Genomic DNA, 439,761 nt, shown 5'->3' with positions numbered 1-439,761 from the left:
CTGCCGGCCAGCGGCCGGCACCACCATGCCCGTCTGCCGGAGGGGCCGCCGGCCCCTTCAGCAACACAGTTGCTACAAGGACGTACTTGCGGCGTGTCCCGGCGACCCACCCACACCGCCCCTAAACAGCAAGCAAACGGCAACCTGCTGTTGCTGTTGCTGTTGCTGTTGCGGTTGCCGTTGCTTCAAAGAATCTGTGCAGTAACCGCAACGAAGTGACAGACACTTCCGCCGATCACGAACAGGTGCCAGATCGCGTGGGAGTAAGGGATGGATTCGCGGTGGTAGAAATAGGTGCCCAGCGTGTAGGACAGGCCACCGGCAAACAGCCAGCCCAGTGTCCAGCCGTCGATGTGGGACCACATCGGCTTGATCGCCACCAGCACCATCCAGCCCATCGCGATGTAGATGATGGTGGAGAGCAGCTTGAAGCGGCCGGTGAAGAACAGCTTGAAGATCACCCCCGCCAGTGCCAGCGCCCAGATCGCGGTGAACATGCCCCAGCCCCACGGGCCGCGAAGGCCGATCAGGGTGAATGGAGTATAGGTGCCGGCGATCAGCAGGTAGATCGCGCAGTGGTCGAACACCTTCAGCCGGCCCTTGGCGATCGGGTGCTGGATGGCGTGGTAGAGCGTGGAGGCTGTGTAGAGCAGCAGCAGCGCCACGCCGAACACGATGGCGCTGGCCAGCTGCCAGGCGTCGCCGTAGATGGCGGCCAGGGTGATCAATACCGCGCTGCCGGCGAGCGCGGCGACCGCGCCCAGCCCGTGGGTCAGGGCGCTGGCGATTTCTTCACGTACGGAAGCAACAGAGGTCATGGCGATGATCGTCGCGCGGGGAGGGGGAGCCCGCTCCCCCCTATCATCGCCGGTTTCACCAGGTCAGGCGACCGACACGCTGTGCGCGGCTTCGCGGGTTGCCGCGAAGCGCACGTCCGGCGCGCGTTCCTGCGCCAGCTGCAGGTTGACCCGGGTCGGCGCCAGGTAGACCAGCTGGCCCGCCGCGTCGATGCTGAGGTTGCCCGCATTCTTCTCGCGGAACTCTTCCAGCTTCTTTGCATCGTTGCAGGTCACCCAGCGTGCCGTGGTCACGCTCACCGGCTCGAAGGTCGCCTCCACGCCGTACTCGTCCTTCAGCCGGTAGGCGGCCACGTCGAACTGCAGCACACCCACCGCGCCCAGGATCAGGTCGTTGCTCATCAGCGGGCGGAAGAACTGGGTGGCGCCTTCTTCGGACAGCTGCGCAAGGCCCTTCTGCAGCTGCTTGAGTTTGAGAGGATCGCGCAGGCGCGCGCGACGGAACAGTTCCGGCGCGAAGTTCGGGATGCCGGTGAAGCTCACCGCTTCGCCTTCGGTGAACGTGTCGCCGATGGAAATGGTGCCGTGGTTGTGGATGCCGATGACATCGCCCGGCCATGCTTCAGCGGCGATTTCGCGATCGCTGGCCATGAAGGTCAGCGCGTTGGCCAGCTTCATTTCCTTGCCCGTGCGCACGTGGAAGGTCTTCATGCCCGCTACGAAGCGCCCCGAACAGACCCGCATGAACGCCACGCGGTCACGGTGCTGCGGGTCCATGTTGGCCTGGATCTTGAACACGAAGCCGGTCAGCTTGTTTTCCTGCGGCGCGATCACCCGACCGGTGGTGGCGCGTGCCTGCGGCGACGGCGCGTGCTCGACGAAGAAGTCCAGCAGCGGCTGCACGCCGAAGTTGTTCACGCCCGAACCGAAGAACACCGGCGTCTGCCTGCCGGCCAGGTAGGCGTCAAGATCGAACGCGTGGCTGGCGCCCTGCACCAGTTCCAGCTCGTCGCGCAGCTCGGCCAGCATGCCCGCGCCGATCTTTTCGGCCAGGCCCGGTGAATCGATCGACGGGAAAATGGTCGAATCCTGCCGGGTGAAGTTGCGGCCCTGTTCGTACAGGTGCACTTCGCCGCTGATCAGGTGGACCACGCCCTTCAGGCGCTGGCCCATGCCGATCGGCCAGGTCACCGGCGCGCACTGGATGCCCAGCACGCTTTCCACCTCGTCCAGCAGGTCGATCGGCTCCTTGCCCTCGCGGTCGAGCTTGTTGATGAAGGTCATGATCGGGGTGTCGCGCAGGCGGCACACCTCCATCAGCTTGATCGTGCGCTCTTCCACGCCCTTGGCCACGTCGATCACCATCAGCGCCGAGTCCACCGCGGTAAGCACGCGATAGGTATCCTCGCCGAAGTCGGCGTGGCCGGGGGTGTCGAGCAGGTTGACGATCTTGCCTTCGTACGGGAACTGCATCACCGATGAGGTGACCGAGATGCCGCGCTCCTTTTCCAGCGCCATCCAGTCCGAGGTGGCATGGCGCGCGGCCTTGCGGCCCTTGACCGAGCCGGCCATCTGGATCGCACCGCCGAACAGCAGCAGCTTCTCGGTCAGCGTGGTCTTGCCGGCGTCAGGGTGGGAGATGATGGCGAAGGTGCGGCGGCGCGCAGCTTCGGTAGCGACTTCGGACATGGCGTGACGCGCCCGCCCGGGGCGCTTCTCATGGAGATAAGCCCGCCAGTATACCGGGCCGCCCCGCCCGGCGGGTCAGTGGCTGGCCGCGTCGCCGCCGTCAGCCGCTTCACGCGCGAAGTGCAGCTCGCCCTGGGGGGCCACGATGCGTACCGGAATCGAGCGCAGCTGCATGCCGGCATTGGCCTGGACCACGAAATGCAGGTGTGGGGCGGTGCTGTAGCCGGTGTTGCCGGACACACCGATGCGCTGGCCGGCCTCGACCCGCTGGCCGCTGCGCACCAGTACCCCGTTTTCGCGCAGGTGGGCGTACACGGCCATGCTGCCGTCTTCATGCAGGACACGGATGAAGTTGGCGCGGTCGCGGTCGCGCGCGGGATCCTGCCCGTTGCCGCTGAAGTTGCCCTGCACCTGCATCACCTTGCCCGCGCGGGCAGCAAGCACCGGGGTGCCTTCGGGCAGGGCGAAGTCCACCGCGTCGCGGTTTTCAGCATCGTTGTGGCTGAAACGCCCCTGCGGCGCCTGGCTGACCTGGAACCGTCGCGCATCGAAAGGCAGCTGGTAGGCCACGTCCTGCGGCCGCGCAGCCGGGTCGCCGGGAACCGCGTCCAGCAGCAGGTTCAGGCGTTCGGTATCCGGTGGCAGCTGCAGCCGCGCCACCACCACGCTCGCCGAGCCGGGCAGCACGGTTTGAAGGGGCAGCCCGGGCAGCAGCGCGGCACCTGCGTCCTGGCGCAGGGCGATCTGCACCGGACCGGTGAGGTGGTTGTCGACCCGCGCCTGCCAGTACGCGGCACCCCCTTCGAGCTTCACCGAGGCCAGCGTGCCGCTCCGCGCCCCCTGCGGCGCCTGGTCGGCCGGGCGCACCAATCCCCAGCCGCCGCGCCAGTCCGCTCCACCGTTGGATTCAGCGGCCGGTGCCATCAACGGGCACGCCAGCAGTGTGAGCAGCAGGATCCGGCGCATCAGCGAGCTTCCAGTAAGGGTGCGCGGACTCTACGCAACCGCGTTCGTTCAGGAAAGAGGGGCGGCTGCGGGCTGATGAGAAAAAACTATATCGCTTCATCCAGATGGAAGGATTGACATGCCCGGAATGTGCTGGCATCGTGGCTCCACCATCGAGACCGGCAGAGGGACAGGCCCTTTGAAGCCGGGGCAGCCCGCAGGCGCGAAAGCGACCTGCGTAGGTGCCAAATCCTGCGGGGACCGTGGTGTCTTCCGAAAGATGGTTCGAACCGTGCACCGTGCGTGCGCTTCGAACGCGAGCTCCGCGAAAGCTCGATGGCCGTTTTCCTCTTCGGGATATCGCCATGAGTTTCGCCACCGCCGCCATTGCTTCGGACTCCTTCGCCCCCTTGAGCGTTCCGGTTGATGCCGGGCGCAGCGCCGTTCGCGGCGAGATCGCCGCGATCCTGTCGATGCGCCACGGGGGGGCACGTCCGGTGCGGCTGCGCTACGAACTGGTGGGCCGTGAACAGGCGCCCGTGGTGGTGCTGGCCGGTGGCATTTCCGCACACCGGCATGTGGCCGCCAACGCCGAGTTCCCCGAGAAGGGCTGGGCAGAGGGCCTGGTAGCACCCGGTCGTGCGCTGGATCCGGCCTCGCGCCGCATCCTGGCCTTCGATTTCATCGGTGCCGACGGCGCACTGGACCTGCCGATCGACACCGCCGACCAGGCCGATGCCCTCGCCCTGCTGCTCGATCACCTCGGCATTACCCAGCTGCAGTGCTTCGTGGGCTACTCCTACGGTGCGCTGGTGGGCCAGCAGTTCGCAGTGCGCCACCCGCAGCGGTTGGCCAAACTGGTCGCGGTCAGCGGCGCGCATCGCCCGCATCCCTACGCCGCCGCCTGGCGCGCGCTGCAGCGCCGCGCGGTTGCGCTGGGCCAGCTGCAGTGCGGCGAAAGCCACGGCCTGGCGCTGGCCCGGCAGTTCGCCATGCTCAGCTACCGCACCCCGGAAGAATTTGGCGAGCGCTTCGATGCACCGCCGGAAGTGGTCAACGGGCGTGTCCGCGTGGCGGCCGAAGATTACCTGGATGCCGCCGGCGCGCAGTACGTCGCGCGCACCCCGGTGGAGGCCTACCTGCGCCTGTCCGAATCGATCGACCTGCACCGCATCGACCCCGCCGCGATCAGCGTACCCACCGTCGTGGTGGCCGTAGAAGGCGACCGCCTGGTGCCGCTGGCCGACCTGGTCGGCCTGGTCGAAGGGCTGGGCCCGCGCGGCAGCCTGCGCGTGCTGCGCTCGCCCTATGGCCATGACGCCTTCCTCAAAGAAACCGATCGCATCGACGCGATCCTCGCCACCGCATTCCGTACCCCGGGAGAACACGCATGAGCCAGTCCGCCGGTTCCGAGCCGACCTGTAGCCGAGTCACCGCCGCCGTGCGCGCCGGTATCGATCGCGATACCGCGCACGGGGCGGTGACCCCACCGATCGTGCTGTCGTCGAACTTCAGCTTCGATGGCTTCGGCAACAAGCGCCAGTACGACTACACCCGCAGCGGCAACCCCACCCGTGACCTGCTGGGCGAGGCGCTGGCCGAACTCGAAGGCGGTGCTGGCGGGGTGATCACCTCCACCGGCATGGGCGCGATCAACCTGGTGCTCAATGCGCTGCTGGAACCGGGCGATACCCTGGTGGTGCCACACGACGCATACGGCGGCAGCTGGCGCCTGTTCAACGCGCTGGCGAAAAAGGGCCACTTCCAGCTGGTCACCGCCGACCTGACCGACCCGCGTTCGCTGGCCGACGCGCTGGCGCGGTCGCCCACGCTGGTGTTGATCGAGACTCCGTCCAACCCGCTGCTGCGAATCACCGACCTGCGCTTCGTCATCGATGCCGCGCACCGCGCCGGTGCGAAGGTGGTGGTCGACAACACCTTCCTGTCACCGGCGCTGCAGCAGCCGATCGCCTTCGGCGCCGATGTGGTGCTGCATTCGACCACCAAGTACATCAACGGCCACAGCGATGTGGTCGGTGGCGCCGTGGTGGCGCGCGATCCGGCGCTGCACGAGCAGCTGGTGTGGTGGGCCAACGCGCTGGGCCTGACCGGTTCGCCGTTCGATGCCTTCCTGACCCTGCGCGGCCTGCGGACGCTTGGTGCGCGGCTGCGCGTGCACCAGGAAAACACCGCCGACATCGTGAAGCTGCTGGCCGCCAGCGATGCGGTGGCCAACGTCTACTACCCCGGCCTGGAATCTCATCCCGGCCACGCGATTGCCGCGCGCCAGCAGAGCGGGTTCGGCGCGATGCTGTCTTTCGAACTGGCCTCGTGCCCGGGCGATGACCCGCACGCGGCGGTGCGCGCCTTCGTCGATGGCCTGCGCTGCTTCACCCTTGCCGAATCGCTGGGCGGGGTGGAAAGCCTGGTCGCGCACCCGGCCACCATGACCCACGCGGCGATGACCGCCGAGGCCCGCGCCCATGCGGGGATCAGTGAAGGCCTGCTGCGCCTGTCGGTGGGTATCGAAGCGGCTGAAGACCTGGTCGCGGACCTGCAGGCCGGCCTGGAGCGGGCCCAGGCGGTAATCGACCGCCAGGCGCAGCTGGCCCGGCGCAGGCTGGTGGACGCATGAGCGCGGTACTGCCTTTCGCGCGCCCGGCGCCACGTCGGTTGGCGTTGCTGGGTACGGGCACCGTTGGAACCGCGTTCGTGCAGCGCTACCAGGCGCTCGAGGCACGAGGCGTCGAGTTGCCGCAGTTTTCGTGGCTGGCCAACTCGCGCACGGCACGCGCCTGCGAACAGCAGCCGGCGCAGGCCCTGGCGCGCGCCAACGATGCCGCGCGCACGGTGCCAGCGCTGCAACCCTGGGCCGAAGCCGAAGGTCTGCAACGCGGTGACGTGGTGGTGGACGCCACCGCCAGCGACGATGTGGCCAACTGGCATGAGCAGTGGCTGGCGCGCGGCGTGCACGTGGTGACGGCCAACAAGCTGGGGCAGGGCGCACAGCTGGCGCGTGCACAGGCCATCGCCGGCAGCGGGCTGGACGGTGGTGCGCGTTACGGCGACAGCGCCACGGTTGGCGCAGGGTTGCCGCTGTTGAGCAGCCTGCGCGGGCTGGTGGCCGGCGGCGACCGTATCCACCGGGTGGAAGGCGTGCTGTCGGGGTCGTTGGCGTGGCTGTTCCACCACTACGACGGTCAGCGCCCCTTCTCGGCGTGGGTGCGCGAGGCGGCGGGCGCGGGGTACACCGAGCCGGACCCGCGCGTGGACCTGTCCGGTGAGGACGTGCGCCGCAAACTCCTGATCCTTGCCCGCGCCAGCGGCATCGCGCTGCGCGCCGAACAGGTGGCCGTGAACTCGCTGGTGCCCGATGCACTGGCGGTGCTGCCGACCACCCAGGCGATCGAACAGCTGGCCCTGCTGGACGCGCCGCTGCAGCGGCACTGGGAGCAGGCACGCGCGCAGGGCGGTTGCCTGCGCTTCATCGGCGGCTTCGACCATGACGGCGCCACGGTCGGGCTGCGGATCGTGCCGCTGGACCATCCGCTGGCCGGCGGTGCGCAGACCGACAACCGCGTGGCGATCCACAGCGACCGCTACAACGCGCAGCCGTTGTTGATCCAGGGGCCGGGTGCGGGGGCCGGGATCACCGCCGCCGCCTTGTTGGACGACGTGTTGTCGATCACTCGCCCTTCAACGCCTTCAACAACGCCGCGTTGAACCGCGACGGGTCCTGCACCTGCGGCGAATGTCCCAGGTCGTCGAAGCTCACCAGCGTCGCGCCGGGGATCGCGGCGGCGGCAGCCTTGCCCAGGGCAGGGTAGTCGCCCAGCGCAGCTTTCAATGCAGGCGGGGCCAGGTCACGCCCGATCGCGGTGCGGTCCTTCTGGCCGATGAAGAGCGTGGTCGGCACGCGGATGTTGGCCAGCTCATGCACGACCGGCTGGTTGAACACCATGTCCGAGGTCAGCGCCTGGCTCCAGGCCACGGCCTGCTTGCCGGGGCCGGCATACATTCCGGCCTGCATGCGTGCCCAGTGTTCGAACTCCGGCGTCCACTGGCCGCTGTAGTAGACGTCAAGCTGGTACTTCTTGATGCTGTCGAAACTGGTGTTCAGTTCGTTGGCATACCACGCATCCACACTGCGCCAGGGCACGCCCTTGGCCTTCCAGTCTTCCAGCCCGATCGGATTGACCAGTGCCAGCTGGCGCAGCTGCTGCGGATACATCAGCGCGAACCGCGCGGCCAGCATGCCGCCCATCGAATGGCCGACCAGGTCGACTTTGGTGGTGTCCAGTTTGAGATGCGCCAACAGCGCCTGCGTGTTTGCTGCCAGCTGGCCGAAGGAGTACTGGTAGCGCAGTGGCTTGCTCGATTTGCAGAAGCCGATCTGGTCCGGCGTAATTACCCGGTAGCCGGCGCTGCTCAACGCGGTGATGGCATCACGCCAGGTGCCCGCGCAGAAATTCTTGCCGTGCAACAGCACCACCGTGCCGACCTGGCGGCCGGCAGGCGCCACGTCCAGGTAGGCCATTTCCAGCGGCTGGCGCTGCGAATCGAAGCTGAAGGTCTTGATCGGCCAACCGTAGTCGAAGGCCTGCAGGCGCGCGTCGTAGGTGTCGGCGGCGAACGAGGTCAGGGGCAGGCAGGCAAGCAGGGCGGCGGCCAGGATGCGCATGGCGGTCTCCAGTGGGGGAACCCCGAGGATAACCGCCCACGCGTCTCCGATCAGCACTCGATGACGTTGACCGCGAGCCCGCCGCGGCTGGTTTCCTTGTATTTGTCCTGCATGTCGCGGCCGGTATCGCGCATGGTCTTGATCACCTTGTCCAGCGACACCTTGTGCTTGCCGTCGCCGCGCATGGCCATGCGCGAGGCGTTGATCGCCTTCACCGCGCCCATCGCATTGCGCTCGATGCAGGGAATCTGCACCAGCCCGCCGATCGGGTCGCAGGTCAGGCCCAGGTTGTGTTCCATGCCGATTTCGGCGGCGTTCTCGATCTGGCTGGGATTGCCACCCAGCGCGGCGACCAGGCCGCCGGCGGCCATCGAGCAGGCCACGCCCACTTCGCCCTGGCAGCCGACTTCGGCACCGGAAATCGAGGCGTTTTCCTTGTACAGGATGCCGATCGCGGCCGAGGTGAGCAGGAAATCGAACACGCGCTGTTCGTTGGCACCGGGGCAGAAGCGGTCGAAGTAATGCAGCACCGCCGGCAGCACGCCGGCCGCACCATTGGTCGGCGCGGTGACGACGCGGCCACCAGCCGCGTTCTCTTCGTTGACCGCCAGCGCGTACAGGTTGACCCAGTCCAGCGTGGTGAGCGGGTCGCGCATGGCCGCTTCCGGCTTGGATGAAAGCTCGCGGTACAGCGCCGGGGCGCGGCGCGACACATGCAGGCCACCGGGCAGGGTGCCTTCCTGGCGGATGCCCCGGGCGCAGCATTGCTGCATCGCGTCCCAGATCTCGCGCAGCTGGTCGCGGATCTCGTCTTCGCTGCGCCAGCACTTCTCGTTCTCGAACATCAGCTGGGCAATGCTCAGCCCACTACGTGCGGTCTGCGCCAGCAGCTCGTCGCCGCTCTTGAACGGATAGGGCAGCGGGGTTTCATCGGGCACGATGCGGTCATCGGCCGCGTCGTCCTGGTTGACCACGAAGCCACCGCCCACCGAGTAGTAATCGCGCGTGGCGATCACCTGGTCCTGCGCGTCGTACGCGGTGAAGCGCATGCCATTGGTGTGGTAGGGCAGCTTCTGGCGCTTGTTCAGGCCCAGGTCGCGCTTCTCGTCGAAGGCGATCTCATGGGTGCCCATCAACCGGATGCGCTTGCTGCTGCGGATCCGCTCGAGCGTGCCGGGAATGATGTCCGGATCGATCAGGTTCGGTCGCTGGCCTTCCAGGCCCAGCAGCACGGCCTTGTCAGTGCCATGGCCGCGGCCGGTCAACGCCAGCGAGCCATACACGTCGGCGCGGATGCGCACCACGTCCTGCAGGCAGCCCGGGTCCAGCAGCCAGCGGTGCACGAAGCGTTCGGCGGCCTTCATCGGTCCTACGGTGTGCGAGGAGCTCGGGCCAATGCCGATCTTGAAAACGTCGAACGTGCTGACAGCCATGATTGCCAAACTGCGGGTATCGGATGGAGCACTATTCTATGCTGTCCGGGCCCGCCACCCTGGCTGCAACGCAACATATCGACCTTATGTTCATCCTGTACCAGCGCGACGACTGCCACCTCTGCGACCTGGCCCTTGCGGTCCTGGCCCAGGCCCGGGTCCCCGGGCTCGACAGTGTGTTCATCGATGATGACGCGGCCCTGGAGGCCCGCTATGGCAGCCGGGTGCCGGTGCTGTGCGATGGGCAGGGGCGTGAGCTGGACTGGCCCTTTGATGCGTCCACCCTGTCGGCGTGGATGAGCGGGCAGCGGTAGCGCCGGCCGTTGGCCGGCGCCACGGGAGGGGGGTTACTTCGCCTGCAGCTTGACCACGGTGCTGATCGCGGTGTCGTCCGGGATGTTCCTGGTGTCCTTCCAGTCGTCACCGCCGCCCACGCCGAAGTCCAGGCGCTTGACCGTAGCCTTGCCGGTCAGCACCGGGTTGGGACCGGGCTTCCATTCGAAGGTGAAGGTGACCGGCTTGCTCACCCCGCGCAGTTCCAGCGTGCCATTGGCCACGTACTTGTCGCCGCTCTTGGTGAAGCCTTTGGCGGTGTATCGGGCTGTGGCGAACTTGGCCACATTGAAGAATTCCGCACCCTGCAGTGTCGAATCGCGGTCGCTGTTGCCCGACGTTGCGCCGGCCAGTGGAATGGTCACGTCCAGCGTGCCGGCGGCGGGGTCGACCGGATCGAAGCTGACCTTGGTCGAGAAGCCGGGGAAACTTCCGGTGAACACTTCACCGTCATATTTGGTGGCAAAAACCAACGTGGAGCCGTTGTTGGCGGCCTGCACGTAGTCGGCGGCCAGCACCGGGGCGGTGGCCATCAGGCCGGCCAGCGCGGCAGCCACGGCGGCGGGGGAGGTGAGCTTGATGTTCATCGTCAGTCCTTCTGGGGGGAGGCGAGCCAGCCCTGCGGCAGCATGCGCGCAAGCGTGGCATCGCGTTGGAAAAGGTGGTGGTACAAGGCAGCGCCGGCATGGGCGACCACCACGGCGATCAGCACCCAGAAGCCCCACTCATGGATGGCATGGGAGATGTCGCGCGCGCCCGGGTTGGGCGCGACCAGCTTGGGCACGTCGACCAGCCCGAACCAGCGGAACGGCCGCAGGCCACTGGCCGAATCGTAGACCCAGCCCGACAACGGCAGCGCGAACATCAGCACGTACAGCAGCCAGTGGGTGGCCGAGGCGATGCGTTCCTGCCAGGTCGGGGTGCCGGGTACCGGTTCGGGCGCGCCGGCATACAGGCGCCAGCCCAGGCGCAGCGCCACCAGGGCCAGCACGGTGATGCCCAGCGATTTGTGTGCGGTGTAGACCCAGAAGTACTTCGGGGTGCGTGGCAGTTCGCCCATGGTCAGGCCGACGATGCCGAGCACGAGGATGAGCAGGGCGATCAGCCAGTGCAGTCCCTGGCTGACACTGCCCCAGCGGTCATGGGTGTTTCGGGTCGTCATGGCGAGCGCTTCCGGGCTGGCGAAGTAGAGGGAGTGTCGGAGTCGTCGATCGGTTCCGGAGTTCCCGGCGCGTCGACGGACGGTGTGTCCTGCGGATCGGTGGCATTGCGGTCGCGAAGGGCTTCGGCTTCGATGCGCAGCTGGACCTGGTCGCCGATCATCGACGGCCACGCATCCACCCCGAACGCGCTTCGGCTCAGGGTGGCGGTGGCTGAAAACCCAGCGGTACGGCGGAATGGCGGCATCGGGTGGCGCTTGACCGCGTTGAGCGTGACGTCAAGCGCGACCTCGTGGCTGACCCCGCGCAGGGTCAGTTCACCGATCACCCGCGCATGGGTGGCATCGACCGGTTCGACGCGGGTGGAAACGAACCGGGCCTCGGGATGGCGCTCGGCATCGAGCAGGTTGCGCGCCAGCGCGGCCTTGTTCCATTTGTCATCGCCAAGATCCAGGCGTTGCAGCGGCACGCTGACCGTGAGCGTGGCGCTGCTCCAGTTGTCGGGATCGAAGGCAAGCACGCCTTCGCTGCCCGAGACGGTGCCCAGTGCCTGCGAGAAACCGGCGTGCTCCACCGCGAACAGCACCCGTGTATGCACCGGGTCGAGGCGGTAGGTATCGGGCGCGGCGCTCACCGCCCAGGGGGCGGTACACAACAGCAGGGCAAGGGTCAGGCGCTTGGTCACAGCCGGCTCCGTTCAGGGCTGGGCCGATCATACGCGCTGGTCCGTGATGCCTGGCAGCACCATGGCTGCAACAGATCGTGGTGCGCCCAGCGGCGCGCGACCGGGGCGTTGTGCGGCGCACTGTGTGACAATCCCGGGCAACAGGGAGAACTCGATGGCGTTGAGCGCGCGCGGTTGGCGGGCAGGCATCGTGCTGCTGGCACTGGCGTTGTATGCGGTGCCGTCGGCGTTGTGGGCCGCAGGGACATCGGCAGAGACACCGCGCATGCGCCGCCTCGGCGCCGCCGAAGGCATGCCCTCGCGCATGGTGCTTGCCCTGGCGCAGGACCGGCAGGGCTACATCTGGGCCGCCACCGATGATGGCCTGGCCCGCATCGACGGCGTTGGCCTGCGGGTCTGGCGCAATGAACCCGACGATCCCGGCTCGCTGCCGGGCAACGAGATCGAGACGCTGCTGGTCGATCCGCTGGATCGGGTCTGGGTGGGAAGCAACGGCGTTGGCCTGAGCATGCTCGGGCCTGGCCGCGAACGCTTCGAGCGGTTCCCGGACATCGACCAGCATTGCGAGGGGCAGTTCTGGTCGCTGGCGTATGCGGGCAAGGCCTTGTGGATCGGCACCAACCGCCATGGCATCTGCCGGCGGGAAGAGGACGGGACGCTGGTCCGCTACCAGGCCAACGCGGCCGATCCGACAGCGCTTCCCGACGACACCATCTACAGCCTGCTGTCCGATCCTGCAGGCCATGTCTGGGTGGGTACCGGCAGTGGCGTGGCGCGCTGGGACGGCCGCGGCTTCACCCGGATCGCCCCGGCGGTGCTGGGCGGCAAAAGCGTGTTCCGGTTGACCCGCGACCCCGATGGCACGGTGTGGGCCGGTACCGAGGGTGGGCTGTTCCGGATCAGTCCCGATGGCGACGCGCGCCCGGCACCGTGGAAGGTGGGCGCCGATGTGCGTGCCGCCTCGGTGCTGCATGATCGCAATGGCGGCTACTGGCTGGGCACGGCCGACGGCCTGTATCGCGGCGATGATGCCCAGCTGCGCCTGCTGGCCGGCGATGGCGGCAGCGGATTCCTGACCGAACGCAGCGGCGTGCTGGACATGCTGCAGGACCACGAGGGGGGACTGTGGGTGGCCATGTTGACCCAGGGTCTGGCCTACCTCCCTCCGGACTGGAAGCGTTTCTCCACCTGGTACCAGCTCGATGGAAAACCCCTGGACAGTGCGTACCTGCTCGGGGCAGCTGCGGCAGGCAACGACTATTACGTCGCCGGGGCGCATGGGGTGTACCGGCTGGATGCGGGCGGAAGCCTGCACCAGATAGCCACTGAGAAGCAGATCGGCGTGGGAGCGGTCAGGTCGGTGTTGCCGCGCGCCGATGGTGCGCTCTGGCTCGGTCGGGCCGGAAGGCTGGGGCTGTTCCAGCCAAAGACCGGACAGCTGCGCGAGTGGAAGATCGGAGGCGGCGCGGATGTGCGCCAACGCATTGAGCTGATCCGCGAAGCGCCCAACGGTGATCTGTGGATGTCGATCACCAACTACGGCGTGCAGCGCCGCGACGCGCAGGGCAAGCTGCTCGACGACATCCGCATCGGTGACGGCCGCGGCCTGGTCGATGTGCCGGTGGAGCAGATGCTGTTCGATCCGCGCGGCGGGCTGTGGATCATGGGCGACATGGGCGAGATGGGGCTGCTGCGGTGGCAGAAGGACCGCTTTGAACGCGTGCCCGGCATTGCGCCCGGCAACCTCTTCGACATGGCCTGGGTCAGTGCCGATGAGGTCTGGATGGCGCGCAGTGGCGCACTCGAGCGCTACCGGTGGGACGGGCTCAGCATGACGCTCCGCGAGCGGGTTGGTGCCGCGCAGGGAATGCCGCCGGTGTCGATGGGCGGCATCGCGCTTGGCCGTAACGGCCAGGTCTGGGCCACCACCACGCGTGGCCTGGTGTGCTGGCATTCACGCGAACGTCGGCTGCGGCTGTACGGCGAGAAGGACGGGTTGCCGGATCGGGAATTCAGCGGACGCCCACCCGTGGCCGGTGCCGACGGCCGGGTGCTGGCCGTCACCGCGACCGGGTTGGTGGGTTTCGACCCGGATGCAGCAGACACGCCGCTGCCGCCTTCGCAACTGGTCATCGACAACATCCAGGTACGCCGCGACGATGCCGAAGGCCAGCAGTCGCTGCCGGTCAACGCGCCGCTGGTGCTGGGCCCGGGCGATCGCGATCTGATCATCTCGGCGCGCCTGCTGTCCTATGCCAGCCCGATGGGCAACCGCTACCGCTATCGCGTGTCCGGCTATGACCAGAACTGGGTGATGCAGAACGCCGATGGCGAACGCCTGTTGTCGCGGTTGCCGCCAGGCCAGTACGCCATCGACGTGCAGGCCGCCACCCCGCATGGGGAATGGACACCGTCACGCACGATCACCGTGCAGGTACAGCCACCGTGGTGGCGCAGCAGCTGGGCCGTGCTGGGCTACGTGCTGCTGTGGCTGCTGCTGGTGGCCGCCGTGGCGGCGTTTGCCCGCGCCCGTCTGCGCCGCCGCCAGCAATGGCATCTGACCGTGCACAAGCAGCAGATCGCCGAACAGGCGTCGCAGGCAAAGAGCCGGTTCCTTGCCACGCTCGGCCATGAGGTGCGTACCCCCATGACCGGCGTGCTGGGCATGAGCGAACTGCTGCTGGCCACGCCACTGGACGAGCTGCAGCGCGGCTACGCCGCGTCCATCCAGCACGCCGGTACCCATCTGCTGCGGCTGGTCAATGACGCGCTGGATCTGGCCCGGATCGAAGCGGGGCGGCTGGAACTGGACATCCGGCCGTTTGACCTGATGTCGATGCTGGCCCAGGTCGAAACGCTCATGGAACCGATGGCACATCATCGCGGGCTGGCCTTCGAGCGCAGCTTCAACCTGCCCGGCCCGGTGCAGGTCAGTGGCGACGAGATGCGCGTGCGCCAGATCCTGATGAACCTGCTGGGCAATGCGATCAAGTTCACTGAACACGGCCATGTCGGTCTGGGCATCGAGCTGGTGCCGGGCGGGAGCGGTATCGAGCTGGAGGTCACCGACACCGGGCCAGGCATCAACCAGGACCAGCAGCAGCGCCTGTTCCACCGTTTCGAACAGGCGGACGGCCCGCGGACGGCGTCCCGCTATGGCGGCAGTGGCCTGGGCCTGGCGATCTGCCAGGAACTGGCCGTGGCCATGGGCGGACGCATCGCCATCGACTCCGCGCCCGGACAGGGTGCCCGCTTCACCGTGCACCTGCCGCTGCCGTGGACCGTGCGCCAGCGGCCCGCTGCGGATGCGCCGCTGCATGGCGCGCCGATTGCCCTGCCACCGTTGCGGATCCTGCTGGTGGAAGATGATGCCACCGTAGCTGATGTCATTGCCGGCCTGCTGCAGGCCCGCGGACACACGGTGGTGCATGCCCTGCACGGCTTGGCGGCGTTGTCGGAAGTGGCTGCCGGACGTTTCGACATCGGCCTGCTTGACCTGGACCTGCCCGCGCTGGATGGCATCGCCATCGCCGGGCAGCTGCGCGCCATGGGCTACGCGCTGCCGCTGATCGCGGTGACGGCGCGCTCGGATGCTTACGCCGAACAGCAGGTCCTGGCGGCCGGGTTCGATGGCTTCCTGCGCAAGCCGGTGACCGGCGACCTGCTGGTGTCAGCGATCGCTGCGGCGTGTGCCATCCGCCGCAGCCCGCCCGGGATGGTGACCTCTCCATAGGCTGCGTATCAGAAATCGGCAAATTCAATTCAAAAATTGATTCACTGCTTTGTGACGTCTTTACGGGAACGCGGATGCGCGCTGGCCGCGATCGCCCTACCGTGGCCGCAATGAGAACGATGATGGCGCGGTAGACGGTGACGCCTCCGCGAGAGGCCCTGCGCGGGCAACCCGTAGCCTTGCTTCTGGCCCTGCTGCTGATGTGGCCGGCAGCAGGCCATGCGGGTGTCGTACATGTGCCATCGCCGCGCCTGCTCGGCATGGCCGACGGCCTGCACGACCCCAACGTTCGCGAAATCGCTGAAGACGCTTCCGGCTACCTGTGGCTGGCGGGCAGCGACGGCCTGATGCGCTTCGACGGCCAGCGGTACCGGCTGTGGCGCCTCGAGGATGGCTTGCCGGATGTCGACCTGCGCACGCTCCACGTGGATGCCCTCGACCGGCTCTGGGTGGGAACGGCGAGTGCCGGGCTGGTCATGATGGGCGCTGATCGTGGTGGGTTCCAGCGGCTCCCCGCATCGGCCCCGTCGGCGCTGCGCCAGGGGCTGCTGCGCCAGGTGCACAGCAGCGGCGACGGCCGGATCTGGGCCATTGGAAGCGACCATCGGCTCTATCGGCGGGCACCACGCGACCCGCAGTGGGCGTTGCAGCCGCTTCCGCAGGAGGCTGGCCCGGTCATGGCACTCGCGCGCGACAGCGCCGGTGCGTTGTGGGTGGCCCAGGCCGCATCGCTTTGGCGATGGGATGGCACACGGCTGGCCCGGATGGCGTTGCCGGCCGGATCCGCAGCGCCGATCCGTTCGCTCTGGGCCGATCCACGCGGGGGAATTGAAGTCACCTCGGCGCATGGCACCTGGGCGACGGGTAGCGCAGCAGGTGCCCACGTTCGGCCGCTCGGGGCACGCAGCGTGCTGCGCAGTGCGGACGGCGTGCTCTGGCAGCAACAAGGCGCGGCGCTGCTGCGGCAGGAAGCCGGCGCCGCGCTGCCGTGGACGCTGCAACCCGCGCCGGGCACCGCGCCGGGGCCGGTGGTGATCCGCCAGGCGCTGGAAGACCGCAACGGTGACCTGTGGTGGGTGAGTGAGCAGCACGGCGTATGGTGGTTGTCGGCCCGCTGGCGGCAGTTCACGGCCTTGCCGGCCACCGCCGACAGTGGGTCGGGAACCGGCAGTCACTACGTACTGGGCCTGGCCGCATCGGGAATGCACCATGCGTGGGTTGCGGGCAGTCGAGGGGACCTGCAGCGCCTTGACCTGCGTACCGGACGCCGCCGTGACGTGCTCCGGTTTCCACACGCCGGCGTCAGCGCGCTCCCGGTGGGCGTGGCCGAAGATGCCCAGGGACGGGTCTGGGTCGCCAGTGCCGACCGGTTGCTGCGCCATGACCCGCAGCGGCGCAGCCAACGCGAATGGGGGCTGGGACTGGGTACGGACCAAGGGCCCGTCCACCTGCAGATATGCGCGAACGGCGATGTCTGGCTCGCGCACCCCGGGGCGATCCAACGGTGGTCGACAGACGGCAAGCGGCTGCACAGTGCGGCACCGCAGCAGGTGGGGCTGAGGCAGGACGTCCTGCTACGGCAGCTGTTGTGCACCCGGGATGGCGAGGTATGGGCCACCGATCCCCAAGGCGTGATGCGCTGGTCTGTTGCACGCGAGCGCTTCGAGCCGGTCCCGGGCGATGGCGACGGGCCCGTGTCGGCCATCGCCGAAGCCGACGATGGCACGCTGTGGGTCAGCCGCCTGGCATCCCTGGAGCAGTACCGTCTGGCGCAGGGACGGTTGCATCGAGTACGCCGCATTGGCGCCGCCGAGGGCTACCCGCAAGTGCGTGCCAACGCACTGGTGGTGGGCGCCGATGGCGTGGCATGGGCCGGGGCCGCGCGCGGCGTGCTGCGGGTGGATCCGCACGCGGGTGAGGTGGGGGTGCTGGACACCGCACAGGGCCTGCCCGTGCAGGAGGTGCTTCCGCAGCGGCTGCTTCGGTTGGGCTCGGGCGCGTTGGTGGCTGGCGTGCGCGAAGGCGGACTGCTGGCGTTCGACCCGCGCGCGCTTCGCGCCCCGGCAACGGTGCCGGTTCTGGTGCTCGATGCAATGAGCCGTCGTCGGCATGGACGGGTGATCCAGGTGCCGATCGCCGCACCGCCGGTGATCCTGGGCACCGGGGACCGCCATGTGCGGGTCGCGGTGAACCTGCTCGGTCGTGGCGATCCTGATCGCATCCAGTACCACTTCCGCCTGCTGGGACACGACCCGGGATGGGTCGACACCGGCCCCGTGGCGCAGCGCCTTTTCACCCGCCTGCCGGCCGGTGAGCACTCCCTGCTGGTGAAGGCGCGGCACGCCGGGGGGCCGTGGTCGGCGGTGCGTCAGCTGCCGTTGCGCGTGGTGCCCCGGTGGTGGGAAACAACAACCGGTCGTATCGCCCTGGCTGCCGCGATCTGCGCAGCGCTGATGGGGGGAGCGCGGCTGCACTACCGCCGGCAGCGGCGACGCGCGCAGCGGCGCCAAGCGCGTGCGCGCCGCCTGCGGGCGGAGCAGGATTCGATGCAGCGCACCCGCTTCCTGGCCGAACTGGGCCGCCGGGTGCGTGCGCCGTTGACGCCGGTACTCGGCTGGAGCGAGCTGCTGCTGCAGTCGCCGTTGTCGCGCGTGCAGCGCGAGCAGGTCGGCAGCCTGCAGCAGGCGGGGCACCACCTCCTGCAGTTGATGGACGATGCGCTGGACCTGGCCGGTATCGAATCAGGCCGCCTGCGGCTGCACCCAGCGCCCTTCGTGCTGGTGGAGGTCATGCGTGAGCTGCATGCGCTGCTGCTGCCGGTGGCGCGGCGCAAGGCATTGCTGCTGCATTGGACCAGCACGTTGCCGGCGGGCGCCTGCTTCCACGGCGACGTGCAGCGCCTGCGCCAGATTCTGCTGAACCTGCTGGGCAACGCCCTCAAGTTCACCGCGCATGGGCAGGTCAGCCTGAGCGCACGCACCGGGCCGGAGGATCGCGGGCTGGTGCTGTGTGTGTCCGACACTGGTCCGGGGATGAGCCCGGCGCAGGTGCGGGGGCTGTTCCAGCGCTTCAGCCAGGTCGAAACGGCAGACACCGCCGCCCACCTTGGCGGCAGCGGGCTGGGACTGGCCATCAGCCGGGACCTGGCACATGCCATGGGCGGGCGCCTGGACGTCGACAGCCAGCGCGGGCGTGGCACCCAGTTCGAGTTGACACTGCCGTGGCCGGCGCTTGCACCCGCCGCGGCGCCCGCCGCGCCGCGCCGCGCCGCGTGCGCTGCCGTGCCATCGCGCGCCTTGCGTGTGATGGTGCTGCTGCCGGCGACCGAACCGGACGCTGTCGAGGTGGTGTGTGCGCTGCTGCGTTCCCAGGGCCACCGGGTGGTGGCGGTCGAGAATGCAGACGCGTGGGTACGCGACGTCGATCCCGGGCCCTGGGATCTCATCGCGGCTGATCCGGACATGCTGGTGGCGGGCGGGCGGCTGAGTGCACGCCTGCCCTGGTTGTGGCCGGGGGTGCGGCGCGTGGCGCTCACGCCACGCGCCGATGCCTGCGCCGAGCGCGATGCACGCGCGGGCGGGTTCGATGGTTTCCTGCGCCTGCCGGTGACCGGGGCGCGGTTGGCTGCCGCCGTGGCGGGCGCATGATCGGCCCCTTGCGGGGCCTGCTGCTGGCGCTGCTGCTGCTTGCGTCATCGGTACGCGCGGCGCCCCCCATGGCGCTGCGCTTCACCACCGCCGACGGGTTGCCGTCCAACGCGGTGCACCAGGTGGTGGAAGACCGCGACGGCTACCTGTGGTTCGCCACCGATGATGGCCTGGCCCGCTTCGATGGCCAGCGCTTCCGGATCTGGCGGATGGAGCAGGGGCTGGCCGACAACCAGTTGCTGTCGATGGCGGCGGATGCGCAGGACCGGTTGTGGATCGGGACGGGGCAGGGCCACCTCATGCGCATGTCGGCCGACCGCAGCCACATCGAGCGCTTCGACAGCGCGCGTTTTCCGGCCCTGGCGGGCGTGGCAATTGGTGTCGTGCTGCCAACGCCGGAGGGCGTGGTGTGGTTCGGTACGCGCGACGCGGGTCTATTCCGGCTGGACACGGGCCACCGGCTGCGTCAATTCCTGCCCACCGTGAACGCGGACGGCCTGCCGGACCGTCGCGTCGACCACCTGGCGTTGGCGGCGGACGGCACGCTCTGGGTGGGAACACCGCGCGGCCTGGCCCGCTGGAGGAACGGTCGCTTCCTGCCGCCGCCCACGATGCTGGCCACTGCGCCGGTCAGCGCGCTGCTGGTGGATGCCGGGCAGCGGCTGTGGGTAGCCGGCGCGGCAGGCCCGTGGCGCGCCTCGGACGAGGGTCGGCTGGAACCGGTGGATGCACCGGCGGGAACGCGCGCGCTGGGCGCGTCGCGCAGCGGCGGTCCGTGGCTGGGCGAGGACGCCCGGGTGTGGAAGAGCGGAGGCACTCAGCGGCCCGGGGTGGGCATCGCACCGTTGGGCAGCGCCGATGTGCCCCGGTTCCGCACGGCCCTGGAAGATCGCCACGGCAGCCTCTGGTTGCTGGGGCGGCATATGGGGGTGTGGCGGCTGCCCCCGCACTGGCAGCATTTCATGTCGCTCGACGCGGCGCCGCAGGAAATGCCGGCGATGAGCGGGGTGCGCCTCGATCCTGACGCGCCGCCGCTGGCGCTGGCCTGCGCAGATGGCAGCCGCTGGCGTCTGGACGGCAAGGGGATCCAACTGCAGCCGCCTGGCGGCACCGAAACCCGGCAGTGGCGCTGGGGTGAGACCGACCAGGCGCCTCCGCCCGGTCCGCTGGCCCTGCATTGCGATACAGGCAACGGCATCTGGTGGGGAGGCCGGCATGGCTTGACGCGGTGGGCTGACGGCCGCTTCCATCCCGTTGCCGGTGTCGAGGGCGAGGTGAGCGCGCTGCACCTGGCCGAGGACGGCGCATTGTGGGTGGCCAGTGCGGGTACGGTGCGGCGCTATCTCATCCAGGACGGCGTGGCCCGGCCCGGCGTGCAGATTGATGCACGCCAGGGACTGCCGTCGCTGCGGTTGGCGTCGCTGGCCAGCGACGCACAGGGCGCGTTGTGGGCCAGCAGCGCGCGTGGCCTGCTGCGTCTTCGCCCCCGCGAGGGCCAGGTGCGGTTGTACACGCGAAGCGAAGGGGTACCCGATGCCGTGTTCAATGCACAGCTGCAGGTCGACGGATCGACCATGCTGGCCGTGGATGCACACGGCCGCAGGGTGCGGTTCGATCCGGTGGGCCTGGCCGCGTGCAGGGGGGAGCCGGCGCTGGTGGTGGAGCGTGTGCAACTGCACCGCGGTGGCCTGCTGCAGGTGCTGCCTTCCAAGGCGGTGCTCCACCTGCAGCCGGACGATCGGGATATCCAGGTCAGCGTCCGCTTGCTGGGCGCTGCGATGCAGGCGCGCCAGCAGTACCGGTTCCGGCTGTGCGGCCTGGACCGGGAATGGATCCGGGTGGGCCGCAGCGGGACCCGCGGCTTCCCGCGACTGCCACCCGGCGAGCACCGCCTGGAGTTCCAGGCACGTTTGCCCGACGGCAGCTGGTCGTCAACCCGGTCATTGCTGCTGCAGGTGGAGCGCAGCGGCTGGCACCACCCGGCGCTGGTGGGCGCCCGGATATCGGCGGGCGCGCTGCTGCTTGGCGGCGGGGCATGGGCGGCGGTACGCCGTGTCGCGCGCGGGCGGCGGGCGCAGGTCTCCGCACAGGGCCTGTCGCTGGCGCTGCGCTCGGCGCAGGCCAAATCGCACTACCTGGCCAACCTCGGCCATGAGGTGCGCACACCGCTTACGGGGATCCTGGGCATGGCCGAACTGCTGCTGTCATCGCCCCTGCATGCGGCCCAGCGGCAGCCGTTGGAACGGATCCTGCGGAGCGGACACGCGCTGCTGGAGCGGGTCAACCACGCATTGGACGAGGCCCGCCTGGAGGCCGGAAGTACCCCCCTGCAGGCGGCCGACTTCGAGGTGGGCGCCGTCCACCGGCAATGGTTGGCACGCCAGCTGCTGCCATCCTGCCGGCGTGGCACCGCGCTGGCCTTGTGCCTGCAGGTGGCGGGCGACGCACGCGCGCACGGCGATGCGCTGCGACTGGGGCAACTGCTCGATGCGGTCACGCGCGTGCTGGGCCGGCACACCGGCGCGGGGCACGTGGTGCTGGAGGTCGCCTGGCGACCCGGGCGCGAGGGGCTGCTGTGGCGGTTCACCGCCGGCGGGCGCGCTGCGTACCCGCCGGGCCGCGGCGCCGGGAGCGCCGCGCCGACGCCGTCCGTCGCGTCCCTGCGCCTCGCGTTGGCCACTGCCGAACGCCTGGCCGGCGCTCTCGGCGGCACCCTGCACGTGCATGCGACGGCCGGCAGGCAATGGCAGGTGCAGGTGGGGATACCCATGCCGGCGGTGGCGCCGCTGCACCGTGGCCGGGTGCTGCTGGTGGACGAGGACGCCGCCGCTGCCCTTGCAGGCGGTGCACTGCTGACCGCGCAGGGCTGGGAGCCGGTGCATGCGGCGCACGCGCTGGCAGGGTTGACCGAACTGGCGGCGGGCCGGTTCGACCTGGTGCTGGTGGACCTGGACCTGTCCGGCATCGATGGGTTGACCCTGATAGGCCTGCTGCCCGGGCGGAACGTGTCCGCTCCGGTGCTGGCGATGAGCCGGCAACCCTCCGCCGGCTTGGCCGGGCGGGTGCGGGCTGCCGGGGGCGCGGGGCTCCTGGCCAAGCCGGTCACGGCCGCGTCGCTGCGCCGCGCACTGCAGCAGGCGGGCGTGCCCTGATGGTTCGTTCCCATCCGGCGAACCGTTTACCATCCATCCCATGACTTGGGCTTTCTGCGACAAGTCCGGCCCCATCTGCACGTCATCGGTTGATCCCGACCCGCTCCAGGAGATTGCTTGGTGTTGCCTACGCGTTGGCTGCTCCTGTTCGGGATGCTGTACATGTGGCCGTGGCTGGTGGCAGCGCAGCCTGTTCCGCCAACGCCGCGCCAGCTGACCGTGTTCGATGGTCTGCCGTCCAATACCGTCAACCGCATGGCCGAAGACGGGTACGGCTACCTGTGGTTGGCCACCAACGATGGCCTGGCCCGGTTCGACGGCCGCAATTACCGGGTCTGGCGCGCCGAGGATGGTCTTCGCGACAACATGGTGTGGAGCGTGCACGTGGATGCGCGCAACCAGTTGTGGATCGGTACCGAGAATGCCGGGCTGGCGATGATGTCGGCCGACCGCCGCGAACTTCGCTTCTTCGACCGTGCCAGCAACCCGGTGATCGGCAGCAATACGATCTGGAGCCTGGCCTCCACCGGTGACGGGGCGCTGTGGTTCGGCACCTACGAAGGCGGCCTGCACCGGCTCGACCGCAATGGCGTGATCACCCGCTTCATGCCGGAACCCGGCAACCGGCGCAGCCTGCCGGCCGCGTCGGTCACGCATATGGCTACCACCCGTGACGGCAGCCTGTGGGTCGGTACCAAGGCGGGACTGGCGCGCTGGACCGGGCGCGACTTCGAGCGGGTGCCCGCGTCGAAGCTGCCCACGCCCCTGGTCAACGGGCTGACCGCCGAGCTGGATGGCAGCCTGTGGATCAGTACCAATGCCGGTACGGTGGTTCGCCGGGCAGACGGCAGCTTCGCCCCGGCGCCCTGGAAGGTGGATGCCGGCGACCAGGTACTGGGCATGATGCTGCGCGACGAGCAGGGCGGCTATTGGCTCGACACCCGGTCGGGTCTCGGGCGTGCCTACCAGGGCCGCTTCCAGCAGGTGCCCCTGTACAGCGCGGTGGCCCGCGGCCAGGTGCGGCCCAACTGGACCGGCGCGTACGAAGACCGCGAAGGCGGAATCTGGCTGGCCAGTACCAACAGTGGCCTGTGGCATCTGCTGCCGCGCTGGTGGCAGTTCTCGGTGCTGTCGCGGCTGGAGGATGACCCGGCCTCGCTTCGCAACGGCTACGTGCTGGGCATGGCCGCTTCGGCCAATGGCGGTGTGTGGGCCGTGGGCACCCATGGCGCACTGGACCGCTTCGATCCGGTCACTGGCAAGGTGGACCAGCACCGGACCTGGGTGGATGGTCCCCAGTGGCTGTTGTCGGTGCTGGAAGACCCGCGTGGCCATGTCTGGATCGGATCGCACGAAGCGCTCCTGCGCTACGACCCGGGTACCGGCTCCCTGCAACGGTGGGGCAGCGATGCCGGTGCCGATGCCGCGATGGAAGGCGACGTGGATGCGCTGGCGCTCTGCGACGGTGGCGGGGTCTGGAGCGCTGCGTCCGGCGGGCTGCAGCAGCGCGGCCTGGACGGCGGCGTGCGGCAGCGGATCGCGGCGGGCACGGGCGGGTTTGCGCCCGGACAGCTGGTGCTGGATCTCATGTGCGGTCCGCAGGACCATCTCTGGGTGGCCACCAACCAGGGCCTGCTGCAGTGGGTGCCCGCGCGTGCGCGGTTCGAGGCAGTGCCCGGCGCGGCAGCTGTCGCCAGTCATGCACTGGCGCCGGCCAACGACGGCTCCATGTGGGTATCGGAAGAAGGCCGCCTTATCCGCTACCGCTGGAACGGGAAGCGGCTCGAGCGCGAGGCCCAGGTCGGGCCGGAAGAAGGCTTCCCGCAGCTGTCGGCGACGGGATTGGTGGTGGACGCCCAGGACATCGTGTGGGCCGCCAGCTCGCGTGGCCTGATCCGCGTCGATCCCAACCAGGGCAGCGTGCGCCAGTACGGCGTGCGCGACGGGCTGCCCAGCCAGGAGTTCCGCCGCGGCACGCTGGTGCGCACGGCCAGCAACCACATTGCCGGCGGCACGCCGGCCGGGGTGGTGCTCTTCGATCCCGACCAGGTGCGACCGGCAACCCGGCGCGCACCGCTGGTGATTGAACGTGTCGAGGTGCGCCGTGGCGAGCGGGTGCTGGACCTGACCCACCTGGCGCCGCTGGAAATCGCCGACGCCGACCGCGACCTTCGCATCGTGGCGCGGCTGCTGTCCTTCGCCGACTCATCGTCCAACAGCTATCGCTACCGCCTGGCCGGCTACGATCCGGATTGGGTGGAAGTGGGGCCGGGCGGCGAACGCGTGTTCTCGCGACTGCCGCCCGGGCGCTATCGACTGGAGGTGCAGGCGCGCTCGGCCGACCTGGTCTGGTCGCGGGTGCAGGTGCTGGAGTTCCGCGTGATGCCGCCCTGGTGGCGCAGCGTATCGGGGCTGCTGGTGATGGCCTCGATCGCCCTGCTGCTCATGAGCCTGTTCGCCTGGTTGTACCGGCGCCGCGTGCAACGCCGCCACGCTTACCAGCTGGCCCTGCACAAGCAGGAACTGGCCGAACAGGCATCGGCCGCCAAGACGCGCTTCCTGGCCAACCTGGGTCATGAAGTGCGCACGCCGATGACTGGTGTGCTGGGCATGAGCGAGCTGCTGCTGGGCTCGCCGTTGAACCCGCAGCAGCGCAGCTACACCGAATCGATCCGGCATGCCGGCGAGCACCTGCTGCACCTGGTGAACGACGCGCTGGACCTGGCGCGGATCGAATCGGGGCGGCTGCAGTTGCAGGCGCAGCCGTTCGCGCTGCAGGGTGTCATTGACGATGCATGCACCCTGATGGCGGCGCTGGCCGAGCAGAAGGGGCTGCGCTTCGTGGTCGACAACGAACTGGCCGCTGGCCTGTGCAGCGTGGGTGATGCGGTGCGGGTCCGGCAGATCCTGCTCAATCTGCTGGGCAACGCGGTGAAGTTCACCAGCAACGGCGAAGTGCGGTTGAAGGTGCGTGCGCTGGCGCCCGCGCGCGGGCTTTACTTCGAAGTCTCCGACACCGGGCCCGGCATCAGCAGCGACCAGCAGCAGCGTCTGTTCCGGCGCTTCGAGCAGGCCGACGGTGCGCGCACCGCTGCGCAATACGGTGGCAGCGGCCTGGGCCTGGCGATCTGCCGCGAGTTGGCGCTGGCCATGCAGGGCCAGATCGGGGTGGAAAGCCAGCTGGGCGTGGGCACGCGTTTCAGCGTGACCCTGCCGCTGCCGCTGCAGATGGCCGACGCCACGGTCGGCAGTGCCGGCGTTGCCGAGGGGCACCCCCTGCCGCCACTGCGCCTGCTGCTGGTCGAGGACGACGACACCGTGGCCAGCGTGATCATCGGCCTGCTGAGCGCGCGCGGACACGAGGTGGTGCACGCCGCGCACGCGCTGGCGGCGCTGCGTGAAGTGAGCGACGCGCCGTTCGACGTGGTGCTGCTGGATCTTGACCTGCCCGGCCTGGGCGGCATGGAACTGGCCGGGCACCTGCGCAACCAGGGCTATGCGATGCCGTTGCTGGCGGTGACGGCGCGGACCGACCCGGGCATCGAACAGCGGGTGCGCGAGGCGGGCTTCCAGGGCTTCCTGCGCAAGCCGGTGACCGGTGACCTGCTGGAGCAGGCGATCGCGCGGGTGGTGGTGGAGGGGCGTGGGTAACAGCAATGGCCGGTGTTGCCGGCCACAACATGTCATCGGACCAACGGTCCGCTGCTACCGGGGTCGCCTATTCGGCGACCTCTTCCACGTCCCGGGGGGAGGGGCGGGTGTCGGGCAGCTGCCAGAAGATGACGGTGGAGGTGAGCGTGATCGCGCCCACGCACACGAACGTAGCGTGCAGTGCAGCGGTGGCGCCGTGCAGGGTGTCCAGGTGCTCGAACGCGGCCAGCAGGCTGCCCGCGGCCGCGGCGCCGAAGCCGGTGGCCAGCATCATCACCATCGACAGCAGGCTGTTGCCCGAGCTGGCGAAATCACGGTCCAGGTCACGCAGGGTCACGGTGTTCATCACGGTGAACTGCAGCGAATTGACCGCGCCGAACACCGCCAGCTGCACCACGCGCAGCCACATCGGCTGGCCGGGCACCATGAAGATGAAACTGGCCATGGCCAACCCGACCAGCACGGTGTTGACCATCAGCACCCGGCGATAGCCGAAACGTTCCACCAGTTTGACCGCGTAGCGCTTGGACAGCATGCCGGCGGCTGCTACGGGAATCATCAACAGCCCGGCGTTCATCGGGCTCATGCCCATGCCCACCTGCAGCAGCAGGGGGATCAGCAACGGCATGGCGCTGCTGCCGATCCGCGAAAACAGGTTGCCGAGGATACCGATGCGGTAGCTGGGCACGTGGAACAGCGCCAGCGAAAACAGCGGCGCGGTGGAGTTGGCCGCATGCAGCCAGTAGCCGACCAGCGCAGCCAGCCCGGCCACGGTCATCAACATCACCAGCGCGTGCGGGGTGGCCATGCCGGAGATGCCATCCAGCGCCAGCGACAGCACCACCATGCCGAACGCCAGCATCAGGTAGCCGGCGATATCGAAGCGGGTACGGTGTTCGGCGTAGTGGTCGGGCATGATCTTCAGCGCGGCCGCGTAGCCGATCACGCCGATGGGCAGGTTGATCAGGAACACCCAGTGCCAGGACGCCACTTCCACCAGCCAGCCGCCCAGGGTGGGGCCGATCAGGGGCCCCACCAGCGCAGGGATGGCGATGAAACTCATGGCGCGCAGGAACTGTTCGCGGGACACCGAGCGCATCACCGCCAGGCGCCCGACCGGCAGCAGCATGGCGCCGCCCACGCCCTGCAGCACGCGGGCGGCAACCAGCTGGTGCAGAGTCTGCGCCAACGCGCAGGCGAGCGAACCGAGGGTGAACAGGATGATCGCCGCCAGGAACGTGCGGCGGGTACCGAAGCGGTCGGCGATCCAGCCGGAGGCGGGAATGAAGGTCGCCACCGCCAGCGCGTAGCTGAACACCACCGACTGCATCTGCAGCGGGCTTTCACCCAGGCTGCGGGCCATGGCGGGCAGGGCGGTGTTGACGATGGTCGAATCCAGCATCTGCATGAAGATCGCCAGCGACACCAGCCACAACAGGGGCCGGAACGAGGCGTAGCTGGGGGTCGTCATCGTGTGCACCTTCATCAACGAGGTGCACATGATCGCACGGGGGGTGTGTATGCCGGGCCGTCAGCGCGCGCTCAACCGGTGCACCGCCTCGACAAGTACCTGCACGTGTTCGGGATTCATGTCCGGCGACATGCCGTGGCCAAGATTGAACACGTGGCCCTCGCGGGAACCGCCATTGCCGCGCGCATAGCTGTCCAGCACCTGCCCGGCGGCACGTTCGATCGCCTCCGGGTTGCCGTACAACGTGGCCGGATCCAGATTGCCCTGCAGCGCCACGCGGCCGCCGGTGCGCGCTGCCGCGTCGGCCAGGTCCAGCGTCCAGTCCACGCCCAGCGCATCGGCGCCGGTGTCGGCCAGGTCGGCCAGGTGCAGGCCGGTACCCTTGCCGAACAGGATCAGCGGGGTGCGCTGGTCACCGTCGCCGCGCTCCAGTTCACGCGCGATGCGGGTCAGGTAGCGCAGTGAGAACTCGCGGTACATGGACGGGCTGAGCACGCCGCCCCAGGTATCGAACACCTGCAGCACCTGCGCGCCGGCCGCGCGCTGGGCAGCCAGGTAGGCAACCACCGCATCGGTCACCACCGACAGCAGCTGGTGCAGTGCGGCCGGCTCGTTCAGTGCCATCGCCTTGATGCGTGCGAAATCCTTGCTGCCGCCGCCTTCGACCATGTAGCAGGCCAGCGTCCACGGGCTGCCGGAGAAACCGATCAGCGGCACGCGGCCGTCCAGCTCACGGCGGATCACGCGCACCGCATCCATCACGTAGCGCAGATCGGTTTCCATGTCCGGCACCGCCAGCCTGGCGATGGCGGCAGTATCGCGGACCGGGTGGCGGAACTTCGGGCCCTCGCCTTCGACGAAGTACAGCTCCAGGCCCATCGCATCGGGAATGGTCAGGATGTCCGAGAACAGGATCGCCGCGTCCAGGTCGAACCGGCGCAGCGGCTGCAGGGTGACTTCGCAGGCGATTTCCGGGTTCTTGGCCATGGCCAGGAAGCTGCCGGCCTTGGCGCGGGTGGCGCGGTATTCGGGCAGGTAGCGGCCAGCCTGGCGCATCAGCCAGACGGGGGTGCAGTCCACCGGTTCGCGGCGCAGGGCGCGCAGCAGGCGATCGTGGCGGGAGGGGCTGGTCACGGGTTGCTTCCTTGGAATCGGGTGGCGCAGGGCCAGGGGGAGGCGGGCCGCTCAGCGCGGCGGCACACCGCTGGTATAGGTGATCTGGTAACCGCGCTTGAGCTCGGTGTCGCGCGCCTTTTCAAACGCGGCTTCTGCCTCGGCCTGTTCCGCGAAGAACTGGCGGTGCAGCTTGGCGTGCCTGCCGACCTGGCCCGACTCGCGCAGCAGCTCCCAGCCGCCGAACAGGTCCGGTTGCAGGGTGAGCTGGAGGTAGCCGGTCGGATCGGTGCCGTTGACAGGTTGCTGCAGGAAGATGCGCATGGCCGCGATTGTAGCCGCGAACCGGCAACACGGCCGTCACCGGCCCGCGGGGCGGGCGCGACAGACGGTCGCGGCTCAGCCGGTGGCCAGCACGCGCAGCACGTCGGCCTCGTCCACGTCGGCCACTACCTCGGCGCGGCCGATGCCCCGCCACAGCACCAGGCGCAGGCGCCCGGCCACGTTCTTCTTGTCCAGCCGCATGCGCGCCAGCAGTGCCTCCGGCGCCAGGCCGGCCGGAATGGCAACCGGCAGCTCGTAGCGCAGCAGCAGCTCGCGCAGGCGGGTGGTGTCGTCGTCGTGGCTCATGCCCAGCTGGGCCGACAGCCGCGCAGCCAGCACCATGCCCACCGCCACCGCTTCGCCATGGTTGAGGTTGTCGTTGCCTGGCGCGCCGTACCCCTGTTCGGTCTCGATCGCATGGCCAAAGGTGTGGCCCAGGTTCAGCAGCGCACGCTCGCCGCGCTCGAGCGGATCGCGCGCGACGATCTCTGCCTTGTGTTCGCAGCTGCGCGCGATGGCCTGGGCCAGCGCCGCATCGTCGCCGGCCAGCAGCGCGGCATGTTCGGCCTGCAGCCACTGGAAGAACAGCGGGTCGCGGATCGCGCCGTACTTGATCACCTCGGCCAGGCCGGCGCGCAGTTCACGCGCCGGCAGGGTGCGCAGCGCGGCGGTATCGGCGATCACCGCGCGCGGCGGGTGGAAGGCGCCCACCAGGTTCTTGCCTTCGGGAATGTCCACCGCGGTCTTGCCGCCGACCGACGAGTCGACCATCGCCAGCAGCGAGGTCGGCAGCTGCACGCAGTCCACCCCGCGCATCCAGCAGGCTGCGGCAAACCCGGCCAGGTCGCCGGCCACGCCGCCGCCCAGGGCCATCACGCACGCATCGCGGGTGGCGCCCAGCGATGCCAGCGCGGTGATCGCCGCGCCGAAGTTGGCCAGCGTCTTGGAGGCTTCGCCAGCCGGCAGCACCAGTTCGCCGATCAGCAGCTGGGCGCGTGCATCCAGCAGTGCCTGCTTGACCCCGGCCAGATACAGCGGGGCGACGGACGAATCGCTGAGCAGCAGCACGTGGCGGCCGCGCACGTGGCGCGCCAGCAGTTCGCCCTGGCCAAGCAGGCCCGGGCCGATATGGATGGTGTAGGGGGTGCCGCCGCCAACGGCAACGGTGCGGGGGGACGCGGTCATGCGGAAGGTTCCAGTCGCTGCCATTGCGAGGCCAGGCGCAGCACCAGCTGCGCGGTTGCCTCGCTGGGCGTGTACAGATCGGTATCGAGGGTGAGGTCGGCCAGGCCCTGGTACAGCGGGTCGCGCAGGCTCGCCATCTCGTGCAGCACCTGCTCGCGGTCGGGCCGCTGCAGCAGGGGGCGGCCGCGGTCGCGCGCCAGCCGCTCCAGCTGGGCCGGCACGCTCACCCGCAGGTAGACCACGAAGCCGCGCAGTGCGATCGCCTCGCGGTTGCCGGCATCGAGCACGGCGCCACCGCCGGTGGAGATCAGCTGCCCCTTCCCGGCCAGCAGCTGCTGCAGCACCTGGCGTTCGTGCTGGCGGAAGCCGGCCTCGCCCGAGTGCTCGAAGATGGTCGGAATACTGGCCCCGGCCGCGTCGACGATGGCCTGGTCGGCATCGACGAATTCCAGCGTGAAGCGCTCGGCCAAGCGGCGGCCGATGCAGGTCTTGCCGGCGCCCATCGGGCCAATCAGGATCAGGTTCGGAGCGGGATTCATTACCCGGAATGCTAACACCTCCGTGTCGCCGCCTTTACGTCCCGGACCCCATGGTGGGCGGTGCGGAATGTCCCGCGCGCAGCCGGAGTACGCCCATGTCAGTGGCCAAAATCATCGAGATCAATGCCTCCTCGCCCACCAGCGTCGAAGACGCAGTCCGCAGCGGCCTCAAGAAAGTGTCCGAAACGGTCAAGGGCATCCAGGGGGCGTGGATCAACGAGACCAAGGTGGTCACCGACGGCCAGGGCAACATCACCGAGTGGCGGGTCAACCTGCGCGTGACCTTCCTGGTCAGCTGACGATCCGGCGCTGTTCATCCAGCACCACCACGCGGTCGGCCAGCGCCGGCAGCGTGCGCAGCGCCTGCCGGCTGACCCGCTCGTAGTACTGCACGAACCGCTCCAGCTGGGCGCGGCTCATGCTGCTGCGCTCGGGCTGGGCGGCCTGCAGGTTCTGCTCCTGCTGCCAGCGCCAGCGCGGCACCACCGCGAAATCCGGCGGCTGCAGGAACCACAGCCGGTCACAGCGCTGCCACAACGCCGGATACTGTCCGGCAAGGGCCTGGTTGCACCAGCGGCGCCAGCGGCCATCGGCGTCGGCCTCACGTTCGAGCGCATTGAGCGGGGTGTCCAGTTCGCTGTCGGCCTGCGCCGGCGTGCCCAGGAACCAGCCCTCGAACACCAGCAGGTCCAGTGATTCGTGACACTGCGGCCATTGCGCCGCCGGCACGCGTTCGTCGGCAAGTTTGTCAAAGCGCGGCAGCGCCACCGGCTGTCGCGCGGTGATCGCCTCCAGCGTGGCATGGGCAAGCGGCAGGTCATGCGTGCCGGGTGGCCCACGGGTCAGCAGCAGCGGGTGCACCTGGCGCGCCAGGCGTTGGCGTTGGGCACGGGTGAGGTAGAAGTCATCGATGGACAATGCCGCCGCGCGCAGCCCGCGTTGCTGGGCCAGGCCCACCACTTGGGCGGCCAGCGTCGATTTGCCGCTGCCCTGCAGGCCGCTGATGGCCAATACTGGCACCGTGGCCGTCACGGCCAACGCATCATCCAGCGCCTGCGCGACCAGTGCATCGGGGAAACCCTTGTTCCGGGGAATGTACGCAGCAACGGGCATGCGGTGACAATAAACCCAAACCGAGCCGCAAAGAAGCCGACCATGACCGATCTCTACGCTGAAGCCCTGTCCACCTTCGCCGCGTTGTACGACGAAGCCAAAGGCAGCGCTGAAATCGAACCCAACGCAATGACCGTGGCCACCGCCACCGCCACCGGCGTCCCCTCGGCGCGAACGGTACTGCTGAAAGCCTTCGATGACCGCGGTTTCGTGTTCTACACGCATCTGGACAGCCACAAGGGCCGCGAGCTGCAGGCCAACCCGCACGCCGCGCTGCTGTTCCTGTGGCGCAGCCTGCGCGAGGCCGGCATCCAGGTGCGCATCGAAGGCACCGTGGAACAGGTCAGCAACGAAGAAGCCGACGCGTACTTTGCCTCGCGTCCGCGCCTGAGCCAGATCGGCGCGTGGGCGTCGCTGCAGTCACGCACGCTGGCCTCGCGCGAGGAATTCGATACGCGCGTGGCCACTGCCGAAGCCAGCTTCGCCGGCCGCGATGTTCCGCGGCCGGACGGCTGGAGCGGGCTGCGGGTGGTGCCGCGCCGGATCGAGTTCTGGTACGGCGCGCAGTTCCGCCTGCACGAGCGCTGGTGCTACGAGATCGATGCCAACGGGCAGTGGTGCAAGCGCCTGCTGTACCCGTAAGCGCTGCTCAACCGACCACCGGCAGGGTCAATGCCCCGATCAGCGACGACATCGCCTTCTGCCGGGTGGTGATGGCCCCGACCGCTTCAAACAGCGCATACAGCTGGGCGCGCCGGGTTTCGGCATCGGCTGCCTGCGTGAACGCGTCCAGCGTGCTGGTGTCGGCATTTTCGCGGCGCGTGGTGGCACCACCGATAGTGGTGGTGGGCTCGCGCTGCAGCCAGTAGCGCGCTTCCAGCGAAGGTACGGAACCGGGGTCGGTGAGCGCTTCGGCCAGCCGGTCCAGGTCGGCACCATGCGAATCCAGCAGCGCGGCCCACGTCTCAGCACGGGGCTGCGTGGCCGAACACAGGGACAGGTAGCGCATCAGCGGGCTGGTCAGCGTGCCTTCGCCCAGCCGGTCGTACCGGGTGAATTGGGTTGCGCGGTTGTGCTCCACACGAATCGTCGGTGCCAGCCCCGGCAGCACCGGCACGGGTACCGTCACGCCCACCGACTGTGCGGTGCCGGTGGCCAGACGCACCGCATGCAGGTGGTTGCCGCGCGCGGACGGGGGGAAGTCTGGATCGGTCTGGAAGGAAGGCCGGAAGAAGCGCACCAGCAGCTGGCTGGTGCCGCTGACCCCAAGGTCGGCCGACAGCGGGGCGACCAATGCTTCGGCTTCGTGCAGGGGCAGCGCGCCCCACTCCGGCAACTGCCGCTCCACCTCGGACAGGATGGTGCCCAACGCGGGCGCGAGATGGGCAGCAACGGTCAGCTCCAGATAGTCGCCATTGCGCAGCGGATCCGGATCCTGGCGCACGTGGCGTGCGACGCCGATCTCTCCGGTGGCGGTCAGCAACGGCAACGATGCAGAGAGCGACAGGCTGCCGCGGGTGGTGGCGATACGCTGGATCTGCTCGCGGAACGCATGCGTCGCCCGGTACACCCACGCGCGGTCGTGCGGCAGCGTGGTGTCATGGATGCGCCGGGCTTCGGACTGCACGCTGCGCTGCAGGCGGGCCCAACCCGCATGCGCTGCCGCTGCGCGGGTGTCGGGTGCCGGCACCGCCTGCAGCCAGGCGAGCGTGTCGAGCAGGGCGATCATCACCGGTTCGGGCGCTGCAGAGCTGCTGCCCCAGTCGCGTGCCAGCGACGCCAGCGGCGCGCGTGCCTGTGCCGGCGCACGCAACGACAGGTCGGCCAGTGCCTGCAGGTGATCGAACGCGGCGCTGACATGTGCCACGGCCTTCTGTCGTTTTTCAATGGTGTCCGGGTCCCGCGGCGACGCCATGACCTCCTGGACGATCTGGAGCGCCTGCGAACGGGGCTGGTTGCCCACCAGATGCGCCACGCGCGCTTCCAGAACGGCGCGGATGCCGGGATCTTTGCTGGCAGGCAGGCCGTCTTCGCCGAGCTCGGTGAGCCGGGTCGGCAGCGCCGCCCGCAGTACCGTGCGGTTGGCCGCAGCGGTGGCGCCGAGCTGGCCCAGCCCATAGCCGGCACTGGCGGCCAGCGCGCCGCCATGAGTGGTCATGCCGGCGGTGATCAACAGGCCGCGCTTGCCGAATGCCAGAGGCTGCGCCACGGCCTGCTTGCCGAGCAGGAGCGGCAGCGTCGACTGCAAGGCCATCGCGCGGCTGGTGCGCTCGTCGTAGCGGTCGCGACGTGGCTCGGTCACGCGCTTGAACGCGCGCTGCAGGACGTTGCCGCCCAACCGGCGGGCGACCGATGCATGGGCCAGGCGCAGCACGCGGGTGCGCATCGACATGGAGATGTCCGCATCGCCTTCGGTCGAGTAGCCGCTCAGTCTGCCTTCCACGCCTACCCCGGGAGCGACGCTGGCCTGGACGCTGGCTTCAGCACTTACCGTCGCGCTGCGGATGGTGGCGACCGTGAGGTCGTCGAAGGTGGCCACGCTGGATTCCTGGCGTGCACCGGCCGCCGCGCCGGCATGCACGCCGCTGGGCAACCCTAAGCGCACGCCCAGCATGCCGCCGGTGCCGGCGCTGCGCTGCGAACCCGGCAGCGCGTTGATGCGTTCGCGCTCGGTGTGGCGTGCGATCTGCTCGTGCAGCATCGCCTCGGCGCGTGCTGCGCGGGTCAGGTCGTACAGCGCCGCTCGCAGTGCCTTCTGCCGTTCGGGGACATGGCGGCCGTTGGGCAGGCGCTTGATCGCACGCAGCAGCGCGCTGCTCTGCTTGCGGGCCAACGGCTCGCGTGGGTCCAGGTCCAGCACCTCCAGTGCGTTGGCAACATCCGCAGGCGCTTCGGCGCGGCACTGCGCCAGCAGGGCATGGATCTGGCCGCTGAGCACCACCAGTGCATGCTCGGTGGGGCCGGGGGCGCTGGGTGCATCGTCCCGCGCCTGGTCGGTGTTGGACGCTGACGCGGGCATCCGCGATACGCGGACGGGGGCGGGCTGCGGCCGGTTCGCGTGGTTGCTGATACCAGTCAGCGGGATGGCCCGGGTCGGGCCCGCCGCGGCATCGCGCGGCCTGCGCAGGGCCAGCGCGGTGGTGCGGGCGACGAGGGTGGAAAGGGGCCTGGCGTGGGTGGCTGGGAACATGCACTGTCCTCGGTGGTGGGCGGATCCTCGCTCTGGAACCTAGCCGTGCGGCGGGCCGTTGGACATTGCCGTGATCGCAGACAGTTCACCCGGTGTTTCCGTTGATGAACCTCCTGCGCGGGCCATCGAAACTTTCTTCCTCTTGACCTCATCGATGGCGTGTATCGGTCCGCGTGCGGCGGAATCGGGCGGGAAGGCCTGGTATGGCGGGAAATCCGGGCTTCAAACCGCCCGACGCGCCCTGCGCGGTGATGTCGCGGCCGGACGCATGCCATCACCCTCCATGTCCCGCGCTGTCAGTTCCTGCCCGTGCAGCAGACGAAATGATGAACATGTCGCACAACCGGATATCCGCATTTGGCTTTAGGAGTTTCCCTAATGCGTTGTCGGTTAAAGCCTGCTCTGCGTATCAGGGATGTCGTTGCAGGCGCGGGATGCGCAAAGCGCGGTCAGCGGCGTTCGTCAACGGGGTGCCGCAGCCAACGCCACAGCGTCGTGCGCGATACGCCCAGCTGTGCGGCCAGCTGCTCCCGGTTGCCCTGATGTTCGATCAGCCACTGTTGCAGGGTTGCTGGCGAGGGGCGTGCGGGCGCAGGTCCGGCATGCAACGTGGCGCTGTCGGGCACGACAGCGCCGCCCGTGGCCGGCAGCAGTTCGGGCAGCCACGACTGCAGCTGTGCCAGGCCCAATGCCCCCTGGTCGATCCGCCAATGGATGCGCAGGCGGTCAACCAGGTTGCGCAGTTCGCGCACGTTGCCCGGCCAGGCATACCCGCACAGGCGCTCGGTGGCGGCTGCATCCAGCGGCGACGGGCGCTGGCCCAACTGCCGGAAGAAGTGCTCCAGCAGCATCGGCACGTCCTGCGGGCGCTCGCGCAGGGTAGGCAGTGCGATCCGCAGCGCGGCCAGGCGGTAGTAGAGGTCGCGCCGGAAGCGCTGCGCGTCCACCAGCGATTCCAGCGTCTGCAGGGTGGCCGCCACCACGCGCACATCCACCGGGGTGGGTTCGGTCGCACCCACCCGCAGCACTTCGCGCTCTTCCAGGACCCGCAACAGACGCGTCTGCAGCGGCAACGGCAGCTCGCCGATTTCGTCCAGGAACAACGTGCCGCCATCGGCAGCTTCCACCAGGCCGACCCGCCCACCACGCCGTGCGCCGGTGAAGGCGCCTTCGGTGTAGCCGAACAGTTCGGCTTCCAGCAGCGACTCACTGATTGCCCCGCAGTTGAGCGCCACGAAGCGGCCGCCGCGGCCACTGGCGGCGTGCAGCTGCCGGGCGACCAGTTCCTTGCCGGTGCCGGTGGCGCCGGTGACCAGCACGGTGCTGTCGTGCGGGGCATACAAGGCAATGCGCTCGCGCACCTGCTGCATCGAAGGGCTTTCGCCGAGCAGGCGATGCTCGGTGGGGCGTGAGCGGGCAGGGGCACGCTGGCGCGGTGCGGCCACGCCGGAGCGGGCCAGGGTCTGGGTCAGTTCCAGCGCGTGTTCGAAGGCCTGGCGCACCGAATCGGCCGAGTACAACAGCACGCCGGGCAGGCCGACGCGTTCGGCGTGGTCGATGGCCATGCCGGTGCCGACGATCACCTCGATGCCGTTGGCACGCATGTCGGCGATGCAGTCGCGCGCATCTTCGCGGGTGACGAAGCGGCGGTGTTCGATATCCAGCCCGAAGCTGTGCTGGAAGCTGCCGAAACTGGGCACGTCGGTGGCGTGGGTGACCAGCCCGATCCTGGGGGCGATCCGCCGCGCCCGCGCCAGTGCTTCCATCAGGTCGAAGCCGTTGGCCTGGATCGGTACCAGCGGGACCTCCAGGCGGCTGCGCAGGTAGGCCGCGTTGGAGCCGCCCGCAATCACCACATCGCAATGCTCGCGGCGCAGACGCTGGCCGATCACGTCCACCGCCTCTTCAAAGCCGAGATTGATGGGGACGATGCGCGCGCGGCGGTCGAACTCCGGGATGACGTCGCCGAGCAGGCCGGTCAGGCGCGACACGCTCACCGTCCAGATCACCGGCAGGGCACCGGGGTCCAGGTCGGGCAGGCGAGGGCGGGGCAGGCGGATCGACATCGTCGGGCACCGTGTTTCAGTTACATCCATGTTACATCCGTTTCAATGTTTCAAAGTGAAACAAGCCGGGGCGGCAGCCAAGCGAGTGGAATCAATCACTTGCGAGTTGGCACGCACCTTGCGCCTGTTACCCGTCAACCACGATGGAATGTTGCCCATGAGCACCCCAGTTTCCTCCGCCGGCGCCCGTTTCCGCGCCGCGCTGGCCGCCGAATCGCCGCTGCAGGTGATCGGGGCGATCAACGCCAACCACGCCCTGCTGGCGCAGCGCGCCGGTTACCGTGCCATCTACCTGTCCGGCGGCGGCGTCGCGGCCGGCTCGCTGGGCCTGCCCGACCTTGGCATCAACACCTTGGAAGATGTGCTGATCGACGTGCGCCGCATCACCGATGTGTGCGACCTGCCGCTGATGGTCGATATCGACACCGGCTTTGGCCCGAGCGCGTTTAACATCGCGCGCACGGTCAAATCGCTGATCAAGGCCGGCGCAGCCGCCTGCCATATCGAAGACCAGGTCGGCGCCAAGCGCTGCGGGCATCGGCCGGGCAAGGAAATCGTCACCCAGGGCGAGATGGTGGACCGGGTCAAGGCGGCCGCCGATGCGAAGACCGATCCGGACTTCTTCCTGATCGCGCGCACCGACGCCATCCAGGTGGACGGCGTGGATGCGGCGATCGAGCGCGCCATCGCCTGCGTGGAGGCCGGTGCCGACGGCATCTTCGCCGAGGCCGCCTACGACCTGGCCACCTACCGCCGCTTCGTGGACGCAGTGAAGGTGCCGGTACTGGCCAACATCACCGAATTCGGCAAGACCCCGCTGTTCAGCCGCGATGAACTGGCCTCTGCCGGCGTGGCCATCCAGCTGTTCCCGCTGTCGGCGTTCCGTGCGGCCAACAAGGCTGCCGAGAACGTGTATGAGACCATTCGCCGCGACGGCCACCAGAAGAACGTGGTGGACAGCATGCAGACGCGCGAGGAACTGTACGACCGTATCGGCTACCACGCCTTCGAGCAGCAGCTCGATGCGCTGTTCGCCGCCAAGAAGTAACGTCGCACCATTGTTTTCTGGAGGGATCATGAGCGAAGCAACCACCGCCCCCGGCTTCAAGCCGAAGAAGTCCGTCGCCCTGTCGGGCACCGCCGCCGGCAACACTGCCCTGTGCACCGTCGGCCGCAGCGGCAACGACCTGCATTACCGCGGCTATGACATCCTGGACCTGGCCAACACCAGCGAGTTCGAGGAAATCGCCCACCTGTTGGTGCACGGCAAGCTGCCCACCCGCGCCGAGCTGGTCGCCTACAAGGCCAAGCTGAAGTCGCTGCGCGGCATCCCGGCCGCGGTCAAGGCCGCGCTGGAAGAACTGCCGCCGTCGGCGCACCCGATGGACGTGATGCGCACCGGCGTTTCCGTGCTGGGCTGCGTGTCGCCGGAAAAAGACGACCACAACCACCCTGGTGCCCGCGACATCGCCGACAAGCTGATGGCCTGCCTGGGCTCGATGCTGCTGTACTGGTACCACTGGAGCCACAACGGCCGCGCGATCGACGTGGAAACCGACGACGATTCCATCGGTGGCCACTTCCTGCACCTGCTGCACGGCGAGAAGCCGCAGGATTCGTGGGTGAAGGCGATGCACACGTCGCTGATCCTGTACGCCGAGCACGAGTTCAACGCCTCGACGTTCACCTGCCGCGTCATCGCCGGCACCGGCAGCGACATGTACAGCTGCATCACCGGCGGCATCGGCGCGCTGCGCGGGCCGAAGCACGGCGGCGCCAATGAAGTGGCGTTCGAAGTGCAGAAGCGCTACGACTCCCCGGACGAAGCCGAGGCCGACATCAAGGCCCGCGTCGAGCGCAAGGAAGTGGTGATCGGCTTCGGCCATCCGGTCTACACCGTCAGTGATCCGCGCAACAACGTGATCAAGGACGTGGCCCGCGAGCTGTCCAGCGAGCAGCAGAACCTGAAGATGTACGACATCGCCGAGCGCCTGGAATCGGTGATGTGGGACATCAAGAAGATGTTCCCGAACCTGGACTGGTTCAGCGCCGTCAGCTATCACATGATGGGCGTGCCGACCGCGATGTTCACCCCGTTGTTCGTGATCGCCCGTACCTCGGGCTGGAGCGCACACGTGATCGAACAGCGCATCGACGGCAAGATCATCCGCCCCAGCGCCAACTACACCGGCCCGGAAGACCAGGCCTTCGTGCCGATCGACCAGCGCCGCTGAACGAAGGGCCGGCCCACGGGCCGGCCTTTCCGCATTTCCCGCACGGCCCGCCAAACAGAAGCAGCTACCGCCAGCCATGAACACTGATTACCGCAAGACCCTGCCCGGCACCGCGCTGGACTATTTCGATACCCGCGCCGCAGTCGATGCGATTGCCCCGGGTGCCTATGCCACGCTGCCGTACACCTCGCGCGTGCTGGCCGAAAACCTGGTGCGTCGCTGTGACCCGGCCACCCTGGAGGCCTCGCTGCGGCAGCTGATCGAGCGCCGCCAGGACCTGGATTTCCCGTGGTATCCGGCGCGCGTGGTGTGCCATGACATCCTCGGCCAGACCGCGCTGGTCGACCTGGCCGGCCTGCGCGATGCCATTGCCGACGCCGGTGGCGACCCGGCCCAGATCAACCCGGTGGTACCCACCCAGCTGATCGTGGATCACTCGCTGGCGGTGGAATACCCGGGCTTCGACAAGGCCGCGTTCGAGAAGAACCGCGCCGTCGAGGACCGCCGCAACGAAGACCGCTTCCACTTCATCAACTGGACCAAGAAGGCGTTCAAGAACGTCGATGTGATTCCGCCCGGCAACGGGATCATGCACCAGATCAACCTGGAGAAGATGTCGCCGGTGATCCAGGTGCGCGATGGCGTGGCCTTCCCCGATACCTGCGTGGGCACCGACAGCCACACCCCGCACGTGGACGCGCTGGGCGTGATCGCCATCGGCGTCGGCGGCCTGGAAGCGGAGAACGTCATGCTCGGCCGCGCCTCGTGGATGCGTCTGCCGGACATCATTGGTGTCGAGCTGACCGGTCGCCCGCAGCCGGGCATTACCTGTACCGACCTGGTGCTGGCGCTGACCGAGTTCCTGCGCAAGGAGCGCGTGGTGGGGGCGTGGATCGAGTTCTACGGTGAAGGCGCCACCGCGCTGACCATCGGCGACCGCGCCACTATTTCCAACATGACCCCCGAGTTCGGCGCCACGGCGGCGATGTTCTCGATTGACCAGCAGACCTTGGACTACCTGCGCCTGACCGGCCGCGAAGAGACCCAGGTGAAGCTGGTGGAAACTTACGCCAAGGTGACCGGTCTGTGGTCGGACGACCTGGGCCAGGTGCGCTACGAGCGCGTGCTGAAGTTCGACCTGTCCAGCGTGGTGCGCAACATGGCCGGCCCGTCCAACCCGCACAAGCGGGTGGCCACCAGCGAACTGGCCGCGCGCGGCATTGCCGACGAAGCCAAGCTGGCCTCCGGCAAGCTCGAGCAGGAGCAGGGCCTGATGCCTGACGGCGCGGTGATCATCGCCGCCATTACCAGCTGCACCAACACCAGCAACCCGCGCAACGTGATTGCCGCCGCGTTGCTGGCGCGCAACGCCAACCGTGCCGGGCTGAGCCGCAAGCCGTGGGTGAAGAGCTCGCTGGCGCCTGGTTCCAAGGCCGTCCAGCTGTACCTGGAAGAGGCCGGCCTGATCGGCGACCTGGAACAGATGGGCTTCGGCATCGTCGGCTTTGCCTGCACCACCTGCAACGGCATGAGCGGTGCGCTGGATCCGAAGATCCAGCAGGAAGTGATCGACCGCGACCTGTACGCCACCGCCGTGCTGTCGGGCAACCGCAACTTCGACGGGCGCATCCATCCGTATGCCAAGCAGGCCTTCCTGGCCTCGCCGCCGCTGGTGGTGGCCTACGCCATTGCCGGCACGGTGCGCTTCGACATCGAGAAGGACGCGCTGGGCTTCCGCGACGACGGCAGCGCGATCACCCTGAAGGACCTGTGGCCGAGCGATGCCGAGATCGACGCGGTGGTGGCTGCCAGCGTCAAGCCGGAACAGTTCCGCCAGGTCTATGAGCCGATGTTCACCTTCAAGGTCGAACACGGTGCGCCGATCAGCCCGCTGTACGACTGGCGCCCGCAGAGCACCTACATCCGCCGCCCGCCGTACTGGGAGGGCGCGTTGGCCGGCGAGCGCGGGCTGACCGGGATGCGTGCACTGGCGGTGCTCGGCGACAACATCACCACCGACCACCTGTCGCCGTCCAACGCGATCCTGGCCAGCAGCGCCGCCGGTGAGTACCTGGCGAAGATGGGCCTGCCCGAGGAGGACTTCAATTCCTACGCCACCCATCGCGGCGACCATCTCACCGCGCAGCGTGCCACCTTCGCCAACCCGAAGCTGATCAATGAAATGGCCGTGGTCGACGGCCAGGTCAAGCAGGGTTCGCTGGCGCGCATCGAACCGGAAGGCAAGGTCACCCGCATGTGGGAGGCGATCGAAACCTACATGGAGCGCAAGCAGCCGTTGATCATCATCGCCGGCGCCGATTACGGCCAGGGCAGCTCGCGCGACTGGGCCGCCAAGGGCGTGCGCCTGGCCGGCGTGGAAGCCATCGCCGCCGAGGGTTTCGAACGCATCCATCGCACCAACCTGATCGGCATGGGCGTACTCCCGCTGGAGTTCAAGCCGGGCGTGAACCGGCTGTCGCTGGGTATCGACGGTACCGAAACCTTCGACGTGGTCGGTGAGCGCGTGCCGCGCGCCGAACTGACCCTGGTGATCAACCGCCGTGACGGCGAACAGCTGCGGGTGCCGGTCACCTGCCGCCTGGACACCGCGGAAGAAGTCTCGATCTACGAAGCGGGCGGGGTATTGCAGCGTTTTGCGCAGGACTTCCTCGAATCCTCGCAGGTGGCGTGAAATCCTGTCTGTCCTACTGAATATGAAGGATGAATGGGGGTGCGCTTGCAGCCATGGGGCTGTAGGCGCACCATTCATGGCAAGAATTGCCATAGGAGGCCCCCATGGCCACGATGAACATCTCGCTCAGTGACCCGCTCAAGCAGTTTGTCGACGAAGAAGTCAGCGAAGGCGGCTACTCCAGTACCTCCGACTACGTGCGTGACCTGATCCGCCAGCGTCAGCGGAGCAAATCGGAAGACCTGCTCCGCAAGTTGGTTGCAGAGGGCCTTGCCTCAGGAACCGCAGAGCCGCTGGAAGCCGATCATTTCAATCGCATGCGTGAACGGGCCAAGGAGCGCAGCGGGAAATGAAGCCCTCCCGTTGGTATCCACGCGCGCTCCAGGACGCCGACGAGGCGGCCCAGTGGTTCGCCGGCGCAGGCGGAACGGCGCTGGAACTGGCTTTCATCGACGCCCTTCAGGCAGCCGTTGAACTGTTGGAGCGGCACCCGGAAGCAGGCTCAACCCGACACGATGGTGTCCTGGACCTTCCTGAAGGATCGCTGCGCTTCCTTCCCATTCGTCGTTTTGATGACTACCTCATCTACTACATAGCGTTGGCCGACCACATCCGTGTCGTCAGGATCTGGAATGCACGTCGTGGCCTTGATGCCCTATTGGATACCCAATGACCTATCTTCCCCAACTCCGCATTCCCGCCACCTACATGCGCGGTGGCACCAGCAAGGGTGTGTTCTTCCGCCAGCAGGACCTGCCGTTTGCCGCGCAGGTCCCAGGTCCGGCGCGTGATGCGCTGCTGATGCGCGTGATCGGTTCGCCCGATCCCTATGGCAAGCACACCGACGGCATGGGCGGGGCGACGTCCAGCACCAGCAAGTGCGTGATCATCTCGGCGCCATCGGTGCCCGACCATGATGTGGATTACCTCTACGGGCAGGTCTCGATCGACACCGCGTTCGTGGACTGGAGCGGCAACTGCGGCAACCTCAGTACCGCCGTGGGACCGTTCGCGATCAGCAACGGTTTCATCGATCCGACCCGCGTTCCGCGCAATGGCATCTGCACGGTGCGGATCTGGCAGGCCAACATCGGCAAGACCATCCTGGCCCACGTGCCGGTGGTAGACGGGCAGGTGCAGGAGATCGGCGACTTCGAACTGGACGGGGTGACCTTCCCGGCCGCTGAGATCGCGCTGGAGTTCCTCGATCCGTCCGACGATGGCGAAGGCGAGGGCGGTTCTATGTTTCCCACCGGCAACCTGGTCGACACGCTGGACGTGCCCGGCGTGGGCAGCTTCCAGGTGACGATGATCACCGCTGGCATTCCCACCATCTTCCTCAACGCGGCGGACCTGGGCTACACCGGTACGGAGCTGCAGCCGGCGATCAACGAGGACAAGGCCGCGCTGGCCCGGTTCGAGGCGATCCGCGCACACGGCGCAGTGCGCATGGGCCTGATCGACAGCATCGACCAGGCTGCGACCCGCCAGCACACGCCCAAGGTTGCGTTCGTCGCCCCGGCGCAGGACTACGTGTCCTCCAGTGGCAGGCAGATCGCGGCGGGCGACATCGACCTGCACGCCCGCGCGCTGTCGATGGGCAAGCTGCACCACGCCATGATGGGCACCGCGGCGGTAGCCATCGGCACGGCTGCCGCCATTCCGGGCACGCTGGTGAACCTGGCGGCTGGCGGGGGCGAGCGCGGTGCGGTCACCTTCGGACATCCGTCGGGAACCCTGCGTGTGGGCGCGGAGGCGGCGCAGGTCGATGGCCAGTGGACCGTAACCAAGGCGATCATGAGTCGCAGCGCACGGGTGCTGATGGAAGGCGCGGTAAGGGTCCCGGCCGGGACCGTCTGACCGCCCCGTACGCACCACCTGGCACACGCCATGCGTGTCCAGGCAGCCCGTAACGCCCGGGTGCATAATGAAGCCCTTGTTCAAGGAGCGACATATGGCAACGGTCGGGCGGTGGGGCTGGAAGGGAATCCTGGGGATGGCGCTGGTCGCCGGCCTGGCACTGGGGATCGGCGGCTGCAAGCGCAACGACAGCGGCCAGCTGCCGACGCCGTCGGGTGCGCCGATTGCCGCCAAGGCCGAGGCCGTCAGCGAGTTCACCCTGGTACGCGCCTTCCCCGACCAGAAGAGTGATGGTCTGTCGCTGGCCCTCGAGTTCTCGCGGCCGCTGGTCGGCACCCAGGACTTCGACAAGCTGGTCCGCTTCGGCGAAAAGGTCGGCACCGAGGACAGCAGCTGGACCCTGTCCGACGACGGCAAGACCCTGCGCTACCCGTTCGTCGAGGCGGCCAAGGAGTACACCCTGATCGTCTCGCCGGACCTGCTGGCCGCCGACGGCAGCCGGATCGGCAAGGAACTGCGCCAGAAGGTCTTCAGCGGTGAGCTCAAGCCGGTGGCCGGCTTCGCCTCGCAGGGCAGCGTGCTGCCGGCGCGCGAAAGCCGCGGCCTGCCGGTGGTGTCGGTCAACGTGAAGGAAGTGGACGTGGAGTTCCTGCGCGTGCGCGACAAGGAACTGTCCAGCTTCTTCAGCCAGTACCAGCGCGGCGGCCGCCGTGGCAGCTGGGAGCTGGACAGCGAATACGGCGACAAGACCCCGATGTCGCAGCTGGCCGAGCCGGTCTACGTCAACCGCTTCGTGCTGGGCGGCAAGCAGAACGAGCGCGTGCTGACCTACCTCCCCACCCAGGACATCAAGGAACTGCAGGAGCCGGGCCTGTACTTCGCGGTGATGAAGCGCAGCGGCTCGTTCGACAGCGAGTTCGACACCGCCTTCTTCACCGTCAGCGACATCGGCCTGCACACCCGCGCCTACAAGGACACCCTGTTCGTGCACACCGCCTCGCTGCAGAGCGGCGCGGCGCTGAAGAAGATCGACCTGCGCATCATCGACGCGAAGGGCGAGGTGGTGCTCAAGGGCAGTACCGACGGCAACGGCAACGCGCTGCTCAACTACACCCTGGATGCGGGCCATGTGCTGATTGCCAGCAGCGGTGCGGATACCTCGATGCTGCCGTTCAACCAGCCGGCGCTGGACCTGAGCGAGTTTGCCGTGGCCGGCCGCGACAACGCGTGGTTCGACGTGTTCGCCTGGTCCGGTCGCGACCTGTACCGCCCCGGCGAAACCGTGCGCATTTCCGCGCTGCTGCGCGACAACGACGGTAAGCCGGTCAGCGGCCCTGGCAAGGGCGGGCAGCCGGTGTTCCTGCGCCTGAAGCAGCCTGACGGCAAGACCTTCCGCGAAACCCGCCTGCAACCGGGCGAGCAGGGCTACCTGAGCTTCGAACAGACCATCCCGGTGGAAGCGCCGACCGGGCGCTGGCAGGTGGAGTTCCGCACCAACCCGGCCAGCAAGGAGGCGATCCAGGGCATGACCCTGCGCATCGAGGAGTTCCTGCCCGAGCGCATGAAGCTGGACCTGGACAGCCCGCAGAAGACCCTCAAACCGGGCGAGCCGCTCAAGCTGCAGGCCGATGCGGCCTACCTGTACGGTGCGCCGGCCGATGGCAACCGCTTCACCGCGCGCCTGGCGGTGGCGGCCGAGCAGTCGCCGGTGGACTCGCTGCCGGGCTACTTCTTCGGCGACCCGACCCTGGAGCTGCCGCGCGAGGCGCGCGATGTGATCGATACCGAGTTCCCCGCCGACGGCACGCTGCGCCAGGACGTGGAGCTGCCGGCCGAGGTCAAGGCCAGCGCGCCGGTGGCGGTGGTGCTGTCGGGCAGCGTGTATGAAACCGGCGGGCGCACGGTCAGCCGCACCCTGAAGCGGGTGCTGTGGCCGGCCCCGGTGCTGGTCGGCGTGCGCCCGCTGTTCAACCCCGATGACGGCGCCGATGCGAACAGCAACGCGCGCTTTGAAGTCCTGCGCGTGGATGCGGCCGGCAAGCCACAGCCCGGCAAGGGCCTGAAGGTCACCCTGGTGCGCGAGCTGCGTGATTACCACTGGACCTTCAACGACAACCGTTGGGATTACGACTTCAGCCGCCGCTTCGAAAACAAGGAAAGCCGCACCCTGGACGCCGGCAGCGCGGCGGTGGGCGTGGACTTCCCGGTGGAATGGGGCGAGTACCGCCTGGATGTGTTCGACCCGGCCACCGGGCTGACCAGCCGTTACCCGTTCCACGCCGGCTGGAGCTGGAACGACGAAAACCGCGGCCTGGATGCACGCCCGGACAAGATCAAGCTGGGCCTGGACAAGACCGGCTACAAGGCCGGCGACAAGGTCCGCGTCACCGTCACCCCGCCGCACGCCGGCAAGGGCTTGCTGATGGTTGAAAGCGACAAGATGCTGTACGTGCAGGAGATCGACGCCAAGCCGGGCAGCACCTTCGACATTCCGGTCACCGCCGAGTGGGAGCGCCACGATGTCTACATCACCGCGCTGGTGTTCCGCGGTGGCAGTGCGCCGAGCAAGATCACCCCGGCCCGCGCGGTCGGCGTGGTGCACGTGCCGATGGACCGCAAGGCACGCCAGATCGCGGTCGGCCTGTCCGCCCCCAAGCAGATGCGGCCGGAGCAGACCCTGCCGGTGACGGTGAGCGCGCCGCAGCTGGCGGGCAAGCTGGCGCATGTCACGGTCTCGGCGGTGGACGTGGGCATCCTCAACATCACCCGCTTCCCGGTGCCCGATGCGGCCGGCCACTTCTTCGCCCAGCGTCGCCTTGGCGTGGATGCTTACGACATCTACAGCCGGGTGATCGAAAGCTTCGATGGCAGCAGCGGCAAACTGAAGTTCGGTGGTGACATGGCCCTGGCCGCGTTGCCGCAGGCCAAGCGCCCCACCGCGCGCGTGCAGACCGTGGACCTGTTCTCCGGCCCGGTGAAACTGGATGCCAAGGGCATTGCCCGGATCGCCTTGAAGGTGCCGGATTTCAACGGCACCCTGCGCGTCTCCGCGCTGGTCTACGCCGATGACCAGTACGGCAAGCGCGACGTGGAAACCGTGGTGCGTGCGCCGATCCTGGCTGAAGCCAGCATGCCGCGCGTGCTGGCCCCGGGCGACCGCAGCACGGTCACCCTGGATGTGCAGAACTTCACCGGCAAACCGGGCGAGTTCAACGTGCAGGTCGATGGGATCGGCCCGCTGACCCTCGGCGAGCCCAGCCGGGCGCTCAAGCTCAATGCCGATGCCAAGAGCACGCTCAGCTTCCCGCTGGTGGCGCGCGAGGGCTACACGGTGGCCAAGGTGCGGGTGCGGGTGGAAGGCAACGGCTTCAAGGTCGACCGCCGTTATGACCTGCCGGTACGCGCGGCGTGGCCGCAGGTGCTGCGCGCGCAGACCCGCACGCTGGACCCGCTGGCCGACGTGGAGCTGGGCGCCGGCCTGGCCGATGGCCTGATGAGCGATTCGGTCACCGCGCGCATGCTGGTCAGCGCGCTGCCGCCGATTCCCTTCGCCAGTGCGCTCGACGGTGCGCTGAAGTATCCGTATGGCTGCGCCGAGCAGACCACCAGCAAGGGCTACGCCGCACTGATGCTGGATGAAGCCACCTCGGCCATGCTCGGTGCCGATGGGCTGGATGCCAGGACCCGCCGCGAACGCATGGAAGGCGCGTTCGGCCGCCTGGCGTCGATGCAGGTAGCCAACGGCAACTTCTCGATGTGGGGCGACGACGGCTACGTCAATCCGTGGCTGACCCCGTACATCGCCGAGTTCCTGCTCGATGCCAAGGACGCCGGCTTCGCCGTGCCCGACGGCGTGCTGCAGAAGGCGCTCAACCGGCTCAGCGAGGACCTGCTGTCCGGCGGCAACCAGTTCTACGGCGAGGACCGCCGCGAGAACCTGAAATTCGCCAACCAGGCGTATTCGGGCTACGTGCTGGCGCGGGTCAACCGGGCCCCGCTGGGTACCCTGCGCGCGCTGTACGACAACGAACGCAGCAAGTCGCTCACCGGCCTGTCGCTGGTCCACCTGGGCATCGCGCTGTCGCTGCAGGGTGACCACAAGCGGGGCGATGCGGCCATTGCGGCCGGTTTCGCCAAGCCCAGCAGCGAGCGCCCGCAGTACTTCGGCGATTACGGCAGCGCGGTGCGCGACGATGCGTTGATGATCGCGCTGCTGCACGAGCGCAAGCTGTCCAAGCCGGCCTACGACGCACGCGCGGTGGAACTGGGCCGCGCGCTGGATGCCCGCCGCAACAACGGCTGGATGTGGCTGAGCACGCAGGAACAGGTGGCCATCGCGCGCCTGGGCAAGGCGCTGGCGGCCAACCAGACCAGGCAGGTATCCGGTGAGCTGGCCGTCGGGAGCGAAGTGGAAGCGATTGCCGCGCGCCGCATGTTCGGCCGCAGTTTCGACTACGCCGCACTGGCCAAGGGCGTGCGGTTCAGCCCCAAGGGCGAGCCGCCGATGTTCGCCAGCCTGGAAGTGGCCGGCATTCCGCGCACCGCGCCGGAACCGGACAGCCGCACCCTCGGCGTGGAACGCAGCTGGTTCACCACCGACGGCAAGCCGTGGACCCCGCGTGCGCTGAAGGAAGGCGAAGCACTGATCGTGCGGGTCAGCGTGACCCCGAACGTGGACATGCCCGACGCGCTGCTGACCGACCTGCTGCCGGCCGGGCTGGAGATCGAGAACTTCAACCTGGGCGATGCCAAGCAGTGGGCCGACGTGGTGGTCGATGGACTGCGCGTTGAAGACCGTGGCGAGGCGGCGACGCTGCGCCATGAGGAGTTCCGCGACGACCGCTACGTGGCCGCACTCAAGCTCTCGCGCGGCAGCACCGCCAAGGTGTTCTACCTGGTGCGTGCGGTCACCCCCGGCACCTACACGGTGCCACCGCCGCTGGTCGAGGACATGTACCGGCCCGACCTGCGCGGGGTGGGGCGCAGCAACCCGACCACGCTGACGGTGGTCCAGCCGTGACCCAGGGCGGGCCCCGGCCGACGCCGGGGCCCGCGATGCCGGCCGTACTGCAATGACGACCCTTCGCTCCCGACTGCACTGGAACCGCTGGCGTCCCTGGCTGTGGCCGGTGCTGCGCTGGGGCACGGCCGGGCTGCTGGCTCTGCTGCTGGTGCTGGACCTGGCGTTCCCGCCGCCATTGCCCCGGCAGCGCGATACCAGCACGCTGGTGGTGGCCGGCGACGGCACGCCGCTGCGCGCGTTTGCCGACGCCGATGGCGTGTGGCGTTACCCGGCCTCCGCCAGCAGCGTGTCGCCGCTGTACCTGCAGGCCCTGCTGAACTACGAAGACCGCTGGTTCTGGCGGCACCCCGGGGTCAACCCCTGGGCGCTGCTGCGCGCGGGCAAGCAATGGGTGCTGGAACGGCGGATCGTGTCCGGCGGCTCCACCCTGACCATGCAGGTGGCCCGCATCCTCGACCCGCACACCCGCACCCCGTGGGGCAAGGCCAAGCAGCTGCTGCGCGCGGTGCAGCTGGAACTGCACCTGGACAAGGCGCAGATCCTGGCGCTGTACCTGGAGCGCGCACCCTACGGCGGCACCATCGAAGGCGTGGAAGCGGCCAGCTGGGCGTACCTGGGCAAGCCGGCAGCGCAGCTGTCGCATGCCGAGGCCGCGCTGCTGGCGGTGTTGCCGCAGTCACCCAGCCGGCTGCGCCCGGACCGCCACCCGGAGGCGGCACAGGCTGCGCGCGACAAGGTGCTTGAGCGCATGGTGGCGCTCGGGGTATGGACACGCGAGGAAGTGGACGACGCCCGTATCGAAGCGGTGGTGACCCGCGCGCTGCAGCCGCCGCTGCATGCGGCGCTGCTGGCGCAGCGCCTGCATGCCGCGCAGCCGCGCGCCGCGCGCATCCAGAGCACGCTGGACAGCGGGCTGCAGCGCACCCTGGAAGAGCGCGTGGCGTCGTATTTCTCGCAGCTGCCCGAACGCACCTCGGCGGCCCTGTTGGTGGTGGACAACCGCACGCTGGAGGCGCGTGCCTACGTCGGGTCGGTGGCGTTCGGTGACAAGCAGCGGCTGGGTCACGTGGACATGGTCCAGGCCTGGCGTTCGCCGGGCTCCACGCTCAAGCCGTTCCTGTATGGCATGGCCATCGACGACGGCCTGATCCATTCCGAAAGCCTGATGGTCGATGCGCCGCAGAGTTTTGCCGGGTATCGCCCCGGCAACTTCGATGCAGCGTTCAATGGCCCGGTGAGCGCCGCTACCGCGTTGCGGTTGTCGCTCAACGTACCGGCGGTGGACCTGCTGGACCGGGTCGGCTCGGCACGTTTCGCCGCACGCCTGTCGCATGCCGGCATCACCCTGCGCTTCCCGCACGGCAGCGCGCCGAACCTGTCGCTGATCCTGGGCGGCACCGGTGCGCGGCTGGAGGATCTGGTTGGCACGTTCGCCGCGTTCAACCGCAACGGCATCGCCGGCCGCGTGCGCTACACGCCCGATGATGCCGTGATCGAACGGCGGCTGATGTCACCCGGCGCCGCATGGATCACCCGCGAAGTACTTGAATCCAACCCGCGCCCGGGCTATGGCGCCGGTACGTTCGACGTGACCGGGCGCGCGCGCGTGGCCTGGAAAACCGGCACCAGCTACGGCTATCGCGATGCCTGGGCGATCGGCACCACCCGCCACTACACCGTGGGCGTATGGGTGGGGCGACCGGACGGCACGCCGTTGCCGGGCCAGTACGGCGCGGTGACCGCATTGCCGCTGATGTTCGAAGTGGTGGACAGCCTGCCACGCCAGCGCGGTGACGCCGCCGCCGCGCCACTGCCCGCCAACGTCACCCAGGCCGAGGTGTGCTGGCCGACCGGCGAACGCGCCGAGGCCACGCCGCCGGCACTGTGCCAGCGACGCCTGCAGGCCTACCTGCTCGATGATGTGGTGCCGCCCACCTTCGCAGAACGCGATGCGCGGCTGTGGCAGGCGGGGCGGCAGGCATTCAACGTGGATGCCCGCACCGGCCTGCGGCTGTCACCGGAATGCAGCGAACCGCACGAGGCCCAGCGCCGTGAAATAGCGCGGTGGCCGGCGCTGGTGTCGCCGTGGCTGCCACTGGCCCAGCGCCAGGCCGCGCAGCTGCCGGCGCTGTCGCCGGATTGCCGCGATGATGGCCGCAGCAGTGCAGGCAGCCTGCATATCGAGGGTCTCAACGACCGCGCAACGCTCGCACGCGCGCCAAATGCCGAACACGGCGTGCGCCTGCAGCTGCGTGCGCTGGGCAGTGAGCACGCGGTGGACTGGCTGCTGGATGACCGCTGGATCGCGCGCAGCGAAGGCGCGCGCAGCTTCCAGCGGGATTTCGACGAAGCCGGCGAGCACACCCTCACCGCGCTCGCCGCCGATGGTGCCTGGACCCAGGTGCGGTTCCGGATCCTTAGGTAACCGTCATTCCCGGGGGTAGACGGCCAATACCGAACAGCCGGGGCGGGCGAAGCGTGGGGTGTGGGCGCGTTGATCGCCTCCCTCACCATCGTTGACCAGGCCATTGTCGGCCATGACGATGCGGTCGCCCGGGTTGCCGCAGATCAACCCGTTCTGGAAACCGGACTGGAAGTCCACGGCGGTGGCGCCCTCCAGGATGCTGCAGCTGCTGCCCAGCTCCAGGTGGTAGTAGCGATGACCGCCGTTCTTCTTCGGATTGGTTTCCACCACCACGCCCTTGGGATCTTCGCTCCAGCCGCGCACGTTGCGGGTGGCGAAGCAGAACTCGGGAGAACCCTGGAAGGCCTGGGCCCGGTTGCTGCGCGCTGATCTGGCAGTCACATTGACTGTCGGCAGGGTCGCCGCGTACTGACGGCTGCTTTCGCGGGCGGCTTCGGCGAAGCTGCGGTTGTCCATCAGCCCGACCGCCGCCACCGCGCAGGTGCGGCCGTCGACCACCAGGCGCTCACCGGGACTGCCACACGCCCAGCCATCGGGTGCGTCCAGCCGGACTTGTTCGGCCTCGTTGACACCGGGGCAGGCATCGGTGAACTCCAGCCGGTACGCCTGGCCATTGGCGCCCAGCACGGCGATGGCCGCAGGGCTGGCCTGCTCGACCTGGCGCACACCGCGTGCATCCAGGCAGTGCGGTGAAGGTGGCGAGCGCTCGCCCGCCGCGGGGGCAGGCTGAGCGAAGGCCCCGGCAGAAGCCAGCAGGGCAAGCACAAGCGGGGCAGAACGGCGGGCAATGGTCACGATGCATTCCTTGCAAGGAGGACGTCGCCGACCTTACCACCGTGCCATGGCCGACGCATTGCCGATTCATTGCACGGTACCGACCAACGGTCGGCACCTACCGATCATGCATGCGTATCTGGTAGGTACCGACCGTTGGTCGGTACGGCGATCATTCGCCGATCCAACCCTCGAGCAGGTCCGCGAACTCATCGGCGTGCTCTTCTTCCTGGGCCAGGATCTCTTCAAGGATCCGCTTGGTGGTGGTGTCCTTGTCGCCAACGAAGTTGATCATTTCCCGATAGCTGTCGATGGCGATGCGTTCGGCGATCAGGTTCTCGCGGACCATGTCGCGAAGGTCCTTGCCTTCCTTGTACTCGGCATGGGAGCGTCGGGTCAGCGTGTCGGGGTTGAGGTCGGGTTCGCCGCCCAGCTGCACGATGCGCTCGGCCAGCTTGCCGGCATGCGCCTGCTCCTGCTGTGCGTGCTCGAGGAATTCGCCCTTGACCGCATCGGCCAGCATGCCCTTGGCCATGAAGTAGTGGCGGTAGTAGCGCAGCACGCACACGTATTCGGTGGCAAGCGCATCGTTGAGCAGCTTGATCACCGCTTCGCGGTCGGCGGTGTAGCTGTCGGTGATGGCGCCATCTTCGATGTCCTTGCGGGCCTTGGCGCGCAGGGTGGCCGTGTCGCTGATGCCCGGCGGACGGCTGGCGGGCTGCGGCGTGCTTTCGTTGGAGGAGGGGTTCGGGTGCTGCTTGGCTGGCTTTGACATGGCTGGCCGGGTTCCTTTGTTGCGGGAGGGGGATCAGCTGGGGAGGTGCTCCAGCACGTACTGCGCCGAAGAGACCTCGAACCTGCCGGGTTCTTCGATGAAGGTTTCGCGGACCACGCCGTCTTCGACATACAGCGCGAAGCGGCGCGAACGCATGCCCATGCCTGAGCTGCTGGCATCCAGTTCCAGTCCGAGCGCGCGGGTGAAGTCGCCGTTGCCGTCCGACAGCAGCTGCAGCCCATCGGGGACCTGCTGGCTTTCGCCCCAGGCCTTCATCACGAACGGGTCGTTGACCGCCATGCAGAACACGTCGATGCCGCGGTGGCGGAACGCGGCGAAGTGCTCCACGAAGCCGGGCAGGTGCTGGGCCGAGCAGGTCGGGGTGAAGGCGCCGGGCACGCCGAACAGCACCGCCTTGCGGCCGTCGAACAGGGCATGGGTATCCAGTGTCTCCATGCCCTGGCGGATGCGCTTGAGGGTGACTTCGGGAATGCGGTCGCCAACGTGGATGGTCATGGGAGCTCCTGGTTCATGGGCAAGCGTAGTGAGGGGCGTGGGAGGGCGGCGTCAAAACGTTGAAAGCCGCCTGTTCATTCCCATATCGAGCATGAGCGGGACTCGTGCGTACCGCATTGCGCAGGATCATCCGCCCGATCACGGCAGCCGGGCTGCCAGCCGCTAGAATTGCGCTGACGGGGCCCGCCGGCGCGGGCGGCCGAACTTATTCGAGGTGTATGGATGGAATTCAAGGATTACTACGCCACCCTGGGCGTGGAACCCAGCGCGGGCGATGCGGAAATCAAGACCGCCTACCGCCGGCTGGCGCGCAAGTACCACCCGGACGTGAGCAAGGAAACCGGCGCGGAAGAGAAGTTCAAGGCGGTCAACGAGGCCTATGAAGCGCTGCGCGACCCGCAGAAGCGCGCGGCCTACGACCAGCTCAAGGCGCAGGGCTACCGCCCGGGCGAGGAGTTCCATGCACCGCCGAACTATGGCGGAGCGCAGGGCTTCGACTTCGAGGAGGTGTTCGGCGGCGGCGCCGGTGGCGGTGGCTTCAGCGACTTCTTCGAAAGCCTGTTCGCCCGCCAGCGCGGCGGCGGCGGGGCTGGCCGCGCCAGTGGCTTTGGCGGCGCCGGCGCCGGCCCGCAGGCGGTCCGCGACACCCGCGCCAAGCTGTCGGTACCGCTGGAAGCGGCCTACGGCGGTGACAGCCTGCGCATCACCGTCAACGGCAAGCAGCTGGACGTGCGCGTGCCCAAGGGCATCCGTCCGGGCCAGGTGATCCGGCTGACCGGGCAGGGCACCAACGGCGGCAACCTGCTGCTGGAAGTGGAATACGCCGCGCATCCGCAGTTCGAGGTCGACGGCCGCAACATCCTGTACACGCTGGATGTCACCCCGTGGCAGGCCGCGCTGGGCACGTCGATCAGCGTCCCCACGCTGGGCGGTGCCGTGGAGCTGAAGGTGCCGGCCGGCTCGGATGCCGGGCGCAAGCTGCGCCTGCGTGGCCGCGGCCTGCCGGGCAATCCGGACGGCGATCAGATCGTGGAAATCGAGATCATCGCCCCGGCGCCGACCGATGAGGCGCAGATGAAGGCCTACAAGGCGTTGGCCAAGGCGTTCGGCGAAAAGATCTAGCCGGCGTACCGACCGTTGGTCGGTACGCACTCACATCATGCCGAAGGCGGCTGCTGCCCGCTGAAGACCCGTTCCAGCACTTCGGACAGCTCGTCTTCGGAGAACGGCTTGGTGATGTAGGCCTTGGCACCCTGGCGCATGCCCCACATGCGGTCGGTGTCCTGGTCCTTGGTGGTCACCAGGATCACGGGAATGTGCTTGGTGGTGGCATCGCGCGCAAGGGTGCGAGTGGCTTGGAACCCGTTGAGGTTGGGCATCACCACATCCATCAGGACCAGGTCGGGCAGCTCGGCCTTGGCCACTTCCACCCCGTCGGCGCCATCCACGGCGGTCAACGTCTCGTGACCCAGCTTCTCGACGATGCGTTTGATTGCGACCTGCTGCAACTGTGAATCGTCGACGATCAGAATGCGTGCCATGTTGTTCCCCAAGTGATGCCCGCAGTGTAGGGCCGCGCCCGTGTCAGAGAGAAGCGTCCGTCACGCCGTCCGTCGCCCAGCTGCAACGCTCAGTCGATCCGCACCACGGTGCGGCCCAGCGCGCCGCCGGCCAGCATCCCCTCGAACGCGGCCGGCAATGCCTCCAGGCCGATCTCGCCGGTGCAGATCGCGTCCAGGTGGAGCGGCTTCCAGTCGCCGCCCAGTCGCTCCCAGACCTGCTCGCGCAGCGCACGCGGGGCCGAAGACGACGACACGCCCAGCAGCGACACGCCGCGGATGATGAAGGGCATCACCGTCATGTCCAGCGCCGGACTGGCGGCCAGGCCCGCGCTGACCACGCTGCCGTAGGGCACGGTCTGGGCCAGCAGGCCGGCCAGCATCGGCCCGCCGGCATTGTCCAGGCCACCCCCGAAGCGGGCGGACGCCATCGGCTTGTCCGTGGCCAGGCTGTCGCGCGGCAGCACCTCGCGCGCGCCCAGCCCCCGCAGGTAATCGGCCTGGTCGGCCTTGCCGCTGATCGCGTGCACCTCGAACCCGGCCCGGCTGAAGATATCCACCGCCAGCGAACCGACCCCGCCGGTCGCACCGGTCACCGCCAGCGGGCCGTGGGCCGGGGTGAGCCGGTTGTCGAGCATCCGCAGCAGGGCCAGCGCCGCGGTGAAACCGGCGGTGCCGATCACCATCGCTTCGCGCGCGCCCAGGCCGGCGGGGCGTGCGATGACCGCGCTGGACGCCAGCCGGACATACTGGCTGTAACCGCCATCGCGGGTCTCGCTGAGCCCGCAACCGGTGGCCAGCACCGCATCGCCCTCGCGCCAGGCCGGGTCGGCCGAGGCCACCACCGTGCCGGCCACGTCGATCCCGCCCACCAGCGGGAAGCGGCGCAGGATGCGCCCCTTGCCGGCGCCGGCCAGGGCATCCTTGTAGTTCACCGACGACCATTCGGCGCGCACCACCACCTCGCCCGGGTTGAGCTGGGCCAGGCCGATCGGCTCCAGGCCGCTGTGGTGGCCCTGCTCGTCCTGGTGGATGCGGAAGGCGGTGAACCGCTCGGGGATCGCCATGGGGGTGGCCCTGCAGAATGGGGGGCTCCACCTTACCGTGATGAATCGCGCCCTGCGCCGGGTTGCCCCTTCCAATCCTGTCGGTCAGCCCCATCTAGTAGAATCGGACAGGATTGAACGGTTGACGGTGCGGGACTGGCCCGCAGGCAACCTTTACTGATGGAGCGTGCATGGCCTGGAATACACCCGGCGGCAACAAGGGCGGACAGGGTTCCGACGAGAATCGACGAGGGCCGTTTGGCCCGCGCGGTGGCGGCGGTGGTGGTGGTTGGGGCGGGTTGCCCGGACCGCTCAAGGACCTGTTCGATGGCGGCATCCTGCGTTGGGTGGCGGTGGCGGTGGTCCTGCTGCTGTTGTTCTCCAGCTTCCAGCTGATCGGCGAACAGCAACGCGGCGTGGTGCTGCGCTTCGGCCAGTTCTCGCGCATCCTGCAGCCCGGCCCGAACTTCAAGCTGCCCTGGCCGATCGAGTCGGTGACCAAGGTCAACGCGACCCAGATCAAAACCTTCAGCAGCGAAGTGCCGGTGCTGACCCGCGACGAGAACATCGTGCGCGTGTCGCTCAACGTGCAGTACCGCATCGACGATCCGCGCCTGTACCTGTTCGGCTCGGTGTCGGCCGACCAGGTGCTGGAGCAGTCCGCGCAGAGCGCGGTGCGCGAGCAGGTCGGCCGTGCCGACCTCAACGCCGTCCTCAACAACCGTGGCCCGCTGGCCGTGGTCGCGCAGGAACGCCTGCAGGCCGCGCTCAAGGCCTACCGCACCGGCCTGGTCGTGACCGGCCTGACCCTGCCCGATGCCCGTCCGCCGGAAGAGGTCAAGCCGGCCTTCGACGAGGTCAACGGTGCCCAGCAGGTCAAGGAACGCCTGATCAACGAAGCCCAGGCCTACGCGGCCAAGGTCGTGCCCGAAGCCCGTGGCCAGGCCTCGCGCGCCCGCACCACCGCCGAAGGCTTCAAGCAGGCCGTGGTGGCTCGCGCGCAGGGTGACGCCGAGCGCTTCAGCCTGCTGCAGGCCCAGTACAAGGACGCCCCGGAAGTCACCCGCAAGCGCCTGTGGCTGGAAACCGTCGAAAAGGTGTTGGCCGAGAACCGCAAGGTCATCGGCGGCGATGGCCGCCAGCTGATCTACGTGCCCATGCCCGACAACCGTGCCGGCGCTGCCGCCGGCACCAGCGGCACCCCGCTGGTGACCCCGGAAGTGATGATGCCGTCGCTGCCGGCCAGCACTCCGGTTGACGGCGTGCGCAACGCCGAGCGCCCGACCACGCGCCCGACCACCCGACCGACCGGTAGCGAAGGAGCCATCCGATGAAGAGTCCGCTTTGGATTGGCCTGGCCGTTGCTGTCCTGCTGGGCCTGCTGGGTTCGGTGTTCGTGGTCCGTGAGGACCAGACCGCCATGGTGCTGAACCTGGGCAAGGTGGTCCGTGCCGACATCAAGCCGGGCCTGCACTTCAAGCTGCCGCTGGTGGAAACGGTGCGCGTGTTCGACCGCCGCTTCCAGGTGCTGGCCACCGCCCCGGCGCGTTACTTCACCGCAGAGCAGAAGGACGTCAGCGTCGACTTCTTCGCCATTGGCTACATCTCCGACGTGCGCGCCTACTACCGCGCCACCGGCGGCGATGCCAGCGTGGCCGATGCCCGCCTGGCGCCGATCATCACCGACTCGCTGCGCAACCAGATCAACTCGCGTTCGTTGCAGCAGCTGGTGTCCGGCGATCGCAGCGAACTGATTGCCGGCCAGCTGACCGGCATCAACGAGGCGGTCAAGGGCCTGGGCATGCAGATCATCGACCTGCGCATCAAGCAGATCGACCTGCCGACCGACAGCCAGGTGATCAACGACGTGTACGAGCGCATGCGCGCCCAGCGCAAGCAGGAAGCAGCCAAGCTGCGGGCCGAGGGTGAAGAGCAGTCGCTGACCATCCGTGCCCAGGCCGACCGCGAAAGCACCGTGATCGTGGCCGAAGCCGAGCGCGACGCCCAGCGCCTGCGTGGTGCCGGCGACGCCGAAGCGGCCCGGATCTACGGCCAGGCCGGCTCGGCCGATCCGTCGTTCTTCTCGTTCTACCGCAGCCTGGAGGCCTACCGGAACTCCATGACCGACGGCAACGGGGTGATCGTGCTGGACAAGAACGACCCGTTCCTGCAGTACATGAAGAACGACCGCTGACCGTCGGTTGAATCCGCCCCCCTTCGGGGTGGCGGTCGACCCCGGAAACCCGGATAATGCACAAAAGCCGGACGGGCCTCCCCGTTCGGCTTTTTCCGTGTCTGGGCCTGCCTTCGCCGACCGCTCCCCGATTGGAGCCGTCACTTCCGCGCCGGCCGGCCCTGCTACGGTTTACCCGTCCGCGGCCCCGATGGCCGCAACAATTCGAGGAGCCCGTCATGGGTCAGTCTGTCGTAGTGCTTGGTGCCCAGTGGGGCGATGAAGGCAAGGGCAAGATCGTCGATCTGCTCACCGAGGAAATCGGTGCCGTAGTGCGTTTCCAGGGCGGCCACAATGCCGGCCACACCCTTGTCATCAATGGCAAGAAGACCGTGCTGCACCTGATCCCGTCGGGCATCCTGCGTGAAGACGCGCTGTGCCTGATCGGCAACGGCGTGGTGATCTCGCCGGCTGCGCTGCAGAAGGAAATCGCCGAGCTGGAAACCTCCGGCGTGGAAGTGCGTTCGCGCCTGAAGATCTCCCCGGCCGCGCCGCTGATCATGCCGTACCACATCGCCCTGGACCAGGCGCGCGAACGCGCCGCCGGCGGCAAGGCGATCGGCACCACCGGCCGTGGCATCGGCCCGGCCTATGAAGACAAGGTAGCGCGTCGCGGCATCCGCATCGCCGACCTGCATTACCCGGCTCAGCTCGAAGAGCTCCTGCGCACCGCGCTGGATTACCACAACTTCGTGTTGGCCAATTACCTCAAGACCGACGCGGTCGACTTCCAGAAGACCTACGACGAAGCACTGGCCTTCGGCGAATACGTCCAGCCGATGAAGTCCGACGTGGCCGGCATCCTGCACGACCTGCGCAAGCAGGGTAAGCGCGTGCTGTTCGAAGGTGCGCAGGGCGCGCTGCTGGACATCGACCACGGCACCTACCCGTACGTCACCAGCTCCAACACCACCGTGGGCGGTGCGCTGGCCGGTGCCGGCGTCGGCGCCGATGCGATCGACTACGTGCTGGGCATTGCCAAGGCGTATGCCACCCGCGTCGGCGGCGGTCCGTTCCCGACCGAGCTGGACGACGAGATCGGCCAGGGCATCCGTGATCGCGGTGCCGAATACGGCGCCTCGACCGGCCGTCCGCGTCGTTGCGGCTGGATGGACATCGTCGCGCTCAAGCGCGCCGTGGCCATCAACGGCATCAGCGGCCTGTGCATCACCAAGCTGGACGTGCTGGACGGCATGGAAAAGCTGAAGGTCTGCATTGCCTACGAATACCGTGGCAAGCGCACCGAATACGCGCCGCTGGACGCGCAGGGCTGGGAAGAGTGCACCCCGGTGTACCTGGAATTCCCGGGCTGGAACGAGAACACCCACGGCATCACCGAGTGGGACAAGCTGCCGGTGGCCGCCCGTGCGTACCTGCGTGCCCTGGAAGAGCTGGCCGGCTGCCCGATCAGCATCGTCTCCACCGGCCCGGACCGCGACCACACCATGGTCCTGCAGGACCCGTTCGCCTAATTCAGATGCCGGGCCACGCCAGACATCATCCGGCGTAGTGCAAGGCCCTGTCTGGCAACCAGAAGCCCCGCGAAAGCGGGGCTTCTGCGTTTTCCCTGGGTAGGTTGAACATGCCCATATTGCAGATTACGAGGATCACCTCGATGTGACCGAACGTTTGGTGCTCGATTTGATCGAGGCATGTGACGCGGTGCGAACCGCTTTGGAATGAAGAAGGGGCCGGTGCAAGCGCGACCCAATTCCAAGCACGCCCACCGATGCGGTCAGCGCATCTCGAACGAAGACTGCAGCGGAATAGTTACGTTGCGCAGCGTGTCGCGCACGTTGATCGCCACTGTCCAAGTCCCTTTGGGGTCGCCCGCTTCAGCAGTGAACTTCATTCCTACCGAAGACAGATAGACACTGTTGGGATCGGTATCGAGCTGGGTGACGAAGCAGGGCAAGTCGTGCTCGTCGCCGCTCAGGCTGCCGTCGGGACGGGTGATGCGCAGGTCGCAGCGCACCTGCGCCATGCCGGCGGCGTCCAGCTTCGGGTTGGTCAGGAAGGACAGGATGTACAGCGAGCTGCCTTCCTTGACCTCGGTGGCCAGCTCGAAGCGCGGCACCCCGTTAACCGGGTTCTCCCACTTCTGTTGCCACTCCGGGTCTGCGGTAACCACCATCGACGCCGAGAAGCCTTCGCTGGATTTCGCCGAAGACGTATCAGGCAGGGCGTTTCCCTGGCCATCGTGGAGGGCCGTCTGCGCCAGTGCGGACAACGGCATCAGCAGGGCCAACAAGACCAGCGTGCGTGCAGATTTCATGTAAGTGGTTCCCCTGTCCGCATCCTGCGGTGATGAGCGAGTATCGCCCATCCACCGCGCAGGCCGTCAAGGCGGTGCCGCGCCGATCCCTGCATCGGGTCATGGCGGCTGCTTACCCAAGCGCGGTGGTGGCCCGCCGGCGTACGCGTGGCGATGCGGAAACCTGTTTCGATCTCAGGTCCATGCGTCAATGCGTGTGGCACCTGTACGGCGGTTGTTTGGGAACCAACCCTACCGGGGTGCCTTGGAGGCCTTCTTCGCCGGCCGTTTCCTGCCGCCGCCATCCTGCTTGTTCACGGTCGCCCAGGCGATGCGTTCGGCAGCTTCGTCGCTGCGGCCCTCGGCTTTTTCGCTTGCCTCGATGTGCTCGGCCTGGCGCTTCTGCTTGTCGGTGTAACTGGATTTGTCTCCGCGGGGCATGGGAATCGTCCTCTCTTCAGGGAGCAGCGGGCCAACGGTCCGCTCTACACGTTGCCCGGCAGGAGCGGATCCACTGTCCGCTCCTGCCGGGACGGGTCAGGCGAGGGTGCGCACCTTGGGTTCGCGCGCCCACTGGCGGGTGGCGGCGGCGGCGATGAAGCCCTTGGCGTCTTCGGCTTCCACCACGCCATTGTCTTTGCCAACGCGCGCCGTCTTGAGCAGCTGCTGGGCGCCCTCATCGGCGGCGATGGCCTTCAGGTGGGCCCAGGCGTCCGCGGCGAAATCGATCGCGGCCGATTCCTTGCTCAGGCGCTTGGCGGCGTCGGCGCTCAGTACGATCGCCACTGCGTCGAACACCACCGAGGGCGTGCCGGCCAGCTGGCCATCCGCAGGCTGCAGTCTGCCGTCGCTCAGCTTGCCGCCGCCGACCTTGGGCGCGACCAGCTTCACCTTCGCGCCGGCTTTCTCGGCTGCTTTGCGCAGGTTTGCGATCAACCCCGCGTCGGAGCCCTCGTCGAACAGGATGCCGATGCAGCGGCCCTTGAGCAGGTCCTTGGTGCGGCCGATGATGCGCACTTCCGGCGCCTTGGGCAGGTCCTTGGCCGGAGTGGCGGTAGGGGCCGGGGCGGGCAGGGCGGGCATCGCCAGGCCGTCGGCAACGCGTCTGGCCAACGACTCGTCGATATTGCGCAGGTGGCTCACCGTGCGCTCGCGCACGGGCACCGTTTCTACCTTGGACAATTCAAACACCAGCGCCGAGGCCAGGTGCGCCTGCTCCGGCGCCTCCAGGCTGCGGAAGAACATGCGCGCCTGGCTGTAGTGGTCGGCGAAGCTGGCAGCACGAACGCGCCCCTTGCGACCATCATCGGCCGGCGTGGCATGGCTGGGAAAGCCATCAGCGGTCTCGCGCGGGCTGTCGCCCTGCAGCGAGCTGGGGTCATATGCTACCCGGCCCTTGGGGATGTTCATCTGCATATGGCCGTCGCGTTGATGGTTGGCGAACGGGCACTTGGGTGCGTTGACTGGAATCTGGTGGAAGTTCGGCCCGCCCAGGCGGCTGAGCTGGGTGTCCAGGTACGAAAACAGCCGTCCCTGCAGCAGCGGGTCGTTGCTGAAATCGATGCCAGGCGGCACGTTGGCCGGACAGTAGGCCACCTGCTCGGTTTCGGCGAAGAAGTTGTCCGGCCAGCGGTCCAGCACCATCCGGCCGATCACGGTCAGCGGCACCAGCGATTCGGGAATGATCTTGGTCGAATCCAGGTGGTCGAACGGGAACGCCTCGGCTTCTTCTTCGGTGAACAGCTGCACCGCCAGCTCCCATTCGGGGAAGTCACCGGCAGTGATCGCCTCGAACAGGTCGCGGCGGTGGAAATCGTTGTCCGCCCCCTGCAGCTTCACCGCCTCGTCCCACACGGTAGACTGCACCCCAAGCTTGGGCCGCCAGTGGAACTTCACGAAGGTGGATTCGCCGGCATCGTTCAACAGCCGGAAGCTGTGGATGCCGAAGCCTTCGATGGTGCGAAGCGAACGCGGAATGGTGCGGTCGCTCATCGCCCACATGATCATGTGCATCGATTCGGGCATCAGCGAAACGAAGTCCCAGAACGTGTCATGGGCGCTGGCGGCCTGCGGGAACGCGCGGTCCGGTTCCATCTTGACCGCGTGGATCAGGTCGGGGAACTTGATCGCGTCCTGGATGAAGAACACCGGGATGTTGTTGCCCACCAGGTCCCAGTTACCCTCGGGCGTGTAGAACTTCACCGCGAAGCCGCGCACATCGCGCGGGGTGTCCACGGAACCGGCACCACCGGCGACGGTGGAGAAACGGGTGAACACGGGCGTGCGGACGCCTACTTCGGTGAGCACGCGCGCACGGGTGAATTCCTCCAGCGAACGGGTAAGTTCGAAATAGCCGTGCGCAGCGCTGCCGCGCGCGTGCACGATGCGCTCGGGAATGCGCTCATGGTCGAAGTGGGTGATCTTTTCGCGCAGGATGAAGTCTTCCAGCAACGTCGGCCCGCGCGGGGTATCGCGCAGCGAGTTCTGGTTGTCCGCCACCGGGATGCCCTGGTTGGTGGTCAGTGCCGGATGGCCACCGCCGGCCTGCTGGTGAAGTTCGTCGCCTTCGCCACGGCGATCGGCGGGCGGGGCGGATTTGGTGCGGGGCTTGCTGGTGGCCATCAGGCGACTCCGGGCTGGCAGGGGGGATGCAACGCCTCACAGTGGCGGGCGGGGCGTTAATCGCCGGTCGGAGAACCCGGTCGCGCATGCACCTGCGCTTCACGCCGGCAACCAGGCAGGTATCCTTGGTGGCGTGTCCATCCTCCTGCCGCCCCCGCATGCGCGTTGAACCTGCCGACATCGAAGCCCTGTTCGATGCGATTCCCGATGTGCTGTTCTTCATGAAGGACCGCGACGGGCGCTACACGCACATCAACCAGACCATGCTGCGCCGCCTGGGGCTGAAGTCGCGCAAGGAAGTCATCGGGCGCACCGCTGCCGAGATCTACCCCACGGGGCTGGGCGCGGACTACGCCACCCAGGATGCGCAGGTGCTGGCCGGCAAAGTGATCGAGAACCTGATGGAGCTGCACCTGTTCGCCAACCGCGAGCCGGGCTGGTGCCTGACCTGCAAGCGGCCGCTGCTGGTGGACGGGCAGATCCGCGGGCTGATCGGCATCTCCCGCGACCTGGGGCAGAAAGACAGCCTGGGCACGCAGTATGAGCAGCTGCGGCTGGCGCTGGCGCACCTGAACGCGCATTACGCCGAGAACGTGCGCATGCAGACCCTGCTGGATATCACCGGGTTTTCGCTGTCCAAGCTGGAGCGCACCTTCCGCAGGGTGTTCCAGATGACCCCGCAGCAGGTACTGACCCGGCTGCGCATCCAGATGGCCGTGCATCTGCTGCATGGCAGCGACACCATCGCCAGCATCGGCCAGGCCTGCGGGTTTACCGACCAGAGCGCGTTCACCCGCAAGTTCAAGGCCGAGGTCGGGGTGTCGCCGCGGGCCTATCGCGCCCAGATCGCGGAGCGCGCAGAGCCCTGACTTCAGGGGCAGGGGCGCTGCCCCTATCCCGTCCGCCGGCCGGACAAGGTATGGTGTCGCACCTGTTGCCCGCCAATCGATTCCGATGCCCGCATCCCAGACTCCGGCCTCCGCCGCCGCACCCGCCGACACCCGCCTCGGGAGCTCGCTCAAACCCCGCCAGCTGATCATGATGGGCCTGGGCAGCGCCATCGGCGCCGGCCTGTTCCTGGGCTCCGGGGTGGGCGTGCAGGCCGCCGGTCCGGCGGTGCTGCTGTCCTACCTGGTGGCCGGTGCGCTGGTGATCATCGTGATGAACGCACTGGGCGAGATGGCTGCGGCCAAACCGACCAGTGGCGCGTTCTCGGTGTATGCCGCCGACGCCATGGGCGCCACCGCCGGTGCCACGGTGGGGTGGCTGTGGTGGGTGCAGCTGGTGATCGTGATCGCCGCCGAAGCGGTCGGTGCGGCGGGCCTGCTGGCCACGGTGTGGCCGGTGATCCCGGTACCGATGGCGGCGCTGGCATTCATGCTGTTCTTCACCGCGATCAACCTGCTGGGGGTGAAGAACTTCGGTGAATTCGAGTTCTGGTTCGCCATCCTCAAGGTGGCCGCCATCATCGGGTTCATCCTGATCGGCGTGGCGCTGCTGATGGGCTGGCTGCCGGACGTGGTGTCGCCGGGCCTGAGCAACTTCACCCAGCACGGCGGTTTCGCCCCCAACGGGCTGGCCGGGATCGGTGCCGCGCTGCTGGTGGTGGTGTTCGCCTTCGGCGGTACCGAAATCGTGGCAGTGGCCGCGGCCGAAACCGAAGACCCCGAGCGCAGCATTGCCCGTGCCATCCGCACAGTGGCCTGGCGCATCCTGGTGTTCTACATCGGCTCGCTGAGCGTGATCATCGCCGTGGTGCCGTGGACCAGCGAAGCGCTGAAGTCGCCGTTCGCCGCCGTGCTGCAGGTGGCCAACATTCCGGGGGCGGCCACGGCCATCACCCTGATCGCGGTGATCGCACTGTTGTCGGCGCTCAACGCCAACCTGTATGGCGCCTCGCGCATGATGTATTCGCTGGCGCGCCGCCGCGAAGCCCCGGCGGTGCTGGGATGGACCGACCCGCGCCACGTGCCGATCATCGCGGTGCTGGCCAGCGTGCTGTTCGGCTTCGCTGCCACGGTGATGGAGCTGGTGTTCCCGGACAAGGTGCTGCCGGTGCTGCTGAACATCGTGGGCTCTACCTGTCTGCTGGTGTGGACGATTTCCCTGCTGTCGCAGCTGATCCTGCGCCACCGCGCCAACCGCGACGGCACCCGCCTGCCGTTCCGCATGGCCGGCTACCCGTACCTGACCGTGCTGGGCCTGTGCGTGCTGGCACTGATCTTCGGCCTGCTGCTGTCCGAAGCGCACACCCGCGTGCAGTTCCTGTCGATGGCCGCGCTGACCGCGGTGATCGCGATCACCAGCGAAGTCACCCGCCGCGTGCGCCGCAACCGCTCCTCGGAATAATCGTAGAGACACGCCACGCGTGTCCTGCGTGATCGAGGCGACCCGTGACGGCGGTCGCGCGCGACACCGGCCAGGCAGAACCCATAACAATGACGGCCCGCATCTGCGGGCCGTTCACACTATTGCCACGCCGCTCAACGGTCAGCGTCAAGGCGTAGGACTGTCGCCGTCAGTAGCGATTGTCCAGATGCCTGTTGGCAGAGCGAGCATAAAGTGCCGGGTCTACGTCGCGCTCGCACTTCTGCGATCCGTTGGTGGTCTGGTCGCTTCTTGGCAGGGTCGTGTTGGAAATCGTGGCCGGGTTTGGTCTTGCCGACGCCGGCGCCGGTCCGTGCGGTCGTTCAATGCGGAACACCTGCGGCGGAATGATCCTGCCGACGGAGTGGGAAGAAAGTTCTTTCGGAATCATCATTGCTCCAAGCCTCAGTCCAGCTGGGTGGGCAAGGGTGACCGCGATCATGCGATGCAGCTTTCAAAATGCCATCGCAGGACATGAAAGAACGGCCCGCTTGCGCGGGCGGTCGTCATTACCGCCTGGGCCGGCCAATGGCCGGCACTACCGGGTCATGACTTCGCCGGGGGCGCCTCTTCGGTCATTTTCAGCGCTACAGCGTACTCTTTCACGTTCGGATATTTTTGCGCCAGGGTGCACCATGGCATGTCGGCTTCGGATGTATAGGTGCGGTACAGCGGCGCCGCCGCGAATGCCATGGCCGCCGCTACGTTGTTCACGTGGGTGATCGGCGCCTGCTCGCTGGCTTGGCTCGCTTGGCTTCGCATGGGCGCGGAGCTTGGGGTGCTGGTATCGAGTTTTGGGATCATGCGGAACGGGTCCAGTGCGAGAGGACCTGTACGCTACGAACCGTCCAGCGCCCGCGCTTCCATGTTTCATGCATGTGGGTTCGTTCCAGGCAGCGCTGGCCCAACTCGGGCCAAGCAAAAACGGCCCGCTTTCGCGGGCCGTCTTCGTTTCATGCAGGCAGGAGGATCAGACCTCCACGCCCTCGTCTTCCTTGTAGGCGTCGACCGGGATGCAGGCACACATCACGTTCTTGTCGCCGTAGACGTTGTCCACTCGTGCCACCGGCGGCCAGTACTTCTGCTGGCGCAGGCTGGCCAGCGGGAAGGCCGCCAGTTCGCGCGGGTAGGCGTGCGACCACTCGCTGGCCGACACCGCCGTGGCGGTGTGCGGGGCGTGCTTGAGCGGGTTGTCCTCGCGGTCCAGGCGGCCGTCTTCGATCGCGGCGATTTCCTCGCGGATCTGGATCATCGCGTTGATGAAACGGTCCAGCTCGTGCAGCGACTCGCTTTCGGTCGGCTCCACCATCAGCGTGCCGGCGACCGGGAAGCTCAGGGTCGGGGCGTGGAAGCCGAAGTCGATCAGGCGCTTGGCCACGTCTTCAGCCCCCACGCCGGAGGTCTTCTCCAGCGGACGCACGTCCAGGATGCACTCGTGCGCCACCAGCCCATTGCGGCCGGTGTACAGCGTCTTGAAGTGCGGGGCCAGGCGCTTGGCGATGTAGTTGGCGTTGAGCAGCGCCACCTGGGTGGCCTTGCGCAGGCCTTCGGTACCCATCAGCGTGATGTACATCCAGCTGATCGGCAGGATCGAGGCGCTGCCGAAGCTGGCCGCGCTGACCATGCCCACCGGGCCGTTATCGCCGAGCTTGCCCGGCAGGAACGGGGCAAGGTGCGACTTGACCGCGCACGGGCCCACGCCCGGGCCGCCGCCGCCGTGCGGAATGCAGAAGGTCTTGTGCAGGTTCAGGTGGGACACGTCCGAGCCCCACTTGCCCGGCTTGGCCACGCCGACCAGGGCGTTCATGTTGGCGCCATCGGTGTACACCTGGCCGCCATGCTTGTGGATGATCTCGCAGATCTCGACCACTTCTTCCTCGAACACGCCATGCGTGGAGGGGTAGGTCATCATGATCGCGGCCAGGCGGTCGCTGTACTTTTCGGCGTTGATGCGGATGTCTTCCACATCCACGTTGCCATTGCCGTCGGTCTTGGTCACCACCACCTTCATGCCGCACATCTGCGCGGAGGCCGGGTTGGTGCCGTGCGCCGAATCGGGAATCAGGCAGACGTCGCGATGGCCTTCGCCGCGCGAGCGGTGGTAGGCGCGGATTGCCAGCAGGCCGGCATATTCGCCCTGCGCGCCGGAGTTCGGCTGCAGGCTCACCGCGTCATAGCCGGTGCACTCGACCAGCATCGCTTCCAGCCCGTCGATCAGTTCCTTGTAACCAAGGGCCTGGTCGGCCGGGGCCAGCGGGTGGATGTTGGCGAATTCCGGCCAGGTCACCGGGATCATCTCGGCGGTGGCGTTGAGCTTCATGGTGCAGCTGCCCAGCGGGATCATGGTGCGATCCATCGCCAGGTCCTTGTCGGCCAGCGAGCGCAGGTAGCGCAGCAGCTCGTGTTCGCTGTGGTGGGTGTTGAACACCGGGTGGGTCAGGAACGCGCTGGTGCGCACCAGGCCGGCCGGCAGGGCATCGGCGGTGGCCGCGTCCAGTGCTTCCACATCCACGCTGGCACCGAACAGCTGGCCCAGCGCGACGATGTCGGCGCGGGTGGTGGTCTCGTCCAGGCTGATGCCGACCGCTTCGCTGTCGATCGCGCGCAGGTTGATGCGCGCGGCGGCGGCCTTGGCATGGATCGCGGTCGCGTCGATGTCCTTGACGTGCAGGGTGTCGAAGAACTGCTCGCCGACGTTGATGCCGGCCGTGCGCAGCGCGGCAGCCAGGATCGCGGCCAGGCGGTGGGTGCGGCGGGCGATGCGGGTCAGGCCCTCGGGGCCGTGGTACACGGCATACATCGAGGCCATCACCGCCAGCAGCACCTGCGCGGTGCAGATGTTGGAGGTGGCCTTCTCGCGGCGGATGTGCTGCTCGCGGGTCTGCAGGGTCAGGCGGTAGGCGGCGTTGCCCTGCGCATCGACCGACACGCCGATCAGGCGGCCCGGCATCGAACGCTTGTAGGCATCACGGCAGGCCATGAAGGCCGCGTGCGGGCCGCCGAAGCCGAACGGCACGCCGAAGCGCTGCGAGTTGCCCACGACGATGTCCGCGCCCCATTCGCCGGGGGCGGCGATCAGGGTCAGCGCCAGCAGGTCGGTGGCCACGGCCACCAGGCCACCACGGGCATGCACGGCATCGGCCAGCGCCTTGTAGTCGCCGATGTGGCCGAAGGTATCGGGGTACTGCAGCAGCACGCCGTAGGCTTCGGCTTCCATGGCTTCGGCCGGGGTGCCCACGCGCAGCACGATGCCCATCGGCTCGGCGCGGGTGCGCAGCAGTTCCAGCGTCTGCGGGTGCACGGCGTCGTGCACGAAGAAGGTGTCGGACTTGGACTTGGCCGAACGCTTGGCCAGGGTCATCGCTTCGGCTGCGGCGGTGGCTTCATCCAGCAGCGAGGCGTTGGCGATCTCCATGCCGGTCAGGTCGGCGCACAGGGTCTGGAAGTTGATCAGCGCTTCCATGCGGCCCTGCGAGATCTCGGCCTGGTACGGGGTGTAGGCGGTGTACCACGCCGGGTTTTCCAGCACGTTGCGCAGGATGACGTTCGGGGTGAGGGTGCCGTAGTACCCCTGGCCGATGAAGGTGCGGAACACCTGGTTCCTGTCGGCGATGGTGCGGATCTTGGCCAGCGCTTCCACTTCGGTCAGCGAGCTGGGCAGCGCCAGCGCGGCCGGCGACTTGATGCCCGACGGCACGATGGCGTCGGTCAGTGCGTCCAGCGAGGCGTGGCCGACCACGTCGAGCATCTGCGCGATTTCGGCGTCGTTGGGGCCGATGTGGCGTTCAACGAACGCGTGGTGGTGTTCAAGCTCGCGCAGGGTAGGGGTGTTCTGGGACATGGCTGGCATCCAAAAGAGTGGGCACGCACGTTCGGAAGCGCGGACGGGGCGTGTCATGGGCGACAACGATCCACCGGACCCCTGCGGTCTTCCTGGGTGCCCCTCTGTCCTTTTGCCTGAGAGTTTAAAAGCGCGCGGCTGCGTGCTTCGTGCCCCTTCGGCGCCGGCACTGGCCGGTCTCTCCAGAGTTTTGGTGCGGGTGGTATCGGGCCTGAGCGATTACGGGCGTTGCGCCTTCGGCAGCGGGTGCTTCAATACAAAGCGCCGCTTCTCCCACCATGTAGCGTGGGAATTATAGCCCAGCGGCCCGGCCGGCAACGCCCGTCCGGCACATGAACAGGGGGCGCCGACCGCGTCATAACCGGCCGCCGGGCATGGTGCCAGGCAGGCGGACGGCCTATCATGGCTGCATCCTCGTATTCATCAGGCGCCACCGCAGGCTGCGGCCGGCGCCTTCCGTGCGTCCGCACGGCCGCTGACGGAAGACCCGATGACACCCGCTCCGCCCTCCAACCGCCGCCTGGCCCTGCTGCTTGCCGGCCTGGCCATGTTCGGCCCGTTCTCGATCGACACCATCTTCCCGGCGTTCCTGCTGCTGGGCGAGCGGATGCAGGTCGACCAGGTCGCGGTGCAGCAGACGGTGAGCGTATACCTGCTGTTCTACGGCCTGATGAGCCTGGCGCACGGCCCGCTGTCGGACGCGTTCGGCCGCCGCCGGGTGATCCTGGGCGGGCTGGTGCTGTTCATCGCCGCTTCCATCGGCTGCGCGCTCTCGCGCGACCTGACCACGCTGCTGGTGTTCCGCGCGCTGCAGGGCGTCACCGCCGGCGTCGGCGTGATCGTCGGCCGCGCGGTGATCCGCGACCTCTACCATGGCGCCGATGCGCAGCGGCTGATGAGCCAGGTCTCGATGATCTTCGGCATCGCCCCGGCGATCGCGCCGATCATCGGCGGCTGGATCCTGCTCGGCGGCGGCGATTGGCCGCTGATTTTCTGGTTCCTGGTGGTGTTCGCGCTGGTGTTGCTCGCCGCCACCGGCAAATGGCTGCCGGAGACCCACCCGGTGGAAGCCCGCACCCCGCTGTCCACCCGCGCGCTGCTGCGCAGCTACCTGCAGATGGGCACCAACCCGCGCCTGCTGCGCCTGGCGGCAGCCGGCGCGTTCAATTTCTCCGGCATCTTCCTGTACATCGCCTCGGCACCGGTGTTCGTGATGCAGCACCTGCAGCTGGGCGAGGGCGGTTTTGCCTGGCTGTTCATTCCCACCATCGGCGGCATGACCACGGGCTCGTTCCTGTCCGGGCGCATGGCCGGGCGGATGACTGCCGCCCGCCAGGTCGGGATCGGCTTCAGCCTGTGCGCGGTATCGGCGCTGGTCAACCTGGCCTATGTGCTGTCGGTGGGCCAGATCGCGCTGCCCTGGGCGGTGCTGCCGATCTTCATTGGTGGCGTGGGCATGGCGCTGATTTTCCCGATCCTGGCGCTTGCCGTGCTGGATATGTACCCGCACCAGCGCGGTCTTGCCTCGTCGATGCAGATGTTCCTGCAGCTGATGATCAACACCGTGGTGGCCGGGGTGGTGTCGCCGATGCTCAGCCACACCCCGCTGCACCTGGCGCTGGGCTATGCCGGCTTCTTCGCCATCGGCGCCAGCTTCTGGTTCTGGGAGCGTCGCTGCGAACGCCGCCGCGAGGCTGCGGCGGCCCTTGCCTGAGCCCCCGTGCGGTATTCTTTCACCATTGTTGCGGTACGGAAGTCCCCCTGATGTCGACCACCTCCAAACTGCGTCGTGACCTGCGCCGGCGCCGCGAAATCGAAGAAGCCAACCGCGAAAAGGCCCATGCCTCGCCGGTCGAGCCGCACGCCGAGCTCCGCGACCAGCAACGCACGCTGCTGGCCGGGGTGGTGCGTCGCGACGGCGAATGGGTGCTGGGCATGGATGGCCGTATCGCCGGGCAGACCCCCAGCGCCGCCCGCGTGCTGGCGCTGATCATGCAGGCCGCCGAACTGCACGAGCGCCAGGGAACGCCGGTGCGCCTGGTGTATTCGGATGCATTGAAAGACGCCGCGCACGCCGAAGCCAAGGCCGACGGCAAGGATTTCGAGCAGTTCAAGACCGCGTTGGCCGCGTCGTTGAAACCAAGATCCTGACAACCGACCGCGCAAAAAAAAAAACCGGCCATTGGCCGGTTTTTTTCGTTTACGGGGCCTTCGGCGCCGCCGCCGCCGGCGGCTGCCACCCGCACATCTGGCCCTGGTTCTGCTGCTTCAGCCACTCGTTGACCGGGGTGAAGTACTCGATCATCGGGCCGGCATCGAGCTTGTCGCCGCCGGTGATTTCCTTCAGCGTGGCCTGCCACGGCTGGCTGGCACCCTTGCTCAGCATCGCCCAGAACTTCTGGCCGGCTTCCTTGTTGCCGTAGAAGCTGCACTGGTGCAGCGGGCCCTTGTAACCGGCCGCGTCGCACAGGCCCTTGTAGAACTGGAACTGCAGGATGCGCGCCAGGAAGTAACGCGTGTACGGGGTATTGCCCGGCACGTGGTACTTGGCGCCCGGATCGAAGAACTCCTCGCCGCGCGCCGAGGCCGGGGCCACGCCCTGGTACTTGGCCTTCAGGTCCCACCACGCCTTGTTGTACTGGTCCGGGGTGATCGAGCCATCGAACACGCCCCAGCGCCAGCGGTCGATCATCAGGCCGAACGGCAGGAACGACACGCCGCTCAGGGCCATGCGCATCTGCGCGTTGATGGTGGCCTCGCGGCTTTCCTGCGGCTTGTCGACCAGGCCGATCGAGTTCAGGTACTGCGGGGTCATCGCCAGCACGATGGTGTCGCCGATCGCTTCGTGGAAGCCATCGTTGGCACCGCCCTGGAACAGCGGCGGCAGCGGGTTGTAGGCCAGGTCGTAATAGATGTGGCCCAGCTCGTGGTAGATGGTGGTGAAGTTTTCCTCGGTCGGCTTGATGCACATCTTGGTGCGCACGTCGCCTTCCATGTTCATGTCCCACGCGCTGGCGTGGCAGACCACGTCACGGTCCAGCGGCTTGATGAACTGGGTCTTGTCCCAATACGACTTCGGCAGCGCCGGCATGCCCAGCGACACGTAGAAGTCCTGCGCGCGTTCGGTCATCTGCTTGGCGGTACGCAGTTCGGCCTCACGCTGCGCCTTGTAGAGCGCTTCCACGTTCGCGTTGCTGCCGCCGGCCTTGGCCAGCGCACCGCTCAGGTTGGCCTGGTACTGCTTTTCCAGCGCGGCGGTGATGTCCAGGCTGCCTGCGCCCGGGTAGGGCTCAAGCTGGTCCCACAGGTTGGACCAGTCCTGCTGCCACATGTTGCCCAGCAGGTGCGCGGCGATCAGGCCGCCTTCGGTTTCGGCCTTGTCCTTGCCGTAGGTGCCGTCCAGCTTGGTACGGGCGTAGCAGTGCAGCTGCTCGTACATCGGCTTGACCTGTTCCCACAGGCGGTCGGTTTCCGGGCCGATCTGCTCGGGCGGCATGTCGTAGCCGCTGCGCCACATCTGCCCGGCATCGGCGAAGCCCATTTCCTTGGCGCCTTCGTTGACCAGGCCGACGAAGCGCTGGTAATCGGCGCGCATCGGCTTGGTGGTGCCGTGCCAGCCCTGCCAGGCGTCAAGCTGCTTGTCGTAGTCGCGGCTGCTGGCCAGCACTTCTTCCAGGTCGCCCAGCTGGCGGCAGGTGGCCGGGTTGGCCTCGTCGGTGCAGTACTTGCCCGAGCCGTACGCGCCTTCCATGCGGCTGGCGATGCGGGTCAGCTCGCCCAGCTTGGCCGGGTCGCGCGGGGCCGGCATGGCGGTCATCAGCTTGAGCAGGTGGATCTGGCGCTTGGTGTCCTCGCTCATCGGCTGGCCGTCGTACTTGCCGGCCTGGGCGATCCAGCCATTGAGGATGGTCAGCCAACGTTCGTTGGCCTTGGCCGCCACGCGCTCGGAATCGTCATTGATATAGGTCGAGGACAGCCACTGGGCCGAGGTCATTTCCGGGTACAGGGCCTTGTACTCGGCGTTGACGCGGGCGATGAACTGGTCCGCGGTCTCGGTCGGCGCGGCGGTGCCTGCGGCCGGTGCGGTGGTGGGGGACGATTCCTTCTGGCAGGCCGCCAGCGTCAGTGCGGCAGCACCGACAGCCAGGGCCAGCAGGAGCGGGCGGTGGTTCACGGGGACATCCTTGGGTGGTGACAGACCGGCGAAGGCTAGTGGGGCCGCCGCCGCACCGCAAGGGCCACAGGTCCCGTCAGCGCCCGCAGCCGGCGAACAGGTCGCGGTCGCGCTCGTACAGCGCGGTCTTCACCTGCATCAGGCCCAGTACCGACGGGAACACGTTGTCATGGTCCGTGTACTGGCTGGCGCGCCGCCGCACGCAGGCCAGGTCCAGCCCGCGGCTGGCGGCGAAGCCGGGCGAGAACCACATCGTCATCGGCACCCGGGTCTGTTCCTGCGGGGCGATCGCGTACGGCACCCCGTGCAGGTACAGGCCCTTCTCGCCGAGCGATTCGCCATGGTCGGACAGGTAGATCATCGCCGTGTCGTAATCCTGCATGCCCTGCAGCGTGCCGATGGTGTGGGCCAGCAGCTGGTCGGTGTACAGCAGCGCGTTGTCGTAGCTGTTGGTGATTTCCTCGCGGCTGCACTTGCCCAGGTCCGGGGTGTCGCAGGTCGGGGTGAAGTGGCGGAAGCGGGTGGGGTAGCGCTCGAAGTAGCTCGGGCCGTGGTTGCCCAGCTGGTGCAGCACCACCACCCGGTCGCCCGGCGTTGCACGGACCTGCTCGGCGAGGTTGTCGATCAGGATCTCGTCCATGCAACGGCCGTTGGCGCACAGGGTGGGATGCGTTGCATCGTCCAGTGCCTGCATCGGCAGCCCTTCGCACACGCCCTTGCAGCCGGACTGGTTGTCGCGCCACAGTGTGCCGATGCCGGCGTGGTCGAGCACGTGCAGCAGCGACTGGTGCGCGCGGATCTTCTTCTCATCGTAATCGTGGCGGCCATAGGGCGAGAACAGGCAGGGCAGCGACACTTCCGTGCTGGTACCGCACGAATGCATGTCCGGGAAGTTGATCGCGCTGGTCTGCGCCAGCTGCGGCGTGGTCTGCCGGGCGTAACCGTTCAAGCCCCAGTTCTGCGCACGCGCGGTTTCGCCCATGACGATCACCAGCAGCCGCGGCTTGCTGTCGGCCGCGCGCGGGGTGGCCTTGGCATCCAGCCCGATCGGCAGCTTCGGTGCGCGCTGGATCGGGTTGTCGCCGCGCAGCGCCTTGGGCAGGCCCAGCAGGTAGTTGCCCGGCGTGGCCAAGTAGCGCACCTCGCGCTGGTTGCGCATCAGCGCCGACATTTCCTGGAACGACAGCAGCGAACCGCCCAGTGCGGTGGCGGCCGACAGCAGCAGGAAGCCGCCACGCCACAGCAGTGCCTTGCCCCAGCTGCGGCGCAGCAGCTGCACGCGCCACAGTACGACCATCGGCAGCGCCGCGAGCAGCACCAGCGGGGCGATCAGGCTGGGAGTGATCAGTTCGCGGCTTTCCTTGTGGTCGGTCGCCAGCACGTTGCGCAGCATGTCCGCATCCAGGTAGATGTGGTAACTGCCCATGTAATGGGCGGCCATCGCCGTGCCCAGCAGCAGCACGCCGATCATCACCTTTGCGTTCCAGCGCCACACCAGCAGGCCCATCAGCAGGCTGTGCGCGCCGACCAGCAGCAACAGCAGCGAAAGGCCGAAGCGCAGGCTGCCCGGATGGGTGGCCATCGCGCTGTGCCAGAACAGGCCGTTGCAGGCCAGCGCGAAGAACATGCTGGTGAGCGCGATGAGGGTTTCGGTGGACCAGGTCGGGCGCCAGTGGCGCAGGGCTGACAGCGAGGTAAGGCGCGGCATGTGCGATGCGAGGGTGTTCATGCGCGGACTCCGCGGGCGGTGATGCGGCGTACCAGCAGGAACAACAGCAGCGACACCGTCCAGCAGGTCGCCAGCGTCCACAGGTCATGCGAAAGGAAATGCGCGCCGCGCAGCTGCTGCGCGGCGCCGAACACGCCGCCGGCGACCAGCCCCACGGCAAGGCCGCGCCATCGCCATGCCGGGCGCACCAGCAGCGCGAAGAAGTACAGGCTCACCCAGGCAAACCCGGCGCTGGAATGCCCGGCCGGGAAGCACACCCCGCGCGGCATGCCGTGCGGGCGGGTGGCGAACAGGCCCACGTACTCGCGCAGGCCGCCGTAGCGCGCCAGGTCCCACGGGCAATCAATGTTGGTGAGCGACTTCAGCAGCGACACCACGCCGGTGCCCAGCGCGACGGCCATTACCAGGTATAGCAGCGGCCAGCGCCATGCGGCCGCGCGTTCGTGGCGCCAGGCGTGGAAGCACAGCACGATGGCCAGCAGCGTTGCCGCTGCGCTCAGCCACTTGCCACCCTTGTGGATCAGCTGGCTGGTGGCCCATGCGTTCTGCAGGAGCCAGTGATGGCCTTCCATGCGGAACAGCTGGTCCGCAAGCCACTGGTCGCCCCCGCCCACCATCAGCACGGCACTGGTGGCCAGCACGGCCAGCAGCGGCCAAGCGAGATGGCGGCGCAGGAAACCGGACACCTGCGCGGGCGCATCGGAAGCAAGCGGGACAAGGGCAGGGGAAGCGGGAAGCATCAGGCAGGGCCGGCGGGGAAACCGGCGCCATGGTCGTCAGCGGCGTGTCGGAGATCGGTCGGAGCGATGTTCCCCGCGCGTTAATCGGCCGCGCCGTGCATCTGCGATTCAGTCACCATCGTCCACGCCGGCGGCTGCATCCTTGGACAGTTCCGCGTGGCAGGCTGCATTCCATGCCGTGCCGGGTACCAGCCACCAGCGGTTGCGGTTGGCACTGCCGATCATCACCGCCTGCGCGCGATCCACGCACGGACTGATCGCCTGCTCCAGCACCAGCAGCCAGCGGTTGTGCGGCGCCTGCGCCATCCACGGGCCAGCGTCATGCCACTGTTCGTCCCAGGGGCGCTTGAACCCGAAGTCGGTCACCGGCCGGTCGGCCTGCAGCAGGTTCTGCTCGCGCCAGGCCAGCGCGCCCAGCTCGGCCGACGGGCCGATCCGCTCGCCGACCTGCTGCATCAATGCCGACGAAGAACTGTACGGACCCAAGGTGGGTATCAGGCCCCAGCCGTGCAGGTTCCACAGCAGCACCGCAGTCAGCACGGCAAGCATGCCGGCACGCCGCTGGCGCAGCCATGCGGCCAGCAGCAGCACCACGATGCCGAAGCCGAGCAGCCACCCCCCGAGTACCGGCAGCAGGGTTTCCGGCATGCCGCGCCTGGCCAGCTGCGCATGCGCCCAAGCACCGTCGCCCAGCAGCTGCGCGCCGATCCCCAGCGCCGCCGCGCCCAGCACCAGCACGTAGGCCAGCAGCAGCCAGCGTGGACCGGGCCGGCGCAGCAGGCCGGGCAGCAGCGGCGCGGCGGCCACGCACAGCGCCGGCAGCATCGGGAAGATATAGACCTCGCGCTTGCCGGGGCTGGCAGTGAAGAACAGCAGCACCAGCAGCGCCCAACCGAGCAGCAACCAGTAGCGGCTGTCGCCACGGCGCAGGCGCCGCCACCAGCCCGGCAGCAGCGCGGGCAGCAGCAGGCTGCCGGGCAGCCACAGCGTGGCGATCACCTGCAGGTAATACCAGGCCGGCTGCACGTGGTGCCAGGCACTGGCATAGCGGGTGCCAGTCTGCTTGAACAGCAGTTCGCGCGCATAGCCCTGCAGCTCCGGCGAGGGGTCATTGAGCAGCGCGATCCCAAGTGGGCCCAGCCATACGGCGGTGCCGAGCAGGAATGCCGGTATCAGCCACAGCAGTGAACGCGCGCGGGGCAGGGCAGCGCCAGGCCGCGGCTGGCCTTTCCAGCGCCACAGCGCCCACGGCAGCAGCACCAGCAGCGGCAGGAAGCCCACGCCCTTGGTGACCGTGCCGAGACCCGCGGCGAACCCGGCCACCCACAGCAATCGCGTGTTCGGCCGTTCCAGCAGGTGGCGCAGCAGCGCCCACAACGACAGGGTGGTAAGCGCGACCAGCACCATGTCGATCTGCGCACGCTTGGCCATCAGCCCGAACTGCAGGCAGCTGGCCAGCGCCAGCAGCGCCCACCAGGCGATGCGCCGGTTCCACAGGCGCCGCGCCAGATCCCAGCTCAGCCACAACGTGGCCAGCGCGGCCAGCAGCGAGGGCAGCAGGAAGGCCAGGTTCCAGTTCCCGATGACCTGGTAGGTCGCCGCCTGGATCCACATGAACACCGGCGGCTTTTCGGCGTACAGTTCGCTGCCCCGGTGGGGCAGCAGCCACTGGCCGGTCTCGACCATGGCCCGGGCGGCCAGCACGAAACGGGGCTCATCCGGCGGGGTAGGGGCGCGCAGTCCGATTCCCGCCGCAAGGGCCAGCAACAGGGCAAGGCAGGTGAGCAGTTGCCACCGTTGGCGAGTCAGTAGTGTCGGCAAGGGGGCATGGCTTTCCCGGAAGAGCAGGCACTTTCGCCGAAGCAATGTAAGAAAAGCGTCGAATCGGGGTAATTGCGACTGGATTCCGACATTCCCGGGGCTACCATGGCGGCCATCACCCCCGAGTTCTCGACGCATGCGGCTCCTGGTCATCGAAGACAACCGTCAACTGGTCGCCAACCTGTTCGAGTATTTCGAAGCGCGTGGCCATGTCCTCGACGTCGCCCCCGATGGCGTCACCGGCCTGCACCTGGCCGCCACCCAGAACTACGACGCGCTGATCCTGGACTGGATGCTGCCGCGCATGGAGGGCCCTGACGTGCTGCGCCGCCTGCGTGTCGAGCACGGCTCCGAAGTGCCGGTGATCATGCTCACCGCGCGCGACGAACTGCCCGACAAGATCGCCGGCTTCCGCGCCGGCGCCGACGACTACCTGACCAAGCCGTTCGCCCTGCCGGAACTGGAAGTCCGGCTGGAAGCGCTGCGCGTGCGCGCGCAGGGGCGCAACCCGCGCAAGGTGCTGGAAGTAGCCGATCTCACCCTGGACCTGGCCACGCTGGAGGCACAGCGCGACGGCCAGGCCCTGCACCTGTACCCGGCCTGCCGCAAGCTGCTTGAAGTGCTGATGCGCGCCAGCCCGGCGGCGGTCACCCGCCAGCAGCTGGAGTTCGCGCTGTGGGGCGATGAGCTGCCCGATGGCGACCTGCTGCGTTCCCACATCTACGAACTGCGCCGCAGCGTGGACGGCCCGTTCCAGCGCAAGCTCATCCATACCCTGCCGCGCGTGGGGTACCGCCTGGGTGCACCGGCCACCGAAGGCCACGATGAAACTGCGTAAACCCGCGCCGCTGCACCGGCGGCTGGTCTGGTGGCTGCTGGGCTACCTCGCGTTGATCTCGCTGGCGGTATTCAGCGTGGGTAACTACGTGCACGAACACGCCGAGCATTCGGCGTGGCGCGCGCTGCTGAACTCCGAACTGGACAGCATCGTCAGCCACATCGAACACGAACCGCACTACCGCTGGCAGGACTCGGACACGCTGCGGCTGTTCACCGTCGATGACAGTCCCGAGGTTCCGCCGATCCTGCGCACCCTGCATCCGGGCCTGCACGACGGCGTGGAAATCGCCGGCCGCGCCAGCGCGGTGATGGTGCGCGACACCGCCGGGCAGGGGCGGCTTGCACTGGTGCTGGACATCAACGACTTCCACGACCTGGAAGAATTCGCCACCCGCTGGGTGATGCTGGCCAGCGTGGTGATGATCGTAGTGACGGTGGTGATGGCCTCGTTCGGCGTCAGCCGCCTGGTGAGCCCGCTGCGCTCACTGGCCCGGCATATCGACGGTCTCAAGCCCGGCGTGCCCGGCCAGCGCGTCGAAGTCGACCCGCGCGGCAGCTCCGAGCTGTACGTCATCGCCGCCGCGCTCAACGACTACCTGGCCCGCAACGAACAGTTCGTCGAGCGCGAACGGGTGTTCATCAGCACCGCCAGCCACGAACTGCGCACCCCCATCGCCGTGATCACCGGCGCCGCCGAACTGGCGCTGGAGCAGCCCGCGCTGCCCGACCGTGCGCGCCAGCAGATGCAGCGCGTGCACCGCACCGCCCAGGGCGTGGAGCAGCTGATCCAGCTGCTGCTGGTGCTCGCGCGCGAACCGGCGCGCCTGGCCGCGTTGAAGGAACGCATCCCGCTGGACCAGCTGGTGCCGGACATCATCGAAGACCACCGCCACCTGATGGGCGACAAGGACCTGCAGATCGCCGTGCAGGGCCTGGCCAACGTGGACATCATCGCGCCGCTCGGCGTGGTCCAGGCCGCGATCGGCAACCTGCTGCGCAACGCCATCGAAAACAGTGGCCGCGGCACCATCACCATCAACGTATCCGACCGTGCCGTGGTCACCCTGCAGGACCCTGGCGAAGGCATGAGCCCCGAAGAAATCGCCGCGGTTTACGCACGCATGGCCCGCGGTGACCGCAACGGACAGAGCGGCATCGGCCTCGAACTGATCGCCCGCCTGTGCGAACACCTCGGCTGGGCACTCACCATCGAACAGAGCGAACCGCGCGGTACCCGCGTCATCCTCGATCTGAGCGCATCGCTGCCGGCGTAGGCGTGGCAGTACGCGGCAGCGCAACGTGGCATGCGGTGAAGACAGTGTTAAGCTCAAAAGGGCGTCGCATCATGCGGCGCTTTTTTTTTGCCCTTTCGATCGACAGAGGATCGCATGCCGACCGAACCCAGTACTGCTCTCATCACCAACGACATCGTTGGCCTTGGCCTGATCGCCGCCACCCTGGCCCTGATTTTCTGGGCCGCCAGCGGCCCGACCCCCCTGCTGAAGAAAATCTTCGCCTGGGTGCCCGCCCTGCTGCTGTGCTACTTCATCCCGGCCATCTACAACACCGCAGGCCTCATCGACGGCCACGACACCGCCCTCTACAACCCCATCGCCCGCGACGTGCTGCTGCCCGCCGCCCTGGTGCTGGTCACCCTTTCCATCGACCTCAAGGGCATCCTCAAGCTCGGCCCCAAGCTGCTCATCGTGTTCTGCGCCGGCACCTTCGGCATCATGCTCGGCGCCGTGGTGTCGTTCCAGCTGATGTCCTGGATCCACCCCGAGACCGTCGCCGGCGATACCTGGGCCGGCATGGCCGCACTGGCCGGCAGCTGGATCGGTGGCGGCGCCAACATGGTCGCCATGCGCGAAGTATTCGGCACCGACGCCACCACCTTCGGCCAGTTCGCCGTCGTCGACGTCGCCTGCGCCAGCCTGTGGATGGCCGTCCTCCTGTTCCTGGCCAACCGCGCCACCCAGATCGACACCCGCAACGGCGCCGACACCCGCGCCATCGACGAAATGAAAGCGCGCATCAGTGCCTATGAGGCCCAGAACGCCCGCATTCCCAGCCTCACCGACCTCATGCTGATCGTCGGCGTCGCCCTCGGCGGCGTCGGCCTGGCCCACGCCATCGCCGCCCCCCTGAGCGCCTGGTTCAAAGCCCACATCAGCTGGGCCAGCCAGTTCAGCCTCGACAGCGCCTTCGTCTGGGTGGTCCTGCTCTCCACGTTGCTCGGCCTGGGCCTGAGCTTCACCCGCGCACGCCGGCTCGAATCGGCCGGCGCATCCCGTCTGGGCACCGTGTTCCTGTACTTCCTGATCGCCTGCATCGGCATGCAGATGGACCTGCTGTCCCTGCTGGATCGCCCATGGCTGTTCCTGCTCGGCGTGATCTGGATGCTCACCCACATCCTCGTCCTGTGGACCGTCGCCAAGCTGGTCAAAGCGCCCCTGTTCTTCTTCGGCATCGGCTCGATGGGCAACATCGGCGCAGCGGCATCGGCACCGGTGGTGGCAGCGGCATTCCATCCCAGCCTGGCGCCGGTGGGAGTGCTCCTCGGAACAGTCGGATACGCCACGGGAACTGGTCTGGCATACGTAACCGGCTTGATTCTTAAATGGATGGCCGGAGCATAACGACGCCATCAGCATCGGGAAGGCCGGCCAACGGCCGGCGCTACCGCTTTTCCGCTCCGTCATCACGGAACTGTGGATGGCGGGGCGGCGGTGGGGGTGCGGGACTGTAGAAAACATGGATGTTTTCTACAAGCCCCCATGGATGGGTTTACGGCGTGTCCCGCACCCCCACCGCCGTCCCGCCATAGCCGATATCAAATCAGAGCCAAAGAAAAGGCGGCGCAGATGCGCCGCCTTTTCGTTTCTAGAAGCCGTCTCGACCAACGGTCGAGACCTAACGTTCAACAGCGCGATAGCGCCAATGTCAGCAGCATCGCCCCCCATTGCGGCCGCCGTAACGCGCTTCCTGACGCTCGCGGAAGAACGTTTTGTAGTCCATCGGCGTGCGGTCCGGATGCTTCTCCAGCACGTGCCGCACGTAGTTGTCGTAATCGGGAATCCCGCAGCACAGACGTGCCGTCTGCACCAGGCGCCGCCAGATGCGGCGGTGCGCCTGGTACTGCCCGACCGGAACCAGACCCGTGCTCATCACAGGTCCGCCATCTGGTGCGGCTGCAGCGCCACGTATTCCGTCTCACGGTCCGTGCGCTGCGGCGTACGGCGTGCCACCACGATCGTCTTGATCGCATAGGCCAGGATCGAGAACACCACGAACAGGAACAGCACCGTCAGACCCGTGTTCACGTACGCGTTCACCACGATCTGCTGCATCTGCCCCACCGTCTTGGCCGGCGCCGTGATCGTCCCGCTCGCAATCGCATCCTGGAACTTGTGCGCCTGCGCCAGGAAGCCCTGCGCCGGATTGCTGTCGAAGATCTTGATCAGCCCCGCATACGTCGTGCAGATCAGCAGCCATACCGCCGGCACCGCCGTCACCCACGCATAGCGGTCACGCTTCATCTTGAACAGCACCACCGTACCCAGCATCAGCGCGATACCCGCCAGCATCTGGTTCGAGATGCCGAACAGCGGCCACAACGTCTGGATGCCACCGAACGGATCCACCACGCCCGTGTACAGCAGGTAGCCCCACAGCGCCACGCAGCCCGCCGTCGCGATGATGTTCGCCGTCCACGACTCGGTCTTCTTCAGCGCCGGGATGAAGTTGCCCAGCAGGTCCTGCAGCATGAATCGGCCCGCACGCGTACCCGCATCCACCGCCGTCAGGATGAACAGTGCCTCGAACAGGATCGCGAAGTGGTACCAGAACGCCATCATCGCGTTGCTGCCACTCGGGATCGCCTGGTGCAGGATCTGCGCGATACCCACCGCCAGCGTCGGCGCGCCACCCGCACGGTGCAGGATCGTCGGCTCGCCAATCGCCGCCGCCGTCGCCTCCAGCTGCTCCGGCGTGATCGTGAAGCCCCACGTCGTGGTGATGTAGTGTGCCGCCGAGACCGCATCGGCACCGATCACCGCCGCCGGGCTGTTCATCGCGAAGTAGATGCCCGGATCGATGATCGATGCCGCCACCAGCGCCATCACCGCCACGAAAGATTCCATCAGCATGCCGCCGTAACCGATGTAGCGCATGTGGCGCTCATTGGCCAGCAGCTTCGGCGTCGTGCCCGACGCGATCAGCGCATGGAAGCCCGACACCGCACCGCACGCAATGGTGATGAACAGGAACGGGAACATCCCGCCCTTCCACACCGGACCATCGCCGCTGGCCGCGAACTGCGTCAGCGCCGGCATCTTCAGCTCCGGCATCACGATCAGGATGCCGATGGCCAGCGCCACGATCGTGCCGATCTTCAGGAACGTCGACAGGTAATCGCGCGGGGCCAGCAGCAGCCACACCGGCAGCACCGACGCCACGAAGCCGTAACCGATCAGCATCCAGGTGATCTGGATCCCGGTGAAGGTGAAGGCCGGGCCCCAGACCGGGTCCGCCGCCACCTTGCCGCCGTACCAGATCGCCAGCAGCAGCAGGATCAACCCCACCACCGAAATTTCGCCGATCTTGCCCGGCCGGATGTAGCGCATGTAGATGCCCATCAGGATCGCGATGGGCATCGTCGCAATCACCGTGAACATGCCCCAAGGGCTTTCCGCCAGTGCCTTCACCACCACCATCGCCAGCACCGCCAGGATGATGATCATGATCAGGAACGCGCCGAATAGCGCGATCGTCCCGGGCACCTGGCCCATTTCCTCGCGCACCAGGTCACCCAGTGAACGCCCGTTGCGGCGGCTGGAAATGAACAGGATCATGAAGTCCTGCACCGCGCCGGCCAGCACCACGCCCACCACCAGCCACAGCAGGCCGGGCAGGTAGCCCATCTGCGCCGCCAGCACCGGGCCCACCAGCGGCCCCGCACCGGCGATGGCCGCGAAGTGGTGGCCGAACAGCACGTGCTTGTTGGTCGGCACGTAATCCAGGCCATCGTTGTTGATCACCGCGGGCGTGGCCCGGGTGGGATCCAGCTGCATCACCTTGTCGGCGATGAACAGGCTGTAGAAGCGATAGGCAATGAGATAGATGGAGACTGCGGCGACCACGATCCACAGCGCGTTGATGTGTTCGCCCCGCCGCAATGCGACGGTGCCAAGACAGAATGCGCCGAGCAGCGCGAGCGCCGCCCAACCCAGCTTGGAAAAACCTTTCATGAGATTGCGTCTCCCTGAAGAACTCCGTAAGGGTCCGCCCTGGCAGTGACCGGGTCAATGCGCCTGCGGAGGCTTGCCGCTAGTACTTTGGTCGTACACGGGTACAGAACACCACGCTTGGAACAATCGGTTGCGGGCATGACGGTTGGCGCCTCCGGGGGCTGCGCCCATCTTGTATCCATCTTCCTTTCGCCGGAGTCAACATGAGCAGCCCAACCCCGGTGCGCGTGCAGCGCACCATCCGTGGCATGGCCACCTCCGACGGGGCCGGCGTGCGCCTGACCCGGGTCATCGGTGGCCCCTCGCTGCCGGACCTTGACCCGTTCCTGCTGCTGGATGAATTCGGCACCGACCGCGCCGAGGACTACATCGCCGGCTTCCCCAGCCACCCGCATCGCGGCTTCGAGACCGTGACCTACATGCTCGACGGGCGCATGCGGCACAAGGACAACCACGGCAACGAAGGCCTGCTCACCCCGGGCAGCGTGCAGTGGATGACCGCCGGCCGCGGCCTGGTGCATTCCGAAATGCCCGAGCAGGAATCGGGGCAGATGCGCGGCTTCCAGTTGTGGGTGAACCTGCCGGCGCGCGACAAGATGACCGATCCCAAGTACCAGGAGTTCGCGCCGGACCGCATCCCGCTGGCCCAGCCGGCGCCGGGCGTGCAGGTCAAGGTGATCGCGGGGCAGGTGGGCGACACGGTCGGCCCGATCGTGCAGCCGGCCACCGATCCGCTGTACCTGGATGTGCAGCTGGACGCAGGCACGGCCTGGGACTACGTGCTGCCGGAAGGGCATAACGCGTTCGCCTATGTGTTCGGAGGCGGGCTGACGATTGGAGACGGCGATGACGCGCGTCCGGTCGACCGGCAGGAAATGGCGGTGCTCGATGGCGGCCAACTGCTGCAGCTGCGCGCGGGCGCCGGTGGAGCGCGATTGATCCTGGTCGCCGGGCGGCCGTTGCGGGAGCCGGTGATGCGCCATGGCCCGTTCGTGATGAACACCAGGCAGGAACTGATGCAGGCCTTCGTGGATTTCCAGGAAGGCCGCTTCTGAAACAAGGTAGCGCCGGCCGTTGGCCGGCCCAGGCGATCCGGGTGCCGGCCAACGGCCGGCGCTACCGGGTGTCACCGCTCGGCGGCGACTGCCGACGGATTGAGGTTCATGCCCTGCGACAACGTCTGCAGCGTGCGCAGTTCGCTGGCGTCGCTGGGATACAGCGAAATCTGCGCGTAGCGGTTCTTGTCGAACTTGACCACGGTCATGCGGCGGGTGGCATACCCCGGCGGCTGCTGTCCGCCCAGGTCAGGCTGGTACCAGTACAGCGACTCACCGGCGAAGTTGCCCTTTTCCTGGCGCAGCGGGCGGGGCAGCGGAATATCCGGGTCGCGCCCGGTGAGCATCATGGTCATGACCTCGCGCCCGTCTGCCGCAGTGGCCTTGCAGAGCACGTACGTGGCCGCAGACTGTTCCTGCCATTGCAGGCCGCTGGATTCGGGCAGTGCCGGGCATTTGGCGGCCGATTGCGCCGTGGCGATGCCGGCCGTCAGTGAAAGGCCAAGGAATATCAAGGCGTGCAGGATCTTCATGCGTTCCCCCAAGTGTGCAAGTAGCCGTGCCGTCCCCTGCGGGCGCTTCCGGTGGCCAAGCGTTCCCTGGCCGATGTGCTGCGCATGCCCCATGCGCGTACCGGAAGGACCCGTCAGGTGACGGTCTGGTGATTTCGACCTTAACGGAATGTGACCGGTTCTTCAAATAACCGTTTCAAATGATTCTGAACCCGGTTAGCGGGGTGGGGTGTCTGCGCCGATCCATTTGTAGGCGATCCCGCCGATCAGCCCGCCCAGCAGCGGGGCCAGCCAGAACAGCCACAGCTGGCCAAGCGCGCCGCTGCCGGCGAACACCGCCACGGCAGTGGAGCGGGCCGGGTTCACGGAGGTGTTGGTGACCGGGATGCTGATCAGGTGGATCAGGGTCAAGGCCAGGCCGATGGCGATCGGGGCGAAGCCCGCCGGGGCGCGGCCGTGGGTGGCGCCCATGATGACGACCAGGAACAGGGCGGTGAGCACCACTTCGCACAGGAAGGCGGCGGCGACGCTGTAGCCACCGGGCGAGAGTGCGCCGTATCCGTTGCTGGCGAAGGCACCTGCCTGGCTGCCGTCGATCTGGAAGCCGGGTGCGCCGGAGGCGATCTGCAGCAGGATGAAGCCGGCCAGCAGGCCGCCCAGCACCTGGGCGACGATGTAGGGCAGCAGGTCGCGCGCCGGGAAGCGCCCGCCGACCCACAGGCCGACGCTGACAGCGGGGTTGAAGTGGGCGCCGGAGATGTGGCCGAACGCGTAGGCGCCGGTCAGGACGGTGAGGCCGAAGGCCAGTGCGACGCCGAGGAAGCCGATGCCCAGCGGGTTGCCCTCACCGCCGAATTTCGCTGCGAGGACGGCGCTGCCACAGCCGCCGAGAACCAGCCAGAAGGTGCCGAGGAATTCGGCGGCCAGACGCTTGCCCATGCTCATTGAAGATCTCCACGGATGCCCAGGGGGAATCACGTCGGAAATCGGATGATGCAACGCGCGCGCATTACGCCGGCAGTGGAATGAACTCCTTGTCGTCGCCGGGAATGTTGCCGAAAGCCCCCGATTCCCAATCGTGCTTGGCCTGCTCGATGCGTTCCTTGGAACTGGAGACGAAGTTCCACCAGAGGTGGCGCGGTCCGTCCAGCGGTTCACCACCGAGCAGCATGGCCTTCAACGGGGTCTTGGCGCGCAACCGGCCACGGGCGCCGGCTTCGGGAATGATGAGATGCTGGCCGGGCAGATCGACGCCGTCGAGCTGGGCCTCGCCTTCCAGGATGTAGAGCGCGCGTTCGACGTGGCCGGTATCGAGGTCGAGTTCGGCACCGGGGTCGAGGTCGATGGCGACGTTGAGGGTGTCGGCAAAGACTTTCACGGGGGATTCTTCGCCGTAGGCGCGACCGGCGATGACGCGCAGCCAGGCGCCGTTGCGGCGCTGCTCGGGCAGGGTGGCGGCGGCGTGGTGGTAGAAGGCGGGCGCGGTTTCTTCATACGCCTTCGGCAGTGCGACCCAGGTCTGCATGCCGTGGATGGGGTGGTCGTGTTCGCGCTCGACCGGCGGGGTGCGTTCGGAGTGGGCGATGCCGCGGCCGGCGGTCATCCAGTTGACGTCGCCGGGGCGGATCACCTGGTCGGAGCCGAGGGTATCGCGGTGGCCGATGGCGCCGGACCAGAGGAAGGTGACGGTGGCCAGGCCGATGTGCGGGTGCGGGCGGACGTCGATGCCGGCACCGGCGCCCATGACGGCGGGACCCATCTGGTCGACGAACACGAACGGGCCGACGCTGCGCGCCTGGATGCTGGGCACGGCGCGGCGGACTTCAAGGCCGCCGATGTCATGGACGCGCGGGGCGATGATGGTCGTCATGCGGGCTTTCTCGCTGGCGGGGGACAGGTTGGAAGGATGGCACGCGCGCAGGGCGGTTTCATGGCCCGTTCGGGTAACAGGTTGTTCCAGCCAACCGCAGGTCGCCCGCGTTACATGTTGGTGGGTTGACCTGGATCCGAATGGGCCCGTGGTGGGTTAATCCCGATCCCAATGGGCCCGTATGAATTCGTAGCCCCGGCCGTTGGCCGGACACCGCGCGCAGCGAACACCGTGGTTCATCGCCCGCGACCATCCACCCGACGTTTGGACCATACCGAAATCGTGTTTCAGGCGTTCATGACCCCGGACGGACGGCTTCGGAACGTTTAAACGCCGGGTGGATGGTGGCGATCGTTGCGCAACCGCCTTCGGATGCTTGGGCCGCGCTGCGCGCGGTGTCCGGCCAACGGCCGGGGCTACGAATTGTTACGTAACGTCCGCAGATCGGGATCAACCAACCAGAGGCCAGTGACCGTTATCGGCCCATTGGGATCGGGATCAACCAACCAACGGCAAACAAAAACGCCACCGGGCGGTGGCGTTTCTGTTTTGGTCAATCAACCGTCAGATCACCGGCTCACGCAACACCGCCGCGTCCCAACCCGGGCGCGGGGCAAAACGGTCGCCGTGGCGCTGCTGCAGTACCTTCAGGCGCTCTACCAGCGCATCGGCGCCGGTGGCGCGGATGTACTGGATCGGGCCGCCGCGGAACGGGGCGAAGCCGGTGCCGAAGATGACACCGGCATCGAGCAGGTCGGCGTCAGCCACCACGCCGTCGTGCAGGCAGGCGACCGCTTCGTTGAGCAGCGGCAGGATCAGGCGGTCCTCCAGGTCCTCCGGCGCCTGGTAATTGGCCGGAACGTCCGGCTTCTGGGCGCGGCCGTTTTCCCACTTGTAGATGCCCTGGCCGTCCTTCTTGCCGCGCTTGCCCGGTTCGACGGTCTGCAGGGCAGCGGGGATCTGGAGGCCCAGGAACGGGGCCAGTTCCTTGCCGACGCCGGCGGCGACGTCCAGACCGACGGTGTCGAGCAGTTCGATCGGGCCCATGGGCATGCCGAACTTGACGGCGGCCTTGTCGATGACCGGCCCGGGCACGCCTTCGGCGTAGGCGGTGGCCGCTTCGAGCATGTAGGGGAACAGGACGCGGTTGACCAGGAAGCCGGGGGTGCCGGCGACGGGCACGGGGAACTTGCCGAGGGCCTTGCAGAACGAGGCCAGGCGGCGTTCGGTTTCCGGGGCCATGCCGTCGTGGTGGATGATTTCCACCAGCGGCATCTGGGCGACGGGATTGAAGTAGTGCAGGCCGGCGAACTGGGCCGGGCGCTGGATGTGGTCGCGCAGTTCCACCAGCGGGATGGAGGAGGTGTTGGTGGTCAGCAGGGCGTCGGCCTTCATCTTCGGCTCAAGCGTCTGGTACAGGCCACGCTTGGCTTCGGCATCTTCGATGATGGCTTCGATCACCAGGTCGGCCACGGCAACGCCGTCACCGGCGAGGTCGGCCTTGAGGCGGGCGGCGACGGCGGGGCGCTTGCTCTCGTCGCGCACCTTCTTGGCGAACAGGGCCTGGGCGCGTTCGATGGCCGGGTCGATGAAGCGCTGTTCGCGGTCCTGCAGGGTGACCTCGAAGCCCTTGTAGGCAGACCACGCGGCGATGTCGCCGCCCATCACGCCGGCGCCGACCACGTGCACGTGGCGGATGCCGTGGTCCTTTCCGCCCAGTGCCTTGAGGCGCTCGGTCAGGAAGAAGATGCGGATCAGGTTGCGCGCGGTCGGGGTGCCGGCCAGCTTGACCACGGCGCGGCGTTCGGCGTCCAGGCGGGCCTGGATGCCGCCGCCGCCGGTGCGTGCCCAGGTGTTGATCAGCGCATACGGGGCGGGGTAGTGGTCTTTCCTGGCCTTGCGCGCGACCTGCTTGGCCATCTGCGGGGCGAGCAGCCTGCGCGCCAGCCAGGTGTTGGTGGCCCAGGCGGTCAGGCGTTGTTTGAACGGGCGGGTGGTGCCGGACAGACCCAGTGCGACAGCGGTGTCGAGCAGCACCGCCGGGGCGACGACCTTGTCGACCAGGCCGATGTTGCGGGCAGCCGATGCCGACAGGTTGCGGCCGGTCAGCATCATGTCCATGGCGGCGGGGGCGCCGACAAGCTGCGGCAGGCGCGCGCTGCCACCCCAACCGGGGAAGATGCCGAGCTGGGTTTCGGGCAGGCCGATCCGGGTGGAGGGATCGTTGGAGGCCACGCGGTAGCGGCAGGCCAGCGCCAGCTCGGTGCCGCCGCCCAGGCAGTGGCCATGGATGGCGGCCACGGTCGGGCAGGGCAGCTCGGACAGCTTCTGGTAGGTGGTCTGGCCACGGCGGATGGCGTCGTTGACGGTGCCGCGGCGATCGAATTCCTGGAATTCCTTCAGGTCCGCACCGGCGATGAAGCCGGCCGGCTTGATCGACTGCACCACCACCGCCTTGGGCGGGTCCAGCGCCAGGCGTTCGACCAGGTCGCCCAGTTCCAGCAGCACGTCCTGCGACATCGCATTGACGCTGCTGTCGTGGCGGTCGAGGCTGAGCACCACGACACCATCGTCACGGATCTCGGGGTGCCAATGTGAGAAGCGGAGCCCATCGAAGCCTGAGAGCATGGAGGCGTTCCATCCGGTTGTGTATGGAGAAGGGGGCTATGATCCAGAGGTTGTTTCCTCCCCGTCAAATCCCTATAGCTGGGGGGAGGAGCACCCGGTTCATGGCGGTGGTCTGGAACCTTAACGGAACGGTGGTTAAAAGCTGGTACGGCGCGCGGTGATCGGCGCTGAACTTTTCCCGGGATTGGCAGTCTCATTGCCCGACGTCGGTTGGGCTGACAGGAGTGCGGCCCCCCATGGCCGAGGTTGAAACACCACAGGAGCTGGACCTGGAGCTGGTCCGGCGCGTGCAGCGCGGCGAAAGCGCGGCGTTCGATGTGCTGGTGCGCAAGTACCAGCATCGGATCGTCGCGTTGATCGGGCGCTACATCGCCGACTGGAGTGAATGTCAGGACGTTGCCCAGGATACGTTCGTCCGCGCTTACCGCGCGATCGGCAGTTTCCGCGGCGATGCCCAGTTCTATACCTGGTTGCACCGGATCGCCGTGAATACTGCCAAAAACCATCTAGCCGCCCACAACCGCCGCCCGCCCACCGACGACATCGAGATCGGGGACGCCGAACAGTTCGACAGCGGCACCCGCCTGCGCGATACCGACACGCCCGAACGCGAGTTGATGCGCCAGGAGCTGGAGCAGACGGTGATGAAGGCGGTGTCGGCGTTACCGGAAGAGTTGAGATCGGCCATCACCCTGCGCGAGGTTGAGGGCCTGAGTTACGAAGAAATCGCGCAGAAGATGGGGTGCCCGATCGGCACCGTGCGGTCGCGGATCTTCCGTGCCCGCGAGGCGATCGACACTGAACTTCGGCCGCTGCTGGATGTCGGCAGCGCCACCCGCGAGAAGAGCCGCGTATGAGCCACCAGATGCCTGACAAATTCGATGCCCACCACCGCCAGCAGCTTTCTGCACTGGTGGATGGAGAGCTGCCGCTGGAAGAGGCGCGGTTCCTGCTGCGCCGCCTGGAACACGATGAAGACCTGTCCCGCTGCCAGGAACGCTGGCAGCTGCTGGGCGATGTGCTGCGCGGGCAGGCCTGTGCGCCGGCGCCGCTGGGCTTTGCCGACCGGATCCAAGTCGCTGTTGCGGCCGAGCCGGTAACAGTGGTCGCCGCGACGCCGGCCCCGCGCCAGCGCCGCGGCGGTCTGCTGCGCTGGGGTGGCGGTGCCGCGCTGGCCGCCTCGGTGGCCGCCATCGCACTGTTCATGAGCCGCGAGCAGTTGCCCGGGCAGGCCCCGCTGGAGCAGCCGACCACGATCATCGCCAGCCAGGCGCAGCTGCCGCCGGCACCGCCGCGCGCGCCGCTCAATGCCACCGTGGTGGCCGATGCCGCCCTGGCCGTGGCCGCCGTGCCGGCCGCAGCCGTCAATGCCCGGCGTAGCAGTGCCACCCGCACCCAGCAGGCCGCCGCGCGCAGCGTGGCCGGCCGCAGCGCCGAACCGATGCGTGCGGTGGCCAGCCAGCCGGCGCCGGCCCCGTCGGTGCCAGCCACCGATGCCCGGGCCCTGCCGTTCGGTGAGGTCGGCAACCTGCAGGCCCGGCCGTGGCCGCGCTCGACGGTGGGCAGCAGCGGGGCGCTCAATGCCAACTTCTCCACGCAGGAGCCCCAGGCGGCGTTCTATCCGTTCGAGCCGCGCCTGCAGGATGACGCGTCCGGCGCGCCGCCGGTGCGTCGCCAGCGCGACTGACCTTTGCCTCCATTCCCGACATCCAGGCGCTGCACGCGACGTGCAGCGCCACCCCTTCCCCTGAACATCCCTGACCCGGAGGCTCGAGTCTGATGACCGCCCGTATCCGCACGCACGCCATGGCCCTGCTGGCCATCACCCTTCCGCTGGTGGCCTGTGCCCAGTCGCCCAGCCCGACCGCGCCTGCAGCGCAGGTGGCCGCCGCCCCGCGTGCGCCGGCCGCGCCGCTGGTCAGTGGCCTGCCGGACTTCACCAACCTGGTGGAGCAGGTCGGTCCGGGCGTGGTCAACATTGAAACCACCATCGTGCGCAGCAACCGCCAGGCGCGCGGCGCCGGCCCCGGTCCGGGCGATGACGAGATGCCGGAGTTCTTCCGCCGCTTCTTCGGCCCGGACTTCCAGATGCCGGGCCAGCCCGGTGGCGGTGATGAAGGTCCCAGCATCCGCGGCCGCGGCATGGGCTCGGGCTTCATCATCTCGCCCGACGGCTACGTGCTGACCAACCACCATGTGGTGGCCGACGCCGGCGAAGTGAAGGTCAAGCTGGGCGACCGCCGCGAGTTCACCGCCAAGGTGATCGGCAGCGACCAGCAGTACGACGTGGCCCTGCTCAAGATCGATGCGAAGAACCTGCCGACCGTGCGCGTGGGCGATTCCAACACGCTCAAGCCCGGCCAGTGGGTGGTCGCGATCGGCTCGCCGTTCGGCCTGGACCACTCGGTCACCGCCGGCGTGGTCAGTGCGGTCGGGCGCAGCACCGGCGGCCAGGACCAGCGCTACGTGCCGTTCATCCAGACCGACGTGGCGATCAACCAGGGCAACTCGGGCGGCCCGCTGCTCAATACCCGCGGTGAAGTGGTCGGCATCAACTCGCAGATCTTCTCCGCTTCGGGCGGCTACATGGGCATCAGCTTCGCGATCCCGATCGACCTGGCCATGGGTGCGGTCGAGCAGATCAAGAAGAACGGGCGCGTGAGCCGTGGCCAGCTGGGCGCGATCGTGGGCGCCATCACCGGCGACGTGGCGCAGGGCTTCAACCTGCCCGACAGCCGTGGCGCGCTGGTCAACGAACTGGTACCGGGCAGTGCCGCGGCCAAGTCCGGGCTGGAAGTCGGCGATGTGATCCGCTCGGTCAACGGCACCCCGATCAACACCTTCAGCGATCTGCCGCCGCTGATCGGCGCCCAGGCGCCGGGCAGCAAGGTCCGCCTGGGCGTGCTGCGCGAAGGGAAGGAGCGTGAGATCACCGCGACCCTGACCGAGCTGGCCGAGGATGCCGCCCGCGGCACCGCCGGTCCGGCTGCCGCCGACGCGTCGCCGCAGGTGGGTGCCAACGCCCTGCTGGGCCTGGACGTGGCCGACCTGACCGCCCCGCAGCGCCAGCAGCTGGGGCTGGACGCGGGCGAAGGCGTGCGCATCACCAACGTCAAGGGCCAGGCTGCCCGCGATGCCCGGTTGTCGCCGGGCATGGTGATCCTGCAGGTCGGGCGCACCCCGGTCGGCAGCGTGGCGGCGCTGAACAAGGCGCTGGGCGGCTACAAGAAGGGCGAGGTGGTGATGCTGCTGGTGCGCGCGGGCAGCAACAGCGCCTTCGTGGCGGTCAAAACCGGGCAGTAAACCCCGTCCCTGCTGCGTTTCCGGGCCCGCTTCGGCGGGCCCGGTCGTATTTGGCGCCCCGGCACGCGGGGAGGGGTCGGCCATGCGATAATGTGCCGTTATCCTGACGACGCGCCGCGCCGCCGCCACCTATGTCCTCTGATTCGATGCGGAACATCCGCAACTTCTCCATCATTGCCCACGTCGACCACGGCAAGTCCACGCTGGCCGACCGCATCATCCAGCTTTGCGGCGGCCTCCAGGCCCGCGAGATGGAGGCGCAGGTGCTCGACTCCAATCCGATCGAGCGCGAGCGCGGCATCACCATCAAGGCCCAGTCGGTGTCGCTGCCGTACGTGGCCAAAGATGGCCAGACCTACCACCTGAATTTCATCGACACCCCCGGGCACGTCGACTTCTCCTATGAAGTCAGCCGCTCGCTGGCCGCCTGCGAAGGCGCGCTGCTGGTGGTGGATGCGGCGCAGGGCGTGGAAGCGCAGTCGGTCGCCAACTGCTACACCGCCGTGGAGCAGGGCCTGGAAGTGGTGCCGGTGATCAACAAGATCGACCTGCCCACTGCCGACATCGAGCGCGCCAAGGCCGAAATCGAAGCCGTGATCGGCATCGATGCCAGCGACGCGGTGCCGGTCAGTGCCAAGACCGGCCTGAACGTGGTGGACGTGCTCGAAGCCATCGTGCATCGCATCCCGGCCCCGCAGCCGCGCGATACCGACAAGCTGCAGGCGCTGATCATCGACTCCTGGTTCGACAACTACCTGGGCGTGGTCTCGCTGGTGCGCGTGATGCAGGGCCAGATCAAGGCCGGTGACAAGCTGCAGGTGATGTCCACCGGCCGCAACCACCAGGTCGACAACGTCGGCGTGTTCACCCCCAAGCGCAAGGTGCTGCCGGCCCTGCGCGCGGGCGAGGTGGGCTGGGTCACGGCCAGCATCAAGGACGTGCATGGTGCCCCGGTGGGCGACACCCTGACCCTGGCCGCCGACCCGGCGCCGTCGGCATTGCCCGGCTTCCAGGAAATGCAGCCGCGCGTGTTCGCCGGCCTGTTCCCGGTCGATGCCGAAGACTACCCGGACCTGCGCGAAGCGCTGGACAAGCTGCGCCTGAACGATGCGGCGCTGCGCTTCGAGCCGGAAAGCTCCGAAGCGATGGGCTTCGGCTTCCGCTGCGGCTTCCTGGGCATGCTGCACATGGAAATCGTGCAGGAGCGGCTGGAGCGCGAGTACAACCTCGACCTGATCAGCACCGCGCCGACCGTCATCTATGAAGTCCTGAAGACCGACGGCACGATCATCAACATGGACAACCCGGCCAAGCTGCCGCCGGTGAACATGGTGAGCGAGATCCGCGAGCCGATCATCCGTGCCAACGTGCTTACCCCCGAGGAGTACATCGGCAACATCATCAAGCTGTGCGAGGAAAAGCGCGGCAGCCAGATCGGCATCAACTACCTGGGCAGCCAGGTGCAGATCAGCTATGAGCTGCCGATGGCCGAGGTGGTGCTGGACTTCTTCGACAAGCTCAAGTCGGTCAGCCGCGGCTACGCCTCGCTGGATTACCAGTTCGTGCGGTTCGACGCCGGTCCGTTCGTCCGCGTGGACGTGCTGATCAACGGCGACAAGGTCGATGCGCTGTCGCTGATCGTGCACCGCAGCCATGCCGACCGGCGCGGCCGCGAGCTGTGCGAAAAGATGAAGGAGCTGATCCCGCGGCAGATGTTCGACGTGGCGATCCAGGCCGCCGTCGGCTCGCAGATCATCTCCCGCACCACGGTCAAGGCCATGCGCAAGAACGTGCTGGCCAAGTGCTATGGTGGCGACGTTTCGCGCAAGAAGAAGCTGCTGGAGAAGCAGAAGGAAGGCAAGAAGCGCATGAAGCAGGTCGGCCGCGTGGAGATTCCGCAGGAAGCCTTCCTCGCCGTGCTGCAGATGGACAAGTAAGGCTCCCGTTCCCAAGGACACTGCATGAAACTGTTTGAAATCCTGCTGGTCGTACTGACGCTGGCCTCGGGCCTGATCCTGCTGGCCGACAAGCTGTACTTCGCCAAGCGCCGCGCGGCGCGGGCCGGCCTGCTGGACAGCGAGCCGGTACTGGTGGATTACTCCCGGGCGTTCTTCCCGGTGCTGGCCATCGTGCTGGTGGTGCGCAGCTTCATTGCAGAGCCTTACAAAATCCCGTCCAGTTCGATGATGCCGAACCTGCTGATCGGCGATTTCATCCTGGTCAACAAGTTCGCCTATGGCCTGCGCCTGCCGCTGAACAACGCCAAGGTCGTCCCGATCGGCGAGCCGGCGCGCGGTGACGTGGTGGTGTTCCACTTCCCGGGCCATTCGGACAACGACCCGAACAAGGGCGAGAACTTCATCAAGCGCGTGATCGGCGTCCCGGGCGATGAAATCGCCTTCCAGGGCGATGGGGTCATCCTCAACGGCACCCCGCTCAAGTACGACAGCAAGGGGTTGTATGCTGGGCACCGTGGCCAGGGGGAGGGCGCCTCGTTGCTGGTGGAGCACCTGCCGGGCCGCACCCATACCGTGCTGGAGACCGATTATCCGCGTGGCGAAGGCCAGTGGACCGTGCCGCCGGGCAAGTACCTGGTCATGGGCGACAACCGCGACAACAGCGATGACGGCCGTTTCTGGGGTCTGCTGCCGGAGGAGAACCTCCGCGGCAAGGCCTTCCTGATCTGGCTCAACTGCTCGGGCTGGTTCTGCAAGGATGGTTTCGAACCGTCCCGCATCGGCACCGGCATCAACTGATTCCAACCGCGTATCTGGGGAGAACGCAATGAAGACGATGAAGACGCAGCGTGGCATGACCCTGACCTCGTTCCTGGTCGTGCTGTGCATCGTGGGGTTCGGCCTGTACATCGGCATGAAACTGTTCCCGATGTACTCCGAGTTCTACGCGGTGAAGACCGCGCTCAAGGGCGTGGCCAAGGAACCGGGCGTGGCCAACATGGAACCGGGCAAGGTGCAGGAAATGTTCTTCCGCCGGCTGGACATCAGCTATTCGGAGAGCGTCAAGCCGGCCAACGTCAAGTTCGAACGCGTCAGTGGCGGTTGGAACATGAAGGTCAACTACGAAGTGCGTCGCCCGCTGGTGGGCAACCTCGACGTGGTTGGGAAATTTGATGCACACCAGGAATTGACCCTCAGCGGTGCCGACTAAAACCTATCAACGTGGTGACCAGATCGGTCACGCCTTCCAGGATCCGGGCCTGCTCCAGCAGGCCCTGACGCATCGCAGTGCCGGCACGCCGAACAACGAGCGGCTGGAATTCCTCGGCGACAGCATCGTCAACATGATGGTGGCCCAAGCGCTCTACCAGCGCTGGCCGAAGGCGGACGAGGGCGCCTTGACCCGGGCGCGGGCCGAGCTGGTGCGCGAAGGCGCGCTGGCGGTCATTGCCCGCACCCTGCATCTGGGCGAGCGGCTCACGCTCGGGCCGGGCGAGATGAAATCCGGCGGCCACCGGCGGGACTCGATCCTGGCCGACGCGCTGGAGGCCGTGGTGGCCGCCATCTACCTGGACGCAGGCTTTGCCGCTTGCCAGGCAGTGGTCCTGCCCTGGTTTGGCCCCTCCATGGAGGCGCTGCCGGCTACCGGCAAGCCTGAAAAAGACCCCAAGACCCGGCTCCAGGAATGGCTGCAGGGCCGACAGAAGGCATTGCCGCTGTACGAATTGGTGTCAGAATCAGGCGACGATCACGCCAAGACCTTCCGGGTACGCTGCGGCGTAGCCGATCCTGCTGTCAGCACCGAAGGCGAAGGTGCCTCGCGACGGCTGGCCGAACAACAGGCGGCAGCTGCCGCCCTCGAGCAACTGGATTCCAAGTGAGCGAAGCAACCCCCCATCATTGCGGCAGCGTGGCCGTCATCGGCCGCCCCAACGTCGGCAAGTCGACCCTGACCAATGCCCTGGTGGGCGCCAAGGTCAGCATCGTCTCCAACCGTCCGCAGACCACCCGCCACCGGTTGCTGGGCATTGCCAGCTATCCGGAAGGCCAGCTGGTGCTGGTCGACACCCCCGGCCTGCACCGCGTGCAGAAGCGCGCCATGAACCGGGTGATGAACCGCGCCGCGCGCGGCTCGCTCGAGGGCGTGGATGCCGGCATGCTGGTGATCGAGGCTGGCCGCTGGGACGAAGAAGACACCCTGGCGTTCAACGTGCTCAGCGACGCGGGCATTCCGGTGGTGCTGGTGGTGAACAAGGTCGATCGACTGAAGGACAAGGCGGCCCTGCTGCCGTTCCTGCAGCAGGTCACCGAAGGCCGTACGTTCGCGTCCGTGCACCCCATCTCCGCGCAGAAACGCAACGGCCTGGAAGCGCTGGTGCGCGACCTCCTGAAGCTGCTGCCCGAAGCCCCGGCGATGTTCGGCGAAGATGAAATCACCGACCGCAGCCAGCGCTTCCTGGCCGGCGAACTGGTTCGTGAGCAGTTGATGCGCCAGCTCGGTGAAGAGCTGCCGTACGCCACCACGGTGGAAATCGAGCGCTTCGTCGAAGACGGCAACCTGCTGCGCATCGGTGCGGTGATCTGGGTCGAACGCGAAGGCCAGAAGGCCATCGTGATCGGCAAGGGTGGCAGCCGCCTGAAGGACATCGGCGCCAAGTCGCGCATGCAGATGGAGCGCCTGTTCGACGCCAAGGTCTTCCTGGAAACCTGGGTGCGCGTGCGCGAAGGCTGGTCGGACGACGAAGCTGCGCTGAAGGCCTTCGGCTACGAGTAAACCCGGCAGGGTTGCCGCTCACCGCCCCCGGCCATGCGCATCGACGACGAACCGGCCTTCGTGCTGCATGCCCGCCCCTGGCGGGAGACCAGCCTGCTGGTCGAGGTCCTGACCGAGCAGCACGGCCGGATCGGACTGCTGGCGCGCGGCGTGAGCAGCCCGCGCAGCCAGGCGCTGCGCGCCGCCCTCCAGCCTCTGCAATGGATCCGCCTGGCCGCCGTGCAGCGCGGCGAGCTGGCCCAGCTGCGTGGGGCCGAGGCCCTGGATGCCGCGCCGCGGCTGAGCGGCGATGCCATGCTGGCCGGCTTCTATGTCAATGAACTGGTGATGCGGCTGGCGCCCCGCCAGGACCCGCTGCCCGACCTCTACGACCACTACGGGCAGGTGCGCCAGCGGCTCGCAGCCGCCGAGCCATTGGCCTGGACCCTGCGGCGGTTCGAGCGCGACCTGCTGGAGGCACTGGGGTTTGGCTTCGACCTGACCCATGGCAGCGATGGCGAGCCGGTCGACCCGGCCGCGCGTTATGAGCTGGACCCGCTGGAAGGGCCGCGACGGTTGCTCAGCGAGCGCGGGGTGGATCCGCGGCGGGGGACGGCGACCGGGAGTGCGTTGCTGGCGTTGGCTGGCGACGTCCTGCCCGGCGCGGAGGATCTGGCCAGCCTGCGGCGAGGCATGCGTGCGGTGCTGCTGCACCACCTGGGTGGGCGCGGGCTGAAATCGTGGGAAATGCTGGAGGATCTGGCGCGGCGGCGGTGACCTTCAATGCAACAGGGACTCCACGGCCGCCTTGAACTGGGTGTGGGCGCCGTTGGATTCGGGGGCCTGGTGCAGCTGGCGTACCGCGCGTGCGAGGCGCGCGGCGCCGACGAAGCCGCAGCTGGCCTGCAGCCGGTGCAGCTGGCCCTTCAAGGTGCCCACATCATGTTGCTGTACCGCCTGGGCCACCGCGTCGCGGACCCCGGGCAGCTCCGCCAGGAACAGTTCGCGCAGGGCGATCAGGTGATGGCGCTGCCCATTCAGGGCCGCCAGCGCGGTGATTTCGTCCCAGTCCTCGCGTTCCAGCTCACTGCCGCCAACGGCGACGGCCCGGGCGGCGCTGCCGGGGCTGTTGACCAGCGCACGGCGCACGGCCTGCAGCAGCTGCTCACGGCTCAACGGTTTGACCAGGGTTTCGCTGAACCCGTCATCGCGCAGACGGGCATGGATGCTGGTGTCGCCATCGGCCGTGTGGGCCAGGGCGGGCGTGTCCGGACGCGTCAGCCGCAAGGCGCTCAGCAGCTGGCTGCCATTGCCGTCGGGCAGGTTCACATCGATCAGCCACAGATCGTGCTCGCCGTTGCGGCCCCGTTCCAGGGCAGTGACCAGCGAATCGGCGGTTTCCACCTGCGCGGGCAGGGTTTCCAGCGCGGCCCGGAAAAAGCCGCGACTGATGGTGTCGTCCTCGACGAGCAGGAGTCGGGGCATGGGAGCCCTCGGGGTCATCTGCATTGGGGCTGCCTCCATGTCAGCTATGCCCATATTAAACACGATATGGCGTCCTGCAAGCCTCCCGATGGGGTCATCCGGCAGCTCGCGGTGCGTATCTGCGACAATACGCACCCTTTTTGCCCGCAGCCTGTTGCCACGTGGCCCGATCCCGTTCCCGCCTCGACAAGACGCCGTTCCAGACCGACATCCTCGACCTCAGCCATGATGGCCGGGGCGTCGCCCGCCGTGAAGGCGAGGGCGGCAAGGTCACCTTCATCTCCGGCGCCCTGCCGGGCGAAGTGGTGCGCGCCGAGCCCACTGCCCGCAATCGCCATTTCGACGAGGCGCGGACCGTGGAGGTCCTGCAGCCCTCGCCGCAGCGGGTCACCCCGCGCTGCCCGCACTTCGGCGTCTGTGCCGGCTGCGTGCTGCAGCACCTGGAAGAAGGTCAGCAGATCGTGGCCAAGCAGCGCGTTCTGCTCGACAACCTGACCCGGATCGGCCATGTCAGCCCGGGCACCGTGCTGCCGCCGCTGGTCGGCGAAAGCTGGGGCTACCGCCGCAAGGGGCGCTTCTCCGTGCGCCGGGTGGAGAAGAAGGACAAGACCCTGGTCGGCTTCCGTGAACAGGACCCGCGCTTCGTGGCGGACCTGAGCCTGTGCCTGACCGTGATCCCGGAAATCGGCCTGAAGGTGGCGGCACTGTCGGCGTTCATCGAGTCCCTTGATGGCAAGCGCGACATCCCGCAGGTGGAGTTCATTGCCGGCGACGATGCGATCGTGCTGACCATCCGCCACATGCTGCCGCTCAGCGATGCGGACAAGGCGGCCTGGGCCGCGTTCGGGGCTGAGCACGGGTTTGCGATCTTCCTGCAGCCTGGCGGTGTGGAATCGGTGCACCCGCTGCTGCCTGGCGAGGTGCCGCTGTCGTTCCGGCTGGCGCCGTGGAACGTGGAGCTGGCGTTCCGCCCGCTGGATTTCATCCAGGTCAACGCCAAGCTCAATGAAAAGATGATCGCGCTGGCGCTCGAGCTGCTCGACGCCGGCCCGGACGAGCGCGTGCTCGATCTGTTCTGTGGCCTGGGCAACTTCACCCTGCCGCTGGCGCGCACCGTGCGCGAAGTGGTGGGCGTGGAAGGCGAAGCCGGGCTGGTGGCGCGGGCCAGGGAAAACGCCGCGCGCAACGGCCTGGACAACGCGCAGTTCTTCGCCGCCGACCTGACCCAGGACCAGCGCCAGACCCCGTGGATGCGCCAGGGCTTCGACAAGCTGCTGCTGGACCCGCCACGCTCGGGCGCGATCGAAGTCCTGCAGCAGTTGCCGCTCAAGCAGTTCAAGCGCATCGTCTACGTCAGCTGCCACCCCGGCTCGCTGGCGCGCGACGCCGGCTACCTGGTCAACGAGCAGGGCTTCACCCTGGTGTCGGCCGGTGCGATGGACATGTTCCCGCACACCGCGCACGTGGAAAGCATCGCCGTCTTCGAGAAGCGTTGAGATGGGCATCGAGATCGAGCGCAAGTTCCTGGTCACCGGCGATGACTGGCGCGCCGCCGCGCACGCGGTCATTCCGATGGCACAGGGCTACCTCAACGACACCGCCTCGATCGACAGCGGCGCCCAGAAGGCCTCGGTGCGTGTGCGCATCCAGGGCGATGAGGCATTTCTCAACATGAAATCGCGCGAGATCGGGCACACCCGCCAGGAATTCGATTACCCGATCCCGGTGGAGGACGCCCGCGCGCTGCTGGCGCTGTGCGTGGGCGGCCTGATCGACAAGCGCCGGCACCTGGTCCACCACGCCGGGCTGCTGTGGGAAGTGGACGAGTTCCTGGGCGACAACGCCGGGCTGGTGGTGGCCGAGGTCGAACTGGACCAGGCCGACCAGGCCATCGACCTGCCGTCCTGGGTCGGGGAGGAAGTGACCGACCAGGTCCGGTACTACAACCTCGCCCTGGCCGCGAACCCCTACCGCCGCTGGCCCTGAATACGCCCGCCGCGCCCGTGGCCTCGGGGACACGCCTTCTGCGACAATGCGGCAGTGCGCCATCACGGCGCCCCGCTTTGGAGATCGACCCATGCTCGTGATCGGCGTTGCCGGGACCGAACTTACCGCCCAGGAACGCGATTGGCTGCAGCACGACGCCGTGTCCGGCGTCATCCTGTTCAAGCGCAATTTCGCCTCGCGCCAGCAGATCGCCGAGCTGTCGGCCGCGATCCGCGCCGCCGCGCCGCGCCCGCTGCTGATCTGCGTGGACCAGGAAGGCGGTCGCGTGCAGCGCTTCCGCGACGGGTTCAGCGCGCTGCCGCCGCTGCAGGGCTTCGACTCCCTGTACGCACAGGATCCCGAGGCAGCCCTGGCCCTTGCCGAACAGCACGCCTGGCTGATGGCCAGCGAAGTGCGCGCCAGCGGCGTGGACCTCAGTTTCGCCCCGGTGGTCGACCTGGGCCGCGGCAACCGCGCCATCGGCGACCGTGCCTTCAGTGCCGACCCGGAGGTCGTTGCCGCCTTCACCCGCGCCTACGTGCGCGGCATGCACAGCGTCGGCATGGCCGCCACCCTCAAGCATTTCCCCGGCCACGGCAGCGTGCTGGAAGACACCCACGTGGCGGCGGCCAGCGATCCGCGTGATCTCGACGCGCTGCGGGCGCTGGACCTGGTGCCGTTCGTCGCCGGCATCGATGCCGGCGCCGACGCGGTGATGATGGCCCATGTGGTCTACCCGCAGGTCGCACCGGAACCGGCCGGTTACTCGTCGCGTTGGATCCAGCAGATCCTGCGCGGGGAAATGGGCTTCCGCGGCGTGGTGTTCTCCGACGACATCGGCATGGCCGCCTCGTTCTCCGCCGGGGGCGTCCAGGCGCGCGTGCATGCGCACCTGGATGCCGGCTGCGACGTGGTGCTGGTCTGCCACCCGGAACTGGTCGACGAGGCGCTGCGCGCGGTCGACGGCCGCCCCCTCAATACTGCTGCGCTGCTCGGCCTGATCGGCCGGGGCGCGCTTGGCTGGGACGGCCTGCTGGCCGATGCCCGCCATGGCACCTCCCAATCCCGTTTGCTCGACACCCTTGGAAGAAACGTCTGATGCCCAACCTCACCATTTCCCAGGCCCTGGCCCAGGCCGACCTGCTGGTCGACCGCCCCACCATTGATGCGGCCATCGCGGCCATCGCCGATGCCATCGCGGCGGATTACAAGGGCGAGGTCCCGCTGTTCCTGTCGATCATGCACGGCGCGCTGCCGTTCGCCGGCCAGCTGGCGCTGGAGCTGGGCGCGCGCGGCCAGGACCTGCAGTTCGATTACCTGCACGCCACCCGCTACCGCGGTGAAACCACCGGCGGCGAGCTGGTCTGGAAGCACAAGCCGGCCACCTCGCTGTTCGGCCGCCGCGTGCTGCTGGTTGACGATATCCTGGACGAAGGCTTCACCCTGCAGGGCGTGCGCACCTGGTGCCTGGAGCAGGGCGCCACCGATGTGCGCATCGCCGCGATGACGGTGAAGAAGCACGACCGCGCGCTGCCCGACGTCAAGGCCGACTACGCCGGTGTCGAACTGCCGGACCGTTACGTGTTCGGCTTCGGCATGGACGTCAACGAAGCGCTGCGCGGCGTGCCGGCCATCTACGCGATGAAGGAATAAGCAGCGCCCATGGACCCTATTGCCCTGGCCGTCATCGGCGGCACCGGTGTGTACAAGCTGGCCCAGCTCGATGACGTGAACAGCCACGTGGTCGAAACCCGTTACGGCACGCCGTCCGGCCCGATCCGGGTCGGCACGCTGCTCGGCCAGCGCGTGGCGTTCCTGGCCCGGCATGGCGAAGGTCATTCGCTGCCGCCGCACAAGATCAATTACCGCGCGAATCTTGCTGCATTGCAGCAGATCGGTGCCACCCGCGTGCTCGCGCTCAACACCGTCGGCGGCATCACCGAGCAGTTCGGTCCGCGCGTGCTGGCCTGCCCGGACCAGCTGATCGATTACACCTGGGGCCGCATCTCCACGCTCAGCGAAGAGCCGGGCACCGAGGTGCTGCATGTGGACTTTGGCCACCCGTACACGCCGATGCTGCGCAGCAAGGTGCTGGCGGCGGCCAAGGTCACCGGGGTGCGCCTGCAGGACGGCGGCTGCTACGGCGCCACGCAGGGGCCGCGGCTGGAGACCAATGCGGAAATCGCGCGCATGCGCCGTGATGGCTGCGACCTGGTCGGCATGACCGGCATGCCCGAAGCCGGCCTCGCCCGCGAGCTGGGCCTGGACTACGCCTGCCTGGCGATCGTGGCCAACTGGGCGGCCGGCTGTGGCGATGGCGACGAGATCACGATGGCCGAAGTACTGGCCAATGTTGACGCGGCTTCGGCCGGATTGCCGGAACTGATTGGCGAATTGGCACGCGGATGATTGTCATTGCATGACAAGCTTTGCATACTCCGCCAGTGCGCTGGTTGAGCGTACACCACCCATTCATTGAAGAAGGTCTCGCATTACCATGCCGAACGGTACCGTCAAGTGGTTCAACGACGCCAAGGGATTTGGCTTTATCTCGCCGGATGACGGCAGCGCTGATGTCTTCGCGCACTTCTCCGCGATCAACTCCAAGGGCTTCCGCAGCCTGCAGGAAGGCCAGAAGGTCACTTATGAAGTGAGCCAGGGTCCGAAGGGCGCCCAGGCCTCGAACATCGCGCCGGCGGAGTAACTCCACCGCAGCGCAAGGAAAACCCCGCTTCGGCGGGGTTTTTTTTGATGCCGGACAGGACGTCAGATGAAAAAACGTACGATTGCCATCGTTGGCTACGGAACGGCGGGCCAAGCGCTCTCGATTCTCCTTTCACGCGACCATCACGATGTGCACGTGTTCGAGCGCGCGCCCAAGCCCGGTCCGGTAGGCGCGGGGTTCCTGCTGCAGCCGAGCGGTCTGGACGTGCTGTGGCAGATGGACCTGCTGCCAGAGGTGCTGCGGCACGGCGCGCCGGTGCGCCGGCTGTACGGTGAAACGCCGTGCGGGCGCGCGGTGATGGACATGCGCTATGCGGCGCTGCATGCGCACCTGCACGGCATCGGCATGCAGCGCGGCGCGCTGTTCTCGCTGCTGGCCCAGGCCTGGGAGCACCCGGGCAACCTGCAGGCCGACACCGCCATCGTCGATGTGGATACCGAAAATGGCCGCGTGCGCGACGCGCGCGGGCACTGGCACGGCCCGTATGACCTGGTGATCGCCGCCGATGGGTCGGCCTCGTCGCTGCGCACGCTGGTGCAGGGCACGCGGCTTGACCGCGAATACCCGTGGGGTGCGCTGTGGTGCCTGTTGCCGCGCGGCGACTGGCCGCACCACGACGAGCTGCGGCAGCGCTACGTGGCGGCGCGCAAGATGATCGGGCTGTTGCCGGTCGGCACCCGCCCCGATGATGCGCAGCCGCGCCTGAGCTTCTTCTGGAGCCTGCCGCGCGCGCAGTTCGAGCAGTGGGAACGGGATGGCATGCAGCGCTGGCTGGAGGAGATCGCCGCGCTGTGGCCGCAGGCCCACCTGCGGCTGCAGGACGTGCGTGACGGCGCGCAGCTGGCGCGTGCCGGCTACCGCGATGCGGTGATGACGCGCTGGCACCGCGACCGCCTGGTGCTGACCGGGGATTCGGCGCATGCGATGAGCCCGCAGCTGGGGCAGGGCGTGAACATGGCGCTGATGGACGCGCTGGCGCTGCGCGATGCGCTGCGCGCGCACGACGCTGCCGATGCCGCGCTCCAGGCCTACCAGGCGCAGCGCAGTGCACACGTGGGCATCTACCAGTTCTGGAGCCGGTGGCTGACCCCGGTGTTCCAGTCCGAGCGCGACCTGCTCGCGCACGCACGCGATGTGCTGTTCCAGCCGATGGGTCGGCTGCCGGGTGGTCGCGGCCACATGCTGCGCGTGCTCAGCGGCACCCAGCGCGGCTGGTGGGGCACGCTGGGATTGTCGCCGGGTTTCATCGAGGCGATGAGCACATGAATGGCAGCCGTTGACGGCAGGGTCACTTGCCTTGTGGCACAAGAACAATGCTGTGTTGTTGCCCCCAAGGAGAAAGACATGTTGTTTCCGGCCGACGTTCTCGATTCTGAAATCCGCAAACTGCGCGGGTTGCTGCAGATGCTCCACGAGGATCAGCCGGATGTGATGGAAGATGTGTTCGACTTCCATGTCACCAGTCTGATCACCCATGCCGCCCCCGAACACCACGCCCGCATCCGCGCCGCAGCGCGTTCCATGCTGGTCGAGGTGCAGCGCTGTCCCGTGCGGCGCAATCCCGATGCCCCGCAGATCCTGTTGATGGAAGCGCTGCCTTCGGCAGCTTGAGCCGCCGCACCCGCGCCTGCCGGCGTCAACGTGCCGGCAGCGCGATCGCGTCGTCGTCGACGCACGCGACCAGCTGCTCGCCGGCGGCCACGACCGGTGCGATGCCGGCGGTAAAGCGCGAGTAAGCCGGCAGCACGGTCAAGCGCTCGCGCAGCCAGAAGGCCGGCCAGCGGCGTTGCATGCCTGGCAGGCGGGCGAGTGGATGCAGGTGGCCACACAGCACATGCAGGCTGGGATGCGGTTGTGGATCATGGCGCAGCAGGAACGGCCCCTCCTGGACGCGTTCGCCGAGCAGGGTGATGCCCAGGTCGGCCTTGGGCAGCACGCGGTCATGGTTGCCGGCCACTGCGCCGATCTCCAGTCGCGGATGCTGCTCCCGCCATGCCTGCCATTGCCGGTACCACGCGGCCCGATGCGCAGGGCCATGTAGCACGTCGCCCAGGATCCAAACCGTGCGGACGGGGTGGTCGACCACCAGTGCCGACAGCCGCGCCAGATCGTCACCGGTGCCGCCGCTGGGCAACCCGATGCCCGCGCGCCGGAACAGATCGGCCTTGCCAAGGTGGAGGTCGGCAATCAGCAGCGCTTCGCGCGCCGGCCAGTACAGCGCGCGCGCGCCAAGCAGGCGGACCTGCTCGCCCGCGATCTCGGTCACGACGTCAGTCGGCATGGCGTTTCTCCAGTTGGCCCACGGCGCGCAGCACGCGCGTCTTCCAGTCTTCATTGCTGAGCTGCCCGCGCAGGCGCTCGGCCCACAGCGGGAAGGACAAGGGCCCCAGCGTTGCCGGGTGCTGCACGCACAACGTGCGGCCCTGGCAGCGGCGCAGCGTTTCGGCCAGGCAGGTCAGGTCGAGCTGCTCATGCAGTACCTCACGTTCGGCCAGGCCGAGCAGGATGTGCCCCGGATCATGCTGGCGCAGCACGTCATACAGCAGTCCGGCCGACGCCTGCAGCTGGCGCAGGCTGCGTGGCGTGCGGCCCGGCAATGCGGGAATCAACAGCCCGGACACGCGCGCGATATCGCGGAACTGGCGGCGTGCCAGCTCGCCCAGGTTGAGGCTGTCGCGCAGGTCCTCGAACAGACCGTCCGGCTGCAGCAATGCCGACACCTGCGCCGCATCCACCTCCACCGCGCGCGCCGGTGCCAGCACGAAGCCGTAATCGTTGGCGGCGTAGCCGAAGGTATTGGCCTGCAGGCGCGTCCAGCGCATCGCCATCAGCGCCGCCAGCCCCTCGTTGACCTGGCGCCCGGCGAACGGATACACGAACACGAACTGTCCTTCGCGGCGGCGCACGCTTTCCACCAGCAGCAGTGACGGGCCGGGCAGCGCGGATACGCGTGCCTGCAGGCGCAGCAGCGGTGCAAGCCAGTGCATTTCAGGGCTGTCCGGCGCGGACGCGAGCACGCTTTCCATTTCGTGGCCCAGCGCCTCCGACAGCGGCAGGCGGCCCCCCTGCCAGCGCGGCACCACGCCATCGCCGCCACGCGCCATCTTTACGTAAGCAGTGAGGTTCTCCAGCCGTACCAGCTCCAGCAGCCGGCCGGCGAACTGGAAGCGGTCGCCGGGGCGCAGGCGACCGACGAACTGTTCTTCCACGCTGCCGAGTCGGCCGCCGCGCAGGAACTGCACCATGACGCTGCCATCGCTGGTGATGGTGCCGATCGACAGCCGGTGGCGCAGTGCCACGCGGCGGTCGTTCACGCGGTAGATCCCGTCGTCGTCGCGCACCACCTTGTGGAAGTCCGGGTACTGCGCAAGCGCCTGGCCGCCCTGCACGATGAAGTCCAGGACGCCCTGCCACTGCGCCAGCTCCAGCGATGCGAACGCGTGCGTGCGCCGGACCTGGGCCAGCAGCTCGTCGGCGCGGAAGCCGCCGCCCAGCGCGCAGCTCACGCAGTGCTGGGCCAGCACATCCAGCGACAACCGCAGCGGGCGTCGCGCTTCGATCACGCCAGCGGCCAGTGCACGCCGCGCGGCGGCGTATTCCACCAGCTCCAGCGCGTGCGACGGCACGCAGACGATGTGGCCCGATTCCCCCGGGCGATGCCGCGCGCGCCCGGCGCGCTGCACCAGCCGCGCGATGCCTTTCGGGCTGCCGATCTGCAGGACCTGGTCGACGGCCGGGAAATCCACCCCCAGGTCGAGGCTGGAGGTGGCCACCACGCAGCGCAGTGCCCCGTCGCGCAGGCCCTGCTCGACGATGCGGCGCTGCACCGGGTCCAGCGAGCCGTGGTGCAGGCCCAGCGTGGCCGGGTCTTCGGGCCACACCGCCGACAGCGCCTGGTGCCACAGTTCGGCCTGCGCGCGGGTATTGGTGAACAGCAGGCTGGTGCCGACCGCGAACAGCTTCTGCTGCACCCGCTGCAGCTGCGACAGGCCGAGGTGGCCCGCCCATGGAAAGCGCTCGCCATGCGCGGGCAACAGCGTTTCCACCTTCACCGGGCGTGGCCGCGCCCCCGACACCAGCGGCGCGTCGGGAACATCGGGCAGCAATACCTCGCGCGCTTCGTCCAGGTTGCCGAGCGTGGCCGACAGGCCCCACACCTGCAGCGCCGGCAGCGCATCACGCAGGCGACGCAGATTCAACTGCAGCAGCACGCCGCGCTTGTTGCCCAGCAGCTCATGCCACTCATCCACCACCACGCAGCGCAGCCGGCGCATGCGCTCCTGCGTATCGGGGTAGCTCAGCAGCAGCGCCAGCGATTCGGGCGTGGTCACCAGCACATCGACCCGGCCTTCGCGGGCCAGGCGTTTGTCGCGCGCGCTGGCATCGCCGGTGCGCAGCCCGACCTGCCAGTCCAGGCCAAGCGCCGCCAGCGGTTCACGCAGCGCGCGTGCGGTATCGCTGGCCAGCGCGCGCAGCGGGGTGATCCACAGCACCTGCAGCGCCGGCACGGTCTTGCCGGCGCGTGCACCTGGTGCGCGCGGCAGCGGATCGACCAGCGCCTGCAGCAGCGGCCCGCCGAACATCGCCAGCGTCTTGCCGCTGCCGGTAGGCGTGTGCAGCAGCCCGGATTCGCCGGCCAGGTAGTGCCGCCACATCGTTTTCTGGAACGCCAGCGGCGACCAGCCACGGCTGGCGAACCACGCGGCCAGCCGCGCCATCGCGTCGCGTCGGGTCACCGTGCCAGTGCCTGCAGCTGGGCCAGCGTGTCGGCTTCGCCGGCCGGCTTGTCGTGGCGCCAGCGCAGGATGCGCGGGAAGCGCACGGCGATGCCCGACTTGTGCCGGCTGCTGCGGTTGACCGCTTCAAAGCCGAGTTCGAACACCTGCTCGCCACGGACGCTGCGCACCGGCCCGAAGCGTTCGATCGTGTTGGCCCGGATCCAGCGGTCCAGGGCCAGGATTTCCTTGTCGTCCAGCCCCGAATACGCCTTGGCCACCGGCACCAGCCGCTCGCCGTCCCACACCCCGAAGGTGTAGTCGGTGTACAGCGTGCTGCGCCGGCCATGTCCCGCCTGCGCGTAGATCATCACCGCATCGATGGTCAGCGGTTCTATCTTCCACTTCCACCAGTCGCCACGGCGGCGCCCGCCCTGGTAGACCGACGTGCTGCGCTTGAGCATCAGCCCTTCCACGCCGCGTTCGCGCGCCAATGCCCGCTGAGCGGCGGCGTCCTGCCAGTCCGTGGCATCAAGCGTGGGCGACAGCACCATGCGCGTATCGCCGAGCGTGGCAAGCAATCCGGCGAGCAGGGTGCGCCGTTCGGCCAGCGGCTGCTGGCGCAGGTCGTTACCGTCGAGTTCGAGCAGGTCGTAGGCAAGCACGCGCACCGGCGTATCGCGTAACGTCTTCGGGCCGGGTCTGCGCCGTTGGATCCGGGTCTGCAGGGCGGTGAAAGGCAGCGGCTGTGCATCGTCATCGCGCCAGGCGAGAAGCTCGCCATCGATCACGGTGCCATCCGGCAACGCCATCGCGGCCGCTTCGATTTCCGGAAAGCGCCCATCCAGCCGCTCTTCGCCGCGCGACCACAGGGCGACTTCGCCTTTGCGACGCAGCACCTGCAGGCGGATCCCATCCCACTTCCATTCCAGCGTCCACTCGCCGATCGGGCCCAGGCTGTCGGCCTCGGCTTCCAATGGCGAGGCCAGGAAGAACGGATACGGCTGCTGGCGGTCTTCGGGCCGTTCTTCAGCGCTGAGGAGGTTGGCGAGCAGCCCCGGCGAGGGCACCCACTCGCCCAGCATGCGCTGCGCGATGCGGGCGATGTCGATCCCCGACAGTTCCGCCAGCGCCTGCTGGACCAGCCGCTGGGAGACGCCTACGCGCAACGCCCCGGTCAGCAGCTTGTTGAATACCAGCCGTTCGGCGGCAGGCAGCTGCCTCCAGCCTGCCTCCACCGCAACACGACGTACCGGTTCCGGCTGGTTCGCCACCGCCAGCAGGTGGCCTTCGATCCAGTCGGCAAGGGGGCGGTCCTGCGCGCCTTCCGCAGGATCATCCAACAGCAGGGTCAGGGTTTCGGCCAGGTCGCCGACCTGGTCGTAGCTGTCGGCCACCAGCCACGCGGGTAGGCCCGATGCCTCGGCGATCCACGCGCGCAGCTCGCCGCTGGCCGCGATCTTCCGGCGTGCGCCACCGACCTTGCCGCCGCTGAGCAGGTACAGCGCCCACGCTGCGTCATGCGGGCGCGCGTCGCGGAAGTAAGCCACCAGCGCGGCGCGTTTGTCCGACGTGGCGGTGCTGCGGTCCAGGCGCTGATACAGCGCGGCAAATGCCTTCATTCCTCGCTCCCGAAATCGGTGCGGAAGGCTTCGGCGGCAACACCACGTTCGCGCAGGAACGGAATCAGCGCATCGGTGTTGCCGTGGGTGGCGATCACCCGGCGCGCACCGGTCTGTTCAATGGTCTGCAGCAACGCCGGCCAGTCGGCATGGTCGGACACCACGAAGCCACGGTCGTAATTGCGTCGGCGCCGGTTGCCGCGCAGCCGCATCCAACCGGAGGCGAAGCCCAGTTGGTGCTTGCCGAAGCGGCGCAGCCAGGTGGTGCCCGCGGCAGATGGCGGCGCCAGGATCAACTTGCCGGCCGGGTCGGGTTCGCGGCCCTGTTCGGCCACCGTGTGGGTTTCCAACATGGCGATGCCGGCCTCGCGATACACCGCCACCCCATTGGCGATGGCGCCGTGCAGCCAGGCCGGTCGGTCATCCAGCGGCAGCAGTTCGGCCAGCACCCGCTGCGCTTTGCCCAGCGCGTAACACAGCAGGATCGCCGCTTCGCCGCGCTGTTCGCATTCGCGCCGCCACGCCACGATCTCGGCGGCGACCTCGCGCGTGTCCTGCCAGCGGTAGATCGGCAATGCGAACGTCGCCTCGGTGATGAACACATCGCAGGGCACCACCTCGAACGGTGCGCAGGTCGGGTCCGGTTGGCGCTTGTAGTCGCCCGACGCCACCCACACCTGCTGGCCGTCATCGATGCGCACCTGCGCCGACCCCAGTACATGCCCGGCCGAATGCAGCGACACCTGCACGCCGCCCAACGTGAAGCGTTCACCGTAGTCATGTGCTTCCAGGGCCACATCACCCAGCCGCCAGCGCAGGATCGGCACGCTGCCGGTACTGCAGTAGTAGCGGCCCATGCCGCTGCGCGCATGGTCGCCGTGGCCGTGGGTGATGACCGCGCGCGGCACCGGTCGCCACGGGTCGATATGGAAATCGCCTGCTGGGCAGTACAGGCCCTCGGGGCGCAGTACTACCAGGTCGCTGTTTGCCGCGTGCGTCGTCATGCCTGCACTGTGCCGACGGGTTCGTGCACGAGGTGAGAATCCGCCTGAACAGCAGCCCGCATGCGGATGCGGCAGAATCATCGGGTCCGCCAGGAGGCCCGCACGATGACGTCCGTATTGCCTGTATTCGAGACCCATGAAGTGGCCAACCAGCCGCCCCCGTTCGGCGGCCGCAACCTGTGGGCCGACGACGTGGCATTGAGCGAGGCAGTGCGTCGCGAGGGTGGTGCCGCGTTCATCGATACGCTGCAGGCCTACGGCGCCATTGCGGGCGACACCCTCTACCGGCTCGGTTTCGACGCCAACCGCGACCGCCCGCGGCTGCGAACGCACGACCCGCAGGGGCACCGCATCGACACCGTGGAGTTCCATCCGGCCTACCACCAGCTGATGGAGCTGGCCAAGCGCCACGGGGTGGCGGGACTGTCGTGGCACGAGGGCGGCCCCGGCGCGCACGTGGCCCGCGCCGCACTGAGTTTCCTGCACCACCAGGCCGATGCCGGTACCAGTTGCCCGCTGACCATGACCCACGCCGCGGTGGCGGTGCTGCGCCAGGACCCGTTGCTGGCCGAGTGGGCTGAAAAAGCCGCCGCACCGGTCTACGATCCGCGCGACGTGCCGATGGCCGACAAGGCCGGCATCACGCTGGGCATGGGCATGACCGAGAAGCAGGGCGGCTCGGACGTGCGCAGCAACACCACCCGCGCCGAACTTCGCGACGATGGCAGCTACGCGCTGGTGGGGCACAAGTGGTTCTTCTCCGCACCGATGTCCGATGCATTCCTGGTGCTGGCGCAGGCGGCGGGAGGACTGACCTGCTTCCTGATGCCACGCCGGCTGGCCGATGGCAACCGCAACGCGTTCCGCCTGATGCGGCTGAAGGAAAAGCTGGGCGACTGGTCCAATGCCTCCAGCGAGATCGAGCTGTGCGGCGCCTGGGCGCGGCGGGTCGGTGCCGAAGGGCGGGGCGTGGCAACCATCATCGGCATGGTGATGATGACCCGGCTGGACTGCATGCTGGGCGCGGCGGCGGAAATGCGCATGGCCCTGGCGCAGGCGCTGCACCACACCCGTCACCGCAGCAGCTTCGGACGCCGCCTGTGCGACCACCCGCTGATGGCCAACGTGCTGGCCGACCTGGCCATCGAATCCGAAGCGGCCACCACCTTCGCCATGCGCGTGGCACGCGCGGTGGACCAGGCGCCGCAGGATGCGCAGGAGGCCGCGTTCGCACGCGTTGCAACGGCGGTGGGCAAGTACTGGGTGTGCAAGCGCGCGGCGGTGTTCGTCAACGAAGCGCAGGAATGCCTGGGCGGCGCGGGCTACGTGGAGGAATCGATCCTGCCGCGGCTGTACCGGCAGGCACCGCTGAATTCCATCTGGGAAGGCAGCGGCAACATCCAGTGCCTGGACGTGCTGCGTGCGTTGGCGCGCGAGCCGCAGGTGCTGCCGGTGCTGGATGCGGAGCTGGACGCGGTGGCCGGGCGCGATGCGGACTACGACCGCGCGTTGGCGTCGTTGCGGGAGCTGTTGGCCGCTACGCCATCGGAAGCGCAGGCGCGGGTGGTGACCGAACGGCTGGCGCTGCTGCTGCAGGCCGCCGTGCTGCTGCGTGCGGGCAGCCCGATGGCCCCTGCGTTCGTGCGCTCGCGGTTGGGCGGGGCGCATGGAGCGGCATTCGGGACGCTGCCCGATGAGGTGGACGTCGGCGCGGTGATGGCGCGCGCGTTGCCTTGATCGATTGCCAGGCAGGACCTGGCACTACCGCTGGAGGTCACGCCGGCCGGTGGCCGGCGTGACATGTGGCATCAGTGCTTGGCGGCGTCTGCGTTCTGCTTGGCGTCTTCGGCCACGTCACGCGCCTTGTCGGCCACCTTCTCGGCGGCATCGGCGGTCGCCTCGCTGGCATGTGCCGCCGCATCGCGCGCGGCAACCTTGGCATCGGCAGCGGCCGCTGCACTGGCGTCGGCGGCACGGTCCAAGGCCGGCTGTACATCGGCCGCGGCGCGTTCGGAGGCGGCAGCCGCTTCATCGGCGGCATTGCGGGTGGAAGCCGCAGCCTTGTCTACGGCAACACGGGCGGCTTCGCCGGTGCTGTCGGCCGCCTGGGCGGCATCGGCACGCGCCTGTTCGGCTTCCGGGCCCTTGCAGGCCACCAGGGCCAGCAGCAGGGAGGCGGCCATCAGCGGGGTGGTGATCGAACGAATCTTCATGGCGTTCTCCGTCAGGTTTCAGGGACGCTGATCCTATTCACCCTGCCGTGAAGCCAAAGAAAAAGCCGCTGGCGAACCAGCGGCTTCTTCAGACTTGCTTGAAGAAAGAAGTTATTACTTCTTGGCTTCTTCAGCAGCGTCCTTGGCCTGCTCGGCGGTGGCTTCACCGGCCTTGGCAGCGTCGGCAGCAGCGTCGGCAGCAGCGTCGGTGGCAGCAGCGCCAGCCTGGGCAGCGGCATCAGCCGAAGCGTCAGCAGCGGTGGTGGCGGTGTCGGCGGCAGCCTGGGCAGCGTCGGCGGTCTGGGCGCCAGCAGCAGCGGCCTGGTCGGCAGCGACCTGGGCGTCGGCAGCAGCTTCGTTGGCCGAAGCGGCGGCGTCAGCAGCCTGCTCCTGCTTCGAGCAGGCGGTCAGAGCCAGGCCCAGGGCCATTGCGATCAGCAGCTTGTTGATGCTCATTTGTGTGAATCCTCGTCGTTAGATTAGGCAACGCGCTATTGCGCGCCCGGCAACATGATGACAAGCCACGTTGGGCTGTCAAGCGATCCCGCATTCAGTTTTGCGAAACGGGTGTTAAAACCAATCAAATCAATTCGATGGCGATGGCGGTTGCTTCCCCGCCACCAATGCACAGTGTAGCAATTCCGCGCTTTGCATCACGCTTGCGCAAGGCATTGACCAACGTCACCACCAGCCGGGCACCCGAGGCACCAATCGGGTGGCCCAGTGCGCAGGCGCCGCCGTTGACGTTGACCTTCGCCGGGTCGATGCCCAGTTCGCGGATGGGCGCCATGGCCACCACGGCGAACGCCTCGTTGATCTCGAACAGGTCCACCTGGTCCAGGCTCCAGCCGGCCTTTTCAAGCACTTTGTGGATGGCGCCGATCGGCGCGGTGGTGAACCACTCCGGCTCCTGCGAGTGGGTGGCGTGGGCCACGATCCGGGCCAGCGGCTGCACGCCGCGGGCGGCCGCATCGTCTTCGGACAGCAGTACGACGGCGGCAGCGCCGTCGGAAATGCTCGACGAGCTGGCGGCGGTCACCGTGCCGTCTTTCTTGAACGCCGGGCGCAGGGTCGGGATCTTGGCGATATCCGAACGGCCGGGCTGTTCGTCCTGGCTGTACTCCACCTCGCCCTTGCGACCCGCGACCTTCACGGCCACGATTTCATCATCGAACGCACCGGCAGCCTGCGCGGCCTGCGCGCGGCGCACCGATTCGATCGCATACGCGTCCTGTTCCTCGCGGCTGAACTGGAACTTGTCCACCGCGCATTCGGCGAATTCGCCCATGGCCTTGCCGTCGTACGCATTGACCAGGCCGTCGTGGGCCATGTGGTCGACCGCCTGGAAGTTGCCGAAGCGGTTGCCGGTGCGCGAATTGGGCAGCAGGTGCGGCGCGTTGGACATCGATTCCATGCCGCCGGCGACCACGATGCTGGCCGAGCCGGCCTTGATCAGGTCGTGGCCCAGCATGATGGCCTTCATGCCCGACCCGCAGACCTTGTTCAGGGTGGTTGCGCCGGTGGCGTAGGGGATGCCGGCGGCCACGGCGGCCTGGCGGGCCGGGGCCTGGCCCAGGTTGGCCGGCAGCACGCAGCCCATGATCACTTCGGAGACCTCCGCCGCCGGCACGCCGGACTGTTCCAGGGCGGCGGCGATGGCAGTGGCGCCCAGGGTGGGGGTGGGCACGCCGTTGAACTGGCCGAGGAAGGAACCGATGGCGGTCCGCTTGGCAGCGGCGATGACAATGTTGGGCATGGCAATCTCGTTATTGCGTGAGCGATTTACGAAAAGGGAACGCAGGGCATGGTATAGCGGCGCGTTTCCCGGCAGACTGCGTGGGGGTGGCCCAGTATAGAGGGTCAGCATTTACCACCGGTGTCGGCCGGACAGGCGGGACGCCACGCGTGGTTTCAATTACGTTTTGGGGAGCAGGGATGAATCAGGTAGTTTTCAGCAGGAACGTGCTGGCCGGCGCGCTGGCCGTGGCCTTGAGCGCGTGCGGTGGCGGCAGCGGCAACAGCAAGGGGGACCTGCCGGTAGCGCCGGTCGTGCCGCCGGTCACGCCACCGGTCGTGGTGGTGCCGCCGGTGACTCCGCCGCCGGTCAAGCCGACCCAGCCGGCCATCGACGCGCACCTTGCCATCATCAACGGCAAGGACCAGGACTGGAGTGGCGAGGGGATCCGGATCGGCGTGGTCGATTCCGGAGTAAACCGGGCCCATCCGACCCTGGCGGGCCGGGTGGTGGCCAGCCACAGCTATGTCGATCCGACCAAGAACAACCTGGCGGTGGACGATGTGGTCGGCCATGGTACGACCGTGGCATCGCTGGCCGCTGGCGCCGCATTCGGCGACTGGCCTGGCGGGGTGGCCACCAGGGCGCAGATCGTGTCGGCGCGCATCATCGCCGACAAGGCGCCGGTCGACGACGGCACCGGCAACGGCAACCAGGTGGATGGTGCGCTGGGGCTGGCCAGCGTGCACCAGGATCTGATCGCCGACGGCGTGAAGATCATGAACAACTCCTGGGGCGGGCTGTACTGGACCAACCCGGCTGCGACCGCTGCAATTGCGGCCGAGTACCGCCCCTTCATCACCACCAACAACGGCCTGGTGGTGTTTGCCACCGGCAACGAAAGCAAGGCGGACCCGTCCAACATGGCCGCGCTGCCGAGCCAGGCCGGTCCCAACGGTACCCGCCCGGCCGCGGACCTGGAGCGTGGCTGGCTGGCAGTCACCGCGGTCAATTCCAACCAGCCCGACACCCTGGCGTCCTACGCCAACGCCTGTGGCGTGGCGGCCAATTACTGCCTGGCCGCGCCGGGCGAAGCGGTGTTTGTCGACCCCGCAAGCACCACGGGCAGTACCCCCAGCTACCTCTGGGGCGGCGGTACCTCCTACGCGGCACCGCTGGTCTCGGGTACGGCGGCGCTGGTCTGGCAGAGGTACCCGTACTTCAGCAATGACCAGGTGCGGCAGACCCTGCTCGGCACCGCCACCGACCTCGGCGCGGCCGGCGTGGACAGCGTGTTCGGGTACGGCCTGCTCAACGTGGGCAAGGCGGTCAACGGCCCTGGTCGGTTCGACTGGGGCACCATGGTGGTCGACCTGCCGGGTTCGTCCAACTTCAGCACCTGGAGCAACAACATCGGCGGTGCCGGCGGACTGGACAAGTCCGGCGCGGGAACGCTGATCCTCGGTGGCAAGAACACCTACACCGGCGGCACCACCGTCCGTTCGGGCGCGCTCTCGCTGGCCGACGGCGCGTCGCTGGGTTCCGATGTCCAGGTCCTGCAGGCCGGCGGCCTGCAGTTCCGCGCCGGTACCACCGGGGTCACCGGCAACGTGGTCAACCGCGGCACGCTGTACCTGTTCGAGGCCGGCGTTACCGCCGTGATCCAGGGCAACTACACCCACGAGGCCACCGGCGTGTTCTCGACGGCGCTGGGTGCGCAGGCGTTGAAGGTGACCGGCACCGCCCAGCTCAACGGCGGTACCGTGCTGATCGACCGCGCGGTGGAAGGCTATGTCCCGCGGACGGGTGTCCGGCAGGAGCTGATTACCGCCGCCCAGGGCCTGACCGGCACGTTCGATCGCTACACCGCGCTCGGCAACGTCGTGCTGCTGGATGCGACGTTCACCTATGACCACTACTCGGCCGGGTTGAACATCAACCGCGTTAGCGTTTCCGGCGCTGCGGCGTCGGCCGGACTGGGTGCCATTTCGGCCGCCTCGGCCCTGCGCGTGGAACAGGCGTTCGACCTGCTCGATACCGGCACCGGTCCTGGCACGCCGGGCTTTGCCGATGCGGCCGGCGAGCTGCAGCGGGTGCAGGGCGCGGCCGGCCTGGAGGCCAGCCTGGAAAGCCTGTCGGGCAAGTCGCACAGCCTGGCCAACGGCATGACCTTCGACAACCTCGACATGAATCGCCGCGCCTTGTCGACGCGCTTCGATGCGGTGTCCGCCGCACCGCGCCTGCGCGGCGCCTGGCAGAGTGCGTTGGGCGAGGCCGGGCAGGGCAGCTTCGCCGGCAGCGGCTTCCAGACCCAGGGCTGGATGATGGGCCAGGACATGGCGCTGGGCAGCAACGGCGTGATGGGCTTTGCCTTTGGCGAAACGCGCAGCAACAGCAGCCGCGAGTGGGGCGGCGACAGCGGTCGTGACCGCCAGTCGCAGGCCCAGCTGTACGCGGGTTGGAACAGTGGTGCGGCCTACACCCTGGCGCAGCTGGGCGCCGGCCAGTTCACCCGCGAGATCGACCGCCAGCTGTTGCTGGGCGCGGGGCAGTACGGGGTCAATGCCCGTTACGGCGGCAACTTCAGCACCGCCAGCGTGGAATCGGGCTACCGCTTCGGCGGTGCCGGGGCATCGTTGACGCCGTACCTCGGTGCGGACTACGCGCGCCTGGACAGCGACAGCTTCAGCGAAGACGGCGGCTTCGGTTTTGGCCTGCGTGCGGACAGCCGCGCGTCAAGCCGCAGCCAGGCGCTGGCCGGCCTGCGCGCGGAAACGCGTCTGCGTGGCTGGTCGCTGCGCGGTTATGCCGAATGGCAGCAGACGCTGTCCAGCGATGGCCTGGCCTTCGATGCCAGCTTCGTGGGCGTGGATGCCTGGGCGCCGGTGGCCGGGCTGCAGCCGGCCCGCTCCGGCGGCCTGTTCGGCCTGTCGGTGCAGTCCTGGCTGACGCGCAACTCGCAGCTCTCGTTCGGCTACGACCAGCGCTTCGGCCCGCGAGGCGACCTCAGCCAGGTCGCGCTGCGGTACTCCGCCGCGTTCTGATCCAGGCGCGACAGGCAACAAAAAAGGGCGCGAGTTGATCGCGCCCTTTTTTTTCATCTGCCCGTTGGGATCACCCGCCGCGCAGCGTGCCCAGTCGCGGGCGCGCACGACCCAACGGCATCTTCAGCTTGCCGATCGACTGGATGCGGGTTTCGGCGATGCGGTCGGCGGCGCGCTGCGGCGCAATGCCTTCCTGCTGGGACAGCGCGAAGATGCGGCCCAGGTTGTGGTAGATGCTGCGGATCAGGCGCATCGCGCGTTCGCGGTTGTAGCCGTCGATTTCCAGCGACACATTCATCACCCCGCCCGCATTCACCGCATAGTCCGGGGCATACAGGATGCCGCGGGCATGCAGCTCATCGCCGATCTCGGGCGTGGAGAGCTGGTTGTTGGCGGTGCCGCAGACGATCTTGCACTTCAGGCGCGGCAGGGTCTGCGCATTGATCGCCCCTTCCAGCGCGCAGGGCGCGAACACATCGGCGTTGACGTCGTAGATGTCATCGGGCTTGACCGCCTCGGCGCCGTACTCGGTCACCGCGCGCTCCACCAGCACAGGGTCCAGATCGGTGACGAACAGCTTGGCGCCGCGATCCCGCAACAGCTTCACCAGTTCCATGCCGATATGGCCCAGGCCCTGCACCGCGATGCTGACCTTGCCCACTTCCTCGTGGCCGAGCTTGTGCTGCATGGCCGCCATCAGCGCCTGCAGCGCGCCGTAGGCGGTGAACGGGGCCGGGTCGCCCGAGCCGCCGTGGACCTGGTGAACGCCGGTGACGTACTCGCTTTCCAGGTAGATGTTTTCCATGTCATTGACGTCGGTACCGACGTCCTCGGCGGTGATGTAGCGCCCGCCGAGCGAATCCACGTAGCGGCCGAACGCGCGGAACAGCACCTCGGTCTTGTCCTTGCGCGGGTCGCCGATGATCACCGCTTTGCCACCCCCGACATTCAAGCCCGCCAGCGCGTTCTTGTAGGTCATCGTGCGGCTGAGCCGCAGCGCGTCGGCCAGCGCGTCGTCCGTGCTGGCGTAGGGGCGCATGCGCACACCGCCCAGCGCCGGACCCAGCGTGGTGTTGTGGATGGCGATGATGGCCCTCAGACCGGCATCGCGGCTGTGGCAGAACACCACCTGTTCATGGCCGGACGTTTCGAGGGTTTCAAATAACATGGTGACTCCGATGCTGCGAACGACGGCAAACGCCGGCAAACGCACCAGCAAAAGGTGGGTGTAAAACAAAAAAAGCGACGTCGTCGGTTGGTCGGGACGGGTCGCGCGGCGCCATTCTAGTGCATTCCGCCGGACGGTGTTGTCAGGGCCGGGTGACCATTGCCCGCTAAAGTTGCCCCGTTCCGGGCCGATGCCGTGGCAACGGTGCGCAGTACCGGCAAGCCAGGACGGAACACGTGGGTGCAGTGGCGACAATTCGGGTGCGGTGCCGCACCGGCAGGGGCGCGGCCCGATGATGGTGATCCTGGCGGGGGCCGGCGTGCTGGTCGTGGCATTTCTGGGGTGGGGCTGGTATCGCCGCCCGGCGGAGGCGGGACCGGCGCCGGGTAGTACCGGCGGCCGGGCCCGTACGCAGCCGCAGCCGCCGACCCCGACTCAGCCCTGCAGTGGCGATGCGGACCAGGTGCTGCAGGCCGGCCTGCACGCACTGGCGTTGCAGCCGGGCGGCGGCAGCGCGCCGGCCACCGTCGCGCAGGACGCGGCCCTGCTGGCGGCGGTGGCGGCAGCGCTGGAGGCGCAGGACTGGTCGGCCCGGCACCTGCCGCGCCGGCCGCAGCTGCTGCCACAGCTGATCCAGACCGTGAACGACAGCGACGCCTCGGCGCGCAGCATGGCCTCGATCATCAGCCAGGATGCGGTGCTGACCGGCAACCTGCTGCGCATCGCCAACAGCCCGGTCTACCGGCTGCAGGCCAAGCCGGTGGACAGCCTGCAGCGTGCGGTCACGCTGGTCGGTACCGAGGGCATCCGCCAGATCATCAGCGCGGTGCTGGTGCAACCGGTGATGCAACTGCACAGCGACGCCTTTCCGCAGTTCGGAACCGTGGTCTGGGAGCACGCGCTGCTGGCCTCGCGGGCCGCAGCTGATCACGCCCGCCTGGTGACCCATGAAGACGGCTTCGCCGCGCAGTGGATGGGGCTGACCCAGGGCCTTGGCGCGGCCTTGGTGATGCGACACCTGCTGGACGTTGCCCGTGACCAGGCTGTGTTGCCGTCACCGCAGCTGGCCGGCACCCTGCTGGATGCCTGGACCCTGCCGGTAGCCAGCCGCATCGCGGCGGCCTGGGAACTTCCGCCCTCGGTGCACCAGGCGCTGCTGCGCGACGCCGATGCGACAGGCGGTGGGCTGGCGGCCAGCCTGCACTTCGCGCGTGCCGGGGCATCGGCCAGCCTGCTGTGCCGGCATGGCCGGATCAGCCAGGCCCAGGCGCTGGCGCTGCTGGAGCAGCTGCATGACACCCCGGCGCATGCATTGCAGTGGATCTGGCGCCGCCTGCATGGTCGCGCGGTGGAAACGCTGGAGGCGGACGAGTCGGCCGACGCGTAGCGCCACGCCCCGCGTGGCTGCTCCTAAAGTTGGGACTCCAAGGGCAACCAGCTGATGGCGCGGGCGCTGGCGCGCTGCCACAACGAGGTGTCCGGCTCTCGATCCAGCAATTGCGGGGGCTGCTCGGCCCGATCCAGCCAACGCACCTGGTCATCGGCACCCAGCGTCACCCAATAGCTCTGCTTCGGATCGGCCAGGCGCAGGTATTCGGCGCGCAACTGCGCGGCCAGTTCCCGATCATCAAACAGCACCCCCATCTCCGTGTTGAGGTAGGCAGAACGCGGGTCCAGGTTGAACGAGCCGACGAAGCCACGCTGGTCATCGATCATGAAGGCCTTGGTATGCAGGCTGGCGCCGCTGCTGCCGAACAGGCCGCCGCTGCCGCCACCCGCGCCGCGCGATCGCAGTTCGTACAGGTGCACGCCATCGCGCAGCAGCGGTGCACGGTAATGCATGTAGCCGCTGTGCACGGCCGCCACGTCATTGGCGGCCAGTGAGTTGGTGACCACGCCCACGTAGGCGCCGCGCTGCACCATCGCGGCCATCCCGCGCGTGCCTTCCCCGCCCGGCACGAAGTAGGGCGAGATCAACAGCGCCTTGTGGCGGGTGGCCTCAAGTTCGCGCACCAGCCGGGTGACCAGCCAGTTGGCGGGGTCGTCGCGGCGGTGCTTCATCGCCGGATCGGACACGATCTCCACGCCCGGCGACCAGTGCAGGTCTACCGCATCGGTGTAGAACGAACGCGCTGCCGGTGAACGCTCGACGCGCTCAAGATAGGGTCGGGCGGCCGCCAGCTTGGCCTCGTGTGCCGATTCAAGCATCAGCAGGCGCAGCTGGGCCGGGGTGTGGAAGGCGAGGGCGGCCACGGGCACCGCCGCGTCGCTGTTCCAGTACGCATCGAAGATGGTGTTGGCCTGCTGCACCGCCTTGCCGGCCACGATCAGGTCCAGGTCGCGGAAGTTCACATCGCTGCGCGCGCTGAAGTATTCCTCGCCGATGTTGCGCCCGCCGACGATGGCGACCCGGCCATCGGCGATCCACTGTTTGTTGTGCATGCGGTGGTTGACGCTGAAGAAGCGCTGCACCATCTCCACCAGCCGCCACAGTCCATCGCGGTTGCGGAACGGGTTGTAGAGGCGGATCTCGATGTTGGGGTGCTCATCGAGCGCCATCATCAACGCATCCTTGTCCTGCGCGTTCATGTCATCCAGCAGCAGGCGCACGCGCACGCCACGTTCGGCGGCCTGGTACAACTCCTGCGCCATCAGGTGGCCGATCAGGTCGTCCTTCCAGATGTAGTACTGCAGGTCCAGGCTGCGCGCGGCATGGCGGGTGATCACCGCGCGCGCGGCGTACGCGTCCAGCCCTTCGGACAGGAACGCCACGCCGGACTGGTCCGGGTGCTCGGCCTGCAGGCGCACCACCTCGCGATCAATCGCGCTCTGTGCCGGCTGCAGCGGCAGCACGCTGCTGCGCGGTCCCATCGCCTTGGGCGTGAGGTGGTCGCCCAGCAGCAGCCCGCTGAGCACCAGCAGGATCACGATCGCCAGCAGGATGCCCGCGCCGCGCAGCACGCGGCGCCACAGTGGCTTCTGCGGGTTGCGTGCGCGGATCAGAAGCGTTCGTCCGGCGCCAGGTAGCGCCACTGGCCCGGGGCCAGCTTGCCCATCGCCACCCGGCCGATGCGCAGGCGACGCACGCTGATGACCTCCAGCCCGACCTGCCGGCACATGTCGCGCAGCTGGCCGGGGGCCACCGGCTTGATCGCAAAGCGCAGCCGGGTTTCGTTCTGCCAGCTGACCTTGCACGGCGGCAACGGCCAGTTGCGGAAGCTCAGGCCGTGCGCAAGCCGCTTCATGCCGTAGGGCACCAGCTCGCCGCTGACCTCGACCAGGTATTCCTGCTCCAGCGTCGCGCCGCGGTCCTTCAGATGCGACACCACGCGGCCGTCCTGGCTGACCACCACCAGGCCGCTGTCTTCATCGGCCAGCGGCATCACCAGCTGCAGCGCGTGGAAGTGCCGCTGCAGCAGGGCCACGCCGGTGGCGTCCAGTTCGCTGCGGGTCTCCGGCGTGACCAGCGCGCACAATTCATCAGCGCGCATGCCGGCCGGTTTGTGCAGCAGCATGCTGACCGTCTCGGCGCGGGTCGCCTCGGCGTTCTCGCGCAGCACCACCACTTCATCGGTGACCATCGCCTGCGGTTGTTCGACCACCACACCGTTGACCGTCACCCAGCCTCCCTCGATGAAGCGCTGGGCGTCGCCCCGCGAGCAGCCGATCAGGCGGGTCAGGTGTTTGTCGAGTCGGATCGGATCGGTCATCAGGCAGGCAGCACAAAGCGGGACGCGGGCGGGGAGTGTACTGGCTCGGGGCCGGGGCTGCGCGTGACAGGGCTGCGGCCCCGCGCCGCTGCTGGCATGATCCGATGATGAACTGGCGTGCGTCCCCTGCCGTGAAAGTCGGCCTTTCCATTGCCGTGGCTACCGGCCTGTATGGCATTTCCTTTGGTGCGCTGGCGGTGGCGGCCGGGCTGAGCCCGTGGCAGGCGCAGGCGCTGAGCCTGTTGATGTTCACCGGCGGCTCGCAGTTTGCGTTCATCGGCGTGATCGCGGGCGGCGGTGCCGGCTCCGCCGCGTTCACCGCCGCCACGCTGCTCGGCGTGCGCAACGCGGTATACGGCATGCAGATGAACCGGATGCTCGGGCTGCGCGGCTGGCGGCGCGGGGTGGGTGCGCAGATCACCATCGACGAATCGGCCGCCACCGCGTCCAGCCAGACCATGCCGCTGGAGCAGCGGCGCGGGTTCTGGACCGCCGGCGTCGGCGTGTTCCTGCTCTGGAACCTGTTCACCGCCGTCGGCGCCATCGCCGGCGACGCGCTGGGCGATCCGCGCCGGTGGGGCCTGGACGGTGCCGCAGTGGCGGCGTTCCTGGCGTTGCTGTGGCCCCGGCTGCGCCAGCGTGATGCGGTGGCCATCGCCATCGTGGCCGCGCTGGTCACGGTGCTGGCGCTGCCCTGGGTGCCACCGGGCATTCCGATCCTGCTGGCGGCAACAGTGGCGGCAGTGTGGGGCGCGTTCGTGCCCGGTCCACGCGATGAAGGGCTGGAGCCGGACGTTGAGCCGCGTTCGCCGGGGGAGCGCGTATGAGCCTGTGGGCATGGTTGCTGCTGGGCTGCGTGGCGGCCTATGCGATCAAGCTGGCCGGGTGGCTGGTGCCGGCGCGCTGGCTGGAGTCACCGCGCATGACCCGGGTGGCCGGCACGCTCACGATCGGCCTGCTGGCGTCGCTGACCGCCATGAATGCGGTGGCTGCCGGTGCGTCGGTGGCGCTGGATGCCCGCCTGGCCGCGCTGGCCGTGGCGGCCGTGGCGTTGCTGCTGCGCCTGCCATTTCTGGCCGTGGTGGTGCTGGGTGCGGCGGCGGCCGCCGCGCTGCGCTGGGCCGGTATCGGCTGAGCGTCAGCCGCTGGGCCGCTCCAGGTGGGTCAGGTACAGGCGCAGGTCGAACTCCAGCTGGTGGTAGTCCGCTTCCATGTGGGTGCACAGCTGGTAGAACGCCTTGTTGTGGTCCGATTCCTTCAGGTGCGCCAGTTCGTGGACCACGATCATCTTCAGGAACGGGGCAGGTGCCTCGCGGAACACGCTGGCAATGCGGATCTCGCGGCTGGCCTTGAGCCGGCTGCCCTGCACCCGCGACACGGTGGTATGGGTGCCCAGTGCGTGCTTGAGCACCTGCAGGCGGCTGTCGTAGATCACCTTGGACAACGGCACCGACTGGCGAAGGTAGCGCTCCTTCAGTGCCTGGGTGTAGTCATACAGCTGACGGTCGTTGCGCACCGTGTGCAGCTCGGCATAGCGGCGCTCCAGCCAGGGGCCCAGCCGATCGGCCGCGATCAGCTCGCGCACCTGCTGCTGCAGGGCGTCGGGGTAGCCGGCAAGGTACTTCAGGGCGGTCATGCCGCTATGATGACGCCTGGAATCCCGCACCAACAGATGCAAAGGCAATGGCGAAGGCAAATCCCCTGCAGGAACAGCTGCTCAAGGCCGGGCTGGTCAAGAAATCCCAGGTGTCCCAGGCCGCACGCGAGCAGGTGAAGGCCCGCCACGGCAAGGCCCCGTTGGCGCCCACCGACAGCCAGCGCGAAGCCGAGCGCCTGCGGGCGGAAAAAGCCGAGCGCGACCGCGCGCTGGAAGCCGAGCGCAAGGAAAAGAACCGCCTGCAGGAGCTGCAGGCCCAGGTGCGCCAGATCATCGAAAGCAACCGGGTCAAGCGCGAAGGCGAAAGCGAGTACCGCTTCAACGACGGCACCCTGATCCGCACGATGCTGGTCAACGAGATGCTGCGCCGCCAGCTGGCCGTGGGCAGCCTGGTGATCGTGCGGCTGGGCGAGGGCTTCGAGCTGGTGCCGCGTGCGGCCGCCGACAAGATCCGTGAACGCGATCCGGCCGTGATCGTGCTCGACAACGGCAAGGATCGCGCCGCGTCCGCCGAGCCCAGCACCGGCAATGCCGAGGACGATGCCTACTACGCGCAGTTCCAGGTGCCCGACGACCTGATCTGGTGATGCCGGGCTGAACGGTTCACTGGAAGCGGGGGATGTTCAGCCGGCCGTAAACCGACGTCGCCCGGCCGGATCTATGCTGGCGCTCCGGCAACGGTATGGGAGATGCGGCATGGCCACAGGGTGGGCAGGCGACGGCGCCGTCCAGGACCAGATCGACGCGACCGTGGATGACGCGATCCAGCGCGCCCGCGCGCAGCTGCGCCACGGTCCCGGGCTGACCCATTGCGAGGAATGCGAAGCGCCCATCCCCGAAGCGCGGCGCCGTGCCGTGCCCGGCGTGCGCCTGTGCGTGCGCTGCCAGGAGGCCGAGGATGCCGCGCAGCACGATGCAGGCATGTACAACCGCCGGGGCAGCAAGGACAGTCAGCTGCGCTGACGCCGGATCACCCGTCGCCCTGGATGCCGCCCGGCGCCTGCGACGGATCACGCCAGCGGCGCACCGTGCGCTGGAAGAACATGTTGTTGGGAATCTGCAGCACCGTGCCTTCGTGGCCGCCGCTGTTTTCCTGCAGGGTGGTGTAGATCAGGTTGACGTCGATGACGCGGCCCTTCAGTCCGGGCTTCTCGCCGTTCTCCAGCACCTCGATGTAGTCGTGCAGCCGGAACGGGCGGGTGGTGAAGATCAACAGGGTGCAGAAGATGTTGGAGAGCACGCTCCACGCGGCAAAGAATGCCACCGCGCCCACTGCGGCAAAGCCGGTGAACGCGGTCCACAGCACGCTGGCCTGCACGCCGATGATCTGCAGCACCACCAGCAGCACGGTGAAATACACCACGAACGTGAACACCCGGCGCGCGCCCATCACCATCTCCGGTGGCAGCGTGTAGTGCTCGCCCACGCGGCGCAGCAGCCGGCGCGCGATCAGCCGCAGCAGCCACGCCACCAGCAGGGTCAGCAGGATTTTCAGGGCAGGCGCCCCGTACTGCAGCCACTCATGGGTCCAGGCGGGCAGGTGGTCTTTCATGGAAACCGGGGGTCGACGTGGGAGCGTCAGTTTACCCCGCGCGCTAGAGCCGGGCCGTGTCCGGCTGCGCCAGCACACCGACCAGCGTTGAAACGCACAGCGGCGCATGGTCCTGGTACTGCACGCACAGGTCCGGTTGCGGCGGCAGTGCCACCCGCAGCGTCACCGGGCTTCCCGGCAGGGTGCACGCGCTGGCCAGCGACAGCAGAAGGGCAAGGCAACTGGGGGACATGGGCGACTCCTGGGACCACGCCCGGCGTGGTGACAGGAGATTGGATGCCGCGGGTGCCGGAAAGGTTTAAACCTTTTCGATCGACCCCGCATCCAAGGGATATGCTCGATACGACCATGCCCGCCCTCCGCGCTGCCAACGACGCCGATTCCACCGACGAGTGGGCGTGGGTGCGGGCGGCGGTGGCCGGCGACACCGCCGCCTACGAGCGCATCTACCATCGGCACGCGCCGCGCCTGTATGCGGTGTTGTGGCGGCTGTGCGGCGGTCATGCCGCGCGTGCCGAGGATGCCCTCCAGGAAGCGTTCCTGCAGGCCTGGCGCGCACTGCCGGGGTTCCGCTTCGACAGCAGCCTGGGTACCTGGCTGCACCGGCTGGGGGTAAACGCGGCACTGATGGAGATTCGCGCCAATGCCGCCCGCGACGCGGGCGACAGCGGCGAAGAAGGCTGGGACCTGCTGGCGGCAGTGCCGGCAGTGGATCGCTGCGCCGGGACCAGCCTGGACCTGGAGCGCGCGCTGGAGACCCTGCCGCCGCGCGCCCGGGCGGTACTGGTGCTGCACGATATCGAAGGATGGAAACACCAGGAGATTGCCGACCAGCTGCAGATGGCGGTGGGCAGTTCCAAGGCACAGTTGCACCGCGCGCGCGGCCTGTTGCGCGCGCGTCTGGGAGAACCGGCATGAACGACAACCACGACCTCGATTCCGATCTGCGGTCGCGCCTGCGCGCGCTGCCCTCCGAACGATTGCCGCCAGCGGATGCCTGGCAACGCATCGCTGCGCAGCTTCCGCCGCGCGTGGCTGCGCTGCCAGCCGCTGCGCCCGCACCGCGTGCGCGCCGTTGGTCGCTGCGCATCGGCCTGGGCCTGGCCGCCGCGCTGGCGGTGCTGGTGGTGGTACCCACCTCCACACCGCCCACGCCGCGCCCATCGCCCCTGCAACGGCAGGCCGACGTGATCGCCGCCGAGTACCAGCAGGCGATGGCCACGCTGCCGGCGGCCCCGATCGGCGCGGACTGGCAGCCGGCGCTGCACGAACTGGATACCAGTGCCGTGTACATCCGCGCGGCCATCGCCGAAAACCCGCGCTCGGGTTACCTGCTTACCCAGCTGCAGCGCACCTACGCGCTGCGCCTTGAACTTACCCAGCAGGCCGTCAACGCCGCTGGCCTGCCATCCTGAAGGAGAGTCCCATGCGAAACACCCTGCGTTTCACCGCAGCCCTGGTCCTGCTGCTGCCCCTGGCCGCGCAGGCCGCCACCCGCGTCGACGAGCGCCATCCGCTGGCCGCGGGTGGGCGCGTGGAAGTGAGCAACATCGCCGGCAAGGTCACCGTGCGGGGCTGGGACCGCAATGAAGTGGCGTTGACCGGCAGCATGGCCGATGGCCTGCGCCTGCAGCAGGACAAGAGCACCAACCGGGTGCGCTGGGAAGTGATCTACCCGCGCAACGGCAACAATGGTGGCGCCACGCTGGAGCTGCGGGTGCCGCGCTCGGTGGAAGTGCAGCTGGGCACGGTAAGTGCCGACATCGACGTGGCCGAGGTCGACCTGCGCCGCCTGCAGGCCAATGCGGTAAGTGGCGATGTCTCGGCCGCCGGGCGCACGGCCGAAGCCAGCCTGAGTACCGTCAGCGGCGATATCCGCGCGCAGGTACAGAGCCAGCGCATGGCCCTGCGCGCGGTCAGCGGTTCGATCCAGGCCGGCGGCGGCATGGGCGGTGAGGTCTCGGCGGAAACGGTATCGGGCAGCATCCGCCTGGACACGGCGCAGGTGCAGCGCCTGGCCGCCGAAGCGGTCTCCGGCAACCTCACCGTGGCAGCGTCCGGCCTGGCGCCGGGTGGCAAGGTGACGTTGCAGACGGTGAGCGGGTCGATCGCCCTGCGCCTGCCGGCCAAGGTTTCGGCGCAGCTGGCCGTGAAGACCTTCAGTGGCGACATCCAGTCCGATGCCGGCCAGGTGGAACGGCCGCGTTATGGCCCGGGTCGCAGCCTGGACACGCGCCTGGGCGGCGGTGACGGCGATATTTCGATCAATGCCCATTCGGGCAACGTGCGGGTCTCGCTGGGCGGCCGCTGAGTGCGGCCCCCGCACCGGCCGGGGGCCGGTGCGGACGGCAGCGGCGTCAGCCGGCCTTTTTCAGCGCCAGGGTGTTGCCCAGTACTTCGATCTTGCCGCCGCTCTTGCGGAACGCAGCCAGATCGGCAGCGATGCTGGCGCTGCTCAGTGCGGTGTTGGAACCCTGCTTGCGGTCAACGCGAACGGTGTTGCCTGCCTTGGGGGAGGTCTTTGGCGAACGGGCCATGGATGCTCCTGTCATGGGTGTAGCGTGGAAAAAATCGTCGACGCATCGTGCTGTTGTCGACGGTAGTCCTGCCGCACGAGGCGGCAGTCATCGCCGCCCATCGCAAACTGGCGGCAGATCGCGGGACGCTGCGAATAAATGGTGCAGCGCAGGTGATAGGGGTCGATCGCGGCGCACCAACCTTCGTCGTTGCGCGCCATCACGGTGCGGCCCGCTTCGTCGGTATCCAGCAGGTAGCCGGGTACCGCGTCGTCAGGCATGACGGTGACCGACAGCCGGCAACAGACTGCGTCGCAGCGGCGGCAGTCGATGGGGTCGGCCTTGGCGATTTCGCCCAATCGAATCTCTCTTGGCGGCTCAGGGGGTGCTGCATGCTGGGAACGAGCCGGATCACAGCGATAGACGATCCCAGCGCCGCGGACGGATCCGGACGGCGGCGGTATCGGCGAGGATGGTGGCCTCTTCGAGGCTGGGTACGACATGCGCATTGCGCATCGAAGCCGAAAGATGATAGCGCTTTCGGCGTAACGTTTTGTTAATGCGAGGGTTTCACGGCCGGAAACCCTTGTCCCACGGGGCTTCGCGGCCGAAGGTTCAAGCTGCCGCGGCCCACGCCAGGCCGTGCACCACGCCGAACGAGGGGTTGCCGCGCACCAGCGTCGAGCCGGGGAAGGCTGCGGCCACCGCCGCCTGCAGATAGCCCGCGCGTGACATGCCGCCGGTCAGGAAGATCGCCGCCGGGTCGTGCCCGATATCGGCGCGGACCTGTTCCAGCAACCCGGTCAGTTCGCCCAGGTAGCTGCCTGCCGCCGCTTCCAGCCGGGACGGGTCGACATCCACCCCCAGGCCGCGTTCGATGAAGTCCAGCGCACTGGTGTGCTCTGGCGCGCTGCTCAGGGCGATCTTGCAGCGCTCCACCTCGCGGTACAGGCGTGCGGTGTTGCCGGTGTCCTGCAGCGCCTGCAGGCGCGCGCCCCACGGCGCCTCGGCCTCGCGGTAGTTGTGCTGGCGGAAATCGCGCTGGCGGGTCATGTCCTGCACCATCGCGGCCTCCACGTAGTGGTGCGCCGGCACGCGGCTGTGGCCGCGGCCGAACAGCGGCATGTAGGCGCCGAGGCTCAAGGCCAGGTCGATATCGGTACCACCGCGCGCGATACCCCATGCGCGATGGATCTTCGGGGCCTGTACGCCGCCCACCCGCGCATGCGCCACATCGGTGGTGCCGCCGCCGATGTCGACCACCACCGCGTCATGTTCCTGCGCGCTCTCGGCGTGGTAATGCATGGCTGCGGCAGCCGGTTCCTCCAGGAAATCGACGCTGTCGAAACCCGCGGCGATCGCGGCGGTGTGCAGGATGTCCAGCGCCTGGTCGTTGCCGGCCGCGCCGATCGAGCTGCGGAACTGCACCGGGCGGCCCAGCGTGGCGGTGCGCACCGGCGCGTCGAGCTGGCGCGACGCGGTCAGCCGGATGTGCTCGAGGATGTGCGTGGCGATACCGGTGATGGTCTGGCGCGCGCGCGGGTGCAGGTTGTAGCCCAGCATCGATTTCGGGCTCTGCACCAGGTTGCCTTCGTTCTCCTCGAAGTAGGCTTCCAGCGCCTCGTCCCCGTACACCGCGTTCTGCAGCAGCTTGGTCGAGCTCAGCGGCGCGCGCATCTGCTCTTCCATCCACTGCCGGCGCACCACGCGCAGGGCCTCGCGGCGCAGCGCATCCGGCGCGCGTTCCTGGCCGGCGGCGCGGGCGTCGCGCGCGGCCGCGTCGATCAATCGGGCCAGTTCGTGCTCCAGCGCCGGGGTCAGTTCGAAGTCGTTGGGATCGCGCATCACCTCGGGGAAGTACACCGTGGTGCGGAACTGTTCGGCCTCGCCAAACCGGATCGGCACGACCCGGCCGTCCACCACGGCGGCGGCGGCGGAGTTGCTGGTGCCAAAGTCGATGCCGATTTTCATGCGGGGCCGGGCCGGAGGTCAGGGGGCGCGCACTGTGCGGCAAGCGGGCCGCCGGTGCAAGGCCTGCCCGGGCCGGGCGGTTACAATGGGGGTTGTTCCGAACCTGAAGGCTTCATCATGTCCGCCGCACCCGCCTGCCCGCAATGCACCCTGGAAAACACCTATGCCGATGGCGCGCTGTGGATCTGCGCCGACTGCGGCCATGAGTGGGCGGCCGGCGATGAAGGCGGCCAGGGCCTGGTCGTGCGTGACAGCAACGGCAACACGCTGGCCAGCGGCGACACCGTCACCGTGATCAAGGACCTGAAGGTCAAGGGCTCGTCGATCCCGCTCAAGCAGGGCACCGTGATCCGCAACATCCGCCTGGTCGAAGACGATGCCGAGCACATCGAAGGCAACTCGGACAAGATCAAGGGCCTGGTCCTGAAGACCTGTTTTTTGAAGAAAGCGTAGGTAACGACCGTTGGTCGTTACGCATCAGCGGCGGCAAGCCGCCATTCAATTGCTGGCCGTGCGTTCCCGCCATTTCTGCAGGCTGTCCAGCTTGGCCTGGTAGGTCGCCCGCAGCACGTCGGCATCTTCGCCGGCCAGGTCGCGGGCGCGCAGCATTTCAAGCGAGGCGCGGCGGGTGTTGCCGGCCAGGAAATAGGCGCGTGCCAGCCCGAAATGGAACTGGTGCGCACTGCTGTACAGGCGCACCGCCTGCTGGTAGTACGCGATGGCCTGCGCATAGTCGTGGCGCTGTTCGGCTTCGTTGCCGAACCGGAACTGCGCGAAGGGATCGCTTTTCTGCACCTGTTCCAGCCGCTTGGCCAGCACGTCAGCGCGGCGCGCATCGCCCAGCCTGCGATACAAGGCGCTGGCATTGGTCAGCGCCGCCGCGTGTCGAGGTTGCAGCTGCAGGGCCTGCTCATAATCCTTCCGGGCCTGGTCCAGGCGGCCTTCGCGGGTATCAAGCACGCCCAGGTTGTTCCAGCCGGCAGGGAAGGCCGGTGCCATCGCCAGCGCGGCGTCCAGGTACACGCGCGCCTGCGCGGTGTCTCCCTCGGCCATGTGTTCGGCGCCGCGGTTGTTGTAGAAGTGCGCCAGGGCGCGCTGCTCGGTGATCGGGCGCGGCCCGTAGCGGTCATACAGCACGTTGCGGTCCAGGTCGACCACGGCGGTGCGTCCGTTGAGGTTGAGCCCCACGTTGACGTGGCCCACGTTGTAGATCACGCCCTGGTCCTGGTGCCAGGTGACCACCTGTGCCACCTCCTGTACCCGGGCATCGATGCCCGCCGCGCGCGCCAGGGTGACGAACATCAGGGTGAAGGACAGGCAGTTGGCGCGGTGGGTTTTCCAGGTTTCGGCCAGGGTGTGGGTGGCGTACGGGTCGTACTCCAGGTGCATCGCGTCTTCGTCGAAGATCAGGTGCACCAAGCGCACCAGCCGTTGTTCGCGCGAACTGACCGGGGCGATCACCCGTTCCTGCAGCAACGCGCGAAGATCCGGCGGAATGGCCAGGATCTGCTGGGGAGAGGGAATGGGTTCGACCGCCGGGGCCTGCGTGGCAGCGGTATCCACGGGCGCGGCCAGCACCGGCGTCGGTGCGGCGGCCAACAGGGCCAACAGGGCAAGGGATTTCCAGCCGTTCATCGCGGTCACCTCGCGGGCATGACGAAGCCTTCGTTGCTGCAGTCTAGGCCGACGCCCGGCAGCCGGCGCACCGCTTGTCGGCCTGTTGCACCAGCCACCGCCCTTGCCATTCACCGCAGGGCCGGCCAATGATGCCGCCATGACCTTCTCCCCGCTTTCATTGCCGGCGGCCATGCAGGCCGACCTGGAAGCCGCCTACGCCACGCCCCCGCGGGCCTATCACGGCTACCCCCACGTGCGCGCGGTGCTGCTGCACTGCCAGGCGGTGGCGGAGGGCCCGGGCTGGGCGCACCCGCGCGAAGTGCAGCTGGCCGCGCTGTACCACGATGCGATCTACGAAGCCGGGCGCAACGACAACGAAGCCCGCTCAGCCGCGCTGGCACGTGCGCAGGTGGAGCGCTGGCTGCCGGGCGCCGGCGTGGATGTGGCCCGGATCGAACAGCTGATCCTGCTGACCGCGCGCCATGGCACCCTGGGCGCCGCCGACGTTGACCCCGAAGCGGCCTTGTTCCTGGACTGCGACATGGCCATCCTGGGCGCGCCGCCCGACGTGTTCGATGCCTACGACCGTGGCATTGCCGAGGAGTACGCCGGGCATGTGCCGGGCTTCCTGTTCCGGCTCAACCGGCGGCGGTTCCTCAAGCACCTGCTGCGCAGCCCGCGCATCTTCCTGAGCGACTTCTTCCACCAGCGCCTGGATGCGTCGGCGCGGGCCAACCTGCGCCGGCGACTCGGGCATTGACAGCGGTCGATTACACTGCACCGGTTGAAATCCGTCGCTCACGCCATGCCCGTTCCCCTCCCATCCGCCACGCCCGATCCAGATCCGCGCCCGCAAGCGCCGGAAGAACCCGGCCCCAACGAGTGCTGCGGCAGCGGCTGCCCGCTGTGTGTGCTGGACCTGTACAGCGACGAGCTGCAGCGCTATCGCGCCGCCCTCGCGGCCTGGCGGCTGCGCCACCCCGACGCCGCGCCCTGAGCACCGATCGCGATGGATCGACCGGCCCATACCCCTGCACGGTTGCCTGCCCACGCCCACGTGGCTGCACTGACGCTGCTGGCGCTGGCGGGGTTCGTGCTGACCGCGTTGTGGACCCAATGGGTGCGCCAGGACCTTGACTGGGTGCAGGCCACGCTGAGCGTGTACCTGCACGGCCCCTGGGGCCTTGCGCTGCGGACCGCCTACTGCGTACTGGCCGTGGCGGTCATGCTGCTGGCCTGGTCACTGCACGCCGCCAGCCGCTCGCCGCGGCGCAGCGCGGCGGCGCCGCTGCTGTTCTGCGTGGCGGGACTGGGGCTGATGGGCGTGGCCATCGGCGACAGCTGGCTGCCCGGGCAGGCGCCGCTGCTGGCCCCGTTGGTCCATGGCCTGGCGGCCAACACCGCGTTCCTGTGCGTAAGCGTGGCGATGCTGCTGCAGAGCTGGTACCTGCGTGCCGACCCGCAGTGGGCGCGCTGGGCCAGCGCCGCGTGGTGGTGGGCCTGGCTGTGTTTCGCGCTGCTGTGGCTGCACGTGCTGTGGCGGGGCCCGCCGCGTGGGGCCGGGCAGAAGCTGGTGATCGCCGCAGTGGTGCTGTGGTTGTTCGTGGCCGCGCTGCAGCTGTGGCGGCAGGCGCGACGTGAAGAGGCTGCACGAAAATAAAAAGGCGTATCGTGGGGCGACTTTTCCGGGATGCGTGACGATGCGGCGAGCCAGTGTGGGCAGGGGACTGGGAGTGGTGCTGGGCCTGGTGTCGATGATGGGGGCCGCAGCGGCCCCGGCGGCGCCGCAGCAGGTCAGCCACGGGCGCTTCAATGACGTCCCGATCCACGCGCCGGAAGGCCACCCGCAACGCGTGGTGGTCTGGTTCGATGGTGGCAGCGAACCCCAGCGCACGCGCGAGCGCATCGAAGCCCTGCGCGCGCAGGGCGCCCTGGTGGCCCAGGTCGATGTGGCCCGGCTGCGCACCGGTCTGGCCCACGAAGGGGGCGGCAACTGCAGCTTTGGCGCAGGCGACGTGGAGAATTTTTCGCGCTGGTTCCAGGCGTACCTGCACGTGCCCGGTTACCACCTGCCGCTGATCGGCGGCGATGGCAGCGGCGCCGAGCTGGCCTATGCAGTGGCGGCGCAGGCCGATACGCAGGTCTTCGCCGGCTTGATCACCACCGGGTTCTGTCCCGACCAGGCGCGCGAGCGCGCGGTGTGCGGCGCCGGTGTCAGCCATGGCCGCCTGCAGCCGGCGGAGTTGGCGTTTCCGTGGCTGAACGCCGCCGGTGACCGCAAGTGCGCGGCAGGTGACGCCACAGCATTCGTGCACAAGGTGGAGATGGGGCGGCAGTTCCAACGCACCGCGCGGGGCGATGACCTGCCCGGACTGCTGGCAGCAGCCAATGTGATCGGGGCGCAGAAGGGTGTCAGCCTGGCGCCGCCGCCGGATGGCCTCAACGGCTTGCCGGTGGTGGAAGTACCCGCGCAGAAAGGCGGCGACACCCTGGCCATCTTCGTTTCCGGCGACGGCGGCTGGGCGGGGCTGGACAAGGATGTGGCCGCCGCGCTCAGCAAGAACGGCATTTCGGTGGTCGGCCTGGATTCGCTGCGCTATTTCTGGACGGCGCGCACGCCGGAAGGCTTCGCCCGCGACCTGGAACGCATCGCACGCCATTACGGCAGCCAGTGGCAGCGCAAGCGGCTGCTGCTGGTGGGCTTCTCGCAGGGCGCCGATGTCCTGCCAGCGGCCATCAACCAGCTCGATCCGGCCACGCGCGGGTCCATCGCATTGATCGGCCTGATGTCGGTAGGGCGCAAGGCGGATTACGAATTCCATGTCAGCAACTGGCTGGGCGGCGGCGCGGATGGCCTGCCCATTGCCCCGGAGATCGCCCGGTTGCCGGCGGACCGGACCGTGTGTCTGTACGGCGAGGACGATGGCGATGCACTGTGCCCGGGGCTGCCGAAGGGGGTCGCCACGGTGATTGCGTTGCCGGGCGACCACCATTTCAAGGGCGACTATGACCGGTTGGCGAAGACGCTGCTCGATCATCTGCCGACGCGTTGATGGAATCATGGAAGCCGCGTCATCTCCGTTGCGTACACCATCCACGCGGATCTTACTGCGTGGGGTGTTGAGTGTTTCGAGTTTCATCCGTTGCGCCGACGCGCCAGTCTCCGCCTGTCGAGGTGTCCGATGAGCGGCCTTCGGTGGGACGCCTGCAGGCGCCCGCGATGATCTCCAATGCGCCCATCGAGCGGCGCTTGTACGCGCTGATGGCCGATGACCGCTCCGCGGCCCGGGCGGGGGATGGGTCTTCCGCGCAGAAGATGGCCGACGCCCTGTCGCTCTGGCGCTCGGGCGACCGTAATGCCTCCACCCGCGAGCAGTTCTGCGCAGGCTTGAAGGAAACGCTGGAGCGGTTGGTCAGGGACAATGACGTCGACCTGCGCAAGGCAATCCTGCAGCATCGTTTTCCCAAGGTGAAGGACTATCGCCTGCTTGTCGCTTCCCCGAAATGCGAGGCCGCGCTGCAGGCCGCGAAGAAGTTGAGGAACCTCGCGCATCCTGCGCGCATTGAGCGCGAACCGGATCCAGCCAGAAAGACACACCTGGAAGCGCTCGCCGCCGCCGTGGACGATGCCCGGGCAGGCACGGGCGAGTGGGCCAGCGTGACGGCAGGCGCCTGCGCGCTGGGCGAAAAAATCGCGGCCGACTTCGCGCCGCATGCGGACGTGCTGGCCGAAAAGCAGGAACTGGAACGGGAGGCCAGCGTGATCGAGTATCTGGCGCAGCGGGCAACGCATCAGTCCCGGAGCGGAGGCGGCGCGCGCGGGCGGGACGTGGAAGATCGGGTCGGCACCGCACTGACACAGCTCTGCAACGCAATGAACGAGGCGACCGCTTCCAGTGAGGATCCGGGCTATCGCATCGTCCGTGGTGCCAACGTCCCGCCTGCGCTGCGCCCGGCGGAGAGCAGGCACGTCAAGGGAGAGCTCGATTTCCTGCTGATGCACGGCAACGACGTGGTGCTGGTGGGTGAAACCAAGGCCGGTGGCGCGACCGCGATCGGCGCGGATTGCCTGAAGCTGCGCAACGCGGTGGTGGAAATGGCCGCCCGCGCGCAGCAGGACAGGGCCTACGCGTTTACCCTGGGCGGCGACAAGCGTTCGGTGGACGTCGGCGGAAAGGGCAAACTGCAGGTCAGCGGGGAGTCGCTCAAGCGGCTGGCGGCAGCGCCAGGGGATGCGCCGGACGTCCAGCCCACCTGGCCTGCCAGCGCGCGGTACTTCCTGCCCGACGCGGTTGCCGGCATCCCGCTGTCGCAGCGTGCAGTGGCCTACCTCACCTGGCGCCCTGCGAGCCTGGATTACGCGCAGGCCTTGTTCGACGGCGCGCAACCGGCCGTCGAGGGGCTCGACTCCGTGTGGCGCGAGCTGGGCGAAGACCCCAAGCTCGCGTGGATATGGGAGGAGCGTGCCTTGGCCGAGCAGGCGCTGAACGCCGTGCACGGCAGCGAGAGCATTGCCGGCTTCACTGCGGCGTTCGCGCAGATGAAGCCCGGGTCCTGACTGCCGCGTTACGTCTTCCGCGGCGCCAGTGAGATCAACCGTGTCGCATCCAGCAGCGCCGCTGGCAGGTGCATGCCGCCCGGCGCCGCCAGATAACGTGCGCGCCACTGCGGCGCGAACTTGGATTTGAAGCGGCGCAGCCCGCTGAAGCCGTAGAAGCGCTCGCCGTGCCGTGCGACCACGTTGGCAAAGCGGTTCCAGCGGCCGGCCAGGCGGTGCTGGGCCAGGCCCGACAGCGGCGCCATGCCCAGCGAGAAACGGTGGAAGCCCTGCGCGCGCCCCCACAGGAACAGCTCGATGAACAGGAAATCCATCGTGCCTTTCGGTGCATCGTCGACGTGCCGCATCAGGTCCACCGACAGCTCGTGCCCGGCCGGTGCCTGCCACAGGTTGGCGAAGGCGACGATGCGGCCCTCGGCCTCGACCACGGCCACCGGGAAGCGCACCAGGTAGTCCAGATCGAAACTGCCCAGCGAAAACCCTTTCTCGTCGCCGGCCTTGTCGTCCAGCCACTGCTGCGATACCTCGGCCAGTGCGGGAATCAACGCGGCAACCTCGTCGGGCGGTGCAACGCGGAAGCTGAGGCCGCTGCGCTTGCCCCGGTTCCAGGCCTGGCGCAGGTCGGCGCGTTCGCGTCCCTCCAGCCCGAAGTCCTGCAGCGGCACCATCGCTTCCTCGCCCAGTTTCACCAGGGTCAGCCCCAGGTCGAGGTAGGTCTGCCAGTACGCTTCGCCCACCTGGTAGAACACCGGGCGCAGGCCGAGGCGATCCGCCTCCTCGCGGAAGCGCCAGATCAAGGCGCGTGCGACGTCCGGGGGCCCGACCGGATCGCCCATCGCGATCAGCGAACCGCCGTAGCGCTGCATCATCACGAAGCCGCGCCCGGCATCGTCGCGCAGTACGGCCTTGTCGGCGGTGAGCACCAGGCAGGCCTGGGTGTCCTGCGCCGCCTGCAGGATCGGCGCCAGCGCGTCGAGCGTGGCCGGGTCGGCTGCCGGCAGGGGCGTGCGGGTGCTGTGCAGCAGCCGCGCCAGGCCGAAGATGGCCAACGCGATTGCCACCACCAGCAGTGCGCGCAACGCACGCGGTGCGTTGCCCTGCGCGGCGAATTGCCACCACAGCTCGTTCTGGTATTCGACATGGCTGTAGACGAAGAACAGCAGCCAGATCACCGCCACCAGCACCAGACCCAGGTTGCGGATCCACGGCCACGACCACGCTTCGTCGAGCAGCGCGCCCTGCCGGTAGAACTCGCGACGCGACGCCCACAGCGCCATCGCCACCAGCACCGAGGCCAGCGCGATCAGCACCTGCCCGCCGCGCAGCCAGATCGGCAGCGGCGCGATCACGCAGATCGCCAATGCCAGTATCCAGGCCGCATGGCTGCGCCGCTGCAGGCCCTGGCCGATCAGCAGCAGCACCACGCCGGCCAGGCTGCCGAGCAGGTGCGAGGTTTCCAGGATCGGCAGCGAAGCGTGCAGCAGGTGTCGGCGCGGGGTGGGCAGGGTGCCGTCGATCACCAGCGCTGCGCCCACGCTGAACACCGCCAGCGCGATGATCTGCGGCAGCCAGGGCCGAAGCGCGGTCCAGCCCGCGCGGGTGGCGCCGGCACCCACGCGCAGTGGGCGGCGAAGCGCCGGCGCCACGGCCAGCACGGTGGCCAGCAGCAACGGCAGCACGTAGTAGGTGACCCGGTAGATCAGGGCCGCTGCAAGCACCGCCGCAGGCGCCACCTGCGGCAGCAGTTTGAGCAGGCTCCACTCGAACACGCCCAACCCGGCCGGCACGCTGGAAATCAGTCCGGCCAGCACGGCCACCAGATACAGGCCGACAAACCCGGGCAGCCCGGTCGGGGTATCCATCGGCAGCAGCACGTAGAACGCCGCGCTGGCCAGCACCAGTTCCACCACGCTGAGCGCGGTCACGCCCAGCATCGTGCGGCGATCGGGCAGCCACAGCGCGTGGCCGCGGATCTGGAAGCTGCGGCCCTCGCGCCCGACCAGCAGCACCGTGCCCACGTAGGCGAGCAGGCCTGCCGCGCCGAGCACGCGTACGGCCTGCGCCGACACGGGCAGTGCGAGTGCGGCGGCGCCCGGTTCCAGCAGGAAGGCCAGCGCCAACAGCAGCCAGGCGCCGAACACGAAGCCCAGCGTGCTCATCAGTACCACCTGGCCGATCTCGGCCAGGCTCAGCCCGGCGCCGCCATAGCCGCGCAGGCGCACCGCACCGCCGGTGAGCGCCGCAAAACCCAGCGTCTGCCCCAGGGTGTGGGCAAGGAAGGCGGTAATGCCCACCCGCGCTGGATGCAGGCGCTTGCCGCTGCGACGCAGGCCGATCGCATCGAACCCGATCAGGCAGGCGTAGCTGGCCAGGCCCAGGATGACCGTGAGTGCGATCTGGCCCGCGCCCAGCTGGTGGAAGGCCTCACGGATGGCGCGATAGCCGTGGTCGTCGAATTCGTTGGCCAGGCCACGCAGGGCCAGCGCCAGGATGCCCAGGCTGAAGACGACGGTCGCCGCGCGGCGCCAGCCGACGCGGGACGAGGGGGCAGGTGCAGGATCGGTCATCGGTACAGCGTGCTCCGGGGCAGGCGATGAAGAGGTCAAAGCACGCCAGCGTGCCTCGCCGGCGCATCGTGCGCTTCCGCCGGGGACTTGCCAAGCCGGGTGGCTGTGCGCGCTGTGGCCGCTTGGATCGGCCGCAACGACAGCGTGACCCCGCTTCGGCGACAATGCCTGCACCATCACAGAGGAGCCATCGCCATGTTGGAACGTTTCGACGTCGGTCCGCGCATGTCCGAGATGACCGTGCACAACAAGGTTGCCTATCTGTCCGGGCAGATCCCCGAAGACACCAGCCAGGACATCACTGGCCAGACCCGCCAGGTGCTGGCCGAGATCGACAAGCTGCTGGCGCTGGTGGCCAGCGACAAGCAGCACGTGCTGCGCGCGGAGGTCTACCTGGCCGACATCGGCGATTTTGCCGGCATGAACGCGGCGTGGGACGAATGGGTAGTGGCGGGCATGACCCCGGCGCGTGCGACGGTGGAAGCCAAGCTGGCCGACCCGAGCTGGAAAGTGGAGATCGTGATTACGGCCGCGTTGCCGTAAGCACCAGTTCAATGCAGTCCACCGGACACGGTGGAATGCACAATTCGCAACCGGTACACAGATCGGCGATGACGGCGTGCATGTACTTGGCGCCGCCCACGATCGCATCCACCGGGCACGCCTGGATGCACTTGGTGCAGCCGATGCAGTCGGCCTCGATCACCCGCGCGACCTGCGCGGGCTTGTGCTCGCCCCGGCTGCGGTCGAACGGCAGCGCCGGCACTTCCAGCACGTGTGCCAGCGCGCGCGCGCCTTCGTCACCCCCAGGCGGGCAATGGTCCACGCTCGCCTCACCGCGCGCCATCGCTTCGGCGTAGGGGCGGCAGCCGTCGTAGCCGCACTGCCCGCATTGGGTCTGCGGCAACAGGCGGTCAAGGCGTTCGACCAGGGGCAGGGAAGACGATGTCATGCGTGGCGTCGGCTGCGCGGGAGCTTCATTTCAGGGGTTTTCCGCGGTACCAGCGTTCCTGCGCCAATGCGAGCATCGGCCGGTCTTCGCGGCTGTCGCCGTACGCATGGATGCGCGCGTAGCGTGACAGGTCATAGCGCGCACGGATGCGGTCGGCCTTGTGCGGCGCGCAGTCGCCCTCGGCATAACGCCCCGTCAAGCGGCCGTCCTGGCTTTCCAGCCGGTTGCAGATCAGGTCCAGCCCCAGCGCCTCGCACCACGGGCGCAGGTACAGGTCCAGCGAGCCGGACACGATCACCACCGTATGCCGCTGCTGCAGGTGCCAGCGGATCTGCTCCAGCATCTGCGGGCGCACCACCTCGGGCAGCACCTCGCGGGAGAACCCGGCCGCCAGGGTGGCGATATCGTCGGCGTGGCGGTCGCGCAGGGTCAACCGGGTCACGCGCGCACGGATGCGTTCGGCGGAAATCAACTTCAACCGATAGGCCAACAGCCACGGACCCACCTTCCACCACGCCTGGGCCAGCTGCTCGGGCGTGGCCACCCGGCGCAGGAAACGCGCGTACGTATCGCAGTCGGTGACGGTGTGATCGAAGTCGACAAGGGCCAATTCCATCTACGCCCTCCCGGCAGGCATCAGCGAACCGGCATGCCCGGCAGCGCGGTGCTGTCGGCATCGAGCAGCGCCAACGCGCCACCGTCGAAGCCCGCCGACAGGATCATGCCTTCGCTCACGCCGAAGCGCATCTTGCGCGGGGCCAGGTTGGCGATGAACACCACGCTGCGGCCGACCAGCGCTTCGGGTTCGCCATAGCTGGCACGGATACCAGAGAAGATCTGGCGCTTGCCCAGCTCGCCGGCATCCAGTTCGAAGCGCAGCAGCTTGTCCGAGCCTTCGACGAACTCGCAGGCCAGCACCTTGCCAATGCGCAGGTCCAGCTTGGCGAAATCGTCGATACCGATATACGCCGGGCCTTCCGCCGCCGCAGCGGGAGCGGCGGCAGGCGCGGCCGCAGGCGCCGCCGGCTTGGCGGGCTTGGCCGGGGCTGCAGGTGCGGGGGCGGCGAGGGTGTCTTTCGAAGCGTCGGTCATGGCGTCAATCATTTTCGGGTCGATACGGGTGAACAGCGGGCTGTACACGGCGATGGTGTGGGCCAGCAGCGGCGAGGCGATGTCGGTCCAGCGCAGCACCGGGGCGGCCAGGAATGTTTCGGCCTGCGCGGCGGTGGCCGGCAGCACCGGCTTGAGCGCGGTGACCAGCACGCGGAACAGGTTCAGGCCCTGGGTGCACACCGACTGCAGTTGCGCGTCGGCGCCCTCCTGCTTGGCGATCACCCACGGCTTCTGTTCATCGATGTAGCGGTTGGCCTCGTCGGCCAGTGCCATGGTCAGGCGCAGCGCGGCAGCCGGATCATTGCGCTCGTACGCCTCGCGCACCGGCGCCAGCGCGGCCACGAAGCGGTCGTACTGCGCGGCATCGGGCAGCGCGTCGGCCAGGCGGCCGTCGAAGCGCTTGCTGATGAAGCCGGCGCAGCGGCTGGCCAGGTTGACGAACTTGCCGACCAGATCGGCGTTGACCCGCGCGATGAAGTCGCCCAGGTTCAGGTCGAGATCGTCCACGCCACCCGACGACTTGGCCGCGAAGTAATAACGAAGTGCTTCCGGCTCCAGCCCGGCATCCAGGAAGGTGCGGGCCATGACGAACGTACCGCGCGACTTGGACATCTTCGCGCCATCCACGGTGAGGTAGCCGTTGACGTGCAGGCGGGTCGGCGCGCGGTGGCCGGTGCCGTGCAGCACCGCCGGCCAGAACAGGCCGTGGAAATTCACGATGTCCTTGCCGATGAAGTGGTGCAGTTCGGTACTGGTGCCGGCGCGCAGGTGCGCGTCGAAATCCTCGCCGTTCTTCGCGCACAGGGCCTGGAAGCTGGACAGGTAGCCGATCGGCGCATCCAGCCACACGTAGAAGTACTTGCCCGGGTGGCCCGGGATCTGGAAGCCGAAATAGGGCGCATCGCGGGAAATGTCCCAGGCGCGCAGGCCGCCTTCGGCATTGAGCCACTCACCCAGCTTGGCCTTCACACCCGGCAGGGCAACATCGCCTGCCAGCCATTCGCGCAGGAAGCTCTCGAACCGACCGACCTCGAAGAAGAAGTGCTCCGAATCGCGGATTTCCGGCGTGGCGCCGGAAATGACCGAGCGCGGGTCCTTCAGGTCGGTAGGGGCGTAGGTGGCGCCGCATACTTCGCAGTTGTCGCCGTACTGGTCAGGCGTGCCGCAGTTGGGGCAGATGCCCTTGATGTAGCGGTCGGGCAGGAACATGCCCTTGGCCGGGTCGTAGAACTGGGCCACGGAACGGCGCGTGATGTGGCCCTCCGCCTCGAGCTTGAGGTAGAACGCCTCGGTCAGGGCCTTGTTGCCGGCCGAGTTGGTCGAGTCGTAGTGATCGAACGCGACCCCGAAGGCGGCGAAGTCACGCTCGTGGCTGGCCTGGATGTTGGCGATGAACGCTTCCGGGGTCACCCCGGCCTTCTCGGCCGCCAGCATGATCGGGGTGCCGTGGGTGTCGTCGGCGCATACGAACCAGGTCTTGCCGCCGCTCATTCGCCGCGCGCGCACCCAGATATCAGCCTGGATGTAGCCAACCAGATGGCCCAGGTGCAGCGGGCCGTTGGCGTAGGGCAGTGCGGTGGTGACAAGAGCGGTGCGGGTCATGATCTGCGCGGGTGCGGGGGGAACGCGGGATTATCGCATGCTCCCCGGAAAGACGAAGGGCCGGCGCGGTCATCCCGCGCCAGCCCCATGTCGTTGATCTGCCAGCGCTTTACGCGGCGGGATTTATTCGCGTACCCAGGTCTGGGCGCGGCAGATGAACGCCACGCAGCCGGACATGTCCAGCTTCTTGCCACCCGGCTGCAGCTCCAGCTTGGACTTGTAGGTCTTGCCGTTGGCCGGATCCAGAACCGTACCGCCGGACCACTTGTTGGTGGTGCCCTTGTCCTGCGTCAGGTTCCACAGAATGGTCATGCCCTTTACCGGCTTGCCCTTGTTGGCGCCGCTGCAATCGTCACAGACCGGGTTCGGGCCCTTGTCCGAGTGCAGCACTTCCACCACCTTCCCGCTCAACGTGCCATTGGTGGCCTGGGTGATCTCCACGATGGACTTCACCTTGCCGGTCTTGTCATCGATGGTCTTCCAGCGGCCTACCGCGCCGTCGGCCGCCGAGGCCGACATCGCGGCCATCACCAGCGGCAGTGCCAGCAGCAGGGTCTTGAAGGTCTTGCGCATGTTCCCCTCCCAGGGATGTACGTGAATGCCGGCGCGGGGGCCGGGACAGCTGGACTGTATACCCATTCGCTCTGGTACGGAACGCATCCCGGCGGTCAGCCACAACGCATTCAGGTGGTTTCGTACAGCTCCAGCGGCAGCCCGTCGGGGTCAGCGAAGAAGGTGAAGCGCTGGCCGGTGTACTCGTCGACCCGGATCGGCTCGCACGCCACGCCGGCGGCGGCCAGCCGCTCGATCATCGGTTCCAGTGCCGCCACCCGGAAGGCCAGGTGGCGCAGGCCCTGTGCCTCCGGACGACTGGGCCGCGGCGGCGGCGACGGGAAGGAAAACAGCTCGAGCTGGCCACCGTCAGGCAGGGCCAGGTCCAGCTTCCACGAATCGCGCGCGGCGCGGTGGTGCTCGGCCTTCACGGCAAGGCCCAGCACGCGGACGTAGAAGTCGCGCGAGCGGTCGTAATCGGCACAGATCAGAGCGACATGGTGGATGCCGAGCAGCGGTGTCATGGGATCGATTCCTGGTGGCGCATCGGCACAACCGTCTGAGTGGGGTCGCTACAAATACCGCAACTCGCGCCGCCTTTCTAACTTCTTGTAGAGCCTTGCCCCCCGGCCGTCTCCAACATGCAGCCCTCATCGAGAAGGGCCGCAGACCGCGTCCCGCCTCGGCAAATGCCTGAACGGGAGTGGTCGGATGCACGTCATCGTCAATGCAGGGCAGGACCCCATCGACCTCACCGTCGCTGGGCAGGTCATTCAGCTTGCGCCCGGTGACCGCCTGCTGTTGGCCGGCGTGCCGCTGCCGCGCAACAGCGCGCTGAACGCTGTCGCGCTGGCCGGCAGTGGCATGGCACGGGCGCTGGCCCACTTCGACCATGCCAGCAACGTGCTGCGCCCGGCCGGTGAGCCGCAGCCGGTGTGCTGGGTGGCGCAGGCCGCGCTGGAAGACCCCGATGTGGCGGCCGCCTGGCTGATTGACCAGCTCGCCCGCGGGGCCGGCCAGCCGGACGACGGCCAGGCCGCCCAGCTGCTGCGCCACCTGGCGCGCAGCGAAAGCTACGGCCTGATGCGTTTCCTGCTGGACGAAGGCGGCGAAAACTCCGTGGCCGCCCTGGCCCAGCGCTATGGCCTGTCTTCGGCGCAGTTCCACCGGCGCTGCCGGCAGGTACTGGGCCGCCCGCTCAAGCGCGAGCTGCGCATCCAGCGCGCCGCGCGCGCGCTGCTGGCCTATCCCGGCCGCGCGCGCTCGTTCACCTACCTCGCCGCCGATCACGGCTACGCGTCGCTGTCGCACTTCTGCACCGACGTGAAATCGCTGATCGGTTGTTCGCCCCTTTCCGTCTACCGGGCCGTCTCGACGCCCAACGAGTGATCCATGCGTTCCCTGACGTTGTACTTGTTGTTGCTGACCGTTCCTTCCTTCGCCTTCGCACAGACCCCGCTGGAAGGCACCGCGATCCAGGATCGCGCCGACCTGCCGCATGCCTCCGGCTTCGTTTCCCGCGCCGACAGCGCCAGCCACCTGCTCAATGCCATCGGCGCGCGTGCACGCCAGGCCGTGGTGATCAGCCCCAGGGCACTGAAGAAAAAGGTGAGCGGCAGCTTCGATCTGGCCCGCCCGCTTGACGTGCTGGCCAAGGTCTCCGCCGAACTGGGCCTGGTCTGGTACAGCGACGGCCAGTCCATCTACGTGTACGACGCCGACGAGCAGAAAAACGCCGTGGGTCGCCTGCGGCACACCTCCATCGCCACGTTGTCGGACTTTCTGCGCAAGGCGCGGTTGTCCGATACCCGCTACCCGGTGCGCGGCGGCGGCGCCGATGGCACCTTCTACGTGGCCGGCCCGCCGGTGTACGTGGACATCGTGATGAATGCGGCGCGCTATCTGGACGACCTGTATGAAGGCGCCGACGCCAGCCCGCACCACGTGGAAGTGATCAAGCTGGAGCACAGCTTTGTCAATGGTCGCCGCTATGGCCTGCGCAGCGCGGAAATCGCGCTGCCGGGCGTGGCCGAGGTGCTGGCCGGCGTGCTGAAACTGGGCGATTTCGGTGCAGTGGTCAAGCAGCCGGCGGCCCCGCTTGACCCGGCCGCCATCGCCGAAGAGCTCCTGCCCGCCACCGCGCCATTGGCGCAGCCGGGCCAGGTGTCCCCGTCGGTGCCGACCGGCCCCGCGCCGGCCGTGGTGATGGCGTATGCGGAAACCAACAGCCTGATCGTGCGCGGCACGCTGGCCCAGATCGAACAGGTCAAGCGACTGGTCGGCGAACTGGACGTTCCCCGCAAGCAGATCGAACTGTCGTTGTGGATCATCGACATCAAGAAGACCGAGCTCGATCGCCTGGGCGTGAACTGGAGCGGTGGCATCAACATCGGCAACCGCCTGTCCATCGGCATCAACCAGGGCAAGTCGGTCAGCACGCTGGATGGCACGCGGTTCCTGGCCTCGGTACAGGCACTGGCCAGCAAGGGGGATGCACACATCATCTCGCGCCCGGTGCTGCTGACGCAGGAGAACATCCCGGCCTATTTCGACAGCAACCAGACCTTCTATGCACAGCTGGTCGGCGACCGCGCTGTGTCGCTGGAGCAGGTGACCTACGGCACCCTGATCAGCGTGCTGCCGCGCATCTCAAGCAGTCATGACGTGGAAATGCAGCTGAAGATCGAGGATGGCGCCGCCGACGCCACCCGCACGGTGGATGCGTTGCCGCTGGTCAACCGCACGGTCATCGACACCGTTGCACGGGTGCCGCAGCAGCTCAGCCTGCTGGTTGGCGGTTACACCCGTTCCTCGGCCGACGACGGCTACAGCGGCATTCCCGGCCTGCGCCGCATCCCGGGCGTGGGCCGGCTGTTCGGGCAGGACAGCCGCTCGGCCGAAAGCCACGTGCGGGTGTTCCTGATCCAGCCGCGCCTGCTCACCGGCAGTGACCCGGTCGACCCGTACCGCATGCCCGAGGTATATGGCCCCGGCGTGGGCGACTCGGTGCACGATTCGCTGCGTGCGGTGCATCCGCAGTTCAACTCCGCGGAGGCCGCGCATGGCACTGCCGGCCATTAACCGCCCGATGACCACGCCGTTGCCGGTCACCTCGCGCCAGGCGACGGTGCAGGGCGATCGCGATGACGCGGCGAAGGACCTGCTGGCCGGAGCGGGCAAGCCATCCCGCCCCGGGACCCTGGCCACCGCCATGTCGATGCAGGATGACCTGGCTGCGCTGGTCGCCTCGTTGCAGCGCCGTCGGGATGGCCAGCGCAGCGTCGGCTCCGGCGAGTCACAGGCGTGGATCGACCATGTGTTGGACGATGAGGTGCACAGCAAGGTCACGGACCTGCGCGCAGTGCTGGACGGCATGCGCAGCCCCGTGCAGTTGCTGGCCCTGCTCCGGCAGCTGTTCCCCGATCCCAGCGACATGCTGGCGGTGCTGCGCTCGCTGATCGCCGATGACGAACTGGAGGAACTGCGCGAGCTGTTGCAGCAGTCGCTGGAGCAGCTGCTCGCCGACGAGGCCGCGCAGGGCAATGGCGCGGCTACGCGCGGTGGCCTGAACGTGGCGATCAAGGCGCGGCTGGCCGCGCGCGGCAGCCAGTTCTCGGCCCGCGCGCTGCGCCAGAGCTACCGCGACTTCATCGGCAACCACCAGGACTGCGTGGGCGAATACGCCGGCTGGATAGCGCTGTACGGATTCGAGCGGCGCGCGCAGGTGGTCGACTTCATGGAGCAGGCGCTCGGCGCGGACATGTACTCACTCGACCCCAGTGCCTCGCACCTGGAGTTCGGCCGGCTGCTGCGCCAGGTGCGCAACCTGGCCGTGCTGCGCTCGACCGACCACCTGCTGGTCCAGGAAGCCACCCGCGACCGGCTGCTGGCGCGGCTGTCCACCACCGCCGAAGCGGTGGTCGGCGGGTTGCTGGATGTGGTGCGCGGACTGCAGGACTGGGCCGGGTTGTTTACCGGCCCGCTGGCCGACGCACGCGTCGCGCTGTCGGCACGGGAGCGGGCGCGCCTGGTGCAGGCCCTGCGTCGTGCCCTGGGCGGCCTGCCCGATGCGGTGTGGAGCGATGACGTCGCGCGCGAACGCGCGGCGCAGTCCCTGGAGGTCATGGTGGTGGAAAGCATGAAACGCGAACGCTGGCACGCCGGCCACGCCTGCGGGGTGAGCGTATGAGCGCCACCGCCAACACCGCAACGCGCGGGCTGGGTGCCCGCGCGCGCGGCATCCTGCGGCCGGAAATGGCGCTGGTGGTTTTGATGGCCGTGATCGTGGCCATGCTGATCATCCCGCTGCCGACCTTCCTGGTCGACCTGCTGATCGGCCTGAACATGGCAGTGGCCATCGTGATTTTCCTGAGCTCGTTCTACGTCGAGCGCATCCTCAACTTCTCCACCTTCCCCTCGGTACTGCTGTTCACCACGCTGATGCGGCTGGCGCTGTCGGTCAGCACCAGCCGGCTGATCCTGCTCGACGCCGATGCCGGCCACATCATCAGTGCCTTCGGCGACTTCGTGGTGGGCGACAACCTGGTTGTGGGTGCGGTGATCTTCGCCATCATCACCCTGGTCCAGTTCATCGTGATCACCAAGGGTTCCGAGCGTATCGGTGAAGTGGTGGCGCGCTTCTCGCTCGACGGCATGCCCGGCAAGCAGATGAGTATCGACGCGGACCTGCGCGCCGAGGCCATCACCTCGGAAGAAGCACAGCGCCGCCGCCGCGACGTGGAACGCGAAAGCCAGCTCTATGGCTCGTACGACGGTGCCATGAAGTTCGTGAAGGGCGATGCCATCGCCGGCATCGTGATCGTGTTCGTCAACCTGTTCGGCGGTATCGCCGTGGGCATGCTGCAGCATGGCATGGCCTTCTCGCAGGCGCTCAACACCTTCACCCTGCTGACCATCGGCGATGGCCTGGTCGCACAGATTCCCGCACTGCTGATCTGCATCAGCGCCGGTTTCATCGTCACCCGGGTGAGCGGCGAGAGCAACAACCTGGGTGCCAACATCCTGGGCGAACTGTTCAACAGCAACGTGGTACTCGGCACCGGCGCGGTGCTGGTGCTGCTGCTGGGCCTGCTGCCCGGCTTCCCGCTGCCGGTGTTCGCCGGTCTGGCCGTGGGCCTGGCGGCCATGCTGGTGTGGCGCCTGCGCCGCGCCAAGACCGCCGATGCCGGTGGCACCCCGGGGACGGGGCAGGGCGGCGCTGCGCCGCCGGCGGCCAAGGGCGACACCGCCAACGCCCGCCTCACCAGCGAAACCCTGCCGCTGATCCTGCTGATGCCGCCGTCGCTGCATGAGGCGGGCGTTGCCGGCCAATGGGAAGAGCAGCTGCGTCACGACGCCTTCGTCAACACCGGCATGCAGCTCGCACCGCTGGTCCTGCGCAGCCACACCCCGGCCAAGGACCACGAGGTCAAGGTGCTGATCAACGAGATTCCGGCAGCGTCCTCGCACGTGGTCAGCGGGCACGTGCGGGTCTGGGGCCGGCAGGACGAACTGGAAGCACTCGACATGGGCCTGGTGGTACCGCACGACGGCGGCACCGCGCGCTGGGTGCTGGCCGACGCGCACGAAGACGTGCGCGCACTGGGGTGCGATGTCTCCAGCGACTACGAGGAACTGCGCCGGCTGGTGCACGGCGCGGTACAGCGCAACATCGGTGAGCTGTTCGGCATCCAGGAAGCCAAGCATGTCCTGGACGCGTTGGAGAAGCGCTTCCCCGAACTGGTCAAGGAAACCTACCGGCACATGCCGATCCAGCGCGTGGCCGAAGTGTTGCAGCGCCTGCTCCGCGAGGACGTTTCCATCCGCAACATGAAGGTGGTGCTGGAAACCCTGGCCCAGTGGGGCCAGCGCGAAAAGGACGTGATCCTGCTGGTGGAGCACGTGCGTGGCGCACTGGCCCGCTACATCTCCGCGCGCTTCGCCCGCGATGGGCGCATTCCCGCGATCCTGGTGTCCAGCCCGGTTGAAGACCAGATCCGCGCCGGCATCCGCCAGAGCCAGGGTGCGGCCTACCTCAACCTGGAGCCGGCCGAAGCCGGTGAGCTGATGGATCGCTTCGCCCTGCATGTCGGCGAAGTCGCCGCGCACCGCCCCGACGTGGTGCTGATGGTCGCGCCGGACATCCGTCGCTTCGTCAAGCGCTTCATTGAAACCCGCCTCCCCTCGACCGCGGTGCTCTCGTTCGCCGAGATCTCCGACACGGTCACCCTTGATGTGATGAGAAGCTTATGACCTCCCTGCTGGATACCCTCAACTCCGCCCTCAAGGAACTGGGCTGCGACCCATCGCGGTTCCAGTTCGACACCCACTCCTCGGTGGTGATGGGCTTCGCCGACGTGGGCGAGCTTCTGCTCGATCCGGTGGACGACATGGTGTACCTGTGGGGCCGCCTGGATACCTCGCCGGCCGAGCGCTTCAGCAACCGTGCCGATGAGCTGCTCACCGCGCTGTCCGCACCGGCCGCACACTTCGCCAATGGTTGCCTGGCGCTTCGCCAGCTTGAAGACGGTTGCCTGGTCGGCGGCGCGCTGCAGCCGGATTGTCGCCACGAATCGAGCCTGCTTGCCGCTGCCATCGAAGGGTTCCACGCGCGCGTGATCGAACTTCAGGCCCTGCTGCGGTGACAGCGGCCACGCCCTGCTGGCGCCCTTGTGCCACGCCGGTCGCGATGCGGGCCGGCGAGCTGCGGGTGCCCCTGCCGGATGTCGCGGTGGGCGAGCACTGCCACGTGCGCCATTCGGCGGGCGACGACCGTGTGCTCACCCATGGCGTGGTCACCCGGGTCGACCATGGCGTGGCCACGCTGGCGCTGATTGGTGCCCCGGTGCGGCTGGCAGCCGACGTGGTGGTGGCTGCCACCGGTCGCCCGCTGCAGGTGGCACTGGGCACGCATCTGCTCGGGTGCGTGCTGGACGGGTTCGGTGAAGTGGTGGAGCGGCTGCGCGATGGCGAAGACGTGACCGTAGCCGGTGTATCGGCACCAGTGCAGGCTGCGCCGCTGGACTATCGCCAGCGCCGTGCCATCCAGACCCCGTTCGCCACCGGCATCCGTGCCCTGGACGCTTTGCTCACCGTAGGCGAAGGACAGCGCATGGGGGTTTTTGCCGCAGCCGGGTGCGGCAAAACCACCCTGGTTGAGATGCTGCTGGCCAACGCCGACTGCGATGTGCGCGTGGTGGCGCTGGTGGGCGAGCGCGGCCGTGAAGTGGCCTCCTTCGTCGATGCCATCCGCCACGGTCCGGCGGCCACGCGCACCATCATCGTGCAGGCCACCTCCGATACCTCGCCGGCCACCCGCGTCAACGCGGCGATGGTGGCCACCCGGATTGCCGAATACTTCCGCGACCAGGGCAGCCGGGTGCTGCTGGTCATGGACTCGGCCACTCGCTACGCGCGCGCGCTGCGTGACGTCGCATTGTCGGCCGGCGAACCGCCGGCACGGCGTGGCTTCCCCGCGTCGGTGTTCGAAGCACTGCCACGCCTGGTGGAGCGCCCGGGCAACGCACAGTCCGGCAGCATCACCGCGTTCTACACCGTGCTGCTGGAAGACGACGCCGACCCCGACCCGGTCGGCGAGGAAGTCAAATCGTTGCTGGACGGCCACGTGTACCTCAGCCCGCGCCTGGCCCAGCGCGGCCAATTCCCGGCCATCGACGTGCTGCGCAGCGCCAGCCGGCTGTACCCGCAGCTGGCCAGCGAGCGCCAGGCCGCCGCGGCCACCCGCGTGCGCGCGGTGATGGGCCGTCTGGATGACCTGCAGCTGCTGCGCGACATCGGCGAGTACCGCCCCGGTGCGCAGCCCGAGCAGGACGATGCCGTGGCCCGCGAACCGCGCCTGCTGGCATTCCTGCGCCAGCCGCTGCACGAACCGGTCACCTTTGATGCGGCGGTGGAGGCACTTGATGCGCTCGCCCGCTGACCCCGCGCGGCTGGCCACGCTGCTGGAGCATCGCGCCCACCGCCTGCGTCGCGACGCCAGCGCGCAGGCAGAGCAGGCTGCGCAACGGGACCGCGAAGCGCAGACCCTGCGCAGCGCGGCAGACAAGCGCCTGCAGGCCGCGCAGCTTGGCGAGGAACACGGGCTCGACCGCCAGCGCCTGTTCGAGCGCCTGCGCGGCGTCGCCATTGCCCGGGCGCATGTCCTGGAATGCGAACTGCGCGCCGGCCACCTGCAGGAGCAGGCCGGCGACGCCCGCGAGCAGGAACAGCAACTGCGCCATGCCGCCGCCGGCAACCACTCGCGCGCGCGCCGGCTGCAGGCCGTCGGCGCGCATATCGACCAGAAGCACCGGCAGGCGCGCCTGCGCCGCCAGGAGCGCCAGATCCAAGAGGAATACACATGTCGTTGAAGATCCAAGAACCGCAGGCTGCCGTCATGGCGGCCAGCCCCGTCGACGCGGTCTCCCTGAGCGAGCGCGTGCAGGCAAGGCAACCCCAGCCGACCGCGCAGCAGGCGGCCGAGCGGACTCCTGAACCCACTGCCGAACCCACCGCTGAAGAAGCGCGGGAACAGTCGCCTTTCCCCGGCGACGTCGCGATGTGGGCGCCGGACGAGTCGGACAGAGACGTTGAGCAGGAGTGGGCGCGTGATTCCGCACCCTTGCCGCAGCGTGAGGTCCACATCCTGGCGACGGTGCAACGCGAGGGCGGCAGGGACGGGCAGGACATCGCCCACCGCGATCGGCGCGGAATGGCCGCACACGCGCAGGCGGCGGCTGCAGCGCCCGTGCTGCCGGCCATCACCTCACGGCCACTGCCGACGGTGGCCAGTCCTGCGGCACCGCGCGTGCCCGGCAATGAACCCGCGGCGCTGCTGCCAGCAGCGGTGGAGGGCAGCGTCCTGCCCGGCGCCAAGGCGCCGGCCGCCACGGCGCCCAGCAACGCCACCGCCAACCTGCACGCCGCCTCCCTGAACGCTGGCGCGGTGCCCGATACCGCAGAAAAGCCCGGCCCGGCTGCCGCTTTGGCACAGGTTGCCACCGCCACCACGGCATCAGCACTGCCTTCGCGGGTGCAGCCGGGGCAGGGCGAGCGGACCGCGCGTGATGCATCGCGTGGCGCGCCGGTGAGTGCCGGCATGATGCGCACAGCGCCTGCAAGGGATGTCCCGGTCGCTGCGGCAGCTCCCGAACGGTCAGCGCCGGAACTGCTGCCAGCCGCCGGCCGCCCCGCCCCGACGGACCTCGCGCAGGCCGCAGTTGCCGCAGGTGCCACCGTGATGCCGCAACCGCACACCGGCGAAGCCGCGCCCGACGCCCAGGCAATGGCCGACGCGCGTCGTGCCGAAGCCAACCTCACCCGCCAGCATGTCCGCGCGGTGCGCCAGGCCGAAGCCCTGCAGACGGCCATGGCCCAGCGCGCCGACACCGCCAGCCACTTCAACGTGTCCTTCAAGAGCTGGGGCGCGGGTGCGGGTCACTCGGTCAGTGGACGCGTGGACGGTAACCGCCTGGTCCTGCAGCCGTCCTCGGCACGGGTCGGGCAGGCACTGTCTTCCGCGCTGGCGCCGCCGGGCGCTGACCTGCAGATCGCCGTGGAAAGCAGCGACAGCGCCACCGACGAACGGCGCCGCCGCGGCGGCCAGGGCCACGCATGAACGCGCGGCGATGGCCTTTCTCGACGCTGACACCGGCCCAGGCCACCCAGGCGGCCAACCTCGCGGCGTGTGCGCGCATGGGCAGGGCTACGCCGACGCCATTGCCGAGGCGGTGCCATTGCTGGCGGCCGCGCTGGGCGACGTACAGGCCACGCGTCAAGCGGTACTCGGCCAGGTGCGTGAGGTGATCTCCGCAAGTCTTGCCGCCGAAGGCGTGGACGCGGCCTTGGTGGTGCGTCGCTGCGAGCAGTTGCTGGGTACGGCCGAGGCGGGACTGGTGCTGTACGTGCCTGAGCTGATGCCCGCACTGGGCGAAACCGTGCTGGCGCAGCTGGCGACGAAGGCCGACGCTCCGCCTGTGCAGGTAGTAGCGTCCCGGTCGGCGTTGCCGATGCTCAAAGCCGGTCCGTTGTTGTTTGAACTGGACCCGGTAGGCGCCATGGCCGCCGCCGTGGAAGCCAGCGTGGATGCCAATGCACTGGAAGCGGCCGCGCGCCAGCGCGCCGGTGCCTATGTGAGCGGGATCGACGCCCGCCTCAAGCGGTTGCCCTTACCCCTGACCCCGATTGGAGTAGATTGATGATGCTTGAAAAACTGGGGGCGATGGCGCCCCTCAACACCGCTACGGTGGAGGGCCAGAAGCAGACGCTGATGCAGCGCATGCTGGCCGCGGTGGACGACCCGTCCATCAACCCACCGGAGCCCGGCATCAACCCGCCGGAGCCCGGTCACGACATCAAGCCGATCGCGCCGGACATGGCGGAGGTGACCCGGGAAATGGCCGCGAAGTTCTTCCGCGATGAGTTCATGCGGCTGATGATCTTCGGCGATGAGGACATGCTCGGCGCCAAGCCCGACGACGTGTGATCTGCAGTGCGGGCCGCAAGTGCGGCCCGCACTTCGTTTCAACGCGACGGCGGTGCCTCGCTGGTGGCCGGCGCGGCCAGCCAGCGCTCTATCTTCGCTTCCAGGATATCCAGCGGCATCGAGCCATCGCGCAGCACCTCGGCATGGAACCGGCGCGGGTTGAACGCCGCACCCTGCGATGCCTTGGCCTTGTCGCGCAGTTCCATCATCTTCAGCTCGCCCAGGCCATTGGCCAGGGTCTGGCCGGGCAGGGCCATGAAACGCTCCACTTCGGCGGTGGCATCCTCTGCCGGCATGTCCGCCGTCTTGACCAGATAATCCACCGCCTGCTTCTTGCTCCAGCCCTGCGCATGCACGCCGGTGTCGGCGACCATGCGGGCGCTTCGGGTGAGTGCACCCTGCAGGTAGGCAATGCGCGCGTAGGGATCCTGGTAGACGCCCAGTTCCTCACCCAGCGATTCGGCATACATGCCCCAGCCCTCGACGAATGCAACATCGCCGCCGAGGCGACGGAAGCGCGGCAGCTTGTCCAGTTCCTGTTGCAGGCCCAGCTGTACGTGGTGGCCGGGGATACCTTCGTGCAGGTACTGCGCCGGCGCCGACCAGGTGCGGCGGCTGGGCAGGGCATTGGTGTTCACGTAGAGCACGGCCGGACGCATGCCGTCGGGCAGCGACGGCTGGTAACTCACGGCGGCGGCGCTGGCAGCGCGGTCGGCTTCCACCGGGCGGATTTCCAGCGGTGCCTTGGGCAGCGTATCCAGCAACGAAGGCAGGCGCGCGCCTACCTGCTGCTGCAGTTGCTTGTAGCGCATCAACAGCGCATCGGGCGTGGCGTACTGGAAGCTCTTGTCAGTACGCATGCTGCGCAGCAGCTTCTGCTGCGAGCCACGGATGCGGTTTTCCTTCATCACCGCCGCAATCTGTTCCTGCAGGCTGGCCACGCGCTGTTCGCCCAGCGCGTGGATCTGCTGCGGGGTGAGCGTGCTGGCGGTGCTCTGCACGATGTTCTGGGTGTACCACGCCATGCCATTGGGCAGCGCGGACAGCCCATCGGTTTTCCGGGTGGCCGGCAGGTATTCGGTGGCGATGAAGCCACGCAGGGCGCGGTAGGCCGGCATCAGCCGGAACTCGATCATGCGCTTGTAGTCGGCGGTGATGCGCGCCTTGTCTGCTTCAGGGAAATCGTCGGGCATGTTGCGCACCGGCGCCCAGAAGATGCTCTCTTCGGCGGTGGGCTTGATCACCGCATCCAGCTGCGGCAACACCTTTTCCATCAGGTCGCGCGGCTGCACCACGCCGGCACGCATGCCCTCGCGCATGTTGGCGATGGCCTGGTCGAACAGCGGCGGAATGCCCAGCGAGCGCTTGGACCAGGTGTCGTAGTCCTGCACGGTGTTGAACGGCTGCGCGCCCGAGCCGGAACCCAGGATCGCCATGATGCTGCCGAGGTTGTAGTACTGGCTCACCGGCAGCATCCAGCCCGGGTACTTCTCGGCAGCCAGCGACATGCGCGCATCGCGCACGAAGATCTGGTAGCTCAGCAGGTCCTGGCCGGTGAGGCCGTCCGGGCCGATCTTCTCGACCTTGCCCAGCCATTGTTCGGTGAAGTCATGCGACTGCTGGCGGTAGGCGGCCGAGAGGATGTTCGGCAGTTGGTCGTTGTGGCGGGCATCGCCCTGGAAGGTGGCCTGCAGCGGGTTGAGCCGCATCGAGGCGTCCCAGTACTCGTCGTAGATGCGCTCGAGCTGGGCGGCCTTGGTCTGCTGGCGCACCAGCGGTTGCCGCGCGGGCGCGGCGGCGGGGCGGGCGCGGGGTTTGGCCTTGGGCTTGGCCTGGCGCGTCTGTGCGGCGGCGGGCCGGTTGGCCTTCTTCTTGGCGGCTTCGGCCGGGGCAGCGGCAGTGAAGACCAGCAGTGAGGCAATCACGAGCGCCAGGGCACGGGCGGGGTGGGGCATCGAATGCTTCCGTAAATCCTATACAGACCCGGGAGCTTGCCTGATTCAGCCGGACACAACCACCTCAGCGCCCCGCCCATACAGCGTAGAGACACGCCATGCGTGTGCCACGCAGCGCAGGCCGAAGCCCGCAACCCCCTATTCAGCGCTCCCCAGCCCGCGTAAACGGCACGGTTTCAGGTGCCACAGCCCCACCGGAGATGATGAAGCTCATCGCCTGGTCCACCGTCCAGTCGGTCGGGGTCAACAGCTCCACCGGCACGATTTCCAGATACCCGGAAGTCGGGTTGGGGGTGGTCGGCACATACACGGCCGCCAGCTCGCGGCCGGTGCCCTGTTCACGGATCACTCGCGTCACCAGGCCCACCGCCTTCATGTCGCGGTGCGGGAAGTCGATCAGCACCACGCGCTGGGTGGTACCCGGCTCGGTCTGCAGCATGTCCAGCAGTTTCTTGGCGCTTTCATAGATGATGCTGGCCAGTGGAATGCGCTTGATCACCGCACCGAACCAGCGCAGCAGGCGCTGGCCGATCACGCGCCGGCTGAGCACGCCCACGCTCAGGATCACCAGCAGCGTAGCGAGCAGCCCAAACACGTTCTGCATCCACTCGACCTTGACCCAGCCCAGGTAATGCGGGAACGAGGCGGCGATCTGTGCCGACAACGGCACCACTACCGGGCTGCTGATGCCCGAGAGCAGCACGAAAACGAACTTGATGACCACCCAGGTCAACCAGATCGGCAGCAGGGTGAGCAGGCCGGTCAGGAACAGGCGCTGCAGGGAAGGGCGCGGTACGAGATGGGGGGCTTCGGCTGACATCGGCGCATTGTAGCGGGGCCCGGGCCCGGTTTACGCGGCCAGCCACCACAGAACGCGTCCTGCCGGGAAATGCTGTGTTGACCGCAGTGAAACGGGCTGGATCACGATTGCCGCTCCACCGGCTGCACGTCAAACGCGCGCCTGTGGCTTCAACCGGATGTACACCTGCTTGCGCACCCGCGCCACGACTTCACCCTGCGCATCGACGATGTCATTGCTGAACCAGTGCAGATACTTCTCCCCACTGGCGGTAGCTGCCCGCAATTGATCCAGCAGCGCCTCATCCAGCCGGAACTCGGCGGTAACCGTCCCACGGCCAGGCTTGAGGAACTCGATCTCACCCGCCCGATCCCACACGTAATAGTCGCGCCCCAGGTTCTGCATGACGGTCAACATCCAGAACGGATCGGTCATCGCAAACAGGCTGCCACCAAAGTGCGTCCCCACATAGTTCTTGTTCCACGGCCGCATCCGCAGCTCCACCCGAACAAACCGGTAGTCGGGCGTGACCTGCGAAACATGGATGCCGGCAAACAGAAACGGCGGCCACAGATTGAGTCCATGGCGGAACAGGCTGGCTTTCATAGCGCGGGCAAGGGGCAGGGGAGGTACGGAAAGCTTACCATCCGCAACCGTATGGTGCGCAATCCGCTTTCCCGCCCTGCCTCCCGGCCGGCCAATAGGCCACTCCGCCAAACGGCCGAATGGCCGAGTGGCCGAAATGGCGGAATGGCCGAGCCGCCGGTAGCGGTCGCATCCCGATCGACCGCCGACCAAGGTGATTACCCGGATGAGGCATGACCGACGACGAAGCGCGAGCTGCTTCTAGGAGCTGAGACCTTCAGTCAATTGATGTAGCACTGAATGTCATCCGCTGCTCGTTTGCATGTAAACCGAACGGCTTGGTAAATGGGCAACTGGCCATGGACAGGAATTTTCGCCCATGTTGCCCGCTCGATGAACGCTTCGGTCCAGGGGCTGTCCCCAGCTCGGTAGTCAAAGATGGTGTCGCCCTCTGACGGTGCGAAGTCCAGCCTCCTTTCCTGAATCGGATTAAGCGAGTAGCCCTGGGGAAGAGAACTGTGGAGATAGCTCCAACGACGAGCATCATGATCGAAGTAGTAGTACGAGTAGCTGCTTTCGTTACCTCTGAAGTTCATAGAAGCTACGATTGGGCGATCACCGTTCACCGCGTAGTGGAACTTGAGGAGTCTTCCCCCACTCTTGGACGTGTCGAGGAACGAGAGTTCGCTGTGCTCGGAGAGGTAGCGACGGACCGACTCTCTGGCCTGTGTGTGATGAGGGTTGAGGGCTGTGAGGTCTTGGCCCCAAAGGTGACGATACCTCCTCCCATGCTCAGTATTGGGGGCGAAAAGGGCGACGTCACTGATGAAATGCCGCATCTCCCCATCGCGGGGATCGTAAAGAGACATCATTCCCAGGAACTGCGTCTGCAGCCAGCCCTCCGCCACGAAAGACTCCGCCTTGAGCGCGCCGTCCCGTAGATCAACGTCGTACCCCACAATCGTCAGCTTCTGCGCGTCATACACATAGTGCCTACCAACCCCCTGCGCCAGCGCCACATCCTCCATCTCATCCGGCGTGCAGTAGTAGCACTTGTATGCAATCGGATCTTCGTCGTTGGCGACCGCCTGCATCGGCATCGCCGCCAGCAACAACCACAGCACCTTTTTCATGGTCCAGCTCCTTGCCAACCCGCACACGCGGGGTAGGCGAAGTGGAGCAGCTGGCGTGATGGCGCGGTATAGGAATTCAACGAACGCGCGTGTCGTGAAATCACTTCGGCAACGCAGTGCCGGAATGAGTGTGACGAAGTGCATGCTTGAATGGCTGATCGCGTCTGGAACGGTAGAGCCACGCCCTGCGTGGTTGTGCGGTGCCGGAACGTAGAGCAGCCACGCAGGGCGTGGCTCTACGCGCTATTGTCGGTTTCCATGTCGCCGGTGGCGTAGCCGTCGCGACCTGCGGCCTTGGCGCGGTACAGCGCTGCGTCGGCGCCTTCGAAGTAATGACGCGGCTCGCTGCCGGCATCGGGGATGTGGGTGTACAGGCCCACGCTGAGGGTGATCTGCGCGTGCGGCTGCGTGGCGGGCGACAGGTGCATGCCGCGCACGGCGGCGATCAGGTCTTCGACGACCTGGACCGCGCCTTCCGACGTCGTATCGGGCAACACCAGCGCGAACTCGTCGCCACCAAAGCGCGCGGCCATGTCGCGAGGGCGCCGCGCATGCGCACGGATCTCGTTGGCGATCCGGCGCAGCACCGCATCGCCGGCATGATGCCCATGCAGGTCGTTGTGCTGTTTGAAGTGGTCCACGTCGATCAGAACAAGGGTCAGCGGACGACCACTGCGGCGGCCGGCATCATGTTCCTGTTGCAGGGTCTGTTCGAAACGCACGCGGTTGCCCAGCCCGGTCAGGCCATCGCTGTTGGCCTGCCGGCGCCACGCGCCGATCCGCCATAGTACCCACGCGCAGATCACCGCCAGCATGCAGGTCAGCGCTGCAGCGGGCGCGAACCACAGGTCGCCGGCGCGCAGCAGCACGAAGCTGGACAGCAGCGCCAGCGGCAGGGCCAGCAGGGCACTGGCGACGGCACGCGGCAGGGTCAGGCCCAGCGCGCACAGCGCCACCAGCAGCCCGCTCAAGGCTGCCTGCCACGAGGGCGCCAGTACGCCGATCACATTGCCGGAAAGCAGCATCGACGCCACGTTGGCCTGGTATTCGGTGCCGCTCATCCAGCGCTCGCGGGTGGTCGGGGTAAGCAGGCGCGGGGTGATGCCGCTGGCGGTCATGCCCACCAGCACCAGACGGTCGTGCAGTATTTCCGGCGCGACATCGCCGTTCAGCACATCCGCGTACGACACCTGCGGGAAGCGATCGGGCGGGCCGGCGAAGCGCACGCGCACGTAGTGGTTGCGGTGCCATTGGTAGGGCGCGTCATGCGGTGGGCGGGTATCGATCAGCCCGGGCAGCGGTCCGCGCGTGTTGGCCAGCGCCAGGCCCAGCGCAGGCCAGTGCGGTGAGCCGATGCCTGCGGTGAGGTACAGCCCGCGGGTAACGCCGTCGGCCTCAACCTCCACATCGCTGTGGCCCAGCATCGAGGCGTTGGCGGCGATCAACGGGATCGGCAGCAGTTCCTCGGCCATGCGCGGCCCGCTCGACGGCGCGGCCAACACCGGCAGTACCACATGCCCATTGCGGCGGATCGCCGCCGCCAGTTCGGCATCCTGCGCGCTGTCCTGGCGGTCCGGTTCGGACAGCAGCAGGTCCAGCACCACGCGCTGGCTGCCGGCTGCGGTCAGGCGGTCCAGCAGCCGCGCATGGGTCGAACGCGGCCACGGCCACTGGCCGAGCTGCTGCAGGCTGCTGTCGTCGATGGCCACCACCAGCAGGCGCGGATCGGGCGTGTATTCCCAGGACCCGACGTAGGCGTCGTAGATCGCTTCATCCTGCTTCCAGAACCACTGCCCGTGGCTGGCTGCCGCCGCCAACGCGCCCACCAGCACCGCGAGCACGATGCGCCGGGGCCAGGAGAGCGTGAGCGGCCTCACAGCAGCAGGAGCAGCAGCAGCGCGCCGGCACCGGCGCCATAGCAGGTACGGCAGGGCAGCGCGACCTGCTGCGCAGGCGAGAACGGGCCGCCGTAGCCGTCGTCATCAATCGTCTGCACGCGCACGTGCAGGGTGCCGTGCCATGGCCGCTTGAGCGTGACCTCGGGTTGGTCCACCTGCTGGTCGAGCAGCGGCTGGGCGAAGTCGCCACGCTTGTCCAACTGCACGCGGTAGCGCTGGCCGGGTTCGCCTGCCTGCCAGCGCAGGGTGAGCTGGCCCCTGGCTGCCTGCGGCGGCTGCAGGCCGGGGTCCACCGGCGCGTCACTGATGCCCAGCGCCACCGGCTGGCCGAAGCGGCCGCGGTGTCCGTTGCCGTCGCGCGAGGCAACGCGCCAGAAATAGTCGCCGGGGGGCAGGTCTTCGGCAGCACGCACGCGGGTGCCGCGTCCTTCCTGCTCCAATACCGGCTGCAGGAACTGCGGCTCGGTGGCAACCTGCAGCACGGTGCTGGCGGCGCCTTCCACCTGGCTCCACTCGAAGCGCGGGCGCGGGCTGGCCATCGTTTCGCCATTGACCGGGCGCACCGTGAGCGGCGGCGCCGGCTGGTCGCGCACTTCGAAATCGGCCTGCGCATCCAGGCCTTCCACGCCATCGGCACTGACCGCACGCACCAGCAGCCGCAGCAGTCCGGGCGGCAGGTCGGGCACGGTCATGGTGGTGTCGGCGGTGTCCCTGGCGAACACGAGGATCTCCGGCTGATCGGCGCGCACTACTTCTACCCGGTACTGGGTGGCCTGCGCTACTGTTTCCCACGCAATTTGGGCCGGTAGTGGGTCCAGGCGCAGTCCAGTGCGGACCAGGACAGGGGCGGGCAGCAGCGCCTCGGGCATGTCGGGACGGGCGTCCAGCGCCCGGTTGCGGGTGGCCTGGCCGTGGGTAACCCGTCGCTCGCCGCGCCGGTTGCCGACCTGCACGCTGCCTTCCAGTACCTCGGTGGCGGCCATGCGGCCCTGACCGCCGGCACTGACCCGGAACTGCGTGCCACGCACGCTGCTGGTCGCGGTGGGGGCATCGATGATGTAGCGCGAGGCCGGGCCCTTGGCGGGGGTGACCCGGTTGCTGCTGCGGCCCTGGTCCAGGCGCAGGCGGGTGTCCACCATGCCGGTGTGGCCGTAACGGCTGAGCTGGTCCAGGCGCAGGTGCGAGTGCTCGCGCAGCTGCAGGCGCGAGTCGTCGGCGAAGGCGAGGGTCACGCTGGCATCTGCCCCGGTGATCAGGTGCGTGCCGATGCCCAGCCGTTCGCCTTCCACCACAGGGCGCAATGCACCGCTGTCGCCCAGCCGGGCCTGCACCGCGCCGCGCACGGCCAGCACCCGGGCGGGCGCAGGCTGCACGCGCAGCCACGCGATGGGAAACCGGAGCGGGGTGCCGGGGGGCAGCCGGTAAGGGTCAGCGACGCGGTTGTGCGCCTGCAGGCGTGCCCAGGGCACATCCGGCTTGAGGTAACGCCCGCCCAGGTCCCAGAGGGTGTCGCCGGGGCGGACCCGGTAGGTCCAGTCCTGGGCCAGCACGGGGCAGGCGGACAGCAGCAGCGCCAGCAGCGTCAGCAGGCGGATCGAACGGGCGCGCAGGCGCGGGAAGCGGGTCGAACTCACGGTCATCTGTGCCCCTGGAGGCGGGGCCGAGCCGTAGGGCCCCCATGGCCAGACCGCATCCCCCCGAATGGATCGCGGTCGAAAACTAGACCGCGATCACATTATTGACCGCTGCCGGTGCAGGGATTCTGAACGGCGGACGCGCTCAGAACAGCAGCGCGGCCATCGAACGGCGGTAGCGACCGACCAGCGCGGCGTCGTCGATGACCTTGAAGGCATCGATCAGCAGTCTGCGCGGCAGGTTGTCACTGTAGCTGCCGTCTTTCCGCAACATGGCCAGGAACTGCTCCAGCGCGGCTTCGTCTTCACCGCCCAGCAGCTGCTGCACGCCGCGCAGGTGGCGGGCCTGCAGGTCGCCGCCATCGGCCGCGATGCGCGCGTCCAGCTGCTCCGGTGCCGGGGCGTCCTGCAGGGCCTTGGCGAAATCCAGGCGGGCGCGGGCGCGCACGGCGCGGTCGTCGGTGGACAGGTTGGCCGGCAGGGCATCGATCAACGCGCTGGCTTCGGTGGTGCCGCCGGTCTGCAGCAGGGCCAGGGCCAGGTCGAGCTTGAGCTCCTCCTTGTCCGGCTCGGCGGCGATGCCGGCGCGCAGCACGTCCACGCGGGCCTGCGGGTCCAGGGGTGCGGGCTCATCAGCCGCAGCTTCCGGAGCTTCGGCGGGGCTGATGCCGTGCTGGGTGAGGAACTCGCGCAGCTGGCCTTCGGGGATCGCACCGGGGAAGCCATCCACCAGCTGGCCGCCCTTGACCAGGAACACGGTGGGCACCGAGCGGATCTGGAAGGCCGCCGCGATCTGCTGCTCCTTGTCCACGTCGACCTTGGCCAGCTCGAACGCGCCGTTGTACTCGCCGGCCAGCTTTTCCAGCATCGGGCCCAGGGTCTTGCAGGGCTCGCACCAGGTGGCCCAGAAATCGACCAGTACCGGGGTCTGCAGCGACTTCTGCAGCACCTGTGCTTCGAAGGTTTCGGTGGTGGCGTCAAAGACGTGGGGCAGTTCGCTCATGGTCGGAAGATCAACGATAAAGATGTACGCAGTGTATGGTGCCGGCGATATCGAGAAGCAACCCCAATCGGTCGGCGTTGCCCTATAGGCGATGGCGCCACGCTGGCGGAGAATGGCCGCATGAAGACACTGCAACGTTTCGATCCACTGCTGGGCGCCCTGGCTGCGGTGCTGTTCCTGGCCTCGGTGCTGGGCTTTGGCGCGCTACTGCCGGGCTACCTGCCACTGGGGCACCCGGTGGCGCTGCTGGGTGCGACCGGGGTGCCGCACGCGGTGGCCTTCGACCTGCTTGGCTTCGTGTTGCCCGGGCTGCTGGCCGCGGTGGTGGCCGTGCGCCTGCTGGCGCGGGTGCCGGTCACCGCGCCGTGGACGATGCGGGTGGGCGGGCAGATGCTGGTGTTGTCCGGGCTGGCCTTCGCCGCGATGGGCGTGCTGCCGTTGGATCCCACCGACATCCAGAGCCCGGCCAGCCAGTTCCACGCCAGCGCGTGGATGGTCTGGGTGCTTGCGTTCGTGCCGGGCGCACTGATGGCCGGCTTCGGAGCGCGGCGCCTGCCGGGCTGGGGGCGGCTGGCGGCACTGCACGTGTCTGCGGGACTGGCCGTACTGGTGGGTGCCTTCGTGCTGCAGGCGGTCATTCCGGCGCCGGTCGCGCAGCGCGTAGCCTTCGTTGCCTGGGCGGTGTGGCTGGCGGCGGCGCTGCCAGTGGCCAGCAAGGTCCGCCACGACTGAACTGGCGGATTCGGCCGCAATCCACGCGGGTGCGCGCGCGGGATGACCGTTGTAGATAATCCGGAAATGGGTAATTCCTTGATTTATCAACGGGATGCCATTCCAGTCCCGTATCCGTAGCGTCGATGATTGGAGCCCTTTGCCGCACTGCGGTACGCTGTGCCGCTTTGCCGCCGCAACTGTGTTTTCCATGACCAGCGTCGAACCCAACGTATACGATCCGCAGCAGGTTGAATCCGCCGCCCAGAAGTTCTGGGACGCCACGCGCGCCTTCGAGGTGAGCGAGGCCTCGGACAAGCCGAAGTACTACTGCCTTTCGATGCTGCCGTACCCGTCGGGCGCGCTGCACATGGGCCATGTGCGCAACTACACCATTGGCGATGTGATCAGCCGCTACAAGCGGATGACCGGGCACAACGTGCTGCAGCCGATGGGTTGGGATGCCTTCGGCCTGCCGGCCGAGAACGCGGCGATCAAGAACAAGACCGCGCCGGCCAAGTGGACCTACGCCAACATCGAACACATGCGTGGGCAGTTCAAGTCGATGGGCTACGCGATCGACTGGTCGCGCGAGTTCGCCACCTGCACGCCCGAATACTACGTGCACGAACAGCGCATGTTCACCCGGCTGATGCGCAAGGGCTTGGCCTACCGCCGCAACGCGGTGGTGAACTGGGACCCGGTCGACCAGACCGTGCTGGCCAATGAGCAGGTCATCGACGGCCGTGGCTGGCGCTCCGGCGCGCTGGTGGAGAAGCGCGAGATTCCGCAGTGGTTCCTGCGCATCACCGATTACGCCCAGGAACTGCTGGACGGCCTGGATGAACTGCCGGGCTGGCCGGAATCGGTCAAGACCATGCAGCGCAACTGGATCGGCCGCTCCGAAGGGCTGGAGATCCAGTTCGACGTGCGCGATGCCGACGGCAGCGCGCTGGATTCGGTGCGCGTGTTCACCACCCGCCCGGACACGGTGATGGGCGTTACCTTCGTGTCGATCGCAGGCGAGCATCCGCTGGCCCTGCATGCGGCGAAGTCGAACCCGGCGCTGGCCGCGCTGCTGGCCGAGATGAAGCAGGGCGGCGTGTCCGAGGCTGAGCTGGAAACCCAGGAAAAGCGCGGCATGGACACCGGCCTGCGCGCGGTGCACCCGGTCACCGGCGCCCAGGTGCCGGTGTGGGTGGCCAACTTCGTGCTGATGGGCTACGGCACCGGCGCGGTCATGGCCGTTCCCGGGCACGACCAGCGCGACTTCGAATTCGCCAACAAGTACGACCTGCCGATCCGCCAGGTCATCGCGCTGAAGTCGCCGCGCAAGGACGAAACCGCCTACGACCCGCGCAACTGGCAGGACTGGTACGGCGACAAGACCCGCGAGACCGAGCTGGTCAATTCCGACGAATTCGATGGCCTGGATTTCCAGGGCGCCTTCGAGGCGCTGGCTGAACGCTTCGAGCGCAAGGCCCAGGGCCAGCGCCGGGTGAACTACCGCCTGCGCGACTGGGGCGTGAGCCGCCAGCGTTACTGGGGTTGCCCGATTCCGGTGATCTACTGCCCCAAGTGCGGCGCGTTGCCGGTGCCGGAAGAACAGCTGCCGGTGGTACTGCCGGAAGACGTCAACTTCGTCGGCACCGGTTCGCCGATCAAGGCCGATCCGGAATGGCGCAAGACCACCTGCCCCGATTGCGGTGGCGCTGCCGAGCGCGAGACCGATACCTTCGATACCTTCATGGAATCTAGCTGGTATTACGCCCGCTACACCTCCCCGGGTGCCCGTGACGCGGTGGACAAGCGCGGCAACTACTGGCTGCCGGTGGACCAGTACATCGGTGGCATCGAACACGCGATCCTGCACCTGATGTACTTCCGTTTCTTCCACAAGCTGCTGCGCGATGCGCGCATGGTGGACAGCAACGAGCCGGCGCAGAACCTGCTGTGCCAGGGCATGGTCATCGCCGATACCTACTTCCGCCAGAACCCGGACGGGTCCAAGGACTGGATCAACCCGGCCGACGTGGACGTGCGGCGCGACGAGCGTGGCCGCGTCACCGGCGCGGTGCTGATCGCCGATGGCCAGCCGGTGGAGATCGGCGGCACCGAGAAGATGTCCAAGTCCAAGAACAATGGCGTGGACCCGCAGGCCATGGTGAGCCGCTACGGCGCCGACACCGTGCGCCTGTTCTCGATGTTCGCCGCACCGCCGGAACAGTCGCTGGAGTGGAACGAAGCGGGTGTGGACGGCATGGCGCGCTTCCTGCGCCGGCTGTGGACGCAGGTGCAGAAGCATGCGGACGAGGGGATTGCCCCGGCGCTGGACCTGGCGGCGCTGACCGCCGAACAGAAGGCGCTGCGCCGCAAGACCCACGAAACCATCGGCAAGGTCGGCGACGACTACGGCCGCCGCCACAGCTTCAACACCGCCATCGCCGCGGTGATGGAGCTGATGAACGCGCTGGCCAGGTTCGATGACAGCTCCGACCAGGGCCGTGCGGTCCGCCAGGAAGCGCTGCAGGCCACCGTGCTGCTGCTCAACCCGATCACCCCGCATGCCAGCCATGCGTTGTGGCAGCTGCTGGGCCATGGCGAAACGCTGCTGGAAGACCAGCCGTTCCCGCAGGCCGATGCCGGCGCGCTGGTGCGTGATGCGGTGACCCTGGCCGTGCAGGTCAATGGCAAGCTGCGTGGCACCATCGAGGTGGCTGCCGATGCCGCGCGCGACCAGATCGAGGCACTGGGCCTGGCCGAGCCGAATGCGGCGAAGTTCCTGGACGGGCTGACCGTGCGCAAGATCATCATCGTGCCGGGCAAGATCGTGAACATCGTGGCGGGGTAAGCCCCGCTCTACGTGCTTCGTTCACGCAGGGTCGGGCATCGTATCGGCATCCATTTTTCTGTTGCCGGCTTCGCCCGGCTCCTCCAGACTGTGAACATGACCCGATTCCTGCTTGCCCTTGTTCTTACCGCTACCCTCGCCGGCTGTGGCTTCCACCTGCGCAACAAGCTGATGCTGCCGGCCGATACGGCGGCGGTGAAGGTGGTCTCCACGGCGCCCTACAGCGAACTGGCCAAGCTGCTCCGGCGTGGCCTGCAGGCATCGGGCGCGACGCTTGCCGACGCCGACAGCAAGGAACCGGCCGCGCAGCTGCAGGTGTTGTCCGAGCGTTGGGGCGACCTGCCCATCGCGATCGATGCCCAGGGCCGCGCACAGGAGTTCAGCCTCCGCTACGCGGTGATCTTCGTGTTCCGTCGCGAAGACGGCAGCGACCTGGTCCCGCAGCAGGTCATCGAGCTGTCGCGCGACTACGTCTCGCCGCCGACCGATTCCACCGGTACCACCACCGAACGCGAGATCCTGGCCGACGAGCTGCGCCGTGAGATGTCGGCGTCGATCATGCGCCGCATTGACAGTGTTGTGCGTGCCGAGCTGGAGCGCGGGCGGCTCAACCCGCCGGCCAAGCCGACCGCCGATCCGGCAGCGGCGCCTGCCGGCGTGCCGTCGACCACGCCGTCGACCACGCCTCCGGCCGCAGTGCCGGCCGTCAAGCCGCCGCAGGGCGGCTGACCGGCCCGCCTGGCGGACCGGCCGCACGATGGAACTGCGCCCCGAACAGCTTGCCAGCCAGCCGGCCAGCCAGGCCCTGGCGCCGGTGTACCTGATTGCCGGGCCGGAAACGCTGCGCGTGCTGGAAGCGGCCGATGCAGTGCGTGCGCGGGCCCGCGCCGACGGCATCAGCGAACGCGAAGTGTTCGATGCCGACGGCCGCGATTTCGACTGGAACCAGCTCGACGCCACCTTCAATGCCCCCAGCCTGTTCAGTGCGCGCCGGCTGGTGGAGCTGCGCCTGCCGACCGGCAAGCCGGGCAAGGAGGGTGGGGAGGTCATCAGCCAGTTCTGCGCCAACCCGGCGCCGGACGTGATCCTGCTGATCACCTGCAACGAATGGAGCAAGGCGCACCAGGGCAAGTGGGCCGAGGCGGTGAGCCGCGTCGGCGTGCTGTCGGTGGCCTGGGCGATCAAGCCGCACGAGCTGCCGGACTGGATCGAACGCCGCCTGCGCCAGCAGGGCCTGCGCGCGGACCCGGCCGCCGTGCAGCGGCTGGCCGAGCGGGTGGAGGGCAACCTGCTGGCGGCCGCGCAGGAAATCGACAAGCTGGCGCTGCTGGCCAGTGGCCAGACCTTGGATGTGGACACCATGGAATCGCTGGTGGCCGACGCCGCCCGCTACGACGTGTTCCGCCTGCTGGAAGCCACGTTCTCCGGGCAACCGGCGGCGGTGCTGCGCATGCTGGCCGGGCTGCGCGGCGAAGGCGAGGCGGTGGCCGCGCTGATGCCGATGGTGATCCGCGAGATGCTGTCCACCGCCGCGCTGGCCAGGGTGCAGGCGCGCGGTGGCAACCTGGCGGCCGAAATGAAGAGCCGCGGCATCTGGGAATCGCGCCAGGCGCCGTTCAAACGCGCGCTGCAGCGGCACCCGGAAGCCAAACGCTGGGAGCGCTTCGTCGCTGAGGCCGGGCTGGTGGACCGCATGGCCAAGGGGCGCGCCGACGGCGATGCGTGGCTGGGCCTGGAGCGGCTGCTGGTGGCCGTGGCCGAAGCGCGCGCGGTACGCCTGCTCGCGCGCGCCTGAGCCCCGTGGGCCTGCGCATCCATTACGGTGGAACCTTCGACCCCGTGCACCTGGGGCACCTGGCCATCGCGCGGGCGGCGCGCGACCAGTTGCAGGTCGCAGTGCGCCTGCTGCCGGCGGCCGATCCGCCGCACCGGCAGGCCCCCGGTGCGAATGCCGCCCAGCGGGCGGAGATGCTGGCGCTGGCGATCGGCGATGAGCCGGGACTGCTGCTGGACCGGCGCGAGCTGGAACGCGCCCAGCGCCAGCCGGCGACCCCTTCCTACACCGTCGACACGCTGCGCGAGCTGCGTGCCGAGTTGGGCGCGCGCCAGCCCATCGCCTGGCTGGTAGGCGCCGACAGCCTGCTGGGCCTGCCCAGCTGGCACCAGTGGGAGGACCTGTTCGAGCTGGCGCACTTCATCGTGGCCGACCGCCCGGGAAGCTCGCTGGAGCAGGCCCTGCCGGCCCCGCTGCAGCAGGCGCTGGAGGGGCGTTGGGCAGACACCGACAAGGCGCTGTTCAGCGCCCCCGCAGGGCGAGTGTTGCGCCTGCACGCCCCGCTGCGCAACGAATCCGCCACGGCCGTGCGGGAGCGGATCGCCGCCGACGGGGACTGGCGCGGGCTCCTGCCACCGCCGGTCGCCGATTACATCGCCCGCCATGGCCTGTACGGGGTCCCTACGCCGTGAACACGTTCAGCTCCTCCGCCCCGTATAATCGGCCCCACATTTATCGAGTCTCCCTGCTTTGAGCGACCAAGCCCAGCCCCAGACCATCAAGGTCACCATGCCGAACCCGGCACCGTCCACCCAGCAGCTGCTGGAGTGCGTGCGCCAGGCCACCGAAGAACTGAAGGCCAGGGACGTGGTCGAGATCGACGTGATCGGCAAGTCCAGCGTCACCGATTTCATGGTGATCGCCTCGGGCACCTCCAGCCGCCACGTCAAGTCGATTGCCGACGAAGTGGTCAAGTTCGCCAAGAACCTCGGCATGATGCCGCTGGGCGTGGAAGGCGAGCGCGAAGCCGAGTGGGTGCTGGTTGACCTGGGCGACGTGCTGGTGCATGTGATGCTGCCGCGCGTGCGCGAGTTCTACGCGCTGGAGCGCCTGTGGACGGTGGGCGACCAGCCGCCGAGCCTGCTCGACGAGGGCGACGAAGAAGACGACTACGCTGCGCGCTGAGCGTTGCGCACGTGGTGACGACAACGGCGCCGGGTGGCGCCGTTGTCATTTGAAGGAGCATGACGATGAAAGCCAGGCTGATCGCCACCGGTGAACGCGCGCCCAGCTGGGTGGCGCAGGGTTTTGCCGAGTACCAGAAGCGGCTCTCGCACTGGTTGCCGTTCGAGCTGGTGGAAATCGAGCCGGGCCTGCGTGGCAAGGGACGCGATGCGCGTCGCGCCACCGAGGACGAAGGCAAGCGGGTGATCGCCGCGCTGCCCAAGAACGCGTATGTGGTGGCGCTGGATGTACCGGGGAAGCAACTCAGCTCCGAGCAGCTGGCGCAGCGCCTGGAGCACTGGCGCGGGCAGGGCAGGGACCTGGCGTTCCTGATTGGCGGCCCGGAAGGGCATTCGCCGGAGGTATCGGCGCTGGCCGACGAGAAGTGGTCGATCGGCCCGCTCACCCTGCCGCACATGCTGGTGCGGCTGGTGGTGGCCGAACAGCTGTATCGCGCAGCGGCGATGCTGGCCAACCATCCGTATCACCGCGCGTGAAGAAATTCTGCGCAGACGGGTTACAAGCTGCGAAAAACTGGTTACAATTTGCACCCCGCCCGAATAGCTCAGCCGGTTAGAGCACTTGACTGTTAATCAGGGGGTCGTTGGTTCGAGTCCAACTTCGGGCGCCAAGTTTTAACAGCCTCGCAGCGATGCGAGGCTTTTTTTTGCCTGTGACCCATGAACGAAGAAGCCCGGGCAATGCCCGGGCTTTTCGTTTCACACCAGCATGGATCAGTTAAAGGTGTACTTCGCACCCACCGTGAAGTAACGGCCGATCGCGCCACTGAAGTGCAGCGGGTTGTAGTTCACCCCGCCGTAGGTGGTCGGGTCGAGCGGGGCAGTGCGGTCGAACACGTTCTGCACCGAGGCGTTCAGTTCGAACGCGTCGGTGATGTTGTAGCGACCGGACAGGTCGAACGTGGTGAACGAGGAGATCTTCTCCACCGGCGTGCCATCGGCATAGAACGCGAGGTAATCGCCACCGCGGCGGTCCTTGTTCTCCAGGCTGCTGATGTAGTTGACCACGCCGCTCACGCTCCACGCATCCTGCTTCCAGGTGGTGCCGAAGTTGATGCGGTCTTCGGGCGTGCCGATGCAGTTGGTCACGTCGCAGTTGCCGTGCGTGCCCACGTAATCGACCGTGTTGTCACCTTCAGTACGTTCGAACTTCAGCACGTGGCTCCACTGCAGGTCCATCTCCAGCTGGCCCGGGCCGACGTCGAAGGTCTGGCGGATATCGGTATCGATACCGCGCACCCGCGACGAGTTGGCGTTCACGTAGGCGGTATTCACCGCCAGGATGGTGCCGGTGCCGGGAATGCCGTTGATCAGGTCGGTGTCGCGCAGCACGCTGCCCGCTGCGATCGCGTCGGCGGTGCTGCCCTGCGCGATCTCATTGGTGCGCTTGATTTCCCATGCATCCACCGTCAATGACGTGGTCGAGGTCGGCTGCAGCACGATGCCGAACGAGTAGCTCTTGGACTCTTCCGGTTTCAGGTCCGGGTTCGGGCTGGTGATGATGGCCACCGGGCGCGCACCGCAATTGGTGGTCACGCTATCCGGCGGGCTGACAGCGCAGCGCACGGGATCGCGTGCGGTGGAGAACGCCGCCAGGCCGCCGTCGCCGTTTTCGGCAGGATTCGGCGCGCGGAAGCCTTCCGCGTAGGTGGCACGCAGCGCCACCCAGTCCACCGGGGTCCACTTCACGCCAAACTTCGGAGTGGCCTTGCCCTCGCCGCTTTCATATTTGTCGTAACGCACGGCACCCGACAATTCCAACTGCTCCAGCACCGGCGCGGACAATTCCACATAGCCGGCATAGACATTCTGGGTACCGTCATAGGCCGAGTAACCCAGGCCGATGATGTCGCCCTCGTCGGTGTAGGTCTGCGGGGTCAGGCTGTTGCTGGTCTTGCGCCATTCGGTACCGATCGCCAAGCCGAGCGGGCCGCCCTTGAGGTCCATCAGGCTGCGCGAGACGGTGAAATCGAACATGTCCAGGCTGGATTTGGCGTTGGCCTGGATCTGCGGCGAAATGTAGTCGTACAGCGCCTGCGAGTTCTGGCCGGCGTTGTCACCGATGCGCCAGACCCCGCCCGCGCAGGCCGGGTCGCCCAGCGCGCATTGCACGGCGCTGTAGCGCAGGAAGCCGTCACGCTTGTTGACCAGGTTGGTGCTCGAGTGTAGGTAGGCCGTGTCATAGCCCCACTCGCCCCAGTTGCCCTTGGTGCCCACAAGGAAGCGGATGAACTCGTTGGTGTTGGTGGTCACGCGCGGGCCGACGTCCCAGGCCGAATAACGCAGGCGCGATGCCTGCCCGGGGATCGGGTTGTCCGGATGGGTCGGTCCTAGCACGGTGGCGTCCGGGCCACTGTTGGCGTTGACGGGGCCCAGCGGGTAGCCCCAGCTGCCGGACACGCCGGACGGCGTGTTGCTGAAGACCGTTTCCTTCTTCGAGTAGCCGATTTCGGTGTAGATTTCGCCGCCTTCGCCGTAGGCGAAACTGGCGCGGCCGAACACGTTGACGTATTCCTCCTTCGGGCTCAGGTCGCGGTAAAGCTGGGCCGGGTTCCACAGGCAGCCGTCTTCGGCGATGGACGCGGCGGTCTGCCCGGGAATGGTGGTCAGGCCTTCGCAGCCCGGCAAGGGAACCAGAAACGCCGGACTGGTGGCGGTCACGGCACGGTCATCGAACACCGAGCCGTTGGGACCGGCGCCGCCGCTGGTGCCGCCACCGAGGAATGCGCCGCCCAGGAATTGCGAATCCGGCGCGGAGATGCCCCACCGACGCAGGTCACCAGTGCCGATCCACTCCCGGTCCTTGCGGTCGCTGATCTTGATCGCATCGGTCTTGCCGACGTCCAGGCTGAAGAACGCGTTCCAGCCGTCGGTGGCGATATCGCCTGTACCGGCGGTCAAGGTGGCTTTTTTGGCGTCGCCGTCGCTGTCGCCGGACAGGCCGTACGAACCGCGCAGGATCACGCCTTCGAAATCGCTGCGCAGGATGATGTTGACCACGCCGGCGATGGCGTCGGAGCCGTAGATCGCCGACGCGCCATCCTTGAGCACTTCCACACGCTCGACTGCGTCCAGCGGGATGGTGCTCAGGTCGGTGAAGACCTTCTGGCCGTCATCGGCCAGGCCGTAGGTGGCCATGCGGCGGCCGTTCAACAGCACCAGCGTGGAGCCGGCACCCAGGCCGCGCAGCGAGATGCCCGCGCCGCCGCCGGCAAAGCCGTTGCCGAAGGTCTTGGGAATGGAGCCGGCGCCGTCGGAGGTGAGCGTCTGCAGGTACTCGGCCACGGTGGTCTTGCCGCTGCGGTCGATGTCCTGGCGCGTCACTACCTGCACGGGCGAGGGGGTTTCAGTGTTGGTGCGGGGAATATTCGACCCGGTGACCGTGATGCGGTCCAGGTTGGTGGCCTGGTCCTGGGCCAGGGCCGAGGAGGAGGCGAAGGCGCCGGCCAGCAGCAGCACGCCGCCAGCAAGGGCCGAAGAAATGGAGTGGGCAAGCGGGTTGCGACGATTGCCGCTGTAACGTTGTTGGATCGGGTGTTTCACAGCTTCTCTCCTGACTGGACAACCTGGGGTCTGGGCTGGGGCGCCGTCAACGGATTGACGCGTCGGCGCCAATCTAGGTTTCCAACAGGTGACGTAAACGTGAAAAATTGCTTAATTCGCGCAATTGGTGACGGCGGTCAAAGAAGTGCGGGGCCCCGGGTTCGGGACCCCGCATCCCTGACGTTACTGCGGCAGCGAGAAGCTCACCGGGACCAGGCCCACGGCCGGCACGGCCTGCCCGTTGACCTGGGCCGGCACGAAGCGCCAGTTGCGCAGCACCTGCTGCCGCGCAGCATGGTCCAGCGCCCGCGAACCACTGCTGCGTTCGATGGAGACGGAGGTCGGCTTGCCGTCGGCGTCGACCTGCACCCGCAGGGTAACCGTCCCCTGCTCCCCGGCCCGGATGGCGGCGATCGGGTAGCTCGGCGGCGGTGCGGTGCGGTACTGCAGCTGCGCGCCGTCACCGGAAGCCGCCGGCGCCGGCTCGACCGGCGCCAGGGTCGGCGTCTGTACGTCGCTGGCCGGCAGAGGCGGCACGGCCAGTACGTCGTCCGCGCTGGCGGTGGGCAGCGGCAGCGGGGCCACGCGCGGGGTCGTGGTCGGCGCACGCACCGGCACCGGTTCCTGTGGGGGGATCGGCAGCGGCGGCTCCGGTTGCGGCACCGGTGGGGCGATCAGGTTCACCACCGTCCGCTCGCGGGGCAGCGGGGCAGCCACGTAGGCGGCGGGAATCAGCAGCAGCATCAGGGCGAGCAGGTGCAGGGCCAGCGCGGTGCTCCAGCCAAGCACGCGCGGGACGTCGATTTGCAGCGGGACCACCGGGGGATGCGTACGGACCATGCGCCACTCTCCTTGCCAGATGTGCGTGCGGGAACATCAACGTGCAGGGGCCGGGGCCCCGCAATGACAGCAATACCCGAGGCCGGCACGGGCCGGAAGTCAGGGGGCGCCAGGATGTTTGGCTGACAGTCAGGAATGCGCCGGCCAACGGCCGGCGCTACCGCCAGGCGCGGCTTACCGCCCCAGGTCGAACACCACGTCCAGGTTGACCGACACCGTCGATTCGCCCGGCGACACCGGGGTGGAAACATCGGCGGCCATCGGCGCGGCCGCGGCGCGCATCATCACCGGCCGGAAGTTGCCGCCGCCGCTTTCGGAGATGCTGACGATGCGGCGCACGCGCAGGCCCAGCGACTTGGCGTACGTCTCGGCGCGGGCCTGGGCCTTCTTCAGTGCGGCCAGGCGGGCTTCGTCATAGACCGGTTCGGGCTGGTCGATCTCGAACTGCGGGCCGTTGATCTGGTTGGCGCCCTGTGCGGCCAGTGCGTCGAGTACCTTGCCCAGCTTGGCGATGTCGCGCACCTTCAGGCTGACGGTATTGCTGGCCTGGTAGCCGGTGATCTTCGGCGCTTCATTTTCGGCGTAGCGGTACTGCGGGCTGAGGTTGACCCCGCTGGTCTGCACGTCGCGCTCGGCGATGCCGGCGGCCTTGATCGCGGCCAGCACCTTGACCATCTGTTCGGCGTTCTGGCGCATGGCCGTGTTGCCATCGGTGGCCTGGGTGACCACGCCGGCCGACAGCGTGGCCACGTCGGGCACGCGGCGGGCTTCGGCGTTGGCCGAGATGTTGAGCAGGGTGCTGTCGGCGGGGACGGCGATGGCGGGCGGGGTCTGGGCGTGGGCGGTCATCGAGGTTCCCAGGGCAAGGGACAGGGCAAGCAGCAGCGGGGACAGGGTCGGGCGGCGCATATGCATCTCCATGTGAAGGCGTTGAGGTTGGTGTCGGAGCGATGAACGTCTGGTGAGGTTTATCGGGGTTGATGACGATTCGGAGGCGTTGCTCGCGATTCAGACAGGGCCCGCAGGTTATGCTTCCGCGATGCTTTATCTCGCCTCTCGTTCGCCCCGACGAACCCAACTGCTGGCGCGCCTGGACCGACCGTTCCGCGCGCTGGACCTGGATGTGCCCGAAGTACGGGCCGTCGGGGAAACCGCCCAGGACTACGTGCAGCGCGTGGCCATCGACAAGGCCCGTGCCGGCTTGGCGCAGGTGGCCCACGACCCCGACGCGCTGGTGCTCGGCGCGGACACCGAAGTGGTGCTGGACGGCGAGGTGTTCGGCAAGCCGGTCGATGCCGCCGATGCCGCCGCCATGCTGCGCCGCTTGGCCGGCCGCACCCACCAGGTGATGACCGCGGCGGCGCTGGTCGCCGCCGGCGCCGAGCAGGCGGTGATGGTCGTGTCGGAGGTGAGTTTCATCGCGCTGGACGAGGCGGCCATTGCCGCCTACGTGGCCAGCGGCGAGCCGATGGGCAAGGCCGGGGCCTACGCCATCCAGGGCGGGGCCGAGCGTTACATCCGCCACCTGGCGGGAAGCTATTCGGGTGTCATGGGCTTGCCCCTGCAACAGACCGAGCAGTTGCTGCAGGCATTTGAATCGAAGGGAGTCGCCGGTGTCTGAAGAAATCCTGGTCAACGTCACCCCACGCGAGACCCGCGTGGCCGTCATCGAAAACGGCATGCTGCAGGAGCTGCACATCGAACGTGGCTGGCGCCGCGGGGTGGTGGGTAACATCTACAAGGGCAAGGTGCAGCGGGTGATGCCCGGCATGCAGGCGGCCTTCGTCGAGGTCGGGCTGGAGCGCGCCGCGTTCCTGCACGCCAACGACGTGGTACGGCCGGCCCCGGTGGCCAGCCCCGATACCGAGGGCACCACGCTGCCGCCGCCGTCGTCGGTGCCGATCGTGGAGCTGCTGCGCGACGGCCAGGACATCGTGGTGCAGGTGGTCAAGGACCCGATCGGCACCAAGGGCGCGCGCCTGACCACCCAGATCAGCATTCCCTCGCGTTACATGGTGCTGCTGCCGCAGTCCAAAGTGGTCGGGGTATCGGCGCGGATCGAGGACGAGGCCGAGCGTGCCCGGCTCAAGACGCTGGTCACCGAGCTGTCGGCCCAGCACGGCGGTTACGGCTACATCGTGCGCACCAACGCCGAAGGCCAGCCGGCCGAGGCGATTGCCGAAGACATCGCCTACCTGTCACGGGTCTGGAACGTGGTCGAGCGCCGTGGCCGCGAGGCGGCCCCGTGCAGCGTGATCTATGAAGACCTGAGCCTGCCGCTGCGTTCGGTGCGCGACCTGATCCGGAAGGACGTGGACAAGGTGAAGGTGGACTCCAAGGAGACCTTCACCCAGCTGCAGGCCTTCGTGGCCAAGTACATGCCGGTGCTGGCCGAGAAGCTGGAGCTGTACAGCGGCGACCGCCCGATCTTCGACATGTTCGGGGTGGAGGATGAGATCGGCCGCGCGCTGGACAAGCAGGTGCCGCTCAAATCCGGCGGCTACCTGGTGATCGACCAGACCGAGGCGATGACCACCATCGACGTCAACACCGGCTCGTTCCTGGGCCAGCGCAACCTGGAGGAAACGGTGTTCCGCACCAACCTCGAGGCCGCGCAGTCGGTGGCGCGCCAGCTGCGCCTGCGCAACCTCGGCGGGATCATCATCATCGACTTCATCGACATGGATGACGCCGAGCACCGCCGCCAGGTGCTGCGCACGCTGGAGAAGGCGCTGGCGCGCGACCATGCCAAGACCACGGTGTATGAGTTCTCGCCGCTGGGGCTGGTGGAAATGACCCGCAAGCGCACCGTGGAAAGCCTGGAGCGCCAGCTGTCCGAGCCGTGCCCGGAATGCAGCGGGCGCGGGTCGATCAAGACCGCGGAAACGGTCACCTACGAAATCTTCCGTGAGATCACCCGGGCCGTGCGCCAGTTCGATGCCGCACGCCTGCTGGTGATCGCCTCGTCCAAGGTCGTGGCGCGGATCACCGATGAGGAATCCTCGGCGGTGGCCGAACTGGAGGAATTCCTCGGCAAGTCGATCCGCTTCCAGGCCGACGAGCAGTACCTGCAGGAGCAGTTCGATGTCGTGCTGCTGTGACCTGAGCCGGCCCGCGCAGTGGTGCGCCGGCGCCTGCGGGACCCGATGAGCGCGCCGCTGCGCCTGCGACTGCGAAGGATTCGCCGCCATGCTGTCTATGCCATGGCGATCGTACTGGTCTGTGTGGCGGTGCTGGTGGGCAGCCTCAGCCAGGTGCTGCCGCTGGCCGAACGGCACCCGGACAAGGTGGCCGGGTGGTTGAGTGCGCGTGCCGGCCAGCCGGTGCGTTTCGACCAGCTGCAGACGCGCTGGACCCGGCGCGGCCCGGTGCTGGCGTTGAAGGGCCTGCGCATCGGTGAAGGCGAGGGACTGCGCATCGGCGAGGCTGAAGTGCAGGTCTCGATGTATTCGGGGCTGCTGCCCGGCCGTTCGCTGACCGAGCTGCGCCTGCGCGGCCTGGCGCTGGTGCTGCAGCGTGCGCCCGATGGCCGCTGGTCGGTGCAGGGGCTGCCGCAACCCAAGGCCGGCGGCGATCCGCTGGATACCCTGCGCCGGCTGGGCGAACTGCAGGTCATCGGCGGCCGGCTGCGGGTGGATGCGCCGTCGTTGAACGTACAGACCGAACTGCCGCGCATCGACCTGCGGCTGCGGGTGAACGGGCAGCGGCTGGCGGTGGGCGCGCGCGCGTGGGCCGATCTCAAGGGCGCCCCGCTGACGGCCGTGGTGGATTTCGACCGTGCCCACGGCAACGGGCAGGCCTGGCTGGCCGCCGACCCGGCCGACTTCCGTGCGTGGTCGTCGCTGCTGCAGTTCGGCGGCGTGGCCCTGCAGCAGGGTACCGGCACGTTGAATGCCTGGGTGGACCTGCGCGACCGCCGTCCGGTGATGATCACCACCGATGCCGACCTGGCTGGCGTACAGCTGCGCGGTGCGCGCCTGGCCGATGGCGGGCGCCCGCAACTGAAGCTCGATACCTTGCAGCTTCGCGCGCGCTGGCGTTGGGTGCAGGGCGGCTGGCGTGCCGATGCACCGCGCCTGCGGATCGGCCTGGAAGGACGCACCGAAACGCTGGATGGGCTGTTGGTGGCAGGCGGCCAGCACATGGCGCTGGCCGGCGACAACATCGATGCCACCGCGCTGCTGCGCGGGCTGGCGTTGACCGATCGGATCGATGCCGGGCTGCGCCGTTGGCTGCACGACGCCGCGCCGAAGGTGCGCATGAGCCGCGTGCGGTTCGCCGGCGAGCGCGACGGGCCGCTGGGTTTTGAAGGCGAGCTGGAAGAGATCCAGTTCGCCGCCGCCGGCCACGCACCCGGCCTGGGTGGGGTGGGTGGCCATTTCGAAGGTGATGCCAACGGCTTCCGGCTCGACCTTCAGCCGACCCGGGTGATGCATTTCGACTGGCCCACCGGGTTCGGCGTGCGCCATGACGTGCGCCTGGCCGGCAGCATGGTGGGTTGGCGCGATGAAGGCGGCGGCTGGCGCATCGGCACCCCGGCACTGCGCGTGCAGGGCACCGATTACGCCGCCGACGTGCGCGGCACGATGTGGTTCCAGGGCAATGGCACGCGCCCGTGGATGCAGCTGGCGGCCAAGCTCGACGACGTGCCGATGACCGCGGCCAAGCGCTTCTGGATCCATTCCAAGATGAGCAAAGCGGCCACCGATTGGCTGGATGCGGCGCTGGTGGGGGGCCATATCCGCGGGGGTATCGGCCTGGTGACCGGCGACCTGGAAGACTGGCCGTTCAAGGACCACAACGGGCGCTTCGAGGCGACCGGCCGCATCGACAACGGCAACATCCGCTTCCAGCGTGACTGGCCGACCATGGACAAGGTCGAAGGCGATATCGCCTTCATCGGTCCGGGCTTCGAGCTGCACGGCCGTGGCGACCTGGCCGGCGTGGCGGTGGACAACTTCGATGCGGGCATCGCCGATTTCGGCGCCTCCCAGCTGTACGTCAAGGCGGCCAGCCGCAGCGACGCCGGCGCGCTGCTGGCGATGCTCAAGCAGAGCCCGCTGCACAGGACCTATGCCGATTCGCTGGACAACCTGGCGGCCAAGGGCCCGGCGGCGGTGACCTTCGACCTGCTGCAGCCGCTGCACCACGCCGAGGGCGGCGGGCACCTGCAGGGCACGGTGGATCTGGACGGCGCCACGCTGTCGGACAAACGCTTCGACCTGACCTTCGAGGCGATGCGCGGCCAGGCCAGGTACAGCCAGGACGGGTTCGGTGCAGAGGCACTGGCCGTGCGCCACCTGGGCCAGGACGGCCAGCTCAGCCTGCGCGCCGGCGGTTATGCGCGTGACCCGCAGCATGCGTTCGAAGCCGAGCTGGCCGCGCGGTTGGATGCCGGTCAGCTGTTGGACCGTGCGCCCGAGCTGGGCTGGCTCAAGCCTTACATCGAGGGGACGTCGCGCTGGACGATCGGGGTGACGCTGCCCAAGCTGGCGCCGGGCGGCAAGACCGCGCCGCCGACCCTGCTCACCCTGCACTCGGACCTGGTCGGCACCCGGCTGGACCTGCCGGCACCGCTGGACAAGCCAGCCGAGGTGCCCCTGGCCACCGCCGTGAAGGCGCAGCTGCCGATGGGCGCCGGTCGGGTGGACGTTGCCTTCGGCGAACGCCTGGCCCTGGCCGCGCGCACCCACGACAACAAGACGGGCGTGCAGGTCACGCTGGGCAGCGCCACCGTTGACCGCGACCCGCCCGCCAGCGGGCTGGTGGTCAACGGCCGCAGCGGCTCGCTGGATGCCCTGGACTGGATCGCGCTGGCGCGTTCGCCGGGCGGGACGCCCGGTGCGGACCCGATGCCGCTGCGCCAGGTGGACGTGCAGGTCGGGCAGCTGCTGCTGGCTGGCGGCGTGTTCGCGCAGACGCGCCTGCAGCTGCGTCCGACTCCCACCGGCGTGGACGTGCGCCTGGACGGCCCGTCGCTGTCGGGCGACCTGAGCGTGCCCAACGCCGATGGCGCGGCCATCGTCGGCAAGCTGGACCGGGTGCACTGGCAGTCGCTGCCCACCCCCGTGAAAGCCCCGGCCGATGGCGCGCCGATCATCCTGCCGGCCGACGCCAGCTTGCCGGCGCGGGTCCAAGCCAGCGCCAACGACACCAACCCGGCAAAGATTCCGCCGCTGTCGCTGGACATCAACGACCTGCAGTTCGGCAAGGCGCGGCTGGGCCAGGCCGTGCTGCGCACGCGTCCGTTCGGCAACGGGCTGAGCGTGGACCAGCTGCAGTTCCGCGCGCCCAAGCAGGCGATCGACATCCAGGGCCGCTGGCTGGGCATGGGTGAGGCCGCGCGTACCCAGTTCCAGGTCAAGGTCGACAGTGAGGACCTGGGTGGGCTGATGCAGAACCTGGACTACGGCGGCCAGTTGCGCGGCGGGCAGGGCCAGATCAGCCTGGATGCCGGCTGGCAGGGCGGTCCATCGGACTTCCAGCTGGGCGCATTGCAGGGCCAGATGCAGGTGCACGCACGCAACGGCCAGCTGCTGGAGCTCGAGCCGGGCGCCGGCCGCGTGCTGGGCCTGCTCAGCGTGACCCAGCTGCCGCGCCGGTTGATGTTCGATTTCCGCGATTTCTTTTCCAAGGGCTTCGCCTTCAACCAGGTGGAGGGCACGCTGGCGTTCGCCGACGGCATGGCCACCACCGACAAGGTGCTGATCGAAGGCCCGGCCGCCAACATCAGCATCCGCGGCCGCACCGACCTGCGCCGCCAGCAGTTCGACCAGACCATCGACGTCAATCCGCGCGCCGGCAACCTGCTCACCGTGGTTGGCGCCGTCGCCGGGGGTCCGGTTGGCGCGGCGGTGGGCGCGGCCGCCAATGCGGTGCTGTCCAAACCGCTGGGCGAGATCGGTGCCAAGACCTACCGCGTGACCGGCCCCTGGGCCGAACCCAAGGTCGAAGTGATCGACCGCGACGACGCGCCGCCACGTTGATCCCGGCCGTTACCCCCCACAATGTCCCGCGCACGGCTTGCGATATCGGCCCGCGCCCACAGATCAAGACCATGACCGACAACGCACTCACCCTTGCCCAAGACCGCCTGCTGCTGCCCGCCGGGCTGGATGCCGGTGGCCTGGAACGCACCTTTGGCACCCTGCTGGGGCCGGGTATCGATTTTGGCGATCTTTACTTCCAGCACGCCCGCCGCGAAAGCTGGAGCGTGGAAGATGGCATCGTGAAAGACGGCGCCCATTCGATCGAACAGGGCGTGGGCGTGCGCGCCATTGCCGGCGAGAAGACCGGGTTTGCCTATTCCGACGACATCCATGGCGATGCGCTGCTGGGCGCGGCGCGCTCGGCGCGCGCGATCTCCCGCGAGGGCGGGGCGCAGCCGGCGCGGTCGCTGGTGCGCGGCAATGCACGCGCGCTGTACCCCGCACTGGACCCGATCGATGGCATGGGCAACGAAGCCAAGGTGGAGGTGCTCAAGCGCCTGGACCGTTTCCTGCGTGCGGCCGACCCGCGCGTGCAGCAGGTGATGGTGAGCCTGTCCGGTGGCGTGGATACCATCCTGATCGCGCGTAGCGACGGCGTGCTGGCCGGCGACATCCGCCCGTTGGTGCGGCTGAACGTGCAGGTGATCGTGGAGCAGCACGGTCGCCGTGAATCGGGCTATTCCGGCGGTGGCGGGCGCTACAGCTACGAGGAACTGTTCGCTGACGGGCGCCCGGAAGCCTTCGCCCGCGAAGCGCTGCGCCAGGCGCTGGTCAACCTGGAAGCCATTCCGGCCCCGGCCGGGGTGATGACCGTGGTGCTCGGCCCGGGCTGGCCCGGCGTGCTGCTGCACGAGGCGGTCGGCCATGGCCTGGAAGGTGATTTCAACCGTAAGGGCACCAGCGTGTACGCCGGCCGTATTGGCGAGCGCGTGGCCGCCCCGGGCGTGACCATCGTCGACGACGGCACCCTGGACGGTCGCCGCGGGTCGCTCAACATTGATGACGAAGGCCACCCGACCCAATGCACCACGCTGATCGAGGACGGCATCCTGGTCGGCTACATGCAGGATTCGCTCAATGCACGCCTGATGGGCGTGGCCCCGACCGGCAACGGCCGCCGCGAATCGTTCGCGCACATGACCATGCCGCGCATGACGAACACTTACATGCGTGCCGGCCAGCATGACCCGGAAGAAATGATCCGTTCGGTCAAGCGTGGCCTGTATGCGGTGAACTTCGGTGGCGGCCAGGTCGACATCACCAGCGGCAAGTACGTCTTCTCGGCCACCGAGGCCTACCTGATCGAAGATGGCAAGGTAACCGCGCCGGTGAAGGGCGCGACCCTTATCGGCAACGGCCCGGAAACCATGCAGAAGGTGCGCATGATCGGCAACGACCTGGCCCTGGACGAGGGCGTGGGCGTGTGCGGCAAGGATGGCCAGAGCGTGCCGGTGGGCGTGGGCCAGCCGTCGCTGTTGATCGACGGCATCACCGTGGGCGGCACCCAGGCCTGATCGCCGGATGCGCCCGTCCTGCCAGCCCGGCTCAGTCTTCGGCGCTGTCGGCGTCGCCGATGTCGTCGTCGTCGGTGTCGGCCGCCGTCGCTTCCAGGCCCAGCGCGGCCGGCAGCAGCAGGTTGCGCAGCACCTGGTAGATTTCACGGAAGGCACGCGGCGGCTTGTTCTTGGCGCGCTCGGCTTGGGCATTGCGCACCAGCGTGCGCAGCTGCTGGCGGTCGGCCTGCGGGTACTCGGCCAGCAGCGCGCTCAGCGCGGTGTCGCCGTCCTTGAGCAGGCGCTCGCGCCAGTCTTCGGCGCGGTGCAACGCGGCCACTTCGCGGCGCGAGGTATCGCTGTTGGCGTCCAGCGCATCGCGGATCGCGTCCAGGGTGGCATCGTCCTCGCGGCGCATATGCTTGGCCAGGAACGCCAGCTGGCGCTTGTGGGCGATATGGGCGGTGATCCGCTTGGCCTCGGCGATGTGCGGCAGCAGGTCTTCCGGCACCGGCACGCGGGCCAGCTGGGCCGGGGTCAGCGACACCAGCTTCTCGCCCAGGGCCAGCACGTCCAGCGCGTCGCGCCGGTTCTGGCTGCGGCTGATATCAAGGAATTCACCGGTTTCTTCGTCGCGTCCGCGCATCGTCTTCTTTCCACATCCAGAACTGTGCCCGGCGTTGCGCCAGGCACTCACCCGTACAGGATAAAGCATTGAACGTGATCTCCCCTGAAGCCCATTCCGCCGACGACAGCCTGCCGAGGCTGGAACAGCTGGCCGATATCTCCCAGCAGCTGCTGGCCCGGGCCCGGGCGCTGGGCGCCACCCAGGCCGAAGTCAGCTGCAGCGAGGAGCGCGGGCTGGATGTGAACGTGCGCCTGGGCGAGGTCGAAACGGTGGAATCCACCCGCGATCGTGGAATCGCGGTCACGGTCTACTTCGGCCAGCGCAAGGGCAGCGCCAGCACCGCCGACCTGCAGCCGGCCAGCCTGGAATCGACGGTGGCCCAGGCCTGCGCGATCGCCCGGCATACCGAGGACGACGAGGCCGCCGGCCTGGCCGACCCGGAACTGATGGCACGCGAGTTCCCGGACCTGGACAGCTGGCACCCGTGGGCGCTGCAGGCCGACCAGGCGGTGGATCTGGCGCTGGCCTGCGAAGCGGCCGGGCGCGAGGCCGACCCGCGGATCAGCAACTCCGACGGCGCATCGGCGTCCACCGCCACCAGCCTGTCGGTCTATGCGAACTCCCATGGGTTCATCGGCCGTGACCGCAGCAGCCATCATTCGGTGGGCTGTGCGCTGATCGCAGGGCAGGGTGACGGCATGCAGCGCGACGGCTGGTACAGCAGCGCGCTGGCCCGCGAAGACCTGGAAGATGCGGCGTCGATCGGTCGCCGCGCCGCCGAGCGCACCCTGGCCCGGCTCAACCCGCGTTCGATGGCTACCGCGCAGATGCCGGTGCTGTATTCGCCGGAAGTGGCGCGGTCGCTGATCGGCCACCTGCTGGGTGCGGTGTCCGGCGGGGCGCTGTACCGCCGTGCCAGCTTCCTGCTCGACAGCGTGGGCACGCAGCTGTTCCCGGACTGGTTCGCGATCGAGGAGCGGCCGCTGCTGCGCCGTGGCCTGCGTTCGACCGCGTTCGATGGTGATGGCGTGGCCACCCGCGATTCGTCGCTGATCGAAGGCGGGGTGCTGCAGCGCTATGTGCTGGGCAGCTATTCGGCACGCAAACTGGGCCTGGTGACCACGGGCAACGCCGGCGGCGTGCACAACCTGCGGGTGCAATCCAACGCGGGCGATCTGGCCTCGCTGGCACGTCAGATGGGCAACGGCCTGCTGGTGACCGAGCTGATGGGGCAGGGCGTCAACGGCGTCACCGGCGACTACTCGCGCGGTGCCGGTGGCTTCCGGGTGGAGAATGGCGAAATCCAGTACCCGGTCGACGGGATCACCATCGCGGGCAACCTCAAGGAGATGTTCGCGGCGATCGAGGCGGTGGGCAGCGACATCGACCGCCGCTCGCACGTACACGTCGGCTCGATCCTGGTCGGGCGGATGACCGTTGCCGGTAACGATTGACGGCATCGATTGACGTATCCTGTGCCCGCTGCCTCGGCAGGCGGGGAGCCTGCCATGCACCACCCATACACTGGACAAGGAGTTTCACGTGAGCGAATTCGACAACATCACCGCCCCGCCGCCGCCGCCGACCAGCGCCGGCCCGGTTCCCAGCGACCAGCGCACCATGGCGCTTGCCGCGCACCTGCTGGGCATCTTCACCTGGTTCATCGGCCCGTTGATCATCTGGCTGATCAGCAAGGACGACGCCAGCAAGGGGTTCGTCACCGACCAGGCCAAGGAAGCGCTGAACTTCCAGATCACCATCGCCCTGGCGATGATCATCTGCTTCATCCTGATGATCGTGATCATCGGCGGCCTGCTGGCGCCGCTGGTGGGCATCCTCAACCTCGTGTTCTGCATCATCGCGGCGGTGAAGGCGAACAACGGCGAGGCTTACCGTTATCCGTTCACCCTGCGCCTGATCAAATAATTCCTGTTTTCCGGGAATGCAGAAACGCCCGGCATTGCCGGGCGTTTTTTGTTTGGAGCAAGAGCGAAAGCAAAAGCCGTCGCCTGCCCCCGACAGTGGATCGGTTGTTCAGGCAAAAGCGGTTCAATTGCATTTGATCGCCTGTGCGCACCAACCAACCGTCAGAGGGCCGGCGGGGGTGGGTTTGCGGGGGCTTTGCGAAACATGGATGTTTCGCAAGAGCCTCCACGGATGGATTCACGGCGCCCCCCGCAAACCCACACCCGCCGGCCCTGCGCAGAGACGTTCGCAGACCAGGGCTTTGGACGTTAGTGGTTGCGCTCGACCGCCAACCGCCCCAGCGCACGCAACGCATCAGCGCGTTCGTCATACCCAGAAAGACTGTCGTGCATGCGCTCACTCAGCGCGGCCAACTCCGCCTTCGCACCGTCCATTCCCAACAACGCCGGGAACGTGGACTTGGCCTGCGCCTGGTCCTTGCCCGCCGTCTTGCCGAGCTGTTCGGAACTGGCTTCCACGTCCAGGATGTCATCGCGCACCTGGAAGGCCAGGCCGAGGGCGTTGGCGAAATCGTCCAGCTGCAGCAGGTCCGCGTGCGGTGCATCGCCACACAGCGCGCCCATGCGGACCGCCGCGCGGATCAGCGCGCCGGTCTTCAATGCATGCATGTGCTGCAGGTCGGCCAGCGGCTGCGCGTGGCCCGTTGCATCGATATCCAACGCCTGGCCGCCGCACATGCCGGCCGCACCCGAGGCGTGGGTCAACGCCTGCAGGCAGTGCACCCGCAGCAGTGCCGGCAACGCCGCATCGGCCAGCAGCCCGAACGCGCGCGTCTGCAGCGCATCGCCGGCCAGGATCGCCGTGGCCTCGTCGAAGGCGATGTGCGTGGTCGGGCGGCCGCGACGCAGGGCGTCGTCGTCCATCGCCGGCAGATCGTCGTGCACCAGCGAATAGGCGTGGATCAGCTCCACCGCCATCGCCGGTGCGTCCAGCGCGTGTTCGTCGGCACCGAAGATCTGCCCGCTGGCGTACACCAGCAGCGGACGCATGCGCTTGCCGCCACCGAGCACTGCATAGCGCATCGCCTGGTGCAGGCGCTTGGGCGCCTGTTCCGGCGAGGGCAGGCTGGCGTCGAGCTGGCTTTCAATGCGGTCGCGCCAACGCGCGAACGTGGACTCAACCGTCATGGCTGGGCGGGTCGAACGGCTCGGCAGTTTCCGGACGGGCCGGGTCGCTGAGCAGGCGCACGCGCAGCTCGGCCTGCTCCAGCGCCTGCTGGCACTGGCGGTACAGGCCCACGCCGCGCTCGTAGGCGCTCAGCGACTGCTCCAGGCTCATGTCGCCGGTTTCCATCTTCTCCACCAGCTGCTCCAGTTCTTCCAGCGAATGCTCGAAGTGGGCGACCGGGGAGGCGTCAGTGGGGGATTTCTTGGCCATGCGGCAAGTGTGAAGCGCCAGCCCCAAGGGGTCAATTCACGCCGCGCCCGGCGTCCAGCGCAGTCGGGCGTGCTGTTCATCCAGCCACTGCTGCAACGGTGCCGCGATCACCTGGTCGCCGGCCGCTACCAGCACCTGGTCTGCATACAGCAGCGGCACCTGGCGGCGCTGCCACGGAGGCAACCCGCTCTGTTGCAGAAGATCTTTCAGCGCGTGCGAATGACTGCGCCCGCGCAGCTGGATGCGCTCGCCGCCCCGGCGTGCGCTGACCTGCACCGGTTCACCCAACCGCTGGGCGCCGATCAGTGCCAGTTCCCCGCCATCGGGGAGTGCCAGCGGGCTGGCGCCATCCCAATGCACGCTCCAGTCCAGCGGCAGTGCCAAGGCCATCGGCAGCAGGTACAGGTGGCCGCGCCAGCGGCGGATGCGCACGCCCTGCCAGGCGAACTGCGCATCGGCATCCTGGGCAGCAGGCAGCAGTTCGCGTTCGATGGCCTGGACGCCCGCGGCCGGCAACGGCGGTTGTCCCGCGCTGCGCACCCACTGCCGCAGCAGCCGCGCGCGGCGCTCGCGCGGCTGCCGTTGCAGCTTGGCGCAGTCGAGCACGCCGGGCGACACCGTGCAGCGCCGCAACGCGTCGTGGTCGGAGGCATCGAGCAGGCGCTGCGCCTGCGCGCTCAATTCGGCGCTGCGTGCGAACGCCGCATCGGCCTGCGGCCAGCGTTGCTGCAGCAGCGGCAGCACGTGCAGGCGGAGGAAGTTGCGGTCGGCCACGTCGCTGGCATTGCTGGGGTCTTCGATCCACTCCAGCCCGTGCGTCCCGGCATGCGCCCGCAGGTCGCTGCGCGGGACCTGCAGCAGCGGCCGCCAGATCGATCCGGCGCCGAACGGCGCATGGGCCCGGATCGCCGCGAGGCCATCCACCCCGGAACCACGCAGGGCCCGCAGCAGAAAGGTTTCGGCCTGGTCATCGCGGTGATGCGCCAAAGCCAGGTGTTCGCCTTCGCGCAGGACGCGGGCGAACGCTTCGCGGCGGACGTGGCGTGCCGCGGCTTCCAGGCCCGCACCTCTGTCGCGCGGCACCGCCACGCGGATCACCTGCAGCGGAATCGACCAGGCCGCGCAGATCGCCTCGCAGTGCGCCGCCCAGTGATCTGCATCAGCCTGCAGGCCGTGGTGCACGTGCACCGCATGCAGACCGGCGGCGCGCTGCGCGGGTGACTGGGCCAGCCAGTGCAGCAGCACCGTCGAATCCAGTCCGCCACTGAAACCCACCAATACGGGTGCGGGCAGGTCGGGGGCAGGGGGCAGCGCAGTAGGCATCGAATGGGACATGTCAGGCAGAGGGCCAGTATCGGCCCTGCCGGAAGCCGACGCCATCACGCGGCTTCAACCGCGTGATGGGGCCGCAGGCACGCTGCATCAGTTGCCTGCGTCCTTGCGCTCGAACGCCTTGGGTGCGGGCAGTTCCACCGGCACGCCCTTGGCGTCGCAGGTGCCGGCCTCGCACAGGCGCTGGCGCAGGCGCGGGGTGGCCTGCACGATCATGTGGTAGATCGCATTCTGTTCCATGGTGCCGCGCACTGCCTTGCTGCCCGGTCCACGGGCCCAGATGCCGACATCTTCGCCGCCGTGGCTTTCGCTTTTCATCGGCACCAGCGCTTCCTGCATGTAATCAGGGTGCTCGGTATCCACGTGGGTCAGGTCCGGGCGGCCCTTGGCCGGGTCGAAGCTGCTTGGGTTGTGCGGGTAGGCCTTGGGGCCTGCCGGCTGCTGGTTGGTGGCGCCGGTGAAGCCGGGGCCATTGGCGTAGCTGAGGGTGGTGTAGGGCAGGCCGAGGCCGTCGCGGGCCAGGTCGAGCGCGCCGGCGCCGTCTTCGCCGCCCTTGTCCTTGACCTTGCCGAGGATTGGGTTGCCACGCGCCGGGTAGCCCACGAAGTTGAGCGTGTGCGAGTGGTCGGCGGTGACGATGATCAGCGTGTCCTGGTCGGAGGTGGCCTCTGCCGCCGCACGCACCGCGTCGGACAGCGCCACCGTATCGCTGAGCGCACGGTAAGCGTTGCCGCTGTGGTTGGCGTGGTCGATGCGCGCGCCTTCCACCATCAGCACGTAGCCTTCCTGGTGGCGCGACAGGTTGGCGATGGCCGCCTTGGTCAGTTCGGCCAGGCTGGGCTCGCCGGACGGGTCGTCCTTGCGCTCGATCTCATAGCGCATGTGGTCCGGCTCGAACAGGCCCAGGATCGCCGGGGCGTTGGCGGCGGCCTGCAGCTGCTGCGCGTTCCAGACATAGGCGCCCTGCGGGTGCGCCTGCTTCCATTCGCCGACGAGGCTGCGCCCGTCCAGGCGCAGGCCCACCTTGTCGTCGTACTCCGGGTCGGTCTCTTCCACGTTGGTGAACTGGGCACGACCGCCGCCCAGTGCCACCAGCGGACCTCGCCCGTAACGCGAGGTATCCAGCAGCTGCTGGGCGATGTCCTTGCAGCCGGCCGCCTTGGCCGCCTCCGGCAGGTCCGCGTCGTTTTCCCAGTTGCGCTCCGGCGAATGGGCGTAGGTGGCGGCCGGGGTGGCGTGGGTGAGGCGCGCGGTGGTCACCACGCCGGTGGCCATGCCGGCGCTGTCGGCGAGCTGCAGCCAGGTCAGCAGGCCCTTGCCCAGGCTGTCGGCGCAGTCGCTGCGGCTGCCGGCGCTGACCCCGATGGCGCCCATGTGGGTCTTCACGCCGGTGGTGATGGCGGTCATGGTGCCGGCCGAATCCGGGGTCTGCGAATCGGTGTTGTAGGTCTTGCTGAACGCGGTGGCCGGGAAGCGCTCCCAGGAGAGCAGGTTCTCTTCGCCCGGGTTGCCATTGCGCTGGCCCTCGAAGATGCGTGCGGCAGCCACGGTGGTCAGGCTCATGCCATCGCCCAGGAACAGGATCACGTTCTTCGCGCGGCCGTCCATCGCGCCACTGCCGGCGGCACGGGCGGCGCCGCTGCGGTACCACCACTGCGGGGTTTCACCGGCCGGGTGGGCCACTGCCGGTACATCGACCTGAACGGCGCCGGCGTTGGCGCGGGAAGCGGGGGCGGAAGCGGCGCAGGCGCCAAGCAGCAGGGTGGTGGCGAGGGCCGCCACAAGAGGCGTGAAACGGGACATGGACGCGCGTATCTCAATGGTGAAACGGGCGTTCATTATGCAGAACGCCGCAAGGCACGCCGATGACACGCTGATTTGTTTCTGTGCGCCTCGTCCGCAGGAGCGCGTTGGGCTAAGGTGAGGGGCTGTCACCCTCTCCCTGGAATGCTCATGACGCTGGTGTCTGCCTGGCTGCGGATCCCGTTCTGGCAGCGCGTACTTGGCGGCTTCGTGCTCGGCGCGCTGGCCGGCTGGCTGCTTGGCCCCGCCGCCGAAACCTGGTTCGGCCCGCTGGGCGACCTGTACGTCACGCTGATCAAGATGATCGCGGTGCCGCTGGTGTTCTTCGCGGTGATCAACGCCATTTCCTCCCTGCACGGGCAGAAATCGGTGGCCGCGCTGGGCGGGCGCACCTTCCTGTGGTTCATCATCACCGCCGCGCTGGCAGTGGGCATCGGCCTGGCCGTGGGCACCCTGATGCAGCCGGGTACCGGCAACCTCAGCCTGAGCATGGACCACGGCTACACGCCGCGCGAAGTGCCCAGCGTGGTCAAGGTGGTCATGGACGTGGTGCCGTCCAACGTGTTCTACGCGCTCACCGGCATCGGCACCAAGGTCAACGCGGCCGGCGAGACGGTGCTGGCGGCGGGGCGCGGTTCGATCCTGCCGGTGATCTTCTTCGCCGGCCTGCTCGGCTTTGCCATGGTCAAGCTGGGCGACAAGGTCGCCGAGGCGCGCAAGCTGACCGGGCAGATGAGCGACATCATGATCCAGGTCACCCGCTTCGTGCTGGAGATGACCCCGCTGGGCACCTTCGGCCTGATCGCCGGGCTGGTGGGCAGCTACGGCTTCGAAAAGCTGTTGCCGCTGGGCAGCTTCGTGCTGGCGCTGTACGTGGCCTGCGCGCTGCATATCGTGCTGGTGTACGGCAGCCTGCTGCTGGTGCACGGCCTGAACCCGCTCAAGTTCTTCCGCGGTGCCGCGCCGGGCATGCAGGTGGCGTTCGTCAGCTCGTCCAGCTTCGCGGCGATGCCGGCGGCCATGCGTTCGATCACCCACAACCTTGGCGTGAACAAGGACTACGCGTCCTTCGCGGTGCCACTGGGCGCCAGCATCAAGATGGACGGTTGCGGCGCGATCTACCCGGCGCTGTGCGCGGTGTTCATCGCGCAGTACACCGGCGTGCCGCTCACCCCCGAGCAGTACGTGGTGGTGCTGATCGCTTCGGTGCTGGGCAGCTTCGGTACTGCCGGCGTGCCCGGCACGGCGGTGGTGATGGCCACGGTGGTGCTGAGCGCAGCCAACCTGCCGCTGGAGACCATCGGCTACCTGTACGCGATCGACCGGATCCTGGACATGATGCGCACCATGACCAATGTCACCGGCCAGATGCTGGTGCCGGTGCTGGTGGCCAAGGAAACCGGGCTGCTCGACCGCGAGGTCTACGACAACCCGTCCACCAACCTGGGCGTGGACGAGGGCGAAGAGCGCACCTCTCAGCACGATCGGTAAGGTCGTCATGCAGCGGGTCGGCGATTGCCGGCCCGTCTGCGTTTGATGACTGCGCACTGTGACATCTGTATCCGGCGGTGTAACAACGCTGATACACCCACATGTGAAGTGAGCGTTATCCGCCTTCCTGACGCCTGCACGTTCGTGTTCAGGACGCGTGAACGCCACGCGGGTGTAACACCTGCGTTGCAGTGACAGCGGTCGCTGCCGGCAACATGCCCGCAAACAGGGCCTTTCGGACTTGGCACGATTGCTGCTCCATCCCTCCGCATGTATCGGGAGGTCGCAATGGACAGCGTTCGCGTACGGAGCAAGGCAACGGCGGTGACGTGGCTGCTGCTGGTGATGGTGCTGGCACCGGCAGCGGTGCAGGCCTCAGGCGCACGGCAGGGCGTGAAGCAGCAACCGGGTGAAATCGTGCTGCTGCGGGATGTATCCGCGCGGCCGGCGTATCGGCCCGCTCCCCCGGGCGTGGCCTTGATCGCCGATCCCTCGCCCAAGCGCGAAGTCGCTGGCGCATTGGGCACCTCGACCGGCATGGACGAACTGAGCGACGACGATTACGCCTCGCTGGGCTCCAACACCGGCCTCTCTGCGGGCCACCCGCAGACCACCGTGGAGCGCGTCACCACCAGCACCATCAACAGCACCCTGGGCAAGGCCACCAGCAGCGGTGTGCTGTCGGGCAGCTCGCTCGGCCGCAGCATCGGCGGGCCGATGGGCGCGGTGGGCAACGCCACCCGCGGTATCGGTGACCAGGTGCGCGGTGCGCTGGCGCAGTTCCCGCTCGGCCAGCCGGCCGGTGCGCCCGCAGGTGGGTCCGGCAAATGAAGCGCGCAACCGTGCTGCTCTCGCTGGGGCTCTCGCTGGTGCTGCCACTGCCGCTGTACGCGCAGCAGGCAGACGACTACGCCGGCATGCTGGGCTACCTCAACAACACCCGCCTGGAGGGCCGCGCGCTGAGCGGCGCCGACGGCGCCATGGTGGTCAACATGGCCGCCGGCGACCTCAACCTGCAGGCCAACCTGCTGGGTATCGCCAGCGGCGAAAACGCACAGGTCAACATCGATGCACGCCAACGCCTCGCCGGCAACCGCGTGCGCGCCGATGGCGCGCTGGATGCCAGCGCCAGCATCGGCGGCCAGGCACTGAACGGCGCCAGCGGCGTCGCCATGATCAACCAGGCCAGCGGTATCGGCAACGCGACGCTCAACGTCGTCACGGCCACGCTGGCGCAACAGGGCATACGCGAGACGAACGACGAGGCCTTGGCCGCGTCGGGGGCACTCGCGTCAGCAGGGGGGCAGGGCACCGCACGTCGCGGTGGTTCCGCCGGAACCCGCAGTGTCGCCGTGGAGGACACCGCACTGCAGGGATTCGACGGCGTTCTGCAACTCAATCAAATCGCGGGTACCGGCAACACCACCGCCAACCAGTTGGGCATTTCGGTGCAGTCCACCCCGTGAGCAGTTCCATCCACCCGATTGACCGTGAAGAGAGAGGGCACCATGAACACCATGAACAAGACGGTACTTGCGCTGGCCATCGCAGTTGCGGCTACCGCATCTGCCTCCGCACAGGACAACCAGAACGCCAGCGCGTTCATCAACCACATCCACAACGTGTGGGAAACCCGCACCAACACCAATACCAACACGAACACCAACCTCAATACCGATGTTGATACCAACATCAACACCGATATCGATACCGATGTCGACACCGACATCACCACCAGCATCGATACCGATATCGATACCAATATCGATACCAACATCCGCAATGACTGGGATTCCCGCACCCGCGTACGCAACAACAGCACCACCAACACCAGCTCCGACACCAGCACCAGGACCACGACCAAGAGCTACAGCGACACCAGCGACGTGAACCACACGCGCAATGTCTCGGTCAACGAAAACGTGCAGAAGAACAGCAACATCCAGGCCGACGAGCGCAAGGAAAAGAACAACCACGGCGTGGACGTGAACCTGGAATCGGACCTGCAGGTGGGGGCGGACGTGCAGTTCCGCGGCCGTCCGACCGTCTCGGGTGACCTGGAAGTGGACTCGGCCGCGATTGCCATCATCGACAACCGCCAGTCGATCACCGACAACGAAGGCGACAACCAGCTGCTCGAGAACAATTCCTCGATCAGCGAAAACGTGGCGCAGGACGCGTCGGGCAACCTCGGCTTCAACACCGCCGCCGGTGACAACAATGCCCAGGACAACGCCGCATCGCTGTCCGCCGCCGATGCTTCGTTCACCTTCGGCATGTCCGATGCGCAGGTGTACGTGAACCAGTACGGCGCCGGCAACACCACCACCAACGAAGGCGTGGTCAACAACTCCAGCCTCAGCGGCAACGCCTTCCGCGGCGCCACCGGCAACATCGGCGTGAACAGCGCCGCCGGCAACAACAACGAGCAGAAGAACGCCTTGGCTGCGTCGGTGTCCACCGCCCGCATGGCCACCGCGAGCATCAGCTCGAACCAGGTGTCCACCGGCAACAGCGTGTCCAACGAGGGCTACGTGAAGGCCATGCGTGACACCACCCAGGTCACCCTGCGTGGCAACGTCCGGGGCGGTACTGCAGCCATCGGCGTGGGTGGTTACGCCGGTCGCGGCAATGCCTACCAGAAGGAAAACTTCTACCCGGATACCTGGAGCGGCTCGTCGCATACCGGTGGCAACCAGACCGGGCACATCGACCTGGATGCTGACGCCCAGGGCGCCACCGACAACCCGTACAACGAAGGTGCAGGCGGTCTCGCCTTCGACACCGACGAGCGCGGCGTTCTGGCGTACGGTGAAGTGGGCTATGCCGATCTGCAGGCCAGCCTGAGCGGTACCGTGGCCACCACCCGCTGGGTCGTGGAACGTGCCGAAAACAACGCTTCGCTGTCGGGTGACTCGTTCCGCGGCGCCAGCGGCAACATCGGCGTGAACGTCGCAGCCGGCACCGGCAACCTGCAGGCCAACAGCCTGGCCCTGGCCGTGGCCCAGCCGTCCACTGGCGGCAACCCGGGCGGCGGTGGCGGCGAGTAACGCTGTCCGTTTTCGCAGGCAACACGCGTTGAGCGCAACAAACCCGGCCATCCGCCAATGGCCGGGTTCCCCGGGAGCCCCTGTTCCATCCTCCCCCTTTGGGGCAGGGGCTCCTTCCTTCTTCCGGAGCCATGCCGATGTGGTCGACCCGAGCCCTGTGCTGCGCGTTGTCGCTGTTGATCCTGCCGGTGGGCGCCTCGCGCGCCGGTGATGTGTCCTTCAGCGGCGTGCTGCCCAATGGCGCGGTGTACTCCCAGCGCGTGGAGAGCATGCAGGAACGGCGCTTCCGCAACGTGGTGCGCCAACACACCGATTACAGCTGCGGCGCGGCCGCTTTGGCCACGATCCTGCGTTATGCCTACCACCTGGACGCGGACGAAGGCACTGTGATCGAAGGAATGATGGGGGTCTCGGACCCTGAACTGGTCCACCAGCGTGGCTTCTCGCTGCTGGACATCAAGCGTTACGTGGAATCGATGGGCATGCGTGGGCGCGGCTACCGCGTCAACGAAGAGCGCCTGCGCTCGCTGCGCGTGCCCGGGCTGGTGTTGATGGATGTGCGTGGATTCCGCCACTTCGTGGTCCTCAAGCAGGTCCGCGGTGACGTGGTCGACGTAGCGGATCCGATCCTGGGCAACCGCAGCATACCCGTCAACGAATTTCTCGAATCATGGCCGTCGCGCGCCGTGTTCGTCGTCATCGGTACCGATTTCGACCGCAACACCGTGTTGCTGCAGCCCGGCGAACAGCCCAGTGCGCGTTCGCTGTATGCACGGCAGGGCCCGATCACCGACGCGGAACTGGTGGATTTCGGTTTCACCCATGCCGATCTGTTCTAGGAGGCACCATGAACATCGCAAACTGGACGCACACTGCACTGCTCGTCGCGCTGCTCGGGGTCGCCCCGGTACACGCCGCCGATGCACCCAACGCGCAGGAGCAGGGACGCCCCGGCAAGGGATTGAGCGAAATCCCCGACCCGGAACTGAAATTGATGCGTGGCCGCTACACCGTCAACGGCAATGCCGTGGCCTGGTTCGGCGTGACCATGATTTCCCAATGGCAGGCCGGCAACCAGTCCGCACAGAGCGCGCTGACCCTGGGCATGGATTTCAGCCATGGCGGCAACACGCCCAAAGTGAGCTTCACGCCCAGCGTCACCGTCACCGCGGCCGACGCGCCGCTGCCGGAAACCCCGGGGCGCAGCGTGGATTCGAGCGGCCTGCAGAACGTGGCCGGGCTTACCCAGAGCATCCAAGTGGCCGGTGACAACAACGTGGCCAGCAACGCCACCCAGTTGAACGTGCGCGAAGGCACCGCACCCACCACCACCGAACAGAGCGCCCCGCAGGCCAGCGCGCAGCAGGGCGGCGTGAGCGCCGTGGCCCAGCAGGACGGCAACGGCGCCAGCGTGCAGCTGCAGATCCAGGGCGTGGGCCAGGTGCAGCAATGGATCCGCAACGGCAGCGTCGGCCAGAGCATCGCCGTGGCCAGTGACGGGCAGTCGGCCAGCAACCGCATGCAGATCGACTTGGTGCGGCAGACCCTGGCCAACAGCGCGTCGCTGAACCAGAACGTGGCCCAGGCGATGAACCTGGTACGCGGCGTAGGCATGGGGCCCGGCCAGTAACACCGGCCGGGTGGGGGGAACGACACCAGAACGCAGGGCAAGGAAATGCACACCTCGATATGCACGACACCGCTGGCGCTGGCGGCGCTGGCACTGACCGCGTCAGCTGCGGCAAACGCCCAGGACGCACCGGCCACCCCGGCAGACGAAGCAGACGTAAAAGCGCTCATCCAGCAGCTGGAAACGCTCAAAGCCAATTACGCCCAGGAAGTGCGCCGGCTGCGCGAACTGGACATGCAGGTACAGGCCATGCAGGCCCGCCTGAGCGGCAAGACCGCACCGCTGGCCGGCGCCGCCCCGCCCGAACCGCTGCCCTCGAGCACCCCCGCCGCACCCCCGACCGGCGATGGCTACGCCAGCACCGCCGCCGAAGCGCAGCAGGCCAAAGAAGCCTCGCGCCGCAGCGTCGACGACGTCAAACAACAGACCTCGACCCTGTTCACCCGCCGCTTCACGCTGGAGAACAGCCTCAGCTACGCACGCTACGACCGCAAGCAGCTGACCCTCAACGGCTTCCTCGCCCTCGACGCGATCTTCCTCGGCAACATCGCCATCGAAAACGTCGAGTCCGACACCCTCACCTACAACCTCGCCGCACGCTGGGGCCTCACCCCGCGCCTGGCCCTGAACCTGGACGTGCCCTACCTGGCCCGCAAGACCGTCTTCCAGAAGGGCGGCGCCGGTGGCTCGGCTGCCGCCATCGCCCAGGAAGAAACCACCGGCAACGGCATCGGCGACATCAGCCTCAGTGCCAACTACAAACTGTTCTCCGAAAAAGGCCGCTGGCCCGAAACCGTGTTGACCGTCGGCGCCACCGCCCCCACCGGCCGCGAACCCTACGGCCTGAGCTGGAAAGTGCTCGAGCGCGACGACGACGACTTCATCCGCTTCGCCGTGCCCGAACAGCAACCCACCGGCAACGGCGTCTGGCAGGCCAACGTCGGCCTCTCGGCGGTCAAGACCGCCGACCCGGCCATCCTGTTCGCCAACATCGGCTACATCCACTCGTTCGAAAATAGCTTCGACGACCTCGACGCCAACCCCGATACCGTCAACCCCGGTGACGTCAAACTCGGCGGCTCGTATTACTTCGGCGCCGGCGTCGCGTTCGCCTTCAACGAACGCACCAGCCTGAGCATCTCCTTCAGCGACAAGCTCAGCGCCCGCGCCTCCACCCGCTTCAAGGGCGGGCAGTGGGTCAAGATCGTCGGCAGCGACGCCAACGCGGCCACGCTCAACCTGGGCATCACCTACGCACTCAACCAGAACACCACGATCGTGAGTCTGCTGGGCATTGGCCTGACGCCGGATTCGCCGGACTTCACGTTGGCATTCAAGGTGCCGTACATCCTGTAGCGCGCGTATCGACCAACGGTCGATACCTACCGCGGCCGGCAACGCGGAGGGCCGGCCAATGGCCGGCGTCAGCGAAGTCCCAGCTTTTCCCATGGCCACCGACCCGATGTCGAAGGGTCGGCGGGGGTGGGTTTGCGGGGGTGTGAGCCGCATGGATGCGGCGACCAAGCCCCCATGGATGGGTTTACGGCGTCCCCCGCAAACCCGCCCCCGCCGGCCCAAAGCCCGTACGTTCGCAAACCAAGGCTTTTCGCTCTCAGCGCAACTCAGGCAGAGCGAGTTGATGCTTGCGGCAGAGGCGATACACGGTAACGCGGGAAACCTGCATGGTGCGGGCACACGCAGTGATATTGAACGCGTTATCGCGCAGGGCCTGCAACAAGGTATCGCGCTCGGCCGCCTGGCGCGCATCGTGCAGCAGCCGCTGCGGCATCTCCACCTGCGGTGGCAGCAGCTCCAGATCGGCCACGTTGATCAGCTCGGCCTCGCTCACGATCGCCGCCCGCTGCACCCGGTTCAACAGCTCGCGCACATTGCCCGGCCAGTTGAACCGCAGCAGCGCCTGCGCCGCCTCCGTCGTGAACCCGCGCGCGCGCGTCACGTGCCGGCGGCGGAAACTGGCCAGGAAATGCTCCGCCAGCAGCAGGATGTCGCTGCCACGGTCACGCAGCGCCGGCATCGGCAAGCGCAGCACATTGAGCCGGTAGAACAGATCGCGGCGGAACTGCCCGCGCTCCACCGCCTGCTCCAGATCGATGTGCGTTGCCGCCACCACCCGTACATCCACCGCCAGCGGATGATTGCTGCCCACCCGCTCGATCGTGCCTTCCTGCAGCACCCGCAACAGGTTCGTCTGCGCATCCAGCGGCAGGTCGCCGATCTCGTCAAGGAACACCGTGCCCCCGCTGGCCGTCTCGAACAGGCCCAGCCGACGCGTCGCCGCACCGGTGAACGCCCCGCGCTCATGCCCGAACAGTTCCGACTGCACCAGCGCCGCCGGAATCGCCCCGCAGTTCACCGCCAGGAATGGCCGCGCATGGCGCGGTGACAGCGCATGCAGTGCCTGCGCCGCCAGCTCCTTGCCCGTGCCCGTTTCGCCCGTGACCAGCACCGGCAGTTCCACCGGCGCGAACTTGCGCAACGCCGCCCGTGCCACCTGCAGCACCGCACTGTTCCCGACCAGCGCCTGCGCACCGGCCGGCGAACGCGTCTCGTCACCGTCCGCCAGGTGCTGCAGCCGCTGTACCAGGCTGGAGAGATCAAACGGCGCCGTGAACGTCTCCACACACCCCGCCAGCAGCGACTGCAGCGGCGGCGTCGTGGGGTAGGGTCCGGGCGGCAGGATCGCCAGCACGCGCATGTGCCGGTGCTGCTCCAGCAGCGCCTGCAGGTGCTCCACGTTGCCGGGGGCCGCCCCGCGCAGGTCCAGCAGCCCGACCACCAGGTCGCTGCCGCGCATGCCGATGGCCACGCATGCATCGCTGGCCACCCCGCGCACCTGCCACCCTTCCGCTGCCAATGCGGCGCGCTCGGCCGCGTGTGGTTGCCCAAACCAGATCACACACCGGGCCGGAAATTCAGGGACTGCCGCCATGCGTCACCTTTACTGGAAAGATCCCGGGCGGTGTCTACTGGTCGGCGTGACCCCGGCGAGCCGCCCCACGCCGGAGTCAACAACCCCTGCCGAAGCCGGCCTGGGCTGGTCGCACGCACTTGGAATTGCTCGGACGACAGTAGGGACAACGCCAGTTGCCCCCGTTACCGGCCACCGGAGCCCATAACGAAAAAGGCCGCTGCACGGGGCAGCGGCCTTCAGGCGGCAGGGCGGGCCGGCCGGCTCAGAGCTCGACGCGGCGGGCCTGCATGAACTTGCCGCTCCAGTAGCCCGAGACCAGGCTGTCCACGCGGACGTCCTTGCCGGTGCTGGGGGCGTGCAGGAAGCGGCCCTCGCCCACGTAGATGCCCACGTGGTCGACCCGGCCCCTGCGGCCGAAGAACACCAGGTCACCGGCCGCCAGCGCGTTGCGGTCGTTGATCAGCTCGGCTTCGCCGTCATGGGCCATTTCACGCGAGACGCGCGGCAGGTCGATGCCCAGCGCGGTCTTGAACACGTAGCCGACCAGGCCGCTGCAGTCGAAACCGCTGTCCGGCGAGGTGCCGCCCCAACGGTACGGGGTGCCCAGCAGCGTCATCGCACGGCGCAGCAGCGACTGCACCTTGCCATTGTCGGCGGCCCCGCCGACCACGACGCCATTGGCACCGGAGCTGGCATCGTAGTTGGCCAGCAGGCGGCTCAGGTCGCCGGCGAACATCGCCGAGCGGTCCATGAGCGGAATGGTGTCGTTGGCCGCCAGGTGCGGAAGCAGGGCGGCGAGGGTGGCACTGGCAGCGGCATCGGCCTTGCTGCGGGCCGGCGCTTCAGCCTTGGGCTTGGCGGCGGCGGGGATCTCGGTGGCGGCTGCGGTGGCAACCGGAGCAGCATCGACGGCGGTCGTCGGTGCCGTCTGCGCCCAGGCCGGAAGGCTGGCCAGGCAGAGGGCGAAAGCGATAAGAGCGGGGCGGGCAGTGCGCCGGAAAGTGGCGGTCTGGCCTTGGCACGTCAGGTCGGCTGTCGTCACGCGGCGGTCACTGAATAAAAACGATGGGTGATGATGCCGTGTAAGACGTGTGATTTGGTACAAATTTCGTTAAAGTTTCGTTTATATGAACGTGATGGAGGTCACATTTTTAGACCTTTGCCCTGTTCATTTCAGTGAAGGACACGTTTCGCGCCTGTGTAGTGCTGCTTCCAATAGGTGCCGCCGAGCGAATCCAGCCGGACCGTTCCGCCGGTGCTCGGCGCATGCACGAAGCGCCCTTCGCCCACGTAGATGCCGACGTGGAAGACGTTGCCGCGGTCGCCGAAGAACACCAGATCGCCCGGTGCCAGCCGCTGCGGATCGATCTTCGGTCCCTGCACCGCCGCCAGGTCGCGCGAAGTCCGCGGCAGCTTCAGGTCCAGCATTTCCCGGTACACGTAGGCCACCAGCCCGCTGCAGTCAAAGCCCGACTCGGGGGTGTTGCCGCCGTAGCGGTAGGGCGTGCCGACCAGCCCGATGGCGCGCATCAGCACCGCATTGGCCGCCTGCGGGTCATTGGGCACCACCGTCGGCCAGACCTGGGTGGAGGCGGCCGGCGCACTCGGGCGGGTGGTCTTGCCGCCGCCGCAGGCGGCCAGCAGGGCCAGGGCAAGCACGGCGGCAACCCGGGCAACAGAGCGGTTCAAGCGCGGAACTGGCGTCATGTGCGTGATGTCCGGATAATGCGCGGCCTCAGAAGGCCGTCATGATGGCGGCGTACTTGGCGGGCGACAACCCGTCCCACCCGTCTGCCCTGGCAGCCTCAGCACAAGAGTTCCGCATGAAGATCGAAAAAGACCGCGTCGTCCGCTTCCATTACACCGTCGCCGAGCAGGGCCAGGAGCCGATCGAGAGCTCCAGGGACCGTGACCCGCTGGCGATCCTGATTGGCCACGGCAACATCATCCCGGGCCTGGAAGCCGCCATGCTCGACAAGGAAGCCGGCGCCTCCTTCGAGGTCGATGTGAAGGCCGCCGACGCCTATGGCGAGCGCAAGGAAGGCCTGAGCCAGCGCGTGCCGAAGAAGCACTTCGGTGAAACCCGCCTGGTGAAGGGTCAGCAGGTCGTGCTGCAGACCAACTTCGGCCCGCGCGCCGTGACCGTTGAAAAGGTCGGCATGAGCGTGGTCGACGTGGACCTCAACCACCCGATGGCCGGCAAGGACCTGCACTTCTCGGTCGAGATCGTCGACGTGCGTGAAGCTGCTGCCGCAGAACTCGAGCACGGCCACGTGCACGGCGACGGCGGCCACCAGCACTGAGTGCAGGCCACCGCCTGAGGCAACGGCCCGCTTCGGCGGGCCGTTGCGTATCTGCAGCCCCGAAATGCCGGGCGGCCTGCGTGCTGCGGCGGCATACTGTCCGCCCTGCCAAGCGAGTCGCCCGTGAAGCCTGTTTCCCCCACGCTGCAGCCGGTGGCTGCCGGCGACCGCATCGAAGTCATCGACATCCTGCGCGGAGTGGCGCTGCTGGGCATCCTGTTGATGAACATGGAAGCGCTGAGCGCCCCGCTGGACCTGGCCTTCACCGGCATCGACCCGCACTGGCAGGGGCTGGACTACTGGGTTGATGCCGCCGTCTACGTGCTGGTGCAGGGCAAGTTCTTCACCCTGTTCTCGCTGCTGTTCGGCGCCGGCTTTGCGATCATGGCGCAACGTGCCGAAGCGGCGCGCCGCGACTTCACGACCTTCTACCTGCGCCGCAGCGGCGGGCTGCTGCTGATCGGCCTGTGCCATGCGTTGCTGGTGTGGTCCGGCGACATCCTGGTGATCTACGCGCTGGTGTCGTTGCCGCTGCTGGCCACGCGCGAAGCGCCGCAACGCTGGTTGCCTGCGATGGGCGTGGCCACCTACCTGTGTGCGGCGGCGATGATGCTGCTGCTGGGCGCGATGCTGGGCCTGGTCGGACAGGTCGAAGGCGATGGCGGCGCCCTCGGCTCGGCCATGGCGCAGGGCCAGCAGACCGTCGAACTGCAGCGCCAGGCGTATGGCCATGGCAGCTTCGGCCAGGCGGTTGCGCAGCGGGCCAGCGATCTGGGCACGGCCCTGTCCGGGGCGCTGATCATCGGCCCGGAAGTGCTGGGCATGTTCCTGCTCGGCAGCTGGTTCGCACGCAGTGGCGCGCTGGCCGACCCGGCGCGGTTCGAGCGCCTCTACCGCTGGTTGCGGCGCGGCGCGCTGCCGGTTGGACTGCTGTTGATGCTCATCAGCGCGAGCTGGGTGCCGTACCTGGCGCCCGGCACGTTCACCCCCACCACCGGCGCAGCGTATGCGCTGTCGTCGGTGGCCAGCCTGTTGATGTGCCTGGGCTACCTGGCCTGGATCGTGCGCTGGCGGGACCGCCTGCGCGTGCTGGCGCCGATGGGGCGGATGGCGCTGACCCAATACATCCTGCAGTCACTGGTCTGCACCTGGCTGTTCTACGGCTACGGGCTGGGTGCGTTTGAAACGATGCCGCGTGCCTGGCAGGTTCCGTTCGCGGTGGCGCTGTTCGCATTGCAGGTGCTGCTCAGCCATGCGTGGCTGCGCCATTTCCGGTTCGGGCCGCTGGAGTGGATCTGGCGCGCGATGACCTACGGGCGTTGGCCAGCGTTGCGCCGATGAAACGATTCGGGCCGCGTCGTCACGTTTGAATCGCGACGTGGCATGGCATGCTGGTGCCCATGACAACGCATTACGACTACGATCTGATCGTGCTGGGCGGTGGCTCCGGTGGCCTGGCCGCCGCCTTCCGCGCAGCGCAGCACGGCAAGCGGGTGGCGATGCTGGAACCGGGCGAACTGGGCGGTACCTGCGTCAACGTCGGCTGCGTGCCGAAGAAGGCGATGTGGCTGGCGGCCGACCTTTCCGGGCGGATCGGCCTGGCCGCGTCGATGGGCTTCGATGTGCCGGCACGACCGGCGCTGGACTGGAAGGAACTGGTGGTGCATCGCCAGGCCTACATCGCCAACATCCATGCCAGTTACCTCAAGCGCCTGAACGACAGCAACGTGGTGCGCGTGCCGCGCAAGGGCAGGCTGCTGGATGCGCACACGGTGGAATGCAGCGATGGCATCCGCATCAGCGGGGAACACGTGCTGCTCGCCACTGGTGCCCACCCGCAGCGCCCGGACATTCCCGGCGCCGAACTGGGGTCGGTGTCGGACGACTTCTTCAACCTCTGCGGCGCCCCCGGGCGCGTGGCGATCGTCGGTGGCGGTTACATCGCCGTGGAACTGGCCGGCCTGCTGCAGGCACTGGGCAGCCGCGTGACGTTGCTGGTGCGCGGCGAACGCCTGCTGGAGCGCTTCGACGCCGAGCTGACCGCACAGCTGGCCGAGAACCTGCGCCACCAAGGCGTGCAGCTGCACTTCAATTACCGGCTGCGCGAACTGCGGCGCGAGGGCGATGATCTCATTGCTTACGGCCACGATGGCCCGGCCGAACCGCACTTCGACCAGGTGTTCTTCGCGACCGGTCGGCGTGGCAACAGTGCCGGGTTGGGACTGGAGGCACTGGGCATCTTGGTCGGTGACAAGGGCGAGGTCGAGGTTGACGACTGGCAGACCACGGCGGTGCCCAGCGTGCACGCCGTGGGCGATATCGCGGGCAAGGTGGGCCTGACCCCGGTGGCCATCGCCGCCGCCCGCAAGCTGATGGACCGCCTGTTCGGCGGACAGCCGCAGGCGAAGATGGATTACCAGAACATCGCGAGCGTGGTGTTCTCGCACCCGGCACTGGGCGCGGTGGGCTTGAGCGAAGAAGAGGCACGCGCCCGTCACGGTGACGTCCGCATCTACCGCACCAATTTCCGACCGATGCTGCAGGCGCTGGCCGACGGCACCCAGCGCAGCCTGTTCAAACTGGTCTGCGTGGGCGAAGAGGAGCGGGTGGTAGGCGTACACCTGCTCGGCGAATCGGCCGACGAGATCCTGCAGGGTTTCGCGGTCGCGGTGAAAATGGGCGTCACCAAGGCCCAGCTCGACGACACCGTCGCCATCCATCCGACATCGTCGGAAGAGGTGGTGTTGATGCGCTGAGGCGTATCAACACCCCCTGGGTAGCTGCCGACCGTTGGTCGGTAGACATCCGCTGATGCGACAATGCGTGGGATGTCGCACGCGCTTCCCACCTCTTCCCCACGCCTTGCCACCTCCGGCATCCTGCTCGCCGCCGTCGGCGCGGTAGCCGCCTCCGGCAAGGCCGTGATCGTCAAACTGGCCTATCGCCACGGCGTGGACGCTACCACGCTGCTGGCACTGCGCATGCTGATGGCGTTCCCGTTGTTCGCATTGCTTGCAGTGTGGTCGGCCCGCCGCGCCGCCGCCTTGTCCTGGGCCGACCGGGGCCGGGTGGTATGGCTGGGCTTCACCGGCTACTACCTTTCCAGCCTGCTCGACTTCCAGGGACTGCAGTACATCAGCGTGACCCTTGAACGGCTGATCCTGTACCTCAATCCCACCCTGGTGCTGCTGATCAGCCTGGTGCTGCTGAAAAAGAAGCCCGGGCGCTGGCAGGTGGCCGCGCTGGTACTCAGCTATCTCGGCGTGCTGCTGGCCTTCGGCCACGACCTGCAGCTGGAAGGCGGGCGCATCGTGCTGGGCAGTGCGCTGGTGTTCGCCAGCGCGCTCAGCTACGCGCTGTACCTGTTCGGCAGCGGCCAGGTGGTGGCGCGGATCGGCGCGATCCGGCTCACCGCCTATGCCAGCTGCGTGGCCTGCGTGCTGTGCGCGCTGCACTTCGCGGTCCTGCACCCGCTGCCGGTGCTGTTCCAGCAGCCGGTACCGGTGTACTGGCTGTCGCAGGTCAACGCGACGGTCTGCACGGTGCTGCCGGTGCTGGCGATCATGCTGGCGGTGAAGCGGATCGGCTCGTCGCTGGCTGCGCAGGTGGGTATGCTCGGGCCGGTATCCACCATCGTGATGAGTCTATGGCTGCTCGACGAACCCATGGGCCCCTGGCAGATCCTGGGGACGGCGCTGGTGCTGGTCGGCGTGCTGCTGGTCAGCCGCGTGCGCGCGTGAAAAAATCCGCGTCGCCAGCCGACGACGCGGTGGACGCTGCCGCGCAGGCGCGCGAGCGCATCCTGGCGGTGATCCGTGCCATTCCGCGCGGGCAGGTGATGGGCTATGGCCAGGTGGCCGCCAAGGCCGGGCTGCCGGGCCGGGCACGGTTGACTGCACGGGTGCTGGGCATGAACGACGATCCGGACCTGCCCTGGCACCGGGTGCTGCGCTCGGACGGGCGCATCGCGATGCCGGAAGGCTCGCGTGGCTGGCGCGAGCAGAACCAGCGGCTGCGCGCCGAAGGGGTGGTGATGGAGCGCGGGCGGGTCAAGCACATGCCGCGTGGCAGCGGCGATGACCTGGACGCGGCGGTGTGGGGACCGGGCTAGCCCGTTATGATGGGCGCGGTTCCAAAGGATGCCCCCATGTTCCCGCGACTGCCCACCGTCACCAAGGCACTGTTGATCGCCAACATCGTGCTGTTCCTGCTGCAGCAGCCGTTCCTGCTCGGCAACGGCACGTTCGAGCCGTTCATGCTGCAACCGCTGCGCGGTGGCTTCGACCCGTTCTCGCCGGGTGGCAATTTCCAGCCGTGGCAGCTGCTGACCTATGGATTCCTGCACGGCAGCTTCGGGCACCTGTTCTTCAACATGCTGGCGCTCTTCATGTTCGGTGCGCCGCTGGAGCAGACCTGGGGCGAGAAGCGCTTCCTGACCTACTACCTGGTGTGCGTGGCCGGTGCCGGCCTGTGCCAGCTGGCCGTGGGCGCGATGATCGCCGACCCGGCCACCGTGCTGGGCGCATCCGGCGGCGTGTTCGGCCTGTTGCTGGCCTACGGCATGCTGTTCCCCAACCAGCGCGTGATGCTGCTGTTCCCGCCCATTCCGATGAAGGCGCGCACCTTCGTCATCGTGTTCGGCGTGATGGAACTGGTGCTCGGCGCCACCGGTTGGCAACCGGGCGTGGCCCACTTCGCCCACCTGGGCGGCATGTTGTTCGGCTGGCTGCTGATCCGCTACTGGCGGGGGCAGCCGCCATTCAACCGGCGCCCGCCGGGTGGCCCGAAGCGGCCCAACCACCTGCGCAGCGTGAAGTAACTGCGCGACGTTCGCGCCGCCGCCAGCCTGTATCGGCAGGTGTTGGGCAGTGCCTACGATGCGCTGCCTGCGCAGGTGCAGGCGCTGCACGACACTTCGGGGGAGCATCGCTGGAGCGGTACGGCGCAGGTGCGTCGTGGCACCGGGTTGGTGTCACGCCTGGTGGCGGCGGTGATCGGTTTTCCGAAAGCGGGCGCCGATGTACCGGTCACCGTGACCTTCATGCCGGAGCAGGGCATCGAGCGCTGGACGCGTGACTTTGGCGGTCGCCGGTTCACCTCGTGGCAACGGCGCGGGGCAGGGCGCAACGATGCGCTGCTGGTCGAGTGCTTCGGGGTGATCGAGGTCGCGTTGGCGCTGGTGGTGGAAGGCGAACGGTTGCTGCTGGTGCCGCGGCGGTGGTCCTGCCTGGGCGTGCCGCTGCCGAAGGCGCTGCTGCCCAGGGGCACCACGTTCGAAACCGAAGTGGACGGCCGGTTCGTGTTCAATGTGGAGATCGCCGCACCCGGGGTGGGGTTGATCGTGAATTACCGGGGCTGGCTGCAGCCCGACGCGTAGGGCCACGCCCTGCGTGGCTTTGCGGTGCGTGGCGAAGTGCAGCCACGCAGGGCGCGGCTCTACGTGCATGAAAAAGGGCGCCCCTGGGGGCGCCCTCATTCAATCCATCAACGTTTCGCTCAGCGCCAGATCCTGATCTGGTCGCTGTCCACGCGCTGCATCGGCTGTCCCGGCTTGCAGCTGAAGGTGGCACCGAAGGCGGGAAGGTTGGACAGCGGCACGTTGGTGCGCCACTTGCCCGGGGCCAGCGTGTCCGCGGTCAGCCGCTGCGCGGCTTCGCCCGGCGAGAGCTGCTGCGGCCACAGGCTGGCCCAGGCGCGGAAGAAGCCCTGCTGCGCGGCCGGCTTGGCGGCAGGTTCGGCCGACTGGTAGGCCGCCCATGCCAGTTCCACGCCGGCCAGATCGGCCAGGTTCTCTTCGCGGGTCAGTTCGCCATTGACCTTGGCCCCCTTCACGCCGGGGAAGTCCAGGCTGCTGTACTGCGCAGCCACGCGGTTGCCCAGCAGGTTCCAGGCGGTCTTGTCGGCCGGGGTCCACCAGCTGCGCAGTTCGCCCTTGGAATCGACCAGGGCACCCTTGGCATCGATCGCACGGTTCAGTTCGTGGGCAACCAGCGCGCCGAAGCTGCCGTACTTGTCGGCGTTGTCGGCCTTGGCATTGAACACCGGGCCCTGCAGCACGGCGGCGGTGACGATCAGGCGGTTCTGCGCGATGTCGTAGGCCAATGCCGGCTGCTGCGGCAACACATCCCAGCGGCGGTCGGCGTTGCCTTTGCCGATGCGCTTCATTTCTTCGCGATGGCGCCAGGTGGAGGCGATCAGCATGTTGCCGCCGAAGCTGCCACGGCCCATCGGCTGCACGCTGTAATCGAGGTCGCGCAGCGGCGTGCCGATCTCGATCTTCAAGGCGGCCAGCTTGGCCTGCGCTTCGGTCTTGGCTTCCGGGCTCAGCCAGCTGCTGGCCTTCACCGCCTCGATCTGGGTTTCGCGGATCTTGTCGACGATCACCGCTGCCTGGCGGCGGTCATCGGCGGCGAGGTAACGTGCGGCATATTCACGGCCGACCATCGGGCCGGCGGCCACGTTCATCGCATCCAGCACCTGCTCCCAGCGGGCCGGGGCGATGGTTTCGCCACGGATCACGCGGCCGCGGAATTCAAACTCCGCATCGCGGTAGGCCTTGGACAGGTAGGGGGCCATGGCATCGCCCACGCGCCAGCGCAGATAAGCCTTCCACTGGTCCGGCTTGATCCGGGTGACCATGCCGTCGAGCGCCTTGAACAGCTCCGGGTCGGACAGCGAGACCAGGTCGTCGTTGACGCCCTGCGCCTTCAGGAACGCATCCAGCTGCAGGTTGCGGAAGCGGCTGTTGAGTTCCTTGGTGGAAATCGGCGCGTAGTTGTTGAACGGATTGTTGATGCCGGCCAGCGACTGCGCTTTGCGTGCCAGCTCGGTTTCCAGCGCGATCACCGCCTGCGATTCGGCCTCCAGCTTGTCGGCCGGGGTGCCGGTCAGGGCCAGGATCTGCTTCACGTACGCACGGTAACGGCCCATCAGCGCCACGGTATCGGCGTCGGTGCGGGTGTAGAAGGCCGGGTCGGGCAGGCCCATGCCGCCCTGCATGAAGTAGCCGATGTGGCGATCCAGCGCCTTCAGGTCCACGTCCGGGGCGAAGTTGAAGGCCACCGGGATGCCGACCTGGTGCAGCGCGGCAATCGAGGCCGGCACGTCCTTGGCCTTCTTGATGGCGTTGATGCGGGTCAGCAGCGGCGCGATCGGGGCCGAGCCGTCGGCTTCCACGGCTGCTTCATCCAGGCCGCTGGCCCAGAAGTCGCCCAGCAGCTTCTGCACGTTGCCCTGCGGCGCTTTCATCGCGCCGTCCAGCAGCTCGCGCTGCTGCACGCGGGTACGCTCGGCGAGCTGGCCAATGGCGGTGGTGGCACCGGTCTGCGGCACCGGGTTGGCCTTCAGCCAGCCGGCATTGGTGACGTCATGGAAGTCGCTGCACTGCGCGCTCACGGCGGGCGCACGGCTGGCGGCCTTCTTCTTCGGGGCGGCGGAGGCGTCGGTGACGACCAGGGTGGCCAGGCCCAGGCCTAGGGCGATGGCAAGCGGACGAAGGTTGGGCATGCGAAACAAATCCAGGAGGATTGAAGACCGCGGAACTATAGCAAGCCCGCATGAAAACGCGGCATTCACCGACGCCCACGGTAACCCCGGCCGCTGGCCAGCAACCGGGCAAACAAAAAGGCCCGGGAAAATCCCGGGCCTTTCTGCATCACGCCACCGCGTGAACGATTACCAGATCACCACCTGCTTGTCGCCGGCGCGCACCATCGGCGTACCCGGCTTGCACTCGAACGCGGCCGCGAAGGTCGGCAGGTTCGACGGCGCGCCCATGGCACGGAACGCGGCCGGGGCGTGCGGGTCGGTGGCCAGGCGGACCTTGGCGTTTTCCGGGGTGTACTTGGTGCGCCACACGGTGGCCCAGTTGAAGAAGAAGCGCTGGTCGCGGCTGAAGCCGTCCACCTTCGGGTCTTCCTTGCCGGCGCTGGCCTTCTGCAGGGCGTCGTAGGCGGTGGCCAGTCCGCCCAGGTCGGCGATGTTCTCGCCCAGGGTCAGCTTGCCGTTGACCGCCTGGTCGCCGACCTTGTAGCCGTCGAACTGGTTCACCAGCTTGCCGGTCAGCCCGCTGAAGTTCTTGGTGTCCGCATCGGTCCACCAGTTCTCGAAGTTGCCGGTCGGCCCGAAGCGGCTGCCCTGGTCGTCGTAGCCGTGGGTCATTTCGTGGCCGATCACCGCACCGATGCCGCCGTAGTTCAGCGCGTCGTCGGCCTTCGGGTCGAAGAACGGCGGCTGCAGGATGGCGGCCGGGAACACGATCTCGTTCTGCAGCGGGTTGTAGTAGGCGTTGACCGTCTGCGGGGTCATGCCCCACTCGGTCTTGTCCACCGGCTTGCCGATCTTGCCCAGCGCGAACTTGTAGTTGAATTCGTTGGCCGCGCGCACGTTGCCGAAGTAGCTGTCACGGCCGGTGCTCAGGCCGCTCCAGTCGCGCCACTTGTCCGGGTAGCCGATCTTCGGGGTGAAGGTTTCCCACTTGGCGATCGCCTTGGCCTTGGTCTCATCGCTCATCCAGGTCAGGCCCTGGATGCGCTCCTTGAGCGCGGCGGCCAGGTTCTTGACCAGCTCTTCCATCTTGGCCTTCGACTCGGGCGAGAAGGCGACCTTGACGTACAGCTGGCCGAAGGCTTCACCGGCATCGTTTTCGATGGTGCCCAGCACGCGCTTCCAGCGCGGCTTCATTTCCTTCTGCCCGTTGAGGGTCTTGCCGTAGAACTCGTAGTTCTCCTGGGCGAAGGCGTCAGCCAGGAACGGCGACGCCGAATCCACGGTGTGGAAGCGCAGGTACGAACGCCACACCGACGGGTCGGTGTCGCCCAGCGCCTTGCTGACTTCCTGGTGGAAGCTGGGGATGGCCAGCGAGAACTTCTCAGGCGCGGCAATGCCCTGCGCTTCGAAGAACCGGCTCCAGCTGAAGTTCGGGGTCAGCTTGTCGGCGTCGGCCACGGTGACCGGGTTGTAGTACAGCGAGACATCGCGCGAGAGCTGCTCGCTGGACTTGGAGGCCTTGGCCAGGCGGGTTTCGAACTTGACCACGTCCGCGGCCTGCTTGGCGGCGTCGGCAGCGGCAACGCCGGACAGTTCCAGCACCTTGGCCACGTGCGCCTGGTAGGCCTTGAGCTTGTCGGCGTTCTTGGCGTCGGTGTAGTACGTGGTGTCCGGCAGACCCAGGCCGCCCTGGCTGGCGTAGGCCATGTTCATGCTGGAGTTCTTGAAATCCGCTTCCGGACCGAACCCGAACAGCACGTTTTCGCCCTTGGCGGCGGTGGTGCGCAGGTAGTTGGCGATGGCGTCCTTGTCCTGCAGGCCGTCGATGGCGGCCAGGTCGGCCTTGATCGGCTCGATGCCCTGCGCGTTGATCTTGGCTTCGTCCATGCCGGTGGCCCAGAAGTCGCCGACGATCTTTTCGATGCCGGTCGGGTTCTTCACCGCTGCGACCTGTTCGGCCAACTGGTGCTGCACGGCGACCGAGCGCTCGTCCAGGATGGTGAAGGCGCCCCAGCTGGTGCGGTCGCCCGGGATTTCATTGGCGGCCAGCCACTTGCTGTTCACGTAATCGCCGAACGCGGTGCAGGCGTCCAGGCTCTTGTCCAGGTCGGACGGGTGGAAGGCGTTGTAGGCCGGCAGCTTGGCTTCGTCGAGCTTGAACTCGGTGGCGGCCGGGGCGGCGGCGGTCGGGGTGGCGGTGGAGGCCGCGCTGTCCGTAGCCGGGGTTTCGTTCTTGCCGCAGCCGACCAGCGCGGCCGAAACGGCCAGGGTCAGCAGGACAATCTTGGGAGTACGAGAGATCACTAGTATGGCCTCCGGGCCGAAGAATCTTTCAGGAAGGCCCCCTGATGGGGGCCGTGGGCCAGACGATACGCCGCTGGCCCGGCCTGCAAGGGTGTCGAAGGTCATGTATACAGCCAGCATGGACACTTCAACGACGCGTGCTTGGGATGCAGTCATCATCGGCGGCGGGCACAACGGCCTGGTCTGCGCGGCCTACCTGGCCCGGGCCGGGCAGCGGGTGCTGGTGCTGGAACGGCGGCCGGTAGTGGGCGGGGCGGCGGTCACCGAGGAGTTCCATCCCGGTTTCCGCAATTCGGTGGCTTCCTATACGGTGTCGCTGCTGCAGCCGCGCATCATCCAGGCGTTGGCGCTGGCCGAGCACGGGCTGCGGGTGGTGCCGCGGCGGATCAACAACTTCCTGCCGCTGGACGGGGATTACCTGTTGGCCGGTGCCGGGCTGACCCGTTCGGAGGTGGCGCGCTTTTCCGCACGTGATGCGGAGCGCCTGCCGGCCTTCGAGCAGCGCCTGGAGGCATTCGCCGATGTGCTGCGCGATCTTGCGCTGCAGGCGCCGCCCAACGTGGGGGAAGGCCATTGGCTGACCCAGCTGCCGGCGCTGTGGCAGGCCGGCCAGCTCGGCAGGCGGCTGCATGGGCTGGCGCCGGCGTTGCGCCAGGAACTGCTGGACCTGTTCACCATCTCGGCCTCGGAATACCTGGACCGCTGGTTCGAAAGCGAGCCGATCAAGGCGCTGTTCGGGTTCGACGGCATCGTGGGCAACTACGCCAGCCCGGAGGCGCCCGGCTCGGCCTACGTGCTGCTGCACCACGCCTTTGGCGAGAGCAACGGAGTGAAGGGCGCCTGGGGCCACGCCATCGGCGGCATGGGCGCCATCACCCAGGCGATGGCGCGCTCGGCCATCGCCGCCGGGGCGAACATCCGTACCGACAGCGGCGTGCGCAGGGTCGTCGTCGAGCAGGGGCGCGCGGTAGGGGTGGAAACGCTGCAGGGCGATGTCATCCGCGCCCGCAGGGTGGTGGCCAACGTCAATCCCAAGCTGTTGTACGAACAGCTGCTGGCGCCTGGGGAGGTGCCACTGACCACGCGCGAGCGCATGGCCAACTGGCGCTGCGGTTCAGGCACGTTCCGCATGAACGTCGCGCTGTCCGGCCTGCCCTCGTTCTCCGTGCTGCCCGGGGCAGGGGACCACCTCACGGCCGGCATCATCATGGCGCCCACGCTGGCTTACATGGACCGCGCCTACCGCGATGCGCGCCAGCACGGCTGGTCACGCGAACCGATCGTGGAAATGCTGATCCCGAGTACGCTGGACGATTCGCTGGCGCCGCCCGGCCAGCACGTGGCCAGCCTGTTCTGCCAGCACGTGGCCCCGGTGCTTTCCGGCGGGCGCAGCTGGGATGACCACCGCGACGAAGTGGCCGACCTGATGATCGCAACGGTCGAGAAGCACGCGCCGGGATTCAGCGCATTGGTGCTGGGCCGGCAGGCGCTCAGTCCGCTGGATCTTGAGCGCACCTTCGGGCTGATCGGCGGCGACATCTTCCATGGCGCGCTCAGCCTCAACCAGCTGTTCAGCGCCCGGCCGATGCTGGGACAGGCCGACTACCGCGGTGCCCTGCCGGGCCTGTACCTGTGCGGTTCGGGGACGCATCCGGGTGGCGGCGTCACCGGCGCGCCGGGACACAACGCGGCACAGGCCATTCTTCGCGAATAAAAAGAGGCCACCCGAAGGTGGCCGATAATCATCGGGAGCACCCGACCGTGGGTCGGGTGCCCCTCAGCGGCGATTACAACCCGCCGCCACCACACCCCTTGCCCAGGTAATCATCGATCAGCCGCAGCTGGTCGCCCATGATCGCGCGCGTCCAGGCCGGGCCATGCGCGTAATCGGCGATTTCGTGGTACTCCACCGGCTGGCCGGAACTCTTCGCCTTGGCCACGAACCATTCGGACTGTTCGATCGGCACGGTGCGGTCGCGGTCGCCGTGGTAGACCATCAGCGGGATCTTCATCTCGCCGGCCTTGTCCAGCGGGTTCAGACCGTCCACCGTCTTGGCCTGGGCCTGGCGGAAGAACGGGTTGGTGTAGAACCGCGACCAGATCTTCTTGATGTCCGACACGCCGGCACCGGCAATGGCGCACTTGTACAGCCCGTTGGGCCGCACCGATGCGGCGAATGCCGAATAGCCGCCGTAGGAGAAGCCGAACATGGCGATGTGGCCGGGCTGGGCGATCTTCTGGTCGATCATCCACTTGGCGCCATCATCCTTGTCGTCCTGCATCTTCTGGCCCCACTCGGCATCGCCGGCCATCCACAGCTTGCGGCTCCAGTCGGCCGAACCGCGGAACTGCGGGCGCAGCACCGCCATGCAGCGCGATGCCATCAGCGGCACCCACATGGAACCGTCGAAGTCCATGCCATCGCGCGCCCACGGACCGCCGTGCGGGTGCACAACGGCCTTCCACGGACCGGCACCGCACAGATCGGTGTTCGGGGTGGTCAGGAAGGCGGGAATGTCCAGCCCGTCGCGCGCCTTGTAATAGACCAGCTTGGTCGTGCCCAGCGCGGCCGGGTCGATCTGCGGGTAGGACTTGGCCAGCTCGGTCAGCTGCCCGTTGTTGAACAGGTAGTAGGTGGGCGGGTCGGACGGGCCGGACACCACCACCAGGAACGTCTTGAGGTTGGCACTGTAGTCCAGCAGGCGGATCGACCTGCCGCCATCGAGCTGGGTGGTGGCGCGCTGGCCGGTGCTGGGATCGACCAGGGTGACCTCGCTTGCCTGGATGCCCAGGGCCTGGCGCAGGCCCTGTTCCAGCGCCTTGAAGGTCGGATCGGTCCACTGGATCTCGTTCTCGCGCGGGCCGCTGTAGCCGACGCCGAGCAGTGCGCCGAACGGCACGCCGTCCACGTTCTTGTAGCGGTTCAGCACCACGGTGCCGGCATTGAAGAACTTGTGCTCGAACAGCACTTCCTTCTGCTTGCGCGCGGCGATGTCGTATTCGTAGATGACCGTCTTGTCGCGGCCCACGTTGCTCTGGATGAACGCGATGTTCGGGTCATCGGCAAAGCCGACCACCTGGTTGATGTCGCGATCCTTCACGTGCGAACGGAAGTGTTCTTCCCAGGAACCGGTAGCGGGGTTGCGGAATTCAGTGGCGATATACGCACCGGTGCCATCCACGTCCTGGCGCAGGCGCGCGCGCAGTTCGCTGTTGAGATCGGTGACATAGCCGGCCACGCGCTCTTCGGTTTTCTGGATGCGCTGGGAAGTGAAGCTGCGCAGGTTGACCTTGTACACGTCACCGGAATTGCTGCCCGAACCGTTCACCACCAGGATGTGGTCCGGGTCGTTGGGCAGGGTATCGAGCACGGTGGAGTTGGACAGGGCCTGCTCCAGTTCTTCGTTGCGGCTGGTGGCGCGGGCCGGGCTGATCGGCTCCTTCCACTGCTTGCCTTCGATGTCGGTGATGAAGAACTTGCTGATGAAGGTCTTGTTGACCCGGTCGGTACGCAGGTCGTAAGGCTGCCACAGGGTGACCGCCAGCAGGCCGTTCTTGATGAAGCTCACGCTCTGGAACTTCATGCGGCCGGCACCGATGACGGTGGGCGCCTTGTCCAGGGCGTTGGTTTCCCAGACCACGATGACGCGCTCTTCGCCGTTGGCGCGCAGGCCGGCGATGTGCTTGCCATCGGGCGAGAGCGACAGGCTGGAAATGGCCGGGAAGGCGGCCATCTGCTCGATGGTCGGTGCCACCGGCTTGGCGTGCAGGAGCGAGGAAGCACTGGCCAGGGCGGCCAGCAGAAGAATCCGTTTCATTGATGACCTCTGTTCGTGGAGCGGGCCGACCACCGGTTTACCAGGGCCGGAAACGAGACCGCCGCCCCGAAGGGCGGCGGCTCGCGAAGCGGGATCAGAACGAGTAGGTGACGTTTGCGAAGTACTGGCGGCCCCAGTAGTCGAAGCCGCTGTACAGCAACGCATTGCCGACGGTGCTGTACACACCCTGGGAAATGGTCGGCGGTTCCTTGTCCGCCAGGTTGCGCACGCCGACGGTGGCCGACCACTTGTCCGCTTCGTACTGCACCGAGAACGACTGCAGGAAGTAGTTCGGGGTGTAGATCTTGTACGGCGAGGTGTCCGGCTCGAACAGACCCGGATTGCGCTCCTCGTAGTACGCGTAGCTGTCCATCTTGTCGATCCAGTCCAGGCCGTAGCGGACCTGCCATTCCTTCCACTTGTAGGCCATGTCGAAGGTGGCGGTGTTCGCCGGGGTCCCCAGCATGCCCGCGTAGTTCACCAGCGGATCGTCCTGGAAGATCTTGCTGGACTGTTCGATGTAGTGGGTGAACTGGGTGGTGGTGCGGAACTCGCCCGGCCCGATGTCACGGACATAACGCAGGGTCAGGTCCACGCCGCGCACCTTGTCGGTGGAGACGTTGATGAAGCCGTTGGTGACCGTCAGTGCGTTGTTCAGCGGGTTGCGGTCGACCAGGCGGCACAGGCCGTTGCCGGCAAGGAAGTCGGCGGTGGCGCTGCCGTAGCATGCGTTCAGGATGCCGGCGCCGCCTGCGGCCTGCACGCCGTTCTCGACCTTGATGTCGAAGTAGTCGGCGGCGAAGGACAGGTCACCGAAACCGCTGCCGAACTCCGGCTGGATCACCACGCCGAGGGTCTTGGCGGTGGAGGTTTCCGCCTTCAGGCCGGTTTCCGCGCCACCCTGGGTGATCACGGTCACGCCCTGGGTTGCGATGTAGTCGGCCGGCAGGCCTTCTGCGGCGCAGTTCTGGTAACGGATCGACGACGGATCGCGGTCGCTGTACTCGTTGCAGGGATCGGAGGTGCTGCCCAGGAAGCCGGTGGTGCCGCCCAGGAACTGTTCGTACAGCGCCGGAGCGCGGTAGGACGTGCCGTAGGATGCGCGGAACGACAGCCACTTCACCGGGGTCCACAGGCCGCCGATCTTGTAGGTCTCATCCGAACCGTACGACTCGTAGTCGGTGTAGCGGCCGGACAGGTTGAGGGTCAGCTCTTCGGCAGCGGTGACGCCCGACAGCAGCGGGAATTCCAGTTCGCCGTAGACTTCCGTGACCGAGTCGCTACCGCGGGTCGGCGCCGCCGAGGTCAAGTTGAACAGGTCGCCGTCGATGGAGTACTGCGACGGGCTATCGTCGATCTTGGCTTTGCGGTATTCGGCACCGAACGCGCCGCGGACCGTGCCGTGCGGCATGTCGAACAGCGGGCCGTTGACGTTGAAGTTGACCGTGTCTTCCTTGTACATGGTGTTGCCGGTGACCGGCACGAACACCCAGTTCTTCCAGTCCGCCGGCAGGTTGCCGCCGATGGTGTTGGTGTTCAGGGCCGGTGCGGCGATACAGCCGTTCGACGGGTCGACGCAGGAATAGCCGCCGGCACCGTTGGAGACCACGTTCAGGCTCTGCGCCAGGCGGCTGGTCAGGAAGCTCTGGAAGGTGTAGTCGGCGTCATTGTCCGAGTGCATGACATTGAAGTCGTACTTCCAGTCCGCCGTCAGGTTGCCCCGCAGGCCGGCGTTGAAACGGTAGTAGTCGACGTTCTGCTTGTTCTGGTCGTTGCCGAAGCCAATGAACGCACGCACGCCCATGTTGGCGCCGTTGGTCAGGTTGGTCGCCGGGCCGGCCACGCTGTCGCGCAGGTTGGCCGGGATCAGCGGGCTGCCTACCGCATAGTCCAGCGACAGCTGGCGGTAACCGGTCTGGGTCGACTTGCGCTTGTTGCCCAGGAACTCGTAGTACAGCTCGGCGTCGCCCAGCACGCCGGTGTCGAAGCCGCCCTGCAGGAACAGGGTGTGGGTCTTGGCCGGCGAGATCAGCGACTGGTTCAGCATCGCGTCGTCGAAGGTATCGCGGGTATAGGTGTCCACGCCTTCATAGCCGACCAGGCCGGTGGTGACGGCCGCGTTCGGACGCCAGCGGTTGAAGCGCGTACCGGCACCACCCGGGGCGGCAACGCCGGTGCGGGTGTTGGTGCCGATCGTGTTGATGGTCACGCCACCCGCATCGAGGGTGTAGCACTTGGACTTGCCGGTCAGCGGGTCGATGAAGTCGCCGCTGCCCCAGTAGTCGCCCACGTCGATGTCGCGGTACTTGTCGGTGGCGCAACGGGTCCAGTCGCGGTCACGCAGGCTCAGGTCGTTACGGGTGTAGTACTCGTACGAACCGGAGAAGTGCGAGCGCTCGCCGGTGGTGCCGAACATGATCGAGTAACGGCGCTGGTCACCGCCGCCACCGTCGGTGGCGTTGTGCTGCCCTTCAAAGGAGACGCCGTCGACCTTGGTCTTGGTGACGATGTTGATAACACCGGCCACGGCGTCGGAGCCGTAGATCGACGAGGCGCCGTCCTTCAGGATTTCGATGCGGTCCACGATCGCGTTCGGCAGCACGTTCAGATCGGCCGAGCCGACCGCGCCACGCGAACCGGCGGGCGCCACGCGGCGGCCATTGAGCAGGATCAGGGTGCGGGTCGGGCCAAGGCCGCGCAGGCCGAGGGTGTTGGCACCGGGGCCGCCGTCGGTGACGTAGCCGCCGTACGCATTGTTGATCTGCGAGCTGCCGGTGGTCACTGCGGTGCTCTGCAGCACGTCGGTGGTGGAGTTGAAGCCGGCGAGCACCGACTCCTGTCGGGTCACGACCTGCACCGGCGACACCGAGTTGAAGGTATCGCGGCCGATGCGCGAACCGGTCACGGTCACGGTGTCGAAGTTCGTGGTGGCCTTGGCCTTCTCGGCGGCGACCTCTTCGGCCGTCTTGGTCGAAGTGGTGTCCTGCGCGAATGCCGGCGCGGCCGCGAACACCATCGCGGTGGCCAGGGCGAAGCTCAGCGGATTCCGGCTGAGCGACTTGCGATTCATCATGTGTGGATCCCCTTGGAACGATCGATTGCGTCAAACACCGGTGACATGGACCAGCAGGCGTCTCCGTGTGCCCTCGGATCAGGTCTTGGCAATGGCTGCCCCCCTGTTCACCAGCTTCACGAGCTGATGATTCGAGGTTAACACGGGCTTAACGCGCCCTGTCAACTGTTCATCAAGAGGTCATAAAGACAAGATAAGCAAACACCAGCTTTCGTTCTCATTTGGGCTGTAACATGTTGAAAAGTAATAACTTAATAATGGTTTGTGATGAAACCATTCCCTCCTTGCCGTGACGGATGCACGGTTCATTTTTTGGCCGCACCGCACCACGGAATCCGTTCCTGACGTGCCAATGTCGTGAAAGCCGTTTCCGGGACAGCACCCGGGACAGGGCAGGACAGCGGCCTGGCAGCGCAGGGTCGCCCTGTATAGTGGCGGGCTGTCCCGTTCGGCTTTTCCGGAGTTCCCGCAGTGAGTGCCAGCCCGTCTCGACGTCCCCATGCCAGCCAGGTGCAGAAGGGCCTGACCCTTCATCCGCGCGTCCGCAACGTGATCGCGGTCGGGTCAGGCAAGGGCGGGGTGGGCAAATCCACCACGGCGGTGAACCTGGCCGTGGCGCTGGCCCGCCTGGGCGCACGGGTCGGGCTGTTGGATGCCGACATCTACGGCCCCAGCGTGCCGATGATGCTGGGCCTGAGCGGCCGCCCCGAAAGCCCGGACAACAAGTCGATCGAGCCGCTGCGCGCGTTCGGCGTGGAGACCATGTCGATCGGCTACCTGATCGAGGACGAGACGCCGATGATCTGGCGCGGTCCGATGGCGACCTCGGCCATGACCCAGTTCTTCAACGACACCCTCTGGGATGACCTGGACTACCTGCTGATCGACCTGCCGCCGGGTACCGGCGACATCCAGCTGACCCTGACCCAGAAGATTCCGCTGGCCGGCGCGGTCATCGTCACCACCCCGCAGGACATCGCCACGCTGGATGCGAAGAAAGCGCTGAAGATGTTCGAAAAGGTCGAGGTGCCGGTGCTGGGCATCGTCGAGAACATGGCCGTGCACACCTGCAGCAACTGCGGCCACATCGAACACCTGTTCGGCGATGGCGGTGGCGAACGCATGGCTGCGCAGTACGGCGTGCCCCTGCTGGGCTCGCTGCCGCTGGATATCGGCATCCGCGAGCAGGGCGATGCCGGCACCCCGATCACCGCCGCCGCGCCGGAGTCGCCGGCCGCGCAGGCTTACCTGCGCGCCGCCGAGCGGCTGGTGGAGGAAGTGGCCAAGCGCCCGCGCGCCAGCATTCCGATCCTGTCCTCGCTGCTCTGATCGCCTAGAATCGCCCATTCCCGCACCCAGGACTCCCCATGAGCATCAAGAGTGACCGTTGGATCCGCCGCATGTCCGAACAGCACGGCATGATCGAGCCGTTCGAAGCCGGCCAGGTCAAGCAGGCCAACGGCCAGCGCATCGTCAGCTACGGCACTTCCAGCTATGGCTACGACGTGCGCTGCTCGCGCGAGTTCAAGGTGTTCACCAACATCAACTCCACCATCGTCGACCCCAAGCACTTCGACCCGGGCAGCTTCGTGGACATCGTGGGCGACGAGTGCATCATCCCGCCCAACAGCTTCGCGCTGGCGCGCACCGTGGAGTACTTCCGCATTCCGCGCGACACCCTGGTGGTGTGCCTGGGCAAGAGCACCTACGCGCGCTGCGGGATCATCGTCAACGTGACCCCGCTGGAGCCGGAGTGGGAAGGCCACGTGACCCTGGAATTCAGCAACACCACGCCGCTGCCGGCGCGCATCTACGCCAACGAAGGCGTCGCCCAGATGCTGTTCTTCCAGGCCGATAGCGACGACATCTGCGAGACCTCTTACAAGGATCGCGGCGGCAAGTACCAGGGCCAGACCGGCGTGACCCTGCCGCGCACCTGACCGGCAGGGCAAATAAAAAAGCGCGGATCTCTCCGCGCTTTTTTTTGGGGTTATTTCCCGCGTCCGAACAACAACCCGATCCCCACTGCCACCAGGATCACCGGCCACCAGGTAAGGATCAGGCGACCCAGGTTCATGTTGGTCCAGCCCAGGTTGCTGGCCAGCAGGAACAGGCCGACGAGGATCAGGACGATGGCGGCGACAAGGTTGGAGCGCATCAGGGGCAGGGTCCGCTTAGGGCTGGGGCGAATATCCTAGCCGTTCCTTCCACATCGCGACACGCTCCTGCAGCACGGCCGCGTCGAACGGATGGGCCTGGCCATGCCCCCACACCGGCGCCGGCCACGCCGGATCGCCCACATGTCGGCCGACCACGTGGAAGTGCAGCTGCGGCACGATGTTGCCCAGCGTGGCGAAGTTGATCTTCTCCACCCCGTCGGTGCCCTTCAGCGCCCGGCAGCATCGGTTCAATTCCGTACGCAGCTGGTCCTGCTGGTTGCCGTCGAGCTCCAGCCATTCGGTGATGCCGGTCACGCGCGGCACCAGCACCAGCCACGGGAACCGTTCGTCGTTCATCAACCGCACTTGCGACAACGGGCCTTGGTCCACCAGCACACTGTTGGCGGCCAGGCGTGAATCCAGTTCAAAATCGCTCATCCAAGATGCTCCGAGAAGAAGTCCAGGGTGCGTGTCAGCGCCAGCTCGGCGCTGTCTGGATCATACGCATGTCCGACGCTGCGGTTAAAGGCGTGGTCGGCCGGATAGACGAAGGTGGCCATCTTGGGCAGCTTCTCGCGGTGGGCCTGGATGGCCTCGGGCGGAATGCTCTTGTCCTGCGCGCCGAAGTGGAACATGACCGGGGCCTTGGGCGTCTCATCCAGGAACTGCACGTTGCGCGCGCCGTAGTAGCTGACCGACGGCAGGCCCAGTCGCATGGCCGAGAGCAGCGCGATGCTGCCGCCCCAGCAGTAGCCCACGGTGCCGACCTTGCCGGCCGGCGCCAGCCGCGAGGCGGCCGCGCGGACCACTTCCAGCGCCTTCTCCACGCCCAGCGCATTGACGTGTTCCAACCCCTGCTTCACCCCGTCCGGGTCATAGGGCAGGGCATCCGGGTCGGAATCCGCCCCGTCGACCAGGTCGAAGAAGGAGGGGGCAAGCACCGCGTAGCCCTTCGCAGCGAAGCCCTCGGCCACCTCGCGGATGTGCGCGTTGGTGCCGAAGATCTCCTGGATGACCACCAGGCCCCCGCGGGGCTTGCCCTCCGGCGTGGCCTGCCAGGCCCGGACCGGACCGTGATGCGTATCAAGCGTGACCCACTCACCCATTGCCAGACTCCTGTTGGTTCAGGCGTTCATTATCGGCGTGCTGCAGGTTAGCGGGGTGTCGCGGGCATGCACGGATTGGCGGTTGGCGTTGCCCGGGCAGCCGGTGCATTCAGGGCTCGAGCCACAACGCCGGTATACTTGCCGCCGTTTCCGGCCCCAGGTCCCCGCGCCATTCCGGCGTGGGCCCAGGCCCCCAGAGTCCCGCGATCCATGTCCCAGCTGAACCCCAAAGTCGGCTTCGTCAGCCTTGGCTGCCCGAAGGCCCTCGTCGATTCCGAGCGCATCCTCACCCAGCTGCGGGCCGAGGGCTACGACATCGTTCCTTCCTACGATTCGGCCGACGTGGTGGTGGTCAACACCTGCGGCTTCATCGATTCGGCGGTGACCGAGTCGCTGGATGCGATCGGCGAGGCGATGAACGCCAACGGCAAGGTGATCGTCACAGGCTGCCTGGGCAAGCGCCCGGAAGAGATCCGCAAGGCCTACCCGGACGTGCTGGCGGTCTCCGGCCCGCAGGACTACACCAGCGTGATGGAGGCGGTGCACGCCGCGCTGCCGCCCAAGCATGACCCGTTCGTGGACCTGGTCCCGGACTACGGCATCAAGCTGACCCCGCGCCACTACGCCTACCTGAAGATTTCCGAGGGCTGCAACCACCATTGCAGCTTCTGCATCATTCCCTCGATGCGCGGCAAGCTGGTCTCGCGCCCGGTCGATGAGGTGCTGCGTGAAGCCGAGCGGCTGGTGCGTGGCGGCGTGAAGGAACTGCTGGTGGTGTCGCAGGACACCTCGGCCTACGGCGTGGACGTCAAGTACGCCGAGCGCATGTGGCGCGACAAGGCCTACCAGACCCGCATGAAGTCGCTGTGCGAAGGCTTGTCCGAGCTCGATGCGTGGACCCGCATGCACTACGTGTACCCGTACCCGCACGTGGATGACGTGGTCCCGCTGATGGCCGAAAACCGGATCCTGCCGTATCTGGACATCCCGTTCCAGCACGCCAGCCCGCGCATCCTCAAGCTGATGAAGCGCCCGGGTGCGGTCGACAAGACCCTGGAACGCGTGCAGCGCTGGCGCCAGCTGTGCCCGGACATCACCGTGCGCTCGACCTTCATCGTCGGCTTCCCCGGCGAGACCGAAGCCGAGTTTGAAGAACTGCTGTCATTCCTGGATGAGGCACAGCTGGATCGCGTGGGCGCGTTCGCGTATTCGCCGGTCACCGGCGCCACCGCCAACGACCTGCCCGGCGCGGTGCCCGAAGAAGTGAAGCAGGAGCGCCTGGCGCGCTTCATGGCCCGCCAGGCCGACATTTCCGCTGCGCGCCTGGAAGCCAAGATCGGCAGGGTGCAGCAGTGCCTGGTCGATGCGATCGAAGACGGCATCGCGGTGGCCCGTTCCAAGGCCGATGCGCCGGAGATCGACGGCCTGGTGCATATCCAGAACGCCGATGAAGCCAGGCTGCGCGTGGGCCAGTTCGTGGACGTGGAAATCACCGAGAGCGACGACCACGACCTCTACGGCGACGCGTTGATCGACGAGAGTGCGGCAAAGAAACTGCTCGACCTCAAGGTGCTGTGACCGACGCGGCCGCCCCCGGGGCGGTCGGCCGCCGGCGTTTCATCGCGCCGGCGCGCGCCGACGTGGATCGGGCTAGCTTCGCCCATCCGCTGTTCGCCGCGTTCGCGGATTACCAGGGCCTGCTGGTGGCCGCCGACTGGCCAACCATTTCCGCGTTGAACCGGCAGCTCGCTTTATCGGGAAAGCAGCTGGTGGCGCAGGACGACGAACTGCTGGCCGACGGCCTGCACTACGAACAACGCATCGCACGCGGGCGGATCGCCACGCGGCCGTGCAACTGGCATGACCTGTTCAATGCACTGGTGTGGGCGCGCTACCCGGCAGTGAAGATCGCGCTCAATGCGCGCCAATGCCAGGACATCGGGCGCCACCCGCCCGGCCAGCGCACCCGCGCGCAGGCCGCGCTGACCCAGTTCGACGAAACCGGCGTGATCGTGCGGGTGCGCGATGCGTCGTTGCTGCACGCCTGGGATCACCACGACTGGCAGGCGCTGTTCGTCGACGGCGCGGCGCAGTGGCGTAGCGGCGACATCGCCGTGTCTGCCGTGTTCGGCCATGCGTTGATGGAACAGGCGCTGCTGCCTTCGCGATTGCTGGTGGGAAAATGTGTGGTGGTGCAGGGCGATGATGATGCGCTGGTGGTGCAGCAGGTAGCGCAGGCGATCGCGCGTGCCGACGTGCTCAATGACCCGCTGGAGCTGCGTCCGCTCCCGTTGATGGGCATTCCCGGCTGGCATGCCGATCAGGACCACGCGTTCTATCAGCGGATCGAGTATTTCCGGCCAGCCCGAGCGGGCAGGGTGTACCCCTTAACCGTCCGGTAGCGCACTGGAAGCAACCTCAAACGCGCTCTTCGCCGACGTTCATGCCACCATCGAACGCGGCATGTTCCACGGCAGTCGATCGGGATGCGACCCTACCAGCCGTGCATGCACTGGTAGGGTTGGTTCCCAAACAACCGCCCGTAACGGTTCAACGCCCGGTAACGCATTGCAACCAACGTCGTAACCGCCTTCGTATCATCCACCCGGATACTCCACCGCCAGGATCGCAAACCCGGTCCGCCCGCTCGGCAGTTCCACCTCGAACTCATCATCCACGCGCTTCTTCAATAACGCACGCGCCAACGGCGAATCGATGCTGATCCACCCGGCACCCGCATCGGTCTCGTCCGGGCCCACGATGCGATACCGGCTGACATCGCCGCTGTCCACGTTCTCCAGCTCCACCCACGCGCCAAAAAACACCGCCTGCGGGTCGGTCGGCACGGTATCCACCACCCGCAGCGACTCCAGCCGTTTGGTCAGGTAACGCACGCGCCGGTCAATCTCGCCCAGCTGCTTCTTGCGGTAGGTGTACTCGGCATTCTCCGAGCGGTCGCCCTCCGCCGCGGCCGCGGCCAATGCTTTGACCACCTCCGGCCGGCGCACGCGCCACAGCTCGTCCAGCTCGCTCTTCAGCCGCTGGTGGCCCTGTGCGGTGATCAGGGCCGTGCTCTTTTCCGCAGGGGGACGCCAACGCGACATCGGTCAGCGCTTGCCCCCGAAAATGCCGCCCAGGATGCCGCGCACGATCTGGTTGCCCAGCTTGGTGCCCATGGTGCGGGTAGTCTGCTTGGCCATCGTTTCGATCATGCCCTGGCGGCGCTTTGTGCCGAAGATCGCATCCTTGATCGACTGCCCGAAGCCGCCTTCCTGCTGCTCATCCTGCTCACGGGTACGCGCCTTGGGCGCGTCGGGCTGTTCCACCACCTTGGCCGCGCGCTGGGCCAGCAGCTCCGCTGCCGATTCGCGGTTCACTGCGGTGTCGTAGCGGCTGCCGACCGGGCTGCCGGCGCGTACCTGCGCACGCTCGGCCTCGGTGATCGCGCCCATCCGGCAGCGCGGCGGGGCGATCCGGGTCTGCTGCACGGGGGAGGGGATGCCTTTGTCCTGCAGCGTGGACACCAGCGCCTCGCCGGTACCCAGCTGGGAAAGGGCCGCCACCACGTCCAGCTTCGGGTTCGGCACGAAGGTTTCGGCGGCGATCTTCACCGCCTTCTGGTCGCGCGGGGTGAACGCCCGCAGCGCGTGCTGCACGCGGTTGCCCAGCTGGCCCAGGATGTTGGCCGGCACGTCGTCGGGGAACTGCGAGCAGAAATACACGCCCACGCCCTTGGAGCGGATCAGCCGCACCACCTGCTCGATGCGCTGCACCAGCGCGGCCGGCGCGTCGTCGAACAGCAGGTGCGCCTCGTCGAAGATGAAGACCAGCTTGGGCTTGTCCAGGTCGCCCACCTCCGGCAGCGTCTCGAACAGCTCCGACAGCAGCCACAGCAGGAAGGTCGAGTACAGGCGCGGCTTGAGCACCAGCTGGTCGGCGGCCAGGATGCCGATCACGCCGCGGCCGTCGTGATTGACCCGCATCAGGTCGGCCAGCTCCAGCGCCGGCTCGCCAAAGAAGGATTCACCGCCGTCCTGCGACAGCCGCAGCAGCGAACGCTGGATCGCCGCCACCGTCTGCGCGCTGACCAGGCCATATTCGGTGGAGATGTCCTTGCGCTCGTCGGCCACCAGGCCGAGCAGGGCGCGCAGGTCGTCCAGGTCGAGCAGCAACAGGCCACGGTCGTCGGCCAGTTTGAACACGATGTCCAGCACCCCCGACTGGGTGTCGTTGAGCTCCAGGATGCGCGCCAGCAGGGTCGGGCCCATTTCGCTCACCGTAGTGCGCACCGGGTGGCCCAGCTTGCCGTACAGGTCCCAGAAGATCGTCGGGCTGCCGGCCGGCGCGTAGTCGGCCACGCCGATGTCCTTCACGCGCTGCAGCAGCGCCTCGGTGCCGGTCCCGGGCACGGCCAGGCCGGAGACATCGCCCTTCACGTCGGCCAGGAACACCGGCACGCCGATGCGCGAAAAGCCTTCGGCCAGGGTCATCAGGGTGACGGTCTTGCCCGTACCCGTTGCCCCGGCCACCAGGCCATGGCGGTTGCCCAGTTTCGGTTGCAGGGTGACGGGGACATCGTCGGTAATGCCTTTGCCGAGGAGGATCGGATCCATGGTCAACTCGCTCTGTGGACGGGCTATGTGAATGGGCAGGATTCTAAACGTCGGCGGGTATCGGCCACCTGACCGGGTTGCCCCGATGCGAGTGGCACGGCTACTCTGCCCTGTCTTTCGCCCACAGTGCCAAAAATGCCCGTTCCTGTCCTGCTTGCCCGCGGTTGGCCGTTGTTGGCGCTCGCTTCCCTGCTGTCGTTCGTGCCCGAGGCCCATGCCCAGCGGGTCTCCGCCCGTGACAAGGTCAAGGTCGAAGCCCTGGAGCAGCGCATGGCCGCGGCCGAAAAGCGCTATGCCGATGCGCTGGTGCTGGTGAACAACGCCGACCCCAAGGGCAAGAACGAGGGCGATGCCGCGCTGGAGGACATGGAAGATGTCATCAGCGCCTGCATTGCGCAGAAGGGCTGCCAGGTCAGCAACCTGCTGGTGACCTACAAGCGCCTGCTGAAGAACAATGCAGACGCGCGCGATGGTGACGACAGCGATGCGATCCCGGTCGATGGCGGCCTGCTGGAGGCTGACCCGGACCATGTGGGCCCGCTGACCGCCGATGTGCCCGAAGCGGCGCGTGCGGCCGCGCTGCTCAACGACAAGCGCCATGCCTTCGACAGCATGGTCGAATACAACCCGGCCGTGCAGGCCGGCATCCGCCGCTGGCTGACCGACATGCGCCCGGCGTTGATGAACTCCTACGAGAATTACCAGAGCCTGCGCGCGGTGATGTGGCCGGAGTGGGAAAAGCGCGGCCTGCCCGAGGCGCTGCTGTTCGGGATCATGGCCAAGGAGTCCAACGGTCGCGTGCACGCCTCCTCCCGCGCCGGCGCCGCCGGGCTGATGCAGTTCATGCCGGCCACCGGCCGCCGCTTCGGGCTGGGTCCGGACGGCACCGGCTTCGACACCCGCTTCGACGCGCGCAGCGCCGCCGAAGCCAGTGCCAATTACCTCAACGAGCGCATGCGCGAGCTCAACAACAACGTGGAGCTGTCGCTGGCCGGCTACAACGGTGGCGAAGGCCGTGCCGGGCGGGTGTATCGCCAGAACGTGGGGCAGAGCTTCTGGGTGGACAGCGTCTACAACCAGTTCCCGGCCGAAACCAAGGACTACGTGCCGATGGTGATCGCCGCCGCGTGGATCTACCTGCACCCGCAGCAGTACGGCGTGGACTTCCCCAAGGTCAGTGCGCAGCCGGCCACCATCCGCCTGGCCAAGTCCACCACCATCTATGAGCTGACCATCTGCCTGGGCAGCACTGGCACCCGCGACGGCTACATGCGCGCGCTGCGCAACCTCAACCCGCGCTATGAAGCCGACGGCTGGATCCCGGCCGGCACGCTGATCAACGCCACCACCCGCATTGCCGGGCTGTACAACCGCTACTGCGTCAGCGGTCCGCGCGCGGACCTGGCGCGCACGCTGATCACCGCCGATCTCAATGCGGCCATCGTCCGTCCGACCGTGGCCAGCTACACCGGCAACGTGGCGGTGGGCAGCGTGGTGCCGGTGGCCGGCCTGCAGGCCAGCACCCCGGTGGCCACCGCCCCGGCTGCGCCGGTGGCAGTACCGGCGCCCAAGCCGAAGGCCAAGCCGGTGCGCAGCCACAAGGTGGGCAAGGGTGAGACCCTGGGCCGGATCGCCGACAAGTTCGATTGCGATGTGCGTGAGCTGGCCAAGGCCAATGGGCTCAAGGCGCCCGCGTATGCGTTGCGCCAAGGCCAGTCGATCAAGCTGCAGGGCTGCGGTAAATAACTTCCGGGGAACACTGATGGATATCACCGCAATCAACGAGATGTTCGCCAACATCCGTGAAAACACCGACTGGGACCTCAACGGAAACCTGGTGTGGGGTTACTTCTTCGTCAACACCACGCCGGAGCCGCTGCACGGGCTGGCCAGGGTGCTGGAAGGGGAGGGCTACACCGTGGTCGAGGTGTTCGAGCCGGAGCTGGAAGAAGGCGAAGCGGAGTACCACGTGCTGCACGTGGAGCGGGTGGAAACCCACAGCGAAGCGTCGCTGGACAAGCGCAACCACGAGCTGCAGGCGCTGGCCGAAGCCAACGGGGTCGAGGATTACGACGGGATGGATGTAGGGCCCGTCGAGTTCGCGCACGATCCGGGTAATGCTTGAAAAAAAACGCCCCGTGGAAACGGGGCGTTTTTCATTGCGCCTGGGGTGTAGAGCCGCGCCCTGCGCGGCTGCCCTCACCGAAGGGTGGCCAACGCCTGGCCCAGCTGCACGGCATGTTCTGCATCGAGGTGCGGGGCGAAATCCGCCACGCCCGGCGGCAGCAGCACGATCACCGTCGAGCCGTAATTGAAGCGCGCCATCTCGGCAAACCGTTCCAGGGTGATGCCCTTGCCGCGGTAATCCTTGCGGGTGATGGAATCGCCATAGGCGGGAATCTCTTCGCCACCCCAGACCGTCTCCACGCCCGACACCAGCAGCGCGCCCACCATCACCTGCACCATCGGGCCGAAGTCGGTATCGAAATGGCAGACCAGCCGCTCGTTGCGGGCGAACAGCCCCGGGACGTTGTTGACTGCCGCCGGGCCCACGCTGAACAGGCGGCCGGGCACGTGCACGGTTTCGCGCAGGGTGCCGGTCCACGGCATGTGCACGCGGTGGTAGTCCTTCGGCGACAGGTAGACGGTGGCGAACAGGCCGTGGTGGAACACCTCGGCGTCGGCTGCATCGCCCAGCAGCTCGGCGGCGGTGAACGACTGGCCCTTGGCCTGGAAGATGCGGCCGTCCTCAATGGCGCCCAGCTGGCTGATCCGGCCGTCGGCCGGCATCACCAGGGTGCGGGCGCCGGCGTCGGGCACGCGGGCGCCGGGCTTCAGGGCGCGGGTGAAGAACTGGTTGAAGGTCGGATAGCTGCGCGGGTCGGGATTGGCCGCCTCGGCCAGGTTCACCCCGAACTTTTCGGTCACCGTGTCGATCAGCCAGCGCGAGATCCGCGGGTTGCTGGAATACGCCAGGCGCCGCGCCATCGACGACAGCAGGCGGTGGGGCAGGACGTAGCTCAGCGTGGTGGTCAGGCTCATGGGGCGGATTTCTCGGTCAACAGGTTCAGGTCGCGGGCAATGGCCTGCGGGTTGAAAGGGGGGCGGATCAGGCCGGCCAGCCTGCCGTCCGGGTCCAACACGGCCAGACTGGCCGAATGTTCCAGGGTGTAGTCCTGCGGATTCTCTTCAAAACCCTTGCCCGGCACCTTCTGGAACACGAAGCCCAGCGCAGTGGCAAAGCGCTCCAGTGAAGGCACGTCGGCGGTGGCCGCCAGGGTGTCCTTGTGGAAGGCATGCACGTATTCGCCCAGGCGTGCCGGGGTGTCGCGCTCGGGGTCCACCGAGACGAACACCAGGCGCGGGCGCAGGCTCTCGGGCAGGGTTTCCCACTGTTTCTGGGCCTGGGCCAGGTCGGCCAGGGTGGTCGGGCAGATGTCGGGGCAGGACAGGAAGCCCAGGAACACGAGGGTCCAGTGGCCCTTGAGCTCGCCGGGAATCAGCCGGGTGCCGTCGGACTGGCCCAGGTTGAAGTCCGGCAGCGGGCGCGGCTGCGGGTAGAAGGTGATCGACTCGGTGGCCGGGCGGTTGCCGGCCGGTTTGGGCGCGAACACCTTCTGGGCGACGACCAGGCCCAGCCCGGCGGCCAGCGCGATGAGCAGGATGATGCCGACATTGCGATTGAACATGAAAGGCCCGTACCCGAAGGGGCCTCCATGATAGGGGATGGGGGGCGGCGGTTTCCGTTTCCGCTGCAACGGATGCCGTGCTGCGCCGCAGCGCCTATAATCTGGGGCCACTTTGTCTGTTGCCCTGCCATGACCGCCGAAACGGCCGCCGAACTCCATACGATCATCGACCTGATCCGCTACGGCACCAGCCGTTTCAACGCCGCCGGGCTGACCTTCGGGCACAGCTACGACAACGCTCTGGACGAAGCCACCCAGCTGGTCCTGCACGCGCTGCACCTGCCGCACGACCTGGGCCCGGCCTATGGCGCCGCCCGCGTGCTCGCATCGGAGAAGGCCGACGTGCTGGCGCTGTTCGAGCGCCGCATCAGCGAGCGCCTGCCGGCCGCCTACCTGACCGGTGAAGCCTGGTTCGCCGGCCTGAGCTTCAAGAGCGACCGCCGTGCCCTGGTGCCGCGCTCGCCGATCGCCGAGCTGATCGAAACCGGCTTCGAGCCGTGGCTGGCCGGCCGCGACGTACACCGCGCGCTGGACCTGTGCACCGGTTCGGGCTGCATCGCCATCGCCATGGGTCACTACTACCCGAACTGGGAAGTGGACGGCGTGGACCTCAGCGATGAAGCCCTGTCGCTGGCTGAAGAGAACAAGGAACGCCTGCAGGCGCACAACGTCACCCTGCTCAAGTCGGACCTGTTCAACGGCCTCACCGGCCGCCACTACGACCTGATCGTGACCAACCCGCCGTACGTCACCAACGACGAAACCGACGCGCTGCCGAAGGAATACTCGTACGAGCCCGAAATGGGCCTGCGTGCCGGCGACGACGGCCTGGACCTGGTACTGAAGATCCTGCGCGACGCCCCGCTGCACCTGAGCGAAGACGGCCTGCTGATCTGCGAAGTGGGCGAATCCGAACAGCACCTGGTCAAGCTGCTGCCGGAAGTCGATTTTGCGTGGGTTGAATTCAAGGTCGGCCAGATGGGCATCTTCGCGGTCGAGTGCCGCGAGCTGATCGCCCACAGCGCCCGCATCACCGAACTGGCAGCGCAGCGGCCGTGAGTTCCAATACCTTCGGCAAGCTGCTTTCGGTCACCACCTTCGGCGAATCGCACGGTCCGGCGATCGGCTGCGTGATCGACGGCTGCCCGCCGGGGCTGGAGATCAGTGCCGACGAATTCACCCACGACCTGCAGCGCCGCGCCACCGGCAAGAGCCGGCACACCTCGGCGCGGCGCGAGGCCGATGAGGTCGAAATCCTCTCGGGCGTGTACGAGGGCCGCACCACCGGTACGCCCATTGCGCTGCTGATCCGCAACACCGACCAGCGCAGCAAGGATTACAGCAACATCGCCCAGCAGTTCCGCCCGGGCCATGCCGACTACAGCTACTGGCAGAAGTACGGCATCCGCGACCCGCGCGGTGGCGGCCGCTCGTCCGCGCGCGAGACCACCATGCGCGTGGCCGCCGGCGTGATTGCGAAGAAGTGGCTGCTGCAGCGCTTCGGGGTAACCGTGCGCGGTTACCTGTCGCAGCTGGGCGAGATCACCCCGACCGGCCATGACTGGTCGGCGGTGGAAGACAACCCGTTCTTCTGGCCGGTGGCCGAACAGGTCCCCGCGCTGGAAAGCTACATGGACGCGCTGCGCAAGTCCGGCGATTCGGTCGGCGCGCGGGTCAACGTGGTGGCCGATGGCGTGCCGCCGGGCTGGGGCGAGCCGATCTACGGCAAGCTCGATGGCGAACTCGCCTCGGCGCTGATGAGCATCAACGCGGTCAAGGGCGTGGAGATCGGCGATGGTTTTGCCAGCGCCGCGCAGAAGGGCACCGAACACCGTGACCTGATCACCCCCGAAGGCTTCGCCAGCAACCATGCCGGCGGCATCCTCGGCGGCATTTCCACCGGCCAGCAGGTCACCGCCTCGATCGTGCTCAAGCCCACCTCCAGCCTGCGCCTGCCCGGCGCCACGGTGGATGCCAGCGGTGCGGCCGTCGATGTGATCACCACCGGCCGCCATGATCCGTGCGTCGGCATCCGCGCCACGCCCATCGCCGAGGCGATGGTGGCGCTGGTGCTGATGGACCAGGCGCTGCGCCACCGCGCCCAGTGCGGTGACGTGGGCGAGATCGCGCCACGCATTCCCGGCTCCATCGATGGCTGAGACGCGCCCCCGGGTCTGGGTCAGCCAACCGCTGTTCGATGACGTCATCGAACAGCTCGGGCAGCATGTCGAGCTCGCGATGACCCACGAGGTCACCCGCTACACGCCCGCGATGCTGGCCGACCAGCTGGCCCAGGTCGATGGCGCGCTGATCACCCTCAACGAACGCATCGGCCCGGCCGAGATCGCCAACGCGCCGCAGCTGCGCGCGATCGCCAACGTCGGCGTGGGGTACAACAACCTGGATGTAAGCGCGCTCAGCGCGGCCGGCATCCTGGCCAGCAACACCCCGGATGTGCTGACCGAAACCACCGCCGACCTCGGGTTCGCGCTGCTGATGGCCACCGCGCGGCGCATCACCGAATCCGAACGCTGGCTGCGCGACGGCCAGTGGGGCCAGTGGTCGTTCCAGACCATGCTCGGGGCCGATATCCATGGCAGCACACTGGGCATCCTGGGCATGGGCCGGATCGGGCAGGGCATTGCCCGCCGCGGCGCGCTCGGTTTCGGCATGCGCGTGCTGTACCACAACCGCTCGCGCCTGCCCGAAGCCACCGAAGCCGAGGTAGGCGCGCAGTATGTCGAGCTGGACACGCTGCTGGCGCAGGCCGACCACCTCGTGCTGGTGCTGCCGTACAGCCCGTCCTCGCACCACATCATCGACGCCGCCGCACTGGCGAAGATGAAGCCCAGCGCCACCCTGGTGAACATCGCCCGTGGCGGCATCGTCGACGAACTGGCCTTGGCCGATGCGCTGGCCCATGGCCGGCTGGCCGCCGCCGGGCTGGACGTGTTCGAAGGCGAACCGACAGTGCGCCCCGAATTGCTGGCCCTGCACAACATCGTGCTTACCCCGCATATCGGCAGCGCCAGCCAGGCCACGCGCCGGGCGATGGTGCAGCTGGCCGTGGAAAACCTGCTGGCCGCGCTCGGCCTCGGCGCGAACGCCGGTAACCCGCCCAGCGCGATCAACGCCGACGCCGTGGCCGCCGTGAAAACCGGCGCCGCCACCGTGGGCGGCAAAAAAACCGACGACGCCAAACGATAGGGAACCGCGCGGCCATCACGTGAGGTTCCCCGAGCCCAATCCGCAACGCGTGTCCCCTTCTTCACCACGGTAGGTACCGACCGTTGGTCGGTACATCATCAAAGAGAATTCCATGAGCAATCAAGACCGTCGCTTCCACGTCGCAGTCGTCGGTGCCACCGGCGCCGTCGGCGAAACCATGCTGGCCATCCTGGCCGAACGCAACTTCCCGATCGCCACCCTGAGCCTGCTCGCTTCCTCGCGTTCGGCCGGTGGCGACATCGAATTCGACGGGAAGAAGATCAAGGTCCAGGACCTGGCCACGTTCGACCCGAACGGCGTGGATATCGCGCTGTTCTCCGCAGGTGGCAGCGTCTCCAAGGAGTTCGGCCCCAAGTTCGCCGCCGCCGGTGCGGTGGTGATCGACAACTCCTCGGCCTTCCGTTACGACGATGACGTGCCGCTGGTGGTGTCCGAAGTGAACCCCGAGGCGCTGAAGAACCGCCCGCGCGGCATCATCGCCAACCCGAACTGCTCGACCATGCAGATGCTGGTCGCGCTGGCCCCGCTGCACCGCCAGTACGGTATCCAGCGCATCAACGTGGCCACCTACCAGTCGGTCTCCGGCGGTGGTCGCTCGGCGCTGGAAGAACTGGGCAAGCAGACCGGCCAGCTGCTCAGCTTCCAGGAGATCGACCCGCAGCGCTTCCCGGTGCAGATCGCCTTCAACCTGATCCCGCACATCGACGACTTCCAGGACAACGGCTTCACCAAGGAAGAGATGAAGCTGGTCTGGGAAACCCGCAAGATCCTCGGCGATGACAGCATCCTGGTGAACCCCACCGCGGTGCGCGTGCCGGTGTTCTACGGCCACTCCGAAGCGGTCACCATCGAAACCCGCGACAAGGTGACGCCGGATGCAGCACGCGAGCTGCTGTCGCGTTCGCCCGGCGTGGAAGTGGTCGACAAGCACGAAGCCGGCGGTTACCCGACCCCGGTCACCCACGCGTCGGGCACCGATGCGGTGTATGTCGGCCGCATCCGTGAAGACCTGTCGCACCCGCGCGGCCTGAACCTGTGGATCGTGTCGGACAACATCCGCAAGGGCGCCGCGCTCAATGCGGTGCAGCTGGCCGAGCTGGTGGCAGCCGAAGGCTGAGATGGAGGTGCCACGCAGGGCGTGGCACCTGCCACGTCCTTCGTGGCTGTATTGGTCGGGAATCGCTATATTGCCCGCATGAAGAACCGGGTTCCGGGCGCATCGCGCCCGCTCAAGTATGTCTCGACCCTGCTGCTGGCCCTGGCCAGCAGCTCCGCCATGGCCCTCGGGCTCGGCGACATCCGGGTGCTGTCCAAGCCCGGGCAACCCCTGCTGGCGGAGATCCCGGTCATTTCGGCCGATCCGGCCGAACTCGAGAACCTGCGCGTTGCGCTGGCCTCGCCGGTGACCTTTGCGCGCGTCGGGCTGGAACGCCCGACCGGGCTGGTGAGCGAGCTGCAGTTCGAACTGACCCGCGATGCCAACGGCCGTGCCGTGGTGCGGGTGAGCTCGCAGGCGCCGGTGACCACGCCGTCGCTCAACTTCCTGATTGAAGCCGACTGGGGGCAGGGCCGCCTGGTCCGCGAGTACTCGGCGCTGGTCGACGCGCCGGACAGTGCGTTGGCCGTGGCCGAACCGGAGATCGTCGCGCCGGCCGGTGCGATGTCCAACGCCATCGTGCGCGAGCCCGAACCTGCACCAGTGCAGCCGCCGGTAGCGCAGGCCGAGCCCACGCCGTCGCGCACCGCGCCGGTTCCCGCACGGGCCGCCGCCCCATCGCGCTCCGCTCCGTCCGCGGCGCCAGCGGCCACCGCCGCCGACGGCAGCATCACCGTGCAGCGCGGCCAGACCCTGTCGCAGATCGCCGGCAGCGTGGCCCGCGAGCAGGGCATCAGCCGCGACCAGGCAATGATTGCGCTGTTGCGTGCCAATCCGGAGGCCTTCATCCGTGGCAACGTGAACCTGCTCAAGCAGGGCGCGGTGCTGCGCAGCGCGGGGACCGACGCTCCGGTCGATGCCGCCCAGGCGGCCGCCATGGTGCGCGAGCACGCGGCGCAATGGCGCCAGTCGCGCTCGGCCATTCCGCAGCCGGTCGCCAGTGGCGTTGCCGCCGCGCCGGCCGCCACGGCGGCGCCTGCACCTGCGGCCACCGCAGCCGCCGCAGGTGGACGCCTGGAGATCGCCCCCGCGGTCGCCGCTACCGATGACAACGCAGGTACAACCACCGGCACCGCTGCCGGCAGCGAGGGTGACATGCTGGGCAACGAACAACTGCGGCAGGCCAAGGAAGACGTGGCAACCCGCGATGCCGAGATCCAGGAGCTGCGCAACCGCGTGGCCGAACTGGAGAAGCTCAAGCAGCAGCAGGCCTCGCTGATTGCCATGAAAGACACGGACCTCGCCGCCGCCCAGCAGCGACTGGGCGAAGCCCCGGCCACGCGCGAGGCGGGCAGTGGCGGCTGGGCCTGGCTGGGGCTGGCGGTGCTGCTGTTGATCGTGGCCGGTTGGGCCGTGGCCCGTCGGCGCAAGCCGTCCCCGCTGCCGCCGCTGCGCCGCGAGGGACTGGATGCAGCCAGCCTGGCCGCAGCTGTTCCTGCCGCCGATTACGTGGACGAACTGGCGGCCCAGCAGGACGTGGCCGCTGACGAGCCCGACCTGCGCGATGCGCCGGATTACGTGCTGGCCGAGCCGGATGGGCTCGACGCGGGGCGACGCGAGCCGGTGTTCACCCTGGAGCCGCAGCCGGGCCGCCCGGTGCAGGACGTCGAGGAGACGGTTGCCCCCCCGGTGGTGGTGCCGGCCGCACCGGTTGCCGCCGAAGACGTCGTTCCGCCGCATGCGCTCGAAGCGGCGGCGCAGCCGTCCTATCGTGGCGTGTTTGAATTCCCCGAGGACGCTGCTGCTGCGGCCGAAGCACCCGTGCCGGTCCACCACGACCCGGCCCCGCTCGGTGCACCCGGTCGCGACCGCCTTGAACTGGCCATCGCCTACCTCGACCTGGGCGATGCCGAAACCGCCCGCATCCTGCTGATGGAGGTTGCCCAGGCGGGCGACCCGCACAGCCAGCAGCAGGCGCACGAGCTGCTGTCGCGGCTCGGATGAGCCGCGTCGGCCGCCCTCCCGCATTTGAAGTGAAGTCCTGAACATGCGTTACGCATTGGGCGTGGAATACGACGGCAGCGAGTTCAAGGGCTGGCAGCAGCTCGGTGAGAGCGGCTGCCCCAGCGTGCAGGCCAGCCTGCAGGACGCCCTTTCATCGGTGGCCGCTGCGCCGATCCAGGTGGTCTGTGCCGGGCGCACCGATGCCGGCGTGCACGGCGAATGCCAGGTGGTGCACTTCGAGACCGATGTGGCGCGTGATCCGCGCGGCTGGACCCTGGGCACCACCACCCGGCTGCCACGCTCGATCGCGGTGCGCTGGTGCGTGCCGGTGGCCGATGACTTCCACGCGCGCTTCTCCGCCCGCGCCCGGCGTTACCGCTACCGGCTGCTCAACCGGCAGATCCGCCCGGCACTGCACCGGCAGACCCTGAGCTGGGAGCGCCGGCCGCTCGATGCCGCGCTGATGCACCAGGCCGGGCAGGCCCTGCTCGGCGAGAACGACTTCAGCGCCTTCCGCAGCGCCCAGTGCGAGGCGCTGCACGCCCGCCGCGAGCTGCAGGCGATCAGCGTGACCCGCCAGGGCGAGATCGTGGAGGTCTGCGTTCAGGCCAATGCATTCCTTCATCACATGGTGCGCAATATCGTCGGCTCATTGATCCTGATTGGCTGTGGGGAAAAGCCGGTGTCGTGGATGGCCGAGCTGCTGGCCGGCCAGGACCGCACCGTGGCCGGCCCGACCGCACCGCCGCAGGGCCTTGTATTCGTTGGCCCGTTGTACCCCGACAACTGGCACCTGCCCGCCGAGGTCACCCTATGAGCCGCTCCTTCTACCGCACCCGCATCAAGTTCTGCGGCATGACCCGCGCCGGCGATGTGCGCCTGGCCGGCGAACTGGGCGTGGATGCGGTGGGTTTCATCTTCGCCCGGGAAAGCAAGCGCCGCGTGGCCCCGGCCGAAGCCCGCGCCATGCGCCAGGCGATCGCGCCGATGGTGGACGTAGTCGCGCTGTTCCGCGACAACAGCAAGGAAGAAGTGCGTGAGGTGCTGCGCACCGTGCGGCCGACCCTGCTGCAGTTCCACGGCGACGAAGACGAATCGTTCTGCCGCAGCTTCAACATGCCGTACCTGAAGGCGGTGGCGATGGGCGGCCGTGAAGAGGTCAATGCCCGCCAGCTGCAGCTGCGCTACCCCAGCGCGGCCGGCTTCCTGTTCGACAGCCACGCCCCGGGCGGCGGTGGCGGCACCGGCGTGGCCTTCGACTGGACCCGCCTGCCGACCGGCCTGCACCGCCCGTTCCTGCTGGCCGGCGGCATCACCCCGGACAACGTGTTCGACGCCATCGTGGCCACCCTGCCGTGGGGCGTGGACGTCTCCAGCGGTATTGAAAGCGAGCCGGGCATCAAGGACGGCTACAAGATGCGCAAGTTCGTCGAAGAAGTCCGCCGCGCGGACTGTCACGAAGCCGATTAGGCCCAAGGGCCAATCCGCGACGGCTCCCGACCGTTGGCCGGGAGCCCTTCTGCGTCGGAAACGCCTATGTGCGTATCCGCCGATTTCACGTAGCATCGACAGGACAGGACGCGGCCAGCCCGGCGCGTAGTCGCGGGAGGCCGGAGTGTCTCCTGCAGGACGCCGCGGGGGCGGCACCGATGCAGGGAAGTAGTGGAATGGCGGAATTTCTCACTGTCGCGCTTACGTTTCCCACGCTGCCTTACAGCATCGTGCTGGCGTTCGCCATGGTCTATTGGCTGTTGGCCGCCTGTGGGGTGGTGGACGACGGTATCGGCGGCGACGGCGTGGACCTTGAGCTGGGCGATGACGGCCTGCACGGGCTTTCCGGCATGTTCGCCCGGCTTGGCCTCGGCGGCGCCCCGGTCATGCTGGTGATCGCGCTGCTGGCCTTCTTCGGCTGGACCGCCACCTATTTCGTCCACCTTTTCCTGCTGCAGCCGCTGCCGGCGCCGATGCGCTGGCTGGCCGGCAGCGCCACTGCGGTGTTGGCGCTGGTGCCGGCGGTACCGGTCACTGCCTGGCTGCTGCGCCCGATCCGTCGCCTGCTCCTGCGGCTGCGCCCGGTGCCGCAGCGGTCGCTGCTCGGCCGGGTCGGGGTGGTCGCCTCGCCGCAGGTAACCGCCGAGGCCGGCCATGCCACCGTCGACGACGGCGGTGCCGGACTCATCCTGCAGGTGCGCGTGCGCGACGGCGTGCCGCTGCCGCGCGGCGAACGCATCGTCCTGCTCGACTACCTGCCCGAGACCAACCACTACCTGGTGGCCCGTGAACACGGGCACCCCGCGCTTTCGTTCCAAGACAGCCTGATTCCGGGCGATAAGGAGATCCACCGATGAGTTTTGCGACCATGGCCCCCTTCCTGATCGGGGTGGGCGCCCTGCTGGTGCTGATGCTTGGCCTGGCCGGCCTGTTCAAGGCGTTCTACCGCAAGGTGGACCAGGGCGTGGCCCTGATCGTCAACGACATGAGCGCCCAGCCCAAGGTGCATTTCACCGGCGCCCTGATCATTCCCGTGCTGTACCGCGCCGAGCTGATGCGGATCAGCCTGATCACCCTGCAGATCGACCGCCGTGGCAAGGAAGGCCTGATCTGCCGCGACAACATGCGCGCCGACATCGCGGTGGCGTTCTACCTGCGGGTCAATGAAACCCAGGCCGATGTGCTGCGCGTGGCCAAGGCCATTGGCGCCGACCGCGCCTCGGACAAGCATGCGGTCGATGAACTGTTCAATGCCAAGTTCTCCGAAGCGTTGAAGACGGTGGGCAAGAAGTTCGAGTTCACCGAACTGTTCGAGAAGCGCCAGGAGTTCCGCGACGAGATCATCGCGGTGATCGGCAACGACCTCAACGGCTACGCGCTGGAAGACGTCGCCATCGATTACCTGGAGCAGACCCCCAAGCTGCTGCTGGACCAGAACAACATCCTGGATGCGCAGGGCATCCGCAAGATCACCGAGCTCACCGCCGCGCAGAACGTGGTGACCAACGAGCTGGAACAGAACGAAAAGCTCGCCATCACCAAGAAAAACGTGGAAGCACGTGAAGCGCTGCTGGCGCTGGAACGCCAGCAGGCCGAGGCCGAAGCCCGCCAGAAGCGCGAGATTGAAACCATCCAGGCCCGCGAGCAGGCGGAAACCGCGAAGGTGCAGGAAGAGCAGCGCCAGTTGTCCGAGCAGGCCCGCATCGAAGCGCAGGAAGTCATCGAAATCCGCGAGCAGAACCGCATGCGCGAGGTCGAGGTGGCCGAACAGAACCGCCAGCGCGCCGTCGCCATCGAAGCCGAACGGGTCGAACGTGCGCGCCAGCTGGAACAGGTCACCACCCAGCGCGAAGTGCAGCTGCAGGGCGTGGAGCGGGACAAGGTGGTCGAGTCCGGCAAGATGGACGTGGCCAACATTACCCGTGAGCGCATCGCCATCGACAAGACCGTGGCGCAGGAAGAAGAGCGCATCAAGGAAGTGCGTGAAGTCTCCGAGGCCGATCGCCAGAAGCAGGTGCTGATCCTGGAGGCCGAAGCCAAGGCGCAGGAACTGATGGTGCGCCAGGTCAAGGAAGCCCAGGCAGCCGAGACCTCGGCCAAGCACCGCGCGGTGGAGATCACCACGCTGGCCCAGGCCGAACACGAAGCCGCAGGCAAGCAGGCCGAAGCCAAGCGCCTGCTGGCCGACGGTACCCGCGCCGAACAGGCCGCACCGGGCCTGGCCGAAGCGCAGGTGCGTGAAGCGTCCGCGCTGGCCATCGAAAAGGTCGGTATCGCCGAGGCCCGCGTGATCGAGGCCAAGGCCGAAGCGAGCCTCAAGCAGGGCACCAACGACGCCCGCGTGCTGGCCGAGACCCTGCAGGCGCAGGCCCAGGGCGAGGAGCAGATGGGTCGTGCCCGCGCCAGCGCCACCGAATCGGTGGGGGGCGCCGAAGCGGGCGTGGTGCAGAAGAAGCTGCTGGCGGAGGCCGAAGGCCTGGTGCGCAAGTTCGAGGCCATCGCGTCGCTGAGCGATACCGCGCGCGGCCACGAAGAGTTCCGCATGATGCTCGACAACAGCCTCAAGCAGGCCCTGGCCTCGATCGAAGCGGGCAAGGAAGTCTCGCGCGAGAACGCCGGCGTCATCGCCAGCGCGCTGCGCAATGCCGACATCGACCTGGTAGGGGGCGACGGTGGCATGTTCGAGAACCTGATCAAGGCGGTGTCGCTGGGCAAGTCGATCGAAGGGCTGGCCGGCAAGAGCCCGATCGTGCAGGACCTCATGCAGCGCTACCTGGGGGTCGCGCCGCGCGAGGACAGCCCGCGCAAGATCGAAGACCAGCACCTGGCCGAGGTCGAAACCGTGTCGGCCACCGTGGTCGACGCCCGCTGAGCCCCCGATGGCGCGCCGCGCGCGCGCCGTCGACGCCCTCTCACTGGCCGGCCTGTCCGGCCGGTTGTCCGTGAGCCGGAAGGAAGCCGATGTCTGATACCGCCCAACGTCCCGAGCCGTCGCCGCCGGAAGCCACCACCACCGTCGACCAGGCCGTTGCCCAAGGGGGTGCCTATGAAGTGCTGCGCCGCCGGTTGGGTGACCAGGGCGGCCGCCTGCGCGGCCTGGCCGATGCGCTCAACCAGCAGCGCCTGGCCGAATTCGGCGACAGCCGCCTGGAGGTCACCGGCCGCTTCCGCATCCGCAGCGAGAACAACTGCGTGGGCCGCGACATCGTGCAGGTCGGCCCCGACCTGCTGCTGTTCGGTTACAACGTTTTCCTGGGGCTGAAGACCCAGACCCGCGTGGAAGACGTGTTCGGGCTGTACCGGCTGGTACAGGCGGGCGAGGGCTACGACGTGGTGCCGGTGGAAGCCAAGGGCAGCTTCCTGGCGCAGGCCGCCTTCGTGCACGACTTCGGCGAACTGTATGCGTATTACAAGCACGCGCGCCTGCTGCAGCTGATCAAGGTCGGCGACAAGCTTCTGGCGTCCTTCCAGATCGGCGAGCGCAGCACCGACGTGCGCGTGTTCCGCTGGGCGGTCGCCCGCGATGGCGCGCTGACCTATCTGGACGCCCGCGGCGAACGCGATATCGCGTTGCCGCCACCGTTTGATTTCGAATGGACCCGGGCCACCCGCGACATGGCGGTCAGTGGCCGCCATTCGCACCTGAACATCCTCGATACCCTGTTCGTCGAGACCACCGGTGGCGACCTCACCATCAAGGTGGAGAACAACACCGAAAGCGGGCAGGGCATCTACAGCGAACCGGTCGACGACAGCACCCAGTCACTGGATGACGCGCAGTTCGATTTCGTCCGGGTTGGTTCGCTGGTGCTGCTGAAGGTATTGCCGTACCGCGAAACCACCTGGCGCGGGCTGATCTACAACACACTCACCGGCACCATCACGCGCAACGATGCGATCGTGCAGGCCTGCGTGCAGCTGCCCGAAGACCACGGCATCATCTTCCCTGGCGGCTACTACCTGCAGAGCGGCGAGCACAAGGCGTTCGACGCGGCCATGCAGGGCATGCAGTTCAAGCGCGCCATCCGCTCGCCGAACGGCGAAGATGTGCTGTACATCTTCTATGAGCGTGAAGGCGGGCGCTCGGCGCTGTTCGTGTACAACACCATCCAGCGCGTGCTGCAGACGCCGGTGTTCGGCCACGGCTACGCCTTCCTGCACGATGGACGGATGGTGCTGTTCCATGCCGAAGGCACCGAGCCCACCCGCATCCACCCGATGCAGGTGTGGCAGACCCCCTTCAGCAGCGACGAGTTCGCCGCGAGCCGGCCACCCGGCAACACCTTCATGGGCCGGATCGGCAATGCCGAACTGGTGCGCGGCATTTCCAACCTGTTCGACCTGGCCCGCACCATCGAAGGCCAGGATGTGTCGGTGCAGCGCTACCAGCGCCTGGTGCAGGACACCCGGCGGCTGTTCGACGCCCACCACTGGCTGGACGACGCGCAGTGCGACGGGGCCGCGGGCCTGCTGCGCGAGATCAGCGCCACCGGTGAGTCGGTGCTGGACGAGTACGAAAAGGTACAGTCGATCCGGCAGCAGTCGGCGCAGGCCATGGCCCAGGCGCAGGCCGGCCAGAAGGCCCTGCTGGCCCGCCTGCAGCCGGAAAACTGGACCGAAGTGCAGGCCTTCGTGGAGGCGCTGAACGCGATCTCCACCCAGCGTGGCCACCTGTTGACCATCCGCGATTACCGTTACATCGACACCGATGTGATCGATGCGATGACCGCCGCCCTGCAGGAGGCCCACGATCGTATCGGTACGGCCACCGGCCAGTTCCTGGGCGGCGAGCAGGCACTGGCGCCGCTGGGCGCGCGCCTGCAGGTGCTGGACGAAGCGGCCCAACAGGCCGAGAGCGCCCGCGTGCTGGACGAGCAGCTGGCTGGCATGCGTGCGATGGCGGCCGACCTGGACATGCTGTCGACGCTGATGGCCGGGTTGAAGGTGGATGACGCCAGCGCACGCACCCGCGTGGTGGAATCCATCTCCGCGGTGTACGCCCGGCTCAACCAGAGCCGGGTGCGCGCCGAACAGCGTCGGCGCACGCTGGGGTCGGCCGAGGCGGTGGCGCAGTTCGCCGCGCAGTTCGCGCTGTTCTCCCAGGCCATCACCAGCGCGCTGGCCATGGCCACCGACCCGGAGCGGGCCGATGAGCAGATGTCGCGCCTGCTGGTGCAGCTGGAAGAACTGGAAAGCCAGTTCGGCGAGCACGAGCAGTTCCTGGGCGACATCCTGGCCAAGCGCGAAGAACTGATCGAAGCCTTCGAAACGCACAAGCAGGCGCTGCAGGACGAGCGCCAGCGCAAGGCACGTTCGGTGCTGGACGCCGCCACCCGCATCCTCGATGGCCTGGCCAAGCGCACCGAGCGCTTTGCCAGTGCCGACGAGCTCAACGCCTTCTTCGCCGGCGACGCGCTGGTGCTCAAGCTGCGCGAGTTGGCCGGGCGCCTGCGCGAGCTGCGCGACAGCGTCAAGGCCGACGATGTCGAAGCGCGCCTGAAGGGCGTGCGCGACCAGGCCGTGCGCGCGCTGCGCGACCGTACCGAGTTGTTCGAGGAGGGGGGCAATGTGGTCCGGCTGGGGCCGCGCCACCGCTTCAGCGTCAACACCCAGGCGCTGGACCTGACCCTGCTGCCGCGCGGGGATGAGTTGGCCATCCACCTGACCGGCACCGACTTCCTGGAGACACTGCACGACCCGGAGCTGGCCGGCCTGAAGGCATACTGGCAGGTCGGGCTGGATTCCGAATCGGCGCAGCTGTATCGGGGCGAGTACCTGGCCGGCAGCCTGCTGCAGGCGGCGATGGAAGGCCGCGACGGCCTTGAGTTGGCCACCCTGCAGCGCAGTGCCGCCGAGCCCGACGCGCTGGAACGGATCGTGCGCGACTTCGCCGCCCCGCGTTACCGCGAAGGGTACGAGCGCGGCATCCATGACCACGACGCCGGCCTGATCCTGCACGCACTGCTGCCGCTGCAGCAGGCTGCCGGAACCCTGCGGTACGCGCCAAGCGCCCGCGCGTTGGCAATGCTGTTCTGGTCCGCGCAGCAACGCCGCGATGATGTCATGCAGTGGGCTGCACGACAGGCCGGTGCCGATGCGATCGCGCGCCTGTTCGGGTCACGCGAAGGCCAGGTGGCGCTGCTGGCCGACATCGACGCTGCGCTGTGCGGATTCGTCGAAGAGCGCAAGCTGCCGTTCGACCGGGTTCAGGTACAGGCCGCGGCAGCGTATCTCGCCGCGGAACTGGGCGCCGGCGAGCCGGTGTTCAGTACCAGCCGTTATGCGCAGGCGCTGCTGGATGCACTGGGCCAGCAGCTGCAGGCCGCCGGCCAGCGCGAGGCCTTCGACCGTGCCCTGCAGCGCGAACAGGATGGCCTGGCGGCGCGCTGGGCACTGGCCGGGCAGTGGCTGCGCGCGTTGTGCCAGCTGCCTGCGTTCACCGACCACCTCGCCTATGCCGATGAAGCGGCGGCGCTGCTGCTGGTTGCGCGCACGTTGCGTACCCGGCCCAGCGACGTGGCGCTGCTGGTACAGGTTGACGGCCTGCTGGGCGAGCATGCGCGCGTGCAGAAGGGGCGCCTGCTGTTGTCGCTCGACGACTTCCTGGCCCGCCTGCGCGACCACCTGCAGGTGTTCGTGCCGGCGTTCCATGCCTACCAGGGCGTGCGCCAGCGCATCATCGGCCGCGAGCGCGATGCCCTGCGCCTGTCTGAATTCAAGGCACGGCCGCTGTCGTCGTTCGTGCGCAACAAGCTGATCAACGATGTGTACCTGGGCGTGATCGGCGACAACCTCGCCAAGCAGATGGGCACCGTCGGCGAGAACAAGCGCAGCGACCTGATGGGCCTGCTGATGATGATCTCGCCGCCCGGCTACGGTAAAACCACTCTGATGGAGTACGTGGCGCATCGGCTGGGGCTGGTCTTCATGAAGATCAATGGCCCCGCGCTCGGCCATGAGGTGCGTTCGCTGGATCCGGCCCAGGCGCCGGATGCCACGTCGCGGCAGGAACTGGAAAAGCTCAACCTGGCGCTGGAGATGGGCAACAACACCATGTTGTATGTCGACGACATCCAGCACACCCATCCGGAGTTCCTGCAGAAGTTCATTTCCCTGTGCGACGGCACCCGCCGCATCGAAGGCGTGTGGCGCGGGCGCACCCGCACCTACGACATGCGCGGCAAGAAGTTCTGCGTGGTGATGGCCGGCAACCCGTACACAGAGTCCGGCGAAGTGTTCAAGATCCCGGACATGCTGGCCAACCGCGCCGATATCTACAACCTGGGCGATGTGCTGGGCGGCATGGAAGATGCTTTCACCCTGAGCTACATCGAGAACAGCCTGACCTCCAACCCGGTGCTGGCCCCGTTGGCCACCCGCGACATGGCCGATCTGTACCTGCTTGCCGAGCGTGCTGCAGGCAAGGAGGTCTCGACCAACGCGCTCAGCCACGCCTACAGCGGTGCGGAGATCAACGAGATCGTCGCCACCCTGCAGCGCATGCTGCGCGTGCGCGACGTGGTGTACCGGGTCAACCAGCAGTACATCGCCAGTGCCGCGCAGGACGACCGCTACCGTACCGAACCGCCGTTCCGCCTGCAGGGCAGCTACCGCAACATGAACAAGCTGGCCGAGAAGATCTCGCCGGTGATGAACGACGCCGAGCTGCAGCAGCTTGTCTCCGACCACTACCTGGGCGAGGCCCAGCTGCTTACCACCGGTGCGGAAGAGAACCTGCTCAAGCTGGCTGAGCTGCGCGGGATGCAGGGCGACGAAGAACAGCAGCGCTGGGCCCAGATCAAGCGCGATTTTCTGCGCAACAAGGCCATGGGCGCCGGCGACGCCGATGTCGGCGGCCGGGTGGTGGCACAGCTGGCCGATATCGCCAGTGCGCTGCAGCCCAGCGCTGCCCCGGCGGCGGTGGTGGAGGAAGAACCCGCACCGTGGCCTGCGCTGCTGGCCGCGCTGGACCGGCTGGCCCAGGCCCACGCCGCCAGCGTGGCCCCTGCGGCCGCGCCCGCCGAGGCGCCCCTTGCCGAACCCTTGTCGAAAGGGCTGCAGCAGGGCCTTGCGCCATTGCTGCAGCTGCTGGGCCAGTCCAATGCGCAGCAGGTCCGCACCGGAGAGACGCTGGCGTTGTTGGCCAGCTGGGTGCGCCAGCAGGCCGAGCGCGAGCCGGCACCCGCCGCACGTCCGCGCGTACGCCGCGCCAGCACGCCCGAAGAGCGCGCGCTGGATGAGGCGCTGATGCGCCATTTCTACGGCGAATCGGCACGGCCACCGCGTGACGCGGCCGCTGCGGACGACGCGCACGCATGAGTGCAGACTGGCCCCTTCCGACAGCACCGCCTCCCGATGCCGCCGATCTGGCGCATTGGGGAGAAGCGGTGGTGGCCGCAGTGGGACAGCGGGATGCAGCGACCCCGGCAGCCGCACGGGCAGCACACCCATTGCTTGACCTGTTGGGGCAACTGGCACTGGTGCTGCAAGCGACCGCGCCCGGTGGCGTGCGCCGGCAGACCGGCTGGTGGGGTCGTTTGCTTGGCCGCGACGTTGAAGGCGAGCTGGACGCGCGCGACTGGCAGTCGCGCCTTGGCGTCTTGTTGGCCCAGACTGACGTGGCGGCGCAGGCGCTGCGGAAACAGAGCAGCAGATATCCCGCCGCGCAGGCCACCGCGCTCGATGCGGCACGGGCCATCCAGCGGTGGGCGGATGCCGGTGCCGCACAGCTGTCCACGCTGCCGGCACAGCTGCAACCGGTACTGGCCCAGCGTGTGGACCACCTGCGCCGGCTGGCCGCCGTGCAGCAGCTCGAAGCTGGGCAGTGGCAGCTCTTGTTCGAACAGGACAGTGCCCTGCTGGCGCGCAGCCAGCGCATCACCGAAACGTTGTTGCCGGCCTGGCGGCAGGCGGTACTGGCGCGCCGCGCCGGTGACCAGCAGCAGCGCAACCAGCAGGCCGCGCAGCTGCAGGCACAGATCACCGCCGAGCTGGCCTCGGCGCAGGCTAGACTCGACTGACCCCCAGACCCGATTGACCCCCTTCAAGGAGATCACGCCATGACCCAGGATCCGCAGGACAACACCGCGCTTGCCGTGGCACCGGCCGCCGTCGACGACGCCACCCTGCAGGCCCTCGGGTTGGTAGCTGACGACCTGCCGCGCATCGCGGAAATCGGCCGCAGCCTGGAGGACATCCGTCCGGGCAACCTGCAGGTGTTCGGGCGCGAAGCGGCGGCCAAGACCGCGGCGTTCTCCAGCCAGCTGCTTGACCAGGTGCGCAACCGCGACCTGGACGCCAGTGGTGACAAGCTGGGCGAAGTGGTGCGCATCGCGCGCACGCTCAACCTGGATGGCCTCACCCAGCGTTCGAAGGTGCCGGTGATCGGGGGGCTGATCGACAAGCTGCGCGCCTCCAAGGGCGAGCTGGTGCAGAAGTTCAGCGACACCAACCGCCAGATCGAGCAGCTGCTCGGCGATGTCGGCGGCCAGCAGGCACTGATGGGCCAGCGTGTGGGCGAGTTCGACCGCATGCACGAGATCGTGCGCGAGGAACGTCACGCACTGGGCCTGCACATCGCCGCCGGCAAGCAGCGGCTGGCCGGCCTGCGCAGTGAACAGCTGGCCGGTGCCGGCAGTGAAGATCCGCAGGTGCGCATCCGCCAGGGAGAGCTGGACAACGCGATCCGGCTGCTCGACAAGCGGGTGGGCGACCTGGTCGTGATGCAGCATGCGGCCGATCAGTCGCTGCCGATGATCCGCCTGATCCAGGCCAATGCGATCCAGCTGATCGAGAAATTCAACACCGTCCGCGACATCACCATTCCGTCGTGGAAGCGCCAGTTCGCGATCCAGCTGTCGTTGAGCGAGCAGAAGCGTGCGGCGGAGCTGTCCAACACGATCGATGACGCCACCAACGAGCTGATGCGACGCAACGCAGACCTGATGCGGCAGACCTCGGTGGACACTGCCAAGGCCAACCAGCGTGCGGTGATCGACGTGGCGACCCTGCGCCACACCCACGAGCAGCTCATCGCCACCGTGGAAGAAGTCCGCACCATCCACCGCGAAGGCATGCAGCAACGCCAGCAGGCCGAGGTGGAACTGGCCAAGCTGCGCGATGACGTTCAGCAGCGCCTGGCGGCCCCCACTGCTGTTTAAGTGGGGGAACGACCCTACCGCAGCTGTTTGGCCAACCACCCGGCCAAGGATTCCACCCGCGGATCCTGGCCACCCTCCGGGGTGGCCAGCACCCAGAAGCCACCGGTTGCGGCAAAACCCCACGGCGCCAGCAGGCGCCCGGCTGCCAGCTCATCGGCCACCAGTGGCTCGGGCGCGATCGCCACGCCGAGTCCTGCCACCGCCGCCTCCAGCAGGTAGTACAGGTGCTCGAACCCGGTGCCCAGCTGCAGCTGCGCCGGGTCCAGATCATGCGACAACGCCCAGTCCGGCCACGCCTGCGGGCGCGAGGTGGTGTGCAGCAGCGGTTCGCGCAGCAGCGCCTGCGGTGGCTGCCGGCGCAGGCGCACCGCAGCCGGATGCTGCGGGCTGACCACCACGCCGACGCGTTCCGGGGCCAGTTCGCGCACCTGCCAGCCACGCGGCCACGGCGGCTGCGCCAGCAGCAGCACCGCATCCAGCGCCTGCTGCTGTTCGGTAAAGCTGCCGTCCTGCGCCGACCAGTGCAGCGGCACCTGCGGCAGGTCGGCCTGCAGCGCGGGCAGGCGTGGAATCATCCACCGCGCCAGGATGCTGCCGCTGCAGCCCAGTACCAGCGCCTCCGGCCGCTGCCGGCGCTGCAGGGTGTCCACCGCCTCGCGGATCTGGGTGAACGCCCCGGCGCAGGCAACCTGCAGCGCCTGGCCGGCGGCGGTCAGGCGCAGGCCGCGGCCGGCGCGTTCGAACAGCGCCAGCCCCAGGTGCTCCTCGAGCAGCCGCAGCTGGCGGCTGATCGCCCCGTGGGTCACATGCAGCGCTTCTGCGGCGCGTGCCACGCCGCCCAGCCGGGCGGTGGCCTCGAAGCTGCGCAGCGCGTTGAGGGGCGGCAACGGCGTACGGCTCATGTGAGTTTTCCTGACGTGTTTGTGCAGATAATATCGATATTCCGGTCACCACATGTGCGCTAAATTGTCAGCCTGTCTCCAACGGCTGTCGCGTCATGTCCGTATCGCCCGTCCCCCCCATCACCGATTTCCACGCCTACCCCGACGCCAACGGCCATTTCGGCCGCTATGGCGGCAGTTTCGTTGCTGAAACGCTGATCGGGCCACTGCAGGAGCTGGCGGCGGCCTATGACGAAGCGCGCCGTGACCCCGCCTTCATCGCCGCCTACGACAAGGATCTCACCCATTACGTGGGCCGGCCCAGCCCGATCTACCACGCCGAGCGGCTGAGCCGGCAGGTCGGCGGGGCGCAGATCCTGCTCAAGCGCGAAGACCTGAACCACACCGGCGCGCACAAGATCAACAACACCATCGGCCAGGCCCTGCTGGCCGCGCGGATGGGCAAGAAGCGCATCATCGCCGAGACAGGTGCCGGGCAGCACGGCGTGGCCAGCGCCACCGTGGCCGCACGGCTGGGCCTGGAATGCGTGGTGTACATGGGTGCCACCGACATCGAGCGGCAGAAGATCAACGTCTACCGCATGAAGCTGCTGGGCGCGACGGTGGTGCCGGTCACGTCGGGCTCGGCCACGCTCAAGGATGCGCTCAACGAAGCCATGCGCGACTGGGTCACCAACGTGCGCGATACCTTTTACATCATCGGCACCGTCGCCGGCCCAGACCCGTACCCGCGCATGGTGCGCGACTTCAACGCCATCGTCGGCCGCGAAGCACGCGCACAGATGCTCACCGATTACGGTCGCCTGCCCGATGCGATCACTGCCTGCGTCGGCGGCGGCAGCAATGCCATCGGCCTGTTCCATGCCTTCCTCAACGATCGCGACGTGCGCATCGTCGGCGCCGAAGCGGCCGGCGACGGCATCGAGACCGGGCGCCACGCGGCCTCCATCGCGGCAGGCCGCCCGGGCGTGCTGCATGGCAACCGCACCTATGTGATCTGCGACGACGACGGCCAGATCATTGAAACCCACTCGGTCTCGGCCGGGCTGGATTACCCCGGCGTGGGCCCGGAACACGCGTTCCTGGCCGACGCCGGTCGCGCCGAATACGTGGGCATCACCGACGATGAAGCGCTGGCCGCGTTCCACCAGCTGGCGCACAGCGAAGGCATATTGGCCGCGCTGGAATCCAGCCATGCCGTGGCCCAGGCGATCAAGATCGCGCGCGAGCTGCCCAGCGACAAGCTGGTGCTGTGCAACCTGTCCGGCCGTGGTGACAAGGACGTGCACACCATTGCCGCGCGCGAGGGCCTGGTTCTGTGAATCCAGTGCTGCGCCAGGGAAGTGCGCTGCTGATCGTGGTCGGTCTGGCCGGTTGCAAGCCGCCCGAGCCGCCGGTGCTGGCCCCCGCGGCGACGCCGGCGGCCATTGCGCCGGCCCGGCTGCCGGCGAGCAATGATGATGTGGCAGATCGCCCGTTCGAGGATGCACCACAGGACGCACCGCCTGCGGACCAAACCGATGCGCCGGCCGTGGTTTCGGTCGCGCTGGATCATGCCGGCGACGTGCTGGTCGGCCAGCGTTTCAGCGAAGTCGAAGCGGACGGCGCATGGCATTCGGCCGGCCTGAGCGAAGGCGATGGTGCGCGCGCCTGCGAGTACTACGAGCGAGGCAGCCTGCCCGAAGGGGTGTCGATGATGGTCGATGATGGCCACGTGCAGCGCTTCGACCTCGACACCATCGACGGTTCCTACGAGGCCATTGTCCAGCCGGGGCCGTTCGGCCTGCGCCTGGGCATGTCGCTGGCCGACGCGCTCGAACGCCTGCCCCCCGGCGGCACCCGCACACCGCATGCCTACGACCCGGACGTGGGTGAGTACCTGACCTGGCAGGACCCCGGATCGGATCTGGCGATCCGGCTGGAGATCTTCGGCGGGGTGATATCGAAGCTGTACTGGGGCGCCAGTGGCGCCGTTGAATTGAAAGAAGGATGTGCCTGAGATGCCTGTTGCCCGTATCGACGCCTGTTTCGCCCGCCTGCGTGCCAGTCGCCGCAAGGCGCTGATTCCGTTCATCACCGCCGGCGATCCGGGCCTGGATGCGACCGTGCCGGTGATGCATGCGCTGGCCGCTGCCGGTGCGGACGTGATCGAACTCGGGGTGCCGTTCTCCGACCCGATGGCCGATGGCCCGACCATCCAGCGCAGCTCCGAACGCGCGCTGGCGCGCGGCGCTGGCCTGCGTTACGTGCTGGACACGGTGCAGGCGTTCCGGCGTGACGATACCACCACCCCGGTGGTGCTGATGGGGTATCTGAACCCGGTGGAGATCCACGGCACGGCGCGCTTTGCCGAGGCGGCAATCGCGGCGGGCGTGGATGGTGTGCTGCTGGTGGACCTGCCGCCGGAAGAGGCGGCCGAAACCCTGGAGATCTTCACCGCTGCCGGCCTGGCGCTGATCCTGCTGGCATCGCCGACCACGGCCGACGCCCGGTTGGATCTGCTTTCGTCGATGGCCAGGGGTTACCTCTATTACGTAAGTTTTGCCGGTGTCACCGGTGCGTCGGAACGGCTCGACAGCAGCGCTGCCGGTACCCGCCTGCGTGACCTGCGCAGCCGCTCGACCGTGCCGGTGGTGGCAGGGTTCGGCATCAAGGATGCAGAGAGCGCCGCCGCCATGGCCGTAGAGGCCGATGGCGTGGTGGTCGGCAGCGCGCTGGTGGCGGCCTTGGCCGAGACGGTCGATGCCACCGGCGCCGCCCAGGTGGCGCGAACCTTCCTGCAGCCGCTGCGCGCCGCGCTGGACGCCTGAGAAGGCCGCAACGTACGGCCCAGCATGGTTTTCACGCCGGGATAACCCCGCCGGCAGGGGGTCCCGGCCGTGGAACGGGTGAGCTAGACTGTCCGCCTTTGCGGCCCTCGGGCCGCCCTGAACGGAAGTGTCATCCCGCATGAGTTGGCTCAGCAAGTTGATGCCGTCGGGCATCCGCACCGACAACGTCCCCAGCAAGAAGCGCAGCGTCCCCGAGGGCCTGTGGGAGAAGTGCAGCAGCTGCGGCAGCGCGCTTTACGGTCCTGAGCTGGAAGAGAACCTGGAAGTCTGCCCCAAGTGTGGCCACCACATGGCCATCCGCGCGCGGGCGCGCCTGGCGTCGTTGTTCGACGCTGACAGCACCACTGAAATCGCCGCGCGCCTGGGGCCGACCGACCTGCTCAAGTTCAAGGACCAGAAAAAGTACAGCGAGCGCATCAAGGCCTCGCAGAAGAACACCGGCGAATACGATGCGCTGATCGCCATGCAGGGTCTGCTCAAGGGGCGGCCGCTGGTGGCCTCGGCCTTCGATTTCGCCTTCATGGGCGGCTCGATGGGCTCGGTGGTCGGCGAGCGCTTTTCGCTGGCCGCAGAAAAGGCGCTGGAAATCGGCGCGCCCTACGTGTGCTTCTCCGCCAGTGGCGGTGCGCGCATGCAGGAAGGCCTGTTCTCGCTGATGCAGATGGCCAAGACCTCGGCGGCGCTCGGTCGCCTGCGCGCGGCGGGGCTGCCTTACATTTCGGTGCTGACCCATCCCACCACCGGTGGCGTGTCGGCGTCGTTCGCGATGCTGGGCGACATCAACATCGCCGAGCCGCAGGCGCTGATCGGCTTCGCCGGCCCGCGCGTGATCGAGCAGACGGTGCGCGAGAAGCTGCCGGAAGGTTTCCAGCGCTCGGAGTTCCTGCTCGAGCACGGCGCCATCGACCAGATCTGCGACCGCCGCGAGATGCGTGACCGCCTGTCCGACCTGCTGGCCATGCTGGGCCGCCAGCCCGCCCCGGACGCTGCTGCCTGATGGGCGCGCGCAGGTATTTCGGCACCGACGGCATCCGCGGTCGGGTCGGGCAGGGCGTCATCTCGGCGGACTTCGTGCTGCGCCTGGGCAATGCGCTGGGCCGCGTGCTGACCGAGCGTAACGGTCATCGGCCGGTGGTGGTGATCGGCAAGGACACGCGCATTTCGGGCTACATGTTCGAAGCGGCGCTGGAAGCCGGGCTGGTCGCGGCCGGGGCCGACGTGCAGCTGCTCGGGCCGATGCCGACCCCGGCGGTCGCGTTCCTGACCCGTACGCTGGGCGCAGACGCCGGGATCGTGATCAGTGCCTCGCACAACCCGCATTACGACAATGGCATCAAGTTCTTCTCCGCCGATGGCGAGAAGCTCGACGATGCAACGGAGCTGGCGCTGGAAGCGGCGCTGGATACCGATTTCACCACGGCCGATTCGGATCGGCTGGGGAAGGCCGCGCGCGGTCGTGATGCGGTGGGCCGCTACATCGAGTTCTGCAAGGCCAGCGTGCCGCGCGGGTTTGACCTGCGCGGGTTGAAGATCGTGCTGGACTGCGCTCACGGCGCCACGTACCACATCGCGCCGCTGCTGTTCCGGGAGCTGGGTGCGGAGGTGGTGGCCATCGGTGCCGAGCCGAACGGGGTCAACATCAACGATGGCGTCGGTTCGATGCACATCGACAACTTGGCGGCCAAGGTGCGTGAGGTGGGTGCAGACCTGGGCATCGCATTCGATGGTGACGGTGACCGCGTGTTGATGGCCGATGACCAGGGCAACCCGGTCGACGGGGACGACCTGCTGTATGTGCTGGCCCCGTCGTGGCAGCGCAGCGGGCGCCTGCGCGGTCCGGTGGTGGGCACGCTGATGACGAACTTCGGGCTGGAGCAGGCGCTGGAACGCCTGGGCCTGCCGTTCCAGCGCAGCAATGTGGGCGACCGCTACGTGCACCAGGCGCTGGTGGAAGGTGGCGGGGTGCTCGGTGGTGAAGCGTCGGGGCACCTGTTGTGCCTGGATCGCGCCACCACGGGCGATGCGATCGTCAGTGCGCTGCAGGTGCTGGAAGTGCTGCGTCGCGAAGGCAAGAGCCTGCGCGAATCGCTGGTCGGGCTGACCCGGGTACCGCAGAAGACGGTCAACGTGCGCCTGGCGGGTGTTTCTGCAAAGGTGATCGTGCAGTCCGAAGGCGTGCAGTCGGCACTTGCCGCTGCGCAGCAGGCGGTCAAGGGCCGCGGCCGCGCGTTCCTGCGCCCCTCCGGCACCGAGCCGGTGGTGCGCGTCACGGTTGAAGCAGATACCGCCGAGCTGATGCAGACCACACTGGACAGCCTGTCCAGCGCGGTGAAAGCAGCAGCCGCAGCGTAATGAAAAACCCGGCTTCGGCCGGGTTTTTTTTGCACTACGGCCCCGGCACCATTTTTTTCTGCCTGGCCTTGAACCGGTTGAACACCGGCGCGATCAACGGGTGGTAACTCCACGCGATGCGCTTGCGCAGCCAGCTGGCGGGGCGGTTGCGGATGGCGAAACGGTAGATGTGTTCCGGATCGCCGCCGACCACGTTGCGGCCGAACGGGTGGGTGGTGTGCAGGTAGCGGAAGCCCTGCGCGCGTGCGATGGGCAGGTAGTCCTCGTCGAAATCGCCGTAGGGCCAGCACAGCGTGTCGGACACTTCGCCCAGCTGTTCCTGCAGCACGCCGCGCGCCATTTCCAGGTCCCGGGTGATGCCTTCGCGCTTCTGTTCACGGCTGATGTCCTGCTTCATCCAGCGCGTGTGGGTGTGGGTGTGGCAGTGCACTTCGAAGGTGCCGGCGTCGATCATGGCGCGCGCTTCGCTCCAGCGCATCATCACGTCGTCGTGGCGGTTCTCGCGCAGGATCGCCGCCTCACAGCCGCGGTGGTCGGGCGTGGCGGGCAGTGCCGCACCGGGCTGGCCGGCGTGCGGCCGTACCGGGCCTTCGCCCATCCAGCCGGTGACCACGAACACCACGGCGTGCATGCCGTACTTCTGCAGGATCGGGTGCGCGTACACCCAGTTGTCCAGGTAACCGTCATCGAAGGTGATCACGATGGACTTCCGTGGGACGGGCTTGCCGGCCAGGAAGCCGGCGTACTGCTCGAGCGTGAGCGAGGTCCAGCCGTTGCCGGCCAGCCAGGCGATCTGGCTTTCAAAGTTTTCCGGCGACACCGTGATCATGCCCGGCGAGGGCGACACGTGGTGGTGCATCAGCACCGGCACGGTTCTAGCGTTGGCCATGGCCCAGTTCCTTCAACCACTGGTGGTAATAGTGTTCGGTGGCTTCAGTGTGCCCGGTCGGGGTGAAGCGGTGCGCGCTGCGCATCCAGTCCCACCCGGCCTGGCCCATCTGCCGGCGTCGCTCCGGCTGCTCGACCAGGGTCTGCAGCGCGCGGGTGAGCGCGGCCCGGTCGCCGAGCGGGGCGAGCAGGGCATTGCTGCCTTCCACCAGCATCTCCGGCACGCCGCCGACGCGGGTGGCCACGATCGGCACGCCGACGTAGGCGGCCTCGAGGAACACCGTGCCGGCCGCCTCCTTGTGGGTGGCCAGGGCAAAGATGTCGAAGCCGGTCATCAACCGGCAGGCGCCGTGGCGGTAGCCGAGCAGGTGGACCTGCGCGGCGATGCCGAGCGCTTCGCGCAGCGCCTTGAGTTGATCCAGCACGGGCTGGCCGTCGCCCACGATCACCAGCTGCAGGTTCGGCTGCTGGCGGCACAGCGGGGCCATGGCGCGCAGCAGGTCGGCATGGCCCTTGGCTTCGCGCAGCACCGCGACGCAGCCGACGACGATCTGGTCATCGGTGAAGCCAAGTTCGCGGCGAACCTCGGCACGGGTTTCCTGCAGGCACTGCCAGGCATCATCGCTGTGCACCTGCGACCACTGCGGCGGCACGGCGATGGGCGGAACGATGCCGATGTGGCCGTCGGCCACGCCGCGGTGGACCAGCAGCTGCTTCACGAAGCTGCTCACGGTCAGCACCCGGTGGGGCAGGCCGGTGTAGGTGAGCAGGGAGTTGACCGGGCTCATCAGGTGCCGTGAGCGCACCACCAACGGCGCGCCGGCCAGGCGCGCACCGGCGGCGGCAATGAGTGCGTCGCGGCGGCTGGTAGTGTTGACCACGTCATAGGTGTGCCGACGCACCAGCCGTTTCACCGACCAGATGCCGCGCAGCAACCGCAGCAGCCCACCCATCTTCAGCGCATGCACGGTGAAGCCCGCTTCGCGCGCCACTTCGCCCAGGCGTGCACCGGGCTGGCACAGCAGCGACACGTCGTGGCCGCGCTCGCGCATGGCCAGCATGTGCCGGTAGATGTAGATCTCCTGGCCGCCAAATCCCTTGGCGGCTTCCGTGTGCAGGATTTTAAGGGGCTTGTTCATCATGAACGTTCCAGGGGTCTAGACAATCAACGTCATTGCTTGCGGAAGTGGGTCAACGCGTTCCAGGCAGTCCGCACTGCCGCCGGGTCCGGCGGCCGGTCGTGCAGGGGCAGGTAGTGGGCGTCCAGGGTGGTGGCGTTACCGAACTTGTCGAACACGTAGGTGCGGTCGCCTTCCCGGATGCCGCGCTGCGACCAGCTTTCCACCAGCAGGGGACGCGTCGGGCGGGTGGCGTCGAACAGGTCCTGGCCGGTGCTGAAATCGGCCAGTGCGTTCTCGCAGCCCAGCCCGTGGCGCATCAGGGTCGGCACCCAGTCTTCGTGGCTGCTGGCGGCGTCGTGCCGTGCCGGGTCACGCCCGGGCCAGTGCAGCACGAACGGCACCTGCATCTGGTAGTCCGAGAAGTTGCCGTTGTGGCCCCAGTAGTTCAGGCCCAGGTCGTTGAATTCTTCGGCGTGGTCGCCGGTGACCAGCACGATGGTGTTGTCGGCCTGGCCACTCTCGCGAAGGGTTGCCAGCAGCTGGCCGATCAAGGCATCGGTGTAATGCACGGCGGTGCGATAGCGGTTGCGCTCGGGCGTGGCGTCGTGCTCGTCGTCGAAGGCAAGGAAGTTCACTTCGGTGGCCATCGGCGTGGCCAGCGCAGGGTAGGCCTCCGGCAGGTGGTACGGCGCGTGGGTGCTGTCCAGGAACACCATGCCGAACCAGTGGCCGCCGCCGGGCTGGCGGATGTCCGTACCGAGCGCATCGACGATGTGCTGGTCACGCGCGGCGACCGCCAACGACGACGGCGCGGTATGCAGCTGGTCGCGTACCTGGGCGAACACGGTGCGGTCGAATTCGGGGCTGTACAGCGGTGCACTGCCGTACAGGTGCAGGTCGTAGCCCTGTCGCTGCAGCACGTCGAACAGGATCGAGCCGCGCTGCTCGCTGAGCATGCTGGACCAATAGCCGCCGGGCAGGCCGTAGAGCAGGCCGAACAGGCCATAACGGGTGGCGTTACCGCTGCTGTAGTGGTGGTCGAACACCTCCGATTGCTGCGCCAGCGCCCAGGTGTTGGGCATGGTGGTGGCATCCAGCGCGTCGTGCCGCAGCGATTCGAGCACCACCACCAGCACATTGGGTCGGGTGTGGCTCTGGCAGCGCAGCGGCTGCAGCGGGTACTGCAGCTGGCTGTGGCGCGGATCGGGCAGGTTGGCCTGCGGCAGGCTGCGTACGCCAAGGCGGTGCATGTGGCGCTTGGCGGTGATCGGCTGCGCCCACGGCAGGTAGGCCCACTGGCCGGTCACGGCGCGCTCGCCCAGGGCGTCGTAATAGGCCGTGGCGATCTGGCCGGTAGCCATCAGCGCCAGTCCGGCGGACCAGGCCAACAGCACCGGGCGGCGCCGGGCGCGGTCGGGCACCAGTTTCCAGCAGGCCCAGGCCAGCAGGACTTCGGCGGTGGCCACGGCCGCCAGCACGCCCAGCGACTGCAGCCAGCTCTGCCAGGACAGGGCCACCTGGTCCTGCAGCGCGCCCCCGAACACCATGTTCATCACCATGGCATTGAGGTGGAAGCGGTACAGCGCGAAGACCTTTGCATCCACCAGCAGCAGGCACAGCCACAGGCCCTGCAGCAGCACGGCGCTGACCACCAGCGGCCGCGGCGAGCGCGGCCACAGCCCCACGGCCAGTGGCAGCAGCGACACCAGGCTGCCAAAGGCAAGGAAATGACCCGGAAGGGCGAGGGCCAGGTAGCCCAGCCCCAATGCGCCACCGGGGTTGTCGTGCAGGGGCGTGTTGCCCAGCGCGATGGCAATGGCCACGCAGGCGTTGATGGCGGTGAACAGGCTCAGCCAGCCCAGTCGCGTCCAGCGCGTGGGTGCGGGCGAAGGGGAGGCGGGGCGCGATACGTCCATGCAGGGTCGGTCAGATAGGGTGAATCGGAAGACGTGGCGGCGGCGTCCTGTGCCGCCCGGCCGCGTCGACGCGGTGGGCGGGCGCATTGTATCGGTTTGTATCAACCTATCGGCGGCGTCGATTGTCCGATCTGGCACAATGTTCAGCCGGGCCACAGGCGTGGCCCCGCATACCCACCACGAACAAGCCAGGAATCGCTGTGAGCCAGATCCCCACCCTCGACATCACCCGTTTCGACAGTGACCGCGATGCCTTCGTCGCCGAGCTCGGGGCGGCCTACCGTGAATGGGGTTTCGCGGGTATCCGCAACCACGGCATCCCGCAGGCTGACATCGACGCGGCCTACGACGTATTCAAAGCCTTCTTCGCGCTGCCGGAAGCCACCAAGCTGCAGTACCACCTGCCGGGCACCGGCGGCGCGCGTGGCTACACGCCGTTCGGCGTGGAAACGGCGAAGGGCTCCAAGCACTTCGACCTGAAGGAGTTCTGGCATATCGGCCGTGAGATCCCGGACGACTCGAAGTACCGTGACGTGATGGCCCCCAACCTGTGGCCGACCGAGGTCCCGGGCTTCAAGGAGAAGGGCTACGGCCTGTACCAGGAACTGGACAAGCTGGGCTCGCGCGTGCTGTCGGCCCTGGCGCTGCACATCGGCCTGCCGATCGACTTCTTCGCGGACAAGACCAACAACGGCAATTCGATCCTGCGCCCGATCCACTACCCGCCGATCACCGCCGACGACATCCCGAACGTGCGCGCGGGCGCGCATGGCGACATCAACTTCATCACGCTGCTGGTGGGCGCCAGCGCGGCCGGCCTGGAAGTGCAGTCGCACGAGGGCAAGTGGGTGCCGTTCACCTCGGACGCGGACACCATCGTGGTCAACATCGGCGACATGCTGCAGCGCCTGACCAACCACGTGTACCCGTCCACCATCCACCGCGTGGTCAACCCCCCGGGCGAGCAGGCCCGCCAGCCGCGTTACTCGGTGCCGTTCTTCCTGCACCCGAACCCGGACTTCCTGATCGACGTGCTGCCGACCTGCATCACCCCGGAAAACCCGAGCCGCTACCCGGAGCCGATCACCGCGCATGGCTTCCTCGAAGAGCGGCTGCGTGAGATCAAGCTGAAGTAAGAGAAGGCCGCCGAAGGGCGGCCTTCTCCGCTCTGGGCGATCCGGAAACCAATAGGCCTTTAGCGGGTGATCCCGATCCCAATGGGCCCGTGGTTGGTTAATCCCGATCCCAATGGGCTCGTAACAATTCGTAGCCCCGGCCGTTGGCCGGACACCGCATCCGGCGACCGTTACGTAACGATCGCGGCCGACACCCCGGCGTTTACACATTCCGGAGCCGCACGTCGGGTGGTCATGACCCTTGATCGAAAAGCAGCCGGCCAACGGCCGGCACTACCGCTTCGGACGCTGTAAACGTCGGAAACCGGGTCGCAATCATCATGTAATTGTCTCCGGACGCTTGCGCCGCGCTCCGCGCGGTGTCCGGCCAACGGCCGGGGCTACGAATTGTTACGTAGCGTCCGCAGGCCGGGATCAACCAGTCAGTGGACGACCGAGGTGCCTGCGGTATCCGTCGGAATGTCGCCCCGCGACGGTAGCGCCGGCCGTTGGCCGGCCCGCAGGCTGCCCGATCCCTCTTGGAAATCAATATCCATTTGAAATGTAAGCGTTTTCGGGAAACGCGCATTCGTTACATCCGGTATCATTGCCGGCTGATACCCCAAAGGAGCCCCCCCATGCGCCGCAAGATCGTCGCCGGTAACTGGAAGCTGCACGGCAGCCGTCAATTCGCGACCGAGCTGGTCAGCGATATCGTCGCCAGCCTGCCGAAGGGTGGGGTAGAGGTCGTCATCCTGCCGCCGCTTCCGTACCTGGGTGAGCTGGTCGAGGCCTTCGAGGGCCGTGCCGTCGCTTTTGGCTCGCAGGATGTCAGCTCCAACGAAAAGGGCGCCTACACCGGCGAAGTCTGCGCCGCCATGCTGGCCGACGTCGGTGCCCGCTATGGGCTGGTCGGCCATTCCGAGCGCCGCCAGTACCACAATGAGAGCAGCGAGCTGGTGGCCCGCAAGTTCGCCGCCGCCGTGCATGCCGGCCTGGTGCCGGTGCTGTGCGTGGGCGAAACCCTGGAGCAGCGTGAGGCTGGCCAGACCGAAGACGTCATCGCCAGCCAGCTGGCGCCCGTGCTGGAGCTGGTTGGCCCGGCCGGGTTCCAGCATGCCGTGGTGGCCTACGAGCCGGTCTGGGCCATTGGCACCGGCCGCACCGCCACCAAGGAGCAGGCCCAGCAGGTCCACGCGTTCATCCGTGGCGAAGTGGCCAAGCTCGATGCTAGAATTGCCGATTCGTTGCCCATCCTGTACGGCGGCAGCGTGAAGCCCGACAACGCAGCGGAACTGTTCGCGCAGCCCGATGTCGATGGTGGGCTGGTGGGCGGCGCCTCGCTGGTGGCCGCGGATTTCCTGGCCATCGCCCATGCGGCGGCCGCTATTTGACATGCCCGAGGGCGGATTCGAAATGCTGATGTTGATCCTCAATGTGGTCTACGTGCTGGTCGCGGTGTCCATGATCGCGCTCATCCTGATGCAGCGTGGTTCCGGCGCGGCCGCAGGCTCGGGTTTCGGTGCCGGCGCTTCGGGCACGGTGTTCGGCGCGCGCGGCGCGTCCAACTTCCTGTCCAAGTCGACCAAGTGGCTGGCCGTGGTGTTCTTCGGCATCAGCCTGTTCATGGCCTGGTACGCCAGCCATGGCGCGCGCCCGGCGGTCCAGCAGGACCTCGGCGTGATGTCTGCCCCGGTTGCGCCCAGCGCCCCGGCGGTCCCCGCAGGTGAGCTGCCGGCCGTGCCGAAGGCCCCGGAAGCCGCTGTCCAGCAGCCGGTTCCGCAGGCTACTGTGCCGGCTCAGGCGGAAACGCCGAAATCGGGTGAAGAAAAGCCTTCGGAAGGCTCCCAGACTCCCTGAAGACGGTTACAATATGCGGCGCGTTGGGGGATTCGATTGGAACTCCCGGCGCGATACGTAAGCCCAGGTGGCGGAATTGGTAGACGCACTACCTTGAGGTGGTAGCGACTTAGGTCGTAGGGGTTCGAGTCCCCTCTTGGGCACCATTTTGTTTGTAAGCGGATACGTCTGGCGCGCAAAGCGCCAGTAGCGTTTTCCGTCCACTCCCCCATGCCAAGACGCCTGCAGGCGTGGCGGCAGAGGCAAGAGAGAATCGCTGTGCTGGCCGAATATTTGCCGTCTCTGCTGTTTCTGATTGTTGCCACCGGTATCGGCGTTGCGCTGATGCTGGTCGGCCGGTTCCTCGGTCCCCGGCGTCCTGATCTGAAAAAGCTCTCGCCGTACGAATGCGGCTTCGAGGCTTTCGAGGACGCGCGCATGAAGTTCGATGTGCGCTACTACCTGATCGCCATCCAGTTCATCGTATTTGACTTGGAAATCATCTTCATCGTGCCGTGGACCCAGGTCTTCATGGAGCTGGGCGCACGTTCGCTGGTCACGATGGGCCTGTTCGTGGGCATGCTTTTCCTCGGTTTCATTTACGTCTGGAAGAAGGGAGCGCTGGAATGGGAGTAATTCAGACTCTCGATGGCCTGATGAACAACCCGGTCCCGGAAGGGCGGGTCGATGACATCCTGCGCCCCGAAGGCGACAACCCGCTGCTCGAGAAGGGCTATGTGACCACCAGCGTCGACGCGCTGTTGAACTGGGCACGTACCGGCTCGATGTGGCCCATGACCTTCGGTCTGGCCTGCTGCGCGGTTGAAATGATGCATGCCGGTGCCGCGCGCCTGGACCTTGACCGCTACGGCGTGGTGTTCCGCCCGTCGCCGCGCCAGTCCGACGTGATGATCGTGGCCGGCACCCTGGTCAACAAGATGGCCCCGGCCCTGCGCAAGGTCTACGACCAGATGCCGGACCCGAAGTGGGTCATCTCCATGGGCAGCTGCGCCAACGGTGGCGGCTACTACCACTACTCGTATGCAGTGGTGCGTGGTTGCGACCGCGTGGTGCCGGTGGACGTGTACGTCCCCGGTTGTCCGCCTACCGCCGAAGCGCTGGTGTACGGGATCCTGCAGCTGCAGAAGAAGATCTGGCGTACGCAGACCATCGCCCGCTGACATTCCTCCTGACAAGAGCACGCCAAGCCCCCATGGCAGAGCAAGCATCCTTCATCGACCGACTTTCCGCACGTTTCGCTGGTGCGCAGGTCTTCGTGGTCGAACCCCGCGGCGAAGTGACGCTGGAAGTGCCCGCCGCTGACTGGCATGCCACCGCTCTGGCGCTGCGCGACGAATTCGGTTTCGAGCAGGCCGTTGACCTGTGCGGCCTGGACTACCTCGGCTACGGCAGCGACGAGTGGGACACCTCCGATGTCTCCTCGCAGGGCTTCAGCCGTGGCGTCGAGGGCAAGTCCGTCGGCCGTTTCGCCTGGGGCGAGTTCCCCACCCGCGAAACCAGCGATGGCGCCCAGCCGCAGCCGGTGCCGCTGCAGCGCTACGCGGTGGTCGCCCAGCTGCGTTCCTACCAGCACAACCTCACCATGCGCATCCGCTGCTTTGCGCCGAACGAGGAACTGCCGGTGGTCGCCTCGCTGACCAACGTGTGGCCGGGCCTGAACTGGTTCGAGCGCGAAGCGTTCGACCTGTTCGGCGTGATCTTCGAAGGCCACCCGGACCTGCGCCGCATCCTGACCGACTACGGCTTCGTGGGGCATCCGTTCCGCAAGGACTTCCCGCTGATCGGCAACGTCGAAGTCCGCTACGACGAAGAAAAGAAGCGCGTTGTCTATGAGCCGGTCACCTCGGTCGAGCCGCGTGTCGGCGTGCCGCGCGTGATCCGTGACGACGCCCGTTTCCAGACCGCTGCCGGCGAAAGCGCGCAGACGGAGGCAAGCAAGTGAGTGAGTTCCAGCAAGCCCACCAGGCATTTGCGAGCAACCCGGCCGAACTGCGCCAGGAAATCCGCAACTACACCATGAACTTCGGTCCCCAGCATCCGGCCGCGCACGGTGTGCTGCGCCTGATCCTGGAAATGGACGGCGAAACCATCATGCGCGCCGACCCGCACGTCGGCCTGCTGCACCGTGGTACCGAAAAGCTGGCCGAATCCAAGCCGTTCAACCAGTCCATCGGTTACATGGACCGCCTGGATTACGTGTCCATGATGTGCAACGAGCACGCCTACGTGCGCGCCATCGAAACCCTGATGGGGATCGAAGCGCCCGAGCGTGCCCAGTACATCCGCACCATGTTCGATGAAATCACCCGCATCCTGAACCACCTGATGTGGCTGGGTTCCAACGCGCTCGACCTGGGCGCGATGGCGGTGATGCTGTACGCCTTCCGCGAACGCGAAGAGCTGATGGACTGCTACGAAGCGGTCAGCGGCGCGCGCATGCACGCGGCGTACTACCGTCCGGGCGGCGTCTACCGCGACCTGCCGGACCAGATGCCCAAGTACAAGGAATCGCGCTGGCACAAGGGCAAGGCCCTGAAGAACCTCAACGCCTCGCGCGAAGGTTCGCTGCTGGACTTCCTGGAAAACTTCACGGTCGAGTTCCCCGGCCGCGTCGACGAATACGAAACCCTGCTCACCGACAACCGTATCTGGAAGCAGCGTACGGTCGGCATCGGCGTGGTCAGCCCGGAACTGGCGCATGCCTGGGGCATGACCGGCGTGATGCTGCGTGGCTCGGGCGTGGCCTGGGACCTGCGCAAGAAGCAGCCGTATGCCAAGTACGATGCCGTCGATTTCGACATCCCGCTGGGCAAGGAAGGCGACTGCTACGACCGCTACCTGGTCCGCGTGGCCGAGATGCGCGAATCCAACCGCATCATCAAGCAGTGCGTGCAGTGGCTGCGTGCCAACCCCGGCCCGGTCATGGTCAAGAACTTCAAGGTCGCCCCGCCCAGCCGCGAGGACATGAAGGACGACATGGAAGCGCTGATCCATCACTTCAAGCTGTTCAGTGAAGGCTACTGCGTCCCGGCCGGCGAAACCTACGCCGCGGTTGAAGCGCCCAAGGGCGAGTTCGGCTGCTACCTGATGTCCGATGGCGCCAACAAGCCGTTCCGCGTGCACCTGCGCGCGCCGGGCTTCGCCCATCTGTCCTCGATCGACTCGGTCGTGCGCGGGCACATGCTCGCCGACGTGGTGGCCATGATCGGCACCTACGACCTGGTGTTCGGCGAGGTGGACCGGTAATGGCCACCGCATGCACGATGCCTGACACCCGCCGGCTGCTGCCGGCGCTGCAGGTTCTGGTTTTTAACGATTTGGTATTCGCTGAGGTCGGCCGATGAAGGCGACGGGTAATTTCGAGGCGGCGCGTGACGTCGACCCGATGGTGGTGTTGAGCGACAAGACGCGCGCGCACATCGATCACTGGCTGTCCAAGTTCCCGCCGGACCGCAAGCGTTCGGCGGTGCTGCAGGGCCTGCACGCCGCCCAGGAACAGAACGCCGGTTGGTTGACCGACGAGCTGATCGCCGGCGTGGCCAAGTACCTGGACCTGCCGCCGGTGTGGGCCTACGAAGTGGCCAGTTTCTACTCGATGTTCGAGCTGGAAAAGGTCGGCCGCCACAACGTTGCCTTCTGCACCAACATCAGCTGCTGGTTGAACGGCGCCGAAGACCTGGTCGCGCATGCCGAGAAGAAGCTCGGCTGCAGGACCGGCCAGTCCACCGCCGATGGCCGCATCTACCTCAAGCGTGAAGAAGAATGCCTGGCCGGTTGCGCCGGTGCGCCGATGATGGTCATCAACGGCCATTACCACGAGCGCCTGACCGTCGAGAAAGTCGACGAGCTGCTGGACGGGTTGGAGTAAGACATGGCACATCATCACGCACCCCAGGGTCCGGTCGGTCCCGCACCGCTGCCGCACCAGGTGGTCTACACCACCTTGCACTACGACACCCCGTGGTCGTACGAGAACTACCTCAAGACCGGTGGTTATGCCGCCCTGCGCAAGATCCTCGAAGAGAAGATCTCGCCGGAGCAGGTCATCGAGATGGTCAAGCAGTCGAACCTGCGCGGCCGCGGTGGCGCCGGCTTCCCGACCGGCCTGAAGTGGTCCTTCATGCCCAAGGGCACCATGCAGAAGTACATCCTGTGCAACTCGGACGAATCCGAGCCGGGTACCTGCAAGGACCGCGACATCCTGCGCTACAACCCGCATTCGGTGGTGGAAGGCATGGCGATCGCCTGCTACGCCACCGGCAGCACCGTGGGCTACAACTACCTGCGTGGTGAATTCCACCACGAGCCGTTCGAGAACTTCGAACAGGCGCTGGCCGACGCGTATGCGAATGGCTGGTTGGGCAAGGACATCCTCGGCAGCGGCGTGGACATCGACATCTATGGCGCGCTCGGCGCCGGCGCCTACATCTGCGGCGAAGAAACCGCGCTGATGGAGTCGCTGGAAGGCAAGAAGGGCCAGCCGCGCTACAAGCCGCCGTTCCCGGCCAACTTCGGCCTGTACGGCAAGCCGTCGACGATCAACAACACCGAGACGTATGCCTCGGTGCCGGCGATCATCCGCAACGGCCCGGAGTGGTTCCAGGGCCTGAGCCTGACCAAGAACGGCGGCCCGAAGATCTTCTCGGTCTCCGGTTGCGTGCAAAAGGGCGGCAACTTCGAAGTGCCGCTGGGCACCACCTTCGACGAGCTGCTGGAAATGGCCGGCGGCCTCAAGCCGGGCCGCACCCTCAAGGGCGCGGTGCCGGGCGGCGTCTCGATGCCGGTGCTGAAGGCCGAAGAGCTCAAGGGCCTGCAGATGGACTACGACACCCTGCGTGCCCTGGGCACCGGCCTGGGGTCGGGTGCCATCGTGGTGCTCGACGACAGCGTGTGCTGCGTCAAGTTCGCCTGCCGCATCAGCCAGTTCTTCCACAAGGAATCCTGTGGCCAGTGCACCCCGTGCCGTGAAGGCACCGGCTGGATGCACCGCGTGCTCGAGCGCATCGTCGCCGGCAAGGCCACCATGGAAGACCTGCACCAGTTGAAGGCAGTGGCCGGCCAGATCGAAGGCCACACCATCTGCGCGTTCGGTGAAGCGGCGGCATGGCCCATCCAGGGCTTCCTGCGCCAGTTCTGGGACGAATTCGAGTACTACATCGTCAACGGTCATTCGATGGTTGACGGCAAGAAGGTGGAGGCAGCCGCCGCATGAGCGCGCAACCCAACAATCCTGGTGGCACCCCGGCGATCGTGCCGGAAGGGCATGTGACCGTCGAGATCGACGGCCAGTCCCTGGTCGTGCCCAAGGGCTCGATGATCATCCAGGCCGCCGACAAGGCCGGCATTTCGATCCCGCGCTTCTGCTACCACGAGAAGCTGCCGATCGCGGCCAACTGCCGCATGTGCCTGGTCGACGTTGAAAAGTCGCCCAAGCCTGCGCCGGCCTGCGCCACCCCGGTGATGGATGGCATGAAGGTCGCCACCCGCAGCGAGAAGGCCCTGAAGTTCCAGCGTTCGGTGATGGAGTTCCTGCTCATCAACCACCCGCTGGACTGCCCGATCTGCGACCAGGGCGGCGAGTGCGAGCTGCAGGACGTCTCGCTCGGCTATGGCCGTTCGGTGAGCCGCTTCAACGAGCGCAAGCGCGTGGTGCCCGACGAGGACATCGGTCCGCTGGTCGCCACCGAAATGACCCGCTGCATCCAGTGCACCCGCTGCGTCCGCTTCACCGCCGACGTTGCCGGTACCTATGAACTGGGTGGCATGTACCGCGGTGAGAACCTGCAGATCGGCACCTACGACGGCAAGCCGCTGACCACCGAGCTGTCCGGCAACGTCGTCGACGTGTGCCCGGTCGGCGCGCTGACCAACAAGGTGTTCCAGTTCCGCGCCCGTCCGTGGGAGCTGACCGCGCGCGAATCGCTGGGTTACCACGACGCGATGGGCTCGAACCTGTTCCTGCACGTGCGCCGCGGCGAAGTGCTGCGTTCGGTGCCGCGCGACAATGAACTGGTCAACGAATGCTGGCTGTCCGACCGCGACCGTTATTCGCACCAGGGCCTGTACAGCGCCGACCGCGCCGTCAAGCCGCTGCGCAAGGTCAACGGCGAATGGCAGGAAGTGAGCTGGGCTGAAGGCCTGGCCGCTGCCCGCGAGATCCTGTCGGCCAACAAGGGCGACGACCTCGGCGTGCTGGTGCACCCCTCGGCCTCGAACGAGGAGGGCGCGCTGCTGGCCCGTCTCGCCAGCGGCCTGGGTACCGGCAACATCGACCACCGCATCAACAACCGCGACTTCTCCGACGCCGCCACTGCCGAGATCTTCGGCCTGTCGCTGGCCGAGATCGAAGGCGCCGACAGCATCGTCGTGCTCGGCAGCAACATCCGCCACGAGCTGCCGCTGCTGCACGCCCGCCTGCGCAAGGCGCAGACCACGCGCAACGCGAAGATCCACGCGATCAACCCGGTCGATTTCGATTTCGCCTTCAAGCTGGCCGGCAAGCAGATCGTGGCCCCGTCGAAGTTCGTCGAGGCCCTGGGCAACGCCGACCTGCGCCAGGCCGTGACCGGCACCGCCGTGCTGATCGTTGGTGGCATCGCCGAAAACCACCCGCAGGCTGCCGCGATCCGCGCTGCCGCGCGTGACTTCGCCGCCGCCACCGGCGCCAAGCTGTGCCGCATCCCGCAGGGCGCCAATGCCGTGGGCCTGTCCCGCGCCGGCGTGCTGCCGGCCGGCAAGGACGTCAACGCCATGCTGGCCCAGCCGCGCAAGGCCTATGCCCTGTACGGCATCGAGCCGGGCCTGGATTTCGCCGATACCGCCGCCGCCCGCAAGGCGCTGGCCGGTGCCCAGGTCGTGGCGTTCAGCCAGTTCGCCTGCGCCTCGACCCGCGATGTGGCCGATGTGATCCTGCCGATTGGCGCGCTGCCGGAAATCGAAGCCACCCTGACCAACCTCGATGGTCGCGAGCAGTCGGCCCGTGCCGGCGGCAAGCTGCCGGGCGAGGCCCGTGAAGGCTGGCGGGTGCTGCGTGCACTGGGCGGCGAACTGGCCCTGGCCGGTTTCGAGTTCACCGACCTGGCCGGCCTGCGTGCCAGCCTGGCTCCGGTCAGCGTCACCGTGTCCACCTCGGCGGCAACCCCGGTGGCTGGCGACGGCCTGGAAGTGGCGTCCACCGCTGCGATCTACCGCACCGATGCAGTGGTCCGCCGCGCCCAGGCGCTGCAGTCGCACCCGCTCAACGCCGCGCCGCGCATCGTGCTCAATGCCGATGACGCCGCGCGCCTGCAGCTGGTCGAAGGGCAGATGGCCAAGGTCGGCACCGATGCCGGTCGCGCCACGCTGCCGGTGGTGGTCGACGCCCGCGTCGCCGCGGGCTCGGTCTGGATTGAATCGGGCCACGGTGCAACCGCACCGCTGGGTGCCGCACGCGTAACGGTGGTGGCTGCATGAACGAATTGCTGTTGAACGCGGTCGACCCGCTCCACCAATGGCTCCTGGGCCTGGGTGAGATTGGCGCGCTGCTCTGGATCGTGCTGAAGATCCTGGTGATCGCCATGCCGGTGATCATCGCGGTGGCATTCTTCGTGGTCTGGGAACGCAAGCTGATCGGCTGGATGCACGTCCGCCACGGCCCGATGTACGTGGGCATGGGCATCTTCCAGGCCTTCGCCGACGTCTTCAAGCTGCTGTTCAAGGAGATCATCCAGCCGGCGAGCTCGCACAAGGCGATGTTCGTGCTGGCGCCGCTGATCACCCTGGCACCGGCCTTCGCGGCCTGGTCGGTGGTGCCGTTCGATGCGCAGGTGGTGCTGTCCAACGCCAACGCCGGCCTGCTGTACCTGTTGGCGATGACCTCGCTGGGCGTGTACGGCATCATCCTGGCCGGCTGGGCGTCCAACTCCAAGTACGCCTTCCTGGGTGCCATGCGCGCCTCGGCGCAGATGATCAGCTACGAAATCGCCATGGGCTTTGCCCTGGTCGGCGTGATGATCGCGGCCGGCAGCCTGAACCTGAGTGGCATCGTGATGGCGCAGGCCGGCAACTCCGGCTTCTTCGACTGGTTCCTGATTCCGCTGTTCCCGCTGTTCATCGTGTACTGGGTGTCCGGCGTTGCCGAAACCAACCGCGCGCCGTTCGACGTGGTGGAAGGTGAATCGGAAATCGTCGCCGGCCACATGGTCGAGTACTCCGGTGGTGCGTTCGCGCTGTTCTTCCTGGCCGAATACGCCAACATGATCCTGATCAGCTTCCTGATCTCGATCTTCTTCCTCGGCGGTTGGCTGAGCCCGTTCCAGGGCTGGATCACGGCGGACATCTCGCCGTGGATCGACTGGATCTGGAAGGGCGGTGCCCCGTGGCTGCTGTTGAAGGTGTTCTTCTTCGCCAGCGCCTACATCTGGTTCCGTGCCAGCTTCCCGCGTTTCCGTTATGACCAGATCATGCGTCTGGGATGGAAGGTCTTCATCCCGCTCACCATCGCGTGGATTGCGGTAACGGCTGTGATGGTGTTCTACGGCGTGATCCAGAAGGGCGTCTAAGTGATGAATCGAATTACCCATTACTTCAAAAGCCTGCTCCTGCTCGAGCTGCTCGGCGGTCTGTGGCTGACCCTGAAGTACACGTTCAAGCCCAAGTACACGCTGATGTACCCGATGGAGAAGTTCCCGCAGTCGCCGCGTTTCCGTGGCCTGCATGCGCTGCGCCGCTACCCCAACGGGGAAGAGCGCTGCATCGCCTGCAAGCTGTGCGAAGCGGTGTGCCCGGCGCTGGCCATCACCATCGATTCGGCCAAGCGCGAAGACGGCACCCGCCGTACCACCCGCTACGACATCGATCTGTTCAAGTGCATCTTCTGCGGCTTCTGTGAAGAAAGCTGCCCGGTGGACTCGATCGTCGAGACCCATATTCTCGAGTACCACTTCGAGAACCGTGGCGAAAACATCGTTACCAAGCCGCAGCTGCTGGCCATCGGTGATCGGCTTGAAGCCGAAATCGCCGAGCGTCGTGCCGCCGATGCCGCTTTCCGCTGAGGTTGAATGATGGATTGGGTAAATATCTTCTTCTGGGTCTTCTCCATCGTGGCGGGCATTTCCGCTGCGGCGGTGATCAGCGTGCGCAATCCGGTCTACGCCGTGCTGTGCCTGATCCTGACCTTCTTCTCCGTGGCCTGCATCTGGATCCTGGTCGGGGCTGAATTCCTCGGCGTGGCGCTGGTGCTGGTCTACGTCGGCGCGGTAATGGTGCTGTTCCTGTTCGTGGTGATGATGCTCGACATCGACGCCTCCAACCTGCGCGAAGGCTGGGTCCGTTACCTGCCGCTCGGGCTGGTGGTCGCGGTCACCATGCTGGTGCAGATGCTGATCCTGATCGGCGTGAAGGGCAGGGCGGTCAACCCGCTGCCGGCCGACAACGCCGCCGCGCTGGCCGCCGACAGCTCCAACATCACCTGGCTGGCGCGCAGCCTGTTCACCGAATACCTGCTGCCGTTCGAGTTCGCCGCCGTCATCCTGACCGTGGCCGTGGTCGCCGCCGTGATGCTGACCCTGCGTCGCCGCACCGGCCTGAAGACCCAGAACCCGACCGAGCAGACCATGGTCAAGGGCCGCGACCGCCTGCGCGTGGTCAAGATGGCGTCGGAAACCCCGGTGGTCCACACCAACACCAAGCCGTCCAGCAACGAGGAGGCTGCCCCGTGATCACCCTCGGTCATATCCTGGCACTCGGCGCGCTGCTGTTCTGCATCAGCCTTGCCGGCATCTTCCTCAACCGCAAGAACATCATCGTGCTGTTGATGTCCATCGAACTGATGCTGCTGTCGGTGAACATCAACTTCGTCGGGTTCTCGCGCGAAATGGGTGACACGGCCGGGCAGCTGTTCGTGTTCTTCATCCTCACCGTGGCCGCGGCCGAGGCCGCGATCGGCCTCGCGATCCTGGTAACCCTGTTCCGTACCCGCCGCACCATCAATGTCGGCGAAGTCGATTCGCTGAAGGGCTGATCCGTAGATGGAAATTACTCTCTCCAAGAGTCTGTTGATCGCAGTGGTGCTTGCACCGCTGGTCGGCAGCATCATCGCTGGCCTGTTCGGTCGTCAGGTAGGGCGCATCGGCGCGCAGACCGTCACCATCCTGGGTGTCGCGGTCAGCTGCGTGCTGTCCAGCTACGTGTTCTACCAGCTGCTGTGGGGTGGCGCGCAGCCGTTCAACCAGAACGTCTACACCTTCTTCGAGGTCGGCCAGTATTCGGCGCATGTCGGTTTCATGATCGACAAGCTGACCGCGATGATGATGGTCGTGGTCACCTTCGTGTCCTTCCTGGTCCACGTGTACACCATCGGCTACATGCAGGATGACCCGGGCTACCAGCGCTTCTTCAGCTACATCTCGCTGTTCACCTTCTCGATGCTCACCCTGGTGATGAGCAACAACTTCCTGCAGCTGTTCTTCGGCTGGGAAGCGGTGGGCCTGGTGTCGTACCTGCTGATCGGCTTCTGGTTCAAGCGCCCGACCGCGATCTTCGCCAACATGAAGGCGTTCCTGGTCAACCGCGTGGGTGACTTCGGCTTCATCCTGGGTATCGCCGGCGTGCTGTGGGTGTTCGGTTCGCTGGACTACGCCACTGTGTTCGCCAATGCCTCGGACATGCTGGTCAACAGCCAGTACTCGCACATCCAGGTGTGGTCCGGTGCGATCAGCCTGTTTGGCAGCTCCCTCCAGATCACCGAGGCACCGGTCATCTGGGCGACCGCCACCATCATCTGCATCTGCCTGTTCATTGGCGCCATGGGCAAGTCGGCCCAGGTTCCGCTGCACGTGTGGCTGCCGGACTCGATGGAAGGCCCGACCCCGATCTCGGCGCTGATCCACGCCGCGACGATGGTCACCGCGGGCATCTTCATGGTCACCCGCATGTCGCCGCTGTTCGAGCTGTCGCAGACCGCGCTGAACTTCGTGCTGTTCATCGGTGCCACCACCGCGTTCTTCACCGGCCTCATCGGCATCGTGCAGAACGACATCAAGCGCGTGGTCGCGTACTCCACGCTGTCCCAGCTGGGTTACATGACCGTGGCGCTGGGCGTGTCGGCCTACTCGGCGGCCGTGTTCCACCTGATGACCCACGCCTTCTTCAAGGCGCTGCTGTTCCTCGGCGCGGGCTCGGTGATCATCGCCATGCACCACGAGCAGGACATGCGCAAGATGGGCGGCCTGCGCAAGTACATGCCGATCACCTTCATCACCATGTGGATCGGCACCCTGGCCCTGGTCGGTACGCCGTTCTTCTCCGGCTTCTACTCCAAGGACACCATCATCGAGGCCGCGCAGCACCACGCGCACGTGTCGTCGAGCTGGGTGGCGACCTATGGCTACTGGGCCGTGCTGGGTGGCGTGATCGTCACCAGCTTCTACAGCTTCCGCCTGCTGTTCCTGACCTTCCATGGCAAGGAACGCTTCCGCGATGCGCATGATGATCATGGCCATGACGATCACCATGCCGCTGATGCGCATGCAGACGCCCATCATGCCGACGCCCACCACGGTGACGCGCACCATGACGACCACGGCCATGGCCACGGTCCGCATGAGCCGCACGAAACCCCGTGGGTGGTGACGCTGCCGCTGATCCTGCTGGCGATTCCGTCCATCTTCATCGGTTTCTTCAGCATCGGTCCGATGCTGTACGGCACCGACTGGGCCGGTCACCATGCCGAGCACGGCATCCCGGGCCAGGTGCATTCGTTCTTCACCGGCGTGGTCGATTTCTACGACCCGGCACGCAACACCATTGGTGCCCTGGCTGAAGAGTTCCATGGTCCGGTGGCGTTCGCCCTGCACGGCATGATGGCCCCGGCCTTCTTCCTGACCGTGGCAGGCTTCCTGCTGGCGGCCCTGTTCTACCTGTGGAAGCCGGAACTGGCCACGAAGTCGCGCAAGACCTTTGCGCCGCTGGTGTCGGTGCTGGAGAACAAGTACGGGTTCGACAAGCTCTGGATCGGCGGTTTCGCCGGTGGCGGCATCAAGCTGGGCAAGGTTTCGCGCGCGATCGACACGAACATCGTCGATGGTGTGGTGGTCAACGGTTCGGCACGCCTGATCGATCTGGCGGCCAACCTGCTGCGTCGCACCCAATCCGGTTTCCTCTATCACTACGCCTTCGCGATGATCATCGGCCTGATTGCCCTCCTGGGCGTCCTGATGCATTACCTGCGTTGATGACCTGTACGGAATAAGAAGACGTGTCGAACTGGCCTCTACTCAGTGTTCTCATCTGGCTGCCGATCCTCGGCGGTGCCTTGATCCTTGCCATCCGTGATGCGCAGACCGCCCGTTGGGCGTCGCTGGGCGTGGCGGTGCTGACCTTCGTGATCAGCCTGTCGCTGCTCAGCGGCTACGACGTGGCCAACGACGCACTGCAGTTCGTCGAGACCCGCGCCTGGATCCCGGCCTACGACATCGGCTACAACCTGGGCGTGGATGGCATCGCCATCGCGCTGATCCTGCTGACCACCCTGGTCTCGGTGCTGGCGCTGATCGGTGCCTGGAGCGCCATCGACAAGCGGGTCAACCAGTACGTGGCCGCCTTCCTGATCCTGGAAGGCGTCACCGTGGGCATCTTCGCTGCGACCGACGCGATGCTGTTCTACGTGTTCTTCGAAGCGATGCTGATCCCGATGTTCCTCATCATCGGTGTCTGGGGCGGCCCGCGCCGCATCTACGCCGCGCTGAAGTTCTTCCTGTACACCTTCCTCGGCTCGGTGCTGATGCTGGTGGCGCTGATCTACCTGTACCTGAAGGGCGGCAGCTTCCAGCTGGCCGACCTGTACCAGCTGCAGCTGTCGGCCCAGGAGCAGACCTGGATCTTCTTCGCGTTCCTGATCGCCTTCGCGGTCAAGGTGCCGATGTTCCCGGTCCACACCTGGCTGCCGGACGCCCACGTGGAAGCGCCGACCGCCGGTTCGGTGATCCTGGCCGCCATCGCCCTGAAGATCGGTGGCTACGGCTTCCTGCGCTTCAACCTGCCGATCGTGCCGGATGCTTCGCAGGAATGGGCATGTCTGGTGATCGCGCTGTCGCTGATCGCGGTGATCTACGTCGGCCTGGTGGCCCTGGTCCAGGACGACATGAAGAAGCTGATCGCCTATTCGTCGATCGCGCACATGGGCTTTGTCACCCTGGGCACCTTCATCGCCCTGTGGCTGGTGCGTGATGCCGGCAATGCCGATGCAGCCCGCCTGGGCCTGCAGGGTGCGATGGTGCAGATGGTCTCGCACGGCTTCGTGTCCGGCGCGATGTTCTCCTGCGTGGGCGTGCTGTACGACCGCATGCACAGCCGCCGCATCGCCGATTACGGCGGCGTGGTCAACGTGATGCCGTGGTTCGCCACCTTCGCGATGCTGTTCTTCATGGCCAATGCCGGCCTGCCGGGCACCAGCGGTTTCGTGGGCGAGTTCATGATCATCATGGCCAGCTTCCAGCGTAATCCGTGGCTGGCCCTGGCCGCCGCAACCACGCTGGTGATCACCGCTGCCTACACGCTGTGGCTGTACAAGCGCGTGTTCTTCGGTGAAGTGGCCAATGCGCATGTGGCCGAACTGAAGGACATCAACGGCCGTGAGTGGCTGGTGTTGGGTGTGTTCGCCGTGGGTACGCTGGCGCTGGGTCTGTATCCCAAGCCGCTGACCGACCTGATGGAACCCTCGATCGCGAAGCTGGCGATGCAGATCGCATCCAGCAAGTTGCTGTAATTCCAGGATTTGATGATGACCACCTCGCCGCTGTTGCCACTGACCGCCGCTGACCTGCCGCCGCTCGCTCCGGAGCTGGTGCTGATCGGCAGCGCGTTCACCCTGTTGATCCTCGATCTGTTCATCAGCAAGCAGAACAAGATCTGGACCCACCTGTTTTCGGTCGCTGCACTGGCGGTCGTGCTGTTCATGCTCGCCACCGGCGTGGGCGGGCAGGGCGAGGTCTTCCACGGCATGTTCGTCCGCGATACCGCGGCCGATGTGATGAAAGCTGTGATCGTGCTCTGCAGCGGCCTGACCCTGGTCTATGGCTGGAGCTACCTGCGCGAACGTGATCTGTTCCAGGGCGAAATCCCGGTACTGATCCTGTTCGCCACCTCCGGCATGATGATCCTGGTCTCGGCCGGCAGCCTGCTGATGGTGTACCTGGGCCTGGAACTGCTGGCGCTGTGCTCCTATGCGCTGGTCGCCAGCAACCGTGACAACGGCCTGGCCACCGAAGCGGCGATGAAGTACATCGTGCTGGGTTCGCTGGCCTCGGGCCTGCTGCTGTACGGCATGTCGCTGGTCTACGGCGCCACCGGTTCGCTGCACCTGGATGCCATCAACGCGGCCATCCCGAACTCCGACGAGAAGATGCTGCTGCTGACCGGCGCGGTGTTCATGATCGCCGGCGTGGCCTTCAAGCTCGGTGCGGCACCGTTCCACATGTGGCTGCCCGACGTGTACCAGGGTGCCCCGGCCCCGGTTGCGCTGTTCATCAGCTCGGCCCCGAAGCTGGCCGCGTTCGGCATGGCCTACCGCCTGCTGGAAGTGGGCGTGGGCCCGCTGTCGGACGAATGGAAGTACCTCATTGGTGGCCTGGCCGCGCTGTCGCTGGTGATCGGCAACCTGATGGCGATTGCGCAGAGCAACCTCAAGCGCATGCTGGCGTACTCGACCGTGTCGCACATCGGCTTCCTGCTGCTCGGCATCGCCGGTGGCGGCGAGCGGGGCTATGCCGCCGCGCTGTTCTACGCGCTGAGCTACGCGATCATGTCCACCGCCGGTTTCGGCGCGATCATCGCGCTGTCGCGCAACGGCTTCGAAGCCGAGAAGATCGATGACCTGAAGGGCCTGAACGCCCGCAACCCGTGGATGGCGGGCCTGGTCCTGTGCATCATGGCGTCCATGGCCGGCATTCCGCCGTTCCTGGGCTTCTGGACCAAGCTGGCGGTGCTGGGCGCGGCCATCAACGGCGGCATGCTGTGGCTGGCCATCCTGGGTGTCATCTGTGCGGTGATCGGTTGCTTCTACTACCTGCGCGTCATCAAGGTCATGTACTTCGATGAGCCGGTGGGCGAGCCGCTGCCGGCCAACAATGACCGCGTGCTGGGCGTGGTGCTGGGCGTGAATGCCCTGGCGCTGCTGGCGCTCGGCCTGGCCTGGAACCCGATCATGGTGTGGTGCCAGCAGGCTTTTGCGCATCTCGCCTGAAAAACGATACAAAGCTGCGCAATTAGTGTAATATTCGTTTCCTGAGTTGTTGATGCAGCGGTTTCGCCAGAACATCGTTGCGGTACGGATCAACTCAACCACTTCTGCTGCGGGGTGGAGCAGTCTGGCAGCTCGTCGGGCTCATAACCCGAAGGTCGCAGGTTCAAATCCTGCCCCCGCTACCAAATAGCCCCGGTGCATGCCGGCGGCAGTGGACGAAAAAGCGATCCCGGCAACGGGGTCGCTTTTTTGTTGGGTGGTGCAGGGCAGGGGCAGCGGGGCAGGGCCCCGCTCTACACGCCCTTTTAATTGCGGTGGGCGTATTTCGTGGGCTTGTCGGGGGACACACGCATAAGTCGGCTCACAGGCCAGGGGTGACCGTGTCCTCATCGTCTTCCATGCTTGGCTATAACGGGGTTTTGCATGAGGCCCCCGGGTCCTGGCAGATCCTCGGCAATGGGTACCGCGTGTACAACCCGGTGCTGATGCGGTTTTACAGCCCCGACGACCTGAGCCCGTTTGGCAAGGGCGGTCTCAACGCCTACACCTATTGCCGGCTTGATCCGATCAATCAGGTGGATCCCAGTGGCCACTGGTCGCTCAATGTGTTCGCAAACCTGGTCGGCTTCAAGTTCCGGACCCCGCTGCTGACGCCGGTATTCGTCACCACGGCGGGTTCGTTGGCAGCGGTGGGTCTGGCGGTGGCATCCAACAACGATACGCAGCGGAAACTTGCGATAGCCGGGGCGGTGATACTGGCTGCTGGTGCGCTCACGACGGGCCGTCACGTCTGGATGAAGCGCAAGATACTCCCGACGCCAACCACGCCGACGCCAGCAGCTACCCCCTTTACAGCGTCGGCGCCGCCCATGGCACCACTCACGCCGACAACACCGGCCGCGCCCGTTCCGCTCTCACCCCCCGCGCGATTGGGCACGCCGACGGTGTCCAGCCGCGTGGCGCCGTCGAGCCCGCCGCCGACAGTCGCGATCCGGCGCGCGCAGCCTCGACGTCGTGCCGTGGTTTCGTCCGACCTGCCCCCACCACCGCCGCCGCCATCTGTCCTGCGCACTGCACGCGAGCCGCCCCGGGTGTCGCTGCGTGTGCGCCAGGCGACCATCCGCGAAGGGTCGGCACGGTGGGACCAGGCGACGCCGATTTACCCTGTATGACGGTGCCGTGTGCCATTCGCCTTGCAGGCCTCAGCCGCCGGCAGGCCAGTCATACCCTGCCGGCAGTTCGCGTGCGACTCGGCTACAACGGCCTGTTGCACGAGCCGGGCCGGTGCTGGCAGTTCCTGGGCAACGGCTACCGCATCTACAACCCGCGGCTGGGGCGCTTCCATAGTCCCGACGACAGCAGCCCCTTCGGCCGTGGTGGCATGAACGCCTATGCCTATTGCGCTGGCGATCCGATCAACCATGCCGATCCCACTGGCCACTTCCTGATGCCGATCGCGACGTTACTCGGAGGTGGCGCGGTGGCGTTGTTCGGCGCGGCCGGTGCAGTCGCCATCACCGGCGACAGCAAAAGTGCAAAGTTCCTGGCCGTGCTGGGAGGCGCCTTTGCTGTCGCGGGGCTGGCGGCGATCGGGGCCCGCGCCCTGGTCCGCAGGCAATCGAGTTCGCGCCTGGGAGAGGTGCGCATCCACCGCGGAAAGAACAAGGACTGGCTCGACGTCCATGGAAGTTCCAACGGGTCCCTGGTCGGCAACACGCCCATGGACGGTACTGAGATGACCGCGTTTCTCAGGTCGAAGGGGCTGGGCGACAAGCCGCTGATCTATCTGTCGTGCAACTCGGGGACCGGGCCGGCGTCACAGGCGCAGGTGGTGGCCGATGGCCTGGGGCAGCCGGTCATCGGCTTCGTGGGCCCGGTCGCAGGTAATGCGTTCACCCACAGGCCCATGGGCGTGTACCACGCCAGGGTCTTCCATCCCCAGACCGGACTTGCACGGGTCAACACGGCCATCCGCAATACCGCGCTGAACCGGAGAACCCGGGCGGGCGTGATGCAGCGCCTGTCGGGCTTGCGGTGAGGCATGCGGCCATGTCGATTGGCTTTCACGGTGAACTGCATGGCGCCGGTACGCACTGGCAGATCCTGGGTAACGGGTATCGCGTGTACAGTCCCGTTTTGAGGCGGTTCCATCGCCCGGACAGTCTGAGTCCGTTTGCAGAAGGGGGCCTCAATGCCTATGCCGCGTTCGGCTGCGATCCCATCAACCTGGCCGACCCCAGCGGTCATTTCGCACAGCTTGTGGTGGGCGCAGCCGTGTTGGCGGGCGCTGGGGCCCTGGTGGGCTCGGCCGCGGCCGGGACGAAGGGGGAGGGCACCACGGCCGGTATCCTGGCCGCAGTTGCGCTGGGCGTGGGCGTGGCGGCGGCAGGAGGAATGCACATGCTGCGGGCGTCCTCGCGCGTGACCGCAGTCGGCGTGCCCCCAACCACGCCACCGGTGCCAACCGTGCAGCCCGGCCGGACCGTGCGCATCGGCGAGTTGCGCTTTGCCTCGGGAGCGCGCGGCGATGAGCTGGTCGCCCATGGGCTTCCCTTCGCCACCGGCTCCACGGGTGCGGTGAGCGGGCACGCGCTGGGCCGGCAGGTGAGCACGGCGGTGGGCCCAGGCTATCGCTTCAAACCAATCAACATGCTGTCCTGCTACTCCGCCGTCGGCGGACGCTATGCGTCGCAGGCGCAGCGGTTGGCCAACAAACTCAACGTTCCGGTCAGGGGATACAGGGGGCGCACCCATGGAATGCAGGCACGGAACTCCAATGGGGGTCCCGACGACCACATATCCACCGTGTTCCGTCCGCAGACCGGCGTCGCCAGGACGTTCACCTCGGTGCTCAACACCGCGCTGCACCCGGTCGGTCGGGGCATGCGTGTGCTTGCCCGTGCGGCGCAGGCGGTGCGGTCTCGCTGAGACTGCAATGGGCCGGGGAGAGGTCATCACCACGTTTTAATTCTGCTGGACCAATGATCGGCGCGTCGGGGGACACAATCCTGGTGCGGACCGCGCGCCGAAGGGGGTTCCATGCCGTCACTTCCCACAACCTGGCCGCGCGCCGGCCACCAAGGGGAGACCCGTGGCTGGCTGGGCTACAACGGCCAACTGCATGAGCCGGGCGCAGCCTGGCAGTTCCTGGGCAATGGGTATCGCATCTATAACCCGGTGTTGATGCGCTTCCACAGTCCGGACCAGGCCAGTCCGTTCGGTGCGGGGGGAGTGAACTGCTACGCCTACTGCGAAGCCGACCCGATCAACAACGTGGATCCGAGTGGGCGATACCTGTTGCCGGTCGCCGCAATGATGGGGCTTGGAGCGATGGCCATGGCCGGGCTGGCGATTTCCAAGGGGGTGGCCGATGACCGAGAGGGCGCGGCCCTCTTCGGCGTCATCGCCGGCGGGCTTGCGATAGGTGCCGGGATGGTGGCGGGAATGCACCGCGTACTCATACGTAACTCGCCCCCGTTGGGGATGGGGGAAGTCCGTTTCCGCCACGGCCGCTACCGGGATGTGGTCAATGTGCATGGTGGGGAGAATTCGTCGAGGGTGGGAGCGGAGAACCTGGATGGTACCCAGCTTGCGGCGCTGGTCAGCGACAAGGGTCTGGGGAAGAGGCCGATCCATCTGCTTTCGTGCCGGTCGGCTGACGGACCCGTCCCGCAGGGTCAAGTGCTGGCGAATGCCACGGGACAACATGTGAAGGCGTACAGCGGAAAGGTCTTCGTAAGCAACTACACGGGTAAGCCGGTTGGGAACTACCGGAAGGTCATCTTCCGTCCGCAGCCGGAAGCCCAGAGGGAGGTGACTGCCATCCGCAATACGTCGCTGAATCGCCAGATGTGGCAGCGTCCCGCAAACCCGCAGCCGCGAAGGACTAGTGCCCGCAGATGATTCTCCGATGCCCTCCAAGGGTTGCGGTGGCGGCAAACGTGCATTACAATTCCGCTTCTGCTGCGGGGTGGAGCAGTCTGGCAGCTCGTCGGGCTCATAACCCGAAGGTCGCAGGTTCAAATCCTGCCCCCGCTACCACAGAAAATCTGCAGTGCAGATGCAGTGGACGAAAAGGCGATCCTGGCAACGGGGTCGCTTTTTTCGTTGGGACGGGCAGGGGCATCAACGAAGCTGAATGCAGGGGAGGATCCGGCCATCTGGCGCCCGCGCCCGTTGCACCAGCGCGGTGCAACCGCTATCATCCACGGCTTAGCGGACTACCTGACTGGACCCATTCCCTGGAATGCGGACCGTCCCGCGACCGGCTTCCGGGCCGTGCGACTTCCCCTCAGGTAGTCGTGACCCCCCGGAAGGCTGGGCTCGCAGCTTCACGCACCGCGCGTGATCTGCAACCGGAATCCAGCATGACCGGAGTCGTACCGGACAAGGGGCCCAGCGGGCCCTTTGTTGTTTCCGGGCCCCAGGCCGTGCGCCGGGGCAGCACCTCTTTCAACGAACCAAGGCAGACTGTGAGCGACAAGGCAACCGAAATCGCGAATCTGCTCGCCCCCACCGTTCAGTCGCTGGGTCTCGAGCTGCTGGGTGTGGAGTACCTGACCGCCCCGGGCGGCGCAACGCTGCGCCTCTATATCGACGTGCCGCTGGCAGAACAGCCCGAGCGTGTCGTCAACATCGACGACTGCGAACGCGTGAGCCGCGAAGTGTCGGCCCAGCTGGACGTGGAAGACCCGATCACTGCCAACTACACGCTGGAAGTGTCCTCGCCCGGCGTGGATCGTCCGCTGTTCACCTTCGACCATTTCGAACGTGCGGTGGGCGAGTCGGCCAAGGTCACCCTGAAGCTGCCGCAGGACGGCCGTCGTCGCCTGCAGGGCGAAATCCTCGGCGTCGATGCCGAGCAGAAGACCGTCACCTTCAAGGTCGACAATTCCCCGTTTACCGCCGACGTCGAGAATATCGAGAAGGCACGCATCATGCCGGACTGGGCCGCCCTCGGCCTGGCTCCGACCAAACCGACTGGCCCGGCACCCAAGCAGGGTGGCAAGGCGAACAAGAAACCATCCAACGAGCCGGCGGCCAAGAAGCCGCGCGCGGAGTGAGCCAACAATGAGCAAGGAACTTTTGCTGGTAGTGGATGCGGTCGCCAATGAAAAGGGCGTTCCGCGTGAAGTGATCTTCGATGCGATCGAAGCAGCACTGGCGTCGGCCGCGAAGAAGCGCTATCCCGATGAGGAAGTGCTGGCGCGCGTGTCGATCGACCACAAGGACGGCACCTACGAAACCTTCCGCCGCTGGGAAGTGGTGGCCGATGACGTGGTGATGGAATCGCCCGACCGCCAGGTTCGTCTGATGGATGCCATCGACGAAGCCGAAGGCGTGGAAGTGGGCGATTACATCGAAGAGCAGATCGAAAACCCGGACTTCGGCCGCATCGCGGCGCAGGCCGCCAAGCAGGTGATCGTCCAGCGCGTGCGCGAAGCCGAACGCCAGCAGGTGGTCGATGCGTGGAAGGACCGCGTGGGCGAGCTGGTCACCGGCGTGGTCAAGCGCGCCGAGCGCGGCAACATCTACGTAGACCTGGGCGGCAACGCCGAGGCCTTCATCCCGAAGGACAAGGGCATTCCGCGCGACGTGCTGCGCGCTGGCGACCGCGTGCGCGGTTACCTGGCCGAAGTCCGTTCGGAACCGCGTGGCCCGCAGCTGTTCATCAGCCGCGCCGCCCCGGAATTCATGATCGAGCTGTTCAAGCTCGAAGTGCCGGAAGTGGGTCAGGGCCTGGTCGAGATCAAGGCCTGTGCACGCGATCCGGGCGACCGCGCCAAGATCGCCGTGCTCGCCCACGATGCGCGCACCGATCCGATCGGCGCCTGTATCGGCATGCGCGGTTCGCGTGTGCAGGCCGTATCAAACGAGCTCAATGGCGAGCGCGTGGATATCGTGCTGTGGAACGACAACCCCGCCAACTTCGTCATCAATGCGATGGCGCCGGCGGAAGTGCAGTCCATCATCGTCGATGAAGACAAGCACTCCATGGACCTGGCCGTCGCTGAAGAGCGCCTGGCCCAGGCGATCGGCAAGGGCGGCCAGAACGTGCGCCTGGCCAGCCGCCTGACCGGTTGGCAGCTCAATGTGATGACCCAGGACCAGGTGACCGCCAAGTCCGAGGCAGAGCAGGGCGTTGCCCGCCAGCTGTTCATGGACAAGCTGGAAGTGGATGAAGAAATCGCCGCCATCCTGGTGACCGAAGGCTTCAACACCGTGGAAGAAATCGCCTACGTCCCGGTCGGCGAACTGCTGGCCGTGGAAGGCTTCGACGAAGACATCGTCGAAGAGCTGCGTGCCCGTGCCCGCGATGCGCTGCTCAACGAAGCGCTTGCGGTGGAAGAGGGTCTGGAAGATGGTTCGCCGTCCGAAGACCTGCTCGCCCTGGAAGGCATGGACGAGGCAACCGCCTACGCCCTGGCCGGCCACGGTGTGCGTACGAGTGAGGACCTGTCGGACCTGGCCGCCGATGAGATCCTCGAGTTCGGTATCGAGGACATGGACCAGGAGCGCGCCGCCGCCCTGATCCTTGCCGCCCGAGCCGAGGAGATCGCCCGCCTGGAGCGCGGCGAATGAGCCAGCGATGAACAGTGCCCTGACCCGATCAGGGCTTAGACTCCGCGCTGCCTTCGCCCGTTTCGGAGGAGCGCCAACCAGATCATAGGATCCGAATGTCGCAGCAAACCACCATCCGCAAGCTTGCCGAACTGGTCAATACGCCGGTCGAAAAACTGCTTGAACAGCTTGCCGAAGCCGGCATGAAGTTCAGCGGTCCCGACCAGGTCGTGACCAGCACCGAGAAGGTGAAGCTCCTGGGCTTCCTTCGTCGTTCGCATGGCAAGACCGAGCAGCCCGTCGAAAGTGCCGACGAAGCTGCAAAGAAGATCACCCTCAACCGTCGCAAGTTGCAGGAAGTGACCGTCAGCGCCGGCCGCAGCAAGACCACCGTCAATGTTGAAGTGCGCCAGAAGCGTACCTACACCAAGGACGCCAGTGGCAAGGCGATGACGCCGGATGAGGAGCGCGCCGACATCCTGCGCAAGCTGGAGGAATCCCGCCAGCGCAATCTGGACGAGCAGCGTGCACTGGCCGAGAAGGACCGTGCGCGCGATGAGGAAATCGCACGCAAGCGCCAGGAAGAGATCGACGCCAAGGAACGCGCCGAAGCCGAGCGCAAGGCTGCCGAAGCCGCTGCGGAAGCGGCGAAGAACGCCCCGCCGGCACCGGTAGCGGCGCCGCGCCCGGCCGCCAGCGAAGCGCCGGCCCGTGCCGCGCGTCCGTCTGCGCCGGCACCGGCACGTCCGGCCGCACGTGCGGACGACCGCAACTCGAACAACAACAACCGCCCGGGCGCCAAGCGCGACGACGATGGTGGCAACCGCTTTGCCGGTCAGCTGCACCTGTCGGCCGCTGATCGCGCGCGCCGTGGCAACAACAGCAACTCGCGTGGCCGCCCGACCGGTCGCACCCAGCACGGCGGCCGCCGTGACAGCAACCAGTCGCGCAGTGGCGGTGGTGCCCATGGTTTCGAACGTCCGGTCGCACCGATCGTGCGTGACGTCACCATTGGCGACACCATCACCGTGGCCGACCTGGCCCAGAAGCTGGCCGTGAAGGGCGGCGATGTGGTCAAGGCGCTGTTCAAGATGGGCGTGATGGCCACCATCACGCAGACCATCGACCACGACACCGCCGCGCTGGTGACCGAAGAACTCGGCCACAATGTGATCCGTGCCAACACCAACGACGCCGAAGACGCGCTGCTGGCGTTGAACGAAGGCGAGCAGGGCGAAGCCGTTGCGCGTCCGCCGGTGGTCACCATCATGGGCCACGTCGACCACGGCAAGACCTCGCTGCTGGATTACATCCGCCGCACCAAGGTGGCCACCGGCGAAGCCGGCGGCATCACCCAGCACATCGGTGCGTACCACGTTGAAACGCCCAAGGGCGTCATCAGCTTCCTGGATACCCCGGGCCACGCCGCGTTTACCTCGATGCGTGCCCGCGGTGCCAAGCTGACCGACATCGTGGTGCTGGTGGTGGCTGCTGACGACGGCGTCATGCCGCAGACCAAGGAGGCGATCCAGCACGCCCGCTCGGCGGGTGTGCCGCTGATCGTGGCGATCAACAAGATGGACAAGTCCGGCGCGGACCCGATGCGGGTCAAGAACGAACTGCTCACCGAGCAGGTCGTGGCCGAAGACTTCGGTGGCGACACCCAGATGGTGGAGATCTCGGCCAAGGCTGGCATGGGCATCGACGAACTGCTGGACGCCATCTCGATCCAGGCCGAACTGCTGGAACTGAAGGCCGTGGCCGATGGCCGCGCCAGCGGCGTGGTCATCGAGTCCTCGCTGGACAAGGGCCGTGGCCCGATCGCCACCGTGCTGGTGCAGCAGGGTTCGCTGAAGAAGGGCGACTACCTGGTCTGCGGCATCCAGTACGGCCGCGTGCGCGCACTGTTCGATGAGACCGGCAAGCAGCCCGACCAGGCTGGCCCGTCCATCCCGGTGCAGGTGCTGGGTCTGTCCGGCGTGCCGGATGCGGGCGATGACTTCGTGGTGGTCGAGGACGAGCGCCTGGCCAAGGACGTCGCGCAGCAGCGCGAAACCAAGCGCCGTGAATCGCGCCTGGTGCAGTCGGCCGGCAGCCGCATGGAAGACATCATGGCAACCCTGGGCAAGGGCGATGGCCAGCAGGTGCTGAACCTGGTGATCAAGGCCGACGTGCAGGGTTCGGTGCAGGCGCTGAGCCAGGCACTGGTCGCGCTGTCCAACGACGACATCCGCATCAACGTGATCCACTCCGGCGTGGGTGGCATCACCGAATCCGACGCCAACTCGGCCGTGGCTTCCAAGGCCACTGTCATCGGCTTCAACGTGCGTGCGGATGCTTCGGCCCGTCGCATCATTGAATCCAACGGCGTGGACCTGCGTTACTTCTCGATCATCTATGACGTGATCGATCAGGTGAAGCAGGTGGCATCCGGCCTGCTCGGCGTGGAAATCCGCGAAGAGATCATCGGTATCGCCCAGGTCCGCGACGTGTTCCGCAGCTCCAAGTTCGGTGCCGTGGCCGGCTGTATGGTCATCGAAGGTACGGTCAAGCGCAGCAAGCCGATCCGCGTCCTGCGCGACAGCGTGGTGGTGTTCGAAGGCGAGCTGGAATCGCTGCGTCGCTTCAAGGAGAACGTCGACGAAGTCCGCAACGGTACCGAATGCGGTATCGGCGTGAAGGCTTACAACGATGTGAAGCCGGGCGACCAGATCGAGTGCTTCGAGCGTATCGAAGTGCCGCGCACCCTGTAATGTAAAAGAGGGCCCGACCAGACGGTCGGGCCCTACCAATTCGAATACTGAAGAGTTCCCTGTGCCGAAAACCTTCCATCGAACCGACCGTGTTTCCGCCCAGATCCGCCGTGAGCTGGGTACGCTCGTGCATAACCTCGTGCGTGTACACGGCTTGCCCTCGGTGAGCGTTTCCGACGTCGAAGTCACCCGTGACATGGCCCATGCCAAGATCTTCGTCACCGCCCTGATGCCGGAACGTTCGGCCGAAGCGATGAAGGGGCTCAAGGAGCTGGCCTGGGAGCTGCGCATGGACCTGGCCAAGGCCATGAAGCTGCGCCACGTGCCGGAGCTGCACTTCCACTACGACGATTCGGTCGACCGTGGCGAGCACATCGACAACCTCCTGCGCGACCTGCCCGACACGCTCGCGGCCGAAAAGAGCCGCAACGCCAAAGACGGCGACGACGGCGAAGACAAACCCGAATAAACCAACAGCCCGCAAGGGCTGTTGTCCTGTATGGCCCGCCCTGCGTGCCTGCACGACCAATCCCGGCGAAACACCATGACCCGAATCACCTTCCGTCGCCTGGACGGCATCCTCCTGCTCGACAAGCCCACCGGCATGAGCTCCAACGCCGCGCTGCAGGTGGCCCGCCGCCTGTTCCGCGCCGAGAAGGGCGGCCACACCGGCAGCCTGGACCCGCTGGCCACCGGCCTGTTGCCGCTGTGCTTCGGTGAAGCCACCAAGATCGCCGGCCTGCTGCTGGGCGCGGCCAAGGCCTATGACGCCGACATCGTGCTGGGGCAGACCACCGATACCGACGATGCCGACGGCAGCGTGCTGCTGGAGCGCGCGGTACCGTCGATCAGCCGCGACCAGCTTGAAGTGGCCCTGGCCCCCCTGAAGGGCCGGATACGTCAGCGCGCCCCGATTTTCTCGGCGCTCAAGCAGGGGGGTGAACCGCTGTACCTGAAGGCCCGCCGGGGCGAGACCATCGACGCGCCCGAGCGCGATGTGGAGGTCCATGCCATTGAGGTCCTGGACCAGCATCCGACCCGGCTGTCGCTGCGCGTGACCTGCGGTTCAGGCACCTACATCCGCAGCCTGGCCCGCGACCTGGGCGAAGCGCTGGGCTGTGGTGCGCACATTGCCGGCCTGCGCCGGCTCTGGGTGGACCCCTTCCGCGACGCCCCCATGGTCAGCCTGGACACCCTGCGCGCCTTGGCGGAGCAGGGCGACGAAGCTGCCATGGAGGCGCTGCTGCTGCCGTTGGCGGCCGGCTTGGCCGACTATCCTCGGGTCGATCTGGATGCTGAACAGGCGCCGCGCTTCTGCGTGGGCCAGCGCCTGCGCGATCCGGCCTGGCCGCCCGGTACCGTGGCCGTGTATGGCCCGGAGGACCGGATCCAGGGGCTTGGCGAGGTCGACCCGACCGGCCGGCTGTCCCCCCAGCGCCGCTTCAACCTCTGACCCGGACCCACCCGGCGCTTGTCCCGGGAGGCCGCGACCGTTACAATTTCGCGGCCTTTTCAGGCTTTCCCGCGTCTGCGGGTTCATCCTTTCGTTAACGGCGAGTCGCGCGGTACGCCAATGGGGCGTTTCTGCGGGCCACGCATCCAAGAGAAAACAGATATGTCGATCGACACCCAGAAGGTCATTGAAGACAACAAGCGCAGCTCGGCCGATACCGGCTCCCCGGAAGTCCAGGTTGCCCTGCTCACCGCCCGCATCGAACTGCTGACCGGCCACTTCAAGACCCACAAGAAGGATCACCACAGCCGTCGCGGTCTGCTGCAGATGGTCAACCGCCGCCGCAGCCTGCTGGACTACCTGAAGAAGAAAGACGCCGTTCGTTACAAGGCCCTGATCGAAAAGCTCGGCCTGCGTCGCTAAGCAAGAATCCCGACCGCGGCGCAGGAATGCGCCGCGGTTTTGTTTTGGTAGTACCGCATCAAACGCCAGGACCGGACTTCCGGTCACCCGTCGGCGGCAAGGGTCGCCCGCGGTCCATTCGAAGACAGCATTTCCCCAAGGACATCCCCCGTGGCAAAAATCACCAAAACCTTCCAGTACGGCAAGCACACCGTCACGCTTGAAACCGGCGAAATCGCCCGTCAGGCCGGTGGCGCCGTCATCGTCAAGTTCGACGACACCGTGCTGCTGGTCTCCGCCGTGGCTGCCAAGAGCGCGCGTGAGGGCCAGGACTTCTTCCCGCTGACCTGTGATTACCAGGAGAAGTTCTACGCCGGTGGCCGTATCCCGGGTGGCTTCTTCAAGCGCGAAGGCCGTGCGACCGAAAAGGAAACGCTGATCTCGCGCCTGATCGATCGTCCGATCCGTCCGCTGTTCCCGGAAGACTACAAGAACGAAGTGCAGATCATCGCCACGGTCATGTCGCTGAACCCGGACATCGACGGCGACATCGCCGCGCTGATCGGCGCCTCGGCTGCACTGTCGCTGGCCGGTACCCCGTTCAAGGGTCCGATCGCCGCTGCCAAGGTGGGTTACAAGAACGGTGAGTACATCCTCAACCCGACCGTGACCGAACTGAAGGATTCGGAGCTGGAACTGGTTGTGGCCGGTACCGCCAACGCCGTGCTGATGGTTGAATCCGAAGCCGCGCTGCTTTCCGAAGACGTGATGCTGGGCGCCGTGACCTTCGGTCACCGCGAAATGCAGAAGGTCATCAACGCCATCAACGAGCTGACCGTGGAAGCCGGCACCAAGCCGTCGACCTGGGTCGCCCCGGCCAAGAACGACGTGCTGATCAGCGCCCTGCAGGAAGCCATCGGCCCGCGCTTGGGCGAAGCCTTCCAGGTGCGCGACAAGCTGCAGCGCCGTGACGCCATCTCGGCGATCAAGAAGGACGTGGTCGAGTCGCTGGCAGGCCGCGTGGCCGCTGAAGGCTGGAACCCGGCCGAGCTGTCGAAGGAATTCGGCGAGCTGGAATACAGCACCATGCGCAACTCGGTGCTCGACACCAAGGTCCGCATCGACGGTCGCGCGCTGGACACCGTCCGCCCGATCGCCGTCAAGACCGGCATCCTGCCGCGCGTGCACGGCTCCTCGCTGTTCACCCGTGGTGAGACCCAGGCCATCGTGACCATCACGCTGGGTACCGCCCGCGACGGCCAGGTGATCGACGCCGTGTCCGGTGAGTACAAGGACAACTTCCTGTTCCATTACAACTTCCCCCCGTACTCGGTGGGTGAGACCGGCCGCATGATGGGCCCGAAGCGTCGCGAAATCGGCCACGGCCGCCTCGCCAAGCGCGGCGTGCTGGCAGTGATGCCGTCGCTGGAAGCCTTCCCGTACACCATCCGCGTCGTCTCGGAAATCACCGAGTCGAACGGTTCCTCGTCGATGGCCTCGGTCTGCGGTTCCTCGCTGGCCCTTATGGACGCCGGCGTGCCGGTGAAGTCGCCGGTTGCCGGTATCGCCATGGGCCTGGTCAAGGAAGGCGAGCGCTTCGTCGTCCTGTCCGACATCCTGGGTGACGAAGATCACCTGGGCGACATGGACTTCAAGGTGGCCGGTACCGCTGAGGGCATCTCCGCCCTGCAGATGGACATCAAGATCGAAGGCATCACCGAAGAAATCATGAAGCAGGCACTGCAGCAGGCCAAGGCTGGCCGTCTGCACATCCTGGGTGAAATGGCCCATGGCCTGACCGCTCCGCGCCAAGAGCTGTCGGACTACGCGCCGCGCCTGCTGACCATCAAGATCCACCCGGACAAGATCCGCGAAGTGATCGGCAAGGGTGGTTCCACCATCCAGGCCATCACCAAGGAAACCGGCACCCAGATCGACATCCAGGATGACGGCACCATCGTCATCGCCTCGGTCAATGCCATCGCTGCGCAGGCTGCCAAGGCCCGCATCGAGCAGATCACCTCGGACGTCGAGCCGGGCCGCATCTACGAAGGCAAGGTCGCCAAGATCATGGACTTCGGTGCGTTCGTCACCATCCTGCCGGGCAAGGACGGCCTGGTCCACGTCTCGCAGATCTCCAGCGAGCGCGTCGAGAAGGTCGGCGACAAGCTGAAGGAAGGCGACGTGGTCAAGGTCAAGGTGCTGGAAGTCGACAAGCAGGGCCGCATCCGCCTGTCGATGAAGGCCGTCGAGGAAGGCGAAGGCGCTTCGGCCGAGTAATCGACCGCAACACCAAGGTAGGTGACGACCGTTGGTCGTCACTCCCTGAAAAAAAACGGGCCTTCGGGCCCGTTTTTTTTTGCTTGGCGCACCATCTTCGATCACGGTCGTCGCGAGCGTTCAGAGCCCCGCCGCGGCCGGTAGGCCCCTGTGCAAATGTCCCCCGGCCGCCGCCTGGCGGCGACGGCCTCCTCCTTTACTTTGCCAGGGACCTACCGGCCGCGACGGGGCATGGCTTGCGGCCCGTCGCTTGCCCCACCGGCAGCGGCGTCTGCTTTACCGCGAGGGCTCTTGTGCAGTCATTGCGTTTCCCGTCCACAGCAACAGGACGTGTCCGCCGGACAGATTCGCAGGACATCCGGCCATGACGGCCTGCGCCTTGTTAACGTTGGCCCATTCCTCTCCACGGAGTTGCCATGTACCGCCTGTCTGCTTCCCTGTTGGCTACTGCCCTCGCGGTCGCGTTTCCGCTCGTCAGCCTTGCCGCCCCGGCGCCGAATGCGGTGATCGGGGCCTACTATCCGGGCGGTTCGGCCGAGCGCTATCCGGTGGCGTCCATTCCCGCCGATACGCTGACCCATCTGTTCTACGCGTTCGCGCGCATCGACGACGGCAAGTGCGTGGTGGACGACGGCGCCGCAGCGCACTTCAAGGCACTGGCCGCGCTCAAGCGCAAACACCCTCAGCTGCACACCATGATCTCCATCGGCGGCTGGAACGCCGGCGGCTTCTCCGATGCCGCGCTTACGGCACAGAGCCGCGATCGTTTCGTGCGCTCGTGCGTGGCGATGTTCTTCGAGCAGCATCGCGGCAGCTTCGACGGCGTGGATATCGATTGGGAATTCCCGGTCTTCGGTGGCCCACTCGAGATCACTGATCGCCCGCAGGATCGCCGCAACATGACGCTGCTGGTGCAGGAATTCCGCCGCCAGCTTGATGCGCTGGATGGCGGCAAGGGTCCACATCGGCTGCTGACAGCCGCACTGCCGGCCGGCCGCGTGCAGACCGACGGTCCTTACGACCCGGCGCTCAGTTACGAGTTGAAGGAACTGGGCCAGGCGCTCGATTTCATCAACCTGATGAGCTACGACATGGGCACCGGCTTTTCCAAGGTGTCCACCTTCAACGCGCCGCTGCAGGAAGTGCCGCAGGACCCGCTCGCACCGGAGCAGCGCCGCTGGAACAGCGTGGAAGGCGCCGTGCAGTACTACCGCCAGCATGGCGTGCCCAACGACAAGCTGGTGCTGGGCGTGCCGTTCTACGGGCGCGGCTTCAAGGTCACCACCGAATCTGCCGATGGCCTGTACCAGCCCTACAGCGCTCCGTTCGATGCCGGCGATTGGCGCCGCATCAAGCAGGAATTCCTCGACAAGCCCGGCTGGCAGCGGCACTGGCACCCGGTGGCGCAGACACCATGGTTGTACAACGCCGCCGACAAGGTGTTCATCAGCTACGAAGACCCGGACTCGATTCGCCTGCGCGCGGACTACGCCAGGGACCAGAAGCTACGCGGCGTGTTCACCTGGGAACTGACCGGCGATGACGACCAGGCCAGCCTGCTGAAGGCCATGGCTGCACCGTTCAAGTGAAGCCGGCTACACGCTGAAAGCATGCCGATGGGGGATAGCAGGTAGGGTCGGTTCCCAAACGACTGCCGATAGCGGAGATTGCTCGATTGACGCATGACCTTCAAACGGAGTCGCGCGTTTCCGGATTTCTCCGTTCGTTGGTCATTCGTCGCCCTGCCGATCATCCCTATCGGCGGTCGTTCGGGAACCGACCCTACCGCTGGATTGCTCCCCGGTGATCGGGTGTAACGTCCGGGCCGAGCCTGCACTATGCTTGCCGGCATGACGAGCGTTCAGCTGCTGGACCTGCACATCGACCGCGCCTTGCAGCAGGTGCGGCGCGGTGATGTGGCGCTGCCGGTGAGCGGCCTCAGCTGGCGGCTGCTGGACTGCCTGTTGGAGCACGGCACCGATGTGGTCGACTTCGACACGCTGGCACGGCAGGTCTGGGCGCCGGCCGTGGTGGGTGAAGATGCGATCAGCCAGCGGGTGAAGCTGCTGCGCCAGGCCTTGGGCGATGACAGCCGCCGGCCGCGCTACGTGCGCTCGGTACGTGGCCGGGGCTACCAGTTATGCGCGCCGCCCCAGGCGTGCGCACCGATGGCGCCACCAGCGCCGGTAGAGCCATCCGCAGCAACTGCCGCAACTGCCGCAACTACGGCGGCGCCGGAGGGGCCGCAACGGAGGCTACATGCGCGGTGGGCGTGGCTGGCGGCGGGCGTGGCTGCTGCCGGCGGCATCATCGCCGTCATCGTCCAGCGGCCGGACAACGCGGCGCACTCACCCGCAGACCCGGTGCTGCAACGCGCCGCGTATTACGCCGGCATCGGCCAGGCCAGCAACAATGACCGTGCGATCACCCTGTACCGCCAGGCGTTGCAGATCGACCCGGATTCCAGCGCCGCACGGCGTGGCCTGGCGCGAGCATTGGCCGCCGATGCCTGCCTGTTCAACGGCAGGCCGGGGAACGCGCAGGAGGCACTGCAGCTGGCCGGGCAGGTGTTGCAGGCGGCCCCTGACGACGCAGCCGCACATGCGCTGCGCGGGTACGCGCATGATTGCCTTGGCGCGATGCCGCAGGCGATTGCCGATTACGAGCAGGCGCTGCTGCGCGATCCCGACGATGAGCGCACCCGCGCCTCGCTGGCCTACCTGCAGCAGGAGCAGGGCCACCTGGCGCAGGCGCTCAAGGCCAACCTCAGCCTGCGCGCGCCGGAGCGGATCCGCTTCCGCGACGTGCAGGTCGCCCGCGAGCTGGAACTGCTTGGCTTCACCGACGCCGCCGCACGCCGCCATGCGCGCAACTTCCAGCTGTACCCGGACAATGTCTTCAGCAACATTGCGTGGCCGCGTGCGCTGATGAACATGGGCGAGCAGGACAAGGCACGCCAAGCGCTGGATCAGGCGCTCGCGCGCGGCACCCCGCATCCACAGCTGCTGCGCCTGCACGGCGAACTGCTGTTGATGGGTGGCGACCGGCAAGGTGCGGCAGAGGCCTTCGAGCAGGCACGCCTGCTGCGCCCGCTGCAGTCGCTTGGAAAGACCCTGGGCGGCCTGCAGCAGGGGAGTGGCACGCCGTCCCCGGAATGGATTGCCGCGCGCCTGCGCGAGGTGACCGCGCAGGCTGACGACGGCTGGTCGGACGCGGCCGTGGAACGGGCCCTGCTGCACCAGGCGCAGGGTGATGCAGGCGCGGCCATCGCCGACCTGCACCGCGCGGTGGATGCAGGCTTCCGCGACGCCGCGTGGCTGCGCGTCACCCCGCTGTTCGCCCCGCTGCGGCAGGCGCCCGGATGGGAGCGCCTGCTGGCCCGGATCGAGGTGGACGTGGCCGCGCAGCGTGCGCAGGTACTGGCAGCGTCCTGGCGCCCCGATGACCTGAAGGGCCTCAGCGCAACGCCGGCAGCAGGAACCCGGTAAGCACGCGGCGCGACTGGGGATGGGCGTAGCTGCGGTTGTAGGCCTTGCTGGTCACCACCGCGACCAGCTTCTTCTCCGGCATCACGAACACATAGTTGCCGCCGTTGCCCGACATCGCCCATACCGTGGTTTCCTTCCCGTCCACCGGCAGCTTCAGGCCCCACCACTGGTAGCCGTAATCGCTGCCGTCGTCGGTCTGCGCCTGCGGGCGGATCATTGCCGCGATGTAGTCGGCAGGCACCAGCTGTTTGCCCTGCCAGCGTCCCCCGGCCAGCACCAGCTCGCCCAGCCGGGCCAGATCACGGGTGCGGTAGCGGGTGCCGCCGCCGCCCATGCCGATGCCTTCGGGGGAACGGTTCCAGTGACTGCGGGTGATGCCCAGCGGGCGTTCGAGTGCCTGCGCGGCGTAGTCGGCCAGCGGCAGCCTCGTGGCCCGTTCCAGCACCGCGCCCAGTACGAACGAATCGGCGGTGCAGTAGGCGTGCGCGCGGCCGTGCGGGCTGTCCTCGGGCCGGCTCATCCAGGGCGCGAAGCCCTTGACTGGCAGCGCCAGCGCGAAGTCCAGCCAGCGCTCGGTCACGTACATGCGCTCTTCGTTGCCGGCGGAAAATTGATTCTGGTCATCGCATTCCCACAGGCTGCTCATGGTGAGCAGGTCTTCCAGCGTGGTGCCGCGCAGGCGGGGGTCGACCGGGTGCTGCGCGGTGAACTCCGGGAAGTAGTCGTAGACACGCGCCTGCACGCCCGGCAGGTGCCCGTCGCCGATGGCCGCACCCACCAGCAAGGAGGTCACGCTCTTGCTGGCCGAGCGCACGTCGTTGAGCGTCTGCGCATCGGCGCCGTTGAAATAATGTTCGTAGGCCACCGTGCCATCGACCAGCAACAGCACGCTGGTGACCTGTTTGATCTCGTCGCTGGCAACGGCTGCCTCCAGCGCGGCGAGCGGGGCAGGGTCGAGGCGCGGCGGGGCGGCCTGAGCCGCGATGGGCAGGCAAGCGGTGATGGACAGGACCAGTGCGGCGAAACGACGGGCGGGGTGGGGCATGGTGGCGCTCCTCGGAAGTGAGCTGCCACTACGCCAGCACCGCGTCTGAAGTGCTGGAAGAACGCCTGAAGAATTCTGAAAGCGGCACCCAGCCTGCATCTGGCGATGCAAAGCGGGCCACGCGCTTTGTCCGTTACGCCCGCGTGTGCGCCCACACGCTGTTGGGGTCGCCGTTTACGGCCCGGCGCTGCGTTGCGCGCGCCATGGCGGCAAAGCCCAGCGCCATCGCCAGCGCCACCCCGTCCACCCAGAACAGCGGCCAGTAGCCGCGCGCGGCGCTGGTCCACAGCCACAGCCCGCTCATCGCACCGTGCACCACCGGGATCAGCGCGGTCACCGCCGCCGCAGCCCACAGCAGCTCCACCGCCGCCCTGGACGGCGCGCGCAGCGCTGCCCACAAGGCGCAGCCGCCCCAGGCCAGGAAGCAGGTCCAGCGCATGCCCGCATCCGCATGTGCCGGGGCCAGGTGCTCCAGCAACTGCACGCTGACAAACGCCGCCGACACCGCCACGCACAGCCCGATGCACACCCCTACCGTGGCCCGCGCCATGTTCACCTGCGCGCGTCCCTGGGTGGCCTGGCGGCGCTTGCGGCGCGACTCGATCCACAGCAGGTTGCCCGAATAGAACAGGAACGCCCCGCCCAGGCCGAGCACGAAGTACAGCCACGGCACCAGCCCGTTGCCGAATTCGCCGAAGTGCAGCGCATAGGCCGCCGCCAACGTGGCGTGGTTGGCATCGCGATGCCCCGGCAGCTGGGTGTGCAGCACATCGCCGGTATTGGCATCCATCGCCACCGCGCCCAGAGGGCCCAGCGACACGCCGCCATCGCCGGTGATTTCGATCACGGCGTTGCGGTCACCGGCATTGGCCAGCTTCAGGTAGGCCGGTTCGAACACCGCCTGGCCCTTGTCATTGGCCACCGCGATCGCCCGCGCATGCAGCATCGCCAGGCTGCCGGCACGCACCGGCTCGTTGGCGGGCGCGCGGATCGGCGCGGTATCGGTTGCCCCCGGCAGCGCCGCCAGCAGCTTGCCGTCGTAGATCAGCGGGTTCAGCGCGGCCATCTGCAGGAACATCAGGCACAGCAGCGCACCGGTGACCGCGAACAGCAGGTGGAAGGGCAGGCTGAGCACGCCGATCACGTTGTGCGCGTCCTGCCACATCTGCTTGAAGTTGCGGCCCGGACGCAGCGCGAACAGGTCGCCCACCAGCTTGGGCAGGTGGATCACCAGCCCGGACAGCAGCGCCAACCCGTACAGCAGGCTGACCACGCCCATCAGGTAGATGCCGGCCACCGGCAGGCCCAGCGTGTAGTGCAGTTCGTTGACAAGCTCGGCCAGGCCGGCCTGTGGCGGGGTGGGGCTGCCATCCACGTGGTCGGCCCAGGCAAACAGCCAGGTGCCTTTGGCATCCTGCCAATACGCGATGGACTGCGGCGTTTCCGCGCCCGGGAAGGTCATGCCCACGTGCTTTCGCGCATCGGGGTGTTTGGCCAGCACGCCATCGAGCAGCCGCTGTGCATCGTCCAGGGTCTGCGCTGGCTGGTCCATGCCCTGCGGCGACTGCCACAGCGGCAGATCGTGGTGGAACACGGTGATGGCGCCGGCATAGAACGCCACGAACAGCGCAAAGCCGGCCACCAGGCCAACCCAGGTGTGCACGGTGGTGAAGGTGCGCAGGGTGAGCGAACTGAATTTCATCGAATAGGCCTCACTGCAGCCAATGGAAGTGGCGCAGCAGCCACAGCAGGCCGAACCCGAACGCGGCGCTGGCACTCAGCCACCCCCACGCGCGCGGGCCGGTGCGGAATGCGAAGGCCCACAGCGCGGCCAGCATCCACAATGGAATGAAGGCGATCATGCCGGGCACGATCACCGACTGCCACGGACCCGGCGGCAGCCAGGTGATCAACCCGGTGACGGCCGCAGCCACGAAGAAGCCCGCCAGCAGGCCGGCCAGTGCACGTGCCCACATCAGCGCCGCGCCTCCGCATCCGGCCGCGTCCAGGCAGCAACATAGGGCAGCACCATCGCCGTGAGCATCCAGCCGCCGAGGGTCACGCAGAAGCCGGTGGCAAAGCCCAGCTGGCCCATCCACAGCCACAGCGAGGTGGCTGCCGCCACCAGCCCGAGCTGGCGGCCCAGCCGCCCCGCGCGGCGCAGGCGGGGCCAGCGGCAGTGCGGGGAGGCAGCATAGAAGGCCAGCGCCGAAAAGGCCGAGGCGGCGCCGGCCAGCGCGCAATACAGCAGGGCCAGGGCATCGGCGCTCAGCATGGGCGCGCCGCGCGGGGCAGGGGCGTGCGGGCCGAAGGGGCGGCGCAGGGCATGGAAATCCTTGGAAACGAAGACGGGCCGGGCGGTGCGGCAACCTGCGCATGGTAATCATTGCCGTTTTCAATCGCCACAGCGGCCTGTTCAGTAGTGCTGGCCACCGGGCGAATGCCGTCGGGATTGGGCTTCCCCGGCCGTTTGGTTTAAGATCGAGGCATCCACCTCGAGGCAACAAGGTGACCCGCGCCCAGCGCCGGTCCAGCGTGCGACATGAGCACTACCACCGCCCAGCGCTGAACGTCATGACGGCCCCTTGCCCAGGCGCCTTCATGGCGCTTTTCTTTTATCCGGCCGCGCGCCCCGGACACCCTCGACCCCGTTTCCCTGGCCTGCGCCGCAGGCCCACCAGCACAAAGCCCCAGCCATGATTGCGATCACGCTTCCCGACGGCAGCCGCCGTGAGTTCGAAAACCCCGTCAGTGTCATGGACGTCGCCCAGTCGATCGGCGCCGGCCTGGCCAAGGCCACCATCGCCGGTTCGGTGGACGGCAGGCTGGTTGACGCCAGTGACGTCATCGACCACGACGCCAGCCTGCGGATCATCACTGCCAAGGACGAGGAAGGCGTGGAGATCATCCGCCACTCGGCCGCGCACCTGGTTGGCCATGCGGTCAAGCAGCTGTACCCGGACGCCAAGATGGTGATCGGCCCGGTGATCGCCGAAGGCTTCTATTACGACATCCACTCCGAGCGCCCGTTCACCCCGGACGACATGGCCGCCATCGAAAAGCGCATGGGCGAGCTGATCGCGCAGGACTACGACGTGGTCAAGAAGATGACCCCGCGCGCGGAAGTGATCGAAATCTTCAAGGCCCGTGGCGAGGACTACAAGCTGCGCCTGATCGAAGACATGTCGCCGGACATCCAGGCCATGGGCATGTACTACCACCAGGAATACGTGGACATGTGCCGCGGCCCGCACGTGCCCAATACGCGCTTCCTGAAGGCCTTCAAGCTGACCCGCATTTCCGGCGCCTACTGGCGTGGCGATGCGCAGAACGAGCAGCTGCAGCGCATCTACGGCACCGCCTGGGCCGACAAGAAGCAGCTTGAGGCCTACATCAAGCGCATCGAAGAAGCCGAAATGCGCGACCACCGCCGCATCGGCAAGCAGCAGGACCTGTTCCACCTGCAGGAAGAGGCCCCGGGCCTGGTGTTCTGGCACCCCAAGGGCTGGGCCCTGTGGCAGGTGGTGGAACAGTACATGCGCAAGGTCTACCAGAAGAGCGGCTACGGCGAAGTGCGCTGCCCGCAGATCCTGGACGTGAGCCTGTGGAAGAAGTCCGGCCATTGGGACAACTACCAGGACAACATGTTCTTCACCGAATCGGAGAAGCGCACCTACGCGGTCAAGCCGATGAACTGCCCGGGCCACGTGCAGGTGTTCAACCAGGGCCTGCACAGCTACCGCGACCTGCCGATCCGCTACGGTGAGTTCGGCTCGTGCCACCGCAACGAGCCCTCCGGCGCGCTGCACGGCATCCTTCGCGTGCGTGGTTTCACCCAGGACGACGGCCACGTGTTCTGCACCGAATCGCAGATCGAATCGGAAGTGACCGCGTTCCACCAGCAGGCGCTGGCGGTGTACCAGCACTTCGGCTTCGAGGAGATCCAGATCAAGATCGCCCTGCGCCCCGAATCGCGCCTGGGCGACGATGCCACCTGGGACAAGGCCGAAGCCGCGCTGCGTTCGGCGCTGTCCAGCTGTGGCGTGGAATGGCAGGAGCTGCCGGGTGAGGGCGCCTTCTACGGCCCGAAGATCGAATACCACCTCAAGGACGCCATCGGCCGGACCTGGCAGCTGGGCACCATGCAGGTCGATTTCATGATGCCCGGCCGCCTCGGCGCCGAGTACGTGGACGAAAACAGCCAGAAGAAGCACCCGGTCATGCTGCACCGGGCCATCGTGGGCTCGATGGAGCGCTTCATCGGCATCCTGATCGAGCACCACGCCGGCCAGTTCCCGGCCTGGCTGGCCCCGACCCAGGCGGTGGTGGCCAATATCACCGACGCCCAGGCTGAATACGTGCAGGAAGTAACGAAAACCCTTGCAGATCAAGGCTTCCGGGTAACGTCGGATTTGCGCAATGAGAAGATCGGTTATAAGATTCGCGAGCATACGCTGCAGCGGGTCCCGTACCTGCTGGTGGTGGGCGACCGTGAGAAGGAAAATGGCGCCGTAGCCGTGCGTACGCGCTCGGGCGAGGATCTGGGCAGCATGTCCGTCCAGGCGTTCGTCGAGCGGTTGCAGGCAGAACAGTCTGTGTAAGAAAGTCCCGGCCCTGCGGATGATCCGCGAGGGCCGGTTTGATTCCTCTGGGAGATTGCAATATCAGTACCCCTGACAACAAACAGAACCGCAAGAATCAGGAAATCCGGGTGCCGCGCGTACGCGTGATCGGCAGTGACGGTGAAATGATTGGCGTGTTGACGCGTGACGAAGCGCTGTCGATGGCCGAAGACGAAGGTCTGGACCTGGTCGAGATTCAGCCGCAGGCTGATCCGCCGGTGTGCAAGATCATGGACTTCGGCAAGTTCAAGTTCGAAGCGCAGAAGAAGGCCAACGAGGCCAAGAAGAAGACCAAGCAGGTCGAGATCAAGGAAGTGAAGTTCCGCCCGGTCACCGATGAAGGCGACTACCAGATCAAGCTGCGCAAGATGCGCGGTTTCCTGGAAGAGGGTGACAAGATCAAGGTGAACATCCGCTTCCGTGGTCGTGAAATGAGCCATCAGGAACTGGGTCGCGAAATGGCCAACCGGATCGAAGCCGATCTGGGCGAGGACATCGTGATCGAGTCCCGCCCGCGCCTGGAAGGCCGGCAGATGGTCATGATGATCGCGCCGAAGAAGAAGTAGTCGCGCTCTGGCGCGACGCGCGCCACGTCGAACGTGGCCGCGCGGAACCCCTGGTTCGTCGGCACCTGGGCAGGCGGCGGGGTGGCGACGGAGGTACGACGGGGTACGACCGGGTACGACCGGGTACGACCGGGTACGACGGGGTAGAGCCGACTGTTAGTCGGCTGCTTTCCCGCCATGCCGCCAAGGGCAGCCGACTAACAGTCGGCTCTACCCAGCCGGCGACACCCAGCCGTCGACACCCAGTCAGCGACACCCAGTCGCTGTGACGGCAATGCCGTCCGTTCCGTTCAGGTTCCGGACCCAAGACCCGGCAAACCCCGCCTGATCAACAGCTTGCACCCGTTCCCCAACCCATGCATAATGGGCGACCCCGTTTTTTCGCGGGGCTGCTGTTTTGAACGGTTTCACGCTTTTCAACGGCAACAGGACCGGCCTGGTTCCCAACGGGGATCCCGGGCTTACAAGCAGGCAAGGGCACGGACGGAAAGTGTGGCAATGCCACCGCCCTGGTCAGTGACAAAACATCATCAAGGACATTGCAATGCCCAAGATCAAGACCAACCGGGCGGCGGCCAAGCGTTTCCGCAAGACCGCCTCCGGTAAGTTCAAGGCTGGCCACGCCAACCGTAGCCACATCCTCACGAAGAAGTCGACCAAGCGGAAGCGCAATCTGCGTCAGACGAACCATGTTCGTGCAGAAGACGCAGGCCGTTTGAACCGTATGCTTCCCTACCTCTGAGGACTGACCCATGGCACGAGTAAAGCGTGGCGTACAGGCGCGTCGCCGCCACAAGAAAATTCTGACCCTGGCCAAGGGCTACTACAACGCCCGCCGCAAGGTGTTCCGCGTTGCCAAGCAGGCCGTCATCAAGGCCCAGCAGTACGCCTACATCGGTCGTAAGCAGAAGAAGCGTAATTTCCGTTCGCTGTGGATCACCCGCATCAACGCGGCTGCCCGCATCAATGGTCTGAGCTACAGCCGTTTCATGAACGGCCTGCTCAAGGCGGGTATCACCCTGGACCGCAAGGTCCTGGCCGATATCGCCGTGCACGACGCAGCTGGTTTTGCAGCACTGGCCGAAAAGGCCAAGGGCGCGCTGGCGGCATAAGTCCTCTCCCCGCCGTTGCCGTTCAAACGCAACGGCTGCGGGTAAGGCAATGCATGGGGAAGGGCGCAAGTCCTTCCCCATTCTTTTTTGTGGCGGCGGCAGCCCAACCGGGTGCCGTCCCGACAGCGGTGGCGACGGGGGTCGGCCCGGCGCGCATCGCGAAGGCATACCGACGCGAGGTCCAGGCTATCCATGAGTGACATCCAATCCCTGACCACCCAGGCGCTGGCCGACGTGGCCGCCGCCCAGAGCCCCGATGCGCTGGAAGCCCTGCGCGTGGCGCTGCTCGGCAAGAGCGGCAGCATCACCGCACAGCTCAAGCAGCTGGGTGCTCTGCCGGCCGACGAGCGCAAGGCCGCCGGCGAAGCCATCAACCAGGCCCGTGACGCGCTGACCCGCGCGCTGGGCGAACGCAAGGCCGTGCTGGAGAACGCCGCGCTCGACGCGCGCCTGGCCGCCGAAGCGATCGACATCACCCTGCCGGGGCGCCGCGCCGAACGCGGTGGCCTGCATCCGGTGACCCGTACCCTGGAGCGCATCACCGAAATCTTCGGCCGCCTCGGCTACGAGCTCTCCGAAGGCCCGGAAATCGAAGACGACTGGCACAACTTCGAAGCGCTGAACTTCCCGCCGCACCACCCGGCGCGTGCCATGCACGACACCTTCTACTTCGGCGATGGCCGCCTGCTGCGCACGCATACCTCCGGTGTGCAGGTGCGCTACATGGGCGACCACGCGCCGCCGCTGCGCATGATCGCGGCCGGCAAGGTGTACCGCAGCGACAGCGACCAGACCCATTCGCCGATGTTCCACCAGGTGGAAGGCCTGCTGGTGGACGAGCATTCGACCTTCGCCGACCTCAAGGGCACCCTGTCTGAGTTCGTGCGTGCGTTCTTCGAACGCGATTTCGAGATGCGTTTCCGCCCCAGCTACTTCCCGTTCGTCGAACCGGGCGCGGAAGTGGATATCGCCTGGCAGCAGCCCGACGGCAGCACCCGCTGGCTGGAAGTGCTCGGCTGCGGCATGGTCCACCCGAACGTGCTGCGCAACGTGGGCATCGACCCGGAGCGCTACACCGGCTTCGCCTTCGGCCTGGGCGTGGAGCGCTTTGCCATGCTGCGTTACGGCGTGAACGACCTGCGCGCGTTCTTCGAGAACGACGTGCGGTTCCTCAAGCAATTCGCGTAACGCCGAACGACATTCATCACGGCCCAGGCGCATGCGCCGGGCCCACCAGGGTGACACCATGAAATTCTCTGAAAACTGGCTGCGCAGCCACGTTCCCACCACCGCTTCGCGCGACGAGCTGAGCGCGGTACTGACCGCCATCGGCCTGGAAGTTGAAGAGGTCACCGACCTCGGCGCCAGCCTGGACCACGTGGTGGTGGCACGCATCGTCACCGCCGAGCGCCACCCCGAAGCCGACCGCCTGCAGATCTGCCAGGTCGATGCCGGGCAGGGCGAGCAGCTGCAGATCGTGTGCGGCGCGCCCAACGCGCGCCCGGGTCTGGTTGCGCCGCTGGCGATGATCGGCGCGAAGATCGGCGACTTCAACATCAAGGCGGCCAAGCTGCGCGGCGTGGATTCCAACGGCATGCTGTGCTCGGCCAAGGAACTGGGCCTGGACAGCGACGCCTCGGGCCTGTTCGAGCTGCCCGATGACGCCCCGGTGGGCCAGTCGCTGGTGGAGTACCTGGGCCTGCCCGACGCCAGCATCGAGATCAAGCTCACCCCCAACCGCGCCGACTGCTTCAGCGTGCGCGGCATCGCCTTCGACGTGGCCGCCGCGTGCGCCAGTGAAGTGGTGCCGTTCAATGCCGCGCCGATCGCCGCCGTGGGCACCCGCGAACTGACCATCGCCCTCGACGCCGGCGCCGAAGCGCCGCGTTACCTGGGCCGTGTGATCGAAGGCGTGAACCCGCGCGCCGCCACCCCGCTGTGGATGGCCGAGCGCCTGCGCCGCAGCGGCGTGCGCCCGGTGTCGCTGCTGGTCGACATCACCCAGTACGTGATGCTGGAACTGGGTCAGCCGATGCACGCTTACGACCTGGGCACCCTGCAGGGCAGCATCGCCGTGCGCCGTTCGCGCGCCGGCGAAACCCTCAAGCTGCTGGATGGCCGCGACGCCGCGCTGGATGACGGCTTCCTGGTCATCACCGACGCCGACCGCCCGGTGGGCCTGGCCGGCATCATGGGCGGCCATGACACCCGCGTCACCGACGACACCACCGCCGTGTTCCTGGAGGCCGCGCACTTCGCGCCGGCCGCCATCATGGGCCGTGGCCGCAAGCTGGGCCTGCACACCGACGCCGGCCACCGCTTCGAGCGTGGCGTGGACCCGGCGCTGCCGCGCACTGCCATTGAATACGCCACCCGCCTGGTGCTGGACCTGGCCGGCGGCACCCCGGCTCCGGTGACCGAAGCGGTGCGCGAAAGCGACCTGCCGGCCACGGCGACCATCGGTCTGCGCCGTGCGCGCATCGCCCGCGTGCTGGGCATCCAGATTGCCGATGCCGACGTGGAGCGCATCCTGCGCGCGCTGGGCATGGACGTGGCCGCCGCCGCCGATGGCTGGCAGGTTACCGCGCCCAGCCGCCGCTTCGATATCGCCATTGAAGAAGACCTGATCGAAGAGCTGGCCCGCATCCACGGCTACGAGCGCATTCCCACCACCCTGCCGGGCGGTGCCGCGCGGATCGCCATGCCCAGCGAAACCCGCCTGGACGACCTGAGCACGCGCCGCCAGCTGGTGGCCCGCGACCTGCAGGAAACCATCAACTACGCCTTCGTCGACGCCGGCCTGCTGGCCCAGTGGCAGCTGCAGGACAACGTGGTGGCCCTGGCCAACCCGCTGTCGGCCGAGCTGGCGGTGATGCGCCCGGCGCTGCTGCCGGGCCTGGTCGCTACCCTGGGCCGCAATGCCGCGCGCCAGCAGGGCACGGTGCGCCTGTTCGAACTGGGCCGCGTGTTCCACCCGCAGGCCGGGCAGGGCGCCGCCCCGCTGGAAACCCAGCGCGTGGCCGTGGCCGTGTGTGGCGATGCCACCCCGCAGCAGTGGGGCCTGGCCACCCGCAAGGTCGATTTCCATGACCTCAAGGGCGACCTGGAATCGCTGGCCGCCGCCTCGGGCGCCGCACTCAGCTTCGTGCCCTCCACCCGCCCGTACGGCCACCCGGCGCGTTCGGCCGAGGTGCTGCGCGATGGCGCCAGCATCGGCTGGATCGGCCAGATCCACCCGCGCCTGGCCAAGGCCATGGACATCGACGTGGACGTGTTCGGCCTTGAGCTGGACCTGGCCCCGCTGGCCGCCCGCAGCCTGCCGCGTGCCGCCGAGCTGTCCCGTTTCCCCTCCGTGCGCCGCGACCTGGCCTTCCTGGTGCCCGAAGCGGCCGCCTGGACGGACCTGGAAGCCACCCTGCGCCGGGCCGTGGGCCCGCTGCTGCGCCAGGTGACCCTGTTCGACCGCTACGTCGGCCAGGGGGTCGAGCCGGGCTTCAAGAGTCTCGCTATGGGCTTGATTTTGCAGGACAAGTCGCGCACTCTGACGGACCGCGACGTGGATGCGGTGGTCACCGAGGCGGTGGCCGCAATGGAGCGTGAACACCACGCCCGGATCCGCGGTTGAGCGGGCAGCATGGGGGGTAGCAGGCAATGGCATTGACCAAGGCTGAGATGGCCGAAAAGCTGTTCGACGAAGTGGGTCTGAACAAGCGCGAAGCCAAGGAATTTGTCGACGCGTTCTTCGATGTACTGCGTGAAGCGTTGGAACAGGGACGTCAGGTGAAGCTTTCCGGCTTCGGCAACTTCGACCTGCGGCGCAAGAACCAGCGCCCGGGCCGCAACCCGAAGACCGGCGAGGAAATTCCGATTTCCGCCCGTACGGTGGTCACCTTCCGTCCGGGCCAGAAGCTCAAGGAAAGGGTAGAGGCATATGCTGGATCCGGGCAGTAACCGCGAACTTCCGCCGATACCGGCCAAGCGCTACTTCACCATTGGTGAAGTCAGCGAGCTGTGCGATGTAAAGCCGCACGTGCTGCGCTACTGGGAAACCGAATTTCCCAGCCTGGAACCGGCCAAGCGCCGTGGCAACCGCCGCTACTACCAGCGCCACGACGTGCTGATGGTGCGCCAGATCCGCGGCCTGCTCTACGAACAGGGCTACACCATCGGCGGTGCCCGCCTGCGCCTGGAAGGTGCAGGCGCGCGCGACGAATCGGCGCTGAGCAACCAGATCATCAAGCAGACGCGGATGGAGCTGGAAGAAGTGCTCCAGCTGCTGCGTCGCTGAACCATTTTTCGATCAAACCGGTTATACTCGTCGGCCCGCTGAGAGGCGGGGACAACACCAGCAACATCGGGGCGTAGCGCAGCCTGGTAGCGCATCTGCCTGGGGGGCAGAGGGTCGTCGGTTCAAATCCGGCCGTCCCGACCATTGTTGGTGACACGATCAAGGGTTCGCACTTCTGGTGCGGGCCCTTTTTTGTTTTGGCGGTGTTGCATTGTGCGGGAGAAGGGCATGTTGACGATTCGACGTTCGCGGCCCGAGGAGGGCGAACGCGTCATCGAGATCTGGCGCATTGCCGTCGACGCGACCATGGTTTCCTGGCTCCGGAGGATCGCCTCGCCATCGACGAGATGGTTTGCTGCTTCCTGCCGCAGGCGCAGTTCGCGGCCCGAAAAGGGCTGCCCTCGCAGCCTGTTGTGCGGAAAGCGACCACTGCTGTGCCGCTGGTCCAAGAGGAGAGTGGTCGTTTGCCTTACGTCTGATTATCGCGTAACCAATTGATAGATAACGCAATATTTGGTTATGCCCGAGCGCTGCATCATGGGGTGTCCCACTGGGCTTGACACTAACTCAGATCTTCGTTGATACAATCAACCCGCAGTAAACTTTCTCGTAAATCAGGACCTTCCTATGGCCATGCAAAACAAGTGCGCTGATGCCGCTACGTTTGGCACGCCTGTCCCCAAGGGCAAGGAACGGGCTGAAAAGCTGGCCACGTCAGCCGAGACTATCGCCGAGGCGCTGTATCGTAAGCCCTCCAAGTCGTTCAGCTTGGATGGCGCCTTCAACGCCCTTGGCGGCGTTCGCCCTCGACGCGGTTGATCTTCGTAGCATAGCCATGCGGGGGGCGTGGTTTGACGGTAGCGGTTTCCCGAGCGTTGCATGCCCAGCTCATTGACAGTGGCGTTCAGCCAGAAGCGTTCGCAAAGGAGTTTACTTTGTGGAAGGCGGATTGGCCGCAGCGGGAGTTCTCCCATCAACTCTTCGGCAAAGATGGTGCTTACGTTGCTCCGTTGGTGGACGGGGAGCGTTACCGGCTGCGACACGTACATATAGTTCCGTTCAATACCCACTCGCGTAAGCGCTGGTTCGACGTGCTCAGGCGCCGCGGTCGCAAGACGAGTGACCGCCATCTAGTTTACGTCGGGGATGACAACGGCAACTTTGGACTGATTTACATACTGGATGAGCCAGACGCGCACCGTGTCGCACTGATGCGTACAGCGAAGGAGAGAGCAGTAATGAATGCCTTTGCCATCATCGCTGAGAACTTCCTGTGCGATGGCTCATTGGATTAAATCGAGTCGGGAAGGGTCGGAGTTCGCCCGTTCGGCAATGCAGGCCTCAGTCGCTCAAATGTCGGTTTTAAACCGTTCAATGCGACCAATCTAGATAACATCATCAAGGTTTCAAATTTACATGCCTGGAACATTGCTCCGAGATGGAACATTGGGACAGGCCGCACTTTTCACGATTGAGTCGAGTGGTACGGTTACGCCCCGAATTTCTGGATGCGCCTTCATGTCCTCCAGCGCCACTCCCGACACTATCTTAAGTGGAACGCGGATCGAGGTACTTGAGACACTCAAATCTGGTGCCAGTGGCTTTGCAATGAAACGCAGACTTCAAGAGCGGGCGAATCAGCTCGCGTCGATAGATGCAGCGACGACTTGTGAGTGGCGCGCATATGTATCTGCTATCGATGACTCCTTTGATGATGCGGACGAAAGTTTCGACTGCGCACGTCGCCTGAAGCCCGGTGATCCATATGTCATCGTTCGTTGGCTGGAAATGCTCTGTGTCACTGGTCAGGTAAGCAGGGTGAAGGAAAAGTTCGCCGAGTTCCGATCCAGCTTGGATGGAGATCACGTTGCAATGGGGGCGGTGATCCACGTGCTTGGGTTCGTAGGATTGCTGCATGATGCCTTCCACCTTCGAGAGCGCCTCGTCGTATTGGGTGGAAATCCTTGCCCAGACGTAATTGGCTGCGAGTTCTGGATAGGGGCACCCCCCAAGCTAGGTATCGCCAAGCCGCCTGCTTCGAAGCAGTATCCCGACCCGTGGCCCTTGAGCTCTTACAGGTTCTCACTGGCGGACGCCGAGGAGATTCTTACAGATCAAGGGTTGAGCATTGACGCATGGTCGGAGCCCATCGGCTGTGCACTTCGCTTTCTTCGCCGGAGAGGGCTGAAGGTGGCTGCTGTGAGGTCGTCTTTCATTCCCCACCTCGACGGTCCAAGCTCAATGCACTTTCAGCTGATAGTTCAAGCTGAGCCTGATGTGTGCTGGGATGCGGAATGGGAGTTCTGTGGAGTCTTGGTTGATGAGAGCTTTCCCGTCATCGATTCCGGCGCCGCATCCATCGCGTTCATCCCCACCTTGCTGGAGTCAAGCAGCGCCAATGTTGCCTGAGGATGGCAGTTGGACGTGATTGATCTGGAAATGAAAAAGGCCCATTGAGGGCCTTTTTCTTGCGCGTGTGGTTCTAGTGAGTTGTTGGCGGGGTGCCCGTGTCTGTGTCGACCGGCGCCAGCGGTTCTTCATCGATATCCACGATGGCGATCAGTGCGAGGAGATTCTTGATCGGCATGTCCTCAAGCGTGCCAGGGCAGCGTTCGAGCACATCGATCAGCTCCAGCAGTTCGATGATTCGCAGATCGTAGATACGAAACAGCTTGCGTATGACGCGAAACAAGTCGTGTCGAGAGGGGTCGTGCTGGCCGATCATGCGTTTGACGAAGTTGCCCGCAGCAGGGGAGCTTCCGCAGCGGGTCTCAGCGAGGGCCTGCATGATCTCGCCGATAGTCAGCGAATCGAGCGGTCGCGTGGTGGCAGCCAAGCGCTTCTCGAGTTCGACCCATGCCGAACTGTTCCATTCCAGCGAGTCGGAGATATCGCCGAAGTAGTGAGCGAGGTGGACGGTGACGCGGGTCGGGGCTGCGAGGGAGTCATTGGACATTGCGGAATTCCTCAGGAGAAGTGAGATCCACCGCCCTGCGGAATGCCGATGGGCGCTGGTGCGCCTTTGGCTTCGGAACGCCAATTCCGGTCGCCGGATGTGCGGCGACCGACGGATGCTGCGTGCGATGAGGCAGGCCGTCAATGGCTGGGGCGACGAACTGTGCGGTAGGAACCTTTTCCTTAATCAAACTGTGTCTCAGGACGCGCTTGGTTTGTGCGCCGGGTGCATTCTGTGTGGGCGCGCTGCGCTGGCTGCGTCGCGCCAGCTACCATCCAGATGTCAGTTTCAAACCGATTTTCATGGAGGACACCCCAATGGCAGTGCGACGACTAAGGGCCACAGATCTGGAGCAGGCCAGTGCGGTGTGCATGGCGTCCTTCCTGGAGGCGGTGGCGCCGTCGCTGTCTCCGCTGGGGATTGAGACCTTTACCGGCATCGTGTCGATGAACGGGTTCGCCGACCGCATGTCCGATGACAACGACATGTTTGTCTTCGAGACCGCCGGGCGGGTTGTCGGGGTGGCCGAGCTGATGGGCGGCCAGCACGTGGCGACGCTGTTCGTGGCGCCGGGGTGGCAGGGGCAGGGGGTTGGGCGGGCACTGATGGCGGCGGTGCTGGAGTGCGCGCGGGGCGAGGTTGTTACGGTGCGGGCGTCGTTGAGCTCGGTGCCGGCTTATGAGCGGTTTGGGTTCCGGATTGCGGGGGAGGTGGGGGAGTATCTGGGGCTGGTTTATCAGCCGATGGAATGTGTGATTGCTGAGGGGCTAGCGGACTAACAGTCCGCTCTACCAGTCCGCTCTACCGGGCGCGTCTGCCGCCTTCGCTCACAAAGCGCTAACGTGATCCCACTTTCACGCGGCCGCCCCTATGCTTCCCCTAAATGAACAGGGCTCTATCCCGTGCTGCAGGAACAGGAAGACAACAGCGCCAAGTGGCGGATCTACGAAGCCCTTCTGCAGGCAACCCCGGATCTGTCCTACGTCTTTGACCTGGAGCACCGCTTCATCTACGCCAACAAGGCGCTGCTGAACATGTGGGGCATGACCTGGGATGAGGCGATGGGCAAGACCTGCCTGGAGATCGGCTACGAGCCCTGGCATGCGGCGATGCACGATGCGGAAATCGATCGGGTGATTGCCACCAAGCAGCCCATCCGCGGTGATGTGCCGTTTCCGCACGCCACCGAGGGCGTGCGCATCTATGACTACATCTTTACCCCGGTGATTGGTCCCGATGGCGAAGTGGAGGCCATTGCCGGCAGCACCCGCGATGTGACCGAGCGCAAGCGCCACGAGCAGCACCTGCAGCTGCTCATCAATGAGCTCAACCACCGGGTCAAGAACTCGCTGGCCATGGTGCAGTCCATCACCCGCCAGACCTTCCGCAACGCGCAGAACATCATCGACGCTGGCGAGAAGATCGAAGAGCGCCTGCTGGCCTTGGCCGGAGCGCACGATGTGCTGACCCGGGAAAACTGGCACAGCGCCGATATCCACGATCTGGTCCAGGCCACGGCTGATCTGCACGGCGAAGGCGGGCAGCGCTTCGATATCCAGGGCGAACCCGTTCGGCTCGATCCCCGCCGTGCCCTGGCGCTGGCCATGGCGCTGCATGAGCTGGGCACCAACGCGGTCAAGCACGGTGCGCTGTCCGGGCCCGATGGCCGTGTGCGGGTGGAGTGGGGGCAGCGTCAGGTCGATGGGGAGGACATGATCGAGTTGGAGTGGCAGGAGCGCGATGGCCCGCCGGTGCAGCCGCCGGCGCAGCGCGGGTTCGGCTCGCGGTTGCTCGAGCGCGGCCTCAAGCATGATCTGGGCGGCGATGTGGAGCTCACGTTCGAGCCCGAAGGCCTGCGTTATCGGGTATCGATACCGCACGGCGATGACGCGGTCCAGGTGCACCTGTGAGCCCGCGCGTCCTGGTAGTCGAAGACGAATCGCTCATCGCGATGCTTGTCGAGGACGGGCTGGAGACGCTGGGCTACGAAGTGGTGGGCCCGGTGGGCACCGTCGATGCGGCGCTGCGGATCGTGGAGCAGACGCCCTTTGACCTGGCGCTGCTGGACATCAATCTGGGCGGGAAGCAGTCGTTCCCGATCGCCGAGGCGCTGGAGTCGCGCGGCATTCCGTACGTGTTCCTGACCGGCTATGACAGGTCCAGCCTTCCGCTGGCGTTCCAACATCGGTTCGGGTTGCAGAAGCCGTTCCGGATGTCAGCCTTGCAGCAGGCGCTGGAAAAACTGCAGGGAAGCAAGCGTGGCGGCAACGCGCCTGCCCATCGCCCCACACTGGGCCAGTGATGACGGCGCGGCGAAATCAGCCGACGGCGCGAATCACTTCTTCAATCAGCACGACGTAGCAGGCCACGAAGTAGACCTTGAGCAGGGCGGGATGCTGCTTGGTGACGAATGCGCGCATGGCATTGATGACGTAGTGGGACGTCAGCATTGTGACCAGCCGGTGAAATTGAGGCAACGGTCACACATTCAGTGCGGTGATGAGAGGCTGCGTGAGCGAGCTTAAAAATCAATAACTTGCGATGGCAGGGTCCGAAAAGCTCTTTACCGTTCGTCGGAAAATTCCTACAAGTGCGGCTGAATACGTAGCGGGCGTCTTCACCTGCGAGGTAGCGATTTCACGCCGTTCACGCGCCCCATTCACTATTGCGGCACGCGCCAATCGCTAGCGTGGAGTCCTGTCAGTCAACCCGCATTCCGGGCAAAGGAACAACATGATCAAGTGGGCCATCATCTTCGCCATCATCGGCCTCATCGCCGGCGCACTCGGCTTCGCCGGCATTGGCGGTGCCGCCATTGGCGTGGCCAAGTTCCTGTTCTGGGCCGGCATCATCATCGCCGTCGTCCTGTTCCTGCTGGGCATGACGGTCGCCAAGAAGGTGACCTGACCCCCAGGGTCGTAACGTGCAACACCGCCGAAGAAGCCTGCGCAGCGATGCGCAGGCTTTTTTGGTTCACTCGAAATAGAACGAAACGCCCAGCCCCGCCTGTACATCGGGGCTGTTGCTGTCCAGACCGAGGTCGAACGACGCGTCCAGCTGCACGCGTCGGGCCGCCATCCACGTCACGCCTGCACCGGCCACCGAGGTCGAGGATTCGCCGTGGGTGCGGGTGAAACCGGCCTCGATGTAGGTGCTCACGGTGTCGCTTACGGCCAGGCTGAGGCTGGGCGACCAGCTGAACTCGTCCTCGCCCGCGCCGCGCGTGGCATTGGCATACAGCGCGCCGCTCCACTGGTCGTTGAAGGTGTATTCGTAGCTGGCGCCGAGGTTGTACTGGGTGCCGCCTTCGCCGAAGTCGCGTGAGCCGGTATCGAAGCTGGTGCTGGCCAGCAGTGCGACAGCATGGGTGTCCGAATCGAGGGGAAGAGCGAACTTCAGTGCCAGGCCGCTGTCGCCTGCGCCACGCGTCGTGGTGGAGGGCGCATTGCGCGGGGCTTCGCGCAGGCGGTTCCAAGGGCTGCCGAACGCCTGCAGTTCCAGGTTGGCGCCCAGGCCTACGCGCAGCAGCAGGTCGGTGCCGTATTGCGTGGTGCGCGTGCCGTCGTCATCGCGGTCGCGTTCGTAGCTGGGCAGCCCCAGTTCAAGTGCGGCGCCGCCGCGCGGCAGCACCGAGGCGGAGAAACCCAACCCCGGGCGGTCGAACGCCGGTGTTTCCGCATCGTCCTGCTGCGCCCACGCGGGCGCGGCCAGCGCCAGCAACACCACCGCCATCACACCACGCATCGCCACACCTGCTGTTGGAAACAGCTGCAGCCTAGCGAGGCGCCGGCAACGCGCCGTGAGGATGTCGCGCCGGTCAGTCGGGAGCGCGGCCGTCATCCTGGCCTGCGTCTTTCTCACGGCGAGCATCGTCATCGCTGTCATCGAGGCCTTGCCGCATGTGGCGCTGGCCGGGCAGGTCCGCCGACAGGACGCGTGAGGGTTCGGCGACCAATGGGCTGCGGCCCTGCACATGCACGCGCGGCAGGGGCGTGCGCGGATCGGGCAGCACCCAGAAACCATTGCTCAGTTCCGGCCGGCGTGCCACCTCGTGGTCCAACGGCGGGGTGGGCTCTTCCTCTTCCGGATCAAACCACTGCAGGCCCTGTCGCCTGCCGCCTTCTTCATGCTCATGGTCGTGCGCGCTGTCGTGGTCGTCCGCGGCCGAAGGCGTCATCGCATCCAACGCGTCGGCGGCGTCCTGCCAGCCCGGCGCATCGGCGCAGACCGCCTCGGCGAGCGGGGTGGGCGATTCAATGCGCGGTGGGAGGGGCGGTGGGATATCGGAAGGAACTCGCATGGGCAGTGCGTCCGCTGCGCTGGAAGGGAAACCGGACAGTGATCCCGCCCACGCCGGTTTTCAACGCAACAAGTCGCAAACTGCCCAACCGTGCGGACTACGCCGGGCGGGTCAGCGCCAGCAGGCCTTCCAGCAACCTGGCGGCACGCGGCTGCCCGTCATCGTCGATCGGGCACGCCATGGACTGCAGCCAGAAGCCGTGCGCGGCGCGGCGCGCGGCGGTGAGGCGGTGGTCGTCGCCTTCGCCGGGGTGGCGCAGCAACTGCTCCTGGATCCACCGCTTCAGGGCCTGCGCGATTTCCGGATCCGGCCGTCCGCGCGGTACACCGGCACCCGGTTCGGGCGGCAGCAGGCACGCACGGAAAATCGCGGTGACATAGGCGCGGGAAAAGCGTCCATGGCGATCCGGATCCTGTTCGATCAGCGCCTGTACGGCCTGGTCGAACGAGACCAGCGCGGCAACCAGCGCCGGTGCATCTGCAGGGTCTTCAGTGCTCAGCATCGGGAAAGGTCGGCTCATGTGGGGGCCTGCGGTAGTTGCGGCGGCGTGGTGCCCGCCTGCGCGAGCACCCCATGCAGCAGTTCAATCACCCGTTCGCCCTGGCCGTTGCAGGCCAGTTCGAAGGTGGTGTGGCCGCCCAGGGCGGCCAGTGGGGCATGCAGGATCCATTGCAGCACCTGGGTGCGGTCCGGCTCGATCTGCAGCGCTACGTTGGCGACACGGCGTACGATGCCTTCGCGCATGGTCAGAATCCGTAAGTGAGCGCCAGCAGCGCGGTATCCATGTGGTCGCCCCGGGTCATCGGGCTGTCCTTCACCGCGCTGGAAAGCAGGGTGCGGCGCAGCGATGCGGTGGCGGTCCAGTGCGCGCCCAGCGGCATCAGCGCGGTGACATCCATGTACGGCGCCACGCCGCTGCCGGCCCTGTAACGGGCCAGGCCGCTGCGCTGCGCTTCCTCGGCACTGATGCCGAAGTAGTAATCGTTGAGCGCGCTGCTGGCATAGTTCACGCCCACCCCGGGAATCAGCACGACCTTGCCGGTTGGAATCGGGTAGGCGTACTTGGCATCGGCCGCCACGCCGCCGCCGTGGCCGCTCACTTCGGCCAGCACGTTGCCCTGCAGCACGCCCCACGGTGCGGTATGGCGCACGGCGGCACCGGCCATCGCCGAGAGGTTGCGGTTGTCGAGCTGGCGCAGCTGCAGGTCATCGGTGTCCTTGCGCTTGAAGCGCATCACGTGCGGCTGGGCCAGCAGCGAGACTTCGGTTTTCTCGTTGTCGAACAGCGTGTAGCCGATGCTGCCGCCGCGGAAATGGAACTTCCTGCCTTCGTAATTGATGACCGGTACGGGCAGCACGTCGGTGTCATAGCCGGCGTAGGGAGATTTCTGCGCTACCACGGCCAATCCCAGGCTGCTGCGGGGTCTTTCGCCGGGGGCGGCCTGGGCCAGCACACTGCCGCTGGCCAGCAGGCCCAGCAGGGCGATGCCTGTCGTTGCTGCCTTCCGTGAACCGATCTGCATGGGTACTGCTCCTGGGGGGACGATCAAACCCCCATGATGTCCCCCGGACATTGTGGGAACGTTGCGCCGGCCAGCGCGGTACCATCGGCGCCCATCACCCCTGTTGCCCGTATTGCCATGCGCATCCTGCTGCTTGAAGACGACCCCGAACTGGCAGGCGCCATCCAGGCCAGCCTGGGCCGGCATGGCATGGTGGTGGACCTGGTGGTGTCGATGGCGCAGGCCGCCGAAGCGCTGAAATCGGGCGTACACCAGGTGCTGCTGCTGGACCGGCAGCTGCCCGATGGCGATGGCGCCAATTTCGTGCGGGTGGCACGCAGCCACATTCCCAACCTGCCGGTGATCATGCTCACCGCGCGCGATTCGGTGGCCGACCGCGTGGTCGGGCTGGACGTGGGCGCCGACGATTACCTGACCAAACCGTTCGCAGTGGAAGAGCTGCTGGCGCGGATCCGCGCGATTTCGCGGCGGCCGGCGCAGATCACCCTGCCGGTGCTGGCGCTGGGGCGGCTGCAGTTTGATTTCGTGGCACGCCAAGCCAGCGTGGCCGGTGCGCTGCTGGCACTGCCGCGCCGCCAGCTGCTGGTGCTGGAAGCACTGGCGCTGCGCCAAGGCCGCACGGTGGCGCGCGCGGCGCTGCAGGAAGCGGTGTATGGCTTCGATGATGAGATCCAGTCCAACGCGCTCGATGCACACGTTTCCAAGCTGCGCCGCGCGCTGGCCGATGCCGATGCGCAGGTGGAAATCCACGTGATGCGCGGCATTGGCTACCTGCTCAAGGAAACGGCATGAAATTCCTCAAACCCGGCTCGCTGTCCTTCAGCCTGGCCTGGAAGATCTGCCTGATCCAGATGACCATGGTGGCGGTGGGCCTGACCGGCATGGTGTTGATGTACGGCGACCGCGGTGCGGCGTATATCGACTGGAAAACCAGCCAATCGGTGGCCGAGGCGATCCATGTGGAAGGCGATGCGCTGCGCGTGGATTGGGATGCGGTCAACGAGGCGGTACCTGACCGCCCGGCCACGTTCTGGTTTGCCGCGGCCGATGAGCAGGGCCGGACGTTGGAGCAGGGCAACGTACCGGCTGCGTTCCGCCCACTCGTGCAACAGCTGCAGCACGTGGAGCCCACCGATGTGCGCACGCGCACGCACGGGGTGGAGCTGGCGATGCGGGTGTGGGTGACCGAGCCCGATGGCGGCCGCATCCACGTGATGCTGGGCGGCATTCCGCATCGCGGCCTGTGGCGGCAGATGCTGGTGGTGATCGGCTACCTGGGCGGCTGGATCACCCTGCCGCTGATCGTGATCACGCTGGTGGTGGCGCCCTGGGCAATTCATCGCTCGCTGCGCGGGGTGAACCGGGTGGCGGCGCAGGCCGCGGCGATCCAGATCACCGAACGCGGGCGCGGCCTGGATACCCATGCCGTACCGCGCGAGATCGTGCCGCTGGTGGATGCATTCAATGCAGCCGTGCGGCGCATTGGCGAGAGCTACGATGCGCAGGATCGCTTCCTGGTGGGCGCGGCGCATGAGCTGCGCATGCCCATTGCGATCCTGGCCACGCGCATTGCCGACCTGCCGCCGGGGCAGGTGCGTTCGCGCCTGCAGCGCGACCTGGGCCGGCTGAGCAACATCGCCGAACAGCTGCTGGACCTGCAGCGGCTGGATCACCACCGCAGCCAGCACCAGCGCATCGACCTGGCCGCGTTGACCGGGGAGGTGGCCGCCGATGTGGCGCCACTTCTGATCGATGCCGGCTACGAATTCGCGGTGGAGGCACCGGAGGCGCCGGTGTGGGTGCTGGGCGATCCCGATGCGCTGCACCGGGTGATCAGCGGGCTGCTGCAGAACGCCATCGCCCACGGCGGCGGCCGTGGCCTGGTGGTGGTGGAGCTGCAGGCGGGCGGGGTGCTGTCGGTGAGTGACGAGGGCGATGGCGTGCCCGAGCAGGCCCGGCAATCGATCTTCGAACCGTTCCACCGGCTGCGCCCCAGTGGCAGCGGCAGCGGGCTGGGGCTGTACCTGGCGCGCGAGATCATGCTGCGCCACGGCGGCAGCATCGTGGCCGAAGAGGCGGCCAGCGGCGGTGCACGGTTTGTGATGACCTTGCCGGTGGTATAGGGAAAGTGCGGTGCCGGGTATAGGGCGGATACCAATATCAGACTAATCCGATAGTTCGGTATCGGCTTCACCCGTATGGTGCGGGTCAGGGATAACCCCCCCGGAGTGCACCATGAACATTACCGTGAAGCACGCTGACCACCGCTGGTGCGTTCTTGACCCCAGCCGCAATGAAGCCGCCGCCTTCGCCGAAGGCGCGGTGGCCTTCGATTTCGCCGACAACCTGGCCCGTGAGCAACACGCGGAAACCGGGCGCAGCGTTGGCGTGCGGGTGGAAGTGGAAGACGCGTTTGTCGATGTGGTCCGCTACGGCTGAGCCCGCCGGAACCGGTCAGCTGCGCGTTGGCTAGTTGAATCGACCCTGAAATGAGCGACCTTCGGCCTATAGGCGAAGGGCCTCGCTTGCCTGATCCTGTGCCTATTCACAAAACGGATCGAGGCAGGCATGAGGAACAACGCGATGGCGAATGGAACGCACAAGTGGGTGTGGGCGCTGCTGCCGGCGCTGCTGGCTGCAGGCGCTGCTGCCCAAGCGCAGCAGTACGACCGTTACCGTGACGATGGCTACAACGATGGCCCGGTGCGCTGCGAATCGATCAAGGGCCGCACCCAGCAGTGCCCGATTGAGGGCCGCGCGCGGCTGGTGCGCCAGCTGTCGGGAACCCAGTGCATCGAGGGCGACAACTGGGGCCAGGCACGCAACGGCGTGTGGGTCACCCGGGGGTGCCGCGCGGAGTTCGTGGCCGAAGGCCGGCGGCCCTCGCATGGCAATGGTAACGGCTGGGGCAACAACGGCGGTGGCTGGGGCAATGGTGGGCGCGGGCAGGTGATCAGCTGCGATTCCAACGACAACCGCATGCGCCGTTGCAACGTCAGCATCCGCCGCGAGGCCCGGCTGATCCGCCAGACCTCACGCAGTGCCTGCGTGGAAGGCCGCACCTGGGGCTGGAACCGCGATGGCGTCTGGGTCAACGGCGGTTGCCGCGCGGAATTCGAAATCCGGTAAGGGCGTAACGCCCCCGCGCGGCATTTGGGGTCAGGCGCTCAGCGCCTGGCTGCCCAGATTCGGCCAACGCTTCAACACCGCGGCACGGATACCCGCAGCATCAATCCCCGCTTCGGCCAGCAGGTCTTCGCGGCTGGCATGGTGCTGGAAGCTGTCCGGCAGGCCCAGGTGCAGGAACGGGCGCAGCACGTCTTCTGCATTGAGCAGCTCAGCCACGCCGGACCCGGCGCCACCGGCCACCACGTTGTCTTCGATGGTCACAAAGCCCTGATGGGTCTTGGCCAGCTCCAGCAGCAGCGCGCGGTCCAGCGGCTTGATGAAACGCATGTTGACCACGCTCAGGCCCAGCTCGCGGCCCACCGCTTCGGCTGCCGGCACGGTGCTGCCAAACGCCAGCAGCGCGATGCGGCTGCCCTGCACGCGCAGGTCGGCCTTGCCGATCTCCAGTGTGGACAGGTCGTTGCCGGCGTCCACGCCGGTGCCGCTGCCACGCGGGTAGCGCACGGCGGCCGGGCCGTCGTACTGCAGGCCGGTGCTGAGCATCTGCCGGCATTCGGCTTCGTCGGCCGGGGCCATGACCACCATGTGGGGCACGCAGCGCAGGAAGCTCAGGTCCAGGTTGCCCGCATGGGTGGCCCCGTCCGGGCCGACCACGCCGGCGCGGTCGATGGCGAACAGCACATCCAGCTTCTGTACGGCCACGTCATGCACCAGCTGGTCGTAGGCGCGTTGCAGGAAGGTGGAGTAGATCGCCACCACCGGCTTGGCGCCCTGGGTGGCCATGCCGGCGGCCAGCGTGACCGCATGCTGCTCGGCAATGGCTACGTCGTGGTAGCGCTCCGGGTATTCCTTGCTGAAACGCACCAGGCCAGAGCCTTCGCGCATGGCCGGGGTGATGCCCAGCAGGCGCGGTTCGGCGGCGGCGGCATCGCACAGCCAGTCGCTGAACACATCGGTGTAGGTGGGCTTCTTGGCGCCGCCCTTGGCGATCAGGCCCTTGTCCGGGTCGAACGGGCCCACCGCGTGGTAACCGATCTGGTCACCCTCGGCGCGCTCGTAGCCCTTGCCCTTGGTGGTCATCACGTGCAGCAGCTTCAGGCCCTTCAGGCCCTTGAGCGTCTTCAGCGTGGCCACCAGCGCAGGCACGTCGTGGCCATCGATGGGGCCGGTGTAATGGAAGCCCATTTCCTCGAAGAAGGTGGACGGCACGAACATGCCCTTCCAGTGTTCTTCCCAGCGCTTGACGAAGCGCGCCGACGGCGATTTCTTCTTGTCGCCCAGGATCCGCTTGCCGCCTTCGCGCAGTGCATTGAGCGTGCGGCTGCCGGTGGCCCGGCCGAGCATCTTGGTCAGCCCGCCCACGGCTTCGGAGATCGACATGTTGTTGTCGTTGAGGATCACCAGCAGGTTCGGTTCCTGCTCCATGCCACCGGCATGGTTGAGTGCCTCATAGGCCATGCCGGCGGTCATCGCGCCATCGCCGATCACCGCCACCACCTTGCGGTCGTCGCCCTCGAGCTGGCGCGCGATGGCCATGCCCAGCGCGGCCGAGATGGAGGTGGAGGAATGGCCGACCCCGAAGGTGTCGTACTCGCTTTCCTCGCGCTTGGGGAACGGCGCCACGCCGTCCTTCTGCTTGACGGTGTGGATCTCGTCGCGGCGACCGGTCAGGATCTTGTGCGGGTAGGTCTGGTGGCCCACGTCCCACACCAGCTGGTCGACCGGGGTCTGGTACAGGTAGTGCAGGGCCACGGTGAGTTCGATCACGCCCAGGCCTGCGCCGAAATGGCCGCCACTCTTGCCGACCGATTCGATCAGGTAGGCACGCAGTTCATCCGCGATGGCGGGCAGTTCGGATTCTTCGAACCTGCGCAGGTCATCCGGGTTCTGGATGCGCGACAGGCGGGGATAGCGTGCGGAATCGATCATTTTTATCGCGCTTCTTCTCAAGCGCCTATTTTCGCCCCCAAACCGGGGTGGGGCAAGCAAACCGCTCCGCCGGTGAGCAAAAGGTGAGGGTTTCCTGCGACAACGTGTCGCAGGTTCAGGCGGCGAGCTTGGAGCGTTTGGGCAGCTGCGCCTTCAGGAACGCCATCTGGTCGGCCAGGATGTTGCGGTTGGAGAGGATCATGTGTTCGATCCAGCTGGGCCGGTAAGGCACGGCCAGCAAGGGCATGCCGGCCTGCTGCGGGGTGCGGTCGCTCTTGCGCGAGTTGCAGTGGAAGCAGGCGCTGACCACGTTTTCCCACACGTCCAGGCCGCCCTTGGACAGCGGCATGACGTGGTCGCGGGTCAGCTGCGGGCGGTGGAACTGTTGGCCGCAGTACAGGCACAGATGCGCATCACGCGCGAACAGCGCCTGGTTGGACAGGTTCGGGGTGGGATCGATGGCACGGGAACGGGCGTGGCCGCGCGCGGCGATGATCGGGTGCAGGTCAACCCCGCTCTGCAGGCCGGTCAAGCGGTTGATACCACCGTGGATGTGCAGGCAGGGATCGCCCAGGGTCCAGGCAACGGCATCGCGCGAGTAGAGGCAGGCGGCGTCCTGCCAGTTGATCCAGTCCAGTACGCGCCCATGGGCGTCCAGGGACAATAACCGGACGCTGCCGGGCCGATGCAGGGAAACGATCGGCGATACCTCGGCGACCGGGGCGGACGAGGCTCCGGTATCGATCAGACCTAAGCTCGTAGTGTCTGTCTCCATCGGGAAAACAGCTTATACCGGATTGGTTACGGTTTGTGTATAGGCGCGAGCGTCCCTACCCACGCCCCCTTGATCACAAGGGGGCGTTCGGGCCTTCACTCCCCGAAACGGGCGTCTTCCATGGCCATGAGCGATTCCGCGCCGGCCTGGATTGCTGCCGCATGGCTGAGCGTGCGCGGCAGCATGCGGGCGAAGTAGAAGCGGGCGGTTTCGCGCTTGGCCTGCTTGAAGGCCTCGCTCTGCGCGGACGCATCAGCGGCGGCCACGCTGCGGGCCCACCAGTACGCCAGCACCACGTAGCCGGAATAGAACAGGTAATCGAAGCTGGCCGCGCCCAGTTCGTCCGGGTTGGTGGCCGCGCGCTGCAGCGTCGCCATGGTCAACTGGCCCCATTCCTGGGCCTTGGCGCGCAGCGGGGCGATGAATTCGGCCAGCGCTTCGTTGCCTTCGTTGGCCTTGGCGAAGGCCTCGATCTCGGCCAGCATCAGCTTCAGCCCGGCGCCCTGGCTGGCGGCGGTCTTGCGGCCGATCAGGTCCAGCGCCTGGATGCCGGTGGTGCCTTCATACAGCGTGGTGATGCGTGCATCGCGGGCCAGCTGCTCCATGCCGTGCTCGTGGATGTAGCCGTGGCCACCGAAGCACTGCAGGGCGTTGTAGGTGTTCTCGATGCCCCATTCGGTCTGGCACGCCTTGGAGATCGGGGTGAGGAAGCTCACCAAGGTCTCGGCGCGCTCGCGTTCGCCGGCATCGTCGGCGTGGTGGGCCACGTCGATCAGGGTCGCCGCGTGCAGCGCGAGCAGGCGGCTGCCTTCGACCAGCGACTTGATCGAGAGCAGCATGCGGCGCACGTCCGGGTGGACCAGGATCGGGTCGGCCGGCTTGTCCGGGTTCTTCGGGCCGCTCAGCGAACGCGACTGCAGGCGTTCACGCGCGTACTTCAGTGCGTTCTGGTAGGCGCGCTCGGACAGGCCGATGCCCTGCAGGCCTACGCCCAGGCGCGCGGTGTTCATCATGGTAAACATCGCCTGCAGGCCCTTGTGCGGCTGGCCGACCAAATAGCCTTCGGCGCCGTCGAAGTTCATCACGCAGGTGACCGAGCCCTTGATGCCCATCTTGTGTTCGATCGAGCCGCAGCGCAGCGCGTTGCGCTCGCCGACGTTGCCGTCACGGTCGACCTTGAACTTCGGGGTGACGAACAGCGAAATGCCCTTCGCACCGGCCGGCGCGTCGGGCAGCTTGGCCAGCACCAGATGCACGATGTTGTCGGTGAGGTCGTGCTCGCCGGCGGTGATGAAGATCTTGGTGCCGGTGATGGAATAGCTGCCATCGGCATTGGGTTCGGCCTTGGTCTTGAGCAGGCCCAGGTCGGTGCCGCAATGCGGTTCGGTCAGGCACATGGTGCCGGTCCAGCGGCCTTCGATCAGCGGCTTGAGGAACGCATCCTGCTGCCAGGCTTCGCCGTGCTGCTTGAGCGCTTCAATGGCGCCATGCGAGAGCAGCGGGAAGTTGCCCCACGCCAGGTTGGCGGCGTTGATCATTTCGTTGAGCGGCACGCCCAGCGTATGCGGCAGGCCCTGGCCGCCCAGTTCGGGGGCAGCGGTGAGGCCGGTCCAGCCGCCATCGACGAACTGCGCGTAAGCCTGCTTGAAGCCGGGCGGGGTGGTTACTTCGCCGCTGGCCTGGTCGAGCACGCAGCCGATTTCATCGCCCACGCTGTTGAGCGGCGCCAGCACGCTGGTGCTGAAGCGGCCGGCTTCCTCCAGCACCGCATCGACCACGTCGGTGGTGGCATCGGCGAAACCCAGGCGGGCAAACAGCGGCTCCACCTTCAACACGTCATGCAGGGCGAAGCGGATATCGGAAAGCGGGGCGGTGTAGCTGCTCATCGTCAGGTCTCGATCAGATGCGGGATTCAGGTGGAAGCGGTGTTGGGGTCAGCGCAGCACGCCGGGCAGGCCGGGGGCCTGGTTGAGGGTGCTGCGGCTGTCGATCTCGAAGCTGCGCTGCTTCTTTTCCTGCGGGGTGGCGGCCACGGAACCCTTCAGCGAATAGCCCAGGGTGCGGTTGCCGGCCAGGGCGTCGGCCACCACGATGCGCGCGGCCGAGGAGGGCTGCAGTTCCACGTTGATGACATCGGCCGAGACGCCGCCGATGGAGATGGCCGGGCGTGCGCTCACCTTGCCGGCATCCTGGTCGCCCACCTGCATCTGCAGCTCCACGCTGTCGAAGGTCATGGGCATGGAGCTGAAGTTCTGCAGGCGCAGGGCCAGGGTCCAGTTGCCATTGGCGCCCACGGTCAGCTGCTGCACGCTGGCAGCCGGCGGCGAGACGCGCTTGACGTTGGTGTTGCAGGCAGTCAGCGCAACGGCGGTGCCGGCCAGCAGGGCAACGGTAAGGACGGTACGGAGGCGGTGGAACATGGGCGCAAATCCTCGTGCAGGTGCCGCGTAAGTAAGAGCATACTACGGCGTATGGTAGTTGTGCGGGTGTAGGGGGTGCGGCTGCTACCGGCCGTGGGACACAGGCCGGTAGGTATCGACCGTTGGTCGATACGCATCCTAAGACAAGCGAAGGTGCATTCAGGTTTCAGGCGCGCCGGTGATCAATCCACCGGGGCCATCACCTTCAGGGGCGCAAGGTCATACCCCATCGCTTCGGCCCGGGCCTTGAGGCTGGCGAACAGTGCCTTGTCCATCGTAGGCGAGCGCGACAGGATCCACAGGTACTTGCGGTCCGGGTCGCCCACCACCGCCCACTGGTAATCCGGGTCCAGCGCGATCACCCAGTAGTCAGCCCATACCAGCGGCACCCAGGCCAGCCAGTCCGGCACGAAGCGCACCTGCAGCTGGCCCGGTTCGCCCTCCACCGGCCGCGCCACGCCCTCGGCTGCGATGCGCTCGCCATCGCCGGTGCGGCAGGCGTTGTGCACGCTGATGCGGCCATCGGCGCGCAGCGCGTAGGTAGCGGTGATGTCGCCCACGCATTTCTTCTGGAACGACACCGGCAGGTGCGCGATTTCATGCCACTGGCCCGCGTAGCGGCCCATGTCCAACGCAGGCACTGAACGCACCGGTTCCACCGCGTGGGTGGTGACGGAGGTCAACAACAGTGCAGCAGCAAACAGGGCAGGGCGAAGGCGCATGGGTGTCTCCCGGCAGGAGGCCCGAGCTTAGGGGGGAGGACGTTGGCGGGTGTAAAGGTTTTGTCAGCCGGTGCTGATCAGGGTGCGAAACGAACGTGGCGCGGGTCGCTTACCTGGAGCTGGGTCTGGAAGTAGTACTTGCCGGAGGGCTTGCCGTCGTGGGTGAACGCGATGGTGGTGCGGCGGGCCGTGCCCTGTACCAGCAGGCGACGGTTGACCAGGTATTCCAGCGGCATGCCCAGCTGCTTCTGCAGTGCTTCGCGTTGCTTGGCATCCAGCGACACGTTCAACGCAAGCTGATGACGGTAGTCGCGTTCGCTGTTGAGGTAGATGCGGTCTTCGGTGACGTCGGTGTTCTTGACGGTGAACACGAAGGTGCCACTGATGCCGCGCTGCGGATCTTCGTTGGCGGCGAAGACGGCTTCGGCGGGGGTGATCCAGCCTGGCGTCACCGTCGGCATCGGCGCGTTGGGGGCGGTCATCGCCGTCTGGTGCGCACAACCAACGCTGAGCAGCAGGAACGGCAGAAGCAAAGCAACACGCATGGGACATCCTTGTTCAATGACGGTGTCCGCATTGTGCATGTGGCTGCCTGCAATGCCACTACAGCAATGCAAAAAAAAAGACCTGCATTTCTGCAGGTCTTTTAGATTTGTGGTGGCCGAGGACGGAATCGAACCGCCGACACGGGGATTTTCAATCCCCTGCTCTACCAACTGAGCTACTCGGCCACTTCATCGCTGCGTTGCCGCTGGCGAGGACGCGAATAATACGGAGGTCTACGGGGTTCGGCAAGCGTTTCGACAAAAAAATTTCACATTCGTTGCTGCGGCCTTGGTATGGCGCGTTAAGTGCTTGATCGCAGGCGTGGGCCGCGCATGAATTGCTGTTCATCAGCGCGCGTGGTCGTGAGCGTCACCGGGCATGGCGGCCAGCAGCACGATGCCCAAGGCCATGAAGATGGCCGCCAGCAGCAACGACGCCTGGTAGCTGCCGCTGCTGCGGGCCAGGGTGCCGGCAAGCGCCGGCGCCAGGATCTGCGCTACCCCATAGCTGAGGGTGAGGTTGGCCATCGCCTTGGCCGGGTTGTGTGGATAGTGGCGGCCGACGACGGTGAGGGTGAGGCTGACGATGCCGGCGAAGGTGAGCCCGAAGAGCAATGCGCTGCCCAGTCCGGCGGCCAGACCAGTGTCCAGCAGCGGCAGCACAAATGACGCGGCCTGCAGTGCGAAGGCCAGCATCAGGGCGCGGATCAGGCCGATGCGCGCGGCGATGCGGTCCCAGGCGAACGTGGATGGCACCGCCGCGAGTCCCACCAGCACCCACACCGCGCTGCCGTGGCCACGGAAGGCGGGGGTCTGTTCGAGAATGGCCACGATGAAGGTGGCGCTGACCACGAAGCCGACGCCGGCGCAGAAATAGGCCGCCACCAGCAGTTGGCGCCAGCGCCGGCTGGGCGGGGGCGGCGCTTGTGCGGCCTGTGCGGCAGAGGTCGGGGTGGGGGCCGGCATCCAGCACCAGGCGGGAACCAGGAAGAGTAGGCCAAGCAGGCCCAGCCAGCGCCATTGCGCGCTGGAGTCGGCGTGCCCGGCAAGCAGGCCGGTGGCCAGCCCGGAGACCACGATGCCCAGGCCCAGCCCGGCGAAGTGCAGGCCCAGGCGTGGGCGTTGCCGGTTGCCCAGCAGCCAGTTCAGCACCAGCCCGGAGGCCAGCAGCAGGCCGGCGGTGCTGGACATACCCGCCACGAAGCGCAGCAGGCTCCACAGCCAGGGCTGCGTAGTGGTCCCCATCAGCGTTGTGGCGGCAACCGCGAGCACCAGCCCAATCCGGTAGAAGCGGAATTTCTGCTGCATGTCGCCCACGCGCGCCGCCAGCAGGGTGCCGAGCAGGTAGCCCAGGTAGTTGAAGGTGGCCAGCCAGCCGCCCTGCGCCGCGCTGAGGCCGGCATCCACCCGCATCAAGGGTAGCAACGGGGTGTAGGCGAAGCGGGCCAGCCCGACGGTGAGCACCAGCGCGCAGATGCCGGCGGCGATGACCTGCCAGGGTTTCCGTGCAGTGGAGGAGGCGAGGGAAGTGGACATGCGTGGAACCGGAAAGGGACGCGTCCATGGTCGATCAGGTGCGCGGCGGCTGTCTTTCGATAGAATGTCGGATCATGTCGATCAGTCGCCACGAAGGCTCGTCCGCCGCCGGCCCCTGGAAGGAAGTCCCGGTCCCGCCGCTGCGCGCGCTGCCTTGGCCCGTGATGGCACGCAGCCAGGAGTTGGCCGCCGGCGAGCGTTTCCCGCCGCATGCGCATGACTGGAACCAGGTGGTGTTCGCCACCCACGGTGTGCTGCAGGTGACCGCGCGCAATGCGCGGCACGTGATCACCCCGCAGCAGGCGCTGTGGGTGCCTACCGGCATGGTCCATCACACCGGTGCTTTGAGTGCGGCTGCGTTCCGCAACCTCTACGTGGCCGATGATCCGGCGCTGGGCATGCCCGACCGGTGCGCGGTGCTGGATGTGTCGCCGCTGCTGCGCGAGTTGATCGTGGAGCTGGGGCAGGTGCGGCCGGAAGACGATGCAGGTTACTACGCGCATCTGAGCGCGCTGGTCACCACGCAGCTGCGCCGCCAGCGCCAGCATGTGCGTCACCTGCCGTGGCCGCAGGATGCGCGGCTGCAGCGCTGGTGCCAGGCCCTGCATGAACAGCCCGGTGATGCGCGCGGCGTGGACGAGTGGGCGCGGGTGCTGGGCGCGTCGCCACGCACGCTGGCGCGGCATTTCGAGCGCGAAACCGGCATGAGCCTGCGCACGTGGCGCACGCGGCTGCGCCTGCTGCGCGCGATCGAGTGGCTGGCGCAGGGGCGTTCGCCGACGGCGATCGCGCATGAGCTGGGCTATGCCTCGGCATCCGCGTTCAACTACATGTTCCGCGTCGAGACGGGCATGAGCCCGTTGCAATGGCGAAGGGCACGACAACCGGGCTGAGCGCAGCGGCCGGTCCCCGGCAGGTGCCGGCGCGCCCGGGGTGGGGGAGGGGAGACCCCGGCGCGCCGGCGGAACGGATCACGCGCGTTCGGTCAATACGTCAACCAGGCTGTCCACATCGCGGGCGCCGTCGTAGCGCACCCCATTGATGAAAAGGCACGGGGTGCCGTTGACGCCGCTGCGCACGCCGCCCATGAAGTCGCGTTCGATGCGGTCATCGAATGCGCCGTTGTCGGCGGCCTGCAGCAACGCGGGGTCCACTCCAAGCTGCTTGGCGTAGGCCTGCAGGTCGCGCGCGCTCAATGCATCCTGGCTCTGGTAGAGCAGGTCATGCGCTTCCCAGAACACCCCCGCGTCAGCGGCCGCTTCGGCGAAACGCGCAGCCGGCAGCGCGTTCGGGTGGATTTCGGAAATGGGGAAGTTGCGGAACACAAAGCGCATCCGGTCGCCCAGTGCCTGCTGCACCGCTTTGAGCATGGGATACGCCTCGCCGCAGTACGGGCATTGGTAGTCGCCGTACTCGACCAGGGTGATGGGCGCATCGGCCGGACCCTGGCTGTGGTCCTGCGCGCTGACGGGAATCGACAGACCTTTCATGACGCTGCTCCTGCGGTGGAGGGAAGTTGCGACAGCGCTTCCAGGATGCCGTCGGCGCCGGGATTGATGCCCAAAGGGGAGATGTAGCTCCAGCGCACGATGCCCTCGGCATCGATCACTAACAGCGCGCGCTCGCAGACGCCGTCCTGTTCGCGGTACACGCCGTAGCGGCGGGCTACCTCGCCTTTTGGCTCGAAATCGGCCAGCAAGGGGAAGTGCAGGTGGCGTTGCTCGGCGAACGCGGCGTGGCACCACACTCCATCCACGGAGATGCCCACCAGCTGCGCGCCGCTGCGGTGGAACTCGGGCAGCAGCTGGTTGTACAGCGCCAGCTGGTCGCCGCAGACCGGGCTCCAGTCGGCGGGGTAGAACGCCAGGATCACCGGGTGGCCGCGCAGCTCGTCCAGGCTGACGCGCTGGTCCGGGGTGGCGGGCAACTGGAACGCGGGCGCGGGCGCGCCAATCGGCAATGAAATGCGGGATGCAGCGGACATGACAGCCTCCTGCTGGAACGAAACAGCGCGTGGATCAGCGGATGGGGCGGGTGCTTTCGAACAGGAACCAGCTGCGGCGCTCGGCCTCGTCGATCCAGTTCTCGATCAGGCTGGTGGTGGCCACGTCGTTGTGGGTGGTGCACACCCCATGGGTGGCCCGCAGGAAGCGGGTGAGCTGGCGGTTGTCGTCGGCCAGCTCGGCCAGCATGTCCTCGGGGGTCACGTAGTCCGCGTCGTTGTCGAGCAGGCGCTGGATGCGGTGGATCTGCCCGATCGAGCGCAGCGTGGTGCCGCCGACCTTGCGCGCCCGTTCGGCGATGGCATCGGTGGTGGCGAAGATCTGCTCGCCCTGTTCATCCAGCATCAGGTGGTAGTCGCGGAAGTGCGGGCCGGACAGGTGCCAGTGGAAGTTCTTGGTCTTCAGGTACAGCGCGAACACATCGGCCAGCAGCACGGTCAGGGCGCCGGCGATGTCCTTGCCGGCCTGCAGGCTGAGGTCGGACGGCGTGCGCAGCGGGGCGGTCTGGCGGGATGGGGCGACAACATCGTGCATGGCGGCTCTCCGGTAGCGGGGGAAGGCGGCCCGGGCCGCAGGTGCTGCGGGGGAGCCGATGGATCCAGACTAGGCAGCGGGGGCCGGCGGGAACATTGCGCCATCGTTTCCCCGGCTCATACCTTGGTTTGGGCCACCTGCCGGCGCATCCCTCTTTGGGGGGATCTGCCGCCCCCGGGTGCGGGGGATACTGGGCTCACCCCGGCGCAGGTGACTGCGCCCCCGCCAGGAGGCCAGACCGTGGTGCCCAGCTCGACTCCCACGCGCCCACGCGCCGCCGCGGCGTCCACGTTGCGCGGCCGCACCGTGTTCCGCGCCGCTGCCGCGCTGCTCACGCTGGGGATCTTCCTGGTCGATGTGCTCACCACGCTGGAAGGTGCAGTAGCGGTGCTGTACGTGGTGGCGGTGCTGCTGGTGGCGCGCACCGGGCGCCGCGCCGACATCGTCATCACTGCCGTGGCCGGCATCGGGTTGACCCTCATCGCCTACCTGGATTCGCACGGGGTGAACCATGTCGGCGCGCAGACCTTCCGCGCGCTGGTCAGCCTCGCGGCGATCATCATCACCGCGCTGCTGGCACTGCAGTACCAGGGCGCGATGCAGCGCCTGCGCGGGCAGGCAACGCTGCTGGATCTGTCGCACGACATGATCTTCGTGCGTGACCGCAGCGGGGTGATCACGTTCTGGAACCGCACGGCCGCGCAGGTGTACGGTTGGTCGGCCGAGGAATCCATCGGCCGCGTGGCCGATGTCCTGCTGTCCACCCGCTACCCGCGGGCGCGCGAAGAGGTGGAGGCCACCCTGCTGCAACTGGGCAGCTGGGAAGGCACGCTGGAGCAGCGCACCCGCGACGGCGCCTGGCGCGTGCTGGAAAGCCGCTGGGTGATCCAGCGCGATGGCCTGGGGCGCGCAACCGGCGTGATGGAAACCCACACCGACGTCACCGAGCGCCGCCGGGCCGAGGATGCCGCGCTGCGCGCGCAGGCCGAACTGGCGCACGCCACGCGCGTGGCCACGCTCGGTGAGCTGACGGCTTCGCTGGCGCACGAGGTCAACCAGCCGCTGATGGCGGTGGTGACCAACGGCGAGGCCGGGCTGCGCTGGCTGCACCGCGACCCACCGGACCTGCACGAAGTGGAGGCCGCCATCACCCGCACGGTGACAGAAGCGCGCCGTGCCAGTGAGATCGTCAAACGCGTCCGCGCGTTCCTGGCCAAACGCAGCACGCCGCGCGAACCGCTCGATGCCTCCCTGCTGATCGAAGACGCGGTGCGGCTGGTGCAGCACGAACTCAACCGCGAGGCAGTGCAGCTGCACGTGGCAGTGACCGCCGACCTTCCCGCCGTGCACGGTGATGCGGTGCAGCTTCAGCAGGTGCTGGTGAACCTGCTGATCAACGCCAGCCAGGCCATGGCCGGGCAGGCCAACGCGCGGCAGCTGGTGGTGGAGGCGCAGCCCGGCGCGCCCGGCGAAGTGGCCATCAGCATTGCCGACAGCGGCCCGGGCATCGACAGCGCGCACCTGGACACCCTGTTCCAACCCTTCTTCACCACCAAGCCGGACGGCATGGGCATGGGCCTGGCGATCTGCCGGTCCACCGCCGAAGCCCATGGCGGGCGGCTGTCGGTGGAGAGCGTACCCGGCCACGGCGCCACCTTCCGGCTGGTGCTGGCCACCCATCCCCCAGGAGCACGCGCCTGATGAGCCTACCCTCACCGCCACTGGTCGTGGTGGTCGATGACGATGCCGCCGTGCGCGATGCGCTGGACAGTCTGCTGCGTTCGGTGGGGCTGCAGACCCGTGTGCTGGGCGCGCCTTCGGACCTGCTGCAGGCGGTGCTGCCGGACGTGCCTGGCTGCATCGTGCTGGACGTGCGCCTGCCGGGCATCAGCGGGTTGGATCTGCAGGGCCAGTTGGCCGCGCAGGGCATCCACCTGCCCATCGTGTTCATGACCGGGCACGGCGACATTCCCATGACCGTGCGCGCGATGAAGGCCGGCGCGGTGGATTTCCTGGCCAAGCCGTTCCGCGACCAGGACATGCTGGATGCGGTCAGCGCCGCGATCGAGCGCGACACCCGCCGCCGCCAGGACATGGCCGCGCGCGGTTCGCTGGAAACGCGCTACGCCACCCTGACCCCGCGCGAGCGCGAGGTAATGGCGCACGTAGTGGCCGGGTTGATGAACAAACAGGTGGCCGGCGTGCTGCACCTGAGCGAGATCACCGTGAAAATCCATCGCGGCAACGTGATGCGCAAGATGGGCGTGCGCTCGCTGGCCGACCTGGTACGGCACGCAGAGGCACTGGGCGTGGGCACCGGCACCGCCTGAACCGGCCAGCACAAACCTGTGTATGGTTCCGGCGCGCGGCCGGATCGGGCATAAAGGCCCCATGAAGCCGAGTTACCGCATTGCGATCGTCGATGACGACGACGGGGTCCGCCAGTCGTTGTCCAGCCTGGTGCGCTCGCTGGGCCACGAAGCGCGCACCTATGCTTCGGCAGCGGCGTTCCTGGCCGATGAGGGCGACGCACCCGACTGCCTGCTCACCGATATGCAGATGCCGCAGGTGAGTGGCGACCAGCTGCAGGCCGAACTGCTGGCGCGCGGGTGCGCGTTTCCAATGATCTTCATGACCGCGTTTCCCACCGATGCGCTGCGCGCGCGGGTGATGGAGCGGGGCGGTCGCGCGTTCCTGGTCAAGCCGGTGGACGGCGAGGCGATGCTGCGCTGTATCGAGGAGGCGATCACCTCATGACCACTGCATCACGCGACCGCCGCTAGGGTGCAGGCATGCCCAAGGGGGCAGGCCACCACGAGCACGCACATGAACACCGAAAAGCAGCCCGGCAAGCAGCAGGGCGTTGACGAAGCCAAGCAGGACCGGAAGCAGGAAGATGCGGCCAAGGCCCGCCCGGGCCAGACCGATGAGAGCGTCCGTCAGTCCGAAAGCCGGCGCCCGCCGATCAAGGACAATCCGGACGCATGACACAATCGGCGTTCCGCTCCTGCAAAGGTGTCTACGCCGATGAAATGTTGGGTTGCCGGCTTGTTCTGGCTTGCTGTAACAGGGTTCAGCGTCCCGGCGCAGGCAGCTGAGCCGCCGGGCCCCGCGCCCCACAACCGCGCCGAGGCAGTGAAGGTCATTGCCGACCTGCGCAAGGTCGTGGCCGACAACGGCATTGAGCGGCTGCAGAAGGTCCGCATCGGCGGCATCGACCAGTGGGTCTCCATCCGCGGCAACGACCGCCGCAACCCGGTGCTGCTGATGCTGCACGGCGGACCCGGTTGGGTGGCGATGCCCACCAGCTGGTATTTCCAGCGCGGTTGGGAGGAGTACTTCACGGTCGTGCAGTGGGACCAGCGCGGTGCAGGCAAGACCTACGCGGCCAATGACCCTGAGGTGGTCGCTCCGACCATGACCCGCGAACGGATGATCGCCGACAGCGAGGAAATGGTGGCCTGGCTGCGCAGGGAGTTCGGCAAGGAGCGGATCTTCGTGCTGGGCCAATCGTGGGGAAGCTACCTGGGTCTGGAGCTGGCCCAGCGCCGGCCCGAGTGGTTGCATGCCTACATCGGCATCGGGCAGATCTCCAATGCGCCGGAAAGCGAGCGTCGTGGTTTTGCGTGGACCCTCCAGCAGGCACGGACCGATGGCAACGCCGAAGCGGTGGCCGAGCTGGAAGCATTGGCGCCCTACGCACAGGGAAACCAACCCGTGCCGCTTGAGAAGCTGTTCAAGCAGCGGAAGTGGCTCAACCACTACGGCGGCATGGTGCACAACCGCAGGGGCGGCGATGCGGAGGCGGCCGCAATCAGGCTTTCGCCGGAGTACACCGACCATGACGTGGCCCAGGTGTGGAAGGGCAACGACTTCTCGATGCAGCACCTGCTCAGCGAGGTGCTGACCCTGGATATGACCACGGTTCGGGAACTGAAGGTTCCGGTGTTCCTGTTCGAAGGCCGGCACGACCACAACGTCTCGTCCGAGCTCGCGGCGGAGTGGCTCCAGGGCGTAAAGGCGCCGGCCAAGCAGCTGGTCTGGTTCGAGCAGTCCGCGCACGAAGTAATGATCGAAGAACCGGGCAAGACCCTGCTCACCCTCGTACAGCAGGTACGCCCCATCGCAGAGCGCGCGGGTGACGGCCCCGCTGAGGTGCCTTGATGGTAGAGCCACGCCCTGCGTGGCTGCGCGGAGACCCACAAACGAAAAAGCCACCCGATGGGTGGCTTTTTCGTTTGGCAGCCATCCAGAGGACGGCGGCAGGAATGTGGTGGAGCCAAGGAGGATCGAACTCCTGACCTCGTCATTGCGAACGACGCGCTCTCCCAGCTGAGCTATGGCCCCGGTGTACTGCAACACGGCTTGGGAACCGCGATGCGATCAAGTGTAGCGCTGCGCACCCCGGGCTGCCAAGGCCCAGCACTGCATCTGCGAACCTGCATTACTCAACCCAGTGCAGCCGGCCGCGATCTGCGCAACCCCGGCGCCTTGTTCAAGGAAGGCGGTTTCCGGCCTAAGGCCCGGCAGGGGAGTGCCGTTGGCGGCAGCACCCCACTGAACTTGAGGAAATTGACCCCTTATCTGAACGAATGTCCGGCTTTGTGAAGATGCGCTCGGGAGACATCGCTTTGAAATCAATCGCTTAGGCAAAACGAAAGCTCCAATGTTTCTGTCTTTTTTTACGTAAAGAGGACCACTTCGGTGCCGATAAGAACTGTGACGTATCTCTCAATCCAACCCCCACCTTCGAGTACCGACGATGACGACCCGTGCCGCCACCGTTTTCTCTACCTCCATCGGCGCGCGCCTGGCGCTGTTGATGGGCCTGATCACCACCGTCGCCTTCGTGGCGCTGGCGGTGCTGATCTACCGCCAGGCCGCAACCAGCTACCAGCAGCGTGTTGAAGCTGGCCTGCAGTCGTCCACCGAGTTGATGCGCGACTCGGTGGAACTGTACGACCGCAGCCTGAGCGACAGCACCCAGCGCATGGCCGGGATCTTCCGCGGCATGCTGCCCGCCGGCGATGTCAGCGTAGACGCGGCCAAGACCGTGACCGTGGGCGAACGGCAGACCCCGACCCTGCAGTTCGGCACCGAGGTGCTCAACCTGCAGGAGGCCACGGTGGACCGCTTTGCCGAAGCCACTGGCGGCGGCGTCGCCACGGTGTTCGTGCGCGATGGCGACGATTTCGTGCGCGTGTCCACCTCGGTGCGCAACGCCGAAGGCGCACGTGCCATGGGCACGGTGCTCGACCACGCCAGCCCGGCCTATGCCAAGGTCATCGCAGGTGAGGGGTACACCGGTCCGGTGCGGCTGTTCGGGGTGGATTACATGACCCACTACATGCCGATCAAGGATGCCGCCGGTGAGGTTGCCGCGATCGCCTTCGTCGGCCAGAACTACACCGAAGGCCTGGCGGCGCTGAAGGCGCGCCTGCGCGAATCCAAGCTGGGCAAGGAAGGTCACTTCCTGGCAGTCAACACCAAGGCCGGCGACCAGTTCGGTACGGTGATGGCGTCGTTCGCCGGCGAAGGCGAGCTCCTGTCCTCGCTGGTGGACCCGGCCGACCAGGCCACGCTGGAGGCACTGCTGGCCGGCAAGGCCAGCCAGGCAACGCTGCACCTGCGTACCGCCAAGGACGCCGCGCCGCAGACCTATTTCGTCAGCGCCCAGGCCTACGGCCCGTGGCAGTGGACGGTACTCGGCCTGGAACCGACCTCGGTGCTGCAGGCCGTGCTGCACAAGTTGATGCTGCAGATCGGCGTGGTGTCCGGCCTGGGCCTGCTCGCGGTGATCGTGGCGCTCATCGTCGTGGTACGTCGTGTCATCAGCGCCCCCCTGGCGCAGGCCGGGCAGGTCGCGCGCGACGTCGCGGCGGGCCGCCTGGACCAGCGCATCGTGGTGCACAGCCAGGACGAGGTCGGCCGCCTGATGGGCGCGCTGCAGCAGATGCAGGCCAAGCTGCGCGAGATCATCCAGGCGCAGAACGAAATGAGCCAGCGGCATGCCGAAGGGGCGATCAGCCACCGCATCGATGCCAGCCGCTTCGAGGGCGAGTTCGGCACCATGGTGACCGGGACCAATGAACTGGTCGCCGCGCATATCGGGGTCAAGATGCGCATGGTGGACCTGGTGCGCCGCTACGCCGATGGCGACCTGTCCCAGTCGATGGAGCAGCTGCCGGGCGAAAAGGCGCGCATCACCGAGGCGGTGAATGGCGTGCGCGACCGCCTGCAGGCGATCAATGGCGAGATCAAGCACCTGGTGGCGGCCGCCGCCGCCGGCGACTTCAGCGTGCGTGGCAATGCCGAGGCCTACCAGTACGACTTCCGCGTGATGGTCGAAGGGCTCAATACCCTGATGGTCACGGCCGACCGCAACCTCAGCGCGCTGTCCGGGCTGCTGCGTGCGCTGGCCGAAGGCGACCTGCGCGGCCGTATCGAGGGTCAGTTCCAGGGCGTGTTCGCGACCATGCGCGACGATGCCAATGCGACCGTGGCACAGCTGACCCGCATCGTTGGTGGGATCCAGCAGGCGGCCGTGTCGGTCGCCACGGCGTCGGCGGAGATCGCCGCCGGCAACGACGACCTGTCCAAGCGCACCGAGCAGCAGGCCGCGAGCCTGGAAGAATCGGCCGCGTCGCTGGAAGAGCTGACCGCTGCCGTGAAGCAGAACGCCGACCACGCACGTCGCGCCGACCGCCTCGCGGCGGAGGCGGCCGAGGTGGCGGTGCAGGGCGGCAACGCGGTGGCGCAGGTGGTGGAGACCATGGGCGGCATCGAAGCGTCGTCGCGCCGCATCGCCGACATCACCACCGTCATTGATGGCATCGCGTTCCAGACCAACATCCTGGCGCTCAACGCCGCGGTGGAAGCGGCGCGCGCGGGCGAGGAAGGCCGAGGGTTTGCCGTGGTGGCCTCGGAAGTGCGCGCGCTGGCGCAGCGCTCGGCCAGTGCGGCCAAGGAGATCAAGGCGCTGATCGACGCGTCGGCGACCCAGGTGGCCGACGGCAGCGCATTGGCCAGCGAGGCGGGGCAGACCCTGCAGCGCGTGGTGGCATCGGTTGGGGAGCTGGGCGGGCTGATCGAAGAGATCGCCAACGCCAGCCAGGAACAGGCGGCAGGGATCGAGCAGGTCAACCAGGGCATCGTGCAGATGGATGGTGTGACCCAGCAGAATGCTGCCCTCGTCGAGGAGGCTTCGGCCGCTGCGCGTGCATTGAACGCGCAGTCGTCCGAGCTGCAGCAATCGGTCGGGCAGTTCCGCCTGGCCGACGCGCAGCCCGCGCGCAGGGAGCGCGTTGCGGCCTGATCGGGTGCGGTGGCGTCTGCGATGGGGAGTCGCAGACGCCACCGCCGGATCAAATGGAACAGGTATGGCCGGGTCTGCAACGGATCCGGCATAATCCGCCGCACGAACTCCGGCGGCTCAGCCAGCACACCAGGGTAGGGAACGGAAGGCCGTCCCCCGCAGCGCCCTGAAACTCCTTTGCAACACGAACGCAATACCTTGCCGCATCGCCGCGCAAACGGCGGTGCCGTGGGTGTTCATCCGCGCGCCGCGTGCGCCACCTTGATCCGCAACGCCTGAGACCCCTGAATGTCCGCCCATCGCACCACCACCGCTTCGGCCGCAACCGCTTCCTTCCGCACCGCCCGGCAGCCGCGCCCCCACGCGCTGGCGCTGGCCTGCATTTCGCTGCTCGGGCTGAGCGGCGCCGCCCTGGCGCAGGACGCCAGCCCGACCTCGCTGGACGCCATCACCGTCACCGCCGACCACCGCGAGCGCAACCTGCAGGAAGTGCCGGTCTCGGTCGGCGTGGTCCAGGGCGAGCGCCTGCGCGACTACACCGCCGGCGGCGATGACACCCTGCTGGCCTTGAGTGGCCGGGTGCCGAGCTTCTACGCCGAGACCACCACCGGCCGCATCTTCCCGCGCTTCTACATCCGCGGCCTGGGCAACATCGACTTCTACCTGGGTGCGTCGCAGCCGGTGTCGATCATCCAGGATGACGTGGTGCTGGAGCACGTGGTGCTGAAGTCCAACCCGGTGTATGACGTGGACCAGATCGAAGTGCTGCGTGGCCCGCAGGGCACGTTGTTCGGCCGCAACACCACCGCCGGCATCGTCAAGTTCGACAGCATCAAGCCCAGCCAGGATTACAGCGGCCGCGTGCAGGCCAGCTACGGCAGCTACGGCAGCGTGTCGGTGGACGGCGGCTTCGGCGGCCCGATCAACGACATCGCCTCGTTCCGCGTGTCGGCGCTGTACCAGCACCGCGACGACTACGTAGACAACACCTACTCCGGCCCCAGCGCCGATGGCACGGTGTCCCCGAAGAAGAACGCCATGGGCGGCTTCGACGACCGCAACGTGCGTGCCCAGCTGCTGCTGCAGCCCAGCGATGCGTTCTCGGTGCTGGCCTCGGCGCACGCCCGTGACTACGAAGGCACCTCGACCCTGTTCCTGCGCAACGCGATCACCAAGGGTTCCAACACCACCGATGCGCCGCGCGACCAGGTGGCCTACGACGAAGCCGACAACAACCCGCAGGCGTACAAGACCTACGGCGGCTCGGTCAAGGCCGTGTACGACTTCGGCAACATTTCGCTGACCTCGATCACCGCCTACGAGACCACCTCCGGCTACAGCCGCGGTGACACCGACGGTGGCGCGGCGGCCAACTTCCCGGTCAACGGCGTGCCCAACGGGTATGGCCAGTCGATGGGGCAGATCCGCGACCTGGACCAGTGGACCCAGGAAGTGCGCCTGGCCAATGCCGATGACAACCGCCTGAAGTGGCAGGTGGGCGCGTTCTACTTCGATGGCCGCGACACCACCGATTTCTACCAGCGCGCCTGGTTCCTGCAGGGCGCTGCGCGTAACCCGAACAACTGGGTGCGCCTGCGCAACACCAATACCTCGTGGGCCGGCTTCGGCCAGGTCAGCTATGACGTGACCGACAAGTTCACCCTGACCGCCGGCCTGCGCCAGACCCGCGACGAGAAGCGTACCCGGCTGCTGAAGACCGCTGATACGGCCGCCGGGGTGGTCACCTACCGTGGCCGTACCGACGTGGAAATGGCCGACACCACCCCGAGCTGGGACGTGAGCGCGATGTACGCGTTCAACCCGCAGGTGAGCGTGTACGCCAAGGTGGCGCGTGGCTTCCGCGGCCCGACCATCCAAGGCCGTTCGGCGGTGTTCAACGCGGACTTCACCACCGCCGATTCGGAAACCATCCTGTCCTGGGAAGCGGGCGTGAAGAGCAGCCTGTGGGACAACCGCCTGCGCATGAACGCCACCGCGTTCACCTACGTGGTCAACGACATCCAGCTCAACGGCAACGATTCCAACGGCAACGGCGTGCTGTTCAATGCCGACAAAGCCAAGGCCTACGGCCTGGAAGCGGACATGGAGCTGCGCCCGATCCCGAACCTGAGCCTGAGCGCCGGCGTGAGCCTGCTGCACAGCGAAATCCAGGATGACCGCGTGTATGCGCAGGTCTGCGCGCTGAACGGCGCGGTGGTGTGCACCGTGAATGACCCGACCATCAAGGTAGGCGCCAACACGTTCGCCCAGATCAACGGCAACCCGCTGCCGAACGCGCCGAAGTACAACCTGAACTTCGCTGCGCGCTACGACTTCCCGGTCAACGACAGCGACGTGTTCTTCGTGTCCACCGACTGGAACAAGCAGGGCTATACCAGCTTCGTGCTGTATGACTCGGCCGAGTTCAACTCCAAGGGCAGCTTCGAAGGTGGCCTGAAGCTGGGTTACTCGGGCAACTACGGGGCATGGGAAGCGGCGCTGTTCGCGCGCAACATCACCAACGAGAAGAACCTCAAGGGCGTGATCGAGAACTACATGGCGGCGGTGTACAACGAACCGCGCGTTGTAGGCGTTTCGTTGAACCTCAACTGGTAAGCGGTTGAAACAAAGGCCCCGCGCAAGCGGGGCCTTTTCGTTGCGGTCCTGCGTGGCTGCGCGGTATCAACCTGCGGCGGGCAACAAGGGCGCCAGCACCGGTTCCAGCACCGCCTGCCGCCATCCCACCAGGGCCTGCGGCCACGTGCGGCTTTCCAGATAACTTTCCAGGTGCTTGCGCGAAGCCAGTACGCCATCGGGCAGGCCGAGCTCGGCGGTACGTGCGCTTACCGCGTCCTGCAGCCGCTTCAACGCCTGCTTGTTGGCATCGTTGGCCGGCAGCGCCAGTGGAGCCTCGGCCTCATCGTGCAGCGGCGTTTCCAGGGCTTCCCAGACCTGCGCGGCCAGCTTGCGCGGAGCCTTGGGGAAGCCTTCCATCAGCTTGCCCAGTGCGCCGGCATCGGCCGGCGGCGTGCGTGCCAGCAGCGCGGCCAGTTCGTTGTCCAGGATCCAGCTGCGCGGCTTGTCGCTTGCCCGTGCCTGCACGTCACGCCAGCGCAGCAGGCGCAACAGACGGCGCTGTGCGGGCGCATCCATGAACTGCGCCGAGCGCATCGCCACGTGCGGCCAGCGCTCTTCGTCCTGCTCGACACTGGCCAGCAGGCGCTCGGCATCGTCCTGCAGCCACTGGCGGCGGTCCAGCTCGCCCAGCTTCGCATCCACCACATCGTGGATCGCGAACAGGTACTCCACGTCGTCGGCGGCGTACTCCAGCTGCGAATCCGTCAGCGGGCGGCGCATCCAGTCCGAGCGGGTCTCGCCCTTGGCCAGGGTCACCCCGGTGATGGCGGTGACCAGCTTCTGGTAGCCCATCCCGCCGCCGATGCCGGCCAGCGACGCGCCGATCTGGGTGTCGAACAATGGCCGCGGCAGCACGCCGCAGGCCACCTTGAAGGTGACCAGGTCTTCGCTGGCGCTGTGCATGACCTTCAGGATCGACGTATCGGTCAGCCACGGCGCCAGCGCCTCGGTCATGCCCGGAATCAACGGGTCGATGATCAGGATTTCATCGCCGACCGCCATCTGCACCAGCGCCAGCTGCGGCCAGTAGGTGCGTTCACGGATGAATTCGGTGTCCAGCCCGATGCGGGTGGGGCGCTGGCGGTAGCGCTCGTCCAGTTCCGCCGGGGTTTTGATCCAATAGGCCACGTAGGGATTCCATCTACTGCAGGTTTGCTCAGGTGAGGGAGAATAGCCTAACGTCGAGGCCGTCCCGCCGAAGGAACCCGAATTGCGTACTCCAGGCCCTGTCCCGCTGTTGCTGGCCGCGCTGCTGCTGGCCACGACCGCCTGCTCGCCCGACGCGCCACCACCACGCCCGGCGGCGGCGCGCGCGCCCGAGCCGGCCAAACGGGTCGAGCCTTTACCGGGGCAGGTGACCATTGGCGGCGAGGATGAAGCGGAGACCGAACAGCGCTGGCAGCCGCCGGCGGTGGTCATTGCCGACGACGGCGTGGCACAGGCGCGTCGCGACGCGGCCAAGGCCTTCGACGAGGGGCGGTTGTACGCCACCGCCGCCGATGCCATTCCGATCTGGCTGGCGTTGCGCCAGCGCGACGCCAACGACCGCCAGGCCCAGGCCGGACTCACCCGTGCCCGCCAGCAGCTGCTGAAGGACGCCGCGGAGCTGTTGCAGCGGCCGCTGCAGCAGCGCGAGGCACTGGCCGAGGCCGGCGAGATCGCGTTGGTGCTGCTGGCCCTGGCCCCGGATGACCCCAAGGTGCGCCAGTTGCAGTCGCGCGTGGAGCTGGCCCAGCGGGTGGTGGCGTACAACCGCGCCGGCGAGGAGGACCTGCGCGCCGACCGCATTGGTGAAGACGGCGACGGTGCCATTCCCAACTTCCGCGAGGCGCTGGCGCTGCAGCCGGACGAGCCGCGGGCCCGGCAGGGCCTGGCCGCCGCCGAGAGCGCGCTGATCCGCCGCGCCGAAGCCGCTGCCCGCAGCGCCGATTTCGCTGCCGCCGGCACCTGGCTGGCCGAAGCGGCAAAGGTGCGCGATTCGGCACCCACCATTGCCGATGCGTTCGAACGGATCGAGGCAATCCGCGCCGCCACGCTGGTGCGCCTGCGCGACGACGGCCTGCGCGACCTGGCCAGCCCGCAGGGGCTCAAGGCAGCGCGGCAGAAGCTGGAAGACGCGCTGCGCATCGCGATGCCCGGCGACCCGGTGGTGGGCCAGCTGCGCGAACGCATCGAACTGGCCACCCACTACGGCAGTTTCCGCCCGCGCCAGGTGTTCAGCGATGCGCTGCGCGATGGCGGGCGTGGGCCGCAGATGATCGTGGTGCCGCATGGCGGCTTCCAGATGGGCGCCGGCGAAGCGGAACCGGGCGCAAGCGATGCGGAAAAGCCCTCGCACTACGTGCGCTTCGACCGCGGCTTCGCCATGGCGATCACCGAAGTAACCGTGGCCGATTACCGCCGCTACGTGCAGGCCAGCAACGCCCGGCCGCGCGCCACCCGGCGTGGCCATTCGATCATCTACGACGAACGCAGTGGCAACTTCACCCGCAGCAGCGGGGTGGACTGGCGTTCGGGATACGACGGTACCCCGGCGATCGCCAATTCGCCGGTGATGCACGTCAGCGTGCGTGATGCCGAGCACTATGCGATGTGGCTGTCCGAACAGACCGGGCGTTCCTACCGGCTGCCCAGCGAGGCCGAATTCGAGTACGCGCTGCGTGCCGGCACCAGTGGCCGCTACCCGTGGGGCAACGAGGGCACGCCGCCGCCGCTGTCGGGCAACTTCACCGGCGGCGAAGACGTATCGCCTTCCGGCCGGCGCTGGTTCAATGCCTTCGTCGGCTATGGCGATGGCTGGTGGGGCCCGGCCCCGGTGGCCACCTTCGAACCCAATGCCTGGGGCCTGCACGACATGGCCGGCAACCTCAGCGAATGGGTGGCCGACTGCTGGCACGCCAGCTACCGCCGGGCTCCGGCCGATGGCGTGGCCTGGTTCAACCCGGGCTGCCGGCAGCGGGTGATCCGCGGCGGCAACTGGGCCAATGCCCCCGAACAGACCCGCGCGGCCTGGCGGCAATCACAGGATTCGGACACGACCAGCGCCAGGATCGGGTTCCGCCTGGTTCGAGGTATCTGATACGTCGGCTTGGCGCTAGGATTGCCCCCAATGCCGGCACGGCGTGCCGGCCCCATCAGGAACCAGGACGATGAGCAGCAATCCCTATGGCGGTCAGCAGCAACGAGCACGCCGCCCCGGGCTGTTCGGCAACATCCGCTGGTGGGTGCTGCTGGCGTTTGCCGGCTATGCCGCCTTCTACTGGTTCTCCAACCGCAGCGTCGACCCTTACACCGGCGAAAACGTGCTGATCGACAGTTCGCTCGATGCCGACCAGGAAAAGGCGCTTGGTCTGCAGGCCTACCAGCAGATCCTGGCCGAGGAGCGCCCGCTGGATCCCAACGCGCAGATATCGCGCGACGTGCGCGCGATCGCCGAACGGCTGATCCGCAAAGTGGACGTGGTGGAAACCGCGCTGGCCGAAGAGCACGGCCTGAAGCCGGCGCACTTCTCGCGCGACTTCGAATGGGAGGTCAACGTGATCCAGTCCGACCAGGCCAATGCGTTCTGCCTGCCGGGCGGCAAGATGGCGGTCTACACCGGGCTGGTACCAGTGGCACAGACCCAGGATGCGATGGCGGTGGTGATGGGCCATGAAATCGCCCACGCACTGCTCCGCCATGGCGCCCAGCGCATGGCCCAGCAGAAGCTCACCCAGATCGGCCAGATGGCCGGTGCTGCCAGCGGCATGGATCCGCAGCAGCAACAGATGGTGATGTCGGCGATGGGCTACGGCTACCTGCTGCCGTACGCGCGCAGCCACGAAACCCAGGCCGATGAAGTGGGCCTGATGCTGGCGGCGGCGGCGTGCTTCGACCCGCGCGAAGCGGTGCCGCTGTGGGAGCGCATGGGCCAGGCCAGCGGCGGCCAGGCGCCGCCGGAGTTCTCGTCCACGCATCCCAACCCGGGCACCCGCATCCAGAACCTGCAGGCGCTGATGCCCAAGGCCATGGAATACCGCCAACGCTACTGCGAATCTGCAGGCGCCCCGGCGACGCAATAACGTGGGCGAAACGCGTATGCGGCCTGCTTGGACACGCATGGCGTGTCCCTACAAGGCTTACCCGCGGGTGTCTTTTACCACCACATCGATTACCCCGTCCTGCACCCGGGCCTTCAACGTATCGCCGGGTGAAACATCCAGCGGCGACCGCACCAGGCGCCCATCCTGCTCGCGGGTCAGGATGGCGTAGCCGCGCGCGACCGTGGCCAACGGGCTCACCGCTTCCATCGAACGCGCCAACGCGCGCAGGCGCAACGTATCGCGCTGCAGTTGCCGCGCCATCGCCGCCTCCGCGCGTGGCTGCACCCGCAGCAGGCGCTGTTTCAGTGCATCCAGCTGGCGTTGCGGGTGGCCATTGCGCAGCACCACCGCCGCATGCCGCAGCCGCGCCAGGCGACGCTCATGCTGCTGCTGCCACGCGCCGGCCAACCGTCGCGCCAGATCCTGCTGCCGACGCTGCAGCAGCTGCAGCCGGTTCTGCGGGCTCTGTGCGTTCAGCCGTAGCAGGGCGCGGTCGGCACGCTGCATGGCCTGGCCCAACCCATGCCGCTGCAGCTGCACCAGCCGCGCGGCGAGCCGGCGCAGGCGCAGTTGCAGGTCGCGCTGGTCCGGTACCAGCAGTTCGGCGGCCACCGATGGCGTGGGCGCGCGCAGGTCGGCGGCAAAATCGGCCAGGCTGAAGTCGGTTTCGTGGCCCACCGCCGACACCACCGGGGTATGGCTCGCCGCGATGGCACGCGCCAGTTGTTCGTCGTTGAAGGCCCACAGGTCTTCCATCGAGCCGCCGCCGCGGGTGAGCAGGATCACATCGTAACGGCCGCTGGCGTCGGCGCTGCGCAGCAGCGCGGTGATCTGCGCAGCGGCACTGTCACCCTGCACCAGGCTGGGCAGCAGGTCCACTTCCAGCAGCGGGAAGCGGCGCTCCAGCACGCTGAGCACATCGCGCACGGCTGCGCCGGTGGGCGAGGTGATCACCGCCAGCCGGCGCACATGGGCGGGCAGGGCGCGCTTGCGTTCGGCGGCGAACAGGCCTTCGGCTTCCAGCCGTGCCTTGAGCTGTTCGTAGGCGCGACGCAGTGCGCCTTCGCCGGCTTCTTCCATGTGGTCGAGCACCATCTGGTACTCGCCGCGCGCTTCGTACAGGGTCAGCCGGCCACGCGCGAGCACGCGCATGCCTTCGCGCGGCACGAATTTCAGCCACTGGCTCTTGGGCTTGAACAACGCCGCGCGGATCTGCGCACGTGCATCCTTCAACGTGAAGTACATGTGGCCCGAGGCCGGGCGGGTCACGCTGCCCAGCTCGGCTTCCACCCACACCATCGGGAACGTGCCTTCCAGCAGGTCGCGGGCCAGGATGTTGAGCTGGCTGGGCGTGAGGATCTGCGCGCTACGGTCCATGGACGGTCAAACAGTACGAACGGGTGCCCATGGTCGCATGCCGGGGCGAGGTGCGTGTGTGCGGCGCTCAGCCGCCGTTGTCGAGCCGGGCGTGCTGCTGCAGTGCCCACTGCACGTGTTCGCGTACCAGCGCGGAGTCATGTCCGACGCGGGCGTGCAGCGCGGCCAGCGTGTCCGGATGGCCTGGCGCATTGCCCAGTGCCACCGCGATGTTGCGCAGCCAGCGCTCATGCCCGCTGCGGCGGATCGGGCTGCCTTCGGTGCGGCGCAGGAATTCGTCTTCCTCCCACGCGAACAGCTCGGCCAGCGTGGCGGTATCGAGCGCGTTGCGGGCGCGGAAATCCGGCTCGTCAGTGCGCCGCGCGAACTTGTTCCAGGGGCACACCAGCTGGCAATCGTCACAGCCGTAGATGCGGTTGCCCATCAGCGGGCGCATGTCTTCGGGAATGGCGCCATCGTGTTCGATGGTGAGATAGGAAATGCAGCGCCGCGCATCCAGCCGTTGCGGGCCGATGATGGCCTGGGTGGGGCAGACATCGATGCAGCGGGTGCAGGTGCCGCAGTGCGCGCTTGCCGGCGCATCCACCGGCAACGGCAGGTCGATGTAGATCTCGCCCAGGAAGAACCACGAACCGCCCTGGCGGTCGATCAGGCAGGTGTGCTTGCCGATCCAGCCCAGCCCGGCGTTGCGTGCCAGCGCACGCTCCAGCACCGGCGCCGAATCGACGAACACCCGGTACCCGAACGTGCCGATCTCCGCGGCCAGCGCATCGGCGAATTTCTGCAGGCGGTTGCGCATGAGCTTGTGGTAATCGCGGCCCAACGCATACCGCGCCACGTAGGCGCGGTTGCCGTCATGCAGCGTGTTCCAGGCCTCGGTGTCGTCCTTGTGGCCGTAATCCATGCCTACTGAAATCACCCGCACGGTGCCGGGCAGCAGTTCGGCCGGGCGCGCGCGGAGCGTGCCGTGGCGTGCCATCCAGTCCATGGTGCCGTACAGGCCCTGGCCCAGCCAGTCGGCCAGGTGCGCTTCGTCGTCGGTCAGGTCGATGCCGGACACGCCGCAGCGCTGGAAGCCATGCTGCCGCGCAAGCGCGCGCACCCGTTCGGCGGCACGGGCCAGGTCGAGCGGGGCGGGCAGGGGAACAGCGGACATGCAGCAAGTATAGAATCCCGGCATGCACGAACTCGATGAACTGTTCGATGTCGCCGCCGCGCGCCGTCTCGATGCCCAGGCCAGCGCGCTGCTGGGCGATGGCGGCGCCGGGCTGATGGAGCAGGCCGGCACGGCCGCCTGGCAGTGCCTGCTGGAGCGCTGGCCGCAGGCGCAGCGGCTGTGCGTGGCGGCCGGTGCGGGCAACAACGGCGGCGACGGCTACGTGCTGGCGCGGCTCGCCCGGCAGGCCGGGCGCCAGGTGCAGGTGCTGCGGCTGGCCGATGCCGGCGCGCGGACGGAGCTGGCTGAACGGGCCCGCGCGGCGTATCTCGCTGTGGGCGGGCAGGAAACCCCGTTCGCAGAGGAATTGCCTGCCGCTGACATCGTGGTCGATGCACTGTTCGGCATCGGCCTGAACCGCGCGCCGAACGGCGATGCGGCGCGCCTGATCGCGGCGATCAACGACAGCGGGCTGCCCGTGCTTTCGCTGGATGTGCCCAGTGGCGTGGACGCGCGTACCGGCGCGGTGCCCGGGGTTGCGGTGCGCGCCACGATCACCCTGCAGTTCATCGTCCGTCACCAGGGCCTGTACACCGCAGATGCGCTGGAATACATCGGTGGCCGCCGGCTGGCACCGCTATCGGTGCCCGACGGTTCGCAGCGGGGCATCGCTCCGGCAGCGTGTCTGTGGTTGCCTTCCCGGCTGTCCACGCAGCTGCCGCCGCGCCGTGCCAACACGCACAAAGGCGAATCCGGCCATGTGCTGTGCGTGGGCGGCAACGCCGGCAGTGGAGGCGCGGTGATGCTGGCCGCAGAATCGGCGCTGCGCGCTGGCGCCGGGCTGGTCAGCGTGGCCACCCAGGCGCAGCACATCGCGCCGCTGCTGGCGCGCCTGCCCGAAGCCATGGCCCACCCGGTGCAGGAGGCGCAGGACCTGCAGGCGCTGCTGCCGCGCGCGAAAGTGATCGCGATCGGCCCCGGGCTGGGCCAGGACGACTGGGCCCACGAGCTGTGGCGGCAGGTGCTGGCCAGCGGCAAGCCGCTGGTGATCGATGCCGATGCGTTGAACCTGCTGGCCGCCACGCCGCAGACGCTGCACGACGCGATTCTCACCCCGCACCCGGGCGAGGCGGCGCGGCTGCTGGGTACCGACACCGCCCAGGTACAGGCCGACCGTTTCGCTGCCGCTGCGGCACTGGCCGCGCGTTTCAATGCCGTGGTGGTGCTCAAGGGCGCCGGCACGATCGTGGCCGCACCGCATCAACGCCCCCGGGTGATCGCCGCCGGCAACCCGGGCATGGCGGTGGGTGGCATGGGCGACCTGCTCACCGGCATCATTGCCGCACTGCGCGCGCAGGGGCTGGACGCGTTCGACGCGGCCAGCAGCGGTGCGCTGCTGCACAGCCTGGCCGGCGATGACGCGGCCAGCGAAGGCCAGCGTGGCCTGCTCCCCACCGACCTGCTGGTGCCGCTGCGCCGGCGGGTGAACCCGGAACCGTGACGCCCATGATTGAGTTCTTCCTGGCACAACCGCAGGACACCGACCTGCTCGGCCAATGGCTGGCGGCCACCCGACCCCCGCACGCGGTGGTTGAGTTGAGAGGTGACCTGGGTGCCGGCAAGTCCACCCTGGCCCGGGCGCTGCTGCGCGCGTTGGGCGTGCAGGGCAACGTCCGCAGCCCCACCTACACGCTGGTCGAGCGCTATCCGCTGAGCGATGGTCATGAAGCCTGGCACCTGGACCTGTACCGGATCGGGCAGGCTGAAGAACTGGATTTCCTCGGCCTGGACGAGGGCAGTGCCTCGCTGTGGCTGGTGGAATGGCCCGAGCGCGGGGCCGGCGCACTGCCGCCCACCGACCTGATCGTGGCGCTGGAGATCGAGGGGCAGGGCCGTCGCGCGCGGCTGGGCGCGGCCAGTGCGGCAGGACATGAATGGCTGGAACGGCTTCCGCAAGGGGGCGACTTGCAGGCCCTTTCTGTCGGCTGACAGTAGGAAACACCCCCAGGTTACGGATTATTAAGGGAAAAGGTGTTGCTTTTCATTCAGCGCAGTGATTGAATCCGTACCCATGCCAATGGGGAAGCCACTCACTGCCATCTGCGCCGCCGTCGGACTCTGTCTGGCGAGCGCGATGTCGTGGGCGGGCGAAGTCCGCCAGGTGGCCCTGGAGACCGGTTCGACCGGCACCCGCGCCGAGATCGCGCTGTCCGGCAGCGGCGGCTACAAGACCCTCACCCTGGCCGGCCCGAACCGGTTGGTGGTCGATTTCCCCGATTCCAGCGCGGTGCGCAACCTCAAGCTGCCTGCGCCCAAGGGCGTGGTCACGGCGGTACGCACCGGGCAGCCGGTGCCCGGCACGTTCCGGGTGGTGTTCGACCTGGCCGAATCGGTGGCGCCGTTCAAGCCGCAGCTGGTCAAGCAGGGCGAGGATGCGCGGCTGGTGATCGAGTGGCCGGGCGATGCGCCGGCCAGCGTGGCCCGCGCGCCCGTGCCCGCTACCCCGGCACCGCTCACTGCAGCGAACAGCACGGTGCCAGGCAGCGTGCCTGCGCCTGCGCCGATGGCGGCGCAGACCAACACCGCGCCGGTGCCTGCAACCACCCAGACCCTGCCGCCGACGCCGGCCGAAGCGGCGCAGGCGCGCAATGACGCCGCCCGCGCCACGGCGCTGTTGACCGCGTCGGTGCGGCAACAGGCCAGCGCCAGCGCCGCCACGCCGGTGCCGACCCCGGCCGCGCCGACCGCGACCACCGTCAACGTGGCAGCGGCTGGCACCGCCAACGCGGCCAGCAATTCCGCGTCGCCCGCCGCCATCCTGGCCGGCCAGCCGACGGCGGCCACCGTGCCGGTGCCGGCCACCGTGGTGCCGGCGCAGCCGCCGCGCCCGGTAATGCCCAGCGATGCGTCGCGGGTCAAGATGCAGTCGGGCATGCGCCCGCTGGTGGTGGCGATCGATCCCGGCCACGGCGGCCAGGATCCGGGTGCGGTGGGGCCGACCGGCAAGCGCGAAAAAGACATCACGCTGGCGGTGGCCCGTGAGCTGGCTCGCCAGGTCAATGCGACGCCGGGCCTGAAGGCGTTCCTCACCCGCGATACCGACGTATTCATTCCGCTGCCGATGCGCGCGCAGAAGGCGCGTTCGGCCAAGGCTGACATCTTCATCTCGATCCACGCCGATGCTGCGGAAAACCGCGCGGCGACGGGTTCGTCGGTATACGTGCTGTCGACCAAGGGTGCGTCGTCGCAGCGTGCGCGCTGGCTGGCGGACAAGGAAAACGCGGCTGATCTGGTCGGTGGCGTGCGCCTGCAGCAGACCGAGGGCACGCTGGCCAATGTGCTGCTCGACCTGGCCCAGAGCGGTTACATGAAGGCCTCCGAAGACGCGGCCGGGCATGTGCTGGGCGGGCTGAAGCGGATCGGCAAGAACCACAAGCCGGCAATTGAACGGGCCAACTTCGCGGTGCTGCGCACCTCGGACATGCCGGCGATGCTGGTGGAAACGGCCTTCATCTCCAACCCGGACGAAGAGCGCCGCCTGATGGACCCGGCCTACCAACGCCAGATCGCTGGTGCGGTGCTGGATGGCGTGCATACGTTCTTCAGCCGCCAGCCTCCGCCAGGCACGCTCTACGCGGCCCGCGCCCAGGCCGAAATAGACGCCGCCAGTACGGTCGCCGGCGGCAGCAAATAAAAACCCGCTTCGGCGGGTTTTTTTGTGGCGTCTGCCCGGCCCCGACGCACCCACTGGGGGCCCATGGTTGATTGATCCGGGTATCCGGACGTTACGTAACGGTTCGTAGCCCCGGCCGTTGGCCGGACACCGCGCGCAGCGCGGCCCAAGCGTCCGGAGCTCGACCTGCTCTCGATGGCGGCCATGCATCCGGGTGTAAACCCGAAAAGAAACCGCGTATCAGGCGTCATGAACGCCTGACGGGCGTCTTCGGAACGCGTAAACGCCGGGGGGAAGGCCGCAACCGATGAATCGTCGGCTCCGGACGCTTGGGCCGCGCTGCGCGCGGTGTCCGGCCAACGGCCGGGGCTACGAATTTTTACGGGCCCATGGGGATCGGGATCAATCGACCATGGGCCCATTGGCCAATCGATATCGGAATCCATCCCCACGATCCGGATATCATTCCCGCATGACCATCCGCCAGCTTCCCGAAATCCTCATCAATCAGATCGCCGCGGGCGAAGTCGTTGAACGCCCGGCGTCGGTGGTCAAGGAACTGGTGGAAAACGCGCTCGATGCCGGTGCCACCCGCGTGGATATCGACCTGGAAGAGGGTGGGGTGCGGTTGATCCGCATCCGTGACGACGGAGGTGGCATCGCGCCGGAAGAACTGCCGCTGGCGGTGTCGCGGCATGCCACCAGCAAGATCGCCAGTCTGGATGACCTGGAAGCGGTGGCCACGCTGGGCTTCCGTGGCGAGGCGCTGCCGTCGATCGCGTCGGTGAGCCGCTTTACCCTGGCCTCGCGCCGGCGCAGTGACGAGCATGGCTCGGCGCTGCAGATCGAAGGCGGCAAGCTGGGCGAAGTCACCCCGCGCGCGCATGCACCGGGCACCACGGTGGAAGTGCGCGAGCTGTTCTACAACGTGCCGGCTCGCCGCAAATTCCTGCGCGCCGAGCGGACCGAACTGGGCCACATCGAAGAATGGCTGCGTTCGCTGGCGCTCGCGCGGCCGGACGTGGAGCTGCGCGTATCGCACAACGGCAAGCCGTCGCGGCGCTACAAGCCGGGGGATCTGTATTCCGATGCGCGGCTGGGCGAAACGCTGGGCGAAGACTTCGCCACCCAGGCCATGCGCGTGGACCACAGCGGTGCCGGCCTGCGCCTGCATGGCTGGATCGCGCAGCCGCATTATTCGCGCGCCAGCACCGACCAGCAGTACCTGTACGTCAACGGTCGTTCGGTGCGCGACCGCAGCGTGGCCCATGCGGTGAAGATGGCCTACGGCGATGTGCTGTTCCATGGCCGCCAACCCGCGTACGTGCTGTTCCTGGAGCTGGACCCGACCCGGGTGGACGTCAACGTGCACCCGGCCAAACATGAAGTGCGTTTCCGCGATTCGAGGTTGATCCATGACTTCGTCTACCGCACGTTGAAGGAAGCGCTGGCTGAAACCCGTGCGGGCATGACCGCGACGGGTGCGGGCAGCGAGGGCGTCGCCGAGGCTGCAGCGCCTGCCTATGCCAGTGCGGCCGCCGGGACGGGGTACGCTTTGGCGGGCGGTGGCGGTGGTGGCATGGGCAACACGGCCTGGCGCCCGCAGCAGTCGCCGCTGGGCCTGCGCGTGGCCGATGCCCCGTCGGCCTACGCAGCGCTGTATGCGCGCCCGGCCGGCAGCGATGCCTCGCTGCCGCCGATGCCCAGCGAGAACGGCCTGCCGGTCACCGCGGCCGACAGTGGCGTGCCGCCGCTGGGCTATGCAGTGGCGCAGCTGCACGGCATCTACATCCTGGCCGAGAACGCCGAAGGCCTGATCGTGGTGGACATGCATGCCGCCCACGAGCGGATCGGCTATGAGCGGCTGAAGACCGCGCACGATGCCACCGGCCTGCATGCGCAGCCGCTGCTGGTGCCGATCACCCTGGCAGTGGGCGAGCGCGATGCCGATACCGCCGAGCGCGAAGCCGATACGCTGACCGCGCTGGGGTTCGAGATCACCCGGTCCGGTCCCGGTTCGCTGCATGTGCGCAGCATTCCCGCGCTGCTGGCCAACGCCGAGCCGGAAGGGCTGCTGCGCGATGTGCTCACCGACCTGCGCGAGCACGGCCAGAGCCGGCGCATCGCCAGTGCGCGCGACGAACTGTTGTCGACCATGGCCTGCCACGGTGCGGTGCGCGCCAACCGGCGGCTGACCCTGCCGGAAATGAACGCGCTGCTGCGCGACATGGAAATTACCGAGCGGTCCGGCCAATGCAACCACGGCCGGCCCACCTGGGCCCGTTTTTCACTGGCGGAAATCGACCGCTGGTTCCTGCGCGGACGTTGAAGGGGAGCACGATGCGTACTTGGGGATGGGGACTTGGCGCGGCAGTGCTGGCGCTGGGCCTGGCAGGGTGTGGCGATAAAGAAGCCGCGCCGGCGCCGGCGGCGGTGGATCCGGCATTCGCCGCCGAACAGCAGCAATGGCGACAGCAGCGCTACACCGAGCTGCACGCGCCCGATGGCTGGACCAGCCTGGTCGGCCTGCATTGGCTGGAGCACAAAGCGCACTACATCGGCAGCGGCCCCGGCAGCGGCATCCGCCTGGCCGTGGGCCCGGCCAAGCTGGGCATGGTGGCGCACCGTGGCGACATACTCACCTTCACCCCCGAGCGCGGTGCGGCACTGACCGTGGACGGGAAGCCGCTCACCGGGCAGATCCGTTTCCAGAGCGACCGCGATCCGGCGCCTACGCTTATCGGCTTCGATGATGGCAAGGGCCAGCTCAGCCTGATCCACCGTGGCGAGCGCTATGCGCTGCGGGTCAAGCATGCCGACGCCTATTCGCGCACCGGCTTCACCGGCCTGAACTACTGGCCGGGTGGTCCGGACTGGCGCATCAGCGCGCGGTTTGTTCCGCACACGGCCGGCAAGACCCTGCCGATCGTGGACATCACCGGCCTCACCACCGAGATGCCGAATTCGGGTGCACTGGAATTCGAGCGCGATGGAAAGGCCTGGCGGCTGGAAGCGCTGGGTGAGCCGGGGCGCGAGCTGTTCGTGATCTTCGGCGACCGCACCAGCGGCCATGGCAGTTACCCGGCTGGCCGCTACCTGGACCTGCCCGCACCGGATGCGAGCGGCAAGGTGGTGATTGATTTCAACCACGCCTACAACCCGCCGTGTGCGTTCACGCCGTTCGCCACGTGCCCACTGACCCCGCCGGAAAACCGCCTGGACCTGAAGGTCGAAGCCGGTGAGCAGGCCTACCACACACCCTAGGGAGGGGTTTGAGCATGACGATGCTGAAGCGACTGGCGGCCCCGCTGCTGCTGGCGACCAGCCTGCTGCTGGCTAGCGCAACCACGATGGCCGCCGCGCCGGCGGCAAAACCCACCGCGCCGGTGCCGCTGTTGTGGAAGGTGACCGGCCCGGGCGACAGCCGGGTGTACCTGCTGGGATCGTTCCATCTGCTGCGTGCCGACGATTATCCGCTGGCGGCCGACGTGGACCAGGCCTTCGCGGCGTCCAAGCGCGTGGTGTTCGAACTCTCGCCGCAGGACATGCAGTCGCCGGACCTGACCCGCAAGATGCTGCAGGCGGCGATGCGCACCGATGGCAGCGAACTCAGGCGTGACCTGGACGACGCCACCTGGACCAAGCTGCAGGCCTACGCGCGCGACAACAACCTGCCGCTGGCACAGTTGCAGGGCATGAAGCCGTGGTTCGTCGGGCTGACCATCACGCTGTCGCAGTTCGCCAAGATGGGCCTGGACCCGGCGCTGGGGCTGGATCGGCATTTCATGACGCGCGCCGCCGATGCGGGCAAGCCGACAAGCGGCCTGGAAGACATCGATACGCAGGTGGCGGTGCTCTCCGGCATGTCCGCGCAGGAGCAGCAGCAGATGGTGGCCGAGGCGCTGGACCAGGCCAGCGAGGCCGATGCGATGGGTCGCAAGCTGCACGATGCCTGGCGCCGTGGCGACGACAAGCTGCTGTGGACCTCGATGGCCGCGGAAATGCGCGGCGAGTACCCGCAGCTGTACAAGCGCATCAATACCGACCGCAACAATGCGTGGGTACCCAAGCTGGAGCAGCAGCTCAAGGCCGGGCAGGGCGGCACACTGGTGGTGGTGGGCTCGCTGCACCTGCTGGGCGATGATGGCGTCGTCGAAAAGCTGCGCGCCAAGGGCTACCAGGTGGAGCGGATCTGCACCGGCTGTGCCAAACCCAAGCGCTGATTTCCACGGGGCGCAAATGAAAAAGGCGCGGCCGTGAGGCTGCGCCTTTTTCATGCGGCCCGGCGCTGCCGGGCGAAGCAGTCAACGGCGGGTCTTGCCGGCCGTGGGGGCTTCGGGCTTGCCGGTGCCCGTACCGGTGCCGGTCTGGGTACCCGGCGGACGCGGGCCGAAGCCGCCGCCCATGTTGCGCTGGAAGTCCTGCCAAAGCTCCAGGTTGCGTTCGGTGAGCTGGTTCATCATCGCCCACGGGGTCTGGCCGAGCAGGTTGCCCATCTGCTGACGGAACTGCTGCTGCTGGTCCAGGAAGACCTGCATGCTGCGCTCCAGGTAGTTGCCCATGAAGCCCTGCAGCGAATCGCCATAGAACCGGATCAGCTGGCTGAGCAGCTGGGTGGAGAGCATGGGCTCACCGTCCTGTTCCTGGTCGGCGATGATCTGCAGCAACACTGAACGGGTCAGGTCGTCGCCGCTCTTGGCGTCGCGGACTTCGAAGTCCTCGCCGTCCAGGATGAGCTGGCGCACGTCCTCGATGGTGATGTAACTGGAAATCTCGGTGTCGTAGAGACGGCGGTTGGGATACTTCTTGATGATGCGGTTCGCAGCCATGAAGCAATCACTCGTCAGCGTAGGCGCGAAGCATGGCGCAGCGCAGCACCGGTTGCAACCGCCTTTGGTCACTTGTACCGATTGTTCATGCTGCGCAGCAAAGACTGCAACATAAATGAGGTTGCGCAACCGGTGCTGCGCTGGGCCCTGCTTCGCTGCCCACGTTTTGCTGCGCAAAACGTGGGCCCCCGCGGCATTCCTCCTATTCCCCGCGCCTTCGGCGCGCCCCCTTTAACAAAAGGGGGCTCCTCCTGCGGTGGGCGGGCGGGTGAAGTGCAGCATTTTTTTGGCGCTATGCCGGTAGCGCCGGCCGTGGGAACCTGTGGTGGGGGTAACGGTGTAACCGTTACCAGCCCATGTGGTGGCCGCCGTTGATGTCGAGGTTGGAGCCGGTGATCCAGGCGGCTTCTTCGGCGACCAGGAAGGCCACCGCGTAGGCGATTTCCTCGGGCTTGCCGAGGCGGCCGGTGGGGATGTCGGCGATGATCTTGGCGCGTACCTCGTCGGGCACGGCCATCACCATGTCGGTGGCGACGTAGCCGGGCGAGATGGTGTTGACGGTGATGCCGAAGCCGGCATTCTCGCGCGCCAGCGAGATGGTGAAGCCGTGCATGCCGGCCTTGGCGGCGGCGTAGTTGGCCTGGCCATACTGGCCCTTCAGGCCGTTGATCGAGCTGATCTGGATCACCCGGCCCCAGCCGCGGCGGCGCATGCCTTCAATGACCGGGCGGGTCACGTTGAACACCGAATTGAGGTTGGTGTTGATCACGTCGTGCCACTGGTCGGCGCGCATGCGGTGGAAGGTGGTGTCGCGGGTGATGCCGGCGTTGTTGACCAGGATCTCGACCGGGCCCAGCGCGGCTTCCACCGCGTGCACCATCTGTTCGGCGGTAGCCGGATCGGAGACGTCGCCGGGGAAGATCGCCACGTCGCAGCCGCGCGCCAGCATCTTCTCGCGCCAGGCCAGGGCCTTGGCCTCGTCACGGTAGTTGGTGGCAACCCGATGGCCCTGGTCGGCCAGACGTTGGCAGATGGCGGAACCGATACCGCCGGTACCACCGGTGACCAGTGCGACGCGAGATGTCATGAGCAGCTACTCCGGGGCCAACAGGGGGGGGACAGCGATTCTGCAACATCGCGGCGGAAAATGGGCGGCTCAGCAGGCGTCGGCGTCTAGGCGGATGTCACCCGGTGGCAATCGCGCCGGGTCGAAGCCGGCAACGGCCCGATCGAGGAGCTCGGCAACGCTGCGGCAGCCCTGCAGGCGTGCGGGATCCTGGCCAAGCTGCGCCCAGGCCTGCTGCAGGGCGGGCAGGGGACGATCGGCATCGACCGGGCGCGCGGCGGCGGATTTGGACAGTTTGAGCCCGTCCGGCTCCAGCAGCAGCGGCAGGTGCAGGTAGCGCGGGGTGGGCAGCCCCAGCGCCTGCTGCAGCAGGATCTGGCGCGGCGTGGAATCGAGAAGGTCAGCGCCGCGTACCACGTCGGTGATGGCCTGGTCACCGTCGTCGACCACCACGGCCAACTGGTAGGCCCAGTAGCCGTCCGCCCGGCGCAGCACGAAGTCGCCGACCATGGCATGCACGTCCTGGCGAACCCGGCCGCGCAGGCCGTCGTCGAACGCGACCACGCTGCCCGGCGGCACGCGCAGGCGGATGGCCGGTCGGGCGCGTTCAGTACGTGCCACGCAGTAATGATGAATACCCTGCTGGTCGGCCAGTTCGGTACGGCTGCAGTGGCAGGCAAAGGCCTTGTCCTCGGCCAGCAGGCGGTCCAGTGCGGCCTGGTAGAGGGCGTCGCGCTGGCTCTGGTGGACGATGGCGTCATCGCTGCGCAGGCCGAAGGCGGCCAGGGCGGCCAGTTGCTGGTCGATGGCGCCAGGCACGGTGCGGGGCGGGTCGACGTCTTCGACCCGGACCAGCCACTGGCCACGGGCGTGCCGGGCCAGCAGCCAGCTGCCGAAGGCGGCGAGCAGCGAGCCGGCGTGGAGGGGGCCGGTGGGCGAGGGGGCGAAGCGCCCGCGGTAGGCAGTCATGGACATGAACTATGAATCGTCGGTCAGGTTGCGACTTGAATTCAACATGAAGTCCCCGCAGATTTGCACCAACACCCACCTTAAAGCGTCCTTTTCCCATGTTCAGTCGTATTGCCCTGTTCCTCGCGACCAACTTCGCCGTGTTGATCCTGGCAGGCTTCGTAATGCGCCTGGCCGGTATCGATCCGGCAAGCATGAGCGGCCTGCTGGTGGTTGCGGCCATCTTCGGCTTCGGCGGGTCGCTGATCTCGCTGCTGCTGTCCAAGTGGATGGCCAAGCGTTCCACCGGCGCGGTAGTGATCACCGAGCCGCGCAACCAGACCGAGCGCTGGCTGCTGGCCACCGTGGAGCGCCAGGCGCGCGAAGCCGGTATCGGCATGCCGGAAGTGGCAGTCTATGACGGCCCGGAAATCAACGCGTTCGCGACCGGTGCCAACCGCAACAACGCGCTGGTGGCGGTCTCCACGGGCCTGCTGCAGAACATGAGCGAGGACGAGGCCGAGGCGGTACTGGGCCATGAAATCGCGCACGTGGCCAACGGTGACATGATCACCATGGCGCTGCTGCAGGGCGTGCTCAACACGTTCGTGATCGTCCTGGCGCGCGTGGTCGGCGGCATCATCGACAGTGCGCTGTCGGGCAACCGCGAAGGCGGCGGCCGCGGCTTTGCCTACTTCATCATCGTGTTCGTGCTGGAAATGGTGTTCGGCCTGTTCGCGACCATGATCGCCATGTGGTTCTCGCGCCATCGCGAGTTCCGCGCCGACGCGGGCGGTGCGCACCTGGCCGGCCGCCAGAAGATGATCGCTGCACTGGAACGTCTGAAGCTCAATCACGGTCAGAGCACCCTGCCGACCCAGATCGCCGCGTTCGGCATCGCCGGCGCCACTGCCAAGAAACTGTTCCTGAGCCACCCGCCGCTGGAAGAGCGTATTGCCGCGCTGAAGGCCGCGAGCAACACCGTGGCCTGATCCAGTAGTGGTTGGTTTGAATGAAGCGCCCGGCCGGTTGGTCGGGCGTTTTCTTTTTCCGGCATTGGTAGGTACCGACCGTTGGTCGGTGCGCAATGCAGAAAGCCTTCGCCTGCCGGGCTTCCCGCGCTGGGGGCACTAGCGTTTTCATTCTCTGCGCGCGGGGGCGCGGGGTGGGAGGGGGTAGCGGGGCACGCGTGAACCCATCCATGGGGCTTATCGCAGCATCCATGCTGCTCAAAGCCCCGCTACCCCCTCCCACCCCGCGCCCCCAGACAGATCGCGCCGGCGGTGACGAAGTCCACGGCAGGTGGCGATCTGTGGAGCGACTTGTTACTTCGTAGAGCCACGCCATGCGTGGCTGAGCAGCCAAGAATGCGGGGGCTCGCGCGATGCTTTTGATCTTGTATCCGGTCGTCGCAGAGAACTGAGGGGGCGAGGGCGGGGATGCCCTGGCCGGACTTTGAGCGGCATGGATGCCGCGATAAGCCCCATGGATGGGTTCACGCGTGTCCGGCCAGGGCATCCCCGTCCTCGCCCCGCGCGGGAACAACGGAACAGCCAACGCTCTACGCGCGGAGGAAAAAAAACGGCGCCCGAAGGCGCCGTCGCGTGAATCTCACATCAATCCGATCAGAACTTCGCGTCGAACTCAGCAGCGTAGCCGGTGTTGACCAGCACCTTCTGCAGGATGTCGGTGTTCTTCACGTTGCCGGCCACGATCTGCTGGGTTTCCGGGCCACGGCTGTCCATGCGGCCCGGGGTGGCGCCCTTGAAGTCGCAGACGCGGCCGCCGGCCTCGCGGACCAGCAGTACGCCGGCGGCGATGTCCCAGGCTTTCACGCCCGCTTCGAAGTAGGCGTCGGCGCGACCGCAGGCCACGTAGGCCAGGTCCAGCGCGGCCGAACCGGTGCGGCGCACGTCTTCGGCGTGGACCAGCAGCGCGTCCACCGCCTTCAGCTGGGCGCTGGTGCGGTTGCGCTCGCGCGGGGCGAAACCGGTATGGATCATCGCGCCCGCCAGGTCCTTGCGGTCGGCCACGCGGATGCGGCGGTCGTTCAGGACCGCACCGGCGCCACGGCTGGCGGTGAACAGTTCATTGCGGAGCGGATCGAAGATCACCGCGTCGATCGGCTCGCCGTTTTCGACCAGGGCAATGGAGACGCAGTAGTGCGGGAAGCCGCGGAGGTAGTTGCTGGTGCCGTCGAGCGGGTCGATGACCCACATGTAGCGGTTGACGGCCTGCACGCCGCCTTCCTCGCCCATGATCCCGTACTCGGGATAGGCGCGCTTGAGTTCCTTGACGATCACCTTTTCCGCATCCGCATCGACTTCACTGGCATAGTCCATGCGCCCCTTCTGCACGACGTTCAACGCCTCCAGCTTGTTGATGTTGCGCAACAGGACGTTGCCGGCGAGGCGGGCGGCCTTGACCATGACGGTGACGGCGGGTTTCTGCATGGCGAAAAGCTCCCGGAAAGGCAGAGTAGGGGGTACTGGCGGGGGAAAAGAGCGGTCCCGGCGCAGAGGCCGGTCACACAGTTTACCATTTGTGACTGTCCTGCTCGCGTTTGGCCTGTTCATGTCCACTGAATCCGCTTCCTCCCGTATCCGTTTCGTCCTCGTGGGCACCCAGCACCCCGGCAACATGGGCGCCGCCGCGCGTGCCATGAAGACCATGGGGCTGGGCCGGCTGGTGCTGGTCGCCCCCGAAAAGCCGCTGGATGAGGAAGCCTTCCGCCGCTCGGCCGGCGCCGAGGACGTGCTGGGCGACGCCCCGGTCGTGGCCACCCTGGCCGAAGCCGTGGCCGACTGCCGGCTGGTGCTCGGCTGCACCGCCCGCGCCCGCCGCGTCCAGCTGGAAGAACTGCTGCCCGGCGTGGCCGCCCAGCGCGCCTTGGCCAAGGCGGCCGAGGTTGATGGCGAGGTCGCCTTCGTATTCGGTCGCGAGCGTACCGGCCTGACCAATGAAGAACTGCAGCTGTGCCACCTGGCCGTGCACATTCCTTCCAACCCGGAGTTCAGCTCGCTGAACCTCGCCGCCGCCGTGCAGGTGCTGGCCTACGAGCTGCGCATGGCCAGCCTGGGTGGGGTGGAAGCGGCCGCGCCGGCCGATCCTGAACATCGTGAACAGCCGGCCAGCCACGCCCAGGTCGAAGGCCTGTTCGGCCAGCTCGGCCAGACCCTGGACGAGATCGACTTCCACAAGGGCCGCGCCCCGGATTCGGCCATGCGCAAACTGCGCCGGCTGTTCCTGCGCACCGAACTGAGCGAACAGGAAGTGCGGCTGCTGCGCGGCATTCTGGCCGACGCCCAGCGGATGGCACGTCTGGCGAACGCTAAACCGGAATGACCTGACGCACGTCTCACTTTTTCGGGTAGGCTGTCTCGATTCCTTGGGGGGAGCGGATGGGATTGCCGGTACTGCGATGGCTGTTGCAGGGAGGGTTGCTGTGTCTGGCCATCGTCATGACGGCTGGCACCGCAGCGGCCGCCCCTGATGACACCCGTCCAGGCCACGCCGACCCGGACCACGTCCTGGTGCTGGGCCGGATCAGCGACAACCCCAAGTCACACTATGCGCAACTGCAACCCCTGCTCGACTACGTTGTCCCGCGCATGCGCGATGTCGGCATCACCGAAGGCCGCATCCTGATGGCGCCCGATGCGCAGCAGATGGCCAGCTACCTGCGCCGTGGCCGGGTCGACTGGGTCACCGAAACCTCCGGTACCGCCGTCAACCTGGGCCTGCGCAGTGGCGCCCAGCCGCTGCTGCTGACCGAACGCAGCGGCGTGCGCGACTACCAGACCGTGTTCTTCGTGCGCCGCGACAGCCCCATCACCTCGCTGGCCGACCTCAAGGGCCACACCCTGGCCCTGCAGAACGTGGCCTCCACCAGTGCCTATCTGGTGCCGGTGATGACCCTGTTGCAGAACGGCCTCACCCCGGAGATCCTGTTGTCCGCGCGCGACGCGGCCGCGCCCGATACGGTGGGCTATGTGTTCGCGCGGTCGGAGGCCAACATCGCCACCTTCGTGCACAAGGGCATGGTCGATGCCGGCGCGGTCAGCAGCGTGGATTGGGCCGATCCGCACCGGATTCCGGCCGCGTTCCGCCGCGACTTCCGCGCCATCCATCGCACCGAGCCTTACCCGCGTGCGGTGGAAGTGGTGCGGGCGGGGCTGGACCCGAAAGTGCGTGACAGGTTGCAGCAGGTACTGCTGGATGCCGCCTCGGATCCGCAGGCGCAGGATGCGCTCGAGAAGTTTTTTGGTACGTCCGGGTTCCATCGGGTCGATGCGCAGATGCAGCACCGTTTGGATGAATTGAAACAGGGTCTTACACGCGTGCGGATGGAAGTGGAATGAGGCCGTTGGGTTCCGGAATGCAGTCCCGTTTCGTGTTGGCGATGGGCGGGGCGATGGTGGTGGTGGTGGCGATCGTGGCCGTGGTGCTGGGGCGCCAGGCGGCGATGCAGGAGGAGGTCAAGCACCTCAGCGGCAGCGTCATCCACGAACTGTTCGACCGCAGCGTACGCAGCCGGGGCGAGGCCCTGGCGCGCGAGCTGTCCGACGCGTTGGCCAACCCGCTGTACTACAACGACCTGGCCCAGGTAGGTGCGCTGGTGCGCAATACCTCGCGGCAGCAGGTGGTGCGCTACGTGCTGGTGTTCGACGAGGACGGCAAGCTGATCCACGACGGTTCGACCGAAGTGGTCGATTTCGGCCGGCCCATGGAAGATCCGCTGGCCGCCGGGGCAGTGGGCGCGCGCAAGCTGGTGGTGCAGCAGTCGCCCAAGGTGCTCGACAACGCCATGCCGATCATGATCGGCAACCAGCGCATCGGCGGGGTCCGCGTCGGCATGGCGCTGGATGATGTGCAGGCCATGGAGCAGCGGGCCAACCTGACCCTGGGCGAGCGCCTGCAGCAGGTGGGCAAGCGCCACCTGGGCTGGCTGCTGCTGATGCTGGGCCTGCTGCTGGCCATCGGCGCGGGGGTCATCGTGTATGTGCAGCGCACCCTGGTCGGCCCGATCCGCGGGTTGGCCGCCGCCGCGCGCCAGATCGAGGCGGGTGACTACCGGCCGCAGCTGAGCAACAGCAACCGCCAGGACGAAGTGGGCGAGCTGGTGCGTGCGTTCGGCCGGATGAGCGAGGCCATTGCGCGGCACGACCGCGAAGTGCGCCACATGGCCTATACCGATGCCCTGACCGGGCTGACCAACCGGCTGGCCTTCCGCGAGGCGCTCGACCACCGGCTGATGGCCGCGCGCGCGTCCAACCACCGCTTGGGCCTGTTGTTCGCCGACATGGACGACTTCAAGCGCGTCAACGACACCCTCGGCCACGAGGCCGGCGATGAAGCGCTGCTGCAGTTCGCGCAGCGCATCAGTGCGGCCGTGGCCCAGGCCGGCGGCGATGAAGCGCTGCTGGCCCGCTTTGGCGGCGACGAGTTCGTGATCCTGATCGGCGATGGCGACGTGGCGGCGAGCGCGCGCCAGCTGGCTGAACTGCTGGTCCGCGAACTGAGCAAGCCGCTGGTGGTGCAGGGCCGCGAGCTGTTCCTCGGCACCTCCATCGGCGTGACCCTGTTCCCCGACGATGCCGCCGATGCGACCACCCTGCTCAAGAATGGCGACATCGCCATGTACCAGGCCAAGGTCGCCGGCAAGAACTGCTACCGCTATTACAGCCGGGCCATGGACCATGCGGTGGAGCGCCGCGTGCACATGGAGCAGGAACTGCGCGGCGCCTGGGAGCGCGGCGAGCTGCGCCTGGTCTACCAGCCCATCTTCCGTACCCGCGACCGCCGCATGGTCGGGGTCGAAGTGCTGCTGCGCTGGCAGCACCCCACTTTGGGCACCATTCCGCCCTCGGTGTTCATCGAAGTGGCCGAACAGAGCGGCCTGATTGAAGTGATCGGCCCGAAGGTGCTGCGCGCGGCCTGCATGGAAGCGGTGCAGTGGCCGCATTCGTCCGATGGCGAAGGCATGTTCGTCTCGGTCAACGTATCCCCGCGCCAGCTGCGCGGCGGCGAGCTGCCCCAGCTGGTGGCCGACTGCCTGCGTGACACCGGCCTGCCGGCCTCGCGCCTGCATCTGGAGCTGACCGAAACGGCGGTGATCGGCGATGAGATGCTGGCCGCGGCGCTGCTGGACAAGCTGCACCGCACCGGCGTGAAGGTCTGGCTGGACGATTTCGGCACCGGCTTCTCGGGGCTGAGCCACCTGCGCCAGGTGCCGGTGGACGGGGTCAAGATCGACAAGAGCTTCGTCGCCGACATGCAGCGCGACCCGGACGACCTGGCCCTGACCACGGCGATCATCGCCATGGCCCATGCGCTGGGCATCACCGTGGTGGCCGAAGGCATCGAACAGGAAGTGCAGTTCGACCTGCTGAGCCAGCGCGGTTGCGACCTGGCGCAGGGCTATTGGCTGAGCGTGCCGATCACGGCCACCGATGTCGTGGAAATGATCGAATCGGGCAGATAAAAAGGCGCCGGAAATGTTCCGGGCCCCTGGTTGATTGATCCCGATCCCAATGGGCCCGTAACAATTCGTAGCCCCGGCCGTTGGCCGGCTGCTTTTCGTTCGGGCGTCATGAACGCCCGACGCGCGGCTTCGGAACGCCCAAACGCCGGGGTGTTGGCCGCAACCGTTGCGAGACCGCCTCCGGACGCTTGGGCCGCGCTGCGCGCGGTGTCCGGCCAACGGCCGGGGCTACGAATTGTTACGTAACGTGCAGAGGTCCGGATACGTCAGGCGTCACACCGGCCGTTTGCTCGAATCGCCGGAAATTTCCCGCACCAGCTTCGGCACCAGGTACCCCGACAACCGCGCCGTCAGCTGCGCGTGCAGCGATTTGGCCGTTGCATCGTCCACCTCGAAATGCGCCACGCCCTGTACCCGGTCCACCTGGTACAGGTAATACGGCAGCACGCCTGCAGCAAAACTGCGCTCGCTCAGGTCCTGCAGCGCCTGCAGCGAATCGTTCACCCCGCGCAGCAGCACTGCCTGGTTGAGCAGGGTGGCGCCGGCGCCGCGCAGGCGCGCCATGGCCGCATCCACCGATGCATCGAATTCATTGGCGTGGTTGGCGTGGATCACGAACGCCACCGGCCAGGGCAGGGCGGCGATCCACTGCACCAGCTCCTCGTCCACCCGCTCGGGCAGCACCACCGGCAGGCGGCTGTGGATGCGCAGGCGGCGCAGGTGCGGAATCTGCTTCAGCGCCTGGGTCAGCTCCACCAGCTTGTGGGTGGCCAGCGACAGCGGATCGCCGCCGGACAGGATCACTTCGTCAATCCCCGGGTCCTGCGCAATGGCGTCCACCGCCTCGCGCCAGCCCTCGCGGGCCGCGTTCTCGGTGCCGTAGTCGAAATGCCGGCGGAAGCAGTAACGGCAGTTGATCGCGCAGCTGCCGGTGGTCACCAGCAGGGCACGGCCCTGGTACTTCTGGATCACCCCGGTGGCCTTGCGCGCCAGCCCGTCGCCGACCGCGTCCAGGCTGAAGCCCGGCACGTGCTGCAGTTCATCGGTGACCGGCAGGACCTGGCGCAGCAGCGGGTCGTCGCGGTCGCCGTGGCGCATGCGGGCAATGAAGCCCTGCGGCACCCGCAGCGCGAACTGCCCGGCCGCCTCGGCCGATACCGGCAGCGCGTCCGGGTCCAGCCCCAGCTGTTCCAGCAGGGTCCGCGGGTCGCGGACCGCCTCGCGCCACAGCTGCTGCCAGCGGACGGGGGTGGGCAGGGGCGTGGCGGAGAGCTGCATGGAATGGGGGCCTGCGGTTATCATAGGGAAAGCCTTTCCATTCTATCCGGCTCGCCGCGCCTGCGCGGCGTTTGCCCATTCAGGAGTTTCAGCATGGCCACTGTTGGCATGAACGACGTCAAGAACGGGATGAAGATCCTGGTCAACAATGAACCGGCGGTCATCACCGAGACCGAGTACGTCAAGCCGGGCAAGGGCCAGGCCTTCACCCGCATGAAGTACCGCTTCATCAAGTCGGGCCGCGTGGTCGAAATGACCATGAAGGCCACCGACGACGTGGAGAAGGCCGACGTCGTGGATACCAACATGGACTTCATGTACAGCGACGGCGAGCACTGGCACTTCATGGACCCGGAATCCTTCGAGCAGTTCCAGGCCACCAAGGCCGGCATGGGCGGCGCCGACAAGTGGCTGAAGGGCGAGGAATCCTGCATCGTCACCCTGTGGAACGGCGAGCCGATCTTCGTGCAGCCGCCGAACTTCGTTGAACTGAAGATCGTCGAAACCGATCCGGGCGTCCGTGGCGACACCTCGGGTGGCGGCGGCAAGCCGGCCACCCTGGAGACCGGCGCCGTGGTCCGCGTGCCGCTGTTCGTCAACCAGGATGAAATCATCAAGGTCGACACCCGCTCGGGCGAGTACTCCGCACGCGCCGGCAAGTAATTCGACGACGTCGAATTACGGTAGAGCCGACGTAGAGCCGACTGTTAGTCGGCTGCTTCAGGCGGGGTCTGAACGCGCGTCGCGAACGGCAGCCGACTGACAGTCGGCTCTACCCCACCCGCACATCGCGGTGATCCCGCAGCGTCGGATCACCGCCCCCCAAAGCGAGACCGCATGACCGACACCACCCGCATTCCCGAACCCTGTGACCTGTTGATCGAAGCCGGTTACGTGGTCCCGATCGAACCGCATGCGGTGGTGCTGGAAGACCATGCCGTGGCCGTGCGCGGCAGCGAAATCGTGGCGATCCTGCCGCGCGCCGAAGCGCGCGCGCGCTTCAGTGCCCGCCAGGTGGTCTCGCGCCCCGATGCAGCGCTGATGCCCGGCCTGGTCAACGCCCATACGCACAACCCGATGACGCTGCTGCGCGGCGTCGCCGACGACCTGCCGCTGATGGTGTGGCTGCAGCAGCACATCTGGCCGGTGGAAGCGGCGGTGATCGGCCCGGAATTCGTCGCCGATGGCACCACCCTGGCCATCGCTGAAATGCTGCGCGGTGGCACCACCTGCGCCAACGAAAACTACTTCTTCGCCGACGTCCAGGCGGCGGTCTACAAGCAGCACGGCTTCCGTGCGCTGGTCGGCGCGGTGATCATCGATTTCCCCACCGCCTGGGCCAAGACCGACGACGAGTACTTCGCCAAGGCTGGCGAGCTGCACGACCAGTGGCGCAACGACCCGCTGATCGGCACTTCGTTCGCCCCGCACGCGCCGTACACCGTCAACGACGCCAACTTCGAACGCGTGCGCATGCTGTCCGACCAGCTGGACATGCAGGTGCACCTGCACACGCATGAAACCGCCCAGGAAATCAGCGATTCGATCAAGCTGCACGGCCAGCGCCCGCTGGCGCGGCTGGACCGCCTGGGGCTGGTCAACGACCGCCTGATCGCGGTGCACATGACCCAGCTGACCGAAGCGGAAATCCACCTCTGCGCCGAACGCGGCGTGAGCGTGGTGCATTGCCCCGAATCCAACCTCAAGCTGGCCTCCGGGTTCTGCCCGGCCTGCGCCCTGCAGCGCGCCGGGGTCAACCTGGCGATCGGCACCGATGGCTGCGCCAGCAACAACGACCTGGACATGTTCAGCGAAAACCGCACCGCGGCGATCCTGGCCAAGGCCGTGGCCAACGATGCCACCGCGCTGGACGCGGCCACCACGCTGCGTGCGGCCACCCTGGGCGGCGCACGCGCGCTGGGCTTCGGCGACCGCATCGGCTCGATCGAAGTGGGCAAGCAGGCCGACCTGGTCTGCGTGGACCTGTCGGCGCTGGAAACCCAGCCGCTGCACCACGTGCTTTCGCAGCTGGTGTATGCCGCCGGCCGCCACCAGGTCAGCGATGTCTGGATTGCCGGGCAGCCCAAGCTGGTCCAGCGCGAGCTGGTCGGCATGGATACCGCCGCCATCGTCGCCAACGCCCGCCAGTGGCGCGAGCGCATTCGTCACGCTCGTCATTGATATGCACGCGCCTGAGGCGCGAAAAGGACAGCCATGAACGCCCCCCACGCTTCCACCAATTTCGACCAGGCCGAGCTGGACAAGTTCGCCGCGCTCGCCAACCGCTGGTGGGACGCTGACGGTCCGCAGAAGCCGTTGCACGCACTGAACCCGGTGCGCCTGAAGTACGTTGCGGACCGGGTCACGCTGCGCGGTGCGCGCGTGCTCGACATCGGCTGCGGCGGCGGCCTGCTCAGCGAAGCGCTGGCCCAGGCCGGCGCCGACGTGACCGCCATCGACCTGGCCCCGGAGCTGGTCAAGGTCGCCCGCCTGCACGGGCTGGAGTCGGGCGTCACGGTGGACTACCGCGTGCAGGCCGCCGAAGACCTCGCCGCCGAACAGCCGGGCAGCTTCGACGTGGTCACCTGCATGGAAATGCTGGAACACGTGCCGGACCCGGGCGCGATCATCGCCGCCTGCCACCGCCTGCTCAAGCCGGGCGGCCAGCTGTTCCTGTCGACCGTCAACCGCACCCCGGCTGCGTTCGCCGTGGCCATCGTCGGGGCCGAATACATCGCGCGCCTGCTGCCCAAGGGCACGCACCATTACCAGGATTTCATCAAGCCGGCCGAGCTGGGCAAGTGGCTGCGCGAAGCGGATTTCAACCTGCGCGATGTCAGCGGCATGGCCTACGAGCCGTGGCGCAACCGCGCGCGGTTGAGCTCGCGCACCGACATCAACTACCTGGCCCACGCGGTCAAGCCCGACGCTGACGGCCGTGGCTGAGTCCGGTTTTCCGCAGGCGGTGCTGTTCGACCTGGACGGCACGCTGCTCGACAGTGCGCCGGACATGCTGGCCACCGCCAATGCGATGCTGGCCGCACGCGAACGCGCCCCGATCACGCTGGAGGCGTTGCGCCCGGTGGTGTCCAAGGGGTCGCGGGCGATGGTGGCCGTGGCGTTTCCCGAACTGGGGCAGGAGGCGCGTGATGCGCTGGTGCCCGAGTTCCTGGATCGCTACGAAGCGCTGATCGGCCAGCACGCGGTGCTGTTCGATGGCGTGGCCGGCATGCTCGACGCGCTGGAGGCCGCAGGCTGTGCCTGGGGCATCGTCACCAACAAGCCCGAATACCTCGCACGGCTGATCCTGCCGCAGCTGGGCTGGGAAACCCGCTGCGCGGTGCTGATCGGCGGCGACACCCTGGCCCAGCGCAAGCCGCACCCGCTGCCGCTGCTGGCCGCCGCCGAGCGGATGGGCATCGACCCGGGCACCTGCATCTACGTCGGCGATGACGAGCGCGACATCGTCGCCGCCAACGCCGCCGGCATGGCCTCGGTCGCCGCCCTGTGGGGCTACCGCCTGGACGCCGACGACCCGCTGGCCTGGGGCGCGGAGGTCATGGTCGAACAGCCGGAAGCGCTGCAGCACGCCGACGCCTGGCCAGACGCCCGCCGGTAGCGCCGGCCGTTGGCCGGCCCACGGGTCGCCGGGCATCACCCTGACGCCGGTCAAACCGCGCGTCAAACAACACTGGTAGGTATCGACCGTTGGTCGATACGCGCTCCCCAAGGAATCCCCTGATGACCACCTCCACCGCCCTCGACAGCTTCCTCGACAAATGGCGGACCCGCTGGCCGGAATGGCAGGTGGCCGAACCGTTCATCGCCGAATCCCAGCGCACCCTGGTGGTGGCGTGGTTCGCGCTGCTGCAGGAATTCGACGACATCCTCAACATCGCCGGCGACCCGATGCCGGCGGACGCCAAGCTGGCGTGGTGGGGCGAGGAGCTGCGCAGCTGGGCCGGGCAGCGTTCGCGCCATCCGCTGGGCCGCGTGCTGGAGCCCGTGCGTGCACCGTGGGGTGAACTGGCGCAGGCCCTGCCGGACCTGATCGAAGCGCGCGCCGTTCCCGTGGACCCGGCGCACGCGCAGCGCGCCCTGCAGGCCTACGGCGCCGCCGTGGCCGCAGTAGAAGCGGTGATGTTCGCTACCCCGGCGCGCGGCGACGTGGCCACCCCGGTGGTGCTGCAGACCCTCGCCCAGCGCCTGCACGAAGCGGGTGTGGCTGCAGTGCCGCGTTCGCTGCTGGCGCAGGCCGATGGCGATGCCACGCAGCGTTGGGCGCAGCAGCTGGTGCGGCAGTGGCCGGCCCGCGTGGCGGGCCCGCGCCCGCGCCGCCTGTACGCCTCGCTGGCGCGCGCGCGCCAGCAGGCGTGGTCACAAGGCCGCGACCTCAAGGCCACTCCGGTGCGCACGCTGCTGCGCACCTGGTGGGCCGCGCGCGGGTGACGTGCCGTCGGCGGGCGGCGCGGGGCGTGGCGCGCCGTCGGTAGAGTCGGTTCCCAAACGACTGCCGACCATGATGATCGGCGCTGGGACGCATGACCTGTGCCGGAGAGGCGCCTTCGTTTCAGGTCATGCGTTACCGGATGTTGCTTCGCTGTCGGCGGTCGTCTGTCGACCGACCCTACCGCTCCGTCTCGCATCATCAGGTCGCCGGCCATCAGCCGGTCACTCCCGCGTTTCAGGTTACTTCCCGCGTTCGAGCACCAGCAGCGGGTCAATCCGCGTATCGAACCAGTTCATGCCCCAATGCAGGTGCGGACCGGTCGCACGGCCGGTCGCGCCGACGGCGGCAATCACCTGGCCCTGCTCGACGCGGTCGCCGACCTTCACGTCGATCCGCGACAGGTGCAGGAAGTTCGAGCTGATCCCGAACCCGTGATCCAGCAGCAACGTGCCGCCGGTGAGGTACAGATCCGGTCCGGCGAACGTCACCACGCCAGCGGCCGGCGCCTTCACCGGGGTGCCGGTCGGCACCGCGATATCCATTCCCGAATGCCCGGAACCGGGCTGCCCGTTGTACACCCGCGCATTGCCGAAGCGGCCGCTGATGCGGCCCTGCACTGGCCAGATGAAGGCCTGGGCGAAATCGGCGCGGTTGTCATCGCGCGCCCGCGCTGCGGTCACCTGCGCCTGCTCGCGCTTGATCCGCTCGGCAATCGCCGGCGGCGGGTTCACGGTCTTGGGCGGCACGCCGTTGACGCGCTCCACCGGCCAATCACGCGGGGTCACCGCGATGCTCACCGTTTCGCTGCCGCCATCGGGGCGCTGCACCTGGACCTGCAGCGGGCCCTTCTCATCGCGCCCGATCCCGAACACCACGCTGCCGTAACCGCTCACCCGCAGCGTGCGGCCGGCGTACTGCACCGCGCTGCCGGCCGGCACCTTGCCGATCACCATCGCACCCTGCGACGCGCTGGCCGGGAACACCACGCGCGCGTCGGCCTGGGCCTGCGCGGGCGAGGGCAGCAGGCCGATCACGGCCACCGGGGCCAGGGCCAGCAGGCCCAGGCCCAACACGGTTGCCCGCATCAGCGGTCGTAGCTCATGCGCTGGCCATTCGGCGCGCCCACCAGCTGGGTGCCATCCCAGGCCAGCTGGCCGTTGACCCAGGTCGAGGCCACGCGCGAACGGAAGGTCATGCCCTCAAACGGCGACCACGCGCACTTGGACAGCACGTCTTCGCGCTTCACGGTGAACGGCACGTCTTCCACCAGCACCAGGTCGGCCCAGTAGCCTTCGCGCAGGTAGCCGCGCTGGCTCACATCGAACAGCTGTGCCGGGGCGTGCGCGAACTTCTGCACCACCTGGGTGATCTCCAGCTTGCCTTCGTGCACCAGCTCCAGCGCAGCCACCAGCGCGTACTGCACCAGCGGCAGGCCGGACGGCGCCTGCGCGTACGGCTTCTGCTTTTCTTCCCAGGTGTGCGGGGCGTGGTCGGTGGCCAGCACGTCGATCACGTTGTCGGCCACCGCCTGCGTCAGCGCCTCGCGGTCGCTCACTTCCTTGATCGCCGGGTTGCACTTGATCAGGTTGCCCAACCGCGCGTAATCGGTGCGGTCAAAGCGCAGGAAGTGGATGCAGGTTTCGGCGGTGATCTGCTTGCGGCTGCCATCGGCACGGATCAGCGGGCCCTTCTCGAACAGCTTCAGCTCATCGGCGGTGGAAATGTGCAGCACGTGCAGGCGGGTGCCGTGCTTCTTCGCCAGCGCCACCGCCAGCTCCGACGACTTCAGGCAGGCCTCGCGCGAGCGGATGTCCGGGTGCTGTTCCGCGCTGAGCGCATCGCCGTACTTTTCGGCGTATTCCTTCGCCTTGGCGTCGATCATCGGGGTGTCTTCGCAGTGCGTGATGATCGGCGTGGGGGCGTACTTGAAGATCGCGTCCAGCGTTTCCGGGTTGTCCACCAGCATGTTGCCGGTGGAGGCGCCCATGAATACCTTGATACCGGGCGAGGTCTTGGGATCCACCAGTTTGATGTCGGCCAGGTTGTCGTTGCTGGCGCCCATGTAGAAACCATAGTTGGCGCGCGCGCGACCGGCGGCACTGTCGTACTTGGCCTGCAGCGCCGCCGCGTTCAGCGTCGGCGGATTGGTGTTGGGCATGTCCATGAAGCTGGTCAGGCCACCGGCCACCGCGGCCGCCGATTCGGTGGCGATGTCGCCCTTGTGGGTCAGGCCGGGTTCGCGGAAGTGCACCTGGTCGTCGATCATCCCGGGCAGCAGCCAGCGGCCGGCGGCATCGACCACCGTATCGCCGTCCTGCGGCTGCAGGCCGGTGCCGATCTGCGCGATGCGGCCGTTGTCGATGCGCAGGTCGCCGTCGAAGATGCGGCCTTCGTTGACCATGCGGGCGTTGACGATGAGCGTGGAGGGCATTTCAGTGTTTTCCTGTGCAGCGGCAATCGGCGTGGCCGGTGCGCGGCGGCACCTCGTCCACGCCACCGGGATGGAAGGGGTGGCAGCGCCCCAGCCGGCGCGCGGCCAGCCAGCTGCCACGCGCAGGGCCATGCGTGGCGATGGCTTGCATGGCGTATTCAGAACAGCTCGGCATGAACCGGCAGCGCGGCCCAAGCAGGGGGCTGATGAAGCGCTTGTAGAAGCGCAACAGGGCAATGAGCAGGTGGGAGATCACCCCCCAATCTTAGAGCAGTTGGCATGAAGGCCGCATTTGTCGCAGGATGGGGTGTTGGACCCGTCCGCGCTGGTGCGCGGCGGGGCCGCCCCGGCGCCATCGCCGGGTCAGGTTCCGAACTGCGCAGGTCGTTCCGCCCCGGCGGGGGAACGGCCACACACCGCTGTGTTCTCCAACTGAACGGAGTGGGCGGAGTGGTTGCTGCTGCTGGTCGGGTAGGCTATAAAGGCCCGCTTTCCCGGGCCCCGGGGAAACCAAGGAAGAGCGTTTCGTGGCTGCTAAAAAAACTGCAAAGAAGGCCGTCCAGGCCGCCAAGAAAACCGCCAAGCCTGTTGCTAAGAAGTTGGCGGCCAAGACCGTTGCCAAAAAACCGGCCGCAAAGCCGGCGGGCAAGCCTGCATCCAAACAACCGGCGGCCAGGACGGCACCCGTGAAGAAAGCGGCGGCCAAGAAAGCCCCCGCCAAGAAGGTGGTCGCCAAGTCGCCGGTGAAAGCGCCGGTAAAAAAGGCGGCAACCAAGCCGGTGGCCAAGAAGGCCGCGGCCAGGAAGCCCGTCGCTAAAGCTGCACAGCCGCCGAAGGCTGCCCAGGCGCCGGTGAAAAAGGCCGCGCCCGCCAGCAAGCCTGTGGCCAAGAAATCCGTAACGCCGGCGGCCAAGACCGCGCCGGCGAAAAAAGCGGTTGCCAAGCCTGCACCGGCCAAGCCGGCAAAGGCCGCCAAGCCGGCCACCAAGCCGGCAGCAACCAAGCCGGCTGCCAAGCCGGTTGCAGCACCCGTAGTGAAGTCCGCACCGAAGCCGGCACCGCCGGCACCGGCCAAGTCTGTCCCGGCCAAGGCCGCGGCCAAGCCTGCTCCAGCTCCGGCGCCCGCGCCGAAGCCGGTGGCGGCAGCCCCCGCGCCAAAAGCCCCGCAAAACAAGAATCCCGTGCCCGTTTCGAAATCGCCTGCAAAAACTCCCGTGAAATCCGAATCCGCCCCCAAGCCCGTGTCGCGTCCGGTTGGCAAGGTCGCCGTTGCCGTGGCAGCGCGTTCGTCCGCCCCGGCCCCGCGCACCAAGGTCAAGGTGGTCGAGTACAAGACTGACGAAGCCACCGGTCGTCCGATCCTGCCCGACGGCTACAAGCCGAGCGCGGAAGAGGAGTACATGAGCCCGCTGCAGCTGGAGTATTTCCGCCAGCGCCTGCAGCACTGGCGCAATGAACTGGTCGAGGAATCCAAGCAGACCATCGCCAACCTGCAGGAAGAAGTGCGTGACATCGGCGACGAAGCCGAGCGCGCCACCCGCGAGACCGAGAACTCGCTGGAACTGCGTACCCGCGACCGCTACCGCAAGCTGATCGGCAAGATCAACAGCACGCTCAAGCGTCTGGAAGACGGTGACTACGGTTTCTGCGTCGACACCGGCGAAGAAATCGGCCTGGACCGCCTCGAAGCGCGCCTGACCGCCGAACGCACCATCGATGCCCAGGAGCGTTGGGAGCACCTGCAGAAGCAGCAGGGCGACTGATCGCAGGTCGTGGATCCAATCAAAAAACCCGGCCAAGGCCGGGTTTTTTGTTGCCGTTTGCGGTTACTGCAGATCGCGCAGATTCAACCGGCGCAGGGTCGGGTTCTTCCAGGCGGTGATCCCGGCAACGCTCAATACCGCAAACCCACCCAGCACCACTGCCGGCACCAGGCCCAGCAGCTTGGCCATCGTGCCCGCGTAGAACGCGCCCAGCTCGTTGGACGAGCTGATGAAAATGCCGTTGATCGATGACACCCGCCCGCGCATTTCTTCCGGCGTGGCCAGCTGCAGGATGGTCGAACGGATCACCACCGACACCCCGTCGAACGCCCCGTAGAACAGCAGGATCACCGCCGACAGCCAGAAGCTGTGCGACAGCCCGAAGCCGATCACGCACAACCCGAACCCGGCCACCGCGAACAGCAGCACCCGCCCCGCATGGCGCTGCAGCGGCCGGCGCGCCAGCCACAGGCCCACGCACACCGAGCCCAGTGCCGGTGCCGCGCGCAGGATGCCCAGCCCTTCCGGACCGTGGTGCAGGATCTCGTGCAGGAACGCCGGCAGCATCGCCACCACCCCGCCCAGCAGCACCGAAAACATATCCAGCGCCATCGCGCCGACCATGATGCGGTTGCCCAGCACGAAGCGGCCGCCCTCGGCGATGCTCTTGAAGATCGGCGCCGCCGGCCCGGTGTGCACCGGCTCGGAGACCCGCAGCATGGCCAGGCAGCCCAAGGCGCCCAGCGCCGCCGCCACCGCCACCCCGTAGGACAGGCTCTTGCCGCCCCAGGCCACCAGCCCGCCGCCCAGTGCCGGGCCCACCACCATGCCCGCCTGGAACACCACCGACCCCAGCCCCGCGCCACGCGCGAACTGGTGGCGTTCCAGCACACGCGCGAACAGCGCGTTGTAGATAGGCGACAGGAACGCCCGCACCATGCCGGTCATCGCCACCGCCGCATAGATCGGCCACACCCCGTGGAACGGCAGCCAGCCCTCCGCCACTGCCGTCAGCACCACCGCCGTCAGCACCAGCCCGCTGCACGCCACCATGCCCAGCCGGCGGCGCGGCAGGTGGTCCACCAGGTAGCCGGCGAACGGCGCCACGCAGAAGAACGGCAGCACCTCGGCCAGCCCGACCAGTCCCAGCGAGAACGGGTTGCGGGTGACTTCGTAGATATGCCAGCCCACCGTGACCGCCACGATCTGGTAGGACAGCATCGCCAGGATGCGGTACGCCAGCAGCAGCGAAAAACCCGGCCGCGTGAGCAGGCCCAGCGCGCTCTCGGCGGCTTCGGAAGGGGCAGGCGAACTCACGGCGCCGACTGCGCCTGGGCGGTCTCACGGATGAAGGCCAGCATCGCCGCCACCCCGTTGCTGCGGGTCGGCGACAGGTGCCGCGACAGCCCGATGTCCTGGATGTAGGTCGGCTCGGTGGCCAGGATCTCGGCCGCCGAACGCCCCGAATACACCCGCAGCGCCAGGTAGATCAGGCCCGAGACGATCGCCGAATCACTGATCGCATGGAAGCGCAGCGTATCGGCGTTGCCCTCCGGCACGATCCACACCATCGACTGGCAACCCAGCAGGCGGTGTTCCTCGGTTTTCCATGCGTCCGGGAACACCGGCAGCTTGCGGCCCAGGTCGATCAGGTACTGGTAACGCTCGGACCAGTCGCCGAAGAACGCGAATTCCTCGGCAATGGCGGCCTGCGCGTCGGCAGCGGTGGGTTCAATCGGGAACGGGGAATCGATCACAGCCATCTCTACAGTTGTTACGGAACGTCGGGCCAACCCGACGGTAGCGCCCGACCGTTGGTCGGGCGGCCTTTCAACGCTTGCGTGACCAGCGCACGCCCTGCGCGGTGTCTTCCAGCACAATGCCCGCTGCGGCCAGCTGGCCACGGATCGCATCGGAACGGGCGAAATCGCGGGCCTGCTTGGCCGCGGCGCGCTCGTCGATCAGCGCCTGGATGCGCGCGTCATCATCGGCGTCGCCGCCGCTGGTGCCGAACCACGCAGCCGGGTCCTGCTGCAGCAGCCCCAGCGCCTGCCCGGCGCCCAGCAGGGCCGATTTCCAGCCGGCCTTGTCGGCCGGTTCGGCGCGGCGCGCTTCCGCGCCCAGCCGGGCCAGCTCGGCCAGCGCCTGCGGGGTGTTCAGGTCATCGTCCAGCGCCGCCTCGATCTCGGCCGGGATGGCCGGGGTCGCGGCCACGTCGGCCAGGTCGCGCAGGGTGCCGTAAAGGCGGTCCAGGGTACGCACCGACTGCTCGATCAGCGCATCGGACCAGTCCAGCGGCTGCCGGTAATGGGCCGACAGCAGCGCCAGCCGCAGCGCCTCCGGGGCGTGCTGGCGGACCAGGTCGTGGACCCGCTCGATGTTGCCGATCGACTTGCTCATCTTGGCACCGCCGAAATTGAGCATGCCGTTGTGCAGCCAGAACCGGGCGAAGGTCTGCCCGCCGTGGGCGCACTCGCTCTGCGCGATCTCGTTTTCGTGGTGCGGGAACTGCAGGTCCACGCCACCGGCATGGATGTCGATGGTCGGCCCCAGGTGCGCGGCGGCCATCGCCGAGCACTCGATGTGCCAGCCCGGACGGCCCCGGCCCCAGGGCGATTCCCAGCCCGGCAGGTCGTCGCTGGAGGGCTTCCACAGCACGAAGTCGCCCGGGTCGCGCTTGTACGGGGCCACGTCCACCCGCGCCCCGGCCAGCATCTCGTCCGGGTCGCGGCGCGAGAGCTTGCCGTAGTCGGCGTAGGAGGGCACCGAGAACAGCACGTGGCCCTCGGCCGCGTAGGCGTGGCCGGCCGCGATCAGCTGCTCGATCATGGTGATGATGTGCGGGATGTGCGCGGTGGCTTCCGGCTCGATGTCCGGCGGCACCACGCCCAGCGCGGCCATGTCTTCACGGTAGGCGGCGGCGAAGCGGTCGGTGATGGCCGAAATCGGCACGCCCTGCTCGCGCGCGGCCGTGTTGATCTTGTCGTCCACGTCGGTGATGTTGCGGGCGTAGCGCAGCCCGCCGAAGCGGCGCCGCAGCAGGTCGGCCAGCACCCCGAACACCACCGGGCCCCGGGCGTTGCCGATATGGACGTAGTTGTAGACCGTGGGGCCGCACACATACAGGGTCGGACAGGTCGGATCGAGCGGGGTGAACGGTTCGAGCTGGCGTGTCAGGTTGTTGTGCAGGCGCAGGGTCATGGGGGCGTAGGGCCGGGCGGAGTAGGGGCAAGCCTTCGATTTTAGATCACAACGGCCCCCAGCGCCGGCCCCGGGGCGCCGCCCGTTGCCCCCTGATTTCGCAAACGACACGGTTCGGTATGGGCAGAAGCGTCGCGGAAGGGTAATGTTCAGCCCCTTGTGCCACGCACTGCCTACACTATCCGCCTTGTCCTCTTTCCTGTTGCCAATGAAATCCGCTTCGTTGCTGACGCTGACCTGCCTGCTGGGGAGCGCCGCTTTCATGGCGTGCGCCCAGGACGCCGAGGTCCGTAACCGGGTGGTGATCGTGGAGAACGTGAAGTTCGACTACGCGCAGGTGCTCAACGTGGAGCCGGTGTTCCAGACCCTGCGGGCCACCCGCACCGAGGAACATTGCGAACCGGTATCCACCCGGACCCTGGCCCCGGTCAACGTCACCGGCGAAGAGCCGCAGGAAGAGAAGGGCCGGTTCGGCCGTTTCATGGATTCGGTCCGCTCCATCTTCAAGCGTGAAGACGGCAGCACCGAAGACATGGCCCCCGTCGTGGAAGCCCCGGCCGCCAACAACGGCCCGCTGTTGACCCGCGATTGCCGCATCATCCCGGTCGGCCGCGAGTTCCGCCGGCCCATCGCCTATGACGTGGATTACGTCTACAAGGGCACCAAGTACCGCTCGCGCCTGCCCGAAGACCCCGGCAACCGGCTCAAGATCCGCGTCTCTATCACCCCGTGGGTGGGAGCGGAGCAGAGCAGCGCGGCAAATCCCTGAACCGTCGGTTCAGGCCTTGCGCCGTGCCCGATCACATGCAAAGATGGGCGGCCATGAAACTCACCGACTTCCAGCACGACACCAGCGCCGCCCGTATGGCTACGGGCATGACGTCGCGTGCCCGCCGACCGGAACCCCACATTTTCGCTGGGTAACCGGAGCTTCGTGCTGTCTGTTCGGAAAACCCAGCCCCCGCGCTGGGTTTTTTCGTTTCTACGATCTGAAAAGTTGCATTTGTACCCTTTCTTCCATTGAAACCCGCCTCAAAGGATCGATCGATGTCCCTGAAGCACTTCCTGAACACCCAGGATTGGAGCCGTACCGAGCTGGATGCCCTGCTGACCCAGGCCGCGTTGTTCAAGCGCAACAAGCTGGGCGACGAGCTCAAGGGCAAATCGATTGCCCTGGTGTTCTTCAACCCGTCCATGCGCACCCGCACCAGCTTCGAACTGGGCGCCTTCCAGCTGGGTGGGCACGCGATCGTGCTGCAGCCGGGCAAGGATGCATGGCCGATCGAGTTCAACCTCGGCACGGTGATGGACGGCGACACCGAAGAGCACATCGCCGAAGTGGCCAAGGTGCTGGGCCGCTATGTCGACCTGATCGGCGTGCGCGCATTCCCGAAGTTCATCGACTGGGCGCAGGACCGTGAGGACATCGTGCTCAAGGCGTTCGCGAAGTACTCGCCGGTACCGGTGATCAACATGGAGACCATCACCCACCCGTGCCAGGAACTGGCCCACGTGATGGCGCTGCAGGAACACTTCGGCACCCAGGACCTGCGCGGCAAGAAGTACGTGCTGACCTGGACCTACCACCCCAAGCCGCTCAACACCGCCGTGGCCAACTCGGCCCTGACCATCGCCACCCGCATGGGCATGGACGTGACCCTGCTGTGCCCGACCGCCGATTACATCCTCGATGACCGCTACATGGGCTGGGCCGAGCAGAACGTGGCCGAGAACGGCGGTTCGCTGAAGATCAGCCACGACATTGCCAGCGCCTACAGTGGCGCCGACGTGGTGTACGCCAAGAGCTGGGGCGCGCTGCCGTTCTTCGGCAACTGGGAACCGGAAAAGCCCATCCGCGACCAGTACAAGCACTTCATCGTCGACGAAGCCAAGATGGCCCTGACCAACAACGGCGTGTTCAGCCATTGCCTGCCGCTGCGCCGCAACGTCAAGGCCACCGACGGCGTGATGGATTCGGCGCAGTGCATCGCCATCAACGAAGCGGAAAACCGCCTGCACGTGCAGAAGGCCATCATGTCGGCGTTGGCCGGCCGGTAATCGCGCGTTTCACCCCATTTTTCCTATAGACCCCCACTTCGGACCCGACCCCCATGAGCAAGAAAGACATCGTCCTGGCCTTCTCCGGCGGACTCGACACCAGCTTCTGCGTGCCCTACCTGCAGGAGCGCGGCTACAACGTGCACACCGTGTTCGCCGACACCGGCGGCGTGGATGACGAAGAGCGTGATTTCATCGAAAAGCGTGCCGCCGAACTGGGCGTCACCAGCCACGTCACCGTCGACGGTGGCCCGGCCATCTGGAAGGGGTTCGTCAAGCCGTTCGTGTGGGCCGGCGAAGGCTACCAGGGCCAGTACCCGCTGCTGGTGTCGGACCGCTACCTGATTGTCGATGCCGCGCTCAAGCGCGCCGCCGAACTGGGCACCAACATCATCGCCCACGGCTGCACCGGCATGGGCAACGACCAGGTCCGCTTCGACCTGGCCGTGAAGGCGCTGGGCGATTACCAGATCGTCGCGCCGATCCGTGAAATCCAGAAGGAACACACCCAGACCCGCGCCTACGAGCAGAAGTACCTGGAAGAACGCGGCTTCGGCGTGCGCGCCAAGCAGCAGGCCTACACCATCAACGAAAACCTGCTCGGCCTGACCATGTCGGGCGGCGAGATCGACCGTTGGGAAGCCCCGGGCGAAGGTGCCCGCGGCTGGTGCGCGCCGCGCAGCGAATGGCCGGCAGAAGCGCTTACCGTCACCCTGAAGTTCGTCGAAGGCGAAGCGGTTGAACTCAATGGCAAGGCGCTGCCGGGCGAGCAGATCCTGGCCCAGCTCAACAAGCTGTTCGCGCCGTACGGCGTGGGCCGTGGCGTGTACACCGGCGACACCGTGATCGGCCTGAAGGGCCGCATCGTGTTCGAAGCCCCGGGGCTGGTCTCGCTGCTGGCCGCGCACCGCGCGCTGGAAGATGCGGTGCTGACCAAGCAGCAGAACCGCTTCAAGCCGGACGTGGCGCGCAAGTGGGTGGAGCTGGTGTACGAAGGCTTCTACCACGACCCGCTCAAGACCGACATCGAAGCGTTCCTGAAGTCCTCGCAGGCCAAGGTCAACGGCGAAGTGGTGCTGGAAACCCGTGGCGGCCGCGTCGATGCGGTGGCGGTGAAGTCGCCGCACCTGCTCAACACCAAGGGCGCCACCTACGCGCAGTCGGCCGACTGGGGCGTGGAGGAGGCCGAAGGCTTCATCAAGCTGTTCGGCATGAGCAGCACCCTGTACGCGCAAGTAAACCGCTGAGGCCCGGGCATGTTGGAACAGACGCTCCATCACCTGCAGGCGCTGGTGTCTTTTGACACCCGCAACCCGCCGCGTGCGATCACCACCGGTGGCATCTTCGATTACCTGCGCGCGAACCTGCCCGGGTTCAACGTGGAGGTGATCGACCATGGCGACGGCGCGGTCAGCCTGTATGCGGTGCGCGGTACGCCGCGCTATCTGTTCAACGTGCACCTGGACACCGTGCCCGATTCCCCGCATTGGAGCGCCGACCCGCACGTGATGCGGCGCGCCGATGACCGGGTGATCGGGCTCGGCGTGTGCGACATCAAGGGCGCGGCCGCCGCACTGGTGGCCGCGGCCAATGCCAGCGATGGCGATGCCGCGTTCCTGTTCTCCAGCGATGAAGAAGCCAACGATCCGCGCTGCATCGCCGCGTTCCTGGCCCGTGGCATTCCGTATGAAGCGGTGCTGGTGGCCGAACCGACCATGAGCGAAGCGGTGCTGGCGCACCGGGGCATCAGCTCGGTGCTGATGCAGTTCGCCGGCCGCGCCGGGCATGCCTCGGGCAAGCAGGATGCAGCCGCCAGCGCGTTGCACCAGGCCATGCGCTGGGGAAACCGCGCGCTGGACCATGTGGATTCGCTGGCCCATGCCCGTTTCGGCGGGCTGACCGGGCTGCGCTTCAACATCGGGCGCGTGGAAGGCGGCATCAAGGCCAACATGATCGCCCCGGCGGCCGAACTGCGCTTCGGCTTCCGCCCGCTGCCGTCGATGGACATCGACGCGCTGCTGGCCACCTTCGCCGGTTTCGCCGAACCGGAAGCGGCGCTGTTCACCGAAACCTTCCGCGGCCCCAGCCTGCCGGCCGGCGACATCGCCGAAGCGGAGAACCGCCGCCTGGCCGCGCGTGACGTGGCCGATGCGCTGGACCTGCCGATCGGCAACGCCGTGGACTTCTGGACCGAAGCCTCGCTGTTCTCGGCCGGTGGCTACACCACCCTGGTGTACGGCCCGGGCGACATCGCCCAGGCCCACACCGCCGACGAGTTCGTGACGCTGGAGCAGCTGCAGCGCTACACCGACGCCGTGCACCGCATCATCAGCGCCGGCGCCTGACCGAATGACGCCGTCGTGGCCCACCACTGACGGATCTCCCACCGCGGCCACGGCCGCCCGTGACGATACTGAAATGCCTTCTTCCCTCCAGCCCCACCGCCAGACCCGCCAGACCATCGTGCGCCTGCTTTCCAGCATGGCCAGCGCGAAGGAGATCAGCCAGTACCTCAAGCGCTTTTCGCAGGTGGATGCCAAGCGCTTCGCCGTGGTCAAGGTCGGCGGCGCCGTGCTGCGCGATGACCTCGACGCGCTGACCTCTTCGCTGTCGTTCCTGCAGGAAGTCGGGCTCACCCCGATCGTGCTGCACGGTGCCGGCCCGCAGCTGGACGCGGAACTGTCGGCGGCCGGCATCGTCAAGCAGACCGTCAACGGCCTGCGCGTGACCTCGCCCGAAGGCCTGGCCATCGTGCGCCGCGTGTTCCAGGCGTCGAACCTGCAGCTGGTGGAAGCACTGCAGCAGAACGGTGCACGTGCCACCTCGATCACCGGTGGCGTGTTCGAAGCCGAATACCTGGACCAGGACACCTACGGCCTGGTCGGCGAAGTGAAGAAGGTCAACCTGGCCCCGATCGAAGCCAGCCTGCGCGCCGGTTCCATTCCGGTGATCACCAGCCTGGGCGAAACCCGCTGCGGCCAGATCCTCAACGTCAATGCCGATTTCGCCGCCAACGAACTGGTGCAGGAACTGCAGCCGTACAAGATCATCTTCCTCACCGGCACCGGCGGCCTGCTCGATGAAGAGGGCAGGGTGATCGACTCGATCAACCTGTCCACCGAATACGACCAGCTGATGCAGCAGTCGTGGATCCACGGCGGCATGCGGGTCAAGATCGAACAGATCAAGGACCTGCTGGACCGGCTGCCGCTGGAGTCGTCGGTGTCGATCACCCGGCCGGCCGACCTGGCCAAGGAACTGTTCACCCACAAGGGCTCGGGCACGCTGGTGCGCAAGGGCGAGAAGGTGCTGCGCGCCACCGCCTGGAGCGAACTGGACCTGCCGCGCCTGAAGGGCCTGATCGAATCCAGCTTCGGCCGCACCCTGGTGCCCGATTATTTCGACAAGACCCGCCTGCTGCGCGCCTATGTCAGCGAGAACTACCGCGCTGCGGTGATCCTCACCGACGAAGCCGAAGGCGTGTACCTGGACAAGTTCGCCGTGCTCGATGACGCGCAGGGCGAAGGCCTCGGCCGTGCGGTATGGAACGTGATGCTGGAGGAAACCCCGCAGCTGTTCTGGCGCTCGCGCCACGGCAACCCGATCAATCATTTCTACTACGCCGAATCCGATGGCTGCTACAAGCAGGACCACTGGAAGGTGTTCTGGTTCGGTGCCGACGGCTTCGACCGCATCCGCACCTACGTGGATCATTGCGCCAAGCGCACCCCGAGCCTGGAGGGCTGACCCCGATGAATCATGCCGACTGGACCAAGGTCCCTACGCTGGACGGCCGGCATGCACGGCTGGAACCGCTGCAGATGGCGCATATCGACGGCCTGCGCGGTGCGCTGGGCGACGGTTCGCTTTCCGCGCTGTGGTACGCGCACGTGCCCAGCGCCAAGACCATGACCGCCTACGTGCAGGCCGCCCTGCAGGACCAGGCCGCCGGCAAGGTGCTGCCGTTCGCCGTGCTCGACGCCGACGGCAACGTGGTGGGCAGCACCCGCTACTACGCGCTGGAAGAAGAGGTCCCGCGCCTGAGCATCGGCTACACCTGGTACGGCCCGCATGCGCAGCGCACCGGGGTGAACACCGAAGCCAAGCTGATGCTGCTCACCCATGCCTTCGAGCGGTTGAAGTGCATCAGCGTGGCCTTTGAAACCAGCTCGCACAACGCCGCCTCGCGCGCGGCCATCGCCCGCCTGGGGGCCACCCAGGAAGGCGTGCTGCGCAACCACAAGCGCCACCCCGATGGCAGCCCGCGCGACACGGTTGTCTTCTCCATCATCGATTCGGAATGGCAGGACGTGAAGCGCACCCTGCAGGACCGCCTGGACGCACACGCATGAGTACTTCCAACAGAACGTTCACCATCGGTATCGTCGGCGCCCGCGGCCATACCGGCGCCGAGCTGGTCAAGCTGATCGCCGCGCACCCGCAGCTGGCCCTGGGCTTCGTGTCCTCGCGCGAGCTGGCCGGGCAGCGCGTGGCCGATACCTATCCCGAGGTTGCCGGCGAGCTGGCGTTCGAAAACCTCGATGCCGACGCCGTGGCCGCCAAAGGCGTGGATGCGGTGATCCTGGCGCTGCCCAACAACCTGTCGGCCCCGTTCGTGGCCGCGCTGGATGCCGCGCGCCCGGATACGGTGATCGTGGATCTGTCTGCCGACCACCGTTTCGAAGGCAGCTGGTATTACGGCCTGCCCGAACTGACCCGGGGCGATTACACCGGCCAGAAGCACATCAGCAACCCGGGCTGCTACGCCACCGCCATGCAGCTGGCGATCAGCCCGCTGCTGGACCAGCTGGCCGGGCCGCCGCAGTGCTTCGGCGTGTCCGGTTACTCCGGCGCCGGCACCAGCCCGTCGGACAAGAACAACCCCGAACTGCTGCGCGACAACCTGATGCCGTACGCGCTCACCAACCACGTGCACGAGCGCGAAGTCACCGCGCACCTGCGCGTGCCGGTGGAGTTCATGCCGCACGTGGCCCCGCATTTCCGTGGCATTACCATGACCGTGAACCTGTGGCTGCAGCAGCCGGTGACCCGCGATCAGGTCGTGGAGACCTACCGCCGCTTCTACGCCGATGAGCCGCTGGTCGAGATCCTCGACGAAGCACCGTGGGTGAGCCGCATCGCCGGCCGCCATGGCGTGCAGATCGGCGGCTTCGACGTGGCCCCGGGCGGCAAGCGGGTGGTAGTCGTAGCGACCCTGGACAACCTGCTCAAGGGCGCGGCCACCCAGGCCATGCAGAACCTCAACCTGGCCCTGGGCCTGGATGAACTGACCTCGATTCCGCATTGATTGGAGCAAGACATGGCAGACCTTCTCTGGCAGAAGCCCGGCGTAGCGGTGGATGCGAAGATCCAGACCTTCCTCGCCGGCGATGACGTCATCCTCGACCGCGAGTTCTTCCTGTACGACGTGCAGGCCAGCAAGGCGCACGCGCAGGGCTTGGAAAACATCGGCATCCTTACCGCGACCGAGCGCAGCGACCTGCAGCGCGAGCTGGACGTGCTGGCCGACGATTTCCGCAGCGGCGCGTTCGTGCTCGATGAGCGCTTCGAGGATTGCCACTCGGCGATCGAAGCGCGCCTGACCGAACGCCTGGGCGATGCCGGCCGCAAGATCCACACCGGCCGCAGCCGCAACGACCAGATCCTGGTCGCCACCCGGCTGTGGCTGAAGGACAAGCTGCTGCAGGTGTCCGCGCTGAGCCGCGAAGTGGCCAAGGTCGCCCTGGACCGCGCCGAAGCAGAGAAAGACCTGCCGGTGCCGGGCTACACCCACATCCAGCGCGCCGTGGTGTCCTCGGCGGGCATGTGGTGGGCCGGCTGGGCCGAAGCCTTCATCGACAACGCGGTGCGCGCGCACGACACCTTCGCGCTGGTCGATGCCAATCCGCTGGGCACGGCGGCCGGTTACGGCGTGAACCTGCCGCTGGACCGCGCCCACACCACCCAGGCGCTGGGCTTTGCGCGCATGCAGATCTCGCCGATCTACGCGCAGCTGTCGCGCGGCAAGTTCGAACTGGCCGCACTGGAAGCGCTCGGCGGTGCCACCCTGGACCTGCGCCGCCTGGCGTGGGACCTGTCGCTGTTCACCAGCGGTGAGTACGGCTTCGTCGCGCTGCCGGCGCAGTACACCACCGGCAGCTCGATCATGCCCAACAAGCGCAACCCGGACGTGATCGAGCTGATGCGCGCCACCCACGCCAGCGTGGCTGCGGCGCGTACCGAGATCGAGCAGCTGCTGTCGCTGCCGTCCGGTTACCACCGCGACCTGCAGGGCAGCAAGGGCGCCATCTTCCACGGCTTCGGTCGTGGCCTGGCCGCGCTGGAACTGCTGCCGGCGCTGCTGGCCAACCTGGAGTGGCGCGAAGACAAGCTGCGCGTTGCCATCGATTCGGGCATGTACGCCACCGACGTGGCCGTGGAAGCGGCCGTGGCCGGCGTCCCCTTCCGCGAGGCCTACAAGGCGGCGGCTGCGTCTTCGGACACCGCCGGGCAGGGGCGTACGCCCGAAGGCAGCCTGGCCGCGCGCGTGTCGCCTGGCGCGGCCGCGGACCTGCGGCTCGACGAACTGCGCGCCCGCTGGGCGGCACTGGCGTAACGCAGAACGGCGGCCACTGGCCGCCGTTCCTGTATTGGCATGAATCCACGGAGTTCCGCATGAAGATCTGCTACCTCGTACTGGTTACCCGCACGCCCGAGTTCCGCGATGAAGCGGGTGCCGAACACGCACGTTTTCTCGATGAGGTGCGTGCCCGCGACCAGCTGCTCATTACCGGGGGCTTCACCGACAAGACCGGCGGCGCCTACGTGCTGCACAACGTGGCCGACCGCGCCGCCGCGCAGGCCATCGTCGATGCCGATCCCCTGATGACGCTCGGCAGCGCCACCGCCACCGTCCACGAATGGTCCACCCGCTGAGGCAGCCCCCGCGATGACCCCCACGCCCGTGCAGTCCCCGTTCCCCGAACAGCTGCTCCCCGGCTGGAAGCGTGCCGTGCTCAAGGTCGGCAGCAGCCTGTTGGCCGCCGATGGGGGCGGGCTGTCGCCACGGCATGCACTGGGCCTGGCGCAGTTCGTCTCGGCGCACGTGCTGGCGGGGCGCGAAGTGGTGATCGTGTCCTCCGGCGCGGTGGCTGCGGGCCGGGCGATCGTGCCGCGCGCGATCGAGGCCGGCGCAGCGATGGCCGCGCGCCAGGCACTGGCCGCGCTCGGCCAGGCGCAGCTGATCGGGCTGTGGCAGCGCTTCTTCGAGCGCCCGGTGGCGCAGGTGCTGCTCACCCACGACGACCTGCGCAACCGCCGCCGCTACCTCAACGCCCGCGCCACGCTCAACGAGCTGCTGCGGCTGGGCGCGCTGCCGGTGGTGAACGAGAACGACACCGTGTCGGTGGACGAGCTCAAGCTGGGCGACAACGACAACCTGGCCGCCACCGTGGCCGCGTTGATCGACGCCGACATCCTGTTCATCGCCACCGACATCGACGGCCTGTACAGCGCCGACCCGCGCCGCGATCCGCAGGCGCGGCCGATCCACGACGTGCCGGAGCTGACCCTGGAGGTGCTGGCCATGGCCGGCGGTGCGGGCAGCGGTGCGGGCACCGGTGGCATGCACACCAAGCTGGAAGCGGCGGCCAAGGCCGGCCGCGTCGGCATCGATACCTGCCTGTTCAATGGTCGCGATGGCGATGTGGTGCGCGCGCTGGCGCAGGGCCGGTTGTTCGGCACCCGCATCCATGCCGGGCAGACCCGTGAAGCCGCGCGCAAGTATTGGCTGCGGCATGCGCCGCTGGAGGCCGGTGCCATCATCGTGGATCAAGGTGCCGCTGCAGCATTGCGCGACAAGGGCGCTTCGTTGCTGCCGGGCGGGGTGACCGCTGCCGAAGGCGATTTCCGCCGCGGCGACATGGTGCAGGTGCGGCTGCGTACCGACAGCGGTGAAGTGATCTTGGCGCGTGGGGTCAGCCAGTATTCGGCCAGCGACATCCGCCGTGTGGCCGGGCGGCATTCGCGCGACATTGAAAGCGTGTTGGGCTACAACTACGGTGGCAATGTGATCCACCGGGATGACCTGGTGCTGGTCTAAACGGGCGTCGGCCCCAAAGATTTTTTGAAACGCGCCAAAACACCCTTCGTGATGAGAGATCCCATGGACATCCGTGATCAAGCCCTCCAATGCCGCGCCGCCGCGCAGGTGCTGGCGCAGCTTTCGTCCGAGGCCAAGGCGGCGCTGCTGGATGCCATGGCAGACGCGCTGGACAGCGACGCGGCCGCGATCCTGGCCGCCAACGCGCTGGATCTCGCCGCCGCCGAAGCCAAAGGCACCGGCAGCGCGATGCTCGACCGCCTCGCCCTCAATCCTGCGCGCCTGTCCGGCATCAGCGCTGCCCTCCGCGAAGTGGCCGCGCTGCCCGATCCGGTCGGCAGCATCACCCGCGACGACGTCCGTCCCAACGGCATCCGCGTGCAGAAGGTGCGCGTGCCGCTCGGCGTGATCGCGATGATCTACGAAGCGCGACCGAACGTCACCGCCGACGCCGCAGCGCTGTGCATCAAGGCCGGCAACGGCGTGATCCTGCGCGGCGGCTCCGAAGCCATCCATTCCAACACCGCCATCGCCGCCTCGCTCAAGCGCGCCCTGCGCGCGGCCGGCGTGCCCGATGCGGCGCTGACCCTGGTCGAAGACCTGCGTCGCGAGACCATGCTCACCCTGCTGCAGCTCAACGACCTGATCGACCTGGCCATCCCGCGCGGCGGGGAAGGGCTCATCCGCTTCGTTGCCGAACATGCGCGCGTGCCGGTGATCAAGCACTACAAGGGCGTGTGCCACCTGTACGTGGACCGTGCCGCCGACCCGGCCAAGGCGATGGCGCTGCTGGTGGATGGCAAATGCAGCCGCCCTTCGGCCTGCAACTCACTCGAAACCCTGCTGGTCCACGCCGAGGTCGCCGCGACGTTCCTGCCGAAGGCTGAAGCCGCCTTGCGCGAACGTGGGGTGGAGGTGCGCGCGGACGCGCGTGCCCGGCAGTGGCTGCCGCAGGCCACGCCGGCCACGGAGGACGATTTCGCGGCCGAATACCTCGACCTGATCATCGCCGTGCGCGTCGTTGATGACCTCGAACAGGCGTTGTCCCACATCCAGCAGTACAGCTCCGACCACACCGAAGTCATCGCCACTGAAGACCCGGCCGCCGCCCAGCGTTTCATCAGCGCGCTGCGCGCCGCCGTGGTGATGGTCAACGCCTCGTCCCGCTTCTCCGATGGCGGCGAACTCGGCCTGGGCGCGGAGATCGGCATCTCCACCACCCGTCTGCACGCCTACGGCCCGATGGGCTTGGAAGCGCTCACCGTGGAACGCTTCGTGGTCCAGGGCAGCGGCCAGACCCGCGCGCCATGACCGGCGCGCGGGTGCGTCAGGTAACGATGGTGGGTCGTTACAACGCCTTGTAGGCAATCCGCCGGTTCGCCGCGCGCCCTGCCTCGGTGGTGTTGTCGCCCACCGGGCGGTTGGCGCCGAACCCGCGTGCCAGCAACCGGTCCGCGGGTACGCCACGGGCAGCCAAGGCTGCTGCTACGGCCTTCGCACGCTGCTCGCTGAGCGTCTGGTTGGTCTCGGCGTTGCCCACGTTGTCGGTGTGTCCTTCCACTTCAACGCGCGCCCCTGGCGGCGCCGCCTGGATTGCTTTTGCTGCACCGTCCAGGATCGACGCACTGCTGCGGGTAATCACCGCCGACCCGGTTTCGAAGGTGATCGTGGTCTGGTTCAACGCCTGGGTCAGGTCGTCACTGCTGAAGCCTGGCGGTAGCGCACCCAGTGCCGCAGCGCCTTTGTCGAACAGGCCCTCCACCTCCAGATTGCCCAGCTCCTTCTGGAACAGCTGGCTGACCGCCGTGCGTTCGGCCTCGGGCAGCCTGGACGTATCCAGTTTGAGCGAGTCACCATTCAACGCGAACTGCAGCCCGTTCTGTTTCAGGCTGGGGATCAGCTCGGCCAACCGGCCCAGCCAGCTGGCCTGCTTGACGTTGGTATCCACCTGGATGTTGGAGCTGACATTGGTCTGTCCATAGGCGCCCGCAAAGGCCCCCAGCAGCTTTGCCTTGTCGGCCACCGACCCCAATGTGCCGTTCAACGTCACCTTGCCGTCGGTGTTCTGGAAGGACAGGGTGGGGTGGGTGGACACGGCCGCGACGTTGGCGGCCGGCGCGGTAACCGCTGGCGCCTTGGCCACGTGGCGCGAGTGCCAGCCGCACCACGCAAGCGCGAGCAATGCCAGCAAGGGCAACAGCCAGCGCCAGAGGCGGAAGGGAGTCCGCTTCTTCCCCTTCGTGCCCAGCAGACCCGTGAATGCAGCGGGAAGCGCGGTCGGCATCACCCCGCCGGCGGTCACCGCCCGGACGATCGGCGGCAGTGCGGTTGCCAGCAGCGCGGGGGCCACGGCGGGCGTTACCCCGGCCTTGCTGGCGATGTCCTCGATGCTCTGCCCGCCCAGCGCGCTGCGGATCTGCCCGGCATCGACAGCGCGCATGTTGGGTTGGCCTGAGAACCAGGACTTGAAGACATCGCCAAGTCCGGCGGCGGAGAACCTGTCGGCCAGGCCGGCGAGTCCGCCGGGCTGTTTGAAGATGTACTCGATGACGACGCCGATGAATTTCTGCGCGTTCGGTCCAAGGCCGGTGGCCCGGGCCACTTCAGTGACCAAAGTCTCGATAGACGACATGATGTATCCCCTCACAATGAAGTGCGGGATGTCTCCGAGGCGGAGCGTACGCCTGGGCTGGGTCGGGGATGTGAAGGGTTCTACACATCCGGGGCAGCCACGCAGGGCGTGGCGCTACCCGTCATCTCATCTGGATGTTCTGGTTGGTCAGGCCGATCGGCCTGGCGTGGTCATCCATGTGCAGGGTCACCGCTTTGCCGTTGGCCAGCTGCGCGGCCAACGCCGGGCTGGCGCCCAGGTTGTGCGCGATCTCTTCCAGCGACACATCCGCGCGCGCATTGCGCCGGTCCTTGCCGGCGAAACGCATGCGGTTGTATTCCGCCCAGGCGATCAGCAGCACCGAACAGCACACCAGCATCACCGGCAGCGCGATGACGATGAACGGGTCCACGCTCTGCTTGTACTCGTACAGCTGCAGCCACGCCAGCTGCCCACCGAGCAGCCAGGAAAGGGCGGTGATCAGCGGCGCCCAGAGGTAGAAATAGAACCCCCAGAACGCGATGGTGACAAACCCCCACGCGGTGCGCTGCAGCCGTGGCTGCTGGCGTGTCTTGCGGATCAGGCGGGAGTCGTAGCGGCGGGTCGGCTTGGAAGCGTTCATCGTATACCCCGGTCAGGACTGACCCAGATCGCGCGCTTGCCGCGACGCTTCAACAGCGTCTTGGGCAGTGCCACCAGGGTCGTGAACAGACTGATGAGCCAGTACGCCATCGGGTACCAGATCACCCAGAAGTAATTACGTCCAATATGGGTTTCGTAACGGCGGTCGATGATCAGGCTGCTGGCGAACTGCAGCAGGCACACCAGCGCCAGGATCACGCCGTGCCATTGCGGCAGCAGCGTGGCGATGTACAGGTCCTGCGGCAGCGGGATGAACTTGCCCAGCGCCCACAGCACGATGATCGCCAGCATCGTGTACGCCCACAGCACGCTGAACATGTATTCCAGCAGCACCCCCCACATGCGCCGCTTGCGCCAGTCGAACAGCGAACGGCCATGCCGCAGCAGCACCTCCACGCCGCCCTGGGCCCAGCGCAGGCGCTGCCGCCACAGCCCCTTGAGCGTTTCCGGCATCAGGATGAAGCACAGCGCGTTCGGCTCGTAGCGGATGTCCCAGTGGTCGATCTGCAGCCGCCAGCTGATGTCGATGTCCTCGGTGATCATGTCATCGGCCCAGTAGCCGATGCGGTGCAGCGCGGTGCGGCGGAACCCGGCGATCACCCCGGAAATGGTGAAGATGCGCCCGTAAACGCGCTGCGCGCGCTTGATCATGCCGATGATCGAGGAGAACTCGGCCACCTGCAGCCGCCCCAGCAGGGTGGAGCGGTTGCGGATGCGCGGGTTGCCGGTGACGGCGCCGACGCGCGGGCCCGAGGTGAGGTGCCAGACCATCCAGTGGGTGGCGTGTTCTTCCAGCATCGCATCGCCATCAATGCACACCAGGTATTCCGAACGCGCCGCCAGCGCGCCCATGCGCAGTGCATTGGCCTTGCCCAGGTTGCGGTCCAGGTGCACCACGCGCAGGCGCGGGTGTTCGGCGGCCATCGCATCCAGGCGGGCCCCGGTATCGTCGCGGCTGCCATCGTTGATGGCGATCACCTCGAAATCCGGGTACTTCTGCGCCAGCGCCGCGCCCAGCGTATCGGCCAGGTTGTCGGCCTCGTTGTGGCAGGGGATCAGGATCGACGCGAACGGGTAGCTGTCCATCGGCGGCGGATCGTCGCGCAGCCGCGCCTTCCGCTCGCGGCGGAAGAAGTAATACAACCCCCCGGACATCCAGAAGAACGCCATCACCATCGGGTAGAAGAAGGCGAACTGGAACAGCAGGTAGAGGAGCGGATGCATGGCGGCCTCACTTTTCCTCGTACGGGAAGGTGCGTGCCGACATGGCCGCGCGCGCATCGTAGGTGGACGGCTTCCCGGCAATGAAGTCGTCCGGGTACCAGGCGAAATGACGCACGCCCTGCGCCTGCAGGCGCCGGATCTGGGCGCGCAGCACCGTGCCGGAAATCGGCTTCTGCGTGCGCCAGTCCACCGTCTGCAGCTCGAACATCGTCTGTGACAGCTGCGGGTCGTGCTCACGCACGGCCTGCACCAGCCGGTCCAGCCATTTCTGCGGGTCGCGGCTGCCTTCCATCCACGGCATCGCCATCAGCGCGGTGTGGTCGTAGGCCTTGTTGAACAGGTCCAGGCGCTGGGCGAACCAGCTCGCGCTCTGCGGCTGCAGCACCGGCTGCGCGTACAGGTTGCGCACCGTGGCCAGCTTCGGCCGCCAGCGCTGCGCGGCGTTGCGCAGTTCCAGGGTGAAGTCGATCAGCGCCTGGGTGCGCGCGCCGTCGTCGCCTTCCTGCGGCAGGTTGGCCAGTTCGGTGTCGCGCAGGTAGGCATCGTCGTGGAACAGCAGGCCCTCGAAATACGAGTTGATCGCCAGGTCTTCGTAGATGTCGTCGATGATGTGACGCACCTTCGGGTTGGTGAAATCGAGCCGGAAGATGCCATCGCTTTCCGGGCTCTCGATCGCCAGCGCCTTGCGGATCGCCGGGTCCTTCAGCTCATAGCCCAGCACCGGCAGCCACGCGTACACCTTCACCCCGGCGCGGGTCTTGAGCTGCCAGGCCACGCGGTTGAACAGGTCCGCACGCATCGGCAGGTGCCGGTTGGGGAAGTACAGCGCATCGGCCGAACCGTTGCCGTCCGGGTCGGCGAAGGCCTGCAGGAACACGTGGGTGGGGCCGATCTTCTTGACCCGTTCGAGCAGCGCATCCAGGTTCTTCGCCTGCTGCGCCGGGTTGGCGTCGTACACCGCGTCCAGGTCGATCTGCAGGGCGCGCATGCCGTCGCGTTCGACGTCGCGGCGCAGCTCATAGGCCAGCTGGGTCACCGGCGGGTTGCCGGTCACCAGCAGGCGGGCCAGGCCGTGCAGGTCGCGCGTGACCGGCGTGCTGCGGCCTTCCAGGTCGAACGACACCGGCATGCCCAGTTCTTCGGCGATGCGGTTGCTCATCGCGTTGTAGGCTGCATACGGCCACACGATCGCCTTCGGGCTCACGCCTACGTTGTCCTGGATGCGCTTCACGCTCAGGCCCAGGTCGGCACGCAGCCGTGCCTGGTACTCGGCTTCGGTTTCGTAGCGCTGCGTGGCCGGGTCGTAGGTGCGGGTAATCACCGCCGGGGTCGAATTGCCCTGCGGGTTGGACTGCACGCCGTGGTGCAGGTTGTCGGTGTGGCTGGCCAGTTCAACCAGACCGCTGCGCTGCATCTCGCGCAGCTGTTCCCAGGTGAGGAAGTCGTCGCGGGTGAACGGGCGGTAGCCGTAATCGATCTGGCGACCGGCGGGCATGTCCACGTAATCGGTGATCACCGCCACCAGCGCCGGGTAGTTGTAGGCGCGCAGCAGCGGGAACACCTTGCTGTACACGCTGCGCAGGCCGTCATCGAAGGTCAGCAGCACCGGCTTCGGGGGCAGCGGCGCGCCGCCCTGCGAGGCGGTGATCAGCTGCGACAGCGACACCGGGTGGTAGCCGTGCGCCGAGAGCCAGTCCAGGTGCGCGGCGAAGTTCTGCGTGCTCACCGAGTACGCGTCCGGGTCGCCCTTGGTGGCCACGTCGTCGCGGATGTCGTGGTAGCTGAGCACCAGCAGCCCGTTGTCGGCCGAATCCAGCACCGGCGGGGCGGCGTGCGCACTGCCGCACACGGCCAGCACGGCCAGCAGCAGCCAGGAGGTAAAGCGCTTCAAGTCCATGTGTCGCATCTCATTGTCCCCAGCGCAGGCCGGCATCAAGGCCGATGTGTCGTTCACGGTTGCCGTCGTAGACCGGCCGCGACCAGCTGATCCCGTATTCGAAGATCCGGCCATCGGCCAGCTGCCACTCGTGGCGATACTCGGCCGACGGCACCAGCGCACTGCCAAAACCCTGCTGCCAGTAGTTGCCCAGCGACACCGTCAGGCGGTGGCGGAAATGCCGCTCGTAGTGGCGCCACAACTGCTGGTCCACGCGCAGGCCGATTTCCGCCGAACGGTCTTCGGACGGGTTGAAGTAGGGCACGTCGTCGCGGCTGCCGCGGCTGGCGTACAGGCTGCCCAGGCCATCCAGCAACAGGGTGGGGCGGGTCAGCAGGCGCTGTTCGATGCTGGTGCTGAGCGTGTCGCGGCGGTTGCCGTCGTCGTAGCGGAACTGGCTGGCGCCTGCGCTCCAGTGGGTGAGCTCGTTGCGGCGGTAATCCACCGCCAGTGCCACGCTGTCGGCGGTGATGCCGGAAATGCGCGCCTGCAGCGAGGCATCGGCGGCGTTGCGTGCCGCCGTCACGCCGGCGTGCCAGGTATCGCTGAACTGCCAGCCGAACCCGGCGCTCAGGCCGGTATCGCCGATGTGGTCATTGGCGCGGTTGACGAACAGTTCGGCGTCGGCGCGGCCGAAGCGGTAGCGCGTGCCCAGCCCGAACCACAGCGGGCGGATGGTCTGGTCCTGGAAATCCACGCTGCGGCGGTCGGCGAAGGTCACCACGCGCCAGCGGTCGTCGATCACCGGCGACTGCAGTTCCACGCCGTAACGCGCATCGTCGTTGCCCAGCGGCGAGGTGCCACCGCCGCCTTCGCTGCGGCCGCCTTCGGCGTACGCATGCAGCTGCCAACCGCGGTGGGCCTTCCAGCTGCGGTCCATGCGCTGCACCGAGGACTGGTTCGGGTAGCGTTCCAGCAGGGAATCGTGGATCGGCCGCGCCAGGTCATCGCGCTGCAGCTGCACGTAGGCGTCGTACTGGCCCAGGCGCGCGGAGACGTCGCGCGGGTCCAGCGTATTGGCCATGCTGTAGCGCTCCAGCGCCCGCCGTGGCCAGCCGCGCATCATGTAGACGTTGCCCAGCGACGACTGGGTGCCGCCGTTGGCCGGAGCCAGTTCCACCATCTTTTCCAGATCGTGCTGGGCAGTAGGCAGGTCACCGCTGTAGGCGCGGATCATCGACAGGTTGAGATCGGCCTCATAGCGCGGCCAGTTGGCGTAGGGCGCGCGAGCACCCTTGGCCCAGCGCCACGCCGGCTCCTGCGCCTGCCACTGGGTGAGCACGTTGATCGCGGTATCGGCGCGCTCGCTTTCCAGGTGCGCATAGGCAAGTTCCGAATGCACTTCGGAGCGGCCCGGATCGGCCTTGAGCGCCGCTTCCAGGACCGGGATGGCTTCGTCGGGGTGCTGGCTGGCCATCAGCGAATCGCCTACGGCCGCCATCAGGTAATTCGGCACCTCATGGCCTTCGGCGAGCAGGGCGCGGTATTCGTCGCGCAGCTGCTCATGGCGGCCCAGCCGGTTGAGCAGGATCAGCCGGTCATAGCGGATGCGCAGCGGTGCGGTCTGCACGGTGAGGCCGTCGCGCTGCAGGTAGCGCTCCATCTGCGCGAGCGCGTCTTCGGCTTCGTCCAGGCGGGTGTCTTCGCTGGCGCCATAAGCCAGGCTCCAGCCGACCCGCTTGGCCAGGTAGTTGGCTTCGAAGCGCTGCTTCTGCGCCTCGTCGAACAGGTCGGGGCGCGCCTGGTACAGCTGCCACGCACGGTGCGCATTGCCGATGTCGGACAGGGTGAGCACCTGCAGGCGATACAGCAGGTCATCGTTGGGCGCATCCGCTCGGGCGCGCTGGATCGCGCCCAGCGCGTCAAGCCAGCGCGCCTGGTCACGGTAGGTGCTGATTTCCGCCAGGTGATCTTCCCGCGAGGTGGCCGCCGAAGCAGGCAGAGCGGTCAGACAGAGTGTGGCGCATACCAAACCGACGCAGAGCGCCAGCGGCCGATGCTTGTACATGGAACCCCCGGGAGCATCCCTTCAAAAGAACCTGTTTGTGCGTGAAATGTGACGCACATCACATGCCAATCGTGCCCGAAACGGCGTTTGTTGACAAATTGTTAAGACGCAAGATGGCCTCCGCAGCTGTGGAAACAGACGCGATCAATACTTCAACTGATTGATTTTAAAGACCATCCGGCCGCCGCCACGGCGTTGTTCCGGGGGTCTGGACACCCTGAAACCGTTCATCGGCCCCGGCAGCGGGATGCGCACCGGGACAGACCCAACTTCCCGTTTCGCAGTGCGGGTCAGTTGCTGACACGCTACGTCACAACATGCGCACGGTATGTGACGTGGGTGGCAAACCCGTGGTCACTGCGAACGGATGCTTCTGGATTACCACACGTCTTCCAATTTCTGCGGCTTGCACGCCACCCACGACGCGGACAGCAACACCACCGCGCACACCAGCAGGAACCCGAACGGCAGGTACCAGGCGCCGCTGACGGCATGCAGCCAGCCGAACAGGAACGGGCCCAGGCAGCTGAAGGCATAGCCCACGCCCTGCATGAAGCCCGACAGCGCCGCCGAACCGGCCGGCGTGCGGGTGCGCAGGTTGATCAGGGTCAGCGCCAGCGGGAAGGTCGAGGGGCCGATGCCCAGCAGCACCGCCCACAGCCACGGCGCCTTCATCGGCGCGAACAACAGCCCGGCGAACGCGATCAGGAACGCGCTGAACCCGACAATCACCAGCGGGAAGGGATTGCGCAACCGCACCGCCAGCGCCGGCATGGTCAGCGACGGCACCAGGCCCAGGGCGGCAAAGATGGCCACCATGATTCCGCCGAATGCCGGCGTCGCCCCGGCTTCCACCACGATGCGCGGCAGCCAGGTGAACATCGAATAGGTCATCAGCGAGGTCATGCCGAACATCAGCGCCATGCCCCAGGCCAGCGGCGTGCGCCAGACCTTGCCGTGTGGCTGCGCGGCCGGGTCGGCGGCGGTATCCAGCGGGTCCGGGTGCGGGCGGCGGCGGGCCAGCGCGATCCAGGGCAGGGCAGCGGCCACCGCGAAGATGGACCAGATGCCCAGCGACACCCGCCAGCCGGCCTGTTCGGCCAGTGGTACCGCCATCAGCGCCGGCACCATCGTGCCCAGCTGCAGCACCGTTATATAAAGCGTGCTCACCGTGCCCACGCGGTTGGCGAAGTAGCGCTTCACCAGCGGCGGTACCACGACGTTGCCGATGCCCATGCCGGCCAGCGCCACCACCGAGCCGAACAGCAGGCTGCCCACGCCGCCGGCCATCGAGCGCAGCAGCAGGCCCACCGCCGCCAGCACCATCGCCAACAGGGCGGTGCGCTCCAGCCCGATCCGGCGGGCCACCATCGGAGTGGTCACCCCGAACAGCGCAAACGAGGCGGTGGGCAGCATGCCCAGCACGCCGGTCATGGTGGTGCCGAACCCGAAGGTCTGGCCCAGCTGGTCCAGCAGCGGGGTGATCGAGGTCACTGCCGTACGCAGGTTCAGGGCGGCCAGCAGGATGGCGGAAAACGCCAGCACGCGTCCGCGCAGCAGGGACGTGGAATGGGGGTCGGCAGGGGTCATGGCAGGAATCTCTTGCAGGTGGCGCGGCACGTGGGGGTGCAGCGGAGTGCGGGCGCTCGGCGCAGGCCGTGAAGGACAAACGCTGCCGCATTGTACGCGCGGTAGCGCCACGCACTGCGTGGCTGCTTGCGGACGACAGATACAAAAAAGCCCGGAGGACATATGTCTTCCAGGCTTCAATGTGACCACTTGTATGGTCGGGGAGACAGGATTCGAACCTGCGACCTCTACGTCCCGAACGTAGCGCTCTACCAGACTGAGCTACACCCCGTAAGGAGCCGCCTATTGTATCGATCCCGCCCTTCGGCGGCAAGGGGGACCGTTTGTTCACCTTCGGATGCCGTGTTGCCACGACCTTGACAAAAAAGCCTGGAAAACCGTGTTTCCAGGCTTCAATGCGACCACCGGAGTGGTCGGGGAGACAGGATTCGAACCTGCGACCTCTACGTCCCGAACGTAGCGCTCTACCAGACTGAGCTACACCCCGAAGGAGCCGACAAGGATACGGTGTGAAGGGATTATCGGCAACCTTTTTTTACCGCGAAGAGCAGCCGACTGACAGTCGGCTCTACCGGGCGTCGCGGTCGGTGGTGCCGACCTCGCGTGCTTCGAACCACATGCCGTTGAGGATGGCGGCGGCCGAGGCCAAGCCGGTGCCGAGGATCCAGGCGAAATACCACATGGCAAAACCTCCAATGTCACTTCGGTAGGTGCCGACCGTGGGTCGGCACGGTGGGCAATATCAATACGCGTTCGGGTTGTCGGCCATGTCTTCGGCCGTGGTCTTGCCCTTCATCACCCGGTAGACCCAGCTGGTATAGGCAATGATGATCGGCAGGAAAATCACCGTGGCCACCAGCATGATGAACAGCGTGAGCTGGCTGGACGAGGCATCCCACACCGTCAGGCTGCCGCTGGGCTGGCTGGACGAAGGCAGCAGGAACGGGAAGATCGCAAAGCCCACGGTGAGGATGATGCCGGCAATCGACGCGCCCGAAGCCAGGAATGCGGCCATGCCGCGGCGGGCCCGCAGCAGCACCGCGCTGGCCAGCGCACCGGCCAGGCCCAGCAGCGGGAACACCAGGGTCAGCGGCATGCTGCTGTAGTTGCGCAGCCAGCCACCGGCCGCCGTGCCCACCGCAGCGGTCTTCAACAGCGGGTTGGTCGGGCCGTCGGTGACCACCTGCGAGGTGATCTCGTAGCCCGGCAGGCCGAAGGCCACCCAGGCACCGCCCGCAGCGAACAGCACGAAGCTGAGCAGCGCGGCAATGCTGCCGTAACGCGCCGAACGCTCGGCCACCGGGCCGTCGGTCTTCAGCACCAGCATGGCCGCACCGTGCGACACCATCATCGCCACGCCCACCAGCCCGGCCAGCAGCGCGAACGGGGTGAGCAGGCCGAAGAACGAACCGGTGTAGAAGATGCGCATGCTGTCATCGAAGTGGTACGGCACGCCCAGCAGCACGTTGCCCACCGCCACGCTGGCAATCAGCGCCGGCAGCAGCCCACCCACGAACAGCACCCAGTCCCACGTGTCGCGCCAGCGCTTGCTCGGCATCTTGCTGCGGTACTTGAAACCCACCGGGCGCAGGATCAGGCCGAACAGCATGGCGAAGATCGCAAGATAGAAGCCGGAGAAGCTCACCGCATACAGTGGCGGCCACGCGGCGAAGATCGCACCGCCACCGAGCACCAGCCATACCTGGTTGCCTTCCCATACCGGGCCCACCGTATTGATCACCGTGCGCCGTTCTTCATCGGTCTTGGCCACGAACGGGAGCAGGGTGCCCACGCCCAGGTCGAAGCCGTCCATCACCGCCCAGCCCACCAGCAGGATGCCCAGCAGCAGCCACCAGATCACGCGCAGCATGGTGTAATCAAGTCCAAGAATGTCCATCTGGAATCTCCTGCCTTATGCCTGGCCGGGGGCCGGCGTGGCGGCATGGTGGGGAAGCGGCGTGCGTGAAGGCTGCAGCGACGGAAGAATGTCGGCCGGCCCGGTGCGGATCGTCTTGAGCATCAGCTTCACCTCGATGATCAGCAGCACCGTATAGGTCAGCGTGAACACCGCCAGCGTGGTCAGGATTTCATGCAGGGCCAGCCCGGACGCGGCGTAGAAGGTCGGCAGCACGCCGTCCACCGCCCACGGCTGGCGGCCGTATTCGGCCACGAACCAGCCACACTCGATCGCAATCCACGGCGCCGGAATCGACCACACCGCCAACCGCAGGAACCAGCGCTTCTCGTGGAAGGTGTTGCGGCAGGAGAAGTAGAAGGCCACCGCGAAGAACGCGATCAGGTAGAAGCCCAGCCCGGCCATGATGCGGAAGGTCCAGAACAGCGGTGCCACGCGCGGCACGGTGTCCATCGCCGCCTTGGAGATTTCCTCCGGCGTGGCGTTGAGGATGTCATCGCGGTAACGCTTGAGCAGCAGGCCATGGCCCAAGTCCTGCCAGTGGCGGTCGAACATCTCGCGCGCTTCGACGTCATTCTTGTCCTTGCGCACGCGCTCCAGCGCACCGTACGCCAGCTGGCCGCCCTTGATGCGGTGCTCGGCACGTTCCACCAGTTCCAGGATGCCCGGAATGGGCTGGTTGAACGAACGCGTGGCGATCAGGCCCATCAGGTACGGGATCTTGATGGCGAAATCGTTCTGCTGGGTCGTCTGGTTGGGAATGCCGAAGGCAGTGAAATCGGCCGGGGCACGCTCGGTTTCCCACATCGCCTCGATCGCGGCCAGCTTCATCTTCTGGTGTTCGCTGGCGGCATAACCGCTTTCGTCACCCAGCACCACCACCGACAGCGACGACAGCAGGCCGAACGCCGCGGCCACCGCGAACGAACGGCGCGCCATGTCCTTGTGCTTGTCGCGCAGCAGGTAGAACGCGCTGATGCCCATCACGAAGATCGCGCCGGTCACGTAGCCTGCGCTGACCGTATGCACGAACTTGGCCTGGGCCACCGGGTTGAACAGCACCGCGGCAAAATCCACCACTTCCATACGCATCGTGTCCGGGTTGAACACCGCGCCGGTGGGGTTCTGCATCCAGCCGTTGGCGATCAGGATCCACACCGCCGACAGGTTGGTGCCCAGCGCCATGAACCAGGTCACCGCCAGGTGCTTGACCGGGGTCAGCCGCTTCCAGCCGAAGAAGAACAGGCCCACCAGCGTGGCTTCCAGGAAGAACGCCATCAGCCCTTCAATGGCCAGCGGCGCACCGAAGATATCGCCCACGTAGTGGCTGTAGTACGACCAGTTCATGCCGAACTGGAACTCCATCACCAGGCCGGTGGCCACGCCGATGGCGAAGTTGATGCCGAACAGCGTGCCCCAGAACAGGGTCATCTGGCGCCAGACCTGCTTGCGGGTCATGACGTACACGCTTTCCATGATGGCCACCAGGAACGAGAGGCCAAGCGTGAGGGGAACAAAGAGGAAGTGGTACATCGCGGTCAAAGCGAACTGCAGCCGCGACAGTTCTACGACTGTCGAATCGATCATGGCCTGGCTACCTCGTGGGGTTTTGCCGTTTCAGGTGGCGGGAAGGGGGGTCTACGGAGTGAATTCTGTGACCAGCAACTTCTATTAGCCTTGATTCAGATCAATGTACGAACGGGCAGGGAGGGGGATCGTAGGCATCCGACCTGCGACCGCGCGCCGCACCGGGAGGGTAGGCCGGCGCCCCTTACAATGGTCGGTACCTCCCTGTGGCCGCCAGTGATCCGCTTTGAGCATACCCCCCGACGCGTCCGCCATCGAGACCACCGCCCTGCGCCGGCAGCGCCTGCACTGGCTGAATGGGCTGGCTGCCAGCGCCCGCAGCCGCCAGCGCCTGGCCGCGCTATGCATATGTATGTCGGGCGCACTGCTGATCGGGCAGGCCGCGGCCATCGCCTGGCTGATCCAGGCGGTTCTGGTCGAGCACCGGCCCGTGGCCGCTGCCACCCCGGTGCTGCTGGGCCTGCTGGCAGTACTGGCGGTGCGGGCCCTGCTGGGCAGCGCCACCCAGGCCGCCGCCGGCGATGTGGCCGATGCGGCCCGCCTGACCCTGCGCGAGCGGGTGTACTGGCGCCTGTTGGGGCTCGGCCCGCTGTGGCTGCGCCAGCAACGTACCGGCGAGCTCGGCGAACTGATGCTGGCCCATGCCGACGCGGTGGAGAGTTACTACGCCGGCTACCAGCCGGTGCGGATCGAAGTGGTGGTCGTGCCGCTGCTGATCCTTCTGGCCGTGGCCTGGGTGGATTGGGTGGTAGCGCTGATCCTGCTGTTCACGGCGCCGCTGGTGCCGTTCTTCATGATGCTGGTCGGCTGGGGCGCGGAAGCCGCCGGCCGTGCCCAGCTCGGTGAGCTGGCGCGGATGAGCGGCCACTTCGCCGACCGCATCAAGGGTCTGGGCCTGCTGCGCCTGTACGGCCGTGGCAAGGCCGAGCTGGAAGGCGTGGCCGCCGCCGCCGAAGGCGTGCGCGAGCGCACCCTGAAAGTGCTGCGCATCGCGTTCCTGTCCTCCACCGTGCTGGAGTTCTTCGCCTCGGTCAGCGTAGCAATGGTCGCGCTGTACCTGGGCCTGAGTTATCTCGGCCTGATGTCCCTGCATGCCGCCGTGCCCACCCTGGGCGCCGGCATGTTCTGCCTTCTGCTGGCCCCGGAATTCTACGCACCGCTGCGGCGGCTGGCCGCGCATTACCACGACCGCGCCAACGCACTGGCCGCCGCTGCGGAAGTGGAGCGCCTGCTGGGCGAGCTGCCGGCCGCTGCGGCCGTCGAAGACGCGACGCCAGCGGCGCGCGCGCCGGAACTGCTGGAGCAGCATGCGCCGCCAGTGGTGGTGCGCAACCTGGTGCTGCGCCCGGTGGGCGCCTCGCACGATGTGGTGCAGCAGCTGTCCTTCCAGATCGAGGCGGGCCAGCGCCTGGCCCTGGTGGGCCCCAGCGGCAGCGGCAAGAGCACGCTGCTGGAAGCGCTGGCCGGCTGGTTGCCGCCACGCGAGGGCAGCATTGTGCTGCGCCCAGGGCTGGAAGTGGGTTACGCCGGGCAGCGCCCGTACCTGTTCCACGGCAGCATCGCCGACAACCTGCGCCTGGCCGACCCGGGCGTGAGCGACGCACGCCTGCACGCAGTAGCCGAAGCGGCGCAGGTGATGCGCTTCGCGGCGAACCTGCCCGATGGCCTGGACACGGTGATTGGCGAACGTGGCTTCGGCCTGTCCGGCGGCGAAGCACGGCGGATCGGCCTGGCGCGACTGCTGCTGCGTGACCCGCAGCTGTTGCTGCTGGATGAGCCCACGGCCTTCCTCGATCCGGATACCGAAGCTGCGCTGCTGCAGACCCTGGCCGCGTTCGCCCGCGACCGCGCCGTGGTCATCGCCACCCACAGCGACACCGCCATGCGCTGGGCCGACACGCGGCTGGTGCTCACCGCCAATGGCCGCGCGCAGACCACGGAGGAGCCGGCATGAGCCTGCACCGCGACGATTCGCTGAAGCAGGTGTTCACCCGCCATCGCGGCCGCCTGCTGCTCACCGTGCTGCTGCTGTGGACCACGATGCTGGCCGGCACCGCGCTGCTCGGTCTGTCCGGTGGCTTCCTTACCGCCGCCGCCCTGGCCGGTGCAGCCGGGCTGGGCAGCGGTTTCAATTTCTTCTCGCCCTCGGCCGGCATCCGCGGCCTGACCATGGCGCGCATCGTCTCGCGCTATTTCGAAAAACTGGTCGGGCACGATGTCACCCTGCGCATCGCCCGCGACCTGCGTGTGTGGTTCTTCCGCCGCGCACTGCCGCTGGCACCGGCGCGGCTGGCCGGCATCCGCACCGGCGAGTTGCTGGCGCGGCTGATGTCGGACATCGGCGAAGTGGACGGCCTGCTGGTGCGTGCCATCGGCCCACTGCTGGCCTTGGGCGGCGTCTCGCTGGTGGCCGTGTTCTCCGCCGGCCTGATCTACCCGCCGGCCGCATTGTTGCTGGCTGTGCTGGCGCTGGCCATCGGCGTGGGCGTGCCGTGGCTCACCGTGCGCGGTGCCGGGGGGCAGGAGCGCGACCGCGCGCTGCACCGTGCACAGCTGCGCACGCAGGCGTTCGAAGGACTGGAAGGCGCGGCCGACCTCACCGCACTGCACGCGCGCGAAGACTGGAACCTGCGCGTGCTGGTCGCGGCCAAGCAGCTGCGCTCACGCGACCGCCGGCGCCGCTGGCGGCTGGTGGGCGGCAACGCGCTGCACGGGCTGTCCGCCTCGGTCGGGCTGGTCGGCATGCTGTGGGTGGCGCTGCGCGGGTTCGAGCGCGGCGCAATCGATGCGGCCCTTGCGGCCGCGCTGGTATTCCTCACAGTGGCCCTGATCGAACTGTGGGCTGGCATCGGCCTGGCCTGGCAGTCGTGGCTGTCCGGGCGCGTGGCAGCGGCACGTCTGGAAAGCATCGTGGACCAGCCGCCGGGCGTGCAGGATGCAGCGGCACCGGTAGTACTGTCGTCGCAGGCGTCCAGGCTGCAGCTGGAACAGGTGGCGTTCCGTTGGCCGGGGCAGGCGAGGGCGCTGCTGGAGGGCGTGCAGCTCACCGTGGCGCCGGGTGATCGCATTGCCATCCGCGGTGACAGCGGTAGTGGCAAGACCACCTTGTCCGCGCTGCTGCTGCGGCTATGGGACCCCGACGAAGGTCGCGTGCTGTACGGCGGGCAGGACATCCGCAATGTCGCGCAGGACGCGTGGCACAAAAAGATTGCGTGGTTGCCGCAGAGCGCGCCGGTATTTGCCGGCAGCATCGCCGACAACCTGCGGCTGGGCGATGCGCAGGCCACTGATGAGCGGCTGTGGCAGGTACTGGCTGATGTGCGGCTGCAGACCTGGGCTGCGCAGATCGGCGGGCTCAATGCTTGGGTGGGCGAGAACGGCGCAACGATGTCGGCCGGCCAGGCGCGCCGGTTGGCGCTGGCGCGCGCCTTGCTGCGTGGCTCACCCATTCTGCTGCTGGATGAGCCCACTGAAGGCTTGGATGTGGATACCGCGCATGCCCTGCTTCATGACATGGTGGCGGCGTTGGGCGGGCGCAGCCTGGTGATGATCACCCACGACGAACTCCCCGAGGGCATCGTGCATCGGAGCTACCACCTGCGCGAAGGCAGGCTGTCGTAACGCCAGCGCCGGGATGGTCGGCAATTGATGCATGGACGCCAAACCCAACCGCCTTTGCTCCAAACGTCATGCCCCATCGCGCGGTGACCCGCCATCGGCGGTCGATAGGAATGCGACCCTACCGCACCCGTCCGGCCGACGAATTGGTAGGGTCGGTCGCAAGACGACCGCCGATAACAACGATCGGCCCATTAACGCATGGACACCAGATCAACCGCGCACTCCATGCCAGATGTGACATCCCATTCCGGCGCCAACCTCCCCACGACGCCACCCATCGCTCAACGCGCAACGTGATGCGGTTCCATCCGGAACGCGACGCGCCGCAAGCAAATGGCGGCGATCAGGCGAATCACGGCGTCACGGTAGACAGACTCACTCGAAACACGCCGAACTCAAGAAAGAAACAATTGGCGGTAAGCTCCCCTCCAACGCATGGTGTGTGCTCGGAGCCTGAGAAACTCCACTGTAACCAGTTGAAGATTGATGTCATGCGTCGGGTGGGTGGCGAAATACAACACCCTCGTGGAAATACGTCGCGCCGAAGGTTACAGCGGTTCTCAGCCTCCCGACTCCCTCGCCATCCGGCGAGGGAGATCCTATTGGAGGTCCACCATGCACAGTTCCCGGCCTGACACCCCGTCTTCCGAACTCCCCAGGCGCAAGCTTCACGTGAGCCAGCCCGCCCGCGTCCGCGTCGAGGCCCTGTACCACCCCGGCGGCAACGACGAGTACGATGACATCCCCATCCCCTGCGTAAAACTGCGTGGCCTCTGGATGCGCAGGGCAGGGTTGGACGTAGGCGCCCGCCTGAAGCTGGAACTTATTCCCGGCGGAATACAGCTCACTGTAGAGCCCGAACCTGACCCGGCCATTCCCAAAGTCCGCCAGATGGGCCGCCTGCAGAAAGCCCGCCTCGAGAGACAAGGCCAGCAACCCAACCCGTAGTACCGGGCCCTGCTTTGCAAAGATCTGTCCACCAATCCGACGTACGCACCACACCGTCGCCCACCCCAGCTAAGCTGGGGTGGTCACCAGGACCGGGCCACCCCGTGCGCAACTTCGCATGACCGCGTACGTGATGCCGAATTCGACTCGGCCAAGCTGAACTACTATGAACAACGCTCGCAGCAGCTGCTGGGCAGGCTGCCCCCCTCCCTCGAGAGCGCGCTTGAGGACCCGGCAATTCAGCACGCTGATGGCTACAAAGGCGGCTCCGGGATGAGCTGGATCCAGCGCTCGGCGATGGGAGAGACGATGGCGAAATAGTTCTAAGCTGGGAACCCGTCGTGCCGGCGTGGGTGTTGGCCGCGGCCGGGCGTGGTCGACTCGCCTGCCAGCTGTGCAATTGCTGGCTTGCGGTCAGATGTCCGCCGAGAGCTTCCCCTGCCAAGCGTCGAACTGCTCACGAAGCAGTCCAAACACATTAGCGACACTCTTTGCGGGTGCCTGCTGCTCGAACCCCAGGTCGCCGAATTGCGTTAAACGATATGCAGAAATGGCCTGGTATACATCTCGAACCGCCCGTTGATCAGGGTGTGTTGCTATCAACGCGTCTAGAACAGCATCCTGCGCGATTTCCGCTGCTAGCCGTTCCATCAGGTTTTGTTCGAGAACTGCCAGCCTCGATTCGATGTCCATTTGTTCCCCCGGTAGATGGTAGGTTGCCTCGGCGTGTCAATCCTATGGCAGGAACCTCTTTGGACCCAAGTTGTATATGCGATTCGCATGCGCAAGGTCTGGCAGAGTCTCAGCTCGTGCGAACTGCCGGGACTCGTCGTTTGGAGCGTCTTTCGGGCTGGGCAACTGGTCCACGTTCACCCCTCCCCAGGAGTTCTCCACCGTAAGGCCCATTGTAACGATCCGGCAAACGACGGTTCGCGTGAGTGGGCTGGCCGGGGGTTCAGTCCCCCGTCTGGCTGTGCGGCGCAGCCAAGGGTTTGGACTGGGGCGAATCTTTCTGGCGCAGGAAGATCGTCAGCACTACCAGCGCGAGGACCGCGAGAAACTCGCTCTGCCAGTTCTGAAAGGATTCAAACCAGAAGCCGCTGCTCCACAGGTGCCCCCAGCAGGTAGGGGCGGGCAGGCCCCGGGCGACCTGCTCATCCACCGCTGCGCGCCAGCTCCCGGCCAGATGCAGGAAGAAGCTCCCGACGAAAAGGATGGAAAAGACGATGGCCAGCGAGTGACCGTAGAGGAGCTTCCAGATACCGCCTTTCCGGACTGCCCAGGGGGGCGGGCCGGGCAGGATGCGTTCCTCCTCCTCCTCCCCCTTCAGCGGGCGCGATTCCGCAGAGCCCTTTTGCCGCAGTCTGACCGTAATCAGCACGTACATGCCCATCTGCAGGAACTCGCTTTCCCAGTTCTCGAAGGTGGCACTTACGAAATGGCCGCTGTGCAGGTAGGCCCACAGGTCCAAGCCGGCGCGGTGGGCCTCGTGCAGTTCCTGGTTATGGCTGAGGAAGCCTGTCCACACCTGGCCCACAAGGAAGCAGGCAAGCAACAGGAACAGCACAATCGAGAGACCGTTTCTCCTCCACATGACTACACAGCCTCAAATCATCCGTATCGACGTTAGTCCTGCGTGTGGGGTGGGGAGGTGAAGGAACAGCGGGTTGCGCCCCTGGTGGAACTCCTCCGCGCTTTTATCCAGGTATCACGCTGCCATGCTCCCGACGTTACATCCGACGGGACACGATGCAGGGGCTTCCCCGGAGGGCCTCCCATGCGTCGATCCATCATTTGCGGTGCCATCTCGCTTGCCTTGGCCGGATGTGGAGGCGGCAACACCGAATCCAACGTCCAGGCGCCTGGCGCGGAAGAAACCGCCAAGACCAAGGTGCTCGAAACGGGTGCCGCGGTGTTGCAGGATCGGCCGCCGATCGAGGCAATCAACGCATATCTGGATGGCTTCCATTTCTACAATGGCCAGATGAAGGTGCAGATGGAGGCGCACCACTACTGCTCCATCCTCAATGAGGATGTCATCCAGTGCACGATCTACGACGGCAACGTCAAAGACGCCAAGCTGATGGGGGTGGAGTACATCATCAGCGCCAAGCTGTTTGCCGCCTTGCCCGATCAGGAAAAGGCGCTATGGCACAGCCACGTGCACGAAGTGAAATCGGGGCAGTTGGTTGCGCCCGGTATTCCGGAGGTGGCCGAGCATGCGTTGATGGAGAAGCTCATACATACCTACGGAAAAACCTGGCACACCTGGCATACCGATCTGGACAAGGATCTGCCGCGTGGCATGCCGCAGCTGATGATGGGATTCACGGCGGATGGGCAGGCGGACCGTCAGATGGTCGCTGCACGAGACGACCGGCTGGGCGTGAGCAGTCAGGACAAGCGCGAGCGTCGCGCTGATATCGTTGCACCGCCGGTAGATGGCGGCGCGGATGCCTGGCAGAAGGGGCGGGTCATCCAGATCGAGGATCCGGCCGGTGGGCATGGGCACGCGCCCCCGGATGCGGACAAGAACGCGACGTCCGGGAACGGGCCGGGAGGCTGAAAGGCGCCCGGGAGGGCGGTGCATCAGCCATCTACCGTGTTGCCGCCGAGGCTGCGGATTCTCCACATGATTCGGTAGTTGTACTTAGGCCTGCTACGTAGAACGGCCGTGGCTGGAGGGTGGTCGGGTCTGTCAGTGTTGTCCGGGAACGGGATGAAGCGTCCGGGAGCACGATATGCGTGGATGGAAGGCAGGTTCGGTGGCCGCAGTGCTCCTTCATTGCGTGGTGGGTGCGCCCGCACTGGCGCAGCAGGCAGTGCCGGATACCACGGCGCCGGCCCCGGCCGTGTCCCGCCACGCCATGTTCAAGGACCCGCAGGACGGCCATTTCGACATGTCGCGCTGGCTGCTCGACCGCAAGGGATTCCTGCCGGTGCCGGTGATCATCAGCGACCCGGCCGTGGGCTACGGCGGCGGCGTGGCCCTGGCGTTCTTCCACCGGCCGGAGGGCGCAGCGCTGGAACGTACCGCTGCCGATGGGCGCAAGCAGATGATCCCGCCAAATATCCACGGCGTAGCCGGGATGAAGACCGAGAACGGCAGCACCGCCTACGGCGCCGGCGCGATGCTGCACTTCAAGGACGACCGCTGGCGCTACACCGGCGGGGTTGCCAAATCCTCGTTCAACCTGGACTTCTACACGCCGGGCAACGTGCTGCCGGAAGTGGGCATCGGCTACAGCTCCGACGGCTACATGGCGTTCCAGAAGATTGCCCGGCGCCTGGGCGACCAGTCGCTGTTCCTGGGCCTGCAATGGGTCTACATGGACCTGGACATCGGCTTCGACGTCGATTCGGACCGGCAGTACTTCAAGCCACACGAGCTGAACCGGAAAACCTCCGGCCTTGGGCTGTCGCTGCAGTACGACCAGCGCGACAATTCGTTCACCCCCAACAGCGGTTGGCTGGGCATGCTGGAGGGCAATTTCTACGACAATGCCATCGGCAGCGACAACGACTTCCAGAGCTACCGCGCGCATGCGTTCGGCTACCTTCCGCTGGCCGACAAGCGCCTAGTGCTGGGCGGGCGCGTGGACGTGCGCTGGGTGGGCGGCGACGTGCCGTTTTACCGGCTGCCGTACATCGACCTGCGCGGCATCGGCTCGGCCCGTTACCAGGACACGCGCGCTGCCACGGTGGAAACCGAACTGCGCTGGAACCTCACCCCGCGCTGGGCGGCCATTGGCTTCGTCGGGGCGGGACGCACCTGGGGCGAGCACGGCAGCTTCTCCGGTGCTACCAGCCAAGTGGCCAAGGGCGTCGGCGGCCGCTACCTGATCGCGCGCCAACTAGGCCTCTACGTAGGCCTGGACTACGCCTTCGGCCCGGAAGACGACACTGTCTACGTGCAGGTAGGCAGCGCGTGGCGTTGAAGGCGTACGGACCAACGGTCCGTACCTACCGGTGGTGCCACGCCCTGCGTATCCACGCCCCGTACCAACCGTTGGTCGGCACACGGCCCCGGTAGGTACCGACCGTTGGTCGGTACATGGCATCCGCAGCCGACAGACCGACGGGACAGAATTACTTAGCCAACATAAGTAGAAACACGGTGGTCGCCCCCCAGCCCCGCAGGGATCATCCAAGGACCCGCCAAAGCGCTCCCGGAGAACCCGATGGCCACCGCCACCAAGAAGAAAAAGCCCAACATCCTGGTCATCTGGGGCGATGACATCGGCATCTCCAACCTGAGCTGCTATTCCCATGGGTTGATGGGCTACCAGACCCCCAACATCGACCGCATCGCCCGCGAAGGCATCATGTTCACCGATTCCTACGGTGAACAATCGTGCACGGCCGGACGCTCCTCGTTCATCACCGGGCAGAGCGTGCTGCGCACCGGCCTGTCGAAGGTGGGCATCCCCGGCGCGCCGATCGGCATGAACGAGAAGATCGTCACCATCGCCGCGTTGCTGAAGAACGAGGGCTACACCACCGGCCAGTTCGGAAAGAACCACCTGGGTGACCTGAACCACATGCTGCCGACCAACCACGGCTTCGATGAGTTCTACGGCAACCTGTACCACCTCAACGCCGAAGAAGAGCCGGAGATGTACGACTACTTCCCGGAAGACGAGTTCGGTGACTTCATCGCCACGGTCAAGCCGCGCGGGGTGATCCACAGCTTCGCCACCGACAAGGACGACACCACGGAGCAGCCGCGCTGGGGCAAGGTGGGCAAGCAGAAGATCGAAGACACCGGCCCGCTCAACCGCGAACGCATGGTCACCTGCGACGACGACTTTGCCGAGCGCGCAAAGGGCTTCATCAAGCAGGCCACCGACGACGACACACCATTCTTCGCCTGGGTGAACTTCACCCACATGCACCTGATCACCCACACCAAGCCCGAAAGCCTGGGCCAGGCCGGTCGCTGGCAGTCGCCGTACCACGACACCATGATCGACCACGACAAGAACGTGGGCTCGCTGCTGGATTACCTGGACGAACTGGGTATCGCCGACGACACCCTGGTGGTGTACTCCACCGACAACGGCCCGCACCGCAATTCGTGGCCGGACGGCGGAATGACCCCGTTCCGCAGTGAGAAGGACACCAACTGGGAAGGCGCGTTCCGCATCCCGCTGGTGGCGCGCTTCCCGGGGAAGATCAAGCCGGGCACCATCTCCACCGAAATCGTGCAGCACCATGACTGGCTGCCTACTTTCCTGGAAGTGGCGGGGAACAAGACCGTCGTGGATGACCTCAAGAAGGGCGTCAAGGCCATCGGGCGCACCTACAAGAACCACATCGACGGAGTGAGCCTGTGGCCCTACCTGACAGGCAAGGCCGAACATTCGCCGCGCAAACTGTTCGTCTACATCTCAGACGACGGCGACACGCTGGGCATCCGCTACGACAACTGGAAGGTGACGTTCATCGAGCAGCGCTGCAAAGGGACCATGGCGGTGTGGGGCGAACCGTTCACCCCCATGCGCATCCCCAAGATCTACAACCTGCGCACCGATCCGTACGAGTTCGCCGATGTAACCTCGAACACCTACTGGGACTGGTACATCAACCACGTCTACATCGTATACGGCGCCATCGCGTTGCTGACCAAGTTCAACGAGACCTTCAAGGATTTCCCCAAGATCCAGAAGCCCAACACCTTCACCGCCGACCAAGCGATCGAAAAGTTGAACGACGCCGTCGCCGGAAAGTAGCCAGCCCGCCGTCGCAAGCCCTCCCGGTAGCGCCGACCGTTGGTCGGCCCCGACCATGTCACCCGGCGATGGACAACCCACCGCCGGCAATCCACGTCATTGCCACGAGATTGACCAACACGGCCACCCAAAAGGTGGTCTGGAACGAAGCCTTGCGGTTCTTGTGGCGCAGGATAGCCTGCGCCAGCAATGCTCCAGGCCACCCTCCGACTAATGCCATCGCCTGCAGTGTGCTCTCGGGCGTCCGCCGCCGATCATGCTGGGCGGCGCTCTTGTCGTGCCAGTAAAACAGGAAGGTGAGGGCGCTCAGGCACAGATACGCCACCACGATCCACGGTGGGCAGTAGCCCGCGAAGCTGGCAGCGGCCACGCCCGCCAGGAACAGCAGTGCGATGGTGCGCCGGGGCAGCCTGTCGGGCCCGCCGTTGCCCTTGGCCGCAGTACCGGCCCTGAGCCCATCACGCTGCAGCGCGAAACGTACATTGACCGCATTGAGCCGGCCCTGCCCATCGCGCTGTACATCGTAGGTAATCACATCATTCAGAGCAGGGCGCCGGTCGCGCGCGGCAAAAGCGCGGATATGCACGAAGCAGCGGTCACCCCCACCGTTGGGCTGCACGAAGCCGAAGCCGCGTGCGTCGTTCCATTCGCTGAGCCGGCCCTGTTGCCGCATGGCTCAGAGCGCATCCAGGAATGTACGCACCGCCGGCCCGAACCGCTCGAAATCCACCAGGAACGCGTCGTGGCCCTGCGGCGAGTCCAGCCCGATGAACTGCGCATCGGCGCCGCCGGCGCGCAGGCCGTCGGCAATCTGCTGCTGTTGCTGCACCGGGAACAGGATGTCGGTGTTGGCGCCGATGGCCAGGGCCTTGTCCACCTTGATGCTGGCCAGGCCGGCCATGACATCGCCGTCGGCGTATTCGGCCAGGTCGAACCAGTCCATTGAGCGGCTCAGGTAGAGGTAGCAGTTCGGGTCGAAGAAGCGCACGAAGCGGCGCGCATGGCCTTCGAGGTAGCTCTCGACCTGGAACTCCAAGCCAAACGGATCGTCATCGGCCTGGTCCGAATCCAGCCGCACGCGGCCGAAGCGACCATCCCACTCGAGCGCGGAGCGGTAGGTGATCACGCCCAGCTTGCGCGCCATGCGCATGCCTGATTCCGGGTACTGCTGGTCGGTGTATTGGCCGCCGTTCCACTGCGGGTCGAGGCGTATCGCTTCACGCTGCAGCGAGCGGATGGCGATGGAAAACGGCAACGCCTGTGCGCTGCCGGAAATATTGATGTGGCTGCGCGCGATGCCCGGGTGCAGCAGCAGAACCGCAAGCGCGGTCATGCCGCCCATGGAGTTGCCGATAACGCAGGCAAGCCGGGTGATGCCCAGCGCCTTCACCACGTCCACGGCGGCGCGGGCGCCATCTTCGATGGACAGTTCCGGGAAATTGAGCCGGTACAGTTCGCCGGTGGCGGGGTTGATGGTGGCCGGGCCGGTTGAGCCCTTGCAGCTGCCGAGCGAGTTCACACACACCACGAACCAGCGGTTGGTATCGATGGCCTTGCCCGGGCCAAGCATGCCTTCCCACCAGCCGGCCGCTGGGTTGCCGTCATTGGCGGCGGCATGCGCGTCGGGCGACAGGCCGGTGACGATCAGCACGGCATTGCTGGCATCGGCGTTGAGCGTGCCCCAGGTTTCATAGGCCACGTGCGCGCCGTGCAGCTGCCCCCCACGCTTGAACGCGAAGGGCGAGGGCAGGGCGTGGTAGCGGGTGCCGGGCGGGATGAATTCAGTCATGGGGCCATTCTAACCGGGCAGGTCAACGGCGCCGTGTCACGGCTGGGACGCTTCGTACCGGCGTGGATCTACAGGACCAATCGGATCGTGCCCTTGTGCGGCAACGTCACCCGCACCGCCTCCGAATCCACATCGCCGTCCTGCCGGCTGGCGGTGCCCGAGGCCGACAGCCGCGCGAACACCTCCACGTCCTTCAGCGAGGACAGCTTCGCCGTCGGCATCGGGCTGTCGGCGTCGTCCAGGCGGATCTTCAATGGCAGTGCCGTTGCCGGATGCTTCTCCACCGCCACCGGCATCGGCGGCCCACCGGGCACCCGTGCGATCACGAATACCTGCGTGCCGGCGGGCAAGGCCTTGCCCGCAGACGCCGGATCCAGCGTCACCTCGATATCCAGCCCCACCGATGGCGCATCAGCGCCCGCCGGCGCCGGCATGCCCGCCTTCTCCCGCGCAATCGCAATCTGCTCGCGCAGCGCTGCGGCGGCCGCCGGTTCGAGGCGGGGCAGCAGTGCCTCCCACGTCGCGGCCGCTTCAGCATCCTGCCCGCGCTGGCGCTGCGCAATGCCGATCAGCCAGCCCGCACGCTCGCTCGTCGGGTCCAGTTGATGGGCGTGCTTCAACCACTGCAGCGCGGTGTCGTCGAACTGCTTGCCTGCATCGCCCTGTGCACGCGCCTGCGCGGCTTCCACCAGCAGTGGCGCTTCATCGGGGGCGAGCGCAACAGCGCGGGCAAACGCCTGATTCGCTTTTTCGGTATTGCCCAGCGCCAACTCGGAACGACCGAGCAATGCCCAGCCATCGGCGCGCTGCGGTTCCCGTTCCAGTGCCTGCTCCAGCTCGCGCACCCCCTGCTGCAGCGTGGCCGGGCCCTCCTCAGCGACGACATCCACAGCCTTCGGCGTGCCCACCAGCAGGTACAGCGCCACGCCCGCCACGCCGATGGCGATCACCGCCGCCACGAACGGCGCGCGCTTCCCGCTGCTACGCAGCGGCCACAGCACCACCATCGCCACCACGGCCGCACACAGCCCGGCAATTACCTGCATCCATTCGCTCACCAGCGCTCCTCGCTTTCGCCCATGGGCTGCACCTGGCGGCTGCGCCGGCGTACCACCCACACCAGCACCCCGGCACCGCCGAGCACCAGGACCAGCGGGCCGAACCAGAGCAGGCTGTTGCGCGTGTCCATGGTGGGGCGGTACAGCACGAACTCGCCGTAGCGCTCCACCAGGAACTGCTTGATCTGCGCATCGCTGTTGCCCTGCTGCATCAGCGTGAGCACTTCGCGACGCAGGTCATGGGCGATCTGTGCGTTGGAATCGGCCAGCGACTGGTTCTGGCACTGCACGCAGCGCAGTTCGGCGGCCAGCGCATGGAAACGCGCCTCTTCTTCCGCGCTGCGGTACTGCAGCGGGGTCGGGTCGGATACGGCCTGTGCCTGCACCGCCAGCGGCAGCAGCAGCGCGGCGGCCAACCCCACGGCGTGCAGCACGCCGCGCAGCTTACGGCGAGGCGGGCAGGGCACGTTGCGGTTGTGCATTGGCACGCTCCAGCTTTTCCAGCTCGGGCAACAGCTTGGTATCGATCACGCGCTGGGTGAGGGCGCCGCTGTACTTCCAGCGCACCACGCCGCTGGCGTCGACCAAAAAGGTTTCCGGCGCGGCGGTTACGCCCCAGTCGATCGCAGTGCGGCCTTCGATGTCGCTCAGTACCAGCACGAATGGGTTGCCCAGCTGTTCCAGCCAGCGCAGCGCATCGGCCGGTTCGTCCTTCCAGTTGTAGCCGATCACGCGCACGCGCTTGGTTTCGGCAAACCGGGTCAGGATCGGGTGTTCCTCGCGGCAGGCCGCGCACCAGCTACCCCACACATTGAGCACGTACGGAGCGCCGCGCAGTTCGCTGCTGTTCACGGTGATGGACGGGTCGTGCAGGACCGGCAGCGCGAACGCCGGCGCGGGCTTGCCGATCAGCGCCGAGGGCAGGATGTCGCGGTCGGGCGCGCCGGATTTCATCACCCCGTACACCATCAACCCGAGCAGCCCGAAGAAGAACAGCACCCCGATGACGATGGCGACCGGAGGCAGCGGGCGGGAGGCGGGGCGGGGATCGGACACGGTACTACTCCTGGAAACGACGGAAGCGGCGGTCGGCGGCGGTGACGAAGCCGCCCAGCGCCATCAGCAATGCGCCCAGCCAGACCCAGCGAACGAAGGGTTTGATGTGCACGCGCATGGCCCATGCATTGTTGCCCAGCGGCTCGCCCAGCGCCACGTACACATCGCCGCGCACGCGCGCATGGATGCCGGCTTCGGTCATCATCTGCCCGCCGCTGGCGTAGGCGCGTTTTTCAGGGTGCAGCAGGGCCAATTCACGCCCGCCCTGCAGCACGCGCACATGGCCGCGATCGGACACGTAGTTGGGGCCCTGCTGGTGGTCCACGCCTTCAAAGCGCAGGGTGTAGCCGCTTACCTCCAGGTCATGCCCGGGGCTGAGCGCCACTTCGCGCTGTACGTTCAGCGCTTCCACCAGCAACGCGCCAATCAGGAATACCGCCACGCCGGTATGGGCCAGCAGCATGCCGACCATTTCGGCGTTGAATCGGCCGTTGCCACGCAGGCGGGTCCAGATGAAACGTGCGGTGCCCAAGGCAACCCACGCCGCTGCGGCCACGCCGGCGGCGGCCTTGAGCTTGCCCTGCGGGGCCATGAACCAGGCGAGCACGCCCAGCAGCAGGGCCAACCCAGCCCACGGCGCCAGCAGCGCCAGCCGCTTCGAGGCCTGGTCGCGCTGCCAGTTCACCAGCGGCCCGAACGGCAGCAGCGCCACCAGCGGCGCCATCAGCACGATGAACAGGGTGCCGAAGTAAGGCGGGCCCACCGAGACCTTGCCCAGCCCCAGCGCATCGGCCAGCAACGGATACAGGGTGCCCAGCAGCACCATGGCGCAGGCGCCGGCCAGCAGCAGGTTGTTGGCCAGCAGCAGGGTTTCGCGCGAGGTGGGCATGAAGCCACGGCGTGGATCATCGCTGCCCAGTGCACCGGCCCGCAGCGCATACAGCAGCAGCGCAGCACCAATCACCAGGGCCAGGAAGACCAGGATGAAGGCGCCACGCGAGGGATCGGCGGCGAAGGAATGCACGCTGGTGAGTACGCCCGAGCGCACCAGAAACGCGCCCAACAGGGACAGCGCGAAGGCGGCGATGGCCAACAGCAGTGTCCAGCTGGCGAAGCTGCCGCGTTTTTCAGTCACGGCCTGCGAATGGATCAGGGCGGCGCCGGCGAGCCACGGCATGAAGCTGGCATTTTCCACCGGGTCCCAGAACCACCAGCCGCCCCAGCCCAGTTCGTAGTACGCCCACCAGCTGCCGAGCGCGATGCCCAGGGTGAGAAAGCCCCAGGCAACATTGGTCCACGGTCGGGTCCAACGCAGCCAGCGCGCATCCACGTGGCCATCCAGCAGCGCGGCAATGGCAAACGCGAACGGCACCGCGAAGCCTACGTAGCCGATGTACAGCATCGGCGGGTGGATGATCAGCCCCGGGTCCTGCAGCAGCGGGTTGAGGTCGCGGCCTTCCAGCGGTGCCGGCAGCAGCCGCGCGAACGGATTGGAGGTGAAGAACAGGAAGGCGATGAAGCCCAGGCTGATGATGCCCATCACGCCCAGCACGCGGGCGCGCACGGTGTCTGGCAGGCGCTTGGACCACAGCGCTACCGCGCCGCCCCACAGCGACAGCACCAGCACCCACATCAACAGTGAGCCTTCGTGCGCGCCCCATACGGCCGAATAGCGATACGCGAGCGGCAGCAGGGTATTGGAGTTTTCGGCCACGTAGCGCACCGAGAAATCCTGCTGCACGAAGGCGACGGTCAGCAGCGCGAATGCGCCGGCCACCAGCACCAGCTGCGCGAAGGCGGCCGGCACGGCCACGGCCATCCACGCACCACGCCCGCGCTGCGCGCCCCACAGCGGCAGCACCGCCTGCAGCAGGGCGGCCAGCAGCGCACAGACCAGCAGCACCTGCCCGAGCTCAGGCAGCACTCAGCGTGTCTCCACGGCCGGCACCGGCACGTCGTGCTTGGTGTGGGCCGCGCCCATCTTGTCGGCCACTTCCTTGGGAATGTAGTTCTCGTCGTGCTTGGCAAGCACTTCATCGGCCACGAACACCCCGTTCTTCAGAGTGCCCAGCGCGACCACGGCCGAATCTTCGCGGAACATGTCCGGCAGGATCCGCGAGGTGGTCACCGGCAACGTGGCATCGCCATCGGTCACCACGAAGTGGGCCTCCAGCGAGCCTTCGGCGCGCTGGAACGAGCCTTTGACCACCATGCCGCCGAGGCGGAAATTGGATTGGGTGCCCTGTTCGCCGCGCAGCACTTCCGAAGGCGTGTACAGATAGGCGATGTTGCGCTGGAGCGCGAAGGCCACCAGGGTGGTGGCCAGGCCCGAGGCGAGCAACAGCAGCAGCACCCAGACCAGGCGGCGGCGTTGAACCGGCGTCATCGGCTCAGCTCCGTGGCCAGCGGCGCGGCCGGTGCGGATTTGTCGCGGGCGCGCAGGCGTTCCACCCTGCGCAATGCCTGGCGACGCGCGCTGCGCAGCCGCAGCCACGAACCCAGCGCGTCGGCAGCCAGCACCAGCACGAATACCGAATACGCGGCGATGATGAAAGGCAGGTGGGTCATCGCGGCACCTCTGTAGCGGTGTCGTTGCCCAGCCGCTCGGCCACCCAGGCCTTGCCGGCTTCGCGGCTGAGGTTGTCGGCACGCGCCTTTGCCAGCAGCGAGCCGACGAACCACAGCTTGGTGGCGACCACCATCCACCACAGTGGCGCGATCAGCTCCGGACGCACGGCGTTGTCGCCAAACACATTCACCGACTGGCGCTGGTGCAGGCCACCCCACCAGTCGACCGAGTAACGGATGATCGGCAGCAGGCCCACGCCGACGATGGCCAGCAGGCCGGCGGCCCGCGCGGCACTGCGGCGGTCTTCAATGGCGTGGTACAGGCCGATCACGCCCAGGTACAGGAACAGCAGGATCAGTTCGCTGGTCATGCGTGGGTCCCAGTCCCACCACGTGCCCCAGGTGCCTTTGCCCCAGATGCTGCCGGTGAGCAGGGTGATGAGGGTGAAGCCGGCGCCCATCGGCGCGCAGGCCATGGCCAGGATTTCGCAGATCTTGATCCGCCAGACCAGCGCGATGGCCGAATACAGTGCCATCAACGCGAACACGAACAGGCTCATCCAGGCGCTGGGCACGTGGATGTAGATGATGCGGAAGGCATCGTTCTGGGTCTGCTCGGCGGGTACGACGAACAGCCCCTGCCAGATGCCGATCAGCAGCACGGGCAGGGCGGCGATGGTGAACACACGCGACCAGCGCGACGCAAAGCGGTCGAAGGTGGGCGGCGAACCAAGTTGGTGGAACCAGCGGACAAGGCTATTCATGCAGCGATGGCTATCCAGCTAGGGAAAAACAAACCAACAAAAACGGATGCGACGTCAACTCAATGAAATCCTGATGGCGGCCGCCGTCGCCAGCGGCGCCAATACCAGCGTCACCACCAACCCGGCGGCCAGCAGCAGCAACGCCCCGACCGGATCCTGCCCGCGTGCGGCAGCGGCCACACTGCCCGCACCAAACACCAGAACGGGCACGAACAGCGGCAACGCCAGCAACGCTACGAGAATACCAGAGCGCCGGATGCTCACTGTCAGCGCCGCCACCACCCCGCCGATCAGGCTGAGCAGCGGCGTGCCGAGCAGCAACGATGCCAGCAATATCGGCAGTTGGTCATGTGGCAGATGCAGCATTTCGGCCAGCAGCGGACTCACCACGATCATCGGCAGGGCGGTGGTGGCCCAGTGCACCAGCACCCGTACCAGCACCAGCCAAGCCAGCGGCACCGGCGCAAGCAGCCACTGTTCGAGCGAGCCATCCTCGGCATCGCTGCGGAACAGGCTGTCCAGCGACAGCTGTCCGGCCAGCAGCACCGCCAGCCACAGCACGGCGGCGGCCACCTTGGCCATCAACGGAGGGTCGCGGCCCAAGGCCAGCGCGAACAGCACCACCACCAGCAGCGCGAACAGCAGCGGCTGCAGCGCATCGCCACGGCGACGCCACAGCAGGCGCAGATCGCGCGCGGCCAGCGCACGCGCGGTCTGCCACAGGCCCGGCTGGGTACCCGGCGCGATCATGCCGCACCCCCGGCCAACGTCACCAGCCGCGTACGCACCGGTGGCGCTGCATAGGCCCCGTGGGTGGTGATCAAGGCGGCCCCGCCACTGCGCAGGTGCGCGGAAATCATCCGGTTGACCAGGTTGATGCCCTCCAGGTCCAGGTTGGCGTACGGCTCATCCAGCAGCCACAGCGGGGCGGGCGACAGCCAGATCCGCGCCAGCGCCAGCCGTCGCTTCTGACCAGCCGACAACTGCCGCACCAACGTGTCCTCGAACCCGGCCAGGCCCACGATGGCAAGCGCGTTGCCCGGCATCTGCCGGGCGCGCCGGCCGTGCAGGCCGCACAGGAAATTCAGGTTTTCCAGGGTGTCCAGGTCCGGCTTGAGCGCGGTCAGGTGGCTCAGGTAGGCCACGAACTGCGCCCGTTCCCGATGCCCGGCCGGGCGCCCGTCGATCTGGATCGTGCCGCTCCCGGCGCGCAGCAGCCCGGCCAGCACCCGCAGCAAGGTGGTCTTGCCAGCGCCGTTGTCGCCCTGCACCAGCAGCGCCTCACCGGCATCCACCTGCAGGTCCAGCGGCCCGAACACCGGTTCATCGTTGCGACTGAAGGCCAGGCCATGCGCGGCCAGCAACGGAGGGGTATTCGAAGAATTCAGCATCGGCGCAGTGTACCGGCGGATCGATCCCGAACCCAATGGGCCCGTAACCGTGTCCGGTGGTTGGTTGATCCCGATCCCAATGGGCCCGCAACGGTTCGTAGCCCCGCCGTTGGCCGGGAAACCGCGCGCAGCGCGGCCCAATCGTCCGAAGGCGCCACCATGCGGTTCCGACAATCCCTCCGGCGCTTAGACGATCCGAAGCCGCCCATCCGGCCTTCATGACCCCGAACGAAGAGCAGCCGGCCAACGGCCGGCGCTACCGATCCTTTACACTGACCTGTCCCTGCTCAAGCGCCTGCCGATGAACCCCCAGACCAAGCTGCCCAAGGTGGGCACCACCATTTTCACCGTGATGTCCCAGCTGGCTGCCGAGCACGGCGCGGTCAACCTGGGGCAGGGGTTCCCGGATTTTTCCGCCCCGCAGCGCCTGATCGATGAAACCGTCAAGGCCATGCACGGCGGCCTGAACCAGTACCCGCCGATGACCGGCGTAGCCCCGCTGCGCCAGGCCATCGCCAAGAAGTCGCTGGACCTGTATGGCGCCCAGATCGACCCCGATACCGAAATCACCGTCACCAGCGGCGCCACCGAGGCGATCTTCAACGCCATCCACGCCGTGGTCCGCCCCGGCGAGGAAGTGATCGTGCTGGACCCGGCGTACGACTGCTACGAGCCGGCCATCGACCTGGCCGGCGCCCGCGCGGTGCACGTGCCGCTGGACCCGCAGACCTTCGCGGTCGACTGGGACCGTGTGCGTGCCGCCATCACCCCGCGCACCCGCCTGCTGATGGTGAACACCCCGCACAACCCGTCCGGCGCCATGCTCACCGCCGATGACATGCAGGCCCTGGCCGACGTGCTGCGTGGCACCGGCATCTACCTGATTTCCGACGAGGTCTACGAACACATCATCTACGACGGCCGCCGCCACGAATCGGCGCTGCGCTACCCGGAACTGCGCGAACGCGCCTTCGTCATTTCCAGCTTCGGCAAGACCTACCACTGCACCGGCTGGAAGATCGGCTATGCGGTGGCGCCGCCGGCGATGAGCGCCGAATTCCGCAAGGTGCACCAGTACAACACCTTCACCAGCTTCGGTCCGGCCCAGTACGGTTTCGCCGCGATGATCCGCGACGAGCCGGAACACCACCTGGAACTGGGCGCGTTCTACCAGGCCAAGCGCGATGCGTTCCGCGAGCAGCTGCTCACCACGCGCCTGAAGCCGCTGCCGGTGCCGGGCGGGTACTTCCAGCTGGTGGACTATTCGGCCATCAGCGACCTGCCGGACCACGAGTTCGTGAAGTGGCTGACCATCGAAAAGGGCGTGGCCGCCATTCCGCTGTCGCCGTTCTACGAAACGGCGCCGGAAGGCCAGCGCCTGGTGCGGCTGTGCTTTGCCAAGAACGACGCCACGCTCAGCGCGGCGATCGAACGCCTGCAGGTGCTGTGATGGGCGCCGCCAACCGCCCCGATCTGCGCATCAGCCTGGTCCAGGGCGATACCCGCTGGCACGACCCCGAGGGCAACCGCGAGTACTACGGCGCGCTGCTGGCGCCGCTGGCCGGGCAGACCGATCTGGTAATCCTGCCGGAAACCTTTACCAGCGGTTTTTCCAATGACGCGATCTTCCGTGCCGAAGGCATGGACGGCCCCACCGTGGCCTGGATCCGCGAGCAGGCGGCGCGGCTGGGCGCGGCAGTGACCGGCAGCGTGCAGCTGCGGGTGGGCGAGGGCGTGTACAACCGGCTGCTGTGGGCCACGCCGGACGGAGGGCTGGAGTACTACGACAAGCGCCATCTGTTCCGCTACGGCAACGAGCACCTGCGCTATGCCGCCGGAAATGAACGGCTGAGCGTGGAATGGAAGGGCTGGCGGATCAATCCGCAGGTCTGCTACGACCTGCGGTTCCCGGTGTTCTGCCGCAACCGCTACAACGTGGAGCGTGCCGACGACCTGGATTTCGACCTGCAGATCTTCGTGGCCAACTGGCCCTCGGCGCGTGCGTATCCCTGGCGCACCCTGCTGCGCGCGCGTGCGATTGAAAACCTGTGCTACGTCGCCGCAGTCAACCGCGTGGGCGTTGACGGCAACGACCTGCATTACGCCGGCGACAGCGCGGTGATCGATTTCCTCGGGCAGCCGCAGGTGGAGATCCGCGAGCGTGAGCAGGTGGTTACCACCACCATTTCCGCCGCAGCGCTCGCCGCGCACCGTGCCCGCTTCCCGGCCATGCTGGACGCAGACACCTTTACCCTGGGCTGACCCACACATCGATCGGCATTGCGGCGGCCGTTGGCGGGCGGTAGGTGAATGGCGATTGCATGCCGTGGAAGGGCCTCATGCCGGCGCGACGCCGGCACTGCTAGATTCGGCTCCGTTCCCACTCCGCACGAGCGCACCGCTATGAAGAAGCTTTCCCTGGCCCTGTTCGCCTTCGCCAGCATGGCCGCGGTTCCGGCCGCGCAGGCCGCCGGCAACATCGACTGCGAACTGCATTACTCCCTGGCCGGTTGGTCGGTGATCTACAAGACCGCCTCGGGCACGGGCACGATCACCTGCGACAATGGTGCGCGCATTCCGGTCAAGATCAGCGTCAAGGGCGGCGGCCTGACCGTAGGCAAGTCCAAGATCACCGATGGCAAGGGCAGGTTCTCAGGCGCCTATTCGGTCAACGACCTGATCGGGTCCTACGCCGCCGTCGAAGCCCACGCCGGCGCGGACAAATCCAGCAGCGCGCAGGTCGTCACCAAGGGCGACGTATCGCTCGCCCTGGCAGGCACCGGCAAGGGCTGGGACCTCGGCGTAGCCGGCAGCCGCTTCACCATCGAACGCCGCTGACCCATCCGAAGCGAGCCCGACGCATCCAGGTCCACAACTGCGACCTCAAAAAAAACCCGGTCAATGACCGGGTTTTTTCATGCATCAGCCGCCGCGGGGGCCGCCGCCACGGTGGCCACCGCCACCGGGACCGCGGCTGCCACCCGGGCGTGCGCCGCCGGGACGACCGCCGGGACCACCCGGGCCGCGTGCACCGGGACCACCCGGGCCACGGTTGCCACCCGGGCCGCCGGGACCACGTGCGCCGGGACCACCCGGGCCACGGTTGCCACCGGGACCGCCGGGGCCGCGGTTGCCGCCGGGACGGCCGGCCGGGCGGGGCGTGCCGTACGGGCTGGCGCCCGGATTGGCGTGGTCGGACGGGAAGCTCGGGGCATTGCCCGGGTGACCGTACGGATGGCGCTGGGCGCCCTGGCCGCTGCGGTTGCCCGCGCCGGCACCGGCACCGGCCGGACGGCCCTGGCCGCCGTAGCCGCCACGGTTTTCACCGCGACCTTCGCCACCAAAGCCGCCGCTGCTGCGCTCACCGTAGGCGCCACGGCCCTGGCCGCCTGCGCCGCCCGGACCCTTCGGCTTGCCGTACGGACGGCCCTGGCCACCGGCGCCTGCGCCGGCACCCGGACCACGTGCGCCCGGGCCACGGGCTGCGCCCGGACCGGCGTTGCGGTGGTTGCTCGGGCCGGTGCTCACGCCATCGGGCACGTACCAGCTGCGGAACGCGGCCGGGTTGCCTTCGGGCAGGGCGCGGTTGCCCTTGTCCGGGCGCTGCTTGAACGGGCGCTGCGACTGCTTGGCCGCCGCTTCGCCGGTGACCGTCAGGCCCCCCTTGAAGCCGCCGCCCTTGCCGCCGCGACCGCGGCCGCGGTCTTCGCGCACATTGTCGAAACGACGCAGTTCGCGGCCTTCGTCGGCCTGGTTGTGGCCGTTGACGTAAGCGTTGCCACGACCGCCTTCGCGCGACACGCGCACGGTGGTCTTGGCGGCGCGGCGCTGGCCGATCACCGGCTGCAGGGTCAGCGCCGAGGGCGCGCCTTCTTCCAGCTTCAGTTCGGCGCGCAGCGCTTCAACCTGCTTGGCCGGCAGTTCCACCGACTGGCCACGCAGCAGTTCGCGCGGCAGCGAGACCTTGCCGTAGCGGGTGCGCTTGAGGCGGCTCACTTGGCAGCCCTGCGATTCCCACAGGCGGCGCACTTCGCGGTTGCGGCCTTCCTTGACGACCACGCGGAACCAGTCGTGCGAATCGGTGCCGCCGATGCGTTCGATCTCGTCGAACTTGGCCGGGCCGTCTTCCAGTGCCACGCCACGGGAGAGGCGGTCGACGATGCTGTCGGGCACCTTTTCTTCGCCTTCCGGGGCACGCACGCGCACGACGTATTCGCGCTCGACCTCGTAGGAGGGGTGCATCATCGCGTTGGCCAGCTCACCGTCGGTGGTGGCCAGCAGCAGGCCGGTGGTGTTGATGTCCAGGCGGCCGATCGCGATCCAGCGCGCGCCCTTGAGGGCCGGCAGCGCTTCAAACACCGTCGGGCGGCCTTCGGGATCTTCGCGGGTGGTTACTTCGCCTTCGGGCTTGTTGTAAGCCAGCACGCGCGAGGTTTCGGTCAGCGCGGTGGCGACAAAGCCACGGCCGTCCAGTTCAACCTTGTCGCCGCTCTTGATCGACTGGCCGGTCTGGGCGACTTCGCCGTTGACCTTGACCAGACCATCGGCGATGCGCTGTTCCAGCGCGCGGCGCGAGCCGAGGCCGGCCTGGGCCAGCACCTTGTGCAGGCGCTCTTCGAGCTTGGGCTGTTCGGTTTCGTTTTCGCGCTTGAGCGAAAGCTTGTTCAACGACAGCTTGCGGGGGGTGTCACTCATTTACTTGGCTCCGGCCGGCGACGGTTTCGTCGGCCTCTGGTTCGGGATCGGCTTCGTCAACAGCCACGGTCGTCTTCGCGACGGCGTTGTTTTCGGTTTCGTTCTGGTGCGCCGCGCGGGGTCCCGGCACGGTATCGGGCTCGCCATCGCTGGCGGTTGTATCCGCGTCGTCGTCGGGGACCGACGACGACGCATGGGATGGGGTATCGCTATTGTCTGACTCGGCGTCCTGTTCCGCCAGTCGCGCGGCCATCAGGGCGGCGCGGGCGGCGGAACGGGCAGTGGCCGGGTCCTGTTCGGGTTCCGGTTCCGGTTCGGATTCCGGCTCGGATTCCGGTTCCGGGATGGTTTCCGGTTGCGGTTCGGCGTCCGGATCCGCCACGCCGGCGGCGATCCGGCCGGCCAGCTGGCCGTCGTTGTCCAGCGGCAGCTGCGGTTCCAGTTCGCCCAGGTCGCGCAGCTCGGACAGCGGCGGCAGCTCGTCCAGGCGCTTGAGCCCGAAGTAATCCAGGAAGCCCTTGGTGGTGCCGAACAGCGCCGGCTTGCCGGGCACGTCGCGGTGGCCGATCACGCGGATCCATTCGCGTTCTTCCAGGGCCTGGATGATGTTGCTGCTGACCGCCACGCCACGGACCTGTTCGATCTCGCCGCGGGTGATCGGCTGGCGGTAGGCAATCAGCGCCAGCGTTTCCAGGGTGGCACGGGTGTAGCGGGTCTTGCGCTCGGTCCACAGCCGGGTGATGAAGCCGTGGACTTCGTTGGTGACCTGGAAGCGGAAGCCGGAGGCGACCTCGACCAGCTCCACGCCGCGGTCGGCGCAGCCTTCGCGCAGCAGTTCCAGCGCGCGTTCGATGCTGCCCGGCGGCGCCGGCTCTTCCTCCGGGAACAGGCCCTGCAGCTGGGCCAGGGTCAGCGGCTGGCTGGAAGCCAGCAGCGCCCCTTCGACAATACGGTTGATCAGCGGTTGATCCATGCGTGGGTCGGGTGCTCAGTCAGGGTCGTTGGCGGCGTCGTTGTCGTCGAACTCGCTGTTGAACTGCAGCGGTTCGTTGGTGTTGCCGGCGGCCAGGGACTTGACGTAGATCGGCGCCAGCGGAGCTTCCTGGACGATGTCCAGCAGCTGTTCCTTGGCCAATTCGAGCAGGGCCAGGAAGGTGACCAGCACCCCCAGCTTGCCTTCTTCGGCGGTGAACAGCGTTTCAAACCGGTAGAACCTGCCGTCTTCCAGACGGCCCAGCACATCGCCCATGCGCTGGCGGACACTCAGGGCCTCGCGCTTGATCGCGTGGCCGGTGAACAGCTCGGCGCGCTTGAGCACGTCGTGCAGCGCCATCAGCATTTCCTTCAGGTCCACCGGCGGCGGCAGCTTGATGGCCGCGCGGTCGGGCACGAAGGCATGGGCCAGGCTGGTGTCGCGGTCCTGGCGGGGCAGGGCGTCGATATCCTCGGCAGCCTGCTTGAAACGTTCGTACTCCTGCAGCCGGCGCACCAGCTCCGCACGCGGGTCGGCTTCCTCGCCTTCCACGCTGGGCGGCCGCGGCAGCAGCATCCGCGACTTCACTTCGGCCAGGATCGCCGCCATCACCAGGTATTCGGCCGCCAGTTCGAAGCGCAGCTCCTGCATGACGTTGATGTATTCGACGTACTGGCGGGTGATCTCGGCCACCGGAATATCCAGGATATCCAGGTTCTGCCGGCGGATCAGGTAAAGCAGCAGGTCCAACGGACCTTCGAAGGCATCCAGGATGACTTCCAGCGCATCCGGTGGGATGTACAGGTCCTGCGGAATCTGCAGGACCGGTTGCCCATGCACCACGGCCAGCGGCATTTCCTGCTGCTGAGGGGCGGTCGGCCGGATTTGCGGGTTCGCGTCGAGCGCGAGTTCAGAGGTCATCAAGATTGACGTCGGTATTGCAACGGACCAGTTTGCTGCGCCTGGCGCAACCGGAACACCCGGGCGGCAGGATCGCTAGCCATGACATTTCAAACAGCAGCAGGACGCGCTGCTCAAATGCAGCGACAGAACTACGGGAGGTCGTCTACGTGTGCTGGTGTGGGGCAGTGGGGCCCTGTAGCCACAGGGTTGCTGCGTCCAGCCACGTGCAATGTGGTCAAGAGTACGGCTTCACAACGGCAGTGTCCAGCGAGGCGGGCTAGAATCGCGGCGTTTGTTTAGCTGAACCCCAGGAGTTGCCCGTGTGGTATGTGATTGAAGGCTATGACGGCACCGATGTGCTGGCCGCCCGCCTGTCGGCCCGGCCGGCCCATCTTGCCCGTCTGCAGGCCCTGTGCGACGAGGGGCGGCTGCTGCTGGCCGGCCCGTGCCCGGCCATCGACAGTGAAGACCCGGGCCCGGCCGGCTTCAGCGGCAGCGTGGTGATCGCCGCGTTTGATTCCCTCACCGAAGCCCAGGACTGGGCGGCGGCCGATCCCTATGTGGAGGCCGGGGTGTATGTGCGCACCGAGGTCCGCCCGTTCCGCAAGGTGCTGCCATGAGCCGGGTGGAGATGATCCGGGCGGCGCTGCAGGCCGCCTTCGATCCGGAACTGCTGGAGGTGGAGGACGACAGCCACCGCCACGCCGGGCATGAGGGCGCGCGCGATGGGCGCGGGCACTTCAATGTCCACGTGGTCAGCGCGGCCTTCGAAGGCAAGCTGCCGCTTGCGCGCCATCGCGCGGTCTACAACGCGTTGGGCACCCTGATGGAGACCGATATCCACGCGTTGTCCATTCGTGCCGAAGCGCCGTCAAAAAAGGGCTGAAACCCTTGTCCTGCCTTGTCCCGGTGAGTCCCGGGGCGACCTCTCCAAGACACCCCGAGGTTACCGCCGTGCGACATTTGCCTAACGTAGTGTTTACATCCGGGATTGAAAACGCTTACATTCCGCGCCAAGCCCAGATCTCTAAGCCGTGGAGGGCGGCGAAGTGAACAAGGCAGCTATCACCATCAAAGATGTAGCCCGCGAAGCCCGCGTCTCTGTGGCGACGGTATCGCGTGCGCTCAATGGCCATGAAAACGTCGCCGAACCGGTGCGCAAGCTGGTGCTGGAGGTGGCGGCGCGCCTGCGTTACACCCCGCACGCGGCGGCCCGCAGCCTGAGCAGCCGGCGCACCAACACCATTGGCGTGGTGCTGCCGGACCTGTATGGCGAATTCTTCTCCGAGCTGATGCGCGGCATCGACAACGTGGCCCGCGCGCGCCGCCAGCACCTGCTGGTGTCCAGCTACCACGGTGACCAGGAGCAGCAGGGCGCGGCCCTGCGGGCCATGCGCGGCCGGGTTGACGGGCTGCTGGTGCTGTCCCCGTATGCGGAAAGCCCCGGCTTCCTGACCGACAACCTGCCCCAGGCGCTGCCCACGGTGCTGATCAACACGTACCTGCCCGAGCAGGATCACCCGGTGCTGAGCATCGATGACCATGCCGGTGCGATGGCGATGACCGCGCACCTGCTCGAGGCCGGCCACCGCCGTATCGCGTTCATCGGCGGCCCCGAGCTGAACTTCGATGCGCGCGAACGCCTGCGGGGGTTCCGCGATGCGCTGGCCGCGTTCGGCGGTTCCGCCGAGGGCATCGAGCTGCCCGGCGACTTCGATGAAGCCTCCGGCCACCGCGCCGGGCAGGAGCTGCTGGCCGCCGGTGCATTGCCCGATGCGGTATTCGCAGCCAACGACATGATGGCGCTCGGTTGCCTGTACGCGTTCGCGCAGGCCGGCGTGCGCGTGCCGGCCGACGTGGCATTGGCAGGCTTCGATGACATCCCCCTGGCGCGTTTCGTTCACCCGTCGTTGACGACGATGCAGGTGAGTATCGCCGAGCTTGGCGATAAGGCGGCGACGCGTCTGTTGCAGTTGATGGATGGCAACAACACGGAAACGGCCGGTGACAAGCAGACACTTGTACCGCGCCTGATCGTGCGTGATTCAAGCGTTCCGCCGAAAGGCGGAACGCAGTAGGTCGCGACCGTTGGTCGTGGCTCGTTGGGCCGCTGAACGCTGTATCGGTATTTCACGCAATCCAAAAAAAAGACAGGCGGCCGCAACGACGGCTTCCACCACCCGGAGATTTACATGACGTATTCCAATCACCGCACCCGCATGCCGGCCCGCCGCCTGCTGTCGAGCGCACTGGTCAGCTGCCTGTTGCTGGGCGCCGCACCTTCCCTGATGGCCCAGTCGGCCACCTCTTCGCTGCGTGGCCAGGTCGCCCAGGCCGAGGCCGGTACCGAAGTCACCGCCACCAACGTGGCCAGCGGCAGCGTGCGCCGCGCCACCACCCGTGCCGATGGCACCTATTCGCTGATGGGCCTGGACCCGGGCACCTATGACGTGGTGGCCAACGGCCAGACCCAGAAGGTCACCGTGACCGTGGCCTCGACCGCGACGCTGAACTTCAGCGGCGCCCCGGCCAATGGCAGCACCGCCAACGCGACCAACCTCGACACCGTCAACGTGGTCGCCCCGACCCTGCTGCAGGAAGTGCGTACGTCCGAAGTGGGCAAGACGGTCAGCCTGCAGCAGATCCAGACCACCCCGCAGGTGTCGCGCAACTTCCTGGAATTCGCCGACGCGGTGCCGGGCATGATCTTCACCCGTGATGCGAAGGGCAACACCTCGCTGCGTGGCGGTGCCACCAATGCCGACGGCACCAACGTCTACATCGACGGCGTGGGCCAGAAGAGCTACGTCAAGGGCGGCGGCGTGGCCGGCCAGTCCGGCAGCGCCGGCAACCCGTTCCCGCAGCTGGCCATCGGCGAATACAAGGTCATCAGCGGCAACTACAAGGCCGAATACGGCCAGGTGTCCAGCGCGGCAGTGACCGCCGCGACCAAGTCCGGTACCAATGAATTCAAGGGTGAGGCGTTCTACCGCTACACCGACGAAGACATGCGCGCCAAGACCCCGGCCGAGCGCCAGGAAGGCAAGACCAAGGAAGTCTCTGCCGAGAAGGAATACGGATTCGCCCTGGGCGGCCCGATCGTGCAGGACAAGGCCCACTTCTTCGTGACCTACGAAGCCAAGCGCTTCGACCTGCCGGTGACCATCGCCCCGGAAGGCTCGGTGACCAACCGCGTCGGCCTGCTGCCGGCCGATGCCGCCGCCCAGCTCGGCCCGGCCAGCCAGCCGTTCCAGCAGGACCTGATCTTCGCCAAGATCGACGTGGAGCCGACCGACAACGACCGCATCGAGCTGACCTTCCAGGACCGCGACGAAACCCAGCAGCAGTTCAGTGGGCAGACCGCGCCGTCGCACGGCAAGGAAACCGAGAACACCGACCGTCGCTACGCGCTGCGCTGGAACCACAGCGGTGAGCGGTTCTACAACGAACTGATGCTCACCCACGAAGATTCGTTCAACAACCCGGTGCCGCTGACCATCGCCAACGGTTACGTGTACACCGCACCGGATGGCACCGACGACCGCACCCTGGTGCAGATCGGCGGCGCCTCGGCGCTGGATTCGCAGGTGAAGGGCCAGAAGGGCTGGTCGATCGAAGACAACCTGACCCTGGACGGCATCGAATGGGCCGGCGACCACACCATCAAGATGGGCGCCAAGTACAAGGAAATCGACCTGTACGCGTCCGACGCGCAGGAGATCAACCCGCAGTTCACCTATACCCTGGGCGATCCGGACTTCCCGTCCGATATCCCGTACAAGGCGCAGTTCGTCAAGCCGGTGACCGGTGTGTCGGGCGTGACCGGTGAAGTGCGTTCCAAGGTGAAGCAGATCGGTCTGTTCATCCAGGACGACTGGCAGGTCAACGACCACCTGCAGTTGAACCTCGGCCTGCGTTGGGATTACGAAAAGAACCCGACCTACCTGGACTTCGTGACCCCGCCGGAAGTGGTGGCGGCACTCAACAGCCAGGATCCGCGTGCAGCCGCCGGCCAGACCTATGCGCAGTCGATGGCGCTGGGCGGGCTGAACATCAACGATTACATCAGCAACGGCCACAACCGCAAGGCATTCAAGAATGCCTGGCAGCCGCGCCTGGGCTTCTCGTATGACCTCAACGCCGACGAGCAGCACGTGATCCACGGTGGTGCCGGCCGTTCCTACGACCGCGACCTGTTCGACTACCTGCAGCTGGAAACCACCAAGCTGGCGCTGCCGCAGCCGACCATCTACTTCCGCAACCCGGCCACCGGCGCCTGCCTCAACGGCCAGGCCGCGTGCTACGACTGGGATCCGAACCTGCTCAACGGCATCCAGAACCTGCAGGCCCTGGTGGGTTCCACCAGCAATGCCGGGCTGGAAGTGGACATGCTCAACAACAACCTGAAGGCGCCGTACGCCGACCAGTTCAGCCTGGGCATGTCCAACCAGGTGGGCGACTGGCTGACCGACGCCACCGTTGCCCGTACGCTGACCTACGACGGCTTCGCCTTCACCCTGGGCAACCGTTATCCGACCGGCCAGTTCTTCGATGACCCGCGCCTGTGCGGCGGCACCGAGCCGGGCCTGAGCCAGGCCTGGAGCTGCAACATCCCGGGCTTCGGCAGCCTGATCATCGGCCAGCAGGGCATCAAGACCCGTGCCACCCAGGTGCTGCTGTCGGCACAGAAGCCGTTCACCAAGGAAAGCGGCTGGGGCACCTCGATCGCCTACACCTGGACCACCGCGCGCCACAACCGCGACATCAACGAGCATTACGCCTTTGACCGCGGCCTGATCACCGATTACCCGACCATCCGTTCCAACGGTGCACCGCGCCATCGCATCGTGCTGACCGGTTCGTATGCCGGCTTCTGGGACATCACCTTCGGTGGCAAGATCACCCTGGCGACCCCGACCGCGGTGAACGACTGGTACCCGGTGGCACAGTCCAGCGGCTTCGACCTGCCGACCCCCGGCGCCGCGGTGCCGGACGGCAACGGTCGCTTCCTGGTCGGTGGCAAGATCTGGGGCTACCGTTCGGTCGACCTGCAGGCCACGAAGACGTTCAAGATGCCGGGCGACACCGAGCTGTACGCGCGTATCGACATCATCAACGTGTTCAACTTCGACAACTTCTCCAACTACAACTACACCAAGTCCAACGGCAAGCTGCTGGCCAGCTACAACGAGACCGGCGATATCGTCGGTACGCCGCGCCAGGTGAAGGCAGAAGTGGGCTTCCGCTTCTGAGGTAAATGAAGGCCGGTTCCCCTGCCGCAGGGACACGCGATGCGTGTCCTCGCGGTTCGGGGGAACCGGTTTTTAAAGGTTGTAAGCTGTAAACGATTTCACTCCAAGGCCCGCTATGCTGGCCTGGATTTCCAGATTCCGGAGGGTTGGCACGATGAAGGTACCCCGCGTATTGGCACTGGCAGTACTGGCGGCAGCCGTGGTCGGCTGCAAGCCGCAGGCGCAGGAAACGCCAGCCAAACCCAAGCCGCCGGTCATCCTCGTAGAGGCCGACGTTCCCCCGCGCCCGATGAAACCAGAACTGCCCCCGCTGTTCGACGATATCGAACGCCGCACGTTCCAGTTCTTCTGGGACACCACCAATGAAATCAACGGGCTCAGCCCGGACCGGTATCCGTCGCGCCCGTTCGCCAGCATCGCTTCGGTGGGCTACGCGCTGACCGCTTACCCGATCGGCGTGGAAAACGGCTGGGTCAGCCGTACCCAGGCGGTGGACCGCACGCTGACCACGCTGAAGTTCTTCCGCGACATGCCGATGGGCCCACAGCGCACCGGCAAGGGCGGCTACAAGGGTTTCTACTACCACTTCCTGGACATGCAGCAGGGCCACCGCTATGACAGCTGGGTGGAACTGTCGAGCGTGGACACCGCATTGCTGATGATGGGCGTGCTGTTCGCCCAGTCGTACTACACCGGCGACGATTCGCGCGAAAAGGAAATCCGCGCCATCGCCGATACGCTGTACAAACGCGTGGATTGGCCGTGGCTGCAGCAGCGCGCCCCGCTGATCTCGATGGGCTGGTTCCCCGAAAGTGGCTTCATCGACCACGACTGGATGGGATACAACGAGGCGATGATGGTCTACATCCTCGCGCTGGGTTCGCCCACCCACCCGGTGAGCCCGGATGCGTGGACGGTGTGGACGCGCACCTACGACAACGACTGGGGCGTGTTCCAGGGCCAGGAATACCTGTCCTTCGGCCCGCTGTTCGGCCACCAGTACACCCACGTCTGGATCGACTTCCGCGACATCCAGGACGCGTACATGCGCGAGCGCGGCAGCACCTACTTCCTCAACAGCCGCTCGGCCGCGCTGGCCCAGCGCGAGTACGCCATCGCCAACCCGGCGCAGTGGAAGGAATACGGCGAAAACGTGTGGGGTTTGACCGCCAGCGACGGCCCGCAGAACACCACGCAGGAATTCCGCGGCGAGCAGCGCCAGTTCCGCCACTATTCCTCGCGCGGCGCCGGCCTGCGCGAGAACTTCGACGACGGCACCATCGCCCCGACGGCGGCGATCGCCTCGGTGGTGTTCGCGCCGGAGGAAGTGATCCCGGCCACGCTGGAAATGCACAAGCGCTACGGCGATTACCTGTATTCCAGCTACGGCTTCCTGGATTCGTTCAACCCCAGCTTCAATTTCGACATTCCGCTCAAGACCGGGCGCATCGTGCCCGACCGTGGCTGGGTGGCCAGTGATTACATCGGCATCGACCAGGGCCCGATCCTGACCATGATCGCCAACTACCGCAACGATTTCGTGTGGGACACGATGAAGAACAACCCGCACATCCGTCGCGGGCTGGAGCGCGCCGGTTTCACCGGCGGCTGGCTCACCCCGGAGGGCGAAGACCAGCCGATGGCGCTGGAGAAAGACGAGAAGGCCGCGTCGGCCCGCTCGATGGGCATCGCCGAATCCCGCGCGGCCGCCGCGCAGGAACAGAAGAACAATTCCAATTCGAACCGCAACCAGCCCCAGGGGAAGTAAGCAGTGCCATTGTCGTCGCGCCCCAAGCTGTGGGTGAGTGTTCTGCTGCTGGTTGCCGGCAGCCTGTTGTTGAGTGCCTGCCGGAAGGAACCGGAAGGGGTGACCGTGCGTTTCTGGGCCATGGGCCGCGAAGCGGAAGTGGTCAGCGAACTGATCCGCGAATTCGAAGCCGACAATCCCGGCATCCACGTCGATGTGCAGAACATCCCGTGGACGGCCGCGCATGAAAAGCTGCTCACCGCCTTCGCCGCCGACGGCCTGCCGGACGTGTGCCAGCTGGGCAACACCTGGATTCCCGAGTTCGCCGAACTCAACACGCTGACCCCGTTGGCGCCGTTCGTGGCGCAATCCAAGGTGGTCGACCCGGCCGATTACTTCCAGGGCATCTGGGATACCAACGTCATCAACGGCGAGCTGGTCGGGGTGCCGTGGTACGTCGATACGCGCCTGCTGTACTACCGCAAGGACCTGCTGGCCAAGGCCGGCTTCGACCACCCGCCGCGCACCTGGGACGAGTGGAACACCATGATGGCGGCGATCAAGAAGATGCAGGGTCCGGACCGCTACGCGGTGCTGATGCCGATCAACGAGTTCGAGCAGCAGCTGTCCTTCGCCCTGCAGCAGCCCGACCCGCTGCTGCGCGACCACGACACCCGCGGCAACTTCCGCAGCCCCGGCTTCCGCCGCACGCTGGCGTTCTACGAGAACATGTTCGCCCAGGGCTGGGCCCCGCGCATGTCCGAAACCCAGATCTCCAACGTGTGGGATGAGTTCTTCAAGGGCTTCAACGTGTTCTACCTGTCCGGCCCCTGGAACATCCGCGAGTTCAAGAAGCTGCAGCCGAAAGAACTGGAGGGCAAGTGGGGCACCGCCGCACTGCCGGGCCCGGATGGCCCCGGCGCCGGCATCGCCGGCGGCACCAGCCTGGTGATCTTCCGCGGCTCGCAGCAGAAGGAAGCGTCGTGGAAGCTGATCGAGTTCCTGTCGCGCCCGGACATCCAGCAGCGCTTCCATTCCATCATCGGCGACCTGCCGCCACGGCGCAGCACCTGGGAACACCCCTCGCTGGCCAACGACCCGCTGGCGCAGCCGTTCCGCGACCAGCTCGAACGGGTACGGCCGACCCCGAAGGTACTGGAGTGGGAACGTATCGTGCAGGAAATGCGCATCGTCACCGAACAGGTGGTACGCGGTGGGCTGGATCAGGATGTAGCCGTGAATCGATTGGATGACCGCGTGGACAAGGTACTGGCCAAGCGCCGCTGGATGCATGAGCAGCGTACCCAGGCCGAACAGGACGCCGCGCCGGAGGTCCTGCCATGAAGCAGCGTTCGCTTGCCGGCTGGATCTTCGCCGGCCCCTCGCTGCTGGTGATCGGGGTGTTCTTCGGCCTGCCGGTGTTCTCGGCGCTGGCGCTGAGCATCACCGACTTCGACCTGTACGCGCTCGCCGATGGCGGCAACCTGCGCTTCGTGGGCCTGGGCAACTACATCGACCTGCTGCAGACCCCGATGTTCTGGAAGTCGCTGTGGAACACCACGTACTTCGTGGTGGTCGGCGTGCCGATGTCCATCGGCGTTTCGCTCGGCGCGGCGATGCTGCTCAACGCCCCGGCCGCGCGCTTCAAGGCGCTGTTCCGCACCGCGCTGTTCGCCCCGGTGGTGACCACGCTGGTGGCGGTGGCGGTGATCTGGCGCTACCTGTTCCATACCAGCTACGGGCTGGTGAACTACGGCCTTGGCCATCTGGGGATCAGCCCGATCGACTGGCTGGGCGATCCGAACTGGGCCATGCCCACCATCATGCTGTTCGCGGTGTGGAAGAACTTCGGCTACAACATGGTGATCTTCCTGGCCGGCCTGCAGGCGATCCCGCATGACCTGTACGAGGCCGCGCGGATCGATGGCGCCTCGCGCTGGAAACAGTTCCTGCACATCACCCTGCCGATGCTCGGCCCGGTGCTGCTGGTGGTGGGCGTGATCACCGTGTCCGGCTACTTCCAGCTGTTCGCCGAACCCTACGTGATGACCCGCGGCGACCCGCTGCAGAGCACCGTGAGCGTGCTGTACTTCATGTTCGAGGAAGGCTTCAAGTGGTGGAACCTGGGCCGTGCGTCGGCCGTGGCGTTCCTGCTGTTCCTGATCATCCTGGCGGTAACCAGCCTGATGCTGCGTTTCGGCCGCAAGAGGCAGTTGGTATGAGTCGTGAGATTGGCCAGTCGCGCTGGCATGCGTGGTGGGTGAACGGCGGGTTGCTGGTGCTGGCCGCGGTCAGCCTGGCGCCGCTGCTGTGGATGCTGTCGGTGTCGTTCATGCCGACCGGCGAAGCGGCGCATTTCCCGCCGCCGCTGCTGCCTTCGTCGGTGACCACCAACAACTACCACGAGCTGTTCGCCCGCACCGGCATGGCCAACAACTTCGTCAACAGCCTGTTCGTCTCGCTGGCGATCACGCTGGGCTCGCTGCTGCTCAACACCATGGCCGGCTATGCGTTCGCCAAGCTGCGCTTCGTCGGCCGCGAGCGGATCTTCCAGGTGCTGCTTGCCGCGCTGGTGATCCCGGCGCAGGTGGCCATGCTGCCGCTGTTCCTGCTGATGAAGCAGCTGGGCCTGGTCAACAGCTTCGGCGGGGTGATCGTGCCGGCGCTGGCCAGCGTGTTCGGCATCTTCCTGGTGCGCCAGTACGCGCGGTCGATTCCCGATGAGCTGCTGGAGGCGGCGCGGATCGACGGGGCAGGGGAGCTGCGCATCTTCTTCCAGATCGTGCTGCCGATGCTCAAGCCGGTGCTGGTGACCCTGTCGATCTTCACCTTCATGGGCGCCTGGAACGATTTCATGTGGCCGCTGATCGTGTTGACCGACCAGGAGCACTACACTTTGCCGGTTGCCCTGGCCACGTTGTCGCGCGAACACATCATGGACGTTGAAATGATGATGGCCGGCGCGGTGGTCACGGTGGTTCCGGTGCTGGCACTGTTCCTGGTGCTGCAGCGCTACTACATCCAAGGTCTGCTGCTGGGGAGTGTGAAAGGGTGAAGCGTGCCGTCGTCGCGGGGGTTCTGGGTCTGGGTCTGGTGTGGTCGATGGCGGCGCCTGCCGCGCCCCCGGCAGTGCCGGCGGCGCCCAAGGTCCTGGACAGCTTCGACGACATGTCGCCCTGGAAGCTGGTGGTGTCCGACCAGGTCAGCGGCTCACTGCGCAGCGTGGCCGGCGCCAACGGCGGCCGCGCGCTGTGCGTGGACTACGACTTCCACGAAGTCTCCGGCTACGTGGCGATCCGCCGCGAGCTGCCCATCACCTGGCCGGACAACTACCAGGTCGGCTTCCAGCTGCGCGGCGATTCGCCCGGCAATGACCTGCAGTTCAAGCTGATCGATGCCAGCGGCGACAACGTATGGTGGGTCAACCGCCCCGGCTACGCCTTCCCCAAGACCTGGACGCCGGTGCAGTACCGCCAGCGCCAGATCGAGAAGGCCTGGGGCCCGGACCCGGACAAGACCCTGCGTAAAAGCGCGGCAGTGGAGTTCACCATCTACAGCAAGGTCGGCGGGCGCGGCACGGTCTGCTTCGACCGGCTCACCCTGCAGGCCCTGCCGCCGGCCGATACCTCGGCGCTGGCACCGTCGGTGATCGCCGATACCGCCACCGCGCTGCAGAGCCGTATTGCCGATGGCAAGCCGGACACGGTGTGGATCAGCGGTGGCGTGCCCGACCAGACCATCAGCCTGGACCTGCACAACGTGCGCGAGTTCGGCGGTGCGGTGATCCAGTGGGTGCCCGGCCTGGAAGCTACCCGCTACGTGGTGCGTGCCTCGGCCGATGGCCGGGACTGGCGCACCCTGCGCGAGATCACCGCCGGCGGTGGCGGCGAGCGCGATTGGCTGGCACTGCCCGATACCGAGGCGCGCTACCTGCGCTTCGACCTGCAGCACGGCAGCAGCTGGCGGTACGGCATCCGCGATATCGCGATCAAACCGCTGGATTTCGCTGCCACGCCGAACGAATTCGTTGAGTCGGTCGGCGCCGACCTGACCCGTGGCTTCGTGCCGCGCGGCTTCAGCGGTGAACAGCCGTATTGGACCCTGCTCGGGCTGGACGGCGGCCGCGAACAGGCGCTGATCGGCGAAGACGGTGCATTGGAAGTGGCCAAGGCCAGCTTCAGCGTGGAGCCGTTCGTGGTGGTCGACAAGAAGGTGCTGAGCTGGGCCGATGTCGAGGCCAAGCAGTCGCTGCAGGACGATTACCTGCCCATTGCCAGCGTCGACTGGGCCCACCCCAAGGCCGCCTTGAAGGTGACCGGCTTCGTGCAGGGCAGTACGGACAAGGCGCAGCTGGTGGGCCGCTACACGCTGCACAACCCGGACAAGGTGGCGCACGACTACACCCTGGCCCTGGCCGTGCGGCCGTGGCAGGTGAATCCGCCGCGGCAGTTCCTCAATACCGTGGGCGGCGTGAGCCGGATCGACACGCTGGAGTTCGAGCCGGGCCAGGTCGAGGTCAACGGCAAGCCGCGCGTGTACGCGGTGCAGGCGCCGGACGCGGCCTTCGCCAGCCCGTTCGACGGCAAGCTGGAGGTCACCCACCTGGCCAGTGGCAACCTGCCCACCGCGACCGAAGTGCGCGATTCCACCGGGCTGGCCTCGGGCGCGCTGCTGTACCGCTGGCGGCTGGAGCCGGGGCAGAGCAGGGAGGTGGCCATCGTGCTGCCGCAGACCGGCGCGTGGACCACCCCGAAGGACTTCGACGCCAACAAGGCCCAGCAGCAGGTGGCTTCGATGTGGCGCACCAAGCTGGACCAGGTGGCGCTGCAGGTGCCAGCGGCGGGCAAGCCGCTGGCCGATACGCTGCGCACCGCACTGGCGCACATGCTGATCTCCCGGATCGGGCCAAGCCTGCAGCCGGGCACGCGCTCCTACTCGCGCAGCTGGATCCGCGATGGCGCGATGATTTCCGAAGGCCTGCTGCGCATGGGCCGCAGCGATGCGGTGCGTGAGTACGTGAACTGGTACGCGCCGTACCAGTTCGACAACGGCAAGGTGCCGTGCTGCGTCGACCCGCGCGGCGCCGATCCGGTGCCGGAAAACGACAGCCACGGCGAACTGATCTTCAACATCGCCGAGTACTGGCGCTACACCGGTGACAGCACCTTCCTGGAACTGATGTGGCCGCACGTGCAGGGCGCCTACCAGTACATGGAACAGCTGCGCCTGAGCGAACGCACCGAGGAAAACCGCGCGCGCAACCCGGCCTTCTTCGGGATGATGCCGGTGTCGATCAGCCACGAAGGCTATTCGGCCAAACCCATGCATTCGTACTGGGACAACTTCTGGGCGCTGCGCGGTTACAAGGATGCGGCGATCATCGCCTCCACCCTGGGCAAGATGGAGGCGATGCAGATCGCCGAGTCGCGCGACCAGTTCCGTGACGACCTGCAGGCCTCGCTGCTGGCGGCCACGGCCCTGCACAAGATCGATTTCCTGCCCGGTTCGGCCGAGCTCGGCGATTTCGACGCGACCTCCACCACCATCGCGCTGGCCCCGGGCGGCGAACAGGGCCGCCTGCCGCAGCCGTACCTGGACAACACCTTCGAGCGCTACTGGAAGCAGTTCGAGGAACGCCGCGACGGCAAGCGCGAATGGAAGGACTACACCCCTTACGAGTGGCGCAACGTGGCCGCATTCGTGCGCCTGGGCTGGCGCGACCGCGCCTGGCAGGCCACCGAGTTCTTCTTCAAGGACCGCGCGCCGCAGGCCTGGAACCAGTGGGCCGAAGTGGTCTCGCACACGCCGCGCAAGCCGTTCTTCGTCGGCGACCTGCCGCATGCGTGGGTGGCGTCGGACTTCGTGCGCTCGGCGCTGGACATGTTCGCCTACAACCGCGACGTGGACGACAGCCTGGTGCTCGCCGCCGGCGTGCCCAGCCGCTGGCTGGACGGCGCCGGGGTCGGGGTGAAGGGGCTGCGCACGCCGAATGGACAGCTGAGCTACACACTGGCCCGCAGCGACCGGCAGCTCACGCTGCAGGTCGCGTCCGGGCTGCTGGTACCGCAGGGCGGGGTGATCCTGCCGTGGCCGTTCAGTGGCGAACCGGGGGATACCACCATCAACGGCGAGCCGGCGCAGTGGCTCAACGGCGAGCTGCGCATCACCCAGGTGCCGGCCAAGGTGGAAGTGCAGATCCCGGCCTCGGTGCGGCGCGCCGAACGCAAGGCGCCGTGACCGCGGTGGTCGCGCGCCCCGGCATGCTCGGCGTGCTGCTCGCCCTTGCGCTGGCGGCGTTGCCGGCGCGCGCGGCAACGCCGGTGGAGCAGGGCATGAGCCTGGTGACCTTCAACCTGCACCACGACCGGGAAGACTGGCCGCAGCGGCGCAAGGTGATCCTGCGCGAGCTGCAGGCGCTGCAGCCCGATGCGATCGCGCTGCAGGAGGTGATCCAGAAGCCGCATGTGCGCAACCAGGCCGCCTGGCTGGCGCGCAGGCTCGGCTATGACTATCAGTTCGTCTCCACCGATCCGCCGGGCCGATTGAAGCGCTACGGCAATGCGCTGCTGACCCGGCGCCCGGTGCTGGCGCGCGGTGAACGGCTGCTGGCGCCGCTGACCGACTACCGCACCGTGGCGCACCTGCGTATCGATGTGGATGGGCAGCCAGTGAATGTCTATGCCACCCATCTCAACGAACGTTCGGATGAGCGCGGCAGCCGCATCCGTGCCGAGCAGGTGGCCGACCTGTTGACGTTCATCGCGACGACATCGGGCGATGCGCCGGTGGTGATCGCGGGGGATTTCAATGCGCTGGTGGATGCGGGCGATCTGAGCGCGCTGCGCCAGCGCTATGGCGACAGCTATGGCAGCGTGCACGTGAACAACGAACTGGCACAGATCAGTACGTTGAACCGGCATTACTACGATGCGCCCTCGCGCATCGACCACATCTTTTTCCAGCAGGACAAGCTGATGGCCCGCGAAGCGCGGCTGCTGTTCGACCAGCCCTACGCCGAAGGGCGCTGGGCGTCGGACCATTACGGGGTGTGGACCCGCCTGCAGTTCGCACCCTGATGCAGGCAGCCACGCAGGGCGTGGCGCTACGTGATCCGGATCCAGAAAAAGACAGCGGCCCGAAGGCCGCTGTCTTTTTTTACCTTGCCGCTGGAACCGGATCAGGCCTTGTCGGTCTTTTCCGGGTCCTGCTTGTCGGCATCGTCGGCCTTGGCGACATCGGTCGGGATGTCTTCGCGGGCTTCGGCGTGCGCGGCCTGGGCGGCGGCGTCGGTCGGTGCGGCGTCGCTGGCGGCGCTGCCGAACAGCTGGCCGTTCTGCACCGCCGGTGCAACTGCGGCCGATTCCGCGCGTGCCACCGGTGCCGGGGCAGCCGGCGCGGCCGGAACGGCGTCCACTGCATCCAGCATGCTGGTCTGCACCGGACGACCGACTTCGGTCGGGCCCTTGTGCTCTACAACCGGCGCGCTGGTGCTGGCTTCGGCGGCCTTCGGGGTCTCGACGGCGACGGGTGCGGTCGGGGCCGGGGCCACCGGGGCCGGCGTCACGACGGGCGTTTCAATCGGCTTCGGCGCTTCGGTCACGACCGGGGCTTCGACTGCCTTCGGCGCTTCGGTCACGACTGGAGCTTCAACAGCCTTCGGCGCTTCAGCGGCGACCGGCGCTTCTACCGCTTTCGGCGCTTCGGTCACGACCGGGGCTTCAACAGTCTTCGGCGCTTCGGTCACGACCGGGGCGACCGGGGCTTCAACCGCCTTCGGTGCTTCCGCCACCACCGGCTTCTCAGCCTCCGGCGCCTTGGCGACCGGTGCCGAGGCCGGCATCGGCGATTCCACGAACGGCACGCGGTCGGTGTAGGACGGGGTGCGCTCTGCCACCGGCTCGGCCTTCGGGGCCGGGGCGGCCTCGCTGTGACCGGCGGTCACCACCGGGCTGCTGACCACGGCCAGCGGCGCGGCGGCGGCCACGGCAGCCACCGGGGCCGGGCGCGGGGCCTGCACCGGCGCGGCCGGAGCAGCGGGAGCAGCGCCGTCGTCATCGAAGTCGAACTCCGGGTTCGATCCGGTGCTGCGGGCGGCGGGGCGGGCGGCCTGGGCGGTGGTGTCACCGTCCTGGTCGCCGTCCTGCTCGTCGCCGTCGGCGTCGTCATCCAGGCCGCCGTCATCGTTCAGGCCATCGCTGCCTGCAGCCTGCTCGCCATTGCCACGACGACGGCGGCGGCCACCGCGACGGCCACGACGACGGCGCGAGGCGCCCTCGCCACTGGCATCATCGCCGGTGCCCGGCGCTTCGCCGTGCTCGTTGGCTTCGCCATCCACCGCAACGGCGGTCACCTGGTTTTCATCGGCCGGTGCGTTGTTCGACACCGGGGCCGCGGTCGGCGCCGTGGTCGCCGGGGTGGCGGCATCGGCCACGGTCACCGCGGCTGCAACCAGCGCCGCATCGGCAGCGGTCACGCCGGTCTGCATCGGCTTGGCGGCATCGGCCTGCGGCTGGCGCGCGGGCTTGTCGCCCTCGTTCTGCTGGCGCGGCGGCTTCTGCTTCTGGTTCTGGTTCAGCTTCGGCTGCTGCTGCTCATTGCGCGGGGCCTTGGGCTGCTGCTGCTCGTTGCGCGGCTTGCCCTGCTGGGCCTGGCCGGCGGCCGGTGCGGACGCCTGTGCGGCCACGTCCTGGCGGCGGTCATCGCGGCGCTCGCCCTTGCCGGCGCGTTCGCCACGGTCGTCGCGACGGTCCTTGCCACGGGCCTGGCCCTGCTGGCCCTGACCCTGGCCACGTTCGCCACGCTCATCGCGGCGGCCGTTGCGGTCCTTGCCGTTGCGGTCCTTGTTACGGCCGTTGCGGTTGCCGTCCTGGGCCGGGCGCGCGTTGGTCTGCGGGGCGGCGGCCGGCGCCGGTTCGCCACCAAAGATGCGCTTGAGCCAGCCAACCACGCCGGTGGCGGCCGGTGCAGCGACCGGGGCCGGGGCGACCGGGGCCGGGGCAGCAGCCACCGGCTCGGCAACCTCGCGGACCGGCGCCGGGGAGCTGTGCTTGACGTTGGTGACCGCCGGGGCAACCGGGATGTTCAGCTGCGCCTTGGTCAGGGCATGCACCGGCAGCTTGCGCGGGGTGCCACGCTGGTAGCTCGGCTTGCCGCTTTCTTCGCCCAGCTCGTTTTCACGCAGGCGGGTCACTTCGTAATGCGGCGTGTGCAGCTGCTCGTCGGCCACGATCACGATCGGCGCGTCATGGCGCTGTTCGATCTCGCGCAGGGCGCTGCGCTTTTCGTTGAGCAGGTAGTTGGCGATCTCCACCGGGGCCTGGACCAGCACCTGCCCGGTGTTTTCCTTCATCGCATGCTCTTCGGCGACGCGGATGATCGACAGCGACAGCGATTCCACCGAACGCATGCGGCCGTGGCCGTCGCAACGCGGGCAGACGATCTGGCTGGATTCGCCCAGGCTCGGGCGCAGGCGCTGGCGGCTCATTTCCATCAGGCCGAAGCGCGAAATGCGGCCCAGCTGCACGCGCGCACGGTCGTACTTGAGCGCGTTCTGCAGGCGGTTCTCGACCTCACGCTGGTGCTTGTTGGAGGACATGTCGATGAAGTCGATCACCACCAGGCCGCCCAGGTCGCGCAGGCGCAGCTGGCGGGCCACTTCCTCGGCCGCTTCCAGGTTGGTCTGGAACGCGGTGTCCTCGATGTCACTGCCCTTGGTGGCGCGCGAGGAGTTCACGTCGATGGCGGTCAGCGCTTCGGTCTGGTCGACCACGATCGAGCCGCCCGAGGGCAGGCGCACGTTGCGTTCATAGGCGCCTTCGATCTGCGATTCGATCTGGAAGCGGTTGAACAGCGGAATGTCGTCGGTGTAGTGCTTGAGCTTGCGCAGGGTCTGCGGCATCACCTGCTGCATGAATTCGCGGGCGGTGTCGTACAGCTCCTGGGTATCGACCAGGATCTCGCCCACGTCGGCGCGCAGGTAGTCGCGCAGGGCGCGCACGATCAGGCGCGATTCCTGGTAGATCAGGAACGGGGCCGGCTTGGTCAGCGCCGCTTCGGCGATCGACTTCCAGACCTGCAGCAGGTAGTCCAGGTCCCACTGCAGCTCTTCGGCATCGCGGCCGACGCCGGCGGTGCGGATGATCACGCCCATGTCGTCGGGGATGTTCAGCTTGTCCAGCGCTTCCTTCAGCGCGGCGCGGTCTTCGCCCTCGATGCGACGCGACACGCCACCGGCGG

Annotated in this window: 385 protein-coding genes, 9 tRNA genes, 1 pseudogene and 2 riboswitches (1 of these 397 running past the window's edge); of the genes and pseudogenes, 235 read left to right on the top strand and 160 right to left on the bottom strand. The window is 67.3% G+C overall.

All coding sequences use genetic code 11. From position 1 onward, the window contains the following. Positions 1–185: 185 nt before the first annotated feature. From V9K91_RS07975 to V9K91_RS07965, 3 genes are all read right to left on the bottom strand, one after another. The gene (locus V9K91_RS07975; RefSeq protein ID WP_210131417.1) at positions 186–824 is read right to left on the bottom strand and encodes a hemolysin III family protein; all 639 of its coding nucleotides are present in this window, start codon (positions 822–824) and stop codon (positions 186–188) included. Positions 825–881: 57 nt separating this feature from the next. Then, positions 882–2,486: a peptide chain release factor 3 gene (locus tag V9K91_RS07970; protein ID WP_210130867.1), complete on the bottom strand. Its 1,605-nt coding sequence runs from the start codon at positions 2,484–2,486 to the stop codon at positions 882–884. 75 nt (positions 2,487–2,561) lie between these two features. Then, complete coding sequence (locus V9K91_RS07965; protein ID WP_068853690.1) at positions 2,562–3,452, bottom strand: M23 family metallopeptidase; 891 nt, start codon at positions 3,450–3,452, stop codon at positions 2,562–2,564. A 146-nt stretch (positions 3,453–3,598) separates the two neighbouring features. Beyond that, positions 3,599–3,718: riboswitch (SAM riboswitch) on the top strand. Positions 3,719–3,796: 78 nt separating this feature from the next. On the opposite strand from V9K91_RS07965, the gene V9K91_RS07960 reads away from it, so the two are divergent. The 3 genes from V9K91_RS07960 to V9K91_RS07950 are packed head-to-tail and all read left to right on the top strand — an operon-like array spanning position 3,797 to position 7,154. Then, entirely contained in the window at positions 3,797–4,825 is a 1,029-nt protein-coding gene (locus tag V9K91_RS07960) for a homoserine O-succinyltransferase (protein ID WP_068853689.1), read from the top strand. After that, positions 4,822–6,066 (top strand): O-succinylhomoserine (thiol)-lyase, encoded by a 1,245-nt coding sequence (locus tag V9K91_RS07955; RefSeq protein ID WP_336443203.1) that lies wholly within the window; start codon positions 4,822–4,824, stop codon positions 6,064–6,066. The genes V9K91_RS07960 and V9K91_RS07955 overlap by 4 nt, the downstream gene beginning before the upstream one ends. Continuing rightward, complete coding sequence (locus V9K91_RS07950; protein WP_336443204.1) at positions 6,063–7,154, top strand: homoserine dehydrogenase; 1,092 nt, start codon at positions 6,063–6,065, stop codon at positions 7,152–7,154. The genes V9K91_RS07955 and V9K91_RS07950 overlap by 4 nt, the downstream gene beginning before the upstream one ends. Here the strand turns inward: V9K91_RS07950 and V9K91_RS07945 are convergent. Next, positions 7,117–8,112, bottom strand: coding sequence for an alpha/beta hydrolase (locus tag V9K91_RS07945; RefSeq protein WP_336443205.1), 996 nt, complete (start codon positions 8,110–8,112; stop codon positions 7,117–7,119). The two genes, V9K91_RS07950 and V9K91_RS07945, sit on opposite strands and share 38 nt — an antisense overlap. Before the next feature lie 50 nt (positions 8,113–8,162). After that, complete coding sequence (locus V9K91_RS07940; protein ID WP_068853685.1) at positions 8,163–9,545, bottom strand: L-serine ammonia-lyase; 1,383 nt, start codon at positions 9,543–9,545, stop codon at positions 8,163–8,165. Between the two features lie 86 nt (positions 9,546–9,631). Between V9K91_RS07940 and V9K91_RS07935 the strand changes: the two genes are divergently transcribed. Then, the gene (locus V9K91_RS07935; RefSeq protein WP_210131416.1) at positions 9,632–9,859 is read left to right on the top strand and encodes a glutaredoxin family protein; all 228 of its coding nucleotides are present in this window, start codon (positions 9,632–9,634) and stop codon (positions 9,857–9,859) included. Between the two features lie 33 nt (positions 9,860–9,892). On the opposite strand, the gene V9K91_RS07930 is transcribed toward V9K91_RS07935, so the two are convergent. From V9K91_RS07930 to V9K91_RS07920, 3 genes are read right to left on the bottom strand one after another with little or no spacing between them, the layout of a single operon-like run. After that, on the bottom strand, positions 9,893–10,465 hold the full coding sequence (locus V9K91_RS07930) for a YceI family protein (RefSeq protein ID WP_249832946.1): 573 nt from the start codon (positions 10,463–10,465) through the stop codon (positions 9,893–9,895). A 2-nt stretch (positions 10,466–10,467) separates the two neighbouring features. Continuing rightward, entirely contained in the window at positions 10,468–11,040 is a 573-nt protein-coding gene (locus V9K91_RS07925) for a cytochrome b (protein ID WP_095364380.1), read from the bottom strand. Then, positions 11,037–11,723, bottom strand: a complete 687-nt coding sequence (locus V9K91_RS07920) for a YceI family protein (protein ID WP_249832945.1) — start codon at positions 11,721–11,723, stop codon at positions 11,037–11,039. The genes V9K91_RS07925 and V9K91_RS07920 overlap by 4 nt, the downstream gene beginning before the upstream one ends. Before the next feature lie 154 nt (positions 11,724–11,877). Here V9K91_RS07920 and V9K91_RS07915 point away from each other — a divergent pair, with 154 nt between their 5' ends. The 4 genes from V9K91_RS07915 (at position 11,878) to V9K91_RS07900 (ending at position 25,906) form a co-directional block, all read left to right on the top strand. After that, on the top strand, positions 11,878–15,456 hold the full coding sequence (locus V9K91_RS07915; RefSeq protein ID WP_336443206.1) for an ATP-binding protein: 3,579 nt from the start codon (positions 11,878–11,880) through the stop codon (positions 15,454–15,456). A gap of 179 nt (positions 15,457–15,635) precedes the next feature. After that, positions 15,636–19,103 carry an ATP-binding protein gene (locus V9K91_RS07910; protein WP_336443207.1) on the top strand — a complete coding sequence of 1,156 codons (3,468 nt, stop codon included), beginning with the start codon at positions 15,636–15,638 and terminating at the stop codon, positions 19,101–19,103. Further along, positions 19,100–22,255 (top strand): two-component regulator propeller domain-containing protein, encoded by a 3,156-nt coding sequence (locus tag V9K91_RS07905; RefSeq protein ID WP_336443208.1) that lies wholly within the window; start codon positions 19,100–19,102, stop codon positions 22,253–22,255. Before V9K91_RS07910 ends, V9K91_RS07905 begins: the two co-directional genes overlap by 4 nt. A gap of 153 nt (positions 22,256–22,408) precedes the next feature. After that, positions 22,409–25,906, top strand: a complete 3,498-nt coding sequence (locus V9K91_RS07900; RefSeq protein ID WP_336443333.1) for a two-component regulator propeller domain-containing protein — start codon at positions 22,409–22,411, stop codon at positions 25,904–25,906. Between the two features lie 67 nt (positions 25,907–25,973). Here V9K91_RS07900 and mdtD read toward each other — a convergent pair whose 3' ends face one another. From mdtD to V9K91_RS07875, 5 genes are all read right to left on the bottom strand, one after another. After that, on the bottom strand, positions 25,974–27,377 hold the full coding sequence (mdtD, locus tag V9K91_RS07895; protein WP_095364385.1) for a multidrug transporter subunit MdtD: 1,404 nt from the start codon (positions 27,375–27,377) through the stop codon (positions 25,974–25,976). Positions 27,378–27,437: 60 nt separating this feature from the next. Continuing rightward, a complete protein-coding gene (hemE, locus tag V9K91_RS07890) occupies positions 27,438–28,511 on the bottom strand; it encodes a uroporphyrinogen decarboxylase (protein WP_068853677.1) in 1,074 nt (357 codons plus the stop codon). 51 nt (positions 28,512–28,562) lie between these two features. After that, positions 28,563–28,814, bottom strand: a complete 252-nt coding sequence (locus tag V9K91_RS07885) for a WGR domain-containing protein (protein WP_093532844.1) — start codon at positions 28,812–28,814, stop codon at positions 28,563–28,565. 75 nt (positions 28,815–28,889) lie between these two features. Further along, positions 28,890–29,999, bottom strand: coding sequence for a 3-dehydroquinate synthase (aroB, locus tag V9K91_RS07880; protein WP_095364386.1), 1,110 nt, complete (start codon positions 29,997–29,999; stop codon positions 28,890–28,892). Further along, complete coding sequence (locus tag V9K91_RS07875) at positions 29,996–30,538, bottom strand: shikimate kinase (RefSeq protein WP_095364387.1); 543 nt, start codon at positions 30,536–30,538, stop codon at positions 29,996–29,998. The genes aroB and V9K91_RS07875 overlap by 4 nt, the downstream gene beginning before the upstream one ends. Before the next feature lie 95 nt (positions 30,539–30,633). Here V9K91_RS07875 and V9K91_RS07870 point away from each other — a divergent pair, with 95 nt between their 5' ends. Then, on the top strand, positions 30,634–30,837 hold the full coding sequence (locus V9K91_RS07870; RefSeq protein ID WP_068853673.1) for a dodecin family protein: 204 nt from the start codon (positions 30,634–30,636) through the stop codon (positions 30,835–30,837). On the opposite strand, the gene V9K91_RS07865 is transcribed toward V9K91_RS07870, so the two are convergent. Beyond that, on the bottom strand, positions 30,830–31,651 hold the full coding sequence (locus tag V9K91_RS07865; protein ID WP_095364388.1) for a kinase: 822 nt from the start codon (positions 31,649–31,651) through the stop codon (positions 30,830–30,832). The genes V9K91_RS07870 and V9K91_RS07865 overlap by 8 nt on opposite strands. Positions 31,652–31,693: 42 nt before the next feature. Here V9K91_RS07865 and pdxH point away from each other — a divergent pair, with 42 nt between their 5' ends. Next, positions 31,694–32,293 carry a pyridoxamine 5'-phosphate oxidase gene (gene pdxH, locus V9K91_RS07860; protein WP_095364389.1) on the top strand — a complete coding sequence of 200 codons (600 nt, stop codon included), beginning with the start codon at positions 31,694–31,696 and terminating at the stop codon, positions 32,291–32,293. Positions 32,294–32,300: 7 nt separating this feature from the next. Here the strand turns inward: pdxH and V9K91_RS07855 are convergent, their stop codons facing one another. Both V9K91_RS07855 and prpR read right to left on the bottom strand, forming a co-directional pair. Continuing rightward, positions 32,301–34,841: a hypothetical protein gene (locus V9K91_RS07855; RefSeq protein WP_336443209.1), complete on the bottom strand. Its 2,541-nt coding sequence runs from the start codon at positions 34,839–34,841 to the stop codon at positions 32,301–32,303. Positions 34,842–35,290: 449 nt separating this feature from the next. Further along, positions 35,291–36,907 carry a propionate catabolism operon regulatory protein PrpR gene (prpR, locus tag V9K91_RS07850; protein WP_336443210.1) on the bottom strand — a complete coding sequence of 539 codons (1,617 nt, stop codon included), beginning with the start codon at positions 36,905–36,907 and terminating at the stop codon, positions 35,291–35,293. Between the two features lie 148 nt (positions 36,908–37,055). Here prpR and prpB point away from each other — a divergent pair, with 148 nt between their 5' ends. The 8 genes from prpB to pbpC all read left to right on the top strand — a co-directional run bounded on the left by prpB (position 37,056) and on the right by pbpC (position 51,141). Next, entirely contained in the window at positions 37,056–37,955 is a 900-nt protein-coding gene (gene prpB / locus V9K91_RS07845) for a methylisocitrate lyase (RefSeq protein ID WP_068853669.1), read from the top strand. Positions 37,956–37,983: 28 nt separating this feature from the next. Further along, the gene (prpC, locus tag V9K91_RS07840; RefSeq protein WP_068853668.1) at positions 37,984–39,141 is read left to right on the top strand and encodes a 2-methylcitrate synthase; all 1,158 of its coding nucleotides are present in this window, start codon (positions 37,984–37,986) and stop codon (positions 39,139–39,141) included. Positions 39,142–39,217: 76 nt separating this feature from the next. Beyond that, a complete protein-coding gene (gene acnD / locus V9K91_RS07835) occupies positions 39,218–41,833 on the top strand; it encodes a Fe/S-dependent 2-methylisocitrate dehydratase AcnD (protein WP_336443211.1) in 2,616 nt (871 codons plus the stop codon). Between the two features lie 104 nt (positions 41,834–41,937). Then, positions 41,938–42,186: a type II toxin-antitoxin system ParD family antitoxin gene (locus V9K91_RS07830; RefSeq protein WP_095364393.1), complete on the top strand. Its 249-nt coding sequence runs from the start codon at positions 41,938–41,940 to the stop codon at positions 42,184–42,186. Further along, positions 42,183–42,506, top strand: coding sequence for a type II toxin-antitoxin system RelE/ParE family toxin (locus V9K91_RS07825; protein WP_095364394.1), 324 nt, complete (start codon positions 42,183–42,185; stop codon positions 42,504–42,506). The genes V9K91_RS07830 and V9K91_RS07825 overlap by 4 nt, the downstream gene beginning before the upstream one ends. Further along, positions 42,503–43,693, top strand: a complete 1,191-nt coding sequence (gene prpF / locus V9K91_RS07820; RefSeq protein WP_336443212.1) for a 2-methylaconitate cis-trans isomerase PrpF — start codon at positions 42,503–42,505, stop codon at positions 43,691–43,693. The genes V9K91_RS07825 and prpF overlap by 4 nt, the downstream gene beginning before the upstream one ends. A 94-nt stretch (positions 43,694–43,787) precedes the next feature. Further along, positions 43,788–48,713 (top strand): alpha-2-macroglobulin, encoded by a 4,926-nt coding sequence (locus tag V9K91_RS07815; protein WP_336443213.1) that lies wholly within the window; start codon positions 43,788–43,790, stop codon positions 48,711–48,713. 52 nt (positions 48,714–48,765) lie between these two features. Further along, entirely contained in the window at positions 48,766–51,141 is a 2,376-nt protein-coding gene (gene pbpC, locus V9K91_RS07810; RefSeq protein WP_336443214.1) for a penicillin-binding protein 1C, read from the top strand. 3 nt (positions 51,142–51,144) lie between these two features. On the opposite strand, the gene V9K91_RS07805 is transcribed toward pbpC, so the two are convergent. From V9K91_RS07805 to V9K91_RS07795, 3 genes are all read right to left on the bottom strand, one after another. Continuing rightward, the gene (locus tag V9K91_RS07805; RefSeq protein WP_237334267.1) at positions 51,145–51,936 is read right to left on the bottom strand and encodes a hypothetical protein; all 792 of its coding nucleotides are present in this window, start codon (positions 51,934–51,936) and stop codon (positions 51,145–51,147) included. A 151-nt stretch (positions 51,937–52,087) separates the two neighbouring features. Next, a complete protein-coding gene (locus V9K91_RS07800; protein ID WP_095364399.1) occupies positions 52,088–52,690 on the bottom strand; it encodes a ferritin-like domain-containing protein in 603 nt (200 codons plus the stop codon). Between the two features lie 33 nt (positions 52,691–52,723). Then, a complete protein-coding gene (locus tag V9K91_RS07795) occupies positions 52,724–53,206 on the bottom strand; it encodes a peroxiredoxin (protein WP_307106568.1) in 483 nt (160 codons plus the stop codon). 222 nt (positions 53,207–53,428) lie between these two features. Here V9K91_RS07795 and V9K91_RS07790 point away from each other — a divergent pair, with 222 nt between their 5' ends. Beyond that, a complete protein-coding gene (locus tag V9K91_RS07790) occupies positions 53,429–54,328 on the top strand; it encodes a DnaJ C-terminal domain-containing protein (protein WP_336443215.1) in 900 nt (299 codons plus the stop codon). A gap of 35 nt (positions 54,329–54,363) precedes the next feature. Here the strand turns inward: V9K91_RS07790 and pilH are convergent, their stop codons facing one another. Further along, on the bottom strand, positions 54,364–54,747 hold the full coding sequence (gene pilH / locus V9K91_RS07785) for a twitching motility response regulator PilH (protein ID WP_068853659.1): 384 nt from the start codon (positions 54,745–54,747) through the stop codon (positions 54,364–54,366). 89 nt (positions 54,748–54,836) lie between these two features. Further along, the gene (locus V9K91_RS07780; RefSeq protein ID WP_336443216.1) at positions 54,837–55,832 is read right to left on the bottom strand and encodes a YhdH/YhfP family quinone oxidoreductase; all 996 of its coding nucleotides are present in this window, start codon (positions 55,830–55,832) and stop codon (positions 54,837–54,839) included. Positions 55,833–56,002: 170 nt separating this feature from the next. Between V9K91_RS07780 and hflK the strand changes: the two genes are divergently transcribed. The 3 genes from hflK (at position 56,003) to V9K91_RS07765 (ending at position 59,516) form a co-directional block, all read left to right on the top strand. After that, entirely contained in the window at positions 56,003–57,145 is a 1,143-nt protein-coding gene (gene hflK / locus V9K91_RS07775) for an FtsH protease activity modulator HflK (protein ID WP_093532861.1), read from the top strand. Then, positions 57,142–58,005 (top strand): protease modulator HflC, encoded by an 864-nt coding sequence (locus tag V9K91_RS07770; RefSeq protein ID WP_093532862.1) that lies wholly within the window; start codon positions 57,142–57,144, stop codon positions 58,003–58,005. The genes hflK and V9K91_RS07770 overlap by 4 nt, the downstream gene beginning before the upstream one ends. 218 nt (positions 58,006–58,223) lie before the next feature. After that, positions 58,224–59,516, top strand: a complete 1,293-nt coding sequence (locus V9K91_RS07765) for an adenylosuccinate synthase (RefSeq protein WP_336443217.1) — start codon at positions 58,224–58,226, stop codon at positions 59,514–59,516. 263 nt (positions 59,517–59,779) lie between these two features. On the opposite strand, the gene V9K91_RS07760 is transcribed toward V9K91_RS07765, so the two are convergent. From V9K91_RS07760 to V9K91_RS07750, 3 genes and pseudogenes are all read right to left on the bottom strand, one after another. Then, positions 59,780–60,319 carry a hypothetical protein gene (locus V9K91_RS07760; protein WP_336443218.1) on the bottom strand — a complete coding sequence of 180 codons (540 nt, stop codon included), beginning with the start codon at positions 60,317–60,319 and terminating at the stop codon, positions 59,780–59,782. 267 nt (positions 60,320–60,586) lie between these two features. Further along, positions 60,587–60,739 (bottom strand): annotated as a pseudogene (locus V9K91_RS07755) (HupB); the annotation flags it as partial. A gap of 96 nt (positions 60,740–60,835) precedes the next feature. Beyond that, on the bottom strand, positions 60,836–62,920 hold the full coding sequence (locus V9K91_RS07750; protein ID WP_306987753.1) for a catalase: 2,085 nt from the start codon (positions 62,918–62,920) through the stop codon (positions 60,836–60,838). A gap of 158 nt (positions 62,921–63,078) precedes the next feature. Between V9K91_RS07750 and V9K91_RS07745 the strand changes: the two genes are divergently transcribed. Together V9K91_RS07745 and V9K91_RS07740 are read left to right on the top strand one after the other, a co-directional pair. Beyond that, entirely contained in the window at positions 63,079–63,789 is a 711-nt protein-coding gene (locus V9K91_RS07745; protein ID WP_068853648.1) for an AraC family transcriptional regulator, read from the top strand. A 79-nt stretch (positions 63,790–63,868) separates the two neighbouring features. Further along, positions 63,869–65,269: an amino acid permease gene (locus V9K91_RS07740; RefSeq protein WP_179197340.1), complete on the top strand. Its 1,401-nt coding sequence runs from the start codon at positions 63,869–63,871 to the stop codon at positions 65,267–65,269. 169 nt (positions 65,270–65,438) lie between these two features. Here V9K91_RS07740 and V9K91_RS07735 read toward each other — a convergent pair whose 3' ends face one another. The 3 genes from V9K91_RS07735 to gcvP all read right to left on the bottom strand — a co-directional run bounded on the left by V9K91_RS07735 (position 65,439) and on the right by gcvP (position 69,137). Then, positions 65,439–65,729: a hypothetical protein gene (locus V9K91_RS07735; protein WP_141236289.1), complete on the bottom strand. Its 291-nt coding sequence runs from the start codon at positions 65,727–65,729 to the stop codon at positions 65,439–65,441. Between the two features lie 104 nt (positions 65,730–65,833). Next, positions 65,834–66,091 carry a hypothetical protein gene (locus V9K91_RS07730; protein ID WP_095364408.1) on the bottom strand — a complete coding sequence of 86 codons (258 nt, stop codon included), beginning with the start codon at positions 66,089–66,091 and terminating at the stop codon, positions 65,834–65,836. A 166-nt stretch (positions 66,092–66,257) separates the two neighbouring features. Then, on the bottom strand, positions 66,258–69,137 hold the full coding sequence (gene gcvP, locus V9K91_RS07725; protein ID WP_320457492.1) for an aminomethyl-transferring glycine dehydrogenase: 2,880 nt from the start codon (positions 69,135–69,137) through the stop codon (positions 66,258–66,260). Between the two features lie 85 nt (positions 69,138–69,222). Beyond that, a riboswitch (glycine riboswitch) is annotated at positions 69,223–69,324 on the bottom strand. Between the two features lie 294 nt (positions 69,325–69,618). Between gcvP and V9K91_RS07720 the strand changes: the two genes are divergently transcribed. Beyond that, positions 69,619–70,842, top strand: coding sequence for a multidrug effflux MFS transporter (locus tag V9K91_RS07720; RefSeq protein ID WP_095364410.1), 1,224 nt, complete (start codon positions 69,619–69,621; stop codon positions 70,840–70,842). A 50-nt stretch (positions 70,843–70,892) separates the two neighbouring features. After that, positions 70,893–71,279: a hypothetical protein gene (locus V9K91_RS07715; protein ID WP_336443219.1), complete on the top strand. Its 387-nt coding sequence runs from the start codon at positions 70,893–70,895 to the stop codon at positions 71,277–71,279. Positions 71,280–71,328: 49 nt separating this feature from the next. Here V9K91_RS07715 and V9K91_RS07710 read toward each other — a convergent pair whose 3' ends face one another. The 4 genes from V9K91_RS07710 to V9K91_RS07695 all read right to left on the bottom strand — a co-directional run bounded on the left by V9K91_RS07710 (position 71,329) and on the right by V9K91_RS07695 (position 77,592). Further along, positions 71,329–73,302, bottom strand: coding sequence for a M2 family metallopeptidase (locus tag V9K91_RS07710; protein WP_336443220.1), 1,974 nt, complete (start codon positions 73,300–73,302; stop codon positions 71,329–71,331). Positions 73,303–73,378: 76 nt separating this feature from the next. Then, on the bottom strand, positions 73,379–75,031 hold the full coding sequence (locus V9K91_RS07705) for a phosphoethanolamine--lipid A transferase (protein WP_176472698.1): 1,653 nt from the start codon (positions 75,029–75,031) through the stop codon (positions 73,379–73,381). After that, the gene (locus tag V9K91_RS07700) at positions 75,028–75,771 is read right to left on the bottom strand and encodes a phosphatase PAP2 family protein (protein WP_095364413.1); all 744 of its coding nucleotides are present in this window, start codon (positions 75,769–75,771) and stop codon (positions 75,028–75,030) included. Before V9K91_RS07700 ends, V9K91_RS07705 begins: the two co-directional genes overlap by 4 nt. 108 nt (positions 75,772–75,879) lie before the next feature. Then, on the bottom strand, positions 75,880–77,592 hold the full coding sequence (locus V9K91_RS07695) for a glycosyltransferase family 39 protein (protein ID WP_336443221.1): 1,713 nt from the start codon (positions 77,590–77,592) through the stop codon (positions 75,880–75,882). Between the two features lie 136 nt (positions 77,593–77,728). On the opposite strand from V9K91_RS07695, the gene V9K91_RS07690 reads away from it, so the two are divergent. From V9K91_RS07690 to V9K91_RS07680, 3 genes are all read left to right on the top strand, one after another. Beyond that, the gene (locus tag V9K91_RS07690; protein ID WP_095364415.1) at positions 77,729–78,430 is read left to right on the top strand and encodes a response regulator transcription factor; all 702 of its coding nucleotides are present in this window, start codon (positions 77,729–77,731) and stop codon (positions 78,428–78,430) included. After that, a complete protein-coding gene (locus V9K91_RS07685; RefSeq protein WP_095364416.1) occupies positions 78,417–79,706 on the top strand; it encodes a HAMP domain-containing sensor histidine kinase in 1,290 nt (429 codons plus the stop codon). Before V9K91_RS07690 ends, V9K91_RS07685 begins: the two co-directional genes overlap by 14 nt. A 114-nt stretch (positions 79,707–79,820) precedes the next feature. Further along, on the top strand, positions 79,821–81,071 hold the full coding sequence (locus V9K91_RS07680) for a DUF819 family protein (RefSeq protein ID WP_336443222.1): 1,251 nt from the start codon (positions 79,821–79,823) through the stop codon (positions 81,069–81,071). A 304-nt stretch (positions 81,072–81,375) separates the two neighbouring features. Here the strand turns inward: V9K91_RS07680 and V9K91_RS07675 are convergent, their stop codons facing one another. Both V9K91_RS07675 and V9K91_RS07670 read right to left on the bottom strand, forming a co-directional pair. Continuing rightward, positions 81,376–81,600, bottom strand: coding sequence for a CstA-like transporter-associated (seleno)protein (locus tag V9K91_RS07675; RefSeq protein ID WP_068853636.1), 225 nt, complete (start codon positions 81,598–81,600; stop codon positions 81,376–81,378). Next, positions 81,600–83,681: a carbon starvation CstA family protein gene (locus V9K91_RS07670; protein WP_095364418.1), complete on the bottom strand. Its 2,082-nt coding sequence runs from the start codon at positions 83,679–83,681 to the stop codon at positions 81,600–81,602. The genes V9K91_RS07675 and V9K91_RS07670 overlap by 1 nt, the downstream gene beginning before the upstream one ends. 203 nt (positions 83,682–83,884) lie before the next feature. Here V9K91_RS07670 and V9K91_RS07665 point away from each other — a divergent pair, with 203 nt between their 5' ends. Next, positions 83,885–84,736 (top strand): pirin family protein, encoded by an 852-nt coding sequence (locus V9K91_RS07665; protein WP_336443223.1) that lies wholly within the window; start codon positions 83,885–83,887, stop codon positions 84,734–84,736. A 71-nt stretch (positions 84,737–84,807) separates the two neighbouring features. Here the strand turns inward: V9K91_RS07665 and V9K91_RS07660 are convergent, their stop codons facing one another. The 4 genes from V9K91_RS07660 to V9K91_RS07645 form a co-directional block, all read right to left on the bottom strand. Beyond that, complete coding sequence (locus V9K91_RS07660; RefSeq protein WP_336443224.1) at positions 84,808–85,269, bottom strand: hypothetical protein; 462 nt, start codon at positions 85,267–85,269, stop codon at positions 84,808–84,810. Between the two features lie 195 nt (positions 85,270–85,464). Beyond that, the gene (gene aqpZ, locus V9K91_RS07655) at positions 85,465–86,193 is read right to left on the bottom strand and encodes an aquaporin Z (protein ID WP_283938958.1); all 729 of its coding nucleotides are present in this window, start codon (positions 86,191–86,193) and stop codon (positions 85,465–85,467) included. Positions 86,194–86,257: 64 nt separating this feature from the next. Further along, positions 86,258–87,118 (bottom strand): pirin family protein, encoded by an 861-nt coding sequence (locus V9K91_RS07650; RefSeq protein ID WP_336443225.1) that lies wholly within the window; start codon positions 87,116–87,118, stop codon positions 86,258–86,260. A gap of 564 nt (positions 87,119–87,682) precedes the next feature. Further along, the gene (locus tag V9K91_RS07645) at positions 87,683–89,746 is read right to left on the bottom strand and encodes a 3-hydroxyacyl-CoA dehydrogenase NAD-binding domain-containing protein (protein ID WP_336443226.1); all 2,064 of its coding nucleotides are present in this window, start codon (positions 89,744–89,746) and stop codon (positions 87,683–87,685) included. 236 nt (positions 89,747–89,982) lie between these two features. Here V9K91_RS07645 and rpoE point away from each other — a divergent pair, with 236 nt between their 5' ends. From rpoE to recO, 9 genes are all read left to right on the top strand, one after another. Then, a complete protein-coding gene (gene rpoE / locus V9K91_RS07640) occupies positions 89,983–90,603 on the top strand; it encodes an RNA polymerase sigma factor RpoE (protein WP_068853630.1) in 621 nt (206 codons plus the stop codon). Positions 90,604–90,611: 8 nt separating this feature from the next. Next, positions 90,612–91,433 carry a sigma-E factor negative regulatory protein gene (locus V9K91_RS07635; RefSeq protein WP_336443227.1) on the top strand — a complete coding sequence of 274 codons (822 nt, stop codon included), beginning with the start codon at positions 90,612–90,614 and terminating at the stop codon, positions 91,431–91,433. A 92-nt stretch (positions 91,434–91,525) separates the two neighbouring features. Continuing rightward, a complete protein-coding gene (locus V9K91_RS07630; RefSeq protein WP_336443228.1) occupies positions 91,526–93,049 on the top strand; it encodes a DegQ family serine endoprotease in 1,524 nt (507 codons plus the stop codon). Between the two features lie 146 nt (positions 93,050–93,195). Continuing rightward, the gene (gene lepA, locus V9K91_RS07625; protein WP_068853627.1) at positions 93,196–94,986 is read left to right on the top strand and encodes a translation elongation factor 4; all 1,791 of its coding nucleotides are present in this window, start codon (positions 93,196–93,198) and stop codon (positions 94,984–94,986) included. A 24-nt stretch (positions 94,987–95,010) separates the two neighbouring features. Then, on the top strand, positions 95,011–95,805 hold the full coding sequence (gene lepB, locus V9K91_RS07620) for a signal peptidase I (protein WP_095363548.1): 795 nt from the start codon (positions 95,011–95,013) through the stop codon (positions 95,803–95,805). Positions 95,806–95,833: 28 nt separating this feature from the next. Beyond that, positions 95,834–96,217, top strand: a complete 384-nt coding sequence (locus V9K91_RS07615) for a DUF4845 domain-containing protein (RefSeq protein WP_068853625.1) — start codon at positions 95,834–95,836, stop codon at positions 96,215–96,217. Next, positions 96,207–96,887 (top strand): ribonuclease III, encoded by a 681-nt coding sequence (gene rnc / locus V9K91_RS07610; RefSeq protein WP_068853624.1) that lies wholly within the window; start codon positions 96,207–96,209, stop codon positions 96,885–96,887. The genes V9K91_RS07615 and rnc overlap by 11 nt, the downstream gene beginning before the upstream one ends. After that, positions 96,884–97,780, top strand: coding sequence for a GTPase Era (gene era / locus V9K91_RS07605; RefSeq protein WP_306987784.1), 897 nt, complete (start codon positions 96,884–96,886; stop codon positions 97,778–97,780). Before rnc ends, era begins: the two co-directional genes overlap by 4 nt. Positions 97,781–97,813: 33 nt before the next feature. After that, positions 97,814–98,536 carry a DNA repair protein RecO gene (gene recO / locus V9K91_RS07600; protein WP_095363547.1) on the top strand — a complete coding sequence of 241 codons (723 nt, stop codon included), beginning with the start codon at positions 97,814–97,816 and terminating at the stop codon, positions 98,534–98,536. A 3-nt stretch (positions 98,537–98,539) separates the two neighbouring features. On the opposite strand, the gene V9K91_RS07595 is transcribed toward recO, so the two are convergent. Then, a complete protein-coding gene (locus V9K91_RS07595) occupies positions 98,540–99,268 on the bottom strand; it encodes a response regulator (protein ID WP_095363546.1) in 729 nt (242 codons plus the stop codon). Positions 99,269–99,405: 137 nt separating this feature from the next. Here V9K91_RS07595 and rlmD point away from each other — a divergent pair, with 137 nt between their 5' ends. The 8 genes from rlmD (at position 99,406) to V9K91_RS07555 (ending at position 105,566) form a co-directional block, all read left to right on the top strand. Beyond that, on the top strand, positions 99,406–100,740 hold the full coding sequence (rlmD, locus tag V9K91_RS07590; protein WP_095363545.1) for a 23S rRNA (uracil(1939)-C(5))-methyltransferase RlmD: 1,335 nt from the start codon (positions 99,406–99,408) through the stop codon (positions 100,738–100,740). Position 100,741: 1 nt separating this feature from the next. Further along, on the top strand, positions 100,742–101,230 hold the full coding sequence (locus V9K91_RS07585) for a CYTH domain-containing protein (RefSeq protein WP_095363544.1): 489 nt from the start codon (positions 100,742–100,744) through the stop codon (positions 101,228–101,230). A 91-nt stretch (positions 101,231–101,321) separates the two neighbouring features. Beyond that, complete coding sequence (gene nagZ / locus V9K91_RS07580; RefSeq protein WP_095363543.1) at positions 101,322–102,329, top strand: beta-N-acetylhexosaminidase; 1,008 nt, start codon at positions 101,322–101,324, stop codon at positions 102,327–102,329. Then, positions 102,329–102,883, top strand: coding sequence for a hypoxanthine-guanine phosphoribosyltransferase (locus V9K91_RS07575; RefSeq protein ID WP_068853617.1), 555 nt, complete (start codon positions 102,329–102,331; stop codon positions 102,881–102,883). The genes nagZ and V9K91_RS07575 overlap by 1 nt, the downstream gene beginning before the upstream one ends. 9 nt (positions 102,884–102,892) lie before the next feature. Then, positions 102,893–103,639, top strand: coding sequence for an S-methyl-5'-thioinosine phosphorylase (locus V9K91_RS07570; protein WP_068853616.1), 747 nt, complete (start codon positions 102,893–102,895; stop codon positions 103,637–103,639). An 88-nt stretch (positions 103,640–103,727) separates the two neighbouring features. After that, positions 103,728–103,934, top strand: a complete 207-nt coding sequence (locus tag V9K91_RS07565; protein ID WP_068853615.1) for a cold-shock protein — start codon at positions 103,728–103,730, stop codon at positions 103,932–103,934. A gap of 66 nt (positions 103,935–104,000) precedes the next feature. Then, positions 104,001–105,221 carry an NAD(P)/FAD-dependent oxidoreductase gene (locus V9K91_RS07560; RefSeq protein ID WP_336443229.1) on the top strand — a complete coding sequence of 407 codons (1,221 nt, stop codon included), beginning with the start codon at positions 104,001–104,003 and terminating at the stop codon, positions 105,219–105,221. Further along, on the top strand, positions 105,222–105,566 hold the full coding sequence (locus V9K91_RS07555; protein ID WP_320457473.1) for a hypothetical protein: 345 nt from the start codon (positions 105,222–105,224) through the stop codon (positions 105,564–105,566). It abuts the gene before it with no gap. Positions 105,567–105,591: 25 nt separating this feature from the next. On the opposite strand, the gene pdeM is transcribed toward V9K91_RS07555, so the two are convergent. Genes pdeM through V9K91_RS07535 form a run of 4 tightly spaced genes read right to left on the bottom strand, consistent with a single transcriptional unit; the run spans position 105,592 to position 111,296 of the window. Continuing rightward, positions 105,592–106,236, bottom strand: a complete 645-nt coding sequence (pdeM, locus tag V9K91_RS07550) for a ligase-associated DNA damage response endonuclease PdeM (protein WP_095363541.1) — start codon at positions 106,234–106,236, stop codon at positions 105,592–105,594. Continuing rightward, positions 106,226–108,673 (bottom strand): ligase-associated DNA damage response DEXH box helicase, encoded by a 2,448-nt coding sequence (locus V9K91_RS07545; protein ID WP_095363540.1) that lies wholly within the window; start codon positions 108,671–108,673, stop codon positions 106,226–106,228. The genes pdeM and V9K91_RS07545 overlap by 11 nt, the downstream gene beginning before the upstream one ends. 14 nt (positions 108,674–108,687) lie before the next feature. Continuing rightward, positions 108,688–110,292 (bottom strand): ATP-dependent DNA ligase, encoded by a 1,605-nt coding sequence (locus V9K91_RS07540; protein ID WP_068853610.1) that lies wholly within the window; start codon positions 110,290–110,292, stop codon positions 108,688–108,690. Next, positions 110,289–111,296, bottom strand: coding sequence for a ligase-associated DNA damage response exonuclease (locus tag V9K91_RS07535; RefSeq protein WP_336443230.1), 1,008 nt, complete (start codon positions 111,294–111,296; stop codon positions 110,289–110,291). Before V9K91_RS07535 ends, V9K91_RS07540 begins: the two co-directional genes overlap by 4 nt. Before the next feature lie 105 nt (positions 111,297–111,401). Here V9K91_RS07535 and V9K91_RS07530 point away from each other — a divergent pair, with 105 nt between their 5' ends. Then, positions 111,402–113,033 carry an acyl-CoA dehydrogenase family protein gene (locus tag V9K91_RS07530; protein ID WP_336443231.1) on the top strand — a complete coding sequence of 544 codons (1,632 nt, stop codon included), beginning with the start codon at positions 111,402–111,404 and terminating at the stop codon, positions 113,031–113,033. A 71-nt stretch (positions 113,034–113,104) separates the two neighbouring features. Here the strand turns inward: V9K91_RS07530 and V9K91_RS07525 are convergent, their stop codons facing one another. The 3 genes from V9K91_RS07525 to V9K91_RS07515 all read right to left on the bottom strand — a co-directional run bounded on the left by V9K91_RS07525 (position 113,105) and on the right by V9K91_RS07515 (position 115,265). Then, positions 113,105–113,509 (bottom strand): hypothetical protein, encoded by a 405-nt coding sequence (locus V9K91_RS07525; RefSeq protein ID WP_093533473.1) that lies wholly within the window; start codon positions 113,507–113,509, stop codon positions 113,105–113,107. 114 nt (positions 113,510–113,623) lie between these two features. Further along, positions 113,624–113,965: a hypothetical protein gene (locus tag V9K91_RS07520; RefSeq protein ID WP_068853606.1), complete on the bottom strand. Its 342-nt coding sequence runs from the start codon at positions 113,963–113,965 to the stop codon at positions 113,624–113,626. Positions 113,966–114,089: 124 nt separating this feature from the next. Next, positions 114,090–115,265: an acetyl-CoA C-acyltransferase gene (locus tag V9K91_RS07515; RefSeq protein WP_095363535.1), complete on the bottom strand. Its 1,176-nt coding sequence runs from the start codon at positions 115,263–115,265 to the stop codon at positions 114,090–114,092. A 179-nt stretch (positions 115,266–115,444) separates the two neighbouring features. Between V9K91_RS07515 and V9K91_RS07510 the strand changes: the two genes are divergently transcribed. Further along, positions 115,445–118,288: a S8 family serine peptidase gene (locus tag V9K91_RS07510; protein WP_336443232.1), complete on the top strand. Its 2,844-nt coding sequence runs from the start codon at positions 115,445–115,447 to the stop codon at positions 118,286–118,288. Positions 118,289–118,358: 70 nt separating this feature from the next. On the opposite strand, the gene V9K91_RS07505 is transcribed toward V9K91_RS07510, so the two are convergent. After that, positions 118,359–119,456 carry a Glu/Leu/Phe/Val dehydrogenase dimerization domain-containing protein gene (locus tag V9K91_RS07505; protein ID WP_095363559.1) on the bottom strand — a complete coding sequence of 366 codons (1,098 nt, stop codon included), beginning with the start codon at positions 119,454–119,456 and terminating at the stop codon, positions 118,359–118,361. Positions 119,457–119,748: 292 nt separating this feature from the next. Here V9K91_RS07505 and V9K91_RS07500 point away from each other — a divergent pair, with 292 nt between their 5' ends. After that, positions 119,749–120,843 carry an HDOD domain-containing protein gene (locus V9K91_RS07500; protein ID WP_249832903.1) on the top strand — a complete coding sequence of 365 codons (1,095 nt, stop codon included), beginning with the start codon at positions 119,749–119,751 and terminating at the stop codon, positions 120,841–120,843. A gap of 23 nt (positions 120,844–120,866) precedes the next feature. On the opposite strand, the gene V9K91_RS07495 is transcribed toward V9K91_RS07500, so the two are convergent. Together V9K91_RS07495 and V9K91_RS07490 are read right to left on the bottom strand one after the other, a co-directional pair. Continuing rightward, entirely contained in the window at positions 120,867–122,489 is a 1,623-nt protein-coding gene (locus V9K91_RS07495; RefSeq protein ID WP_336443233.1) for a phospholipase D family protein, read from the bottom strand. After that, a complete protein-coding gene (locus V9K91_RS07490) occupies positions 122,456–123,166 on the bottom strand; it encodes an rRNA pseudouridine synthase (protein ID WP_095363533.1) in 711 nt (236 codons plus the stop codon). The genes V9K91_RS07495 and V9K91_RS07490 overlap by 34 nt, the downstream gene beginning before the upstream one ends. Positions 123,167–123,273: 107 nt before the next feature. On the opposite strand from V9K91_RS07490, the gene V9K91_RS07485 reads away from it, so the two are divergent. After that, on the top strand, positions 123,274–123,993 hold the full coding sequence (locus V9K91_RS07485; protein ID WP_068854727.1) for an AzlC family ABC transporter permease: 720 nt from the start codon (positions 123,274–123,276) through the stop codon (positions 123,991–123,993). Then, the gene (locus V9K91_RS07480; protein ID WP_068853601.1) at positions 123,990–124,301 is read left to right on the top strand and encodes an AzlD domain-containing protein; all 312 of its coding nucleotides are present in this window, start codon (positions 123,990–123,992) and stop codon (positions 124,299–124,301) included. Before V9K91_RS07485 ends, V9K91_RS07480 begins: the two co-directional genes overlap by 4 nt. 3 nt (positions 124,302–124,304) lie before the next feature. Here V9K91_RS07480 and V9K91_RS07475 read toward each other — a convergent pair whose 3' ends face one another. Beyond that, complete coding sequence (locus V9K91_RS07475; RefSeq protein WP_068853600.1) at positions 124,305–124,802, bottom strand: M48 family metallopeptidase; 498 nt, start codon at positions 124,800–124,802, stop codon at positions 124,305–124,307. 47 nt (positions 124,803–124,849) lie between these two features. Here V9K91_RS07475 and V9K91_RS07470 point away from each other — a divergent pair, with 47 nt between their 5' ends. Continuing rightward, a complete protein-coding gene (locus tag V9K91_RS07470; RefSeq protein ID WP_068853599.1) occupies positions 124,850–125,410 on the top strand; it encodes a DUF2058 domain-containing protein in 561 nt (186 codons plus the stop codon). 109 nt (positions 125,411–125,519) lie between these two features. Beyond that, positions 125,520–125,786 carry a DksA/TraR family C4-type zinc finger protein gene (locus V9K91_RS07465; RefSeq protein ID WP_306987822.1) on the top strand — a complete coding sequence of 89 codons (267 nt, stop codon included), beginning with the start codon at positions 125,520–125,522 and terminating at the stop codon, positions 125,784–125,786. Positions 125,787–125,793: 7 nt separating this feature from the next. On the opposite strand, the gene V9K91_RS07460 is transcribed toward V9K91_RS07465, so the two are convergent. Together V9K91_RS07460 and V9K91_RS07455 are read right to left on the bottom strand one after the other, a co-directional pair. Beyond that, complete coding sequence (locus V9K91_RS07460; RefSeq protein ID WP_068853597.1) at positions 125,794–126,375, bottom strand: mechanosensitive ion channel family protein; 582 nt, start codon at positions 126,373–126,375, stop codon at positions 125,794–125,796. A gap of 43 nt (positions 126,376–126,418) precedes the next feature. Further along, positions 126,419–126,607 (bottom strand): hypothetical protein, encoded by a 189-nt coding sequence (locus V9K91_RS07455; RefSeq protein ID WP_157771752.1) that lies wholly within the window; start codon positions 126,605–126,607, stop codon positions 126,419–126,421. Between the two features lie 101 nt (positions 126,608–126,708). On the opposite strand from V9K91_RS07455, the gene V9K91_RS07450 reads away from it, so the two are divergent. From V9K91_RS07450 to V9K91_RS07440, 3 genes are read left to right on the top strand one after another with little or no spacing between them, the layout of a single operon-like run. Next, positions 126,709–127,293: a sigma-70 family RNA polymerase sigma factor gene (locus V9K91_RS07450; protein WP_068853596.1), complete on the top strand. Its 585-nt coding sequence runs from the start codon at positions 126,709–126,711 to the stop codon at positions 127,291–127,293. Next, on the top strand, positions 127,290–127,790 hold the full coding sequence (locus tag V9K91_RS07445; RefSeq protein ID WP_336443234.1) for a hypothetical protein: 501 nt from the start codon (positions 127,290–127,292) through the stop codon (positions 127,788–127,790). The genes V9K91_RS07450 and V9K91_RS07445 overlap by 4 nt, the downstream gene beginning before the upstream one ends. An 11-nt stretch (positions 127,791–127,801) precedes the next feature. Further along, a complete protein-coding gene (locus V9K91_RS07440; RefSeq protein ID WP_249832899.1) occupies positions 127,802–128,686 on the top strand; it encodes a DUF4097 family beta strand repeat-containing protein in 885 nt (294 codons plus the stop codon). Positions 128,687–128,732: 46 nt separating this feature from the next. Here V9K91_RS07440 and V9K91_RS07435 read toward each other — a convergent pair whose 3' ends face one another. The 3 genes from V9K91_RS07435 to V9K91_RS07425 all read right to left on the bottom strand — a co-directional run bounded on the left by V9K91_RS07435 (position 128,733) and on the right by V9K91_RS07425 (position 130,862). Then, on the bottom strand, positions 128,733–128,912 hold the full coding sequence (locus tag V9K91_RS07435) for a hypothetical protein (protein WP_068853593.1): 180 nt from the start codon (positions 128,910–128,912) through the stop codon (positions 128,733–128,735). An 11-nt stretch (positions 128,913–128,923) separates the two neighbouring features. Further along, positions 128,924–129,250, bottom strand: coding sequence for a YkgJ family cysteine cluster protein (locus V9K91_RS07430; protein WP_068853592.1), 327 nt, complete (start codon positions 129,248–129,250; stop codon positions 128,924–128,926). Between the two features lie 256 nt (positions 129,251–129,506). After that, positions 129,507–130,862, bottom strand: coding sequence for an Hsp70 family protein (locus tag V9K91_RS07425; protein ID WP_095363530.1), 1,356 nt, complete (start codon positions 130,860–130,862; stop codon positions 129,507–129,509). A gap of 117 nt (positions 130,863–130,979) precedes the next feature. Between V9K91_RS07425 and V9K91_RS07420 the strand changes: the two genes are divergently transcribed. Next, positions 130,980–131,315 carry a zinc ribbon domain-containing protein YjdM gene (locus tag V9K91_RS07420; RefSeq protein WP_068853590.1) on the top strand — a complete coding sequence of 112 codons (336 nt, stop codon included), beginning with the start codon at positions 130,980–130,982 and terminating at the stop codon, positions 131,313–131,315. A 45-nt stretch (positions 131,316–131,360) separates the two neighbouring features. Here V9K91_RS07420 and V9K91_RS07415 read toward each other — a convergent pair whose 3' ends face one another. Then, positions 131,361–132,497 carry a tetratricopeptide repeat protein gene (locus V9K91_RS07415; RefSeq protein ID WP_095363529.1) on the bottom strand — a complete coding sequence of 379 codons (1,137 nt, stop codon included), beginning with the start codon at positions 132,495–132,497 and terminating at the stop codon, positions 131,361–131,363. Positions 132,498–132,636: 139 nt separating this feature from the next. Between V9K91_RS07415 and V9K91_RS07410 the strand changes: the two genes are divergently transcribed. From V9K91_RS07410 to V9K91_RS07390, 5 genes are all read left to right on the top strand, one after another. Next, positions 132,637–133,239 (top strand): hypothetical protein, encoded by a 603-nt coding sequence (locus V9K91_RS07410; protein ID WP_093533460.1) that lies wholly within the window; start codon positions 132,637–132,639, stop codon positions 133,237–133,239. A 45-nt stretch (positions 133,240–133,284) separates the two neighbouring features. Continuing rightward, positions 133,285–133,476 (top strand): oxidoreductase-like domain-containing protein, encoded by a 192-nt coding sequence (locus V9K91_RS07405; RefSeq protein ID WP_095363528.1) that lies wholly within the window; start codon positions 133,285–133,287, stop codon positions 133,474–133,476. A 12-nt stretch (positions 133,477–133,488) separates the two neighbouring features. After that, entirely contained in the window at positions 133,489–134,139 is a 651-nt protein-coding gene (locus tag V9K91_RS07400; protein ID WP_095363527.1) for a DUF998 domain-containing protein, read from the top strand. Between the two features lie 40 nt (positions 134,140–134,179). Continuing rightward, on the top strand, positions 134,180–135,532 hold the full coding sequence (locus tag V9K91_RS07395) for an AcvB/VirJ family lysyl-phosphatidylglycerol hydrolase (RefSeq protein WP_095363526.1): 1,353 nt from the start codon (positions 134,180–134,182) through the stop codon (positions 135,530–135,532). 167 nt (positions 135,533–135,699) lie between these two features. Next, a complete protein-coding gene (locus tag V9K91_RS07390; protein ID WP_095363525.1) occupies positions 135,700–137,037 on the top strand; it encodes a hypothetical protein in 1,338 nt (445 codons plus the stop codon). 8 nt (positions 137,038–137,045) lie between these two features. Here V9K91_RS07390 and mprF read toward each other — a convergent pair whose 3' ends face one another. Beyond that, entirely contained in the window at positions 137,046–139,604 is a 2,559-nt protein-coding gene (mprF, locus tag V9K91_RS07385; protein ID WP_249832894.1) for a bifunctional lysylphosphatidylglycerol flippase/synthetase MprF, read from the bottom strand. 195 nt (positions 139,605–139,799) lie between these two features. Between mprF and V9K91_RS07380 the strand changes: the two genes are divergently transcribed. After that, positions 139,800–140,147 carry a RidA family protein gene (locus V9K91_RS07380; RefSeq protein WP_068853582.1) on the top strand — a complete coding sequence of 116 codons (348 nt, stop codon included), beginning with the start codon at positions 139,800–139,802 and terminating at the stop codon, positions 140,145–140,147. Here the strand turns inward: V9K91_RS07380 and rnfB are convergent. The 5 genes from rnfB to V9K91_RS07355 form a co-directional block, all read right to left on the bottom strand. After that, positions 140,128–140,556, bottom strand: coding sequence for an Rnf electron transport complex subunit RnfB (rnfB, locus tag V9K91_RS07375; RefSeq protein ID WP_093533455.1), 429 nt, complete (start codon positions 140,554–140,556; stop codon positions 140,128–140,130). The two genes, V9K91_RS07380 and rnfB, sit on opposite strands and share 20 nt — an antisense overlap. 25 nt (positions 140,557–140,581) lie before the next feature. Then, positions 140,582–141,172: an HAD family hydrolase gene (locus V9K91_RS07370; protein ID WP_093533454.1), complete on the bottom strand. Its 591-nt coding sequence runs from the start codon at positions 141,170–141,172 to the stop codon at positions 140,582–140,584. Between the two features lie 20 nt (positions 141,173–141,192). Further along, a complete protein-coding gene (metG, locus tag V9K91_RS07365; RefSeq protein ID WP_068853579.1) occupies positions 141,193–143,271 on the bottom strand; it encodes a methionine--tRNA ligase in 2,079 nt (692 codons plus the stop codon). A 123-nt stretch (positions 143,272–143,394) separates the two neighbouring features. Beyond that, a complete protein-coding gene (locus V9K91_RS07360; RefSeq protein ID WP_095363523.1) occupies positions 143,395–143,844 on the bottom strand; it encodes a DUF2147 domain-containing protein in 450 nt (149 codons plus the stop codon). Between the two features lie 110 nt (positions 143,845–143,954). After that, a complete protein-coding gene (locus tag V9K91_RS07355) occupies positions 143,955–144,347 on the bottom strand; it encodes a VOC family protein (protein WP_093533452.1) in 393 nt (130 codons plus the stop codon). A 187-nt stretch (positions 144,348–144,534) separates the two neighbouring features. Between V9K91_RS07355 and V9K91_RS07350 the strand changes: the two genes are divergently transcribed. From V9K91_RS07350 to V9K91_RS07305, 10 genes are all read left to right on the top strand, one after another. Next, complete coding sequence (locus V9K91_RS07350) at positions 144,535–145,212, top strand: helix-turn-helix domain-containing protein (protein WP_068853576.1); 678 nt, start codon at positions 144,535–144,537, stop codon at positions 145,210–145,212. 3 nt (positions 145,213–145,215) lie between these two features. Further along, complete coding sequence (sctC, locus tag V9K91_RS07345) at positions 145,216–146,904, top strand: type III secretion system outer membrane ring subunit SctC (protein ID WP_095363522.1); 1,689 nt, start codon at positions 145,216–145,218, stop codon at positions 146,902–146,904. Beyond that, complete coding sequence (gene sctW, locus V9K91_RS07340; RefSeq protein WP_336443235.1) at positions 146,885–148,012, top strand: type III secretion system gatekeeper subunit SctW; 1,128 nt, start codon at positions 146,885–146,887, stop codon at positions 148,010–148,012. Before sctC ends, sctW begins: the two co-directional genes overlap by 20 nt. After that, positions 148,009–150,075, top strand: a complete 2,067-nt coding sequence (locus tag V9K91_RS07335) for an EscV/YscV/HrcV family type III secretion system export apparatus protein (protein ID WP_095363520.1) — start codon at positions 148,009–148,011, stop codon at positions 150,073–150,075. Before sctW ends, V9K91_RS07335 begins: the two co-directional genes overlap by 4 nt. Beyond that, positions 150,072–150,467, top strand: a complete 396-nt coding sequence (locus V9K91_RS07330; RefSeq protein WP_068853572.1) for a hypothetical protein — start codon at positions 150,072–150,074, stop codon at positions 150,465–150,467. Before V9K91_RS07335 ends, V9K91_RS07330 begins: the two co-directional genes overlap by 4 nt. Before the next feature lie 65 nt (positions 150,468–150,532). Beyond that, positions 150,533–151,762: a FliI/YscN family ATPase gene (locus V9K91_RS07325; protein ID WP_337308178.1), complete on the top strand. Its 1,230-nt coding sequence runs from the start codon at positions 150,533–150,535 to the stop codon at positions 151,760–151,762. Then, positions 151,746–152,192, top strand: coding sequence for a hypothetical protein (locus V9K91_RS07320; RefSeq protein ID WP_095363519.1), 447 nt, complete (start codon positions 151,746–151,748; stop codon positions 152,190–152,192). The genes V9K91_RS07325 and V9K91_RS07320 overlap by 17 nt, the downstream gene beginning before the upstream one ends. Further along, a complete protein-coding gene (locus V9K91_RS07315) occupies positions 152,183–153,439 on the top strand; it encodes a hypothetical protein (protein ID WP_336443237.1) in 1,257 nt (418 codons plus the stop codon). Before V9K91_RS07320 ends, V9K91_RS07315 begins: the two co-directional genes overlap by 10 nt. 10 nt (positions 153,440–153,449) lie before the next feature. Then, a complete protein-coding gene (locus tag V9K91_RS07310) occupies positions 153,450–154,019 on the top strand; it encodes a hypothetical protein (RefSeq protein ID WP_336443238.1) in 570 nt (189 codons plus the stop codon). Next, on the top strand, positions 154,019–154,306 hold the full coding sequence (locus tag V9K91_RS07305; protein ID WP_141236233.1) for a hypothetical protein: 288 nt from the start codon (positions 154,019–154,021) through the stop codon (positions 154,304–154,306). The genes V9K91_RS07310 and V9K91_RS07305 overlap by 1 nt, the downstream gene beginning before the upstream one ends. Before the next feature lie 38 nt (positions 154,307–154,344). Here V9K91_RS07305 and V9K91_RS07300 read toward each other — a convergent pair whose 3' ends face one another. The 7 genes from V9K91_RS07300 to trxA all read right to left on the bottom strand — a co-directional run bounded on the left by V9K91_RS07300 (position 154,345) and on the right by trxA (position 163,313). Continuing rightward, positions 154,345–156,261 (bottom strand): DUF885 family protein, encoded by a 1,917-nt coding sequence (locus tag V9K91_RS07300; protein WP_095363502.1) that lies wholly within the window; start codon positions 156,259–156,261, stop codon positions 154,345–154,347. A gap of 142 nt (positions 156,262–156,403) precedes the next feature. Further along, on the bottom strand, positions 156,404–157,081 hold the full coding sequence (locus V9K91_RS07295) for a DUF502 domain-containing protein (protein WP_095363501.1): 678 nt from the start codon (positions 157,079–157,081) through the stop codon (positions 156,404–156,406). Between the two features lie 129 nt (positions 157,082–157,210). Next, positions 157,211–157,666 carry a DUF4442 domain-containing protein gene (locus V9K91_RS07290; protein WP_095363500.1) on the bottom strand — a complete coding sequence of 152 codons (456 nt, stop codon included), beginning with the start codon at positions 157,664–157,666 and terminating at the stop codon, positions 157,211–157,213. Positions 157,667–157,926: 260 nt separating this feature from the next. Continuing rightward, positions 157,927–158,778, bottom strand: coding sequence for a hypothetical protein (locus tag V9K91_RS07285; RefSeq protein WP_095363499.1), 852 nt, complete (start codon positions 158,776–158,778; stop codon positions 157,927–157,929). Between the two features lie 236 nt (positions 158,779–159,014). Continuing rightward, complete coding sequence (locus tag V9K91_RS07280) at positions 159,015–160,655, bottom strand: CHASE2 domain-containing protein (protein ID WP_336443239.1); 1,641 nt, start codon at positions 160,653–160,655, stop codon at positions 159,015–159,017. Continuing rightward, entirely contained in the window at positions 160,652–162,316 is a 1,665-nt protein-coding gene (locus V9K91_RS07275; protein ID WP_249832881.1) for a FecR domain-containing protein, read from the bottom strand. The genes V9K91_RS07280 and V9K91_RS07275 overlap by 4 nt, the downstream gene beginning before the upstream one ends. Before the next feature lie 139 nt (positions 162,317–162,455). Further along, on the bottom strand, positions 162,456–163,313 hold the full coding sequence (trxA, locus tag V9K91_RS07270; protein ID WP_068853552.1) for a thioredoxin: 858 nt from the start codon (positions 163,311–163,313) through the stop codon (positions 162,456–162,458). A gap of 120 nt (positions 163,314–163,433) precedes the next feature. Between trxA and V9K91_RS07265 the strand changes: the two genes are divergently transcribed. The 8 genes from V9K91_RS07265 to V9K91_RS07230 all read left to right on the top strand — a co-directional run bounded on the left by V9K91_RS07265 (position 163,434) and on the right by V9K91_RS07230 (position 170,504). Then, entirely contained in the window at positions 163,434–164,045 is a 612-nt protein-coding gene (locus V9K91_RS07265) for a DUF998 domain-containing protein (protein ID WP_210130789.1), read from the top strand. Positions 164,046–164,235: 190 nt separating this feature from the next. Next, on the top strand, positions 164,236–166,875 hold the full coding sequence (gene leuS, locus V9K91_RS07260) for a leucine--tRNA ligase (RefSeq protein WP_249832879.1): 2,640 nt from the start codon (positions 164,236–164,238) through the stop codon (positions 166,873–166,875). 96 nt (positions 166,876–166,971) lie between these two features. Next, the gene (gene lptE / locus V9K91_RS07255) at positions 166,972–167,604 is read left to right on the top strand and encodes an LPS assembly lipoprotein LptE (protein WP_093533421.1); all 633 of its coding nucleotides are present in this window, start codon (positions 166,972–166,974) and stop codon (positions 167,602–167,604) included. 28 nt (positions 167,605–167,632) lie between these two features. Beyond that, positions 167,633–168,670 carry a DNA polymerase III subunit delta gene (gene holA / locus V9K91_RS07250; protein ID WP_093533420.1) on the top strand — a complete coding sequence of 346 codons (1,038 nt, stop codon included), beginning with the start codon at positions 167,633–167,635 and terminating at the stop codon, positions 168,668–168,670. A 5-nt stretch (positions 168,671–168,675) separates the two neighbouring features. Continuing rightward, positions 168,676–169,341 carry a nicotinate-nucleotide adenylyltransferase gene (gene nadD / locus V9K91_RS07245; protein WP_095363493.1) on the top strand — a complete coding sequence of 222 codons (666 nt, stop codon included), beginning with the start codon at positions 168,676–168,678 and terminating at the stop codon, positions 169,339–169,341. Between the two features lie 97 nt (positions 169,342–169,438). Beyond that, positions 169,439–169,834, top strand: a complete 396-nt coding sequence (gene rsfS, locus V9K91_RS07240; protein ID WP_068854726.1) for a ribosome silencing factor — start codon at positions 169,439–169,441, stop codon at positions 169,832–169,834. A 65-nt stretch (positions 169,835–169,899) separates the two neighbouring features. Then, the gene (rlmH, locus tag V9K91_RS07235) at positions 169,900–170,370 is read left to right on the top strand and encodes a 23S rRNA (pseudouridine(1915)-N(3))-methyltransferase RlmH (protein ID WP_068853546.1); all 471 of its coding nucleotides are present in this window, start codon (positions 169,900–169,902) and stop codon (positions 170,368–170,370) included. Positions 170,371–170,427: 57 nt separating this feature from the next. After that, positions 170,428–170,504, top strand: a tRNA-Asn gene (locus tag V9K91_RS07230). Between the two features lie 103 nt (positions 170,505–170,607). Here the strand turns inward: V9K91_RS07230 and V9K91_RS07225 are convergent. The 3 genes from V9K91_RS07225 to V9K91_RS07215 all read right to left on the bottom strand — a co-directional run bounded on the left by V9K91_RS07225 (position 170,608) and on the right by V9K91_RS07215 (position 175,185). Further along, the gene (locus V9K91_RS07225) at positions 170,608–173,436 is read right to left on the bottom strand and encodes a TonB-dependent receptor (protein WP_095363492.1); all 2,829 of its coding nucleotides are present in this window, start codon (positions 173,434–173,436) and stop codon (positions 170,608–170,610) included. A gap of 183 nt (positions 173,437–173,619) precedes the next feature. Continuing rightward, positions 173,620–174,276 carry an energy transducer TonB gene (locus V9K91_RS07220; RefSeq protein WP_095363491.1) on the bottom strand — a complete coding sequence of 219 codons (657 nt, stop codon included), beginning with the start codon at positions 174,274–174,276 and terminating at the stop codon, positions 173,620–173,622. A gap of 174 nt (positions 174,277–174,450) precedes the next feature. After that, a complete protein-coding gene (locus tag V9K91_RS07215; RefSeq protein ID WP_068853543.1) occupies positions 174,451–175,185 on the bottom strand; it encodes an SIMPL domain-containing protein in 735 nt (244 codons plus the stop codon). A 130-nt stretch (positions 175,186–175,315) separates the two neighbouring features. On the opposite strand from V9K91_RS07215, the gene V9K91_RS07210 reads away from it, so the two are divergent. From V9K91_RS07210 to tldD, 4 genes are all read left to right on the top strand, one after another. Beyond that, positions 175,316–175,897, top strand: a complete 582-nt coding sequence (locus tag V9K91_RS07210) for a Maf-like protein (RefSeq protein WP_095363489.1) — start codon at positions 175,316–175,318, stop codon at positions 175,895–175,897. Then, positions 175,890–177,377 (top strand): ribonuclease G, encoded by a 1,488-nt coding sequence (gene rng / locus V9K91_RS07205; RefSeq protein WP_068853541.1) that lies wholly within the window; start codon positions 175,890–175,892, stop codon positions 177,375–177,377. Before V9K91_RS07210 ends, rng begins: the two co-directional genes overlap by 8 nt. Positions 177,378–177,422: 45 nt before the next feature. Then, positions 177,423–181,262 carry a YhdP family protein gene (locus tag V9K91_RS07200; RefSeq protein WP_095363488.1) on the top strand — a complete coding sequence of 1,280 codons (3,840 nt, stop codon included), beginning with the start codon at positions 177,423–177,425 and terminating at the stop codon, positions 181,260–181,262. A gap of 71 nt (positions 181,263–181,333) precedes the next feature. Further along, a complete protein-coding gene (gene tldD / locus V9K91_RS07195) occupies positions 181,334–182,779 on the top strand; it encodes a metalloprotease TldD (RefSeq protein ID WP_093533416.1) in 1,446 nt (481 codons plus the stop codon). A gap of 31 nt (positions 182,780–182,810) precedes the next feature. On the opposite strand, the gene yjgA is transcribed toward tldD, so the two are convergent. After that, a complete protein-coding gene (gene yjgA, locus V9K91_RS07190; RefSeq protein WP_093533415.1) occupies positions 182,811–183,404 on the bottom strand; it encodes a ribosome biogenesis factor YjgA in 594 nt (197 codons plus the stop codon). A 68-nt stretch (positions 183,405–183,472) separates the two neighbouring features. Here yjgA and pmbA point away from each other — a divergent pair, with 68 nt between their 5' ends. Together pmbA and V9K91_RS07180 are read left to right on the top strand one after the other, a co-directional pair. Further along, entirely contained in the window at positions 183,473–184,840 is a 1,368-nt protein-coding gene (gene pmbA / locus V9K91_RS07185) for a metalloprotease PmbA (protein WP_095363487.1), read from the top strand. An 88-nt stretch (positions 184,841–184,928) separates the two neighbouring features. Further along, positions 184,929–185,312: a DUF4870 domain-containing protein gene (locus tag V9K91_RS07180; RefSeq protein ID WP_068853536.1), complete on the top strand. Its 384-nt coding sequence runs from the start codon at positions 184,929–184,931 to the stop codon at positions 185,310–185,312. Between the two features lie 308 nt (positions 185,313–185,620). Here the strand turns inward: V9K91_RS07180 and V9K91_RS07175 are convergent, their stop codons facing one another. The 4 genes from V9K91_RS07175 to V9K91_RS07160 form a co-directional block, all read right to left on the bottom strand. Beyond that, positions 185,621–186,499, bottom strand: coding sequence for a farnesyl diphosphate synthase (locus tag V9K91_RS07175; protein ID WP_306987883.1), 879 nt, complete (start codon positions 186,497–186,499; stop codon positions 185,621–185,623). Continuing rightward, complete coding sequence (locus V9K91_RS07170) at positions 186,489–186,749, bottom strand: exodeoxyribonuclease VII small subunit (protein ID WP_068853531.1); 261 nt, start codon at positions 186,747–186,749, stop codon at positions 186,489–186,491. The genes V9K91_RS07175 and V9K91_RS07170 overlap by 11 nt, the downstream gene beginning before the upstream one ends. Positions 186,750–186,785: 36 nt before the next feature. After that, positions 186,786–188,072 carry a tRNA lysidine(34) synthetase TilS gene (gene tilS, locus V9K91_RS07165; protein WP_336443334.1) on the bottom strand — a complete coding sequence of 429 codons (1,287 nt, stop codon included), beginning with the start codon at positions 188,070–188,072 and terminating at the stop codon, positions 186,786–186,788. A gap of 99 nt (positions 188,073–188,171) precedes the next feature. Beyond that, a complete protein-coding gene (locus V9K91_RS07160; RefSeq protein WP_336443240.1) occupies positions 188,172–189,884 on the bottom strand; it encodes an alkaline phosphatase in 1,713 nt (570 codons plus the stop codon). Positions 189,885–190,034: 150 nt separating this feature from the next. Here V9K91_RS07160 and V9K91_RS07155 point away from each other — a divergent pair, with 150 nt between their 5' ends. The 7 genes from V9K91_RS07155 (at position 190,035) to V9K91_RS07125 (ending at position 197,411) form a co-directional block, all read left to right on the top strand. Next, entirely contained in the window at positions 190,035–191,375 is a 1,341-nt protein-coding gene (locus V9K91_RS07155; RefSeq protein ID WP_095363484.1) for a dicarboxylate/amino acid:cation symporter, read from the top strand. 345 nt (positions 191,376–191,720) lie between these two features. Beyond that, positions 191,721–192,206, top strand: coding sequence for a hypothetical protein (locus tag V9K91_RS07150; protein WP_307107827.1), 486 nt, complete (start codon positions 191,721–191,723; stop codon positions 192,204–192,206). After that, positions 192,203–192,841, top strand: a complete 639-nt coding sequence (locus tag V9K91_RS07145) for a hypothetical protein (RefSeq protein WP_083214189.1) — start codon at positions 192,203–192,205, stop codon at positions 192,839–192,841. The genes V9K91_RS07150 and V9K91_RS07145 overlap by 4 nt, the downstream gene beginning before the upstream one ends. A 42-nt stretch (positions 192,842–192,883) precedes the next feature. Then, a complete protein-coding gene (locus V9K91_RS07140) occupies positions 192,884–194,425 on the top strand; it encodes an adhesin (protein WP_217537149.1) in 1,542 nt (513 codons plus the stop codon). A 137-nt stretch (positions 194,426–194,562) separates the two neighbouring features. Then, on the top strand, positions 194,563–195,264 hold the full coding sequence (locus V9K91_RS07135; RefSeq protein ID WP_093533407.1) for a C39 family peptidase: 702 nt from the start codon (positions 194,563–194,565) through the stop codon (positions 195,262–195,264). An 8-nt stretch (positions 195,265–195,272) separates the two neighbouring features. Continuing rightward, positions 195,273–196,055, top strand: coding sequence for a hypothetical protein (locus tag V9K91_RS07130; protein WP_093533406.1), 783 nt, complete (start codon positions 195,273–195,275; stop codon positions 196,053–196,055). A 45-nt stretch (positions 196,056–196,100) separates the two neighbouring features. After that, the gene (locus V9K91_RS07125) at positions 196,101–197,411 is read left to right on the top strand and encodes a transporter (protein WP_068853510.1); all 1,311 of its coding nucleotides are present in this window, start codon (positions 196,101–196,103) and stop codon (positions 197,409–197,411) included. A gap of 256 nt (positions 197,412–197,667) precedes the next feature. Here the strand turns inward: V9K91_RS07125 and V9K91_RS07120 are convergent, their stop codons facing one another. The 3 genes from V9K91_RS07120 to V9K91_RS07110 all read right to left on the bottom strand — a co-directional run bounded on the left by V9K91_RS07120 (position 197,668) and on the right by V9K91_RS07110 (position 200,694). Continuing rightward, positions 197,668–199,005 carry a sigma-54 dependent transcriptional regulator gene (locus V9K91_RS07120; RefSeq protein ID WP_336443241.1) on the bottom strand — a complete coding sequence of 446 codons (1,338 nt, stop codon included), beginning with the start codon at positions 199,003–199,005 and terminating at the stop codon, positions 197,668–197,670. A 244-nt stretch (positions 199,006–199,249) separates the two neighbouring features. Then, positions 199,250–200,014 (bottom strand): C40 family peptidase, encoded by a 765-nt coding sequence (locus V9K91_RS07115; protein ID WP_336443335.1) that lies wholly within the window; start codon positions 200,012–200,014, stop codon positions 199,250–199,252. Positions 200,015–200,160: 146 nt separating this feature from the next. Further along, on the bottom strand, positions 200,161–200,694 hold the full coding sequence (locus tag V9K91_RS07110; RefSeq protein WP_336443242.1) for a C40 family peptidase: 534 nt from the start codon (positions 200,692–200,694) through the stop codon (positions 200,161–200,163). A gap of 116 nt (positions 200,695–200,810) precedes the next feature. Here V9K91_RS07110 and V9K91_RS07105 point away from each other — a divergent pair, with 116 nt between their 5' ends. From V9K91_RS07105 to V9K91_RS07075, 7 genes are all read left to right on the top strand, one after another. Next, complete coding sequence (locus V9K91_RS07105) at positions 200,811–201,290, top strand: peptidylprolyl isomerase (RefSeq protein WP_068854722.1); 480 nt, start codon at positions 200,811–200,813, stop codon at positions 201,288–201,290. A 123-nt stretch (positions 201,291–201,413) separates the two neighbouring features. Beyond that, on the top strand, positions 201,414–202,631 hold the full coding sequence (locus V9K91_RS07100; protein ID WP_336443243.1) for a DUF418 domain-containing protein: 1,218 nt from the start codon (positions 201,414–201,416) through the stop codon (positions 202,629–202,631). Between the two features lie 59 nt (positions 202,632–202,690). Then, positions 202,691–204,046, top strand: coding sequence for a glutathione-disulfide reductase (gene gorA, locus V9K91_RS07095; protein ID WP_336443244.1), 1,356 nt, complete (start codon positions 202,691–202,693; stop codon positions 204,044–204,046). A 72-nt stretch (positions 204,047–204,118) separates the two neighbouring features. Further along, positions 204,119–205,030: a DMT family transporter gene (locus V9K91_RS07090; RefSeq protein ID WP_336443245.1), complete on the top strand. Its 912-nt coding sequence runs from the start codon at positions 204,119–204,121 to the stop codon at positions 205,028–205,030. Beyond that, the gene (locus V9K91_RS07085) at positions 205,027–205,401 is read left to right on the top strand and encodes an MGMT family protein (RefSeq protein ID WP_249832870.1); all 375 of its coding nucleotides are present in this window, start codon (positions 205,027–205,029) and stop codon (positions 205,399–205,401) included. Before V9K91_RS07090 ends, V9K91_RS07085 begins: the two co-directional genes overlap by 4 nt. Positions 205,402–205,437: 36 nt before the next feature. Then, on the top strand, positions 205,438–206,109 hold the full coding sequence (locus V9K91_RS07080) for a rhomboid family intramembrane serine protease (RefSeq protein ID WP_068853500.1): 672 nt from the start codon (positions 205,438–205,440) through the stop codon (positions 206,107–206,109). 39 nt (positions 206,110–206,148) lie between these two features. Continuing rightward, the gene (locus tag V9K91_RS07075) at positions 206,149–206,667 is read left to right on the top strand and encodes a DUF4166 domain-containing protein (protein ID WP_336443246.1); all 519 of its coding nucleotides are present in this window, start codon (positions 206,149–206,151) and stop codon (positions 206,665–206,667) included. A 119-nt stretch (positions 206,668–206,786) separates the two neighbouring features. On the opposite strand, the gene V9K91_RS07070 is transcribed toward V9K91_RS07075, so the two are convergent. Together V9K91_RS07070 and V9K91_RS07065 are read right to left on the bottom strand one after the other, a co-directional pair. Then, positions 206,787–208,796, bottom strand: a complete 2,010-nt coding sequence (locus tag V9K91_RS07070; protein WP_336443247.1) for a M13 family metallopeptidase — start codon at positions 208,794–208,796, stop codon at positions 206,787–206,789. Positions 208,797–208,964: 168 nt separating this feature from the next. Further along, the gene (locus V9K91_RS07065) at positions 208,965–211,079 is read right to left on the bottom strand and encodes a M13-type metalloendopeptidase (protein ID WP_176472633.1); all 2,115 of its coding nucleotides are present in this window, start codon (positions 211,077–211,079) and stop codon (positions 208,965–208,967) included. A 121-nt stretch (positions 211,080–211,200) separates the two neighbouring features. On the opposite strand from V9K91_RS07065, the gene V9K91_RS07060 reads away from it, so the two are divergent. Beyond that, the gene (locus tag V9K91_RS07060; RefSeq protein ID WP_336443248.1) at positions 211,201–212,796 is read left to right on the top strand and encodes an NAD(P)/FAD-dependent oxidoreductase; all 1,596 of its coding nucleotides are present in this window, start codon (positions 211,201–211,203) and stop codon (positions 212,794–212,796) included. 73 nt (positions 212,797–212,869) lie between these two features. Here the strand turns inward: V9K91_RS07060 and V9K91_RS07055 are convergent, their stop codons facing one another. Beyond that, entirely contained in the window at positions 212,870–214,900 is a 2,031-nt protein-coding gene (locus V9K91_RS07055; protein ID WP_336443249.1) for a prolyl oligopeptidase family serine peptidase, read from the bottom strand. A gap of 94 nt (positions 214,901–214,994) precedes the next feature. Then, positions 214,995–217,973: a TonB-dependent receptor gene (locus tag V9K91_RS07050; protein WP_093533397.1), complete on the bottom strand. Its 2,979-nt coding sequence runs from the start codon at positions 217,971–217,973 to the stop codon at positions 214,995–214,997. Between the two features lie 510 nt (positions 217,974–218,483). Between V9K91_RS07050 and apbC the strand changes: the two genes are divergently transcribed. Together apbC and dcd are read left to right on the top strand one after the other, a co-directional pair. After that, on the top strand, positions 218,484–219,302 hold the full coding sequence (apbC, locus tag V9K91_RS07045; protein WP_093533396.1) for an iron-sulfur cluster carrier protein ApbC: 819 nt from the start codon (positions 218,484–218,486) through the stop codon (positions 219,300–219,302). A 38-nt stretch (positions 219,303–219,340) separates the two neighbouring features. Beyond that, entirely contained in the window at positions 219,341–219,913 is a 573-nt protein-coding gene (dcd, locus tag V9K91_RS07040; protein WP_068853484.1) for a dCTP deaminase, read from the top strand. 50 nt (positions 219,914–219,963) lie between these two features. Here dcd and V9K91_RS07035 read toward each other — a convergent pair whose 3' ends face one another. The 3 genes from V9K91_RS07035 to V9K91_RS07025 are packed head-to-tail and all read right to left on the bottom strand — an operon-like array spanning position 219,964 to position 221,238. Next, positions 219,964–220,131 (bottom strand): DUF5668 domain-containing protein, encoded by a 168-nt coding sequence (locus V9K91_RS07035; RefSeq protein WP_093533394.1) that lies wholly within the window; start codon positions 220,129–220,131, stop codon positions 219,964–219,966. Between the two features lie 16 nt (positions 220,132–220,147). Further along, on the bottom strand, positions 220,148–220,570 hold the full coding sequence (locus V9K91_RS07030; protein WP_068853482.1) for an HIT family protein: 423 nt from the start codon (positions 220,568–220,570) through the stop codon (positions 220,148–220,150). Next, positions 220,567–221,238 carry a dienelactone hydrolase family protein gene (locus V9K91_RS07025; protein ID WP_068853480.1) on the bottom strand — a complete coding sequence of 224 codons (672 nt, stop codon included), beginning with the start codon at positions 221,236–221,238 and terminating at the stop codon, positions 220,567–220,569. Before V9K91_RS07025 ends, V9K91_RS07030 begins: the two co-directional genes overlap by 4 nt. Positions 221,239–221,448: 210 nt before the next feature. On the opposite strand from V9K91_RS07025, the gene rimO reads away from it, so the two are divergent. Continuing rightward, positions 221,449–222,816: a 30S ribosomal protein S12 methylthiotransferase RimO gene (gene rimO / locus V9K91_RS07020; protein WP_336443250.1), complete on the top strand. Its 1,368-nt coding sequence runs from the start codon at positions 221,449–221,451 to the stop codon at positions 222,814–222,816. Next, entirely contained in the window at positions 222,813–223,640 is an 828-nt protein-coding gene (locus V9K91_RS07015) for a DUF3025 domain-containing protein (RefSeq protein WP_068853477.1), read from the top strand. The genes rimO and V9K91_RS07015 overlap by 4 nt, the downstream gene beginning before the upstream one ends. A 195-nt stretch (positions 223,641–223,835) precedes the next feature. On the opposite strand, the gene greB is transcribed toward V9K91_RS07015, so the two are convergent. Together greB and V9K91_RS07005 are read right to left on the bottom strand one after the other, a co-directional pair. After that, positions 223,836–224,342, bottom strand: a complete 507-nt coding sequence (gene greB / locus V9K91_RS07010; RefSeq protein WP_068853474.1) for a transcription elongation factor GreB — start codon at positions 224,340–224,342, stop codon at positions 223,836–223,838. Between the two features lie 3 nt (positions 224,343–224,345). Then, a complete protein-coding gene (locus V9K91_RS07005) occupies positions 224,346–225,851 on the bottom strand; it encodes a helicase HerA-like domain-containing protein (RefSeq protein ID WP_095363471.1) in 1,506 nt (501 codons plus the stop codon). 135 nt (positions 225,852–225,986) lie between these two features. On the opposite strand from V9K91_RS07005, the gene V9K91_RS07000 reads away from it, so the two are divergent. Together V9K91_RS07000 and V9K91_RS06995 are read left to right on the top strand one after the other, a co-directional pair. Then, the gene (locus V9K91_RS07000; RefSeq protein WP_093533390.1) at positions 225,987–227,597 is read left to right on the top strand and encodes a transglycosylase SLT domain-containing protein; all 1,611 of its coding nucleotides are present in this window, start codon (positions 225,987–225,989) and stop codon (positions 227,595–227,597) included. Between the two features lie 16 nt (positions 227,598–227,613). Continuing rightward, entirely contained in the window at positions 227,614–227,976 is a 363-nt protein-coding gene (locus V9K91_RS06995) for a ribonuclease E inhibitor RraB (protein ID WP_068853467.1), read from the top strand. 74 nt (positions 227,977–228,050) lie between these two features. Here the strand turns inward: V9K91_RS06995 and asd are convergent, their stop codons facing one another. Both asd and V9K91_RS06985 read right to left on the bottom strand, forming a co-directional pair. Further along, positions 228,051–228,893 carry an archaetidylserine decarboxylase gene (gene asd / locus V9K91_RS06990; protein ID WP_249832862.1) on the bottom strand — a complete coding sequence of 281 codons (843 nt, stop codon included), beginning with the start codon at positions 228,891–228,893 and terminating at the stop codon, positions 228,051–228,053. Further along, positions 228,890–229,540 carry an SCO family protein gene (locus V9K91_RS06985; protein WP_068853463.1) on the bottom strand — a complete coding sequence of 217 codons (651 nt, stop codon included), beginning with the start codon at positions 229,538–229,540 and terminating at the stop codon, positions 228,890–228,892. The genes asd and V9K91_RS06985 overlap by 4 nt, the downstream gene beginning before the upstream one ends. Positions 229,541–229,669: 129 nt before the next feature. On the opposite strand from V9K91_RS06985, the gene prmB reads away from it, so the two are divergent. The 12 genes from prmB (at position 229,670) to V9K91_RS06925 (ending at position 247,519) form a co-directional block, all read left to right on the top strand. Beyond that, complete coding sequence (prmB, locus tag V9K91_RS06980; RefSeq protein ID WP_095363469.1) at positions 229,670–230,599, top strand: 50S ribosomal protein L3 N(5)-glutamine methyltransferase; 930 nt, start codon at positions 229,670–229,672, stop codon at positions 230,597–230,599. Further along, positions 230,596–231,699 (top strand): chorismate synthase, encoded by a 1,104-nt coding sequence (gene aroC, locus V9K91_RS06975; RefSeq protein ID WP_095363468.1) that lies wholly within the window; start codon positions 230,596–230,598, stop codon positions 231,697–231,699. The genes prmB and aroC overlap by 4 nt, the downstream gene beginning before the upstream one ends. After that, entirely contained in the window at positions 231,692–232,747 is a 1,056-nt protein-coding gene (locus V9K91_RS06970; protein ID WP_249832860.1) for a D-glycerate dehydrogenase, read from the top strand. Before aroC ends, V9K91_RS06970 begins: the two co-directional genes overlap by 8 nt. Before the next feature lie 112 nt (positions 232,748–232,859). Then, positions 232,860–233,885: an aspartate-semialdehyde dehydrogenase gene (locus V9K91_RS06965; RefSeq protein WP_068853455.1), complete on the top strand. Its 1,026-nt coding sequence runs from the start codon at positions 232,860–232,862 to the stop codon at positions 233,883–233,885. A 78-nt stretch (positions 233,886–233,963) separates the two neighbouring features. Next, positions 233,964–235,868 carry a FimV/HubP family polar landmark protein gene (locus V9K91_RS06960; protein WP_336443252.1) on the top strand — a complete coding sequence of 635 codons (1,905 nt, stop codon included), beginning with the start codon at positions 233,964–233,966 and terminating at the stop codon, positions 235,866–235,868. A 43-nt stretch (positions 235,869–235,911) separates the two neighbouring features. Next, complete coding sequence (gene truA, locus V9K91_RS06955; RefSeq protein WP_068853450.1) at positions 235,912–236,685, top strand: tRNA pseudouridine(38-40) synthase TruA; 774 nt, start codon at positions 235,912–235,914, stop codon at positions 236,683–236,685. After that, positions 236,682–237,338, top strand: coding sequence for a phosphoribosylanthranilate isomerase (locus V9K91_RS06950; protein ID WP_093533384.1), 657 nt, complete (start codon positions 236,682–236,684; stop codon positions 237,336–237,338). Before truA ends, V9K91_RS06950 begins: the two co-directional genes overlap by 4 nt. 197 nt (positions 237,339–237,535) lie before the next feature. Then, on the top strand, positions 237,536–238,216 hold the full coding sequence (locus V9K91_RS06945; RefSeq protein WP_249832858.1) for a hypothetical protein: 681 nt from the start codon (positions 237,536–237,538) through the stop codon (positions 238,214–238,216). Then, positions 238,213–240,231 (top strand): hypothetical protein, encoded by a 2,019-nt coding sequence (locus tag V9K91_RS06940; protein WP_068853444.1) that lies wholly within the window; start codon positions 238,213–238,215, stop codon positions 240,229–240,231. The genes V9K91_RS06945 and V9K91_RS06940 overlap by 4 nt, the downstream gene beginning before the upstream one ends. Positions 240,232–240,320: 89 nt before the next feature. Then, positions 240,321–245,678: a DNA repair ATPase gene (locus V9K91_RS06935; protein WP_249832857.1), complete on the top strand. Its 5,358-nt coding sequence runs from the start codon at positions 240,321–240,323 to the stop codon at positions 245,676–245,678. A 131-nt stretch (positions 245,679–245,809) separates the two neighbouring features. After that, positions 245,810–246,379 (top strand): hypothetical protein, encoded by a 570-nt coding sequence (locus tag V9K91_RS06930; protein WP_337308177.1) that lies wholly within the window; start codon positions 245,810–245,812, stop codon positions 246,377–246,379. A 39-nt stretch (positions 246,380–246,418) separates the two neighbouring features. After that, positions 246,419–247,519, top strand: a complete 1,101-nt coding sequence (locus V9K91_RS06925; RefSeq protein ID WP_249832855.1) for a toxic anion resistance protein — start codon at positions 246,419–246,421, stop codon at positions 247,517–247,519. A gap of 14 nt (positions 247,520–247,533) precedes the next feature. Here the strand turns inward: V9K91_RS06925 and V9K91_RS06920 are convergent, their stop codons facing one another. Next, the gene (locus V9K91_RS06920; RefSeq protein ID WP_249832854.1) at positions 247,534–248,421 is read right to left on the bottom strand and encodes a LysR family transcriptional regulator; all 888 of its coding nucleotides are present in this window, start codon (positions 248,419–248,421) and stop codon (positions 247,534–247,536) included. 95 nt (positions 248,422–248,516) lie between these two features. Here V9K91_RS06920 and trpB point away from each other — a divergent pair, with 95 nt between their 5' ends. From trpB to glmM, 5 genes are all read left to right on the top strand, one after another. Next, a complete protein-coding gene (gene trpB, locus V9K91_RS06915; protein ID WP_068853434.1) occupies positions 248,517–249,743 on the top strand; it encodes a tryptophan synthase subunit beta in 1,227 nt (408 codons plus the stop codon). Next, on the top strand, positions 249,740–250,420 hold the full coding sequence (locus tag V9K91_RS06910) for a hypothetical protein (protein ID WP_095363461.1): 681 nt from the start codon (positions 249,740–249,742) through the stop codon (positions 250,418–250,420). Before trpB ends, V9K91_RS06910 begins: the two co-directional genes overlap by 4 nt. Before the next feature lies 1 nt (position 250,421). Beyond that, a complete protein-coding gene (gene trpA, locus V9K91_RS06905; protein WP_249832852.1) occupies positions 250,422–251,231 on the top strand; it encodes a tryptophan synthase subunit alpha in 810 nt (269 codons plus the stop codon). A gap of 139 nt (positions 251,232–251,370) precedes the next feature. Further along, a complete protein-coding gene (accD, locus tag V9K91_RS06900; RefSeq protein WP_068853426.1) occupies positions 251,371–252,249 on the top strand; it encodes an acetyl-CoA carboxylase, carboxyltransferase subunit beta in 879 nt (292 codons plus the stop codon). Beyond that, positions 252,249–253,604, top strand: a complete 1,356-nt coding sequence (gene glmM / locus V9K91_RS06895) for a phosphoglucosamine mutase (RefSeq protein ID WP_249832851.1) — start codon at positions 252,249–252,251, stop codon at positions 253,602–253,604. Before accD ends, glmM begins: the two co-directional genes overlap by 1 nt. A gap of 34 nt (positions 253,605–253,638) precedes the next feature. Here the strand turns inward: glmM and V9K91_RS06890 are convergent, their stop codons facing one another. Genes V9K91_RS06890 through V9K91_RS06880 form a run of 3 tightly spaced genes read right to left on the bottom strand, consistent with a single transcriptional unit; the run spans position 253,639 to position 257,529 of the window. Beyond that, the gene (locus tag V9K91_RS06890) at positions 253,639–254,493 is read right to left on the bottom strand and encodes a polysaccharide deacetylase family protein (RefSeq protein WP_249832850.1); all 855 of its coding nucleotides are present in this window, start codon (positions 254,491–254,493) and stop codon (positions 253,639–253,641) included. After that, positions 254,480–255,631 (bottom strand): glycosyltransferase family 4 protein, encoded by a 1,152-nt coding sequence (locus tag V9K91_RS06885; protein ID WP_307106654.1) that lies wholly within the window; start codon positions 255,629–255,631, stop codon positions 254,480–254,482. Before V9K91_RS06885 ends, V9K91_RS06890 begins: the two co-directional genes overlap by 14 nt. A 32-nt stretch (positions 255,632–255,663) precedes the next feature. After that, the gene (locus V9K91_RS06880) at positions 255,664–257,529 is read right to left on the bottom strand and encodes a sulfatase-like hydrolase/transferase (RefSeq protein ID WP_336443255.1); all 1,866 of its coding nucleotides are present in this window, start codon (positions 257,527–257,529) and stop codon (positions 255,664–255,666) included. A gap of 200 nt (positions 257,530–257,729) precedes the next feature. Between V9K91_RS06880 and V9K91_RS06875 the strand changes: the two genes are divergently transcribed. The 33 genes from V9K91_RS06875 to V9K91_RS06715 all read left to right on the top strand — a co-directional run bounded on the left by V9K91_RS06875 (position 257,730) and on the right by V9K91_RS06715 (position 292,661). Further along, positions 257,730–258,665, top strand: coding sequence for a 2-oxoglutarate and iron-dependent oxygenase domain-containing protein (locus V9K91_RS06875; RefSeq protein WP_068853418.1), 936 nt, complete (start codon positions 257,730–257,732; stop codon positions 258,663–258,665). Positions 258,666–259,282: 617 nt separating this feature from the next. Further along, the gene (tpiA, locus tag V9K91_RS06870) at positions 259,283–260,038 is read left to right on the top strand and encodes a triose-phosphate isomerase (RefSeq protein ID WP_068853416.1); all 756 of its coding nucleotides are present in this window, start codon (positions 259,283–259,285) and stop codon (positions 260,036–260,038) included. Positions 260,039–260,060: 22 nt separating this feature from the next. Then, a complete protein-coding gene (gene secG, locus V9K91_RS06865; RefSeq protein ID WP_095363552.1) occupies positions 260,061–260,504 on the top strand; it encodes a preprotein translocase subunit SecG in 444 nt (147 codons plus the stop codon). 61 nt (positions 260,505–260,565) lie between these two features. Beyond that, positions 260,566–260,650 (top strand) — tRNA-Leu (locus tag V9K91_RS06860). 112 nt (positions 260,651–260,762) lie between these two features. Next, positions 260,763–261,119 (top strand): NADH-quinone oxidoreductase subunit A, encoded by a 357-nt coding sequence (locus tag V9K91_RS06855; protein WP_026069699.1) that lies wholly within the window; start codon positions 260,763–260,765, stop codon positions 261,117–261,119. Further along, complete coding sequence (locus V9K91_RS06850; RefSeq protein WP_017354657.1) at positions 261,110–261,664, top strand: NADH-quinone oxidoreductase subunit B; 555 nt, start codon at positions 261,110–261,112, stop codon at positions 261,662–261,664. Before V9K91_RS06855 ends, V9K91_RS06850 begins: the two co-directional genes overlap by 10 nt. Before the next feature lie 32 nt (positions 261,665–261,696). Further along, the gene (locus V9K91_RS06845) at positions 261,697–262,446 is read left to right on the top strand and encodes an NADH-quinone oxidoreductase subunit C (protein WP_095363457.1); all 750 of its coding nucleotides are present in this window, start codon (positions 261,697–261,699) and stop codon (positions 262,444–262,446) included. After that, entirely contained in the window at positions 262,443–263,750 is a 1,308-nt protein-coding gene (locus tag V9K91_RS06840) for an NADH-quinone oxidoreductase subunit D (protein ID WP_095363456.1), read from the top strand. Before V9K91_RS06845 ends, V9K91_RS06840 begins: the two co-directional genes overlap by 4 nt. 94 nt (positions 263,751–263,844) lie before the next feature. Beyond that, positions 263,845–264,372 (top strand): NADH-quinone oxidoreductase subunit NuoE, encoded by a 528-nt coding sequence (gene nuoE / locus V9K91_RS06835; RefSeq protein ID WP_042614963.1) that lies wholly within the window; start codon positions 263,845–263,847, stop codon positions 264,370–264,372. A gap of 3 nt (positions 264,373–264,375) precedes the next feature. Then, entirely contained in the window at positions 264,376–265,716 is a 1,341-nt protein-coding gene (gene nuoF / locus V9K91_RS06830; protein ID WP_093532774.1) for an NADH-quinone oxidoreductase subunit NuoF, read from the top strand. Further along, the gene (gene nuoG / locus V9K91_RS06825; RefSeq protein WP_095363455.1) at positions 265,713–267,956 is read left to right on the top strand and encodes an NADH-quinone oxidoreductase subunit NuoG; all 2,244 of its coding nucleotides are present in this window, start codon (positions 265,713–265,715) and stop codon (positions 267,954–267,956) included. The genes nuoF and nuoG overlap by 4 nt, the downstream gene beginning before the upstream one ends. Next, complete coding sequence (gene nuoH / locus V9K91_RS06820) at positions 267,953–269,044, top strand: NADH-quinone oxidoreductase subunit NuoH (protein ID WP_068853406.1); 1,092 nt, start codon at positions 267,953–267,955, stop codon at positions 269,042–269,044. Before nuoG ends, nuoH begins: the two co-directional genes overlap by 4 nt. A gap of 3 nt (positions 269,045–269,047) precedes the next feature. Then, a complete protein-coding gene (gene nuoI / locus V9K91_RS06815) occupies positions 269,048–269,536 on the top strand; it encodes an NADH-quinone oxidoreductase subunit NuoI (RefSeq protein ID WP_068853404.1) in 489 nt (162 codons plus the stop codon). A gap of 6 nt (positions 269,537–269,542) precedes the next feature. Further along, positions 269,543–270,202, top strand: coding sequence for an NADH-quinone oxidoreductase subunit J (locus V9K91_RS06810; RefSeq protein WP_176472628.1), 660 nt, complete (start codon positions 269,543–269,545; stop codon positions 270,200–270,202). Beyond that, a complete protein-coding gene (gene nuoK, locus V9K91_RS06805; protein ID WP_068853402.1) occupies positions 270,199–270,504 on the top strand; it encodes an NADH-quinone oxidoreductase subunit NuoK in 306 nt (101 codons plus the stop codon). The genes V9K91_RS06810 and nuoK overlap by 4 nt, the downstream gene beginning before the upstream one ends. A gap of 7 nt (positions 270,505–270,511) precedes the next feature. Next, complete coding sequence (gene nuoL, locus V9K91_RS06800) at positions 270,512–272,716, top strand: NADH-quinone oxidoreductase subunit L (protein ID WP_336443256.1); 2,205 nt, start codon at positions 270,512–270,514, stop codon at positions 272,714–272,716. A gap of 23 nt (positions 272,717–272,739) precedes the next feature. Beyond that, the gene (locus V9K91_RS06795; protein WP_336443257.1) at positions 272,740–274,248 is read left to right on the top strand and encodes an NADH-quinone oxidoreductase subunit M; all 1,509 of its coding nucleotides are present in this window, start codon (positions 272,740–272,742) and stop codon (positions 274,246–274,248) included. 15 nt (positions 274,249–274,263) lie between these two features. Then, positions 274,264–275,724 carry an NADH-quinone oxidoreductase subunit NuoN gene (gene nuoN, locus V9K91_RS06790; RefSeq protein ID WP_184126535.1) on the top strand — a complete coding sequence of 487 codons (1,461 nt, stop codon included), beginning with the start codon at positions 274,264–274,266 and terminating at the stop codon, positions 275,722–275,724. A 108-nt stretch (positions 275,725–275,832) separates the two neighbouring features. After that, positions 275,833–275,909, top strand: a tRNA-Met gene (locus V9K91_RS06785). A 213-nt stretch (positions 275,910–276,122) separates the two neighbouring features. Then, the gene (locus V9K91_RS06780) at positions 276,123–276,896 is read left to right on the top strand and encodes an RHS repeat-associated core domain-containing protein (protein WP_336443258.1); all 774 of its coding nucleotides are present in this window, start codon (positions 276,123–276,125) and stop codon (positions 276,894–276,896) included. Positions 276,897–276,967: 71 nt separating this feature from the next. After that, complete coding sequence (locus V9K91_RS06775) at positions 276,968–277,762, top strand: RHS repeat-associated core domain-containing protein (RefSeq protein ID WP_336443259.1); 795 nt, start codon at positions 276,968–276,970, stop codon at positions 277,760–277,762. An 11-nt stretch (positions 277,763–277,773) separates the two neighbouring features. Continuing rightward, positions 277,774–278,652 (top strand): RHS repeat-associated core domain-containing protein, encoded by an 879-nt coding sequence (locus V9K91_RS06770; RefSeq protein WP_093532782.1) that lies wholly within the window; start codon positions 277,774–277,776, stop codon positions 278,650–278,652. A gap of 111 nt (positions 278,653–278,763) precedes the next feature. Further along, positions 278,764–279,627, top strand: coding sequence for an RHS repeat-associated core domain-containing protein (locus V9K91_RS06765; protein WP_336443260.1), 864 nt, complete (start codon positions 278,764–278,766; stop codon positions 279,625–279,627). 61 nt (positions 279,628–279,688) lie between these two features. After that, positions 279,689–279,765: transfer RNA gene (locus tag V9K91_RS06760), tRNA-Met, on the top strand. Positions 279,766–280,196: 431 nt separating this feature from the next. Next, the gene (gene rimP / locus V9K91_RS06755) at positions 280,197–280,787 is read left to right on the top strand and encodes a ribosome maturation factor RimP (protein WP_176472586.1); all 591 of its coding nucleotides are present in this window, start codon (positions 280,197–280,199) and stop codon (positions 280,785–280,787) included. A 7-nt stretch (positions 280,788–280,794) separates the two neighbouring features. Beyond that, a complete protein-coding gene (gene nusA / locus V9K91_RS06750; RefSeq protein WP_068853387.1) occupies positions 280,795–282,306 on the top strand; it encodes a transcription termination factor NusA in 1,512 nt (503 codons plus the stop codon). Positions 282,307–282,401: 95 nt separating this feature from the next. Then, positions 282,402–285,038 carry a translation initiation factor IF-2 gene (gene infB / locus V9K91_RS06745; protein WP_095362864.1) on the top strand — a complete coding sequence of 879 codons (2,637 nt, stop codon included), beginning with the start codon at positions 282,402–282,404 and terminating at the stop codon, positions 285,036–285,038. Between the two features lie 61 nt (positions 285,039–285,099). Then, the gene (gene rbfA, locus V9K91_RS06740) at positions 285,100–285,507 is read left to right on the top strand and encodes a 30S ribosome-binding factor RbfA (protein WP_068853383.1); all 408 of its coding nucleotides are present in this window, start codon (positions 285,100–285,102) and stop codon (positions 285,505–285,507) included. 75 nt (positions 285,508–285,582) lie between these two features. Further along, positions 285,583–286,491, top strand: a complete 909-nt coding sequence (truB, locus tag V9K91_RS06735) for a tRNA pseudouridine(55) synthase TruB (protein WP_336443261.1) — start codon at positions 285,583–285,585, stop codon at positions 286,489–286,491. Between the two features lie 162 nt (positions 286,492–286,653). Further along, positions 286,654–286,914, top strand: coding sequence for a 30S ribosomal protein S15 (rpsO, locus tag V9K91_RS06730; RefSeq protein WP_068853379.1), 261 nt, complete (start codon positions 286,654–286,656; stop codon positions 286,912–286,914). A gap of 150 nt (positions 286,915–287,064) precedes the next feature. Beyond that, positions 287,065–289,173 (top strand): polyribonucleotide nucleotidyltransferase, encoded by a 2,109-nt coding sequence (gene pnp / locus V9K91_RS06725; RefSeq protein ID WP_068853377.1) that lies wholly within the window; start codon positions 287,065–287,067, stop codon positions 289,171–289,173. A gap of 416 nt (positions 289,174–289,589) precedes the next feature. Then, positions 289,590–290,762: a glycoside hydrolase family 18 protein gene (locus tag V9K91_RS06720; protein ID WP_336443262.1), complete on the top strand. Its 1,173-nt coding sequence runs from the start codon at positions 289,590–289,592 to the stop codon at positions 290,760–290,762. 261 nt (positions 290,763–291,023) lie between these two features. Continuing rightward, positions 291,024–292,661: a winged helix-turn-helix transcriptional regulator gene (locus V9K91_RS06715; protein WP_255220460.1), complete on the top strand. Its 1,638-nt coding sequence runs from the start codon at positions 291,024–291,026 to the stop codon at positions 292,659–292,661. On the opposite strand, the gene V9K91_RS06710 is transcribed toward V9K91_RS06715, so the two are convergent. From V9K91_RS06710 to V9K91_RS06695, 4 genes are all read right to left on the bottom strand, one after another. After that, positions 292,630–293,706 carry a serine hydrolase gene (locus V9K91_RS06710; RefSeq protein ID WP_095362860.1) on the bottom strand — a complete coding sequence of 359 codons (1,077 nt, stop codon included), beginning with the start codon at positions 293,704–293,706 and terminating at the stop codon, positions 292,630–292,632. The genes V9K91_RS06715 and V9K91_RS06710 overlap by 32 nt on opposite strands. Positions 293,707–293,839: 133 nt before the next feature. Then, positions 293,840–295,408 (bottom strand): PepSY-associated TM helix domain-containing protein, encoded by a 1,569-nt coding sequence (locus V9K91_RS06705; RefSeq protein ID WP_095362859.1) that lies wholly within the window; start codon positions 295,406–295,408, stop codon positions 293,840–293,842. Between the two features lie 10 nt (positions 295,409–295,418). Next, entirely contained in the window at positions 295,419–295,682 is a 264-nt protein-coding gene (locus tag V9K91_RS06700) for a hypothetical protein (protein WP_249832843.1), read from the bottom strand. Continuing rightward, a complete protein-coding gene (locus tag V9K91_RS06695; RefSeq protein WP_068853359.1) occupies positions 295,682–295,981 on the bottom strand; it encodes a hypothetical protein in 300 nt (99 codons plus the stop codon). Before V9K91_RS06695 ends, V9K91_RS06700 begins: the two co-directional genes overlap by 1 nt. A 421-nt stretch (positions 295,982–296,402) precedes the next feature. Here V9K91_RS06695 and thrS point away from each other — a divergent pair, with 421 nt between their 5' ends. The 9 genes from thrS (at position 296,403) to V9K91_RS06650 (ending at position 304,438) form a co-directional block, all read left to right on the top strand. Further along, positions 296,403–298,307, top strand: coding sequence for a threonine--tRNA ligase (gene thrS / locus V9K91_RS06690; RefSeq protein WP_068853357.1), 1,905 nt, complete (start codon positions 296,403–296,405; stop codon positions 298,305–298,307). Positions 298,308–298,354: 47 nt separating this feature from the next. Continuing rightward, complete coding sequence (infC, locus tag V9K91_RS06685; RefSeq protein WP_026070650.1) at positions 298,355–298,894, top strand: translation initiation factor IF-3; 540 nt, start codon at positions 298,355–298,357, stop codon at positions 298,892–298,894. 544 nt (positions 298,895–299,438) lie between these two features. Further along, positions 299,439–299,636, top strand: coding sequence for a 50S ribosomal protein L35 (gene rpmI / locus V9K91_RS06680; RefSeq protein WP_017355265.1), 198 nt, complete (start codon positions 299,439–299,441; stop codon positions 299,634–299,636). A 10-nt stretch (positions 299,637–299,646) separates the two neighbouring features. Continuing rightward, entirely contained in the window at positions 299,647–300,006 is a 360-nt protein-coding gene (rplT, locus tag V9K91_RS06675) for a 50S ribosomal protein L20 (RefSeq protein WP_003484828.1), read from the top strand. Positions 300,007–300,198: 192 nt separating this feature from the next. Beyond that, a complete protein-coding gene (locus V9K91_RS06670; protein ID WP_068853355.1) occupies positions 300,199–301,194 on the top strand; it encodes a phenylalanine--tRNA ligase subunit alpha in 996 nt (331 codons plus the stop codon). A 58-nt stretch (positions 301,195–301,252) separates the two neighbouring features. Continuing rightward, positions 301,253–303,631 (top strand): phenylalanine--tRNA ligase subunit beta, encoded by a 2,379-nt coding sequence (gene pheT, locus V9K91_RS06665; protein ID WP_336443264.1) that lies wholly within the window; start codon positions 301,253–301,255, stop codon positions 303,629–303,631. A 26-nt stretch (positions 303,632–303,657) separates the two neighbouring features. Further along, positions 303,658–303,957 carry an integration host factor subunit alpha gene (locus tag V9K91_RS06660; protein ID WP_005410432.1) on the top strand — a complete coding sequence of 100 codons (300 nt, stop codon included), beginning with the start codon at positions 303,658–303,660 and terminating at the stop codon, positions 303,955–303,957. Beyond that, positions 303,938–304,294: a MerR family transcriptional regulator gene (locus tag V9K91_RS06655; RefSeq protein ID WP_068853353.1), complete on the top strand. Its 357-nt coding sequence runs from the start codon at positions 303,938–303,940 to the stop codon at positions 304,292–304,294. Before V9K91_RS06660 ends, V9K91_RS06655 begins: the two co-directional genes overlap by 20 nt. 67 nt (positions 304,295–304,361) lie before the next feature. Further along, positions 304,362–304,438 (top strand) — tRNA-Pro (locus V9K91_RS06650). Here V9K91_RS06650 and V9K91_RS06645 read toward each other — a convergent pair. Then, complete coding sequence (locus tag V9K91_RS06645) at positions 304,417–304,743, bottom strand: hypothetical protein (protein WP_249832841.1); 327 nt, start codon at positions 304,741–304,743, stop codon at positions 304,417–304,419. The genes V9K91_RS06650 and V9K91_RS06645 overlap by 22 nt on opposite strands. A gap of 178 nt (positions 304,744–304,921) precedes the next feature. Between V9K91_RS06645 and V9K91_RS06640 the strand changes: the two genes are divergently transcribed. The 3 genes from V9K91_RS06640 (at position 304,922) to V9K91_RS06630 (ending at position 306,703) form a co-directional block, all read left to right on the top strand. Next, positions 304,922–305,113: a hypothetical protein gene (locus V9K91_RS06640; protein WP_249832840.1), complete on the top strand. Its 192-nt coding sequence runs from the start codon at positions 304,922–304,924 to the stop codon at positions 305,111–305,113. Positions 305,114–305,169: 56 nt separating this feature from the next. Further along, entirely contained in the window at positions 305,170–305,589 is a 420-nt protein-coding gene (locus V9K91_RS06635) for a type II toxin-antitoxin system YafO family toxin (protein WP_249832839.1), read from the top strand. 223 nt (positions 305,590–305,812) lie between these two features. Beyond that, a complete protein-coding gene (locus V9K91_RS06630) occupies positions 305,813–306,703 on the top strand; it encodes a hypothetical protein (protein WP_336443266.1) in 891 nt (296 codons plus the stop codon). A 73-nt stretch (positions 306,704–306,776) separates the two neighbouring features. Here the strand turns inward: V9K91_RS06630 and V9K91_RS06625 are convergent, their stop codons facing one another. Further along, a complete protein-coding gene (locus V9K91_RS06625; RefSeq protein WP_249832837.1) occupies positions 306,777–307,250 on the bottom strand; it encodes a hypothetical protein in 474 nt (157 codons plus the stop codon). Positions 307,251–307,486: 236 nt separating this feature from the next. Between V9K91_RS06625 and V9K91_RS06620 the strand changes: the two genes are divergently transcribed. The 3 genes from V9K91_RS06620 (at position 307,487) to V9K91_RS06610 (ending at position 309,552) form a co-directional block, all read left to right on the top strand. Then, complete coding sequence (locus V9K91_RS06620) at positions 307,487–308,029, top strand: GNAT family N-acetyltransferase (RefSeq protein WP_336443267.1); 543 nt, start codon at positions 307,487–307,489, stop codon at positions 308,027–308,029. Between the two features lie 126 nt (positions 308,030–308,155). Next, positions 308,156–309,160 carry an HWE histidine kinase domain-containing protein gene (locus V9K91_RS06615; protein WP_336443336.1) on the top strand — a complete coding sequence of 335 codons (1,005 nt, stop codon included), beginning with the start codon at positions 308,156–308,158 and terminating at the stop codon, positions 309,158–309,160. Then, entirely contained in the window at positions 309,157–309,552 is a 396-nt protein-coding gene (locus V9K91_RS06610; protein WP_068853346.1) for a response regulator, read from the top strand. Before V9K91_RS06615 ends, V9K91_RS06610 begins: the two co-directional genes overlap by 4 nt. A 16-nt stretch (positions 309,553–309,568) precedes the next feature. On the opposite strand, the gene V9K91_RS06605 is transcribed toward V9K91_RS06610, so the two are convergent. After that, positions 309,569–309,700, bottom strand: coding sequence for a hypothetical protein (locus V9K91_RS06605; protein ID WP_255220457.1), 132 nt, complete (start codon positions 309,698–309,700; stop codon positions 309,569–309,571). A gap of 283 nt (positions 309,701–309,983) precedes the next feature. Between V9K91_RS06605 and V9K91_RS06600 the strand changes: the two genes are divergently transcribed. Further along, positions 309,984–310,157: a DUF1328 domain-containing protein gene (locus V9K91_RS06600; protein WP_070207834.1), complete on the top strand. Its 174-nt coding sequence runs from the start codon at positions 309,984–309,986 to the stop codon at positions 310,155–310,157. Positions 310,158–310,223: 66 nt separating this feature from the next. On the opposite strand, the gene V9K91_RS06595 is transcribed toward V9K91_RS06600, so the two are convergent. From V9K91_RS06595 to V9K91_RS06575, 5 genes are all read right to left on the bottom strand, one after another. Continuing rightward, the gene (locus V9K91_RS06595; protein WP_095362851.1) at positions 310,224–310,994 is read right to left on the bottom strand and encodes a transporter; all 771 of its coding nucleotides are present in this window, start codon (positions 310,992–310,994) and stop codon (positions 310,224–310,226) included. A gap of 73 nt (positions 310,995–311,067) precedes the next feature. Beyond that, complete coding sequence (locus tag V9K91_RS06590; protein ID WP_095362850.1) at positions 311,068–311,550, bottom strand: hypothetical protein; 483 nt, start codon at positions 311,548–311,550, stop codon at positions 311,068–311,070. A gap of 97 nt (positions 311,551–311,647) precedes the next feature. After that, the gene (locus V9K91_RS06585) at positions 311,648–312,070 is read right to left on the bottom strand and encodes a hypothetical protein (protein WP_141236189.1); all 423 of its coding nucleotides are present in this window, start codon (positions 312,068–312,070) and stop codon (positions 311,648–311,650) included. Beyond that, the gene (locus V9K91_RS06580; protein WP_068853336.1) at positions 312,067–312,294 is read right to left on the bottom strand and encodes a hypothetical protein; all 228 of its coding nucleotides are present in this window, start codon (positions 312,292–312,294) and stop codon (positions 312,067–312,069) included. The genes V9K91_RS06585 and V9K91_RS06580 overlap by 4 nt, the downstream gene beginning before the upstream one ends. Before the next feature lie 2 nt (positions 312,295–312,296). Continuing rightward, entirely contained in the window at positions 312,297–313,073 is a 777-nt protein-coding gene (locus tag V9K91_RS06575; RefSeq protein ID WP_095362849.1) for a MipA/OmpV family protein, read from the bottom strand. 117 nt (positions 313,074–313,190) lie between these two features. Here V9K91_RS06575 and V9K91_RS06570 point away from each other — a divergent pair, with 117 nt between their 5' ends. From V9K91_RS06570 to V9K91_RS06555, 4 genes are all read left to right on the top strand, one after another. Beyond that, a complete protein-coding gene (locus V9K91_RS06570; protein WP_068853332.1) occupies positions 313,191–313,865 on the top strand; it encodes a response regulator transcription factor in 675 nt (224 codons plus the stop codon). Then, the gene (locus V9K91_RS06565; protein WP_249832835.1) at positions 313,862–315,196 is read left to right on the top strand and encodes a HAMP domain-containing sensor histidine kinase; all 1,335 of its coding nucleotides are present in this window, start codon (positions 313,862–313,864) and stop codon (positions 315,194–315,196) included. The genes V9K91_RS06570 and V9K91_RS06565 overlap by 4 nt, the downstream gene beginning before the upstream one ends. Positions 315,197–315,308: 112 nt before the next feature. Then, on the top strand, positions 315,309–315,512 hold the full coding sequence (locus tag V9K91_RS06560; RefSeq protein WP_068853328.1) for a hypothetical protein: 204 nt from the start codon (positions 315,309–315,311) through the stop codon (positions 315,510–315,512). Between the two features lie 144 nt (positions 315,513–315,656). Further along, entirely contained in the window at positions 315,657–316,202 is a 546-nt protein-coding gene (locus tag V9K91_RS06555) for a DUF3011 domain-containing protein (RefSeq protein ID WP_184126555.1), read from the top strand. A 30-nt stretch (positions 316,203–316,232) separates the two neighbouring features. On the opposite strand, the gene dxs is transcribed toward V9K91_RS06555, so the two are convergent. From dxs to V9K91_RS06515, 8 genes are all read right to left on the bottom strand, one after another. Beyond that, positions 316,233–318,131, bottom strand: a complete 1,899-nt coding sequence (gene dxs, locus V9K91_RS06550) for a 1-deoxy-D-xylulose-5-phosphate synthase (RefSeq protein WP_068853324.1) — start codon at positions 318,129–318,131, stop codon at positions 316,233–316,235. Positions 318,132–318,246: 115 nt separating this feature from the next. Continuing rightward, entirely contained in the window at positions 318,247–318,906 is a 660-nt protein-coding gene (locus V9K91_RS06545; protein ID WP_068853322.1) for an HNH endonuclease, read from the bottom strand. A gap of 95 nt (positions 318,907–319,001) precedes the next feature. Next, positions 319,002–320,792, bottom strand: coding sequence for an acyl-CoA dehydrogenase C-terminal domain-containing protein (locus tag V9K91_RS06540; protein ID WP_068853320.1), 1,791 nt, complete (start codon positions 320,790–320,792; stop codon positions 319,002–319,004). A 48-nt stretch (positions 320,793–320,840) separates the two neighbouring features. Then, complete coding sequence (locus tag V9K91_RS06535) at positions 320,841–321,326, bottom strand: LEA type 2 family protein (RefSeq protein WP_336443268.1); 486 nt, start codon at positions 321,324–321,326, stop codon at positions 320,841–320,843. Between the two features lie 182 nt (positions 321,327–321,508). After that, positions 321,509–322,048 (bottom strand): lipocalin family protein, encoded by a 540-nt coding sequence (locus V9K91_RS06530; RefSeq protein ID WP_068853316.1) that lies wholly within the window; start codon positions 322,046–322,048, stop codon positions 321,509–321,511. Positions 322,049–322,125: 77 nt separating this feature from the next. After that, on the bottom strand, positions 322,126–322,593 hold the full coding sequence (locus V9K91_RS06525; protein WP_184126559.1) for a hypothetical protein: 468 nt from the start codon (positions 322,591–322,593) through the stop codon (positions 322,126–322,128). Between the two features lie 110 nt (positions 322,594–322,703). Further along, positions 322,704–322,779 (bottom strand) — tRNA-Phe (locus V9K91_RS06520). Positions 322,780–322,941: 162 nt separating this feature from the next. Beyond that, entirely contained in the window at positions 322,942–324,129 is a 1,188-nt protein-coding gene (locus V9K91_RS06515; RefSeq protein ID WP_336443269.1) for a YbfB/YjiJ family MFS transporter, read from the bottom strand. Between the two features lie 74 nt (positions 324,130–324,203). On the opposite strand from V9K91_RS06515, the gene V9K91_RS06510 reads away from it, so the two are divergent. Further along, on the top strand, positions 324,204–325,022 hold the full coding sequence (locus V9K91_RS06510; RefSeq protein WP_336443270.1) for a helix-turn-helix transcriptional regulator: 819 nt from the start codon (positions 324,204–324,206) through the stop codon (positions 325,020–325,022). A gap of 78 nt (positions 325,023–325,100) precedes the next feature. Here the strand turns inward: V9K91_RS06510 and V9K91_RS06505 are convergent, their stop codons facing one another. From V9K91_RS06505 to V9K91_RS06495, 3 genes are read right to left on the bottom strand one after another with little or no spacing between them, the layout of a single operon-like run. Further along, complete coding sequence (locus tag V9K91_RS06505) at positions 325,101–325,619, bottom strand: DsbA family protein (protein ID WP_336443271.1); 519 nt, start codon at positions 325,617–325,619, stop codon at positions 325,101–325,103. After that, entirely contained in the window at positions 325,616–326,113 is a 498-nt protein-coding gene (locus tag V9K91_RS06500; protein WP_336443272.1) for a peroxiredoxin, read from the bottom strand. The genes V9K91_RS06505 and V9K91_RS06500 overlap by 4 nt, the downstream gene beginning before the upstream one ends. Positions 326,114–326,147: 34 nt before the next feature. Further along, the gene (locus tag V9K91_RS06495) at positions 326,148–326,666 is read right to left on the bottom strand and encodes a DNA starvation/stationary phase protection protein (RefSeq protein ID WP_068853304.1); all 519 of its coding nucleotides are present in this window, start codon (positions 326,664–326,666) and stop codon (positions 326,148–326,150) included. A gap of 243 nt (positions 326,667–326,909) precedes the next feature. On the opposite strand from V9K91_RS06495, the gene V9K91_RS06490 reads away from it, so the two are divergent. The 5 genes from V9K91_RS06490 to V9K91_RS06470 all read left to right on the top strand — a co-directional run bounded on the left by V9K91_RS06490 (position 326,910) and on the right by V9K91_RS06470 (position 330,830). Next, positions 326,910–328,367: an ATP-binding protein gene (locus V9K91_RS06490; RefSeq protein ID WP_336443273.1), complete on the top strand. Its 1,458-nt coding sequence runs from the start codon at positions 326,910–326,912 to the stop codon at positions 328,365–328,367. Then, positions 328,367–328,996: a response regulator gene (locus tag V9K91_RS06485; protein ID WP_336443274.1), complete on the top strand. Its 630-nt coding sequence runs from the start codon at positions 328,367–328,369 to the stop codon at positions 328,994–328,996. Before V9K91_RS06490 ends, V9K91_RS06485 begins: the two co-directional genes overlap by 1 nt. Before the next feature lie 61 nt (positions 328,997–329,057). Then, positions 329,058–329,423: a response regulator gene (locus tag V9K91_RS06480; RefSeq protein ID WP_336443275.1), complete on the top strand. Its 366-nt coding sequence runs from the start codon at positions 329,058–329,060 to the stop codon at positions 329,421–329,423. A gap of 69 nt (positions 329,424–329,492) precedes the next feature. Then, positions 329,493–329,654, top strand: a complete 162-nt coding sequence (locus tag V9K91_RS06475; protein ID WP_167693303.1) for a hypothetical protein — start codon at positions 329,493–329,495, stop codon at positions 329,652–329,654. Positions 329,655–329,693: 39 nt separating this feature from the next. After that, positions 329,694–330,830 carry an alpha/beta hydrolase gene (locus V9K91_RS06470; RefSeq protein WP_336443276.1) on the top strand — a complete coding sequence of 379 codons (1,137 nt, stop codon included), beginning with the start codon at positions 329,694–329,696 and terminating at the stop codon, positions 330,828–330,830. A 107-nt stretch (positions 330,831–330,937) separates the two neighbouring features. Here the strand turns inward: V9K91_RS06470 and V9K91_RS06465 are convergent. Beyond that, positions 330,938–331,013: transfer RNA gene (locus V9K91_RS06465), tRNA-Ala, on the bottom strand. Positions 331,014–331,428: 415 nt separating this feature from the next. Between V9K91_RS06465 and V9K91_RS06460 the strand changes: the two genes are divergently transcribed. Further along, positions 331,429–333,981 (top strand): Cache 3/Cache 2 fusion domain-containing protein, encoded by a 2,553-nt coding sequence (locus V9K91_RS06460; RefSeq protein ID WP_336443278.1) that lies wholly within the window; start codon positions 331,429–331,431, stop codon positions 333,979–333,981. 288 nt (positions 333,982–334,269) lie between these two features. Then, the gene (locus tag V9K91_RS06455; RefSeq protein ID WP_336443279.1) at positions 334,270–336,597 is read left to right on the top strand and encodes a TonB-dependent receptor; all 2,328 of its coding nucleotides are present in this window, start codon (positions 334,270–334,272) and stop codon (positions 336,595–336,597) included. Positions 336,598–336,663: 66 nt separating this feature from the next. Here the strand turns inward: V9K91_RS06455 and rnd are convergent, their stop codons facing one another. After that, on the bottom strand, positions 336,664–337,746 hold the full coding sequence (gene rnd, locus V9K91_RS06450) for a ribonuclease D (protein WP_336443280.1): 1,083 nt from the start codon (positions 337,744–337,746) through the stop codon (positions 336,664–336,666). A gap of 226 nt (positions 337,747–337,972) precedes the next feature. Between rnd and V9K91_RS06445 the strand changes: the two genes are divergently transcribed. Both V9K91_RS06445 and V9K91_RS06440 read left to right on the top strand, forming a co-directional pair. Then, positions 337,973–339,697 (top strand): formylglycine-generating enzyme family protein, encoded by a 1,725-nt coding sequence (locus V9K91_RS06445; RefSeq protein ID WP_336443337.1) that lies wholly within the window; start codon positions 337,973–337,975, stop codon positions 339,695–339,697. A gap of 70 nt (positions 339,698–339,767) precedes the next feature. Continuing rightward, complete coding sequence (locus V9K91_RS06440) at positions 339,768–340,679, top strand: M48 family metallopeptidase (protein WP_068853288.1); 912 nt, start codon at positions 339,768–339,770, stop codon at positions 340,677–340,679. Positions 340,680–340,736: 57 nt separating this feature from the next. Here the strand turns inward: V9K91_RS06440 and xseA are convergent, their stop codons facing one another. Both xseA and queG read right to left on the bottom strand, forming a co-directional pair. Continuing rightward, positions 340,737–342,077 (bottom strand): exodeoxyribonuclease VII large subunit, encoded by a 1,341-nt coding sequence (gene xseA / locus V9K91_RS06435; RefSeq protein WP_336443281.1) that lies wholly within the window; start codon positions 342,075–342,077, stop codon positions 340,737–340,739. 67 nt (positions 342,078–342,144) lie between these two features. Then, positions 342,145–343,233, bottom strand: a complete 1,089-nt coding sequence (gene queG / locus V9K91_RS06430) for a tRNA epoxyqueuosine(34) reductase QueG (RefSeq protein WP_336443282.1) — start codon at positions 343,231–343,233, stop codon at positions 342,145–342,147. A 22-nt stretch (positions 343,234–343,255) separates the two neighbouring features. Between queG and V9K91_RS06425 the strand changes: the two genes are divergently transcribed. The 6 genes from V9K91_RS06425 to V9K91_RS06400 all read left to right on the top strand — a co-directional run bounded on the left by V9K91_RS06425 (position 343,256) and on the right by V9K91_RS06400 (position 351,129). Further along, positions 343,256–344,734 carry an NAD(P)H-hydrate dehydratase gene (locus V9K91_RS06425; RefSeq protein WP_336443283.1) on the top strand — a complete coding sequence of 493 codons (1,479 nt, stop codon included), beginning with the start codon at positions 343,256–343,258 and terminating at the stop codon, positions 344,732–344,734. 5 nt (positions 344,735–344,739) lie between these two features. Further along, positions 344,740–345,222: a tRNA (adenosine(37)-N6)-threonylcarbamoyltransferase complex ATPase subunit type 1 TsaE gene (tsaE, locus tag V9K91_RS06420; RefSeq protein WP_093536353.1), complete on the top strand. Its 483-nt coding sequence runs from the start codon at positions 344,740–344,742 to the stop codon at positions 345,220–345,222. Between the two features lie 88 nt (positions 345,223–345,310). After that, positions 345,311–346,927 carry an N-acetylmuramoyl-L-alanine amidase gene (locus V9K91_RS06415; RefSeq protein WP_336443284.1) on the top strand — a complete coding sequence of 539 codons (1,617 nt, stop codon included), beginning with the start codon at positions 345,311–345,313 and terminating at the stop codon, positions 346,925–346,927. Between the two features lie 451 nt (positions 346,928–347,378). Next, a complete protein-coding gene (gene mutL / locus V9K91_RS06410; protein ID WP_336443285.1) occupies positions 347,379–349,235 on the top strand; it encodes a DNA mismatch repair endonuclease MutL in 1,857 nt (618 codons plus the stop codon). A gap of 11 nt (positions 349,236–349,246) precedes the next feature. Further along, positions 349,247–350,170, top strand: a complete 924-nt coding sequence (locus tag V9K91_RS06405) for a DUF1684 domain-containing protein (RefSeq protein WP_336443286.1) — start codon at positions 349,247–349,249, stop codon at positions 350,168–350,170. A gap of 14 nt (positions 350,171–350,184) precedes the next feature. Beyond that, on the top strand, positions 350,185–351,129 hold the full coding sequence (locus tag V9K91_RS06400; protein WP_336443287.1) for a TraB/GumN family protein: 945 nt from the start codon (positions 350,185–350,187) through the stop codon (positions 351,127–351,129). Positions 351,130–351,210: 81 nt separating this feature from the next. Here the strand turns inward: V9K91_RS06400 and phaR are convergent, their stop codons facing one another. The 3 genes from phaR to gluQRS all read right to left on the bottom strand — a co-directional run bounded on the left by phaR (position 351,211) and on the right by gluQRS (position 353,776). Next, positions 351,211–351,735, bottom strand: coding sequence for a polyhydroxyalkanoate synthesis repressor PhaR (gene phaR / locus V9K91_RS06395; RefSeq protein WP_068853272.1), 525 nt, complete (start codon positions 351,733–351,735; stop codon positions 351,211–351,213). A gap of 346 nt (positions 351,736–352,081) precedes the next feature. Further along, entirely contained in the window at positions 352,082–352,822 is a 741-nt protein-coding gene (locus V9K91_RS06390; protein WP_210130705.1) for a beta-ketoacyl-ACP reductase, read from the bottom strand. Between the two features lie 69 nt (positions 352,823–352,891). Then, positions 352,892–353,776 carry a tRNA glutamyl-Q(34) synthetase GluQRS gene (gene gluQRS / locus V9K91_RS06385; RefSeq protein ID WP_336443288.1) on the bottom strand — a complete coding sequence of 295 codons (885 nt, stop codon included), beginning with the start codon at positions 353,774–353,776 and terminating at the stop codon, positions 352,892–352,894. Positions 353,777–353,868: 92 nt separating this feature from the next. Here gluQRS and htpX point away from each other — a divergent pair, with 92 nt between their 5' ends. After that, positions 353,869–354,741, top strand: a complete 873-nt coding sequence (htpX, locus tag V9K91_RS06380) for a protease HtpX (RefSeq protein ID WP_068853266.1) — start codon at positions 353,869–353,871, stop codon at positions 354,739–354,741. 633 nt (positions 354,742–355,374) lie between these two features. On the opposite strand, the gene V9K91_RS06375 is transcribed toward htpX, so the two are convergent. Next, positions 355,375–356,202, bottom strand: a complete 828-nt coding sequence (locus V9K91_RS06375) for an inositol monophosphatase family protein (RefSeq protein ID WP_068853263.1) — start codon at positions 356,200–356,202, stop codon at positions 355,375–355,377. 121 nt (positions 356,203–356,323) lie between these two features. On the opposite strand from V9K91_RS06375, the gene V9K91_RS06370 reads away from it, so the two are divergent. From V9K91_RS06370 to V9K91_RS06360, 3 genes are read left to right on the top strand one after another with little or no spacing between them, the layout of a single operon-like run. Further along, complete coding sequence (locus V9K91_RS06370) at positions 356,324–357,094, top strand: RNA methyltransferase (RefSeq protein ID WP_093532577.1); 771 nt, start codon at positions 356,324–356,326, stop codon at positions 357,092–357,094. A 56-nt stretch (positions 357,095–357,150) separates the two neighbouring features. Next, positions 357,151–358,110: a phosphate/phosphite/phosphonate ABC transporter substrate-binding protein gene (locus V9K91_RS06365; RefSeq protein ID WP_095362827.1), complete on the top strand. Its 960-nt coding sequence runs from the start codon at positions 357,151–357,153 to the stop codon at positions 358,108–358,110. Then, the gene (locus V9K91_RS06360) at positions 358,107–360,233 is read left to right on the top strand and encodes an EAL domain-containing protein (RefSeq protein WP_217536380.1); all 2,127 of its coding nucleotides are present in this window, start codon (positions 358,107–358,109) and stop codon (positions 360,231–360,233) included. Before V9K91_RS06365 ends, V9K91_RS06360 begins: the two co-directional genes overlap by 4 nt. 273 nt (positions 360,234–360,506) lie before the next feature. On the opposite strand, the gene epmB is transcribed toward V9K91_RS06360, so the two are convergent. Continuing rightward, on the bottom strand, positions 360,507–361,535 hold the full coding sequence (gene epmB, locus V9K91_RS06355; protein ID WP_336443291.1) for an EF-P beta-lysylation protein EpmB: 1,029 nt from the start codon (positions 361,533–361,535) through the stop codon (positions 360,507–360,509). 69 nt (positions 361,536–361,604) lie between these two features. Here epmB and efp point away from each other — a divergent pair, with 69 nt between their 5' ends. The 5 genes from efp (at position 361,605) to V9K91_RS06330 (ending at position 365,960) form a co-directional block, all read left to right on the top strand. Next, positions 361,605–362,174, top strand: a complete 570-nt coding sequence (gene efp, locus V9K91_RS06350) for an elongation factor P (RefSeq protein ID WP_093532450.1) — start codon at positions 361,605–361,607, stop codon at positions 362,172–362,174. A 174-nt stretch (positions 362,175–362,348) separates the two neighbouring features. Further along, a complete protein-coding gene (locus V9K91_RS06345) occupies positions 362,349–363,692 on the top strand; it encodes a TRZ/ATZ family hydrolase (RefSeq protein ID WP_068853249.1) in 1,344 nt (447 codons plus the stop codon). A gap of 33 nt (positions 363,693–363,725) precedes the next feature. Beyond that, positions 363,726–364,457: a bifunctional 2-polyprenyl-6-hydroxyphenol methylase/3-demethylubiquinol 3-O-methyltransferase UbiG gene (ubiG, locus tag V9K91_RS06340; protein ID WP_068853241.1), complete on the top strand. Its 732-nt coding sequence runs from the start codon at positions 363,726–363,728 to the stop codon at positions 364,455–364,457. Then, on the top strand, positions 364,441–365,130 hold the full coding sequence (locus V9K91_RS06335; RefSeq protein ID WP_336443338.1) for a phosphoglycolate phosphatase: 690 nt from the start codon (positions 364,441–364,443) through the stop codon (positions 365,128–365,130). Before ubiG ends, V9K91_RS06335 begins: the two co-directional genes overlap by 17 nt. Positions 365,131–365,252: 122 nt before the next feature. Next, positions 365,253–365,960 (top strand): squalene/phytoene synthase family protein, encoded by a 708-nt coding sequence (locus V9K91_RS06330; RefSeq protein WP_249832816.1) that lies wholly within the window; start codon positions 365,253–365,255, stop codon positions 365,958–365,960. A 240-nt stretch (positions 365,961–366,200) separates the two neighbouring features. Here the strand turns inward: V9K91_RS06330 and V9K91_RS06325 are convergent, their stop codons facing one another. The 3 genes from V9K91_RS06325 to yidD are packed head-to-tail and all read right to left on the bottom strand — an operon-like array spanning position 366,201 to position 368,648. Continuing rightward, on the bottom strand, positions 366,201–367,046 hold the full coding sequence (locus V9K91_RS06325; protein ID WP_068853233.1) for a M23 family metallopeptidase: 846 nt from the start codon (positions 367,044–367,046) through the stop codon (positions 366,201–366,203). Next, positions 367,046–368,392, bottom strand: coding sequence for a dihydroorotase (locus tag V9K91_RS06320; protein WP_093532455.1), 1,347 nt, complete (start codon positions 368,390–368,392; stop codon positions 367,046–367,048). Before V9K91_RS06320 ends, V9K91_RS06325 begins: the two co-directional genes overlap by 1 nt. Before the next feature lies 1 nt (position 368,393). Then, on the bottom strand, positions 368,394–368,648 hold the full coding sequence (gene yidD / locus V9K91_RS06315) for a membrane protein insertion efficiency factor YidD (RefSeq protein WP_184126588.1): 255 nt from the start codon (positions 368,646–368,648) through the stop codon (positions 368,394–368,396). Between the two features lie 271 nt (positions 368,649–368,919). Between yidD and dksA the strand changes: the two genes are divergently transcribed. Continuing rightward, entirely contained in the window at positions 368,920–370,155 is a 1,236-nt protein-coding gene (gene dksA, locus V9K91_RS06310) for an RNA polymerase-binding protein DksA (RefSeq protein ID WP_249832815.1), read from the top strand. 63 nt (positions 370,156–370,218) lie between these two features. On the opposite strand, the gene V9K91_RS06305 is transcribed toward dksA, so the two are convergent. The 3 genes from V9K91_RS06305 to cysS form a co-directional block, all read right to left on the bottom strand. After that, entirely contained in the window at positions 370,219–371,472 is a 1,254-nt protein-coding gene (locus V9K91_RS06305) for an MFS transporter (RefSeq protein WP_093532457.1), read from the bottom strand. Then, entirely contained in the window at positions 371,469–371,912 is a 444-nt protein-coding gene (locus V9K91_RS06300) for a SufE family protein (protein WP_093532579.1), read from the bottom strand. The genes V9K91_RS06305 and V9K91_RS06300 overlap by 4 nt, the downstream gene beginning before the upstream one ends. A gap of 73 nt (positions 371,913–371,985) precedes the next feature. Further along, positions 371,986–373,356 (bottom strand): cysteine--tRNA ligase, encoded by a 1,371-nt coding sequence (gene cysS / locus V9K91_RS06295; protein ID WP_336443292.1) that lies wholly within the window; start codon positions 373,354–373,356, stop codon positions 371,986–371,988. A gap of 208 nt (positions 373,357–373,564) precedes the next feature. Here cysS and V9K91_RS06290 point away from each other — a divergent pair, with 208 nt between their 5' ends. The 11 genes from V9K91_RS06290 to V9K91_RS06240 all read left to right on the top strand — a co-directional run bounded on the left by V9K91_RS06290 (position 373,565) and on the right by V9K91_RS06240 (position 384,826). After that, the gene (locus V9K91_RS06290; protein WP_336443293.1) at positions 373,565–374,125 is read left to right on the top strand and encodes a hypothetical protein; all 561 of its coding nucleotides are present in this window, start codon (positions 373,565–373,567) and stop codon (positions 374,123–374,125) included. A 278-nt stretch (positions 374,126–374,403) separates the two neighbouring features. Next, a complete protein-coding gene (locus tag V9K91_RS06285) occupies positions 374,404–375,414 on the top strand; it encodes an N-acetylornithine carbamoyltransferase (protein WP_068853217.1) in 1,011 nt (336 codons plus the stop codon). A 53-nt stretch (positions 375,415–375,467) separates the two neighbouring features. Continuing rightward, the gene (locus V9K91_RS06280) at positions 375,468–376,661 is read left to right on the top strand and encodes an argininosuccinate synthase (protein WP_093532460.1); all 1,194 of its coding nucleotides are present in this window, start codon (positions 375,468–375,470) and stop codon (positions 376,659–376,661) included. A 9-nt stretch (positions 376,662–376,670) separates the two neighbouring features. After that, positions 376,671–377,759: an acetylornithine deacetylase gene (locus tag V9K91_RS06275; protein WP_320457300.1), complete on the top strand. Its 1,089-nt coding sequence runs from the start codon at positions 376,671–376,673 to the stop codon at positions 377,757–377,759. Positions 377,760–377,832: 73 nt separating this feature from the next. Continuing rightward, positions 377,833–379,161 (top strand): acetylglutamate kinase, encoded by a 1,329-nt coding sequence (locus V9K91_RS06270; protein ID WP_336443294.1) that lies wholly within the window; start codon positions 377,833–377,835, stop codon positions 379,159–379,161. Positions 379,162–379,166: 5 nt separating this feature from the next. After that, positions 379,167–379,766, top strand: coding sequence for a GNAT family protein (locus tag V9K91_RS06265; protein WP_210130683.1), 600 nt, complete (start codon positions 379,167–379,169; stop codon positions 379,764–379,766). Continuing rightward, a complete protein-coding gene (argC, locus tag V9K91_RS06260; protein WP_336443295.1) occupies positions 379,763–380,722 on the top strand; it encodes an N-acetyl-gamma-glutamyl-phosphate reductase in 960 nt (319 codons plus the stop codon). The genes V9K91_RS06265 and argC overlap by 4 nt, the downstream gene beginning before the upstream one ends. A gap of 12 nt (positions 380,723–380,734) precedes the next feature. Then, positions 380,735–382,030, top strand: a complete 1,296-nt coding sequence (argH, locus tag V9K91_RS06255) for an argininosuccinate lyase (RefSeq protein ID WP_217536333.1) — start codon at positions 380,735–380,737, stop codon at positions 382,028–382,030. A 59-nt stretch (positions 382,031–382,089) separates the two neighbouring features. Next, a complete protein-coding gene (locus V9K91_RS06250) occupies positions 382,090–382,350 on the top strand; it encodes a YciI family protein (protein ID WP_068853199.1) in 261 nt (86 codons plus the stop codon). Between the two features lie 13 nt (positions 382,351–382,363). Then, positions 382,364–383,515: a glutamate 5-kinase gene (gene proB / locus V9K91_RS06245; RefSeq protein WP_217536330.1), complete on the top strand. Its 1,152-nt coding sequence runs from the start codon at positions 382,364–382,366 to the stop codon at positions 383,513–383,515. A 63-nt stretch (positions 383,516–383,578) separates the two neighbouring features. Next, positions 383,579–384,826: a glutamate-5-semialdehyde dehydrogenase gene (locus V9K91_RS06240; protein ID WP_336443296.1), complete on the top strand. Its 1,248-nt coding sequence runs from the start codon at positions 383,579–383,581 to the stop codon at positions 384,824–384,826. A 37-nt stretch (positions 384,827–384,863) separates the two neighbouring features. Here the strand turns inward: V9K91_RS06240 and V9K91_RS06235 are convergent, their stop codons facing one another. From V9K91_RS06235 to V9K91_RS06185, 11 genes are all read right to left on the bottom strand, one after another. Further along, complete coding sequence (locus tag V9K91_RS06235) at positions 384,864–386,147, bottom strand: OmpA family protein (protein WP_336443297.1); 1,284 nt, start codon at positions 386,145–386,147, stop codon at positions 384,864–384,866. Positions 386,148–386,268: 121 nt separating this feature from the next. Further along, on the bottom strand, positions 386,269–386,748 hold the full coding sequence (gene pgaD / locus V9K91_RS06230; protein WP_184126601.1) for a poly-beta-1,6-N-acetyl-D-glucosamine biosynthesis protein PgaD: 480 nt from the start codon (positions 386,746–386,748) through the stop codon (positions 386,269–386,271). Further along, positions 386,745–387,992 (bottom strand): poly-beta-1,6-N-acetyl-D-glucosamine synthase, encoded by a 1,248-nt coding sequence (gene pgaC, locus V9K91_RS06225; RefSeq protein ID WP_093532469.1) that lies wholly within the window; start codon positions 387,990–387,992, stop codon positions 386,745–386,747. The genes pgaD and pgaC overlap by 4 nt, the downstream gene beginning before the upstream one ends. 7 nt (positions 387,993–387,999) lie before the next feature. Then, on the bottom strand, positions 388,000–389,889 hold the full coding sequence (pgaB, locus tag V9K91_RS06220; protein ID WP_336443298.1) for a poly-beta-1,6-N-acetyl-D-glucosamine N-deacetylase PgaB: 1,890 nt from the start codon (positions 389,887–389,889) through the stop codon (positions 388,000–388,002). Between the two features lie 10 nt (positions 389,890–389,899). Further along, on the bottom strand, positions 389,900–391,936 hold the full coding sequence (gene pgaA / locus V9K91_RS06215; RefSeq protein ID WP_336443299.1) for a poly-beta-1,6 N-acetyl-D-glucosamine export porin PgaA: 2,037 nt from the start codon (positions 391,934–391,936) through the stop codon (positions 389,900–389,902). Between the two features lie 378 nt (positions 391,937–392,314). Further along, the gene (locus tag V9K91_RS06210; RefSeq protein ID WP_184126605.1) at positions 392,315–393,526 is read right to left on the bottom strand and encodes an MFS transporter; all 1,212 of its coding nucleotides are present in this window, start codon (positions 393,524–393,526) and stop codon (positions 392,315–392,317) included. Between the two features lie 194 nt (positions 393,527–393,720). Next, positions 393,721–393,797, bottom strand: a tRNA-Pro gene (locus V9K91_RS06205). Positions 393,798–393,936: 139 nt separating this feature from the next. Further along, positions 393,937–394,013: transfer RNA gene (locus V9K91_RS06200), tRNA-Pro, on the bottom strand. Positions 394,014–394,094: 81 nt separating this feature from the next. Next, positions 394,095–394,208, bottom strand: a complete 114-nt coding sequence (gene cydX, locus V9K91_RS06195; RefSeq protein WP_306988109.1) for a cytochrome bd-I oxidase subunit CydX — start codon at positions 394,206–394,208, stop codon at positions 394,095–394,097. 60 nt (positions 394,209–394,268) lie between these two features. Next, positions 394,269–395,423 (bottom strand): cytochrome d ubiquinol oxidase subunit II, encoded by a 1,155-nt coding sequence (gene cydB / locus V9K91_RS06190; RefSeq protein WP_336443300.1) that lies wholly within the window; start codon positions 395,421–395,423, stop codon positions 394,269–394,271. 15 nt (positions 395,424–395,438) lie between these two features. Next, on the bottom strand, positions 395,439–397,028 hold the full coding sequence (locus V9K91_RS06185) for a cytochrome ubiquinol oxidase subunit I (protein ID WP_095362804.1): 1,590 nt from the start codon (positions 397,026–397,028) through the stop codon (positions 395,439–395,441). A 226-nt stretch (positions 397,029–397,254) separates the two neighbouring features. On the opposite strand from V9K91_RS06185, the gene cydD reads away from it, so the two are divergent. The 3 genes from cydD to V9K91_RS06170 all read left to right on the top strand — a co-directional run bounded on the left by cydD (position 397,255) and on the right by V9K91_RS06170 (position 401,597). Further along, the gene (gene cydD, locus V9K91_RS06180; RefSeq protein ID WP_336443301.1) at positions 397,255–398,982 is read left to right on the top strand and encodes a thiol reductant ABC exporter subunit CydD; all 1,728 of its coding nucleotides are present in this window, start codon (positions 397,255–397,257) and stop codon (positions 398,980–398,982) included. Then, positions 398,979–400,649: a thiol reductant ABC exporter subunit CydC gene (gene cydC, locus V9K91_RS06175; RefSeq protein WP_336443302.1), complete on the top strand. Its 1,671-nt coding sequence runs from the start codon at positions 398,979–398,981 to the stop codon at positions 400,647–400,649. The genes cydD and cydC overlap by 4 nt, the downstream gene beginning before the upstream one ends. Positions 400,650–401,321: 672 nt before the next feature. Then, entirely contained in the window at positions 401,322–401,597 is a 276-nt protein-coding gene (locus V9K91_RS06170) for a hypothetical protein (RefSeq protein WP_306988117.1), read from the top strand. Between the two features lie 414 nt (positions 401,598–402,011). On the opposite strand, the gene V9K91_RS06165 is transcribed toward V9K91_RS06170, so the two are convergent. Together V9K91_RS06165 and V9K91_RS06160 are read right to left on the bottom strand one after the other, a co-directional pair. Next, complete coding sequence (locus V9K91_RS06165; protein ID WP_068853161.1) at positions 402,012–402,290, bottom strand: hypothetical protein; 279 nt, start codon at positions 402,288–402,290, stop codon at positions 402,012–402,014. Between the two features lie 262 nt (positions 402,291–402,552). Further along, positions 402,553–403,191, bottom strand: coding sequence for a DUF6766 family protein (locus tag V9K91_RS06160; protein WP_095362800.1), 639 nt, complete (start codon positions 403,189–403,191; stop codon positions 402,553–402,555). Between the two features lie 183 nt (positions 403,192–403,374). Between V9K91_RS06160 and V9K91_RS06155 the strand changes: the two genes are divergently transcribed. The 3 genes from V9K91_RS06155 (at position 403,375) to V9K91_RS06145 (ending at position 407,329) form a co-directional block, all read left to right on the top strand. After that, entirely contained in the window at positions 403,375–404,163 is a 789-nt protein-coding gene (locus V9K91_RS06155; protein WP_306988120.1) for an OBAP family protein, read from the top strand. Positions 404,164–404,362: 199 nt separating this feature from the next. Beyond that, on the top strand, positions 404,363–405,535 hold the full coding sequence (locus V9K91_RS06150; protein WP_336443303.1) for a BamA/TamA family outer membrane protein: 1,173 nt from the start codon (positions 404,363–404,365) through the stop codon (positions 405,533–405,535). Positions 405,536–405,778: 243 nt separating this feature from the next. Next, positions 405,779–407,329 (top strand): arylsulfatase, encoded by a 1,551-nt coding sequence (locus tag V9K91_RS06145; RefSeq protein ID WP_336443304.1) that lies wholly within the window; start codon positions 405,779–405,781, stop codon positions 407,327–407,329. Between the two features lie 58 nt (positions 407,330–407,387). Here V9K91_RS06145 and V9K91_RS06140 read toward each other — a convergent pair whose 3' ends face one another. From V9K91_RS06140 to ccmA, 11 genes are all read right to left on the bottom strand, one after another. Next, complete coding sequence (locus V9K91_RS06140) at positions 407,388–408,002, bottom strand: DUF1294 domain-containing protein (RefSeq protein WP_093532483.1); 615 nt, start codon at positions 408,000–408,002, stop codon at positions 407,388–407,390. A gap of 3 nt (positions 408,003–408,005) precedes the next feature. After that, entirely contained in the window at positions 408,006–409,118 is a 1,113-nt protein-coding gene (locus V9K91_RS06135) for a homoserine O-acetyltransferase (protein ID WP_336443305.1), read from the bottom strand. Positions 409,119–409,186: 68 nt separating this feature from the next. Beyond that, entirely contained in the window at positions 409,187–410,179 is a 993-nt protein-coding gene (locus tag V9K91_RS06130; RefSeq protein WP_336443339.1) for a cytochrome C biogenesis protein, read from the bottom strand. Beyond that, the gene (locus tag V9K91_RS06125; protein WP_336443306.1) at positions 410,173–410,664 is read right to left on the bottom strand and encodes a cytochrome c-type biogenesis protein; all 492 of its coding nucleotides are present in this window, start codon (positions 410,662–410,664) and stop codon (positions 410,173–410,175) included. The genes V9K91_RS06130 and V9K91_RS06125 overlap by 7 nt, the downstream gene beginning before the upstream one ends. Beyond that, a complete protein-coding gene (locus tag V9K91_RS06120; RefSeq protein WP_336443307.1) occupies positions 410,621–411,232 on the bottom strand; it encodes a DsbE family thiol:disulfide interchange protein in 612 nt (203 codons plus the stop codon). The genes V9K91_RS06125 and V9K91_RS06120 overlap by 44 nt, the downstream gene beginning before the upstream one ends. A 4-nt stretch (positions 411,233–411,236) precedes the next feature. Continuing rightward, entirely contained in the window at positions 411,237–413,156 is a 1,920-nt protein-coding gene (locus V9K91_RS06115; RefSeq protein WP_336443308.1) for a heme lyase CcmF/NrfE family subunit, read from the bottom strand. Beyond that, entirely contained in the window at positions 413,157–413,618 is a 462-nt protein-coding gene (ccmE, locus tag V9K91_RS06110; protein ID WP_093532488.1) for a cytochrome c maturation protein CcmE, read from the bottom strand. Next, the gene (locus V9K91_RS06105) at positions 413,615–413,800 is read right to left on the bottom strand and encodes a heme exporter protein CcmD (protein ID WP_210130649.1); all 186 of its coding nucleotides are present in this window, start codon (positions 413,798–413,800) and stop codon (positions 413,615–413,617) included. The genes ccmE and V9K91_RS06105 overlap by 4 nt, the downstream gene beginning before the upstream one ends. Further along, on the bottom strand, positions 413,797–414,564 hold the full coding sequence (gene ccmC, locus V9K91_RS06100; RefSeq protein WP_095362790.1) for a heme ABC transporter permease CcmC: 768 nt from the start codon (positions 414,562–414,564) through the stop codon (positions 413,797–413,799). Before ccmC ends, V9K91_RS06105 begins: the two co-directional genes overlap by 4 nt. Before the next feature lie 54 nt (positions 414,565–414,618). Beyond that, complete coding sequence (ccmB, locus tag V9K91_RS06095; RefSeq protein ID WP_336443309.1) at positions 414,619–415,314, bottom strand: heme exporter protein CcmB; 696 nt, start codon at positions 415,312–415,314, stop codon at positions 414,619–414,621. After that, positions 415,311–415,955: a heme ABC exporter ATP-binding protein CcmA gene (gene ccmA / locus V9K91_RS06090; RefSeq protein ID WP_210130647.1), complete on the bottom strand. Its 645-nt coding sequence runs from the start codon at positions 415,953–415,955 to the stop codon at positions 415,311–415,313. The genes ccmB and ccmA overlap by 4 nt, the downstream gene beginning before the upstream one ends. A 301-nt stretch (positions 415,956–416,256) precedes the next feature. Between ccmA and V9K91_RS06085 the strand changes: the two genes are divergently transcribed. From V9K91_RS06085 to V9K91_RS06075, 3 genes are all read left to right on the top strand, one after another. After that, positions 416,257–417,405: a pyridoxal phosphate-dependent aminotransferase gene (locus tag V9K91_RS06085; RefSeq protein ID WP_095362789.1), complete on the top strand. Its 1,149-nt coding sequence runs from the start codon at positions 416,257–416,259 to the stop codon at positions 417,403–417,405. Next, positions 417,405–418,217, top strand: coding sequence for an amidohydrolase (locus V9K91_RS06080; protein WP_336443310.1), 813 nt, complete (start codon positions 417,405–417,407; stop codon positions 418,215–418,217). The genes V9K91_RS06085 and V9K91_RS06080 overlap by 1 nt, the downstream gene beginning before the upstream one ends. 141 nt (positions 418,218–418,358) lie before the next feature. Then, entirely contained in the window at positions 418,359–418,793 is a 435-nt protein-coding gene (locus V9K91_RS06075; protein ID WP_095362787.1) for a hypothetical protein, read from the top strand. 84 nt (positions 418,794–418,877) lie between these two features. Here the strand turns inward: V9K91_RS06075 and V9K91_RS06070 are convergent, their stop codons facing one another. The 3 genes from V9K91_RS06070 to V9K91_RS06060 are packed head-to-tail and all read right to left on the bottom strand — an operon-like array spanning position 418,878 to position 422,544. Further along, a complete protein-coding gene (locus V9K91_RS06070) occupies positions 418,878–420,650 on the bottom strand; it encodes a pseudouridine synthase (protein WP_068853105.1) in 1,773 nt (590 codons plus the stop codon). Further along, a complete protein-coding gene (scpB, locus tag V9K91_RS06065; RefSeq protein ID WP_336443311.1) occupies positions 420,643–421,623 on the bottom strand; it encodes an SMC-Scp complex subunit ScpB in 981 nt (326 codons plus the stop codon). Before scpB ends, V9K91_RS06070 begins: the two co-directional genes overlap by 8 nt. Before the next feature lie 15 nt (positions 421,624–421,638). Continuing rightward, on the bottom strand, positions 421,639–422,544 hold the full coding sequence (locus V9K91_RS06060; protein WP_068853099.1) for a ScpA family protein: 906 nt from the start codon (positions 422,542–422,544) through the stop codon (positions 421,639–421,641). A gap of 302 nt (positions 422,545–422,846) precedes the next feature. On the opposite strand from V9K91_RS06060, the gene V9K91_RS06055 reads away from it, so the two are divergent. The 10 genes from V9K91_RS06055 (at position 422,847) to V9K91_RS06010 (ending at position 436,601) form a co-directional block, all read left to right on the top strand. After that, positions 422,847–423,146, top strand: coding sequence for a YciI family protein (locus tag V9K91_RS06055; RefSeq protein WP_068854705.1), 300 nt, complete (start codon positions 422,847–422,849; stop codon positions 423,144–423,146). Beyond that, positions 423,143–423,412 (top strand): BolA family protein, encoded by a 270-nt coding sequence (locus tag V9K91_RS06050; protein WP_068853096.1) that lies wholly within the window; start codon positions 423,143–423,145, stop codon positions 423,410–423,412. Before V9K91_RS06055 ends, V9K91_RS06050 begins: the two co-directional genes overlap by 4 nt. Before the next feature lie 148 nt (positions 423,413–423,560). Beyond that, positions 423,561–424,604, top strand: coding sequence for a LacI family DNA-binding transcriptional regulator (locus tag V9K91_RS06045; RefSeq protein WP_336443312.1), 1,044 nt, complete (start codon positions 423,561–423,563; stop codon positions 424,602–424,604). 114 nt (positions 424,605–424,718) lie between these two features. Further along, positions 424,719–427,778: a TonB-dependent receptor gene (locus tag V9K91_RS06040; protein WP_306988151.1), complete on the top strand. Its 3,060-nt coding sequence runs from the start codon at positions 424,719–424,721 to the stop codon at positions 427,776–427,778. Positions 427,779–427,932: 154 nt separating this feature from the next. After that, positions 427,933–429,546 (top strand): glucoamylase family protein, encoded by a 1,614-nt coding sequence (locus V9K91_RS06035; protein WP_068853087.1) that lies wholly within the window; start codon positions 427,933–427,935, stop codon positions 429,544–429,546. Between the two features lie 45 nt (positions 429,547–429,591). Continuing rightward, positions 429,592–430,869 (top strand): sugar ABC transporter substrate-binding protein, encoded by a 1,278-nt coding sequence (locus V9K91_RS06030; RefSeq protein ID WP_249834370.1) that lies wholly within the window; start codon positions 429,592–429,594, stop codon positions 430,867–430,869. Further along, entirely contained in the window at positions 430,866–431,747 is an 882-nt protein-coding gene (locus V9K91_RS06025) for a sugar ABC transporter permease (protein WP_068853081.1), read from the top strand. The genes V9K91_RS06030 and V9K91_RS06025 overlap by 4 nt, the downstream gene beginning before the upstream one ends. After that, positions 431,744–432,580, top strand: coding sequence for a carbohydrate ABC transporter permease (locus V9K91_RS06020; RefSeq protein ID WP_068853078.1), 837 nt, complete (start codon positions 431,744–431,746; stop codon positions 432,578–432,580). The genes V9K91_RS06025 and V9K91_RS06020 overlap by 4 nt, the downstream gene beginning before the upstream one ends. Before the next feature lie 47 nt (positions 432,581–432,627). Next, complete coding sequence (locus tag V9K91_RS06015; protein WP_336443313.1) at positions 432,628–435,762, top strand: discoidin domain-containing protein; 3,135 nt, start codon at positions 432,628–432,630, stop codon at positions 435,760–435,762. A 23-nt stretch (positions 435,763–435,785) separates the two neighbouring features. Then, complete coding sequence (locus V9K91_RS06010; protein WP_336443340.1) at positions 435,786–436,601, top strand: endonuclease/exonuclease/phosphatase family protein; 816 nt, start codon at positions 435,786–435,788, stop codon at positions 436,599–436,601. A gap of 101 nt (positions 436,602–436,702) precedes the next feature. Here V9K91_RS06010 and rne read toward each other — a convergent pair whose 3' ends face one another. Next, positions 436,703–439,761, bottom strand: partial view of a ribonuclease E gene (rne, locus tag V9K91_RS06005; protein WP_336443314.1) — the 3' portion only. The gene runs 400 nt beyond the window's last position; the window shows 3,059 of its 3,459 coding nt (coding positions 401–3,459); its start codon lies beyond the right edge, outside the window; its stop codon occupies positions 436,703–436,705.

The sequence above is a fragment of the Stenotrophomonas sp. CCNWLW57 genome (assembly GCF_037203925.1).
GTDB classification, from domain to species: Bacteria; Pseudomonadota; Gammaproteobacteria; order Xanthomonadales; family Xanthomonadaceae; genus Stenotrophomonas; species Stenotrophomonas rhizophila_A.
Note: the sequence above shows the minus strand (reverse complement) of the source record. Positions and strands in the feature narration are given on the sequence as shown.

Coding starts and splice junctions, on each gene's coding strand:
- V9K91_RS07970 (WP_210130867.1), bottom strand. CDS start 2,486: ATGTCCGAAGTCGCTACCGAAGCTGCGCGCCGCCGCACCTTCGCCATC.
- V9K91_RS07965 (WP_068853690.1), bottom strand. CDS start 3,452: ATGCGCCGGATCCTGCTGCTCACACTGCTGGCGTGCCCGTTGATGGCA.
- V9K91_RS07960 (WP_068853689.1), top strand. CDS start 3,797: ATGAGTTTCGCCACCGCCGCCATTGCTTCGGACTCCTTCGCCCCCTTG.
- V9K91_RS07955 (WP_336443203.1), top strand. CDS start 4,822: ATGAGCCAGTCCGCCGGTTCCGAGCCGACCTGTAGCCGAGTCACCGCC.
- V9K91_RS07950 (WP_336443204.1), top strand. CDS start 6,063: ATGAGCGCGGTACTGCCTTTCGCGCGCCCGGCGCCACGTCGGTTGGCG.
- V9K91_RS07945 (WP_336443205.1), bottom strand. CDS start 8,112: ATGCGCATCCTGGCCGCCGCCCTGCTTGCCTGCCTGCCCCTGACCTCG.
- V9K91_RS07940 (WP_068853685.1), bottom strand. CDS start 9,545: ATGGCTGTCAGCACGTTCGACGTTTTCAAGATCGGCATTGGCCCGAGC.
- V9K91_RS07935 (WP_210131416.1), top strand. CDS start 9,632: ATGTTCATCCTGTACCAGCGCGACGACTGCCACCTCTGCGACCTGGCC.
- V9K91_RS07930 (WP_249832946.1), bottom strand. CDS start 10,465: ATGAACATCAAGCTCACCTCCCCCGCCGCCGTGGCTGCCGCGCTGGCC.
- V9K91_RS07925 (WP_095364380.1), bottom strand. CDS start 11,040: ATGACGACCCGAAACACCCATGACCGCTGGGGCAGTGTCAGCCAGGGA.
- V9K91_RS07915 (WP_336443206.1), top strand. CDS start 11,878: ATGGCGTTGAGCGCGCGCGGTTGGCGGGCAGGCATCGTGCTGCTGGCA.
- V9K91_RS07905 (WP_336443208.1), top strand. CDS start 19,100: ATGATCGGCCCCTTGCGGGGCCTGCTGCTGGCGCTGCTGCTGCTTGCG.
- V9K91_RS07900 (WP_336443333.1), top strand. CDS start 22,409: ATGCTGTACATGTGGCCGTGGCTGGTGGCAGCGCAGCCTGTTCCGCCA.
- mdtD (WP_095364385.1), bottom strand. CDS start 27,377: ATGACGACCCCCAGCTACGCCTCGTTCCGGCCCCTGTTGTGGCTGGTG.
- V9K91_RS07885 (WP_093532844.1), bottom strand. CDS start 28,814: ATGCGCATCTTCCTGCAGCAACCTGTCAACGGCACCGATCCGACCGGC.
- aroB (WP_095364386.1), bottom strand. CDS start 29,999: ATGACCGCGTCCCCCCGCACCGTTGCCGTTGGCGGCGGCACCCCCTAC.
- V9K91_RS07875 (WP_095364387.1), bottom strand. CDS start 30,538: ATGAATCCCGCTCCGAACCTGATCCTGATTGGCCCGATGGGCGCCGGC.
- V9K91_RS07870 (WP_068853673.1), top strand. CDS start 30,634: ATGTCAGTGGCCAAAATCATCGAGATCAATGCCTCCTCGCCCACCAGC.
- V9K91_RS07865 (WP_095364388.1), bottom strand. CDS start 31,651: ATGCCCGTTGCTGCGTACATTCCCCGGAACAAGGGTTTCCCCGATGCA.
- pdxH (WP_095364389.1), top strand. CDS start 31,694: ATGACCGATCTCTACGCTGAAGCCCTGTCCACCTTCGCCGCGTTGTAC.
- V9K91_RS07855 (WP_336443209.1), bottom strand. CDS start 34,841: ATGTTCCCAGCCACCCACGCCAGGCCCCTTTCCACCCTCGTCGCCCGC.
- prpR (WP_336443210.1), bottom strand. CDS start 36,907: ATGTCGATCCGCCTGCCCCGCCCTCGCCTGCCCGACCTGGACCCCGGT.
- prpB (WP_068853669.1), top strand. CDS start 37,056: ATGTTGCCCATGAGCACCCCAGTTTCCTCCGCCGGCGCCCGTTTCCGC.
- prpC (WP_068853668.1), top strand. CDS start 37,984: ATGAGCGAAGCAACCACCGCCCCCGGCTTCAAGCCGAAGAAGTCCGTC.
- acnD (WP_336443211.1), top strand. CDS start 39,218: ATGAACACTGATTACCGCAAGACCCTGCCCGGCACCGCGCTGGACTAT.
- V9K91_RS07830 (WP_095364393.1), top strand. CDS start 41,938: ATGGCCACGATGAACATCTCGCTCAGTGACCCGCTCAAGCAGTTTGTC.
- V9K91_RS07825 (WP_095364394.1), top strand. CDS start 42,183: ATGAAGCCCTCCCGTTGGTATCCACGCGCGCTCCAGGACGCCGACGAG.
- prpF (WP_336443212.1), top strand. CDS start 42,503: ATGACCTATCTTCCCCAACTCCGCATTCCCGCCACCTACATGCGCGGT.
- V9K91_RS07815 (WP_336443213.1), top strand. CDS start 43,788: ATGGCAACGGTCGGGCGGTGGGGCTGGAAGGGAATCCTGGGGATGGCG.
- pbpC (WP_336443214.1), top strand. CDS start 48,766: ATGACGACCCTTCGCTCCCGACTGCACTGGAACCGCTGGCGTCCCTGG.
- V9K91_RS07800 (WP_095364399.1), bottom strand. CDS start 52,690: ATGTCAAAGCCAGCCAAGCAGCACCCGAACCCCTCCTCCAACGAAAGC.
- V9K91_RS07795 (WP_307106568.1), bottom strand. CDS start 53,206: ATGACCATCCACGTTGGCGACCGCATTCCCGAAGTCACCCTCAAGCGC.
- V9K91_RS07790 (WP_336443215.1), top strand. CDS start 53,429: ATGGAATTCAAGGATTACTACGCCACCCTGGGCGTGGAACCCAGCGCG.
- pilH (WP_068853659.1), bottom strand. CDS start 54,747: ATGGCACGCATTCTGATCGTCGACGATTCACAGTTGCAGCAGGTCGCA.
- V9K91_RS07780 (WP_336443216.1), bottom strand. CDS start 55,832: ATGGCGATCCCCGAGCGGTTCACCGCCTTCCGCATCCACCAGGACGAG.
- hflK (WP_093532861.1), top strand. CDS start 56,003: ATGGCCTGGAATACACCCGGCGGCAACAAGGGCGGACAGGGTTCCGAC.
- V9K91_RS07770 (WP_093532862.1), top strand. CDS start 57,142: ATGAAGAGTCCGCTTTGGATTGGCCTGGCCGTTGCTGTCCTGCTGGGC.
- V9K91_RS07765 (WP_336443217.1), top strand. CDS start 58,224: ATGGGTCAGTCTGTCGTAGTGCTTGGTGCCCAGTGGGGCGATGAAGGC.
- V9K91_RS07760 (WP_336443218.1), bottom strand. CDS start 60,319: ATGAAATCTGCACGCACGCTGGTCTTGTTGGCCCTGCTGATGCCGTTG.
- V9K91_RS07750 (WP_306987753.1), bottom strand. CDS start 62,920: ATGGCCACCAGCAAGCCCCGCACCAAATCCGCCCCGCCCGCCGATCGC.
- V9K91_RS07745 (WP_068853648.1), top strand. CDS start 63,079: ATGCGCGTTGAACCTGCCGACATCGAAGCCCTGTTCGATGCGATTCCC.
- V9K91_RS07735 (WP_141236289.1), bottom strand. CDS start 65,729: ATGATCGCGGTCACCCTTGCCCACCCAGCTGGACTGAGGCTTGGAGCA.
- V9K91_RS07730 (WP_095364408.1), bottom strand. CDS start 66,091: ATGATCCCAAAACTCGATACCAGCACCCCAAGCTCCGCGCCCATGCGA.
- gcvP (WP_320457492.1), bottom strand. CDS start 69,137: ATGCCAGCCATGTCCCAGAACACCCCTACCCTGCGCGAGCTTGAACAC.
- V9K91_RS07720 (WP_095364410.1), top strand. CDS start 69,619: ATGACACCCGCTCCGCCCTCCAACCGCCGCCTGGCCCTGCTGCTTGCC.
- V9K91_RS07715 (WP_336443219.1), top strand. CDS start 70,893: ATGTCGACCACCTCCAAACTGCGTCGTGACCTGCGCCGGCGCCGCGAA.
- V9K91_RS07705 (WP_176472698.1), bottom strand. CDS start 75,031: ATGAACACCCTCGCATCGCACATGCCGCGCCTTACCTCGCTGTCAGCC.
- V9K91_RS07700 (WP_095364413.1), bottom strand. CDS start 75,771: ATGCTTCCCGCTTCCCCTGCCCTTGTCCCGCTTGCTTCCGATGCGCCC.
- V9K91_RS07690 (WP_095364415.1), top strand. CDS start 77,729: ATGCGGCTCCTGGTCATCGAAGACAACCGTCAACTGGTCGCCAACCTG.
- V9K91_RS07685 (WP_095364416.1), top strand. CDS start 78,417: ATGAAACTGCGTAAACCCGCGCCGCTGCACCGGCGGCTGGTCTGGTGG.
- V9K91_RS07680 (WP_336443222.1), top strand. CDS start 79,821: ATGCCGACCGAACCCAGTACTGCTCTCATCACCAACGACATCGTTGGC.
- V9K91_RS07675 (WP_068853636.1), bottom strand. CDS start 81,600: ATGAGCACGGGTCTGGTTCCGGTCGGGCAGTACCAGGCGCACCGCCGC.
- V9K91_RS07670 (WP_095364418.1), bottom strand. CDS start 83,681: ATGAAAGGTTTTTCCAAGCTGGGTTGGGCGGCGCTCGCGCTGCTCGGC.
- V9K91_RS07665 (WP_336443223.1), top strand. CDS start 83,885: ATGAGCAGCCCAACCCCGGTGCGCGTGCAGCGCACCATCCGTGGCATG.
- V9K91_RS07660 (WP_336443224.1), bottom strand. CDS start 85,269: ATGAAGATCCTGCACGCCTTGATATTCCTTGGCCTTTCACTGACGGCC.
- aqpZ (WP_283938958.1), bottom strand. CDS start 86,193: ATGAGCATGGGCAAGCGTCTGGCCGCCGAATTCCTCGGCACCTTCTGG.
- V9K91_RS07650 (WP_336443225.1), bottom strand. CDS start 87,118: ATGACGACCATCATCGCCCCGCGCGTCCATGACATCGGCGGCCTTGAA.
- V9K91_RS07645 (WP_336443226.1), bottom strand. CDS start 89,746: ATGCTCTCAGGCTTCGATGGGCTCCGCTTCTCACATTGGCACCCCGAG.
- rpoE (WP_068853630.1), top strand. CDS start 89,983: ATGGCCGAGGTTGAAACACCACAGGAGCTGGACCTGGAGCTGGTCCGG.
- V9K91_RS07635 (WP_336443227.1), top strand. CDS start 90,612: ATGCCTGACAAATTCGATGCCCACCACCGCCAGCAGCTTTCTGCACTG.
- V9K91_RS07630 (WP_336443228.1), top strand. CDS start 91,526: ATGACCGCCCGTATCCGCACGCACGCCATGGCCCTGCTGGCCATCACC.
- lepA (WP_068853627.1), top strand. CDS start 93,196: ATGCGGAACATCCGCAACTTCTCCATCATTGCCCACGTCGACCACGGC.
- lepB (WP_095363548.1), top strand. CDS start 95,011: ATGAAACTGTTTGAAATCCTGCTGGTCGTACTGACGCTGGCCTCGGGC.
- V9K91_RS07615 (WP_068853625.1), top strand. CDS start 95,834: ATGAAGACGATGAAGACGCAGCGTGGCATGACCCTGACCTCGTTCCTG.
- recO (WP_095363547.1), top strand. CDS start 97,814: ATGCGCATCGACGACGAACCGGCCTTCGTGCTGCATGCCCGCCCCTGG.
- V9K91_RS07595 (WP_095363546.1), bottom strand. CDS start 99,268: ATGCAGATGACCCCGAGGGCTCCCATGCCCCGACTCCTGCTCGTCGAG.
- V9K91_RS07585 (WP_095363544.1), top strand. CDS start 100,742: ATGGGCATCGAGATCGAGCGCAAGTTCCTGGTCACCGGCGATGACTGG.
- nagZ (WP_095363543.1), top strand. CDS start 101,322: ATGCTCGTGATCGGCGTTGCCGGGACCGAACTTACCGCCCAGGAACGC.
- V9K91_RS07575 (WP_068853617.1), top strand. CDS start 102,329: ATGCCCAACCTCACCATTTCCCAGGCCCTGGCCCAGGCCGACCTGCTG.
- V9K91_RS07570 (WP_068853616.1), top strand. CDS start 102,893: ATGGACCCTATTGCCCTGGCCGTCATCGGCGGCACCGGTGTGTACAAG.
- V9K91_RS07565 (WP_068853615.1), top strand. CDS start 103,728: ATGCCGAACGGTACCGTCAAGTGGTTCAACGACGCCAAGGGATTTGGC.
- V9K91_RS07560 (WP_336443229.1), top strand. CDS start 104,001: ATGAAAAAACGTACGATTGCCATCGTTGGCTACGGAACGGCGGGCCAA.
- V9K91_RS07555 (WP_320457473.1), top strand. CDS start 105,222: ATGGCAGCCGTTGACGGCAGGGTCACTTGCCTTGTGGCACAAGAACAA.
- pdeM (WP_095363541.1), bottom strand. CDS start 106,236: ATGCCGACTGACGTCGTGACCGAGATCGCGGGCGAGCAGGTCCGCCTG.
- V9K91_RS07545 (WP_095363540.1), bottom strand. CDS start 108,673: ATGGCGCGGCTGGCCGCGTGGTTCGCCAGCCGTGGCTGGTCGCCGCTG.
- V9K91_RS07540 (WP_068853610.1), bottom strand. CDS start 110,292: ATGAAGGCATTTGCCGCGCTGTATCAGCGCCTGGACCGCAGCACCGCC.
- V9K91_RS07535 (WP_336443230.1), bottom strand. CDS start 111,296: ATGACGACGCACGCGGCAAACAGCGACCTGGTAGTACTGCGCCCCGAG.
- V9K91_RS07530 (WP_336443231.1), top strand. CDS start 111,402: ATGACGTCCGTATTGCCTGTATTCGAGACCCATGAAGTGGCCAACCAG.
- V9K91_RS07525 (WP_093533473.1), bottom strand. CDS start 113,509: ATGAAGATTCGTTCGATCACCACCCCGCTGATGGCCGCCTCCCTGCTG.
- V9K91_RS07520 (WP_068853606.1), bottom strand. CDS start 113,965: ATGAGCATCAACAAGCTGCTGATCGCAATGGCCCTGGGCCTGGCTCTG.
- V9K91_RS07515 (WP_095363535.1), bottom strand. CDS start 115,265: ATGCCCAACATTGTCATCGCCGCTGCCAAGCGGACCGCCATCGGTTCC.
- V9K91_RS07510 (WP_336443232.1), top strand. CDS start 115,445: ATGAATCAGGTAGTTTTCAGCAGGAACGTGCTGGCCGGCGCGCTGGCC.
- V9K91_RS07505 (WP_095363559.1), bottom strand. CDS start 119,456: ATGTTATTTGAAACCCTCGAAACGTCCGGCCATGAACAGGTGGTGTTC.
- V9K91_RS07500 (WP_249832903.1), top strand. CDS start 119,749: ATGATGGTGATCCTGGCGGGGGCCGGCGTGCTGGTCGTGGCATTTCTG.
- V9K91_RS07490 (WP_095363533.1), bottom strand. CDS start 123,166: ATGACCGATCCGATCCGACTCGACAAACACCTGACCCGCCTGATCGGC.
- V9K91_RS07485 (WP_068854727.1), top strand. CDS start 123,274: ATGAACTGGCGTGCGTCCCCTGCCGTGAAAGTCGGCCTTTCCATTGCC.
- V9K91_RS07480 (WP_068853601.1), top strand. CDS start 123,990: ATGAGCCTGTGGGCATGGTTGCTGCTGGGCTGCGTGGCGGCCTATGCG.
- V9K91_RS07475 (WP_068853600.1), bottom strand. CDS start 124,802: ATGACCGCCCTGAAGTACCTTGCCGGCTACCCCGACGCCCTGCAGCAG.
- V9K91_RS07470 (WP_068853599.1), top strand. CDS start 124,850: ATGGCGAAGGCAAATCCCCTGCAGGAACAGCTGCTCAAGGCCGGGCTG.
- V9K91_RS07465 (WP_306987822.1), top strand. CDS start 125,520: ATGGCCACAGGGTGGGCAGGCGACGGCGCCGTCCAGGACCAGATCGAC.
- V9K91_RS07460 (WP_068853597.1), bottom strand. CDS start 126,375: ATGAAAGACCACCTGCCCGCCTGGACCCATGAGTGGCTGCAGTACGGG.
- V9K91_RS07455 (WP_157771752.1), bottom strand. CDS start 126,607: ATGTCCCCCAGTTGCCTTGCCCTTCTGCTGTCGCTGGCCAGCGCGTGC.
- V9K91_RS07450 (WP_068853596.1), top strand. CDS start 126,709: ATGCTCGATACGACCATGCCCGCCCTCCGCGCTGCCAACGACGCCGAT.
- V9K91_RS07445 (WP_336443234.1), top strand. CDS start 127,290: ATGAACGACAACCACGACCTCGATTCCGATCTGCGGTCGCGCCTGCGC.
- V9K91_RS07440 (WP_249832899.1), top strand. CDS start 127,802: ATGCGAAACACCCTGCGTTTCACCGCAGCCCTGGTCCTGCTGCTGCCC.
- V9K91_RS07435 (WP_068853593.1), bottom strand. CDS start 128,912: ATGGCCCGTTCGCCAAAGACCTCCCCCAAGGCAGGCAACACCGTTCGC.
- V9K91_RS07425 (WP_095363530.1), bottom strand. CDS start 130,862: ATGAAAATCGGCATCGACTTTGGCACCAGCAACTCCGCCGCCGCCGCC.
- V9K91_RS07420 (WP_068853590.1), top strand. CDS start 130,980: ATGTCCGCCGCACCCGCCTGCCCGCAATGCACCCTGGAAAACACCTAT.
- V9K91_RS07415 (WP_095363529.1), bottom strand. CDS start 132,497: ATGAACGGCTGGAAATCCCTTGCCCTGTTGGCCCTGTTGGCCGCCGCA.
- V9K91_RS07410 (WP_093533460.1), top strand. CDS start 132,637: ATGACCTTCTCCCCGCTTTCATTGCCGGCGGCCATGCAGGCCGACCTG.
- V9K91_RS07405 (WP_095363528.1), top strand. CDS start 133,285: ATGCCCGTTCCCCTCCCATCCGCCACGCCCGATCCAGATCCGCGCCCG.
- V9K91_RS07400 (WP_095363527.1), top strand. CDS start 133,489: ATGGATCGACCGGCCCATACCCCTGCACGGTTGCCTGCCCACGCCCAC.
- V9K91_RS07395 (WP_095363526.1), top strand. CDS start 134,180: ATGCGGCGAGCCAGTGTGGGCAGGGGACTGGGAGTGGTGCTGGGCCTG.
- V9K91_RS07390 (WP_095363525.1), top strand. CDS start 135,700: ATGATCTCCAATGCGCCCATCGAGCGGCGCTTGTACGCGCTGATGGCC.
- mprF (WP_249832894.1), bottom strand. CDS start 139,604: ATGACCGATCCTGCACCTGCCCCCTCGTCCCGCGTCGGCTGGCGCCGC.
- V9K91_RS07380 (WP_068853582.1), top strand. CDS start 139,800: ATGTTGGAACGTTTCGACGTCGGTCCGCGCATGTCCGAGATGACCGTG.
- rnfB (WP_093533455.1), bottom strand. CDS start 140,556: ATGACATCGTCTTCCCTGCCCCTGGTCGAACGCCTTGACCGCCTGTTG.
- V9K91_RS07370 (WP_093533454.1), bottom strand. CDS start 141,172: ATGGAATTGGCCCTTGTCGACTTCGATCACACCGTCACCGACTGCGAT.
- metG (WP_068853579.1), bottom strand. CDS start 143,271: ATGACCCGCACCGCTCTTGTCACCACCGCACTGCCCTACGCCAACGGC.
- V9K91_RS07360 (WP_095363523.1), bottom strand. CDS start 143,844: ATGCGCAAGACCTTCAAGACCCTGCTGCTGGCACTGCCGCTGGTGATG.
- V9K91_RS07355 (WP_093533452.1), bottom strand. CDS start 144,347: ATGACACCGCTGCTCGGCATCCACCATGTCGCTCTGATCTGTGCCGAT.
- V9K91_RS07350 (WP_068853576.1), top strand. CDS start 144,535: ATGCACGTCATCGTCAATGCAGGGCAGGACCCCATCGACCTCACCGTC.
- sctC (WP_095363522.1), top strand. CDS start 145,216: ATGCGTTCCCTGACGTTGTACTTGTTGTTGCTGACCGTTCCTTCCTTC.
- sctW (WP_336443235.1), top strand. CDS start 146,885: ATGGCACTGCCGGCCATTAACCGCCCGATGACCACGCCGTTGCCGGTC.
- V9K91_RS07335 (WP_095363520.1), top strand. CDS start 148,009: ATGAGCGCCACCGCCAACACCGCAACGCGCGGGCTGGGTGCCCGCGCG.
- V9K91_RS07330 (WP_068853572.1), top strand. CDS start 150,072: ATGACCTCCCTGCTGGATACCCTCAACTCCGCCCTCAAGGAACTGGGC.
- V9K91_RS07320 (WP_095363519.1), top strand. CDS start 151,746: ATGCGCTCGCCCGCTGACCCCGCGCGGCTGGCCACGCTGCTGGAGCAT.
- V9K91_RS07315 (WP_336443237.1), top strand. CDS start 152,183: ATGTCGTTGAAGATCCAAGAACCGCAGGCTGCCGTCATGGCGGCCAGC.
- V9K91_RS07310 (WP_336443238.1), top strand. CDS start 153,450: ATGGCCTTTCTCGACGCTGACACCGGCCCAGGCCACCCAGGCGGCCAA.
- V9K91_RS07305 (WP_141236233.1), top strand. CDS start 154,019: ATGATGCTTGAAAAACTGGGGGCGATGGCGCCCCTCAACACCGCTACG.
- V9K91_RS07300 (WP_095363502.1), bottom strand. CDS start 156,261: ATGCCCCACCCCGCCCGTGCCCTGGCGCTCGTGATTGCCTCACTGCTG.
- V9K91_RS07295 (WP_095363501.1), bottom strand. CDS start 157,081: ATGTCAGCCGAAGCCCCCCATCTCGTACCGCGCCCTTCCCTGCAGCGC.
- V9K91_RS07290 (WP_095363500.1), bottom strand. CDS start 157,666: ATGAAAGCCAGCCTGTTCCGCCATGGACTCAATCTGTGGCCGCCGTTT.
- V9K91_RS07285 (WP_095363499.1), bottom strand. CDS start 158,778: ATGAAAAAGGTGCTGTGGTTGTTGCTGGCGGCGATGCCGATGCAGGCG.
- V9K91_RS07275 (WP_249832881.1), bottom strand. CDS start 162,316: ATGACCGTGAGTTCGACCCGCTTCCCGCGCCTGCGCGCCCGTTCGATC.
- trxA (WP_068853552.1), bottom strand. CDS start 163,313: ATGAGCGAACTGCCCCACGTCTTTGACGCCACCACCGAAACCTTCGAA.
- V9K91_RS07265 (WP_210130789.1), top strand. CDS start 163,434: ATGAAGACACTGCAACGTTTCGATCCACTGCTGGGCGCCCTGGCTGCG.
- leuS (WP_249832879.1), top strand. CDS start 164,236: ATGACCAGCGTCGAACCCAACGTATACGATCCGCAGCAGGTTGAATCC.
- lptE (WP_093533421.1), top strand. CDS start 166,972: ATGACCCGATTCCTGCTTGCCCTTGTTCTTACCGCTACCCTCGCCGGC.
- holA (WP_093533420.1), top strand. CDS start 167,633: ATGGAACTGCGCCCCGAACAGCTTGCCAGCCAGCCGGCCAGCCAGGCC.
- rsfS (WP_068854726.1), top strand. CDS start 169,439: ATGCCGAACCCGGCACCGTCCACCCAGCAGCTGCTGGAGTGCGTGCGC.
- rlmH (WP_068853546.1), top strand. CDS start 169,900: ATGAAAGCCAGGCTGATCGCCACCGGTGAACGCGCGCCCAGCTGGGTG.
- V9K91_RS07220 (WP_095363491.1), bottom strand. CDS start 174,276: ATGGTCCGTACGCATCCCCCGGTGGTCCCGCTGCAAATCGACGTCCCG.
- V9K91_RS07215 (WP_068853543.1), bottom strand. CDS start 175,185: ATGCGCCGCCCGACCCTGTCCCCGCTGCTGCTTGCCCTGTCCCTTGCC.
- V9K91_RS07210 (WP_095363489.1), top strand. CDS start 175,316: ATGCTTTATCTCGCCTCTCGTTCGCCCCGACGAACCCAACTGCTGGCG.
- V9K91_RS07200 (WP_095363488.1), top strand. CDS start 177,423: ATGAGCGCGCCGCTGCGCCTGCGACTGCGAAGGATTCGCCGCCATGCT.
- tldD (WP_093533416.1), top strand. CDS start 181,334: ATGACCGACAACGCACTCACCCTTGCCCAAGACCGCCTGCTGCTGCCC.
- yjgA (WP_093533415.1), bottom strand. CDS start 183,404: ATGCGCGGACGCGACGAAGAAACCGGTGAATTCCTTGATATCAGCCGC.
- V9K91_RS07175 (WP_306987883.1), bottom strand. CDS start 186,499: ATGACGGTTGAGTCCACGTTCGCGCGTTGGCGCGACCGCATTGAAAGC.
- V9K91_RS07170 (WP_068853531.1), bottom strand. CDS start 186,749: ATGGCCAAGAAATCCCCCACTGACGCCTCCCCGGTCGCCCACTTCGAG.
- tilS (WP_336443334.1), bottom strand. CDS start 188,072: ATGCCTACTGCGCTGCCCCCTGCCCCCGACCTGCCCGCACCCGTATTG.
- V9K91_RS07160 (WP_336443240.1), bottom strand. CDS start 189,884: ATGTCCCGTTTCACGCCTCTTGTGGCGGCCCTCGCCACCACCCTGCTG.
- V9K91_RS07155 (WP_095363484.1), top strand. CDS start 190,035: ATGACGCTGGTGTCTGCCTGGCTGCGGATCCCGTTCTGGCAGCGCGTA.
- V9K91_RS07150 (WP_307107827.1), top strand. CDS start 191,721: ATGGTGCTGGCACCGGCAGCGGTGCAGGCCTCAGGCGCACGGCAGGGC.
- V9K91_RS07145 (WP_083214189.1), top strand. CDS start 192,203: ATGAAGCGCGCAACCGTGCTGCTCTCGCTGGGGCTCTCGCTGGTGCTG.
- V9K91_RS07140 (WP_217537149.1), top strand. CDS start 192,884: ATGAACACCATGAACAAGACGGTACTTGCGCTGGCCATCGCAGTTGCG.
- V9K91_RS07135 (WP_093533407.1), top strand. CDS start 194,563: ATGTGGTCGACCCGAGCCCTGTGCTGCGCGTTGTCGCTGTTGATCCTG.
- V9K91_RS07130 (WP_093533406.1), top strand. CDS start 195,273: ATGAACATCGCAAACTGGACGCACACTGCACTGCTCGTCGCGCTGCTC.
- V9K91_RS07125 (WP_068853510.1), top strand. CDS start 196,101: ATGCACACCTCGATATGCACGACACCGCTGGCGCTGGCGGCGCTGGCA.
- V9K91_RS07120 (WP_336443241.1), bottom strand. CDS start 199,005: ATGGCGGCAGTCCCTGAATTTCCGGCCCGGTGTGTGATCTGGTTTGGG.
- V9K91_RS07110 (WP_336443242.1), bottom strand. CDS start 200,694: ATGACGCCAGTTCCGCGCTTGAACCGCTCTGTTGCCCGGGTTGCCGCC.
- V9K91_RS07105 (WP_068854722.1), top strand. CDS start 200,811: ATGAAGATCGAAAAAGACCGCGTCGTCCGCTTCCATTACACCGTCGCC.
- gorA (WP_336443244.1), top strand. CDS start 202,691: ATGACAACGCATTACGACTACGATCTGATCGTGCTGGGCGGTGGCTCC.
- V9K91_RS07090 (WP_336443245.1), top strand. CDS start 204,119: ATGTCGCACGCGCTTCCCACCTCTTCCCCACGCCTTGCCACCTCCGGC.
- V9K91_RS07080 (WP_068853500.1), top strand. CDS start 205,438: ATGTTCCCGCGACTGCCCACCGTCACCAAGGCACTGTTGATCGCCAAC.
- V9K91_RS07070 (WP_336443247.1), bottom strand. CDS start 208,796: ATGCCCAACCTTCGTCCGCTTGCCATCGCCCTAGGCCTGGGCCTGGCC.
- V9K91_RS07060 (WP_336443248.1), top strand. CDS start 211,201: ATGGACACTTCAACGACGCGTGCTTGGGATGCAGTCATCATCGGCGGC.
- V9K91_RS07055 (WP_336443249.1), bottom strand. CDS start 214,900: ATGAAACGGATTCTTCTGCTGGCCGCCCTGGCCAGTGCTTCCTCGCTC.
- V9K91_RS07050 (WP_093533397.1), bottom strand. CDS start 217,973: ATGATGAATCGCAAGTCGCTCAGCCGGAATCCGCTGAGCTTCGCCCTG.
- dcd (WP_068853484.1), top strand. CDS start 219,341: ATGAGCATCAAGAGTGACCGTTGGATCCGCCGCATGTCCGAACAGCAC.
- V9K91_RS07035 (WP_093533394.1), bottom strand. CDS start 220,131: ATGCGCTCCAACCTTGTCGCCGCCATCGTCCTGATCCTCGTCGGCCTG.
- V9K91_RS07030 (WP_068853482.1), bottom strand. CDS start 220,570: ATGAGCGATTTTGAACTGGATTCACGCCTGGCCGCCAACAGTGTGCTG.
- V9K91_RS07025 (WP_068853480.1), bottom strand. CDS start 221,238: ATGGGTGAGTGGGTCACGCTTGATACGCATCACGGTCCGGTCCGGGCC.
- rimO (WP_336443250.1), top strand. CDS start 221,449: ATGTCCCAGCTGAACCCCAAAGTCGGCTTCGTCAGCCTTGGCTGCCCG.
- greB (WP_068853474.1), bottom strand. CDS start 224,342: ATGTCGCGTTGGCGTCCCCCTGCGGAAAAGAGCACGGCCCTGATCACC.
- V9K91_RS07005 (WP_095363471.1), bottom strand. CDS start 225,851: ATGGATCCGATCCTCCTCGGCAAAGGCATTACCGACGATGTCCCCGTC.
- V9K91_RS07000 (WP_093533390.1), top strand. CDS start 225,987: ATGCCCGTTCCTGTCCTGCTTGCCCGCGGTTGGCCGTTGTTGGCGCTC.
- V9K91_RS06995 (WP_068853467.1), top strand. CDS start 227,614: ATGGATATCACCGCAATCAACGAGATGTTCGCCAACATCCGTGAAAAC.
- asd (WP_249832862.1), bottom strand. CDS start 228,893: ATGAGCCTGACCACCACGCTGAGCTACGTCCTGCCCCACCGCCTGCTG.
- V9K91_RS06985 (WP_068853463.1), bottom strand. CDS start 229,540: ATGTTCAATCGCAATGTCGGCATCATCCTGCTCATCGCGCTGGCCGCC.
- prmB (WP_095363469.1), top strand. CDS start 229,670: ATGACCGCCGAAACGGCCGCCGAACTCCATACGATCATCGACCTGATC.
- V9K91_RS06970 (WP_249832860.1), top strand. CDS start 231,692: ATGGCTGAGACGCGCCCCCGGGTCTGGGTCAGCCAACCGCTGTTCGAT.
- V9K91_RS06965 (WP_068853455.1), top strand. CDS start 232,860: ATGAGCAATCAAGACCGTCGCTTCCACGTCGCAGTCGTCGGTGCCACC.
- V9K91_RS06960 (WP_336443252.1), top strand. CDS start 233,964: ATGAAGAACCGGGTTCCGGGCGCATCGCGCCCGCTCAAGTATGTCTCG.
- truA (WP_068853450.1), top strand. CDS start 235,912: ATGCGTTACGCATTGGGCGTGGAATACGACGGCAGCGAGTTCAAGGGC.
- V9K91_RS06950 (WP_093533384.1), top strand. CDS start 236,682: ATGAGCCGCTCCTTCTACCGCACCCGCATCAAGTTCTGCGGCATGACC.
- V9K91_RS06945 (WP_249832858.1), top strand. CDS start 237,536: ATGGCGGAATTTCTCACTGTCGCGCTTACGTTTCCCACGCTGCCTTAC.
- V9K91_RS06940 (WP_068853444.1), top strand. CDS start 238,213: ATGAGTTTTGCGACCATGGCCCCCTTCCTGATCGGGGTGGGCGCCCTG.
- V9K91_RS06935 (WP_249832857.1), top strand. CDS start 240,321: ATGTCTGATACCGCCCAACGTCCCGAGCCGTCGCCGCCGGAAGCCACC.
- V9K91_RS06925 (WP_249832855.1), top strand. CDS start 246,419: ATGACCCAGGATCCGCAGGACAACACCGCGCTTGCCGTGGCACCGGCC.
- V9K91_RS06920 (WP_249832854.1), bottom strand. CDS start 248,421: ATGAGCCGTACGCCGTTGCCGCCCCTCAACGCGCTGCGCAGCTTCGAG.
- trpB (WP_068853434.1), top strand. CDS start 248,517: ATGTCCGTATCGCCCGTCCCCCCCATCACCGATTTCCACGCCTACCCC.
- trpA (WP_249832852.1), top strand. CDS start 250,422: ATGCCTGTTGCCCGTATCGACGCCTGTTTCGCCCGCCTGCGTGCCAGT.
- accD (WP_068853426.1), top strand. CDS start 251,371: ATGAGTTGGCTCAGCAAGTTGATGCCGTCGGGCATCCGCACCGACAAC.
- glmM (WP_249832851.1), top strand. CDS start 252,249: ATGGGCGCGCGCAGGTATTTCGGCACCGACGGCATCCGCGGTCGGGTC.
- V9K91_RS06890 (WP_249832850.1), bottom strand. CDS start 254,493: ATGGCCAACGCTAGAACCGTGCCGGTGCTGATGCACCACCACGTGTCG.
- V9K91_RS06885 (WP_307106654.1), bottom strand. CDS start 255,631: ATGAACAAGCCCCTTAAAATCCTGCACACGGAAGCCGCCAAGGGATTT.
- V9K91_RS06880 (WP_336443255.1), bottom strand. CDS start 257,529: ATGGACGTATCGCGCCCCGCCTCCCCTTCGCCCGCACCCACGCGCTGG.
- tpiA (WP_068853416.1), top strand. CDS start 259,283: ATGCGCCGCAAGATCGTCGCCGGTAACTGGAAGCTGCACGGCAGCCGT.
- secG (WP_095363552.1), top strand. CDS start 260,061: ATGCTGATGTTGATCCTCAATGTGGTCTACGTGCTGGTCGCGGTGTCC.
- V9K91_RS06850 (WP_017354657.1), top strand. CDS start 261,110: ATGGGAGTAATTCAGACTCTCGATGGCCTGATGAACAACCCGGTCCCG.
- V9K91_RS06845 (WP_095363457.1), top strand. CDS start 261,697: ATGGCAGAGCAAGCATCCTTCATCGACCGACTTTCCGCACGTTTCGCT.
- nuoE (WP_042614963.1), top strand. CDS start 263,845: ATGAAGGCGACGGGTAATTTCGAGGCGGCGCGTGACGTCGACCCGATG.
- nuoF (WP_093532774.1), top strand. CDS start 264,376: ATGGCACATCATCACGCACCCCAGGGTCCGGTCGGTCCCGCACCGCTG.
- nuoG (WP_095363455.1), top strand. CDS start 265,713: ATGAGCGCGCAACCCAACAATCCTGGTGGCACCCCGGCGATCGTGCCG.
- nuoH (WP_068853406.1), top strand. CDS start 267,953: ATGAACGAATTGCTGTTGAACGCGGTCGACCCGCTCCACCAATGGCTC.
- nuoI (WP_068853404.1), top strand. CDS start 269,048: ATGAATCGAATTACCCATTACTTCAAAAGCCTGCTCCTGCTCGAGCTG.
- V9K91_RS06810 (WP_176472628.1), top strand. CDS start 269,543: ATGATGGATTGGGTAAATATCTTCTTCTGGGTCTTCTCCATCGTGGCG.
- nuoL (WP_336443256.1), top strand. CDS start 270,512: ATGGAAATTACTCTCTCCAAGAGTCTGTTGATCGCAGTGGTGCTTGCA.
- nuoN (WP_184126535.1), top strand. CDS start 274,264: ATGACCACCTCGCCGCTGTTGCCACTGACCGCCGCTGACCTGCCGCCG.
- V9K91_RS06780 (WP_336443258.1), top strand. CDS start 276,123: ATGCTTGGCTATAACGGGGTTTTGCATGAGGCCCCCGGGTCCTGGCAG.
- V9K91_RS06770 (WP_093532782.1), top strand. CDS start 277,774: ATGTCGATTGGCTTTCACGGTGAACTGCATGGCGCCGGTACGCACTGG.
- V9K91_RS06765 (WP_336443260.1), top strand. CDS start 278,764: ATGCCGTCACTTCCCACAACCTGGCCGCGCGCCGGCCACCAAGGGGAG.
- nusA (WP_068853387.1), top strand. CDS start 280,795: ATGAGCAAGGAACTTTTGCTGGTAGTGGATGCGGTCGCCAATGAAAAG.
- infB (WP_095362864.1), top strand. CDS start 282,402: ATGTCGCAGCAAACCACCATCCGCAAGCTTGCCGAACTGGTCAATACG.
- truB (WP_336443261.1), top strand. CDS start 285,583: ATGACCCGAATCACCTTCCGTCGCCTGGACGGCATCCTCCTGCTCGAC.
- rpsO (WP_068853379.1), top strand. CDS start 286,654: ATGTCGATCGACACCCAGAAGGTCATTGAAGACAACAAGCGCAGCTCG.
- V9K91_RS06720 (WP_336443262.1), top strand. CDS start 289,590: ATGTACCGCCTGTCTGCTTCCCTGTTGGCTACTGCCCTCGCGGTCGCG.
- V9K91_RS06715 (WP_255220460.1), top strand. CDS start 291,024: ATGACGAGCGTTCAGCTGCTGGACCTGCACATCGACCGCGCCTTGCAG.
- V9K91_RS06710 (WP_095362860.1), bottom strand. CDS start 293,706: ATGCCCCACCCCGCCCGTCGTTTCGCCGCACTGGTCCTGTCCATCACC.
- V9K91_RS06705 (WP_095362859.1), bottom strand. CDS start 295,408: ATGAAATTCAGTTCGCTCACCCTGCGCACCTTCACCACCGTGCACACC.
- V9K91_RS06700 (WP_249832843.1), bottom strand. CDS start 295,682: ATGTGGGCACGTGCACTGGCCGGCCTGCTGGCGGGCTTCTTCGTGGCT.
- V9K91_RS06695 (WP_068853359.1), bottom strand. CDS start 295,981: ATGCTGAGCGCCGATGCCCTGGCCCTGCTGTATTGCGCGCTGGCCGGC.
- thrS (WP_068853357.1), top strand. CDS start 296,403: ATGATTGCGATCACGCTTCCCGACGGCAGCCGCCGTGAGTTCGAAAAC.
- rpmI (WP_017355265.1), top strand. CDS start 299,439: ATGCCCAAGATCAAGACCAACCGGGCGGCGGCCAAGCGTTTCCGCAAG.
- rplT (WP_003484828.1), top strand. CDS start 299,647: ATGGCACGAGTAAAGCGTGGCGTACAGGCGCGTCGCCGCCACAAGAAA.
- V9K91_RS06670 (WP_068853355.1), top strand. CDS start 300,199: ATGAGTGACATCCAATCCCTGACCACCCAGGCGCTGGCCGACGTGGCC.
- pheT (WP_336443264.1), top strand. CDS start 301,253: ATGAAATTCTCTGAAAACTGGCTGCGCAGCCACGTTCCCACCACCGCT.
- V9K91_RS06660 (WP_005410432.1), top strand. CDS start 303,658: ATGGCATTGACCAAGGCTGAGATGGCCGAAAAGCTGTTCGACGAAGTG.
- V9K91_RS06655 (WP_068853353.1), top strand. CDS start 303,938: ATGCTGGATCCGGGCAGTAACCGCGAACTTCCGCCGATACCGGCCAAG.
- V9K91_RS06640 (WP_249832840.1), top strand. CDS start 304,922: ATGGCCATGCAAAACAAGTGCGCTGATGCCGCTACGTTTGGCACGCCT.
- V9K91_RS06630 (WP_336443266.1), top strand. CDS start 305,813: ATGTCCTCCAGCGCCACTCCCGACACTATCTTAAGTGGAACGCGGATC.
- V9K91_RS06625 (WP_249832837.1), bottom strand. CDS start 307,250: ATGTCCAATGACTCCCTCGCAGCCCCGACCCGCGTCACCGTCCACCTC.
- V9K91_RS06605 (WP_255220457.1), bottom strand. CDS start 309,700: ATGCTGACGTCCCACTACGTCATCAATGCCATGCGCGCATTCGTCACC.
- V9K91_RS06600 (WP_070207834.1), top strand. CDS start 309,984: ATGATCAAGTGGGCCATCATCTTCGCCATCATCGGCCTCATCGCCGGC.
- V9K91_RS06595 (WP_095362851.1), bottom strand. CDS start 310,994: ATGCGTGGTGTGATGGCGGTGGTGTTGCTGGCGCTGGCCGCGCCCGCG.
- V9K91_RS06590 (WP_095362850.1), bottom strand. CDS start 311,550: ATGCGAGTTCCTTCCGATATCCCACCGCCCCTCCCACCGCGCATTGAA.
- V9K91_RS06585 (WP_141236189.1), bottom strand. CDS start 312,070: ATGAGCCGACCTTTCCCGATGCTGAGCACTGAAGACCCTGCAGATGCA.
- V9K91_RS06580 (WP_068853336.1), bottom strand. CDS start 312,294: ATGCGCGAAGGCATCGTACGCCGTGTCGCCAACGTAGCGCTGCAGATC.
- V9K91_RS06575 (WP_095362849.1), bottom strand. CDS start 313,073: ATGCAGATCGGTTCACGGAAGGCAGCAACGACAGGCATCGCCCTGCTG.
- V9K91_RS06570 (WP_068853332.1), top strand. CDS start 313,191: ATGCGCATCCTGCTGCTTGAAGACGACCCCGAACTGGCAGGCGCCATC.
- V9K91_RS06565 (WP_249832835.1), top strand. CDS start 313,862: ATGAAATTCCTCAAACCCGGCTCGCTGTCCTTCAGCCTGGCCTGGAAG.
- V9K91_RS06560 (WP_068853328.1), top strand. CDS start 315,309: ATGAACATTACCGTGAAGCACGCTGACCACCGCTGGTGCGTTCTTGAC.
- V9K91_RS06555 (WP_184126555.1), top strand. CDS start 315,657: ATGGCGAATGGAACGCACAAGTGGGTGTGGGCGCTGCTGCCGGCGCTG.
- dxs (WP_068853324.1), bottom strand. CDS start 318,131: ATGATCGATTCCGCACGCTATCCCCGCCTGTCGCGCATCCAGAACCCG.
- V9K91_RS06545 (WP_068853322.1), bottom strand. CDS start 318,906: ATGGAGACAGACACTACGAGCTTAGGTCTGATCGATACCGGAGCCTCG.
- V9K91_RS06540 (WP_068853320.1), bottom strand. CDS start 320,792: ATGAGCAGCTACACCGCCCCGCTTTCCGATATCCGCTTCGCCCTGCAT.
- V9K91_RS06535 (WP_336443268.1), bottom strand. CDS start 321,326: ATGTTCCACCGCCTCCGTACCGTCCTTACCGTTGCCCTGCTGGCCGGC.
- V9K91_RS06530 (WP_068853316.1), bottom strand. CDS start 322,048: ATGCGCCTTCGCCCTGCCCTGTTTGCTGCTGCACTGTTGTTGACCTCC.
- V9K91_RS06525 (WP_184126559.1), bottom strand. CDS start 322,593: ATGCGTGTTGCTTTGCTTCTGCCGTTCCTGCTGCTCAGCGTTGGTTGT.
- V9K91_RS06515 (WP_336443269.1), bottom strand. CDS start 324,129: ATGTCCACTTCCCTCGCCTCCTCCACTGCACGGAAACCCTGGCAGGTC.
- V9K91_RS06510 (WP_336443270.1), top strand. CDS start 324,204: ATGTCGATCAGTCGCCACGAAGGCTCGTCCGCCGCCGGCCCCTGGAAG.
- V9K91_RS06505 (WP_336443271.1), bottom strand. CDS start 325,619: ATGAAAGGTCTGTCGATTCCCGTCAGCGCGCAGGACCACAGCCAGGGT.
- V9K91_RS06500 (WP_336443272.1), bottom strand. CDS start 326,113: ATGTCCGCTGCATCCCGCATTTCATTGCCGATTGGCGCGCCCGCGCCC.
- V9K91_RS06495 (WP_068853304.1), bottom strand. CDS start 326,666: ATGCACGATGTTGTCGCCCCATCCCGCCAGACCGCCCCGCTGCGCACG.
- V9K91_RS06485 (WP_336443274.1), top strand. CDS start 328,367: ATGAGCCTACCCTCACCGCCACTGGTCGTGGTGGTCGATGACGATGCC.
- V9K91_RS06480 (WP_336443275.1), top strand. CDS start 329,058: ATGAAGCCGAGTTACCGCATTGCGATCGTCGATGACGACGACGGGGTC.
- V9K91_RS06475 (WP_167693303.1), top strand. CDS start 329,493: ATGAACACCGAAAAGCAGCCCGGCAAGCAGCAGGGCGTTGACGAAGCC.
- V9K91_RS06470 (WP_336443276.1), top strand. CDS start 329,694: ATGAAATGTTGGGTTGCCGGCTTGTTCTGGCTTGCTGTAACAGGGTTC.
- V9K91_RS06460 (WP_336443278.1), top strand. CDS start 331,429: ATGACGACCCGTGCCGCCACCGTTTTCTCTACCTCCATCGGCGCGCGC.
- V9K91_RS06455 (WP_336443279.1), top strand. CDS start 334,270: ATGTCCGCCCATCGCACCACCACCGCTTCGGCCGCAACCGCTTCCTTC.
- V9K91_RS06440 (WP_068853288.1), top strand. CDS start 339,768: ATGAGCAGCAATCCCTATGGCGGTCAGCAGCAACGAGCACGCCGCCCC.
- xseA (WP_336443281.1), bottom strand. CDS start 342,077: ATGGACCGTAGCGCGCAGATCCTCACGCCCAGCCAGCTCAACATCCTG.
- queG (WP_336443282.1), bottom strand. CDS start 343,233: ATGTCCGCTGTTCCCCTGCCCGCCCCGCTCGACCTGGCCCGTGCCGCC.
- V9K91_RS06425 (WP_336443283.1), top strand. CDS start 343,256: ATGCACGAACTCGATGAACTGTTCGATGTCGCCGCCGCGCGCCGTCTC.
- tsaE (WP_093536353.1), top strand. CDS start 344,740: ATGATTGAGTTCTTCCTGGCACAACCGCAGGACACCGACCTGCTCGGC.
- V9K91_RS06415 (WP_336443284.1), top strand. CDS start 345,311: ATGGGGAAGCCACTCACTGCCATCTGCGCCGCCGTCGGACTCTGTCTG.
- mutL (WP_336443285.1), top strand. CDS start 347,379: ATGACCATCCGCCAGCTTCCCGAAATCCTCATCAATCAGATCGCCGCG.
- V9K91_RS06405 (WP_336443286.1), top strand. CDS start 349,247: ATGCGTACTTGGGGATGGGGACTTGGCGCGGCAGTGCTGGCGCTGGGC.
- V9K91_RS06400 (WP_336443287.1), top strand. CDS start 350,185: ATGACGATGCTGAAGCGACTGGCGGCCCCGCTGCTGCTGGCGACCAGC.
- phaR (WP_068853272.1), bottom strand. CDS start 351,735: ATGGCTGCGAACCGCATCATCAAGAAGTATCCCAACCGCCGTCTCTAC.
- V9K91_RS06390 (WP_210130705.1), bottom strand. CDS start 352,822: ATGACATCTCGCGTCGCACTGGTCACCGGTGGTACCGGCGGTATCGGT.
- gluQRS (WP_336443288.1), bottom strand. CDS start 353,776: ATGTCCATGACTGCCTACCGCGGGCGCTTCGCCCCCTCGCCCACCGGC.
- htpX (WP_068853266.1), top strand. CDS start 353,869: ATGTTCAGTCGTATTGCCCTGTTCCTCGCGACCAACTTCGCCGTGTTG.
- V9K91_RS06375 (WP_068853263.1), bottom strand. CDS start 356,202: ATGCAGAAACCCGCCGTCACCGTCATGGTCAAGGCCGCCCGCCTCGCC.
- V9K91_RS06370 (WP_093532577.1), top strand. CDS start 356,324: ATGTCCACTGAATCCGCTTCCTCCCGTATCCGTTTCGTCCTCGTGGGC.
- V9K91_RS06365 (WP_095362827.1), top strand. CDS start 357,151: ATGGGATTGCCGGTACTGCGATGGCTGTTGCAGGGAGGGTTGCTGTGT.
- V9K91_RS06360 (WP_217536380.1), top strand. CDS start 358,107: ATGAGGCCGTTGGGTTCCGGAATGCAGTCCCGTTTCGTGTTGGCGATG.
- epmB (WP_336443291.1), bottom strand. CDS start 361,535: ATGATAACCGCAGGCCCCCATTCCATGCAGCTCTCCGCCACGCCCCTG.
- efp (WP_093532450.1), top strand. CDS start 361,605: ATGGCCACTGTTGGCATGAACGACGTCAAGAACGGGATGAAGATCCTG.
- V9K91_RS06345 (WP_068853249.1), top strand. CDS start 362,349: ATGACCGACACCACCCGCATTCCCGAACCCTGTGACCTGTTGATCGAA.
- ubiG (WP_068853241.1), top strand. CDS start 363,726: ATGAACGCCCCCCACGCTTCCACCAATTTCGACCAGGCCGAGCTGGAC.
- V9K91_RS06330 (WP_249832816.1), top strand. CDS start 365,253: ATGACCACCTCCACCGCCCTCGACAGCTTCCTCGACAAATGGCGGACC.
- V9K91_RS06325 (WP_068853233.1), bottom strand. CDS start 367,046: ATGCGGGCAACCGTGTTGGGCCTGGGCCTGCTGGCCCTGGCCCCGGTG.
- V9K91_RS06320 (WP_093532455.1), bottom strand. CDS start 368,392: ATGCCCTCCACGCTCATCGTCAACGCCCGCATGGTCAACGAAGGCCGC.
- cysS (WP_336443292.1), bottom strand. CDS start 373,356: ATGACCCTGCGCCTGCACAACAACCTGACACGCCAGCTCGAACCGTTC.
- V9K91_RS06290 (WP_336443293.1), top strand. CDS start 373,565: ATGAAATCCGCTTCGTTGCTGACGCTGACCTGCCTGCTGGGGAGCGCC.
- V9K91_RS06285 (WP_068853217.1), top strand. CDS start 374,404: ATGTCCCTGAAGCACTTCCTGAACACCCAGGATTGGAGCCGTACCGAG.
- V9K91_RS06280 (WP_093532460.1), top strand. CDS start 375,468: ATGAGCAAGAAAGACATCGTCCTGGCCTTCTCCGGCGGACTCGACACC.
- V9K91_RS06275 (WP_320457300.1), top strand. CDS start 376,671: ATGTTGGAACAGACGCTCCATCACCTGCAGGCGCTGGTGTCTTTTGAC.
- V9K91_RS06270 (WP_336443294.1), top strand. CDS start 377,833: ATGCCTTCTTCCCTCCAGCCCCACCGCCAGACCCGCCAGACCATCGTG.
- V9K91_RS06265 (WP_210130683.1), top strand. CDS start 379,167: ATGAATCATGCCGACTGGACCAAGGTCCCTACGCTGGACGGCCGGCAT.
- argC (WP_336443295.1), top strand. CDS start 379,763: ATGAGTACTTCCAACAGAACGTTCACCATCGGTATCGTCGGCGCCCGC.
- argH (WP_217536333.1), top strand. CDS start 380,735: ATGGCAGACCTTCTCTGGCAGAAGCCCGGCGTAGCGGTGGATGCGAAG.
- V9K91_RS06250 (WP_068853199.1), top strand. CDS start 382,090: ATGAAGATCTGCTACCTCGTACTGGTTACCCGCACGCCCGAGTTCCGC.
- proB (WP_217536330.1), top strand. CDS start 382,364: ATGACCCCCACGCCCGTGCAGTCCCCGTTCCCCGAACAGCTGCTCCCC.
- V9K91_RS06240 (WP_336443296.1), top strand. CDS start 383,579: ATGGACATCCGTGATCAAGCCCTCCAATGCCGCGCCGCCGCGCAGGTG.
- V9K91_RS06235 (WP_336443297.1), bottom strand. CDS start 386,147: ATGTCGTCTATCGAGACTTTGGTCACTGAAGTGGCCCGGGCCACCGGC.
- pgaD (WP_184126601.1), bottom strand. CDS start 386,748: ATGAACGCTTCCAAGCCGACCCGCCGCTACGACTCCCGCCTGATCCGC.
- pgaC (WP_093532469.1), bottom strand. CDS start 387,992: ATGCATCCGCTCCTCTACCTGCTGTTCCAGTTCGCCTTCTTCTACCCG.
- pgaB (WP_336443298.1), bottom strand. CDS start 389,889: ATGGACTTGAAGCGCTTTACCTCCTGGCTGCTGCTGGCCGTGCTGGCC.
- pgaA (WP_336443299.1), bottom strand. CDS start 391,936: ATGTACAAGCATCGGCCGCTGGCGCTCTGCGTCGGTTTGGTATGCGCC.
- V9K91_RS06210 (WP_184126605.1), bottom strand. CDS start 393,526: ATGACCCCTGCCGACCCCCATTCCACGTCCCTGCTGCGCGGACGCGTG.
- cydX (WP_306988109.1), bottom strand. CDS start 394,208: ATGTGGTATTTCGCCTGGATCCTCGGCACCGGCTTGGCCTCGGCCGCC.
- cydB (WP_336443300.1), bottom strand. CDS start 395,423: ATGGACATTCTTGGACTTGATTACACCATGCTGCGCGTGATCTGGTGG.
- V9K91_RS06185 (WP_095362804.1), bottom strand. CDS start 397,028: ATGATCGATTCGACAGTCGTAGAACTGTCGCGGCTGCAGTTCGCTTTG.
- cydC (WP_336443302.1), top strand. CDS start 398,979: ATGAGCCTGCACCGCGACGATTCGCTGAAGCAGGTGTTCACCCGCCAT.
- V9K91_RS06165 (WP_068853161.1), bottom strand. CDS start 402,290: ATGGACATCGAATCGAGGCTGGCAGTTCTCGAACAAAACCTGATGGAA.
- V9K91_RS06160 (WP_095362800.1), bottom strand. CDS start 403,191: ATGTGGAGGAGAAACGGTCTCTCGATTGTGCTGTTCCTGTTGCTTGCC.
- V9K91_RS06155 (WP_306988120.1), top strand. CDS start 403,375: ATGCGTCGATCCATCATTTGCGGTGCCATCTCGCTTGCCTTGGCCGGA.
- V9K91_RS06145 (WP_336443304.1), top strand. CDS start 405,779: ATGGCCACCGCCACCAAGAAGAAAAAGCCCAACATCCTGGTCATCTGG.
- V9K91_RS06140 (WP_093532483.1), bottom strand. CDS start 408,002: ATGCGGCAACAGGGCCGGCTCAGCGAATGGAACGACGCACGCGGCTTC.
- V9K91_RS06135 (WP_336443305.1), bottom strand. CDS start 409,118: ATGACTGAATTCATCCCGCCCGGCACCCGCTACCACGCCCTGCCCTCG.
- ccmE (WP_093532488.1), bottom strand. CDS start 413,618: ATGACGCCGGTTCAACGCCGCCGCCTGGTCTGGGTGCTGCTGCTGTTG.
- V9K91_RS06105 (WP_210130649.1), bottom strand. CDS start 413,800: ATGACCCACCTGCCTTTCATCATCGCCGCGTATTCGGTATTCGTGCTG.
- ccmC (WP_095362790.1), bottom strand. CDS start 414,564: ATGAATAGCCTTGTCCGCTGGTTCCACCAACTTGGTTCGCCGCCCACC.
- ccmB (WP_336443309.1), bottom strand. CDS start 415,314: ATGATCGCGCCGGGTACCCAGCCGGGCCTGTGGCAGACCGCGCGTGCG.
- ccmA (WP_210130647.1), bottom strand. CDS start 415,955: ATGCTGAATTCTTCGAATACCCCTCCGTTGCTGGCCGCGCATGGCCTG.
- V9K91_RS06085 (WP_095362789.1), top strand. CDS start 416,257: ATGAACCCCCAGACCAAGCTGCCCAAGGTGGGCACCACCATTTTCACC.
- V9K91_RS06080 (WP_336443310.1), top strand. CDS start 417,405: ATGGGCGCCGCCAACCGCCCCGATCTGCGCATCAGCCTGGTCCAGGGC.
- V9K91_RS06075 (WP_095362787.1), top strand. CDS start 418,359: ATGAAGAAGCTTTCCCTGGCCCTGTTCGCCTTCGCCAGCATGGCCGCG.
- V9K91_RS06070 (WP_068853105.1), bottom strand. CDS start 420,650: ATGAGTGACACCCCCCGCAAGCTGTCGTTGAACAAGCTTTCGCTCAAG.
- scpB (WP_336443311.1), bottom strand. CDS start 421,623: ATGGATCAACCGCTGATCAACCGTATTGTCGAAGGGGCGCTGCTGGCT.
- V9K91_RS06060 (WP_068853099.1), bottom strand. CDS start 422,544: ATGACCTCTGAACTCGCGCTCGACGCGAACCCGCAAATCCGGCCGACC.
- V9K91_RS06050 (WP_068853096.1), top strand. CDS start 423,143: ATGAGCCGGGTGGAGATGATCCGGGCGGCGCTGCAGGCCGCCTTCGAT.
- V9K91_RS06040 (WP_306988151.1), top strand. CDS start 424,719: ATGACGTATTCCAATCACCGCACCCGCATGCCGGCCCGCCGCCTGCTG.
- V9K91_RS06035 (WP_068853087.1), top strand. CDS start 427,933: ATGAAGGTACCCCGCGTATTGGCACTGGCAGTACTGGCGGCAGCCGTG.
- V9K91_RS06025 (WP_068853081.1), top strand. CDS start 430,866: ATGAAGCAGCGTTCGCTTGCCGGCTGGATCTTCGCCGGCCCCTCGCTG.
- V9K91_RS06020 (WP_068853078.1), top strand. CDS start 431,744: ATGAGTCGTGAGATTGGCCAGTCGCGCTGGCATGCGTGGTGGGTGAAC.
- V9K91_RS06015 (WP_336443313.1), top strand. CDS start 432,628: ATGGCGGCGCCTGCCGCGCCCCCGGCAGTGCCGGCGGCGCCCAAGGTC.
- V9K91_RS06010 (WP_336443340.1), top strand. CDS start 435,786: ATGCTCGGCGTGCTGCTCGCCCTTGCGCTGGCGGCGTTGCCGGCGCGC.